The organism is Bacillus sp. PS217 (assembly GCF_037963535.1).
GTDB lineage: Bacteria > Bacillota > Bacilli > Bacillales > Bacillaceae > Bacillus > Bacillus subtilis.
Genome location: NZ_CP150157.1, coordinates 460,687 through 922,059, shown reverse-complemented (window position 1 = coordinate 922,059; position 461,373 = coordinate 460,687). Strand labels below are relative to the sequence as shown.

Sequence of the window (461,373 nt, the reverse complement as noted above, 5' to 3'; positions counted from 1 at the left end):
AGCCGATCAACACAAGCATGAATAAGTCCGTTCGTTCCAGTCCGTTGATGACCATGAGCGTACGTTTGAATGACAGATTTGTCAGTTCTTTTTTCGATTGATAAATAACAAATAGCAAAACAGCAATAGGAAAAACGATTTTTAATATTGATAAAGCATTCTTTTTAATCAGCAATGGTCTCTCCAATCATATTCTAGTTCGATCCTCTCCCCCAATAATCTCCAACTCATTATACACTACCGTTATTTTTCGGACAAAGTCCCGCATGCGGTTTCTGCTCACTTTCTTTCAGGAGTGAAAATCGAGTAATATGGTAAGAGGAGTGAATGATGAGGAAGTGATGAAATGGAATATAATTTACACGATACAACAGTATTAAACGAAAACATTCTTTCATCGGAGGAACGGGAAATATGGGTGCTCTATATGAAAGTCTTAACTTCCGCCGGACTCGGTGATGTGTCCGAGTGGATGAAGCTGGATATGAGCATGCCGCAAATGAAAGTGCTGATGCTATTAAACAACCATGGAACATTGAAAGTGAGCGACATTGCTGAAAAAATGGGGGCTTCCCTATCCAATACAACTGGGCTGCTTGACCGGCTTGAAAAATCAGGATTTGTCAAACGCTCACATTCTGAAGAGGACCGCCGCTCTGTAGTTGTTCAGTTGACAGAAAATGCGAAAAAGATTTTCCGGGGTTTGTATGAAAAAGGCCACCTGAAATTGAAGCGTTCATTAGAGCTGCTGTCCCCTGAAGAAAAGCAGGCTGTTTCCGAAGGGCTGTCTATCCTTTCAAGAGCATTAGAGAATGCGAAAAAAGAATAAATCTGTAAGTCTGTCATCCGCAAACTGCGGGAGCAGGCTTTTTTTATTTGACATTTAGTTCATTTAAAATGAATAATATATTTCAAGTGAACTAAAAGGAGTTGACGAAAATGTCTGAAGCATTAACAGAGCAGAAAAGCCAAAAGTGGGCAATCAGCCTGTTTACGATTGGCGTGTTTATGGCTGCTTTAGATAACGGAATTATTTCGGCTGCTTTAACAACGATAAACGAGTCGTTTGCCGTTTCTCCTTCCTGGGGATCATGGGGCATCACCCTTTATACGCTCGGTCTTAGCGTCAGTGTGCCAATCGTCGGAAAGCTTTCCGACCGCTACGGCAGAAAAAAACTCTTTCTCATTGAGGTTTGCCTGTTCGGACTTGGTTCTTTGCTTGTTGCTTTGAGCCAAAGCTTCCCGCTCTTTCTGATATCGCGGCTGATTCAGGCGCTTGGAGGCGGCGGGATTTTCATCATCGGCAGCTCTCACATTCTCGCGACCCTCCCAAAGGAAAAACAAGGGAAGGCGCTTGGGCTGCTTGGCGCAATGAACGGGATGGCCGCTGTGCTCGGGCCAAATATCGGAAGCTTTCTGCTTGATTGGACCGGGTCTTGGCATTGGCTGTTTTTGATTAATTTGCCGATTGCCGTGCTATTGGTTGTTTTCGGCGCATGTTTTATCGCGGAAACAAAAGCACCTGAGGCTAAGCGCCTCGATGCGGCCGGAATCTTCCTTTTGTCCCTGTCGATTTTAGCTGTGATGTACGGCATGACCAATCTTGACGGGGCAAATCTCTTACACAGCTTGGGGAATCCGGAGGTTTATGGATGTATTATTTTTGGCATACTCTGTTTTGCAGCGCTTATCTCGTATGAAAAGAGAGTTGAAATGCGAGGAGGCGATCCCATTTTGGCGTATTCTCTGCTGCGAAACCATATGTTTCAGCGCACGCTTATCATCGGTTTGTTATCCGGGGGGCTCTTGGCGGCAGTCATTTTTATCCCGTCATATGTCGAACAGTATTTGGGTGTCCCTGCCGCAAAAGCAGGCTATTGGATGACACCGCTTGCGTTGGCTTCCGGAATCGGCGCTTGGCTTGGCGGAGCGCTTACCGACAAAAAAGGTCCTGTAAAAACCGTTATTCTTTCGGGAATCATCTCATGTGCGGGGTTTGCTTTATTTCCGCTCTGGGTGACGGAAAAATGGGAGTTTGTGATCGCAAGTGTGACAGCTGGGATCGGTTTTGGCTTTCTGTTAGGCGCTCCGCTGAACGTCCTTGTATCAGAAGCGGCAAAAACAAATAAGGGTACAGCTCTTGGCACGCTTTCATTAGTAAGGCAAATTGGACTGACCTTGGCGCCTACTCTTTATGCAGGTTTTATCACAGCCGGGTTTGACCAAATAGGTGATGAGATCAACAGCCGCTTATCGGACAGCGGATATTCAGAAAAGGCGATGCAGATGATTCCGGAGATCGACAGTTCTGATGTTTCTTCTTTACAAGAACAAATCGAACGCATTCCCGTTCCTGAAGTCAAAACCGCGATAAGCGACGCCATTCATGCGAGTGTCGCCAGCGGCTATGATCAGTTATATGCAGCGGCTGCTGTGATCTCACTTCTGGTGATTGCTGCTATCAGTATTCCGGCTTTCCGCCGGCAAAAGCGTTAAGACCACCCCATCCGTCTGGAAAGCTCCGTAATATGAGCGATATGATGATGTGAGTGCCAGACATACAGGCCGAGCGCGTTCTCCAGGGTAATGATCTCCTTTGTATCAGGGTGATAAAATCCGCGCTTAAATTGCTGATCCGTCAGAGTGCGGAGCAGAGCCGTCCATCTTCCGTGAAGCTCCTGCAAAAGCGCGAGTGAGCCGCTCGGATCTGCCGTTTTCGAGTCTTTTAGCTCCGACCATGCTTTTTCATCATACGGACGAATAGCCGGTGTCTCTTCCGTCAAGCTCAATTTAAAACGAATATAGCTGTTCATATGACTGTCAGCCAGATGATGAATAACTTGCCGAACGGTCCATCCACCGTCCCGGTACGGTGTGTCAAGCTGGCTGTCCGTCATGACCTCTACAGCTTGCTTCAATTTTGCCGGCACTTCTTCAAGTACTTGAATCCATTTATCTTTTTGCTCCTTCGATATGGATTCCCTCGGCTTGTATTCTCCTATTGGGTAGCTTAGATTGACTGATGTCATGAATGTTCTCCCTTCTATTCAATCTTCTCCTTTATTTTACAATAAAAAGATTGTGTATTGTGTCTTTTTCCCATACAATAAAAACGACACTAGTGTCATTTTAATAATCAGGAGGATGAATCATGGAAAAACCGTTGTTTCGCAATCAAAAAGGACTGATGACACTGTTAGCCTCGCAAACCATTTCTTCACTTGGAGACTGGCTTCACATTTTGGCCGTGCTAACATTAGCCGCTTTTCAGCTTCATGCTTCTCCATTAGATATGTCGCTTTTAATGATGTCGTTTGCTTTGCCTGTCATTGTACTCGGACCTGTATCGGGTCTGCTTGCCGACCGTTTTGACAGAAAAACGATCATGTTTCTGTCTGAAATCGGACGTGCCCTCACCGTTATCAGCTGCGTTTATGTCAGTGAGCTTTGGCAGCTTTACGTATTGCTATGCCTTCAGAGCTGTTTTTCTTCACTTTTTTCACCTGCTAAAAACGGAAAGCTTAAGGAATTGGCTCCGGAAGCACACATTCAGCAGGCTGTTTCCGCCAGCAGCATCATTGATAACAGTGCAAAAATCTTCGGCCCTGCCCTTGGCGGCATGCTGATCGCTGCTGTCTCTATACATTCTGTTTTCTATATTAACGCCGGCGCCTTTCTTCTTTCCGCTGTCATTTTGTTTTTCCTCCCCAAAGATGCTTTTTTACAAAAAGCCAATACACCTCAAGAAAAAACATCAGCACTTGCTTCTATTAAAGAAGGCCTTCAGTATTTGAAACGGATGCCGCTTCTTTTAATAGGCTTACTCACAGCTTGCGTCGTTCTCTTTGTTTTGCAGATTGGTGATTCCCAGGCTATCATTCTTATCCGTTCTTTTTCAGGCGCTCCGCCTGAGCTTGCAGGCTGGTGCATGGCCGTCAGCGGAGCCGGCATGCTCCTTACGGCGGCAATTGCCGGCAGACGGCGAATCACCTCTTATTTTCTTTATTTCTCAGCTGGGACCTTTCTGCTTGGACTAGCAACTGGAGGCGTGCCATTTCTGAGCGGAATGGGAATTGCCGGCATTGCTCTTTTTATTTTCGCTTTTTTCATCATGGGAGCGGCTTTTGGTCTGGTCCATATTCCATTTCAAATTCTCGTGCAAACAACAGTGCCGGTTGATTACAGCGGCAGGGTGTTTGGCGCCATTCAGAGCGCGACAACCCTCGCCTCCATCCTCGGCATGGCGGGCGGAGGCATGCTGGCGGAATGGATCGGTGTTTCACTTGCTTTTCTTGTCTGTGGCTGCTTGCTGATCTTGATTGGGTTGATTACACTTGTAGGTAAGAAAGTTTCAGAAAGCAGGCGATATCTTGTCACCAAAAGTAACAAAGGAGCACAAGGATAAACGACAGGCAAAGATTTTAGAGGCTGCCAAAACGGTTTTTAAACGTAAAGGATTCGAATTAACGACGATGAAGGACGTTGTAGAAGAGTCAGGTTTCAGCCGGGGCGGTGTCTATCTTTATTTTTCAAGCACTGAGGAGATGTTTCGCCGCATTATTGAAACAGGGCTGGATGAAGGACTCCGAAAGCTTGATAAATCAGCTGAACACCAAAGTGTTTGGTCCGCCATTTCAATCTATTTGGATGAACTGTCTGAGGGCCTGCGTGATGTAGCAGATACGCTGGCGCCGGTGCAATTTGAATATTTAGTGACAGCTTGGCGGAATGAGGAACGTAGGCAGTATTTGGAGAAAAGGTATGATCTTTTTGTGGAAAGATTTTCAAAGCTATTGCAAAAAGGGATCGATCAGGGAGAGTTTCAGCCGCTTCAGCCTCTTGCGACTATCGCCAAGTTTTTCCTCAATATGAATGACGGCATCATTCAAAACGCCCTGTATTTCGATGAAGAAAAAGCTGATGTATCTGGACTTGCTGAGTCTGCAAAACTATATTTAAAAACAGTTCTGCAAGCGGATGAGAAGTAAAGAAACGCGGCAGGAGCCCCCCTGCCGCTTGTTTTTCACCCTGCGTGATCACGCACTTCGACTGTTACCTTCTTCTGTTTTGGCTGATAAATTTTCCCCACAAATAAATACCCATATTTGAACTTATTCAGTGCCCACGAGGTCAGAATCGGGCCGGCTGTACACACGGCAAACAGCAGGAGAACAGCCGGTACGGCAGGAATTTCGGGCATATTCAAAAGCAACACGTAGCCTATAATCATAAAATAGGCATGAAGCAGATAAATCGAAAAGGAATAGTTGCTGATAAACATCATGATTTTCGGCACATGCTTCATTTTGGAAAACAAGTGAAAACACAGGAAAATCATGCTTGTTGAATACAGCATGATATCAGGCCGCTTCGAGCTGATCATGCCGATTTCACCGACATAAGAAACAGTGACAACCAGCGCCCCAGAAGCAATTGCGGCGCCGTACACCACCCAGCGGTATTGGTTCAGCAGCGCTAAAAAACGCTTGTATTCTTTTCCGCAATAGTAGGCTAGACAAAAGTAGAAAAGCCAGCCTGCGAACGGAACCCAGAAGAACGGAAATGCCCCGCCCTCTTCAGAAGCAGGAGCCGGGCTGGCTGCGGAGAAATAGCCTAAATAAGCGGCTGTCACCACAAATGAGATAGACAGCACCCATTTCGGCGATGCTTTTTTCAAGTACTCATGAAACATCATATGCAGCATGTAAAATTGAAAGATGACGAGAATGAAGTATCCGATAAAGTTTCCTAAGAAAACGTTCGCCAGATAATTTTGCACAAACGCGAGAAAGGTTACCTCTCCCCCCATCGCACTGGTCATCAGCAGCGCATCGATGGCCGCGATAAATAAAAAAGGAACAAAAATCACTTTTCCCCGCTTCTTTAAAAAACCGTCAGGCACCCCATCAGGATAAGAACGGGCCAGTAAAAATTCAGAGATGAAAATAAAAGCGGGCGTGCTGAACATCAGGAGTGTGCGGAAAGAATCAACAGTGTGAGAAATATCTGCAAGAGCTTCTGCCTGAAGCATCAGGACCATTGAAATGATATGGAGCAAGACGACACTTAAGCACGAAATGCAGCGGATCATAAAAATTTCTTTAATTTGCATAACAGCGCTCCTTTTATTTCAAATTGATAGAAATCGATGGTTGTACCTTAACATGTCCGCTCTATTTGAAAAAGTGCCTGATGTCATAAATTGACGTATGCATGATAGACTAAGGTCATAAGACCCTATGGCTTTCTCAGACGAAAAAACCCACTGTAACGGAGGCAGCAGGTTGTTTTTTGAAGATATTAATTTGTATTGAGGCCTCCGCCATTCAGCCCTTCTTTGATATAGCCGTTCACTTGGCTATTAGAAAGCAAGCCAATATGACCGATGCCATAAAGCTGGATGTTTCGCGCTCCTTGTAACCGAGACAAGCTATTGATGACAATTTGATCATTGAGACTGTAAATAGATGTATAGAGGATCTTTTGATTAGGGTCTGTGCCCGGTAGCGCCGTTGATGATACTAAACCATTAGCCCCTCCAAGCGTTACGACATTTTGAATCTTATTGCCTCCGCCTAAATATTTAATATAGTACAGCGTATTGGCGCCTCCCATACTATGAGCCACAATATCTACTTTTTTGCCCCCGTCTCTTTTAAAACACGGTCAACATATGAAGCAAGCTGCGGGCCGTTATTTAGGTTGTTTCCTGTTTTATCATAAAAATCAATTGCGTATAGTTTGTTGCTTTGCCAGCCTTGAGAAATTAAGTAGTTTTTAATAGCGAAAAAGTTGTATGATGCACCACTTATTCCATGAACAAGAACGACAGGATTATGTACTGATTCAGCTTTTGCGCCAGACGACGGAGCGGCTAAAACAGATAGAATCAGCGATAAACAAATAATGAATGCCATAAGTACTTTTTTCACGTTTATTCCCCCTTAAAATGTTTATACCACCAATTTCCTATTATACATAAAAAATCAATATGGTTAATATTTTTTCTGAAAATTAAATTTAAATCTCTTTTATATGACGGAGATAAATCGGATACCTTCTGACAAACCTTTTATCTTCATTTCCAAAGAGCCCGGTTGTGTTCCCTTCCTCCCTTTTCTATAATAAGGGGAATAGGCAGTTAGAATCACAGTTGAGCACCGGCTCATCTGTTTTGCGAAACAGCCAGACACGGAGGATAGCATGAGAGTATTAAAATACGCCATATTAGGGCTTTTGCGAAAAGGCGAATTGAGTGGATACGATATTACGAGTTATTTTAAAGAGGAGCTCGGCCAGTTTTGGAGCGCCAAGCACAGCCAGATTTACCCTGAGCTCAAAAAGCTGACGGATGAAGGATTTATCACGTTTCGGACAACGATTCAGGGCACAAAGCTGGAGAAAAAGATGTACACCCTGACAGACAGCGGAAAGCAGGAACTGCATGACTGGCTGATCCGCCACCAGCCGATACCCGAGACGGTGAAGGATGAATTTATGCTGAAGGCTTATTTCATTTCTTGTCTATCGCGCCAGGAGGCTTCTGATTTGTTCAAAGACCAGCTGCAAAAACGACAAGCCAAGCTTTCTGACTTACAGGGAAGCTATGAAAAGCTTATGGCTTCAGCAGAGCCGATGTCATTTTCTTCACCGGACTTCGGCCACTATCTTGTGCTAACGAAAGCGCTGGAGCGGGAGAAAAATTACGTTTCTTGGCTGGAATCAATTTTAGCTATGATAGATAAGGATTAACCGCAGTTCAGGCTACACCCATACGAATGTACCCACATGCAAAAAAACATCTGCCTAAACGGCAGATGTTTTTTAGGCTCGGAGCGCCTTAAGCCCCGCTGCGAAAGTGATTGCTGCAAAAGCAAGCAAGATGCCGCAGATTCCGAGAATATCTGTGACGCGGGCACCGTTAGCGATAATCTCCGTCAGCCCGCTCATCGCCCACTTTTGCGGAAGAAATTCAGCGATGGATTGCATAAATTTCGGTTCAATGTCGATCGGCCAATACATCCCGCTCACCATACATGTTGCGATGACGAACAAGTTGCCGAACGCAAGCTGCTGTTCTGGCGTTCTGACATTGGCCGCAATCATCAATCCAATGCCGACAACGGTCAATAGAAAAAGCGACACCAACACCATAACCGCAGCCGGATTCCCCCAGTTGATGCCAAACAGCCAATGGGTTGCGAGAAGCAATATGCCAAATTGAATCCAGCCAATGACAAAGAAGGACAGCACATACCCAGCACCGATTTCGGCTCGGCTGACAGAGGCTGTAAGCAATCTGGACCATACGCCGTTTTTTCTTGCTTCTAAAATGGTTCCAGCCGCTCCCATCATGGTCAGCATGACAAACAGGATGGAAAAACCTGCTGCTCTGGAGGCTGTGTCACTTGCTTCCGCACCCTCTTTTTTATCACTGAGCGTCTGTCGTTTTACAGCCGGAACTGTATCTTCATGTTTTTTGGCGAAAACGGTTTTATACGCAGCCTTCCAGTTCTCTCCCGCTGTCTGCGATGCCGTTTTTGCCGCGGTCACCTGAATATTGAGCGTTGCCAATGTGCTTTCTGCATATTGTTTGACCATCGGCGCTTCCGCCAGCTCAGGGCCGTGACGGAAAATCAGCTCAGGATGTTTGCCTTTTTCCAGCTGTGTCTGGAACGAGCGGGAAATGACGATGATCCCGGCAATTTTCTTTTGTTTCAGCTTTTCTGACGCTTTGTTTTCAGGCACGTTTTCGAATGTATACATATCATCGTGTGCCTTCAGCTGCCGAATATAATGCTGTGAGAGAATCGTATCGTCCTGATCAACGATTGCAAGCCGCACCTTATCATCATTGCCGCCGAGCATACTCCCAAATACAAAGGTAAGCAAAAGCGGGGCAGCAAACATGATCAAATAGTTCTGTGGCTTCTTAAAAATGAGAGAAAGCTCAATGCCGCAAATGGCTATGATTTTTTTCACCTTTTGTACCTCCTTATCTTGTATGAAGCCGTCTGATACCAATTACAAGTGAACAAAGACCGATCGCCGCAAAAAGAAGCACAGGCTTTTGAAGGTCAGCCCAGCCTCCCCCTTCCATTAAAGAAAGAAAGCCGTCAAGCGCCCAGCGATTTGGCACCGCTTTGGATACAGACTGCAAGACGTCCGGAAATTGGTACAGCGGCAGCATGGACCCGCCGAGAACCGCAAGCAATTGAATGCCGAAGCCGCCTATCGAGTCTGCAGATTTCATATCGCTGATGCACGACGCAAGCAGCATTGAAATACCAGATACAGCTGCGGCGTAAGAAAGCCCGAGTACACTCACAAACAGCAGATTACCGCCCCAGTCCACACCAAATACATTGATTGTGACGATCAGAAATATGAAAAATTGTATGATGGCAAACAGATACGTCCCAAGCCATTTTCCGAAGAGAATGACGGATTTTTGCGCAGGCGTCATCAGCATTCTGGCAAGCGTCTCCGTATCCTTTTCCTGTAAAAACGATTTCGCCCCGACTGTGATATGAAACAGCATAAACATGCAAAGCATTGCCGCCGAATAGTATTGAAAACTGGTAACGGCTTTGCTGCCGACAGATTTTTCCGCAATAGTCAGCTTGTCACCTGTTTCTTTTTCTAACGTCTTTGCCAGCTTTTCTGCAAACTGTGCAGGGTCAAGTTTTCCTTGCTGTACAGCTTCCGTTTTGCTGATGTAGTCCATTGAGGCTGACGCGGCTTCCTTTACCGCTTTATATTGCTCTATAAAAGAGCTGGCAGCTGTTTCGATGATGGAACTTTTCAATGTTTGATCAGGTGCGGCATAAACAACAGCTGAGGTTTTGCCGGCTTCCCAATGGTTCGGGATGACGATGCCTACATCGATTTTCTTTTCATCAATCAGCTTCTTCATCTTGTCTTCGCTGCCGGCTTTTGTGGCCTTTATCGACTTCATTTTTTTGAGAACATCTTTTGTAAACATGTTCGCTGCATCTGACTGGTCTGATTGACTGTAGCCGACTTTGATGTCATCAATCCGGCTGCCTCCGTCAACAACTGATCCGAGCGCCGCCCCTAAAATACATGTTAGGATGAGCGGCATTAGGATAAGCAGCATAAACCCTTTTCTGTCCGTGATTCTGATTTTGACATCTTTCCAGGCGATCCATATTCTTTTTTTCATAGCCGTCCCTCCTAATCCCGCAACGTGCGGCCGGTCAGATTCAGAAACAGGCGCTCCAGATTCGGTTCCTGCACCTGAAGGGACAGCAGGTTTATATGATGAGCAGCAGCTTCAGCAAGCAGGCTGGTGACGACTTTCTCATGATGAGCCGCAGAAATGTCAATTTTGAGCTCTAATTCATGTACTGTTACATCATTCACATGGGCCAAAGCTCGGATCGCCACAAGAAACGCTTCATTGATCCCGCTGACCGTGAGCTGAATGATGGTATCGCCCCCAAGGCGGCTGCACAAATCAGTTTTTGTGCCAATCGCAATCATTTCCCCCTGATCAATTATCCCGATCCGGTCGCATAAAAACTCAACTTCTTCCATGTAATGACTCGTATAGATCACCGTCATGCCCGTTTCGTTGAGCTGTTTGACTGTTTCTAAAATGTGATTTCTCGATTGAGGGTCAATACCGACAGTCGGTTCATCCATAATCAGCAGCTCGGGCTTATGCATTAAAGCCGCACCGATGTTGATTCTTCGTTTCATCCCCCCGGAAAATGTTTCAATCTTATCTTTAGCCCGCTCAGTCAGACCGACATATTCAAGGACCTCTGCCGCTCTTTTTTTGGCCTCACCGTGCGTAAGTCCGTACATTTTCCCCCAAAACATAAGATTCTCATGAGCCGTCAGCGTCGGATATAATGCAATTTCCTGCGGAACAATGCCGATTTTTTGTTTCGCTTTGGCCGTTTCTTTTCCGATGACATAGCCGCCCACCGTGATGTTCCCGCTGTCATGCGGCACAAGGCCGGAAACCATCGAGATGGTTGTGGATTTCCCCGCACCGTTAGGCCCGAGCAGACCGAACGACTCCCCCTTTTTGAGGGAAAAAGAAATGCCTTTCACGATTGTTTTTTTTCCGTATGCCTTTTTGATGTTTTCTGCTTGCAGCACGTCGTCTCACTCCTTTTTTTGATCCATTGCCATTGTAGAAGAAAGAAAGGCGTGCGGCATGTAGCGGCAGATAGAACATAGGGCATGAAAAAAAGGCCTGTAAAAGGCCTTTTCAGAGAAGCGTATATGCAAAACGTCATATGTCAAAAGACAGATACACCATATCTGACCGAGTAAATGGCGGCTTGGGTTCTGTCCCTGACAGCCAGCTTGCTGATAATATTTGAAACGTGGTTTTTGACTGTGCCTTCTGTAATGTAAAGCTTTTCGGCAATTTCTTTGTTATTCAGCCCGTACCCCAGCTCAGCCAGAACTTCGATTTCGCGCTCGGTCAGGTCGAGCAGCTCGTTAGGTTTTTCTATCTCATTTATTCCTTTCAGCTGTTTTTCACGCTTCCATTCATTCAGCATTTGGGCAGTCAATTCCGGCGGAAGCACCATTCCGCCAGAATGAACAGTCATCACTGCTTTTACAATCGTATCTGCAGACATATCCTTCAGCAGATACCCGCTTGCTCCTTCTTCAAGCGCTTCAGCAATCAGCGCTGAATCCTTAAAGGTTGTCAGCATCAAAACCTTTACGCCGGGCAGCGAGCTTGTGATTAATTTTGTTCCCTCCACCCCGTTGGAAACCGGCATGCGGATGTCCATTAACACGATATCCGGCTCCAGCTCTTTCGCCTTTTCGAAGGCTTCCTGTCCGTTTCGCGCTGTTGCGATCACATCGAGCTCTTCTCTGAGCTGGAGCAGGGATGCCAGCCCTTCTCTGACGATATCCTGATCGTCGGTAATGATGATCTTAATCATGATAAACTCTCCTTTTGCTGCACGGGCCTGAAGCTCCATTTTTTATTGGCAAGTGAAAATTCTGCATTCACAGTAAATCCTTGATCCTGTTCGCTTTCAAAGCGGATCATTCCGCCATGTTCCGCTGCCCGCTTTTTCATATTCAAGAGACCAAAACCAAGTGCTGCCTCGGGATTGCCTTTGCCGTCATCCTTAATGACAAGGCTTATGCTGTCCGTTGTGCAGGCAAGCTGTATCGAACAGGCTGCGGCGCCGCCGTGCCGTTTGGCATTGGTCAGTGCTTCCTGCACCGTTCTGATCAGGGTCGGATGGAGAGACAGCGGGATGATTGCAGGATCACCGCTGACCGCAAATTCTGTTGTGACTCCTGCATTTTTGCAAAAGTCCTCTGTCAGCTGTTTCAGCGATTCGATTAGCGAAGGATCGTTTTCAGTTTGCAGAGTGCGTACTGATAAGCGGACATCATCAAGCGCTTCACGGGCAAGTGTTTCACAGACACCTACTGTCTCATCCGCTTTTTGGCTGTCTCTTTTTTGCCATTCACGCAAAAGCTGCAGCTGGACGAGAAGGGCCGTCATTTTATGCCCCACTGTATCATGGATTTCCCGCGCCATTCTGTTCCGCTCGTAAATGGCAGTCAGCTCTTCAACCTGCTTCGCATATAAATGGAGCTCCTGATGTGCAGCAGACAGCGCCAGATGGGACTCCGTCAGTTCCTGAATCTGCTGTTTTGCCGTATCCTGCGCATCCAACAGCTTGCGGATTAATTTGCCCACGACACCGCAGAAGACAACGAATGTCATGCTAGTCAAATGATCAATGACAAATTCATTGCCGAACATCGCATATGTACGGATGAGGACGGTCAAAAATAAAATAGAGGAAAGACATAAGACAGACCATGCTGTTCTTTTAGGAAACCCCCGCAGAAAAAAGGCGACCGCAACCGGACAAAGCATAATAATGAACAAACCTGTGCCGGGAAAGATAAATCCGAACGAAAAGCCGATTGCAATATCAATCAGGCAGAACCAGATGGCATTTGTCTCTTTTGTCAGCAAAACATGATTGGCTGCATACATGGCAGCACCTGCTGCTATAAATACATATCCAAACCAGTTATCCTCTTTCACAATGGACAGATACATTAAACAGCTCACCATCAAGGTGAACATTCTCGTAAAAAAAAGAGCTTTCACGCTCATCACTCCCGATACCAATTCCCTTCTTATCATACCTGCCTCAGGGCATTTTTGACAGGAGTTTCTGGAAAATAAAAAATCCCCCTGCCGTTTTTTCGGCAAGGGGATTGCAGTTAAATCACAAATGTAATATAGGCGCCGGAAACAGGGTCTTTCACACGAAAGCTGTTTTCCGTCTCTTCAATCGAATACCCGGCATGTTTGACTCGGTTTGCCAATAAATCCAGCTCCTCTTGGTGAGGCAGGACAACAGTGTAATAGTCTAGTCCGCTGGCATTTGTCGGTTTAGGCGGCGCATTTCTTCCCGCCCAAATGTTTAAGCCGATATGATGGTGGTACCCCCCGGCTGAAACGAAGAGGGCGGACATGCCCGCATAGTTTCCGACACTGTCAAAGCCCAGTACATCTGTATAAAACGCCTTTGCTTCTTTCAAATCACTGACATGCAGATGAATGTGTCCGATGATTGTATCGTTCGGAAGCGATGTTTTCCGCTCATTTCCTGCCTCTTCCAGAAGGCCCTCAATGTCAACAGCGGTTGTCGTCATGACATAGTTTCCTTCCCGATCACGCTGCCACGTGCTGCGGGGGCGGTCAGCGTACATTTCAATGCCGTTTCCGTCAGGATCAGACAGGTAGAGCGCTTCGCTGACAGCATGGTCTCCATGTCCGATAGCAATGCCGTGTTCAATCAGGCGGGCGAGCGCGATCCCAAGTTCTTTCCTGTCCGGAAGAAGAATCGCAAAGTGATAAAGGCCTGTCACAGACCGTTCAGGCAAGACGACAGCGCTCGGATTTTCTTCAAGAATAAGCAGTACGCGTTTCCCGTCAGCCGTTAATTCCGCTTGTCGATCCGTCTTTTTTAAGACTTGAAAACCGATGACGTTACAGTAGAACTGAAGCGAACGCTCCAGACTGCGAATTGTGAGTTTGGCATAGCCAATGTGTGTATCCTCATGAATGCTGGTCATGCTGCATGCCTCTTTTCTTATGCTGAAACGTTTTCGTTCTTTTTTCCTTTAAACACAAATGGGTCCAGCGCCAGGAATCGACTTCCAGTAAGCGCCAGGTGAATGGATGTCAAAAGCAGAAGGTAATCAAATTCTGCATTGCCCATGAATGGCGCTTTCAGCTTAACAGTGATGATGGCGCCGATCAGTGTAAGAGCGAACAGTACACCGACAATACGTGTAGCCAATCCGAAGAAGACAAGCACTCCGCCAATGAGTTCAATCGCTGCGATGACATACGCCATAAAGCTTGGAAGGCCTATGCTGCCGAAAAATTGGATGGTGCCCTCCATTCCCTGAAACTTTGATAAACCGTGAACAAAAAAGATAATACCTGTAATAACTCTTAAAAGTAATGTGCCAATTTCAAATGATTTATTCATTTTATCCTCCTTGATAAATGTTATCACTTACTTAATGTAAGCTAGTATATATACATAACTTGTTTACGTCAAGTAATTTTGTTACATTTTACGAAAATGAAATAAAAGTACTATAAAACTGTAACAAAAAAGACCTCTGTGCAGGACAAAGGTCTATTTCTCAAATTGGCTTTCATATAAGTCACTGTAAAATCCTTTTTGCCGAATCAGCTCGTCATGGCTGCCTTTTTCAATCATTTCACCGTCTTTTAGCACCACAATCTGGTCCGCTCTTTGAATGGTATTCAGCCTGTGGGCAATGATGACGCTTGTTCTTCCTTCCATTAAACGGGCGAGCGCTTCTTGAATGTTGACTTCTGTAACGGTATCAATGTTGCTTGTCGCTTCATCCAAAATGAGAAGAACCGGATCGGCAAGCACCGCCCTCGCTATAGAAATCAACTGCTTCTGTCCTTGACTGATGCCCGAACCGTTTTGCGTCAGCACGGTGTCATACCCTTTTGGCAGCCTTTCAATAAAACTATGGGCATTCGCTGTTTTTGCAGCGGCTTCGACTTCCTGATCAGAAGCATCAAGCCTGCCGTAGCGAATGTTTTCTCTGATCGTTCCCTGAAATAAGAAAGAATCCTGAAGAACAAACCCCATGTTTTTTCTCAGGCTTGCTCTGGTAAGAGTTTTAATATCTGTACCATCGATTAAAATTTTTCCTTTGTCAGGCTCGTAAAAACGGGCGAGAAGGTTAGTGACGGTTGTCTTTCCCGCCCCCGTCGGCCCGACAAACGCGATGGACTGCCCTGCAGGCACGGTAAACTGTAAATGCTTCAGTGTCTGCTGCCCTTTATCGTAACCGAAGGACACATCCCGGAATTCAATGCTGCCTGTTTGGATGGGCTGATGCACGGCGTTCTTTTCATCCTCGCGCTCTTCTTTTTCATCAAGCACGTCAAACACCCGTTCAGCGCCGGCGATTGCGGACAGCATCGTATTAAACTGGTTGGCCAGATCGTTTAAAGGGCGTGTAAATTGTCTTGAATACTCGGCAAAGACGACGATGGAGCCGATCGAGATCCAGCCTTTCAGCGCAAACAAACCGCCGATTGCCGCAATCATTGTAAAGCTTAAGTTATTCAAAGAGTTCATGACCTTCGGAATAAACCCGGAAATCGTCTGCGCCCAAAAGCCCGACGTCTTGAGTGCAGCGTTTTTTTCGAGGAATTCAGCAGTAATCTGCTTCTCACGTGAATATGCTTTGATGACCTTTGCGCCTGAAACAGATTCCTCAATATACCCATTCAGATCACCAAGGTTTTTCTGCTGTTCTTTAAACAGCTTTCCCGTTCGGTTGGTGATCCATTTCAGGCTCGCTGCCATCACCGGAATAATGGTCAGCGTAATCAATGTAAGGAGCGGGCTCATGTACAGCATCACTGCAATGGTCCCGGCAAAGGTGATCACGCTTGACAAAATTTGAATGACTGACGTATTTAAGGTAGAACTGACATTTTCGATGTCATTCGTCACCCGGCTCATCAGCTCGCCGTGCCGCTGTTTATCAAAAAACGGAATTGGCAGCTCATGCAGATGGGTGAACAATTCGCTTCTCATTCTGAAAACCGTGCCCTGCGAGATCGTAATCATCCAATAGTTTTGAAACCAAAGCGACAGGGACTGAATGATATAGATAGCAAGCAGAAGAAGCAAAACGGGAATCAAGCCGCTGACCGTTTTCCCGACGATAAAATGGTCAATGGCCTTTCCGATCACAAAGGGACCAAGGAGTCCGAATATGGCGCTGATGACAACCATTAGCATGACAAGTATGAGCAGTCCTTTTCTTTCAGCCAAGTAAGACCAGATTCGTCTCAGTGTGCCCTTTGTATCCTTTGCTTTCGCCCGCTTTTTCGCGCCTTCTTTTTTGTCAATTGGCAGTTTGGGATATTGGAAAGGCTTGCGGATGTCTTTTAGCATGACTCGCTCCCCTCCCTTCCGAATTGTGACTCGTAAATGCGCTTGTATAACTGAGATTCAGAAAGCAGCTCACTGTGAGTGCCTTTTTCAATCAGTTGGCCGTCCTCAAGCAGCAAAATCTGATCAGCTTTCATCGCCGTGGTTATTTTTTGTGTAATGATCAAAGTTGTGCAATGGTATGTGCTGATTGCTTCAAGCAGCTTCGCCTCCGTTTGCAGATCAAGTGCGCTTGTGCTGTCATCTAATAGAAGGATAGCCGGTTTTCGAATCAGCGCCCGCGCAATGGAAATCCGCTGCTTTTGGCCGCCGGACAGGTTGACGCCTCTTTGCCCCAAAACAGTGTCATATCCATTTGGGAGCTTCAAAATCGTTTCATGAATTTGCGCATGTTTGGCCGCATCCATTATTTCATCTAGTGAAGCATTTTCTTTGCCCCAAGCGATGTTTTCTTTGATTGTGCCGGAAAACAAGAGGACTTCCTGCGGTACATATCCAATTTGCCTGCGCAGCCCTTCAGCCGGAATATGTTGAATCGGCTTTTCATCTATGTAAATGCGGCCTGAATCCGGCTGATAAAGCCGCGGAATGAGCTGAAAAAGCGTGGACTTGCCCGAGCCCGTCGCACCGAGAATCGCGATCGTTTCTCTCGGCTTTGCGGAAAATGAGACATTCCTGAGCGCTTCTCTGTCCATTTCAGGATAGCGAAAGGATACATGCTGAAACTCAATCCGTCCTGACAAACGATCAGATATGGTGCCTTCCTCCCGCTCGTCGCCTTCTGTTTCAAGCACCTCACCGATTCTATCCCCTGAAGCCTTCGCCCGGGTGAAAATCATAATCAAAAACGGAAACATCGAAAGCGCGCCTGTAATTCGTGTTGCGTAGTTAATTATCGCAACAACATCGCCAACCTGAGTGCTTCCGCTCGTAATACTGTAGGACCCCGCCCACAAAATCAAAAGGATGCAGAGATTCATCAAAAGCATCAGTACAGGCATCGTGAATTCCACAAGCTGAAAGGCCGAAACCGTTTTTTCCATCAGCCTTGTGTTGGCTTTGATAAATCGTTTGACTTCGTGGCTGCCGCGAAGCAGCGCTTTGATCAGCTTGATTGCGATTAAATTTTCCTGCATGATGGTGTTCACTTGATCCAGCCTTTTCTGCACTGAGCGGAACAGTGCCCCGCCTTTCCTTAATACCCATAGCAAAAACAAGATCAGGATCGGAATGGTCACAAGCAGAAAAAAGCCGAGTTTCACATTAACGGCAAGCGACAGCACAATGCCGCCTGCAATCATTAAGGGAGCCCGCAGCATAAACCGCAAACTCATAAAAATCATATTTTGAACCTGTGTGACGTCGTTTGTCAGCCTTGTAATATAAGAAGAGGACGAAAACTGTCCAAATGTGGAATAGGAGAAGGACTGGATTTTTTGAAAAAGCCCTTTTCTCGTATCATAGGAAAAGCTTTGGCTGACATGGGCGGCATAAAAGGAATTCAGCATCCCCGCCGCAAAGGATAACACGGTCAGCCCGATCATGACCGCGCCCCATATCCATACATGCCGCAGATCTTGCTTCAATATCCCATCGTCGATGATTTTTGCGATCAATAAAGGCTGCATCAGTTCAACTGCAAGCTCCGTCAGCATAAGAATCAGAGCAATTCCCGCCAGCAATGAATATGGTTTTAAAAACGACAAAGCCTTTTGCATGTAAAAGCCTCCAAACCCCTTTTAGCAATATGTACTTTTTATTTTAATTGTTTATAGGGTTTGATGAAAGAAATTTACTGTCATGAAGTGTTATGAAAGCATAGAAAAGCACTGAATTTATCGATAACCAAAATCACTTTATCTTTTATTCGAGAGCTATTCACTGCTGATCTGCGTTCATTAAAAAATATCAAAGATTTTACTCTACTTAAGTTGAGGTGCTGGATAGACTTAGATAAATTAGGAAGATTGCTGGAACTGTAGGAATAATGAAAAAGATAAATTTTAAAATGAAGACCTTTTTGCGAGGAATATAATCTCATAAAAATGCGGTGAAAAATTTCTAAAATCTAATTAAAACTCTAAATAGAGTGCATTGTTAAGCACTCTATTTAGAATCTGTACATTTTAATGTTACCGAATAAAAACTAAAACCACTCCATATCCCTTACTTTTGTCGAACTCTTTGATGACTCTCATGACCTGCCACCTTTGTTTAGGAGATACCGTTTTTGTAGCAATTCCGTTGTTATGCGCTTGAATAAAGTCTCCGGCTTCTACTGTGCTGTCGCATCTTACATAAACCTGTCCTACAAGGCCCACAACATTCCATTCATCCCTCTCTTCCCTAGAGGCATAGTTCTTATCTGGCTTATAATCAGGGTTTTCCATAGGCGCCATGACGATTTGGCCATTGGCATCTTTCTGTTTTTCATAAATATACCCGCCAAAATCATTCTTCAGGTATCTTCCAGACCAATGGAAGCTTGACTCACCAAGTATCACACCAGCTGTTTCAGAAATAACTCCAAGCATAAAGTCACCTTTTTTTGCAGATCTAATTTTATCACCCTCCAAAGTAACTAGGGTTCCTGCCGGAATTTTTTCACCGCTTAGGCTCTCAAAATATTCAGCGTAATCCGAGAACGTTTGGGAACTTTTTATGCTTCCTGAAGCCTTAATCGTTCCATCTTTTGCATGAAATTCTATCTTTCTGTTTGATGAGGATGGTGTGCTCCCACTTGCCCATCCTAGAGCAACAGAGTCTGAGTTCGGATTGATCGTATTATATGAGGCTATCACAGAAGATTGAGCAGCCCCAGTTGCTCTGCTTCGAACAGATCCAGCTACAAAATTATTATTTCCAGTAGCGTGGGAATCACGAGAGCCAATAATCCCGCTTCCTTTATGTTTAAACAAAAAGTACGGCGTCACGACGCCGCCAATCTTAAAATCTGTTTCGTAGCCTGAAAAGTCACAATTAGAAACATTAAGATCAGGGTCAACAGAAAAAATTCCCACTGTACCACTGTTATTTTTAGGCGATCTTTGCCCCCATACATTACTAACTACAGACTCGTACATACCGCTCCCAAAAACAACACCCTTTTCGGCTGAATCGATCAATGTTACACCATCAATCATTACCTTGCCGACAGAATTGTCGCCACCTACAATATAAAGATCGTTATCAGCAGTTTTAAATCCTCGAATCGTTATATTCTTTAAATTGATTAGACGCCCTTTATAATACACGCTTACGACTGAATTTCCCTTATAGTTAATGGAGGAATCATCGCATATAGCATGAAAATTAACCACATTGACGCCATCGTAACCTGAAATTTGCAATGCATTCGGCCCTGCCCCTTTGTACAGATCACTCGGCTTAGGGTTATATGCGATACAGTTAGCCAGCTGAACGTCATGAGCTGATGCTGATTGAGGATCACTTGCTGTGTGGTGTCCTATATGCCGAATGCAAAAACTAATTGCATTTTCATAGGCACGGCAGTTCACAAGTTGAACTCTTTTTGCAGCCGGAGCATAATCATGAGCTTTAATTTCAAATCCTCGAACTCCTCCAATTGCGATGCAGCTATCAACCATTACATCCTGAGAGCCATCATCGATTTCAAAACAGTTTGTATTTGAAGACCCATCATTTAACCCCATCGGATGGTAAGAAAGACAATGACTGAAAGTCGTATGCTTTCCAAAGTGACATGTGAAATTATCATCGCCAGAGCCTGTTGCTTCGCAATATGAGAAGGTTACAAAGTTGCAGCCACCAGGCTGATAAAAGGTAGGATCATCATTTTCTCCGTGTCTGTTATAATTAGGGCTTGTAGCATCAAACCCGTGAAGGCCGGCATTTTTTGCAAAAACATGCTCTACAAAAGAGTAATCCACATTTGCAAAAAGCAAGCAGCTTGAAGTGGGCCCCTTAGGGATCTTCCATCCAGCAGGACGCGTATCTTTATTCCAGTCCAGTGTCAAATGTCCAATGTAGATATTTTCATTACCATTTGTATGATCACTATTGGTGAGTACAGAGTGACCAACTGGCGTATCGTCTAATAACTTAATGATGGTCCTTTTTTTACCCGCTCCAACCAGCATTGTATTCGAAGGAACGAGCAAGCCAGATACCCTAAATACGCCTGCAGGGACTTTTATGAGATAACCGCCTTCGGCCATCGCATCATGAAATGCTTGCGTATCATCTGTGACTCCGTCTCCTTTAGCTCCATAATCCATTACGTTTCGTTCATCAAGGTACTCAAATCTGTTCTCATACATTTTGAGTCTTTCATTTAAGTTTTCAAAAGTTGTTATTCCATTACTTAATGCAATCCCAATTTTACTATCAATCGTTTCGAAATTCTCGGCAAGCTTGGAATCAATTTCAATACTTTCAGTGCTTTCAGGTTTGTAAAGACCTAAAAACGTTGTATAATTTTCCATTTTTACTCCCCCTATTGGTTTCAGTTTTTAAGAAACATAACATCCCTTGCACTTATAAGTGGCAAACGTATGACAAACAAAAAAAGCGCTGTCTTTAAACAGCGCAAGATAAAATAATTTTGACTATTCATTTAGTATTTTTTCCACACGCTCCCGCATCTGCGGTACGCTTAATCCGATAATTACCTGAAACGCCTTCCCGTTCCTGACAACGCCGTGTGCGCCAAGCGCGCGGAATACGCTGTCGGGTTCAACCTTTGTTTCATCCTTGACACTGACTCTGAGGCGGGTGGCGCAGTTTGTGACTTCAGTGATGTTGTCTTTTCCGCCCAGCGCTTCAATATACAGAAAAGCGGTGTCATCAGCCGTTTCAGCAGCGGAGGCCGTTTCATCCTTGTTTTTTCGTTCTCTGTATTCCTTTTTCGAATATAGCTTTGTTTCCTGCTGTTCATCCTTTTCCCGTCCTGGTGTAGCGATATTGAATTTGAGGATTAAAAATCTGAAGACGAAAAAATAAATTGCTGTAAACGAGAGTCCGATCAAAATTTGATATACATATGTCATACCGTGGCTTCCAAAGAGCGGAATCCAGTTCAAGGTCACCGCTTCGATCAGTCCGCCCCCCATATTTCCGACGACGCCGGCCATATACATAACTGTCGACATTGTGGCGGCAAGCACGGCGTGAACCGCAAATAAGAAAGGTGAAATGAATAAGAACGTAAACTCAATCGGCTCTGTAATACCGGCGACAATCGCTGTCAGTGTGACAGGAATCAGCAGCCCTGCGACGAGTTTTTTCTTTTCCTTTTTGGCTGTCACATAAAAAGCCAGGGCGATACCCGGAATACCGAAGATTTTCGAGTTGCCGTGAAGCGCGAATCCGCCTTGCGGAAAGAGCTCCTTCAGCGGTTTGGCGCTTTGCGAATATTCGCCAAGATGCTGTGCCCAATACGTGACGATCCCGCCTTCCGCTACAGCCGGGCCATAAATAAACGGCGTGTAAATAAAGTGATGAAGGCCGGTCGGAATTAAAATCCGTTCCAAAAACGTGTATATCCAAACGCCCACCGCCCCAGAAGCAACCAGGAAGCTTTGAAGCGAGCCGATTCCCGATTGAACCATCGGCCAAATATAAGACACAGCCAAGGCAATTGGGATCATAATAAAGAAGGAAATCATCACGATATATGTTGAGCCTTGAAAGATGCCGAGAAAATCGGGCAGTTTTTTATCAAAATAGCGATTATGCAAAAAGACGACAATCGAAGAAATAAAGATGGCTCCGATAATGTTGGTATCGAGCGTTTTTATGCCCGCAATCATCGTTAATCCGCTCGTTCCGCCGACCTCTTGATTCATGTCGACGCCAAATGCTCCTCCCCATACCGTCAATATTGCGCTGACAAAATAGTTGAATGTCAGGTAAACAGTAAGCGCTTCCAAACAAGCGCGTGCCTGAGCTTTCTTCGCCAAAGCAACCGGGATGCCGATGGCGAATAAGAGCGGCATTTGGTTAAAAACAGTCCAGCCGCCCTGCTCAATAATATACCAGCACTGATACCAAAAACCGTCGGGATCGGCGAGCGGGCCCATGAGGGTTTTATTTTTAAAGAGCGTGCTGATACCGACGATAATGCCGGCGAACGCGAATAATAAAACAGGCACAAACATCGCGCTTCCAAAGCGCTGAATTTTTTGCATCATACCAGAACCCCCTGCTACTCATTGTCATTTTTTTCTGCCTCTTTGTAATCAACATATGCGCGGAACAATGCTTCGCCAACGAGAAAAAACGGTGCAAAAGCGACAATTTCCGTTTTATCGCTTAATGTCACAGGTTTGCTTGTCGCATAAAGATTATGCGGAGTCAGCTGGGCGAGGACATTGTTTTTTAAATTCGTAATGGAAATAAAGGGAATACCCTTTGCAGAAAGCATTCTTGCCTGAGGAATCAGCTCCGGTGTTTCTCCGGAAAGAGAAATGATGATAAACAGATCGTTCACTTTAAAATCCCCGCGCATCAGATTAAATTCATTTGTGTCTTCAATTAAAATAAGATAGCGATGGCGCGGAATAAACATTCTTTGCAGGTCGCGGGCGCATATCTTTTGCGCATTTCCAGAACCGTAGACGAAAATGCGGTCAGCTTCATCAATCAGCTGGCACATGTCCGTCATGTCCTTTGTCCTTAAGAACTTCAAATTTGCTTCAATATCATCAAGCAGCTTTTCAAAACTCATACTCTCGCCTTCTTCCGGCTGATCTTCCCACTTTAAAAAGACGCGAAATTCACTGTAGCCACTGAAACCGAGCTTTTGGGCAAGCCGTAAAATTGAGGAACGCGATACACTGCAAGCTTTGGCCAGCGCGTCGATTCCAAGGTGATAGCATGTGTGCTTATGATTCAATATATATTTTAAAATATGAAAATCGTTGTCATTCAATTTGCTGTAGTGCTGATTGATCAGTTCTTCGAGCTGCATATCAGATCCCCCCATTTTCTTTCTATTATATACAATTAAAGATTCGAAAATGGGGGAATTTCAGTTATGATATACGGGTCGGGCTTTGATCAAGCTCAGGCCAGAAGTCTTTGTTGGCCTCCATTAAATCCTCGAGAATGAGTCTTGCCACACGCGCGTTCGGCACTGTTTTTGACAAAATTAGCGCCTGCCACAGCTTTTGGAACGATTTCTCCGCCCACGCTTCAACAGTCAGCTTCTCAACGGATACCTGCTGCTCCATAAGCCCTTTTTGGAATTGCGGAATGGTGCCGACGGTAATCGGTTCAGGCCCATTTGAGCCGACAATGCATGGGACCTCGACCATCGCAGTCGGGTCAAAGTTCGCAATTGCGCCGTTATTTTCAACGATCAACAGCATTCTTTCACCTGTGTTGTAGGCAATCGCCCGGGCAAGATCAACGATATATGATGCGTGGTCATCGATTTTGATTTCGCTGTTTTCTGTGGACTGCTCACGTGTAATCATGTCACATTGGCTGAAAATAAAAGCTTCGCGCCCTTCCATCACTTCATTTGCCCGCGTATGATTCGGATTTGATTTTTTCACCATATCATCCGGGAACAAATAATATTGCAAATACGTATTCGGCAGTGTATCAGGATCTGCGGCCTGTACGTCACGCGCTTTGGCGAATGTGTCATTCCAGCTCGCTTCCACCGCTTCAGCCTCTGTTTTCGGAATATAGCCGTATTGAGATACATGCTCCTTCAGCTTCGGCATTAAATCGTTGCCCTCTTGATCCTGAATTGATGTCCACCAGCCGAAGTGATTTAATCCGTAATAGCGGACCTTCATTTCTTTTCTTGAGGATAAGCCAAGAATTTGCGCCATCCGGTCTTCGATCCCAACCGGCATATCACAGATATTGAGAATTTTAGAATTCGGTCTAAGGCGTCTCGTAGCTTCAGCCACAATTGCCGCCGGATTGGAATAATTGAGCATCCAAGCATCAGGCGAGTATTTTTCCATGTAATCTAATATTTCAAGCACACCGCCGATCGAACGCATACCGTATGCGATCCCGCCCGGCCCGCACGTCTCCTGGCCGACAACTCCGTACTTTAACGGAATTTGCTCATCAAGCGCACGCATCGCGTATTTCCCTACTCTGATGTGCGCCATAACAAAATCGACATCTGTAAAAGCTTCTTCCGGGTCAGTCGTCGCTGCAAATTCAATATCCGGCGCTTTTTCTCTGATAAAAACGTCACAGGCGCCTGCAATTCGATCCTGTCTCTCCTTATCATTATCATACAGCTTCAGCTTTCTGATCGGAAACTCCTCCAAATGGTCCAAGAGCATGAGTACGATCCCTGGAGTGAAAGTGCTCCCTCCGCCCGCTATTACGATTGAGAATGATTTTTTCTTCATATGACGACCTCCTTGATAACGTTTACAATTCCATTTATACCATGAGATAGCCCGTCCCGTAACACGTTTGGCGCACTTAGGTCATTTGATCAACTTTAGTGTTTTTTCCCATAGAGCGGGAAATTTCTCATTTGCCTTATGTCTGAGGGATTTGTTTTTTTTACCTTTTTTGTAATCTTAAAGTCTCACCAACTGTGAATTTTAAGTGAATATACGCCCTTCCAATTCTTATGAAAAGGTTCTTTTGTACGATTCGGATACATGCCGAATTATTTATAATCATTTATATAAAACATCCAATTGTGCGTGAATTTAGAAAAGGCAGGGGACAAAAGTTGGACTCATATAAAGTCATTGAGCTGGCAAACAAGTACAGTGCGGCCGCAGAAGAGGTCAGAAGCTCCAAAATGCTGCTTGAATCCCGGTTATCTGCAATGGGAGATGCTTGGCAGGGCAAAGCAAGAGATTCGTTTGACCAGGATTTCGAGGAAACGAAAGCCGCCTACGATCAATTCGAACAGGAGCTGCTTGAAACAAGCCAAGAGCTGAAGGCTGCCGCTGTCAAAATAGAAGAACGAAAAGCTGAAATTGCCAGAATGGAAGAACTGGAGCGTAAAGCAAGAGAGGAAAGACATAAACTCGGGAGGTGAACGGTGTGTCAGGAAACATTGCAGTTGATCCGGATAAGCTCGAACAGCTTGCAAATGATGTTGTCACTGAATTAACTGATATGGAAAACAAATATAAGGACCTGCATGTGGAGCTGGGGCAGATGATTTTGCAATGCGATCCCCGCTACAGCAGCTGTTTTTCTGGAGTGGGCGATGCGTGGAGCTCAGGAAAGGCGCTCGTCACCAAGCTGAGTGACAATGAGATTTTCATCAGAAAAACGGGCGATAAATTTGTGGAACAAGATGATATTTTGCGAAAGCTCTACAATGCCTACGACAAATACGGTACGATGACAAGCTTAACCGCCCTTATGCTGACGCAGGGAAAATATTACGGATTAGGGCTTACGAAATTTGTGAAACAGCCAAGCGGCTTGCATACAGCCCAGCACTCAAAACTGCTCTTGGATATTTCTAGGGCCGTTGACAGCTCACGTTATCAAAAAGCGGCAAGAGTGCTTTTGAATCCTAAATATTTGTTAAAAAAGACCAACCGTCCATTTTCAGATTTGGTACATAAAAAGTTTACAAAATACTTTCCTCAGGACACGGTGGATTTTTCAAACAGCGTCAGAAGCTACACAAAAGGATTTCTTAATGAAGCCGGCGTACGCTCCACTTTGAAGGATGTGGGAAAAACGGGCTTGAGATTCGCGAAAGGAAATGCCATTACCGCCACACTGATTACCGGAGCGACCGAAACATTCGGAGCAGGCGTGAAAATTGCTGAAAATTATGCAAAATACCAGGACAAACCCGAAGTTCTCAAGCGTGAAAACGCCAAGGCCGTCGGGAATGCTGTGAATAATACGATTTTTGTTGCCGGCGGTGCCACAGCTGGTGCTGTTGTGGGCGGTGCAATTGGAAGCTTTGCAGGACCTGTGGGTACTGTCCTTCTTGGGGCAGCAGGTTCATACATTGGCGGAGTCGTCGGAGAACAAATCGCCAAATATACAGCCGGTTTTGCCGAAAAAGCAGCCTTAAAGCTGAAAGAACCGATCCATGCTGTCGTTGATACAGCCAAAAAAGGGCTGGAATCAGCCGGCAAAGTCGTCAAATCAGTGAATGACGGCATAGATGCGGCGAATAAATCGATACATAAAGGGATAGACAGCGCGAAAAAAGGAATGGAAAAAGCAAAGAAAACAGCGGATTCGCTCATACACGGCGCAACCCATTTCCTTAAAGGGAAATTTTCATTTGGATAGGAGAATAAACAATGAAGCAGTTTACAATTAGCATAGAAGAACTCTTATTTTGCTTTTACAGCGAAGGGTTTTTTGAACAGGGGATGGCCTTGAAGCAGGCCTATTTTCCGGAAATAGAAGATGAACAGCTCGGCGCTTTGTTCGAAGCAGCTTGCCGCTCACTCTTAGCTAAGGATGCAGCGGAATATCGGAACCATCAATATCGGTTAAAGGACGAGTACTGTCCGTTTATCCATGTATTAAACGACGCTGACTATACAGTGAAGCTTTCTAAATTTAACGGGCAAGGCGCCGAACAGAATGTGTCCTGCCATGTATCAAAATTCGGCACCTACTCTCACGAACTCCTTTTTGATGAACAAGTCCATCGCATTACAAAAATGGAATCAAGTGAAGGGTTACTTGCTAAGACAGATGAGTTTTTACATATAATAGATACAGAGGATAAAAGAGAATCGATTGTGACATTGACATCAAATGAATTTGAAAAACTCTTGGAGGGCGCTTCAGACAACCCTTCATATCTAAAAGAGTTCCTTGAAAAACATGACCACCAAGAGGACGTTACCCGATTTACAAATGATTTGGCTTTGCGGAAAGGGAAAATGGATACACTTATGCGTCTGGCATATGGCAAAGATAACACTCCTGAAGTGGCTGACATGGCATTTGTCCTGCCGGGGGCCCACCATACTTGGCTTGTCACAGGCATCACCCAGAATGAATTTTCTATCCTCCCTGCTCATAAGGATGTTGTAAATCAAATCATTTCACAATGATAAGAATTGAATTAACAAAAGGAGAAAAGCATTGAAAAACCAAGAAATCATTGAAGTCAAAAGCAAAATGTTCCTGAGAATATGGGCTTTTGTCGGATCTGCCGGTATGGGATTAGCATGTTTGTGGCTCTTTTATATGGGTATTACGTTTCAAACGAAATATTACCTATTAGCCATTCCTGCTGGCTTTCTGTTCACTTTGTTTTGTTTATATTTATTTATCATCTTCTTTCCGGCTTTCACCCCGCGGGGAAATACCATTTTCCGCATCAAGACAGGAAAAAATGGAGAAGTGTTCACTGACAAAGTGTCTGTTACGTTTACTGATATCAAGAAAATTGAGATGAGCCGCCATAAATTTAGTCTAAAAGGAATCTTCCAAGAAGATATATTGATCCAAACCGTTGATCAGAAGACCATTCGCATTCCCACTTGGAACATCATTCCGAATCCGTTGTTTTTCGAAGCGGTTGAACGCTATATCCTTCCCCATTTGAGTGAAGAGGCGAAAAGCAATTGGATCGGACAGTTTACAGACATCCAACGCAGTGCGTATTTGAAGGAATTTGAGAATCATCCGAAGCTGTAGGGGCAGCACATGATTGAAGTAAAAAGCATGATGCTTCTAAGGGCTTGGCTGTTCCTCGCTACAGGGGGCGCCTTTATTGTGGGAGTCTGGCTGGTGTCTGAAGCCCTCACGTTTGAATCTAAATATGCCCTGCTTTATTTGGGCGGCGGATTACTGGCGATGATTTATGGATTGATCACATTCTTTATGGCTTTTCCTGCGTTCACAAGCCGTGGAAATGTCATTTTCACCATAAAGACCGGACCTAGTGGCGAAATCTTCTCGAGAAAGCGCAGCGTGCTGTTTTCCGAGGTGAAGCGGCTTTATATGGGACGCCATCAATACAGTTTGAAAGGGATCTTTTTTGAGGATATTATCATCGAGAAAACAGACGGCAAAATCGTTCGAATCCCGACCTGGAACATCATCGCGAATCCGTTGTTTTTCGAAGCGGTTGAACGCTATATCCTTCCCTATCTGAATGAAGAGGCGAAAAGCAATTGGATCGGACAATTTACAGAGGTTCAGCGAAAAGCATATTTGAAGGAATTTGAGAATCATCCGAAGCTTTAAAAGCTCTCCTCCTCTATAATGAAAGATAAATGCAAATTGAGGAGTGCTCATGATGCTGATTACCATTCTTTTATTTCTCGCGGCAGGGCTTGCTGAAATTGGCGGCGGATATCTGGTTTGGCTATGGCTGAGAGAGGCAAAGCCAGCCGGCTACGGAATCGCCGGGGCGCTGATCCTCATTGTATACGGCATTCTTCCGACGTTTCAGTCCTTCCCATCTTTCGGCCGTGTATACGCCGCTTATGGCGGAGTATTCATCGTGCTTGCGGTCCTGTGGGGATGGCTTGTTGACCGGAAAACACCTGATCTGTATGACTGGATCGGCGCATTCATTTGTCTCATCGGTGTCTGTGTTATTTTATTTGCGCCGCGCGGATAACAAAATGGCCTGCTTATGAAGCGGGCCATTTTTGTTTAATCCTCTTTTAAGCTGTTCAGCTGCACTTCATGCTCCTCTTGCGGTTCGTCAAGCGGATAAATTCTTGCTGTTCCAGTTTCTTCATTTACGTGCTGAATGTAAATAGGAACGCCGTTATATGTTACTTTCTTCATGTCGGGAGATTCTACAATTTCTTTCGCCCTTTGAATATTCATCGTAACACCCTCCTTCAATACATAACGTTTCCATTTCCTGAAGGAAGTATGCTTTATGATTCAGCGGACAAGTTGAATTTTTTCAGGCGTTTGTAGAAAGTGCTTCGGGGGATCCCGCTGATTTTTGCGGCTTGAGAGACGTTTCCTTTTGCAGATTCAAGCGCTTTGATCATCATATCCTTTTGGATTTGCTCACGAAAAGTAAGCACGCCGGCAGCAGCCGGCTTTTTTTCTGCAGAGCTGGCCGGCAATCCAGCGGCTTCCAGTAAAGCGGGTAGCGATTCATCCCTCAGCCGGCCGTCCGGAAATCTGATAGAAAGACGTTCAAACACATTAAACAGCTCACGGATATTCCCCGGCCACTTCCATTGCTTCAGCACATTACAAAAATCAGAAGGAAGTTCGCCTGGCCAATGATTCTTCTGTTTGTAGTACTCAAAGAGGTCTGGGATATCCTCGGTGCGATCGCGTAATGGAGGGAGTTCAATTGGATAGACATGAAGACGGTAAAACAAGTCCTCTCTGATTTTTCCGTTTTCGGCAAGCTCGCGTAAATCACAATGTGTGGCGGCAATAACTCTGATATCAACCGGAATTTCTTTCGTCCCGCCGATTGGCGTTATCTTGCGTTCCTGAAGCACCCGTAAAAGTGCAACCTGCATCGAATGGGAAATTTCTCCGATTTCATCTAAAAATAATGTGCCTTGATTCGCTTTTTGAAAGGCGCCTTTATAGCCATTTCGTTTCGCTCCCGTAAAAGCTCCCTCTGCATATCCGAACAGTTCGCTCTCAATCAAATCAGACGGAATCGCTCCGCAATTGACAGCAACAAACGGACCTTGACGTCTCTCACTGTTCTCATGAAGAGCGCGAGCCGCGACTTCCTTTCCCGTACCAGTTTCGCCCGACAAACAGACCGTTGCATCTGCCGCAGCTGCACGTTCAAGGTTCATCAGCATCGCTTGCGATCGGCCGCTTTTCCCGATCACTCCATTGAATCGGAACACCTTCTTTTTCTTTTGTTCCGAAAGATAAAAACAAGTGCCGCCATCTCCTATGGTGACAGCTTTTTCGATTGAGTAGCCCCGTTCCTTCAACTCATACAGGTGCCGGCCCTGCCAATCAGGCATTGAGGTTCGAATCGGTATGCTCGCACTGATGATGTGCTGCTTGTTATTGCATAGCACCATCGGCACACTGGATGCAGCCCTCTCTCCAAAACGGCTGATCAGCTCGAGCTCTTTCTCACGGCTTTTAGCTGCGAGTTCCCGTTCAGCTGCATAGGCGATCGCAGTGGCAATACCGAGCATATGAGGATGATCGCCTGCCGCCGGACACGATATGTCAATCACACCCGCAAGGCTGCCATCCTCATGGTGAATCGGAGCGGCTGAACAGTTCCAAAGATGGGAAGCAATGGAGTAATGCTCTGATCCTTGTATCGCAACCGGCTCGCTGATGTGGAGCGCCGTGCCAATCGCATTTGTTCCGACAGCCGTTTCCGTCCAGCATGCCCCTTCGACAAAGTTGATGCGTTTGGCTTCATAGAGCGCGCGGGGATGGCCGTCCAATGCCAGAACAACACCGTCTGAATCAATTAGCAGCGCCATCATTTCCATTTCTTTTATGGCAGGCAGCAGTTTTTCGAGGTAAGGCTTTGCGGTCGTCAAGAAGAATGAATGTTTTTTTGACTGCTGATCCAGCTCCGTTTGCTGTAAAACCTTCGGGCCTTTTTCTAAATAAGGATTGACCTCAGCTTTTTTGCAGCGATGCCATGACTCTGCAATCCGTTTTCTTAATCGGGCTTCGTCAAGCACACCGTCTTTCACAAAACGTTTCCAGGTTTGCAAATCGTTTGGGACCGAATTCATTTCCTTGATCGCTCCTCCCTTACACGCCGTTTTCATCTATTGTAGGGGAAAAATAAAGCGCTTTCAACAATAAAAAAGCAGGCGCCTTATATCCATGCGCCTGCTTTTTCCTTTATTATGCATGTACCGCAAGGCCGATCGTGCTTAACAGCGCCTCATGCAATGTTTCCGATAAAGTCGGATGGGCGGCGATAAAATGCTCCGCCATATCTGCCGTCATCTCACCATTCATGATCGCTGCCGCTTGGCCGATGAGCTCGGTTACATCCGGGCCAATCATCGAGACACCCACGATTTCGCCGAATTCCGGTTCAGCCATGATTTTGACCTTTCCTTCCGCTTGCTGTTTAATGAGCGCCTTGCCGTTTGCGGAAAAAGGAAATTCGCCAATTTTCACATCGCCGTATATGCTTCTTGCCTGTCGTTCTGTCATTCCGATACACGCGATTTCTGGGGACGTATAGATGCAGCGCGGCACATGTTTCTCATTGATTTTGACATCCCTTCCGGAAGCATGAGAAGCAGCGATGATGCCCTCATGGAAAGCGGCATGCGCGAGCTGAATGCCCCCTATAGCATCTCCGCACGCGTAAATATGTGGCACGTTCGTCTGCATGTTCCCATTCACCGGAATGCCCTTTGGAGAAAAATCAACTCCGGCCTGTTCCAGCTGTAACCCGTCAAGACGGGGTTTTCTGCCGATCGCCACCAGCACATAATCGGCCTTCGTTTTAAACTCTCGCTGACCGCTTTTCCATATTGCCGTTTTGGCCGTCCGATCCACCCGCTCTAATCTGGATGAGGTATGCACTTCGACACCGTCTTCCTCAAGTTTCTCCTGAAAAAGACGGGCAATATCTTCGTCTTCAGCCGGGATCAGCTGGTCCGCTGTTTCAATGATGGTCACCTTCGATCCCAATCTGGCGAACAGCCCTGCATACTCACACCCGATGACACCCCCGCCGACAATGACAAGTGATGACGGAATTTCAGAAAGAGAAAGCGCGTCTTTGCTGTCGATGATCCATTCGCCGTCAAACGGAGCAAAAGGCAGCTCGATTGGCTCTGACCCGGAGGCAATCAATACTTGGTCCGCCTCTCTGATTTCTTTTCCGTTTTCTCCTTCGATCAAGAGCTTTCTTTCAGAAAGAAAGGAGGCTGTTCCCTTTACAACCTGTATTTGATTTTTCTTCATTAGGTACTGAACGCCTTGGACAAGCTGACTGACAACCTGTTGTTTTCGGCTTTGCATTTTACTCCAATCGACTGATATCGCACCTGCCGGAAGTTCAATTCCAAAGCTGTCGGCATGCTTGATTTTATCAAGAACGTTTGCGCTTTCTAACAAAGACTTTGTCGGGATGCAGCCTTCATTCAGGCAGGTTCCCCCAAGCTTGCCTTTGTCAATGAGCAGCACGTTTCTGCCCTGCTGTGCCGCGGAGACCGCAGCCGCATAGCCTGCAGGTCCGCCGCCGATAATGGCTAATGTCATGTCGTTTTCACCTGCTTTTCCTATAAAATTAATGCTGCGGGTTCTTCCAAATATGTTTTAATCGCCTTCAGGAATGCAGCGGCTGGGGCGCCGTCACACGCTCTGTGATCAAATGTCAGGCTGAGTGGCAGGATCGTGCTTCTGACGATCTCCTCCCCTTGATACACCGGCGTGTCATAGCTTGCTCCGATGCCGAGAATGCCTGTTTCCGGCGGATTTAGTATCGGTGTGAAATGCTCAACTCCAAACGCGCCAAGGTTTGTAATGGAGAAGGTAGAGCCTTGCAGTTCTTCGCTTCCCGCACGTCCCTCGCGTGCTTTTTTGGCATTTTCTGAGATGGATTGAGCCAGTTCAATCAGCGATAGCTTTTCAGCATGGCGGATGACAGGCACCACTAAGCCGTTTTCCAAGGCTACAGCCATACCAAGGTGTACATGGGGATGTGTGATGATGCGCTCATTTTGATAAAAGCTGTTCAGCACAGGGTGAGCTTGCAGAGCGAGAACGGCGGCTCTTGAGACAAAATGAGTGATCGTCAGTTTTGTGCCGTATCTCTCTTCCGCAGTTGATGAAAGCTGTTTTTGAAGAGTGGCAAGCTTAGTGATATCAGCCTTCATCGTGATCGTCAGCTGCGCGCTGTTTGCCAGGCTTTCCTGCATTCGGGCAGCGATGACCTTTCTCATGCCTGTCACCGGGATTTCCTGCGCTTTCTGTTCCGAACCAGGCTTTGCCTGATCTTTTTTCTGTTCAGCAAGAGCCTTTGTTACGTCATCCTTCACGATTCGTCCGCCTGGTCCAGTTCCTTTCAGTTGTTTTAGGTCTAATCCTGCTTTTTCTGCTATTTTTCTGGCGACTGGAGATATTTTCATTCGATCTTTTTTGGAGGCTGCGGGTTTGTTTTCTTGTTTGACGGGCTGAACGGCTTGCGGCATATTGTCTTCAGCAACAGGCGCGCTCGCCTCTTCCTGCACCGACTCATTGGCGTCCCCGATATAGCAGATTGCTGTGCCGGGCGGAACCTCTTCTCCCTCTTTCACTTTGATATCGATCAGCGTTCCTTTTTCAGGCGCTTCTATCTCCATTTCAATTTTCTCCGATTGAATGCTGGCAATGCTTTCTCCCTTTTCAACCGGGTCGCCTACTTTTTTATTCCATATCGATACTTCCCCTTGTTTCATGGCCATTCCCAATTTTGGCATCACTACTTTTACCGCCATTTGTGTTCCCCCTTTAATTCATTGCCGGCTCGCCAAGCAATTCAAGCGTGACGCTGACAATTTTATCTGGTGTCGGCAAATATTGATCTTCAAGCACTGGTGAAAACGGAACCGGTGTATGCGGCGCTGTAATCCGTTTAATCGGCGCATCAAGCAAATCAAAGCCCTTGTCAGCGACAAGCGCAGCAATATCCGTGGCAATGCTGCATCGCGGATTGGCTTCATCAATGATGATCAGCCGATTTGTTTTTTCTAACGATGTGAAAATCGCATCCTCATCCAGAGGGGACAGACTGCGCGGATCAAGGACCTCGGCTTCGATGCCCCTCTCTGAAAGCTGTGCAGCCGCTTCAAGCGCAGTATTGACCTGCTTGCCGACTGCAAAGAGCGTAACATCATTGCCCTCGCGTTTGATATCCGCTTTTCCGAGGGGAATTGTATAATAATCTTCCGGCACCTCGCCCTTCATGTTGTAGGACGTTTTGTCTTCAAAGAAGAACACCGGATCATTATCTTCTATTGCTGCAAGCAGAAGACCTTTGGCATCATACGGATTGGATGGAACAACCGTCTTCAGTCCAGGGATGCTCGTGAAAAGGCCATACAGCGATTGTGAATGCTGGGCAGCGGCCCGGAACCCTGCTCCGTATGTGGTGCGGACGGTAATCGGCACTTGCGCTTTTCCGCCGAACATATAACGGAATTTCGCCCCTTGGTTGATCACCTGATCAAAGCACGTGCCGATAAAATCGTTAAACATCAGCTCGGCAATCGGTCTCAAACCGGTTGATGCCGCAGCCATAGCCGCTCCCATATAGCCTGCCTCAGAAATCGGAGTGTCCAGCACTCTTGTACGCCCGAATTCCTGTACGAGTCCCTTTGTGACCCCTAATACACCGCCCCATGCTTCATCATCCTGCAAATGATCGACCGCCGCTCCCCCGGCGACATCCTCACCGATCAAAAGCACATTTTCGTCTTTTCTCATCGCAAGCTTCATTGCTTCATTGATCGCGTCTGACATGCTTATGACTCTCGCCATCTCTTACATTCCTCCTTTTTCATATGACACATACACATCTGTCAGCAGCTCCGAATCTTTTGGATATGGGCTGTCTTCGCTGAACGAGACGGCTTTTTCAATCGATTCGCTGACACGCTGTTCAATGTCTGACAGCTTATTAGCATCTGTTTCTTTTAAAAGGTAGTTTTTAAAACCTTGAATGGCATCTTTTTCTTCAAGGTGCTCAACTCTTTCATCCTTCGTTTTATAGGTTTGGGCATCTCCTTCGAAATGGCCGTAGTTTCTGTAGGTCATACATTCAATCAAAGACGGGCCGCCGCCGTTTCTTGCTCTTTCTATCGCTTCCTCGGCTGCCTGGTAAACTGCTAAAATATCTTTGCCGTCAACTGTAACCCCCGGCATGTTATAAGCAGCCGCCCGATCGGCGATTGAATCACAGGCTGATGCGTACTCAAATGGGGTGGCTTCGCCATAGCCGTTGTTTTCAGCAACAAATACGACAGGAAGGTTCCATACAGCCGCTAAATTCAGCCCTTCGTGGAAGGTGCCTTGGTTATTTGCCCCGTCCCCAAAAAAGCAAACGCTTACATTTTTAGTCTGTTTATATTTAGCCGTGAGCGCTGATCCGCATGCGAGCGTAAAGCCGCCCCCGACGATTCCATTTGCGCCTAACATGCCTTTATCAAGATCCGCAATGTGCATAGAACCGCCCTTGCCTTTGCACAATCCGGTCGCTTTCCCGAAAATTTCCGCCATCATGCCGTCCAGGTCACAGCCTTTGGCGATACAATGTCCATGTCCCCTGTGGGTGCTTGTAATGCTGTCGCCATCATGTAAATGAGCGCACACCCCTACAGCCACGGCTTCCTCACCGGCATATAAATGAACGAATCCGGGAAGCACTCCCTGGGCGAACAGGTCATGCACTTTGTCTTCAAAGCCCCTGATCTCCAGCATCTTTTGGTACATCCACAGCGCTTTTTCCTCAGTTAATGACAAGCCCTCTCGTTTTAACAATTCCATTTTGTGCGCCTCCTTCTATTTAGGGTTCACCATTATAAATGCAAGAAGTGTGCCAGTCTTTTGAGCCCGTAAAATCAGTCTTCTCATCTTCACTTTGGAGACAGTTTGAGACGTGTGTCTCGTTTTGTCTCAAACTGATTCATTTGTCTCGTTTTACAGCATGCAAAAAAAAGACCGGATATCACCCGGCCTTTGACAATGATCGACGTATTTATTTCCTTGGAAATCTTTTTAACTCCCTAGTTCCTCTGCATCGTTTGCCTGAATAGCTGCTTTTGAAAGAAAATCAATTGAATATTTGACATATGCGATACCGCCAGCTTTTCGGCATCTGTTTTTGATAACCCGCTGGCACACATGTTCACACTCTTTTCTACATATGTGCGTGCTACAGTTCATGCTTTTCTTCAACAGCCCGGTTCAGCGCTTGGAGCATGTAGCCTATGCCTTTGTAAGATGATAGCGGCCAGCTGATATGCTGGTGTTCTCCGATGACGGCGTTTAGAATGCTTCGATATTTTTTTCCGCCAAGCATGACTAGCTCTTCGATATCAGAAAAGCCTTTTTCGTGAAATTGACGGCCTAGCTCGTCCGCTGTCATGATTTCCGGATGACCGGTGCCAAAAGTGACATCGTAATTTCCCGAAACGAGATCATTAGGGCGAAGAAAGCCATGCTTCGCCGACAAAATCACCCACTCATCGAAAAATGCTTTCGCATACCGCTCGCACGCCTGATGAAACGGGCTGAGATAAGCGTCCTCTGCTCTTACCGGCCCGGCATCAGGCTGGACGTCCCAGATTTTTTTCTTGCCGCAGGGGATGATGCATAGCCGTTTCATTTTTCTCTCCCCCTTTATAAGATATCTCCACTAAATATACCATTATTTTCTTACAATAAATTAGAGAAAAGACAGGCTGAGTAAAGCTGCGTACAAAAAAGACCCGGATTTACCGAAAATCCAGGTATTTTAGTCAAGAATTGTGTTAGCCTTTTTTGAATCAAGCACTGCAGTTACTCTATCCCATCAAGATACTTTCTCTCAAAGTCGTCGAGCAATGCACGCACTTCATCTGTTGACTTTGTGTTCATGCATTGATTTCTTAATTCACTTGCCCCTCGGAACCCGCGGAGATAAATTTTGAAAAAGCGAGGAAGAGGCTTGTACGGACGGGCTTCTAATGCTGAATATTTATCATGAAGATCCAGATGCAGCCTTAAGAGATCAAGCAATTCCTTGCTGCTATGCTCTTTCGGCTCCTTTTCAAAGGCAAATGGATTTGTAAAAATCCCGCGCCCTATCATAATGCCATCAACACCGTATTGTTCAGCAAGTTTCAAGCCGGTTTGGCGGTCAGGGATATCTCCGTTGATTGTCAAAAGTGTATCTGGTGCCACCTCGTCACGAAGTTTCTTAATCTCTGGGATGAGATCCCAATGCGCATCTACTTTGCTCATTTCTGCCCTTGTACGCAGATGAATAGAAAGATTCGCAATATCCTGTTTCAAAATGTGTGTCAGCCACTCGCGCCATTCATCCACATCCGTGTATCCAAGTCTTGTCTTCACGCTTACAGGCAATCCCCCTGCTTTTGCAGCTTGTATTAATTCTGCCGCAACTGCAGGACGGCAAATAAGGCCGCTTCCCTTTCCATTCCCCGCCACATTAGGCACAGGGCAGCCCATATTGATATCTAAGCCTTTAAATCCTAACTCTGCCATGCCAATACTCATTTTACGGAAGTTTTCAGGCTTATCCCCCCATATGTGGGCTACCATTGGCTGTTCATCCTCTGTAAACGTCAAACGGCCGCGCACGCTATCCTTCCCATCCGGGTGGCAATAGCTCTCTGAGTTTGTGAACTCTGTAAAAAATACATCCGGTCTGCCTGCTTCACTTACTACATGCCGGAAAACAACATCTGTCACATCTTCCATTGGTGCCAGTACAAAAAATGGCCGTGGCAATTCACGCCAGAAATTTTCTGTCATAACAAAAATCAAATCCTTTCATTAGAGGATACAGCTAGACCTGTATCTCAATATTAAAAAACTGACCATGCTTCTTTTACACTTATCGCATGCGAAAGCATTTCTTATCAACCTATAGTAAATTTTGAACATTTCACGTGGGATGATTATCTACCCTATTTTTTATATTGTGGTTAACACTGGCGCTGACCTTCGTCTTTCTTAGTGGCCTTGCTTTTGAACTTTTTGGATAAAAAGGATTCCAACCTAAATAGAATATCATATGAGTTCTCCATATTACCAACGCAAAATAATTGCCCTGTTATTGAAGATAAGATATTTAACACTACACCATATCCGTATCTCAATATCATATTTGCGGAAAAACTAATTTCAAGAGATAAACTTTGATTAAGCAAATTGAGTTGGGGGTGGTATAGCTGAGTACTCAAGAGAATGAAAAAACCTACTTAAGCTGCTACCACTTGTGAATCACATGGAGTAAAGAGGATGAGAAGAGAAAATAAACCCTTATTTAAAAGAATTCAAGAACTTCAATCTGAATCATTTGGGATTTGCTCATGATTTAGAAAATAACCAACGCAGCAAGTGGCAACCTACTATATATTTGTATAGGGTTATAATTCGGTAATCCTGATCCAGAACCATAAAATAGACTGCTGACTAAGTGTCGCAGTCTTCACTCATAAGATAATTAAGAAAGTGTACATTTTCTTTCATCATTAAATAAGGCATCAGAAGTTATTGCTTTAATTTCGAATATCCTTTGTTACCCCTGTAATTATTTGTATAATAGTGAAAACTCCCAAGAAAACAGTAATAATATTAAACCATGGATTATCATAGAATGAAAGATATGTTTGAAAGAAATCTAGTTCAACTATGTTTGCTGGGAATCCATTCATTTCTCTATACTTAGGACCCCATCCCGTTAATTCTACAAAATTAAAATAAAGCTGAGATACTAAAAATGCCAAAAATGTTTGAAACCAACTTCTTTTATATAACGGTCGTTTTTTATATACTTTATCCATTTAGTTATCCATTTCCTTCTCTGCAATACTTTTTAGCCAAGTGTCAATCTAAATTATTATGAAGCATGATTGTCGCAAGGATATAACCATTGTAGGTATTACTGTAATAGTTGTTATCGTCGGCACTATTATTTAATTGTTGTAGTGCTCATACGTTATTCATTTTAAAATGGAGTTGGCCATCATTTTCACCTCTTTCGTTTATTACAATGTTTCAACTTTTTACATCGAATGACTCTTGAAATGATATATGCCATACCTTTCCTTATATTCCTATAATCAATATTTCACACGTAATAACTGCAAGTCAATATATAATTTTACAAATTATGAAAATATATCTATGATTTTACATCATTTTACTCATGTATTTTAATCATACTGGGAGGATATTTTTCCGGTTAAATAACGCTTTTTTTCACCCGCTTTTCAACACGTTTTTTCAACTCTTTTCGCCAGTTAAAATAAAGATCTCCGAGAATGAGAAGGAAGATAAAATTGAGAACAGACAGTTAGGACAAGGGCTATGCACGAAAAAGACCCGGAAATCGGCAATGTTCATTCTGCCGAAATCCAGATCTGATTAGGAATTAATGAGACGATTTCAATACAAGTCTCGCCACAGCTTCCACATGCGCCGTCTGCGGAAACATATCGACAGGCTGGATATAGTCCACGCGATAGTCCTTCGACAGCGTCTGCAAATCCTTCGCAAGCGTGGATGGATTGCAGGAAACGTAGACGAAGCGTTTCGGTTTGACTTTTTTGATCGTGTCCAGGAACGTGCTGTCACAGCCCGTTCTTGGCGGGTCTACAATGACGACGTCCGGGCGGAAGCCTTCTTTCGTCCATTTCGGGAGCCAGTGCTCGGCTGTTCCTGTTACGTATGTGGCATTTGCCATGCCGTGTTTTTTGGCGTTTTTCTTGGCATCGTCAATTGATTCCTTGATGACGTCCATGCCGCGGACTTCCTTTGCTCCGTCCGCAACCCACATGCCGATAGTGCCGACGCCGCAATACGCATCAACGACTTTTTCTTTTCCGGTCAGCTGCGCCGCTTTTTTCACTTCATCATACAGCTTGACGGTCTGTTCCGGATTGAGCTGGAAGAAAGCGCGGGCGCTCAATTCAAAAGATACGTCGCCGAGCACTTCTTGAATCACTGTTTTTCCGGCGAGCGGTTTTGTTTTCTCACCAAAAATCACTGAGGTTTTCGCACCATTTACATTCTGAATAATGGATTTGACCTCTGGCAATCGCTTTTGAATCGCTTTGACGATTTCTTCCTTGTGCGGAAGCGTTTCTTTTGCGGTTACAAGCACGACCTGCACTTCGCCTGTTTCAAAGCCGACTCTCGTCACGATCGTGCGAACGTCGCCTTTTCGTTTTCTTTCATTATAAACAGACACATTGAAGTCCTCTAAAATGCGGCGGACGATGCCTGTTGTTTTGTTCGTTGCCGGATGCTGAACGATACAGTCTTTAATCGGAACGATGTCATGAGAATCAAGGCCGTATAAGCCGGCGATGATGCTGCCGCTTTGCGAGCGCCCGATCTGGAATTGGCTTTTATTGCGGTAATTCCACGGGTTGTCCATGCCAATCGTTTCTTTGATTTCCATGTTTTCAACTTTAAACTTCGTATGGCGTTCAAGAGACTGAATGACGATATCACGTTTTTCCCGAAGCTGCTGGCTGTATGCAAGGTGCTGAAGCTGACAGCCGCCGCATTGTTCATAAACAGGGCAAGGCGGTGCCACCCGGTGCTCAGATGCCTTGCGGATTTTCTTAATGCGGCCCTCCGAAAACTTCGGCTGGACCTTTGTGGTCTGCACAACAACTTCTTCGCCAGGAAGCGCGCCAGGCACGAAGACGACTTTTTTCTTAAAATAGCCGACACCTTCTCCGTTAATGCCGAGACGCTTAATCGTCAGCGGAAAGGTTTGTCCGACCTTCAGTTCGACAGGCGCCTGTTTCTTTTGTTGGTTCACGTTGTTCTCTCCGTTTCTATATAAAGCTTTCTGCAGATGGCAGAAAGTGAAATGGTTTTTTCACATCTTTCTAGTATAACACGTTTGCAGGTTTTCCTTCATTGTCAGATGAATTATTCTATACTTCTCCACAAATACAAAGACGCATAGCTTAAATAAGGCTCCCACTCCTTGCTCATCGCCAGCATGACATCCTTTGCCGGCTTATCGTCCAGCTGAAAGTGGCGTTTGATGGCATTCTGGAGGCCAATATCGGCAAGCGGGAATAAATTGGGACGGCCAAGTCCGAACATGAGGATATTTTGCACGGTCCACGGGCCGATACCCCTGATTTTGATCAGTTTCTTCATAATGTCTTCATCCGCCATATGCGGCAGCTCTGACAAGCTGAGTGTGCCTTCTGCGATCATCCTTGATGTATCAATGGTGTATTCCGCTTTTCTCATGCTGAATTGCAGATCACGCAGATCCTGATAATCGAGTTCCGCAATCGTTTCCGGCTTTGGATAGCACCACACGCCATCCTTCTGCTCGCCAAACGCATGAACAAACCGTTCTGTTAGCGTGTAAGCGAAGGAAAGATTGAGCTGCTGGTGGATAATGCATTTCATCATGCAGTTGTACACGCTGTAGTCCAGAACAAGCGGCGTCCCGGCATGCTCTTCAAAAATGGCGGACAGGCTCGTTTTTGAAAAATGATCCAGAACGTGCTGCAAATTATTTTCCCATTGAAAAATCCGCTTGATTTCCTTCATCATTTCTCCCTGATCCGTTTCCCCGCTGACGAGGAACTCAGGCTCGCCCGCATGGCCTAACGCCTGTACCTTTACAATACATACGGTCCCCGCTTGATTTCTGATTGGCACACGGACTTCCCTCGCCTCTCGATCAACAGCATTGAGGGGGTCTAAAGACAGCCTGTCCAGCACGCGGTCAAAATGATACGGAGGCGTGACAGATACTTTTTCCTTCCACATGAGATCCACCCTTTTTTCCGTTTTTGTTCAGTATAACATGCCACTGGAATTAGGCAGAGAGTACCGTATACTTTTCTCATAAAGACCGCATGATATAATGGCAGGTGGAGGGTTGTTTATGATCAACATTACCGCAATCACAACAGAGCATCAGCTGCTGAAAAATATACCGATCGAACGAGTGGAACAGCCTGATATTGCATGGTACTGGGTTGATTTTTACGGCCCGGAGGATACGGAAACGGCGTTATTGAGAGATTTTTTTCATTTTCACCCGCTTGCCATTGAGGATTGCTTCCAGCATATGCAGCGGCCGAAGCTTGACCATTATGACGGCTATCGTTTTTACGTGATTCATGCGCTGAATAAGGAAACACTTGAAATGGAGGAAGTCGATATCTTTCAAGGCGAAAAATTTGTCGTCACCTTTCATTTACACGAAACGCCAGGTATCGCTAAAGTCCGGGAGCGTTTGTATGCTTCACCGGACATATTGAAAAAAGGGCCCGGGCATATTTCTTATATGATCATGGATCAGCTTGTTGATGAATATTTTCCTCTCGTGTATAAAATTGAAGACCGGCTGAATGAAATTGAAGAAAGCCGTCCCCACAAAACGTATGGAACGCTGATGAACGAGGTGTTTGATCTCAGAACAGACCTATTGCATTTGAGACGGACGATTATCCCGATGCGTGATTTGCTCTACCGGATTTTAAGCCTTGACCATGTGAAAGAGCAGCGGGAAACGAAAGCCTATTTCAGCGACATATATGATCATTTGTTAAAGTTGTCTGAAATTGTGGAATCCAACCGTGACATGACGTCTGACTTGCGTGACAGCTACGTGACGCTAAACTCAAACCGGATGAATGCGATTATGATGACACTGACGATCGTATCAACCATTTTTATCCCGCTCACCTTTATTGCCGGTGTATACGGTATGAACTTCGACTTTATGCCGGAACTGCATTGGAAATACGGATATTTCGCTGTACTTGGCCTGATGGCCGCGCTTGTGATTGGAATGCTGATTTGGTTTGTACATAAAGGATGGTTCAATATTTTTAAATGAGGACAGCGAGCAGCTGTTCTTTTTTGTTGTAAGCCGATCGCTATGCATATTCTGTTCATATTGTTTATAATGGAAAAAATATTCAGGGAGTGATCAGATTGAAAATTGCTGTCATCGGACTCGGCAATATGGGACAGCCCATTGCCCGAAATGTTCTTCAAGCAGGCTACGAATTGACTGTCTATAACCGGACGAAACAAAAGACAGAAGACCTTGTCACAGAAGGCGCACAGGCAGCTGATACGCCGCGGCTGGCGGCAAAATCCGCTGATATTGTCATCACAATGCTTGCAGATGATGATTCTGTCAGCACCGTGACATTCGGAGAAGACGGGCTGCTTGAAGGATTAGCAGAGAACGGCATTCACATCTCGATGAGCACAATCAGTGTTGAGTTCTCAGAAAAGCTCGCAGCGGCTCATGCAGAGAAAGGACAATTTTTTCTCGCCGCTCCTGTCCTTGGCAGACCGGATGCCGCAGCCAAAGCCGCGCTTCGCATCATAACAGCAGGACCGGCAGAAGCGAAGCAAACCGCCAAGCCTCTGCTCGACAGCCTCAGCCAGCAGGTATTTGACGTCGGCGAAGAAAGCAAGACGGCAAATGCAGCCAAAATCAGCATCAATTTCTTGCTTGTGTCCATGCTGGAGGCGTTATCTGAATCCTTTTTAATGATGGAGAAATACGGCTTAGAACAAAAACAATTTTTAGAAATCGCCAGCGCGCTCTTTGGTTCTCCAGTCTATCAAAATTACGGAACCATTATGGCCGAGCAAAAATTTGAGCCGGCCGGCTTCAAAATGTCTTTAGGGCTGAAGGATACCAACCTGGCACTCGCCGCCGCAAAACAGGTTTCTGCAAATCTTCCTCTTGCCGAGCTGGCCAAGAGCCATTTTGAAAGCGGGATTGAGAAAGGCTTCGGGGATCTGGACTGGGCCGCACTGATTAAATGTTTAAAATAAAGAAAAGCCTCTCCGTTTAAGGAGAGGTCTTTCTCTTTTACAAAGACGGCAGCCTCATTTCTTTCTCAAACATCAGATCATCAATGCTTTTAAATGTGTAGCCCTGTTTTTTCAGATCTGTAATCGCGTCATCCAGCGCTTCTGCATTGTCCCTCGATACGGTGTGAAGCAGGTAAATGGCTCCCGGGTGCGCCTGCTTAATCATATGATCGTAGGCATATTTCTTTCCCTTTTGGTTGTTGATTTTCCAATCAACAAAAGCGACCGACCAGAAAACGGTTTGATAGCCGAGGCGTTTCGTTTCTTTCAGTACGTACTCACTGAACACGCCGCGCGGCGGACGCAAGTACAGATTGTCCTGCTTTCCCGTAATTTTATAAACCTCTTCATTGACTGAATCAAGTTCATCCTGAATCTGATCAGCTGTTTTTGTCGTTAAATCCGGATGGTGAAAGGAATGATTGCCGATAATATGGCCCTCATCTGACATTCGTTTGATCAGCTGAGGCTGGTCCTTTACGAAATGCCCGGTAACAAAAAACGTTCCTGTTACGCGATGTTTTTTTAAGACATCAAGCACTTTTGGCGTATAGCCATTTTCATATCCGTTATCAAACGTTAAGTAAATCGTTTTTTCCTTTGTATTCCCTAAATAAAACGCGTCATATTTTTCAATTAAACTGTTCAGCTGCTTCCCGGCATCTGGCGGCTGATGATTGACACTTCGTTTAAAGCCCCAATTAATCGGCTCATTCGGCACCGCTTCCGCCTGTGCTGCACCTCCGGCAAGCAATACGGCGGCGCAGCATATTGAACACATCCACTTCATGGCCAGCGCTCCTTCTGCATTTTTTCTTATTTTACAGATAGGGGCTTTGTTTTATACTGTTGCTTTATGCCAATAAAAAAACCGCGGCGGGCGCGCGGTTTTATTCCCAATCTTTTTTAAAACGTTCGTATTTGGCTTCCAGGTCATCAAGCATGCTGATAAGCCTGTCTATATCTTCAACGTCGGTTGCTTCAGGGTCTAATGAATCGATGACGTTCATAAACATGTCAAGTCTGTTCTTTAAATAATCAATCTGCTGATCTTTATTGTTTACGGCGTTCCCCATTCTGTTCCTCCATTCATTTTTTATTATGGTAGCTCATTTTTTGCCGTTTTTCAATCGCCGCGCTACTTGCGATCTTGGCAAATCAGGTCTAAAATTAACTGTTGGCAGCGTTAGTATGCCCATTTATAAAGGAGTTAGATAGTCATGACACAAAACACGAAGCTGCGTCCGATTACGCCCGAGTTTGACCCTTGGGAAGCCTATATGGATGTTGACCAATACGGAGACATGCAGCTGACAAACGTTGAATTCACAACGACGACACTGTGCAATATGAGATGCGAGCATTGTGCTGTAGGCTATACATTGCAGCCTAAAGACCCGAATGCTCTGCCAATAGATCTTCTGTTAAAACGGCTGGAGGAAATCCCGCGCCTCAGATCCATCAGCATCACAGGCGGAGAGCCGATGCTTTCGCTGAAATCAGTAAAAGAATATGTTGTTCCTTTATTGAAATATGCCCATGAACGGGGTGTGCGGACACAAATTAATTCAAATCTGACCCTCGACATCGAGCGGTACGAATGGATCATTCCGTATCTCGATGTGCTACATATTTCACATAACTGGGGAACAGTTGAAGATTTTGCTGAAATCGGCTTTGCCATGATGGACAGAAAACCGACCTTCGAACAGCGCGCGCGCTATTTTGAAAAAATGATCGAAAACAGCCGCACGCTCGTGGATGCCGGAGTAATGGTATCTGCGGAAACGATGCTGAACAAACGAACACTTCCGCATATTGAGCATATTCACCGCCAAATCACAGAAGATATGAAATGTCAGCGTCACGAGGTCCACCCAATGTATCCAAGCGATTTCGCAAGCGCTCTTGAATCCCTCAGCCTGAAAGAGATGAGACAGGCCATTCACCGCTTGCTGGATATTCGTGATGAAAATACGTGGATGCTGTTCGGAACGCTGCCGTTTTATGCCTGCAGTCCGGACGAAGACGACCAAAAGCTGCTTCGCCGGCTTCGCGCGGCGAAAAACGTCACAGTGCGAAATGACCCTGACGGCCGATCCCGCCTGAATGTGAACATTTTCGACGGAAACATTATCGTGACCGATTTCGGTGATACCCCGCCGCTTGGCAACATTCAGACGGACAGCCTCCCTTCCGCCTATGAAAAGTGGAGTGAGACCAAGCTTGCGAAGGAACTAAGTTGCCACTGCCCGAATGTCCGGTGCCTCGGACCGAATGTTCTTGTCAAAAACAGTTATTATCAGGATACAGACTTCACAAAACGTCAAGCCAGGAGTTAGATGCGGATGAAAGAAACACTTACGGAGATTTTTCAAAATAAAATCGTCGATATTCTCCTCGTTGCCGTTATCCTTTGGATCGGTGTCTTTATCATCAACCGGCTGGTACAGCTATTTTTTAAACGGACGGACTTTATTGAAGAAAAAAAGGAAAAAACGATTGAAAGCCTTGTCCGTTCTGTCACCCAATATACGGCGACAATTGGTTTTATCTTTTACGTTATTTCTTTATTTGTGCATGATTTCGGCAAGATATTGGCTGGGGCGGGCGTAGCAGGTATCGTGATCGGTTTTGGCGCCCAATCGCTGATCAAAGATGTGCTGGCTGGTGTGTTCTTAATATATGAACGCCAGCTGCACAAAGGCGATTATGTCACCGTCAACAACTTGTTCAACGGGACAGTGGAGGAAATCGGCCTCCGCTCGTTGCAAATCCGGGAATGGAGCGGGAAGCTGCTCACCATCAGCAACGGCGAGGTCAGACAAATAGAGAACTATAATATTGATTTTATGCGGATTACCGAATCCTTTCTTATCAGCTTTAAAGAAGATCCAGACCGCGTGTACAGCGTGTTGGAAGAGGCATGTGACATGCTGAATGAAGAGCTTCGTGATTCATTGAAGCGGGATGAATTCGGCAATCCGACAGAACCGTTTCAAATCCACGGCATCACCGCATTGAATAAAATCAATCGCGGCGTCGAATTTACGGTTAAAGGCATGGTGAAAGATGATGATTATTTCAGTGCCAGCCTTGCAGTCAGACGGGTTCTCGTTCGCCAGCTCTACCAAAACAATGTGCAAATGCTTGAGGAAGCGGTCCGAATCGAGAGAACCCAATAAACAAAAAAAACTGATTCCGAGTTGGAATCAGTTTTTTATTTATCTTGGCAGTGAGGAAAGCTGAAAGCCAAATGTGACATGATCTTGAACCGGAATCCACGCGCCGATGCCCTGTGACGTGACATTTTTCACGACGAGTTTTCGTTTATTTCCTTTCAGCACTAAGTACACTTCTCCGTAAGTCACTTTTCCTTTTTCATTCACAGCCGGTGCATATGCATGTAAATAACCGATTTTTTTAGGAGCGACTTTATAAATCTGATCCCGTTTTGTGCCAGCCCCGATGACCGTCTCAAATGCAAGCGGGAGGTCCGTTTTCTTCATTGCTTTTTGCATCATCATGCTTTTGACATCTTCAGCATTTGGAACTTTAGCTGTGAGGCCGCCCTTCACTCTGTACTGCTGTTCCTGGGCATAATGCATTTCAGCCGTTTCTTTCCCGCCGCGGTTATCCGCACGGTTTGTATTGATTTTTTTATATTCCCAGTTTGCGACTGTTTCATTTGATTCATAGCCGAGCGCCCATTTCCCGAGAAATATTGTCGCCCGGTACCCTACTGCAAGCGGTGTGCCGGATATGTTGGATTCATTCAGCATTTTGATGAGATGCGGATTTTCAATCTTCACCTCAGAATGATCGAGCAATTCCTTTGCCAGCTTGCTCGGCTGAAGCATTGGCTGATCCTGTGAAGCATTCGGATACGTGTTTTCCTTTGAAATGCTTGCGACAGAATTAGGAACCTTAAACTGCTTTTTCGCGTGGATGGGCTGAACGCCGAAAAAACTAAAGAATAACAACACGATAAGTGTGGAATGAAATAGCTTTTTCATCATATCACTCTTTCTATGGCATTTTCCCTTAGTCTTTTCATCCCGCTTTGTTGTTATCCATCATTTTTTCAGGTTAAAGAAGGAAAAAGCCGATCGCCATAATGACATATGCAGCAAGCAGTGTCGCCCCTTCAAACCAGTTGGAATCCCCGTCATTCGAAATCGCGATCATCAAGAGAACCGCTGATACCATCGCGACGAGTTCCGGCAATGTAAATACAAGCGGCATGCTTGTCGGAAAAAAGATAGAACAGATGACGAGAACCGGTGCGACAAACATAGCGATCTGCAGCGTAGAGCCGACTGCAATTTCAACCGCAATGTCCATTTTATTTTTGAAGGCCATAATAATCGCTGACGCGTGCTCCGCCGCATTTCCTACAATCGCCACGATGATGACCCCGATAAACAGCTCGCTCCACCCGAACTGTTCAGCAACCGAGTGAAAGGTATGGACCAGGTTTTCGGATATGTATGCAACCACAATCGTTGCCGCAAACAAGACAATCGTCGCAACCTTCCCTGACCATTCCGGCTCTTCCTCTTCTTCAGACTGAGCGGCATTATTCGGCTGATAAACGCCCCGATGCGTGACAAGTTTAAAGTACAGCGCCGCCACATACAACAGAATCATAATGATGCTGATGCCGATGCTTAAATTGAGCTTGCTGGCGTTTCCCATACCAACAGAGAATACCTCCGGAATCACAAAGGCGACAATGATGGCAAAAATCAGAAGCCCGGAGTTATGGCGGGCATCATGGATATTAAATTCCTGCCGCTTATATTTTAAACCGCCGACAAAAAACGATAGGCCCGCTACCAGCAACAGGTTCCCCAGCACTGAACCGGTTAAAGAGGCAAGCACGATTCCTGTCAGGCCTTCTTTTAATGCAAAAAGGGAAATAATCAGCTCCACCGCATTCCCGAAGGTTGCATTCAACAAACCGCCGATACGCGGTCCTGCAATGATGGACAGTGATTCTGTCGCCCTCCCCATATAGCTTGCAAGCGCGATAATCGTCACGCAATAAACGGCAAATAGAACCGCGGAAGGCCAATGCATCAAACTGCCAATCACAGAAAGCGGAACACCGGCCACCACTAAAATAAAAAAGATACGATTCATGGTGAAATAGCTCCTTTTTTATGACTTGTTTTATTTTTATTCTTCACAAAAACCTTCATGATTACACGAGGGCAAATGTATAGCGTGATATAGGCTTTTTTCAGGTTGCCTGCTTTTGGAAAACATTGTACGATCAACATAGATTCCATATAAGGAGAACTGACACGATGTCACGATTTCATTTCTTTATCCTTGTCTTGCTCGTATCCATTTCCGGGTTTTCACAAGGCATGCTGCTGCCTGTCATTTCAATCATTTTTGAAACAAATGGAGAATCCGCTGCTATCAACGGCCTGCACGCGACCGGGCTGTATATCGGTGTGCTTTTGGCTTCGCCGTTTATGGAAGCGCCGCTCAGAAAGCTCGGGTTCAAGCCGCTGATCGTCATGGGCGGAAGCATTGTCATTTTAAGCTTATTCGGATTTATTTGGCTTCAGTCAGTTTGGGTCTGGTTCCTGCTTCGCCTGTTCATTGGAATCGGCGACCACATGCTTCACTTCTCTACGCAAACGTGGGTGACCTCCATGTCATCAAAACAAAATCGCGGAAGAAACCTGTCTATTTATGGGCTTTCCTTTGGCCTTGGCTTTGCCGCAGGCCCGTTCATGGTGCCGCTTGTCAAGCTGAGTCCGTCGCTTCCTTTTATCGTGTCCGGCTGCATCAGTCTGTTTGCGTGGCTTTTTGTTTTCTTTCTACAAAATGCATACCCGGAAACCAGTCCTCATGAAACCAAATCTGACAATAGTTTCAGGCGATTTTATCAGGCCATGCTGTTTGGGTGGGTTGCCTTTATGCCTACATTTGGCTACGGCTTTCTGGAAACGGCGCTGAACGGAAGCTTTCCGGTGTACGCGCTCCGTTTGGGGATATCAGTAGACGCAGTAGCGATCATCCTTCCCGCATTTGCGATTGGAAGCATTATCTTTCAGTTTCCGCTCGGCATCCTCAGCGATAAATACGGCAGGCGGAATGTGCTGCTGGTGATTTTACTGACTGGGGCTCTTTGCTTTTTCATCGCCGGTGTATTTCCTTCGCCTTACGTGATCGGCGGCTGCTTTTTTATTGCAGGAATGGCAGTCGGATCAACCTTTACACTTGGCATCAGCTATATGACAGACCTTCTTCCGCCTCACCTCCTGCCGGCGGGGAACCTGCTTTGCGGCATTACATTCAGTCTCGGCAGCATCCTCGGCCCGGTTGCCGGCGGCTGGTATATGCAGACATTTGAAAGCGCAAACTTGTTCTACTTCATTACTCTCACGCTTAGCGCTGTGTGGCTGGCCCTTGTGCTGGGCAAACCGAAAAGCTGGTCACCGGCTGAAACCTATTCTTCATCTTCTTAATCAAAAAGCCTCCCGACATCATGTCAGGAGGCTTTTATGCTAATGGTAGCCGTTTTGTCCGTTGGCGCTTCCGCTTGTTTTATGGCTCGATTTGCTTTTCGAATTTTGTTTGTTATGGCTTCCGCCTTTTTTCGTATGCTTGGTCATCACGATATCCCCCCGACTTCTTTTTGAACCGAAGTTCGTTTATAGGGTGCGCTAATGGTAGGGATTTTCATCAGGAAGCTTTTTACGTTTATGTAAAAGAGCGTTGATTTCTCCGCCTAGGATAATTAAAATGCCGCTCAAGTAAAACCAAATCATCAAGACGATGATTCCCCCGATGCTCCCGTAAGTGGCGCTATAGTTCGCAAACGTGCTGACGTAAAATGAAAACAATGTGCTGACAACGATCCAGCCGATGGTCGCAAAGACCGCACCCGGCATGACAAACCGGAGAGACAGCTTTTTGTTCGGCGCAATCACATACAGCGCGGAAAAAACAATCAAAAGCACAAGCGGGCTGACACCCCAGCGAATGGCGGCCCAGACGGATAAAAACAGATCCGACGCGCCGACAAAGTCAGAAGCGAGCCTTCCAATCTCCCGGCCAAATACCGGCAGAAGCAAAGCCACTAAAATCGTAAATACCATGGCAACCGTCAAAAAAATCGAGGTTAGACGAACAATGATAAAAGAGCGGTTTTCTTCCACATCATACGCGTGGTTCAGCGACCGGACGATCGCGTTCATTCCATTAGACGCAGACCATAATGCGGCGATAATCCCGAATGACAGCAAACCGCCATTTCGATTATTTAAGGTTTGATGGGTAATGGATTCAACGAGTGACATCGCACTGGCGGGAGCATATTGTTCTATGACTCCTAAAACATCATCGGTAGAAAGCGGAAGATACGCGGTGAGCGTCAGCATAAAAATCAAAAACGGAAACAGTGACAATAGAAAAAAATACGCCAGCTCCGCTGATTTACTTTGTCCTTCATGAAGGGTGTATCTGCTGAAAAGCTCTTTCAAAAAGCTCATGTCGTCTCACCTCGCATGTTTGATCATTTTTTTGAAAAATGCTCTTTCGTTTCTTGCACGAGTTCCATCACTTGCGGCGTTGTTTTCTTCAGCTCTTTCACCTGCTGGTTCACAAAGTCGACTTCCTTTGAAAGCGTTCGGGCGAGCTTTTTGGCCTCATCCACTTTTGTGATGACAGTGTTTTTTAACAGCTCTGGGTTGCTTTTGTACAGTGAAAGTTTATGCTTGCATGTCAGCCATCTCATCCCGCACGCCTGTCTTGTCGGCTTATGGAGCAGTGATAACGCCGCACCTGCCGCAGCTCCGAGAAATATCCCTTTCAGCATTAAACGTTCGTTGTTCATGCAAATTCTCCTTTCACTCACAATTGTTTTTCTTTTTGAATGGATGCAAGCAACTGCTCACAGCCCGTTTTGATTAATTGGCAGACCTCTTCAAAGTTCCCTGTGTAGTAAGGATCGGGTACGTCAGCCAGATCTGAATCTTCAACATAGTCCAAGAGCCTTTTGATATGCGAGGTGTTTTTAAATCCCGCCATGCTTCTGAGACTTCCGATATTTTCTGCATCCATTGCAATGATGTAATCAAAATCGGCCAGATCCTGTTCGCTGACTTGACGCGCCAGCATGCCATCAAAGCTGATTCCTTCTCTGCGCAATATCTCCTGCGTTCCCTCATGCGGGGGGTTGCCGATGTGCCAGCCGCCAATACCGGCTGAGTCCGCCTTGATTTTCCCCTCTAATCCTTTTTTGGCTGCCAGGTCCCGAAAAATCGCTTCCGCCATCGGAGACCGGCAAATGTTACCTAAACAAACAAATAACACGCTTATCATGATGTGCAACCTCCCTATTCTTTGCCCCTATTTCTCTAAAAAGAAACCTTCATGAATATCTTAGTAGGATGTTCATTTCCTTTTCAACTGATGTCTTCACTTTTTTGGAATGAAAAGCCTGCTTTTAGAATAGGGTTTTTTTCTGATGGAATTCTGTTAGAATAAAACATACCTATATTGCGCATAGAAAGGATGGAACCATTTGTCCAGCCCAAATACAGAAACATTAACTCAAATGATTGAAGAGATTTCCCAAAAGCTGAACATGCTGAACGTCGGCGTAATCAAAGCGGAGGATTTCAGTGATGAGAAGATTGAAGACCTCACGTACCTTCACAGCATGGTGATGAAAAAAGAATCATTCAGCCCAAGTGAAATGCAGGCGATTGCTCAAGAATTAGCCTCGCTTCGTAAATAATGGAGACTGGCCGGAAACTCGGCGAGTCTTTTTTATCATTTCCCCAAACCAATTTTCCTTAGAACAGTAAACAGCAAAGTGTTCGAATAAGATTTGAAGGAGTACAAGCATGCAAACGACATCTATCAAAACAGCATCCGGAATGTATATCAACTACTTCTTTCTGGGGATGGTCAACATCATTCTCGCATCCAATATGTCTTCATTAACAAAACAGTGGAATACCGATCCGACCGGCATCAGTTATGTCATTGCCGCTATCGGGTTTGGCAAACTGCTGACATACGGCATTTCCGGAGTTCTATCAGATAAAATCGGCAGAAAGCCGCTTGTTGTCGCTTCTGCGGGAATTATGGCCGTCTTTTTAGTCGGTATTCCTTTATCACCGAGCTATGAGCTGGCGTTTGTGTTCGCCTTATTAGCCGGAGTCGCAAATTCAGCGATGGATGCCGGAACATATCCGGCCCTAACCGAGCTCTTTCCGTCTGCTTCCGGTTCGGCGAATGTCTTGGTCAAGGCCTTTATGTCTGTCGGGGCCGCACTTTTGCCGCTTTTGATCACATTTTTAGCAGACCACAGCATGTTTTACGGATTTGCTTTTTATCTGCCGGCAGCGGTCTATCTCCTGAATATTATTTATTTATCAACGCTTTCGTTTCCTAAAAAACATAAGAAACCAACTAATAGCGGCCAACAGGAATCTCCCGTTTTCTTGTCTGAACCCGTTTTTCAGAAAGAAGGCACCGCACTGATTATCATCGGGTTTACATCCACGGCTTTATTTACGGTTTCTCAAATCTGGCTCCCGAGCTACGCGCAAAAGGCAGCCGGTTTAGCTGAATCAGCATCCGTACAATTGCTGAGCTATTATAGTATAGGATCTCTGGCATCTGTTTTATTATTAGCCGTTTTGCTGAACAGATGGGTCAAACCTGTCTTCATAACGCTCTTATATCCTATTATTACTTTATGTACACTCGCAGTTATGCTGACCGTTCATATCCCAGTTGTGCTGGACATCACTGCCTTTTTCTTAGGTTTTTCAACTGCGGGTGTGTTTCAAATTACCATTACGTTAATGACAGAGCTTTTCTGGAAGCGAAAAGGAACCGTTACCGGAATTGTAGCGACCGCTTCAAGCCTTGCATCGATTCTGCTGCCGATTGCAACAGGGCTTATCGCAAAAGCGGGGGGCATCGCTCATATTTTCATATTCGACTTCGGCATTGCGGTCATCGGAACGGCTGCAGCTGCTTTCTTGTATTACAGGTACAAGAAACTGACAGGTGCTCAAGCCTAAGCAACAAAAAAACGGACGCCCGTGGGCGTCCGTTTTTTCTTATTTCTCAAGCAATGCCAATGACTCGCGGTTAAATGCCGGTATATCGTCCGGTGTGCGGCTAGTGACCAATTGATCCTGGCAAACAACCACTTCCTTGTCCACAACGTCGGCACCGGCGTTTTCCATGTCAACACGAATGGACGTATAGCCCGTCGCTTTTCGGCCGTCGAGCGCTTTCGCATTGATTAAAAGCTGCGGGCCGTGGCAAATGGCGAATACCGGCTTTTTGTCAGTCATAAACGCTTTTGTAAATTGGACGAAACGATCGTCAGCGCGAAGCTGGTCTGGTGAAAATCCTCCGGGAATCAAAAGCGCATCAAAGTCTGAAGGGTTTACGTCGTCAATGGACGCGTCAACCGTCACTTCCGCTTTTCCCTGCTTGCCTTTTACTGTTTTTCCTTTTTCATTTTCGATGACAGTCAGTTCATGTCCCGCTTCTTTAAAAGCTTTCGCAGGCTCAGTGTACTCGCTGTCCTCAAAATAATCTGTTAAAACAACTGCAATTTTTTTCCCCATGATTCATAACCTCCCGCTTTATATGTCTACATAAAACACTCTACCCCAGCCACACTAAAATAAACATTCCGCGATTGTGACAAACGATAAGCATAAATACCCAGTATTTGTCGTTTGATACTGATACATAATACTCATTTTTCTCCCTTTTACAATAATCATAAAGAAACACCTACAAATAGTTACAAAATATTCTTACAATAGGAGCTGTAACACAAATTTCGTTGAAAGGTGGAGAACTGGTGAGAATACAGAAAAGACGAACACACGTCAGAAACATTCTCCGTATTCTTTTGCCCCCAATTATGATACTTAGCCTAATCCTCCCAACACCACCCATTCATGCAGAAGAAAGCGCGGCTCCTCAGGTGCATCTGAGTATTTTGGCTACGACTGATATTCATGCCAACATGATGGATTACGATTACTACAGCGACAAAGAAACGGCGGATTTCGGTCTGGCGAGAACAGCGCAATTGATCCAAAAGCACCGCGAGCAAAACCCTAACACCCTGCTTGTGGATAACGGCGACTTGATTCAAGGGAATCCGCTGGGTGAATACGCGGTGAAATATCAAAAAGACGACATTATCTCCGGCACGAAAACCCATCCGATTATCAGCGTCATGAATGCGCTGAAATACGACGCCGGAACGCTTGGCAATCATGAATTCAACTACGGGCTCGACTTTCTCGACGGCACAATCAAAGGAGCCGATTTCCCAATTGTAAATGCCAACGTCAAAACAACTAGCGGTGAAAACCGTTATACGCCGTATGTGATTAATGAAAAAACCCTCATTGATGAAAACGGTAATGAGCAGAAAGTAAAAGTCGGCTACATAGGCTTTGTCCCGCCGCAAATCATGACATGGGACAAAAAGAATCTCGAGGGGCAAGTTCAGGTGCAGGATATCGTAGAATCCGCCAATGAAACGATCCCGAAAATGAAGGCGGAAGGCGCAGATGTCATTATTGCCCTCGCCCACACCGGCATTGAAAAGCAGGCGCAATCATCAGGCGCAGAAAACGCCGTGTTTGACCTTGCCACTAAAACGAAAGGCATTGACGCGATTATCTCGGGCCATCAGCACGGACTCTTTCCTTCCGCCGAGTATGCGGGTGTTGCTCAGTTCGATGTGGAAAAGGGAACAATAAACGGCATTCCTGTCGTCATGCCAAGCAGCTGGGGCAAATATTTAGGCGTGATTGACCTCAAGCTTGAAAAGGCGGACGGCTCATGGAAGGTAGCAGATTCCAAAGGAAGTATTGAATCTATTGCTGGCAACGTCACATCAAGAAACGAAACCGTTACAAACACCATTCAGCAAACACATCAAAACACACTGGAGTATGTCCGAAAGGCAGTGGGCAAAACCGAAGCAGATATTAACAGCTTCTTTGCACAGGTCAAAGATGATCCTTCCATTCAGATCGTGACTGACGCGCAAAAATGGTATGCCGAAAAAGAAATGAAGGATACCGAGTACAAGGACCTGCCGATTTTATCCGCTGGAGCGCCGTTTAAAGCAGGCGGCAGAAACGGAGCCAATTACTATACAAACATTCCAGCCGGAGATCTTGCGATTAAAAATGTCGGTGACTTGTATCTTTACGATAATACTGTTCAAATCGTCAAGCTGACAGGCAGCGAAGTCAAGGACTGGCTGGAGATGTCAGCAGGCCAATTCAATCAAATTGATCCAGCCAAAGGCGGCGATCAGGCCTTGCTGAACGAGAATTTCCGCTCCTATAATTTTGACGTGATTGACGGTGTCACATATCAGGTCGATGTGACAAAACCGGCTAAATACAATGAGAACGGAAAAGTGATCAATGCGGATTCATCCCGGATCATCAACCTTTCCTATGAAGGCAAGCCGATCAGCCCAAGCCAGGAATTTCTCGTAGTCACCAATAACTATCGTGCGTCCGGAGGCGGCGGGTTCCCTCATCTGACGAGCGATAAAATTGTCCACGGCTCTGCAGTTGAAAATAGGCAGGTGCTGATGGATTACATTATTGAACAAAAAACAGTCAATCCAAAAGCAGACAACAACTGGTCAATCGCGCCTGTTTCCGGCACGAATCTGACGTTTGAATCCTCGCTTTTGGCCAAGCCATTTGCCGATAAAGCAGACGATGTCGCTTATGTAGGCAAGTCTGCCAATGAAGGCTATGGTGTGTATAAGCTGCAATTCGATGATGATTCAAATCCAGATCCTCCTAAAGACGGACTGTGGGATCTGACCGTCATGCACACCAATGATACGCACGCCCATCTCGATGATGCAGCGAGACGAATGACGAAAATCAACGAAGTGCGCAGCGAAACAAATCACAACATTCTCCTTGATGCGGGAGATGTATTTTCCGGCGATCTGTATTTTACTAAATGGAACGGTTTGGCCGATCTGAAAATAATGAACATGATGGGCTATGACGCCATGACCTTCGGGAACCATGAATTTGACAAAGGCCCGACGGTGCTTTCTGATTTTCTAAGCGGAAACAGCGCGACCGTTGATCCGGCGAACCGCTATCACTTCGAAGCGCCGGAATTTCCGATTGTCAGCGCAAACGTAGATGTGTCAAATGAGCCCAAGCTGAAATCACTTGTCAAAAAGCCGCAAACCTTTACCGCAGGTGAAAAGAAAGAGGCCGGCATCCACCCTTACATTCTGTTAGACGTTGACGGGGAGAAAGTCGCCGTATTCGGCCTGACAACGGAAGATACGGCCACCACATCAAGCCCGGGCAAAAGCATCGTATTCAATGATGCCTTTGAAACAGCACAAAACACCGTCAAAGCGATTCAGGAAGAAGAAAAAGTAAATAAAATTATTGCATTAACCCACATCGGGCATAACCGGGATCTTGAGCTAGCCAAAAAAGTAAAAGGCATTGACTTGATCATCGGCGGACACACTCACACCCTCGTAGACAAAATGGAGGTCGTGAACAACGAAGAACCGACGATCGTGGCGCAGGCAAAAGAATACGGCCAATTCTTGGGGCGCGTTGATGTCGCGTTTGATGAAAAAGGCGTTGTGCAAACAGATAAATCAAATCTGAGCGTGCTGCCAATTGATGAACATACAGAAGAAAACCCAGAAGCAAAACAAGAGCTCGATCAGTTCAAAAATGAATTAGAGGACGTAAAAAATGAAAAAGTCGGCTACACGGATGTGGCGCTTGACGGCCAGCGTGAGCATGTGCGCACGAAAGAAACGAATCTCGGAAACTTCATCGCGGACGGTATGCTGGCAAAAGCGAAAGAAGCAGCCGGCGCCAGAATAGCGATAACAAATGGCGGCGGCATCAGAGCAGGCATTGACAAAGGTGATATCACACTCGGCGAGGTGCTCAACGTGATGCCGTTCGGCAATACGCTTTACGTGGCCGATTTAACCGGAAAACAAATTAAAGAAGCCCTTGAACAAGGCCTAAGCAATGTGGAAAATGGCGGCGGCGCTTTCCCTCAGGTGGCCGGAATCGAATATACCTTTACATTAAACAACGAACCTGGGCACCGTGTGTTAGAAGTGAAAATTGAATCGCCTAACGGAGACAAAGTTGCTATAAATACGGATGATACCTACCGCGTGGCAACAAATAATTTTGTCGGTGCCGGAGGAGACGGATATTCTGTCTTTACAGAAGCCTCCCATGGTGAAGACCTTGGCTACGTTGATTATGAGATTTTCACCGAACAGCTGAAAAAACTAGGAAACAAGGTCTCTCCTAAAGTTGAAGGACGGATCAAAGAAGTATTCCTGCCGACAAAGCAGAAGGACGGCAGCTGGACACTTGATGAAGACAAATTTGAGATTTACGCTAAAAATGCCAACACGCCGCTTGTCTATTACGGAACACATGAAGGATCACAAGAGAAGCCTATCAATCTCAAAGTAAAAAAAGATCAGGTCAAACTTTTGAAAGAAAGAGAGTCAGATCCTTCATTGACGGTGTTCAACTACTGGTACAGCATGAAGATGCCAATGGCGAACCTTAAAACTGCAGACACTGCAATCGGAATCAAGTCGACGGGAGAATTGAATGTGTCATTGGCAGATGTATATGACTTTACAGTAAAGCAAAAAGGAAAAGAAATAAAATCATTCAAGGAGCCCGTACAGCTTTCGCTTCGCATGTTTGATATTGAAGAAGCTCATAACCCTGCCATTTATCACGTCGACAGGAAAAAGAGAGCTTTCACAAAGACAGATAACGGATCAGTTGACGATGATATGGTGACAGGATATACAAACCACTTCAGCGAATACACGATCTTAAATTCCGGTTCGAACAACAAACCGCCGGCATTCCCGTCCGACCAACCGACAGGCGGTGATGACGGCAGTCATGGCGGAGGCTCCGACAAACCAGGCGGAAAACAGCCGACTGACGGAAACGGAGGAAATGATACGCCTCCCGGCACTCAACCGACTAACGGCTCTGGAGGAAACGGTTCGGGCGGATCAGGAACAGACGGTCCGGCTGGCGGCCTGCTTCCGGACACAGCCACATCCATGTACTCGATCCTGTTGGCCGGATTTCTGATCAGCGCACTCGGAACGGCAATGTACTTACATCAGAGGAGAAAACAGAATAGAACGAATCAGGCATAAAAAAAGAGCTGCTCGCTAAGCGAGCAGCTTTCTTTATTTAAACCCACTTCACAACATCTTCAACAGCAGATCTTGTTTTCGGACGAGGGTCTCTCACTCGGTAGCCAAATGCCACCATCACAGAAATATCGAAGCTTCCGTTTTCCAGAAGGCCTTCTTCTTCAAGAATACGGTGAATGTGATCGTACTGGAAGCCTTCTATCGGGCAGGAATCAACACCGATTTGCGCAGCGGCAGTCATCATGTTGCCAAGCGCGATATAGGTTTGTTTTGATGCCCAGTCAAACAATGTTCTGTCACTTTCAAGCAAATGCAAATCGTTTTTCTGGAATTCTTCTGTTTTGCTTAAATAGCCTTCGTACACGTCTTGAGGCATTTGTTTTACTTCTTTTAAATGACGTTTGATGTAGTCCGCATTATATTTGATATCCTTCGCTGTACGCGCAAGAATCAGGACGAAATGGCTTGCGGTCGGCAGCTGCTTTTGCGCGCCCCATGTGTATTCACGAAGCTTCTCGCGGAAATCCGGATTTTGGACGACGACAAATTTCCAAGGCTCAAGGCCGAGTGAGCTCGGAGACAGTCTTCCTGTTTCTAAAATAAATTCAAAATCGCTGTCTGACACTTTTTTATTCGGGTCAAATTCCTTAGTCGCATGCCTGAAATTGTATGCATCCAGAATTTGTTTCTTTAGATCTGCCATGTAAAACACCTCTCCTTTAGGTTACTCTCATCTCTATTGTAGCCATTATGATAAAAAGTAAAAGTACGCACATTTTTGTTGGATAGTATCAATTTTGATACCAAACAAAAAAGCGCGCTGCCGCAGGCAGGCGCCTCTCTCATTTCCCCCGCCGCGCAAAATCAACAAATCGGAATTTGTCGAGACGGTGTCTGCTTTCCGTATATTGAAACAAACTGGTATCCTCCAAAAAGACGTAGTTTCTCACCACGACCATATGGTCATAGCCGCGTAAATCGAGCAGCTCTCTGTCCTCGTCCGTACACGGCTCGGCGACAATTTCTTTTTGGGCGTAACTGATCGAAAGACCTAGCTCTCCTTCTATATATTCATATATGGAGTTTTCACAAATTTCTTTCGTCAGGTGAGGGACATGCTTTCTGAAAAAGTAATCCTTGTCCAAAATCACATGTTCCCCGTCAATCTTTCTAGACCTGATGACTTCCCAGATGTCGTCATCCAGATTGGCCCGGAGCTGTTTTTGGATCAGCTCTGACGGAGGCTCCAGCCCGAATTTGTGTACAGTTGTTTTCGTTTCTTTGCCAAGCGTTTGCGCGAGCTCCTTGAAGCTGACAAGGCCCGAAACGGGAAACTGCATTTTTTCACGATTGAGCACGACGGAGCCTTTTCCCCTGATTTTCTGGATATAACCGTTTTGCGCGAGCATATGAAGCGCCTTTCGGACCGTTTCTCTTGATGTACCGTACTGTGCGGTCAACTCATGTTCAGACGGAAGAATCTCCTCCGCTTTCCATCGGCCGCCTTCAATTTGCTGTGCGATGTCTTTATAAATTGTGATGAATTTATTCACCTTCATTATGGACCACCCAGCTTAGTTTAACACGGTTTCGTTAAACGATAAACAATGGACTCATACGGGCGAAGCGTCATGTTCTGAAGCCCTTCCCTTGCTTCATCGTTCGTCAACAGCACCTCTGCCTTCCATTCGCCAGGCGCTAAAGAGTCCGGCAGTGTAAAGGCCGCCTCTGTCCCGTAAAAATTATTGATCACGAGCAGCTTTTCATTGCTGTCGTGTCTGAGATACGCAAAAATGTTCGGGTCATCCTTTGCGATTAACTCATACGTTCCCTCTGTCACAATGTCATACATTTTGCGAATCTGAATCAATTTTTGATAATGGTAAAACACCGAATTTTGATCCCTCAGCGCCGCTTCAGCATTGATTTCCCGATAATTTCCTGCAACCGGTATCCATGGGGTGCCCGTTGTAAAACCGCCATTCTCCGTAGCATCCCACTGAACGGGGGTTCTGGAATTGTCACGGGATTTCGCCTGCAAAATGGCTGTGATCTCTTGATCAGCCATTCCTTTTTCCTTAAAGGCGTGATACATGTTCAGCGATTCGACATCCCGATAGGAACTGATGTCAGTAAACTTCGGATTCGTCATTCCCAGCTCCTCGCCCTGATAAATATAAGGCGTGCCCTGCATCATATGAATGGCCGTAGCAAGCATTTTCGCCGATTTCACCCTATATGCGCCATCATCTCCATATCTTGATACAACGCGCGGCTGATCATGATTGCACCAGAACAGAGCGTTCCATCCCCCTCCTGCGTGCATCCCCGTTTGCCAGTCGGATAGGATCTCCTTCAGCTTCAAAAAGTCAAACGGCGCCAAGGCCCATTTTTCGCCGTTGGGATAGTCAACCTTGAGATGATGGAAGCTGAAAGTCATATCAAGTTCTTTATTGTCAGGATTCGTATACCGGATGCAGTGGTCTACGGTTGTTGAAGACATCTCACCGACCGTCATGCTGTCGTAATGTGAAAACACCTTTTCGTTCATTTCATGCAGAAATTCGTGCACTCGCGGCCCGTCAGTGTAAAAAGAGCGGCCGTCGCCGCCGTCCTCCGCATTCGGAAAGCGCTGATCTTTAGAAATCAGGTTGATGACATCAAGCCTGAAGCCGTCTATTCCCTTTTCAAACCAAAAATGCATCATGTCATAGACATGCTTTCTGACCTCTTCATTTTCCCAATTCAAATCAGCCTGTGTCACGTCAAACAGATGCAAATAGTATTGGCCCGACGCTTCATCAAGTTCCCATGCCGATCCCCCGAATTTCGATTCCCAGTTCGTCGGAAGAGAACCGTTTTCCTGCGGGTCTTTCCATATATAAAAATCACGGTACGGGCTGTCTATGGAAGAAATCGCCTCGCGAAACCATTTGTGCTCTGTTGACGTATGATTGACAACAAGATCCATGACGACTTTCAAGTCTCTTTTATGTGCTTCGGACACTAGCCGCTCAAAATCCTCCATCGTTCCGTATTCAGGATAAATCGAGTAATAATCACGAATATCGTACCCATTATCATGCTGAGGAGAATCATAAATCGGCGTCAGCCATAGCACATCCACTTGAAGTGTTTTTAAGTAATCCAGCTTTTCAATAATGCCGTTCAAATCGCCGACACCGTTTCCCGTCGTATCGTTAAAGCTTTTCGGATAAATTTGATAAACCACAGCTTTTTTCCACCATGGCGTTTGTTCTGTTTTCATCTGTCTCCACCACCATATTTAAATTGAAAACGGGAAAAGGGAACGTTCAACACGTCCCGCTCCCCACTTGTTATTTATGTTTGAATCTCGCATACGCGTATGTTCCGGCAAACGGCACGATCAATACAATAGCCATCCCGATTGCAAACGCGCCCCAGTACTGGCTCATGATTGAGAAAATCCCCGGCACGCCGCCGACACCGACGGAGCTTGCCAGCACACCTTGAGAAGAAATATACATTCCGGCCAGGCCAGAGCTGACCATTGCAATGATAAACGGGAATCTGTATCGCAGATTCACCCCAAAGATGGCAGGCTCTGTAATGCCAAGATAAGCAGAAATCCCTGATGTGAGGGAGAGGCCTTTTTGTTTCTCATCCTTCACGATAAACATCATGGCCAGAGCCGCCGAACCTTGTGCGATATTAGAAAGCGCCAGCATCGGCCATAAAAAGGTGCCGCCGAGCTTTGAACCGATGAGCTGCAGGTCGACTGCAAGAAACGTGTGATGCATACCGGTAATCACGAGCGCTGAGTAGAAACCGCCATATAACAGACCGCCCAGTGCGGCAAAAGAACCAAACACCGAGATAAGCCCTGAAGTCAGTACATTACCGATCGCAAATGTAATCGGGCCGATAATGATAAAAGAGGCAAATCCTGTTAAGAGAAGCGTAATTGGTGCGACAACGAGCAGCTGTATGCCCTCAGGTGTGCGTTTTGTTAAAAATACCTCAATCTTCGCCAGCATATAAGAAGCAAGCAAAATTGGGAGCACCTGGCCCTGATAGCCGACTTTCTGCACCTCTAGGCCGAATAGATTCCATACCGGGATCTCTCCGCTTTGTTCTGCGGCGCCATATCCCCACGCATTCAGCAAATCAGGATGCACGAGCATAACCCCGAGCACAATGCCGAGAAGCGGATTGCCGCCGAACCGCTTGACGGCAGACCATCCGATTAACGCAGGCAAAAACGTAAAGGCCGTGCCTGCAATCAGGTTAATCATATTAGCAAGATCCGCCCACTGCGGATAAACCTGCACAATCGATTTTGTGCTGAAGAAAATGCCTTCCGCCGTTAAAATGTTATTGATCCCCATTAAAAGACCCGCCGTGACAATCGCAGGCAATATTGGAATAAAAATATCTGCAAGCGTTTTCACAGCACGCTGCAAAGGATTCATATTTTTTTCTGAGGCCTTCTTCACTTCATCCTTTGTTGACTCGCCAATCCCCGTTTCCTTAACCAGTTCAGCATATACTTTATTGACAGTTCCCTGGCCGATTACGACCTGAAACTGTCCGTTTGTCGAGAATGATCCCTTTACCACATCAATTTGATCAAGCATCTCTTGGTCAACCTTGCTTTCATCTATTAAAGCAAAACGCAAACGTGTAACACAATGAGTTGCCGCTGCAATATTTTCAGCACCGCCGACTGCTTCGACAATCTGACGTGCCGATTTGTTCAGTTCCCCCATGCCAACCCCTCCGTATCCGTTTTTATAACTTGTATATACAACTTATAATCATATTGTATTCCTGTATATACAGGTAGTCAACACTTTTTTATAGCGCTTTCATCCTAGTCTGGAATATATGAAACAGACAAGGTTACCCTAAAAGTCACAAGCACTTATTGTGACATTAAAAAGCAGGGTGAGCCTCTATGAATATACGCGACAAAGCGCTTCAGCTCATCAAAGAGCTTGAAGACAATCAGGACAGACCGATCTCTCCCAATTTGAAGGAAAACCTCGATAATCTGACCTTATTAACAGAAGGCTGCTCAGACATCGTATTTAGACAATTTGACTTTGGAAACGGGCTGTGCGGATTTATTGTTTATATCGAAGGAATTGTAAAATCTGAACATATTCAGGATCACGCCCTCCGCCCTTTCTTAATGCATTTGACGGATCAAGTAGATGAACATGAAGAGGCGCTGCAAAATACTCTATCAATTTCAAGTGTTGCAACAGAAACGAGTATGAGCAAAGTAGCTGCATCCATCATTGAGGGGAACGCGGTTTTATTTGCCGACGGGCACTCAAAAGGGCTGATCTTAAATATAAAAGGCGGACAAAGAAGAAGCATTGAAGAGCCGATAACAGAATCGACCATCAGAGGGTCAAGAGAGGGCTTCACTGAAAGCCTCAGGGTCAATACCGCGCTTGTGCGCTTTCGCGTCAAAACGTTTCAGCTTAAAATGATCTCGTTTAAAATCGGCACGAAAACCAAAACCGATGTTGTCTTGGCCTATATTGACGGGCTTGCCGATCCAAAGGTCATTGACAAAGTAAAAAAAAGAATCAAAAAGATAAAGATTGATGCTGTCTTAGAAAGCGGATATATTGAAGAGTTTATCGAAGACGACACGTACTCGCCATTCCCCCAGCTGCAATACACAGAAAGGCCGGACACCGTCGCCGCCCAGCTTCTCGAAGGCCGATTTGCCATTTTCACAGATAATACGCCCTTTGTCTTAACAGGCCCGATTACGTTTTGGCAGCTTATGCAGGCCAGTGAAGATTACTATGAGCGTTATTTGATGTCTAACTTAATCCGCTGGCTTCGCTATATGTTTTTATTCGTTGCTTTATATTTGCCGGCTATTTATGTTGCCGTTATTACATACCATCAGGACTTAATGCCGACAAACTTAATGTTCAGTGTGGCCTCCGCTCGTGAACCGATTCCTTTCCCCGCCATCATAGAAGCATTGATTATGGAAATTTCTTTTGAGGCTCTCCGTGAGGCGGGAGTGCGCCTGCCGAAAACCATCGGCCAGACCGTCAGTATTCTCGGGGCCCTAGTCATTGGGACAGCCGCTGTTGAAGCGGGAATTGTGTCTGCCCCCATGGTGATCATCGTATCGTTAACAGGGATCGCGTCATTTACAATTCCGCGGTTTAACTTAGCTATCTCCATCAGGATGCTTCGTTTCCCGCTTATGTTTTTGGCGAGTATTTTCGGGATTTTCGGCATTATGCTTGGCACGATTATCTTAGTGCTCCATTTATGCAAGCTGCAATCTTTCGGTATTCCTTATTTATCCGGGATTTCTCCGTTTAAACGAGATGAAGTAAAAGATATTTTTGTCAGGGCGCCTTGGTGGACGATGACCAGAAGGCCGGGCACGTATTCGCGCGGCAACGGACAGAAGGGAGCGAAAAGAGAGGACCCAAAAGATGAAGAAAACAATATATAAGTGTGTTTTGCCGCTTCTCATTTGTATCCTTCTAACGGGGTGCTGGGACCGGACAGAAATCAATGACATTGCATTTGTTGTCAGCTCAGCCATTGATAAGAAAAAAGATCAGTATCGAGTGGCCATGCAGATTCCCTTGGTCGGTCAATTAGGCGGACAAACAGGGGGCGGCGGCGGAACTGCCGGTTCAAAAACATGGTATGTTGATTCAGCTTCCGGCACTACGATCAGAGAAGCGAACAACAAGCTGCAAACCTCCTTGTCACGGACAATCAATACGTCCCACAGACGTACAGTCATTATTGGAGAGGATATGGCGAGAGACGGCGTTGCCCCAGTCTTTGATATTTTAACGCGAAATCCGCAGAACAGATTAACGGCGCTCATTTTAGTCAGCCGGGGAGAAGCGCGGGACATTTTAAACACCGATGTTCAGCTTGAACAGTTTCCGGCGGAAATGATTCGGGAGCTGGCCATTATCGCAACGAGCCGGCCCGTTTTCTTAAGCAGATTCATGTCTGATCTAGTAGAAATAGGCAGTGATCCGTATGCACCGGTCATCTCTGCATCTAAAACAAAACCTGGAGGGAAAGGCAAATCTAATTTGAAAATTGACGGGCTTGCGATCTTTAAAAAGGACAGATTGATGGATATTTTCAAAGATGTACACATGACAGCAGCCCTGATGTTGCTGAATCAAGCCCGCCAGCCAGAATTCATAGTAGACCTGCCGAATCAAATGGGACAAGCATCCATTCAGCTTCAAAAGTCCAATGTATCCTTTCATGCCGCTGAAAAAAACGGAAAGCTGTCAATGACAATCGAGATCAGAGCCAAAGGAATTATTATGGAAAACCAATCAACCTATGAGACGAGAGAAAATGACCAGTATTACATCATTCAAAAAGCATTAAACAGAACCATAAAGAAGGACGTGATCAGCACCGTTCATCGTTTGCAAAAGCTAAAGGCGGACCCGGCCGGCTTTCAAGACAGGACCATCAGAAGCACGGCAACCACGAAGAATCTGCTGAAAAAGGAATGGGAAGAGGTATATAAGGATATGGAGGTTCACGTCGTCCCAATTGTGACGATTGAGCAGGGCGGTGTCCTATACAAAACGATCAGCCATTAATGGAGGTGCGTCAGCATGATCAGCTATATCGTACAGACATTGATTGTGTGCATTGCCATATACGCATATGAATGGAAGAATTTTCGTTCCGCTAACAATCTAACAAAATGGGCCTTCAGCCTGCTGATTGCAGGAAGTGCTTTTCTATGGATTTATATGAGAGTGAATCCCCTGCTTCCGCGGCTGGGGCACCTGTTTAAATATATTCCGTTTTGAACATGACAGAAAGGATGTGCTTTATGGACAAGACCTCTGCATACCAAGGATTATTTTTCGGAGCTCTGTATACGTTAGCAGTCGGATTAAAGCATGCTCCGATTCTCATGATCGAATCAGCAAAACAAAATGCCTGGCACAGCTATATCCTCGGCGTTGTCATCGTGATTCCGGCACTCTGGCTCATGCATAGGCTGATGAAAAAGCATCAGGATAAAAATATCTATGAGCTGCTGAGCGATTCCTCACCAATCGCAGGCCGGATTATCATTTTACTGTTTTCTTTGTATTTCCTGTTAATCAATGCTCATGATATACGTTTTTTCATCAATTTGATTAACATTTTATTTCTCCCGAGAACACCAATGGCTGTTCTTGGCGGTGTTATTATCTTTGTGGCGATCTGTATTGCCAGAGAGGGAAAAGAAACATTGACCAGAATGGCGCAGATATTCCTATTTCCATTCGGCTTCCTGGTCTTGTTCCTTCCATTTACGCTGGCCACACAAATTGAGCTTCAAAACTTGACGCCTGTTTTTGAAGGTCTAATCCCATATCTTCAATCAGGCTATTACGCGTTTGGGACAATGGGGGAATTGATTATCCTTCCGCTTCTCTTCTCAAACCGGAGCGTCCCGCTAAAATACACCATTTTCGCGATACTGCTGGGCGCTTTATTGCTGGCCGTGATGTTATTTTCTTCAATTTCTGTCTTTGGTCCCAACCTGACATCTACTTTCTTTGATCCTGCTTATATGGTCATCAGGCAGATCCGCATTACGGATTTTCTGGATCGCTCAGACCTGATCATCGCGGCTTTTTGGATTCCAGTCATTATGGTGAAGATAGCAGGTTCCCTATATATCGTGGTATACGGCCTTTCGTTTTTACACTCAAAAATCGACCCGAAAGCCATGTATACACCAATCGGCATGCTCTCAGTCGTATGCAGCTTTTGGTTTTTTTTAAATACAAATCAGCTAATCGACTTTAACAGAATTAAACCAATTATTAATGTAGTGATTTCTCTTTTGCTGCCTTTACTCATTTATTTGATCATAAAAAGCAAAGCGGTGTTCGGCGCCAAAGCAAAGCACTAGGAGTTTTTAGCTTCTTTTGTTTGATAAACAGGATTCTGTTTTGTTTTTCTTATATCTTTCAGGTAGTACTGTTCAGATGTAAAGAATTCGGTGTACAGCGCTTTTACCTTTCTGCTCAATAACAACAGCGCAATCACATTTGGAACGAGAATAAAAGCCAATGCTAAGTCCAAAAAACCCCAAATGGCTTTTGCTCCGCCTGCGGCACCTATGATAATAGCCGCTAAATAAACGAATTTGATCACGTGTCCTGCCAGCCGCCCGAACAGAAATTCAGCTTGCTTTACGCCGTAAAAAATGACAACCATAATGGTTGATACGACAAAGAAGACTAGGGAAACCGAAACGAAGTACCCTCCGCCAGAACCGAAATAATGCTGAAATGCAGCCGTCGTCAGTGCTGCCGGGTCAATTGAGGCGTTCTTCCCTGTCCAGACACCAGATGCAAGAACGACAAAAGCGGTGGTCGTGCAGATGATCAAGGTGTCAATGACAATGCCGATCACAGACCAAAACCCTTGCCGCACAGGATGATCAGTCATTGCTGCCGCATGTGCAATCGGGGCTGTTCCCATCCCGGCTTCATTAGAATACAGCCCGCGGGCAAATCCCCAGCGAACGGTTTCCGCCAACGCAGCACCTGCGAACCCTCCAACTGCTGAAGAAGAGGTAAACGCATTTGAAAAAACGAGAGAGAAAAACGCCGGCACTGATGATAGATTCATGAGAACAATCAGGAGACCGGCACCTGCGTATGCCCCTGCCATAAGAGGCACGACAAACTCTGTTACTTTTCCGATCCGCTTTACCCCTCCTATCACCACTAACCCAATCAAAAATGCAATTCCGATTCCTGCGTATATTTTATTGAAAGAAAACGTCTCGGCAAGCGAGACTGAAACCGAATTTCCCTGAACCATAATGCTGGGAATCAGCTCCACAATCAGCGCAACAGAGAAGAATACGCCGAGCCATTTCATGCGCAGCCCTTTTGTTATGTAATACATCGGTCCCCCGACGTATTCACCCTGCTCATTTTTTTCTCTATAATGAACAGCAAGAACACTTTCAGAAAACTTAATCGCCATGGCAAATAAGGCAATAAGCCACATCCAAAAAACCGCTCCTGGCCCTCCAAACATAATAGCGGCGGGCACACCGACAATGTTCGCTGCACCGATCGTTGAACTGAGGGCTGAGGTCAATGCCTGAAGCGGTGTGACTGTGCCTTCTCCCTTCGGCTTTTTTCCTACGCTGCCGATTGTCTGTTTGAAAATGTATAAAGGATAGCGAAATTGAAAACCTTTCAGCAAAATAGTGAAATACAAGCCCGTCCCCGTCAGCAGGATGATTAGCGGCGGACCCCACAGCCAATCAGATATATGCTCTATCCATACTAATAGTCGTTCCATCCCATCACCCTTTTTTCGTTTATGAATCATTTCCCATAGATGGAAAAACATAAACCTTTTGACATAGAACTTGGAACATAAAAAGGATGGCTATTATCAATCGCCATCCTGCAGACAAGACAAATCAGCTGGAAGAAGGTCTGTTTCGTCCAAGCCGATCATATACTTTATTCTTATAAAAAGCGGATGCTGGCTTTGAAAACATGCCTTTTTTGTCGACAAGCTTATCAAGCAGCAATTGCTTTTCAGATTTTTTTCTGATTAATTGCTCGCGTTCTTTTTCGTCATAGCACTTTTCGATTAAATGGTCGATGGTCATAAGCTCTTTTTTGAGCGCGCCCTCGTCCTCTGCCATTCCCGCGTTTTTCAAAATACGATAGCCCATGCGCAGCGATTCCGGCAAGTGTGCCGCGTCATCCTTCGGCAGCGGCTTCCCCATTCCCGGGAGGTTTTGAAAGTCCCCGTCTTTGATGGCGCGCTTAATTTTATCTTCAGACACAATATGGGAAAAATCCATCATTTCACCTCTTTTTATCTATACCTTATATTTTATCATACAATTCTCGATGTACCATTTTATTCCTTTATTTCTAGAAAGATACCTTGTTTTACATTTGGTAATATCAAAGCGAAACGTTGATTCGACGGCGTTTTTCGCCACTTTCTCCATCATACGATTTTCACTTTTCTAATCTGCTGATTCGTGTTATATTGGATACGTTCGTTTTTTCTATCGTTTCGCTCGAACTGGATCGGAAAAAAGGAGTGTAACAATGAAAACATTTATAAAAGAAAGAGGACTGGCCTTCTTCTTAATTGCGGTCGTCCTGTTATGGATCAAAACGTATGTCGGTTATGTCCTGAACTTCAACTTAGGAATAGACAACACGATACAAAAAATATTGCTTTTTGTGAATCCTCTTAGCTCAAGCTTGTTCTTTCTTGGCTTTGGACTCTTGTTCAAGAAAAAATTACAGCAGACAGCCATTATAGTGATTCATTTTTTAATGTCTTTTTTACTGTACGCCAACATTGTGTACTACAGATTTTTCAATGATTTTATTACAATTCCGGTCATTATGCAGGCTAAAACAAACGGCGGCCAACTCGGTGACAGCGCATTTTCGCTGATGAGACCGACTGACGCCTTTTACTTTATCGATACGATCATCCTGATCATCTTGGCGATCAAAGTAAACAAGCCTGCCGAAACGTCAAGCAAAAAATCGTTCCGAATTATTTTTGCCTCTTCAATTCTTGTGTTCTTGATCAATCTGGCAGTTGCGGAATCAGACCGTCCTGAATTGCTGACAAGATCATTCGACCGGAACTATCTTGTGAAATACTTGGGAACATACAATTTCACGATTTATGACGCTGTACAGAATATCAAGTCCAACAGCCAGCGCGCGCTTGCCGATTCCAGCGACGTGACGGAAGTGGAAAACTACATGAAAGCCAATTACGATGTGCCGAATAACGTGTATTTCGGCAAAGCGGAAGGAAAAAACGTCATTTACGTTTCACTTGAATCTTTGCAGTCATTTATCATCGACTATAAAATTGACGGCAAAGAAGTGACACCGTTCTTAAATAAACTGGCACATGATAACGAAACGTTCTACTTTGATAACTTTTTCCACCAAACGGGACAAGGTAAAACATCTGATGCTGAATTTATGATGGAAAACTCTCTGTACCCGCTGGCTCAAGGTTCAGTTTTCGTAAACAAAGCACAAAACACGCTGCAATCCGTTCCGGCGATTCTGAAGTCTAAGAATTACACATCTGCTACTTTCCACGGGAACACGCAGACGTTCTGGAACCGTAACGAAATGTACAAAGCGGAAGGCATTGATAAATTCTTTGATTCTGCTTACTATGACATGAACGAAGAAAACACGAAAAACTACGGCATGAAAGACAAACCGTTCTTCAAAGAATCAATGCCGCTGCTGGAAAGCCTGCCGCAGCCGTTCTATACGAAGTTCATTACCCTGTCTAACCACTTCCCATTCGGAATGGATGAGGGAGATACAGACTTCCCGGCTGGAGACTTTGGTGACTCTGTCGTCGATAACTACTTCCAGTCAGCCCATTACCTTGATCAGTCCATTGAACAATTCTTCAATGATCTGAAAAAAGACGGGTTATATGATAAATCGATTATTGTGATGTACGGAGACCACTACGGCATCTCTGAAAACCACAATAAAGCGATGGCGAAAGTGCTTGGCAAGGATGAAATCACTGATTACGACAACGCCCAGCTTCAACGGGTGCCGCTCTTTATCCACGCTGCCGGCGTGAAGGGCGAGAAAGTTCATAAATATGCCGGAGACGTTGATGTGGCTCCTACCATTCTGCATCTGCTCGGAGTGGATACGAAGGACTATCTGATGTCCGGTTCTGATATTTTATCGAAAGAACACCGTGAAGTGATTCCATTCCGAAACGGAGACTTTATTTCACCGAAGTACACGAAAATATCCGGTAAGTATTACGACACGAAAACCGGAAAAGAACTCGATGAATCCGAAGTCGACAAGTCAGAAGACTCGCTCGTCAAGAAGGAACTTGAAATGTCCGATAAAATCATAAACGGAGACCTGCTGCGGTTCTACGAGCCGAAAGGTTTTAAGAAGGTGAATCCTTCTGATTATGATTACACAAAACATGACGAAGATTCTTCCGAAACGTCAAAGGATAACGAAGATAAATAAGAAAAAGCGGAGAGGGCAACCTCTCCGCTTTTTTATTTGACAGCAGCCCTCAATTCTTCCGCCGCAAATTCCACATTCGGGCCAATAATGACTTGAACCGATTGCCCCCCTGATTTGACAACCCCTTTTGCGCCTGCTTTCTTTAGCAGCGCTTCATCCACCAAAGCGGTATCCTTCACAGTCAGTCGCAGCCTTGTGGCGCAATGATCAATGGTTTGAAGGTTTTCTTTTCCGCCGAGCCCTTTCAGCATGATGTTTTCATTTACATCCTGAACAGTATTTTCATCCAGCACTTCATCTACATCATCGTCTTCCCGTCCAGGCGTTTTTAAATTCAAAGCCTTAATCAGTACATAAAACACGATAAAGTATACTGCCGCATAGCATATACCTACCAAAAGCAGAAGCAGCGGTTTTTCCGCGATTCCATAGCTGAGCACATAATCGATAGCTCCGGCTGAAAAAGAGAAGCCTGAGCGGATGCCGAGCCAGTTGACGATAAATAAAGATAACCCGGTTAAGACCGCGTGAACAGCGTATAAAAGCGGAGATAAAAACATAAATGCAAACTCAATCGGCTCCGTAATCCCTGTGATAAACGCCGTTAAAGCAAATCCAATCATCATTCCAGCCGTCGCTTTCCGTTTAGACGGCTTCGCAGTCACAACCATAGCCAGACACGCCGCCGGAAGACCGAACATCATGATTGGGAAAAATCCGGTCATATATGTGCCCGCTGTCGGATCTTTCGCGAAAAAGCGCGCCAAATCCCCTGTCACTCCGTTATATTCTCCGAATTGGAACCAGAAAATATTGTTCAGCACATGGTGAAGGCCAAGCGGAATTAACAGCCTGTTGAATAGGCCGAATATGCCTGCCCCGATGCCACCGAGCCCGAGCATCCACTCTCCAAACGAGTTGATACACGATTGAATCGGCGGCCAGACGACTCCGAATATGCCCGCTAAAATGATCGTAATAATGGCTGTTAAAATCGGCACAAGCCGTCTGCCACTGAAGAACCCGAGATATTCAGGCAGCTTGGTATCCTTGAAGCGGTTATAGGTGTAACCGGCAATTAAACCGGCAATAATTCCCCCAAACACCGCCATGTTATTTGTTTTATCAATTGTCTTTGTTGCCGCGTCAAGCATCAGATACGATATCGCCCCTGATAAACCCGCTGCCCCATTGCTGTCTTTTGAAATGCCGATGGCAATACCGATCGCAAAAATAAGCGGCAGATGATCAAAAACCGCCGTCCCCGCCTGATAGACAAACGGGATATTAAATACATCCTCTCTGCCAAGCGCAAGGATAATTCCAACCGCAGGCAGAACCGCAATCGGGAGCATAAATGACTTCCCGAGTTTTTGTAAAAATGAAAGCATACCCATCCCCCTCATACCCTTTTTTTTCAAATATACCATATAAGATATCTAGTGATCTATACCAATTTTCCCGGGGGGTATTTCTTTTTTCCCAGGTCCGTGTGTTTCCTATTTTTAAGACAGTTGTGGTAAGCTTAATCTAGATTATTTAAAAAGAAAGCGGGAATGACAGATGATTGTAACAAACGATCAAGAATTAGAAGGCCTGAAAAAAATCGGAAGAATCGTCGCGCTTGCGCGTGAAGAAATGAAGCGGAAGGCAGAGCCCGGCATGAGCACAAAAGACCTTGACCTTATCGGAAAAGCTGTGCTTGATGAGCACGGCGCCGTTTCAGCTCCTGAGAAGGAATACGATTTTCCAGGTGTGACATGTATCAGCGTAAATGATGAAGTGGCTCACGGCATACCAAGCACATCCAAAATTTTAAAAGCAGGGGACCTTGTCAACATCGACATCTCCGCTGAATTTGGCGGCTTCTATTCCGACACAGGCATCTCATTTGTGCTCGGTGAAGGAGAAGAACGCCTTCATAAGCTTTGCCAATGCGCGGAAAACGCTTTTCAAAAGGGGCTTCAGCAGGCAAAAGCGGGCAAGCGCCAAAACCAGATCGGAAGAGCCGTTTATCATGAAGCACGCTCTCAAGGCTTTACCGTCATCAAAACCCTGACCGGCCACGGAATCGGCCGAAGCCTGCATGAAGCGCCGAACCACATCATGAACTATTATGATCCGTTTGATAATGCGCTGTTCAAAAATGGCACAGTCATCGCGCTTGAACCGTTTATTTCAACGAAAGCAGAAACGATTGTTGAAGCTGGAGACGGCTGGACGTTCAAGACGCCGGATAAAAGCATGGTTGCCCAAGTTGAACACACGATCGTCATCACAAAAGATGAACCGATTATCCTGACGAAACTGTAAAACACATTCCGGGCTTCCGGCAGGTTTAACCTCCTCCAATAGCAGGTAAAACATCATTATTCTGCACGAGGAGGTCTTGCAATGAACAGAGATCAAGAAAAAATCCAAATTGAAAACGAAATGAACGCGATGCATGGCACAATAAAAGAAGACATTTTATAAGACTTTGATGAATTTAAAGGCTACCTGAAAAAACAAGTCAACCGAGGCAAAAAGCTGGGATTGGATGACGGCAAGCTTGTAAAAAGCGCTGCGATCCTGGGAGACTACCTCGCAAAGCATGAAGAGCCGCAAAACGGTGAAGAAATGCTGCTGCAAGAGCTTTGGAGCGTTGCAGACGAAGATGAGAAAGAACATTTGGCACAGCTTCTGGTCAAATTGGTTGATAAACAATAAAACATGAGCCGGGCGATATGCGCCCGGCTTTCTTGATATTGTCACAGCCCGGCTCTTTCAGATATGCTACACTACTATTATGTCTGTGAAAGGAGCCTTTATCTGCATGTGGTTTATTATTTTCGGCATCATTTTTTTCATTGAAGGCATCATTATGACCGTTTACGGCGTTAAGAAAAAAAACGGGATGCTCACATATATCGGCATTGTTTTCGCCATTATGACATTTGGCGTTGTCATGATCAAACTAACCGGCCATTAAATCATATTCGGCTTTTGCTCCGCATATACATACAGAAGAACATTCGTATATCTAGTGCGAAAGGCTCAGTTTTCCCCGTATCTCTTTTCAGCATCTTTTTATAGATGTTACAATGCCAATCGTTTCGAAATCAGATAGGGAAAGGAGTTTTCTGACATGCATTACGGCAGTAAAGGCTGGTATGTGGCAGAACTAAAAAAGCAGGGGATCACGCACCATGAAGGAAGAAAGCTTCAAAGCTATAAAACCTATTTTCTTGCCAACCTGCTTGAATCAAAGAAAAAACAATCTTAAATATGGCAAAGCCGCGCACGTTGATATGCGCGGCTTTTTTCTATTCAACCGGCAGCAGCCTGTCCTTTTTTTTCATAAAGGACGCTCTCCAGCTTTCCGATAGTGCAGCCTCACTTAAAATCCGTTCAATGGCGGTGAGATTTTTTGCATCATGGTAGTTGATGCGGTTGGCGAACTGGACGGATATGCCCTTCTCTCCTCTGGACAGCAATTCAAGGTTCGCGCCGGGAGACACCCTGCCCTCCTCCAGCACGCGAAAATAAAACCCTGTATAGCCGGTTTGCTGGACCTTCAGCACGATTTCTTTTACACCAAACTTTTTCGCCAGCTTTACACACGGCTGGCGCGGCTGGCTGACCTGAACAACAGCTTCATCAAGCCTGAACACATCCCCGATGCAAACATTCTCCTCAGTCAGGCCCGCGACCGTCAGATTTTCTCCAAATGCGGCATTTGACAGCGGTCTTGAAAGGAACTCTTCCCAAAACGGATAATGCTCCGCCGGGTAGACACAGACAGCCTTATCAGGTCCGCCATGGTTGACAAGGTCCGCCTGTCCGTCTCCTTCAAAATTCTCCCGATACAGCATGACGGCTGATTCAGCCGGCTGCTTCATGATGCCGGTTTCGATTTTCTTTCCGTCATATTCAAGCGTCTGCGGTTTTCCCAGATTAAGAGAAAGAACTGAATAGCGCTCTGGTTTCATACAAACACATCCCCTTTACAGGTTGTAAAATGATTGATTATCATAAAAAGAAAAGGTGGTTTTTACATGCTTCAATACCGAATCATTGTAGACGGCCGGGTTCAAGGTGTGGGCTTTCGCTATTTTGTTCAAATGGAAGCTGATAAGCGAAAACTGGCCGGCTGGGTCAAAAACCGTGATGACGGGCGTGTCGAGATTTTGGCAGAGGGTCCGGAAAACGCCCTGCAATCGTTTGTTGAGGCTGTAAAGAACGGAAGCCCTTTCTCAAAGGTTACCGACATCTCTGTGACTGAATCCCGCAGCCTTGAAGGCCATCATCGATTTTCTATTGTTTACTCATAAGGCTTATCTTGATAAAAATAGTTCGGCTTAACGATTGAGTTATCATAGGAGCGGTGGAAGATATGAGTGGCAGCGGGTGAAATTGGCGGAATCAGCCACATCCAGTCCCCCGTCAGCTTTCTGCCCGCTTCTTCCTCCTGTTCTTCAAACCGTTTAAACTGGCTTGCCGCTGTATGATGGTCAACGATGCTGACACCCTGCTTTTTATACGAGTGCAGCACAGCTTTATTCAATTCAACTAGCGCTTGATCCTTCCATAAATCCGTATTGTAATCAGCGGCGATGCCGATCACGGACGCTACTTTTTTGAGCTTGTCGTACCGCTTTTCATCTGCGAGGTTTCTCGCTCCGATCTCCGTGCCCATATACCAGCCGTTAAATGGCGCGGCATTATAATGAATGCCCCCGACCTCAAGCTTCATATCAGAAATAATAGGCACGCCGTACCACTTCAGCTCCAAATCAGAAAACGCCTCGATGTCCGGATGTGTGATTGGAACCTCAATCACAAGTGAACGCGGCAGCTCATACCAGACAGGCTGTTCGTCGCCTTTCATGCGAAAAATGAGCGGCAGCAGGTCAAAATCCGTTCGTTCTCCGCGCCAGCCGAGCTCTTCGCAGGCTGCTGTCAGGGAACAGGAAGCCGGGTCGCCGATTCTTTCTCCGTCTGACTCATATCCAGCGTACCGGATCAGCTGATGATTCCAGATCTCGACTTGCTTTTCACCCTTCTCTTCCGGAGGGAAAATCGTAATGGTCGGTCTGATTTTCCCGTTATTGGTGGCGGTTTCAATATGGTGAAAGAGGGCGTCACGCACTTCCTCCTTCGTCCGGACGTCTCGTCTGTCAATAACATTCAGCGAATTCCAGAACAATCTGCCGATGCAGCGGTTGCTGTTTCTCCAAGCCATTTTCGCTCCGTGCTCCAGCTCTTCCTTCGTATGTACATAGCTTCCGGTCAGGTTAATTTCGCTTTTAATGTCCTCGAGACGGCCTTTCACCTCCTCCTCCTTTCCCAATTCCTGATAGCATGCGGCAATAAACGCTTTCGCTTCGTTCCAGAGTATTTCTTTTTCTTCCAACAAACTCTCCCCTTCACATCACTTCATGCTTTTCATTGTATCGTTTTTAAGCGGCAAGACAAATGATTTTTCTGCAACTTCCTGGAAAACAATAAAAAACACCCGCGTAATGCGGGTGTCAAATAGACGATAACCGATTTGCCAATTCAGTTAAGTCACTTCGAAAGTTTTTGCCGGTCATCGGTATGCCGTGCCCGGTCAATAACGCTTCCGGTTCAAGACCGGCCAGCTTTAGAATGGACTCCGCGGCCGTCTCTGTGTCAGGCGTGAAATAAGCCGGCGGACCGTGAAGCTCCTGTTTTTGTATCAAGACGTCAGCCATTTTCTCCTGTTCCACTGTAATAACAGCATCACCTGCTACAAGCACGCGTCCGTCATCGCGGAATAACGAAATATGGCCCGGCGTGTGTCCTGGTGTCGCGATCCATATCCACTCGTCAAGAAAAGGAACTGAACCGTCTTCCGGCAGTGCCTGGACATGTGAGGAAATATCGATGGAATGCCGCGGAAACAGCGGCGACAGCTTGGCGACCAGCCCGCTCTTGCTGTCAGGACGAGCCGGAGGATAATCCTCTTTACCTGTTACATAGGGCATTTCCCGAGAATGGACATAAACAGGTACATCCCAATGCTCAAGGATCTCTTCGATTGCCCCAATATGGTCAAAGTGCCCGTGTGTGAGGATAATCGCCTTCAGCTGAAACCCTTCACCGAATCTTTGTTTGGCTTCATTGACAATCATGCCGGCTGATTGAGGCATGCCGGCATCAATTAAAACAAATGAGTGAGGTTCAGAAGGCAGCTGAATAAAATAGACATTCGCAATTTGCACAGTCAGGCCGTGCACCCCTTTTGCCGCTTCGAACCCCGTTCCGCTTCTGACTGAAGTCAGCGGCATATAAGGATCACTCATAATGACACCTCCGGAATGTTATATGCCGTTAGTGTGTGTCATTACGCCTGAATTATCATACGGAAATAGAGATCGCACCGATCAATAGAGCGATAGCCGTCATGACGATCACTGCGAGAACCGCCCATTTCAATGCGAATTTTTGATGGTCATCAATAGAAACTCCGACGAGTCCGACAAGCAAATGAGTGGATGGCACAAGCGGACTCAGCATATGAATCGGCTGGCCGATAATAGAGGCTCTGGCAATTTCCACTTTATCCACACCGTATGCGACAGCTGTTTCTGATAAAATCGGCAGCACCCCGTAGAAATACGCGTCATTCGGCATCAAAAATGTGAAAATGCCGCTTGTTAAGGCAACAATCGCCGGGATCAATCCGCCCATTTGTTCCGGTATCATGGACACGAGCGAGATCGCCATTTCATCAACCATTTTCGTGCCTGTCAAAATCCCCGTGAACACCCCCGCGGCAAAAATCATTGAACCGATAGCCAGCACGTTGCTGGAATGCGCCGCGATGCGCTGTCTCTGATGCTCGAGATTGGGATAATTCACAATCAGCGCAATACAAAACGCAATGACAAACAGTACGGTTAAACTGACTTTACCCGATACTAAACATCCTATTAAAGAAAGCGTTAACAATAAATTGAACCACCAAAGCTTCGGCCGCTTCCACTCATCTTCAACCGCAGCAGCCGGTTCATTGGCATTGGCTGGCTGTTTCAGTTCAATCACACCAAGGCGCTTTCGTTCCGCTTTTCCAAGCACATACGCAACTGCCACCATACAAAGCATCCCGCTTGCAATGACAGGAATCATCGGCCCTGTAAGCTCAGCTGGATCAACCCCCAGCGCACTCGCCGCCCTCGGCGTCGCACCACCCCATGGAATTGTGTTCATGATTCCCATGCCGACTCCCGCGATTCCTGCCAAGATAATTGGCCGGATGCCTAGCAGCAAATAGAGCGGAAGCATGGCGCTTGTCGTAATCATGTACGTTGTCGAGCCATCTCCGTCCAAGGCGACGAGCATTGTAAGAACCGCTGTCCCAACAACAATTTTTAAAGGGTCTCCTTTGACCATGCTTAAAATTTTGCCAACCATCGGATCAAACAGGCCTGTATCAATCATAATTCCAAAATATAAGATCGCAAACATAATCATGACAGCAGTCGGCGCGACTTGCTGAATCCCCGAAATCATCATGTCCCCAACTTCAGTAAATCCAAATCCGGCGATAAGTGCAAACACAATCGGCGTCAAAACCAATGCTGTTAAAACAGAAAGCCGTTTTGTCATGATCAATGCCATAAACACAAGCATCATGAGAAAGCCTAAGATTGCTAACACATCCATTCCCCCTTAAATGAATCCGCTTACATTTTTTTCTCCCTTACTCCCCTTTTTGTCTTGCCTTTTTGCCATCGTATGGGAAAACCAACCGCAAGTAAATAATTTGGTTTTTTTGTATTTTTAATTTTTTAAAACCGTTTTGTTCTTTTTGATCAATTTTCGGCATGAAAAAAATCCCGGGATGCCGGGATCTTAATTTCCTGTCATGATGCTTTGATAAAAAGCATATTGCTCTTCTAAAAACCGTTTCGTTTCCCTGCTGTTTAAATAAAAGCTTTCCCAGTCCTGTTCGTTTATTTTCCGCTTCCATTCAGGTGAAGAGGTGACCTTCTTTAGCGCTTGATCCCAGTAAGAAATCTCTTCCTCAGACATATTTTTCGGGCCCAAAATCCCTCTCCAATGAGAAAAAACAAACGGGATTCCCTGCTCCTTCCACGTCGGTACATTTGGAAAACCGGGAAGTCTTTTATCAGACGTTACAGCGGCTAACGTGATATCGCCGTTTCGTTCATATGGTTTCGCTTCAGAAAGGGTCATGGAAGCTGCTTCTATCTCATGTCTGATCAGCGCCTGAATGAGCTGTTCACTGCTGTCATACTGTGAGAATTGAATGTCAAACGGGTCAATGCCGTACATATCTGCCGCTCTGACGAACGAGAGCTGATCATCATTGCCAAACCCCGGGGCAAAGCCGATTCTCACCTTGCCGGGATGCATGTTGATCTCATTCAGCACATCTTTGCCATTTGTTAACGCTGATCCTTTTGGCAATGCAACCGTCTGCCATTCCTTGGAGAGAATGGCGAGCGGCGTAAAATCGGCCATTTTTAATTTGCTTTGCCCGAGAAGATCATTGCTCAATATTAAGCTGGACGTCATGCTGATGGTTTGTTTGCTGCTTTTGTTGACATATTTCCAGCCTTTCTCTCCCCCGCCGCCGGATTTATAGACGATATGAACATCATCCTTCACGATCTGCTTCTGCCTCAAAACTGATTGGATCGCCTGCGCTGTGACATCCCAGCCGCCAGAAGGTTCGGCAGGGACGACAATTTCTATCGGCCCGTCCGGCAGGCGCGGCGCAGCCGCCTGCCTGATATCACCCTGAGTAAAGATCAATAGAATAATCAATAGGATTATAGATTTTTTCATATCTAATCCGCCGCCAAATAATATTTTCTCTCCGGCCTGCCGATAATCCCGTATTCAAGCTCGGCTCTTGCTTCTTCCTTTGACACAAGGTACTCGGCATAACGGCGGGCAGTTGTTCGTGACGCCCCCATTTTTTCCCCAAGTTCCTCCGCTGTCAATCCTTCTGACGCAGTCTGAAGCGCTTCCTTAATTTTTCGCAGTGTAATCGAATTAATGCCAGTCGGCAAATTCTCTGCCGGCAAAGCTGTCTTCACACTGTTCCCAAAAATATGGTCGATCATGGATTGGCTGACCTCCGGCTGAGACATGAGCAGCTTCCTTTTTTCTTTATACTGAAGCAGCACCTGCCTGAACTTGTCAGCTGTTACGGGTTTGATCAAATAGTGGGCAATTCCCGCCCTTAGCGCTTCCTGCAAATGACGGGTTTCTGTTGCCGCTGTGATAATCATAATGTCCACTTCAGGAAATCGGCTTCGTATATCAGGAATCAATGCGGTCCCAAGCTCGTCCGGCATATAAATATCCAGCAGAAGCAAATCAGCCTTGTGTTCCTTCAAAAGCGCCAATGTCTCTTTTGCGTTAGCCGCCTTGCCGATAATCTTGAATCCATCAAGCTGTTTAATCAATCTCTCATGGATTTGCGCAACTCGAAAATCATCCTCCGCAATCGCGATGTGAATCAAATGGATTCCCCCTTTGTTTCTCCTTCGGTATAAACACAGTGAATACCGCCCCGCCAGTTTTTTGATTCGCCAGTTCGATCCAGCCGCCCAGTTCACGCACTGAGTCTTTCACATTGGCCAGACCGTAGCCTCTCCTCATCCCCTTTGAAGAATAGCCTCTCTCAAACACAGCTTCTATTTTCTCTGGCGGCACACCGGGCCCTGTGTCTGATACTTCAATGACAATGTCATGGCCCATATCCGTGATAAAAAACAAAACTTCCTTCACGCTTTGCTCCGCTACAGCTTCGAAAGCGTTATCAATTAAATTGCCAATAATCGTAATAAGATGGGACAAGCCGATATGCGCAGGAAGAGGCGCGAGTGAGCTGTTCTCATCAATCACCAGCTTGACCTTCTTTTCCGATGCCTTGCTTATTTTCCCTAACAAAATGGCCTGCACCTGCTGCGAATGGATGTTATGGAATAAAAGATCATGCTGTTCATTTTGTATCGCATATTCCTCTTTTATCAGATCAATGGCTTCATCATACTCCCCAAGTTCAAGCAGCCCTAAAATCGCATAAAGCTTATTTGAAAATTCATGAGTCTGCGCCCTGAGATCCTCAGAATATTTGCGAACCTCTGTCAATGTGTCGATCAGCTTCTTCAGCTCTGTTTTCTCCCTGAAGCTGACGACAAACCCATACGCCTGCCCGCCTTGATTCATCACTTTCGTATTGATAATAAACACTTGATCGTTGACGCTTACCTCCTGGTTCGGCAGCATTTCTCCTTTTTCAAGCACAGACATCAGCCCTGCTCCCGGCATGACGTCATCTATAGGAAGATGGATCACAGGCTCGGGCAGCTTCAGCATCTCGGCCGCCGATACGTTCATCATGGTGACGACGCCTTCACGATTGGTGGCAATAATCCCTTCTCGAATCGCGAAAAGCATTGCGTTCCTCTCACGATATAGAGCCGCGATCTCATGCGGTTCAAGCCCAAGCGTATCCTTTCTGATGCTTTTCGCCAGCACGGCGGCGCCAATAAATCCGAGCAGCAGTACAAGCACAGCAATCACACTCAAATTTTTCAAATGCTTTTTGATGCTTTGCTCTGTCTCCGTTTGCAGAAAATCAACAGATACGCTGCCGATCACTTGGCTGTATCCCTTCTGTTCTTTTATAATCGGCGCGCTCCCTCTGATCACTCTTCGTCCATCCGCTTTTGTTTCAGAAACATGCGAACCGCCAAACAAAATTTCTCTGCTGCGCTCCAGTTTCTTTAATCCGCTTTTTCTAGAGGCGCTGCGAATGTCTCCTTTTTCGTCCAAAACATAAATGGCAAACGCGCCAGTCTGTTCTTTCATTTGTTCAATGACCTCTTGCGTCTGAGCCGCATGTCCGTCTTTTTTCTCAATGAGCTCTTTAACCGGCGGCATATAGGAAATGGTTCTCGCCGTTTGAACCGCCAGCTGCTCTGCCTGTCTCCGTTCTCCCTGTGTATGCTGAACGGCTAACGTAATGGTCAGCATACCAATGACAAAGACCAGCAGAGCCGCAATCAGCCCCATTATTTTTGTTTGCAGGGAAAAATGGAACCGCTTTTTCACCACAGCACCAGCCGTCCTTTCTACCTAGATCATACCATTTTTCACAGGGAATTTTCTCATTTTTCAAAATCCGTTTTCTTGCGAAGGAGTGAAAATAAAAAAAAGGCAGACCGCGTCTGCCTTTTTCTTTCTACCATATTCCTAGTACTTTCCACCATAATCCGCCGATCACAAGCCATACGATGATATGAACAATCGACAGGATAAATCCGATGGACCACCATTTGCCTTGCGGGATGTAGCCTGCTCCGAAGAAGACCGGAGCCGCTCCAGAACCGTAGTGAGTCGTTGACCCGAACAGGTTACTGATGAACGCGAGGCTCAGCGCTGCTAAAAGCGGCGGTGCGCCCGCTGCCACGACGACAGCCAAAAATGCTGAATACATCGCACTGATGTGGGCTGTCGCACTTGCAAAGAAATAGTGAGAGTAATAATACACAACAATTAAAATGATGAATGCCACAATCCAAGAGAACCCTGATACGGATGATTTCATGGCATTACTGAACCAAGACACCATGCCTAATTCATTCAAGAAGTTGGCGAGCATGACAAGCGCCGCAAACCAAGTGAGCGTATCCCAAGCGCCCTGTTCTTTCTTGATATCATCCCAAGTCAGAACTTGTGATAATAAGAGAACGGCCAAACCGATCAATGCGGTTGTGGTAGCGTCGATGTTGAAGCTGCCGCCAAAAATCCACAGCACAAGCACCAAAAGAAACACGATAACCATGGAAAGCTCCGATTTTTTGAACGGTCCCATTTCTTTCAGTTTTTCTGTTGCGATTTTCGCCGCATCCGGTGTTTCTTTGATTTCCGGCGGATACAGTTTGTAAATCACAAGCGGCGTGATGATTAAGCTTACAAGTCCCGGTACAATCGCGGCAATTGCCCAGCTTGTCCATGTTAAGTCCACCCCTGCGACATCATGGGCCAGCTTGGCAATCAGCGGGTTCGCCGCCATCGCTGTCAGGAACATAGCAGATGTGATCAGATTCCCCTGAAAACCGGTTTTTAATAAGAATGCACCGATTTTTCTCTCTGTTCCATTTGCCGGGCTTGATCCGAATGTTTCGGATAATGATCTGATAATAGGAAATATAATGCCTCCTGCACGCGCCGTATTACTTGGAATAGCAGGTGAAAGTATTAAATCACTGAATAGCAGTGAATAAGAAAGTCCAAGGGTTTTTTTCCCGAATTTCTGAACGAATACATACGAAATTCTCGCACCGAGACCGGTTTTGATAAATCCCCGGGAAATAAAGAATGCGATAACGATAAGCCAAATGGTCTTATTCCCGAATCCGCTTAATGTATCCTCAATTGATAGTGTTCCAGTTAGTGCAGTAACCGCCAATGCAAAAATTGCAATTGCACCCATTGGCAAGGGCTTGGAGATAAAGCCGATAATTGTTGCGACAAAAATCGCAAACAAATGCCAAGCTTTAGGTTCAAGTCCGGACGGAGCGGGAATAAACCAGATGATTAGTCCCACAGCGACAGTAATAAGCAATGGAACAAGCTTTACTGCTGACTGTTTTCCTGCGTCTTTTTCTGAAGCCATAAATAGGTCTCCTCCTATATACTTGTTTTCCGATCCCCTTTTCCATTCTACTCCTTAACTAAGTTAATAAACATTTTAATTAATTAAAAAACACAAAGGTTAGCACCCTTTGTGTTTTTCACTTTCTTAATTTAATTTACCCGCACCCGCTTGATTTATAACATTTGATTTCACATTAGCAGAAGCATCAATCGATCCATGCAGAGACGGCGTCCAGCCGACAGAAGAGCTCAGCCCGTTTGCAGCCGATGCGTTGATCTGTGTGCCGTTCAGCAACGTGCCGGAGTCATATAAAGCCGTTCCCCCGCTGAATACGCTGATCGTTTTAGCAGCTGACAGTCCCGGTACGTCAATGACATTGTTTTGGGCATAGATTTTAGATGACTTTCCGATTCCCCATGCATAGCTAAAAGGATAACTTGAAGAGCTTGTGCTTCCTTCATAATAGTTGTTGTATACGTGCACTTGCCCGAAGCGGACTCTCGGCGCGCGCTGGACAATATTTTGATAGCGGTTATGATGCAGCGTAATTTTTAATTTGCCGTCATCGGAGGTTTTGCTGTCACTTGATCCGAAAATGGAGCTTTTATCATGATCGTGATAATAGTTATAGGACATCGTGATATAGTTAGCACCGTTGGAAGCATCCGTTTGGCCGTCATGGTGCTGATATTTTCTTCCATAATATTTCGGTGATGTGCTGTCCGGACGCGAACCGTCATTAAATGTACAGTGATCAATCCAGATGTGTGTGCCGCCGTTTATCGTGATGTTGTCGTATTGTGAGTTCCAGTTCCCTGAGCTTCCGTCAGTCGGATCCCATTGCGGAAAATAGTCATAGGCATCCTGGAATTCAATGTTGCGAATAATGACGTTATCACTCTTGATTTGGAAGTTTCCTCCCACGACTTTAGCGTTAGTCCCTGAACCGACGATCGTCGTGTTTGCAGGAATATCGACCATGACCCGTGCTTTTTGGTTTTTCTGCGAGCGTGCTCTCGCTTCTTCTTGTGTGCCCGACGGCTCTTTTTTGCCCCATGTGCTAGGATCATAGGCTTTCAAATATTTGTCCAAATCATACTCCGGATCTTTATAGTCATTTAGGCCAAGCGGCTTCAGATTGTCATCCACGTTCATGTCAATCGTTCCCTTGATATAAATGATTTTTGGCGTTGTGTTCGTTTCCTTCCCTAATGCCGAGACAAGCTGGTTTCTGTTGCTGACGGTATACACATTTGAGGAGGATGCTTTTGATCCGCCTGTCGTGCCGGTCGAGTACGCGCCCCAGCCATCATTGGATCCCAACGTCTGGTGGCCTAAATCAGCTGCGTTCGCGCCAGCTGGAGTCAATCCTAAAAACAGAGCCGTAGCTAACATCACTTTTTTCATCCACTATGTACCCCCATTTTCTATTTTGTGAGATTTTATTCCAATTTATCACAAAAATATAATAGCAAATTGAGGGACATGCAGAACCGAAAATGTTCCGCTATCCTATTGCGGCATTCTGCAAAATACCACCGCAAAGACCGCAAAAAAACCAAAAGGCCAACACTGGCCTTTTGGTTTTTTCCCTGCTTTATGCCCAAGCTTTCACTTTTTCGTTATCTGTCACAAAGAGAAGCACTTTTCCTTCATCTAAGCGTTTTTCAAATTGAGCGGCTTCATCTTCAGAAAAACCGATTTCGTGAATTTTATTGCGGAGCTCGTCTCCTTTTTTATTGAAGATATTTCCCACCGCGTGCTTGAAACCTGTTTCTTTGGCTCCGATCGTATTGGCATTCGTGTTGTCTGCCAGGCGTTCCGTTCTGTCATCGTCGTGAGCTAAGACGTATACATCCTCTTTCGCAACACCCATTTTCTGCAATTCCTCTACATCCTTCATGAGCTGTTCGTCATTTGTATACTCTTTTACAACTGGTTTCATGTCGATATTCCTCCTTCATGTTTTCTATATTTCTTTCATACCCGATCGTCTGTACCTGAAACAGATTCCAGAACATTAAAGAGAAAAACAGGAGGAATGGTAGTAGCTATTTGTTTTCCGTCCATGGTAAAGTGATAGGAACGGGACTTATTTTCAGAAAAATCAAAATTAAAGAGAAGCCGCTGCACGGAGCACACGACCATGAAACGCTACCTTTATCCGTACGAGCAGGAGGTATGTCTAATGCAATACTTTTCACCAGAACAGCAATACAATGCTTGGATTGTGAGTGATTTAGTCAAACAGATTTTCCATAAGCGTGCCGGATGTTCACCAGGAATTCACGAGCTTGCGGTTTTTGCCGAGGAACATTTTCATATCGATATCGACTTTGTTTTCTCGATTATCATGAATATCGGCGACATTGAATTTGCACTAACAGATGAAATAGAAAAGAAATTGTCCGGTTATCTCAGCACTCTCCTTCCTTATGTCACTGCTGATATGTTCGAAACCTCTAAAGCCAACGCCCATGCGTTTTTGTCTCGAAGACACGGTAACGCTTCAAACCACTTATTTGTGTCTGATGATGCTTTCATGAGAAAGCAGTAAAAAACGCAGCTTTCTTTACTAAAAAAATATTGACATGATAAGCCATGCTATTATAGTGTTACATGTGATAATGATTCTCATTACTAAATCTGAAAAAAGGAAGAATGACATGCGCACCTATTCTAACAAGTTGATTGCCATCATGAGTGTTTTATTGCTCGCCTGCCTCATTGTATCCGGCTGTTCATCAAGCCAGAATAACAACGGAAGCGGCAAAAGCGAGTCTAAGGATTCCAGAGTGATCCATGACGAAGAAGGAAAAACGACAGTAAGCGGCACACCTAAGCGGGTGGTTGTGCTTGAGCTTTCATTCTTGGATGCCGTTCACAATCTCGGCATTACGCCGGTGGGCATCGCCGATGACAACAAAAAAGATATGATTAAAAAGCTTGTCGGCAGCTCCATTGATTACACATCTGTAGGCACACGCAGCGAACCCAATCTTGAGGTCATCAGTTCCTTGAAGCCTGATTTAATCATCGCTGACGCTGAGCGCCATAAAAACATTTATAAACAGCTGAAAAAAATCGCCCCGACGATTGAATTAAAAAGCCGTGAAGCGACATATGACGAAACGATCGACAGCTTTACGACCATTGCTAAAGCATTAAATAAAGAAGATGAAGGAAAAGAAAAGCTTGCCGAGCACAAAAAAGTCATCAACGATCTAAAAGCCGAACTTCCGAAAGATGAAAACCGCAACATCGTTCTCGGCGTTGCAAGAGCGGATTCCTTCCAGCTTCATACATCATCATCCTATGACGGAGAAATCTTTAAAATGCTCGGCTTTACACACGCTGTGAAGTCAGATAACGCCTATCAAGAGGTCAGCCTTGAGCAATTGAGCAAAATCGATCCTGATATTTTGTTCATCTCAGCCAACGAAGGCAAAACCATTGTAGATGAGTGGAAAACGAACCCGCTCTGGAAAAATCTCAAAGCGGTGAAAAATGGACAAGTCTATGATGCGGACCGTGACACTTGGACAAGATTCAGAGGCATCAAGTCTAGTGAAACAAGCGCCAAAGATGTGCTTAAAAAAGTGTATAATAAATAGGACAAATGAGAAGCGAGGGGAATCCTTGCTTCTTCGTTTTTGCAACCAGACGCAGTAAGGAAGTGAGACTGTTGTATCAATCAGCCAAACGGCGCTCATCATCAAGACTGATGATGTTCATCATTGCACTGATTATTTTTATATTTGGGCTTGGGCTGAATCTTTCAGTAGGAGCCTCAGACATCGGCATCATAGATTCATTGAAATATCTTTTTGTATGGGACGGTTCAAAGGAACAGCTCATCATCTCTACTCTTCGCCTTCCCCGCACATTAATCGGCGTTTTTGTCGGCGCCAGCCTAGCTGTAGCAGGGGCGCTGATGCAGGCTATGACCAGAAATCCTCTGGCTTCACCCCAAATTTTCGGTGTGAATGCGGGTGCATCGCTTTTTGTTGTTGCTTCTCTCGTCATTCTGCCGGCATCGCCCTATTCATCTGTTATATTCGCTTTTGCGGGTGCGGCAGCAGGCGGCGCGATTGTATATATGATTGCCTCATCCGGCGGAATGACACCTGTCAAGCTGGCGCTGTCAGGAATGGCCGTGCACTTGTTCCTCTCCTCTATGACACAGGCCATCATTATTTTAAATGAGTCAGGTGAGGATGTTCTGTACTGGATGACAGGCGCAATCGACGGCAGCAACTGGCAGGATGTCATAACCATCGCTCCGTTTTCTGTCATTGGCATCGGGCTTGCCCTCGTATTTTCCGGTTCTGTTTCTGTTCTCGGTCTCGGAGACGAAACAGCAAAAGGGCTTGGACAAAATATGAACGGCATCCGGATTCTGATCAGTTTGATTATTTTAATCCTTTCCGGCGCTTCCGTAGCCGTCGCCGGGCCGATTGGCTTTGTCGGGCTGCTCGTCCCGCATATTGTCCGCAAGCTGATCGGAGAACATTATCAATACGTGCTTCCGTTTTCGGCACTGTTCGGTGCCATTTTGCTGGTGTACGCAGATGTTCTGGCCAGATGGATTGCATTTCCTTATGAATCACCGGTCGGCATTGTCACCGCAATTATCGGAACGCCGTTTTTCTTATATTTGGCAAGGAAAGGGCGGCATCTGAAATGAAGAAAACAACCAGAAAACAAAAACGCCCCTTGCTGGCGATACTCATATTGGCCGTGATTTTAATCGTTCTGTCCGTCATCAGCATTGGAATCGGTGCATTATACATTTCACCTGATGCGGTAGTGACGAATCTGCTGGGACTGGATCATTCCTTTGAATTTATCATCCAGCAATATCGTCTGCCCCGCATTATATTAGCGATTTTGGCCGGTGCTGGGCTTGCCGCTGCCGGAGCGATTTTACAGGGTGTGATCCGAAATCCGCTCGCTTCCCCGGACGTTGTCGGCATTTCAAAAGGCTCCGGACTTGCAGCGATGGCTGTGATTCTCATCTTTCCTGAGTCGCCGGTATACGTGCTTCCGTTCTCCGCATTTGCCGGAGCCGCCATTATTGCTGTACTATTATTAATGATAGCCCGAAAAAAGAGCATTCAGCCCTCTTCACTGGCTTTATCAGGCATTGCTTTAGGCGCGGTCTGCCACGCCGGAATGCAATATATGATGGTCAAGTTTCCAGGCGACGTGAATGCTGCACTCATTTGGCTGACAGGAAGCCTCTGGGGAAGAAACTGGGAAGAAGTCAAGCTGCTTGCGCCATGGCTTTTGATTCTTTTTCCGATCGTCTGCATACTCATACCGAAGCTGGATCTTATGTCACTCGGGGATGAGCTTGCACAGGGTCTCGGAGAAAACGCAAACCGGCTGAGATTCATCCTGATTTTCACCGCGGTGGCGCTGGCGGGAAGCTGTGTAGCCGTCGTCGGCTCAATCGGTTTTATCGGCTTGCTTGCTCCGCATATCGCCAGACGGCTTACCGGAGAAAAAGCTAAATATTTACTGCCTGCATCGGCATTGATTGGTGCTATTATATTATTAATTGCAGATACGTTAGGGCGCGGCATCATGCCTCCGGTTGAAATACCTGCCGGAATACTGACAGCCGTGATCGGCGCGCCTTATTTCTTATATTTATTGAAATTCGAAGCGAGGAAACAGTAGGGAGAGGATACCATGGGAAAACTGGCTGCAGACCAGCTCACTCTTTCATATGACAGTACAGTGATTATTGACGGAGTCGACTTAAAGATAGAAGAAGGAAAAATCACTGCGCTCATCGGCGCTAATGGCTGCGGTAAATCAACAATCCTCAAATCGCTCGCCAGGCTGATGGCCCCGAAAAGCGGTACAGTGCTACTAGAAGGAAAAGACATCCACCGCCAGCCATCAAAAGAAGTCGCAAAAAAACTGGCCATTCTTCCACAATCTCCTCAAGCTCCTGAAGGATTGACGGTAGAGGAATTATGCTATTTTGGCAGACATCCTCACAAAAAGCTGTTATCCAAGCATACCCAAGAGGATCATGACATGGTAGAGTGGGCGCTGGAAGCAACGGGCATGATTGAACTGAAGGATCGGACGCTGGATGCCCTTTCAGGCGGCCAAAGACAAAGAGCCTGGATTTCCATGGCACTTGCGCAAGGCACTGATTTGCTTTTGCTTGATGAGCCGACCACGTATTTAGACATCTCACATCAGATTGAAGTGCTTGAACTGCTGAAAAAGCTGAACCGCGACCATGGCCGCACCGTTGTCATGGTGCTCCATGATTTAAACCAAGCCGCTCAATATGCTGACTATCTGATCAGTGTGCTGGACGGAAAAATATACAACGCCGGAACACCGGAAGATGTGTTCACCCAGCCATTTTTCCGTGAAGTCTTCGGCTTGGAATGCTGCATCATGAGAAGCCCGATCGACCAGAAGCCAATGTGCCTGCCGACAGGACTGTGCCCGAAACTACGGGCGAAATGAAAAGGAGAGGAGCCCCTCTCCTTTTTTGTATGCCAGCTTACCTTTTGTATTTCCTCTCCTGTCCATGTTACAGTGGTGTCAACCAAGTGATAGGAGGATGAAAATGACAGCATCTCAGCAGCAAATTCAATTAGCAAGACGTCCACAAGGTATTCCTGTTCATGAAGACTTTCGCTTTGAAACCATTCCGGTTCCTGAACCCAAGCAAGGGGAAGTGCTTGTCAAAACGCTTTATGTATCGGTTGACCCTTATATGCGCGGCCGTATGCAGGATACGAAGTCATATGTTGAGCCGTTCGCCTTGGATAAAGCGCTTTCTGGCGGGGTTATCGCTGAAGTTGTGTCAGACGGGAATCATCTGAAAAAAGGCGATATCGTCATCGGAAATCTCAGCTGGCAGGAATTTTCCGCTGTGAGCGAGTCTGCCTTGCGAAAAATTGATACAAGCCTTGCTCCCGCTTCGGCCTATCTCGGCATTTTGGGAATGACCGGCTTAACAGCATACTTCGGATTGCTGGACATCGGACGCCCGAAGGAAGGCGAAACCGTGGTTGTCTCCGGAGCTGCTGGAGCCGTCGGTTCAACAGTCGGGCAAATTGCCAAAATCAAAGGCGCGCGAGTCGTCGGCATCGCGGGCTCTGATGAAAAAATCGACTATTTAAAACAGGAGCTTCAGTTTGACGAAGCCATCAATTACAAAACAGCGGATGATATCCAAAAAGCGCTTCAAAACGCTTGTCCTGACGGTGTCGATGTGTATTTTGACAATGTCGGCGGACCGATTTCAGACGCGGTGATGAATCTGCTCAATGAATTTGCCCGCATTCCGGTGTGCGGCGCCATTTCTTCCTATAACGCAAAAAGCGAAGCAGATGACATGGGCCCTCGTGTCCAATCAAAACTCATTAAAACGAAGTCGCTGATGCAAGGCTTTATCGTAAGCGACTACTCCGATCGTTTTTCTGAGGGAGCAAAACAGCTGGCCGAATGGCTGAATGCTGGTAAACTCCATTACGAGGAAACCATCACAGAAGGCTTCGAAAACATTCCTGACGCGTTTCTCGGTTTATTTAAGGGAGAAAATAAAGGGAAACAGCTGATCAAGGTCAGTGATCCGAGCTGAATGAAGATGAAAACGGGAGGGCTTTTTGCCCTCCTTTTGTGTTTCGATGAGATCAGTTGCGAAGAATCAGCGTAAGAAAACCATCTTCATCAGGTTCCGTGTCTTCTAAAGTGAATCCTGCTGCTTGAAAGCAAGCTAAACTGATTCGATTGTCTTCTTCAATGCATGCCACCCATTCTCGCACGCTAGTAAAATCAGGTTCGGTCATCAGCTTTTGCAGTATCCGTTTTCCGTACCCTTGAAGCCGGTACAAAGGATTGACGATCAATCCAATATACGTCCGCTCCTCTCCGAACTCAATAACGACCATCCCTGCCGGCAGCTGTCCATCATACGCCATGATGACAGTATCGTGTTTATCTTTATTTACTCGTGCGTACCACTCATCTAATGGCAGCATCCCATCCATTCTCCGTCTGGTATCCTCATTCTCAAACCAGTGTTCAAGTATTTTCAGCTCTGGCTCCTGCATTACTTGAAACCTGTCTATTGAAGCCATTTTCCCACCTCTGCGCAAAATCTTTTCTATTATTTTACAACAAAAAAAGGGCTTTCCGCCCTCCTTTTTATTTCGTCTTCAGTTTTCCGCCTGCATACACAGCTTCACTCAGCTCAACACCAAGCTTCTTCGCCATTTTTTTCAGCTTTGATTCCTCCAATTTTGTCACAAGGCTCAGCACGTTGCCTTCTTTTCCGGCCCGGCCTGTTCGTCCTGATCTGTGGACATAGCCATCTTCATCTGGAATATCAGCATGAATCACGTATGGCAGGTTTTCAATGTCTAAACCGCGTGCGGCAATGTCAGTCGCCAATAAAAGAGGAAACTCTCCGTTTTCGAATGCGGCAATGATTTTCGCCCGCTCCATTTTTTTCGCTTCGCTGTGCAAAACGCCGAGTTCAACGTGGTGATATGCCAGCTTTTCCGCATATACACTCAGGTTGCCAATGTCTCTCACAAATACGAGTGCCTGCATGCCTTCAAGCCTTGACAGCTTTTGCAGCAGCTTTACTTTGTCACGCTGGTCACAAATGAGATATTGATGCTTCACTTTCCCTGCCTCTGCCTTGCTTCGCTGCACCTTCAACACCTCAGGCTCTTGCGCCAATTCGCGGAGCACATCCTCTGTTTCCTTTTTAAGCGTGGCAGAGAAACATAGAAGCTGGCGGTCTCTTAATGTCGTTTTAATAATTTGTTTGATCGTCTCGCGATGCTCCGGCAGGATAAGCTGATCCGCTTCATCAAGTACAATCGTTTTCACTTCATGCATTTTGAGTTTCTTTGCTTTAATCAGTTCAAATACCCTGCCTGGCGTGCCGACAATGATATGCGGATGTTTCTTTAGCTTATCGACCTGCTTCTTCACATTCGCCCCGCCGATTAAGGAAGCCGCGCGCAGCTCTGAGCCCGCTTTCCAATCCTGAATCACCTGAAAAATCTGCATCACCAGCTCACGGGAAGGCGCTAAAATCACCGCCTGCGGATGCTTTTGCTCTGGTTTGATCCGCTCCAAGACCGGCAGCGCATACGCCAGCGTCTTCCCTGTGCCTGTCGGCGATTCTGCAATGACATCCTTTCCGTCCATGATCAGCTGGGCTGCCTGCTCTTGAACAGGGGTTGGCGTTTGAAAGCCGGAAGCATTCCAATTCTCTTGTATAAATGATTGTGCATTATGTAAAAATGGCCAAGTTTGCGTCATTTTGTTCTCCTCAATTCCTGAAATCTATTCCATAGTATCTCAAAACCTCGCCCGGAACGCAATTTTTCTTTTTCTTTCCTATACCTTTCAACATTCCGAATCCTCCTTTATAATCAAAAGGGTGAATATTACACGCCGATTGTGCGTGTTTGATAACGATAGAGGTGTAAACATGAGTATTTTATCTGTAAAGGATTTAAGCCACGGCTTCGGGGACCGGGCCATTTTTAATAACGTTTCCTTCCGCCTGTTAAAAGGCGAGCACGTCGGCTTGATCGGCGCAAACGGTGAAGGAAAGTCAACCTTCATGAATATTATTACCGGAAAGCTTGAACCTGATGAGGGAAAAGTCGAGTGGTCAAAAAACGTCCGTGTCGGATACCTTGATCAGCATACCGTGCTGGAAAAAGGAAAATCTATTCGCGACGTCCTGAAAGATGCATTCCATTATTTATTTGCGATGGAAGAGGAAATGAACGAGATATACAACAAAATGGGCGAGGCTGATCCCGATGAGCTCGAGAAGCTGCTTGAAGAAGTCGGCGTCATTCAAGACGCGCTGACAAACAATGATTTTTATGTCATTGATTCCAAGGTGGAGGAAATTGCCCGCGGTCTCGGTTTGAGCGATATCGGTTTAGAGCGAGATGTCACCGATTTGAGCGGCGGACAGCGCACAAAGGTCCTTCTCGCTAAGCTGCTCCTTGAAAAGCCGGAAATTCTGCTTCTCGATGAGCCGACCAACTATCTTGATGAACAGCATATTGAATGGCTGAAACGCTACCTGCAGGAATACGAGAACGCGTTCATCCTGATTTCCCACGATATTCCGTTCTTGAATAGTGTCATCAACCTGATTTATCACGTTGAAAATCAAGAGCTGACACGCTATGTCGGCGACTACCATCAGTTTATGGAAGTCTACGAGGTGAAGAAACAACAGCTTGAAGCGGCCTATAAAAAGCAGCAGCAGGAAGTCGCAGAGCTGAAGGATTTCGTCGCCCGCAACAAAGCGCGCGTCAGCACGAGAAACATGGCGATGTCCCGCCAAAAGAAACTCGATAAGATGGATATGATCGAGCTTGCGGCAGAAAAGCCAAAGCCGGAATTCCACTTTAAGCCGGCGAGAACGTCAGGCAAGCTGATTTTTGAAACGAAGGACCTCGTGATCGGTTACGATTCCCCGCTGTCCCGTCCGCTCAACCTCCGCATGGAGCGCGGCCAAAAAATCGCCCTTTACGGCGCAAACGGGATCGGAAAAACGACGTTGTTGAAAAGTTTGCTTGGTGAAATCCAGCCGCTCGAAGGCTCTGTAGAACGCGGTGAGCACATCTATACCGGCTATTTCGAGCAAGAGGTCAAGGAAACAAACAACAATACGTGCATCGAAGAAGTATGGAGCGAATTCCCTTCTTATACGCAGTATGAAATCCGTGCCGCTCTGGCAAAATGCGGACTGACGACAAAGCATATCGAAAGCCGCGTCTCCGTATTAAGCGGAGGCGAAAAAGCGAAAGTCAGATTGTGCAAGCTAATCAACTCAGAAACAAACCTGCTGGTGCTCGATGAGCCGACAAACCACTTGGATGTCGATGCCAAGGAAGAGCTCAAGCGCGCCCTGAAAGAATATAAAGGCTCCATTCTGCTCATTTCCCACGAGCCAGACTTTTATATGGATATTGCGACAGAAACGTGGAACTGCGAGTCTTGGACGACGAAAGTGCTTTAATTTATAAAAAAACCCGCCTGCTAAAGGGCGGGTTTTTACTGCCATTTATTCTGAACGATTCTCAAAAGCTCTCTGTCTTTTAAAATGAGCTGCAATGGAGATGTGAATTCATCAAGTGTCAAGCCCTCTTTTGGCAGACAGCTCAAAATCCTCCTCATCTTCCCAAGCGGTAAACCACTCGACCGAGAAAAGCTGTTTTTCATGACGCTGTGTATGTATTAATAGAGCGTTTCTAAACATTTATGATCATATTCGTCAGGTTTTGCCTTCATGGCAAACGTCCCCTCTACAGCATGAACCATCACTTGAAATGGCAATCGTAAATGAACGGACACATTCTCAGCTTCTCCAAGATAAATCCCAGCCGCATCAATGCCTGACCGAAGCGGATGCCAACGAAATTAAAAAAATCTCACTGAATGTCCTGGAAACAAACGAAAGGATTTGAAGCAGAAGGAATCTTAAAAAAGGAGAAATTGCTTTCTGACGGAAATTACTATAATACGGTAGTAATGGGGAAATTCCACGATTAAAAAAAGACACTGCATCTGTGCAGTGTCTTTCGTTATTAATGCCCCGCCTTAATTCCAGCAAGATGTTTACGTCCCATGAGAAGGACAAGCATGCCGACAAAAACGACGATTCCGCCTACTGTATATGGTGTGCTTGCAGTAAAGTGTTCTGACAGCATTCCTGCAATCCACGGGGCGAGCGCGCCGCCGATGAAGCGGACTGAGCTGTAGGCTGAAGACGCGATTGAACGTTCAACCGGCGCAGAACCCATCACAGCGGTTGTCATAATCGTATTCACCATACCGAGGACTGCACCGGCGACAACGATACATGTAATAATCAAAGTCTGATGGTCTGTCCAGATCCCCATAATAACGAGAATGGCCGCAAAGGCGATAAAGAGAACGACGAGCGAACGCACTGTGCCCAGCGCTTTGTGCACGAGCGGCGCCGTAAAGACTGACGTAATCGCCAGCAGAAGGCCCCAGCCGAAGAAGACATATCCAAGACCGTGTTCATCTAAATCCAGAACGAACGGAGAATAAGCAAGCAAAATAAAAAATCCAAAGTTGTATAAGAATGCCGATACCGCCATTGTTAAAAGGCCTTTATATTTTAGCGCCTTCATCGCATCAAACACACCGACGCGTTTCGCCGGTTTCGGCAATTTCGGAAGCATGAAAGAAATCGCGATTAACGCAATAAACATCAGGACAGATACTCCGAAAAACGGTGCGCGCCATGAAATGCTTCCAAGCTCTCCGCCTGCAAGCGGCCCGACGGAAATTCCGAGACCGAGCGCAGCCTCATACAAAATAATCGCTTGGGCGCTTCCTCCGACTGATACACCAACGATGACCGCAAGCGCTGTTGAAATAAACAAAGCATTCCCTAATCCCCAGCCGCCGCGATAGCCGACTAACTGAGCGATTGAGCTTGAGCTGCCGCCAAGCCCCGCAAACACAATAATAAAAATAAGTCCGAGAATTAATGTCCATTTCGCGCCGATGCGGCTGGAAATGGCTCCTGAGAAAAACATCATAAATCCGGTTACAAGCAAATAACTTGTAAACAAGAGTGATACTTCACTAGGTGAAGCATGTAGTTGTGCGGCAATGGCCGGAAGAATTGGATCGACCAGCCCGATTCCCATAAAGGAAATCACACAGGCAAACGCGACAGCCCATACCGCTTTTGGCTGGCTGAGCAAACCCGTTTTCTGATTCACTTGTGTTGTCTTATCCATTTGACCTAACCTCCATCTTTATTCCATTAAAAGAAACGCTACAAAAATAGCGTTTAACAAACTTTTCATTCGATTGATTGAATGGCGCGTTCCGCTTTGCCTTTCATGCCTTGCAGGCGTTCTTTAAAGCTTTGGAATGTGCGGATTTTCTCATCAATCAAACTCAGCTGGTGATTCAGGGTTTCCTGAATTTCCTCCAGTTTTTCTTTCCGTTCCTTTGGATCCAGTGACAACAAATACCCCTCTTTGTTTAACTCTAGCTGGCGGCTGGTTTCCATGAAATGCTGAAGCTCCTGAAGGGAAAAACCGAGCACCTCTTTTGTGCTGATGACTTTCTCAAGCTCCTCCATATCATCCTCTGAATAAAGCCTTACACCGCCGTCTGTCCGTTTCGGCGCCGGAATCAAGCCGATTTCTTCATAAAACCGGATGGTCCGCTTTGTCAGTCCGCTTCTTTTGGCCACTTGATCAATCTTCATCCATTCCAAGGTAAATCCCCCTTCGCCGTTTCTGTTACCATTATACACCTTTTGAACCTTAACGTAAACGTTAAGTTTTAAAAAACAATAAAAAAGACGAGCAGCATAAAGCACCCGTCTTTCACTTTCCTGTTTAAGCTAAACTTCCCGCCACTGACAGAGACTCTTTTTGAAGGCTTTCAGAAAGCACTCGATACGCGATCACTTTCTTCTTGTACTGTTTCACGACGTCGATATGGTCGTCGTAGCGGTACACGAACAGCTTCACGTCTTTTTTTCCTTTTTTTATATCTATCACCAGCGGCGTGCCGCCATTTTCCGGATGTAAATAACGCTCTTCATCACCTGGATAGATATAATATTTTTCCAGGAAGATAGCTTCGTTAAATTGATCAATCACTTTCTGCTTCTCTGCACCCTCGAGGCGTTTTCCATCTAGAGAGAGACTCGCATTTTCGTCACTCAGCTTGGCGTGCACTTCAAATTTGCCGAGCAGCCATTCTATGACGCCTGTAGGAAGACAGGTTAATACGATTTTCACCAGACTCATGAGAATTAACATCACGATCGCCCATGTCATACTTCATCATCTCCGTTAGTTTTCCATGTGCCGCTGACACACAATTTTATCCTAACATAAGCAGGCCGATTCGTTTTTGTCCATTATGTGAAAAAAAGCGCGGCCTGCTGCGGCCACGCTTTTTAGCTTTCCAGTTCTTCGATCATGAGGGACAATTCTGTCCAGCGGTCCATCGCAGCCTCAAGCTCTTCCGCAGTTTTCGCCTGCTCGGCCATCAGCTCTTGGATTTTGCCAAAATCACTGCCTGCTGCGGCGATGTCAGCTTCAAGCTGTTCATGCTTTTCTTCCAGCTGGGCAATTTTATCTTCGATGCCGTCCCATTCCAGCTGGTCTTTGTAAGAAAGCTTTTTCCGTTTTTTCTTCGGCTCGGCTTCAGCCGTTTTTTCCTCAGCTGCTGGTTTTGGGGCCGCTTTTTTCGCTTTTGACTCCTCCATATAGTCGCTGTAGGAGCCTTGAAAGCGGGAAATGACGCCATTTCCTTCAAATACAATCAAACGGTCGACGACGCGGTCAAGGAAATAGCGGTCATGGGATACGGTGATGACGACGCCAGGGAACTGGTCAATATAATCCTCAAGAACGCTTAATGTTTCAGTATCCAAATCGTTCGTCGGCTCATCGAGAAACAGGACATTCGGCTCCTGCATGAGAACCTGAAGCAAGTATAAACGGCGTTTTTCCCCGCCGGACAGCTTGCGGATATACGTCTGCTGCATCGAACGCGGGAAGAGGAAACGCTCGAGCATTTGTTCAGCTGTAATCATATCGCCATCTGCCGTTTTTACGACCTCCGCCGTTTCTTTTATATAGTCAATGACCTTTAACTCACCGTTCATTTCACTATGATCCTGAGTATAGTAGCCGATTCTGACCGTCTGTCCGATCGTAATATCGCCTCCGTCCGGCGTATGACGGCCGGCAAGGGCATTTAACAGCGTTGTTTTCCCGATGCCGTTCGGCCCGATGATCCCGATCCGTTCACCTGGTATGACAAGTTCATTAAAACGGTCGACGAGCATGCGGCCGTCATAAGCGATCATGACGTTCTCCGCTTCAATAACCTGTTTTCCGAGACGGTGCGAGCCAATGGCAAAATCGAGTGAACCTGATGACTGAGGGCCTTTCTGCTCTTTAAGCGTCTCTACCCGGTCAATTCTCGCCTTTTGTTTTGTGGAGCGGGCTTTCGCTCCTCGTCTGAGCCAGGCCAGCTCGCGGCGCAGCAGGTTTTGCCGCTTCGTTTCCTTTTGCTCAGCCTGCGCTTCCCGTTCCGCGCGTTTTTCTAAAAACACTTCATAGTTGCCTTTGTACGTGTAGAGGCTGCCTCTTTCAAGCTCATAAATGCGGTTGGTGACACGGTTTAAGAAATATCTATCGTGCGTCACCAGCATGACGGCGCCGGGATATTGGCTTAAATACCCTTCAAGCCACTCAATCGTTTCATTATCCAAATGGTTTGTCGGCTCGTCCAAAATGAGCAGATCAGCGGGCTGAATTAAGTTTTTGGCAATGGCTACCCGTTTTTTCTGGCCGCCTGAGAGCTCATTGACCGGTTTTGTTACGTCTTTGACGCCCAGCTTAGACAATACGGTTTTTGCCAAGGTGTTTGCATCCCATGCATTGTTTGCGTCCATTTTCGCTTGTGCTGCCAGCAGGTGTTTCTGGCGCTGTTCATTTTCGGGATCTTTCCCCAGTTCATACAGCGCTTTTTCATATTCACGCAAGGTTTTCATCACAGCCGATTCACCGGAATAGATATGCTCCAGCACTGTTTGCCCCGCAGGCAGCTCCGGGTCTTGATGAAGAAATTCGACCTGCACGCTTCCGGATTTCGTGATTTCTCCTTCTTCGGTAGATTCCAAGCCGGCAATCACTTTCAGCAGCGTTGATTTTCCTGTTCCGTTCGGCCCGATTAATCCGATTCTCTCATTCTCTTCAATATGAAAGGAGATATGGTCAAATAATGTTTTATCTCCGTATGTTTTATAAAGATTTTCCGCTTTTAATATGCTCATGGTTCCTATCAATCCTCACGTAAGTTCATGTGTACATTTTAAATCAGCCGCTGGAATAAAACTAGTAAAACGTCAGACGAATTTCATGGAAATGCAGGATAGAAAAAGACCGGGGACATTTGTCCCCGGTCTCTTACTCTTCCTCAAGCGCTTTTTCAGCCATTTTTGCAAGATGCTGCGCGCTTCCTGAAATCTCCTGCATTGTGGCGGAAATTTGTTCAACGGCAGCGGCTTGTCCGTCTGTATGCTGATTAATCGACTCAATGGATTCCTCCAGCCCTTTCAGCAGGCTGTGGATTTTTTTCGTAATCTGGTCAATTTGGCCGACATTTTCTTTTGAATGCGTTGCTAGCTTTCTGATCTCATCTGCGACGACAGAGAAGCCTTTTCCGGACTCCCCTGCTCTTGCCGCTTCGATCGCGGCGTTCAAGCCGAGTAGATTGCTTTGGTCAGAGATGCCTTTAACAGTTACTGAAATATCGGCGATTTCACCGGCACTTTCGCTTACTTTTTTCGCCTGAGAGGAAATGCCCGACATTTGAGTTGAAAACCCGTTAATTGATTCAGAAATGTCGGAAATAGCCGCGGCTGTTTGTTCAACGACAGCTGATAAGCTTTCCGCCACATCATGCAGCTTTGACGACTCCTCAAGGCTCGTTCCGAGGCCGACGCCTCCAATGACTCTTCCATTCTCGTCGTGCAGCGGGATGGCACGCGCGATCAATGGAAAGCCGAACAATTCTTTCGGAACCATACTCGTCTTCTTCTGATTGCTTCGGATGGCATCTGTGATAATATCCCCTTCCTGCAGTGGATCGCCGGCTTTTACGTTCAGCGAAAAGGTTTTGGCCGGTATATTCACGAGCAGTTTTTCCGTATCATAAATGCCGATTGTAATATCATCCTGAACCAGGCTGTTTAAATAAGGGGCTACTTTGATAAATGCGTCCAGAATATCTGCGGTTTCTTTTTCCGTATTTATGGTCAATTCCATTCACTCCTTTTCATTAATAAGGGAAGCTGCGTTTTTCGTGCTGGACCGAGATCCATTTCAGCGTTGTAAATTCTTCGAGGCTCCACTCACCGTTTAAACGGCCGAGGCCTGATTGCTTTTCACCGCCGAAGGCTACATTCGGTTCATCATTGATGGTCGTGTCATTGACGTGAATCATGCCCGTTTCAATGCGTTTCGCAAAAGCCACGCCGCGCTCAAGATTTGACGTATGTACGGCACCGCTCAAGCCAAACGGGGTTTCGTTTGCGATATCCACCGCCTCGTCTTCTGAATCAAACTTCATAAAGGAGACGACTGGTCCGAACAGCTCTTCCTTGGCAATGCTCATGAACGGTTTGACGTCTTTTAAGATCGTCGGTTCCACGATCGTCCCGTTAAATCCGCCAAGCTTCACTGGTACAGCGCCTTCTTCAATTGCTTGCTCTACAGTCTTCATCAGCCCGTCCGTCTGTCTGCTGTTGATTAATGGCCCGATAATCGTATCAGGATCCATTGGGTCGCCGACTTTCAGCGATTCCACTTTTGCCTGGTACAGCTCAAGGAACTTGTCATAAATAGAAGAATGAACAAGCACGCGGTTGGCTGACATGCAAATCTGTCCTTGATGTGTAAATCGGCTGAACACCGCCGCATTGACCGCATATTCTATATCTGCATCCTCAAGTACGATGAAGGCACTGTTCCCGCCAAGCTCAAGAAGCGGCTTTTTAAAATGCTTCATCGCAAGCTGTCCGATGTAGCTGCCGACTTTCGTAGAACCGGTAAATGAGATGATCCGCGGCACTGGATGCTCAACGAAGCTGTCGCCGATTTCAGCAATGTCTGTGACAACAACATTCAGCAGCCCCGCTGGAATTCCCGCGTTCTCAAAAATTTTCGCAATCAGCGTTCCGCCGCAAATCGGCGTTTCCTCATGCGGCTTTAGCACAACGCCATTGCCGGCTCCGAGTGCAGGCGCCACTGATTTCATAGATAAAAAGAATGGGAAGTTAAACGGACTGATGACACCGACAACGCCTGCCGGCACGCGATATAATCTGTTTTCCTTGCCATCTATTGTGGACGGAAGAATTTTCCCCTCCATGCGGATTGGGAACGTTGCCGCTTCTTTTATGATGTTTTTGACAAGACCGATTTCAAAAGCTGCTTTGAGCCTTGTACCGCCTAGCTCCTCCATAATCAAATAAATAATGGCTTCTTCATTTTCTTCAATATACGTGACGGCTTTTTCTAAAATGGTTCTTTTCTCGAACGGGTTGACCGCATCCCATTTTTTCTTTGCCAGCGCCGCTGCCCGATACGCTTCATCTACATCGTCAGCAGTCGCTTTACGGAATGTTGTGAATGTTTTTTGAGTATAAGGATTTTTGTTTTCCAATACATTTGGGCTGCTGCCCTCCTGCCATTTCCCGCCGATAAACTGTTTATTCAACTCTTCATATTGAAACATGGTCAGCATCTCCTTTATAACCGCAAATCAAAATATGGGCGAATCTATTTTTTCTATCGGTTCATCTTGCATAAAATTGAATATACGATTAGTAAAAGTTACTATCCTATGATACGACAACGCTGTTTCGCTTCTATCATTTAAAGCAGAAAAATATTTTATTGACTGCGTCAAATTTCGACAATATAATACAACAAGAAATGCATATAATGATTAGAATATTTTGAATATTTCTAGGAGGAACTTTTGATGAGTTCATTATTTAGAAAAAAACCGCTTGAAACATTGAGTGCGCAGAGCAAGTCAAAAAGCCTTGCCCGTACGTTAAGCGCATTTGATTTAACCTTGCTCGGTATCGGTTGTGTCATCGGTACAGGGATTTTTGTCATTACAGGAACAGTGGCAGCGACCGGTGCAGGTCCCGCCCTCATCATATCGTTTATTTTAGCGGGGCTCGCCTGTGCGCTGGCTGCTTTCTGTTATGCTGAGTTTTCGTCTTCCATTCCGATTTCGGGAAGCGTGTACTCATACTCATACGTGACACTTGGAGAGCTGCTCGCCTTTTTGATCGGATGGGATCTCATGCTTGAATATGTCATTGCACTGTCGGCGGTTGCCACCGGCTGGTCTTCATACTTTCAATCACTGCTTGCCGGCTTCAATCTTCATATTCCGGCTGCACTGACAGGAGCGCCGGGAAGCACGGCGGGCGCCGTATTTAACCTTCCGGCTGCGGTGATCATTCTCCTCATCACTGCGATTGTCAGCAGAGGCGTCAAGGAAAGCACACGCTTTAACAACGTTATTGTACTGATGAAAATCGCGATCATTTTATTGTTCATTATTGTCGGCATCGGCTATGTGAAACCGGACAACTGGTCTCCTTTTATGCCATTCGGGATGAAAGGCGTCATACTTAGCGCTGCCACTGTATTCTTCGCGTACCTTGGGTTTGACGCGGTTTCAAACGCATCAGAGGAAGTGAAAAATCCGCAAAAAAACATGCCCGTCGGCATTATTTCAGCTCTAGCCGTCTGCACGGTTCTGTACATCGCGGTATCGCTTGTGCTGACAGGCATGATGCCTTATGCCAAATTGAATGTCGGAGATCCTGTATCTTTTGCGCTGAAATTCGTCGGACAGGACGCTGTTGCCGGAATTATTTCTGTCGGTGCGATTATCGGGATTACGACGGTGATGCTCGCTTTGCTGTACGCTCAGGTTCGTTTGACATTTGCCATGAGCAGAGACGGCCTTCTGCCTGGATTGTTCGCAAAGGTTCATCCGTCATTTAAAACCCCGTTCCGCAACACATGGCTGACAGGGATCGTTGCAGCGGGAATCGCCGGCTTTATTAACCTCGGAACGCTGGCCCATCTGGTGAACATGGGAACACTTGCCGCGTTTACGGTCATTTCCGTTGCTGTCATTGTGCTAAGAAAAAAACATCCTGAAATCAAGGCGTCCTTCAGAGTGCCGTTCGTTCCGGTTGTGCCGATTATCAGCGCAGGCATCTGCCTTTGGTTCATGTACAGCCTTCCCGGCGTCACATGGCTTTCATTTGTCATCTGGATCGCTGTCGGAACGCTGGTTTACTTCCTATATTCGAGAAAACACAGCTTATTAAACAAATAATCTCTTTTCAGCCGGCGGTGCCTCACCCGCCGGCTTTTTCCTTTTTTTATGTGCTATACTTTGAATACATATGAGGAAAGGGAGACACACAGATGAAACGATACCGCACTTTATTATTTGATGTAGATGATACCATCCTTGATTTTCAAGCGGCAGAAGCTTTAGCCCTGCGTTTGCTGTTTGAAGATCAGAACATTCCTTTAACAAATGACATGAAGGCGCAGTATAAAACCATCAATCAAGGTCTCTGGAGAGCCTTTGAAGAAGGTAAGATGACACGGGATGAAGTCGTAAACACACGTTTTTCCGCTTTGCTCAAGGAGTACGTTTACGAAGCGGACGGCGCTTTGCTTGAGCAAAAATACCGCCGCTTTCTTGAAGAAGGACATCAGCTTATTGACGGTGCATTTGATCTCATCTCAAATCTGCAGCAACAGTTTGATTTGTACATCGTGACAAACGGCGTGTCTCACACACAATATAAGCGTCTCCGTGATTCAGGATTATTTTCATTCTTCAAGGACATTTTCGTTTCTGAAGACACAGGCTTCCAAAAGCCGATGAAGGAATATTTCGATTACGTATTTGAACGGATTCCTCAATTTTCAGCAGAGCACACATTAATCATTGGGGATTCACTGACTGCTGATATCAAAGGCGGACAGCTCGCCGGGCTTGATACTTGCTGGATGAACCCTGACATGAAGCCGAATGTGCCAGAGATCATACCAACCTATGAGATTCGTAAGCTTGAAGAGCTATATCACATTTTGAATATCGAAAATACTGTCAGCTGCTAATCAGGCTGACGGCGTTTCTTTCATAAGAGTCTTTTTTCCTCTTGATAAATTCTTCACCTTATGAATAATATGGTGGTATGCTTTGGTTATATATGTAAGGAGGAGACTCAATTGGCTATCGCCGCCCCGTTAAAAGAAAAAACAGTTCAAAAACCAGGCACCACGGTGTATCCGATTTTGATTATTATCGGAATTTGCCATATGCTCAACGATTCGCTTCAGGCTGTGATTCCGGCCATGTTCCCTATTTTGGAACGCTCCATGAGCCTGACGTTTACACAGCTCGGCATCATTGCTTTCACATTAAACATGGTGTCATCCGTCATGCAGCCTGTTGTCGGCTGGTATACCGATAAACGGCCGCGGCCGTATGCGCTGCCAGTCGGTTTGACCGCCAGCATGCTTGGCATTTTGGGCCTTGCATTTGCCCCGTCATTCATAACGATCTTATGCTGTGTGTTTTTCATTGGATTAGGCTCGGCCATTTTCCATCCGGAGGGCTCCCGTGTGGCGTATATGGCCGCCGGCACAAAACGCGGGCTCGCCCAGTCGATTTATCAGGTGGGCGGAAACTCAGGCCAGGCGATGGCGCCGCTGATCACCGCGCTGATCCTTGTGCCGCTCGGGCAATTCGGCGCTGTTTGGTTCACGCTTGTCGCCGCGCTTGCTGTTATGTTTCTCATGTATATTGCGAAATGGTACGCCTCACGTCTCGGCAGCCTTGCCCAGAAATCAGGCAAGCAAAAGAAAACGGCTGAAAACACGGCCATCACCAAATCTGTTGTATCTGCTCTTATTATTATTATATTTCTCATTTTTGCTCGTTCTTGGTATACGAGTGCGATCGGTAACTTTTACACGTTTTACGCGATGGATACATATCACGTAAGCATTCAGCAGGCACAAAGCTATATTTTTGTCTTCTTGCTGTTCGGCGCGATCGGCACGTTTCTCGGCGGCCCGCTTGCAGACCGTTTTGGAAAACGCTTCGTTATTCTCGGTTCGCTGTTATGCTCGGCGCCGCTGGCGATTGTGCTGCCATTTGCCGGCCCGGTTCTCGCCTATGGCGTGCTCGCATTGATTGGCTTGGTTCTGATGTCGAGCTTTTCTGTAACGGTCGTCTACGCACAGGAGCTAGTTCCTGGAAAAATCGGCACAATGTCCGGTTTAACCGTCGGGCTTGCCTTCGGGATGGGCGCAATCGGCGCTGTGGCGCTGGGCGCTCTGATTGACGCCGCGGGCCTGACACCGACGATGATCGCCATTGCCTTTCTCCCTGTTCTCGGCATCCTTGCCTTCCTATTGCCAAGTGACCAGAAGCTGAGAGAATGGCATAGCTGAAAAAACCCCTGCCAGGCGGCAGGGGGTTTTTTAATCCAGCTGGATAAAATGAGTGTCAGGCACTGCGTGCTTCGGGATAAAGCCATCCGCAAAGTCCGGAAACGCCGACTGTATTTCATCAATCCATCTTTTCAGATTTAATATATACGGCATATAAATCATCTCAATTGTCGCTTCGTCTTCAATCCGGTAGTACCAGCAAAGATTAAACTCTTTTTCTGTCACCAGTGTAAACCCAGAGAAATGATAGAAAATCAGCGGCGTTTCATCTATATACACGCGGCCGTCCTTTTGCCCGACCTTATAGTTTTCGATATTCCAAAGCGCTGTATTGGCTCCTATTGATTTGACAACATGAACACCTTTAAACTGCTCCGGCCATTTCTCCACATATCTTTGATCACCATATGTCTTTCGTTCCGTATCCATTTCGACCGTGCAAAATTCAATACAGTCCTGTCTCCACTGCCACACCGCTTCATATGCTTCCTTTGTATTACCGGCGCCGACAAAGCCTGTATTAAAGCGTCCGGTTCGGTCGTAGTAGGACATGAAGCGCGGCGAATTACGATGATCAGTCAAATACAGAGACGCCGTTGGGTTTTCTGCAAAAATACGTGCCGGATCAGAAAAGAAAAATAGATCCGTATCCATATGGGCAAAGTATTCAGCGTCATCCCACTTGCTCATCACATGAAACAAAAAGGCGGGCTTTAACGTCCAGCAATATTCATGAAACGTTCTGTTGCTTTTCGCTTTCAGCAGCTCCGGGTCTTCCATTTCATGCAGCTGCACAAAGGTTACATGCTCCCATGGAACGTGCTGAAGCAATTCATACGCTTTCTGGTCGACACACAGCACATATAAATGAAAATCATCGCAATGCTCATGGAGAGAATGAATCATAGGCATGAGCTTAAAGATATGTGTCCTTGACACTATCGTTGAAAAATGAAATGTACTCACTTATACCACATCCAATGATCTAAGATCCACGTGCAGCAAATCGTTGACAAGCGCATACAGTGCGTTGGCAAAATCGTTCACGCCTAGCTTTTTCTTCGCCTTAGGCAGAAGCTTGCGGACAGTTTGTAAATCAAAGCTTTTCGCCGTCACCCTTGGGGATTTCTTTCGCCAATCCGGATCAATGTTGCGCTCTTTAACAACATGCAGAAGCTCAAGAAACAGATTCAGCAGCATATCATATTTCTGTGATTCCAGCAGCTTTTGAATATCAGCCATGATTCTGTTCGTCATGTCAGGCGGGAACGGCCCATTAAAAGCGAGATGAACGTCTAAGGAGCGGATGTTATTGTATTTATCGCACATATAGGCAATGTTTGCCCGAATATCGTCTACAGACTTACAATTGCTTGGATGTTCCTGATGAACACTGACAATATCACGGCGAAGCCTGAAGGTCAATCCGGCCTGATGAAGCCTGATCCCGAGGTCATAATCCTCAAACCCGTACCGCACAATGCCTTCGTCAAATAAACCGAGGTCAACCACATGCTTGCGTTTCACAGAGGAATTATTCGTGATAAAAAAGCGCCATGGCATATGATAGCCTTTCAAGTCATCGCCGTACTCATCTAAAATCTTCTTGAGCACGTCTATAAAGTCGGTATCGAGGTCAAAGCTTTTATCAAGAAAGCTTCCGTTTTTGATGTCCGCTTCCTCCAGCAGCTTTTGTTTGTCTTTCTTCGGCATTTCACCTGTGAGCTTTGCGAGCTGTTCCTTATGTTCTTCTTCAAATCGTTCATAGTAAAAACTGTAGATCCGTTTCCAAAACAACCCGCACACGACGAGATTCTCTTCGTTCTCATGGGCTTTAATATGTTTTGCCACAAGGTCCTTTGCCGCAAGCATATCGCTGTCATGGAAAATCAGGATGTCTCCTCTGGCATTGCGAAGCGCCTGATTTCGTCCGTACGCAATGCCCCTGTTTTCTTTAATCCGTGTAAAGATCAGCGGAAAATCAGCTTGAAATGACTCAAGCATCGAGAGCGTCCCGTCCTCAGAGCCATTGTCCGCTACAATGACTTCGAATTCTTCATCGCACTCCTGCTGGTTTAATGACAGAAGGCTGTTGTAAAGACGCTCCTTCGAATTATATGCAGGAATAATAACGCTTGCTTTCACTTCATTTTCACTTCCTGTATTTACTCATTTATTTGTTGTCATCTTTTGAAGCAAAACCGTTAAATTCAGGGTCTAACGTTTGCATGTGCTGAATGATATGCGGCAGTGTCTCTTGATACAGTTCATGCACAAACGGCAGATCTGTGCGGGTTGTTTCATGAATCTGTTTGATTTCATTGATGCTGACGATTCGGTATCCGCTGAAATGATAAAAGATCAGCGGACTGCCATCCTCCAGCACGATCCGGCCATCATTCCAGGAAAACGTATGCTGCCCATAATTCCAATGCCCGATGTTCACGCCGGGTGTTGTAATGTCACACACATTCGGAAACAGCTCAGACATATAATCCAAATAGCCCTGATCACCGAATTTTCCTTCACCCGGTGCATTTTTGCATTCCTCAAGACAGCGTTCCTTCCACCACCCCAAGCAATCCGTGCCTGCATCATCATGCTTGAAGCTGATAAACCCGGAATTATATCTGCCTAAAAGACGCTGCAGCATGTCAATCTGCTCTTTCTCAAAAGAAGGGATTACAATATCCCCCCGTGAAAGCAGCACCGAGCAGTCCGGCTGGTTTTCAAAAATCGGCGATGGATCTGCATAGAAAAAGAGATCCCCGTCAATATACGTCACACGCTCCAGCTCAGGATTGCTGTTCAGCACAGCTTGCAGAAAGATCGGCTTCATCGTCCAGCAATACTCACTTTGATCTCTAGTTTCCTTCAGCTTCAATAGCAATTCATTTTCAAGAGCGGCCACCGGCACAAGGTTCAGCTGCTTCATCTTCAGCTTCTGTAACACGCGGTGCGTATCTTCATCCATGCAAAGTATAAAAATGGGACTGTCTTGATCAACTTGCTCTAACGACTTAAACAAAGCGACTGCCTGATATAATCTTCCTTTTGATAAAACGGTGCAATACGCGCTGGTCACAGTCTTGTTCACCTCGTTTCACATTACTTTTTGAAGAATTCCGTATACCACTCAATCGTTTTTTCAAGTCCCTCATCAATAGTGTAGGCCGGTGTCCAATTCAGCAGCTTTCTTGCTTTTTCCGCGGATAAATATTGATGTTTGATTTCATTGCTTCCCTGATTCAGCACCTTAGGTTTCAGATTACTGTTCATTTTCTTTAATATTTTCTCTACCAGTTCAAGTACGGTCAGCTGGATCTCATTGCTGAAGTTAAAGGCCTCTCCGGCAAGATTGTTTTCTTCCATTTTTTCTGCAAGAAGCAGATAAGCCTGAACGGCGTCTTCAATATAGAAGTAGTCCCGTACAAAGGTGCCGTCGCTTCGGATTTCCGGCGCTTCCCCGTTCAGCACAAGCTGAATCGTCTGAGGAATGATGCGGTTGAAGTTCAAATCTCCGCCGCCGTATAAGTTTCCGCAGCGCGTAATGCAGACCGGAAGCCCGTACGTGTGAAAATAGGTGTGGCTGATCAGATCTGCGCAGCTTTTTGAGACGTCGTACGGGTGCTTGCCTTGCAGCGGCATGTTTTCATCGTATGGAAGGTTTTCTTGATCGCCGTAAGCTTTATCACTTGAAGCGACAATGACCCGCTTAATTAACGGATGCTTGCGGCAGGCTTCGAGAATATTCCAGGTGCCGAGGATATTCGCTTCAAAGGTAGAAATCGGGTTGCGGTTTGCCACGCCGACAATCGCTTGTGCAGCAAGATGAAAGACTGTGTCGATCTCATACTCGCCAAGCGCGCGTTCAATCACAGCCAAGTCCTCAAGAGAGCCCCGCACGATGTTCATTTTCTTGATATGTTCTCCCTGATAAAGATTGGATTGAGGCACATGATCCCTGACAAGCCCCGTAACGTTTGCGCCCTGTTCAATCAGCTCTTTCACCAAATAGCTTCCTAAAAGACCTGTGCATCCCGTGACAAATACGTTTTTATTTTTCCAGAAACTCAAATCGATTCACCATACCTTCCATACTTGTTGTCCTTGATTCCACATTTTGTTGACTTCTAAGAGATTTTTATACGTATCGATGGCCGTCCAAAATCCGTAATGGCGGTACACAGCAAGCTCCCCGTCTTTGGCAAGGTTCTTCAGCGGTTCATCTTCGAACATCGTGTTTCCGTCCTTCGGCAAATAATCGAAAACCTTTGGACTGAGAACGAAGAATCCGCCGTTGATGATTCCGTCACTTGATGTCTTCTCAGAAAATGTTTTCGCCATGCCGTCCTCAACCGTCAAGGTGCCAAACTGCGAGACTTTGTCAATGCCGGTGACAGTCGCGGCAGCACCTTTTGTCTGATGATAGCTGATGAGATGGAAAAGATTGATATTGGCCAGCCCGTCCCCATAGGTAAGCAGAAATGTTTCATCACCGATATAGTCTTTCGCCTGCAAGATTCTTCCGGCTGTCAGCGTATCTTCCCCAGTCTCCAAAAACGTAATTTTCCACGTTTCAGGCTGCCCCAGCATCTGTACCTCTCCCGTAGAGCTGTCGAGTGTCAGACTGTTGTGCTTCCATTCATAGTCAAGAAAGTATTCCTTGATTTTTTCTCCTTTATAGCCCAACAGCAGAATAAACTCGTTTACTCCGTAGTACTGATAAATTTTCATAATATGCCATAGAATCGGTTTGCCGCCTATCATGGCGAGCGGTTTAGGAATGTCATTCGTGACTTCACTCATTCTCGTTCCTTTTCCGCCGCAGAGAATGACTGCTTTCATCTCTACCCCTCATCTCTATGAATATTGAGTTCGAAACCTGGTACATCTTCACAATCTATCAAGGCATTTCCCCGATAATTTGTCCGATTTCAATCCGGTTTCAAAATCTACTGTAATGATATGAGAGAAAGCCAGCCTTGGTGACCAAATGGAATCTATTTTTTCAAGTTGGTTGTATAACCAAAAAAAGAGCCTTGAGCGAAGGCAATACGCCCGCTCAAGGCTCTTTTTCATCTTATTTGATTTCTTTTTCCTTGCCGTAATGATAGTCTGACGGATCAACGGCTTTGAAATCATTTAGTTTATGGAACCTCAGCAAGTCTTTGTACAGGACACTGTCTGAAAGGCTCAGCTGCTGGTTCACTCTTGTTTTCAGATTCTTCGTTTCTTCATTCGCTTTCAGTTTTTCACCTGTCTTCGTATCGTAAATGATATTGTCGACTGATGTGTACTTCGGCGTTACGAAGTCTCCGTTTCTGAATGCCACCGTATCGTCGTGGTCTTTAGAGAATAAATCAGTACCAAAGTTGATATATTTCTGAGAATCAATTCCTTCTAAGTGCAGAAGTGTCGGCATGACGTCAATTTCGCCGCCATACGTATGGTTCACTCCGCCTTTTTTGCCAGGAACGCGGATCATCAGCGGCACACGCTGGTTCTGTGCGTTTTGATAATCTGTGATCTCTTTTCCAAGAATCTCTTTCATCGCTCGGTTATGGTTTTCAGAAATACCGTTATGGTCACCGTAAATCATGATGACTGAGTTGTCATACAGGCCGGCTTCCTTCAGCTCCTTGAAGAATTGCTCAAGCGCTTCGTCAAGGTAACGCGCTGTCTGGAAGTAGCTGTCAACTGTGTTATCGCCTGTTGTCGCTTTTTTAAGAGACGCGTCTTTTTCATCAAGGTTAAACGGATAATGGTTTGTCAATGTAATCAAATGCGCATAAAATGGCTGTTTAAGAGATTCAAGCTTTGGAATCGATTCTGTAAAGAACGGCTTATCCTTAAGCCCCATATTAATCACATTTTCATCTGACATATCATACGTGCTTGCGTCGAAGAACTTGTCATATCCGATATGTTTGTAAATCTGGTCACGGTTCCAGAACGATTTGTAATCACCATGCAGGACGGCGCTTGTATAGCCTTCCTTCTGGTCTAAAATCGCAGGAAGCGACTGGTAAGTGTTTTCGCCTTTCGTCACAAACGCGGAGCCTTCAGGAAGACCGAAGATCGAGTTATCCATTGTCAGCTCGGCATCAGATGTTTTTCCCTGGCCTGTCTGATGGAAGAAGTTATCAAAATACGTCACATCTTCCCCGCCGTGCGCAAGTTTATTTACGAAAGGCGTCACCTCTTCACCGTTTAGCTTGTAGTCAATCAGGAATGACTGGAAGCTTTCGAGGTGGATTTTAATGATATTTTTGCCTTTGGCAGAGCCGAAGTACTCGGCGTTCGGTTTCGCATAATGAGACGTCGTGTAATTCTCGACACTTGTTAAATCATCGCTGCTTGCATAGGCCCGTTGCGTTTCTGTTTGAGCCGTCTGCACACCGTCATAAATGGTGTAGTTGTAAAGACCTAAATACTTCACGATATAATTGCGGTCAAACGTTCTTGTTAGCAGCTGCGGACGGTCTTTTTCCGCATAGTGCAGGTTGATGAAAAACAGTGCGATCCCAGAAAGGATCACTAAAGACGCAAAGCGTTTTTTCATTTTGTATTCTTTTAATTCAGGTCTCCAGATCAATACCGCAATCAAAATGATAATATCTAAGAAATAGAAAATATCATGACCGGCCATGATACTGAAAATCCCGTCTCCCATGTTTCCAACGTTTCCGGACTGTTTAATGTTCGGGAACGTCAAGAAATCGTCAAAGAAACGATAGAATAAAATATTTGCATATAACACAAATGTCATCAAGAAATCGATAATCAGCATAATAATGGCTGATTTACGCCCTTTCGCCAGCAAAGCCAGTCCTAAAAAGAAGACGGCGCTTGAGAATGGGTTAAATATCAGGAGGATCTCCTGAGTTGTGCCTTTTACCCCAAGATTAAACTCAGTCTTGTAGGATAAATACGTTTTTGCCCAAAACAGTATAACAGCCAGCACAAAAAAGCTAAGTTTGTAAGAAAAAAGTTTCTTCATGGCAACCTCTACTTTCTTAAACACTTTAAGTTCTTCATTCATATTTACCTGCTCTTTATATCCTGCCTTCCAATTCCTTCTTTCCAAACAAAATCAAGGCATCACACAACAATAAATACACCGCGGCAAGCCGGAATATTTATGTTTCGCACCATATCATTTTTATTACAACCATTTGGAAACCAATCACTGGACGAAAGAAACCTTCATTTCGTTTCACATTTTTTTCTCGGAAATAAAAAAGGATTTCTTTTGTCATGTGTGCCTTTGAAAAAAGAAATAGATACCGAGTATAAGAATAACATAAACTAGCAAAAACGAAAAATAGGTTTTGCAGACAGCCCGCCCTTCCGTCGGACTGAAGTTATTGTATGCATCAATGTTTAGCGCGATCACCATTTTTTCGAAAGGACTAAAAAGACTGGATGTCTCCAGTCTTCCAGATTGTTGACAAAATCCTAAAATGGTTTTCATTTTAGGATTTTGTCATCTTTTCAGCATGATTGAAAACCCTTGAAGTCTAGGAAGGACGAGCATAGGAGCGGGCATTCACAGGATGTGATGACGACGGCGTTTAGGCAGGGCGCCTGAGAATTTAGCCGTTGATCCACTTCGCATTGAGCACCGAAGCGCAGTCCTGACAACGAATGCGAGGGTTTGCCGACACGCTGAAAGACTGGATGCTCCAGTCTTCTTTATCTATATCCCTGCCCAGACATCCTTAGCGTACATACCGGTATCCTGCAGATGTCTCAGCCAGTTTTGCGCTTCTTGCTCCCCGGTGCCATGGACAGACTGATACGCCTTTTGCAGTGCCGCCTCCACATCCGGGGCCATTTTGCTGCCGTCACCGCATACATAAAGCCTGCCTCCGCGGTCAAGGATCGATATTAACGTTTCTGCATGGTCAGCCATGACATGCTGGACATACGTTTTCGGCATGCCTTCTTTACGGGAAAAGGCTGTGTGGACAGTGACGATTCCGTCTTTTTCAAACTGCTCAAGCTCATCGCGGTATATAAAATCACGATCGTTCCTGCATCCAAAATAGAGATGAGCTTCACCGAGCGTTTTCCCCTCCCGTTTTAAAACTTCGCGGGCTTGAAGGAAGCCGCGGAATGGCGCGACTCCTGTGCCTGGTCCGACCATAATGATTGGCGTTTCAGGGTCTTCCGGAAGCTGAAACCGGGATTCCGGTGTGCGGACAAACATCACGACATCATCACCGGCTTTACGCTCAGCTAAATCATTTGAAGCCACGCCCCTGTATTCGCCACGGCCGCTCCACGAAGGGCCGCGCACGACGCCGACTGTGATCGATGCTAGCCGCGGATTCACTCTTGGAGAGCTTGAAATTGAATAATATCTCGGTTTTAGCGGACGTAAAAGCTCTAAAAATCGTTCAAACGGCATGTCGCATGCTTCGTACTTTTCAAGCAGATCCAGCATGGAAATTCGTTTTTTCAATATTTGTTCCTGATAAACACCCTCTGCTGTCAGTTCTTCTAATTCGCGCTTATGCGGCGGACACACTGTAAAAGCGGCCAGTTCACGTATTTGCGCTCTTGTGGCTGCTTCCTGGACCTCAACGCTGTAGCTGAGAAGATCATGCAGGCTGACAGGACGGCCCAATGGCAGATGCCCTGCACTCCGGCCGCTTGCCGACAATGTCACTTGATCGGTTCCCTTCAGACCGAATCTGTGGAGAATCCGGTTGACATTGGTTTGGCTGTTTTTTGGCAATACGCCAAGATGGTCGCCCTCTTGATATTCAACATCCGGCGGCAATGCAATTTCGATATGGCGAGTGCTTCGATCGCTGTCTGCGGACTGGAGTTCACGATTTTCGGCAATGGATGCGTGAGAGGCTTCGTACGATCTAGCGAGCGGAGACTCGCCCAGCCCTCTGACAAACTGAAGGCTTAGCGTGCTTCGTTCCTTATCGGCGTTTTCATTCAGCTCCAGTCCGAATGCCTTAATGGCGTCCGCCCACATGCTTTTTTTCCACTCGTCAAGCTGCCCTTCAAAATCACCGCTGACATCACCTTCCCCGCGCGCAGAAAACCGAGTCGCGCCTTTCTCCGCAAGCTGCTCATCAATGAATCTCGGCACGTATTGATACGTGCTCGCCCAGTTGTGGTCGCCGCAGCCAAATACCGCGTAATGGACGCCCTCAAGCTCACCCGGTTTGATTTCTTGAAGCCACTGCACGAATTGTCCGGCATTGCTTGGCGGCTTTCCATTATAAGACGAGGTCACAATGACAACCGCTCCCTCTTTCGGCAGCTTTCCAATCCGGTCGTTCAGAGGTGCTGTCTTTGTCCTTACGCCGTGAAGACTGGCAGTATCAGCAAGCTCCCGGGCGACGCCTTCTGCGGTGCCGGTATCTGAGCCGTACAGCACGAGAAGCGGGCGGTTGTTAAGACCGATGACCGATGCACCCTTTGCTTCCGTTTTCTCCTTTTGCTCATCAGGCGCGGCTTTTTCAGCTGCCTGGACGTCTGCATGAATGGCTTCCTGATGACGGCTTTGAACCCTGATGTGAAAATCGCCCGGCTTAAGTGTTAAGGTTTGTTTGATATCAAGCTCATAATTCTCATGATCAATCAATGTGAAATATTTTAGAATCATGCCTAACACAAGTGTGGCTTCATGAAGGGCAAACTGCATGCCGATACAGGCCCGTTGTCCATTTCCGAATGGTTTGTACGCATGATGAGGCACTTGGTCCCGATGCTCAAACCGTTCCGGCCGGAATTCTTCTGCGTCCTTTCCCCAAGCGTCTCGATCACGATGAAGCTGCGGAATCAGCACAGAAATTCTGTCATTCGTCGTGATCGGAAATTTTCCGCCAATGACTGTGTCTTCTTTTGGATAAAGGCTGAAAGCCGGAGCTGTCGGCCATAAGCGCAGTGATTCATTTAAAATCATCCGTATGTATGTAAGCTCCAGCACTTGTTTATAGGTCGGCGCTGCATCCGTCAGCACCCGATCGACCTCTTCATACGCCTTTTTCAGTTTGTCAGGATGCTTCAATAAAAAGTAAGTCGCAAAGGAAAGCAGGCCGCTCGTTGTTTCATGGCCGGCAATCAAAAACGTGATGATCTGAAAGCGGATATTTTCGTCGTCGAGCTTTTCACCAGTTTCCGGATCTTCCACATTCAGCATGCGGGCGAGCAAATCTTTTTCATCCTGGTCTCCATTCGCCCTGCGCTCTGCAATAATGCTGTCGACTAACGAAAACATCGTTTGAATATCATGGCGGAATTGCCGCTTTGTTCTGACCATAAGCTTATCTTGAACATCAAGCCGCTGCATTTGATGCATCGCTTCATCAAGCGCCCGCACCATGCTGTTGATAAACGGGTGGGGCGTTTCTCTGTAGTAACTGTTAAAGCGGTAGTTAAACCCGCATAGCCCAATGGTGTCGAGCGTCAGCCGGGTCATATCTCCCGGGACATCGACTGCTTCATTCGGATTGAGCCTTGCCCATTTTTGAATGAGCTGAACAGCGATATCGACCATTTTCTCATGATAGTCCTTCATGGCCCGCTGGCTGAACGTCGGCATCAGAATGTTGTGCGCTTTTCTCCAGTTAGGCTCATGCGTCCAGCTCGTAAACAATCCGTCACCGGAAAACGCGCGGACCTTTTCCAAGGCGCCTTCAATGCTTTTATCAAACCGTTCTTCATCACAAACCTCTTTCACCAATTCGTGGCCGGACACTACAATGGTCGTGCCCGCGGGTGTATGGATTTGAAAAATCGGGCCCTGTTCTTCCGCCAGTTTGATCAGCGAAAGCGTCGGCTTGTCTTTATCGATTAAAGGCAAATTGCCGAGCGGCCCAAACGTCTTCGGTTGAGGAATCAGGCTTGTTTCCTTCATCGAACCATTCCTTTCCGTATGAGATGCCTTCTATTTGACTACATTTCCCTTTCATGGTCATGATTATTCCGTTCTCCCAATTGACGCATGATCGCTGTTTTTTCTATACTTGAGAAGCTGTACAATACGCGAATAAGGTGAGTTTATATATGGATTTTGAAATTCGGTTTTTATCCTTTTATGTCATACAGGTGGAAGGCAAAGATGAGCAGGCGAACAAGCAGTTCAAGCACTTCCAGACCCTTGATACGGGCGAATTTGAAGAAAGCGAGCTAAAGGACTTTCTCGACGGGGAACTGAAAAAAATCGTCAAACGGAAAGCCGACCGCCATCCGCAGTCCGAGCAGGTGCCGACGAAAATCGGCCATTTTATCGTCGAGCCCGGCCACGAGCTCGATTCCAACCCAAACTACAACATGTTCAACCGCGCGCGTCTGGCGGAAACAAAAGAAGACTTCAATGAGCTGAGCGAGCAGTTCGTCCGCACGTACCTTGACACAAGCGCGGTTCGCGGCGGCGTGTTTCTCGTCGCTTCGGCCGTACCGAGAAAATACTTTGACGAGTCATTTGTCTTTATTATGAAATGTGATTTTGAGCCGAAGGTCGCCCGCATCTCTGACACGTCTTCTCTCATTAAAAAAGTCGAAATGGCGATCACGACAAAAAACATGAAAAGCATCCAATACCCGTACATGCCAGAGGAAGGAATGGTCGAAGAAGGTGAGCTAAAAATCCATCAGGCCTCGCACGCCCGCTATTTTGAGGACTTTCTGAAATTCGTCGAGTACGGCGAATCGATGCCGGAAATCATGAAAAATCAGGTCATGAACATGGTACAGGAGCACGTCTACGAGACATTTGAAGACAACAGCGAAGAGCTCAAGCAGTTCGAGCACGACATTGAGATTTGGGAAGCAAGCGAAAAGCGGGAAATCCAAGAGCGTCTCGACACCCATCAAGTCATCGAAGCCTCCGCCCAAATCATCGAGCACACGCCAGAGGCCCAGCTGAAAATGAAAGTCGGAGAAACAGAGATTAAGGGATTGCTAGCGGATTTTGGCGATTCTATTCATCTCGCAAAAGTAAACGGGCGCTATGTCGCGCTGATTGAAGCCGAGACAATTTCGTTTGAGAAAGGCAGTTCACCGGTGGAGTTTTATAAGCCTGAGGGGCTGCATGAGGTGATTGAGCGGATAAAAGGGAAAAATATAAATGACGATTAACGTTTGTTGAAAATAATAAAAGAGAGAATATTTCAGTATTCTCTCTTTCTTTAGATAACCATATATGAATTAGCGATCACAAGCAATTCCATCACCATCACGGTCAAGATGTTTTGCATATCCCGGTTCACCAGAATGGATAGGTGCAACACCAGCTTGCCGTGCTACGGTACAATTTTTGTAATAGACATTCGTCTGTTGTTCTTGTGCCTCTGCTTGTTGTATCTCTTTCTCTTGCTTACGCTTTTCTTGTGCTAGTCGCGCTTCTTCCTCTTGCTTGCGCTTTTCTTGTGCTAGTCGTGCTTCTTCCTCTTGCTTGCGTTTTTCTTCTGCTAATCGCGCTTCTTCCTCTTGCTTGCGTTTTTCTTCTGCTAATCGCGCTTCTTCCTCTTGCTTACGTTTCTCTTCTGCTTGCTTTTTTGCTTTTTCTTCTTTCTTACTCTTATTATCTTGTTGTTCATTACCTTCCTGTTTGCTTTGATTTTCTGTCTGTTCTTCCTTTTGTTCGGTCTTTGAAACAGCTGTTTTATCACTTGATTTTACAGAGCTAGCTTCTTTATTGTTTTCACCAAAAAATGCGTTAAAGGTTAACAGTAATATCAGCAGGTAAACCAATGAAGCAATAGCTCTCTTCCACCACTTACCACTTCGGAACCCTAGGATTTTTTGGTACCATTTCCTCTTCTTCTGATGTAGGGGAATATTTGCATTATTTAAAATAGAAACAAATTCCTTGCCAGATAGATTTATAATTAAACTTTTTCCTGTCTCCGTAACATTGATAACTGTTTTTATTGCAAATCGATCAATAACCGCATGAGAAAAATATTTAAAATCCCACTTATTTAATAGTTTGGCTTTTCTTTCTTTATTATTAAATTCATATAAGTACACCACTTGATTGTCGAGTACAATAAAATTACCCTTACTTTGTCTATCCTCTTGAAAAAAGCCTTCCGCTATCAAGGAAGCACCTTTATGCTTTTCACGCAATAATCGTTCACCATTTTTCGACAGATTTAGATTGTCCCTCTTCATTAGAAATGAAGTAATTTTAACATTTCGATTTTGTAAATCATTTAATTTTTCAGCATGTAAAAAATAATCAAAATCATGTGTAACTGTCGTTAGAATTTCTTTTGATTGATTAGCTATTATGTATTCTAAAATCTCTATAAATTCTTGGCTATCATCGTTTTTCTTAATATCATCGAATGTACGTTTTGAACGGCCTATTTTAAGGCTTAAAATCCAACTATTTTTATTTTTTCCATTAGTCCTTACTTCAATATCATTAATTTGTGAATATTCATAAGTCATTTGTTCGTGCTTAGAAACAAAGAAAATGGATTGTGTAGTAAGTGCTAATACCCCTTTTAATTCTCTACCACTTTTTTTATCACATTCAGCTTCGATAATCTTTAGAACGCTTTCCTGCGACGATAAGGTTGCGATTTCTACTTCTTGTAATAATCTTTCATACTTTGTTACTAAGGTTTTTTGACCTACTGTAGGGCGTTTACCTATCCACTTTTGCATAATGTCCCCCTATTTTACATAATGATATTCTAACAGAAACTTATATTTTTTGACTTAATTTTACCAAATACCGGATGATTTTACATCATTTATCGTTATCAATTTCTAGATAATTTAGTCAAACATTTGTTTCTTTCTAAACAAAAAAGTCCAGAAATCACTTTCTGGACTTTTCCTATTTAATACCCTTCCCTCAACACCGCATAGCACTCCCCAATCAGTTCTTCCGCTCCCGGCTCTCCTTTCAGCCCGCGGCGGACGATTTCCGAGGATAAGTTCTGGACTTTGAGCGCTTGTGGGGCTCTTCTTTTGTAGTACGCCTGTAATGCTGTTTCGTGGTCGGCGTGGTTTTGGAGTTCTTCGGCGAGGACGATGGCATCCTCGATCGCCATTGCCGCTCCTTGCGCCAGGGTCGGCGCGCCGGCGTGGGCAGCGTCTCCTCCGATGACAACGCGGCCTTTATGCCATGGCTCCTGCACGGCGACCTGCTCCAGTGTATTTAAAATGATAGGATACTCATAAACACTCCATCTGCCCTTTTTATGTATGGAAAAAAAACGCCTATCCAATGACAGGCGCTTTTTCATTAATCATCACTGCTCAAAATGCCGAAGAAGCGGAGCAGGTTGATGAACAAGTTGATAAAGTCTAGGTACAGCGATAACGCCATAACCGGAATCAAGTCTTCCGTAATGTGGCGGTGCTTGATTTGGTTCAAATCATACAAAATGTAAAGGGAAAAGACGATGGTTCCGATCACGGAATACGCCATCATCGCCGCTGAGTTTAACGGGCTGAAAATGTTGAAAATCCCTACCACTGCGAGGGCGAGCACCGCAACCAGCAGAAATGACCACAGGAAGGATAAATCCTTCTTCATTTTTGCGCCGATTGTGCCTAAGACGGCAAAAATGACAAATGTAGAACCAAAGGCTTCAAGCACGACATAGGCGCCGGCGATGGAAGCGTAATGGCTGACGATCGGAAATAAGGTAATGCCGGAAACGAACGCGAATGTATATACAAACGCATACCCGACCGCTTTTCTTCTGCGCATCCAGAAGGCCAGAATAATCATCACCACTTCAAGAATAGAAAGCGGCAGCATCAAAGCGACAGGAACAAATTGGCCGATAAAAAGGCCGACAGTCGCGATCAGCAAAGTAAAGACAAAGACTGTCAAAATGCGTTGCATGATCGATTGCTTACTCTCGTGAACCGTAGCTTGCATGTCAAAAATCCTCCTAAAAAATGATCTTAAAGGTCTATTATATAAAAATTGGATGAAATATGTATATGTTTTAAGGAGAATTTAATGAAAACAAACGCCCTTTACATTATCATTTTGATTCTTTCCTTTTCAGCGAAAAACGGTGCTTTTCTATTTTCTCAATTTGGGTAATCTGAGAATCATGAACCGTAATTTGAACGGTGCCGAAATCGAGTGTTTCCAGCGAGCTGATTATTTTTTCAATCACTTCCGGATCAATCGTTGATTTTGAAACCAAAAGACCTTCCCCCCTGTCGAATAGGTTTAATTCACAGTATTCTTATAAGAATTATAATATTATGTTTTTTTTGATAAATCAATGGTGATTTCTGTTCAAATCAAAAAGGCATATGATCACCCGGTGACGGACAATCATATGCCTGGAAACTTCCTATTTGTTTTCTTCCAATTCCTCAACAATACAGCGGACACCCATATTTTCTAATGCCTGCTTCAGCGTGCCGTACGTTTCATATTCACTAAAATCAAGCCCCAATTGAATCGATGTTTGGGCCACATCCGGGCGAATCCCTGAAAATACGGCTTTGACGCCTAATAAGAAAAGCGTTTTAGACAGGTTGTACAATTGCTGAGCCACCATGGTATCCACAATCGGAACACCCGAAAGATCAACGACGAGGCTTGTGATTTTTCTCTCGACACAGCGGACCGGCACTGTTTCTAAAATGACCTGTGCCCGTTTTGTATCAATGGAGCCGATAAGCGGCAATATCCCGATTCCATCGGCAATGGAAATGACCGGGCAGCCAAGCTCTGAGATCAGTTCCTGCTGAGATGTGAGCCTCATCAGCATGAATTTTTGGTACTGCTCAGAGAATTCAATAATCAGCTTATCGAACGACTGATTCACAATGCGGTTCCATCGGTCTGCATCCTCATTTGTCACGATCTCCTGATTCTCTTTTATAAATGTGGCGACTGCGTCCCAGAATGAGATTCTAGAGTTGGATATGGCTTCTACGACCTCATGAACTTGAACATCCTGCTCTACCCTGTTTTTCGCAACGTTTTCCGCCCATTTTGTCATGTTGTCTTGAAAATCGGTTTGATCCTCCAGAAATGCGCTTGCGATTGTTATATTGGTAAATGTATGCTGCTCGGTTAAAAGTGTTTTCGTTTCTTCACTTAAATGGCTGGCGGAATATAGCTCGCCTTTTAGCTGGCAACGCAAACTGAACCATTTCTCAGTAATATCCGCAGTGTTGTCTATGATATATTGATATAATAATTGATCGATATTCACGGTCTGTCTCCTTTTTCGTAATAGAAGCACTTTCATTATAAAATGATAAATCGGAATTGTGAATAAGACTAGAGAAAAATCAAATGATTCTGCTCTTTGAGAGCATTCCAGCTTCATATCCTTAGGCGAATGCACCAATAAGAGTCCGCCCGCATAAACTGCAGTGTACAGTTTACAATGAGAAAGGACGTTATCACATGTATTATGTTGATCCTTATATGTTTGCGGGGCATTTTTATGAGCCTTGGCCTGCTTTTGAATATGAATACCGATATCCATGGCCTGGCATTGGCAGCGGTGCTGTTCCGGGCTCTGGCGGCGGCTCCGGCCCTGGTATTGGCGGTGGCGCTGTTCCAGGTTTTGGCGGCGGCTCCGGCCCTGGTATTGGCAGCGGTGCCAGCCCAGGCTTCGGCGGTGCGCCCCAGGGACCTCCTCCTTCCCAAATACCAGCGAAACCCCCAAAACCGCAGGGTTCTCAAGGAGCCGTTTTGTTAGTTGAACCAATCACCATTCGGCCTTGCCTTTTCCGATTTACCTATGTTTGGTTAACCAATGGCCGCTCATTTTGGTTCTACCCAATTATCCTTGGCAGAAGATCCGTCGGCGGCTTTTATTGGGATTCCTCACGGCGCCGCTGGGTTTATTTCGCCTTAGACACAAATCACATCGATGTTGTAAGCTGCTCATTTTAATAATCAGCCGGTTTCCCGGCTGATTTTTTTATGTTACTTCGGCCGTAAACAGGTTATAGTATTATTATCTTTTGAACTTGGAGGTTTCCCTATGATCAAACAAATTAGCACTGTTGCTGTATATGTCGAGGACCAGCAGAAAGCGAAGCAATTTTGGACAGAGAAGGTAGGCTTTGATATTGCAGCGGACCACCCAATGGGACCTGAAGCAAGCTGGCTGGAGGTTGCGCCAAAAGGGGCCGAGACTCGTTTAGTCATTTACCCGAAAGCCATGATGAAAGGCTCAGAGCAAATGAAGGCTTCTATTGTGTTTGAATGCGAAGACATCTTTGGTACATACGAGAAAATGAAGACAAACGGTGTAGAATTTCTCGGTGAGCCCAATCAAATGGAGTGGGGCACCTTCGTTCAATTTAAGGACGAAGACGGAAATGTGTTTTTATTAAAAGAATAAACTGTTGCGCACGGCGGTTCGATTCCGCCCTGCGCTTTCTTTGACATTGAGAATGAATTTCATTTACAATTATTCATATGTGAGAATGATTGGAGTGAGACAAATGTTTGTACAGTTAAGAAAAATGACGGTTAAAGAAGGCTATGCAGATAAAGTCATAGAACGTTTCAGCGCTGAAGGAATCATTGAAAAACAAGAAGGTTTAATTGATGTGACAGTGCTTGAGAAAAATGTACGCCGCGGTGATGAAGAAGTTGTTGTCATGATTCGCTGGGAATCAGAGGATCGCTGGAAGCAATGGGAAAAAAGCGATGCGCATATCGCTGGCCATAAAGCAAACAAAGGCAAACCAAAGCCTGACTATCTGATCAGCACTGAAGTGAGCATGTACCATGTACGTGCTGTCAAACAAGGGACATACAATCAATAAAAAGCTTGCGCCTTGCTGCAAGCTTTTTTCTAAGAGTCATGTTGATCTGCTTTGTTCGTATGTTACGGTATACAGCGGCTTATTTTTATGCCATTCTGCAAATAACACGTCCTCCGTCTTATCAATGTTCTTCTTTTTCAATTCTTGCTTCAGCCACTGTTCATCCACACCTGCTTCCTTCAGATTATCCCGGACAATCTCTCCATCTATGATTAAAGTGATCGGCAGGGAAACAGACTTCGAAGGAATCTGCAAATCCTTATTGGTCGGTTTGTCAAAGTCTGATTTTGGAAGCACGCTGACCATCCCGTTTGTTTCCAAAATCGCATATTCTACTTCTTGAATCGAAAAGCTCCCAGCTTGCCTCAATAGGCTTTGCAGCTGGTTAATGTCCATCTTATTTTTCTTCAATACTTTATATTGAAGCTCCCCTTTGCGGATGACGATATTCGGCTCACCCTCCAAGAACTTCCGCGATGATTTCATTTTTTGCGTGATAAATTCAATAATATAAATCAGCACGCCCCACAGCAGCGAAGCAAAAATAATTTCTTTGATCTTGATTTCATGATCGTAAACGGCATTTCCGACCAATTCTCCTAAAATTAAAGCAGAGATAAAGTCAAACGGCGTAATTTGAGAAAATTGGGTTTTCCCGAGAAGCTTTAAGATGATAAATAAAATGCCTAAACCGCAGACCAGTTCTACCGCAACACTTAAATAATTTCCCATATTGATAGCACCTACTTCTTGATAATACTATCAGTATGGTCAATGGTTTCTTTTCTAAACCGGAAAAGCTCCGCTCAACGTTGCATGGTGCATTGGAGCATGTCATTGAAAAGCTGCTCTGCATCACTGCGGTCAATCTTGACAAGCGGGTCATTGAGGAAGGCTTGAAACGCGAGGCCAGTGTCCTTTGTTAAACCTGCTTCCGCCACTGCCTCCTGATTGGATATATGCCTAGCCGCCAGCATTTCCACACCTTTCGGAAGCGCTCCGGACAAAATCGGCTGGACACGGTTCCTTGTGATGAATGCGTTTGTTTCGACAATGGCTTGTATAGGAAGGTTTGAGACCTGGCCTTGATTCGGCATATTTACATTTGTGACGAGTTCACCCAATCCGAGAAGAGCCGCTATGATATTCACGCCTTCTTCTCCCGAAGCTTTCTCAGCAACGCCTCGTTGTTGCACGATCAACCGTTCTGTTTCTTGTCGTTTCTCAGCTCTGTCTTGTTTTCTGAATGATATAGGTGTGAGATGAAATTTCCATACTTCAGGCTGTTTGAGGTATGGGCCGGGAAGAAACTCTGCCAGATGCCTGTCTCCCGCAGCAGGGATGGCGCCATACGTTTCAAATAAATCAAACGCAACACGGTGTGCCGAACAAAAGACGCTGTCCCTCCAGCTTTCCCCCTCCAGCTCATATCCTCCTGATTCCCCATAGTGCGCGCTGAATTCACGGAATATAGGCAGCAGGTCAATATGGCGGTAAGAGGCTTTTGTGATCCATGTAAAATGGTTAATGCCGAGCACATTAACGCGGATATCTTCACGCCGCGGCACCTCAATCCCCAGCCTTTCCGTGACCATTTCCGCCAATAACTTTTGCGTCCCGAATACCTCGTGGCAGCAGCCAATCGCTTTGATGCCGGGAAACACTTTATACAGCACTCTTGTACAGACAGACATCGGGTTTGTATAATTAATGACCCATGATTCAGGTGCGTAGTCTCTTATTGCCCGGGCAATTTCCGCAAATATCGGCACAGCACGCAAGCCCCTGATGATCCCTCCAGGCCCGACAGTATCACCTACAGACTGATAAATACCGCAGCGCTCAGGCAAGTGGACATCGACTTCCATATCATCCAGTGATCCCGGCAAAATGGAAATAATGACGATATCCGCGGCTGATAACGCCTTTTTCAAAGTAGAAACAGCCTCATATCTCCATCTGCCGTTCCCGCTGTGATTGCCGATCACTTCATTTTTCTGAGCGGCTTCAAAATCAAGATCATAGAGCGCCACCGTGCCTGACATCCGTTCATCAATCGACAAATCACTCATCAGGCTTCTGGCCCAGCCTTGGGACCCCCCGCCGATATAGGCAATCTTAATCTGATCTAATGTACTGATATGAAACACTCCCTTTCTCAGCCTTTCACCGAACCGATCAGCATTCCTTTTGCAAAGTGTTTTTGTAAAAATGGATAGACCGCCAAAATCGGCAGCGTTGCAATGACAATGACAGCGAGTTTAATTCCCTGCTCCGGCGGAACGGCATTTTGCATCGTATCGCCATTGGTCGCCGTTAAATCCGATAAAATCGTGACTTGGCGAAGCACCATTTGCAGCGGCCATTTTGCACTGTCATTGATATATAAGAGAGCGTGGAAGAAATCATTCCAAATCCCGACCGCATAAAACAGCGCAAAGGTCGCAATAACCGGCTTTGACAGGGGCAGGGCGATCCGCCAGAAGACGCCGATTTCGGAACAGCCGTCAATTTTCGCTGATTCCTCCAGCTCGCGCGGCAGCTGCTGAAAGAAGTTTTTGATAATAATAAGGTTGAACGGATTAATCGCCATCGGCAGAATCAATGCCCAATACGTATCCAAAAGGCCAAGTGATTTTACGACAAGGTACGTCGGAATCATGCCGCCTGAAAACAGCATGGAGAAAATCACCAGATTCAACAGCAGATTCCGTCCCTTCACATGCCGCTTCGCCAGCGGATACGCCATCGTGAAGGTAAAAAACAGCTGTACAGCCGTCCCAACCACCGTGATGAAGATGGACACGCCCATGCTTCGAAGGAACGTCGGTGTCGAAAACACATACTTGTAAGCATCAAGTGTAAAGGTTTTCGGGAAAATAAAGAAGCTCCGCTGGGCGAGTTCCGCTTCTGTCGCAAAGGAACCGGCGATAATATATAAAAACGGCAAAATGGTAATCGCGCCGATACCGCCGAGAAACAGAATGTTGCAGACGTCAAACACCCGTCCGGCTTTGGTGTTGTGCATCGTGTGAATTTCAGCCATACCTCTCCCTCCTCTAAAACAATCCTTCCTGATCAAACTTTTTCGCAATGTAATTGGCGCCAAAAATCAAGATAATCCCGACAACTGATTTAAACAAACCGACTGCCGTGCTGTAGCTATACGCCCCTTGGGTAATCCCCATCATATACACATACGTGTCGAAGATGTCAGCCACACTGCGGTTGAGTGAGTTCGTCATCAAATACACCTGTTCAAAGCCAAGATTCAAAAAGCTGCCGATTCTTAAAATCAACAAAACGATAATGGTGCTTCTAATCGCCGGCAGCGTAATATGCCACATTCTCCTGAACCGCCCCGCTCCGTCCATGATGGCCGCTTCATACTGCTCTTGATCAACCGTAGCAAGCGCTGCCAAAAATAGAATCGTTCCCCAGCCTGTCTCCTTCCAAATGCTTTGCATCACAATCATTGGCCGGAACCAGTCTGCATCCGACAAGAAAGAAATCTGCTCACCTGTCAGGCTCATAATCAATTTGTTGATCACACCTGTATCGACAGTAAAGAAAACGAAGGTGATGCTGACCACAATTGTCCATGATACAAAATGGGGTACGTAAATAAAGGTTTGGATACATCTTTTATACACGGCCTTTCTTACCTCATTCAAAAGCAGGGCCAAAATGAGAGGCGCGGGAAAGGCAAACAAAAGATCCAGACTCGCCAGCATGAGGGTGTTGCGCAGCAGCCGGAAAAAATCCGGATTCATAAAAAAGTCTTTGAAATAATCAAAGCCGACCCATTCGCTTTTCCAGAAGCCGAGATATGGCGAATAGTCTTTAAAAGCGATCAGCACACCCCACATCGGCAAGTATTTGAAAATCAAGAAATAAAGCAGACCGGGAATAAGAAGAAGATAAAGCCATTTGTCCCGTTTGAGCGCAGCCATCCAGCTGATGCCTTTTCCAGCGGTGAGAACAGGTGCATCTCCCTTCTTCGGCACTGTTTCCATATCTGTTCTCCTTTCGTGATACCGGGGCGCCCGCCGAAAGGCAGGCGCATCGGTTTATTTTGACGATTGGTACAATTTGTTCAAGTCCTTCATCAGGTCATTGCCGCCGCTTTTTTTCCAAAGCTCCACCGCATCATCGAACCCTTTTTCATCAATTTCTCCAATGATAAATTGTGTTCTCGCGTCGAGGATGATGTTGTCAAGCTGGGCTCCTTTTTGGGTATAGACATCAGATACAAGCGACTCAGCCGGGTTAAAGACGGCTATTTTTTCTCCTTCGGTTATGATGTCCTTGCGATGCTGGAAGAGCTTGGTTTTCTGGTCTTCGATGTAATACTCGCTTTTCGGAATCGACATGCTGAACTGTGCCAAGCCTTCATGCTCATACAGGAGAGATTTATTGTTTTTTTCAAGTGAGGTGAATACGCCGTCCTTGAGCTCGTAATTGCGGCCCTTCACTCCGTTGTTCGTGAGAATCTGCGCTTCCTTATCATTCATCTTATCGAGGAAGGACAGCACCTCTTTCAGCTCTTTTTCGGTTTTGACGCTTGATTTTGGTATCGTGATCATGCCTGAATAACCAGATGTCGGGAAGGTGCGCTTGCCATTCGGTCCCTCAAGCGAGCCGACGATATCAATGATATCCTTGTTCGACTCATCCGCCTCCTCCATCGCGCTTTGGATTTGAGACGCTCTTGAGCCTGTATCAACGATGACACCCGCTTTTCCTTTTACAACCGGATCATTCCACTTCGCAGAATCCATGACAGCAAAGTCCTTATTGATCAATCCCTCATCATAGAGCTTTTTAAAAAACGTGAGCGCATCCATGTATTCCTTCGTTGTAAAATCCGGAATCAGCTTTCCGTTTTCAACACCGTAGCGGTTCGGAGCGCCGAACCAGATTTGCAGAACATCCCATGGGCTTCCGTTGCCGAGTCCCATCCATTTCGGCACGACCATGCCGTACGTATCATCCTTGCCGTTTCCGTCAGGATCTTTTTCCTTAAAGGCTTTCAGCACTTCATAGAAATCATCAAGCGTTTCCGGCATATCCAGACCGACATTTTTCAGCCAGTCGGTTCTGATGATCATACACGCCCTGATCAGATCCCTCGTTCTATAGATTCCGTACACCTCGCCGTTCACCGAGCTGTTCTTCAAAATCTTTTCATCTGCCTGGCTTAAATTCTTGTAGTCTTTTAAATAAGGAGACAGCTCCCAAAACGCCCCTGCTTTGACAGACTTGATAAAGCCGGCTGACTTATCTTTAATGACAATCGCGTGAGGCATCTCTCCTGAAGCCATGACGATGTTGAATTTGTCGTTGTAGGATGAATCAGGCACCCATGTGACCTTAATCTCTTTGCCTGTGTATTTTTCGAGTGCTTTTAATGAAGGGCTCTTATCACTCGGGCTTTCCGGCGATAAAAGCGGCGCCATAATTTTGATCGTATCTTTCGAACCGCTTGCTGAATTGGATGTTTCCGAATGGCTGCATCCGGCGATCATCATGGCAGCAAGCGGCAAGGCCATCCATTTTTTTCGCATTCTTATTTTCATGATGCGTAAGTCCCCCTTTTTTCAATTTGCATTTCCCCTTTGCCCCTCTCAATATAAAGCGCTTACATAAATTCTTGCAATCTTCATTTTTTGCACCATTTCTCCTATGAAATTCCGGCTGTTATCCTTTTTTGCCCGATGTTTCTTTTTTTGCCGGAAGGGAATCTCCGATCAGTTCCAGTGCCGCTATGACATTTAAACACCATTGAGAGACAGTGTTCGTTGTCACCCATGGAAGCTCCTCTAGCTGCGTCCATGTCTCGATGCGCTCCGGTTTGATCGGAAGCGGCGTATGGCTGAGCTTATCATCGAGCAAAAGATTCCACGCTTTGGCGGCGAGATGAGGATCTTGTTTTTTTCTCGCGGCGTAGGCTGTCATACCGGCGGCGAACATCGGCCAGTGAAAATGCCCGTCATGAAGAGCGCCTCCGCTTTTTTTTCGTTTTTCCTCATCACTTAGTGTGTAAAATTCGCCGAATTCACTCAGCATATCCTCCCATTCCCGGTCATCAAGAAGCTCAGCCAGCTCCATCCACACTTGCGGCGCGCCGAAGGCAATGATCATATGATATCCGCCCGCAATGCCGTCTCCCATGTGATGAAGCATCGAGGTCGCCGGGTCATATTCAAATGTCGGGCCGGATAATAAGCGGAGCGGCAGCCGCTTCAGACAGTTGATTCCCGTTTTGATTTTTTTGAGATATTCCGGATTTTCGGTCCGCTCCCATTCCGTCAGCCAGTTCGAGCAAAACGCCGCCCAGTCCGGTCCCGTTCTGGCGTGAGTCGGGTGCTTGCCTTTCTCGTAAAAAGCGCGCATCGGATCGGTTTTGACGAGGGCATAATCGGCATCCTTCACTTCTGTCAAAAGATCTCCCGTCCGCTCATCACCCGTCAGATAATAATAGAATTTATAAAGCCCGGCCATGCTGATTCTCGCTTCCTTGCAGCCGCACCCCCAGTGCACAACGTTATGCCGTGAACCAAGTCCTGCGTATTCACCGAGGTGAAAGCTGTCCGTTTCGCTCGTATGGCGGGTCATGGCTTCTGCCATGCGAAAGATATCCTCTTTGCCTGAGCGGAAAAACGCCTGCCACAGCCATAAGGTCGGAACGAGCTCATTGTTTTGCCATGCGTATCCGCCGAGATCGTACCGCCACATATGCCGGATCGGGTCATACGTATGCATGACATCGCCATAATGCCAAAAACCGTACCATCTGCGTTGCTCTACTTCCTTTTTATAAAACAGAAAGGCCGCATCGAGCTGTTCTTCCAGCTCTTTTTTGAGCGGATGGGATGTGTCAATGATGCTCCAAACCCCGAGTGCTTGTGATTCGTAATAGACGTCCGGCTCGCATACAATGAGCGGCGGCGCCTGCCATTTGTCAGCGAGTGCATTGAGGACTTCGTCAGACGGCATGTGCGAAAAGCACGCCAAGCTGATTTCATTTGTGTTCGCAATGCCTGTCGGATCAGAGCGCATTTCATCAAAGCCTTCATACGCGCTGGCCACGTGGGTGTTTCCTGTATAATGCCGCAAATCCATCGCTTCGCCGTCCGGAGGCCAAAGCCAGATAGTCATTTTGGGGCGGCTGCCGGCAAGACCTGTGATTTCCAGTGCTGACGGATATTTCTCAAAGAAATACCGCAGGCCGAGAGCCACACCGCCATTTTTTCCGCCCGCATAGCAAAGCCCCTTCGCCCGGCTGCCATGCAGCATTCCAACCCACGCATAATCTTTTCCGGTCCGTTTTGACTGGCTGTAATGATCGCTGGAATCTTGCACGAGCTTGACATCGTCCCAAACCGCATTCTGTGTGCCATGTGCAAACCATTCCTTATGCTCTTCATCTGGAGACAGCATTTCGCCATTGATTTGTTTTTCATAAAGCGGATATCGTTCATTGAATTTACGTGTGCCAAACAGCTGGGAAGGTTCTTTATACATCCCTTTCTCTCCCGCAAAGCGGAAATGGCGGTTGTACGGCTCTCCCTCCAAAAAAAGGGCAAATTCGATGCCGAGCCCCTTAATGAATTCTTGTTTACCGCTCCTGTCAATCAGCTGCGTGTGCACAAGGCCGATCTCAGACAGCCCGGCATAAAACGTCAATCGGATGACAAACGGCAGCCATTCTTCATTCGTTTTATGGAGCACATGCACTCCCTCGATTTTGACTACTGCTTTGACAGGACCACTCTGCTCAATCGCAGCCCGTTTGATAAAGCTGACAGACCTTTCATGCAAAAGAACCGTTTCCGCCGCCGACTCCTTTCTCGTTTCTCTTATCGCGACGAGCCTCCCGCCTGCGGCGATCGGCTTTCCATTGATCTGCAATGATTGAATGAAATCAGATCCTGTTTTATGAATGGTACAAACGAGTGCTCCTGTATCCACTTGGATATCATGCTCTGTCTCATGAATGCTGAGCGATTCAGTTGGCTGCGGCACTTCTCTTTTGTGCACTGTAAAGCTTTGGTTTTCCTGACCGCCAAACACCGCCGCGTGCTTCGTCCACTTGATGCTCCCGTCCGGCCAATAGGCCGACGGTTCGCTTTGCACATATCGCGTTTCCGCGTTTTCATTCATAAGCGCCAGACGGTCACCCTTTTTTAATTCTCCTTTTTTCCATGGCACGCCCCACGTCACACCGCTTATCACCTTTGGCTGTCCTGATAACCATTTGATCTTTTTCATCGGTCTCTCCCTCCATAGAAAAAAGCTGATTCGATGCAAAGAATCAGCTGGGATTGTCAAATTGAATCACACGGTATTCATGCGGTCCGATCGCCAGCCTCCCCGCCTTTTCCAAGCGGTGCGTCAACAGATCTGTTCCCGCTTCCGGCAGTGTCACACTTCCTCCTTTTCCATCCATATTCACGATGATCCACACAAGGCCGTTATCGCCTTTGCGCGGGGCAACGATTGTGCCGGGCGTAACATGCGACCGGCTGGAAATAACAGCTTCCTCCGCGTAATGCCTAACGAGCGCTTCCAGCATCGCATCCCCTTCTTTCCCGGATGGAAGCGAGCCCAGCATGACAATTTTCCCCTCGCCGTAATTCCGTTCCGTCAGAAATGCATGGCCCGCCCCCGGTCCTGATTCAACCGTGCCAAGGGTGTTTCCGCTCTCTGTGTCAAACACCGCGCTCCATAGTCCGAGCGGCGCCGTGATGCCAAACGCTTTTCCTGTATTCACGTTCTCATTCATCGGAAAGGTAAACAGTGTTTTGATCCCTGACGTTTTCTCAAGTTCGCCAAGTCCGCAATCGGTATGAATCGTATGCTCGCATGTGCGCCCTCCTGTCAGCGGCCCGGCGATCCAGATGCCGCCCGCTTCAGCGAATGCCGAAGCTTTTTTGATAAATTCAGCAGACAAATACGGCACAAATGGCGTAAACAGCAAGCGGTAGCCGTCCAGCGGAGCGCCTTCCGGAATAAGGTCACGGTGAATCCCCGTGTTGAGAATACGTTCATAAAAATGCGTCACAAGCGAACGATGCCGGAGTCCCCGGTGAGGCTCAGTTTTAATAAATGCTTTTGCTCTGTCACAGTAAGTCATCGCCGCCTCGGCTTGAACGGGTTCAGTCGATAGAATAATAGGCTCGATTTCCTTTCTTGCCCGCTCAACCGCCAGCACATTTTGATAGCCGATGGCGGGTTCGCCCCAGGCACTGAGAACCGAACCGTGGGAAATCTCGCTGCCTGAACGCTGCTGCCGCCATAGCCAGTAGCAAAACCCCTGGCCCCCTAAGGCATAGGACGATACGGCTTCGGCCTGCAAATACCCGTCTGCGTGCGGGTAAGCGGAGCTTTCAAGCGAGGCGGCATACGACGGACTCGTTTCCAAAATCCAAAACGGGCGCCCTTGTTTCAGATTTCTCCATAAATCACAGTTCAATAAAAAGGCAGAGGCGTTTTCCTGCGAAGCGTACGTGTCATAGGAGGCAAAATCGAGATTCTGAAACATTCGCTCATTGTCCACGCTGAACATGACTGATCCGTTATGCGTGATCGGCGCATCTGAATAGCAGCGGATGATTTTGGCCTGTTCATCCGCAAACGAAGCGATCATCTCCATCGAAAACAGCTGATACATAGTGCTTAAAGAGGCATGATGCAGAAACGGGGCCGGTCCCGGCTGCGGGACTTGCTCAAACGTCTGATAGGTTTCGCTCCACACATCGGTTCCCCAAGCTTCATTCAACCGCTCAATCACCCCGTAGCGATTTTTGAGCCAGTCATGCCATAAGCGCAAGCATGTCTCACACATGCATTCTGCAACATGGCATTTAAACTCATTATCTAGCTGCCAGCCGATCAGCCCCGGGAGCCGGCCAAGCTCCTTGGCGATGGCTGTGGTGATAATGGCGGCTTTTTTTCGAAAATACGGGTTGTTCGTGCAGGCGTGCTGACGGGAGCCATGCCCCATGATCTCTCTTTTTTCATTGACATGCATGCGTTCGGGCCGGCCGTGTGACAGCCAAATCGGCGGGGTAGGCGTCGGCGTGCACATGATCGTTTCGATCCCGCTGTCATACAGCCGGGTGATGATTTCTTTGAAAAAACCGATGTCTATTTTTCCTTCTTCAGGTTCCATGACAGACCAGGCAAATTCACCGATCCGCACAACATTTACGCCAACTTCACGCATGATGTCAATGTCCTGCTGAATCGTCTCTTCATCCCATAATTCCGGATAATAGCAAGCGCCATGATACAGTTTTCTCATCATATTTTCACCTTTCTTTGATGATCGATTCTGTCAATGGCAGGCCGAGCTCCTTTATGCCTTTTGCTACAAGTTTCGCCATTTCATTTGCGCCTTTTTTTGTAAAATGCGTGTAATCGTTAATCCCTTCTGAAATCATAAAATAGGTGTATACTTTTTCCTCGCCCTTCTCAGTAAAGAAAGCAAGGCTTTTCTCCATCAGATCAATGAGCTGGACATTCTCCTCTTCAGCCGTCTGCTTCATGGCAATGCAGTAATCTGGAAAATCGTTCAAAAACACGCCATTTTCGTAATGAAAGCGGGCTACGGGGGTAATGAGAAGCGGATGGGCGCCTTTTTCCCGCGCGCCTGCGATATACTGCTTTAAATATTGTTTATAAGTAGTGTAGGGCTCGGTGTAGCGCTCCGGCTTATTTTTCGACGCGTCATTATGGCCCATCTGCACGAACAGCCAATCATCCGGCTCGATCACATTGAGGATTGCCTGAAGCCTGCCCTCCTCCACAAATGTTTTCGAGCTTCTTCCCCCGATCGCTCTGTTGATCACTTGAATATGCTCAGGCAGATGCGAGCCGAGAAACTGCCCCCAGCCCCCTTGATTTGTGCTGTCTCCATACGTTTGAACAGTCGAATCGCCGGCAAGATAAATATGATTTGCCATTTTTCATTCCCCCCTCGTTTTTTATACGGCTGCTTCTTATCCTTAGCCCTCCTACAGCGGCGACTCCGCTTTGCTGCCCGCTATGTACAGGGCGGGATTCGGCGGTTTTTTCATCCCTGTACCGAGGTAAAAGCTCGTATGCGGCGGCTGGTTGTAGGCGGTATTCTGCCAGGCGATGCCGAGCCTGTAAACCGGATCGTGCATCAGCGTGTAAAAGCGGTGGCGAGTGAGATGTGTCGTTGTATAGATACGGAGCGCGCTGCTGTCTTCCGTTCTCCATATCACTTCTTCCCGCCAATCTCCGAACAGGTTGGCCTGAAGAACCGGGTTTCCTTTCGTGCCGTTGTTGGACAGCACGCCGGCCGGCTGAAATATCGTCTTCAGACAGCCGTTTTCAGCATCCCATTTTTCAATCTTTGGCCTGCCAATCGTTCCGTCCCAGTCATGATCAAGCAGTTCTCTGACCAAATCACCGTCCCACCAGATGGCGAAATTGGCTGAAGGGGGCGCTTTGTCGCTGATTTTTTCGCCTTTGCTCGTGAAAAGCCCGTACGACATGCCATCATTGCCCGGCGGATCAATTCCCCAGACGAGCGACCCTTTGTAGCTTGGGTCAATATGAGCCGCCATGCCCCGGCCAACGTCAGTTCCAGCATGGACGCCCCATAATATCTCACCGGTTCCGGCATCTCGCAGTGACAGTCCGTACGGCTTCGTGGCGTCCTCATGCACCTGGAACACTTCAAGCCCTTTTCGTGACGGGTCCAGATCCCCTACATGCATCGCGTCTCCGTGCCCGAGCCCCGTTGAGTACAGGCCGGTTCCGTCATGATCGACCGCCATTGCGCCGTATATGATTTCATCCTTTCCGTCTCCATCGACATCCGCCACGCTCAAGCTGTGGTTCCCCTGTCCTGCGTATGCTTCATGTCCCGGCTGGTTGGAGTCAAATACCCATCGTTTTTTGAGCCTTCCGTTTCTGAAATCGTATGCCACGAGCACGGTTCTCGTATAGTAGCCGCGCGCCATAACAAGGCTCGGCCGCTCCCCATCCAAATAAGCGATCCCGGCGAGAAAACGGTCCATCCGGTTTCCATAGCCGTCTCCCCAATCCTCCAGCTTGCCGCGGGGCGGTTCATATTCCACGGTCGTGAGCGCCTCACCGGTTTCTCCTTTAAACACCGTCAAATATTCCGGACCGGACAAAATTCTGCCCTGTTCGTTTCTAAAATCGGCATGCTCATCACCGATGATATGTCCTTTCCCATCTGTTGTGCCGTCAGCTGTTTTCATGGCGATTTCTGCTTTTCCGTCACCATCCAGGTCATACACCATAAATTGTGTGTAATGAGCGCCCGCTCTGATGTTTCTGCCGAGGTTGATGCGCCACAAAAAGGTGCCGTCCAGTTTATAGGCATCTATGAGCACCTCCCCGGTATACCCGTCATGGGCGTTGTCTTTTGAATTGGACGGGTCCCACTTCAGGATGATTTCATATTCTCCATCCCCGTCCACATCCCCGACGCTGGCATCATTGGCGCTGTAGGTGTACGGCTTTCCATCCGGCGTCACACCGCCTTCCGGTTTGACAAGCGGAACCTCCAGAACATTTTCCTGCCAAACACGAGCTTCCTTGGAAAGCTTTTCTTCCCGTCCTTTATTGACAGCCGCCACTTGATAAACAGAGTCAGCCGTTCCGTTTTGATCGAGAAAATTAGTGCTTTCAGCGATTGGATCGCGGGTGATCCGCTTTCCATCCCGATAAAGGTGAAAAGCCGTCGTCTTATGATCCGTGCCGAGAAAACGCCAGCTGATAAACACCCCCTGTTCTGTCTGTACCGCAATCAAACCTCTGGTCAAGTATTCCATTTGCCTCTTTTTTGGTTTCATTTGATGGGAACGGGCTGCGCGCAGCCCGTTCCTTCCCCCTTTCAGTTAAGGCGTATACATATTTGGTTTTGGCTGTTCCGCCATGCCGTCTCCTAAAAAGAAGCTTGTGTGCGGCGGCTGGTTATAGGCGACATTTTGCCAGGCGATGCCAAGCCGGTACACCGGATCGTGCATCAACGTATACAGCCTGTGCTCAGTCGGAATGGTCGTCGTGTAAATGCGCAGTGCACTGCTGTCCTCCGTTCTCCACACGACTTCCTCGCGCCAGTCACCGAGCAGATCAGCTTGAAGCGCCGGTGTTGCTTTTGTGCCGTTGTTAGCCGCTGCGCCTGATGCAGTCAGCACATTTTTCGATACGCCGTTTTGATAATCCCACTTATCAATTCGGTTGCTGTCCAGCTGTTCCCGGAGCAGATCGCCGTCCCACCAGATGCCGAAGTTGGTCGAGGACGGAACCCCGCTTCCGATTTTGACCCCTTTCGCTGAGTAGAGAGAACCGTTTGCCCACACTTCCTGTCCCGGATAACGCGGGTCAATATCAGCAGCCATTCCCCGGCCTACATCCTTGCCGGCATAAACGCCCCAAAGGATTTTTCCGGTTGCAGCATCCCGAAAAGATAAGCCGTATTTTGCATTTTTGTCCTCATGAACTTGAAACACCTCAAGCCCCGGCCGGCCCGGATCAAGATCTCCTGTATGAAGGGCATCCCCATGGCCTAAGCCGGTCGAGTACATGCCTTTCCCGTCATGATCAACAGCCATTGAGCCGAAAATAATCTCATCTTTTCCATCCCCGTCAACGTCCGCGATGCTCAGGTTGTGATTCCCCTGTCCGGCAAACGCTTCATTTCCTGACTTTGAGGAGTCCAGCGTCCAAAGCTTTGACAGCTTTCCATCCCTGAAGTTATAGGCAACTAGCATGGTTTTAGCGTAATACCCTCTGGTCATGATCAGGCTCGGCCGCTGTCCATCAAGGTAGGCAATGCCGGCGAGAAAACGGTCAACACGGTTGCCGTAGCTGTCTCCCCAATCCGACACATTGCCGCGCGCCGGTTCAAAATTTGCGGTGACAAGCTCTTTCCCGGTTGAACCTTGAAACACAGTGAGATATTCAGGGCCTGAAAGAACACGCCCCTGTTCATTTCTGTAATCTGCATTGGCATCTCCAATTACTTTGCCCGTGCCGTCTTTTGTCCCGTCTGCCGTTCTCATTGCCACTTCCGCTTTTCCGTCACCATCAAGGTCATACACCATAAACTGGGTGTAGTGCGCGCCCGCTCTGATGTTTTTGCCGAGATTGATCCGCCATAACTTTGTGCCGTCCAGTTTATACGCGTCAATCAGCACGTCACCCGTATAGCCATCCTGTGAATTGTCTTTTGAGTTGGACGGGTCCCATTTCAGGATCAGCTCGTATTGCCCGTCACCATCCACATCGCCAACACTTGCGTCATTAGCGCTGTACGGGTAAGCTTCACCCTTTGGCGTCGTGCCGCCAGCCGGTTTATCCAGCGGGACGGAATGATACGGCTGCGCCCATACGGAGGCTTTTTCAGAAGCCGGCTGTTCGGTACCGTTTACAACAGCCCGAACCGTATACGTTGAGCCCGCCGATCCGTTTTTATCCACATAGTTCGTGGTTTTGACAGGCGCAGCATTCAGTTTTTGCCCGTCTCTGTACACATTGAACAAAACAGATGCGTTTTCGGTTCCAAGAAACCGCCAGCTGACAAAAATGCCCCCGTCCGTCTTGACCGCTACAAGCCCCCGGTTCAGCGCTTCCATCTGCCGCGCTGCCCCTTCAGCTTTCACAGGACATACAGAGGCTCCCATCACCAACAAGACCAGCAACATAACAGCGGTAAACATGCGTTTCCTTTGTGTAATCATCAGACAGCTCCTTCTCATTCATCTGTAAGCGCTTACTTAAATTGGATTTTATGCGCTGTGTGAGCTGTCTTCAATTTCACTTTTTTGCATCTGCCTATTTCGGACACTGCACTTTTTTGCGTATTTGTCATTTTTTTGTTACCCGGCTTGATGGTGCTGGGCCTCCGTCTTTTGAAATCCCCTAAGAGCAAAAAACATCAACACAAGCCCAAATAAACACGGGCCGTAAAATGGGATCAGGCCAGGAAGCGTATAAAGCAAATAAAGGACAAATCCGCACCCGATCAGCATACAGCCGGTCGTCAGCGGCCTCATGGCGCCAAACAGCAGCGCCTGCGGAATATATTTGCGAAGCGGGAGCTGGTAATGCACATAAAGGGGAAACACATACATCAGCGCGATGATATACAAAAGCCCTGCAAGCAGCGTGCAGCTTGTTACGGCAAAGGACAGCCAATTCGTACTGGCAGAAAAATAATGATAGTTGGCAGACAATATGAGCAAAAGAGCCGAAAACGCCAATCCGATCGCATTAACCTTGAGAAACTCTTTTTTATAGGTATCGAGAAATAACGGAAATATCGGGACATCCTTTTGCCCCATCAGCCATTTCCTTATAACGGCACACATCGCGGCTGTGCTCGGCGCCCATCCGAAAAGAAGGCCGCCCAAAAGTGTAAACAACAGCCACAGCCCGTTGAGCCATGCTATTTTCACCACCGCTTCGCAGCCTGCATAAAGCGCGTCCGTTACAGTCGTCTTCATCTTCTCACCGCTTGATGCACGGCAAAATCCCTGTAAACGGCTTTCATGGGGGCCATCTGCCGGAACCCGATTTTTCCTTTTGTTAACACAGGCCCATAAGTGCTGCCGTCGTCCATCCACTCAAGAATGGGCAGACCATTGATTGAAAAGTGCACATAGCTTTTGTCTTTGATCAGCTTCATACGATACGGAGAATCAGCGTCGTCTGGAGAAGGCAGCGGATCGGCCCCCAATGCGGCGAGGTGGAAACCGCGGCTTTTTCTTAAATTGCAGGTGCGGAACGCTCTTTCCTCCGCGTATTTTCTGCGGAAATACGACAGGTGGAGCGCATTGATGTCCCCCGAATGATACTCGGGGTATTTTCCCGTTCTTTTCTGGAGACTTAGATCAAACAAATCCTCGCCTCCCATTCCCGCAGCAGAAAAAAACAGCATACACAATCCCGGCTGCTCGATCGGAGAGAAATCCCATGTCACAATGATGCCGTCTGGAAAGGTTTCCGGACACCAAAAGACAAAATGCGCTTCGTCCTGGACATGTGACAGGTGCAAGCTGTGATCGTCAAATGAGATCTGTCCGCCTCCCTCCATCCGCCAGTCCTTCACATCGCTTTTAGACCGGAGCGGATTGCGGTACAAGCAAGCGCCTTCCTTATACATGTTCTTTTCCCTCCCGGCTCACAAGGTGGTTCTTAAGCGGAAGTCCGAGCTCTTCAATGCCTTCTGCCACAAGCTTCGCAACCTCCATTGCACCTTCTTCCGAAAAATGCGTATTGTCCTCAATGCCGTCCGGGTAATTCGGATGTTCATTCGGCTGAAACCAAACGAACAATCGCTTCGACTCCTCCGGCCCGTATGCTTCATACAGCACCTTTGTTTTCGCAAGCAGATCAATCACAGGTACATCGAGCTCCTTCGCCAGTGCTTTCATCGCATCGGGATAATCACCGAGGGAATGCTCGATTCGTCCGTTTTCATCAAAGCGGCGGCGCTGCACCGATGTGACGAACACAGGATGCGCGCCCTTTTCGCGTGCCGTATCTGCAAACAAGGTGAGAAACTGCTGAAATGTGGAGTACGGCTTCGTCCCCCGCGGTTTTTGGTCATTGTGGCCGAATTGAATCAACAAATAATCGCCTTGTGTGATGCGCTCGGCAATTGCTTGAAGCCTTCCTTCCTCCACAAAAGAATTGGTGCTCGCTCCTCCTTTGGCATGATTGTGCACCACTACCTCTTCAGAAAACAATTGCCCGAATACCTGCCCCCACCCCGCCATCGGCGCTTCATGAGGCGGGCAGTCACTCACAGTGGAATCTCCCGCTAAAAATACTTGAATCGGTTTCTTCATCACATGTTCTCTCCTTTCACGGCGTTTCCTGATACATTTGCCTGAAGACACCCGGCGGCATGCCGACCTGTTTTTTAAAAATCCGGTTAAAGTAATTGTGGCGGTAGCCGACTTCTTCTGACACGTCATGAATTTTTTTATTCGTATTGACCAGCAGTTCTTTCGCCTTTTCGATTCTGATCTGGGTCACATAATCGATAAAATTAATGCCGGTCACTTGCTTAAATGCCTTGCTTAACGTATATGAATTCATGCCAAGCGCATCGGCACAGCTTTCCAATGAAATATCCGCCATATACTGTTCGTGAATCATCGCAATCACACGTTCTGCCAGCTGCTTTTGCTGTCTGTTTTTTCTGCCCTCAAGCTTGGAAAGGTAAGGCGTCACCACTACATCCATCAGCCAGGCCGCCGCTTCATTAGGCTCGCGCAATTCTGAAATATCAAGAAACGGGTTCCGATGCTGAAACAGTTCGCTAGGATTGAGCCCGGAATGCAAAATATCCTCCTGAATGCGGGAAAACAGCTGAATCAGGGCGGAATGCACATGCCTGTCTATGGCCGCTTTTTCCGACAGTTCCCTCATACATCCATCTATCAGTTCCTTGGCTTCCTGTTTTCTTTCCAGCCGGATGGCCTGAACAATTTGTTTTTCCAGCTCAAAAGGGTAATAAGGAGCGAACTGCTCATCCTGAGGGAAGTCGGCCTGCAAATCAATGACCTGATCCCGGTTAGCAAACTTCCTTCGGGATTTGCCGCTTTTCACATTCTGAAATAAAGAAGGGATTTCCGTGATACGCTCCGTTTTGCTGCTCAATGTCGAGGTCAGGCATAGTCCGGTTACATCCCCAAATTGGCGTGCCAGCTCCGTTATATACGCCTTCAGATCAGAGCTGTTTGTTTTCATCACAAGAATGGTGACAGAAAGCCGGCCGATATCAAGTATGGAGAGCTGAAAAACGCGTTTGGCCGCCAATTCCTCAGCCAGATTGGTCAGGGTAAACACGGCAAGCTGTTCATCACCTTCACGGAAGATGCTTTTTTCACAACGGAGCCCTGTCACCTGCAGATCAAGCACATGAAACACGTTTCCGCCGATGTTCCAGCCAGCCTCCTCCATCCGCAATCTGAGGCTTTCCTCGTTGTCATAGTAAAAATCCCCCTGCAAGAGGTGCTGCAAAAAACTCTTTTTCATATGGGGCGTCTGCCGCAGGAGCTGCTCTTGGAGCTTCCGGCTTTCAAGGGATAGATCCTGCCATCTCTTTTCAATCCACTTGAATTCATCCTGCCCGGACGCCTGCCATACTTTCTTCTCTCCACCGGTAAACAAGCCAAGCAAATGCTGAATGGGACGATAGATTTTTTTTGATGCATACCATGTCATGCATACCGCCAAACCGATGCAAATGACCAGCATCACGATGATCACTTTTGATAAAAACACCATCGGCGCTGTAATAGCTGAAAGAGGCGCCGCTGACACAAAGGTCCATTGCTGATGCATCCGGTTCATTTCTCCAAAGGAGACAGAATACACCTTGCCTTCCCATTCCATCTGAAAATGGCCGTTCTCAGCAGGCTGTTTTTTTATCTCTTGAAGTAAAGTCTTTTTAAAATCTTTTTCTCCCTCATGAAACAGCACCTCTCGATTTTGATCCAAAAGCAGCGCACTGCCATCAGGATAGGGGGACAAGCTTTGCAGGATTGATTCCATTTCTTTCGGATCAACCGCCAGCATGATCGCGCCGAACGGTTTCTCCGCCGCGCCCGGAATGAGCTGGATCAGCATCGCTTGGTTTCCCGACCGTTTCCAATAAATGCTGTGGTCTGAGGCAAGCAGCGAGCGATACTTGCGAAGCGCCTCCTGTTCTGTCAAAGCGCTGTATTCAGGGCTCAGCACAAGTGGCCGGGGGCTGTTCAGAAAGATGGAAGCCTGCTCGATCAGCGGCTGCTGGTCCCGCAAAAGAAACAGCTTTTTCGTTAATTGATAGGAGAACGTAAAGTCTTTCTCCAAATCCCTCTCGGCCAATCCGTTCATCAGTGAAGAATCGTAGGCCATCTGGGTGAGAGCCAGTTCAAGCACTCCCAGCTTCTCATCCATTCGGCTGACCTCACGCGCCACCTGTGTTTCATGCGATCTCTGCAGCTCTTTCTCCACCTTGTCGATCGAAAGAAAGTAGATTGCGCCGCCAGTCAGCAATCCGGGAATACAGGCAATCAGCAAAATGAAGACAAAGTTTCTTTTGAAATACGTTCCCTTCCAGCGAGAAACCCGTTCCTTCTGTTGAGGCTGTTTTTTCATCCCTTTCCCCCCGCCGCTGTCTTTACTGATACACGCGTTTTTTCGTTTTCAAAACATCAGCAAGAAACGTCAGCGCAAGTCCCTGCCCCCATCCTTGTATTCGTTTGTAAGGCACCTGTTTGTATCCTTCGGCATTTTTCATGACGGCTGTCCCGGCCGATACCTTGCTGACCCGTCCGTCCTCTTCCACCGCATCCAAAATGGCGGCAAGCGATTTCTGCACATATTTTGTATACAGCTTTCCGCTCGATATCAGAGCAGAAGCAATACCCGCTGATGCCGAAACCTCCAGATAAGAATCCGGATCATCCAAAATCGTATGCCACAGCCCTGATTCATCCTGAAGCCGGACAAGCGCGCTCAGCTGGTCTCTGAGCGATCCGTCGATGATCATAAAGGAAGGATGTGTCACCTCAATAAGCGGGAGCGCCTTTGCCATCGTGAGTGCCGCCCAGCTGTTCGCCCTGCCCCAATAAATCCCCGACAGATGATTTTGCGCTTTGTTGTCCCAGGCGTGGTAGTACAAATTCGTGACAGGGTCCTGAAGCACATCCTCATGTCCGTGAAACTGGCGCAGGCCGTCTTCAAAATAATCCTCACGCTCCATGATCCGCCCAATTCTCAGCATAAACAGCCCAGCCATCATCAGCGTATCCGCCCATGCCTGCTCAGGAAACACATATTCTGCCGCATTCACCGTATGCTGAAGGATACCCTCGCCAAAGCGCGGCGCCTTATGCAGCACATATTCCGCCATCTCGGCCGCTGTTTCCAAGTACACGTCATCACCCGTCACCTTGTGGAGGAACAAAAGCGTATGCCCGATGGAAACTCCGTTGATTGAAAGCGGCGGCAGCCCATCCTCCAGCTGTTCATCCACCCACGTTTTTAACAGATTGATATATTCCTCGTTTTCCGTCGCTTCATAGGCCTCCGCCACGCCGTAAAACGCGACGCCGCCCGGCCAATCCCACGCAAAATCCATCTGAAATGTCCGTTTCACGATCCGGTCAATAACCGACGTCACCTTTTCTTCATCAAAGATAAGCTGTGCCATCTGCAACACTCCTTTTTATTTTAATCCGGTCGTACTGATGCCCTGAACGATATATTTCTGAAACAAAAAGAAAACAAGAATCACAGGCAATAACGAGACGGCCGACATGGCAAACATCGCGCCCCAGTTCGAAGCCGACTCTGTATCGAGAAAAAGCTTCAGCGCAAGTGAAACAGGATAAAGCTCCGGCTTATTCAAATACAAAAGCGGCTGAATCAGCTCCTCCCACTTCCAATAGAAGGAGAAAATCGCAGACGTCGCAAGCGCGGGGGCAATCAGCGGGAGAATGATTCGCCAAAAGCAGGCAAAGCGCCCGCATCCGTCGATTCGCGCGGCTTCATCCAGCTCCTCGGGAATCGTCCGGATAAACTGGATCATCAGAAAGATAAAAAACGCATGCCCGAAAAATTGCGGAACGACAATTGGTTTAAAGGAATTCAGCCAGTCTAATTTCGCAAACATAATATACTGCGGAATCATCAACACTTCATGAGGCAGCATTAACGTCCCCATCATGCACGCAAACCAAAATTTTTTTCCCTTAAACGGAATACGCGCAAATCCGTACGCAATGACAGCCGATGACAGGACGGCACCGATTGTTGACAGTCCGACAATGATCGCCGAGTTTTTAATAAACGTCAGAAACGGCTGTCCCGCGATACCCTCCCACCCTTCAGCATAGTTACTGAGAATAAAAGGGGCGGGAATGAGAGAATGTGAGGTTGTAAAAATACTGGCGCTTTCTTTAAACGAGCTGACAAACAGCCAAATAACCGGGTACAGCAGCAACACCGCCAGCGTTGCCGTAAAAACATGGAACAGTATGCGTTTGGGCCTGACGCGCCCGGCTTTTTTTCTCTCAAAAACCGGGACTTCTCTGACAGGCTGGTTGACCGGCTCCATCCGTCATTCCTCCTTTGACTCGTAATGAACCCAATATGACGATGTTTTAAACAATATGAGCGTAATCAGCCCGACAATGACAAGCATGACCCACGCCATCGCCGATGCGTAGCCCATTTGAAAATAGTTAAACGCCCGCTGGAACAAATAGAGCGAATAGAGAAGTGTCCCGTCAAGCGGCCCGCCCTCGCCCTTCGAAATGATATAGGCAGGTGTAAATGTCATAAAAGCAGAAATCGTCTGCATCACAAGATTAAAGAAAATAATCGGTGTAAGGATCGGAAGCGTGATCTTGAAGAAACGCTGCACCCGATTTGCCCCATCCACACTTGCCGCTTCCAAATACGAAGACGGAATGTTTTTCAGCCCGGCCAAAAAAATCAGCATTGACGACCCGAACTGCCAGACGGACAGCAGAATCAATGTCCACAGCGCACTTGTCGGATTCTGGTACCAAAGAATTTTTTGATCAATCCCGACAAAAAACAGCAGCGCATTGATGACCCCGTCATTGCCAAAAATATTGCGCCACATAATCGCCACGGCGACGCTCCCGCCGATGATCGAAGGCAGATAAAAGAGCGTTCTGTAAATGGCCGTTCCTTTTGCTGCATTGTTTAAAATGACAGCGATAAAAAGCGCGAAGCCGAGGCGGAGCGGAACCCCGGCAAGCACATACGTAAACGTCACCTTCAGAGACTGCCAATACTTTTCGTCACCCATAAACATTTCCTTAAAGTTGTCGAGTCCGATCCATTTCGGCGCCGTAAACAAGTCATAGCTCGTGAAGGACAGAAACAGGGACGCCCCCATCGGGATCACCGTAAAGCATAGGAACCCGATGATAAACGGAGAAATAAAAGCATATCCCGCCAGATTGTCTTTTCTTATACTCCGGCTTTTTTTCATTGCGTCAGCCCCATTTCCCGTCAATTATTCCTCTCAAATATCTCATTGGCCTTTTTCCGGAACGTTTTGGCGGCTTTTTCCGGCGATACCTTCTGATACAGAATCTGATCTGACGTATCCTTCAGCAGCTTAATGACCTCCGCGCTTCCCACAGGCTCTGGCGGATCGGCTTTGCTGATGTTTTTGGACGCGGTTTCTACATACTCCACGATGTTGGCTTCTTCCTCATTCAGCTTCGGTTTAATCGCATCCGCCACCTTGTCGGAGACTGGAACGCCTCGCTCGCCTTTAATCAGCTGGTTCGCTTCCTCATTATTCACGAAGAAATTAATAAATTTCGCTGCCTCTTTTTTATGCTCAGAGCTTTTCGGAATGGAAAACAGCATACTCGGCTTCAGTGTCAGCGCCTTTTCCTGCATTTGCTCCGGCGGCAGATAGAGAGACAGCGGCGAGTCTGTCAGCCGGGCAAAGCCCAAATATTGATTGGAGTAGTTCCATGTAATCGCTGATTTGCCTTTGACGATAAAATCGTCTTCCATTCCTTTAATCTGTGCGCTTTCATCAGGTGTTGGGGACGTTTTCGCTTTCACCAGCCTCAGCTGCCGTTCAAAGTAATCGACAAACAGCTGATCATCTTGATACGCGAGGCCAGTGCCGTCTTCTTTATAAAAACGCTCACCCTTTGTGCGCAAATAATAAGGGAAGAAAATATCAGGCGGATGCATTCCATTAGAACCGTAGACACTGGCTTTTTCCTGAAGATCATACGCCAGCTTCTCGTAATCCTCCCACGTCCAGTTTTCCTGATTGATAGACACACCGGCTTTTTTCAGCAAATCTTCATTGGCAATCACAGACAGCACGTTGACACCTAGCGTAAATCCATAAAGCTTATTGTCGATTTTTCCGCCCGACAGCATATTCTCGTCGATTGAACTGACGTCAATCGTTCCATCCTTTGTATACGGCGTTAAATCCTCCAGCTGGTTCTTCTTTCCGTATTGGGCTAAGTAAGCGGTATCCATTTGAATGACATCAGGAAGCTGGCCGGCGGCAGACATGGGCGCAAGCTTTTTCCAGTAGTCATCCCAGTTCGCAAATTCCGCTTCAATATGGACGTGAGGATTCTTTTTCTCGTAAAGTTCAATTACCTTTGTTGTATAATCATGCCTTGGCTGCCCGCCCCACCACGCGATTCTGAGCGTAATGTCTTCTTTTTTCCCCGATGCCTCTTCGCCCACAGAACATCCGCTGAAAATAAAGACACAGACAAGCGATAACAGAACGTAACAAATCTTCTTCAAACCAATCCCCCCTTTAATGTAAGTGCTTACATTTTATTTTAAAGCGTTCGGATAGGGCGAAACACTCAAAAAACAGTGGCGAAAGTCAAAAAAACAGAGATGGCTATCCTGCGGAAGCGCCTCCCTGTTTTCTTCTGAATTCTGACGGTGTCAGACCGGTATATTTTTTAAAAACAAGACTGAAATACTTCGGATTATCGCCAAACCCGATTTCTTCAGCAATTTCTGATACACTCGCATCCCGCCTCATTTTCATCTGTTTTATCGCATGTTCAAGACGCACTCGTGTAACATATTGTGAAAATTTCTCGCCTGTTTCCTGCTTAAATAACTTCCCGAGATAATCAGGATTCATAAACAGCATATCCTTCGCCGCCCATTTTAAGGATAGATTCGGATTTCCGAGCTCGTCGGCAATAAGCCTGATCATTTTTGAAATCACTGCGCTCCCATGCAGGTCACCAGACGCTTCAGCTGTGTCACGAAACAGCTGCCCCGCGTGCCGGAGTTCTCCCGCCTGACTGATGGCCAGCTTGCGGGTTGCAAAAACCTCCGCCACCTTTTCAGCGGCGTTCTCCTCTACGGCGAGCACTGTCCATTCTCCGCTGCTGCAAACCGCTGTCAGTGCCGATCCGAGTGCCTCTCTGGTTGTGGCATCAATAGATTGTTCCCCTTTTAAGATCAAGAGGCGGATCTTTTTTCCGGCAAGTGAAGGCGGCGGAGACAACTGGGCTACACCTGCGATCAAGCCTTCCAAGTATTGATCGGCTGCAAAGGAACGGATATGGTCCAGCTCGTGTTTCAGATGGGCTGTTTTCTTTTTGTGCACATCTTGCCGCTTCAGCTCAGCAATGATTTCCTCCAGCGAGCTGATAATCTGCTGTTCATTGCAGGGTTTCAGCAAATAATGCTTCACCCCATATTTCATGGCTTCCTTTGCGTACTCAAACTCTCCAAACCCGGACAGGACGATAAATTGCACCGACGGACTGATGGCTGACACCTTTTTGATCAACTCAAGCCCGTCCATGCCGGGCATTTTGACGTCTGTGATGACGATATGCGGCTGCTTATGTACAATCTTTTCATATGCTTCATGTCCGTTCTGCGCTTTACCGATCAATGAGGCGCCAAGCGACTCCCACTCAATGATTCCTGCCATTCCATCAAGGATAATCCTCTCATCATCAGCCAGCAGTATTTTATACATCACACCACCTCATTTCGGCACGGTATTGTGATCACAATCCTCGTCCCCTTTTCATGCTCACTATGAATCCGCAAGCCGTATGGCTCTCCGAATGTCAGGCTGATGCGCTCGCGAATATTCCAAAGTCCGATTCCTCTTCCGCCCGTTGATTCAAGAATCCGTCCATCCATGCCAGGGCCGTTATCTTCGACCGTAATACAGACACATTCCTTTGCCTTTTTCACCTGAATCCGGATGGCGCATGGCCTTGTAAAGGGTTCAAGCGCGTATTGAATCGCATTTTCCGCAAGCGGCTGGAGCGTCAGTTTCGGAATGAGGCAATGCTTCACCTCATCGTCAATATCCAACGTGAAATTCAGGCGCTCTTCAAATCGAAATCGCTGAATGGTCATATAGTGACGTAAAATGTCCGCCTCCTCCTGTATGGTCACGATATCCTTTTTCATATGTATGCTGTTTCTCAGAAGAAAACCGAGCGATTCCACCATTTTTGAGATTTGCTTTTGCTGATTCGCCTTGGCCAGCCAATTGATGGACTCGAGCGTGTTATATAAAAAATGCGGATTGATCTGGGCTTGCAGTGCTTTCAATTCGGTTTCTTTAATAATGAGCTGTTTTTCCACATTTTCTTCTATCAGCTCATTAATCCGTTTCATCATGACAGTGAAATGGCGGTTCAGCATGCCGGCCTCATCCTGTGTATGTTCCGGCAGAGAAAGCGACACACCTGCTTCAATACCGCCGTGCTGTACCGATTTCATCGCGGTCACAAGCTGTTCAATCGGCTCCGTGATGCTGTTGGCGATTTTCCTTCCGAAAAGCAAAACCACACAGAAAAAGAGGAGAAAGCATGTGCCGATCACTGTTTTCATAAAGGAAATTTTCGCGAACATCTGATCAAAGGGGATAACGTTATAGTAGCTCCAATTTTGGTAGGATGATTGAAGATAAGAAATAAAGTAACGTTTGCCATTCTTTTTTATCAAGTCATAACCGGGGTGCTTCAGCGTCTCTTTTGCTGCCTCAGGAACATGCGCTGATGCATGTGCCGTATACACCAAATTCCCGCCTTGGTCAGCAATCATAATGTCTCCGACTGAATCGCCCCAATCCTTCGGCACATCACGAATCATTTGTTTTACATTGACTTGGATCAGCACCATGCCCAAGCCGTTCAGACTCAGCTGGTGATAGGACCTGATCTGCCGTGCTGAAATCAGGACAGGATCTGACCCGCCGAGCGTCATCCAAAGATTTCTTCCACTTTTCGCTTTCGCTCGCTTAAATACCTCTTCCTGCTCCTGCTGCAAAAGATCTGAAGAACTGCTTCCGGCTGAATACTCTGAGCCGCGGGCATCAATCACATGAATGGAATCGATGTACTTTTCATCGCTGGCATATCCCGCAAGCTGATCCCACAGCTCCTGCTTCATTTGATATTGATCATACGTATCATCCCGATTTTGCATGCTCAGGATGCGCTGAATCTGTTCGTCTGTAATGATTTCATATGACACATCCTCTATCTTCTTCAGCTCGTCTTCGATCCTTTCAGAAGACATCCGAAGCACCTCCGAGGACTTGCGGTAAATCTGCTCATCATACACATGAAAGGCATACTGGACCCCGCTGTATACAAACAGAAAGGATACGGCCATAATCAACGATAGAAACACAAACAGCTTATCCTTAATCTTCATCCGCCTGTACCAGCCAGCAACTCTTTTCTTCATGCCGCCTTTTCTTTCTCCTGCCGCTGATCCATTGACCGAAACGCTTTAAAGGACAGCTTCGTTAAGATCAGGCTGAGTAAACTCCCGCTGAAAAACAATAGAAACGTGACATGAAACAGAACGAGACAAAGCACACCGACAGCGCCCGCCGCCATCAAAAGCGTCACCGCCGGACGGCTGAAGGCAATGAAAAAGCTGATGCTCAGCACCTCTCTGATTTTTACGTCAAAATGAGAAAATACCGGGAACACATACAGCACAACAAACGCGAAAATCAAACTAATGCTCAGGAATACATTGACGAGCACAGGCTGGTCCATCTGAGCCGCTATCCGCATATCCGCAAACAGAAACAGGGCAGCCGTCACAACGATAAGCCCGAGGATCTGTGATGCCCGCCATTCCTTTTTAAACGTCCGAAAAAAGACAGAAAACACCGGGGCATCTGTATTCCCCTTCGCCCATTCTCTCGCCACTGTAAACATTGCGGCAGTAGCGGGCATCAGCCCAAATACAACCAGGCCTGCAAGAGAAAACAAAATCCAAAGCACATTCAAATAGGCCAGTCTCATCACCCACGTACAAAAACGATTCAGCCCATTTGTCACACTGTGTATCATCAACATCACCTTCCCGCTTTGGAAAACGCTTTCATTTTAAAGTAATATGTATTTCTCCTTTCGAAAGAAAATTCCTGCCGTTCTGTGAAAATTTCGACATGATGAGAGACGGCAGCAGCCTTATCTTTTCCTGTAACGCCGAATGGCCTTATCGATCAAATATCCGGCAATGGCTCCAAAAATGACATTGAATCCAAGCATTCCGAGCGCAGCCCCTTCCCAGCCGCGTACATACACGAGGCTGTACCAGATTGCAAACACACCAAGGACGATCAGCCCGGCCAACATCCATTCCGGCCGACTTTTGTCAGGAAATCTCATCCGCATCAAAACGGATACGCCAGCAAACAGACAAGCCGTCACAATCCCTGTCACAAATAAAATTGGCCACAACATCGCCTGCCCTCCCTTTTAGAAAAGACAAAAAAGCCCCCTGCAAAGGACGCTTATTCTGCCGTAATCTCTTTCTCAAACAAATGATATCCGGACGCATCAGCACCCATGAATTCATATCCCATACGCCGATAAAAGGAATGCAGGGCGTCGTTATCAGCGACACAGTCAAGCCGGATCCGTGTTTTTCCCGGAAAGTGTATGCCCGTCTCCGCCCACTGAAGGACGCGGGCTCCAAGCCCCTGTCCCGCAAACCGGCGGCTTACTGCGAGGCGATGCAAATAAATGGACTCCTCATGCCCATCGTCTCCCCAAAGCTTCCGGTCCCACTCGCTCGGTGCAGGCAGCAGCATCACGACAGCCGCAAGCTCTTCATCTTTTTTAAACACAAACACATGTCCCTTTTCAATTGACCCCGTGATATCATGTATATCTTGCCCTTTGAGAAGTCCGCTCCATTGGTTAGAACCCCGATCCCGGAGCCATTCAGCTGTTCGGACGAGCAACCCGGTAATCGATTCTGCATCCTCATAGACGGCCGGACACGCGTAAAATCCATCTGCAATCGTTTCGTTCTCAATCTTAAAAGCTGACATAAAGGCCTCCCAATCAAAAAGTAAGCTTACACACCCTTGATTATAATGCAGACCAAACTGCAAAAACAGACCATTTTCTCTGTATGTAAAAGGGTGTATGAAAGAGAGGCCAATCTGCCTATTAGAAAATCTTCTTTTTATCCCGTTCTTCTTTTAAAATTTCAACCGCTTCTCTGAAGCGCATAGAGTGTACGATTTCACGCTCACGCAAAAAACGCAGGGAATCGTTTAAATCAGGATCATCCGAAATATCAATCAGCCATTGATACGTCGCCCGCGCCTTTTCTTCTGCGGCAATATCTTCGTATAAATCGGCAATCGGATCGCCCTTCGCTTGGATATAGCTCGCGGTAAACGGCACGCCCGCCGCATTATGATAAAAAAGCGCGCTGTCGTGATTGACGTAATGATCGCCAAGCCCGGCTTCACGCAGCTGCTCCGGTGTGGCGTCTTTTGTTAACTTATAGACCATGGTCGCAATCATTTCCAAATGGGCAAACTCCTCCGTACCGATATCTGTTAAAAGGCCGATGACCTTATCAGGAATCGTATAACGCTGGTTCAAATACCGGAGAGCCGCGGCCAGCTCGCCGTCCGCTCCGCCATACTGTTCAATCAAATACTTCGCCAGCGTCGGGTTGCACGTACTGACCTTGACAGGGTATTGCAGCTTCTTTTCATACACCCACATTCAGGCATTCCTCCTTATACTTGCCACGGCCATGGCCCTTTTCCCCAATCCCAATCCTTGCCCGCGGGGCTGTTGCCGAACTGCAGAAGCGGTCCGTAAGAGGATTCGAACTGTCTTTTTAAGTGCCTTGAATAGCCGGAATATTGATTGAATTGCTTCAGCGCATCTTCATCATGAGGATGTGTATTTAAATAAAGACTCAGCTCAACAAGCACAAAATCAGCAGCCTGTATTTGCTCAAGCTGACGATAATATTCGGCGTCAACCTTTTTTGCCATGTGCGTCTCCCCCTCGATAAGGGTTTTCATAAAAATCATAGAGACCCTTCCAAAGGGTGCCTTTCCTCAAAGCCTCCATCGGCGAAAACTGCTCCATATGCTCAGGCTGAAAGGTCATATAAAGGTTAGGGGGCGTTCTGTAATATTTCTTCCCTATGGGCGGACAGGGATCAAAACGGCTGTGAAAGGGCGTATATGATTTGACAGGCGTAAACGGCTGCATATCCTTCATTCCGGCTCCTCCTTTCTCAAAAACAATGACCTTAATAGGTATGAGGCAGGAGGCATGATTATGACTAAAACACGACTTAGCTTTTTCAATAAGAAGACCTTCGGAAGCGCCGAAGGTCTTTCTAGCATCTTCTTTATTTATAACCGTCTTTTCCCCAGTGGCCCATATGGTGGTGATGGTGGCCATAATGACCATCATGATGGTGGTGGTGATTATCCTTTCCAACATGGTGATGATGGTGATGAAGGTTATCTTTTCCATCATGGTGATAATAGTGATGATGTCCATCATTTTCATGGTGCATGTTCGGATAATTTACAGTTCCCGGAGAGCCTCCATAGCCGCCGCTTGGGTAACCACCGTACCCACCACCATATCCCGGATAGCCGCCGACTCCGCCATGTATGCCATGATCTGGGTAGCCTCCATACATGCCATAGCCCGGGTGGCCTGTGCTTTGCATGCCATAGCCCGGATAGCCAATACCAAAGCCCTGATAATGACCAAAACCAGGTCCGCCATACATATGTCTTGTATCAGTCATATTCACTCTCTCCTTCACATAGGTTACAGTCCAGAGTATGAGAATATCTTATAGATCGTATAGGCGGCCGCCTACATACAGCTAAAACAATTTCCAGGACAAAAAAAGCAGGCCATAACAGCCTGCTCACTCCTTACTCACCTAAATCAACGTTATGATATACCTGCTGAACATCTTCCAAATCTTCTAATGCATCAATCAATTTTTCAAACTGTTCCTTTGCATCATCCGGAAGCGTTACTTCACTTTGCGCAAGCATTGTCAGCTCCGCTACTGTAAATTCCTCGACACCCGCGTTTTTAAACGCCTCTTGCACCGCATGGAATTGATCAGGCTCAGCATATACGATCACGCTGTCATCCTCTTCTAAAATGTCACGTACATCAACATCCGCTTCCATCAGGATTTCAAGCGCTTCGTCAGCAGTTTTGCCTTCCACACCGATTACAGCCGTCGCATCAAACATGTAAGCAACAGATCCGCTCACACCCATGTTTCCGCCGTTTTTCCCGAACGCCGCACGCACTTCCGGCGCCGTACGGTTTACATTATTCGTCAGCGCATCAACGATAATCATTGATCCGTTCGGCCCGAAGCCCTCATAACGAAGCTCATCGTAATTCTCTTCCGCTCCGCCCTTCGCCTTCTCGATCGCACGTTCAATGATGTTTTTCGGCACGCTGTAAGTCTTCGCACGCTCAAGCACAACCTTCAGCGCCTGGTTGGATTCCGGATCAGGCTCGCCCTGTTTCGCCGCCACATAAATCTCACGGCCAAACTTCGCATAAATCCGACTCGTATTTGCGTCCTTAGACGCCTTCTTCTCTTTAATATTGTTCCACTTACGGCCCATGATGTTCCACTCTCTTTCATATATATCAATCTAAATACTGTTATTCACTTTATCCATTATACCTCAAATGGTTTGGTTGTTTCGAGTGTCTTGCGTTAGAAATAGAAGGAATGCCGCGATGTGGAAAATGGAACGTCTTCCGTAAAGCAAGAAAAAGCCCTAGCTAAGGGCTTTCTTCTGATCACTAAGTTTGTAAGGGGAATGATCGATAAACGTCGTATTTCGATCTGTTGATTCCTTAAATCCGCCGGAGTTTGTCAGGGTTGGAAACGACATGCTTCCGAAAACTAGAGTAACAGCCAGACACATCATCACTTTTTTCTTAATAGGCATATAAACACTCTCCTTTTAGAATATCTTCTTGGGCTTTTAGCACTTTCCGATAAAACGCAGCAGCTTGTTCAAAGTGACAGCTGCTTTCAAAAACAGCGGCAGCACTCCGGGCACATGCTTCAATGTACGCGTGCAGGTTCTTTTTTTCGAAATAGCTTAAAAGATCATGAATTTTTCGTTCATCAACAGTCTCCTTGTACACGGCCTGCAAGAACAGAAACAATTCTTTATAAAATTTGTGAGAACGTGCTGTGATATGGTCTAATCCTTCCTCTATGAACTGAAACGCCTTCTGTGTTTGGCCCGCTTTACATAATGTCCAGCTTAACCCAAACAAGACTTTCGGAAGCAGTTCAGGGACTTTCTCTCTGCTTACTTTCGCCGCTTTTTGGAAATGTTCTACAGCCATCTGATCGTCTCCTGATCTGTCATAGCTGTTTGCAATGTTCAATAGAGAAATGGCGATAAACCTGTCATTTTGAATGTCCATTGCCAAATCTAGCGCCGCCTCTAAATGCGGGAGCGCTTTATCATAATGTTTGAAATCATCATAGTTGCCGGCTATCACAAACAAGCTTTGTATCGTTCTAATGCTGTATAGAGGATGGTTTTGATAAATGTCCAAGGCTTGAAGAATATGATGCATCGACACATGGGTTTGCTTCATGTGATAATACGCTTCTGCCACTTTAAAATGGAATTCGGCTTTCTCAATATCATCTGACACAACCGGCAGTTCTTTCTCCGCCTCGCGATAATATCCGATCGCTTCCACATATTCTTTTTGATCAAATTCATACATGCCGCGGAAAAACAAAGAGTAATATTTCAAAAGGCCTGTGAGTTTTTTCTGAGGGGTCTCAATCGTTTCAAGAAGCTCTGTCACTGTAGGGCGATTCCCGTATGTTTGTCCCGGCTCCAAATAATCAAGCATCAGCTGGTGACGAAAACACATCAGAGAATAATAGATCAGCAAATCCTGGTCTTCTTCCATCTGCTGAATGTCCTGCTCCACCTCTGCTTTCAGAATCTCAGCATCCGGAACACTGAACTGGCGAATCATTTTATACCATTCATTAATCTTAACACCTACACGCGAAGACGGTATGGCTTGACTCAACGGCTTCCCTCCTTCTCTATGAGATATGTCATATTCTATCAATCCCAAATTTTGAAAACAACAAAGAAGGAAGAAATTGTTTTTTCATCCTGTCAATTTGTTTTTCTTCGTAAAAAAGAACCCTTTATCCAAGGGTCTTTGTCATTCTATTTCATATACGTATTCACGAGCTCGTAACAGCGCTGATTCTTCGTTTTACTTGTTCTAAAAAAGCAAATACGTCCTTAGCAGGCATCAGGTTTTCCAGCAATTGAATGACATTCTTTTTCCCCACAATTAACTCCTGATCTTTTAACATTACAGGCGTTTCCTTAAACACATGCCAAGGATAAAATAACCTGAGAAAAGGATCTGAAAAATAAATCCCTTTGTCTGTTAATGTGATGCCATCTGTTTGCTTCACGGGAAAAGTACTCCAGAAGGAGATCATCTCCTGATCTTTAGGAATATGCAGCCGTTTTCTCAATCGTACCTCTCTCTTTTCAGATATCTCGTTACCGACCAGTAGCCCATTGGTCAAACCGAACATCTTGTCATGGCTGTTCTGAAACAAAATACTGATTTCCCTCAATTCACTGGCAGAAACAGATACATGATCTATCCGGGGTTCCGTAAGCAAATCCAAGCCATTTTCACTAAGAAATTGCTGAATTATCCTCAACAGCTCTGCCAACAGATCCGCGGGATATGAACTGAAGCCGACATCAAAAACCTCTACTCCATCAAACCAAATCTCATAATCATCCGTCGATTTAATCGATTGGATATCAGTGAATGCTTCCCAAGTCACACATCCCTCTTGTTCTCCAAATCTCTTCCAGTACAATCCCTTACTCGTAAACATAACAAAGCTTTTCGCTTTACTTCCCATGGAACAATTCAGTAAGGCCGTCACCGTTTCTTTCTTCGATAACGGGAATAACTCACACGCATATGTCAAAAGCTCCTCAGGGACAAATCCGGTAAAGAACTTATCTTTTTGATACATTGAACACAAATCACTCAAATATGAACCACCCATTGCTTCATCGTCCTCCTTTTGGTTCATATACGCGTACTTTGAATGAAAGTTTCATAGAATTTCGACACTGTTATCAGCAAAGATCAACTCTTGAACAAAAAAGAAAAAGACGCTAAGAGCTTTCACTTTAATCAACCACAACAAAATCCTGAACCTTCACCTGTTCCTCAGGCAAATCAAACTGATAAAGCATCTCCTTAGAATGGATATCAAACACACCCACGTATCCGCCGATGCCCTTTTTATGCTCTTCCTGGGCAACTATATACAATAGATTCCCCTTAAACTTCGCTTCCATATAAGGGAAATTCAAACTATATGTATGAAAAGAAAATTCCTTCCCATACTCCAGCAAGTTCGCCTCACCCTCTTTGTCTTCGTACGTAACGTAAAAACTTCCGCTTTCTTTGTCATAGTATACGGTATCAGCGTATTCAAGATCATCAGGATACGGAATATATGTCGTTTTCCATGTCCCTTTTTCAATCACAGTCAATTCATGCTCCGAGCTCGCAACAATAAATTCCTTCGAGTCTGCGAATTGATCAGCGTATGAGGCTAAGCTCAGGGTCTCAATCATTTCCTCTGTTTTTCTGTCAATCACGTAAATAGACATGCTTTGAATGATATAAATATAGTTCTCATCACTGGCCCCCATCGTGACAAGCGAAGGCAAGGTAAGGGTATATTCCTTTTTCGTTTTTCTGTCGTTTATGTGGATCTCATTTCCCGTCGTATCAACATTATAGGCCTTAACAGTAACAGAGACATCCTTCCCCTCATACCAAAACGCAAATGTATCTGACAGCGGATGCTCTTTGATCACATCCTTCTCCAGCGTGTAGTAAAAAGGCTCGTGTTCCGCCAATAATACAAGTTCTGTTGATGCATAAGATTTCGTTTGAATATAAGGCACATCCGCCACCTTAAACGTACGCCTGTTAAACCGTTCGCCTGTAGAGGTTGAAACCAGCACGCTTTCTTTTATGAAAGGATTGGAGTAGATAAAAAAGATGCGGTCTTCTTCGGGGTGGATGGCGGAAGATTGGACAGGAATACTGTCTTTATTGCGTAACTGAACATACAGAACAAACAGGATGACACATACCATTAAAACTAATAAACCAAATGTAATCCGTTTTTTCGTCATCAACATGCTCCTTAAAAAACAATATAGAATACAAACTTCCAAAAAATGTGTAGCAATCAATATCATTTCGACCATGTTTCCGCCAATCCCTCCACGAATAAAGACACATGCCAAATGACTCATTTTTCCACCAAAACACGTTCTCACCCCCACCTTATCCCGACCCGTGGTAAAATTTTGATATTGAGCGAACAAAAGAAGGGAAATGGTCATGAAAGTATTTGAAGCGAAAACACTGCTTTCGGAAGCGACAGACCGTGCAAAAGAGTACAAAGAACTAAGAACGCAAATGGTGAACTTGAGAAAAGCGTTAAAAAGCGTCGCTGATCTCAGTGACAGCGAATTCTCAGGAAAAGGCGCCAGCAACATCAAAGCCTTCTACCACGACCACGTCGGCGTCACCGACCAATGGATCGACTACATCGACATGAAAATCGCATTTTTCAACAGCATCGCCGGAGCCGCCGAGGACAAAGGCCTCTCTGACGCATACATCGAAGAATCCTTCCTGGAGCATGAACTGGAAAATGCGCACAAAAAATCGAAATCCATCATGTCTGAACAGAAAAAAGCGATGAAAGATATCTTAAACGATATCGACAACATCCTCCCGCTCAACTTGTTTTCAACAGAAACCTTCAAAGATGAGCTGGCTGATGCCAACGACAAACGCAAAAAAACACTGGAAAAATTGGACGCCTTGGACGAAGACCTGAAGACAGAATACGCCATGTCAGAACCAAACGAACAATTCATTAAGTCCGACTTCCAAAAACTCCAAGAAGCAACGGGCAAAGGCAAAAACGCCACACCCATCCACTACAACGCCAAGGCGTACCGTGAGAGTGACATACACAAGAAAAAAGGCGACATTGAAAAGCGGACTGAGGCTTACTTGAAGATTAAGAAAGAGGAAGCGAAGGAACGCGAGATTGAAAAATTAAAAGAAAGACTGAAAAACTACGATTATGCGGATGCCGATGAATTCTACGAAATGGCAAAAACTATTGGATATGAGAACCTTACAGAGGATCAGCAAAGGTATTTCACACAGATTGAAAACACGCATGAACTCACGGAGGGTTTCAAAGGAGTCGGTGTCGGTCTTTATGATGTTGGAAAAGATACTGTAATTGGTTTAAAAGATTTAGCTGTCGGTACCTGGGAATTCTCCCAACTCTCTGATAAGCAAAAAGTTGCCACAACAATTAGTACTGTGTTGAATACACCTTCATATGCTAAAATCATATGGCAAAACATAGCTGATTCATGGAATGATAAATTTATTAACGGTGATACCTATTCAAAGGCACACTACGTTACATATGTGGTTGGAAACCTTGTTGGGCTAAAAGGTATAGGATCTGCTGTGAAAGTATCTAGTAAGATCGCCAAAACTGGTGTAACCAAGGTAGATAAAGTTTTGGAAGCTGGAGAAAAATCAGCTACTAAACATGTAAAGGCAAGAATTGAAAAAGGAAAAGTTTTTATCAATTCCTTACCTAAAAATAAGTATGAACCTGCACTTGTTGGAATAGCACAAGACTTTGAAAATACTTACAACACAAAAAACATTCCACTTTTAAAAAGTATTATTGAAGATCAAAAGTCCAGTGTGTTATTTAAATCATCAAATAATATTAGTAATACTGTCAAGAAAAGCAATGAAATAGCGCTTCCGAAAGTTCAGACTTATGAACAAGCTAGAAACCAAGCTCTTAAAATTATTGGTGATCTTGGCCCAGATTCGCAACCAGTTATCGGAGATTAGGAACTAGTGCTGGTGTAGGTAAAGTTATTGGCAGAAGATCTAGTGACAGAAAAGTAAGATGGCGTTTAGATTTTGATCATGAAAAAGGCCCACATATAAATGTCGAAGATTTTAGAGAAGGAAAAAAAGGAAATTCCAAAAAATATTATATTCCTTTTGAAGGTGATGAAAACACCTTCATATCATTACTTAAACATCTTAACAAATAACGAGGTGGAAATTTTGGACTTATTTGAAGAATGCATCGAAGCCCTTAAAGATCCTAAAGAAATTTTATCAGATGAGCTAACCGAACAATACTTTGAGACACTAAACAATAAATTCCCGATAACCAGTTGGGCTAGAATTGATTGGGACAAAGTACCTCAAAAAGAAAGTATAGAAACCTATGATGATCTATATAATTGGTTAAAGTCTCAAGGGATTGTAGATACAACCATTAATCTTCTATGGAATCCATCGGATGTTCCTGTTGTGAGGACTACATTAGAGAATGCATTAGAAGTGCTAGATGACGTACTTGCTGTAGGTTCAGATACTTTTATGTACAGCGACCACGGTTTTGTTATTGAATTTTTCCATGATGGTGAGATCACAATCGGGAGAACTGAATAGTAGTAAGCTACTTCAGCTAAAATTTAAAAATGGCACACTCCAGCTCTGCTTAATAAATCTAAGCCCTCTTAATTGAGGGCTTTAGATTTATCTCATCTCACTTTATAAAAGGAGCAACATTTTGACAGTAAGAAGAGAATTAATAAAACAAATTAATTTAACAATCACACCAATAAAAACAAACAATCAAAAGAATCCAACTCCAATGGTGAAAAACATATTAAAAAGATACGAAGAGGCAAAAGAATTTATCCTTCAATCATTGGATGGAAAATTCGAAGAAGACCTCTCTAAAGTTAGAAATAAACTAGACACTTTGACAAGAGCATACCTAGAATCAGCTAGCGACTACATGAATCCAATGCTCAGAGAAATGCATAAAACTGAAAAGCTCTTAAAAAAGTATGATGAAACTGATAAGTCATAATCACCGCAATCTAAAATTCAAAAATTGAGATTGCACTAACCCACACAAAACCAAATATAACACCCAAACTCCCTTTTTCGGACTGCACCGAAAACTTTTTTTACGGTCTCTCAACCCCTTCCTATTAAATTTCTGTATTGATAAAATTTACATAAATAGTGAGAAGAGGAAGGGTGAGGAGTTTAGGCACGATTTCGTCTCCGCACGTTGGAATGGAAATTAATGAGTGGAACCGGCATATTCAAAAGTTTAATGTGACTGACGCTGAAATGCTTAAAACTGAGATCGAACGGGACATTGACATCATGGAAGAAGACCAAGACCTCCTGCTTTACTATCAGCTCATTTCATTTCGCCATCAGCTTATGATCGACTATGTGATTCCATCTGAAGGAAACTAAATGGAGTTATCAGATTATTCAAGAGAATTGAAGGCAGCAACAGAAAAATGGAGAAACTCGTTGAATACTACTATTACTTTTTCCAAGGGATGTATGAATTCAAAGAGGGCAATTTCTTAAGTGCCATTACATTCTATCAAAAAGCGGAAAACACAATTCCCTATATTCAGATGAAATTGAGCGAGCGGAATTTTATTTTAAAATGGCTGAAGTGTTTTATCATATGAAACAAACCCACGTATCCATGCACTATTCTTCCCAGGCGTATAACATTTATAAAACGCACGACCTTTACTCAGTCCGCCGCATACAATGCCATTTTGTAATCGCAGGAAACTACGACGATTTAGAAAGTCATGAAAAGGCGTACGCTTCGCATGTAAATTCAACGATGACCTATTTAAAATCATGTTTGAAGGATTAAAGGAGCTGTTTATCAAAAAAGGAGAAGCGTCCATTTTATTAAATGTTTTTAACAAATTAGAGACATCCAAATAATATCCTTATATGGAAGAGTTAGAACTATTAGCCGCAAAGTTTTATACTAAAATTGGTCAGATGGATGATTCTGTTATCTGTTTCAAAAAGATGGTTCATGCCCGCAAACAAATTCAGAGAGGGGATTGTTTGTATGAAATTTAAACTGACTTTGTGCGCTGTAATTGCTTTGATCGGTGTAAGCTTTATCGGTTCTTCCTTAGGAAATGAAGTAAATGTGGCATCCAGAAACATGACAAGCAAAGCTGCAAACGATTCAACGAACTCCCTAGCAGACAAAGCCATCTTTGACATGGAAATGACGATTGCAGAAAACGAAACGCTCGGTTAAGGACAAGACGCAGCTTAGGCTGTGTCTCTTTTTCTGAAGAAATAGGTGACAAGGTGATAGAATGTTGATGTTCAAGATGCTGATCAACTTCCGCTTGAAATCCACAAAACGATGACCTCACTTGAGTGGCATATATCTAAAATTAGTGATCTAACTATAAAATTATTCAAGAAAAACCATGAAGTTTAGCCTTTCCAGTTATAACAATCAAAAAAGGCACCCAACCCCCAAGGGTTAGTTGCCTTCTCTAAGTTTAAGCACAGCCACACACTCCACATGATTCGTATGCGGAAACATATCCACAGGCTGCACTTCGCGCGTCGCATACCCGCCATCCTCCAGCACCCGCAAATCTCTTGCAAGCGTGCCAGGATTACAGGACACATACACCACCCGCTTCGGTTTCATCTCCACAATTGTCCGCAGGAGGGCTTCGTCGCAGCCTTTTCTTGGCGGGTCGACGACTAGCGTATCTGCCGTGATACCTTCTTTATACCACTTTGGAATTACGGTTTCCGCTTCACCGACCGCGAACTCAGCGTTTGTGATACCGTTTAATTCTGCATTTCGTTTGGCATCTTCAATCGCTTCCGGCACAATTTCTACACCGTACACTTTTTTCGCCTGCTTTGCCAGAAATAGAGAAATTGTTCCGATGCCGCAGTAGGCGTCAATGACGGTTTCTTCCCCTTGAAGCTCAGCGTACTCAAGCGCTTTGTCGTAGAGCACTTTTGTCTGCTCTGGGTTGACCTGATAGAACGATCTGGCGGAGATGGCGAATTTGACGTCTCCGATGAGGTCGTAGATGTATTCTTCGCCCCAGATGACGTTTGTTTCGTTTCCGAAGATGACGTTTGTTTTGTTCGGGTTGATGTTTTGCACGATGGATTTGACGTGCGGGAATTGCGCTGTGATGTCTTCGATGATCTTCGCTTTGTGCGGGAAGTCGTTTGTTCTTGTGATGAAGACGATCATCATTTCGCCCGTAACAACGCCGTATCTGACCATGATGTGGCGGAGCCAGCCTTTGTGGCGTTCTTCATTGTAGGCTTTGACACCGTATTTGGCGCAAATGTCTTTGACGGCTTGGACGGCTTCGTCGTTTTTGGATTGCTGGATCAGGCAGGCGCTCATGTCGATGATGTCATGGCTTCTTTGCTGATAAAATCCGGCGACGAGTCCGCCTTCCCGTTCTCCTACCGGCACCTGTGCTTTGTTTCTATAGTTCCATGGGTCTTCCATGCCGAGTGTCGGGTGCACGGTGACGTTTGAAAGGTCCAGCTTGCCGATGCGTTCTAAGACGTCTTTGACTTGTTTCTGTTTAAACAAGAGTTGGCCTTCATAGGTCATGTGCTGAAGCTGGCAGCCTCCGCATTGTTTGTAAATCGGACACGGGGCTTCGGTTCTGTGCGGGCTTTCTTCCTTCAGCTCAATCAGGCGGCCGAAGGCGAAGCCTTTTTTGACACGTGTGACTTTGATTTGGGCTTTTTCCTCCGGCAGGGCGTTCGGCACGAAGATCGGGAAGCCTTGGACCTTTGCGACGCCCGCTCCTTCATGTGTCAAATCCTCAAATGTCACATCGTAGTATTCGTTTTTTTCAACTGGGGGTTTCATTTTCATGTATGTTCACCTCTTGTTTTAAGCGAAAGAAAAACTTGGCCTATTCAAGCCAAGTTTCAGCGTGTAGGCAAACCTTCGCATTCTTTGTCAATCCTGTGCTTCGGTGCTCACGTAAAAAGACCAGCGGCTAAAAACTAGAGCATCCTGCTCAAACGCCGCTGTCACCGCATCCTGCGGAAGTACGCTCCAATGCTCGTCCTTCCTAGACTTCAAAGGTTTTCAATCACGCTGAAAAGATGACAAAATCCTAAAACGAAAACTGTTTTAGGATTTTGTCAACATTCTGAGCTTGGCTTACAAAGCCAAGTTTTAGTCATCCAGCTGTTCCGCTTTCTCCTTCGGCATGACGACGTGAATGTGTCGATACAGATTCACGAATTCGCCCGGCAGCATGCCGCCGTACTCGCCGTCCAGGTTCAGCTGCATCTTTTCTGATACATTGACTTTCACGCGGTTCGCTTTTGTATAAATAATGTGCTGGTCGTTGATGTGTTCGCCGCGGAGCGCCATCGTGGCGACCCTGATAAATTCAGCAAGGTTTGCTTTCTTTAATATCATCAAATCAAACATGCCGTCATTCAGGCTGGAATCCGGCGCGAGCTTTTCGAACCCGCCGACGGAATTTGTCAGCGTGACCAAAAACAGCATGATTTCACCTTGAAACAGCTTGCCGTCATATTCAATCTCGACTTCTGTCGGACGAAGTGAAGGCAGCATTTCCATTCCTTTTAAATAATAAGCAAGCTGGCCTAGCATTGTTTTGAGTTTGCTTGGCACGTCGTACGTCAGCTCCGTCAGACGGCCTCCTCCGGCAATATTGATAAAATACTGGCCGTTGACCTGTCCGATGTCAATCGGGCGGGCGACGCCGTTAATGACCGTATCTGCCGCTTTTAAAATATCCTCGCGCGGAATGCCGAGCGCTCTGGCAAAGTCGTTCGTTGTGCCGACAGGAATCACACCGAGTGTCGGCCGGTTGTCTAAAGGCGCAAGCCCGTTGACGACCTCGTTGATCGTTCCGTCTCCGCCTGCCGCAATGATCAGGTCAAACTCACGCAATGCCGCTTCCTTGGCAGCGTGTGTAGCGTCTCCTGCGCATGTCGTCGCATGGGTGGAGGTTTCATAGCCGGCTTGTTCAAATTTTTGCAGGACCTGGGCAAGATGCTTTTTAAAGATCTCCCGTCCTGAAGTCGGATTGTATATTATGCGTGCACGTTTCATTATCTCATCATCCTACTTAAGAGTATCCGATCCATTTTTACACTAACAACCTTTAATTATACTATGAGTTAAAAAAATCGCAACAAAATGTACATAATCTTACAGGTGAAAACGCACAAAAGCTCAAAACTGATTCTTGTTTTGAGCTTTTGTCATCCTTAACATTCTTTCAGCTTGATTGAAAACCCTTGTAGTCTAGGAAGGGGGAGCATTGGAGCGGAGCGAATGTAAAATTCGTGAGCACCGACGCGCAGACCTGACAACGAATGCGAGGGTTTTTCAACAAGCTGAAAGCCCCAGCAGAGCTGAGGCTTTTAGTTTTTTTACTCTTCTTCCGTTCCCGGTTTTTTCTTGCGGAACTTCGCCAATACTTCATATACGATTGGCACGATCAAGAGCGTCAGAAGCGTTGAACTGATCAAACCGCCGATAACCGTGACGCCGAGTCCTTTTGAAATGACCTGGCTTCCGCCTTCGAAGCCGAGGGCTAATGGAATCAAGGCACCGATTGTCGCAATGGCTGTCATCAGGATCGGACGGAGTCGTGTAGAGCCGGCTTCCAAGAGCGCTTCTCTCGTAGACAGGCCTTCCGCTTCCTTATGAATCACGCGGTCAATTAAGACAATCGCATTCGTGACAACGATACCGATCAGCATGAGCATACCGATCATGGCGTTCAGACTGATCGTTTCACCTGATACGTAAAGTCCGACCAGGGCACCGATGACTGTGAACGGCAATGAGAACAGAATCGCAAATGGCGCTAGTGCTCCGCCGAAGGTAATCACGAGCACAAGGTAAACGATCGCTATTGCTGCCAGCATCGCTAAACCGAGCTTCGTGAAGGAATCAGCGATATCCGCTGATACGCCGCCTGTGTCAATCGATACGTTATCAGGATGGTCTAGCTTATCGATTTTCTTCTGGATAGCAGTTGATACGGCTGTGACGTTGTCAGATGTAACCTCACCTGTGACATCCGCATAGACTTTTCCGTCACGTTTTGACACGGTATCTGATGTTGATCCTTCCTTCACTTTTGCCACATCGCCGATTTTGACTTCCTGGCCAGTCGCGGAAGTGATCTTTTTATTCTCTAAATCTTTCACACTCTTATACTCGTCTTTTTCTGTCTTAATGTTCACATCAAGCTCTTTGCCGTCTTTTTTCACAGTTGTGAGCGGTTCTTGTGATGTTTGTGACATTAAGGCCTGAGAAATTTGAGACGCAGTTAAACCGAGTTTGCTTAGTTTTTCTTGGTCAGCGACAAATGTGTACTCATCATATGTGCTGGAAAGGCCTGAATTTACGTTTTTCAGATCCTTTTCATCTTTCATGATTTTTTCAATGTCTTTAACCGTGTCTTTAATATCGTTTTCAGAATCGCCATACACATAGTATGTTAATTGGTTGTTATTGCCTGAAGAGCTGAAGTCCTGTGACTTCCATTCTCCGCGGTCAGATTGCTTTTGGATTTCCTTCAGAACGTTATCTTTTTCTTTATCAAAGTCAGGTGTGTCGCTTTCATATTTGATATAGAATAACGCACCGTTAGAATCTCCTCCGGCAAGCGGGCTGCCAGAGCCTAATGAATACTGAACCGTATCGACATGCTTGCGGTCAAGCAGGATTTTTTCTGCTTTTTCAGCTTCATTTTCGGCTTCTTTTTTCGTTTCACCCGGTTCTGGGCTGTATGTGAGCTGCATCGTTTTTTCTTCCTCGGACGGCAGGTAGCTGGCACCGATTAGCGGTACAAGGAACAAGCTTCCAAGGAGCATCAGAACAGCGATGATAGACGTGATCCATTTGTGGCTCAGCGCCCAGTTCAATACTTTTTTATAGATGTTTGCAAGTCTGCCAGGTTTGTGTTCTTTCGCTTTAATCGGCGCGCCCGTTAATGATTTTTTGAACAGGCTGTGTGCGAGCATCGGCACAAGCGTGATTGAAATCACCAGGGATGCGGCAAGCGCAAAAACAATCGTTAAGGCAAATGGAATAAACAATTCACCGATTTGTCCGCCAACAAGTGCGAGCGGCAGGAATACCGCGATTGTCACGATCGTCGATGACATGATCGGTTTAAACATTTCCTTCGTCGCTTCACGAACCAATGCTTTTCCGCGGAGCGGCTCATCTTTGAGTCTCATGCGGCGGTAAATGTTCTCGATGACAACGATGGAGTCATCGACTACACGTCCGATGGCAACGGTCATTGCGCCGAGCGTCATAATATTCAATGTGATATCAAGCTGCTGCAGCACAAGGAGTGCGATCAGCAATGATAATGGAATTGAAACAACAGAAATTAATGTTGATTTGATATCTCTTAAGAATAAGAGAATAATCACAATCGCAAAAATAGCACCGAAGATGGCTTTGCTTAACATCGTGTCAACTGACTGTGTGATCGGCTCCGCCATGTCGAGAGTTGCGCTGTAATTGAAGCCTTTATGGTCTTCTTTGAACTTCTTCAGCTCAGCTTTGACATTGTCGGCAACCTCTACCGTATTCGCATCGTTTGCTTTGACGATGTTGATGCCGATGCTGTCTTTGCCATTTGTGCGTGAAACGGATTCAGCTTTTTTCACATCTTTAATTGTGGCAATGTCAGAAAGCTTGACCGTCGGCACTGCTGTGCTTGCGCTTTGCTGCGCCTGTGCTGCCGCTTGTGCGCTTTGGGCTGCCTGTGCACTCTGCGCCGCCGCTTGAGATGCTGCGCTGCTGCCTGCACTTGAAGCTGATGCCGTCGGGATTCTCATATTCTTCAAATCTTTAATTGTTTCAATATCGCCGCTGACGACGACAGATTTTTCTTCATTTCCGAATGTGTACAATCCAAGCGGAGTTGTCACATCTGAACCTTGAATCACTTTCTTCACAGTATCTTCATCAAGGCCGTATTCCTTCAGTTTGTCTTCTTTGAAAGAGAATTCAACCTCTTCCACCTGCTGGCCCGATACTTGGACGGACGCAACGCCTTCTATGCCTTCAAGTTTAGAAACGAGGCTGTCCTCCACTTGTTTCGTCAGCTCTTGCAGGTTATCTTTATCACTGGACACGCTCAGCGTCAGAATCGGGAATGAGTTCAAGCTGTAGCGTGAAATCTCCGGATCTTTCGCGTCATCAGGCAGGTTGACGTTTTCTAACGCTTCAGCTGCTTCTGTTTTCGCTTTGTCCATATCTTTCTCATAATCATATTCAATCATGACCGACGATGCGTTTTCATAGGACGTCGAAGTCACAACACTGACACCGTCCAAGTTCTGCACGGCTTGTTCAACCGGTTTGGTCACTTCATCAGCCACTTGGCTTGGTGTCGCACCCGGATATGTCGTGCTGATCGTCAAGTAAGGCATGTTCACGTCAGGAATAGACTCTTGCTTCATATTCATACCCGCATACAAGCCGGCTGCCGTTACAATAATCGTCATCAGCCATACGGCGAATTTGTTTTTCAGAACGAAATTAATAACGTGATTCATCATATCCTCCATTACATTTTTTATTGACTGACTGGTCATTCTATATAATACTAAACGTTATAACGCAACAACGTCAACTCATATACCAGAAAATTTTACTAAATTTTTCAAGGATTAAGGGGAAGCACGTCATGAATGAAAAAAAAGAGAGAATCATAAAAACCAGCATTCGTTTATTTGCGAAAAAAGGATTCGCAGCTACGACGATCCAAGAAATCGCCAGTGAATGCGGCATTTCGAAGGGCGCTTTTTATTTGCACTTCAAATCGAAAGAAGCGCTGCTGTTATCTGCCTGTGAATATTATATCGGTATGTCTATGAACAAAATGAAAAATATAGAAGAAGATCTCGCCGGAAAGCCCCCTAAGGAAGTGTTAAAAAAGCAAATTGGCGCTCAATTTGAGGATTTTCGCGATCATAAAGATTTTATCGTTCTTTTGCTTACCGAAAATATCATTCCGGAAAATCAAGAAATCAAGCAATACTTTTACAAAGTAACCATGGAGACGGATAAGCTGTACCGGAACGCCTTGCTGGTATCCTATGGCGAAGGAATCGAGCGGTATGTCGCAGATCTGTCCATCATGGCAAGAGGCATTGTGCATTCCTATATGAACGTGATGGTATTTAACGGTGAGCTTAATATCGATGCAGAAGAAATCTCAGCCTTTATTATTGAGAGACTGAATGATCTTGTACAGGGGCTGAGCCGTTCTGCACTCAATCCGATTGTATCAAAAGACATTTTCAACCCGATGCCTGCGGGAAAAGACCAGCTGCTTGAGGACATTCAGAAAGTGAAAGAAAACAGCACGCTGCCCGAGGATATCACCGTGTCACTTGATGTTATCGAGGAAGAATTGACTCAGGATAAACCGCGCAAGCCGATTATTAAAGGCATGCTGTCCAATTTGACCGGAACCAACGACAAAGAAGTTGAAAGGCTTCGGGCCCTCATCTCTGTCTTTATCTCAATTTGACCATAAAAAAAGCAGCCTCTAAGGGCTGCTTTTTTATTAGCGTTTTTTAATTTCTTCAAGCAGAATTTTGTTGACCATCGGCGGGTTGGCTTGTCCTTTGGACGCTTTCATAATCTGTCCGACTAGGAAGCCGATCGCGCGGTCTTTTCCGTTTTTAAAGTCTTCGATTGATTGAGGATTGTTGTCAAGCGCCTCAGTGACAAGCTTCAGAAGCACGCCTTCGTCAGAAATCTGAACAAGGCCTTTCTCTTTCACAATCTTCTCAGCGTCGCCGCCTTTTTCAATCAATTCTTTAAACACTTTCTTCGCGATCTTAGAAGAAATGGTTCCTTTTTCAATCAATTTGATCATGCCGGCAAGGCCTTCAGGTGTCAGGGCAACATCGGCAAGCTCTTTTTGCTCAGCGTTTAGGTAAGCTGACACTTCACCCATCAGCCAGTTAGACGCTTGTTTGGCTTCAGCGCCTTTTTGAACGGTTTCTTCGAAGAAATCAGCCATTTCTTTTGTCAGCGTCAGAACCATCGCGTCATATGCAGGCAAGCCAAGCTCTTCGATATAACGCTTGCGGCGCTCATCCGGAAGCTCAGGAATGCTTGCTTTTACGCGTTCCTTCCATTCATCATCAATGTAGAGCTCGACTAGATCCGGCTCTGGGAAGTAACGGTAGTCGTCAGATCCCTCTTTGACACGCATAAGAATGGTTTTCTTCGTTGCTTCATCATAACGGCGAGTTTCTTGCTGGATGACGCCGCCGGAAAGAAGAACCTGCTCCTGGCGTTTTTCTTCATGCTCAAGGCCTTTTTGAACAAACGCAAAGGAGTTCAAGTTTTTTAATTCTGTTTTTGTGCCGAATTCCTCTTGGCCGATCGGACGAAGAGAGATATTGGCGTCACAGCGAAGTGAGCCTTCTTCCATTTTACAGTCAGAAACGCCTGTATACTGGATGATGGATTTCAGCTTTTCAAGATACGCGTACGCTTCTTCCGGCGTGCGGATATCCGGCTCTGATACGATCTCAACAAGCGGCGTTCCTTGGCGGTTGAAGTCAACAAGAGAATAGCCGTCGCCTGTGTGTGTCAGTTTTCCGGCATCTTCTTCAAGGTGAAGGCGCGTGATGCCGATGCGTTTTGTTTTTCCGCCGACTTCAATTTCGATCCAGCCGTTTTCGCCGATTGGCTTATCAAATTGAGAAATCTGATACGCTTTCGGGTTGTCAGGATAGAAATAGTTTTTGCGGTCAAACTTCGTATCCGTTGCGATCTCACAGTTGAGCGCCATAGCGGCTTTCATTGCGAATTCAACGGCTTCTTTGTTCAGAACAGGCAGGACGCCCGGATATCCGAGGTCAATAACGCTTGTCTGCGTATTCGCCTCCGCGCCGAATGGCGTTGGAGAGCTTGAGAAAATTTTTGATTTTGTTTTTAACTCAACGTGGACTTCAAGTCCGATTACCGTTTCAAAGTTCAATTCTTTTCACCCCTTACAGTTCAGGTTTTGCTTTATGATGGTCTGTCGCTTGTTCAAATGCATGAGCAACGCGGTATACAGTGCTTTCATCAAAGTGTTTTCCGATGATTTGCAGGCCGAGCGGAAGTCCGTCTGCTAATCCGCATGGCACGCTGATTCCCGGTACGCCGGCAAGGTTGACCGGAATCGTTAAGATATCGTTTGCGTACATTGTGAGCGGATCCTTCGTGTTTTCACCGATTTTAAACGCAGGTGTCGGTGTAGTCGGTCCAACAATAACATCATATTTTTCAAATACGTCCTCGAAATCCTTCTTAATCAACGTACGCACTTTTTGCGCTTTTTTGTAGTACGCATCGTAGTAGCCTGAGCTTAAAGCAAACGTTCCGAGCATGATGCGGCGTTTGACTTCATTTCCGAAACCTTCAGCGCGCGTTTGCTTGTAAAGGTCGATCAGGTTATCCGCGTTGTCTGTGCGGTAGCCGTAACGGATGCCGTCAAAGCGTGCAAGGTTCGCTGACGCTTCAGAAGATGACAGCAGGTAATATGTCGCAAGCGCGTATTTACTGTGCGGAAGAGACACTTCTTCCCATGTAGCGCCGAGACCTTCAAGGACTTTCAGCGCTGCCAGGACAGATTCTCTCGCTTCTTTGCCGACACCTTCACCAAGGTATTCTTTCGGAACGGCGATTTTCAGTCCTTTGATGTCGCCAGTTAATGAAGAAAGAAAATCAGGCACGTCCACATTTGCACTCGTGGAGTCCATTTTGTCTACGCCGGAAATCGCTTGAAGTAAAAACGCGTTATCCTCAACCGTACGTGTAATCGGCCCGATTTGGTCTAATGAAGACGCAAATGCGACCAGACCGTAACGAGATACACGTCCGTATGTAGGTTTTAATCCGACAACGCCGCAGAAAGATGCCGGCTGACGGATGGAGCCGCCTGTGTCAGATCCAAGAGAAAACGGAACTTCTCCCGCAGCAACCGCAGCCGCAGATCCGCCGCTTGAACCGCCGGGAACTGTTTCTAAGTTCCAAGGGTTTTTCGTCAGCTTGTAAGCTGAGTTTTCGGTAGATGATCCCATGGCGAATTCGTCCATGTTCAGTTTTCCGATTGTGACCGCTTCAGCGTCTTGAAGGCGCTGAACGACAGTAGCGTCATAGATCGGATCAAAGTTTTCGAGAATTTTGCTGGAGCATGTTGTGCGCAGCCCTTTTGTTACGATATTATCTTTTACGCCGATCGGCATACCGAAAAGAAGACCGTGCTCAGAACGCCCGTCAACCGCCTCATCAAGCTCCTTCGCGTATGCGCGCGCTCTTTCTTCATCTAATGCCAAAAAGGCTTGTACCTTATCATCAACCGCTTGGATGCGTTTATAAGATTCGTCAACCAGATCAGAAATCTTAATCTCTTTTTTATGTATGAGCTGTTTTAATTCTGTGATTTTATGATCAAATAATGACATTCTTGTGTCCCTCCTTTAGTCCAGAATTGATGGCACACGAATATAGCCGTCTTTATGGTCAGGCGCATTTTTCATGACATCCTCAACCGGAAGACCTTTACCCGCTTCATCTTCTCTCATGACATTTTTCATTTTCAGCACGTGAGTTGTAGGCTCCACATTGTCTGTGTTAACCTCATTAAGCTCCTCGGCAAATGAAATGATACTGTCGAGCTGTTCAGTGAACATTTTTGCTTCTTCTTCAGTAATTGCAAGTCTTGCAAGGTGCGCAACGTGCTTTACTTCTTCTATTGAAATTCGTGACATATGATCCACCTCCACATATTTCTCCGTTAAGTCATATAATACTGATCATATCAAAAACAAGCCCTTTAAAGCAACAAAACGCCTTGAGACAGGCCTGTGTTTTCGAAACAATACCCTATATATTTTATACTAAAATGAGGAGAAGGAGAAACGAAATATTTTTCTGAATATTTTTACTTTAATTATTTCTTGAAAGCGTTTTATTCTTTATTCCCTTCTAGGTTTGCAACGGTTTTCCCCGCTCATGATCAAGGTTTCATCGCTTGAATGGCCGGGAATACTTTGTTAGGTTAAGTTACCAAGTGCACCCGCAAAGGAATTTCTTTTGTTTTGCACTTACGCCAGGCTGCTTAACTGGCACCATCAATTTGAGAGGTGATGCAACATTATTAGAAATGAAGAGAGGGTAAAACGTGAGTATTGAAATTATTATATCTTTAGGAATTTACTTTATTGCCATGCTGTTAATCGGCTGGTATGCATTCAAGAAAACCACTGACATCAATGATTACATGCTTGGAGGAAGAGGCCTCGGACCATTCGTTACTGCTTTGTCTGCCGGTGCGGCCGATATGAGCGGATGGATGCTGATGGGTGTTCCCGGCGCGATGTTTGCGACAGGGCTGTCCACCTTATGGCTTGCTTTAGGTCTTACAATCGGGGCGTACTCAAATTACTTGCTGCTGGCTCCAAGGCTGCGTGCTTATACGGAAGCGGCGGATGATGCGATTACGATTCCTGATTTCTTTGATAAACGATTCCAGCATTCTTCATCACTGCTGAAAATCGTATCTGCATTGATCATCATGATCTTTTTCACATTGTATACCTCTTCCGGTATGGTATCTGGCGGACGGCTGTTTGAATCTGCTTTTGGTGCGGATTACAAATTAGGCCTGTTTCTGACCACCGCAGTTGTCGTGTTATACACACTGTTTGGCGGTTTCCTTGCTGTCAGTCTGACTGACTTCGTGCAGGGTGCGATCATGTTTGCAGCACTAGTGCTTGTGCCGATCGTTGCTTTTACCCATGTGGGCGGCGTTGCTCCGACTCTCCATGAAATCGGCGCTGTTAACCCACACTTATTGGATATTTTTAAAGGCGCGAGCGTCATTAGCATTATTTCCTATTTAGCCTGGGGCTTGGGCTACTACGGCCAGCCTCATATCATCGTCCGATTTATGGCGATTAAAAACATTAAAGATTTGAAGCCTGCACGCCGAATCGGTATGAGCTGGATGATCATTACAGTTCTAGGTTCCGTGCTGACGGGTTTAATCGGTGTTGCATACGCCCATAAATTCGGAGTTGCTGTAAAAGATCCGGAGATGATTTTCATTATCTTCTCTAAAATTTTGTTCCACCCATTAATTACAGGGTTCTTATTGTCAGCTATTTTGGCTGCCATCATGAGTTCGATTTCCTCACAGCTCTTAGTCACAGCAAGTGCTGTAACAGAGGATTTATACCGGTCATTTTTCAGACGAAAAGCTTCTGATAAAGAATTGGTCATGATCGGGCGATTGTCCGTCTTAGTCATTGCCGTTATCGCGGTACTCTTGTCATTGAACCCGAACAGCACCATTCTTGATTTGGTCGGATACGCTTGGGCCGGCTTCGGTTCAGCTTTCGGGCCTGCGATTCTGCTCAGTCTGTATTGGAAGCGAATGAACGAATGGGGCGCGCTTGCTGCCATGATTGTCGGGGCTGCGACCGTGTTAATCTGGATTACAACCGGCCTGGCAAAATCAACCGGTGTGTACGAAATCATCCCTGGGTTTATTCTCAGTATGATTGCCGGCATCATTGTCAGCATGATCACAAAACGTCCTGCAAAAGCCTCTTACCGATTATTCGGTGTCATGGAAAAGCTGTTAAAACGCAAAAAGTAAGCAATAAGCCATCAAGCGCAGCTTGGTGGCTTTTGTGCTCTTGTTTTGCTATAAATACTGTGAGAAAATCATATTTATTTAAAAACACCATAGAGAAGGGGGAAGTTGCTGTTGAGCTGGTATATTGATCCTGATATTTTATTGAAATTGGGCATTGCCACATTGATTGGCATGGTCATCGGGCTTGAACGCGAATTAAAAAATAAGCCGCTCGGATTAAAAACCTGTATTGTCATCGCAGTCAGCTCATGCATGCTGACGATCGTCAGTATTAATGCGGCATATCATTTCCCTAAATACTACCGCATCATGATGGATCCGCTTCGTCTGCCGGCACAAATCATCTCCGGCGTCGGGTTTATCGGAGCCGGTGTCATCCTGCGAAAAAGCAATGATGTCATTTCCGGCCTGACAACATCGGCCATGATCTGGGGGGCAGCGGGGCTCGGGCTTGCTACGGGAGCAGGTTTTTATAAAGAAGCGTTTGCCAGTCTTCTGTTCATCCTGATCAGCGTGGAATTTCTCCCATGGGTGGTCAGAAAAATCGGCCCCGACCGCCTGCAGGAAAAAGACATCCGCATCAGAATGTCACTTTCTGATAAAGACAAAATGACAGAGATTTTAAAAGAAATGAAAAGAAGAGATATCAAAGCACACTCCGTTCGGATCGACGACCTAGGCGAAAAGGATTTTCCAATTATGGAAGTGAAGGTCCGCGTCCATAAAAACAGATACACGACCGATGTCTACTATGACATTAAAGCCATTGAAGGCGTAGTCGGCGTGAAGTGTGATACATTATAAAAGCCAATGGGACTGGATTCCCATTGGCTTTTTCTATCTACACCAGTGCTGAAAAATCAAATGCTGTAATCGGCGTGCCATTCTCTATATCTCTTCTGAAACCGGCCAGCATTTCTTTTTCCTCTTCTCCTATTGTGTTAAGGTCAAACATCTGATGCAGCAATCCGTAAATCAGCATATGGCGAAGGCGGAGGAAATCAGGTATTATCATCAGCCATGCAGGGTCAAGCTCATTTTCCTCCCAGTACCCTTTCATAAAATGCGTCATAAATTCTTCTGTAAACGCAGCTTTATCATCATATGGCACAACAGGATACCACAGGACATTGTAGAGAAGAATGCTAATATCGTTAACAAACCAGTTGTAGCCGATATCATCAAAATCAAATGCCGTGATTTTGCCATGATCCCAGTTAAAATTGCCATGGTGCAGATCCGCATGCACCAAGCCGTAGCTGTCCTGGCTTTTCGGAAGCCTCCGCAGTTCATTCATCAAAGAATCGGCTTGCTGAAACACCTTTATCTGATCTTCAGGCACATATTTTCTCAGCTTTAATTGCTCCTCTTCATCCCATTCCTGTCTTTTGAAAGCGGGATTGCTCAATTTGTAGCTTTTTGTCAGGCTGTGCATGCTGCCTGTGTATCTGCCAAGCTCATAAAATAGCGTTTCATTCCAGTCCGATTCATCCACTTTTTGCCCCGGCGCTTTCTCATACACTCTCAATAAAAATGACCCGCCGTTTCCGTCCGGCACTGCTTCTACGTCTTTTCCGTTCAGCGACGGGAGCGGTTTGGCTACTGAAATTCCCCCTATTGCAAGGTGACGGAGCCATTCCATCTCTCCCATTATATAATCAGAAGATCTCCGAATCGTATGGGTAATCTTTAAAATATAAGGTTGATTGTCTTTCATACATTCATATACATAGTTTTCCGCATCAGCCAGAAAACGCACCTGATCTTTTGAGAAACCGTATCTCGCTGCAGCTTCTGCCAAAACCTGCTCTTCATGAAATATTTTTTTGATATCTTTATGCACGTCTAACATCCTTTCATTGCTATAGTTTTGATAATGATTGTTTTCACACGATTTCCAGCATCAACATACCTCCCCTTGATTTGTGTTTCGGCAGAAGTGAAAATAATTTCCCTTTTCCTGTTAATTGTAACATAAAAACCCTTGTGCCAATATGGCACAAGGGTTTTCTATCAGTCATAAATGTGAACAGTCGGCTCTTTATCTCCGGCATTGCGGATAATGACCGCTTCCTGTCCGTCTGAGGACGTGATATTGACTTCGACATCAACTGAGCTCTTAGAGTAGTAGTCCATCACTTCACCCGTTAAGAACTGGGTAAACGCGACAACTTCGCTCTTTCCATAGAATTGCATTGGTATGTCAATCTTCATTTTCTTCATTTCATCATTTTCATACAGCGCTGTACCGACAACGCCTGTATAGTTCGGGAAATATTCTTCAATTGAGTTTTTGAACCGCTTAAAGACCTCGGTGTCATCCGGGTATTTTTCTGCTGTGGTTGTATCCGCCGGATAGAATACATATTTTTCATTGATGTCATCCCAATTTGAGATATCGGTAGAGCCTGCTTTGACCTCTGTTTTGGCGATGAAGTTCCCCGGCACAATCGATGTTTTTGACGCCTGCTTATAAAGCGCGACGGTAATCGGCACATTCTTCAAATTATCTTTTTTGCGGAGGCGGTTAATAACCTCCTGTGCAATTTTTTCTCCCTGCTGGCGAAGCGTGCTGTCTTTAATTTCCACTTCTTTTTGCGGGTCGCCAGTTTTTTCACGATAGTAATACACTGAGTTTAACGCCAGTCCGATCATGACGCCGCCAAGCTGGATAGAATTCTTGTCTTTTCTGACTAAATAATCGTGCTCAAGCATGGATGCTAAATAAATTGGGCTGCTTTCGTTCTTTTCTTCTGTTGAACCAGAGCTTGGGAGCGCCGGGTTCAAGCCTTCATTTTTGAAGTTTTTATCTTCTTTTTCGGCTTTTTTCAAATCAGAGCCCGTTTTTTTCCGTGCCAGCCAGCTTAATACTGTATCCTCATCTAAATATTGTCCTTCTTGGAACAGATAATCGTCAGTCGAGAAAGAATCTTGGGCAAGACGCATCAGCCCTGTTTCAAACTCGTCAATGTCCAGCCTAGTATTCAGCTGTTCCGTTGTTAAGCCACGCGCTTTGCCTGCCTTAAACGGCAGCACCATTTTGTAATAGGAGTCAGAGATATTATATTTCGGGACAATCGCTTTTTCTGACGATTTCGCCGTCTTTTGCGTAATCTCTTCCTCCTTCTCCCCCCCAAAACCTGACGAGCAGGCAGACAGCATTAATACTGCCGCCGTTGCCGCCAATGCCAACGTCTTTTTCAATAGAAAACACTCCTCTTATTTCTTTAGCTCTCCCATTAACTGTTCTTCATTCCACACTTCAATGTTCAGCTCTTGTGCTTTTGTCAGCTTGCTTCCCGCCGCTTCTCCGGCGATGACTAAGTCTGTGTTTTTGCTGACGCTTCCAGTCAGCTTTCCGCCCAGCGCTTCGATTTGCGCTTTGGCTTCGTTTCTTGACAGCTCTTCCAGCTTTCCTGTCAGAACAATTGTTTTACCGGCAAAGTAAGAGTCGCTGTCCTCTGCTTTTACTTTTTTCGGGCCTTTGTAGAGCGTGTTTACGCCCAGCTCCTGAAGTTCATTCAAGAGTTCAAGCATTTCTTCTTTATGAAAATAGGTGATGACCGCGTCAGCCATTTTTTCACCGATTTCATCTACCGCGAGAAGTTCCTCTTTTGAGGCTTTTTTCAGGTTCTCCAAGCTTTCAAAATGCATGGCAAGCGTCTTTGCAGCCTTTGATCCGATAAAACGGATGCCAAGCCCAAACAGCAAACGCTCCAACGAATTTTCTTTTGATTTTTGGATGGAGCTGATCAGGTTTTCAGTGGACTTTTCACCCATGCGCTCAAGCTGGATGACTCGTTCCTTCGTCAGCTTATATAAATCTGCCACATTGCGGACAAGGTTTTCCTCAAACAGCTGTGTGATCACTCGTTCGCCGAGACCGTCAATGTTCATGGCATTGCGGGAAACGAAATGGATCAGCCCTTCCCGGATTTGCGCCGGACATTCAGGGTTAATGCAGCGAAGCGCCACTTCTCCTTCGATCCGGACGAGCTCACTGCCGCATTCAGGACATTCCGTCGGCATGCTGAATTCCTTTTCTTCTCCTGTACGCTGTTCAACGAGGACATTCACGACTTCCGGGATGATATCGCCCGCTTTTTTGACAACAACCTTATCCAAAATCCGAATGTCCTTCTCTTTAATTAAATCTTCGTTATGAAGGGATGCTCTTGAGACCGTTGTGCCGGCAACTTTTACCGGCTCAAGAATCGCGGTCGGCGTGATCACACCCGTTCTGCCGACATTTAATTCGATATCGAGAAGCTTCGTCACGACCTCTTCAGCAGGAAACTTATACGCGATGGCCCAGCGCGGGCTTTTCGCCGTAAAACCGAGCTCCTCCTGTTGATCGAGAGAATCGACTTTAATGACAATGCCGTCTATTTCATACGGCAGGTCAGCGCGCTTCGCCTGAAACTCATCGACCAGCACTATGACTTCTTCTATGTCGCCGCATTTTTTTCGCTCCTGATTCGTTTTAAATCCGAGTTCGTCGAGAAAATCAAGCCCCTGGCTTTGCGTCTCCACACCCATCTCGTCAAGCTCCGCTATACTGTAGACGAAGATATCGAGGTTTCGTTTCGCTGCAATTTTCGGATCGAGCTGCCTGAGTGATCCCGCCGCGGCATTTCGCGGATTGGCGAACGGTTCTTCCTCATTTTTAATCCGTTCCTCATTGAGAGCTTCAAACGAACGCTTCGGCATATACGCCTCGCCGCGCACTTCGATTGACAGCTCACGGTTCATTTTGAGGGGGATATTGCGGATCGTCTTCAGATTCTCCGTAATATCCTCTCCCGTCGTTCCGTCACCTCTTGTGGCTCCTCTGACAAAATAGCCGTCTTCATAACGGAGAGAAACAGCAAGACCGTCTATTTTCAGCTCCACATTATACGCCACATCGTCGCCGACGGCTTGGCGCACACGGCGGTCGAAATCACGAAGATCATCAGCATTAAAGGCGTTGCCCAAACTGAGCATCGGTGTGCCGTGGGTGACTTTCTGAAACGCTTCAAGCACGGCTCCGCCGACGCGCTGCGTAGGAGAGTCAGGCGTTCTGAGGTCTGGGTGCTCATCCTCGATCGCAATCAGCTCCTGCATCAATCTGTCGTATTCGGCATCTGGGACGCTCGGTTCATCTAAGGTGTAATATTCATAGCTATACTTGTTGATGGTGCGGCGCAGTTCTTCTGCCCGCTGCTTCGCTGTTTCTTTGTCCATCTGCTTCTTCCTTTCCTCTTCAATTACTGCTTTTCAATAGGAGCAAATGCTGCTAACAGGCGTTTCACGCCGACAGGGCTCGGGAAGGCAATATCGAGCTCCGTCCCTTCTCCTTCGCCTTTTACGCTGACGACAGTTCCTGTTCCCCATTTTTTATGGCCCGCCTTATCTCCGACTGCCCAGTTCAAGGTGTCGCCGCCTGTTTTGCTGGCGTAGGATACCGGGCGTGAAACAGGGCCGCGTCTCGGCTGCATTTTTCTCGCAGACGTCGCTCTCGTTTCTTTTTTCTCATTTAGGTTTTCCAATAAATCATCCGGTATTTCAGCAATGAAGCGAGATTCCGGGTTCATATTCGTCCGGCCAAACAAGGTGCGCATTTTAGCGTTGGTCAGATAAAGCTCCTGTTCAGCCCTTGTAATCCCAACGTACGCAAGGCGGCGTTCTTCTTCCATTTCCGCTTCCTCCATGAGTGAACGGCTATGCGGGAAGACGCCTTCTTCAAGCCCCATCAAGAAAACAACCGGGAACTCCAGTCCTTTCGCGGCGTGCAGTGTCATCAGGGTGATCGCATCCTTGCCGCCTGACTCTTCCTCCTTCTGATCGAGCTGATCAATATCTGCGATCAATGCCAAGTCTGTCAGGAACGCAACGAGTGTCTTGTCTTCACTTTTCTGTTCAAAGTTTTTCGTAACAGACAGGAACTCGTCGATATTTTCTAAACGGCTTTGGGCTTCGATCGATTTCTCAGCCTTCAGCATTTCTCTGTATTCCGTCTTATCAAGAATTTCTTCTGTCAGCTCTGTAATAGATAAGTAATCCTGCATATTGGTCAGGTTTTCAATCATCTGTCTAAAGCTGTCAAGCGCGTTTGCCGCTTTGGCACTGACGCCGATAAAATCAACCTGCTGAATCGCTTGGAAAAATGACAAGCCGTTTATGGCCGCATACGAAGCGATTTTTTCAAGTGATGTCGCACCGACTCCGCGCTTCGGCACATTGACAATGCGCGTGAAACTGATATCGTCATCAGGATTGGATACGAGGCGCAGGTACGCAAGAATGTCTTTAATTTCTTTTCTGTCATAGAACTTTGTGCCGCCGACAATGTTATAGTTCAAGCCCGCTTTGAGAAGCGTTTCCTCAATCACACGGGACTGCGCGTTTGTCCGGTATAATATGGCGATATCAGACAGCTTCCGCTTGCCTGAGCTGTGAAGCTGATGAATTTTACCGGCCACAAACTGTCCTTCTCCGAATTCATTATCACCGCGATAATAGGAAATTTTGATGCCTTCATCGTTTTCCGTCCACAAATTTTTCGGTTTGCGGTTAGAGTTGTTTTTGATGACCTCGTTAGCCGCACGCAAAATCCGTTTCGTTGAACGATAGTTTTGTTCTAGCAAAATCACGCTTGCATTCGGATAATCTTTTTCAAATGAAAGGATGTTGGTGATATCCGCGCCGCGCCATCTGTAGATTGACTGATCAGAATCCCCCACAACGCAAAGGTTCTGGAAACGCTCGGCAAGCTGCTTAACAAGCATGTATTGCGCCCTGTTCGTATCCTGATACTCATCAACATGGATGTATTGGAATTTGCGCTGATAAAATTCAAGTACTTCCGGCACTCGGTCAAACAGTTTAATCGTCGTCATAATCAAATCGTCGAAATCGAGCGACTGGTTTTTCAATAGCTTCTTCTGATAATCAGCATATACATCGCTGACCACCTGATCGTAGTAGCCGCCAGCAACTTTAGAGAATTCCTCCGGTTCGGTCAATTCGTTTTTCGCACTGCTGATCGTACCGAGGATGCTTCTCGGGTCAAACTTCTTCGGATCAAGATTGCGCTCCTTCAAAATCCCCTTGATCACTGAAAGCTGGTCAGCCGTATCAAGGATGGAGAAATTTCGGTTGATCCCAATCCGGTCGATATCTCTGCGCAAGATCCGCACGCACATGCTGTGGAATGTGGAAATCCAGATATCGTCCGCGCCGGGTCCGAGGATGCTTTCCACACGTTCTTTCATTTCGCGTGCCGCTTTATTTGTAAATGTGATCGCCAGAATGTTCCACGGCGCCACATGCTTTTCTGCCATTAAATAAGCAATTCTATGGGTCAGGACACGCGTCTTTCCGCTTCCCGCTCCCGCCATCAGCAAAAGAGGCCCGTCCGTTGTTTTGACTGCTTCCTGCTGAACGGGGTTTAAACCGCTTAGTAATTGATTGCTAATATAATTCAAAATTTGTTCACCCGCCTATACAAAACATATGTTCTATCATAAACCAAATCCGTACAATTTACTACTCGCCTTTCACAGCCGCTACTGTTTTCAAAGCCCTGTCAAAATCTTCATACACAGCATTGCCTACAACGATCACATCCGCATGCTCTGCATACTGTTTGGCCGTTTCCGCATCCTTGATGCCGCCCCCATAAAACAAGGTTGACGTTTCCAATACAGCCTTCGTTTTCTTGACAGCTTCTATGTCTCCAAGCATGCCGCTGTATTCTAAATAAAAAATCGGCAGTTGCAGCAGCTCCGACACACGCGCATAGGCGACAATATCATCCATATTCAGATCGGCGTCCGCTTTAGTCAGTGCCGCGGCTTTGCAATCTGGATTTGCGATGCAGTAGCCCTCCGCCACGATTTCTTCCATAGACATCAGTTCTCCGTATTCCTTCATGGCTTTCTGGTGCATTCCGACAATCCAATCCGCGTTTTTGCTGTTTAATACACTCGGAATAAAATATAAGTCAAAGCCGGGAACGATCGCTTCAATCGCTGATACCTCTAGGACACACGGCACCAAAAACCGTCTTACCTTAGACATCATCCGCAGGACATTATCCTCTGTCACACCATCGCTTCCTCCGATAATGACCGCATCCGTTCCTGATTCGCAAAGAATCTCCAGCTGTTCGTCAGGCAAATCTTTATTTGGATCGAGTTTAAAGACATGCTTCCACTCCGTTACATCGTACACGTCATACGTTCCTCCATTCGTTTGTTACCATTTAAACATTATAACAAATTCACATAGCGCGGAAAAACGGAAAAAGCCGTTAATCTCGTTATTCACTGAAAAAGGTGTTTTGATTCTATTTTCATAAAAAAAGAGCATATGGCAGTACCTGCTCTCTGAGTCCTGTATCGGCAGAAGCACACATTTTTCACCAGATTCCTTCTGCTATTGTTTGGAAAGTGTTCAACTGTGGAAATGGTTACATAAAAAGGGAGGCTGAGAGATGGAAACCATCATAATAGCACTCATCGCATTTATCATAGGGATCATCGCTATCCCGATCGTCTTGTTTGCCTGGATCTACATAAAGGATGAAAAACAGCAGGAGCACTCAATTCTTCGCAACTATCCCGTCATCGGAAGGTTTCGGTATACCCTTGAAAAAATCGGGCCGGAGCTCAGACAGTATTTATACAGCAATGACAATGAGGAGCAGCCTTTTTCACGAAAGGAATATGAGCAAACCGTCATCTCCGGCAAATACAAAAGCAGAATGATGGGCTTTGGATCTGTAAGAGATTTTGATAAACCTGGCTATTATATCCGTAACGCTATGTTTCCAAAACAAAGGGAAGAAATGCACGTAAATCAAACGCCAAAAATTGAAACCCAAATCTATAAAATGGATGCTGACAATCTGTTCAAACGCAAGGAGCATGCCGAACATATCAAGGCAGACCCGTATTTTCTCCATCCTGATGATGTACAGGTGATTGGCGAGCATACATGCGAGAAGCCATTTTATGTGAAGGGCTTAGTCGGCCAGTCTGCCATGAGCTACGGTTCTCTTGGAGAACGGGCTGTTACGGCGCTCTCAAAAGGGCTCCATCAGGCAGGCGGCACCTGGATGAATACAGGTGAAGGGGGATTGTCTGAATATCACTTAAAGGGCGGCGCCGATATCATTTGCCAAATCGGACCGGGCCTATTCGGCGTGCGCAAAAGAAACGGGGAATTTTCGTGGGAGGAATTTAAAAGAAAAAGCAGGATTGACCAGATTAAAGCGTTTGAGCTAAAGCTGGCACAAGGAGCGAAAACCCGGGGCGGCCATGTGGACGGCGCCAAAGTATCAGAGGAAGTGGCAGACATTCGGAATGTCGAACCTGGAAAGTCGATTGACAGCCCGAACCGCTTTTATGAATTCTCAAACCCTCCTGAAATGCTCGACTTTATTGAAAAACTTAGAGATGTCGGACAAAAGCCAGTCGGCATCAAACTGGTCGCTGGGCATCCTGAAGAATTACATGAGCTTTTCTCTTATATGCAGAAAAGCGGAAAGCATCCGGATTTTATCACGATCGATGGAAGTGAAGGCGGTACCGGAGCTTCCTTTTACGAGCTCGCGGATACAGTCGGCCTTCCGATTATGACAGCGCTGCCTATTGTTGACACGCTTCTTAAACAGTACGGCTTGCGCAGCCAGCTGAAAATCTTTGCTTCCGGAAAGCTCCTGACTCCTGATAAAATCGCGGTCGCCTTAGCCCTCGGCGCTGACTTTGTCAACATCGCACGCGGCATGATGTTTTCCGTTGGCTGCATCCGCGCTCTCGTCTGCCACACCAACACCTGTCCGGCAGGTGTGGCGACGACAGATCCGAAATTGCAAAAAGCACTGAGCGTTGAGGAAAAACAGCATCGCGTCTGCAACTACGTCATTTCCCTGCGGGAGGGGCTGTTTAACCTTGCAGCCGCAGCAGGGATCAATTCGCCGATTCACTTTTCCAAGGAGCATGTTGTCTATCGCAAAGAGGATGGCAGTCTCATCGATATCGACAACCTGATCCATCAATTTGTTTCATAAAGAAACCGCCCTTGCCGAACGGCAGGGCGGTTCTATGTTATTTTGAAGAAGACTCAGTTTCCGTTTCCTTCACACGGTCAAGCGCCATTTCATAAGCGTCATTTCCGTAATTTAAGCAGCGTTTCACACGGGAAATCGTAGCCGTGGAAGCGCCTGTTTCTGTTTCAATCTTATGATACGTGTTTCCTTCGCGAAGCATGCGCGCCACTTCAAGGCGCTGAGCCAGCGATTGAATTTCGTTAATTGTGCATAGATCATCGAAGAATCGGTAACATTCCTCCAGGTCTTTCAGCGATAAGATCGAGTTAAATAACTGGTCCAGCTCTTTGCCGCGTAATTTATCGATTTGCATCGTTACACACCTTCTCCTTTACTAATGGAAGCCGCATCAAGATCAGGTACGATATTGATCCAAGTCTTTCCTGGCACAAACGGAAGCCACTTGCCGTCTTTTACCGGCACAATTCTGCCATTCACTTGTTTCCAGTCTGTTTCAATGACGTTTCCGTGCTGAAACAACAGACCTTTTCCTCCTGATTCCAAGTCGATGTCCCGCCTTCCATCTTGATCAATAATATGATGGCTGGCTTCAACAATGAAAATATTTTGCATTGCAACCGGCTTTCCGGTTTCCCGGTCTGTCGTTATGACACCATCAGAGCTTCTTGTATAAAATTCAGCTTTTTTATCATAGTTGTATTCGACAAGATTTGTAACGTTTTTTGTTCCATAATCTACCCGAACATTGTAAGATTCATTTGCAGGTTTTGCATCTGATGTTTGAAACAGCAGCGGATTTGTTTCCTGCTTCAGCTTATAACCCTTTTGTTCCGCCGCCTTTTTTATGTAATCATAAGACGTATAGGAATTGTGGGGCGGTTTGCTGAAATCAGCTCTCCAAAATAAGCTTCCGTCAAAATCCAATCCGTTCATATAATCGGCAGCTCCGGATTCCAACTGCTCTTTGGCGCCGGGACTCCAGCCGTGATGGACAAATATGCTGTCAAAGCCATTGCTGAGAGTGACGAAATATTCCCGCGCGCTCCGCACAGGTCCGACAGTTTCAGGCATCTGGCTTTGGAAAATGGCCAGAAATCTTGTGATTTGCCCTTCGGCTAGCGCTTCTATGACAATGTCGGCTTTAGACAGACCCGACTGCGGCCTCGCCTTCGGGTGATTGTTCACCACAACAGCAACAGGCCGGCGTTCAGTCACCTTCTGTTCAGTCTTTAGCCCCGTTAAAGGAGCTTTCAGCTTCTTTGCAGTATCCGGGACAGCATCCTTCTGCTGGCAGGATACCAGCAGAAAAAACACGAAACACAGCGCGCAAACTGTCATCCAATTTTTCATATGTCGGCTCCCTGCTCTTTTATATTTTAACGCATTATCGATGGAAAGAGTACAGTTTTTTTCATGACGTCGAAGATTCCTCTTGGCGTAATGCGTATATACGGAAGGTGCGTACTTTGTAAAAAGAGCAGCGTATAGATAGGATCGCAAAACTCATAGCCTCTTTCAGTCAAAAGATCTCTCAGCTTTTGTTCCTTCTCAAGCACGTCTTCATACGCTTCCGAAGAGGCGCAGCCGCACAGCGTAAGCGGGATTTCATGCAGAATGTTTCCGTTCTCCGCTAAAACAATTCCTCCTCCGATTTCTTTCATGCGGGCAAAAGCGAGCAGCATATCCGCTTTATTTTTTCCAATCGCGACAATGTCGCCCGTCGTCGTAAAGGAGCTTACAAATCCCTGCACGCTTGAGGCAAACCCTTTTATCATCGTATTGACGCGCCATTTCCCGTGTCTGTCGAGCATCGTCAAATAACTTTCATCATGGTCAAACGAGAGCTGTTCCATCGAATTGTCGATCTCAATCATATACGGCTCCATAATGACCGCATTCCGCATTTTCACGCCCATCGGCATAGAAAACTGCAAGTCATCCATCGTCATATCATATGAAAGCTCAAGCGGGACAAGACCGCCTTTGTGCCAGTCCGTCTTTGTAAACGCCTTCAAATCACAGCCGTCTTCACGCAGAATGGTCCCTTTTGACAGAACAGTCACGGGATTCGGATTTAACGGATCTTCCAATATGTTCAGCGATGCCAGTCTGCCCGGTCCGACAACTCCTAAATAATCATCCATTTGGTAATACTTTGCGATATTAAATGATGCCATATTGTAGGCATCGATTGCAGGTACGCCTTCTTCTAACGCGATGCGAATCAGCTCGTTTGTCATGCCGCCTTTATAGAAATTCGGGGTTGCGCCATCTGTCGTGAAAAAGAAGTGGTCATAATAGCGGAAGCCCTTCTCATGCAGCTCCTGCAAGATTTTTCTTACATCGGGGCGAATGGAAGAGTTCCGAAGGGAAACATAATAGCCCAGTTCCAGCCTTCTCATCACTTCATCACCTGTCATCGCTTCATGATCACAATCCGCTCCGAACAGCTTCATTTTTGTAAGCGTTTTATCAGAAGCGCCGGGAAAATGCCCTTCAATGCGTTTTCTCTGTTTCTTTGTAGCTTGCATACAGTGGAGCATTAAATCATCACCATCTACCAGGCGAGGCCATCCGGTCATTTCTCCGCCTTGAATCACATCCGGATGTTCAATCCACTGTTTTCTGACGTCAAATGGAAGGACGTGGTCCTCGTTCAGAACCTCGGTCTGGAGGTCATAGCGTGACCACCAAAAATACTGGACAGGCTGCTTTTTGAGTTCATTCAAAATCGTAAGCGCTTTCTTTTTTCCGCTTTGCAAAAGCAAAAATAAGTTATCATTCACGAATGTCGTTGTTCCGTATTGAGACACATATTCCGCCAGTGTTTGGGGATTATATATTTGAAAAGGATGTGCGTGCGGTTCAATATAACCTGGCACAATGTATTTTCCTTCACAATCAATCGTATGAATTTCTTCGGCTCTATTCGGAAGTTCATGACCCACATAAACAATGCGGTCCTGATAAATCCAAATGTTTTTTTTCAGCCATTGTTTTACATATGGATTTAAGACGAGAGCATTCCGTAAAAGGAGCGTTGGAAGCAGCTTTGAGTCTACAACATCAACCTGTGCCCTGATGTCTTTGTTTTTCCAGTTAAAGGTGCGTTCGGACATTCACATACTCTCCTTTACATGTATTAGACTCATGGTATCACATCCTTCCTCATCACGCACGATAAAAACGTTACAAATTTTTGAAGGTTCGGTTAAAAAACTTTTTTAAGTAAAAGGAGCGGATTTCCTTGAAGCCAAATATCAGTCTCATCAATGCCGTGTTCAGAATCGCCTGCGGATTGACGATTATGTCAGCCGCCAGTGCAAAGTTTACGAAAAAACCTTGGTGCAGAATGCATCTCTTTTACATCTTTATGGGGGCCATGAAAGCGGGTTCGGGAATCTTGCGCTTCTGTCCTGTGACCTACATGTTTCAACACAGCGATTCTGGAAATAACGAGCATCAAAACGGATAAATGGAAAAGCTTGATCATAAAACGTGATCAAGCTTTTTTTTATGCCCACCCTTTGTTTTCATATAGAGATATCCTGCAGCTGCCAGCACTGCCGGATAAAGCAGTGCCCAGCCGCTGAATGAATAAATCACCGCGCACGCCACAAATGCCCCGAGTGCCATCCACCAGCCTATATCTCTCCTGCCCAGCAGTTTCAGTGCTGCCGCCATTGTACATATGTAAGATGCGATAAAAGCCGCGCTCGGCCCTTTCAACAGAGTCGTCAAATCGATTTGAAACAGACCATGCGCCGCAAGCACTAAGCCAAACACTGCGGCCATCGCTGTCAAAACACGGATGGGCGTACGTTTTGTCGCACTGAGTTTTCCATAAAATACGGGTATGTGCCCCTCTCTCGCCAATGCGTACACCATTCTTGAAAAACCGGCAATATTGGCATGGATGGTGGCGAATGTAATAAACAGCGCTAAGCATACCGTGACGTATACACCGCTTTCCCCTGCTCTTTTTGAGATGAGCATGGCAAGCGATGCAATTTCTCCATTCTCTCCATATGAATGAGTCCCCACCGTCACAAATGACAGCATGATATACAGCCCTGCCACACAAGACGCTGCCAAAAACAAGCTGAGCGGGACATCTTTTTCAGGGCGATGAAATTCCTCAGCCAACGGGGTAATCATTTCCCAGCCTACAAAAGAGAAAAAAATCATGACAGAAACAGATCCCGCGGCAGACCAGCCATGCGGAAGAAACGGTTTGAATTCTGCTATCGTGACGTGTGGCAATGACACAGCAATAGAAGTGACAAGCAGAAATACGATGACACAAATAACGAGTGTACTGATGTTTGCGGATAGTTGAATGCCTCTCATATGAAGCAAAATAGATATAGCCAGCATGCAACCAGCAATCGATGTAACCTGCCAATCCGCCGCCTCTGTGACGTAACTGACGTAATGCGCGCCAGTCAAAGCGATGATGGGAACGCCGATCGGAACGGACCCTAACATGATCCAGCCCAAAATAGCCCCGGCTTTTTTCTGAAAGGCCAGCTGCACATAAGCAGTGATTCCTCCCGCACTAGGCGCAATTTTCACAAGCCGTGCCAGCGTGCCGACGAGAAGAAAAGATAAAAAAGACATGAATACCCAGACAAATAAAGAAGCCGGACCGGCCGTATCCGCGGTAACAGACGGCAGGATTAATATCCCGCATCCTAAAACCGCCCCAATCGTTAACGCCGTCCCTTGTATCCAAGTAATAGAGCGCTGTAATTCTGGCAACATGATGCCCCCTCTCTGATTGATGGCTTTATTATAGAAAAAATAAGACGGCATCCATATGCTACAATGAAGTTAAATCAACAGCATTACCTTACGATCAAAGGAATTTTCATTCATTCGCCTAAATATGTAAAGGAGCCAGACAAATGGACGATACAGACCTTCAGATTCTCTCGCATTTGCAGCGAAACGGCAGATTAACGATGGTTGAGCTGGGAAAGCTTGTCGGACTCAGCTCGCCAAGCGCGGCGGAGCGTGTCAGGAAGCTGGAAGACAAAGGAGTGATTACCGGCTACAGCGCGAATATCTGTTACGAAAAACTAAACAAGCATGTCACCGCTTTTATTCTCATGGAGCCGAAAAGCTGCAAGCACTACGCCGCCTTTGCAACATCGCATCCTGATGTAGCAGAAAACCACCGCATCACGGGGATGTACAGCTATGTGACAAAGGTCGTGACTGAATCGGTACATACGCTTGAGGATTTTATTGACGCCTCGATGGCCCATGGAAAACCAACCACGCTCGTTGTGCTTTCTTCTTCTAGCTGCCATCCCACTTTTACATAATAAAAAAACCCGCAGCTTCATCTGCGGGTTTTCCTCACTTATTTTTGAGCAGCCTTTAAAGCGCGTGCCCCAATGTCTTTTCTGAAAAAGAGTCCCGGTTTAAATATTTCATCAACCGCTTTGTACACTCGGTCTCTAGCCGCTTCAAACGTTTCATCAAAAGCCGTCACATTGGCGACGCGCCCCCCGTTTGTAACGAACTCTCCGCCTTCTGCTTTCGTTCCGGCATGGAAGACCACGACCTGCTCAGTTTCTGCTGCAAGGCTGCCGATCGGCGTGCCTTTTGCATAGCTTTCCGGATACCCTTCTGATGCAAGCACAACACTCACTGCCGCGGTATCCTTCCATCTTAAGTCAACTTCCTTATCATCTAAAAGATCAAGAAGCACCTGTACCAGATCAGATTCCATGCGCGGAAGCACGACCTGTGTTTCGGGATCGCCGAAGCGGGCATTAAATTCGATGACCTTCGAGCCGTTTTCAGTAAGCATCAATCCAGCGTACAAAACGCCAGTGAAGGAACGGCCTTCTTGTACCATTGCTTTTGCGGCCGGCTTAACGATCGTTTCTACAGCATGGCGGACCGTTTCTTCCGAAATTTGCGGAACTGGAGAGTAAGCGCCCATTCCGCCCGTATTCGGGCCTTTGTCTCCGTCAAACGCACGCTTGTGATCCTGGGCAATCACCATTGGATACACCTTTTCCCCTTTGACAAAGGCCATCAGAGAAAATTCTTCACCAGAAAGATATTCTTCAATGACAACGGACGCGCTCGCATCACCGAACTTTTCATCTTCAAGAAAGTCATGCAGACATGCAATTGCTTCTTCCTCTGTCATAGCCACAGTAACGCCTTTTCCAGCTGCAAGTCCATCTGCTTTTATCACAATCGGAGCACCTTTTTCCTGCACATATGCCTTCGCCTCATCAAAGGATGTAAACGTCTCGTATTCTGCGGTCGGAATGTCGTATTTCTTCATTAAATCCTTAGCGAACTGTTTGCTTCCTTCGATGATCGCCGCGGCTTTTGACGGGCCGAACACGCGCAGACCCGTTTTTTCGAATTCATCCACCAGACCTTCAATTAAAGGAACCTCAGGGCCGACAATGGTCAGGCCGACCTGATTTTGTTTTGCAAATGAGACAAGCCCTGCGTGGTCGCTTTCCTCAATGTTTACAAGCTGTGCGGAAGCTGCCATGCCGTCATTTCCGGGAGCGGCAAATACATTCTCGACGAGGCTGCTTTGCGCTGCCTTCCACGCCAGCGTATGTTCTCTTCCGCCTTTACCGATAATTAATACATTCACGTCGTTTTCATCCCCTTAATGTTTGAAGTGTCTGATGCCGGTGAATACCATGGCAATGCCGTATTCATCCGCTTTTTTGATGGAATCCTCATCTCGGATCGATCCGCCTGGCTGAATGATGGCTGTAACGCCCGCTTTTGCCGCTTCTTCGACAGTATCCGGCATTGGGAAATATGCATCCGAACCGAGCGCGCTGCCCTTCGCTTTTTCCCCTGCTTGCTCGATTGCGATTTTTGCCGATCCGACGCGGTTCATTTGGCCTGCTCCCACACCGACTGTCATGTTGTCCTTCGCGAGAACAATCGCATTTGATTTCACATGCTTCACGACTTTCCAAGCAAGCTTCAAGTCTTCCCACTCTTGCTCGTTCGGCTCTCTTTTTGTCGGAATGCTAATCTCAGCATCATCGAAGCCGTGCATATCTAAATCTTGAATCAGCAGCCCGCCTTGAACAGATGTCAACTGTTTTTCCTTTTGAACAGCGACGGATACGTCAAGCGTCAGCAGACGGAGATATTTCTTCGCAGTCAGGACGTTGAGCGCTTCTTGGCTGAATGAAGGCGCAATGATAATTTCTAAGAAAATGTTGTGAAGCGCTTCGGCAGTTGCCTTGTCCACTTCACGGTTCAGCGCGATAATGCCGCCGAAGATAGATGTTTTATCCGCTTCAAACGCTCTGTCAAACGCTTCGGCGATCGTTTTTCCTGTTCCTACACCGCACGGGTTCATATGCTTCACAGCAACAGCAGCCGGTTCAGTGAATTCACGAACGATTTGAACTGCGGCATCAGCGTCTTTAATGTTGTTGTAAGAAAGCTCTTTTCCGTGAAGCTGTTCTGCTTGCGCAATGGATCCTTTGACAGGAAGAGCTGTTTGATAGAAAGTTGCTTCCTGATGCGGGTTTTCTCCATAGCGAAGCGATTGTTTTTTCTCAAATGTCACAGTGAATTGCTCTGGTTCTTTTTCACCGACAACATTTGTCAGATAGTCAGCGATCAGTGCATCATATGCCGCAGTATGACGGAATACTTTTGCCGCAAGCTCGCGTTTTTTCTGAAGAGATACACTGCCTTCTTCTTTGATTTGATTCAGCACTGGGCTGTAATCGGCCGGATCGACGATAACCGTGACATCCTGATGGTTCTTTGATGCCGCACGCAGCATGCCAGGTCCGCCGATGTCGATATTTTCGATCGCTTCTTCATACGTGACGTCTTCTTTAGAAATCGTTTCTTTAAATGGATAGAGGTTGACGACAACGAGGTCAATCGGCTGAATCCCGTGTTCATTGATCTGCGCCATATGCTCTTCATTGCCGCGAACCGCCAGAAGGCCGCCGTGAATATTCGGGTGAAGGGTTTTTAACCGGCCGTCCATAATTTCAGGGAAGCCTGTCACTTCCGAAATTCCGATCACATCCACACCGTTTTCTTGAAGAAGCTTTTTCGTTCCGCCTGTGGAGATGACTTCAACGCCAAGCTCTGTCAGTTCTTTTACGAAAGGAACGAGATTTGTTTTATCTGAAACACTGATTAACGCACGTTTAATGGTCATGCCTTTTCACCTCTGTTATTTAATCCTAATAGCTGTTTAATCACACTCGGATACCATTTATGCTCAAGCTTGTGAATCCGCTGTTCGATTGTTTCCAATGTATCATGTTCATCAATTTCGATTGCCTTTTGAGCAATGATCGGACCTGTATCCATTCCTTCATCGACATAATGCACAGTGATTCCGGCCACCTTCACACCCGCCCGGTATGCCTGTCCGACTGCGTCGATTCCAGGAAACGCCGGAAGAAGCGACGGGTGAATGTTAATGATTTTTCCTCCATATGCTTGAAGGAGCGTATCACCAATTAGCCTCATATAGCCGGCAAGAACAATCAATTCAACCTCGTGAAGACGAAGCTGTTCAATAATGGCTTTTTCAAATGCAGCCTTGTTTTCATAAGACTTCGGCTCAAATGCAAAGGATGGAATGTGGAATGCTTCCGCCCGTTCGATGACTTTCGCCTGCGGTTTGTCGCAAACGAGGAGCGCTGCTGACGCATCCCAGTTCTCCTCCTTCAAGCGCGTAACGATGGCTTCGAAGTTTGAACCGTTTCCTGATGCAAATACCGCAAACTTTTTCATGAAAGTGCTGCACCGCCGAATGTGACGCCTTCACCTTTTTTCACACGCCCGATTAAATAGGCTTTTTCGCCATGGCTTTCAAGCGTTCCGATCACATCTGTCAGATGCTCTTCTTTGACTGCCAAAACAAAACCGATACCCATATTAAAGACGTTGAACATGTCTTCTTCCTTCAGCTTGCCGTACTCTTGCAGGAAAGAGAAAATCGGCGGGATCGGCCATGAGCCATGATCAATTTCCGCACTTAAGCCTTCCGGAAGCATACGCGGAATATTTTCAATAAATCCTCCGCCTGTCACGTGCGCCATGCCGTCGATTTTTCCGCTTTTGACCGCGGCAAGCACAGGCTTCACGTAAATCCTTGTCGGTTCAAGCAATTCCTCGCCAAGCGGGCGTTCAAACGGCTCATATGTTGTATCGAGGTCCAGCTCCGCATCATCCAGAAGCACTTTTCTGACAAGGGAAAAGCCGTTGCTGTGAAGGCCGCTGGAGCTGAGGCCGATCAACAGATGGCCCTCTTCAATGTTTTCTCCAGTCACGATTTCGTCCTTTTCTGCCACTCCGACTGAGAAACCGGCAATATCGTATTCATCAGCTGTATAGAGCCCCGGCATTTCAGCCGTTTCACCGCCGACTAAGGCTGAACCTGATTGCTCACAGCCTTCCGCAACACCTTGTACAATCTGTTCAATTTTCACTGGGTCCGCTTTGCCAACCGCTAAATAATCGAGGAAAAACAGCGGCTCTGCACCTTGTGCCAGCACGTCATTGACACACATTGCAACAGCATCCACGCCAATCGTGTCATGTTTATCCATGGAAAAAGCGAGCTTTAATTTTGTGCCGACACCGTCCGTTCCCGAAATGAGAACTGGTTTTTGATAAGAAAGCTCAGACAGGTCAAACATGCCGCCAAAACCGCCAAGGCTGCCCATAACGCCAAGCCGTTTCGTGCGCTCCACGTGTTTTTTCATTCGTTTGACAGCTTCATATCCGGCTTCGATGTCAACTCCTGCGTTTTTATATGCTTCAGACATCCTATTCACTCCTTTAAGGCGCTTTTCAAAATATCTCCCCGAACGAGGGCAGAAAGAGAAAGGCAGCCGAACTGCGCTGCCTTTATGTCATTTTTCAAGTTTTATTTGGTTAATACTGCTTCTTTTACGTGAGGAAGCACTGTATCCTGGTAAATTTCAGTCGGATATTTTCCTGTAAAGCAAGCGAGACACTGTCCGCAATTCGAGTCATCGTATTTTCTGCCGATGCCTTTCAGGAGCCCTTCCACACTCAAAAATGAGAGGGTATCGGCTCCGATTTCCTGACGGATTTCTTCAACAGAATGCGAAGACGCGATCAGTTCTTCATGTGTGGAAGTATCAATGCCATAAAAGCACGGATGAGCGATCGGCGGTGAACTGATTTTCACATGCACCTCTGTCGCACCCGCTTCTCTTAGCATCGTGACAATCCGGCGGCTAGTTGTTCCGCGCACGATAGAGTCATCCACCATCACGACGCGTTTGCCTTCTACAACCCCGCGCACCGCAGACAGCTTCATTCTGACGCCTTGCTCACGCAGAGCCTGGGACGGCTGAATAAACGTTCTGCCGACATAGCGGTTTTTGATTAAACCGAGCTCATACGGAATGCCTGTTGCCTCTGCATAGCCGATCGCCGCTGAAATACTGGAATCCGGAACCCCGGTTACGACGTCAGCTTCAACTGCGGATTCCTGAGCCAGCATTTTCCCAAGGTTTTTACGGGCACTGTGCACATTAATACCGTCAATATTGCTGTCTGGTCTGGAGAAATAAATGTACTCCATGCTGCAAATGGAACGATTGATATTCATGGAAAAACGCTCTGATTTCATGCCTTCATCATTAATGATCAGCATTTCCCCCGGCTCTACCTCGCGAAGGTACGTTGCGCCGACGACGTCAAATGCGCATGTTTCTGATGCGACCACATAAGCGTCGCCCATCATGCCGATGGATAGCGGTCTCAGCCCGTTTGGATCAAGTGCGACAATCATTTCTGTTTCGGTCATGATCAGGAACGCGTAGGCGCCTTTCAGCATAGAAAGCGAGTTTTTAATTTGATCCTTCAGCGTGAAGTGTCCGCTTCTTTTGATCAGGTGAGCCAAAACCTCTGTATCCGAAGAGGTTTGAAAGATGCTCCCTTGATTTTCGAGCTGCTGCTTTAGCTGAGTGGCGTTGACAAGATTTCCGTTATGAGCAAGCGCCAGGCTGCCGTTGTTTTGGGAACGGAAGAGGAGCGGCTGAACATTTTCGTATCCGCCGCCTCCAGCCGTTGCGTACCGAACGTGCCCGATAGCGCCTTTTCCCTTTACTTTGCTGAGTTCGCCGTTTTGAAATACTTCAGTGATCAGCCCTTGGCCTTTGTGAGCCGTCAGCTTTTCACCGTCAGTCGCTACGATGCCAGCGCCCTCCTGTCCTCGGTGCTGAAGGCTGTGGAGACCGTAATACGTGATCTGCGGGGCTTCTTCATGTCCCCAAATCCCAAAAACGCCGCATTCTTCATTTAAGCCTTTGATTTCAGCAAGCATGGGATAGCTCCTTTCCATACGCGTTCAAGCTCTTTCGTTTGCGCATGAATCATTTGTTGTCCGTCTTGGTTTTGAATCGCCAGAATTCCGTCAGCTGTTACCTCACCAATATGAACCGCATCTTTGACAGTTGCTTCAAACGCAGCTTGATGTTCTTTTTTCACTGAAACGACGAAGCGGGATTGAGATTCAGAGAATAATAACGCCGCTTCCCCTTCTACAGTCACATTAGCGCCAAGGTTTTCCGTCGTCATGACACTTTCCGCAATCGCTACGCCTAAGCCGCCTTCAGACACATCATGCGCAGATTGAACGAAGCCTTTTTTAATCGCGTCAAGCAGTGCTTTTTGACGAGACAGCTCTACATCAAGATCGATTTGCGGCGCTTTGCCGTAAATACGGCCTTCTGTCATTTTTTGCAGCTCGCTTCCGGCAAACTCTGGTTTTGTTTCACCGATCACATATACGAGATCTCCCGCTTGTTTGAAATGCTGTGTTGTAATGTGTGCTGTATCTTCAATTAAGCCAACCATGCCGATAACTGGTGTCGGATAGATCGCCGTGCCGTTTGATTCGTTATAAAGCGATACGTTACCGCCGATAACCGGAGTTCTGAGAACATTGCACGCTTCGCTTATGCCGTCTGCCGCTTTTTCGATCTGCCAGAAGATTTCCGGCTTCTCCGGGTTTCCGAAGTTAAGGTTATCTGTGACCGCAAGCGGTTCTGCGCCTGAGCAAATGATGTTGCGCGCTGCTTCAGCGACAGCAATTTTCCCTCCGACTTCAGGATCAAGATAGAGATAACGCGCGTTACAGTCTGTCGTCATCGCCAGCGCCTTTTTCGTTCCGCGGATTCTGAGAACACCAGCATCAGACCCAGGAGCGACAACTGTATTCGTGCGCACCATGTAGTCATACTGATCATAAACCCACTCTTTACTCGCAATCGTCGGCTGCTGAAGAAGCGCCTTCAGCGTTTCATTCGCATCTTCAATTTGCGGGGCGGGAACGTCCGTTTCCAAAAACTCGCGATAGTAAGCAGGCTCTTGAGAAGGCTTATGGTAAACCGGTGCTTCTTCTGCCAAGGCATCAACAGGCAGCTCGCACACAACCTCTCCTTTGTGTGTCAGGCGAAGCATTTTATCATCTGTCACACGTCCGACAGAAACCGCTTCAAGATCGTACTTGTCAAAAATATCGATGATTTCCTGCTCACGTCCGCGCTCGATGACCAAAAGCATCCGTTCCTGTGATTCAGAAAGCATCATTTCATACGCGCTCATGCCTGTTTCGCGCTGAGGAATCAGGTCAAGGTTCATTTCAATACCAGAGCCGGCTTTACTTGCCATTTCTGCACTTGAGCTTGTTAAACCGGCAGCTCCCATATCCTGAATGCCGACTAAGGCGTCGCATTGGATGACTTCCAGACATGCTTCAAGCAAAAGCTTCTCCATAAACGGATCGCCGACTTGGACAGCAGAACGCTTTTCTTCAGACGAGTCTGACATTTCTTCAGAAGCAAACGTAGCGCCGTGGATGCCGTCACGCCCTGTTTTCGCTCCTACGTACATTACTGTGTTGCCGACACCCTTTGCCTGGCCTTTTTTGATGTCTTCATGGTTGATTAAACCGACGCACATTGCGTTGACGAGCGGATTTCCTTCATAGCTGCTGTCAAACTGCACTTCTCCGCCGACTGTCGGGATGCCGATACAGTTGCCGTATCCGGCGATACCCGCTACTACTTCTTCAAACAAGTACTTCACTCGCGGTGAAGTCAGTTCACCAAATCGAAGAGAGTTCAATACAGCGATTGGGCGTGCACCCATTGAGAATACATCACGGATAATTCCGCCTACGCCAGTCGCAGCGCCTTGGTAAGGCTCGAGAGCTGATGGGTGGTTATGTGATTCAATTTTGAACACAACCGCTTGGTTATCACCGATATCAACGATTCCGGCGCCTTCCCCCGGCCCCTGCAGCACACGCTCGCCGCTTGTCGGGAATTTACGCAGAATCGGCTTTGAGTTTTTATAGCTGCAATGCTCAGACCACATGACAGAAAAAATTCCGATTTCTGTGTAGTTCGGCAATCTTCCAAGAATGGATTCTATCAATGCAAACTCATCATCACTGACACCCATTTGCTGATACAGTTTCTCTTCTTTTATTTGTTCTTTACTTGGTTCAAGCAGTAGTGACATGAGTTTCCCTCCAATTTTTCACGATAGACTGGAACAATTTAAGACCGTCGGCGCTTCCAAGCAGTTCATCGACCGCGCGCTCAGGGTGAGGCATCATGCCTAATACATTGCCTTTCTCATTCACGACACCGGCAATGTCGCTGACACTTCCATTAATATTAGAGCCGTATGTGAAAGCAATTTGATTGTTTTCCTTTAATGTAGCAAGCGTCTCGTCATCACAGTAGAAATTCCCTTCACCATGGGCAACCGGGATTGTAATCGATTCTCCCTTTTCGTAGGAAGCTGTGAATAAGGTTTCGTCGTTCTGAACAATCAATTCAACCGGACGGCAAATGAACTTCAGATCTTTGTTGCGTCTCATTGCGCCTGGCAGCAGCCCAAGCTCCTGTAAAATCTGGAATCCGTTACAGACGCCAAGAACAGGTTTTCCTTCAGCCGCTGCTTGTTTGACAGCTGGCATAATATTCGCAAATCGGGCGATGGCGCCGCATCTTAAGTAATCGCCGTAAGAAAATCCTCCCGGAATTAACACGCCGTCGAAGCCGTCAAGGCTTGTTTCCTCATGCCAGACGTATTCCACTTCATGGCCGAGCTCATCCTTTACAGCATGATACATATCGATATCACAGTTGGAGCCGGGTAACACAATCACCGCAAATTTCACTGTGCGACTACCTCCTCAACCTCATATCTATAATCTTCAATCACTGTGTTCGCAAGAAGTTTTTCGCACATTTCTTTCACTAGCACGTCAAGATCACGGTCAGATTTTTCAATGGTAAGCTCCATGTATTTCCCGATGCGCACATCTTGAACTTCGTTGTAAGTCATACTGTGCAAGGCATGCTGGACAGCGCTCCCTTGTGGATCTAGTACACTTTCTTTTAAGCTGACATAAACTTTTACTTTATACATGATGAATGCCTCCCAGTCTATTGAAAATCTCTTCGTATGCGTCGGTTAAGCTTCCCAGATTGCGTCTGAATAAATCTTTGTCCAGCTTTTCGTTCGTTTCTTTATCCCACAAGCGGCATGTGTCAGGAGATATTTCATCCGCCAAAAGCACTTGCCCTTCTGCATCTAAACCGAATTCAAGCTTGAAATCTATTAATCTGACATGACAATCGTCGAAAATGCTTTGAAGCTCTTCATTTACTGTTTTTGTAATGGACTTAATGGTTTCTACCTGCTCAGGAGTCGCCGCCTTCAAAAGCCAAATATGATCTTCTGTGATGAGCGGATCACCCAGCGCGTCATCCTTGTAGTAAAACTCGATAATCGGCTGTTCAAGCTCCGTGCCTTCTGGAATGCCGAGACGTTTGGACATGCTTCCTGCCACAACATTTCTGACGACGACTTCAAGCGGCACGATCGTTACCTTTTGAATGAGCTGCTCCGTTTCCGAAATGCGCTCGATAAAATGATTGTTAATGCCCTTAGCATGAAGGTGTTTGAAAATGAGGCTTGAAATTTCATTATTTAAGCGCCCTTTTCCGCTGATTTCTGCTTTTTTCTCGCCGTTAAAGGCAGTGGCGGAGTCTTTATACACGACATACAGCGTGTTTTCGTCATCGGTTTTGTAGATCTTTTTTGCTTTTCCTTCGTATAAAAGTTCATTCTTCACAATATTCACGGAAGGCCTCCTAACCCGAATGTTGGGAATTTTCAAACTGCGGCGGCTTAGAAGAAGCCGCTAAAAGCTTCTTCTATGCTAAACCTAAACGTTCAAAGATCAGATCAACATTTTTCAGATGGTAATTGTAATCAAAGCAGTCAGCAATTTTTTCCGGAGAAAGGCGTGACGTGATTTTCTCTTCCGCTTCCACAAGCTCGCGGAACGGCACTTGTTTTTCCCACGCTTCCATTGCTTTCGGCTGAACTGTATCATAGGCTTCTTCACGTGTAAGGCCTGTGTCAATCAAAGCAAGCAGCACACGCTGAGAATAGATAAGGCCGAGAGTGCGGTCCATGTTGCGCTTCATGTTTTCCGGGAAGACCGTTAAGTTCTTCACGATGTTGGAGAAGCGGTTCAGCATGTAGTTCAGCGCAATTGTCGCATCCGGAAGAATAATCCGTTCTGCTGAAGAATGAGAAATATCGCGCTCATGCCATAATGGAACATTTTCGTAAGCTGTCATCATGTAGCCCCGGATCACGCGCGCCATGCCTGTCATGTTTTCAGAGCCAATCGGATTTCGTTTATGCGGCATTGCAGATGAACCCTTTTGCCCTTTCGCGAAAAATTCCTCTACTTCACGTGTTTCACTCTTTTGCAGTCCGCGGATTTCCACAGCGAATTTCTCGATGCTTGTCGCGATCAAAGCAAGTGTTGCCATATAGTCAGCATGGCGGTCACGCTGAAGGGTTTGAGTGGAAATCGGTGCTGCTTTCAATCCGAGCTTCTCACAGACATATTGTTCAACAAATGGATCAATGTTCGCATATGTGCCGACAGCACCGGAAATCTTTCCAACCTCGATGCCTGCTTTCGCTTGTTTGAAGCGCTCAAGATTACGTTTCATTTCTTCATGCCAAAGCGCAAGTTTTAAGCCGAATGTTGTAGGCTCAGCGTGTACGCCGTGTGTGCGCCCCATCATGACTGTGTATTTATGTTCTTTCGCTTTTTCTTTTATAATGTCAACAAATCTCTCAAGATCCTTGAGCAAAATATCGTTTGCCTGTTTTAATAAGTAGGAAAGAGCCGTATCAACAACGTCAGTTGACGTTAAGCCGTAATGCACCCATTTTCTTTCTTCGCCCAGTGATTCGGATACAGCGCGCGTAAAAGCGACAACGTCATGGCGCGTGTCCTTTTCGATTTCTAAAATGCGGTTGATGTCAAATGACGCATTTTCGCGCATCAGCTTTACGTCTTCTTTCGGAATAACGCCAAGCTCCGCCCACGCTTCACAGGCAAGAATTTCAACCTCTAACCATGCTTGAAATCTGTTTTCATCCGTCCAAATCGCGGACATTTCAGGTCTTGAATAACGTTCGATCATTCTGCTTGTCCTCCGTCTCTATTCATCCATTTATTTGTGATCTCCTGAATCCATTCGTCTTCAGGCTGCTTCATAAATGTAATATGCCCCATTTTGCGGCCTTTTTTGATTTCATGTTTTCCGTATATATATAGCTTTGCCTCTTTTAAAAGCTCCGGGTCTTCCTCAACAAGCTTCACTTCATCGCCGAGAAGATTCACCATCATGCCCGGCTTCAGCAAATCTGTCTTCCCAAGCGGAAGCCCGCATACCGCTCTGATATGCTGCTCAAACTGGCTCGTCTCGCAAAGGTCCAGCGTATAATGCCCTGAATTGTGCGGTCTTGGCGCCAGTTCATTGACCAAAAGCTCTCCGTCCTCTGTCAGGAACATCTCAACAGCAAGCGGTCCGACAAGGTTAAGCTCATCTGCAAGCTTAACTGCGAGATCAGCAGCCTTCTGCTGAATCCCTTTCTCTACCCGTGCGGGCACGATGCTTTGGAAAAGAATATTGTTGTGGTGAATGTTTTCAGCTGTCGGAAATGTTGAAATTTCACCGTTTACCGATCTAACGACGATCACCGACAGTTCCATTTTAAAAGAAACCCAGCTTTCAAGAATGCAAGTTCCGTGTTCTAACAGAGCGGCTGCCTGCTCCATTTGCGCCTCTTCTTTTATCACAAATTGGCCTTTGCCGTCGTACCCGCCGCGGCATGTTTTCAGCACTGCCGGAAGCCTGAGCTCCTGTACTGCCTGTTTCAATTCATTCTTTGTTTTGACGATGCTGTACGGTGCGACTTCACAGCCCGCGGATTGAATTGCTTTTTTCTCTGTTTCACGGTTTTGGGTAATAAGCAGCAGCTCACTTCCTTGCGGGAGATACGCATGATCTTTTAGCCAATGCAGCGCATCATAGTCGATGTTTTCAAACTCATATGTGATGATATCGCTGATTTCAGCCAATTTTCGAATCGCTTCACGGTCATTATAATGAGCGGTAATTTCGACATCCGCAACCTGCCCGCACGGCGAATCTTTCACCGGATCAACGACCGCGACTTTATACCCCATTTGTTTGGCGGACACAGCCATCATTTTCCCAAGCTGGCCGCCGCCGATAATGCCGATTACAGCTCCCGGATAGATGATTTGTTTAGACAAGCTGATCACTGCTTTCTAACACTGTCTGTTTTGTATTTTCTCTTCTCTCATCCAGCTTACGGGCAAGGTCTTCGTCAAATGCTGACAAAATATGCGCCGCTAACAGGCCTGCGTTCACAGCACCCGCTTTGCCGATGGATGTTGTCGCAACAGGCACGCCTCCAGGCATTTGGACGATGGAAAGAAGTGAATCCATTCCGTTCAGCGCCTTGGACTGAACCGGAACTCCAATGACTGGCAGTGTTGTTTTCGCAGCCGTCATCCCTGGCAGATGCGCCGCTCCTCCGGCACCGGCAATAATCACCTTGATGCCTCTTTCTCTAGCAGTTTCAGCATATTCAAACATGAAATCAGGCGTCCGGTGAGCGGAAACGACCTTTTTTTCGTACGGAACATTGAGTTCGTCAAGTATGTCGCATGCGTGTTTCATTGTCTCCCAATCGGAAGTGCTTCCCATGATGATTCCTACTAGCGGCTGCATTCTGTTCCCCACCTTCTAATGCTTTTGTTTTCAGAAAATAAAAAATACCCGCTCTGCATTGCACTTATGAGGAAGCAATACAAACCGGGCATGGTACATGTATCGTCAGTCGTTCGCTTCTGCGATATATCCATGTCAGTTTTATCGATCACTTTCCTGCATAGTCCGGCAATTTACGGTTGCCGGGTAGAAACTTATGGGCCATATTCCCAAGATTATATGAGGTCGTGTTTTGATTTCATGTTTATCTTAACAACGGACATGGATAATGTCAACGATATTATCGAACGATACAAAAATTCATTCTACTAATGTTCGTGTTTTAGATCAATTTCCCTTCAAATACGATTTTTTTCCCGCACGGAACGATCTGAATTGACCCATTTTCCTTTTTTTCCATAAAAATAGGCTCTTCCATTCGCCTTACAGGCAGATATCCTTCTTCTTTCATTTGCTGAAGCACCGCATCAATCGTTTGCTGCTCTGTCACTTCAAACTTTTTCTTCTTCGGCTTTGCCATTATTCTTTAATTCTCCTCTTCTTCACTGCTTTGACCCAGAAGCCGCCGTGGATTGTTTTTGGTTCGTACGCAATAATAAAGGCTTTTGAATCAAGTGTTTTAATCGTATCATATAGCTGGAGTTCATATTTTCTCGGCGTCAGGATCTGAAGGGCTGTGCGGTCGCCTTCAAGCCCGCCTGCCACCCAATTTGTCACGCCGTAGCCTTTTTCGCGGAGCTGCTTCGGAAGATCAAGATCGAGCTCCTTCGTAATCACATTGACCATAATATAGCCAAGCGCCAATTTTTCTTCTATTTTCATGCCGACAATTACGCCAAGACCGTAACCGAGCGCGTACGCGATCACATTTTGAATCTGGTCTAAGTTATCGAGCACCAGACTCAGCCCTGTCACATAAACCAGTATTTCAATCGTACTGATGCCGGCCGCTAAATAACGCTGTCCTTTCAGCGTTAAAATCATTCTTATCGTAAAAAATGACACATAGACAATATTAATAATGAGAATTATGAGAACCATGGCTATCCCATTTGATAAGATGGTTTGCATCATTTTATTCATCCCCCTACTCTTCAGCTTGCACAAAGCATTCATATTCTACTAGAGAAATGAGCCGTTTACAATCAGCTTCGCCCGTAAGCTTAAGCAAAATATTTCGACATGCTTTTATGCGTTGAACAGTAGTAGTTTACCCTCTTTCTCGCCTTTTCAAAATCAAAACAAAAAAGCCCGCTTTTCAGCAGACTCACCTCTTTATATCTATTGTCAGATCTCTTTTTTCATTTTCTGAAGGGACTTGTATTCTTTCTCAAGCTCACTCAGCGTGTAGTCAGCAAGCTGTTCCCCTCTTCCTTGATAAAATTCCGAGAGCAGTAATTTGGTTTTTAAAAATTGCTTCTTTTGGTTAATTGCTCGGCGAAGCACATCAGCCATGTCCATCATCCTCCTTAAACATAAAGGTTTTTGCGCTGGACGTTTTCAGCATTTTCCCCATCATACACGGGTTAATCCTACAAATCAACTATGTTTTTTAGATATATTTGTAAAAAGTGTGACATAAAAAAACCGGCTAGGATTAGCCGGTTTTTTCATTAAAGCGGAATCAGCGACGCCGTAAAATATTCAGAAATAAACGGCCAAGTCACTGCCGTAAACAGCAGCGCTATCGCAACCACTGCAAATACACAATAGATATAATCAATTGGTGCATCTTGTGCCGCCTGGTACACACGCTGTACATACAGCGCGATGATAAAAAAGATGGAAAACAAGATCAGCACCGTAAACAGTACTGTCAGCATTGGGATATTTACGATCGCAAAGATCAGCCAAAGGATTGAAACAGCAATTACCGGTACAAGCAATGAACCCAATACGGCAGCCGCTTCTCTGAACGTCACCTTCTGCTTCATCATATAGCGGGAGACAGCCCATATAGCAAAGACCATTACCGCGAAAAAGATCAGCAAATACACAAGAACAACTAAAAACCCGTCATAGAAAGCATGATGGCGTTCTCCGAAACCGAGCGGCCGATTCCAGCTTGCCTTTAACTGAAACCAATTCCCAATTGAAAAAATGATACTGAATATAAGCATTGAAATCAGACCGTACTTATAATGAGAAAAACCATCCGTTACGACAGTTTTCGCCGGAGATTTTAAAATCGAGAACGCAAAACCGCAATATCTGTTGATGGCTGCCCAAACAGACGCAAGCTTGTCTTTAACAGTTGATTCACCGCGTTCCTGGCGCGGTTTCTGCTTTTGTTTTTGCTTCTGCTTGCTTTGCCGGCTCGCCTTTCTGGACATTCTCGATAGCGGTTCTTCATCTGCATCTATTCTTTCACTCTGGTTAATTTCTTCTTCAAACATTTCTTTTCTTTCTTCCGTCATGTCAGCAACTCCTATCAAAAAAATACGGCGGAATACCATTCAGCAAGAAAATAAAACACTTATATAAGGTACCGAAGCCTTCCTGAACAGTCAAGTCATTTCCATTTAAGTAAAGCATGGCGGCACATCTACATGACGGTATATCGTATGAAATGGTTTTATCTTTTGCAACAAAAAAACCAGCTGCACCGGCAGCTGGTTTTTCATTCCTTATTTTAAGAAGAGAAAGTACAGGACAAATACAACAAACAGCCCGTACATGATTGGATGAACCTCTTTGGCTTTTCCTTTGCACACCATCGTAATCGGATAGAAAATAAATCCGATGGCAATACCAGTTGCAATGCTGTACGTTAACGGCATCATGATCATGGTAAGGAAAGCAGGAACGGCCACCTCGAACTTATCCCAAGCGATTTTGCCAAGCGGCGCCACCATCAATGCACCAACAATAATAAGCGCCGGCGCTGTTACATTTGACGTAACGACTGATAGGAGCGGCGAGAAAAACGTAGCCAGTAAAAAGAGAATCCCTGTTACAATTGCGGCAAATCCTGACCGGGCACCCGCAGCGACACCTGAGCTTGATTCCACGTAAGAAGTTGTTGTAGACGTACCAAGCACGGCACCGATCACAATCGAAGATGAATCAGCTAAAAGCGCACGGCCCGCTCGCGGCAATTTGTTTTCCTTCATTAAACCAGCTTGTGTTGCCACAGCAACAAGTGTACCAGCTGTATCAAAAAATCCGACAAACAAGAATGTTAAAATAACGATCAGCATTTGTACAGAGAAAATATCCGGGAGGTGAATCCACGCTTGTCCGAAAGTCGGCGCAAGGCTCGGCACACTGCCGACAATTTGAGTCGGAACCGGAACCAAACCGAAAATCATGCCGGCAACCGCTGTTAACAGCATCCCGATAAACACGCCTGCGTTCACGCGAAGCACCATTAAAATAACCGTGACAATCACACCGAAAATCGTTAACAGCACAGGGCCGCTGTGAATGTTTCCGATCGTGACGAGCGTAGAAGGATTTGCAGTAATGATTCCTGAGCCTTGCAAACCAACGAATGTAATAAACAGGCCGATCCCCGCACCGACTGCCAATTTCAGCTCAGGCGGAATGGCGTTAATGATTTTTTCACGAAAACCTGTTAAAGAAAGAGCAACGAAAATAAGACCTGAAATAAAAACACCGGACAAAGCTGCCTGCCATGAAATACCCATACCAAGGACAACAGAAAACGCAAAAAACGCGTTCAGCCCCATACCCGGCGCAATGGCAATCGGATATCTCGCTATTAATCCCATTAAGATACAGCCTGCTGCAGACGCCAGCGCTGTCGCCGTAAAGACCGCACCCTGGTCAATTCTCAGCGCCTCCGGAAAATCTTTCACGCTGTCCAAAGCAAGCGTAATCGGATTAACGAACAAAATATATGCCATAGATAAAAAAGTCGTTAATCCGCCAATGATTTCATTGCGATAGCTGGTGCCCAGCTCATCAAACTGAAAATACTTTTTCAAGCTATTTGACTCCCTTCACTCTTTGCTATTTATTCTGTCCTGAAATCGCCAAATAAAAAACGCCCCAATAATTTTGGGACGCTTGACTACAGACGGATTTCAGTTTGAATAAATAAACGTGTTTTATTTATATCAAACGAAAGAAATGTTTACGTAGTCAAGCCATTTACGGTAGCTTGGTAGAGACTTGCGAGCCATATTCCCGCGATTATACGAATTCATCTTATTTGATTTCTGTGTCTATTGTACCAAGTTCATTTTGAATTGACAATATAAACAACGAACATTACTTATTAAAAAAATTGGTTTATTCGTCTATTGACTAAATTGGTAACAATGATAAAAACCGTATGTATGGCAACATACGGCTTTTCAACTTATGATTATTTTTTTTCGGTAGGCTGACTCACCTGATGCACTGGTACAGTAAACGAGAATGGCTTTAGTTGAATCAGGTCATTTAAAACGCCTTTATCAATATACAGACCGTATTCATTAAACTCAAAATGCTTTAAAGACAGCTTATCAAGATAAGCGTCATCCAGTTCAAAAGTTGATACCATTTCGGCTGTGTCCATATTTTTCACTTTAGTTATACTTCCTTTCAAATAATAACCTTCTTCATAATCACCTACTGGATCAGGCCAAGATTGCATTTTTTTTATATCACCAAGGCCAATCGTTTCACCGATATTCACTAATTTATTTTCGTCCACGCTTGAGGTATCAATTCCAGTGAAATGGTAATGAACCAATACTTTCTTTCCTTTTTGGTTAATGTTATTGATTTCAATCCCTATGTTTTGATGGTTTGTTTCTGAAACATGAAACGGCATCTCTGCATTTAGCGGGACAATTTCACTGCCCTCTGCCTCAGATTTAATATTTGCTATTAATGTTAGCTTTTTTGCCTTTGGATTAATTGGTGATTCTAACTGTGTTTGTCCTTTTGCTCTTACCGTTCTCTCGTTTACTTTTTTGCGGTCTCCAAGTTGGATGTTTGACGCTGTCATCTCATATGTGTTTCCTAAATCATCTTTGACTTCGTTAATTTCAACCGTATCATGCTTTGCTACGCCTTGATAATCGATTGTAAATTGAAGGACAGATCCGAGCTTTCCGTTCTCCACTTGAATATTGGAAAATTGATAATGATTGTTAAGCACTGATACCACTTTTGAGCTTTCTAAATAACTAGCATTCTTTTTGGTAATAGGCAGTTTGAATCTCCAATTTCCCTGTATTTCATTGATATGAGTCATCACAAAAGGCACGGTATCCCCATTTTTTATTTCTGTCCCTTTTGTATAAAGCCTTAATTGACCAGCATATTGTTTGTTATTTAATTTTTTGAGCATTAAGGAATCGTAGTTGATTGAAAAATTATTGTTAAAACTCGCTTTACTCACATTATAACTGAGCTCTTTTTCATCAGACTGGAGGTTATCAACAGTAAAGTTATACACCAGCTGCCCGGCATCGTAATACGAGCTGTTTACCGAAACAGTGATTCCCCTTGACTCAGCTTTTTCATTCAAAGCTGTGACCAGATTGCTTTTAAACAATGATAGACCAACTTTATCTTGAAACTCCTTATAAATTTGGCCGACAATGGGTATGCTCCCCATCGCCTTGTTTACAGAAGGCAGAAAAAGACCGGACGTTAAATACAGTATACCTACCACAGCAGCAATAGCCATTCCATTTGTAATAGTTCGTGCCCATTTAAAACGGCGCCTCGTGTTACTTTCATTTTCAGCACGAACAACAGCTTGATGTATTGCTTTTTTTAGCGCTGTCTTAGGCACTTCAATGTCATCAAATATCTGCTTCATTTGGTGTTTGTCCATTTGTTTTGATCCTCCTTTTCCAGCTCCTGTTTCAATGCTTTTCTCGCTCTATGTAAATGTGTTTTAATTGTGCCTTCTGCCATTCCTGTTTGTTCAGCTATCATTGAAATCGAATAATCTTGAAAATAATAGAGCTGAATTGTTAACTGAACATGTTCATCAAGTGTATCCAGCGCATTGCGCAAGTCTATATATTCTTCAATATTCCTTTGGTCCGTGCCAGTGTCATGATGGCTTTCAAACGGAACTAATTCCCCCTTCTTTTTCTTCATTGCAAAAATTGAATTAATAAGAATTCGGGTGAGCCACGTTAAAAAGTACTTTGGCTCTTTTAGTTTTTCTATACTGATAAAAGCTTTATAAGCTGTTTCCTGTACAGCATCAAGTGCATCTTCTTTATTTCTTAAATAGAGATAAGCGGTTTTATATAAAGTCTCCTGATGTGCCAGCATAAGCTTTTCAAAGGCCCGAGCATTTCCTTTTCTCGCCTTTGTAATCAATCTTTCTTCCTTCACCTTATCCACCTCCTATGTTGTTAGATACGAAAACTGTCGAAACGGTTTCAAAAAGTTAACAAAAAAAACGCCCCTTTTGAAAAAGGGACGTTTTTTTCGTTGTTATTTATTTATTCCCACTCAATCGTCGCAGGCGGCTTACTTGTAATATCGTACACCACGCGGTTAATGTGCTTCACTTCGTTTACGATACGTGTCGAAATGACTTCAAGCACATCCCACGGGATACGCGCCCAGTCTGATGTCATGCCGTCTATTGATGTAACGGCACGGATTCCGATTGTGTAATCATATGTTCTTGCGTCACCCATAACACCAACGCTGCGGATGTCAGGAAGAACAGTGAAGTATTGCCAGATATCACGCTCTAAGCCGTGATTTGCAATTTCTTCACGCAAGATTGCATCTGATTCACGAACGATTTCAAGTTTTTCTTCTGTTACTTCGCCAAGAACGCGGATTCCGAGTCCCGGTCCTGGGAACGGCTGACGCCATACGATTTCATCCGGAATGCCGAGCTCTGTGCCAAGCGCGCGCACTTCGTCTTTGAAGAGCGTATTTAACGGCTCGATCAGCTCAAACTGCATGTCTTCAGGAAGTCCGCCGACATTGTGGTGAGATTTGATCGTTTGCGCCGTTGCTGTACCGCTCTCGATGATATCTGTGTAAAGCGTACCTTGTGCAAGGTAGTCGATGCCTTTGAGCTTGTCCGCTTCATCATCAAACACGTAAATGAATTCATTACCGATGATTTTGCGTTTTTGCTCAGGATCAGAAACGCCTTTTAGTTTGTTTAAGAATCGATCTTTTGCGTCTACTTTAATCACATTCATGTTAAAGCCTTCGCTGAATGTTTTCATAACACCCTCAGCTTCGCCTTTACGGAGAAGACCATGGTCTACAAAGATACAAGTCAGCTGGTCGCCGATCGCTTTATGAATCAAAACAGCAACAACAGAGGAATCAACGCCGCCGCTTAGCGCGCAAAGAACCTGTTTGTCTCCGACCGTTTCACGGATTTTTTGCATTTCGATTTCGATAAAGTTCTCCATTGACCATTCGCCTTCGCATTCGCAAACACCGAATACAAAGTTTTTCAGAAGATCATTGCCGTATTCAGAGTGGCGCACTTCCGGGTGGAACTGAACGCCATACCATTTTTTGTCCGCTTTGCTCATCGCTGAGTTCGGGCAATGATGGCTTGTCGCGTCAACAGTGAAGCCTTCAGGAACTTCTACAACCAAATCGCCGTGGCTCATCCAAACCACTTGTTCGTTTGGAAGATCTTTGAACAAATCAGGTGTGCCTTCGATGCGGATGTTTGCTTTTCCGTATTCACGCTGGCTTGCCGCTTCAACTTTACCGCCAAGGTAATGAGTCATCAGCTGCATGCCGTAGCAAATTCCCAAAACAGGAATATCAAGCTCGAAGATTTTCTCGTCACAGCGGAAAGAGTTTTCATCATACACACTGTTTGGACCGCCGGATAAAATAATTCCTTTTGGATTCATTTTTTTAATTTCTTCAGCCGTCAATGTATGTGGATGCAGCTCGCTGTAAACACCGAATTCACGGATACGGCGTGTAATCAGCTGGTTATACTGACTGCCGAAATCAAGGACAAGAATCATTTCATTCACTAACTTTGTCATGGTTGTCACCTAATCTCCTCTAAGTTTTTTGACACAGAAAAAAACGAGGACAGATATGAAGCTCGCTCCGCCCTCTTTGGCAAGGCCGTTTGCCGGAGTCAGGCCAACTCGCTCCCAGACTCCGATAATATTCACTAATTCTAACAACACGTTGATAAGCGGTCAAGACCATCTTCTTTTAATTAAATTTTCCCATAACTCTCTCGAATCATTCCATAGCGCCGAAGAATCTTCATTTCTGTAAAGCGCCCTTTCATAGCTTAATGTCAGCTTTGACATGTCTTCTATGTCGTATTTTTCATCAATTCGTTTTGCATAATCACGCAGCGTTTCACTGCCTCGTTTCGGCAGCCCTTTTCTCTTCAGTTGTTTCAGAAGCGCGTCATATGCCTCAAAAAACGCGTGCTGATCGCTGCGCCGCTTCAATTTCCTCACGGTGAAAACAGGAATCCATAACGAGCGGAAAACATACAGCAATACAGCTGCCACCAAGAGGACTGCAAGAACCGCAAGCGCTGCATACAAGCCCGCACCGGCATTAGTATGCGAAGCGGACGGCTTTTTAGAAACAGCTGGCTCCCGCTTTTCCTTTTGTTTTTCCTCTTTTTGCGGCTGTTTTTTCTCTTCTTTCTGTTTCTCTTTTGCTTTCTTCGGCGAGCTGCTGTTATCGCTGCCAGAGTCCCTTGTTTCAGAAGATGTAAATTTAGCCGGATTTGTAAACCCTTTAGTCGGCTCAAATGTAACCCAGCCCTGTTCCGGGAAATACACCTCTACCCAGGAATGGGCATTGTTATTTGTCACTTCGTAAATGCTGCCATTTTTGTTCCCTGCTTCTTTGTATTCGCCGGACGTATAACCCTTTACCCAGCGGGCCGGAATGCCGGCCGAGCGCAAGAGCACCACCATGGCGGAAGAAAAGTTATCACAATAACCCATTTTCGTTTCAAAGAGAAATTGATCGACATAATCCTCATCATTCTTCGGAATGGTCACGTTTTCTGTTTCATAGGTGAACGCATTTGACCCTAAATAGTCCTCAACCGCTTTCACCTTATCAAACATATTGTCGTGATCCTGAGTCAGTTTGATCGCAAGGGTTCTCACCCGCTCTGGCAGTGAATCTGGAAGCTGCATGTAGCGATCGCTGAATGTGTACTCCTCACTATTTTTTCTCACTTTTACCTTTCTCAGTTCATCCAGCTTATAAACCGGGGAATTGTACGTTACAGTATAATTCCCCATATTTCTGATTTCACCGGCTTGTTCACTGATCGGAGAAATTTGCTCCGTGTTGCCGTTCATTTCAAGTGAGACAGCCTGCTTTGGCTGAATGGTTTCCGCACCAATCGGATACATCAGATGGTTATACCCGTAGTGCTTATCGACTTTTACACGGACGGTGCGGCGCTCTGTCGCAACCTTATGGTCAAACCACAGATTTTCAACTTTTCCATTGCTAAGCTGATACGACATGCCTGTGTCTGTTTCAATCCAGCCTTTTCCGGTATACGTGTCCTTCGTTTCCACACGGAAATACGTACGCTCTTTTCCCTGCCATGTAAAAACAGGTGTAGCATCCTGCTGGAACGGGCCGCCGAGTGATTCATCATGATTCCCGTATCCGATTTTGCTTTCCCCTGCAGACACGCGGTCTTGATGAGTGATTTTTTTAAGAAAAGGCACCGGATCAGGCCAGGCCGGCTCTGATTTTGGAGCGGCGAGTCCGAATCCCGTTGCAGCCAAAACCAATACAGATAAAGGAAGAAACCATTTCAGGACAGATGTTTTTGGCAGTGTGATTCTTTCCATCAGCTTAATGCGTTCCAAGTATAAAAGGCCCAGCATAAAGAAGCCGATCAGTACGATACGGATGACGGCAAAAGTGGCATCATATGGCGTAAAGGTATCAAGAATCGTAATATACGCTACTGTCATCATAAAGAAAAACAAAATTCTTCTCTGGTAAATCACCCAATAATGCAGGAGATAGACCAGCAGCCACAGCAGCACAAAAAACAGCAGGGTCCGAAATGAAGGAATCATGTCATTCCATTGCCCAGATTGAATCAGCGTGATATTCAGATAGACATCCTGCAAAAAAGAGCTGACCCAGCTCAAGTCGAATATAGATCCTTGATAAAACAGGATGTGTATCGAGATCAATGTAAATATGACACAAAAAGGAACGGTGACAAACCACCTCATCCTGAAAAAAGTCAGCAGAAACGTCAAACCGATAAAGACACTAAAAAAGCCTGTATGTTTCGTTTCAGTAAAACTGTCAAGCGGCCTGAGCCACTCCCACAGCAATAAAAAAGCCAGAAAATAAAATAACAGCAAGCTCAAACGGCTTCCCTTGTGATCATCGTGCGGCATGTGAACCAGTCACCTCTCTTTCTAAACAACACGCGAAACTCGCCCGCCCCTCATGACCCGAACTCTGATTTGGCGTTTCATCATGCGTTCAATCATGACATTTTCAGCTTGAGAGAGCTCAGCATCTTTCTCTTTTGCCAGTATCACCGTAACCCGGCCGCCTCCTATTTCTGCGAGGTGCAGCATATCTTCCGTTAACTGTCCCGTGACAACAACTTGATCAGCTTGGCGAACAGATGGCTTTCCCAGCTCTTCCCGTGCATATCGGCTTATCGGGTCTGCCGCATCACAATGAGCGATGGCTAAATGCCGAAGCATGTGCTTAAAATGCTGATCCCCTTCCTGAATAGGGAAAATGTTTTTTTCCTTCCCGATGGAAGCCAGACCAGCACCCGCGCCGTTTTTTAAAACAGAATGAAGAATCGAAGCTGTCACTGAAACGACCTCTTCGAATGCGTCTGAGGAAAAACGGTCCATCAGCAGAAACAGATTTTTGCTGCGAGAAGGCTCAAATTCCTTCGTCATCAGCTGGCTCCGCCGTGCAGAGGTCTTCCAATCTAACGCAGCAAACCGGTCTCCCGGCTGATAATTCCGCACACTTGCTGCGACTGAGGAATGGTGCTGATGAATAGGAGAAGAACCGCTTACACCGTCTTCCTGATGCCTCTCATTCACCTGATAGGAAAAACGCTGAAAGAATGGATAAACAAACAGGGTGTCATCCAGCTCAAAAAATGCTGTTTTTTCAATCAAGCCAAGAACATCCCCGGTTCGCACCCTGACAGAATGAAAGTGATGCTCTCCGCGCGGTACCCGAGCTAATTCATACGACATCGTCATGCTCCGTTTAAACCAAGGAAAAACGAGCCGTTTGGCCGCGGCTCCGTCTCGATTTAATGACTCGATACCTTCTGGCAGGCAATCTTCAATCACCATATACATCAGGGGGAATGGCAGCTTTCTTCTCAACGTAACCGTTACGCCCAGCCTGTCCCCCGCATGCAATTGTGTTTTATCCATTTGCCTTGAAGCCTGAAAAGAACGGAGCGGATACAAGGCCAACAGCCCGGCATACAAGACAAAAGGGAGAAACGCGTAAAACAAAAACCAGCTGACAAAGCCGCCCTGAAACATCGCATAAGAAAAAACAGCAGCCGTCAATAAAGTTAATATAATCAGCTTCCAACCATATATGAGCCATTGCCATTTCTTATTCATCAGCGGACCGACGACCTTTGAACCGGCACCTTCACAGCTGACATGATCTCCCTTACGATCGCTTCTGCCTGAATCCCTTCAAATTTTGCCTCAGGATGAAGCATCATCCGGTGCGGCAGCGTGAAAGGAGCTAAATATTGAATATCATCCGGTATGACGTAGTCGCGATGATGCAGCAGCGCGTATGCCTGTGCCGCTTTCATGAGGGCGATTGAGCCGCGCGGACTGACGCCTAATTGAACAGAAGGATGCTGTCTCGTTTTCTGCACAATTTCAACGATATATTCCTTAATGCTGTCATCAGCACGGACATTCTGCACTTCCCGCTGTAAACGGATGAAGTCTTCTTTTGCAATAACCGACTCAAGCGTCTCAATCGGATGGCTTTTTTCCTGAAGAGATAAGACGTCAAGCTCTTCATTAAAGGACGGATAACCCATCCGAAGTTTGAATAAAAAACGGTCAAGCTGAGCTTCCGGCAAAGGATAGGTCCCTTCATATTCGACCGGGTTTTGCGTTGCCATCACAAAAAAAGGAGCGGCAAGCTGCATCGTATGGCCATCTACCGTGACGCTTCCCTCTTCCATCGCTTCGAGCAAAGCCGACTGTGTCTTCGGAGAGGTACGGTTGATTTCATCGGCCAGCACGATATTTCCCATAATTGGGCCGGGACGATATTCAAATTCCATCGTTTTCGCATTATAGATAGATACCCCTGTTACATCAGATGGCAGCAAATCCGGAGTGAATTGGATTCTTTTGAAATCAGCGCCGATTGACTTTGCCAGCACGCGGACCATCATCGTTTTTCCGACTCCGGGTACATCCTCAAGCAGCACATGCCCTTTGGCAAGAAGGGCTGCTAAGCTGAGTATGGCGATGTCTCGTTTTCCAACCATTACTCTATTAATATGTTCAACTGCTTTCCCCAGCAAAGGATGCAGGTCTTCTTGATATGCCATTCTTTTCCTCCTAGTCATCTACAAAATTCATCATAATGTAACCTAACTTTACCACAAAAAGCAATCTGTATAAAAAAACGATTCAAGCAAATTGTTTCCAATAAAGCAGGGCAAATCACGCAAAAAAGCTTCCTGTGACAGGAAGCTCCAGATTGTTGACAAAATCCTAAAATGGCTTTCATTTTAGGGTTTTGTCATCTTTTCAGCGTGATTGAAAACCCTTGAAGTCTAGGAAGGACGAGCATAGGAGCGGAGCGAATGTTCTAATTCGTGAGCACCGAAGCGCAGACCTGACAACGAATGCGAGGGTTTGTCGACACGCTGAAGCTTCCTGTGACAGGAAGCTCCATTATTTTTGTTCTAAAGGCTCCATATGAACATGCGAATAATCAATCGCATGCTCCTCCTTCATTCTCCGCTCAATTTCATTGGCTATATCGTGGCTTTCCGTAATATTTAAATCTGCCGATACCTCAACCACCACATCAACATGAACCGTACTGCCCAAGTATCTTGCTTTTATGTCTTTTAAACGGCTCACACCGGAGATTTTTTCGATTGTCTGTTTATAAGCGGAAATGTCCTTTGTGTCGAATCCATCTGTCAAAGAGTGAGATGATTCTTTAAAAATATCCCATGCGGTCTTGCAAATAAGCAGGCCGATCACAAACGCAGTGACCGTATCAATCCAAGCAAGATGGAATTGAGCAGCCACAATGCCGATAAATGTGCCGATACTGACGAATGCGTCTGATTTATTATCAGCAGCCGCAGCAAGGAGCGCCTGGCTCTTCACCTTTTTGGCCAGCCTTTTATTGTACCGATAAACGATCAGCATCAGGACTGCCCCGCCCGCTGCCGTCCAAGCCGCAATCATATCCGGCGTCTCTTGTTTAGCAGAAAAAATAGATTCTCCGGCGCTGAACAGCACTTGCAGGCCGACAACCATCATAATAAACGATGCGATAAGCGATGCAATCGTTTCCGCTCGAAAGTGGCCGTATGGATGATCTTCGTCAGGAGGCTTTTGAGAGATGCGCAGGCCAATCAGCACAGCAACAGAAGCAATAATGTCAGTTGTATTATTTAACCCGTCTGCCGTAAGTGCTTCCGAGTGAAAAAGATAACCGATGATCAGCTTAATTGCGGAAAGAACTAGATACGCGGCAATGCTGACCAGCGCTCCGGATTCTCCCTTTTTCAGTTCATCATATCTCTCCATACAAAACCTCCTCCCCGCTCACATTTTCCTATTATTATCTTACAAAGCTGATCCGCAGTGGGTCTACAGAAACATGATTCACCCGCCACAGAAAAATAGTGACGAAGGAACACTTTTTCTCTCATCCAATTTATTTGCTCCGCCAAGAATCCCATCAGATCCAATGACACCAGCGCTTCTCGCATTCTATCGAATTGTAAATAGTACACAAAATTACACAGCGAATAAAAAACGAAACATTTTTTCCACACATTCGCTGAAAGCGCAAACAAAACACTACAAATTTGAAATAAGCTGGTATATTTTCTTACACGAATTTTCGACAAACTGTATATTTATGATAGAGTTTCAATTATCATAATATTCAGTAATGATTGCATTTTAAAAGGAGGTAACTTATGAACCAGTCTCAATCAGGATTAAAAAAGGAATTAAAGACCCGCCATATGACAATGATTTCGATTGCCGGTGTAATCGGAGCCGGCCTATTTGTAGGCAGCGGTTCAGTGATTCACTCGACCGGTCCGGGTGCCGTTGTTTCTTACGCGTTAGCCGGATTATTGGTGATTTTTATTATGAGAATGCTCGGTGAGATGTCTGCCGTAAACCCGACGAGCGGATCGTTTTCTCAATACGCTCACGACGCCATCGGACCGTGGGCAGGATTTACAATCGGCTGGCTGTACTGGTTTTTCTGGGTGATCGTCATCGCGATCGAAGCCATTGCCGGTGCCGGCATTATTCAATACTGGTTCCATGATATTCCGCTGTGGCTGACAAGTTTGATCTTGACCATTGTGCTCACCCTGACAAACGTCTACTCTGTTAAGTCTTTCGGTGAGTTTGAATATTGGTTCTCCCTCATTAAAGTTGTGACTATCATTGCTTTTCTAATCGTTGGTTTTGCCTTTATTTTTGGCTTTGCACCGGGCAGTGAGCCAGTCGGTTTTTCGAATCTTACAGGCAAAGGCGGATTTTTCCCGGAGGGCATCAGCTCCGTATTGCTCGGCATTGTCGTTGTCATCTTCTCTTTTATGGGAACTGAAATCGTTGCCATTGCAGCAGGGGAAACATCCAACCCGATCGAATCTGTGACAAAAGCCACCAGATCCGTTGTATGGCGCATCATCGTCTTTTACGTAGGCTCAATCGCCATTGTCGTGGCGCTTTTGCCATGGAATTCAGCAAATATTTTAGAAAGCCCTTTCGTCGCTGTACTTGAGCATATAGGAGTGCCGGCAGCCGCACAGATTATGAACTTTATCGTCCTCACAGCTGTACTCTCTTGCCTGAATTCAGGTTTGTACACCACATCCAGAATGCTGTATTCTCTTGCAGAAAGAAACGAAGCGCCGCGCCGTTTTATGAAATTGAGCAAAAAAGGCGTTCCCGTACAAGCCATTGTGGCCGGGACATTTTTCTCTTATATCGCGGTCGTAATGAACTATTTTTCACCGGATACCGTCTTTTTATTCTTAGTCAACTCATCAGGCGCAATCGCTTTACTCGTCTATCTTGTCATCGCCGTTTCCCAGCTGAAAATGCGGAAAAAACTCGAAAAAACAAACCCGGAAGCATTGAAGATCAAAATGTGGCTCTTCCCTTTCCTAACCTACTTGACCATCATCGCCATTTGCGGAATTTTAGTGTCCATGGCGTTTATTGATTCCATGAGAGACGAGCTGCTGCTGACAGGCGTCATTACGGGAATCGTTTTGATTTCTTACCTTGTGTTCAGAAAACGCAAGGTGAGCGAGAAAGCGGCTGCCAACCCAGTCACACAGCAGCAACCCGATATCCTGCCTTAATGCTGATCAAATCCTAAACGGACTGCCGTTTAGGATTTTGTTATTTTCTTTCTCGGGCAGTCTGCAACACGAAGATTTTTTGTAACCATCACGTCCTTATTGTCATTAACTATAGTACCAATTTGGAAAATTTAGATAAGGACAGATGAAAATGACACTTGAAAAATTTGTGGATGCTCTCCCAATCCCAGATACACTAAAGCCAGTACAGCAATCAAAAGAAAAAACATACTACGAAGTCACCATGGAGGAATGCACTCATCAGCTCCATCGCGATCTCCCTCCAACCCGCCTGTGGGGCTACAACGGCTTATTTCCGGGACCGACCATTGAGGTTAAAAGAAATGAAAACGTATATGTAAAATGGATGAATAACCTTCCTTCCACGCATTTCCTTCCGATTGATCATACCATTCATCACAGTGACAGCCAGCATGAAGAGCCCGAGGTAAAGACTGTTGTTCATTTACACGGCGGCGTCACGCCAGATGATAGTGACGGGTATCCGGAGGCTTGGTTTTCCAAAGACTTTGAACAAACAGGACCTTATTTCAAAAGAGAGGTTTATCATTATCCGAACCAGCAGCGCGGGGCTATATTGTGGTATCACGATCACGCCATGGCGCTCACCAGGCTAAATGTCTATGCCGGACTTGTCGGTGCTTATATCATTCATGACCCAAAGGAAAAACGCTTAAAACTGCCTTCAGACGAATACGATGTGCCGCTTCTTATCACAGACCGCACGATCAATGAGGATGGTTCTTTGTTTTATCCGAGCGCACCGGAAAACCCTTCTCCGTCACTGCCTAATCCTTCAATCGTTCCGGCTTTTTGCGGAGAAACCATACTCGTCAACGGGAAGGTATGGCCATACTTGGAAGTCGAGCCAAGGAAATACCGATTCCGTGTCATCAACGCCTCCAATACAAGAACCTATAACCTGTCACTCGATAATGGCGGAGAGTTTATTCAGATTGGTTCAGATGGAGGGCTCCTGCCGCGATCTGTTAAACTGAATTCTTTCAGCCTTGCGCCTGCTGAACGTTATGATATCATCATTGACTTCACAGCATATGAAGGAGAATCAATCATTTTGGCAAACAGCGCGGGCTGCGGCGGTGACGTCAATCCTGAAACAGATGCGAATATCATGCAATTCAGAGTCACAAAACCATTGGCACAAAAAGACGAAAGCAGAAAGCCGAAGTACCTCGCCTCATACCCTTCGGTACAGCATGAAAGAATACAAAACATCAGAACGTTAAAACTGGCAGGCACCCAGGACGAATACGGCAGACCCGTCCTTCTGCTTAATAACAAACGCTGGCACGATCCCGTCACAGAAGCACCAAAAGTGGGCACAACTGAAATATGGTCCATTATCAACCCGACACGCGGAACACATCCGATTCACCTGCATCTAGTCTCCTTCCGTGTATTAGACCGTCGGCCGTTTGATATCGCCCGTTATCAAGAAAGCGGGGAATTGTCCTATACCGGTCCGGCTGTCCCGCCGCCGCCAAGTGAAAAGGGCTGGAAAGACACCATTCAAGCGCATGCAGGTGAAGTCCTGAGAATCGCGGCGACATTCGGTCCGTACAGCGGACGATACGTATGGCATTGCCATATTCTAGAGCATGAAGACTATGACATGATGAGACCGATGGATATAACTGATCCCCATAAATAACCCGACAAACTTGCCTCTAGCAGGCAAGTTTTTTCTTTGTGAAACCTTTGGCCCTATTTATCGTATTACGTAAAAACAGCAAAAAGGAGCTGCTTTTTATGCTGACACACGACCTACATGAAAAAATAAAGCAATACATTTCCATTTATGCTGAATTAAAATCAAAATTAAAATGGAAAGTTTCACACGATCAGATATTAATGCTCATTTCTTCTGCATATATTGTGAATAAAAGAGAGTTTGATTTTCAGCGCTTTTATGATTTGAGCAGCTATATCAAATCAAACATCGGCAGCTTCTCAACACTCAATTCACACCACCGCTTTACTGTTGCATCTATTCTGGACATTCATTTTCAGCATAAGGCAAAACAAACATTTCATACTTTTATCGATGTATACAATGAAATGGTGAAGCTAGGATATAAGCGGGATATGTTCACATACCTTTCCGCTCTGATCTTGCTCACCGGCAAATCTGAAACGACAAACCAAAAAGAACAGATGAACATGGGGCTAGCAGTTTATCAGCAGATGAAGAAAAATCATTATTTCCTCACTTCAACTCAGAATGTTCCGCTTGCCATACTGCTTGGAGAAAACGAAAAAGGTTTGCAGGCGCTACAGAAGGCGGAAACATGCTATCAGCTGCTGGCAGCCAACGGCTTTAAAAAAGGACAGTACTTACATCAGGTCAGCCATATTCTGGCCTTGCAAAGTGAAAAAGAGCCCGAAATGCTTGTTTCCGCTTGCAAACAGATATATCAATCGATCACTGAATCTGTCAAAAAACCAAAGGATTATCATTATCCAGACCTTGCTCTCCTCACATTTCTGGAAGAGCCAGATATCAAAACGGTTTTGTGCATCACTGACGAATTAAACCAGGAAAAAGCTTTTAAATGGCAAAAGGAAATGAACTTTAAAATTGCTGTCAGCCTCTATCTCAGTGAGCATATGGAGAAAAATCTGCTGATGGAATCAGGACTATACACCGCTATCGAAACAGCCATTCAAGCGCAGCAGGCAGCCGCGACAGCTGTCATCATCAGCTCAACAGCAGCCAGCCATACTCATGATGGAAACTAAAGGAGGAGAAACATGCCATACATCACATTAGAAGATCAGACACGCCTTTACTATGAAACACACGGGAACGGGACGCCGATCCTGTTTATACATGGGGTGCTGATGAGCGGACAATTTTTCCACAAACAATTTTCGGCGCTTTCTGCCAATTATCAATGTATTCGTCTTGATCTTAGAGGACACGGCGAATCTGACAAAGTGCTTCACGGCCACACCATTTCCCAATATGCCCGTGACATAAGGGAATTTCTAAATGCAATGGAGCTTGACCATGTCGTTCTTGCCGGCTGGTCAATGGGCGCTTTTGTCGTATGGGATTATCTCAATCAATTTGGGAATGATAATATTCAAGCCGCTGTGATCATCGATCAATCCGCTTCCGACTATCAATGGGAGGGCTGGGAACACGGTCCATTTGATTTTGACGGCTTAAAAACAGCGATGCACGCCATTCAAACTGACCCGCTGCCTTTCTACGAAAGCTTCATCCAAAATATGTTCGCAGAACCGCCTGCCGAGACCGAAACAGAATGGATGCTGGCAGAAATCCTCAAACAGCCGGCTGCCATTTCTAGCACGATTTTATTTAACCAAACCGCCGCTGATTACCGGGGCACCCTCCAAAACATCAATGTGCCGACATTGTTGTGCTTCGGGGAAGACAAGAAATTTTTCTCTACAGCAGCTGGGGAACACTTGCGCAGCAATATTCCGAACGCAACACTCGTTACCTTTTCTAAAAGCAGCCATTGCCCGTTTTTAGAAGAGCCAGATGCTTTTAACAGCACACTCCTCTCCTTTTTAGATGGGGTTATTGGAAAGTCATAAAGAAAAAGGAATTAGGAGATTAGGGAAAAGTATGAGACAATAGGAAATGTGCAGTAAAATACATGAGGGAAGAAGTGACTTTATGTCTTACTATAACAAACGAAATCAAGAACCGCTGCCAAAAGAAGATGTGAGTACTTGGGAATGCACAAAAGAAGACTGTAATGGCTGGACCCGAAAAAACTTCGCCAGCAGTGATACGCCATTGTGCCCTTTGTGCGGAAGTAAAATGGTCGACGGCATCCGTTCATTAGTGAATCTCCAAAACAACAGCCAAACGAAAACAAGCTAGTTCTTCCCTATAACAAATGCAGACTCCTGCAAGCAATAAGCAAACAAACCCCGAACGGAGACAAAATTCTATATTTCAGAATAAAAACCTCTCATTGCAAGAGGCCAAATACGAAGAAAGAAGCCCAAAACTGTAAACGTTTAGGGCTTTTTCGTCTGTTTTAATGGTGTAATATGGATATAAGAGGAGCGATAACGTGATCCCAAACCAGCAGCAAAAAGACTTGAAAAAAAGAGCTGCGTTCAAAAAGCTGGATGTTGCAATGAACTTCTATGTTGAACTTCTGTTTTTGTCGGTCCCTCTGATTCATATCTTTAAATGGCTCGGATCATTAGCCCTGCACCTCATCCATTAAAAAAGCCACTCAGCTCATGCCGAGTGGTTTTTATTAGTTAATCACAGAAAAGCTGTTGATGATGCCGTTTGGATTTTCCCATACTTTTTTGAAGGTCTTATTTTCAAGGCTATAGGAATAAATCGTCCGCACCTTAGCTTCACGCCCTGTTTCGTCCTTCAGCTTTTTAGCCCCCTTAGCTTCGGCAAGAAAATAAATGTTCTTTCCATCCTTAGAGAACTGAGGCTGTGCGTCAATTAACAGCTTAAATGATTTTTGATTTGAGATGATGCTTTCATACTTTTTCGTATCCGCATTGAGCATCTGAATAGAAGCGGTTTGCTCCGTTCCTTTCTGCGTATATGATGTGAATAAAATACGTTTATCATCATCAGAAACAGCAATATCGCTGATAAATTGGTTCAGGCTTTTCAGCTCATTAAATTTATGTTGACGGCCTTCCGCAAAATGAATCGTTGTCGGTTCAGGGTCGATGCCCTTTTCGTTTGCTTCATCTGTTTTCTTGTAGTCTTCTTCTACAGAATAATGAAGCAATGCAAATGAATCGTTTTTTTGGTTATAAAAGAAGCTGCTGACGGTGTTATCCTGATCATTAGCGGCAGGATAAAGATTTTTGTACTTTTTCGTTTTCAGATCAAAAGCGGCGATCCGAAAATTGCTTTCGTCCGCTTTTCCTAAGCGGAAATAGATGGTTGAACGGTCCTTTGATAAAAACAAACTGTCCGCACTCTCCGCGCCTTTATAAAGCACCGTCTTTTTATTAGACTTTAGATCCAGTTTAAAAAGCCTCATTTCATTCTGTTCATTATTGCCCGTATAATAGAGCACCTGCTGTTTTTGATCCAAGGCAAATGCCGGATAGCTGGTCAGCTTCTCCTCATGGATCACCTTGTCATTTTCATAATACTTTGTCAGCAGATCCGTATCTGTAATTGAAACCAGCAGCTCATCACCGCTATCGGTATTGACTGAAACATCAGCAGCCTTCTCATGGCCTTTATCCTTTGCAACATAAAACGCAACCCCCGCGGCAGCTGCCGCTATTATCACTGCTAACAATAATATGATTCTTTTTTTCATCTTTTATCTCCACCAATAGAAAAAGCAAGAATGTGACTTCTTGCTTTCCAGATTATATATGTACATTAATAGCTGTAATGCCCCGCTACTTTACCTTTGCTTAATGGGTATCCAAGCGCTTTAAACGCTTTAGGGCTAACATCCAGCACTGCATTAGGCATTCTGCCAACATCATTTTTATAAACCGTAATCACCTTTTTAGGCTTTGCTTTTGCATAAGCTCTGATTTTTGTCCCGTTTCTAGGAACATCAAATCCGATTTTGGTCGCACAATCCCAATGTCCAAGTTTCTTACCTGAAGAGCCTTTTTTCCCGACTCCATTATACCAAGTAATATTTCCGTTCACATGTTTCGCACTGGCATCTGATGAAAAACTAAAAGCTCCCAAAGTACTTCCTACTAAGATAAAAGCGGCTAAAATGACTTTCTTCAACATTTCGTCCCCCTGTTTGTTAACATCTAGGAAGATTATACACGATCAACCAGCTATTTTTTATTTCAATATCCTTACAGTAATGTTACAAAGTCAAAAAGTTGCCTCTGCTAAATTAAACCATGGAAGATTATCCTATTATAATAGCGGTATTAGCGTTATAATTATTGATAGAGTAGTTGTCGCATTCAATATGAACGAACCATTACCGTATTGTTCAAACCAAATTCATAGCTATGTAAACAATTGATACTCTCATATAAAGAAAAAAGAGTGTGCGAGACCCTTTTTTCTTTAAAGTTTCTTTTTTCAAAAAAACGTAGATTATATTATATAAAAATTTCATTTCTTTTTTGGTTTTAAAAATGGCGATTTTGTGAACAGTTCATATTGACCGGTGCGGAATTACTCACATCAAAAGTTATAGGAGTGGTAATCCATGAAGGCAGCAAGATGGCATAACCAAAAGGATATCCGTATTGAACATATCGAAGAGCCAAAAACGGAGCCGGGAAAAGTAAAGATCAAAGTCAAATGGTGCGGCATCTGCGGAAGTGATTTACACGAATATCTGGGCGGCCCGATCTTTATTCCGGTTGACAAACCGCACCCATTAACAAATGAAACGGCACCTGTCACAATGGGGCATGAATTCTCCGGTGAAGTTGTCGAAGTCGGAGAAGGCGTTGAAAATTATAAAGTTGGAGACCGCGTTGTAGTCGAGCCGATTTTTGCTACACACGGCCACCAAGGCGCCTACAACCTTGATGAACAAATGGGATTCCTCGGCTTAGCCGGCGGAGGCGGCGGTTTCTCTGAATACGTCTCTGTGGATGAAGAGCTTTTGTTCAAACTTCCTGATGAATTATCATATGAACAAGGCGCGCTCGTTGAACCTTCTGCAGTTGCTCTATACGCTGTCCGCTCAAGCAAACTCAAAGCAGGCGACAAAGCGGCTGTATTCGGCTGCGGCCCGATCGGACTTCTTGTCATTGAAGCGCTGAAGGCTGCCGGTGCAACTGATATTTACGCTGTTGAGCTTTCTCCTGAACGCCAGCAAAAAGCTGAGGAGCTTGGCGCGATCATCGTTGATCCGTCTAAAACAGACGATGTAGTCGCTGAGATTGCAGAACGTACAGGAGGCGGTGTTGACGTAGCATTCGAAGTCACTGGTGTCCCAGTGGTGTTACGACAAGCCATCCAGTCCACTACAATTGCCGGTGAAACCGTCATCGTCAGCATTTGGGAAAAAGGTGCTGAAATCCATCCGAACGATATCGTAATCAAAGAACGTACAGTAAAAGGAATTATCGGATACCGCGACATCTTCCCGGCTGTATTGTCATTAATGAAAGAAGGCTATTTCTCAGCCGACAAACTCGTAACGAAAAAAATCGTACTAGATGATTTGATCGAGGAAGGCTTCGGGGCTCTTATTAAAGAGAAAAGCCAAGTCAAAATCCTTGTCAGACCTAACTAATTTGAAACCAAAAAGAATCCGCACTCGGGTGCGGATTCTTTTTTTAATTATCCAATCACTTCAGCCCCAGAATCCTTCTTTGCCCCGCCGTGATCATAAGCGCGGAAGTTTTCCTCCAGCTGCTCAAGCGAAAGACCTTTCGTTTCCGGTAAAAACTTCTTCACAAACAGGACAGAGCAAATTCCTAATCCAACGAAGATAAAGAACGTTGTGGACAGCCCGATAGCTGCCAGCAATATCGGAAACGTGAAACTGACTGCAAAATTCACCATCCACAGACAGAATACCGTAACACCCATTCCCAGTCCGCGAAGGCGAAGCGGGAAAATTTCAGATAGCATCAGCCAAGTCACTGGTGAAATGGCGCCCTGCTGAAAAGCAAGAAATGTGACCGTTAATGACAGGACTACATACGGAAGTGCCGGTGATCCTTCAAGTACAAGTGAGAATATCCCGATTAGCAATAATGCTGTTGTCGTACCGATCAAGCCTGTCATCAGCATCGGCCGGCGCCCCACTCTTCCCAGCAGCCAGATTCCAACGAATGTTGCCAATACCGAAATCACGCCATTCGCAATATTTCCGATTAAAGCGGCTTCCGTTTGGAAACCGGAATTTCTTAGAATTTCAGTCCCATAATACATAATCGAATTCACACCTGTAATTTGCTGTACAATCGCAATCCCTAATCCAATAAACACAATACGGCGAACCCATGGGACTGAAAGATCTTTAAACGTCGCTTTTTCAAGCTGATCTTCTTTTTTGAAAGCAAATTCAATTTCTTGCAGCTCAGCTGCTGCCCGTTTTTCGTCCCTGATTTTTTTCAATACACGCAAAGCATCTTCTTTTCTTCCTTTAGAAACAAGCCAACGGGGACTCTCGGGCATTCTGATCATGCCGAAAAACAGGAACACGGCTGGAAGTGACGCAATGACCAGCATAAACCTCCACACATGGGAGTTGTCTCCCATTGTTGTTCCAAGGATCGCATTAAAAACAAAGGCCAAAAGCTGTCCTGATACAATCATCAATTCGTTCTGCGTCACCATCCGTCCCCTGCTTTCCACAGGAGACATCTCTGCTAAATAGGCAGGCACCGTTACGGATGCACCCCCGACCGCAATACCAAGCACAAAACGGGAAATAATCATGACCGTAACATTTGGAGCAAACGTACACCCGATCGTTGAAATAAAAAATATAACAGCGAGGAACAAAATATTTTTGCGGCGGCCGTTAAAATCAGACATCCTGCCGCCAAACACAGCACCCAGTGCCGCTCCAAAAAGAAGTGAACTGGTGACAAGGCCTTCTGTGAAGGCATTGAGATTAAGCTGATCCGGCTCTCCCATATACGGCAAAGCTCCATTGAGCACACCGGTATCATAGCCAAAAAGAAGCCCGCCGAAAGTGGAGACTAAAATAATTGTACGTAAAAATGACATTTGATTGCCTTGTTTATTCATACTGTTTCCCCCAGTCTTTTTCAAAATGCGTATGTCAAAAACTTATTCCAGGGCTGCTGCCTTCCTCACATTTCGTAAGCAGGCTTCAGAAAATAGTTGTTCATGTTTTTATCCAATAACCTCATAACCTTCCCTTCTTCTTAGCATGTCAATCCTGATGGAAGCGATTTCATTTCTCATTAAAAGAACAATGGTCATTTCTTTGTGCATAACCTCGTTCATTGGTATTTATTAGTCACTTAATAGTTCAATTATAGTGATGTTATAGTGACATTTTTGTTATATCTGATATTATCATAATTATAAAAACGCTTTCAGTCAATATAAATTTCTGAAAATTTTTTACTCTATAAAAGGAAAATCACCAATTCAAGGGGAAAATGAACGTTTTTCTTCATAAAAATGTGTGAATCAAGTCAAAAATCCTGTGATTTTCTGTTCATATCGATAAATGAGTAAGTTTTGGGTAACTTCATCTAAAATCAAACATTCGTTCAATTGTTTCAGACTTAGGATAAAAGGAAATAGAGAAGAAAATAAAAGAAGGCTGACTTAAGGGAGGCAACCAAAATGAATGAGGGTTATATCATTGCAGGCCTTTTATTATTGACAGCAGGGATGATTGATTTTTTATGGACCACGTTATGGTTAGAGAGCGGTGCAGGCCCGATCACAAGATGCCTGTCTGCCTGGCTGTGGAAGGGCTGCCGCAAAATCAGCGGTGACCACGCAAAGGTTCTAAGTATAGCTGGTCCTCTGCTGTTATGCCTGACGTTAGTGATATGGATTAGTCTATTTTGGGGCGGGTGGTTTTTGATTTACTCAAGTGACCCTCAATCACTTATGGAAACTCAATCAAAAGAACCGGCTTCCTGGCCAGACCGAATTTATTTTGCCGGCTATGTCATGTTTACATTAGGAAATGGCGACCTCGCTCCGAACGGAGGCCTATGGAAGCTTGTCACGATTATTGAAACAGCTCAAGGACTGCTTACCATCACGTTTTCTGTCACGTATTTGATTTCCGTCTTGAGTGCGGTTAATCAAAAACGCTCCTTTGCCCAAAGTGTATTAAGTCTAGGACATGACGGAACAGAAATCGTCCATAATGCATGGAATGGCAAAGATTTTCACGACATTGATTTTCTTCTTGTCGCTGCCTCATCAGAACTGGGAAAGCTGACCGCTCAGCATAACGCCTTCCCCATCCTTCATTTTTACCACAGCACGCAGCATCAGGAATCATCCATTATAGCTGTTGCTGTATTGGATGAGGCTCTAACCATTTTCAAATACGGAATTCCTGAACAATATCAGCCGAATCAGCTTCACATCAAAGAAGCGCGCTCAAGTATCAAAAACTACCTGGATACCGTTCATACTGCCTATATCCATCCTGCAGAACAAGCGCCGCCGGAACCAGACATCTCAAAGCTTCAACAATCAGGCATACCGGCTTTATCAAAGCAAACATTTCAAATTGCCGTCAATTCAATAAAGGAACGTCGTCAATTGCTGCTGGGAATTATCCAAGCGGGTGCTCGAAAATGGCCTGTTCAGGAGCAAGCAATAGGTAACGCTTATTCTCCTAAATAAAAAAGTCCCGAGTGTCTGATCACTCCGGACTTTTCACTGTATGATTCTTATACAAGCTTCTGGCCGCAATTCGGACAAAAATTGGCTTCGCCCGTTTTTGTTCCGCAATTTGGACAGAAATTCGGTTTGCTTCCGCTGCCAGTTGACTGTGGGCCTGATGACTGTGCCTGCTGATTCTGATTCATTTGGCTCATCATCTGATTGGCCATATTCATTCCCATCATCATTCCAGCCATATCCGAAGCCGCTCCGCCTCCGCTCATCTTTCCGGATGCCATTCCATCCGTCATTGATATTTGCTGGTATCTGTTCACATCCCCAACCATACCGTAGGAAGCGTTCTTTGTAATCATATCTTGAACCTCTTGAGGATAATTAAAGCTCATGATTTGAAAACCAGTGACCGTCATCCCGTCGCTTATTAATTGCATATCTAAGTCCTCTTGAATTCCCTTGGCAATATCAAAAGCGTTTGCTTGAAGATTAAACATATCTTTCCCTTCTCTTGTGATCCACTTCATGAGAAGCTGATCCAGAATAGAAATGATACGGGTTTTAATATCCTCTACAAAATATTGATCTTTCACGCCAGCGATTTTATCAATCAGGCTGATATAGTCCTGCACCTTGAAATTAAATGTGCCGTTTGCGCGAATGGGCATCCCGCCTGGCATTCCCGCTGCCGGAATATTTATCGCCTGTTTTGTTCCCCATCTTACGGTAAATTCCTTCGTATTGACAAACAGCACCTCAGCTCGCATGCCGCTGTTAAAGCCAAACTTAAAGCCCTTTAACGTTGAAAGGAATGGAATAATTTCTGATTCAATATCATAATCACCATCATCTTGAAAGACTCCTTCAACCCGCCCATTGTTCAAAAAGACAGCATCCTGTCCGGGACGAATGATTAAACGGCTCCCTTTTTTGATTTCACGATTGTTCCATTTATAAAAAATCATATCATCTCTAAATTCTTCCCACTCTACTACATTCGCTAATTGATTTCTGAAAAACGACATTACGCCTCTCCCTTTCTCTATTTCTTACATTTAAAAACTGCCCCGGCTCCCACTGTATGACGTGCCGCCTTTCGTAACACCGCCATCGCTGCCGCTGTCTTTATCTGATGGTTTTCTTTCTCTTGTTACAGTCGTTCTAATATAAGTGTCGTATTGATCAATCACATCAGACGTACGCTGATCCATATATGTATTTCCATTAACCGTTACTTTGCCGCCTGCATGATAAAGCATGATTGAAACCGCAATTCCCCCGACTGCGATGGCAGCAATCAGCTGAAACCACCATGTAAAGAATATGTTGTCGGGGTTTACTCCCGGTTTTATGCCCATATCTTTATAGGAAAGCTGAATATATGTCTCAAAAGCTTTAAAATAATTTTCATTGGATAAATCAGATGAAATCGTATTTCTGATGCTATTGAGCCTGCTGTTGTCCAAATACTGTTCGGCTTTTTTGAAGCCTGCGATAAACACTTCTCTGTTTGTCATATCAATGGTCAGAATGGCTGTACTGCCTTTTCCGTAACGATCATAAAAATCGCCGGTATAGTCAGCAATATCTTCACCGTTTGTGCTTTTGGTCGTAATAATGATGAAATCAGTGTCCCTCTTTGCACCCAGCTCTGCCGAGAGAGATTCAAGTTTTCCGATCTCCGCTTTTGACAATAGATGAGCGCGATCGTACACATGCTGCTGCGATTCAGAAGCTCTTGCCGCTTCGATCCCCAGTAAAGGCATCATGACGAAGACAGCCAGCACACCAAAGATCGCTTTCCCTAAAAATCCCCGCATCAAAATCCGCCTCCCATCATCAATGAGACGAGCTTCAACGCAAGAAATGTCCCGCCTGCTATTCCGCTAAACCATGCTGCCACTTTTCCTCGACTGATCGGCGGCTTTCCAACAACCTTTCCTGTTTGCCCGTTCATCGCAAAGATATGCTCTGCTCTTTCATAATCGTAACTGACCATCCAAACGGGAAGCAAAACGTAAAAGCTGTTCACGTTTTTCGTGTGAATATGTTTGTCCCTCACATTGACTGACGTATATCCGGAAAAAGTAGAATGGATGTATGAATCTATATAACTGCTTATTTTCTCTTTTGCCCTTGGAAAAAGCTCCTCATCGGTATAATTGTACTTTTCCGCAATATAACCGGCCAAATATGCCGTTTGAAAGTCCTTCAGCTCTTCGTATGAATAAGGCTCCAATTTGTCCATTAATTCGTCTTTCATTTTTTCAGAGGCATCGACAGGGATTTTCAAATAATCGAGATTGATATCACGAAACGCTTCAAAGTGCTCTGTTTCCGTGCAAATATAATCCCCTTCTTCATATTGATGGACTCTGGTACAGTTTGCTCTCACCTGTACTTCACTATTTAAATCAAACATCCAAAACGGAATATACATGCCGGTGATGCTTTTAATGCGATCGGCAGACATGAAACCTCTTGGTGTCAGAAGGCCTTTTTTGCACCACTTTCGAAATGCCTGCTCGGCTTCTTGCTTGCTGATTGTAAATGGGATGACTTTCGCCGGTGCCAAATGTCCCGATAAACGATCTGCAAGTATTGCAGCACCCCCGCAGAAGCTGCACGTCGTTGCTGTCGTTTCAGCTTCCGTGATCAAAACGGCACCGCAGTTTTCACATTGATATTCTTTTGCTTCATCATCAGAAAACCGTGCCGCAATGTTTTCTTTCGGAAGGCTTTCAATATTGTCCTGTCTTCCGCAGCTGCCGCAGGATAACGAGCCGGTTTCACTGTCAAATGCCATATCACTGCCGCAGTTCGGACACTTATAAGATATTATCATTACCGTTCCCTCTCACATCTTATGATAAAATGACGCCGCAGCCGAAAGCTGCGGCCTCCTATGTATTACTTATCGAGCATCATTTTCGCTTTTAACGCCGCAAGTTCATCATCAACCTGGCTTGAACCGCCAGTGTCATACTTTGCAGTCAGATCAGCCATATCATCCTGCGGAGCGCTGTTCAGTTCAGCCATTGCATTGGCCTGATCAAGTGCCTTATTTACTTTGTCCTCCATTCGGCCGAATGCAGACATTGATTGGCTTGTACTTGAAGCAGAAGCGTCCAGTTTGTTCATTCTTTCTTGCGTTTTCGCTACTGTCCACTTCGCCTTGATCATATTTTTACGTGCTTCCAGCTCTCCAATGTCAGATACCAATTTGTCATGCATCTTTCTCATCTGTGCGGCATTGGTTGCAGCAATTTGATTCGCCGCCTGCAGCTCAGAAAGCTTTGACTCCAAAGATGTTTTTCTTTCAATAAATTTTCTCGCATCGCTCTCATTCCCGGCTTGCAGCGCCTTCATTGCATAGCTTTCCATCTTTTCCATATCCGCCTGGCATTCGTGATATTCTCTTTTTGCTCTCTGCTCCTCAGCCATAACAGCTGCTGTTTCTGCCTTAACCTTAGCCAAATCGCTATTCATATTTCTTAAATATTGATCTACCATTTTCTCCGGATTTTCAGCCTTGTCCAATAAAGCATTGATATTCGCAGACATAATATCTTTAAATCTTCCAATTATACTCATTATATCGTTCCTCCTAAAGCTAATTCGGTAACCCTTGTTACATATACTATTTATTATCGTTAAAAGTTTCACTTTTTTAATAAAAAATGACATTTCAAACAAAAAATATACAACTTTTTACCTGAACAAAAATGTAAGCAATAAAAAAAGATGCCCCCAAAAGTCCAAAGACTTTCAAGAAACATCTTCAATGATTTACAAAGAAACTTCGATCTCATCCAAGCTCGGCAGTGCATCAATCGCTCCAATTTTAGTGCACACAAGAGCTCCGACCTTATTGGCAAACGCCACAATCTCACGCAGTTTCACAAAATCTGCTTCTACAGATTGAATCTGATCCGTGTTTGCCAATTGATATAAAGCCGCACCGACAAAAGCATCTCCCGCCCCTGTTGAATCGATTGATGTCACCGGAATGCTTGGAATGATTTCACGGTCTTTTCCATTGGAAAGAAGCGTTCCGCTTTTCCCAAGTGTCACAGCGACAATGTTGGCTCCGATCTCATGAAGGATCGCAACTCCCTTTTCATGATCCTTCACACCGCTTATAATCTCAAGCTCCTCGTCACTGACTTTCACAAAATCACTTACAGCGATCGCTTTTTTCGCAACACTTACAAACTCTGAGAGTCTTCCCCTCCATAAATCTTCACGGTAGTTAGGGTCAAACGAAATAAACTGTCCATTGTCTTTCGCAATCGACATCAACCGTAAATAGGCTGAGCAAAACGGATCCGATAACAGTGCCGTCGCAGAGCCGAAATGAAGGATTTTCGCTCCGTTTAGTTTTTCCTGATCAATATCCTCCAGCGTAAACAAAGCGTCCGCGCCTCTATTAAAAACAAAGTCACGCTCTCCATTTTGTTTTAATGAAACAAAAGCAAGCGTTGTAGGCGCTTTTTCATCCATCACCAGCATAGAGGTATCGACATGTACAGCGTCCAATGTTTGCTTCAGAAAATACCCAAACGGATCCTTTCCTACTTTTCCGCTGAAAGCGGCGTCTCCGCCCAGCTTGGCAATTGCTGCCGACACATTCGCCGGTGCCCCGCCGGCACTTTTCAGGAATTGGCGCCCTTCCATTAAATCAACGTCAACATCGGTACAAAAGAAATCAATCAACAATTCCCCAATACAAACTACAGAATGACTACGCATATTATCACACTCATTTATAAAGTCTAGATTACAGTCTCAGTATATTACTTTCTGCCATAAATACAACATTGAATATTAAAAATTTTACATCTATTTATCTCGCAGACCTTTGCTCCAGCTCAGAGATGATGTGTTTATATCTTTTTTCCGTTAAAGGATAGAAGGCGATAAGAATAATAGAAAGCAAAATGAAAAATCCCGGAATCAAAGCATTCATATTTTTGATCGCATTCAACGACGCAACTGTCTGGTCTGTATTCGCCACATACCCGGCGATTCCTAAATAAATGGCCGAAAATGACCCGGCTAACGCAACACCCAGCTTATTAATAAAGCTCATGCTCGAAATCACCACACCATCCGCGCGAATTCCGGTTTTCCATTCCGCATAATCGACACAATCCGCAACCATTCCCCAAGCAAGCGTATTTAAAGGCGTTGTGAAAAATCCCGAAGCGAAAAGCCAAATGAAAATGAGTGGAATTGAAGAATACGGCGTAAAATGCAAGCCGGCATAAGAAATAAGCGATAGAGCTGCTGTGATGATCATGACTTGTTTTCTGCCCCACTTCTCAGAAAAGAAAGGAATAAACAAATTGCTGATCAGCGCTGCCCCGAAAAATAAAACGGTGCCCATAAACACGAACTCTTTATGGTTGACGTTATACGTAAAATAATACACCATCGTACTGAGCTTAATATTAAACCCGATCGCAAAAGCCAAAAATGATGAAATTAACATAAGCAAGGGTTTGTTTCGGAATAAAACTGATAATGTCTTTTTGATCCCTTGTTTTTTTCTCTTTTTAGGCTGAATTCGCTCCCGTACAGTAAAGAAACTAAATAGATTCAAAACGATGCTGACTGCCGCATAGATGAGTGCCGTCATTTGAAATCCAAACGCCTGATCCTCTCCTCCGATAGCAGTTGCAAGCGGTGTCGCACAGGAAATGGATAAAAGAATGCCGATATACACCAAAATCATCCGGGTTGTGGTCAGAACCGTCCGTTCCTCCACCGAATTCGTCATCCGCCCCGTTAAGCTGTTCACCGGGATCGTTTGCATACTAAAGGACATCCCAAGCAGAATATAAGTGACATACGCATATACCATATTTCCGGTCTCACCGAAATGAGGCGTCGTGAAACATAAGAATGTGAATAGCGCAAAAGGAAATGCCACCCACAGCAAATATGGCCTTGCTTTTCCCCACCTTGTATTCGTTTTATCTAAAATCAATCCCATGATCGGGTCAAAAATAGCATCCAGCACACGCACAACAAGAAACAAAGTTGCGATCACCGCAGGCTGAATGCCGCCGACGTCTGTATAATAAAATAATAAGTATGCGTTTACAAACTGAAAGATAATATTATACGACATATCGCCGAATCCATAACCGATTCGTTCAAACCAGGACAGTCCGGTACTGGATTTTGACTGATGCTTCACTTTCATTGCTGTTACTTTTTCTGTTTCAATCATCATTTCCCACCCCAAGAATCCGTTTTCATTTCCAGTAAACAAGAGGGAGAATACGAAGATCCTCCCTGTTCACTCAGCGATTTGGATACACCATCACTTTTAAACATTCATTTTTAAATTGAAGCGCCCGTTCCATCGCCTCTTGTGTCTGCTCCAGCGAATATTGGTCCGTTACTAGATGCTTCGTGTCCACAATGCCGGAAGCGAGAAATTCGATTCCCTTCGGATACGTATTGGCATAACGGAAGATCCCGTAAATATCAATCTCGTTATCCGCAATAAACGGCACATTGAGCGGAATCTCGTTCTGTGAAGGCAAACCGACAATCGCCAATTTTCCGCCCCGGCGCACAGAAGCCAGTGCGGATTGCAATGCCGCTGGATTCCCTGCTGTTTCCCAAGCAACATCAACGCCTCTATCATTCGTGATCGTTTTAATCTCTTCAAGTGCATCCTGTTCACGTATATTAATAATGTGAGTCGCTCCCATTTTTTTCGCAGCTTCTAACCGCAGCGGCTCTAAGTCGGTGACAATGATTGTGCCTGCCCCAAATGCTTTAGCTGCGGCAACAGCCATTAACCCAACAGGGCCCATCCCCATAATCGCAATCGTTGATCCGGGCTGTAGCTTCGTTCTGGCCGCCGCATGGATACCGACAGAAAACGGCTCGATCAAAGCAGCATCTTCATAAGAAAGTGAGTCTGGGATTAAAAAAACAAAGTCCTGACGCATTTTAATATATTGGACAAACGCGCCGTCTACCGGCGGTGTAGCCAAAAACTGTACATCCGGGCAAAGATTATAGCGCCCTTCTTTGCACGCTTCACAGCGTCCGCACGTAACACCCGGCTCTACAGCGACGCGGTCTCCCACCTTGAATTGATCGACAGATGATCCGACAGCGGCAATTTCACCCGCACATTCATGCCCAAGGATAAATGGTTTTTCCACAACATAGTTGCCTATTCGGCCATTTGTATAGTAATGCAGATCAGATCCGCAAATTCCGACAGCCATCACCTTAATCAACACTTCATCATGATTGATGTCAGGCACAGGCACTGTTTCGATTTTGATTTCTCTTGTGTTGTGCATAACAGCCGCTTTCATGTTCTGAGGTACTGTGTGAGTCATTTGGCAAGTTCCTTTCTTTAGAAAATAAAATGTAAGTGCATACATTTTTGTTTTCTCTGTTACTGCCCCCATTTTATCTGCTTTTCAACACGTTCAACAGCCTTTTCTGCTGTATAAAAGGACAGCAGCACTGTACTTTTATTTTTTCATATACAAAAAACGCTGGATTGATAAAATAGTACTAATAGGAGGTGCAGGCTTATGGCTGAACTTGAAAACCGAAAACAATTTGCACAACTGCTGGCACCTGGCGTCAAAACGCTAAAACTTCATCCTGATTATAAAGTCAGAAGGAAAAAGAATGAAAAATCAGGACAGTCTTACATAGATAAAATCGCACTCCAGCTGGGAGTCTCCCCAAACACGATCAAAAGCTGGATCGGACAGATGGGGGCAAACTACATTCCCGGAAGAATTGACGACGGAAAACTGTTCGGAATGATCTGGATCATTCTCGAAAAGACCGACTTCGATATCGAGTGGTTGACCAACCTGCTGGAAACCACCACCATCCCAGTCATCAAACCCGCATTGCCTGTATGGGCAGCGTCTTGTTTGAAAAAAGCGAAAATACTGCGAAAAGACGGATTATTCGGGGCTCCGAGTGAAGACGAAATTGAAAATGTAGTAAAACGGCTGTTTCATGACAGACCCGGCCATGAAACGAATGCGCTTACAGAACAGCCTATCACGCATAATTTACCCTCACGCTGGTCCGGACGCTTTATCGGACGCAGCTTTGATATGGAAGCGATACGGCAATGGATGCTTTCTCCTTCACCAGTCTGTTTAATCACCGGCTGGGCTGGTATGGGTAAAACCACAGTCGCTCTTGAAGCCGCTTATTCCTGTGTCGACGATACTTCAGATTGGCCGGCGTTCAACAGTATCATTTGGGTCAGCGCTGATTGGAAAGGATTGAGCTTTAGCGATTTTTTAAATACGATCGCCTATCAGCTCGGACGCACAGAACAAATCGATAAATCAATCAATGAAAAACGGTTTGTCGTCCGCAATGCGTTAGCCAATTACACTAGAGAAAAACCGATCCTGCTGATCGTTGACAGCATTGATACTGCAGAACGTGACATTCATGAATTTATCACCAGCCTTCCGCAAGGCGTAAAAGTTCTCCTCACAGCGCGGGAAAACGTAAAGCAAACTTATCGGGAAAGCTTCGGAGAAATGACAGCTATTCAGCTGAGCGGCCTTAACCAAACAGATGCCTTGAAATTTTTCCAGCAAGAAGTGCACCGCTGCTTACAAACATGCAACCTCCCACATAAGCGGGAAAAGCTGGAGCAGCTGTTACATCTATCATCTGATCTGAAAAACGAATTCATTTCAGCGACTGCTGGAAACCCGAAAGCCATGGCACTCAGCATCGCCTATATGTCAGACGATGACATCCCCGCGCAGCAGTTGATTCATGAGCTTGGAAAAGCAGGCTACTCACTGCTGGAATTGTTTGAATTCCTCTTTGGCCGCACCTGGGACAGATGCAATGAAGATACACGAAAGCTCTGGCAGACGCTTTGCTTTTTCAGCAAGCCGCCTGATGAAAAAAGCCTGGCGGCAGCAGCCGGATTAGACGCCCGCCGTTTTCATTACGCTATGGAACAAATGCGGTCATATGCGCTGATTCAGCCGGAACGAAGCGAAGGAAGGACACAATACTTAGCGCACCAAACCGTTGTCGCTTACGGAGAACGGCATTTGTCCGAACAGCACGAATATGAAAAAGAAGCCCGCAATCGCTGGGCGCACTATTATGTTGATTATGCCGAAACCCATTTAAAGCGGGAACAGCCCAACTCTATCTATTGGAGCTACCTGCTGGGACGGAACTTAGATCAAATGAAACAAGAATGGCCAAACATCTTAAAGGTCATCCAATGGGCAAGTGAAACTGAACAAAAAGAAATCCTAATCGAACTCATCACCCGCATTAGCCATTTTCTAAGCAGAATCAACCTGCCCCTGCGAATCGAATACGGACGCAAAGCGGCCGACGCCGCCCATCACTTAGGCCAACACACACGAGAAGCGTACTTCCGAATCGACACAGCAGGCTGGGCTCTGATGGAAGTCAATGATTTAGACAGGGCCTTACAGCAAATTGAAGCCGGGCTGAGGATTCTGGAACAATCAGACGCTCACGATGCCTATGATCTAAAGGTTTGGGGACACGCACTCAAAGCAAGGCTTTTTTTAAAAGACGGGCAACATGAAAAAGCAGAGACCATTTTAAACGAAATCGAAAATCAACCGATTTCCCCTACCATTCAGCACAGAGTTCTATTGGTTCGCGGTGACTTAAGCTTTGCGAGAGGTCATCATGAAGAAGCCATTCAATTATACGAAGCGGCAAATGAAATCAGCTCCACGTACGGCGGCGAAAAAACGATAGAAGCCTATTTCAATCTGGGTGTCGCTTACGTGAAATGTGGTCAATTTGAGAAAGCGGAAGAAGCCTTTGTACAAATGCTCTATGATAAACATAACGCCAATCAAGTTGAACTGATCTACTATCACTACGGAATGGCGCAGCTGTTGTATCGTAAAGGAAACTATTCCAAAGCGCTTCAGTCTACCCGAAAGACATTGAGACTGATTGAATCGTGGGAACCTGTGATTAGTATTAAAAAAGAAGTTAACAGTTTGGAAAAGCTATTGAAAGATTTGTCTTAGGTGTGAGATCGATAGAAAATAATTTCTTTAATGCCTTTTGTAGTCAATGAAAAAGATACTACACTTAATTACTCCATTCATACCAATTAATTTAATAAATAAAAATCAACTGTAAATCCGAAAAAAAATTTAAGTACTTAAAAAACAGAAAATGTTATGAAATAGTTTATTAAGTATTCATTATCCATCTCATTAAATTTGTTGAAAGCAATAAAGTAACCTTATGCCCTATTACTTTAAAATCCAAGAGAGTTTCTCAAGTATTATTAAATATACTATTAATTTTCATTATGAAGAAGTACATATAGAATAGTATTAGATACATGTTGGCATTGTGAAGCATCATCACTTAAAGAAATACCAAAGTTAAACCCTTAGGTAAAATAAATCAGTTTTACATTATCCTCAATTTCATGTATATACCTTTATATGCTTAATCATCAAAAAACAAACAAGCACTTAAAGTAAAGAATTAGATGAAAAGAAAGAGTGCTAGAATCCTTATTAATGCCCTAAAACGAAAAAGAAAGCAAAGCGTTGATAAAACTAAGGAACATCTTTTTCAGGATATTGGTGAGGGTGAAGGTAGAACGTCAGAGTCCAGTTTTATAACAATGATTTGGGTTGTAAAAAATATATATCCTATTTGCAAACGAGCACCCTCAAGGATGAATTAGAAAGAGGACAATTAAACCCTATTGTTATTGTTCACTGATATGGGGAATTGCCGTGTTATGGTGACTTTTGACGATGTTTTTCAAAACAAAATAAACTTAAAAATACTTTTTTTGCTAGTAATATGTTAAGATTATTAATTCAGTAGATTAATAGAACTACGTATAGTGTATAATTTCATGTTACTATCACTCGTAAATTAGGAGGATGACTGCAAATTGTTTTGGCGGTATTTGAAGCTTATTTTGAGTAGTTGGATTTTAAAAGTAATTGCACTTCTTGATTTGGTGGGATTTACAACAACCTATTTTGAACAACTAAAAATTCCATATTGGATATATCTTTGCTTTCTTATCGTTGGACTTATTTGGTCTGGTTACAACATATATAAAAATTCAGCACCCAGAATCTCTATTGAGAAACCTAAACAAGACAATGTTTCTTTTAGTTTTCCAACTACTGATAACAGCTATTTTACAATTAACATGGAATCATATCTTACTAATTTTGGGCTACAATCCGGATCTCTTGAATACATAAAACTCAAATTTGTAAATGTCAATGATCTTAAAGATCAGTTTGTGATAGAAGAGATTGGAATATCCGGTGAAGAAGGTGAATTATCTAAAGATAAAGTTTTTCCAATATTCCCATCAGGACAGGATGAAAAAAGATTCAACTTCCCAATGATTGTAAAACCTAATGAAATATTACCTTTTTATCTTCGAATTGATGTATCTCTATCTGAATATGATGAACAAGCGATTAAAAGAAAAGTGTCATGGCTTAAGTACGTTAAACTCGAATTAGAATACAAAATAAAAGATAGTTTTGGAACGGAAACAGTCACTATTCCTTTTCAAATTGATTTACAAAACCTTTCAAATGTTTTAGATAGGTCAATAAACTCTAATCAAGCAATTAACGAAATATTTCTTGATTAAATATACATAATTAGTTAATCCCCTACGTATAGAACGTGGGGGATTGTAGATGAAATATCAGAAGAACAACTTCGTCAAGCAGAAACATTAAATAATCGAATAAAGAGATTAGGGCGTTTCAACTCTCTTTTGTTATAAAAGAAAACGCACTTTTGACATCAAAAAAGTCAAAAGTGCTTTTTAATCAATCAACATAACTCCAAATATCATCGCAAAGCAAATGGTCGAACGTTTGTATATGTTCACTCAATAGAACATCAGTTTGCATTTGTGGGCGTGGGTCGAAATAATACACTCCATCAAGGGGATTTAATTTAACCGTGTAACCTTTAAAATGTCCTGCTAAAAAGGTGCCATTTATCCCGAATTTTTGCGGATCTTTATTCCTCTTTCTTTGAACATCATGTAAGAAAATTGCAATGTGGGGTACTGTTGTTTCCGTTAATTTCGAATATAGAAACTTATCGACAAAAATCTTTCCAATTCTATCCTTTGAAGTTGTTTTAACAGAACCAATCAATTTTACCTCGCCTTTTTTGTCTTTAAGTATAAGATCGTGTTGATAACTCATATTGAATAGTTGTTTGTCTTCCATATTTACAGGGACTTTTACAACCCCGTTATTCGCGGGAGCACCGATTTCTCGCAGCAGTAATAAAATTAACTGCTCGAAATAGTCTCCATTCAGTTTTCGAGCTACATTTGTCCTATTTGCGTCAAGACCGTCCAATGCAAAACCTATTGTTTGTTGTACCGTATAAATTGTTCTATTAATAATACTTCTATCCAAAATTTTTGCATGATTACGGTCGCTTTTCAAATCCTTCAATATTTTATTGAATTCCCCTAGGTTATCCAAAAAATCTTGGTGAGAATATAAAATTTTTGAATTGAAAGGGCGAGTTACTTGATAATTCGCTTCACTATTATATTGATAAAAGTTATATACATGTTCATTTTGTGAAACAATTGTAGCTTGTTTATTCTTCTGAATATACTCTAAAAAATATAAAGCAAAATCCGTATAATTTTGTAATGTAACAAAATTGTTTTTATTTGTAACTTTCTCTAACACCGTTTCAATCATAATTTTCCCCTTTTTTCTCTCTTATCTAATTTTCTTACGTCGTTCTTCATTCTTTCTATCGTACCAAAACCATTCTTCATCCGTTTTATGTTCTGCCTTTTGAATACGTTCTATAGCCCATTCATTGTATTGACGGTTAGTATCGCATGCAAGCCATTTCCGACCTAATTGTTCAGCAACGACAGCAGTCGTGCCTGATCCCGAAAATGGGTCGAGAATAACATCACCACGATTAGATGAAGCAAGAATAAACTTTCGAACAAGCTCTTCGGGCTTCTGCGTTGGATGTGGGGTTTTTTCATTCATTCCGTTACAAGTAGTGGGAACCTCAATAACGTCTTTAGGTTTGGCTCCTAATGGATGTGGCATCCAATTATCACGTTTTTTCCCGCTTCCATACTGACTTGATTCTGCTTGTGGATGTGACGGATATTTCAATGTATGCCCACCATATGGAATTCGAACTAAATCTTGATTCATTGTATACTTCTTTGTCTTTCTAAAATGCAAAAGACTTTCATGTGAACGACCGAAATCTTTTCCTAGGTTTGCTTTATTTTTATAGTGCCATACAAGCCATTTACAACCCTTGAAATATTTCGAAGCTGGGTGTTTCAAATCGGCAAGTATTTCAGAAAAGCCACATATATATAAACTGCCATTTTTTTTAAGCACTCGTGATGCTTCGACAATCCATTCTAATGACCACTGGATATACGATTCTTGATTTTCAAAAGTATCCCATTCAGCTTTTTTTATATTGTAAGGTGGGTCAGCAAAAATTAAATCTACACTTTCTGTTTCGAGTGTTTTCAACCATTGTATTGAATCACCTAAAAATAACTTTCCGTTATTATGTTTATAATGAAGAAGCGGTTCGCCTTTGTTTTCTTCAGGAACTTCATGAATTGATTCTTTAAATGAATCTAACTCGATTTCAAATTCAATCTGCTCTAATTCATTCATTTTTATCACTCCTAACCTAACATTTCGAATTTTAACATAGAAAAGGGCTATTTACGACAAGATATGATGACAAACACTTAAATCAGACATACTATGCTTGCTTAAATTATATTATAAAGAGGCGTGCTCAACTATAAACAAAAGTGCAGCTAAAATTTAAAAATAATTATTTGTACATTCAATCGCTGCACATACGCGAAAAGTAACCGAAAGACAAAAGTTGGCCCTGAATCAATTGGTTGAAAAACGCCGCTTAACCGTGTTATCTAATACAATATATTCAGGATTTTAATGAAGTCTTATACAAGACGAAGATTAATCTCGGAAATGATTAAAAGAAGTGATAAAAAGAATCTGAAGTTGAAAACTATTATTCAAAAAATTAATGGCTTACCGTGTACAAAGCATCAGCTCGCAATTAGTTAGCGACTGCTCAATTTTGAAGACTGCTGTTGCAACAAATTAGATTTAAAACTCACTTTATAATAAATCTTGACATACATCCACTTTAACATTAAAATCAAGTACCTCCTTTAGCAGTATACCCATTATTTGCAACTTGCACTGTAAAGTATTGATTTCAAATTACTTAAAAAGAAGAAGATCTCCTCAGTATTCATCTCAAAATCTTCCTGTTCAATGTACTAGAGAACGGTTAAATCATCCATATACATGAAGTCCTAATATTTTCGGTCACCGCTCTAATTTTTCTCCTACATGACCTTCATAATCTCCCTTATGAAATATACTACAGGCATGTGAACTATGCACTTTAAAAGGAGCTATGTCGACTTTGAAGCTTACAACACTACTAACATCACAAAGGAGTATAATTTACTTACACCTAAAATACCCGCGCGGTATGTATAGTTTAAATGGACGATAATGTGATAAAGATAAATAACCATAAGTCAATTCAAAACAAATATTGATAACAATAAAAGTATTTATTTACAGGTAACAAAAGAGTTAAAAAAGAGGCTTCCCAAAAGTTCAAAAAACTCATGGAAAACCTCTAATTTAGATCCTTATTCAAGAAAATGTTACCTTTTTGTTACTCTTTGGTTATGTTCAGAGTATATAAGAGTCTAGAAATCCCATTTTTATTGGGTTTCAGGGGCAATGATTACATCATGCCGCCCATACCGCCCATGCCGCCCATGTCAGGCATTCCGCCGCCAGCGTTTTCTTCTGGCTTGTCAGCGACAACGGCTTCAGTTGTTAAGAACATTGCAGCTACAGACGCAGCGTTTTGAAGAGCTGAGCGTGTAACTTTCGTTGGGTCAACGATACCTTTTTCGATCATGTTTACCCATTCGCCAGTTGCAGCGTTGAAGCCTACGCCGATTTCTTCGTTTTTGAGGCGTTCAACGATGACAGATCCTTCAAGACCAGCATTGTGTGCGATTTGACGGATTGGCTCTTCAAGCGCGCGAAGCACGATGTTGATACCTGTTTGAGCATCGCCTTCAGCTTCAACTGCAGCGACTTTGTTATATACGTTTACAAGCGCTGTACCACCACCGGATACGATGCCTTCTTCAACAGCTGCGCGAGTTGAGTTCAAGGCGTCTTCGATGCGAAGTTTACGCTCTTTCAGCTCAGTTTCAGTCGCAGCGCCGACTTTGATGACAGCTACGCCGCCAGCAAGTTTAGCAAGACGCTCTTGTAATTTTTCTCTGTCGAATTCAGAAGTTGTTTCTTCCACTTGAGCGCGGATTTGAGTCACGCGGGCAGAAATTTTGTCTGTTTCGCCAGCGCCTTCAACGATTGTTGTGTTTTCTTTAGTAACGACAACTTTAGAAGCGCGTCCCAATTGAGCGATTTGAGTAGATTTCAGGTCAAGGCCAAGATCTTCTGTGATGACTTCTCCGCCAGTAAGGACAGCGATGTCTTCAAGCATTGCTTTACGGCGATCACCGAAGCCAGGAGCTTTAACAGCCACTGCGTTGAATGTGCCGCGAAGTTTGTTCACAACAAGTGTAGCAAGTGCTTCGCCTTCAACATCCTCAGCGATCAGAAGCAATGGTTTGCCTTGCTGAACAACCTGCTCAAGCACAGGAAGGATTTCTTGAATGTTTGTGATTTTTTTGTCTGTGATTAAGATGTAAGGATTGTCAAGAACCGCTTCCATCTTATCAGAGTCAGTTACCATGTAAGGAGACGCATATCCGCGGTCGAATTGCATACCTTCAACAACTTCAAGCTCAGTTGTGAAGCCTTTAGACTCTTCGATTGTGATAACGCCGTCGTTTCCTACGCGCTCCATTGCTTCAGCGATAAGGCTTCCGACTTCCTCATCAGCAGCAGAGATCGCAGCAACCTGAGCGATAGACTCTTTGCCTTCGATTGGCTTAGAAATTTCTTTTAAGTTTTCGATCGCAACCGCTACAGCTTGTTCCATCCCTTTACGCACGCCTACAGGGTTAGCGCCTGCTGTTACGTTTTTAAGGCCTTCACGGATCATTGCTTGCGCAAGAACTGTTGCAGTTGTTGTACCGTCACCGGCAACGTCGTTTGTTTTGCTGGCTACTTCAGCAACAAGCTTAGCACCCATGTTTTCAAACGCGTCTTCTAGCTCGATTTCTTTAGCGATTGTTACACCGTCATTTGTGATTAACGGAGAACCGAATTTTTTCTCTAGAACCACGTTGCGTCCTTTTGGTCCTAAAGTTACTTTAACAGCATCAGCAAGTGCATCGACACCGCGAAGCATTGCGCGGCGAGCTTCTTCACTAAACTTAATTTCTTTTGCCATGTTTACAAGACCTCCTCAAATGTTTTAAATATTGTTTATTTAAGAATTAGCCAATAACAGCTAAAATGTCGCTTTCACGTAAGATTAAGTATTCAGTACCTTCGTATTTCACTTCAGTACCTGCGTATTTTGAGAAGATAATGCGGTCGCCCTCTTTTACTTCTAAAGCAACGCGCTCTCCGCTTTCTAACACGCGACCTGAACCAGCTGCCACGATTTTGCCTTCTTGCGGTTTTTCTTTTGCAGAATCCGGCAACACAATTCCGCTGGCAGTTTTTTCTTCAGATTCTACGAGTTCAATGACAACGCGATCACCTAATGGCTTTAACAATGTAATAACCTCCTCAATAGTATGAATATGTAATTTTAGCACTCAGCACTAAAGAGTGCTAACACAATTCTTATAATAAAGAATCTCCCTTCCAATTTCAAGTGATAAGATAAAAAATTTTTCACGCTTACATCATTCTTTTCCGCTCCCTTTTCCGTTAGCTTTTTCACCCCCGTACCGATTATGTTACAATAGCTGTAGATGAACGAAACCCACTTAACAAAGGAGTACATACCATTTGAGAAAACAGTATTGGTTTATTATTTTGACATATATCATCATGCAGTTTTCCGCATTAATCGCGATTCCCTTGTTATTTAAATTCGGTTATGCCGGAGGACAGCCTACAGATGAAAATATGCTGCATGCACAAGGATTATGGTCCGTTATCAGCTTTATCGCCTGTCTCGTTATTGTTCTGCTCATTCTGAGAACCGTTCCGAAAGAAACGCTGCGAAACGGACAGAAGGACTCAATCGGACTTTCTATCCTTTGGGCGATAGCCGGTTTTTTCATTGCCCTTTTCTCTCAAGGAATAGCAGGCTCTATTGAATATTATGTTTTTGGCATCGGAAGAGAATCAGAAAATACACAAGCGATTCTGGATGTCATTCAGGCAGTCCCGCTCATGATTATCGTTTCTTCCATCGTCGGGCCTATATTAGAAGAAATCATCTTCAGAAAAATCATTTTCGGCGCGCTGTACGAAAAAACGAATTTCTTTTTCGCAGGACTGATCAGCTCGGTTATCTTCGGTATTGTTCACGCTGATTTGAAGCATCTTCTTCTATATACAGCAATGGGCTTTACCTTTGCCTTTTTATATGCGAGAACAAAACGGATATGGGTGCCGATTTTCGCCCATTTAATGATGAATACATTCGTCGTCATCATGCAGCTTGAGCCTGTTCGGAATTACCTTGAACAGCAGAGCACACAAATGCAATTGATTATTGGAGGATTATTTTTATGAGAAACCCGGTAGTTTGGGGAATGATCTACTTTGCCGTTGGGTGCATCTTTACTTATCTTGCCGCAAGCTCGCCAGGCAGCATGTGGTCATTTTACTCCATCCTGCTGATGGTGTTCGCCGCTTACAACATCAGCATTTCTTTTAAGATGTTCGCCTTTTCATTTAAAATCAAAAAGAACCAAAAATAAAGAAAATCCATTTCTGAATGAGAAATGGATTCAAATTAAATCCTAAAACGGCTTTCGTTTTAGGATTTTGTCATTTTCAGCGTGATTGAAAACCCTTGAAGTCTAGGAAAGGCGAGCATTGGATCGGAGCGAATGTTTTCATTCGTGAGCACCAACGCACAGACTTGACAACGAATGCGGGGGTTTGTCAACACGCTGAATCCATTTCTCGCATGAGAAATGGATTTTTTATTATTGCCCAGAAGACACGTCCCGATCGGCTGCACTGCTTTTCTGTGCTTTCCGATAAGCGGCCTTCGATATAAGGATACTGATTTCATATAAAATCAAAAGCGGGACTGTGACCATCATATGGGACAGAAGCTCAGGCGGTGTAATCAGGGCTGCGATCACCAGCAGCGTAAAATACGCATACTTTCTGATTTTCGCCAAGAACATCGGTGTCACAATTCCGAGCCTGGTCAAAAACATGAGGATGACCGGCATTTGGAACAGCAGTCCAAACGGAATCGTCAGCTGCAGAAGAAAATGAAAATATTCATTAATTCCGATCACCTGATTGACATTCAAGTCCTGAGAAATTCGCTTCATAAAATCAACAACAAAAGGAAATAAAATATAATATGAAAAAGATAAGCCCGCTAAAAACAGCAAAATAGAGATCGGAATGTAGCTGAGCGTTACTTTGCGCTCTTTCTCATAGAGGCCCGGGCTCACAAAAGCCCAAAGCTGATAAAGAATAACTGGCGAGGTCAAGACTATGCCGATGATAAATGCAAATTGCATAAACACATAAAGCGGGTCTGTCAGGTTAAACGCGTTAAGCGTAAGCTGCTTCGCTTCATCTGTTTCTTGGAGGTACACAATAATCGGCTTTGCTAAAAAAAATCCAGCAATAAAGAAAACGACAAACGCCAGCGCTACAATCAGCAACCGTTTTCGAAGCTCAGCAATATGCTCCAGCAGCGACATTTGATTCACTTTCATTCGTGTCATCCTAACTTACTGGTCTTCTTTCTTTTTTTCCTCTTCATCACTCGTTAATCCTTTAGTAGCGTTTTTGAATTCACGAAGTGTGTCTCCCGCTGCTTTCCCCAATTCAGGCAGCTTTTTGGGACCGAAGATAATCAGAGCAACGATTGCGATAACAGCAAGGCTTCCAGGACCGATCGGCATATTTGGGCTCCTCCTTTCCCTCTATTCGATTTCCTCTAAAACTGAATAATGCTTCAAAAAATAAACCAGTGACTGAAGCTCAACTGCTAAATCTATATGATGAATTCGAATGTGTTCCGGCACATTCAAACGGGCCGGCGTAAAATTAAGGATTCCTTTGATTCCTAATGCGACCAATCTGTCTGTAATGGATTGAGCGGCAACTGCTGGCACTGTAAGAATGGCAACTGATTCATCTTTTACGTGTTGTTCAAGGTCATCAAGGTTATAGACGGGCACGCCGCCTACCTCAGTTCCTATTTTACTCTCATTTATATCAAAAGCCATAGAAATTTTTGTGTTATTATTTTTTGTGAAATTATAGTGAAGAAATGCCGTTCCCAAGTTCCCGACACCAATCAAGATGACGTCTGTCATCTCATCCTGATCAAGCGTTTTTCGGAAAAAAGACAGCAAATAATCCACATTATATCCGTATCCTTTTTTGCCAAGAGCTCCAAAATAGGAAAAATCCCTCCGAATCGTGGCAGAATCAACCTTTACGGCATCACTGAGTTCAGCGGATGATACACGCTGTTTTCCTGACGCATGCAGATTCTTTAAAAAGCGATAGTAAAGCGGCAGCCGTTTCGCCGTCGCCTGCGGAATTTTTGATTGATCCTTATTCATTTTTGGTCCTCCAAATTATACTCGGATAGTTCTCTTTTAAAGTCACCGTTTTTCCCGCCTGTCTTCTCCAGCAAGAAAGTAGGGCCGATGACCATCCCCTTATCAAGAGCCTTGCACATATCGTAAACGGTAAGAGCGCACACCGATGCAGAAGTGAGCGCTTCCATTTCCACACCTGTACTCCCTTTCGTTTTGACCTGTGCTTTTATATGAAGTATAACTTCTGCTTCTTTTATTTTCCAGTCAAACGATATATCTACCCCGCTCAGTGAAAGCGGGTGGCACATCGGAATGATATTCGACGTTTGCTTTGCGGCCATAATGCCTGCCACCTGCGCGACAGCCAGTACATCTCCTTTGCCGATATCGTGACTTTGTATTTTCTCGTACACCTCATTCTTCATGTGTACGCTTGAAACAGCCGCCGCAGTACGGACAGTCGAAGATTTTTCGCTGATATCCACCATCTGGGCTCTGCCCTGTTCATTAAAATGAGAAAATCCATTCATATTAAAACGCTCCTTAAACAGATCATACACTATTTTCTTCTCTATGTCTTATATGGCCAATGTATTGTTTGCTGACTTCTGGTTCATAAGCTACACTTAACTTATTATAGCAGAGGTGAAATAATATGATGATCTTACAAGTTAATCAGCTGTCCAAATCGTTTGGTGCTGATACTATTTTAAACAATATAAAGCTGGAAGTCAGAAATCGTGATCGCATCGCCATTGTAGGAAGAAATGGCGCCGGAAAATCCACGCTCCTTAAAATTATCGCAGGCCAGCTTTCGTATGAAAAGGGCGAAATTATTAAACCGAAAGATATTACAATGGGATATCTCGCCCAGCATACTGGCTTGGATTCTAAGCTTACCATAAAAGAAGAGCTGCTGACTGTTTTTGACCACTTAAAAGCAATGGAAAAGGAAATGCGGGCTATGGAAGAAAAAATGGCGGCAGCTGACCCGGGTGAATTAGAAAGCATCATGAAAACCTACGACCGCCTTCAGCAGGAATTCAAAGATAAAGGCGGCTATCAATATGAAGCGGATGTAAGATCTGTGCTGCATGGTCTCGGCTTCAGCCATTTTGACGATTCTACACAGGTTCAAAGCCTCAGCGGAGGCCAGAAAACAAGACTGGCTTTAGGTAAGCTTCTGTTAACACAGCCTGATTTGCTCATTCTCGATGAGCCGACAAACCATCTGGATATTGATACGCTTACCTGGCTTGAACATTATTTACAAGGCTATTCAGGCGCCATTCTCATCGTTTCGCATGACCGCTACTTTTTGGACAAAGTGGTAAACCAGGTATACGAGGTATCAAGAGCCGAAAGCAAAAAGTATCACGGCAACTACAGCGCTTATCTCGACCAAAAAGCCGCGCAGTATGAAAAGGATCTTAAACTGTATGAAAAGCAGCAGGACGAAATCGCAAAGCTGCAAGACTTCGTAGACCGAAATTTGGCGAGAGCCTCTACCACCAAAAGGGCGCAAAGCCGCAGAAAGCAACTGGAGCGAATGGAAGTCATGTCAAAACCGCTTGGCGATGAAAAATCCGCAAACTTTCATTTTGATATTACAAAACAGAGCGGAAATGAAGTCCTCCGTGTTCAGGATCTCACAATCAGCTATGAAAACCAGCCGCCGCTTTTAACAGAAGTGTCATTCATGCTGACAAGAGGAGAAAGCGCCGCGCTTGTCGGCCCTAACGGAATTGGTAAATCAACATTGCTGAAAACATTGATAGACACCCTAAAACCAGATCAAGGAACGATCTCATACGGCTCAAATGTCAGTGTCGGCTATTATGATCAGGAACAGGCTGAGCTGACTTCCTCTAAACGTGTCCTTGATGAGCTGTGGGACGAGTACCCCGGGCTCCCAGAAAAAGAAATCAGAACGTGTCTCGGAAATTTCTTATTCTCCGGAGATGATGTGCTGAAACCAGTTCATTCACTGAGCGGAGGCGAAAAAGCAAGATTGGCTCTAGCTAAGCTGATGCTTCAAAAAGCCAACTTTCTCATCCTTGATGAACCGACGAACCATCTGGATTTAGACAGCAAAGAAGTTCTCGAAAACGCGCTGATTGATTATCCAGGCACACTGTTATTTGTCTCACATGACAGATATTTTATTAACAGAATCGCCACAAGAGTATTGGAGCTTTCTTCAAGCCATATAGAGGAGTATCTGGGAGATTACGATTATTATACTGAGAAAAAAACAGAGCAGTTTGAATTGGAGAAAATGAATCAGCAAGAAGAAACTGAAAAAACGCCAGCTACTGTGAAGTCTGACTCCAAACGTTCCTACGAGGAAGAAAAAGAATGGAAAAAGAAAGAGCGCCAACGACTCCGTCGGATTGAAGAAATTGAAACCACTGTTCAAACCATTGAAGAGAACATCAGCCGCAATGATGAATTGCTATGTGCCCCTGAAGTCTATCAGGATCATGAAAAAGTACAAGCTATCCATGCAGACAATGAGAAGCTTAATCAGGAGCTGGAATCTCTTTTGTCCGAATGGGAAGAACTATCCACAGAAGAAGATTAAAAAAGTCAAGCACCTCTTTTTAGAGGTGCTTTTTATCCACAGAACATCCCCTAAAAATAAACAAAGTAAGCGCTTTATACACATTATCCACAAAATATTCTGAATTTATTCACTTTATTAACAGTGACCTCAGCCCTTTATCCATCAATATCTCTATAATTACTCACAGATATGTGGATAAATTGTGAATTGTCTGTTAATAACAAACATATAAAAAGTCTCACGCTATTATCTCGTGAGACTTTGATAAGAAGTCAATTCAAGGCCGGGCTGGCCATTCATATCATATGCACCGCGAATTCCTTTCTCAAAAGCAATTGTACCAGCAGCAGCAATCATCGCAGCATTATCCGTGCATAAAGCTAATGGAGGAATGACAAGCGTAATCCCTTCATGCTGGGCAAATTCCTTTTCTAATGCAGCTCTGAGGCCTCTGTTTGCAGCTACTCCTCCGGCTAAAAGGACCTGTTTGACATCATATTCCTTTGCCGCGCGCGCCGTTTTGGTTACCAAGACATCGATCACACTATTTTGGAAGCTGGCAGACAAATCTTCCGGAGCAATCTCTTGCCCTTTTTGGGATGCATTATGAAGCGTATTGATCACCGCAGACTTCAACCCGCTAAAGCTGAAGTTGTAAGAGCCTTCTTCAAGCCATGCGCGAGGAAGCGGAATATTGTCATTCCCTTTTTCAGCTAGCTTGTCAATTTGCGGTCCACCCGGATATGGCAATCCCATCGTCCGCGCCACTTTGTCGTAGGCTTCTCCTGCCGCATCATCAAGGGTTTCCCCAATGACTTCAAATGATCCATGTTCCTTCATATAAACCAGTTCTGTATGGCCTCCTGAAACGACCAATGCCAGTGCCGGGAACACGATGTCTTCTACAAGACGGTTCGCGTATATATGACCGGCTATATGATGAACGCCTACTAACGGAATGTTATGTGCAAAGCTCAATGCTTTAGCGGCATTCACTCCGATAAGAAGCGCTCCCACCAGTCCCGGACCTTCTGTTACTGCAATCGCATCAATATCACTATACGTCATGCCAGCTTTGCGAAACGCCTCTTCTATAACCAAAGTGATTTGTTCAACATGATGTCTTGAAGCAATTTCCGGAACAACGCCTCCGAAGCGCTTATGGCTTTCAATTTGAGAGGCTACTACGTTTGAAATGATCTCTTTCCCGTTTTTCACAATAGCTGCAGCAGTCTCATCACAGCTTGTTTCAATTCCTAATACGTACATGTCTTTTTGCTCACTCATTTATCGTCACCCACATAATTAACGCATCTTCCCCGTTATCAGTATAATAGTTCTTTCTTATTCCGCCGGGCTGCATCCCGAATTTCTTATATAAGCCTTGAGCAGGATGATTCGAAACCCTCACTTCAAGCGAAAGCCGCCTTGCGTCTTTTTCTTTGCACAGTTCAACAGCTGAGCGAAAAAGCGTTTCTCCTAAAGACTGGCCGCGATACTCTGGTTTTATCGCTATATTTGTAATTTGGGCATCGTCCATCACAATCCAAATCCCGCAATACCCAGCAAGATGGCCGTCCTTTTCAATCACGAGATAATGAGCATACGGATTTTCCAGCAGCTCATGATAAAACGAATCCTTCGTCCAAGGAGACGTAAAGGAGGATGCTTCGATTTCGTATACGTGATCTATATCTTCAAGCCGCATATTTCTGACCGCTGCTTTTGTTTTCATCCTATCACCCTACTTTTGACTTTCAATCCATTTCGCTTCAGCTTCTGCCAGCCGCAAGTAATCCGGGACAAGCCCATGAACATCAGCTGCTTCCTTTTCCTTCCCGAGAAAAGCCAATTCTGAAGGACGCGGGTTATGCTGGGCGGCAGTTCCAATGAATCCTTTTGTTCCAAGAATATCCTCGATCATCTGCTTGTGAATAGAAGTGTCGTGACCTAAAAACAAAACAGGACGGTCCTTTTCTTTTAGCATCTCCAGCCAATCTGCCAGCATCACATTTTGATCTGGAACAACTTGCTCTAAAAGTCCATTTTTATATTGATACAGACCTGTGTACACCTGTCCCCGTCTAGCATCAAAGATTGGGCTGATCAGACCGTCAAAATGCCGGCCATTTGCCGCAAGCGTCTCAAGACTTGATACAGCACTTATTGGAATGTCTAAAGACCAGGCAAGTGTTTTGGCCAACGTCACACCTATTCTTACTCCTGTGTATGAACCTGGGCCTTTTGCAACGACAATTTTAGAAAGGTCCTGCGGTGCCATATCACAATCATTCAGCAATGAATGAACAGCAGGCATCGCTCTTACAGAGTGGTTCTTTTTCAAATATGTAATGTATTCTGCTATAACAGTGTCTTCTCGAAGCAGCGCAATGCCCAATGTATAATTTGATGTATCAATTGCTAATATTGTCATGTCTACTTAACTCCTCACAAAGCATTTCATACCGATTCCCGACAGCAGTAAAGGTAATTTCCCGCTCATCATCACCAGCTCTTTTGATGACAATTTGCAGTCGCTCCTGTGGCAGCTGTTCTTCAATTAAATGAGCCCATTCAACGAGACAGACACCTTGTCCGTGAAAATATTCATCAAGTCCCAAATCTTCACTTTCATCTTCCATTCTATACACATCCATATGATAAAGAGGAAGTAAGCCATCGTTATATTCTTTTATAATTGTAAAAGTCGGACTGTTTACAACACGTGTAATTCCCAGCCCTTCTGCAAAACCTTTCGTAAAAGTCGTTTTTCCTGCACCTAAATCGCCCTCTAATGTCAGGACGTCTCCCGGTTTAGCAAACGATGCCGTCAGCTTGGCAATTGCTTTTGTTTCTTCTGGATTTACAGTTCTCCATTTTAATTGCTTCACACAAGTCACCCGTCTTATTTAAAATGATTATATCCCTTTTTCTCTAAGATCATTGATGTTTGATCTGTTTTTAGGATCACTTTAGATTTTGTTTTTTCCCTGACATGGCCAATCTTTGTAATGGGAAGTTGACGTGCTGCGCACTGCTGCTTCAACACTTCCCACTCCTCTTTTGAAACCGTCCCTGTCAGCTCAAAATCCTCACCGCCAAACAAAGCCCATTCTTTCCAGTTAGGATGAAGCTTAGGTAAATCAGAATGAATTGGAAGCATGCTTTCATCAATTTCAATTGAAACACAGCTGGCTTCTGCAATCTCGTTCAGTTCACTAGCCAATCCGTCACTAACATCATTTAAAGCTGCCCGTTTAAAACTCGAGCATAATCTGCCGACGCTTACTCTTGGCTCAGGCCGTTTATGCCTATGGATAAAGTAATCCGTTTCCACAGATGAGTTTTGAGGATTAGTCTCTTCCAGCAATAAAGAAAGCCCTGCTGCAGAAGAACCGATTTCACCGGTTACAAACACAATATCATCCGGTTTTGCCAAGCTGCGCAAACAGGCCTGTCCCTTTTCAATTTCACCGATTACAGTGACTGTAACGACTAATTTGTCAGCGGTAGAAACTGTATCGCCGCCAATCAGATCCATCTGATATAGTTTCGCCAGTTCATTCATTCCTTCATACATCGACTTGATTTCGGATGCCGTCCATTTTGAAGGTACCGCAAGTGATACCAAATAAAATTTCGGAATGCCTCCCATCGCGGCAATATCACTTATATTAACGGCTAACGCCTTATACCCGATATCTTCAGGTGAGGAATAGTGTAATTTGAAGTGCACGTCTTCTACCATAGTATCAACACAAACAATTTCCTGAACGCCGTGTTTCGCAGTGTAGAGCGCTGCATCATCACCTATTCCTACATCAACGGAAGAATGGTGAATGGTCCGCGGAGTAATGCTATGTATCAAATCAAATTCATCCATGAACCAAAATCTCCTTTCAACCCTGCTTATGCCTATATGTGCTCTTCCTAGTTTATCGAATTTTGCTGGAATATCCAAGATGTTCCCGATATAAAGAAAGCTTGGCTATGACACCAAGCAGAAGATACAGTAAAAGAAAACACAAAAAAAACGAAAACATGATCGTTTCGTTTACATTAATGGCGGTCCGGACGGGACTCGAACCCGCGACCTCCTGCGTGACAGGCAGGCATTCTAACCAACTGAACTACCGGACCATATTTGTATAAGATTATTTTGGTTGTACCCTTAGGGCACTCCTTATTTAATCATATATTTGGTTGCGGGGGCAGGATTTGAACCTGCGACCTTCGGGTTATGAGCCCGACGAGCTACCGAACTGCTCCACCCCGCGATGATAAAAGTAATGCTTGGCGGCGTCCTACTCTCACAGGGGGAAACCCCCGACTACCATCGGCGCTGAAGAGCTTAACTTCCGTGTTCGGTATGGGAACGGGTGTGACCTCTTCGCTATCGCCACCAAACAAATTGAGAGTGTTCTCTCAAAACTAGATAACAGGTGTGACATCATTCAAAATGTGGTTAAGTCCTCGATCGATTAGTATCTGTCAGCTCCATGTGTCGCCACACTTCCACCTCAGACCTATCAACCTGATCATCTTTCAGGGATCTTACTTCCTTGCGGAATGGGAAATCTCATCTTGAGGGGGGCTTCATGCTTAGATGCTTTCAGCACTTATCCCGTCCGCACATAGCTACCCAGCGATGCCCTTGGCAGAACAACTGGTACACCAGCGGTGCGTCCATCCCGGTCCTCTCGTACTAAGGACAGCTCCTCTCAAATTTCCTGCGCCCGCGACGGATAGGGACCGAACTGTCTCACGACGTTCTGAACCCAGCTCGCGTACCGCTTTAATGGGCGAACAGCCCAACCCTTGGGACCGACTACAGCCCCAGGATGCGATGAGCCGACATCGAGGTGCCAAACCTCCCCGTCGATGTGGACTCTTGGGGGAGATAAGCCTGTTATCCCCGGGGTAGCTTTTATCCGTTGAGCGATGGCCCTTCCATGCGGAACCACCGGATCACTAAGCCCGACTTTCGTCCCTGCTCGACTTGTAGGTCTCGCAGTCAAGCTCCCTTGTGCCTTTACACTCTGCGAATGATTTCCAACCATTCTGAGGGAACCTTTGGGCGCCTCCGTTACCTTTTAGGAGGCGACCGCCCCAGTCAAACTGCCCACCTGACACTGTCTCCCCGCCCGATAAGGGCGGCGGGTTAGAAGGTCAATACAGCCAGGGTAGTATCCCACCGATGCCTCCACCGAAGCTGGCGCTCCGGTTTCCAAGGCTCCTACCTATCCTGTACAAGCTGTACCAACATTCAATATCAGGCTGCAGTAAAGCTCCACGGGGTCTTTCCGTCCTGTCGCGGGTAACCTGCATCTTCACAGGTACTATAATTTCACCGAGTCTCTCGTTGAGACAGTGCCCAGATCGTTGCGCCTTTCGTGCGGGTCGGAACTTACCCGACAAGGAATTTCGCTACCTTAGGACCGTTATAGTTACGGCCGCCGTTTACTGGGGCTTCAATTCGCACCTTCGCTTACGCTAAGCGCTCCTCTTAACCTTCCAGCACCGGGCAGGCGTCAGCCCCTATACTTCGCCTTACGGCTTCGCAGAGACCTGTGTTTTTGCTAAACAGTCGCCTGGGCCTATTCACTGCGGCTCTCTCGGGCTTGCACCCTAACAGAGCACCCCTTCTCCCGAAGTTACGGGGTCATTTTGCCGAGTTCCTTAACGAGAGTTCTCTCGATCACCTTAGGATTCTCTCCTCGCCTACCTGTGTCGGTTTGCGGTACGGGCACCTCTCACCTCGCTAGAGGCTTTTCTTGGCAGTGTGGAATCAGGAACTTCGCTACTATATTTCGCTCGCCATCACAGCTCAGCCTTATGGGAAACGGATTTGCCTATTTCCCAGCCTAACTGCTTGGACGCGGATATCCAATACCGCGCTTACCCTATCCTCCTGCGTCCCCCCATTGCTCAAATGGTGAGGAGGTGGTACAGGAATATCAACCTGTTGTCCATCGCCTACGCCTTTCGGCCTCGGCTTAGGTCCCGACTAACCCTGAGCGGACGAGCCTTCCTCAGGAAACCTTAGGCATTCGGTGGAGGGGATTCTCACCCCTCTTTCGCTACTCATACCGGCATTCTCACTTCTAAGCGCTCCACCAGTCCTTCCGGTCTGGCTTCACAGCCCTTAGAACGCTCTCCTACCACTGTTCGAAGAACAGTCCGCAGCTTCGGTGATACGTTTAGCCCCGGTACATTTTCGGCGCAGAGTCACTCGACCAGTGAGCTATTACGCACTCTTTAAATGGTGGCTGCTTCTAAGCCAACATCCTGGTTGTCTAAGCAACTCCACATCCTTTTCCACTTAACGTATACTTTGGGACCTTAGCTGGCGGTCTGGGCTGTTTCCCTTTCGACTACGGATCTTATCACTCGCAGTCTGACTCCCAAGGATAAGTCATTGGCATTCGGAGTTTGACTGAATTCGGTAACCCGGTAGGGGCCCCTAGTCCAATCAGTGCTCTACCTCCAAGACTCTTACCTTGAGGCTAGCCCTAAAGCTATTTCGGAGAGAACCAGCTATCTCCAGGTTCGATTGGCATTTCACCCCTACCCACACCTCATCCCCGCACTTTTCAACGTGCGTGGGTTCGGGCCTCCATTCAGTGTTACCTGAACTTCACCCTGGACATGGGTAGATCACCTGGTTTCGGGTCTACGACCACGTACTCATGCGCCCTATTCAGACTCGCTTTCGCTGCGGCTCCGCATCTTCTGCTTAACCTTGCACGGGATCGTAACTCGCCGGTTCATTCTACAAAAGGCACGCCATCACCCGTTAACGGGCTCTGACTACTTGTAGGCACACGGTTTCAGGATCTCTTTCACTCCCCTTCCGGGGTGCTTTTCACCTTTCCCTCACGGTACTGGTTCACTATCGGTCACTAGGGAGTATTTAGCCTTGGGAGATGGTCCTCCCGGATTCCGACGGAATTTCACGTGTTCCGCCGTACTCAGGATCCACTCAGGAGAGAACGAAGTTTTGACTACAGGGCTGTTACCTCCTATGGCGGGCCTTTCCAGACCTCTTCATCTACCTCGTTCTTTTGTAACTCCGTACAGAGTGTCCTACAACCCCAAGAGGCAAGCCTCTTGGTTTGGGCTGATCCCGTTTCGCTCGCCGCTACTCAGGGAATCGCATTTGCTTTCTCTTCCTCCGGGTACTTAGATGTTTCAGTTCCCCGGGTCTGCCTTCTCATATCCTATGAATTCAGATATGGATACCACTCCATTACGAGTGGTGGGTTTCCCCATTCGGAAATCTCCGGATCAAAGCTTGCTTACAGCTCCCCGAAGCATATCGGTGTTCGTCCCGTCCTTCATCGGCTCCTAGTGCCAAGGCATCCACCGTGCGCCCTTTCTAACTTAACCGTTAAAAAGAATCACTATGTGATATCTTGTGTTACTAATTGAATGTGATGTCTACTGTTATCTAGTTTTCAAAGAACACGTTTCGAAGGAATGATCCTTCAAAACTAAACAAGACAGGGAACGTTCTGTTTATAAGACCCAAGGTCTTATATTCCGTATAATATCCTTAGAAAGGAGGTGATCCAGCCGCACCTTCCGATACGGCTACCTTGTTACGACTTCACCCCAATCATCTGTCCCACCTTCGGCGGCTGGCTCCTAAAAGGTTACCTCACCGACTTCGGGTGTTACAAACTCTCGTGGTGTGACGGGCGGTGTGTACAAGGCCCGGGAACGTATTCACCGCGGCATGCTGATCCGCGATTACTAGCGATTCCAGCTTCACGCAGTCGAGTTGCAGACTGCGATCCGAACTGAGAACAGATTTGTGGGATTGGCTTAACCTCGCGGTTTCGCTGCCCTTTGTTCTGTCCATTGTAGCACGTGTGTAGCCCAGGTCATAAGGGGCATGATGATTTGACGTCATCCCCACCTTCCTCCGGTTTGTCACCGGCAGTCACCTTAGAGTGCCCAACTGAATGCTGGCAACTAAGATCAAGGGTTGCGCTCGTTGCGGGACTTAACCCAACATCTCACGACACGAGCTGACGACAACCATGCACCACCTGTCACTCTGCCCCCGAAGGGGACGTCCTATCTCTAGGATTGTCAGAGGATGTCAAGACCTGGTAAGGTTCTTCGCGTTGCTTCGAATTAAACCACATGCTCCACCGCTTGTGCGGGCCCCCGTCAATTCCTTTGAGTTTCAGTCTTGCGACCGTACTCCCCAGGCGGAGTGCTTAATGCGTTAGCTGCAGCACTAAGGGGCGGAAACCCCCTAACACTTAGCACTCATCGTTTACGGCGTGGACTACCAGGGTATCTAATCCTGTTCGCTCCCCACGCTTTCGCTCCTCAGCGTCAGTTACAGACCAGAGAGTCGCCTTCGCCACTGGTGTTCCTCCACATCTCTACGCATTTCACCGCTACACGTGGAATTCCACTCTCCTCTTCTGCACTCAAGTTCCCCAGTTTCCAATGACCCTCCCCGGTTGAGCCGGGGGCTTTCACATCAGACTTAAGAAACCGCCTGCGAGCCCTTTACGCCCAATAATTCCGGACAACGCTTGCCACCTACGTATTACCGCGGCTGCTGGCACGTAGTTAGCCGTGGCTTTCTGGTTAGGTACCGTCAAGGTACCGCCCTATTCGAACGGTACTTGTTCTTCCCTAACAACAGAGCTTTACGATCCGAAAACCTTCATCACTCACGCGGCGTTGCTCCGTCAGACTTTCGTCCATTGCGGAAGATTCCCTACTGCTGCCTCCCGTAGGAGTCTGGGCCGTGTCTCAGTCCCAGTGTGGCCGATCACCCTCTCAGGTCGGCTACGCATCGTTGCCTTGGTGAGCCGTTACCTCACCAACTAGCTAATGCGCCGCGGGTCCATCTGTAAGTGGTAGCCGAAGCCACCTTTTATGTTTGAACCATGCGGTTCAAACAACCATCCGGTATTAGCCCCGGTTTCCCGGAGTTATCCCAGTCTTACAGGCAGGTTACCCACGTGTTACTCACCCGTCCGCCGCTAACATCAGGGAGCAAGCTCCCATCTGTCCGCTCGACTTGCATGTATTAGGCACGCCGCCAGCGTTCGTCCTGAGCCAGGATCAAACTCTCCGATAAATGGATCACAGGTTAAGTTCACCGCATCCTGCGGCGACACCTGTGTGACCTGCGTCGTGCAGACCCTAGTTTGACTGACTACGCACATCGCTGTGCGATTTATAAAAATGAATTAACAGGTACGTTTTGTCTTGTTTAGTTTTCAAAGATCATTCAATAATGGAGCGGGTGATGAGAATCGAACTCACGACATCAGCTTGGAAGGCTGAGGTTTTACCACTAAACTACACCCGCGTAGTATCTTATATTGGCGCGCCCGAGAGGAGTCGAACCCCTAACCTTTTGATCCGTAGTCAAACGCTCTATCCAATTGAGCTACGGGCGCTTATCAAGCGACTTAACTATCATACTATCATTTGATGGTGAAGTCAAGAAGTTTTTTTAAAATGTTTTTTCGAATCTTTTTCAATTCGACTTTTCTTATTATACACATTTTTAAAATCTTGTAAACACCTTAGAAAAACTTTTTTGTTTTTCGTTTTGTTTCACGCTGTTCATCAGCGACGTTTAATAATATACCATGCCTATTTTATTTGGTCAACACTTTTCCTGTATTTTTTATTCTCTTCTTTCACCCCTTCTCATGTATATATTTTATCTCATCTTACAAATAATATAAGAAAATCTCTTAAGAAGAAATGAGGCGTGTTATGTATTACTACAAAGAGGAACTGATTAATATCATTAAACCGGACAAGCCAGACCCGGCAGCTGCTAAGGTCCTGCAGGAGATACTAGGCGGTCATTACGGAGAAATGCGTACAATGATGCAGTTTTTTTTCCAAAGCTCTAATTTCAGAGGAAAGCAGAAACAGTACCGCGATCTGCTTCGCGGCATTTTTTTAGAGGAGATTGCCCACGTTGAACTGGTTCAAAACACAATCAATGCTTTATTAGATGAATCAGGCGGTGAAGGTGTCGGCAGTCAAGGTGCAGATCAAGCACCACTTAATGAAGCCGTTAAACATGCTAATCCTCATCATTATATTATTGGTGCGCAAAGTTCCCTTCCCGTTGATGCAGGGGGCAATCCGTGGAACGGGTCGTGGGTGTATAACCACGGAAACTTAATTACTGACCTGCTGGATAACCTGCTTCTTGAGTCGACAGGTGTGCTGCAAAAAACAAGAATTTATGAAATGAGCTCTAATCAGACGTTCCGCGAAACACTTGCTTTTCTGATTGTACGCGACAATGCTCACCAGAATGCATTCGCGAAAGCGCTCGAGACATTGGGCGTTGAGTGGGCGAAGCTCCTCCCTGTACCGAATTATGACATTAATAAATATCCTGAGTGCAGAAAGTATGTCGAATTAGGCTACCATAATGCACAGTTTAACTTTAGGTTGGATGAAACGAGAATCGGTGAAATCTATCAAGGGAAATCTCCAAGCCGAAATGGCGGAGAGTTACAAGTAATAGATCCTCCGGCAGGGTTTCCCGTACCAGTGCTTCCTGAAATACCGAATGAACACAGTCCTGGGTTAGGCGATATGAATGCTTAATCCAGTGGGAAGGTGCTCAAGAAACTTCTTGAGCACCTTCTTATTGTACATTACTGATTCATTCAACGATTGGCGTTAAAGAATCGCCGTTCCATATTTCTCCCTTGTTGAGTGTCCAGCTGTCATGATATAAAGCCGAAGCACCCTTGTTTACAGCTGGGCTCCATTCATCATTCCATGCCAGAAAGTAAATGGTTTTAGGATATTTTTGTTTTATAGCATTGATAAATAGGCTGTAATCAAAGCTGCCGTTTGCTGGTTGCGGGCCGACTTCTGTAAAAGCAAATGGTTTATTAAGCGCTGTTAGCTGATCGTATCCATTGATCGAGTAGGCATCTTGAAAATACGCATCTAATCCGACAATATCCACGTAAGACGCTCCCGGGTAAAAATCAGTTTTAAAATCTCGGTTGGCGTCGGGTGAGTAAACCCAAATCAAATGATCAAGTCCTCTTGTGTCGGTCATATAATGATAGATTTTCTTGTAGAGCTGTTTATATAGAGAGATTCTTTCATTATCCTTTTGGTTATATGATGTAAGTCCCCACCAAAACCATTCGCCGTTCATTTCATGCAGTGGCCTGAACAGAACAGGCACACCTTGGTTCTCCAGCTCTTGAAGTCCGTCAGCAATTTTGCTGAGCATGGCATTTAGCCGCTTTCCTTCTGCTGTTGAAGAATCTAGTATTTTTTTATACTGATCGTTTGTAATCGGTGTTTTAAAATGCCCTGACTGAAAAGCAGGGTTCGCCAGGTGCAAACTGATTTGCGGAATTCCGCCATTTTTCCAATACGAAATTAAATCACCGTTGCAGCTTACATCTATTGAATCTTCAATTTTAGCTGTTTCAAGCCACCCTCTGGCATAATCGCAGCCGTAAATAGCAGGCGATTGCCCGGTGGCGCTTCGGATTCTATCAGCCTCAGCCACAGAAAATGTGTCATGACTGTAACCTCCGAACGCTCCGGAAAGGACTCTGTTTTCCGTTCGGTTCGGCAGGTGTGCAAGCCAGTTCATCACTGCTTTTGTTGTCTGCTGGGCATTAGGATTCACAGGCGACACAGTATGCGCTTCAATTGGTTTTGCTAAAACAGCAGACGCAAGTAAAAATATAATGAGCAAAGAGATCGTATGTTTCTTAAACAAATGCAACTCCCCCATTCATTAAGGATGAGATATCATGAATTCACATGTGCCTTCTATTGAAAACTCGCCAAAATGCGCAGGCAAGACAAAGTGTGAGCCTGCATTGCATTCATACTGAATACCATTATTTATGATTCGTCCTGATCCGCTCAGAACACTCCCCAGCAAATAGGTTTGATGTGAAGGAAAAGCAGCTCGGCCGCTAATCTTCCATTTGTACACTGAGAAATAATCTGATTGCACATAAACAATGATCTCAGCGTTACCAACTTCTTTTACTTCCGGTGTATGCACTTTATCGATATGCGGTATCGTTATGACTTCCATGGCTTTTTCTATATGAAGAGTTCTTTTTTGGCCCTGGTCATTACAGCGGTCATAATCGTATACGCGATACGTTGTATCAGAGTTTTGCTGGATTTCAAGGACAAGGGTTCCCTCACATAATGCATGGAGTGTACCGCTTGGCACATAAAAGAAATCTCCGGGCTTGATTTTGATTCGCCTCAGCAGCCCGTTCCAATCACCGCTTTCTATTCGTTGTTTGAATTCCTCCTTTGTGCTTGCGTGATGTCCCAAAATCAGTTCGGCGTCATCTTTGCAATCAATGATATACCAGCACTCCGTTTTACCAAGGTCGCCATTTTCGTGCAGTTTTGCATAATCATCATCAGGATGGACTTGCACGGAGAGATCCATATTGGCGTCCAGCAATTTTACCAGCAGCGGAAATACCTTCCTATCCGGAAAACCGAAAATCTCTGGATGATCTTTCCATACTTGATCAAGTGTCTTTCCTGCCAGCGGGCCATTTTTTACAGCCGACGGGCCATTGGCATGTGCAGAAACGGCCCAGCACTCACCTGTTTTTTGTGAGGGTATTGCGTAGCCAAAAGCGTCACGAAGCTTCGTCCCTCCCCATAGTCTTTCTTTAAAGACAGGCTCTAAAAATAAAGGATGCGTCATGATCGCACCTCCCCGGATGCTGCCTCTGCTTGTAAGGCCTGATGCGCCAAAACTAGCGTGCCGATGATTCCGGCGTTATTGCCTAAACGTGGAGGTACAATATAATCACTTATATCATCTGATAATTCAGAAAAATCTAAGTAGCTGTTCATGATTTTTGGTACATATTGATAGATATAAGAAAACACTTGTTTCTGTTGCATGACGCCGCCGCCAAGAATGATTTTTTTAGGTGCAAGGATCAAAATATACTGAGCCAGTGCTTGGGCAATATAGTACCCTTCCAGTTCCCAGACTTGGGCTATATCTGATAAATCCGCGGCTTTTTTTCCCCAGCGGGCTTCGATAGCGGGGCCTGAAGCTAAGCCTTCAAAGCAATCTCCATGATAAGGGCACTTCCCTTGGTATGCGTCATCCGGGTGCCTCCGGATATAAATATGGCCCATCTCTGGGTGTGACAGCCCCTGAAGGAGCCTCCCCTCTACAATAGCCCCCGCTCCGATGCCAGTGCCAATCGTTATATACAGGCAACTGTCAAGACCCTTCGCTTCACCGAAAAGGAATTCACCCAGCGCCGCAGCGTTGACATCTGTACTAAATCCGACTGGGATTTTCATTTCGTTCTTAACGGTTTGCAAAAAGGGGTAGTGTCTCCAGCCCGCTTTCGGCGTGGCCGTAATGGTACCGTATGTTTGACTGGTTTTATCGTTATCAACAGGACCAAAGGAGCCGATGCCAATTGCCTGTAATGAAAATTGGCGAAAATATTGAATCACTTTCTCTATCGTTTCATCCGGCATCTTTGTGGGGAATTCTATCCTGTCAATGATCGTTCCATCTTCTCTACCGACAGCACAAACAAACTTTGTGCCGCCTGCTTCAATACCGCCAAGCATGCAGATGGCCTCCTTGTTGTCTCCGCAATCAGCGCCGTATGTTTACAGAAGTCACAACAAACTTGTCATGCCGATGACGTGAAAAGGAATATTCAAATGGAATCCCGGTATCTAAGAAGCCCACATGTTCCACTTCAAGAATTGGATCATCCTGTTTACAGCCCAGATGCTGCTGGTCAATATGATCAGATTTGCATGCTCTGATTTTCCGATGCGTTCCGGCGATTTTGAGCTGCAGCACATTTGTAATATGATTGTAGATCGAATCATGAAGGACATCGTCATTAATGCCCGGTATTAAATGAGTCGGCATATATGTTTTTTCTAATACATAGGGTTCACCTTCTACAATTCGCAGCCGAACGACATAATAAACCGGTGTTTTCTGATCAATAGACAAATGGGCGGCCACTTCCTCAGTGGGAAATTGCACTTCAAACTGAATGACCTTGCTTTGGATTTTTTTATCTTTCAGCAAGTTGGTCAATCCGAGAATCTCATTGCTGACTACATGGACATGGTCATCCTGTATTGCAGATTGAATAATAAACGTGCCATGGCCTCGTTTTCTAAACAGCAGACCCTCGGCAACTAAATTATCCAAGGCTCTCTTCATCGTCATGCGGCTTGAGTTAAATTCTTTTGCAAGAGATACTTCATCAGGAATGGGCTGATCGATCGGATATACGTTATTTTTAATTCTTTTTCTCATTTCATTTGCAATGATTTCGTATTTATTCATTGGTATCCTCCGGCAGCTGTTAGAGTCTGATATCACATAAGCTTTTACGGATATCATAAGTTCTTTTCCTTATTTCATCAATGTTGCGGATTTTCGTCATCTCTATTCGTTATGATGATTGCCGGAAGATCTTGACCTTTAGGAAAATCTAGAAACCGCTATGCTCAGCAACCTCTTTGAACCATTTTCCGCTCTTTTTGACGGTTCTTTCTCCGTCTTTCTCAAGATTGACTGATACAAACCCGTATCGGTTTTTATAGGCATTTGTCCAAGACCAGTTGTCCATGAACGTCCATAAGTGATAGCCTTTTACGTTCGAGCCTTCCTGTATGGCGCGGCGAATCCATTTGAGGTGCTCTTTTATAAATTCAATCCGGTAATCATCTTGAATGATGCCTTGTTCATCCCTGAAGCGCTCTTCACCTTCAACCCCCATGCCGTTTTCAGAGATAAAACACTCGATGTTTCCGTAGTTTTCTTTTAAATTGATCAAAATATCATAAACGCCTTTTTCATAGATCTCCCAGCCGCGATGCGGATTCATTTTGCGGCCCGGCATGACGTAGGGATCAAAATACCTGTCAGGCAAAAAAGGAGCGTCGGGATTCGGAAGATGTTCTTTCGCTTTCACACGTCTCGGCTGGTAATAATTCACTCCCAACAGGTCAACCGTGTTCTTTTTGATGATGTCAAGATCTTCAGGAATGTAATCAGGCATAAAGCCTTCATGCTTCAAAATGTCAACCAGCTCTTTGGGAAATTCGCCTTTGACAGATGGATCTAAAAAAGATCTGTTAAAAAACGCGTCTGCGATTTCCCCGGCTTTCACATCCGCCGGATGGCTGCTTCTCGGGTATGAAGGGGTCAAATTTAAGATGATACCGATTTTTCCGTCCTGCTTCATCTCCCTGTAAGCCTGAATGGCACGGGCACTTGATAGCATCGTATGAAATCCAACCTGGACGGCCTCTTTAAAATCGACCTTGTTTGGATAATGAAAATCATATAGGTATCCGCCTTCTACAGGAACGATTGGTTCATTATGCGTGAACCATTTTTTCACTCTGCCGCCAAACAAACGGAAGCAAGTTCTTGCATAGTTTTCATACGCGTCAACCGTCTCTCTGTTGACCCAGCCGCCGATTTTTTGAAGCGCCATCGGCATATCGAAATGAAACAAATTGACAAAAGGTTCAATTCCGTTAGCGATCAACTCATCAATGACATTGTTATAGAAATTTGCGGCTTTATCGTTGATCTCGCCCGTTCCGTTTGGTATTAAACGCGACCAGGAAATCGACATCCGGAACGAGTTGTGGCCAAGTTCCTTCATCAGCCTGATATCTTCTTTATAGTTGTCGTAAAATTGGGATGTGTCTGCGGGGCCGACATGATCAAAAAAACGATGCGGTTCTTTTTCAAACCAATAATCCCATATATTCTGGCCTTTTCCGTCTCTGTCGGCGGCACCCTCCGTTTGTGTTGCTGAAGCCGATGATCCCCACCAAAAATCCTTTGGAAAACGATATTGTTCTGTTTGTGCCAAGTCTCTCTCCCCTTATGTCACATTTTTATGCTGTTATCATTTTGCTGAGCAGCTGTTTCCTGCACAGCCTGTTCTTTTTCTTTTGCCAGATTTAATTTATCCATTGCTTTTAGGAATGGAAACCAGATCACGAAGACAATCAGCAGATTGATAAGCTGCATCACGCCCCCCATGATTGAGTTCGTCGCCATGATGCCATTAATGAATAATGGAACCGTCCACGGCACCGTCACACCAGTCGGAGGCGGAACGAGCCCGGCTGACATAGCCAGATAGGTGACGAGCGTAACAACCATCGGTGCCAGCACCCAAGGCACAATAATGATCGGATTCATGACAATCGGAAGCCCGAAGATAATCGGTTCGTTTACGTTAAAAATACCGGGAGCGAGGCCAAGTTTTGATACTTGCTTCATCTGCCTGCTTTTCATGAATATGAGAATGGTAAACACAATCGCAAGCGTCATCCCTGTTCCGCCCATCCCTACTGTATAAATCTCCATAAACGGTTTTGAAATAATATGAGGGATTTCTTTTCCCGCCGTGTAAGCAGAAAGGTTTTCTACCTGCAGTGTATTCCAAATCGGGTCCATTACGGAGTTGATAATGATCTGTCCATGCAGTCCGAAAAACCAAAGAATTTGAATAAAAAACACGGCAATAAGCGTTGGAATGATACCGCTTCCAAGTCCGACAAGCGGAGCCTGAATTGCGTGATAAATGACGTCGTGCATATTTGTTTTAAAAAACAGAGTCACCATTACGTTAATCAGCAAAAATACGGTCAATGTGATAAAAGCCGGAATAAGTGCGGCGAATGATTTTGCTACAGCAGGCGGAACGCCGGCTGGCATTTTGATTGTCAGGTTTTTTTGAACGATTCTTCTGTAAATTTCACCAGAAAGAAATGCCGTAATCATCCCAAGAAACATCCCTTTTGCACCGAGACGATCGACCGGGATAACCCCTGTAATGGCATCACCTGTTTCCGGCTGAACGATAAATGGCGTTAAGAGCAAAAAGGAGACCAAAGCGATCGCTCCGCCAAATACAGCTTCGACCTGATAGCTTTTCGATAGGTAATAGCCTATCCCGAACACAACAAAGACAGACATAATGCCCATTGTCGCCGTGGAGGCAATGCCGAAATGAGACTGAAACGACGTAAGCATTGAGGCGTTCATGATTTTGTTTAGAAACGGCAAATTCGTTAACACGACAAAAATGGACCCGAATATCGTCAGCGGGAAAGCCAGCATAAATGCATCACGCAGCACTTGCAAATAGCGGTTATTGTTTAACCTCCCTGCAATTGGAACAAGGAATTGGCTGATTTTCTCGAACACCCTATCCACCCCGATTATTTATAGATTCTTGGTTTTAAAGAGATCAAGCATCTCTTTCACTAATTCTTTCATGGATAATGTTGACATCAGATGATCCTCTGCATGCATAAGCAGCAATGAAAAAGCTGTTGCTTCTCCGCCGGATTCCTTCTGTATCATTTGAAAGTGAATGTCATGGGCCGCGGATAAATCATGCTCAGCCTTGGCAATGAGGGCATCAGCCTCGTCCTTGTTCCCTTCTTTGTAGGCGCGCAGTGATTGTATGATGCAGCTTCGGGCATTTCCGCTGTGCAGGATTAGCTGAAAACTGATTTGCTCGTCTGTTAAATTCGTGATTTTCATCTGTTCCATTATTGATTCACCATTAAGGACAATGCCTGCTCATACGCTTTTTTCCCATCTGCCATTCCGTAGGCCATCATGTCAATGACTTCAACCCGAATGTTGTATTGATCCGCTTCTTTTTGGAGTTCGCTTTTCAGAAAGCTCATTTGCGGACCGATCAAAACGGCATCCGCTTTTCTCATGTCTTCTTTTGCTTTATCCTGGCCAACAGCCCAAATCTCCGCTTCCTCACCGATAGACTGTGCGTATTCCTTCATTTTTGTCACCAATAAACTGGTAGACATTCCTGAACTGCACGCGAGTAATATTTTTTTCAACTGCTATCCCCCCTTGTTATTAAAACGCTTACATAGATTATTATAGTCATTTATTTTTAAATGTCTATACTTTTATAAAATAAATATAATCATATACTTGTCCGGTTCATTACTTTGTAAATTTTTCTATGGAAGATTCATTCATAATGTGGTACACTCATCAACGGAAACGAATCAATTAAATAGCTATTATCACTTGTATAACCTCAATAATATGGTTTGAGGGTGTCTACCAGGAACCGTAAAATCCTGATTACAAAATTTGTTTATGACATTTTTTGTAATCAGGATTTTTTTTATTTATCAAAACATTTAAGTAAAGGAGTTTGTTATGAATTTCAAAGTTTTCCTGCTTGCAGCTTCTACGATTGCAGTCGGATTGGTTGAGTTAATTGTGGGAGGAATTCTTCCTCAGATCGCAAATGATTTAGACATTTCCATTGTTTCAGCCGGACAGCTGATCAGTGTGTTTGCGCTGGGATATGCAGTATCTGGGCCGCTGCTTTTGGCATTGACTGCGAAGATTGAGCGGAAGCGCTTATATCTAATTGCTTTATTTGTTTTCTTCCTTAGCAATCTTGTCGCCTATTTCAGCCCTAATTTCGCAACACTGATGGTATCTAGGGTATTGGCAGCAATGAGTACAGGGCTGATTGTTGTGCTTTCTTTAACAATTGCCCCGAAAATTGTAGCGCCTGAATACAGAGCCCGCGCAATCGGAATTATTTTTATGGGTTTCAGCTCTGCTATCGCATTAGGCGTGCCGCTCGGAATCTTAATCAGCGATTCCTTCGGGTGGCGGATTTTGTTCCTTGGCATCGGCCTGTTGGCGCTGATCTCCATGCTGATTATTTCAATCTTCTTTGAAAGAATACCGGCGGAGAAAATGATTCCTTTCCGGGAACAGCTCAAGACGATCGGTAATCTGAAAATCGCGAGTTCACACCTCGTCACGATGTTTACATTAGCTGGCCACTACACGCTATACGCTTACTTTGCGCCGTTTTTAGAAGAGACTCTTCACCTGAGCTCTTTCTGGGTCAGCATTTGTTATTTCCTGTTCGGGATATCTGCTGTATGCGGAGGCCCTTTCGGAGGAGCGCTATCTGACCGGCTTGGTTCCTTTAAGAGCATTTTGCTGGTGACCGGTTCCTTTGCCATCATTATGTTCTTACTGCCGCTGTCTACATCGTCTATGATTTTCTTTTTGCCTGTCATGGTGATTTGGGGTCTTCTGAGCTGGAGCCTCGCCCCGGCTCAGCAAAGCTATTTAATTGAAATTGCACCTGATTCGTCTGACATTCAGCAAAGCTTTAACACATCGGCCCTCCAAGTCGGAATTGCCCTTGGCTCAGCCATTGGCGGTGTTGTTTTGGATCAGACGGGTACTGTGGTGTCAACAGCATGGTGCGGCGGATCAATTGTGATCATCGCTGTCCTGTTTGCTTTCATTTCTTTAACAAGACCTGTTCAGACAGCAAAAAAATCCTCCTTGTAAAAGGAGGATTTTTTATGATTTAGCTGAAAGCTCATCTTCGGTGACCCATTTGTGGTTTTTCACTTTTTCGCCGCTTGTTGTCGATGTATAGTCAACCATGTATACAGTTGTTTTTTCCGCGGAATCGATCTCGCCTGTTGCTCCTTTCATGCCTTTCATATGAGAAGCCTCTAAAATCACCTGATCTCCGGGTTGTAACGTTTTATCTCCAGCATCTTTGATTTCTTCTTGGATCACCCATTTGTGATGATCCACACGCTGTCCCCCATTAGTCGGAGTATAAGAAACCACATACGCCGTTGTATCATAGGCGCCTGTTACCGTAGCTTCGGCACCTTTCATGCCTTTCATATGAGAAGTATTGATGATTACTTCGCTGCCTACTTTGTATTTCGGATTTTTAGATTCCTGTAATCCCTCTGGAACGTCAGCTGATCCGGAATGGTCCATCTCTTCATGTGATGAGGAGTCTGAATGATTGTCATGTGTGCTTTCTTTCGTACTGTTGTTATTGCCGCATGCTGATAAAACTAAAACAAGAGATAACATCAGAATTCCCAGTGCATTTTTAGAGATTTTCATGTTCATTCTCCTTTGCTTCATTTTTTTCCTGTAACTTTTGCCCGCAGACAATGAAAACATGCCCTCTCGATAATACTATACCCCCGAACGGTATGTAAATACGCTGATATTCTCATAAAGCGTTCCCGCAGTTTGTCCTATTCCCCTTTGTTTGCAAAGCCAAACATAAAAAAAGCCGCTGTCAGGCGGCAATTACTGATTTAAGATTTTAATATACACACCTTTTTTTGCTTTTTGATAAGCGGCCTCACCCATTTTCCTCACCTTTTCAGAAACATCTGAGGATTTGATCCATTTGTCATCAAGAAAAATGGATGGATCGATTAGGCGCATTTTCTTCTTTTGATGGAAATCGTACTGGATGTCATCCTCTATTACTTGTATGCCGGGATGAATGGATGTAAGCAAGCTCAGGACTTCTTCATTTTTTGATGCACGCAGGATGTTCTGTACCTCTTGGTCCGTTTTCAGCAGATCCTCTGCGGATATGACATCATGCCGCAGCGCTGCCTTCAATGCTCGCGCTAAATATTCATATCCATATACATTCACGGGATTCAAAAAGAAATCAATCACTTCCTTGTAGTACACACTGACAAACCATTCGGCGGCTTCAATACTATCAGGAAACATCCTTCCGTTTCTCACAATAAGATGATCCAAAAAGGTTTGCGCTTCGTGCAGGCTAATGTGTCCATATCGGTACATATCACGCAGCGTATAGTCTGTCCGATCAGCACACAGCTCCGGTGCGGGCTGTTCGAGCAATGTCCACCTTGAATCGTCAGATAAAAGTTCTTCAGTATGATAGCCGTGTTTTTGTAGAATGTCCGGGATTTCAGAGTGAACAATGACTTGTTGAAAGATGTTTTCATGATAGTCTTCTGCTTGATTTTCAAAGACAACGTCAACCACATGAGAAAAAGCTGTGTGTGATACGTCGTGGAGCAGACCTGCAATCTGTTCTTCTATCGTTCCTCCGAGCTTTTTGATGAGGAGCATCACGCCGATGGAGTGCTCATACCTGGTCACATTCCACCTTCGATTGACTAAAAAGCTTGCTCCGCCTTGATAGATCCCTTTTAATCTTTGCACAGGCGCGCTTTTGATAAGCTCTTCCAGCACTCCGTCTATATGGTGGTGCCCGTAAATGACATCGCTGATTTCCATGCCGTCACCTCAACATCTATTTTTTTTTGTTATATATTGTTTATATTGATAGTACACATGCAATCTTTCAATAGAGGAGTGTTACGATGAACATCATCCCAAACAATGAGATATCGAAACAGATGTTGACCGATTTTTTTGCCAAGCATTGGGGTACACCCGAGATGGCGATCTCCAGCGGCATTTTTCGGTGTGATGAATTAGATGGATTTGCCGCAGTAAATGAAAGCGGCAAAATCATTGGCTGTATTACATACACAATAGATGGGAAAGATTGTGAAATTATTTCATTAGATAGTATGATTGAAAATAAAGGAATCGGCACAGCTTTACTTCAGCAGGTTGAAGAGACGGCTAAACATGCACATTGTCAACGAATAAAGCTTATCACAACGAATGATAATGTACATGCGATTGCGTTTTATCAAAAGAGAGGCTATCAATTCGCCGAAGTGTTTCCGAACGCAGTTGAAAAAGCGCGCCGACTCAAGCCGGAGATTCCCGAGGTGGCTGAAAACGGCATTTTGATTCGGGATGAAATTCTATTTTCGAAGGTAATTGATTAAACGAATAGGAGTCTTTTATGTCCAGTCATTATAAATACCCTCTCATTTTCACGGCATTCCTATTAATCGCTTTCTGCTTGATCTTTTTTTCCTATCACCTGATTCATCATGTTCGTTTGGAGTATCCGAATTGGCAGGGAGAAAGCAAAGATCAGAATTGGGAAGCTGTTTTCACAAAAAATGAAGATGCACCGAATGAATACAGCGGCAAACTTTATTGGATCGGTGATACAATTGAAATAGACAACACTTATTTGGAATCACTGATTGTAAAAAAAGATGATGAAGTTCTGCTGAGTTCTAACACAGAAATTCCAATGCGTGACTATTCCGGAGGCACTTTTCGTGATGGAAGCGCAAAGGAAAAGTCTGTTTCTTTTTTAGAGCGGTTAGATGAAGATGAGCTTGAAGGCCATGATATAACCATTGAAGTGAAATGGAAACAAGGTAATCATTATTCTGCGAGTCAGCTTACGCTCAATGAAAAGACCTTGTTTGATGAAAAGCAGCAATAGATGATCAAAACGAAAAATAGACAAATGAAAAGGAATAGCATATTTTATACAGCTCATATGTTATGCCTTTTCTACTTTTTTCATTTCCGCCAAAAAGTGGAGCATTCCGCCTTGTCCAGAATATTAAACGCAATCATTTTCTCAAGTAGCGTGTAATCAACTGGACCGTTCCAAGGGATACGTATCAGCTGCTCGGTGTAATCATATCCGGCCTTCACAATATCATCCTCTACGTGCGCTATCGTTACTTTTTCAGGAGCGACAGCTAAATGCTTTTTAGAAACACTAAAGCCAATAATAAATGTACCGTGATCCGTAAACATCGGTTGGTTCCATTTTATTTCTGTATGTAAATTTGGATATTTATTTTTTATCCAAGTTAACACCTCTTCCGTTCTTTCTCGGTGGAACGGGTCATCAATCCCCGCTAAATACTCAGAAAAAACGTCCATGTTGTTCCCTCCTAAAATAAAATGATGCCACTCCATATGAACTGCTCAGACATGTGCTTACACAATACCTCTTTCCAACATAATACTTAAAATTGTTCAAGATGTAAGCGGGTTGTTTGTATGCGACTATAGCAGATTTCAGTCCGCCTATCCACGGCCAGTATCTATTCCTCCAATTTATTTCTATAGTACTATCACTCTTTCCTTTCTCTTGATAGCAGTTCATTATTCTTGTAAATCCAATCTTTAAAATCCATTAATACTAGCTTAACAGTTTAAAAATATAATTGGGTTGTCATTGAGATTCATCTATATTTAGGAGGTTATCCAGTTGAAAAAATTCCCGAAGAAATTACTGCCTATCGCGGTTTTAACATCAATTGCGTTCAGCAGCTTAGCCAGCGGCAGTGTGCCTGAAGCCAGCGCCCAGGAAAAGAAAAAGGGGAACCACGACGAAATTAAAAATGTTATTGTTCTGATTGGTGATGGTATGGGTGTGTCTTATACGTCTGCTTATCGATACTTAAAGGATAATAAAAAGACAAAAGTTGTGGAGCCTACGGCTTTTGATCAGTACCTTGTCGGCCAGCAAACAACTTACCCCGATGATCCTGAACAAAATGTAACAGATTCTGCAGCGGCGGCAACGGCTATGTCTGCGGGAATTAAAACATACAATAATGCCATAGCCGTTGATAACGACGGGTCAGAAGCCAAAACGGTGCTTGAAGCTGCGAAAGAAAAAGGAAAAGCAACAGGACTTGTGGCCACTTCAGAAATTACACACGCCACTCCGGCCTCTTTTGGTTCACACGACCACAGCCGAAAAAATATGAACTCAATTGCGGATGATTATTTTGATGAGATGGTCAACGGCAAGCACAAAATTGATGTCCTTCTAGGCGGAGGAAAGAGCAATTTTGACCGTAAGGACCGTAATTTGATTAAGGAATTCAAAAAGGCGGGGTACAGCTACGTGGATGATCGCAAGGACATGCTGAAAAACAAAGACAGCCAAGTTCTCGGCCTATTCGCTGACGGCGGCCTGCCTAAAAAGATTGACCGTACGAAGGATATTCCATCACTTAAAGATATGACAAACACAGCCATTAAAAAATTAAACAAGGATAAAGACGGATTCTTCCTCATGGTGGAAGGCAGCCAGATTGACTGGGCGGGCCATGACAATGATATCGTCGGCGCCATGAGCGAGATGGAAGACTTCGAACAAGCTTATAAGGCGGCTATTGATTTCGCTAAAAAAGACAAGCACACATTGGTTGTCGCAACGGCTGACCACTCAACCGGCGGATATTCCATCGGTGCGGACGGCATCTACAACTGGTTCAGTGAACCCATTAAAGCCGCAAAGCGCACACCTGACTTTATGGCAGAAAAGATCTCTGACGGCGCGGATGTTGAAAAAACTTTGAAAACATATATCGATCAAAAGAAATTGGCTTTAACAAAAGCCGAAATTCAATCTGTTGAAGAAGCGGCAAAATCGAAGGAAGTACTGGATATCGATAACGCAATTGAGAACATCTTTAATAAACGCTCTCACACTGGATGGACAACAGGCGGACATACCGGTGAAGATGTTCCCGTCTATGCATACGGTCCGTCTAGTGAGACATTTGCCGGCCAAATCGACAATACAGAAATCGCCAAAAATGTCTTCAAGGCTTTACAATACAACATTAAGATTAACGATAAGTAAAAGATTACAAGGTGTCCCGTTGCTTGTATGAAGTAACGGGATCTCTTTTTAATGGAGGAATCATCATGAGAAGAATTCTTTCAATTTTCGTTTTTGCTATCATGCTTGCGGGCTGCTCATCAAACGCCAGTACTGAAAAACAGCATGCAGGCGGGGAGAAAACAGTAAAAGCTGAGCCGCAAAGCACTTCATCCCAGAAGGACAGCACAGATAATTATCAGCCTAATTCCCAGGTAACTGATGACCGGTCATTGCTTAAGGTCGGCCAAACGTTTTCAGATGATAAAGGAAAAGCTGTCTTAAAAGATATCAAACAAGTGAACAAAACCTATAAGATTGGCGACGTGGAGTTAACAGTAAAAGAAATGAAGCTGATCCACTTGCGCCCGGACTACAGCATGATTGATTACTTTCATGAGTTAACACACGATGAAGAGTTTGATTTTGTTAAGGTTTTCGTTGATATCAAGAACACCTCTTCAAAAAAAGTAAATGTTGCGCCGATTGCATTGATGAAAACAAATACGGGCGAAACCTTTGATTGGAACAAAGATATTTATCTTGAAGAGTTAAACGGCGAATTGGAAGGCGGGGCCGAAAAGTCCGGAAATCTCGGCTTTATTGTGAACGCATCAAGCGGCCATGCTCATGATAAGGCCGCGGATGCGGAGAAGAAAACAAAAGAGATCAAGTGGATCGAAATCACGACAAGTGACGTCTTTGACCATAACCATAAGAAAATCAGTGATGCTCAAAAAATCAAAATCAAGTTTTAAATGAAGAACTCCCGTACAAGGTACGGGAGTTCTTTTTCTTATTTGTTTTTTTGGCGAATCAACTCATCAATCCGCTCAATCACTTCTTCCATGTCCATACATTCTTTGAAGCTTTGATTGATTTTTTTAATGCCTGCCGTATACTGATCGTTGCGCAAAACCTCATCTACGGCCTGTTTTAATATTTGGGCATTGACTTCATCTTTAGAGATGACATAGCCTGCATGGAGTTCAGAGAGACGCTGCGCCACCATCGGCTGATCCTTGTCATGAGGCATGACAACCAGTGGCACGCTGAAATGAATGCCTTCGTTTACGCTGTTCATTCCGCCGTGTGTAATGAAAACATCCGATTGCTCCAGCACTTCCAGCTGAGGGACATACGGAGCAATGATAAAGTTTTCCGGCGCCTGCTTTAATTTGGTCAGGTCCGCTTTTTCTCCGGCAGCGATGACGACTTTTCCGTTAAAGCCTGAAAATGCATCAATACAAAGGTTGAAGAAATCCTCTGTATGATCCAGTACAGTCCCCATTGAAATATAAATGACCTTCTCATCTTTTAGCTGTTCAATCGGGAAATCTGTTTTTTCCGCTCTCTTTGGAAAGCTCGGCCCGATAAATAGACATTCATCCCCGAAACGATCACTTTCTGGCTGAAAATAACGGCTTGTATACACTACGTTCAATTCCCCTTTATTGTTCATGAATTGAACCAGGTTTTTCGGGGCAACACCGTACGTTTCTTTCATTTTTGCCAAAAGGTCTTCGCACTCTTGATCCAATTCAAGCGGCGCTCCAGACTCCGGATGCAGCGGCAGGATTTTCAGATGCTCCTCGCCAAACAGGAAAGACGCCGATGAAGAGACCCCTGGAATATCTAAGTAATCCCTCACCAATTCCCCCGCGCCGAATTTATCATAATAAACAAAATCAAATTGAATGCTCTTAGATAAGTCTTTGACAATCTGTAAAATGTCCAATGACGTTTTGATATGGATTTTCACGAAATCAAGAATGCCATTGGGCGAACCGACATGAATAGGTGTCGTTCGCAGCAGATCCCGGTGAAGATGGACCGTTGCTCCCGCTGCTTCTAATCGTTTTTTATATTTTTCAGTGGATATATAATGGACATCATATCCCTTATCGGAAAACGCTTTTGTAATGCCTAAGGTAGGATTCACATGGCCTTCCGCAGGAAAATTCAAAATCAATACTGTCTTCATGTAGACAACTCCTTCTCAAATCGTATTCTGACTCTTTGTTTGATCAGACTACTACTAATCGTAAAATGGGAACACAACCCATGCAAGGTACAAATGAATGAACTATTCTGCTGCTCTGGACTTAATCAAAAAAAAGACACCCAAGCTCTGGTGTCTTTTTTTACACTTTTCTGATCGTAAAAAATTTTCGCAGAAGCCATGGGCCCGGTGTAAAGCCCAGCGTTAACTGCCAAGCGCCAATAGCCTGCAATCTGTATTCGCGGACGATCTGCATCTTCCGGCTCATGCTCCTGACATCCTCAAACCATACCTCATGCGTCCGCCCCTGCTGATCACTGTACCGGAAAAACGGTGATTGATATTCGGCTGAATATTGTATCGGGGCTTGGTACCTCATCGCTCTTTCGATTGCGTTTTGATTTGAAATCGCTGAAGCAACTGTGCCCGGCTGGTACGGGATGATCCAGTCGTACCCGTAGAGCGGGACTCCGATAATGATTTTTCTGCTCGGCACCTGCGCAATCGTAAACTCAATGGTTCTCCTTATTTCAGTAATCGGCGCTACAGGACCCGGCTCACTTCCGGCATGATGCCAATCATAAGCCATGATAAACATATAATTGACAACCGCTCCTATCCCCCCGTAATCGTAGCCTCTCAGCCATGGAATATTATCACTTGTTTTTGCAGGAACAGCTATCGTCAGCACATACCCTCCCGCCTGAAGTCGATCTCTCAGCTGGCGTAAAAACCCAGTGAAAAGATCGCGATCCGCGGCGCTCACCTGCTCAAAATCGATTGTGACACCCCCATATCCCCTTGTGGAAACTAAGTTATAAATGTTGTTGACCAGATTGGTTCTCGCTGTTGGATTGTTCAGTACTTGGTGAACAATCTCCGTACTGAAGCCTCCTGATGTAAGGTTCGTTATTGTTGCCAGCGGCGTGACTCGCCTTTGCCAAGTTGTCTCAATAGCGGCCGCATCATTCAATTGGTTTGCAATGTCGCCGTTCGGTGCAATATGGTATTCGAAAATCGAAATCGAAGACGAGTATGGCGCATAATCATTGATTAATTCCCGATCGAGGTCTGGGTTACGAAGCACATAAAAACTTAACGTTCCCGCAATGTAATTTGAGATCGAAGGAATCGTTATTTTTGCTCCCGCTTGTAAAGCATTTGGGCTGATGCCCGGGTTTGCGGCCCGCAGCCGCTCTAAGGGAACAAATGCTTTTGCCGCAATGGCGGTCAGCGTGTCTCCCGGCTGAACCGTATATACATAAAGAGGGATAAGCAGAGCCTGCCCCGGCACGATATTCGTTTCATCTAAACCATTCACACCCCGTATTTGATCAACAGAAGCACCGTATCTTCTGCCTATCGAAAACAAAGAATCACCAGGCCCGACGATATGGATAAACATGTTTAACCCCCATTATTCGTTAGTCAAACCATCATAAAATCTTATTAACGGGGCCTCTTAGATATGTGGTGAATACATAAAAAAATACCAAGGGTTCTGCTCCCCCTTGGTACCGGATCATAGAAATCAATTCTCTTTACCTTCTTCAAGCACATGCTTCAAATGCTCACAGTCATGATTGAAATGAGCCAGCACATGCTGTTTGGCTGCTTCTTTGTTTTTCTTTTTCACTTCTTCAAATATCCTGCGGTGCTCACGCAGTATCGTTTCTGCACGGTGGTCGCCGGTATAATTAAGGATTCTGCAAAAATGAATCAGATCATTTACATGCTCAAGCAAATTTTTCAAATGTCTGTTATGGCTGAAATCAACCAGCAGCTCATGAAATTTTTGGTTTAAACGAATGATTTCCGTATCTTCCGTGCCGTTGTGAATGGCTTTCTCTGTTTCTTCAAGCTGTTTTTCGAGTATGGTCAGCTCTTCTTCGTCCGCTTCGTCTATGACTAATTCGACTGCCAGCTGCTCCAGCGGAATTCTGATTTTATAAATCTCATCTACATCTTTTGCCGTTAATGACGTGATCGAAAATCCATTTCGGTCATCCGCTTTTAACAAACCATCTTTCTCAAGCAATCGCATGGCTTCCCTTATCGGAGAGCGGCTGACGCCAAAGCTTTTCGCCAGCTGTGTTTCGTTTATCCGTTCCCCAGGCTTAAAAGTCCCGTTGAAGATCATTTTTTTTAGCTGGTTATAAAATTGCAGGTAGTAGGGAGTCGGCTTATCTAATTTAAAATCGTCCATATATAATACCTCTTTTGAATATATTCAAGGGCTTTTCTTCATCAAAATCATATAACAGATGGTAATGGGAAGCAACAAACTGCCTTGTCAGAACCCTGAATTTGAGGTACGATATGTTTGCTGAACGACGGTCGACGGACTACTGGCAACTGAAAAAACGGCGTGTTTTTCTTCGTCAATAGGACACCATACCTCCGCCAGAATAGCGTACGATTACATTTTTACATCTTTTCAATGGAGGAATAAATATGCTCATTATTCTTGTTATGTTTCTTCTAGGAATTATTTTAGGCTTTATTGGCGCCGGTGGAGCCGGCTTTGTCATTGCCCTTTTAACGCTTCTTTTCCATATCCCGATTCATACGGCTTTAGGCACTTCACTTGCCGGCATGGCTTTTACAAGCTTATCAGGGGCATACAGCCACTATCGCGAGGGAAACATTCAAATGAAAATCGGCTTAATAGTCGGAGGCTTTGCTGCGGTTGGCTCATTTTTCGGCGCCAAGCTGACATCTTTTATTCCGGCTGATTTGCTTCATTATTTGACGGCTGGAATGTTATTTTTATCAGCAATTCTCATTTTAATCAGATTATTTATTTTAAAAGAGAAGGCTCAAGTGAATCAAAGCACTCTTTCAACTTATACGAGAGCGGTCATCTTAGGAATTGCAGCCGGCGTTCTTTCCGGCACATTCGGCATCGGGTCGGCACCTTTTATTCAAATCGGATTAATGATTATGCTGAATCTGTCCATTCGCCATTCTGTCGGAACGACGATGCTTGTGATCATCCCTCTGGCTGTAGGTGGAGGCATCGGATATATCACAGAAGGTTTTGTTGATTACGTTTTGCTTGTCAAAGTTCTGGTCGGGACAATGTGCGGTGCCTATGTAGGAGCGAAATTCACCAACCTCATGCCAAAGGTGGTTTTGAAATCAGCCATCTTTTTGACTCCGGCGATTGCAGGCCTGCTGTTGTTATTCTAAATAAAACAAAAAACCTGACGTCATGTCAGGTTTTTTTATGAATTCTGCCCTACTCGTTCTTTCGTTAATCCAAAAAACGCCAGTGAGCCGATGACTGCTGTTACAAACATGATCGCTCCCATCGGAACGGCTGTTGTCTCATTAATGCCTACAAGTGGCGACACGATTGAACCGAGGAGCAGCGGGAGCATCCCAAGCAGCGCACTTGCACTTCCGGCGCGGTGCCCCTGCTTTTCCATGGCCAAGGTAAACGTGCTGGTCAGAACCATGCCGATCGTAATCATGTAAACGAAAATGGATATGACTAATGTAGCAAGAGGACCGTGAATCATGGTCATGGTTAATAGCACAGCCGTCGCAATCACAGCCGTAATGACCGCTATACGAAGCAGGCTTTTTTCATGAATGATTCCGCCAAAGCGTCCGATGATAAAGCTGCCCGATATAATCGCCAGCCCGTTAATGCCAAAAAGAATACTAAATACCTGCGGAGACACCCCGTAGATATCCTGGTATACAAAAGGCGTACCAGACACATATGCAAAGCTTCCCCCGTGAATAAATCCGACAGTTAACGCGTACCCCATAAAGGATCGATCCTTCAGCAGGCTGCCCATCGTTTTGACGGATGTTCCGATTGAGCTTGGAATCCGTTTTTCCGGCGGAAGCGTTTCTTTTAACCTCAATGCAATCAGAAGAACTAGTAAAAATCCGATGATCATGAGGACGTGAAAAATTGTATGCCACGTTGCGAACGGCAAAAGCAAAATGGCACCGCCTGTCATAGGCGCAACCATTGGCGCCACCGCGGTAATGACCATTAACAGCGAGAAAAATTTAGAAAGCTCTCTTCCGGTAAACACATCGCGGACGATTGCGCGAGACAGCACAAGCCCTGCAGAAGCAGTGAAGCCCTGTAAAAAACGCGCAGCCACTAAAGTTGTTATATTGGGCGACAGTGCACAAAACAGAGAAGATAACGCAAATAAAAAAATACAGATTAATAGCGGTTTTCGTCTTCCCTGCGCATCGCTGACCGGCCCGACAATCAGCTGGCCGATCGTAAGTCCGACCAGACAGGCTGTTAAACTTAACTGAACAAGTGAAGCACTTGCTGATAAATCTTTCGCGATTTCAGGAAAACTTGGCAAATACATATCTATATTAAGCGGGCCCAATATAGCAAGCATGCCGAGCAGAAACGCTAGTGCCAAGCGTTCTTTTCCAGTTGGATTGTGCAGCATGTTATCAAACCTTCCCTTCAACCTAGTCCCTTATATAATGGATGTCAGCTCCAACAATGGATTGAAGCTGTGAAACATTTGTATATTGTATCATAACTTTCAGCCTGTGAAAGCCGCTTGAGCATGGGCTCGGCAAAGTGATATTCCGAACACCTATAAATGGGAATGATGCAGGGAAGCATCGTGACCAGCATCATCTGAAGAATCGGCCAGCTTTTTTTTGCTAAGTTCTAGCCTAGCGAATTTTATACGCTGGGAGGTTTTTCTAGAGTGCAAATGGCTTGCAAGATGAAATCAATCGTTGTATATTAATTGACGTGTCAATCATTGATATATCAATTAATAGTTTTGACAGGAAAGAAGGGATGGGTTTTGGCGTCATTTTGTTCAGAGGAAGCCGAGATTTTATATCAGCTGCAAGGCGTGAACAAGGTGATTGGCGTGAAGTTCGAGGCATGCACGGGCATCAGCCAATCTCGTTTGGAATTGCTGACATTGCTTTATCATGCAGATGAGATCAGTCAAAGCGACCTTCAAAAGAAAGTAAATATCGATAGCGCAGCCGTTACCAGACACCTGAAACAGCTGGAAGCCAAAGGCATGGTATCAAGGCGGCGCAAGCCTGAGGACAACCGCATCACCCTTGTTCGGTTAACAGACCAAGGAAGAGAGCGAATTGAGTCTTCTAAGAAGGAAAAGGAGCGTTTCATGAAGGAAATGCTCGCAAATGTAAGCGCAGAAGAACGCCGCCTGCTCATTGATGTGCTGGCGCGCATGCGAAACAATATAAATAATATCAAAGCTTAAGAGGAGTGTATCAACATGATCAAAACAAACGATTTTATGGAAATTATGAAAGGCCGCCGTTCTATCCGCAACTATGATCCGGCAGTAAAAATCAGCAAAGAAGAAATGACAGAGATCTTAGAGGAAGCAACAACTGCGCCATCTTCTGTTAACGCGCAGCCATGGCGTTTTCTTGTCATTGACAGCCCGGAAGGAAAAGAAAAGCTCGCACCGCTTGCAAGCTTTAACCAAACACAGGTCACAACATCATCTGCTGTCATCGCTGTATTTGCAGACATGAACAATGCAGACTACTTAGAAGAAATCTATTCAAAAGCCGTGGAACTCGGTTACATGCCGCAGGAGGTCAAAGACAGACAAATCGCCGCGCTGACCGCACATTTTGAAAAGCTTCCGGCACAGGTCAACCGTGAAACGATCCTGATTGACGGAGGTCTTGTTTCCATGCAGCTGATGCTGACTGCACGCGCGCATGGCTACGATACAAACCCGATCGGCGGATACGATAAAGAAAACATCGCGGAAACCTTCGAATTAGATAAAGAACGTTATGTACCGGTTATGCTACTTTCTATCGGAAAAGCAGCAGACGAAGGCTATGCTTCCTACCGTCTGCCGATTGATACAATTGCAGAATGGAAATAAAACAAAGAGCCCGGGAATGTTTTCCGGGCTCTTTGTTTTTAAGTACAGCCGCCGTTTGATCGTCTGACCTTTTTTGGGTAACACGTCTGAAGTTAGTCGTTTAGTCATGAAAAAAGAGTGATGACCATTCATCACTCTTCTCTCGATTACTCTTTTCCTTTCTTCCTGCCGAACGGCCACCAGTTTCCTTCTCCAAAGGTCGCAATGATTGCCGGGATGAAGAGCGGAAGAATGACAAGGCCGTAAAGCAAGAGCCCGATGATGATAACACTTGCCACCTGCATCAGGGTATTGACACCTGAAGGCATCATCGCCGCGAACGTACCGGCCAATATAATGGCAGCTGTAATAATGACAGATCCCATTTTGCTCATTGACCTGACGACACCTTGCTCAATGCCAAGGTGCACCTCTTCCTTAAATCGATCCAGCAAGAAGATTGAATAATCTACCCCTAACGCGATCAAGATGACAAAGCTGAAGAATGGCACTGCCCAGCTGACACCCGCGTTTCCTAAGCCGTTTACAAAAATTAATTCTGTTATGGATATCGACGTATAGTACGTCAGCAGCAATGACGCGATCATATAAATCGGCATGATCATTGAGCGGAACAAAATGGTTAACACGATAAACAGGCCTATAATCATAATCACCATTGTTCTGGAGAAGTCCGTTGTGGACAGCTCTTTTAAGTCCGCGTTCATACTCGTGACCCCGCCGTATACGATCTGTGCATCCTCCAAAGGAGTGCCGTCAACTTCGTTTGCGACAGCTTTTTTGATTTGGTTTATTGTCGCAATAGCATGTTCTGAGTACGGATTTGAATCCAGAACGACACTTAATTGAACACCTTTGCCGTCTGCAAAGGAATACTGGTCAATTGACTTCTTAAAGTCTTTGTCCTTCATTACTTGACCAGGAATGAATATGCCTGTATCTCTTACAGTTGAACTTTTGCTCATGTCCTCTAACATATCACTGGAAGCTGTAATACCGTCAGAGACTTTCGTCAGGCCCTCATTTGCGCTTTTCACGCCTTCGGACAGCTTTTTCAGGCTTTCTGTCAGCGTTCCGGCTTGTGCCTGCTGGCCTGAGAGCTGTTGGTTCGCTTGTTCAAGGCCGGTTTGAATCTGGCCAAGCTGTCCGCTGATTGCCGTAAGCTGCTGCACGGTCTGTGCGGTATTGCCAGTTTGGGAAATCTGTTTGCTCACGAGCTGCAGCTGCTGATTGATTTTGCCCAAGCCATCTGCCGCATCGCCCAGTGAACCGCCAGACCCTCCATTTGAGGCCGAGCCGGTTTGCCCTGCCATTTGATTCAGTCCGTTTTCTATATCCGTTAATCCGCTTTGGATATCGGCAATCCCTTTTACTGTCTTATCCAGCCCGTCTGAAACCGATCCTAGCTGGTTATCAATATATAAATCTTTGATTTTTTTACCAGTCGGCTGCGTAATGGTCATAACAGAGTCAACATGATCAACTTTCTCGATCGCTTTGCTGATATTTCCTAGATAGGGGATTGTATCAGCTGTTGTAAGATCTTTGTCTCCTTTTACGACAACATTGATCGGGAACGCTTTTCCTTCCCCGAATCCATCCTTAATGGCCTCGAGAGCTTTTATAGATTTATAATCGCTGCTGATTTCCGCAGTTGAGTCGAATGAAATCTGGTCATCATAGGTCAAGATGAACGGAAGCGTAATCACCACCGTGATGACAATGAACAGAAACGGACGCGCAACGGAGTGTCTGCCGAGAAACGCCCATAGTTTGTTATCACTGTGTGACAGCACTTTCTTAGAAGGCCAGAATAATTTTTCACCCAGCGTCACCATAAATAATGGCAGCAGTGTGTAGAGGATGATCATTAAAATTCCCACACCGACTGCTACCCCTACTGCGGATTGGAAAATCGCAAACTTCGCAAATCCTAAGGCGGAAAATCCGATCAATACCGCAAATCCGCTGATAAATAAGGTTTTTCCCCCTGTGCGGTAAGCGATAAGCGCCGCTTCTTTTTTATCATGCCCGTTTGCCAATTCTTCACGGAACCGTGTAAGAAGCAGTATGCAGTAATCTGTTCCAATGCCGAACAGGATCGCAACTAAGAAGGTTTGCGTAAACGTCGAGATAGGAAAATCAACATTGTATACAAGGATGCCCAGTATAGATTGACTGATCAGATAAGAAAAACCGACAACCACAATCGGGATAAAAGGCGTCACAACAGATCGGAACACGATCAACAGTAAACCGATGATCAGGCAGACTGTTATCACTTCCGTTTTCTTAAGCCCTTCCTCTGAGCTGTGAGCGAAATCCTGGTTGATAAGGGAAGCTCCCGTAATATAAGCCGTCAAATCATCAGGAACGATTTGATAAATCTCGTCCGCGATTTTTTCCGCCTTTTTATCAGAACCTGTAATCGTGATAGGCATGAGAACGGTTTTCTTGTCTTTCGACATCAACTGGTCTTTGACTTCTTTTTCCGCTGACAGAGGAGATGTTACCTCTTCTACACCGTCGATCTTTTTGATTTTATCAATCATTATCCGGAGCTGATTCTCTGTTTCTTTCTTTATAGCGTTGTCTAATGTAAAGACAACACTGATCGAATTATTGTCTTCTCCCGCTTGTTTTAAAATGGCGTTTGCCCTTTCTGAAACAGCATCAGCGGGAAGCTGGGCCTGCCCCTTTTGATTGGCCAGCTCCGTTAAGTTCGGAGAAAACAAACTCAAAACGACGGTAAGTGCTAATACTATGGCTGCAATTGCCCACTTGAATTTGATGATTGCTCTCATTCGGCAGAATCTCCTCCTTTAAATTTGCTTTTTAAAATGGTGAATATCTCGATGATGGAATGTAAGTGTTCCTCATCTATATCATCAATCAGCGGTTTGAGCGCGTTAAAGATGGCTGAATCTAATTCTTCTAGTATGTGTTCACCACTGGGTGTAATGTTAATAAGCTTAGAGCGCCTATCACTTTTTTCCGGACAGTCGTCCCATTGAACCAATCCCTTTTCGAGCAGCTTTTTCAGTCTGTTAGAGATCGCGCTCTTATGTACATTTTGGTACATGGCCAGGCTGCCGGGAGAGGTTGGGCCCTTGACTTTTAAAATTTTCAACAGGTCTGCCTGTTCCCTTGAGATATGCTTGAAGACATCCTGATTGATTTCACGATGCACAAATTCTGTCCCTTCAAGCAGGACTTCAACAAACAGGTTTATCGCCTGACATAGCTTTTGTTCATTCAATATCTTCCCCTCCTCACTATAGTTTACCCCGCTAAACTTTATGTTCAATGTCAATTAGTTTATTCCTCTAAACTATATATGTCAACAAATTTTATTTTCGAGCACTCTACATAAGAACTCATGTTCGTGTATAATGGAAGCTATACACACGAAAGGGGGAATTTTAACATGTCAGATTTGGCATTCAAGTTGTATGAATATAACGTCTGGGCCAATCAACAAATATTCAACCGATTAAAAGAGCTTCCAAAAGAGGTATACCATCAAGAAATTCAAAGCGTGTTTCCGTCAATATCCCATGTATTGTCTCATGTTTATCTTTCTGATCTCGGCTGGATTGAAGTGTTTTCCGGCAAAACCTTGAGCGATGCGTTGGCTTTAGCTGAACAGCTTAAAGAACAGACAGAGGCTAAAGAAATAGAGGAAATGGAAGACCTTTTTCTGAGGTTATCCGAGCGCTATATACTATTTTTACAGCAAAAAGAACAGCTCAATAAGCCACTCCAGATTCAGAATCCCTCAAGCGGAATCATGAAAACAACTGTTTCCGAACTGCTTCCCCACGTTGTCAACCACGGGACATACCACCGCGGCAATATCACAGCAATGCTGCGGCAGGCAGGCTACGCATCCGCACCGACAGATTACGGGCTCTACCTGTTTATGAAAAAAACTGAAAAAGCATAAGAAAGCGGCTCCCTAAATGGAGCCGCTTTTTTCGGGAAATAGTCCAAATCACATTAAAATTCTTTTCATCAATCCTTTTTTAGTAAAAAAGATAGAAATTTTAGTGTTATAATAATCATTAAAAATAGATTGCTGACTCAATAAACAATTTTCAATGGAGGAACACATAAAGTGACAGACGACATGACGAAAGACAATATAAATCAGCAAACGTTGCAGAGAGGCTTGAAAAACAGGCATATCCAGCTCATCGCCATCGGCGGAGCCATTGGGACAGGCTTATTTCTCGGCTCGGGCAAATCGATTCATTTTGCCGGACCTTCGATTTTATTTGCTTATATGATCACAGGGATCATTTGCTTTTTAATTATGAGATCGCTGGGTGAACTGCTGTTATCAAACTTGAACTATCACTCTTTTGTGGATTTTGTACAAGACTACCTAGGCGATATGGCAGCATTTATCACCGGCTGGACATATTGGTTCTGCTGGATTTCCATTGCGATGGCTGATCTGACAGCAGTCGGGCTCTACACTCAATATTGGCTCCCGGGTGTGCCGCAATGGGTGCCCGGCTTGATCGCTCTTATTATTTTACTGATTATGAACCTGGCGACAGTCAAGCTTTTTGGAGAATTAGAATTTTGGTTTGCTTTGATTAAAGTCATTGCCATTTTGGCGTTAATCGTCATTGGCCTTGTGATGATTTTCAAAGGCTTTTCCACAAGCTCAGGAGTGTCCAGCTTCACAAACCTCTGGAGCCACGGAGGCCTGTTCCCGAATGGCATGCACGGGTTTATCCTCTCGTTCCAGATGGTTGTGTTTGCTTTTGTTGGCATTGAGCTTGTCGGGCTTACGGCCGGTGAAACAGAAAACCCTGAAAAAGTAATCCCTAAGGCGATCAACAATATTCCTGTCCGTGTGCTGCTTTTTTATATCGGGGCTCTTCTCGTGATTATGAGCATCTATCCTTGGGATGTCATCAATCCCAGCGAAAGCCCATTCGTACAAGTATTTGTCGCTGTTGGCATCGTCGGGGCTGCAAGTATTATCAACTTTGTTGTGTTGACATCCGCTGCTTCAGCGTGCAACAGCGCTGTATTCAGTACAAGCCGTATGGTCTATTCCCTGGCGAAAGATCACAATGCGCCTGAGTCAATGGCGAAACTGACTCAGCGTAAAGTGCCTAGAAATGCTTTATTCTTTTCAGCTATCGTGATTTTAATCGGTGTTACGTTAAACTACATCATGCCAGAAGGCGTATTCACCCTGATCACAAGCATTTCAACCGTATGCTTTATCTATATTTGGGGGATTACGGTCATCTGCCATATGAAATACCGCAAAACAAGGCCTGAATTAGCGAAAACAAACAAGTTTAAGCTTCCGCTTTATCCGTTTACAAATTACCTGATTCTTGCGTTCCTGGCGTTTGTTCTGGTTGTGCTGGCACTGGCACAGGATACTCGTGTTTCCTTATTTGTCACACCGGTTTGGTTTATTTTGCTGATTGTGATTTATAAAGTGAGAAAAGCGAAGCATCAATAACACCCGAAACTCCTGCCTCAAAAATGAGAGCAGGAGTTTTTTTGATGAAAATGACCTTTGCTTTTGAATTTGAAGGTATGCTATAGTGTTTGTAATCAAAACAAGAAGGGATGATGGGTGGACAATGATTAACTAATCTTATTTTTACCGTTTGAAATCAATATTTCAAATCAAAAAATAGGATTAGTCTGCCCATTTTCTATATATACGACACTGCTATTTATAAAAAATAGCTTATTTGATCATGCACAGGCACGGCTAATCCTTCCAACACATTTGGGAGGATTTTTTTATTCTCCCTTTAAAGCGAGGGATATGGATGAAAGAGATCGTAACATTAACAAACGTCAGCTATGAAGTGAAGGATCTGACTGTTTTTAAAAACGTAAATGCAAGTGTTCAGCAAGGAGATATCATTGGGATTATCGGCAAAAACGGTGCTGGGAAATCTACGCTGCTGCACCTCATTCACAATGACTTAGCCCCTGCACAGGGACAAATCCTTCGGAAGGATATAAAACTGGCTTTGGTTGAACAGGAAACCGCGGCGTATTCCTTTGCGGATCAGACACCTGCCGAAAAGAAGTTACTGGAGAAATGGCATGTGCCTCTTCGTGATTTTCATCAGTTAAGCGGCGGTGAAAAGTTGAAAGCGCGGCTGGCGAAAGGACTGTCGGAGGATGCAGATCTGCTGCTGTTAGATGAACCGACAAACCACCTTGATGAAAAAAGCTTGCAATTTCTCATCCAACAGCTGAAACATTATAGCGGCACGGTGATTCTCGTTTCTCACGATCGATATTTTTTAGACGAAGCCGCAACAAAAATATGGTCGCTTGAGGATCAGACGCTGATTGAATTCAAAGGGAATTACTCCGGGTATATGAAGTTCCGGGAGAAGAAAAGACTCACCCAGCAGCGTGAATATGAAAAGCAGCAAAAAATGGTTGAACGGATTGAAGCACAAATGAATGAGCTCGCTTCTTGGTCGGAAAAAGCCCATGCTCAATCGACGAAAAAGGAAGGGTTTAAAGAATATCACCGGGTAAAAGCGAAGCGTACGGATGCCCAGATAAAATCCAAGCAGAAGCGGCTTGAAAAAGAGCTGGAAAAAGCAAAGGCGGAACCCGTTACCCCAGAATATACAGTCCGCTTTTCAATCGATACAACCCACAAAACAGGAAAACGTTTTTTAGAAGTTCAGAATGTAACAAAAGCGTTTGGAGAAAGGACTCTCTTTAAAAACGCAAACTTTACAATTCAGCACGGCGAAAAGGTTGCGATCATAGGCCCCAATGGCAGCGGAAAAACGACATTACTGAACATCATTCTTGGACAGGAAACAGCAGAAGGAAGCGTATGGGTGTCGCCGTCCGCAAACATCGGCTATTTAACGCAGGAGGTGTTTGATTTGCCTTTAGAACAAACACCGGAAGAGTTATTTAAGAATGAAACATTCAAAGCAAGGGGGCACGTTCAAAATCTGATGAGGCACTTAGGTTTTACAGCCGCCCAATGGACTGAACCGATCAAGCATATGAGTATGGGTGAGCGTGTAAAGATCAAGCTGATGGCCTATATTCTGGAGGAAAAAGACGTGCTGATTTTAGATGAGCCGACAAACCATCTCGACCTGCCGTCACGCGAACAGCTGGAAGAAACACTATCACAATACAGCGGCACATTGCTGGCGGTTTCACATGACCGATACTTTCTTGAAAAAATAACAAACAGTAAACTCGTCATCTCAAACAACGGCATCGAAAAGCAGTTAAATGACGCCGCTCCTTCAGAAAGAAATGAGCGGGAGGAGCTTCGCTTAAAGCTTGAGACAGAAAGACAAGAAGTGCTGGGAAAGCTCAGTTTTATGACGCCAAATGATAAAGGGTATAAGGAGCTTGATCAGGCTTTCAATGAGCTTACGAAACGAATAAAAGAGCTGGATCATCAAGACAAAAAAGACTGAGGGAGAAAGTTCAAGCGGCATTGAAAAGGACAACAGCTGTTGTCCTTTTTTCTTTATATGTTCAAGCCTTCCCATGACCTTAATGTTTCTAATGATGACTTATAGTACCCTGCCACTGCTTCCAGATAGGCATCTTGTGTTTGGGTAACGTAAGCGACTTTTCAGCATAGCTGTTTCCGCATACGTATATTGGTCAAGGCATAGCCCATCTTCTGATAAAGATAGACGGCTGTCTCGTTGTGTGCAAATACATGTAGAGCCAGCCTTTCCGCACCAAGCTCTCTTGCTCTTTCATCAAGTGTTTGAAGCGCCAATTGAGCAAGTCCTTTTCCGCGAAAGGCTTCATACAATCCAAAGGAATAGATAAACGCTTCCTTTTGCGGATGAAACGGATCAGCATACAGCCAGAGCCAGCCCATTCTTTCCCCTTGGTCATTTGTGATGTTCCAAAAATAATGATTGCTGCTGTCTCGCCCATTCGGAACCATGTTCTCATATGCCTGCTCCGATTTCTCAAACGCCTCTTTTTCCGTCCAAGTTCCTGACGTTATGTTTTGTTTCGCATAATTTTGCACGGACATCCCGCGAAAGGCTTCGAACTCTTCCTCAGTCATGTCTTCCAAAGTGAATGCCATCCTGTATTCCTCCTTTATAAAAAAAGCCCAGCTGACACCGGACGAATAACGCAGAAATGGAGCTCTATTTTACTGATTCAGTTAATTCCTGGACTTTCTATTATTCGATAAGAAAAGGAGATTTCCTGCAAATGGACTTGTTCTTAAACAATAGTGAAAAAGCTTACGTGTAACTCCCCATGATGATCATGATAGAAACAATCAAACAGATTATCGCTGGTATCGTCATGATGACCGATTGTCTTGCTCGAAACGTATGCGCATGAATGGCTCCCGCCATGAGAACGACAAACAGAACACCTGCTCCAATCGCTGCATACCGATTCCAAATTCCCGCTGTCATAGCAAGTGCCCCGGCTATTTCGAGAATGCCGGTAACAGTCAGAAACCATAATGGATATTGATAATGCCGCCAATGCTCAACTTGAAAGGGAACACGGCTTACCTTTATGATGCCTCCCGCAAGCATAAAAACTGCCAAACTGACTTTCAGAATAATAGATATCATCTTACGTCATTCCCTTTCGGAAGCATCCCGTATATCAAAAGATTCACAACCTCTGTTGCGAGGCTTGCCGGATCTTTGATTCCGGTTAACAAAAATGAATCGGTTAAATGTTCAATCATGCCGACCAAACACTCAGCGACAGTTTCCATATCCAGTTCAGAGTGAAAATAGCCAAGCCGCTGTTCTGCTTCTAAGTTCTCTTTCAAAACCATCGCCAAGTCTTTTTTCATTTGTTTTGCTTCCGGGTTAAGAAAAAAGCCGATCTTGGTTAAATCCTTGTCCTCAGCCAGACATTGAAAAACAGATTCCAAAGCAGACAGCACCCGTTTTGTCACATCCTCCGTGTTTAATCCGTTTTCCAGAAGAAGTGACTCTGTCAGCTTTTTGACCCGAGAGTGAAAATCGGTGATTAACTCGGCAAAGATGGCTTCTTTGCTTTGAAAGTACAGGTAAAATGAAGGCTGTGTGAACCCAGCTTTTTTTACAATCTCACTTATCTTCGTGTCATGGAATCCCCGAATCGAAAATTCATTAGCGGCAGCTTTGAGTAACCGTTTCCGGCTTTCTTCTCCTTTACGTCCTTTTTTATTTTTCAACGAGGACCCCCCCCCAAAAATAATACTCGCTAGTAATGTTACTAACGAGTATTATTTCATGGCATTAGCTTCATTGTCAATGATTTCAAACTGATCCTGTTTGCCAGCTTTCTTTATTAAAGGGTCTCATGCATTTCGAATAACTGAATCAATTCATTGCTTCCTATATCAATGGCTTTTCATTCACTGATAAGTATTTGCCAAATAGATTGACATTCAGGCTGTGACAAACTTTATTCTTTTTTTCTAACGAGCATCACTCCAGGGCCAGATAGAGTTTTGCCCGTAAATGCAAGGAACAATTGGGTGCAGCGGCGCATAATGTACTGTACAGAAAGATGGAAGGGTGTGATGGGATGCCGTCTACAGTAATCAACCTATATTATTTGAAGATCAACAGTATTTCGGGCAATGGTTCAATTACAATAGGCGAAGCTGCTTATAACAGCCCTACCAACAATCAAAAATCTCAAGGGACCAACTCTTCTTTCGGTGATACATCACCTACAGAATCCGTAATGGAAAACTTCTTAAACGATCCTGATGTAAATGACCAGACATCTATCGGCAACTCTGATACATCCAACGTTAATGCTCCTCCGATTGCACCACCGCCAATTTTAGATTAAAGGGGTTTCGTCTATGCCATATCAAATTAATATCGCAAATATTAAGATCAACGGCGTCACGCAAAACGGAAATATAGATGTCGGTCCGACTGTGCACAACAGCCATACTGCGAACAGCAAATATTTTGGAGCAAACTTTTCCTTAGGGGATCTTTCGCCTACGTCTTCACTTTTAAACACTGGAAATATTGATTCAGACGTTAGTGACCAAGACCAAATCGGAAACCCTTCTGCGCCGATTTCAAATCAAATTTAAGGAGAATCTCATATGGATTTCGAAAAAATTCGAAAGTGGCTTGAGATTACGAATGAATATAAACAAAGTGACTTTTGGACAAATGTGCTCAAATATAAAGCCCCGGAACATTTTTTTGATTCCGAAGCTTCTACGTTTGTTTACGACTTTTATCAAGATGAGGAATATAATTTTATCATTGTGGAAATGCCCGGTGTGTATGAGGAAGAATTAACGATCCGTTTACTGTCTAAAACCCAGCTGCTGATCAAAGGAACGATCACGCCTGTTTTTCCAGCCGAAATGGAAGTGCTGCGTGAACGGTATTACGGAGAAATTGAGCGAATCATTCAGCTTCCCGAAGCCGCTGAAACTCATTTGTTACAGATTCAGCTGTTAAACGGGCTTCTGCATATTTCGTACCCAAGACAAGTTGAAACCGTTGCGTTCAATAAGGGGCTTTAAGATTGATTGTTCCTTCATTCCTTATCCATAGGGACTGATATATGGTCTTTATATTGATCCACATAAATATCCCCATTACCCAGCAGCACTGCGTACACGGTCTCTTTCACCTTTATGTCTCTTTTTCGCAATTCTTCCAAAAGCCAGGATTCCGTCAAACGATTCTGCTTTAAATTATTCTCAATGATTTCTCCGTCCATAATAAGTTCTATCGGAAGCCTTTGTTCTTGGTTTACCGCAATCATTAAATCCTGTTTGGTCACATGCCGGAATTGCGGTTTTCTTAACACAGTCAGCTGACCATTCGTTTCAAGAATGGCAAAAAGAACTTCTTCGATATTAAATATTTCTTTTTCCCGTAATTGCTGATTTAAATAATCAAGTGTGTAACGCATTTTCCTCATATTTGATTCAAGTATCTTCCCGTTTTGAATCAGCACTGTTGGATCTCCGGCAAAAAATTTCCTCAGCTTCCTGTTCTTTATCGACAGAAACGAAATTAGAAAAATCGTTAGCACAAAAATACTAAACGAAATGGCCATATTGTGCGGTTTTATTGAAGTATTGTAAGCTAATCCGGCAGCAATCGCCCCTAGTGTGATCGCCGCAATAAAATCAAAAATCGTCATTTGAGAGATTGTCTGTTTGCCTAAAATTCGTTCTGCGATTAACAGCAAGCCAAAGCTGGCAACCGTTCTAATGACAACTTCAAGTTCAATCATGTTATGGTGCTCCCCGCTTCCCAGATTGTTTTGGCCAAAACTCCTGCTGCTATCATTGTTTGGCTTAATATATCCATCTATACCAAAAATATTGTTCGGTTCAGGACAGAATGAACCGACTGCCTTTCGGATATATTAAATTGCGATTGGCCGGAAGAAAAGCCAATCCCATGACAAATCTAATTCATCATTGGTCAGGTGGTAGCATGAATTTCACTTGGGAATCTCTTGTTCTCATTGTAGCCGGGGTCATTTTGCTGAGAATTTCAGGAAGGAAATCAATCGCACAAATGACGTCAACTCAAACGGTTGTCATGATTTCGATCGGAACTATTATCGTTCAGCCAATCATTGAGTACAGCCTCTTCAAAACATTAATTGCAGCGGCAATTTTCACAAGCACACTCATCGTTATGGAATGGATCCAAATGAAATCGAACACCATTGAAAAGATGTTAACCGGAAAAGCAAAAATCGTAATTGAAAACGGACAGCTTCATATCGAAAACTTAAAGAAGATGAGACTTACAGCTGACCAGCTTGAAATGCAGCTAAGGCTTCACGGCGTTACGGCTATACAAGATGTTAAAATAGCGACATTAGAGGCCAACGGACAATTAGGAATTGAATTGACTGATGACGCCAAGCCTTTAACAGTCAGGGATCTGAAAAAACTCATTCACCCCGATTTCATAAATAAGGACGGACAAGCCCAGTCTGGCAATCAGAATATTTTTGATGAAGTTGGCAAAAAAAATAAAAAAAACGTCCCTAAAAAGCTGCATTAACAAAAGGCGCTTGTGGCATTTTGCAGGTTTTTGTCTCTTACTGAAAGTTTTTGCCGTTTTGTTTAAGCAACTGCTGCTCACACACCATATTGTATAAACAGTCATAACGGAGAGGAGAGATGAATGATGAAATTCCCAGTTTATATTCATTCGATATCCGGGAACAGCGTTTTTAATAACGGATTTGCAGTTTCCATCAGCCCGTTCTCTGTGTCTAAAACAACAGAGGGTTCCGGTGGGAGTAATACAGGTTTGGTTTTTGAATCCAATACTTTAAGCCAAACAAGCTCCGCCAATCAAGCCCAAAATGTAACATATGCGATCCAAGAGCTGCTTTCCAAGCTTTTAGCGTAAAAATTAAGAAATAAACACTTCATGAGGTGCCGTATGGCTTTTCCAATTATTCACACGAACTTTTGGGATGCTGTGATAGCTGTTCCAATCATCATATTGATAACCCAAATCCTCAAAATATTATTGAAAATCCCCAAAACTTTTGTACCGTCAGTTGCCTTAATAACAGGCCTTGTCATTTCTGTTTTCATAAGCCATCGACACAGCCTCTTTTCTGGCGTATTTATGGGCTGGTTTTATGGCTACGCTGCTATAGGCTCCTACTCATCATTAAAAACGACCATCTTATCCTTCAGGCAAACGAAAAACGATACATCAAATTCATAGATGACATATAACGATCTGCCGCCTCTTTATCAGGCGGCTTTATTTCTGCTGATAGGTTGATCATCTTCAAAAGATGATCATTCACTCGCTATTATTTTTACCATTATGTTGATGCAATGATATAAAAACGCAATATCATAGAAGTAAATAGACTGCCAGCGTCCTCTATGACGGCTACTTCTGAGTGAAAGGAGTTTTTGAAGCATGCGATCTCAAATCAACATCTCAAATCTCACGATAAATGGAATGACACAAAACGCCAATACAGATATCGGACAAAACTTGCAAAACAGCCATACTGCGAACAGCAAAAATTACGGAGTGAATTTCACATTAGGAGATTACTCTCCTTCTCATTCAATTATTATTTCAGCAAGTTGTGATAATGATACAAGTGATCAAGGGCAGGTTGATAACCCTTCTTCGCCTAGTGAAGAATAAAAAAAGAACTCATTTGAGTTCTTTTTTTGCCTTATTCCTTTATTCGCCTTCATATAATCGATAAACCCTTTTCAGCTTTTGTTCAAGCTGTTCAAAATGAACAAAACGGGCTTCTCTTAGAAACTCAGTCCCATCAATGAACAAAAGAAGCACAGGAACGGTGAAAACTGAAAATCTGCCGGCGACCTCTGCTGAATCGTCAGCATTGATATGCCCCAATTTGATGTTTGGAAACTGATCCAATACTATTCTGAGCTGGGGCAGAACTGCGTGACATACTGTACAGGCAGGCCTTGATATATAAATAAAACTGAATTTGTGCTGTTTGATAAAGTTTTCTATAGAAACTAATGAATGTAATTCTGTCATCTCTTTCATCCATTTACTCCTTCAAATAGGTCTGTTTTTCATGACCAAGCTCATCAATACGTATCATTCACTATACAGATTTTTATTTATGATATCCGCTTTTTTGCTTTGCAGAGTACCTGCAAGCTTGCCGAAAATGTCAAAATAAAAGAACAGTTACTGACAAGCAGCAACTGTTCTTACATACTTTCGTATTAAAAATGCAAAGCGTAAGCTCCTGAACCGATGAGTGCAACCCCTATGGAAACTGCAATGAGCACCAGGTTATATTCAAAACCTCCGGCGCCATTCGCAAAACCTTTCGCTCCATGGACTTTTACGATAGCACCTAACATGATGATCGTTATGATAGCAGCTCCAAGCGGGAGGAATACGCCTAAAATAAATAGAATTCCGCTTACTAACTCCCCAAGACCTGATAGAGCGGCCGCAACGTTTCCTGGTTTCACCCCAATTGATTCGAACCATTGTCCGGTTCCTTTAATCCCGTATCCGCCAAACCAGCCGAATAATTTTTGTGTGCCATAAAACAAAAACACCACACCAATCATTATACGAATAAGCAACAGTCCTGCATCTTCCATTTGTATCTCTCCTCATCTTTGATTTTATCTGATTCTTTGCTGACAGTACCATCCAGCAATCATCAATTGAATATATGTTTCTTTATTTTTTATGTGTCAAATCAATCTAACTCTCTTACTTCAAACGGCAGCAGCCCTTGTTCAATTTGTGTGCGATGCGGTTCATATTGCACAGGCAGCATCAGTTTTTCGCCCATTGTTTCCTGTGTTTCATCATGTGCAAAGCCCGGGGGATCAGTTGCGATTTCAAACAGGATTTCCCCGTGTTCCCTGAAGTAAATGGCATTAAAGTAGTTTCTATCCCGAACAGGAGTTACACCATATCCGTGGGAAGCAATATATCTTTGCCAATCTAACTGATCTTCATCATCGTTAGCCCGCCAAGCGATGTGATGCACCGTTCCGGCCCCCATTTGCCCGCGGCCAATAGGCGTTAACTTAAGGTCAATCACATTTCCGATATCACCGGCGGAACGATAACGAACGAAGTCTCCTTCTTTGCCGACTCGCTCCAGCCCCATGATGTTTTCTAAAAGGTCAGCGGTTTTGTCAGGCTGCGCTGATAATAGGGTTGCACCCCCAAAACCTTTAATGGCAACATCGGGCGTTACATCTCCGAAAGTCCACGTATTAGCCTCTCCTTCTTCTCTTTCCACGATTTCTAAGTGCAGTCCATGAGGATCATCAAATTCTACATATTGTTCCCCAAAGCGCTCGATTTTGGTGTAGGGAACGTTGAACTTTTCTAGTCTCTTTTCCCAAAATGCCATAGCCCCTTTCGGCACGACATACGAAGTCACGCCAACTTGACCGTCTCCAATGACGCCTTGGCGGGCTCCGGCCCACGGAAAGAAGGTAATGATTGTTCCCGGCTTCCCGCCTTCATTCCCAAAATAAAGATGATACGTACCTGGGTCATCAAAATTGACAGTTTGCTTGACCAAACGAAGCCCAAGCACTCCTGCGTAGAAATCTGTGTTCTCTTGAGGGTGACCGACAATCGCTGTAATATGATGAATTCCCATCGTTTTTTTCGCCATTTTTATCCGCTCCTTTTACATATACTCAACAAACTCATTCACAGGCTTCCGGTAGCCGCGCGGTCTTCTGCTCTCTGTTTTTTCTTTTCCAATCGTAATCATCATGACAACCTCAAATTGGTCGTCTATGTTCAAAATCCGTTTTACGGCTTCCGCATCAAAGCCGATCATCGGGCAGGTATCCCAGCCTTTTTCCTTAGCACTCAGCATAAACATCATCGCCGAAAGTGAAGCATTCCTTATCGCCTCATCTCTCTTAAATTGTTCTCCCCTGTTTTCATAAAACGAAACGGTGTCTTGCACCATGTGGTCATACTCTTGCTTATTTAATATCCCCAATACCTTTAAACCTTCATAGATATCGGCCGCTTGTTGATATGCCTGCTTATCCCCTAATACCAAGAGAACCGCAGAAGAGCTAACCACTTTATATTGTCCGTTTGCAGCCTGCTTCAGCTTTTCTTTTACGTCCGGGTCGAGAACCGTCACATATTTTGTATGCTGCAAATTAAAAGCCGATGGTGCCAATGCAACCAATTCAAACATTTCATTGAGGTCTTCTTTTGTGATTGGATGACCTGAAAGAAAATTGCTTGCAGATCGTCTTTCATTGACTAAATGTGTAAATTCAGCCATTACGATACACTCCCTTTTATCTCGAATTCGAGATATTTTATTATAAAAAATCCATATTGAATATTGTGTAAAAGAAATGACAACGGATTGAACACTTAGAGATGCGCTTGATCGCTGATCTTTCCGACCAAATATCTCAAATTAAAATATCTTGAATATGAGATAATAGTAAAATACAGATCTTCTCATGTCAATAGGTTTTTGAAAATTAGGTGGAAATTTTTCACTGACGGCAGCATTTTAATAGCGAATCATCACTGTTGTTACATAAGAACTCATTTGTTTGCTGTATGACCTTTTTAGCATAGCTCCAACTTTTTTTCTGTCACCTTATTTATTAGTAAACAGGAAACAACGTTGCTATAGACCCACTCGAAATTGAATTGGTATGATAAACAAAGTGATTACACAGGAAAGGATACGGAGAGCGTATATAGAGCACTCCTATTTTTTTGTGCAGTTTTATAGGAGGAAAAAATGGCAAGTGAAAGAGAACAAATAAGCAGAAAAGTTGCTTTGATTGCATTGATCGCCAATCTGATCTTAATGGCAGGAAAGGTCTTTTTTGGGCTGGTAGGCGATAGTGAAGCCGTGTTTGCAGACGGAATACATTCCGCGGCAGATGTCGTTGCTTCGATTGCAGTCTTGGCAGTGATCGGAATTTCCAATAAACCGCCCGATCAAGACCATCCTTTTGGTCACGGAAAAGCTGAAGTCATTAGTGAGGCGATTGTAGGAATTATCTTAGTGATCGTATCCGTTTATATCCTCATAGAAGCGATTCTGTCCTTTGTTAAAGGGCCAAGCGTTCCCCAATACAGCGCATTGTTTGCGGCTCTGATTTCGTACGTGGCTAAGGAAATCTTATATCGTTATTCTATAAAGCAAGGGGAAAAATGGAACAGCAAAGCGATTATAGCGATTGCGTACGATCATAAAGGCGATATCGTTGCCTCTCTTGCCGCTTTTATCGGCGTCCTGTTGGCTATCATCGGAAACACCCGCGGATGGTCCTATCTGTTGTACGCCGATGCCATTGCCAGTGCAATCGTTGCTTACCTCATTTTTAAGATTTCAATGGAATTAATCAGGCCGTCTGTTGATGTGCTCATGGAAAAGAGTGTTGATCCCGAGCTGATAGAGGAATATAAAGCTGTTATTTTTCAATGTGATCAAGTAAAACGAATTGATAGAATCCGCGCGCGAGAACATGGCCACTATAAATTGCTTGATGTCCGTTTATCTTTGGATCATGATTTGACAATTAAGCAGGGACACGACATTGCCCGCGAAATTCGGAATGAAATCAAAAGACAGTTTTCAGATGTAGAAGAAGTGCTCATCCATGTAAATCCTTATTTCGAAGAATGAAAAGCTCCTTTTTAGAAGGAGTTTTTTCTTTTTGCTGCAAACTTTACCTTTAGAACTCGCCCGTACTATATAATGTGGATGTATATAATCATAGGGACAGAAAGGTTGTTAGAATGAAGGAATTTTTTTCGATTGGAGAAGTGTCAAGGTTATTCAATGTGAAAATCTCTGCTCTTCGGTATTATGATGAAATCGGCCTTTTGAAACCGGAATATAAAGATGGGCAAACGAACTATAGATATTATTCTACCCAACAGTTTGAGCGGCTGGATAACATCAAGTATTTGAGGGCCCTAGGCCTGCCAATCAATAAGCTTCTTGATTTTTATAACTCTCAAAATACAAACACTCTTCTTCATTTACTAAAAAGCCAGCAGGCTGAAATTGATCGCAAAAAGAAAGAATTGGAACGCATTGAACGAAAGATCTCCCGACGCATCACACATATAGAAGATGCCGTTAACATGCCGTTACATCAAATTACAAAAATCAAACTTCCCGCAATGCGTGTGGCTTACTTGCAGCATGAATATGTTCTCGGCCATGATATCGAACATTCGTTAGCTGAATTGAGAACCCACCTGAATGTGAACGAAGATATATTCATAGGCAAGATCGGTTTATCCATATCAGCAGCAAATGTGAAAGCAAAACAGTTTGACAAATATTCCAGTATATTTATGATTCTTGAAGATGAAAATGAAAAAACTTCTTCAGAAATCATCTTTCCTTCAAGAGAATATCTGCAAATTAGGTTTAAAGGGTCACATCCAGAAGCCGAACCATACTACAAAAAATTACTGGCATATATGAAAGAACATCATTATGAAGTAGCAGGGGACTCAATCGAAATCACACTCATTGATTATGGCATTACGAATAACCTAGATAATTACGTGACTGAAATCCTGCTGCCCATCAAATAATCTCATGAATATGTTTTGATCTCCCTTGACTCTCTACTAACTAGAGGGTTTATTTTTTATGCAGGAATGATTTTTGGAGGAGAAAGCTTATGTTTGGAACGATTTTTAACACAGTGATGATCATTGCAGGAAGCATAATCGGGGGGATATTCAAAAAAGGCATTAAAGATGAATACCAGGATATTTTGATGCAGGCAATGGGATTCGCTGCGGTCGCACTGGGGATCAACGCCATTACACAGCATTTGCCTGATAGTAAATACCCCATTCTATTCATCGTGAGTTTAGCCATTGGAGGTTTGCTAGGCCAGATCATCAATTTAGAATTACGATTCAACAAGCTGGTGAACAAATTTTCTAAAAGCAATTTAGCAGAGGGCTTATCAACTGCGGTCTTATTATTTTGTATAGGCTCGCTGTCAATATTAGGCCCTGTTGAAGCCGCTTTGCATGGAGATTATACATACCTCCTGACAAACGGGATGTTAGATGGGATCACCTCCATTGTGCTCGCTTCAACTTTTGGTTTTGGAATAGCGGCTGCTGCCATTGTATTATTTGCCTGGCAAGGCTCCATCTATTTATTTGCTAAAGTAATGGAGAGCGCAATCAATACAGACCTTATTAATGAAATCACAATTGTGGGAGGCATACTCATCCTCAGTTCAGGTCTAAGCATTCTTGGAATCAAGAAGTTCAAAACATTGAATTTGCTGCCTTCCCTCTTGATCCCTCCTGTTGTGATTTTTGTGATTCATTCATTTGGATTGCGGCTTTAATGAAGCGGCTCCACAAAGGAGGTTAATATTCTGTTATATTGATTTTCAATAATCTGTTCCAATCGTTTTATTTCCTTTTCATCTTGGATTTGACGTCGAATAACAACTGTATTATATTGTAAATAAAGTCTGTTATATCAATATCAGATTCCCCATCACGAAACGGCACATTCATTTAAACAAAATTGGGAGGGGCATTTGTATGTCAAACCATTCATCTAGTATTCCCGAATTAAGTGACAACGGTATCCGCTATTATCAAACTTATAATGAAAGCCTTAGTCTTTGGCCGGTCCGTTGGGAATCATTCTATATATCTACTCGTTTTGGTCAAACACATGTGATTGCAAGCGGCCCAGAGGATGCCCCGCCGCTTGTATTACTCCACGGAGCATTATTCAGCTCGACGATGTGGTATCCCAACATCGCCGATTGGAGCAGTAAATACAGAACTTATGCAGTTGATATCATAGGTGATAAAAACAAGAGTATTCCTGAGAATGTAAGCGGTACAAGAACGGATTACGCCAATTGGCTTCTTGATGTGTTTGACAATCTGGGGATCGAAAAGTCCCACATGATCGGACTTTCGCTTGGCGGTCTCCATACGATGAATTTCCTTTTACGTATGCCTGAGAGAGTAAAAAGCGCAGCTATACTGAGTCCGGCAGAAACGTTTTTGCCATTTCATCACGATTTCTACAAATACGCTCTTGGCCTTACAGCGTCAAATGGAGTTGAAATATTCTTAAATTGGATGATGAATGATCAGAATGTGCTGCACCCGATTTTTGTGAAGCAGTTTCAGGCAGGGGTAATGTGGCAGGATGGATCAAGAAATCCAAATCCTAATGCCGACGGATTTCCGTATGTTTTTACCGATGAGGAATTACGTTCAGCAAGAGTTCCTATCCTATTATTACTTGGTGAACATGAAGTCATCTATGATCCCCACTCAGCCCTGCACCGAGCCTCTTCATTCGTTCCTGATATTGAGGCGGAAGTCATTAAAAATGCCGGACATGTTTTATCGATGGAACAACCCGCTTACGTAAATGAACGTGTAATGCGTTTTTTCAATGTAGAAACAGGCATTTCACGGTAAGGGCTTATAAGATAGTGATTTGCATTCATAAAGTCCTGCAATATGCTTCTAGCCGGGCATTTCAAAAAATAGAGTCTCTCTCATGGACTCTATTTTTCTTGGACAAAACCCGCAGCTGGTTTTGTGTGCTTGTTTCTTTAGGTTTCTTATATGATCAGTTGGTTTATTCTTAGAATTATCAAGAACCTAGGCATCACGGAGAGAAGGCAGCGTCAAAAAAATCATTTGATGTGCTTTATCACTTCTCCTGGGATGCCTGCTAGTATGACGCAGCTTCTGCCAATATGAAACAAAGTTCCATCCATATCGAAAATGAGTGATTGCGCCATAAGTGTCTCCTTTTAACTGCCGACTTCATCTTCTAAATACTACCATAAGCAAAAAAGCAGATCATAAAAGATCTGCTTTTTCTATTACACACTGATTTGTTTCTTTTGTTCATGATCTATTTCTGGCTGTATTTCCTTTGTCAGTTGATGCCCTTCTATATCCACATTCGGAATAATCTTGTCTAACCATTTCGGCAAATACCAAGCTGCATTCCCCATCAGCTTCATGACACTTGGAATCAGTGTCATTCTTACAATAAAGGCATCAAAGAGTACACCAAAGGAAAGAGCCAGCCCATTGGCTTTAATAGAAGCTTCGCCTGCAAAGATAAATCCTGCAAAAACGAAGATCATGATCAAGCCGGCTGCTGTAACAACAGGACCACTGTGTTTTAATCCAGCCTGAATGGCTTGTACTGGATTCTTTGTTTTTACATATTCTTCACGCATTCTGCTGACAAGGAATACTTGATAATCCATGGCTAACCCGAACAGAATCCCAATAGATAAAATCGGCAGGAACGCGAGTATCGGCCCTCTTTCAGGTATTTTGAAAAAGTCGATGAGATTCCCGTCTTGCAAGAGAAATACACAAATCCCAAGAGTGGCTGTCATCGTCAACATGAAACCTGCAACAGCAACAAGCGGCACAAGCAGCGAACGGAAAACGATGGTCAGCAATACAAACGCAAATCCAACAATAAGTACAGCAAACACCGGTATCGCATCATTCAGGCGATCTGAAATGTCAATATTCACTGCAGTCGATCCAGTAACAAGCAAATCTATTCCGTTTTTATCTGACAAACTGCGTACATCGTGTACCAAATCTTTCGTTGTGACATCATTTGGACCTGTTTCCGGAACGACCGTAATGATGGCAAAGTTCCCTTCTTTATTAGGCATTGCAGGGGTGACACTTGCTACATGGTCTAAGCCCTTTATTTCTTTCACTGCATCTGCGAAAGCCTCCGCCTTATTTTCTGTAGCATTTGTGGCATCCGCTACGATTGTTAATTGGCCATTAAATCCTTCTCCAAAGCCTTCGGCAAGCAAGTCATATGCCCGGCGATCCGGATTATCCTTAGCTTTCATCCCAGCATCAGGCAAGCCAAGTTCCAAATGCATAGATGGGATACTAATGACGATCAAAATCAGAATGCTGCATACACTTAGCATGATAGGATTTTTGGTGACAAAGCGTCCCCAGACATTTGTTTCAGTGCTTTGTTTTTCTATTTTCTTGTTTGATTTCGGAATCATCCGCTTCCCTGCAATCGATAAGACCGCAGGCACAAGTGTGATGGAAGCCAAGACAGCCATCAGTACACTAAGCCCTGCTGTCAGCCCCATCGCAGACATAAAGGGAATGTTAACGACAGTCAATCCGCAAAGTGCAACGATAACAGTAAGTCCGGCAAAAACGACTGCGCTTCCCGCTGTTCCCACTGCTCTCGCAATTGATTCATTCTTTTGTATGCCTTCGCCTAAAAACTGGCGGTGTTTCGTAAAAATAAATAAAGCATAATCAATACCAACAGCAAGGCCAATCATTCCGGCCAATGAAAGACTGACGGAAGCAATATCAAATACTTGTGTCCCAATCAAAACCAGTCCAATACTTACACCTAAACCAATCAGTGCAGTTAAAATCGGCAAACCTGCTATTAATAAAGAACCGAATGTAATGGCTAAAACGACAAAAGCCAAGATAATGCCGACAATTTCAGAGACACCGCCTATCTCCATCTCCGCTCCCGGTACATCTCCGCTTAGCTCAGTTTGCAATCCTTCATCATCAGCCATTTTCAAACTGTCTTTTAAGTGTTTGATAGAGTAATCCTTTATATCATCTGCTGATGATTTGTACTTGATATCAGCATAGGCAACTGTGCCATCTTTCGCGATTGTCCCTGTCACAAAAGGACTTGCAATCGAGTCAACAGAATCATCTTTACTGATTTCTTTGAGCGTATCTTCTATTGCTTTTTTTTCTGGCTTCCCAGTAAGTTTCTCCCCATCACCAGCACCGAAAATAACCCGTATGCTCCCTTTATCAGGACCATGAGGAAATTCTTTTTGAATCACATCCATCGCTTTTTCCGAAGGTGTGTCAGGTATGGACATATCCTCAGAAAAACTTGGTTTCAAGGTCACTGCAAGGCCTATCGCAGCAACTAACACAACGATCCACGCACATATTGCTTTTATGCGATTGCGAGCAACCCATCCTCCTAATGTATATAACATTTTTGACATGATAATCTCCTTTCAACACATTGCTTGATCACATTCTTTCTCATTGTAGTTGACAATGAAATGAAAAAAACGTACATTCGGGCATGTACGTTTGGGCAATTTTCAAATATGCAGTTTAGTTGTCTATTGTCAGAATACCTTTTTGCATGGCAATCGTTACTGCCTCAGTTCTTGAATTCGCGCCTAATTTATTGTAAATGGACGTTAATCTTGACTTTACTGTTCGCTCAGAGACGCCCAAATCAAAGGCAATCGCTTTGCTTTTAAGACCTTTAGCAATTGCTTTTAGAACAATGACTTCCTTTTCTGTCAGCTGCGTCTCATTGCGCTGCTTTTTCATCCGCTCAAATTGGATTTCTTGCAGACGTTTGAGGATATCAGGCTGCAATAGCACATTTCCTCTGATCGCTGCATCCATTGTGTGAAAAAGGGTTTCTGAACTCGTATCTTTTAACAGATATCCTTTCGCTCCTAATTCAATCCCTTCGATCATTAAGTGATCTTCATTATATGTAGTCAAAATAATGATGGGGGTATCGTGTTTTTCTTTTATTTGTTTAATGGCCTCTAACCCGCTCATCTCCGGCATATACAAATCCATCAGAATGATATCCGGTTCTAATTCATCTGCAAGACGGACTGCGACTTTTCCATTTTCCGCCTCTCCTATAATGGTGTATTGATCATTCGTTTCAATTAAAAGCTTCAGACCTTCCCTCACGACAAGATGGTCATCAACGATTAAAACCTTATTCATCTTGCATCTCTCCCTGAATTGGTACAGTGATCTCAATTTGTGTTCCTTTCAATTTTGTACTCTTGATATTGAATTGGCCATTTATTGCCCTGACGCGTTCTTGTATGCCAAGAAGCCCATAATGTCCTCTCTTTTTCTTTCCTTTTTCAACATCAAATCCCTTGCCGTTATCCTTAACTGTTAAATGGAGCCTTCCCTTTTCATCATCCCAAATGGATATCCAGATTGTTTTCGCCTCAGCATGCTTTGCCGCATTCGTCATGCATTCTCCAATGATGTAATAACAGTTTTCAGCTGAACGCACATCCAGCACCTGATGCAATCTGTAATCTAATAAACAAGCCATGCCTGTCGACTCTATAAAATGATCCATTAGCGAGGTAATTCTTTCTTTTAAAACACCGATTTCTTCTGATTTTCTGCGGAGATCGTCAATAGCTGAACGTGCATCAGCTAATGTGCTTTTCACTCTTTTCATCGATTGTTGTATGATTTCCTTCGCTCTCTCTGTGTTGCCTTTGGCGAGATGAACATGAATCGCATCCAGCTGCATATTTAAACTGACAAGACCTTGAGCAAGCGTATCGTGTAAGTCTCGAGCCATCCGCTGTCTTTCGTTCTGCAGCGTCAGCTGTTCTACCTGCTGATGAGCCAGCTCCAGCCTTTCAAGAGTCAATTGAGCTTTTATTTTTTCATCGACTTGGGCAAAAAATGTTGCAGCATAAGTGATGATGACAATCATGATTGGCCCAGCAATAACAATAAAATGCAAAACTTCACCTTTATGAAGGTGAAACGCCGAATTTATGACCAGCAGCAATAGATAAAGAATGAGAAAAGTCCTTCTTCTGTCTGCCATTCCTATGATTTGTCCAATTAAAAATGCATAAAGGCCGATAATGACAAGTATAAAGAAGCCAGTCATGAGATTAGCAAGTGCAAAGGTGATCAAACCTTGTACCGCGAAATACAGAATCACTCTTTTCTTAACCCAGCGATATGAGTGCCAATGAAGCAAAGCAAAAATGGCGATTAATATGGTAAACGCATAAAGCAATAAAATGGACCAGCCCCCAGAAACAAATTGCAGCACGATAGAGGCTATATAGATCATGAGAATAAAAGCCAGGCCCGGCACTCTGAGTGCAAGCATGTTTAATGCCCGCCTATCATGTGAGTAATATTTATCTTTAAAAGGATTCCTTATAAGCAAACCTTATCCACTTCCTTTACCTGTTTCACCGAATAGAGATTCATGAAAATCGAACCCATATTTCAACGTGCAAACATACATGTATCCAATCATTTTATAGGAAGAGAAGGAACACAACAATATCAGGTGCAGGGAAACATTAGAGTTTCCAATAAGTGATCATTGCCCAAACGTACATGAACGTTCTGCCTCTATGTACGTTTTATCTTTTCAAATTTACCTTTAAAATCATAAGGAACTTACTATTCATTGAAGGAATGATCATCATTGAAATCGATTGATCTCACAATTTTATCATTAAAGAGAAAAGGAATCCGGACCGAAAAGGTATTAAAAAATCAGAACCCTGATCGATTAAGCCATATGACAGACAAAAATGCGCAACCAAAAAGCAAGGAAAAAGAGGATTGAACATGTATTGGTTTCTAGGTGCTTTATTATATTTTCTGATCGGTACTTATATATTCATTAGAGTCACTAGAGACAGCCAATCAGGCTCATGGATACTGCTTGCATTAGCAGCTCCACTCATCATTGCTGGCTACCCTTATTTTTATTCAAAGAAGCTTCTTTCCAAAAGACGCTGAAACAGCTGTCATTCAAACCGCACATTGGTAAAATGATCAATACCGGGATACAATCTAGGTATTCTATGGAAAGGAGTCTTGCCTTATGAGTCAAAGAGTGTCCTACTATGAGATTGCACCTGAAGGTATGAAAATCATGATGGATATGGAGAAATACACGAAACAATCCTCAATTAACCGAATGACGAGAGAACTAATCAAAATCAGAGTCTCTCAAATGAACGGCTGTGCCTACTGCATAGATATGCATACGTCCGATGCCCGCAAAATGGGGGAAACTGAACAGCGAATTTACTGTTTACATGCTTGGAATGAATGTGATTTTTACTCACCTGAAGAGAAAGCGGCTCTCGAACTATCTGAACACATCACGCTCATTCCATCTAAAAGGGTTCCTGATGAGCTATATCATCGGGTGCGGGAACATTATGATGAAAAACAATATGTTGACCTTGTTCTCATCATTAATCAAATAAACAGTTGGAACCGCATCTCTATTGCAATGGGGAATCGAGCTGCTTCAAAATAAGAAGAAGGAGTAAGATTAGAACAAATCTTACTCCTCCTAGATATCGTGCCTCATCATCTGGTGTTTCCGCTTCAAAGTCCTAAATCTTCACGTTTAGGTGCTTTTCAAACGCGATTTTCCCGCTTTGTGTAATCCTAATCGCTCTCGTTTTAGGCATACGAACGATCCATTCTTCTTCTAACATGCGCACCAATAGGGCGTTTCCTAATGCTCCTGCAATATGATGCTGCCGTTCACTCCAATCCAAACAGCAGCGGGCAAAAGCTCTCCTCTTATTCCGTTGTTGCTCTTCATTGATGCCTAACTTCGAAAAGAATAAAGCCCCCTCTGAGGTCACTTTAAAGTTTAAATCAACTTTTTTTAACATCCCCTTCTCAACTAGTGAATGTGCCATTTGCACGCCCACATAACCTGCCAAATGATCATAACAGGTACGGGCGAAATGCAAGTCCTTTTTCTCTTTTGACTCTTTTAAAGATTTGATTTTTGCTTTAGGCGCAATATGAAGCAATTGTTCGATCACATTTGCAGCATCTGAGTCAGCCAATCTGTAATACCGATGTCTCCCATGCTTCTCTACGCTAATCAGCTTTGCTTCAAGCAATTTATTCAGGTGAAAACTGGCGGTTTGAGGTTTAATGTTAGCGAGATATGCAAGCTCTCCCGCAGGGTGTATCCTTCCATCCATCAGGCTGAGAAGAATGGAAGAACGCGAGGGATCTGATAGCAGCGAAGAGATTTTTGCAATATTAGGATTCATGATTTTCCTCCTTACATTCATATTTCGATGATAGTTGAAATGTTAATCCTTTACAATATAAATGTAAGCGTGAAAGGAGGAAAAAACGTTGGACATCAAAAAACAAGACACTCGTCGATTTAAGGAAATCAAACCCAAGATCATGTATTATGGTACCTCGACATTTCTTCTAACCACATTGAATGAGGATGGAACCACTAATATTAGTCCTATGTCTTCTTCTTGGGCTCTTGGACATTATATAATCCTTGGAGTAGGACTGGGAGGAAAAGCCATCGACAATTTGGAAAGACACAAAGAATGTGTCATAAACTTGCCTGGCCCGGAATTATGGGAAAACGTTGAAAGAATTTCATCTTATAGCGGAAAAAAGAGTATACCGCCTTTGAAGAAACAGCTCGGATTTACATATAAAAAAGAAAAATACGAGGCAGCAGGGTTAACGCCTTTACAATCAAAAACAGTATCACCAACACGAATCAAAGAATGTCCTATTCAAATAGAAGCCGAAGTGAAACACATTCGGTTTCCAGAATATGAATCGTCATTCGCAATTGTAGAGACGCAGGCACTACATTTTCATGCCGAGGAAAGTATTATACTAGACGAAAACCATATCAACCCTTCCAAATGGAGCCCGCTTATCTATAATTTCAGACATTACTTTGGTTTAGGAAGAGAAGTCGGAAAGACTTTTCGCTCAGAGACATGATCATTTTAAGACCGAACCATGATTTGATCTATTCTAGTAACCCTTGTTATTATCAGATCAAGCGATCATTAGGCTTGATCTCTTTTTTAGTGAAACATCCATTTAAGGATATAAAAGTTACCTGCTTGCCAATTCTTTTATCATTAAACCCAACTCATAAATCCCCTTTTGAAGGTCTTCAAGAGATGCATAAGCATATGATAAGCGAATATAATTCCCTTTTTCCTGAGCATAGATACTGCCGAGATTGAGCAGAATCCCTTTTGATAAGGCTTTAGTATAAAGTAATTTCATTGATATGGAAGGCAATATTTTTATCCAGACAAAAAATCCTCCTTTTGGGATATTCCATGTCGCCACATCTTTCAAATGAGTTTCTAAAGCACTCAAGGCCAATTCTCTTCTCACCTTTAATTGCTGCCTAACCTTTTCTACATGCTGCTGGTAGTGGCCGGAAGTAAACCACTCTGCCGCTACTCTCTGGGATAGCGAACTGGATCCATAATCTGTTTGCATTTTAATGTCAGATAAACGTTCAATCACCGGTTCCGGTCCGACGATCCATCCAATCCTCAAACCTGGGCTTAATGTTTTCGATAAACTTCCTATGTACAGTACGTGTCCATTTTTATCAATTGTTTTAATAGGATATGGCGGAATTTCATCGATCCATAACTCACGATAAATGTCATCTTCAATAATAGGAAGCTGTGTATTCTCACTTACTGTCAGGATCTCTTCACGCCGCTTTTTAGACATAAGAATACCAGTCGGATTGTGAAAACATGGATTTGTATATAAGATAGCCCTTCCCCGCTCTCCTCTTGTTAAATGAACATTTTCAGGCAAAAGTCCTTCATTATCCATAGGAAGTCCAGTCAGCTTCATACCAGCTGATTGAAATACGTGTAATGAATAAAGGTAAGAGGGCTGATCAAGATAAACGGTTGATCCTCTTTGTAACAGCCCCATTGATATCAGCTGCAAGGCTTGCAACGCTCCTGAGACAATCAGAATGGAAGAAGATGAGACGTTGATTCCAATGGTTTTTAAATAGTTGCTTAATGCCTCCCTCAAAGGTAAGTAACCTTTTGGTTCTTCATAACCGAATGCCTCCATGTGATGAGATACCTTCCCCATCATCTCTTTCATAACAGCCAAAGGAAAAATCTCAGCTGAAAGTTCACCTTTACTGAGCTGTATAAGGTCTGTATTTGATTCTAATTGATTTATCTCTTGAACGATTTTTCGGCTTGGCATCTGAATGCCAGAGGTGACATATTGATCCCAATCGGGAGCAGAATTCTTAGCCATCAGTGTCCATGTGTTGTTGATAACAACTGTGCCTTTCCCCATTGTGCCTTCTATTAGCCCATCGGCCATCAATTCCTCTAAGGCTGTAATCACTGTGCTCCGATTTACCTGAAAATCTTTTGCAAGCGTGCGCTGGCTTGGAATCTTGCTTCCAATCGGCCACTCGCCATTTCCTATTTTCTCTTTAATAAAATGAACGATTTGTCTGTACTTAGGGAGCTTTTTCATCTTTTTTTCTTCTGGAAAGCTCATAGAATCGGTCTCCTTAAAATAAATTGGTTGGGTCAAAATCCGTTTAACTGGTTGAAGCCATATCACCAAATCTTTATTAATATAAAAACACATTAAATAACTGGTTGGTTTTTGTAAAGAGGAGTGAGAGGAATGCGAAAGAAAACAGTTCAAATAATGATATCTCATAGTCTCATGATTGGTTTATGGGCATCTGCTTTTCCGGGAATTCGCGCAGGACTAGAAGGGTACACACCAGAACACCTTGCTTTATTTCGTTTGTTAATCGGCTCTATGGCATTATTGCTTTTTGCTGTTTTGACTCAGATGCGCCTACCCGACTTGAAAGACATTCCTGCCATTTTTCTTTTAGGGTTTTTAGGTTTTGCACTCTATCACATTTTGCTGAACATCGGTGAAAAAACAGTTAGTGCCGGAGTTGCAAGCTTACTCGTTACTACGGCACCGATCTTCTCAGCCATGCTATCCCGCCTGTTTTACAAAGAGCATTTTGGATTTACGAAATGGCTTGGCTCTATGATCAGTTTATTGGGTGTATTATTGATTGCATTTGGGGCGGGAGACTTTACATATTCAATGAGCGGTATCTTGGTCATCCTGCTGGCAGCATTTTCGGAAAGTATTTATTTCGTTTTTCAAGCCCGCTATATAAAAAAATATGGTTTTATTCCATTCGTTACATTCACCATTTGGGGCGGAACAATACCTATGCTTGTGTTTCTGCCAAGCTTAGGCGAAGAGATGATGAACGCTTCAATAAGCGCAACTTTGTCTATCGTTTACTTAGGATTATTGCCGACGGTTATTCCTTACTTCGCACTAGCATATGTCACTTCACTCGTCGGTGCTTCAGAAGCAACCCTTTCACTTTATGTTACACCGGCTTTAGCCTTGATCATATCTTGGATCTGGATCGGCGAAATACCCACACTGATCTCTCTGCTAGGCGGAGTGGTTACAGTTGGCGGGGTATGTTTTACCTACCTAAAAGTAAATAAAATGAATAAGTTTTTCATCACCCATTTTTCTGTTAAAAGGATTAAAAAACTCTAAAACAAAAAAGATACCAACATCGGTTGGTATCTCCTTTTAAGGTTCTTTCATTAAGGTTAGCCAGAGTAGTAAATAGTGTATTCCGTTACCGTCTTAAACCCTAGTTTAGCTGCTAATGCAATGGACGAATTGTTGAAGATATCACAATCCCAGCTAGGAACAATCCCATATTCCATACAAAACGCTATAAACCTATTTGCTACGCAATAAGCTAACCCCAGTCCTCTATATTCCTCAAGTGTATAGATATCCATTTCCGCTCGATTATGCCCTAAAAATATAGAAGTACACTCACTTACTACATGATTGCCATGTAATACGGCAAATCCAAAACCTTTTGAAGCAAACTGTGAGACAGAATTCCAATACTCCTCATAATAAGCGCTGTTAAACGCTGTGCTGTGTGAAATGATGTCTTCGTCTATTCTTTTCAATACAAGCCCCTTTGGCAGTTGCAAAGTCTTTTTGGAATATTTTGGTTGATAAGAAAATGCAGCTCTTCTCATTTGGTTCAAGTCATCTTTCAGTATGGGTTTCAGTACGCTATCCCATGTATCACTGGAAGAAAACAAGGTAAATCGTTTTGATGATTTCACTTGTTCTTCATAATATCCTGCAATGAAATCATGAAAATCCCGATTCCCTTGGTCTCCCGCTATAAAATAAATGCCTGATTCAGTTCCTATAAAAAACGATTTAGGAAAGGTTTGATCATCTGCATAAACAGCTCCCGGAATGGTTTGGTCTAATATTGAATAGACAAATGTGGGACAATATTTGTCATCAAACATCGTTTTTAAGCTACTGTATTTTTCTTTTGTTAATTCCTGCAAAACAGACAACTCCTTTAAAACACCGTCTCCTTCATGATTCTGTTCACAAATCAATTTTCCTCTGTCACCAGCTAAATAACTTCCCTGTTACGAATCTCAGACTAATAAAAACAGGTGTCTGCACTCAGCTCGCAGACACCTGTTGAACAACACATTGCATTATATAACCCAAGGAAACGCTAGTATATCGATTCTTTATTCCCCAGTTACAGCAAACTGTTTTAAACGGTCACCAATTTCATCACGGACCCTTTGGAAACACTTCTTCTGTTCCGTGTGCTTTTGCCGGATCATCAAATTTCTCCGATGTTTGATTTGAAATATCAATCCCTGCTTCTTTCATTGCTTTGACAGCACTCGATGTCATCCTTGAGCTTCGATTCCTGCGCTGTACACATTCCACTTAGCCCCAAGGTATTTTCTCCCCCACCCTTCAGCCATTTGGCTGCGGCAAGAGTTACCAGTGCATTGTTTTCCTTGATATAGTGACCTTGTCCTTTTAGAAACAAGAATGGATTATCAGCAGCCAAATATACAGGCCGACAAGTGTGATCAATAAAGTGGGTATCGTGAGGATAATTCCTGTTTTAAAATACGTGCCCCAGGAAATCTTCATACCTTTGTGCGAAAGAACATGAAGCCATAATAATGTCGCTAAGGAACCAATCGGTGTTATTTTAGGCCCTAAATCTGAACCGATCACATTTGCATAAATAAGCGCTTCTCTCATCATCCCATGTGTATCTGTACCGGCAATGGCCAATGCGTCAATCATAACAGTCGGCAAGTTATTCATAATGGAAGAAAGAATCGCCGCAATAAAGCCCATTCCAATTGTCCCAGCAAACAATCCTTGATCAGCTGCGGCTTGAATCACATCTGAAAGGACATCCGTTAATCCGGCATTTCGGACACCATACACAACAACGTACATGCCAATTGAAAAGAATACGATAGCCCATGGCGCCTCTTTCACCACTTTCTTTGTATGGACGGCCGGACTCTTTTGCGCAGCGATTAAGAAAATGATTGCAATGCTGCCCGCTACCACTGATACAGGGATAGAAAAAAATTCACTTGCAAAATATCCAATTAACAGCAGCCCTAAGATATACCATGACAGTCTGAACATGTTTTGATCTTTAATTGCTTCAACAGGTTTTTTAACCTCAGTCAGATCATAGCGTTTTGGTATGCTTTTTCTAAAGAAAAGGTAAAGTACAATGATGCTCGCCAGCAGCGAAAACAGGTACGGGACAACCATTCTGGATGCATAATCAATAAACGTAATATGAAAATAGTCCGCTGAAACAATGTTGACCAAATTGCTTACTACAAAAGGAAGCGAAGTGGTATCCGCAATAAATCCGCTGGCAATGATAAAAGGAAAAACTAATTTTTCATTAAAATGTAATGCTCTGACCATCGCTAATACGATTGGTGTCAATATAAGAGCTGCACCGTCATTTGCAAATAACGCGGCGACGATAGCTCCTAATAGAGATACATAAACGAACATCCGCACACCGTATCCTTTTGCAGCCTTAGCCATATGAAGCGCTGCCCATTCAAAGAAACCGATATTATCAAGAATTAACGATATCAGTATGATGGCCACAAAAGCCAAGGTCGCATTCCAAACAATCCCTGTCACAGTTAACACATCATGAAAATTGACAACACCTGCTATTAGAGCTAAAACTGCGCCTCCACAGGCTGACCACCCTATAGATAAATTTTTCGGCTGCCATATGACTAATACTAGAGTTAATAAAAAGATGAATACAGCTAAAACCATTGATGTCAATCTAATGCCTCCTTACTGGCAACACGCTTGAGTTTTCTTTTGTTTGATATGGTTTAACAATTCATCCTCCTGATCAATTTGATGTAAGATCAATTGCAATGTATCAAACTCAGGACAGGAACCATTTATTGAATAATAACGCCATTGGCCTCTTCTGTCCTCATTCACAAAACCTGCGTTTTTTAATTTCCGCAAATGCTGGCTTATGGCGGGCTGGCTCATTTCGAACATATCAACCAATTGACAGACACAATATTCTTTTTCAAGAAATAATCTCATCATTATAAGCCTAGTTTGATCACTAAGTGTTTTCAAGCAACGAGTCATCGCCGCAACATCAATCGTCATATGAGCTCCTCCTCCCCAAATCAATATATAAGCAAATCGTTATATACACGCCAAATGATTATACATTCCCCTTTACGTTTCCATATGTAGCGCTCCGTATATCTTAAGGATCAAAACTTCGAAAACGAAAACCTGAGTCGCTCCCCGCGTTTCCTTAGCGCCCCCGTCATTATATAAACTTTTATTTATATAAACAATCCCTTATATTTATTCCGGTATAAATATTAGACTATTTCAGTTATGGGAGTAGTCATAGAGCCCGAGATGAAAATAGACAGATCCTCTGGATATTAAAAAACAGGTCTCTTTAGAGGCCTGTTTACATTGCAAGTATTTTTTCCATTGCCATGACACCTACATAATGGCCATCGATTTTCCCCTGTTCTTTAAATACTCCAACTTTGCGATATTCCATTGAAGTATAGAACCCTTGTTCCAATCGATGAAAAGGAAATGTAATAATATGATGTTATGTATTCACGATTGAATGACTTCTTTTTCGACATCCGATAATTGCGCTCAGCAACAAAAATCTAATCTCTCACTTTGCGATTAGAGAGAACCAATTTGTCATATAATCCGTAGCTTTTGCAGTTCTTATCAGCTACATACTCTCTGTAGCAGAGGTAGCTTGAACTCCCTTAAACGCATTCATCACCAAATCACGCACATAGGAATCATTCACCTCATCCCCTGTTATAAGCAGACGATAGAAAATTGGTCCGTAAATGAGATCTATGCTTACTTCAATATCAAGATTCTCTCTCAATTCACCTTTCTGAATTCCCTTTTCTAGAAGGCCTTTCGCTTGGAGGCGGCGAGGCTGGAAAAATCGCGTGCGATATTCTTCTGCCAATTTTTCATCCAACTGCCCTGCACCTATTAATTCCTTAATAACGGTTCCTTCCCGGCTTGTCAAAAACCTAGCTAAATTCGTGGCGTGGGTTACTATATCTTGTACTGACGCCCCTGTATCAGGCACAGGCAGCCTGTCCGTCGCGGTCGAAAGAAAGCTGTCCATGATAACGGCAGCCTTGTTAGACCACCATTTATAAATCGTTGCTTTACTCACTTTCGCACGCTCGGCAATTTTATTGACTGTCACCGCATCGAAGCCTTTTTCCAGCAATAGGTCATAGGCTGCAGAGAGAATCGCCTTATGCGTTCCTTCATCACGCGGCCGCCCTCGTTTACTCTGCACATAAATCATTCCTTCCCGCAATATAAACTATACGTTCAGTATACTTAAATTGAATAAAAAAAGAAAACAGAAATCCATTTACAAAACTGAACGTTTAGTATATTATTTTTATTAATCGACGAAACTGAACGTTCAGTTTATAAAATCACTTGTGAGAAGTCATGATTACACTCAAAAAACCACTTAAAAAGGAGTTCATTCATATGGCTAATGGAAACAAACAAGCAGGTCAGAGGATTTCACCCAGTTTAACCCTTCTTCTCGCAACTGCATGCGGTATCATTGTTGCTAATCTTTACTATGCACAACCCTTGGTCGGATTAATTAGTAAGGCAATTGGACTTTCTCCAAGCAGTGCTGGATTGATTGTCACACTCACCCAAATCGGATACGTTGCCGGCTTACTATTCCTTGTCCCTTTAGGAGATATTATCGAAAACAAAAAACTTATTGTTGTATCGCTCCTTCTAAGCGCAGCGGCTTTGACACTAACAGCATTTGTGAAGCATGGAACACTGTTTTTAGCAGCTGCGTTTTTCGTCGGATTGGGATCAATCGCAGCCCAAGTGCTTGTTCCATTTGCATCATACCTTGCATCAGACGCTGCACGCGGCCGGGTTGTTGGCAATGTCATGAGCGGCTTATTACTCGGTATTATGCTTTCCCGTCCGATATCTAGTCTAGTCGCTGATATCTGGGGGTGGAATGCAATATTCGCTTTGTCCGCCGTGGTAAGTGTTATCCTGGCCATCGTATTATCAAAAGTGCTTCCTGCCAGAAAACCAACAGCAAATACAAACTATACTGCCTTACTCGGTTCAATGTGGAAGCTGCTGCGCACGACTCCAATCTTACGCCGCCGTGCCATCTATCATGCGTTTGTATTTGGAGCTTTCAGCTTGTTCTGGACTACCGTTCCTTTATTATTGTCGGGTCCTGATTTTCATTTTTCTCAGAAGGCAATAGCACTCTACGCATTGGTGGGCATTGCGGGTGCAGTCGCTGCACCAATAGGCGGCCGGCTGGCTGATCGAGGCTTGACCCGGCTTGCCACTGGAATCGCTCTCGGTGTTGTCGTTGTCTCTTTATTACTGCCGCTCATGATTCAGAGCAGCTCCCCCGTCGGTATAACAGTTCTAGTGGCCGCAGCTATTCTGTTAGATATGGGTGTATCTGCAAACCTCGTGCTCAGTCAACGTGCTATTTTTTCGTTGGCGCCTGAAATTCGCAGTCGATTAAACGGATTATTCATGGCGATCTTCTTTCTAGGCGGTGCGATAGGGTCATCAATTGGAGGATGGGCATATGCCTCAGGGGGATGGAGTACAGCATTATGGATTGGAATCGCTTTTCCGGTCATCGCTTTGCTTTATTTCATCACAGAGAAATAATCTTTCACCAAAATGGCTTATTTTTGGCAGAAAAAATACCAAGGGTTTTGACGCCCTTGGTATTTCTGTGATTCAGACCTTCACTGGTGACACCCACAAGCCCTCAAAAAGTGTTTTTAATTACATTTACCCGCGGCATGTCAGTTACGGTTAAAAAGGTCATTCTATTTTTTAGTGATGATTAAGATTTCTAAAATTGCTGCCCTTCACTTCAGCTACGTCATATACGGTGACAAAGGCGGATTTATCAATATCATTAATAATTTCCTTTAGTTTGGTTTCTTCTAAACGGTTGATGACACATGTGATTTCTTTAAATTTCTCGTGGGAAAAACCCCCGTAAGCTTCTTTATATGTGGCGCTTCGGCCTAATTGATCACGTATTGTCTCTACCATTAATTCAGGTTGGGTTGTAATAATTTGAAAGGTTTTAGAGCCGCTTAAGCCTTCCTCCACAACATGAATCACTTTGGATGCAATGTAGTAAGCAATGACTGAAAGCAATGCCCCTTGTAAGCCAAATACTGTGGAAACAAAAATAAACACAAATAGGTTTAAGAATAGAATGAGATCGCTCGTTCCGAATGGCAGTTTTCGGGATAGCAGCACAGCAAGCATGTCAATTCCATCTAATGCGCCGCCATTACGCAGCGCCAGCCCCATTCCGAATCCAAGGATAATCCCGCCGACAACGGTAATTAACAGGGTATCTCCTTCTATGATGGCGGGTGTGTGGTGGAAAAAGCTTGTCCCCGCGGCAAGCGATACGATTCCGATAATTGATAATAATGCAAAGCTTTTCCCAATTTGCTTATATCCTAACCAGACAAATGGAATGTTGATCACAGCAATCAAAATCCCCAGCGGCAAGTTGAATAGCTGTGAACCAACGATGCTAAGACCCGTCACCCCTCCATCAGATACACTGTTTGGAATGAGCACTGTTTCTAGTCCATATGCCGCTATGATTCCTCCAATGATAACCATGATGATTTGGAGAATCATTTTCGCTTTAAATTTCTTATGTTTTTTGGGTGTATTCATACCATTCCTCATTTCTCAAATATTTCGTTATATTTAAATATACCATAATAGATATTTTCAGCTAAAAACATGCGTTTTTTTAAATAAAGTAACTAACAGTAAGGTAACCCTCTTTGACTTAGAACATTCATGTACCGTGCCGCCTGTTGAGCAAGCGGCCCCTTTCACTTCAGATCGTGAATCGCCCTCAAACTTCAACACCGAAAACCCTGAATTATTCTGTTATGATACTAAAAAAAGGAGGTTTGATTACAGTGAATAGCTTGTGCCGCAGTAAACAAGCCCCATTTGAATACACCTTATCTCTTATAGGGGGCAAATGGAAAATGAGAATTCTCTATGAGTTAGGGTGTGAAAAAACGATGAGATACGGCGAGCTGAAAAGGGCTATGCCCTTCATCACCCATAAAATGTTAAGCGCACAGCTTAAGGAATTGCAAACTGACGGCCTTATTCATCGGTCTGAGGTTTCTCAAACCCCACTGAAAGTAGAGTATTCGTTATCTGACAGAGGGCGATCTTTGTATCCCCTCATAGATGAGATGTGTAAGTGGGGAATGGCACAAGGAGTGCCTCATATGTAAAGCTACTTACAAAAAAGTGCGTACTTGTTTCCCAATGAGAGGAATTTTATACTGAATGAAAATATTTCTTAGGAGGAAATAATGACAAAACAAGTCTATATCATTCATGGCTACAGAGCCTCCTCAACAAATCATTGGTTCCCTTGGCTGAAAAAACGTCTGCTCGCAGATGGGGTCCAAGCAGACATTTTAAACATGCCTAATCCGCTCCAGCCAAGACTTGAGGATTGGCTGGATACACTCTCTTTATATCAGCACACTTTACATGAAAATACGTATTTGGTTGCGCACAGCTTAGGTTGCCCCGCCATTTTGAGATTTTTGGAACATCTTCAATTACGAAAACAGCTTGGCGGAATCATACTTGTTTCCGGCTTTGCCAAATCATTGCCCACTTTAAAGATGTTAGATGAATTTACACAGGGATCGTTTGATCATCAAACAATCATTGAGTCCGCGAAGCACCGTGCTGTCATTGCTTCTAAGGACGACCAAATTGTGCCTTTTTCATTCAGCAAGGATCTGGCACAACAAATTGATGCTGCGTTATATGAAGTTCAGCACGGAGGTCATTTTCTAGAAGATGAGGGATTTACTTCTTTGCCTATTGTTTATGATGTTTTAACCTCTTATTTTTCAAAGGAAACTCGCTAACATCTTTCCCCCATCTGCTTCAATCGAGCCCGCGAAAAGCGGGCTTTCTGAGTTATCGTTTGATCAATACAGATAACTCACCTTCAAACACTTTTACTTCTTTTTGATTATAAGTAGATAGCAATACTGTGAGTATTCCCAATTCATTTCTCTTTGGCTGCTTATCAAGAACCTCAACAATTGTAAACAATTCATCATCCGGATATACAGGTTTTATGAATGTCATATGATTCATCTCTGTTCCGGCTATAATATCGTCTCCATAGAAACCTTCTTCAATCCAAAGTTTAAAAGATATGGCCAGTGTTTGTATGCCGGAAGCGATAATTCCATTAAATCTGCCTTTACTCGCTTTTTCTTCATCTACATGCATATACTGAGGGTCAAATTCACCCGCAAACCGCATAATATCATCTTTTGATACTTTTAATGATTTCGTTTTGAAGACCTGGCCAATTGTAAACTCATCTAACTTCATTCTTACACCTCTATTTTTTCAATTGTCTATTTTGTTTATTTTAGCACTGTGAGGAGCAAATAAAAAATTCTGTTTTTCGCTAAACAGACATATCGTGGACTGGACTGCTGGCACTCATCATATACTTAAAAAATATTGAACAGCTCTCAACACTTAGTCGTCACTTGGCCGTTTTGCTAAACTGAAAGCTCCCTCATATCTTCCAGGCAGCCTTCAGTTTTTTTATACCTTCTCTTATGTCGGATTCAGAAACCCCTGCAAACCCGAGCGAGACCGTTTTTGCAGGAGGATGATTTTGATAAGAAAGAGAAACAGGATAAATTTTTACTCCATGTTTTTTCGCCTTCTCAATTAACTCTTTTTCACCAAATGGCAAATAAACGTCAAGTAAGATACGAAGCCCAGAGTTTTCTCCGCGGATTCTGACATGCTCTCCTAATTCCCTTTGCACTGCCTCTAATACAATGGCTCTTTTTTTGCGGTAAAGTTTTCTCATTCTGTTGATGTGTTTTTGCCACTCTCCATTTTTTATAAATTCAGCTAGGGTTAGCTGACTGTGGCAGGACACTGTTTGCTTATATAAGGACGTGATTTCATGCCCCTTTTTTAAAAGAGGTGAAGGAAGAATCATATAGCTGATACGCAGCGAGGGCAAAAGAGACTTAGAAAAAGTGCCCATATAAATGACACGGTTATGCTGATCAAGCCCTTGAAGAGAAGGAACCGGCTGTCCTGTGTACCTAAATTCCCCGTCATAATCATCCTCTATGATAAAGGATTGATTTTCGGCCGCCCATTTGAGCAGCTGAATTCTTCTGTTTATTGTCATTATGGTTCCCAGCGTAAATTGATGGGAAGGTGTGACATATACAAGGTTTGGCTGCTGTTCTTTGATCTTCTGTATACAGATTCCTTCCTCATCGACTGGTATCGGAACAATATTCATGCGGTTGGCTTCAAAAATTTTGCGTGCTCTTGGATAACCAGGATCCTCATACCCTATAGAAATATTCGGCTCAAAAACTTGGCACAAGATTTGCAGCAGAATAGGGTTCCCGGCACCTATAATCACTTGTTCAGGGCCGCAATGAACACCCCGAGATTGATACAGGTACTCTGCAATGAGTGTTCTCAGCTCAAACTCTCCTAAAACATGTCCCGGCCGATAAAGCTCGTGTCCATATTGGTCTAAGCTATTGACCATGCTTTTTCGCCATGCGGAAAAAGGGAAGTAAGAAGAATCTACATTCCCATAATGAAAATCAATCCATTGTTTATTTTCTTCTGCTTCTTGTTGAATGGGTGTTGTGCTTGGCATTCTATCATAAGCAAAATCAGAATCATGATAATCAGCAAACCACCCGCTTCTTGGCTTGCTCACAATATAGCCCTCAGCAGCGAGCTGTTCATAGGCACGTTCTACAGTCGTTTGGCTGATGGAAAGCTGATTCGCCAAGAGTCTTTTTGAAGGAAGCTTCATTCCTTTTTGAATACGGCCCCGATGCATATTTTCTTTAAAATACCGATAAAGCTGCTGATAAAGCGGAATATCCAGAGTTCTATTCAAAAAAGGCGTGATATCCATTTGCACGTTGTTCTCCTAACTGGTATGCATTTTTTTATGAAAACTGGCCGTTTAAAAAAGGCCAATTCCAGTTTATAGTCATTGTAATCCTTAGCTGCTGGTTTTGTTAAGAAAATACAGACAATGAACAAGAAAGATATGTGGAGTGATTATAATGAACAAAACAACAAATGGCTGGATAAATGGTTTTATAGGCGTACTCATTTTCAGCGGCTCGCTGCCTGCGACCCGTTTGGCTGTGTCAGACTTCGATCCGTTATTTCTCACAGTTTGCCGTGCTGCGATAGCTGGTGTACTGGCGGGAGGTCTCCTTCTCATCTTCCGGCAGCAGCATCCTGCCAAAAGAGATCTCATTTCATTATTAGTGGTAGCGTTTGGCGTAGTGATTGGTTTCCCGTTGCTGACAGCTTTAGCGCTTCAGCATGTCACATCCGCACACGCCATTGTCTTCATTGGACTTCTTCCACTCGCAACGGCGGTCTTCGGCGTACTGCGCGGGGGTGAACGCCCTCGGCCCGTCTTCTGGATTTTCTCAGCTGCCGGCAGCTTGTTAGTAGCAGGTTTCGCCCTCATTCAGGGGGGAGGTTCATCCCCGCTTGGCGACGCGTACATGCTGGCTTCTATTGTCGTATGCGGTCTTGGTTATGCAGAAGGGGCAAGGCTTTCACGTCGTCTGGGGAATTGGCAGGTGATCTCATGGGCACTCGTTCTGTCGCTTCCTCTTATGTTGCCATTGTCGTTCTTTTTTACGCCGGACTCATGGTCGGACATCGGCGTTCCCGCACTGCTCAGTCTTGCATATGTATCCTTATTCAGCATGCTGATTGGCTTCGTGTTCTGGTATCGAGGTCTTGCCCAAGGAGGAATTGCGGCGGTTGGGCAGCTCCAGCTTCTCCAGCCTTTTTTTGGGCTGCTGCTTGCCTCAGTGATTCTGCACGAGAAAGTGGGCTGGGCACTCGTAGCAGTGAATATCGCCGTTATCATGTGCGTTGCAGCAGCTCGGCGATTTGCAAAGTAAGGCAGACCTTTAAGCATAAACTTCAAAAATGCATGAAGGTATAAAAATACCAAGGGCCAGCAACCCTTGGTATTTTGTATGCGATCGAGGAGACTTGAATCTCCCGCTTAGACAAATAAGTCACCTTCTTGTTCCTAACGATTCGCAACACCCATTTACCTGACGCCATTATAAAATCCGCTCTAACAAATCCCCCACTTTTTCTGCCATGACACGAGGCGGGTAAGGCATTTCGTTTTTCAACCACCATTCCACTACCCCTACGTAAGCATTTGCTATAAATTCAACAATGACATCTTCACTTTGGCCGTAATTCTTGCCTTTCGTTACATCTACATCTTTCCTGAACTCTTCGATATTAAACTTAAGGAACTGACTGCGAAAATATCGAGCGCCTTCACTGGCTAACATCGTCGAAAAGAATAAATAATTACTCTCAAGGTATTCCATGCAGTGTACAGTCGATTCAATCCAGTCCATTTCAGCTGCCGACTCACAAAAATCCCCCATATTGTTTATATGCTCTTCCATAATTTTTTCTAATAGATCAAATTTATCTAAGTAATGAAGATAGATTGTTCCCCGGTTTACATTTGCCCTTTCAGAAATTTCCTTAATCGTAATATGATCAAAACTTTTTTCAGTCATCAGCTCAATCAGAGCTATTTTAATAGCCTCTTGGCTTTTGGTTATTCTTCTATCCACTTTGGACATAGCTTTTCACCAAACTTTCTTAAGATAATCAACAATTTAGAGTGGAATGTTGAATAATCAACAAATCGCCTGAATGTAACCATTGTACACACCAAGTTTTTATTTACAATAATAAACAAATGTTGATTAGTGAATCATGCTTTTTTCTCGAATGAAGTCATTGTTCATTTTAGTTAGTTGAGAATTATTTTGTAAACACAAAGAAAGAGTGTTATTTCAAAATGCAGAGAAAATGATGAAATTAGACCGCTTATCCTAAAGGTACTCTAAATTCAAATTTGATCTGCAGCCCAACTATAAATCCGTCAAGAGGCAGACTTTAATGAGGTGAAGAATGATTAAAAGACAATTTACGATCATTAAGGAAACAGGGTTTGCGCGACCGGCTACCCTGTTAGTCAGACTAGCTCATCGGTTTACATCAGATATTTTTCTTGAATACCAAGGGAAAACTGTTAACCTCAAACAAGCGCCAAAAGCCATCATGGACATTATGGCTTTAGGAATTAAACCTGGAACCAAAATATATATACACGCAAATGGATCTGACGAAGCGAAGGCTATACAAAAAATGAAAGAGCATTTACTAAAAAACGATTATATACAGTAATCAAAATCTATCGTAGTAGCGAGATTGTTATCGTTGGTTGATTTATTTATTTTGCGACAAAACAGCTTTTCAGATCATGCGTTCATTTTTCTTCTGGTGATCATTCAACCTAAAATACAAAAATTAAAAAGGATCTACAAACGAAAATGGAGGGTTTATATATGTGCAGCAGAACATAATACCAAGGGCAGTTATACCCTTGGTATTATTGGATACCGAAAGAACTTAAATCTCTACAGGTGCTTATAAGCTATAAATGGTTAGTCTCGTGGCATTTCTATGTGCTCCGTTTATGCTTAAGGGTGTTCCACATTTTAATGGATACAATAGAAACCAAAACAAATGATGCGACAACCAATACAGTTCCCATTAATGACTCACTAAAATTGATCACAATGAAACTCGAAAATATCAATAAAGGGATATTCGTAACGATAACCGTTAAAATGTAAGTGGTATACTTGATTCCTACAGCTGCCGATAAAAAACAAACGACATCTGTTGGAGCTATTGGACAAATCATCCCCAGCGCCAAAAACTTATAATTGTAAGTCTCCAATAATTTTTTCAACTCTGGATATTTACGTTCTAAATCCTTCATCATGTTCCCGCTTGAAACAGAAAAAGGGGCAAAACTTCTTAAGAATTCTTAAGTTTTCGCGATGCTATTCAAGATCGTTTCCTCTTCTTAAACAGTTTTCAACATCATCCTATCTATTCCATGGTAATATTTAGATACATAAACTTATATATGAAGCTGACCTGAGTTAATGGAGAGGAATGAAAAAATGAAGAAACACAGAAAGATATATTATTGCAATACTGCCCTGCTGCTCATGACTTTGCTTGCTGGATGTACGGGCAGTAAGGATGAAGAAGCACAACAACCTTCAAATCAAGCGTCTGCTGTGCAAACTGATGAAAAACACGCTGAGCCTGAAGACAGCACCAAAATACGCAAGGATGAAGCGGAGCCAATAACTGAATCAGAAGAATCCGCAACAAAAGCTGCAAATGAGACCTCTTCAGCAGAAGAGAAAAGCAAAGAAGACAATGTATTGGCAGCATACTCTTCGGAAAAAATTGAATATGCCAGAGTTTGGCTTCAACTTGGATCTAATCAAGAGATAGATGAATTAAATGTTCGACATATTTCGGCTGGCGAGCCAATTAATCCTAATGATGATACAAGTGCCAGCTATCCAGAAGATGTGACCCAGTTAGCAGGTTCTCGTTTAGTAGATGGATCAGTCACTTATCATGGCAATGGGGATGGCACGATTCATGTATATAATGTGCCTTTACGCTGGGATTCCGCTGATGATGTAGAAAAAGGCGTTATGCGGGAAGTGACTGAGAATATCATAAAAAACAGAAAAACAGTGTATGTTGATACAGGTGACAATGAAAAAATCAAGCGGATCATCGATATCATGATGATTCATTAATCAGTATTCGTTTGTCTGCACCTGACTAAAAACAATGGTTAATAAGGAAATAAGATATATTAATATAAAAACAAAGTTTGAAGTGCAGTAACTTGCTGAAAAATCTTCCGGTTCTATTAGTTCTCCTAGGCATTCTAAATGTGATGAGCCGTACCATTGAGCTATTTCTAGGTGTTGCATTAATATTTTATAAGGCTGTCTAGTGGCATACAATGTTAATCAAAAGAAGCATTTCAGCAGTAAGTGAATGTTGTCCTAAGAAAAAACAAGCATCTTACTATGCTTGTTTTTCTTCTATAGAAAGGATCTTATTACGCTATGATGCTATTCCTTTAGCCTGAACCTTGGCGTGCCTAATCCTTTAATCCCTTTCCATCGAGAATTTTTTGCACATATTTTTCGACTCTCGATTCTCGGGTTTTGGATTGTTTGGCTTGAGAAAAATAAAGAGTGTACGCTCTTTGCCGTCCCGGGGTCAAAGCTTCAAAAGCAGTTTTCAATGCAGGGATTTCATCGAATTTTTTTTGAAGTTCTTCAGGAATGTTCAATTCAATATTTTTGTTAACTTCCACTTTCAAACCGGCTTTTTCAACTTCAATGGCTTCGTGAATATAGGCTTTCAAAATGTTTTCTAGCTCATTTATTTCCTGAACATTTGTAAACCGAATCTGGCGCGCCGCCTGTACATTCTCCGTTTGTTGAATGAGAATTCCATCGGTATCCTGTAATAGGGCACCTTTGTGAAACAGAAGCGCACAATATTCTTTAAACCCATGTATTAAAACGACATTTTTATTATTGTATGTGTAACAAGGATGCATCCACTTAAAATCTTCAGTCAGCTCACAGTCAAGAATGATGGTTCTCAACTTCTCAAATTCTTCCTTCCACTTTTTCGCTTTACTTAAAAATTCATCAACCTTCGGATTCGTTCTGCTATTTGTCATGAAGGAATTCCCCTCTTTCCAAGCTTTTTACATTTACGTGAATTGATAATAATGAAGTCCAGTTTTATTTTTGACATCTCGTTATTTATTTTATTCTTCTATAGGTTCCTTCTCTTATTATTCAATAGATTAAGCTTAAAGTGGGGATGATGCAACAACAAAAAAAAAAGAAGGCCCACAAAGCCTTCTCATCTTGTTTTATTATTTCACTGACAATCTGAAAAAATAACAATTCAATTATTATATATCTTTTTTATTCTTGCCAATGCATAAGGTTACGGCAACACTAGCTATACTGACTAAAGTTCCTGCAATAGAAACTAGAATTGTCAAAAAGCCATTGGGAATAAGAAATCCAATTGGAATGAGCCCCAGAAAAGTGAAAACGATAAAACATTGGTATACACCAGATATTATTCTTACAACCAAATTGCCAAAAAAGGACATGACTAATGGAGGGATAAATAAAAATACAACGATCCCAATTGAGATCATCAAGATAAGAGGTTCATCAAATGAGATGACATAATCTCCAGGCGACTCTTTAGCAGCCGCTAAAACAACAACGATAGACATCATTAGTGTAACAAAAACAAGAGAAAACCTTTTTAACAACGTGATGACTCCTTTACCTAAAGCGAGTAATCCTGCCTTTTTCAAATCCGATAACCATTTTATGTGATTCAATTAAAGAATATGCAGTGAGTGACACAGCTATAAGGAATCCTAGTCAAATCTTTATAATAGATTTAATTGAGCAACTATAGTTAGTTAGAATATTAGACGACGAAATAGACTTTATCTAACAATATAACAAATTAATGTAAATTAAACAATCCTATCCTTTAGCGGCCCCTAAACCATACCACCACTGGAATGAGTAATAAGGACAACATCCCTCCAGTAAATGATAATGCGAGGTAACTTGACCCTGCCACAATCATTCCAGATAATGCTCCGCCAGCAGCTCCTGACAACGCAATCAGAACATCCACTGTCCCCTGCGTTTTAGCTCGTGTGGCACTATCAGTTGAATCTACAATAAGGGCAGTCCCGCTTATCAAACCAAAATTCCACCCTAATCCCAGTAAAGAAAGAGCAATGACGAGAAGAACCATAGAATCTCCCGGAGCAAATGCTGCTATTACACCTGCCAAAAGCAACGTTGTTCCAGAGGAAATAGCCATTGCGGTACGTCCCAACCTATCTACAAGAACACCTGTAACCAGTGAAGGGAGATACATAGCACCTATATGAAAACCAATAACAAGACCGACTGCACCCAAGTCATGGCCATGATGTCTCATATGAACCGGTGTCATTGTCATAATAGCTACCATTACTATTTGGGTAAGAACCATAACCGTTGCCCCAACAATGATGCCTTTTTTGTTTTCTGTATGCTCAGCTGCCGCCAAATATCCTTTATCATCAGGCTCTTCATTTGCCGCTTCTATTGTTCTTGCTATAACTAATGGATCTGGACGAAGCATAATGAAAAGGACCACACCTGCTAAAATATATGCTGCTGCGGCTAAAATGAAAGGGCCAGCAAGTGATGGAACACCAATAGAAAGAGCGAAATCCCCCATCACATTCACTAAGCTTGGACCTGCCACTGCACCAAATGTAGTAAAAACCATGGTTATACTAACAGCAGTCGCTCGCTGCTTATGATTTGCTAAGTCTGTACCAGCATAACGCGCCTGTAAATTTGTGGCTGTTCCTGCACCGTAAATAAGCAACGAAATAAATAACAAGAAAATACTATTTATGATTGCTGCCATAATAACGCCTATTGCTCCAAGTCCGCCAATCATAAAGCCAGCTGAAAGACCTGTTCGACGGCCATAACGTTGAGAAAGTCTTCCAACAATTAATGCAGATCCTGCTGACCCTAAAGTAAATAAAGCAGAAGGCAAACCAGCAAACGCATCAGTGCCAAGCATTTGCTGTGCAATAAGCGCACCGACAGTCACTCCTGCCGCCAGCCCCGCACCGCCAAAAATTTGTGAGATACTCACAACGAATAGTGTACGCTTGTATAACGATTTTTGTTTTTCTGGTGAACTGATGTAGCTTTGTAATGAAGCAGTTTGAACATCTATTGCTTTTACGCTGTCCTTGTCTAACATCATCTGACCTTCCTTTCTAAAAGCCAATTTTGTATAAACCTCCCTCTAGATGTGGATCATCATAACACGCACAAAAAAGCCATACAATGTCATAATTGTATGGCAAACAATATTAGGTAAGATCGTCTAGCAAACGTCTCAGGATCATTAATCCTTGTTCAAGCTCTTCAAGTGTTTTTGGTGCACAGACAGAAACCCTTACAGCCCTTTCAGGACAACTATTTCCCACTACAAAGCGTTCAGCCGCATACACTTGCACGCCATGTCGAGCAGCCAATTCTTCAAATTCGGCACCAGACATTTTACCCGGTAACAACAACCAACGAAAAATGCCTGTTTCAACACCTAAACATGTATATCCCGCAACATATCGGTTTACGAGTTGATTTCTGCGAATGGTTTGTTCACGATGACTCTCAATTAAGACTTCAAATTGATTTGATACAATCGTGCGAGCAGTAAGTTCAGCTAATAGCGGGGAAACGGTTATATTTAAATTATAAAGCGCCTTCGATATTGGCTCCTTATATTGTCTCGGCACTGCTACATAAGCCAAACGCAGGCCTGGCGCTAACGATTTTGATAAACTTGCAATATGAATAACCTGTTGCGGTGCGAATGAGGCGAGTGCCGGAAGCGGATTTTTGTTGAGAAGATGGTACGATGCATCCTCAATAACAAATAGATTATATTTCTTTGCAATGTCTGCAACCATTCTTCGATTCTCAACAGACATAAAGGAAGTCGTCGGATTATGATAATCCGGGATTAAATACAAACCTTTAATATTTTCATTTTTACACGCATATTCAAGTGACTCCGGACTCATTTCATCGTTCTCTGATTTTATCGGTACGATTTGCACACTAAGCAATGATGCAACAGTTTTTAAACCAGGGTACGTATGATGGTCAACTCCGATGCGGTCTCCAGGCTTACAAAGACTCGCCAATGTCGCTGCAATCGCATTTTGCCCTCCATTTGCAAATAAAATGTGATCAACGGATGTTTCAAATCCGCCTCTTTGGATGAGCTTTACAGCTGCATCTTTTTGCCAAAGGCTTTCGCCTGCCCGGCCGTAGCTAAACCATTTTTCATAATCCTCCTCCTGAATCATGTTTTTCAGTTGGTGTAACAAGGGCTCATATGAAGCGTGATCTGGAAGTATTGCTCCCATTTCAATTAAATGTGTCGGCTTTGTATCCTCAAGTAAATACGCATTCGACAACGCATCATACGATACAAATGTGCCGCTCCCTACAGTCGCACTCAGCAGCCCCTTTAACTCACACACTTTAAATGCTTTGGAAATCGTACTCACATTTAAATCTAAATAATCGGCCAATTCTCGCTGTGGAGGAAGTTTTGTTCCAGGTAATAAAACTCCGTTTAAAATATCCTGTTCCAATTGCCCTGCAAGTGCTTTATAAATAGGCTTTTCAGCTTTATCAATCGATGGCTTCCAGCTCATCGGATAATTTTCAAAAGAATTGATAGGCATGATACGCATCCTTTTTCACTCAATTATATGAATGTGCTGCTTATAAGACAATTATAACTTTCTTTATTGATGCCTTTTTATGAACAGCATGCTTCAATAAAACCTGTACAAATACAAGTGAATCACTTACTTTATTTCATATAAGTCATCCTGCAAAACTGTGCACAGAATGTCGGATAAATACATTTCACTCCTATTATTCTTTGGTTAAAGGAGGCCAAATAAATGGATTTGCTTAAAAGTATGAATAGGGCGTTAAAGTATATTGAAGAAAACCTCACTAATGATATTGATTTTCAAGAGGCAGCAAAGCTTGCTTTCTGCTCTGAATATCATTTTAAAAGGATGTTTTCCTTCCTTGCAGGTATTTCATTATCGGAATATATTCGTCGCAGACGTCTTACTCTTGCAGCTTTTGAACTGAAAGACAGCAATGTAAAAGTGATTGATATTGCAATAAAGTACGGTTATAACTCACCTGATTCTTTTGCACGGGCATTCCAAAATTTACATGGCATATACCCATCAAAAGCCAGACTTAATGGCCATTCCCTTAAAGCTTATCCACGAATGACCTTCCAGCTAACAATTAAAGGAGGAAATGAAATGAACTACCGTATTGAAGAAAAAGAGGCATTTCGCATCGTTGGCATTAAAAAAAGAGTTCCTATTATTTTCAAAGGGATTAATCCGGAGATTGCATCTATGTGGGAAAGTTTAGATGAAAAAGCAATAAATAAACTAAAAGAGCTTTCTAATGTAGCACCATCAGGCCTCATTAGTGCATCCACCAATTTTTCTGAAGGTCGGACAGAGGAAAAAGGAGAGCTCGATCACTATATTGGCGCAGCCACAACGAAACAGTGTCCAGATAATTTCTCACGGCTTGAAGTTCCTGCCTCAACGTGGGCTGTATTCGAATCAATCGGACCATTTCCGGATACACTGCAAGAAGTATGGGGACGTATTTATTCCGAATGGTTTCCATCGTCAAATTACGAACAAATAGAAGGTCCAGAAATATTGTGGAATGAGCATAAGGATGTAACATCACCATCTTTTAAAAGTGAAATTTGGATACCTATTACAAAAAAGTAATACGTTTTTTGATCAGAGAAGAAAATTGAAGGTTCTTGAAGAAAAAATACCAAGGGCGTCAAAACCCTTGGTATTTTTGATATTGCCGAGAGGGCTCAAACTCCACCAGTGTTTTTCATTGCCGGACCGGTCATATAAGCAAAAAAGCCCCTATATATCCCGATTTGCATGATTCCTAATCTTTAATATCGACTTTTCACTCTGCATAGAAGGCTCTTTATGTAAAGCCAATATTAAAGTTATCCCTATAATACAAATAGCACCAATCCATTGAAAAGAACCAAATGGCGCTTTTAACCAAACGACAGTTGTTACAACAGCGGATAGAGGTTCTAAGCTGCCTAATAGGCTTGTTTCTTTGGGAGAAAGGCTTTCCAAGCTTTTTATGAAGAACCAGAACGCAATCATTGTTCCAAATAATATCACAAATAAAATATATGCATACGCCTCAGCAGTTAATCGTTGAAAATCCAGTTGCCATGGTGGATGGATAAAACCCAATGCAAAACCGCCAATAATCATAGCCCAACCTACAACGACAAGAGAATCAAATTTATGTAATAAACCAACGGCATATAAAGTATAAAAAGCTGCCGCGAATCCTGATAAAACTCCCCATACTACTGCAGCTGCCGGCACTGAAAGTTGAGATATTGAACCATTTGTTAACAAAAAAAAGCAACCCACTAAAGCAAGTACAACAGTAATGATATCTTGTTTGGTAAGAACCGTTTGTTTTCGTAAAAGCGTGTAGATAATGACGATTACTGGGGATAAATATTGCAATAATGTAGCAACGGCAGCATTCCCATGTTGAATGGATGCCATATATGTGTACTGCACAGCTAGCATTCCCAATAGGCCAAAAATAAGAAGCTGGCCAGCCGACGCTTTGTTTTTCCAAACCTCAATAACCTGAGACCGATCCTTTCTGAACAGTTGCAGCATTAAAAGTAACATTCCAGCCGTAAGCAAGCGTGTCGTTACAAGCCAATTGACATCAATTTGATATTCTTGAAAAAGTTTTTTGGCTACTGTGCCTCCAATCCCCCAACATGTCGCCCCTGTGATAACATAGAACAATCCCATTCTTCTATTGGAAGTATTCATACATGACTCCTCACTAATAAATATAATAATAGTGTTATAATAAATGCAAAACATGATAAAAAATACTCAAATTGAATGAAAAAATATAAATATATTGAGGTGTGAAGTCAGAATGAAGAATTTTGTGATCGATCAAAATTTAAAAGAATTAACAGAGCACCGAACGGTAGAATTGCCAGTTGCCTGCTACAAGACAACGATCAATCAAAATATAAATGGCTATATTCCGCTTCATTGGCATGATGAAATCCAATTTGTTTTGATACTAAAAGGGATAGCTCTCTTTCAAATAAATGAAGAAAAAATAGAGGTTCACGAAGGGGATGGATTATTTATCAATAGCGGCTGCCTGCACATGGCCGAAGAAAAGGAAGGCTCGGATTGTACGTATATTTGCTTGAATGTGTCACCCCATTTCGTTTTATCTCAGGAACTGTATTCAAGCTATGTTCAGCCCTATATGTTTTCAACCAATTTGCCCTATTTATTTTTGGCTGGAAATCAACAGTGGGCAAAAAATATTCTAGATGCTGTTAAAAAAATAAATCAATTGATTCAACAAAAGACATCGCTCTATGAGATTGACATTACGATGCAATTAACGTTAATGTGGAAAAACCTGGTCGTTAATGGTTTTCAATTAGAGTACGATCAATCTGAAATGATAAAAAGTCATCGAATGAAACAAATGTTAAACTGGATCCATCTCCATTATGCTGAAAAAATCACATTAGAGGACATTGCAAAAGCTGGCCAACTGAGCCGTTCTGAATGCTGCCGTTATTTTAAACGAATGCTGAATAAGACGCCATTACGTTATGTAATGGATTATAGAATTCAAAAAAGCTTATTATTACTGCAACACCCTGAATCCAATGTGACAGAAGTGTCTTATCAAGTTGGATTTAACAGTACCAGTTATTTCATAAGTAAATTTCAACAAGCGATGAATATGACGCCATTATCATACAAAAAAATTCATATGAGACATTAATTCATAAGGTTTATTCTATTAATAAATGGAGTCCCCTTAAGGTGTTTACGGCTTTATAACCAACATTGTATAATGATAGTCATTCTTAAAAATCGAGGTGATCATAACATGTTTTTAGCTCCACTATTTGAAAATGATGTTCCAGTAGCACTTCTCCGCCCTTAATGGAGTAAAGTGACTACTTCTCTCCGTTAGGGCATTTATTGACCTAATTTTAAATACGGAGGGAACATAAAAATGAAAAATACCCTGTTAGGTTCTATATATTTAGCTTTAGCCGCTAGTATCTGGGGTGGCATGTATGTTGTGGTTAAGGTTGTTGTCGCAGTGATTCCGCCTTTTGAATTGGTTTGGATCAGGTATGTCATCGCCATCCTTGCGCTTCTTATTGTTGGTTTAATAAGGAAACAATCTTGGAAAATTCATAAGCGCGATCTTTTATTAATTGTGGCCATTGGAATTGTTGGCAACACCATTTCAATTGTTACACAAGAATATGGAACGATGTTGTCTTCAGCACAAATGGGAGCAATTATTACGTCCTCCACACCAGCGTTCATGGTTATTTTTGCTCGTCTATTACTTAAAGAACCATTGAATATAAAAAAAGGAACTTCAATAATTTTAGCGACCACAGGCGTATTATTTATTGTTGGAAACGGACATATTGATACCTCTAATCAGCTTGGCGGTATTTCTCTGCTTGTTGCAGCACTTACATGGGCACTGATGTCAGTGCTTATCAAACGCGTGCCAAACAGCTATTCGCCTATACTTGTTACAACGTATTCAACTTTTGTGGCCATTGTGGCACTAACTCCTTTTGTAAAACCTAGCACGATTTTTACGCCACTACTGCTTGAACCTAAAATTCTAGGTGGCCTTTTGTATTTGGGAATTGTTTCAACCGCTTGTGCATTTTTATTGTGGAACCGTGGCTTACAATTATTAAATGCTTCAAGCGGAGGCCTCTTTTTCTTTTTTCAGCCTCTGGTTGGAACCTTACTCGGATGGATTCTGCTGGGAGAACAAATAGGCGGGACATTTTGGATAGGTTCGTTTTTAATTCTTAGCGGTGTTTTATTAGTCATTAAAGAGAAAGAAAAAGAAGTGAATTCATAACAAAAAGAAAAGCAAACTATTTTATATAGTTTGCTTTTCAATTAACCTTGTTCTTTCCCCTTTACTTCTTTATGTTCTGGTCTTCATTTATAATCTCTCCTTTCTTTATTTTTCTTCTCACCTCAATACCCATTTGAAGGTTGTCAATTTCCATATTAATAATGCCAATCTCGGTGGCAAAATGTTCAATATCCACAAACCTTTTTCTGTTCGCAAGATAAGTGAAAATGCATCATTAAGTAAGTGGGCGTTATCCATATCAAATCGGTAAAGAAATTAGAACTTAATCATGTGCTTTTAATATTTTCAGCTGACATTTCACAAATATCGTTCCTTCTTATTTCTACTCAAATCATTTCTGTGATGTCATTGAGCCAATGAAAAACTGATCACACGGATCAATTGACCTTTTCCTGATTGGAAATCCGACACGTTCCCTATTGTTTTTGCTTGATCTGTTTTTTCAAAAAAGTTATTGACATCAAAAATTCGATCATGTTATTATTAAAATTTTGATATTACACCTCCATATATGGTAATCTTAAGAAGGTTACCATATATGGAGGTGGATGATATGTTTCAAATTGGCGATAACATTGTTTATCCAATGCACGGAGCAGGTATAATTGAAGCCATAGAAGAAAAAGAATTCTTAGAGGAAAAACAACAGTATTATGTCATAAGAATGTCAATCAGTAATATGACAGTTATGATTCCAACGCGTAAAATATTGAGTTCGAATATACGACCAGTTACCGATATACTTGCATTAAAACACATTATGCACATTTTTCAGCATGGAGAATCAGATAGGTTACTGCCATGGAAGCAAAGGTATAAAATAAACACGGACAAAATAAAAACAGGTGAAATACAAGAAGGCGCTGAAGTTGTACGTGATTTAATGCGTATGAAGAAAGAAAAAGCACTTAATGCAAGCGAAAAAAAAATGCTGGATAATGCATATGAATTTTTGATTAGTGAACTGGAAGTAATTAAAGGAATCACTGAAAAACAAATAAAAAGTTTTGGTTAGATACATCCCAAAAAATATTTCGGAATATTATGATGAAAAGCAAATCTTCTCCAACTTATGTTTAGAACATTAACGACCTCTTTTGTTATTCCTACATTCTAATCCATTTTTATTATTTACATTTCTTCTGCGAAGATTGAAGTTTTACCAAAAAACTCAATAAAATAGTCACTTGTTATTAGTATCCTGATTCACACTGGCACGGACAAGGAGCCGTAAGGATGGAAGAGAGGTAGGGCTTTCATTGTTTTAGGTATCTCTAAGTGATTATTTCCAGGAGAAAAAAACAATCGATCTCCTCATTATTTTTAAGAATTTCTTATATCCACTGCCACATTGAATAATAATTGTTTATCTTCTTCTCATAAAAGAGATATGCGAGTTGATAACATTTAGATGAAACCATTTTTATAATTCATCTAATCTTACTTAAATGAACGAACAGGTTAGTGAAAAAAAGAGTCAGTTATCTATATTTGAACAAAAAATTAAATATTTTATATACATTCCGCATATTGTCAATCCAGTATGTTATACTGTAAACAAACCTTTGAAGTTTTAAATCTTTTTCTATTACCTTGTAGCATCTCCCTACTCGAACGTTGAGTAGGGTTTTTTATTGAGTATGATATAGACATAAAAAAACAGGCCCTATATAAAGAGCCTGTTTGTATAAACGATTGAAGATTAAGCTTTTTGAACGTTAGCAGCTTGAGCTCCACGAGCACCTTGCTCAACGTCAAACGATACTTTTTGACCTTCGTCTAAAGATTTGAATCCGTCACTTTGGATTGCAGAAAAGTGTACGAATACATCGTCTCCATTTTCGCGTTCGATAAAGCCAAAACCTTTTTCTGCATTAAACCATTTAACTGTACCTTGTTCCATTTTTGTTGCCTCCTAGTGTGTAACCACACAGTATATACTATCCTTGCCCAAAGTATCATCAAGACGAAAAGTCAATCTTCATACTATCCTTTACACCGAACAAAAATAATTCTTCTTTATTATATCAGGAATCGGAAATAACTGCAAATTATATTTACGATTTATTCATGGCATTATTTGTTAAACATGTGTATACCAGCGCAGAATAAGAGGCCTATTAAAAACTATGGTTTGAAAACACCGTGAAAAATGAATCACGAGTTGTCTTCAAACCTTTTTCTTTGCTTAATAGTACTTAGCTCAGCTGTTTCTTGTTCAAGAGCAAGATAATCTTTTAAAAACAAGGCTGTTCACTTGTAAAACTTTGTTTCTGCAGATGTTTCCAAACAGTCACTCATGGATATACCCATTACTTCATTCCTTTTTTCCTCAAACAATCAATGTTCACGGTCAAATAAATCGATCCCCATGGGGGAGCATTGAGAGAGTTTGACCCGATAATGTGCTGGGTATAATCTTCATACGCCTTTTGTATCCCGGCTGACTCTGCTAATAATAAACTGGAAATCAGTTTATTATTTCCAATAATTTTACAGATGAATAGGAAGAATACTTATCATATATGAGGTGTATAACGTTGGGCCTTCTAAGGCTATAAAACGTTTTCTACACTTAGAAGATCACCAGGGAAGGGGAAACTTTTTAATATGAAAGAACAAAACCTAAGGACTTTGAGAAAACTGGTTACACCTTATGAAAAGTCCGATTTACACAAAAGCATTTGTCAAATCATTAACACATTGGTGCCATTTTTCCTATTATGGTGTTTGGCATATAAGAGCTTGTCGATTTCTTATTTCCTTACATTAGCGATTTCTGTTGTTGCGGCAGGTTTTTTAGTGAGAACCTTCATCATCTTTCATGATTGCTGCCACTATTCCTTTTTTAAGAACAGAAAGGCGAATCGAATCCTTGGTACATTAACAGGAATTCTAACTCTGCATCCTTTTGATCATTGGGCACACGACCATTCTGTCCATCATGCGACAAGCAGCAACCTGGATAAACGCGGTACAGGCGATATTTGGGTACTGACAGTTGAGGAATATAAGAAAGCCTCAACTAAGACAAAAATAATGTACCGATTGTACAGAAATCCGTTTGTTATGTTTATTATTGGGCCGATTTACGTTTTTGGGATTGCCAATCGTTTTAATCGAAAAGGGGCAAAACGCAAAGAACGGATGAATACGTATGTAACGAACCTGGGGATCGTCACTTTGGCAGCACTTTTATGTTGGGCTGTTGGCTGGCAAAACTTCCTGCTAGTTCAGGTGTCGATTTTTATGATATCGGGCTCTCTCGGAATTTGGATGTTTTATATTCAGCATACGTTTGAGGATTCTTATTTTGAAGAAGATGAGCATTGGGAATATGTAAAAGCAGCAGTTGAAGGAAGCTCTTTTTATAAACTTCCAAAAGTCATGCAGTGGCTAACAGGCAATATCGGTTTTCATCATGTTCATCATTTAAGCCCGAGAGTCCCAAACTATAAGCTTGAAAAAGTGCATAACAACACTGAACCATTGCAAAACGTTCCGACCATTACACTGGTAACAAGCCTTAAGTCGTTAAAGTTCCGCCTATGGGATGAAGAAGGCAAAAAATTTGTTAGTTTTAGCCACTTAAAAAAAGCTTCTAAAAGCCAAGTATCGGCGCGGCTAACAACGGATTAAAATAAACTCCCCATAATCGCAGAATAAAAGTGCAGACTCGCGCAACGATGTTGTGCAGAGGTCAGCACTTTTTTAGTGGACTCCACAATGCGGTACAGCCGTATTTTCCGCAAAAAAATAACACCAAAGATGGTTAAACCCTTGGTATTATTGGGGTGCGGCCGAGAGAACTTGAACCTTTACGGGTTATTCATCCCACTGAGCCCTCAACATGGTAAATTCATATCACTGATTATGAAAGCTTATTTTCATTACATTTTACATCATCTCTAACGGTTTGTATGAATTGTGGTTAATAATTGGCGGCAAAAAACCCCCATACTTTCCCACATCTCCAAATCTCATTATAAAATGATTTCATATTCGTTCCCTCTCCTAAAACAATTAAAACTACAGAGACACTATCTTTCTCGGTAATTGAATTCACAAAAAATCTTTTTTATATCGAACTGCTAGATAGATTGCTGAAGCGAAGAATGCAATAGAATACTTAAATAAGAAGAAAACTTGCCACATATATTCTTTTGGGAAAAGCAAGTCGCAAAAAATTAGTGCACATAACGTACAGAGACTACCTTTTAAAGCGATTTGGTTTGTTCTTTCGTCAGTCTTACCCATTTTTTTAGTAAATACGAATGTCAGAATCAATCCGACTACAAGCAATACAAACCCACTGCCAATAAGAATATTCCAATTTCCCGGAGAATGTTCAGCCCAGGACTTTAAAGGAGAAAAAATTGCGTTGGTGATTGTATCTGTGATCGAATTCATTTTCATTTTTGATCATTTCCTTTCTCATAAGTAAAAATCTCGTTTACATCCACATTAAAAAATTCGGCAATTCGAAAAGCTAACAGCAGAGTCGGAACATAATTTCCTTTCTCCATTACAAAGATGGTTTGTTTGGAAACCCCGACTTTCTTTGCTAATTCTTGCTGAGACAATCTGGCAAGTACACGATATTCATAAACCTTATTTGAGATCGAATCACCAAAATCTTTCTTCATGACCATCACCTCTTGAACCAAATTATAAACTCACCTTATATAAAAGTAAAGTAAACTTATACAAAAATATAAAATACTTTTATGTTTATTAAGATTACTTTGATTTAATCATGGATCAGAATGCAGAAAGAACCTGACGAAATTCATGATTCCGTCAGGTTCGATCTAGTGTAATTTATATTTTTAAAAGAACACGGTTTTGATGGCGCATACAGAACAATGATTCTTGGTTATGACTCTGAGGCGCTGAAGTTGTAGAGCAAACAAAAGAATACAGAATCACTGATTATGTAAGAATATTTTCATTACACTTTCTAACTTCTCTTTACGTTAATAATTGGTGAGCAAAAAAACACCCTTACTTCATATTTCTCCAACTCTCATTATGTTCAAATGATCTAAGATTCGTTCCCTACCCCTTAAACTTCATATCTATTCCATGGTAATATTTAGATATAAACTTACTGAAAGGATTGGACAATGAAGGTATTTGAAGCTAAGTCTTTGTTATCTGAAGCTGAAAACCGAGCAAAAGATTATAAAGAATTGAAAAATCAAATGATTAAGCTAAGAAAAACATTTAAGGCTGTTGCCGATCTTGATGACAGTGAGTTCTCTGGCAAGGGAGCAAACAATATTAAAGCTTTTTATCACGATCATGTGGGTGTCACTGATCAATGGATTGATTTAATTGAAATGAAGATCGCTTTCCTTACTAGTATCTCCGGTGTTTTAGAAGATGCCAGCTTATCTGACGGATATATCGAGGAATCCTTCTTAGAACATGAACTAACAAACGCATATAAAAAATCAAAATCAATTATGTCTGAGCGGATGAAAGCAATGAAAGATATTCTGAATGATATCGATGACATTCTTACACTTGATTTATTTTCAACAGAGACTTTTAAAGATGAACTCTCTTCTGCCGAAAACAAACGGAAAAAGACTGTTGATAAAATAGGCGATGTGGATGAAAACTTAAAAACTGAATATGCGATAACTGAACCTAACGAACAATTCATTAAAGCAGACTTTCAAAAGTTACAGGAATCAACAGGTAAGGGCAAGAATGCTACACCCCTTCACTATAATGCCAAGGCATATCGTGAGAGCGATATACATAAGAAAAAAGGCGATATCGAAAAGCAATCTGAAGCATATTTAAAGATCAAAAAAGAGGAAGCTAACAAACGTGAGATAAAAGATTTGAAAAAGCAGCTTGTAAAGGTAACAGATCCAGACGAGTATTTAAAAATTGCGAAGAAAATAGGATACGAGAATTTGGAACCTGAGCAGCAAGTTTATTTCCGCCAACTCGAAGAACTCCAACAAAAAGCTGAAATTGGAAAAGGTATTGCAGTGGGAATGTATGAAGCAGGTAAAGATACAGTGATGGGTCTCTATCAACTTGCAAGACACCCGATTGAATCGCTTTCTGGAACTGTGAACGCAGCCTTACATCCAATCGATACTTATAAGATCATAGCAAAAGACATAGAAGACACATTTCAACGTGAAATGATTAATGGAGATAGCCACAGCAGAGCAAAATGGGTTTCCTATGTCGGCAGTACTGTTGTTCTTGCAATAGTTGGTCCGAAAGGCATTGATAAAGTGTCTAAAGTTGCAAAAGCCGGTTCAAAAGTTGCTGCACTTAAGACACTTGAAGTTTCAAAAACAGGAATAAAAAAAGGTATTGAATACGTTAAAATACCAAGTGTTTTTGAACAACAGTACGCAATGGCTGGTGGTTCAGGGACTTTTCCTTTTAACGTGCTTGATGGAGAGAATTATAAAAACTCTGCACTTGAAATATTTAAGAACTCGTCTACTGTACAAGGATTAAAGAAAGCTAAACCGCATGAAGTTGTAAACGAATTAAAAACTTTCCAAAGCAGAAAATACACTTTTGGAGGACAATCATTCCTCATTGATAAGCGAGGAATGAAGCATATTTTAGAGCGCCATCATCCTAATTTATGGGATGGTTCAATTAAGTCTCAACAATCTTTTCTCAATAAAGAGATGACTGTTAACGATGTTGCAGATGCGATAGAATCAATTATGAAACAAAACCGTGAAGAGTTAACAAAAAAAGGAACTAAATTTAGTTATCAAATTCGAGGAACATATGAGGGTCAAAAATTTGTTGTTGGCTTTCAAAAAGGAAGAGTAGGACAATTCTATCCAGAAAAATAGGAGAGGTAAAATGTTTTATATTGAATCATTAATTCTTAGGCCAAATAAGAAGATAAACGATCTTTCAATCTTAAAAAATAATATTGACGATTACTTTGTTCCACTTAGCAATATAGAGGGACTAAAGAACATAAAACCACAGTTAGACTCTTACTATTTATCTGGGGCGATTATTTTAAAATATGGTGAACAAGATTTGATTGATGTCACTATGTGGGACTTGGTTGATCAATTGTGGGCTTATTTTTTAAATCTAATTGAAGAAGCTATTGAAACAGGAAAAAGCGAAACTTATTTTCCAGATCAACCCCTTCTATTGAAAATGAAATCAATATCGAATGATATGTTGTTATTTGAAATTGACCAAAAACAAAAAGTATTACTACCGAAACTTGATTTTTTTGAATCACTCTTAAAGAATGCGAGAAGTTTCTTTGAAACTATGAATTTTGTTTTAGAAGGTAACTGTGATTATGAGTATGAACTTAATAAGATCGATGAATTGCAAACCAAAATTAAATGTATGTGAGGCTAAATGTGAATTACTCTAGAGTAAAAAAATTCTTTGATGAGAATAAAAAATATTCAATTCTTACTGGAGGTGTCATAGATAAACAAATAGATACCAAGAAGTTGTAACTCGTCCTCAAAAATTATTTCTTAGAGATAAGAGTTTTCATTACTTATTTTCAATTTTTAACATTGAACTTCCGAGAGGAGAAATCAAATGAATCCTTTATTGTTAGATGTGCCTTTACAATTGGAAACAGAAAGACTAATCCTTCGGGCACCACACCAAACAGGAGACGGGAAAATTGTAAACCAAGCAATTAGGGATTCCTTTAATGAATTAAAAGCGTGGTTGCCATTTGCTCAAAAACTTCCCACTGTTGAAGAAACAGAGATAAATTTAAGACTTGCCCATATAAATTTTCTAAAAAGAAAAAGTTTTCGTTTTCTTATTTTTAATAAAGATACCAAGGGCTATATTGGAATAACTAGCCTTCAGGGGATTGACTGGGACATACCTAAATGTGAAATTGGATACTGGGGAAATACCACATTTAGCGGGAATGGGTATATGGTAGAAGCAGTAAAGAAATTAGCTGACTTTGGGTTAAACAATATCAAATTTAGAAGAATTGAAATAAGGTGTGAATCGACAAACCTTAAAAGTCGTGCTATTCCAGAAAAACTTGGTTTTGTATTCGAAGGCACTTTAAGAAATGATGATTTATCCGCAGATGGAAGCAAGCTGACCGACACTTGTTTTTATTCCATAATAAAGTAACATTGTACCCTTAAAATAACGGAGGCGTTATTAAAACAAAAAAGGGCATAACATATTTTGTATGCTAATATACAATGCCCTTTTTATCTTATTAAACTATATACTTTTGCGGACAAATCAGACCACCTACTTAAAGTAAGTGGTCAGTTTTAGTCACAAAATACGTTCTGTTCAAAAGACACAAAAAATACCAAGGTACTCTAACCCTTGGTATCATTGATGCGGCCGAGAGGACTTGAACCTCCACGGGTTATTCACCCACTAGGCCCTCAACCTAGCGCGTCTGCCATTCCGCCACGACCGCGTGATCATTAAATTATGTTGTGCTGGTTTAGTAGGCTTTTAACCTAGTAAAACAGATTTGCATGCACTTTGTAAATAAAGTGCGGGTGAAGGGACTCGAACCCCCACGTCGTAAGACACTAGATCCTAAGTCTAGCGCGTCTGCCAATTCCGCCACACCCGCAAAAAGACAAATGGTGAGCCATGAAGGACTCGAACCTTCGACCCTCTGATTAAAAGTCAGATGCTCTACCAACTGAGCTAATGGCTCTTATTATTAGATTTCAAAAAAATAAAAATGGCTGGGCTAGCTGGATTCGAACCAACGCATGACGGAGTCAAAGTCCGTTGCCTTACCGCTTGGCTATAGCCCAACGAAATGGAATGACCCGTACGGGATTCGAACCCGTGTTACCGCCGTGAAAGGGCGGTGTCTTAACCGCTTGACCAACGGGCCGATGGTTGAGAACTTATATCGAAATCTTATGGCGGAGAAGGAGGGATTTGAACCCTCGCGCCGCTTACGCGACCTACACCCTTAGCAGGGGCGCCTCTTCAGCCACTTGAGTACTTCTCCAATATGGCTCCACAGGCAGGATTCGAACCTGCGACCGATCGGTTAACAGCCGATAGCTCTACCACTGAGCTACTGTGGAATAATGAGACAAGACTTATTATATCAGCCTTGATTTACAGTGTCAAGAGGTAAATGTTTTTATTTATCTCTCGTAACGACTTTTATAATGTAACATAGGCTTGCCACATTCGTCAACCTTTTTCACGAAAAAATTCTTTTTATTTTCCCGCGGCATTTTCCGCACCTGTATCTGTCAGGGTTCATGGCGCGCTTCTTTATATACTGTTGGCCGCAGGTCGTACAGATATACATATAAGTTTTTTTGTTTTCCGCTTTTTTCTTAAGGGGTGTACAGAACCTCGGCGCGTTGACTTGCTGCAAAAGCATTCTAAAATCTCTGTCTCTGTGCTTGTACCCTTTTCCTTCAAGGTGAAGATGATAATGGCAGAGCTCATGCTTGATGATGCCGATCAGCTCCTCCCTGCCGTGTTCAATCAGATATTTTCTGTTCAATTCAATGTTATGGGAGGTTAACAGGTACCTTCCGCCAGTGGTTTTAAGCCTGTCATTAAAAAGCGCCTGATGGCGGAACGGCTTTTTAAAATATGTTTCAGAAATGTCCTCTGTCAGCTTTTGAAGCTCTTTGTTATCCATGGTGCACCTCACTTAAAAAACATTGAACGGGACAATTCACCGTTCGCATACAATATGGTAATCACCGTCCCTCTTATGATAAAAGCTGAGGAGGAATGAGCCTATGCCAAATTGGCTTAAAAAGCAGATGCAAAAAGCGTTCCTTGAAAAAGATAATTACCAAATTAAACTGCTGAATCAATGCTGGTATTTCTATAGGAAAAAACACTGCTCGTAAGCAGTGCTTTTATTTTACCATAGACAGCGATACTCTGCCTTTTTGTACATCTACACCGTCAACCCAAACTGTCACGATATCGCCGACAGATACGACATCAAGAGGATGCTTGACGAATTGATTGCTCAGTTTTGAGATATGCACAAGCCCGTCTTGTTTGACTCCAATATCAACAAACGCTCCGAAGTCCACTACATTGCGCACGGTGCCCTGCAGTTCCATTCCCTCTTTCAAATCTTCCAGCTGAAGGACGTCTGTTTTCAGCAAAGGCTTAGGCACCTCATCGCGCGGATCGCGTTCCGGCCTTGTCAGCTGTTCACAAATGTCTTTCAGAGTGATTTCGCCGATTCCCAGCTCTTTTGCCGTTTCAGAAAGCGCCAGCTGATTGATTTTGTCCTTCAATTCCGCCGTGCTGATATGTTCTGTTGAAAGTCCGAGTTTTTTCAAAAGCGCTTTTGTTTCTTTATAGCTTTCCGGGTGAATGCCTGTTCTATCCAAAGGCTCTGTCCCTTCCTGCACTCTTAAGAAACCGATACATTGCTCATAGGTTTTCGCACCGAGCCTTGGGATGTCCTTCAGTTCTTTTCGATTTGAAAACTTTCCGATTTCCTCACGTTTTTTGACAACGTTGCCTGCTACAGACTTCGATAATCCTGCTACATATTGAAGCAGCGCGGCGGAGGCTGTGTTGACGTTTACTCCAACCTGGTTTACGACCGTTTCGACGACAAACCGCAGAGATTCATTTAAGCGTTTTTGGCTGACGTCATGCTGATACTGTCCGACACCAACAGACTTCGGATCGATCTTAACGAGCTCCGCGAGCGGGTCTTGAAGTCTTCGTGCAATAGATACGGCACTGCGCTCTTCAACCTTAAGGTCAGGGAATTCTTCTCTGGCAAGCTCAGAAGCCGAATAGACGCTTGCTCCCGCTTCATTGACGATCACATAATAAATTTTGCGCGGCATGTCTTTGAGTACATTGACGATGAATTGTTCTGTTTCTCTGGATGCTGTGCCGTTTCCGATCGCCACCATCTCAACTTGATACTGCTCAAGAATCTTTTTCACTTTTTCATGGGCTTCTTTTGTTTTGTTGACTGGCGCATGCGGATAGATCACATCAATTTTCAAGACTTTTCCAGTCTCATCTGACACAGCGAGCTTACAGCCGGTTCGAAAGGCTGGGTCAACACCGAGAACGGTTTTGCCTTTCATCGGCGGCTGCAAAAGAAGTTTTCTCAAGTTCTCTGAGAAAATATGAATCGCCTGTTCATCAGCTTTTTCTGAGAGCTCTTTCCTGATTTCACGCTCGATTGCCGGCTGGATCAGCCTTTTATAGCTGTCATCAATTGTCTCCTGCAAAATCTCTCTTACGGATGTTGAGCGATTTTTGATGACTTGTTTTTCTAAATACGCCTTAATGTGATCCGCAGGCGGTTCGATCGCTACCTTTAAAATGTCTTCTTTTTCGCCGCGGTTCATTGCCAGCACCCTATGCGGAACAACTTTTGCAATTGGCTCTTCATACTCGTAATACATTTCATACACATTTTTCTCATCGGTGTCTGCCGACTTTCCGGCTGCGGACTTAATAGTTCCTCTTTTGAAAGTTTCCTGGCGAATCCACTTTCTGAAGGTCGGCTCGTCTGAGATTTGTTCCGCAATAATGTGCTTGGCGCCTTCAATCGCTTCTTCTCGTGTGAACACTTCTTTTTCTTCGCTGATGTATTGGTCTGCAGTTGCTGCCAGACGATCATCTTGGGGAAGTGTCAGGATATAGTCGGCAAGCGGCTCAAGGCCTTTGCTTTTGGCGACTGTCGCCTTTGTTTTACGCTTTTGCTTATAAGGGCGGTAAAGGTCTTCCACTTCCTGAAGCTTCACCGATTGCTCGATTTTACGTTTTAGATCATCTGTCAGTTTATCCTGCTCTGCAATCAGCCTGATGACTTCTTCTTTTCGCTGATTCAGGTTTTGTATGTATTGCCAGCGTTCAGAAATCGTCTGAATCTGAACCTCATCCATTGAACCCGTCTGCTCTTTTCGATACCGGGCAATAAACGGGACTGTATTGCCGTCCTCAAGCAGGCGGATGACACTTTCAACGTGTTTTTGTGATAAACCTATTTCTTTCGCAATTTGCTGTTTTAAAAGGGCTGACATTTCCATGTAACCAAAGCCTCCAATTTTGTCGTTCTTTCTCTAGTGTATCAAAAACCGAAAAAAACACATAAAAAAAAGAAGCCGGTATTTCAGCTTCTTCTTGTTCTTATTCTCTTAGGACAGCTGTCCGAGAATATAGGTCAAGTCATCTTTTCTCGATGTCGTATACATTTTCAGCGAATTCGATATTTCTTCTACCGATTGGCCTTTTTTCAAATGGGAGCGGATATCAGGTACGTTGAGTCCATCTGTATGTATAATGAACTTTGAACCCTTTTCATAGGTGGCGGTGTGCGTTTTGTATTTTTGCGGCTTGCCTGATAAATAGCCCGAAATCGGCAGAGGATAAAAGCTTTCACCAGACGGGGAATGCAGAATAAACCGTACATTTCCGACAGAGCAGTACGTAAACTGCCTTTGCTCAAAATTGATTTTCAGGATAGATGCTGTAGCGCCTCTTTTGTTTTTCATCGCCTGATTACAGCGTTCGATAATGCTTTCTACGTCTTCACTCGCATAGTTTTCCACTAAGTCTTTGATGGCTGCAGAGGATTCGTTAGCAAGTGATCCACTTCCCAGTCCGTCAGCAACCGCGCAAATTAACTCCTTATCATCAGCTTTCATAAAAAAGCTGTCACCGCAAATCGATTTCCCTTCTTTATTCAGTTGATATACTAGAGTTTGAATATGCTCGTTTTCTTCAACCTGGATCATTACATTAACTCCATCGAGGGATCTTCAATCAAGGCCTCTCTGAGCTTCTTCACAGCTTTGCGTTGCAAGCGCGAGACGTGCATTTGAGATATACCGAGAATGTCCCCAGTTTCTTTTTGGCTTTTGTTTTGAATATACGTAAGGTCTATGATTTGTTTTTCACGATCTGAAAGGACATGAAGCACGCTTTGCAGCATCAATTGCTGGTTGACCCGCTCATATCCGTCCTCCTGTGATCCGACGATATCAAGAATCGTGACGGTGCTTCCGTCCGAATCCGCTTCAATGCTGTGGTCAACGGATAAGGCTTGATAGCTTTTGCCCATTTCCATCGTTTCAAGAACCTCTTCTTCAGAAACATCGAGGAATTCGGCAATCTCTTCGACTTTCGGCGATCTTTGTGTTTCAGTGGTCAGCTGATCAACCGCCATTTTGATTCTTGGACCCAGTTCTTTAATTCGTCTCGGCACATGAACGCTCCATGTTTTATCTCTGAGGAAACGTTTAATTTCACCGATGATTGTCGGAATTGCAAAAGCTTCAAACGATTTGCCGACAACAGGATCGTATCGCTTAATCGCGCCTAGCAGCCCGATCATGCCGACCTGGCGGAGATCCTCGTGGAAGCTTTTGCCTTTTGAATATTTTTTCGCAAGCATGTCAACCAGATTTGTATACACCCGCACAAGCGTTTCCTGCGCCTGTTCATCTTGCTTTGTTTGGTAATCGCTTATGAGCCGATCGACTTCATCTTTAGTTAGTTTCGTAGTTTTTGATGGTTGTGTCATGATCAACTCGCTCCCCATTTAAATACTTTGTCATCGCTACGGTGACGCCGGAGTGGTTTTGCACTCTGACTTCATCCATGAGCGTTTCCATTAAATATAGACCGAGCCCTCCTTCTGATAATTGATCAACTGTGTGCGAAGGTGTGTACGGCCCTAAATCCTGCTGCTTTTGATCAAAGTCAAAGCTGTCTCCTTCATCCGCCACAATAACCTCTAAACGGTCTTCAAACACACCGAATCGTATTGACACTTCCCCATTTTTATCTTCTTTGTAAGCGTGCTGAACCGCATTTGTGCACGCCTCACTGACTGCGATTTTCAAGTCTTCAATTTCATCGTACGTATAGCCCATTCTGCTTGCGACCCCTGACAGCGTCAGTCTTATAATTCCCACATATTCAGGTTGGGCCGGCACTTTCATTTCGATGTAATCAGCATTATTCTTCATTGCACTCCACCTTCTGACTTTGCAGAAATATCAATGATGTCCTTCAAGCCTGTAATGTCAAACAGTCGGATCAGCCGTTCAGAAAGATTTTCAAGTTTCAGCGAACCGCCTTGTTTTTTCACCATTTTAAAGGTCCCTACAAAAACGCCCAATCCGGTACTGTCCATGTAGCTGACATCTTTCAGGCAAATTCTTAAGTCAGCTCCTTGTTCTGCCAGAGGAACGAGCTTCTCTCTAAGCACCGGTGCTGAGTATACATCAATTTCTCCTGCAATGTTTACATGTATATCATTCTCGTTTTGCTTCACATCAACATTTATATTCATTCGTATCACCTCAAATTTTCCTTCAAATCACTAGTTGCTTTATACCCTCGTCTGACAGACGTTAAACCTTTCTCCGCAAAACAATTAACGTAAAATCATCGTGAAGCTGAAAATCCTGCAATTTGAGGAGGCTGTCATAAATGTTTTTGACCATTTCCTGCGCGGAGGAACACATATGTTCCTCAATGAGCTTCTGCAGATCAGGACGCTCCAAGAAACCGTTTTCCGTTCTGCATTCTGTGACGCCGTCAGAAAATAAAACAATCATATCGCCCTTTTCCAGATGCTGATCGAATTGTTTGTAGTCATAGTCCTGCGAGATGCCGAGAACGAGTCCTTTGGCCTCTAAATCGTAAAACGTGTTGTCTTTTTGAGAATAATAGAATCCCGGTTCATGTCCCGCTGAAGCATATGTAAATTGATGCTTGTCCATATTGTAATTCGCATAAAACATCGTAATAAACATACTGGCATCAACGTTTTGTTCAACAACACGATTCAAATTTTTCAGCACTTGAGAAGGGTGTATGCCCGTTTCCGGCAAAGAGTCCATCGCGTATTTAATCATGGACATGCATAAAGCCGCTGGAATGCCTTTTCCGATCACGTCCGCGATTGCGATATTGATGGATTCCTTGTCTTTGACAAAGTGGTAGTAATCACCGCTCATCTGTTTAGCGGGAACACTGATGGCGCCGATATCCAGCGCTTCCTCCTGAGGAACTTTAGTTCCGAGAAGCGTCTGTTGGACATTTGCCGCGATTTCAATTTCTGATTTGATTTCCTGCTGTATCCCTCTAAGGGTTTGATGCTCCTGATAAGCCATTCCATAGCCAATCATGACTTCAATTAAAAAATCCAGCGAATGAAACACATCTTCCGGGAGACTTGGATACAGCTCCTTCAGCACTTTTCTGTGAATGCTGATGATTTCTTCCGGAGGAATTTGGTGTTCGATTGTTTTTCGGCTGAATTTTTGGGCTTGATATAAAGATGTTTCTGTTAATTCGGCTATATATCGACTAAGCAGCTGATGATACCGCTGCTCAATAACCTCCCTAAAATCCACGTTCTTACCTCCTACCGAAGCCATTTGATGGCTTGTATCTCTGTTCCTTCCCCCGATACGGAATTTAAGCTGAATTCATCCATCAGCCTTTTGACCCCGGGAAGTCCCGCACCAAGTCCTCCAGACGTTGAAAACCCGTCTTCCATGACTTTTCGGATATCAGGAATTCCCGGCCCTTGGTCTTCCGCTATAATTTTCAGGCCTTTTTTTCCTCTGTCTGCGACCTGTTCAATTCCAATCTGCCCTTTGCCGGCATATAAATAAATATTCCTGGCTAATTCTGAAATAGCTGTTGTAATTCTAGCCTGGTCTACCGTGCCGAAACCCAGTTCTTTCGCAACGTTTCGTCCCAGCTGTCTGGCGGCCACAATATCCCATTCTGTCATGATTCTTACACAGGATTGGTCGTTCATTCGCTATTCCCCCAATTCCCGCTTCAATGTCTCAAGCCCCTGCTCTAAGTCGAGCGCAGTTTCGATTTCCTCAAGTGCGATTCCAAGTTCAATCAGCGTCACTGCCACAGCGGGCTGAATGCCGGTCAAGACGACTTTAGCCCCCATTAACTTAGACATTGTAATGACGTCGCCCAGCACTTTCGCGATAAATGAATCAATCATATCCACAGATGTCAGGTCAATGACGACTCCGTTAGCACCTGTTTCGTATATTTTATTTAATAAGTCTTCTTGAAAAGTTAAAGCTGTCTGGTCATCAAGTTCCCATTGAATGGATACTAATAAGCAATTATACAGTTTCAAGATCGGGATTTTCGGATGTCTCAAAATGTTATTCCCCCAATGAAACGATTTTTCGATCCGTCATTTCCAATGCTGTTTGAATTCCTTTTTGCAGGGTATTCTTAGTTATAACTTGGGATAAATCAATCCCCAGGTTGACGATTGTTTGAGCAATTTCCGGACGGATTCCGGCCAGCAGGCATTTTGCTCCGACAAGCCTTACAGCTTCTGATGCCTGAATAATATGATGGGCAACCATCGTATCGACGACAGGGACACCTGTAATGTCAATCAGCACGACTTGGGAACGGTGTTTGACGACGCCATTAAGAAGGTTTTCCATAATTCGTTTCGCGCGTTCGGTATCAATTGTTCCGACAAGAGGCATCACAGTGATATTTTCAAACACCGGGATAAGCGGCGCAGACAGCTCTTGCAGCGCGATTTTTTGCAGGGATACTGTTTTTTCCCATGAGATTGAGTATTGATTAAAAATTTCTGTGTTAATCGGGCTGAAAAAGCGGTCAATCTGCCAGATTAATTCCGTGCTCTCTTGATCTGGCAATCTCTTATCATTCATTTTCGTGTAGAGACGCTTCCAGAATTCAGCAAGCGCAGTAGCCAAAAACTTCATAGACAGTCCGATTTGGACCGCTCGAAGCGCCAGTTCGCTGATTTGGCTTTCAGCAGCGTTTTCGTCCTTAACAGACAGCAGCAGAATGTCGATATATTCTTTAGATATATTTTCATACACTTGGTCAGTCAGCTGATAGGATTCTTGCTCGCTTAATTCTTTTAGTGTGTCAGTCCACAGTTGGAGCAGTTCATTTTGATTTTCGGCAATGAACTGGTATACAGTCTGATTCGACATCAAATTCGCTTACCTCCCAATAAAAAACAACATATTTTTTTCGTTATTTCACTATTATATCGTTTATGTTTTTTGAAAACAAAAAAAGTTGCTCTATTTGAGCAACCTGCAAATATGTCTAAAAATCAATGAGTGCCAAACTGATTTGTAAGGCTTCATCAACCTTATCCATCATTTCATCATCCAGATGAGTAATCTTATCCGTTAACCTTTGCTTGTCAATCGTCCGAATTTGCTCCAGCAAAATAACGGAATCTCTTTCAAAACCGTAGCGTTTTGCATCGATTTCGACGTGGGTTGGTAATTTCGCTTTCTGTATTTGTGCTGTTATGGCTGCAACAATAGCAGTTGGGCTGAAGCGATTTCCGATGTCATTTTGGATCACTAAAACCGGGCGCACCCCGCCTTGCTCTGAGCCAACAACAGGAGATAAATCAGCAAAATAAACATCGCCGCGTTTCACAATCAAATGATTATCCTCCGCTGACTAAGCGCTCAACTGTCGTTTCAGCCTCGCACTCCGCAAAGTGAGCCTCAGAAGAAATATTCAGGTTGATTTTCGCCATTTCCATATAGCCGCGTCTCATCAAATCACGGTTGTGACGAGTTGTTCGTTCGCTGACATACGCTCTCACTGCTTGTGATATCAGTTCGTTTCTGCTTCGTTTCTCCCGCATCGCTACACCATCCAATTCAGCTACTAGGTTTTCGGGCAAGCTGATTTTCATTTCGGTTCTTGCGCTGGATTCAGACAAAAAACATACACCTCCACCAAACTTACGGATACGACTCTTTTATCCATCCAGTGATAATGATACCATTATTCACTCTTCAAGCAAAGCTGTTTTATGAATTCTCCATTTAGGTAAGTTAATTGCTTGTATTTACCTGCAATAAAGGATTTCTTACTTCCATTATACTCCCATTTTCCAAAAACATACGGGGAACACGGGAACTTATTGTACAGGCCACCTCATAGTTAATGGTTTCGAGCCTTCCTGCAATCTCATCCATGGAAATATATTCATCCCCCTGCCGGCCTATTAATGTGACTTTTGTGCCCGGCGGATATTCCTGATCCAGCTCCACCATAAATTGGTCCATGCAAATTCGGCCGGCAATTTTCAAGCGTTTTCCCTTCACAAGGATGTCAGTCCCTTTCAATTTTCGGAGCCAGCCGTCCGCATAGCCTACAGGCACCGTCCCGATCCATGTGTCTTTTTCCGCTGTGTACTCGGCTCCGTAGCTGACGCTCTCGCCTTTTCTGATCAGTTTGACATGCGACAGCGTCGAATGCAGGGTAAATGCCGGACGCAGCTGAAACGGTATCTCGTCCGAAATGTCAGCAGACGGGCGAAGGCCATACATGCCGATGCCGAATCTGACTGCATTAAAAAAGCCTTTTTTCAGCCGGAGTCCGGCGGCGCTGTTCGCGCAGTGGACCATCAGATTCTTTAACGGCAGCGGAGCAATCAGCTCTTTAAAACGCTCAAACTGCATTAAGAAATAGCCTCTTTCTTTTTCATCCGCTGTCGCAAAATGGGTAAATACCCCTTTGCACTTTAAACGAGGGTTGCGGTCAAGAATGGCCATCACGTTCTGAACTTCTTCCTCTGTTTTTACACCAAGCCTGTTCATCCCCGTATCGACCTTCAGATGAAAATGAAGAGAACCTTTTTTTGTGTGGCGGGCTGCCTCCTGAAGCCATTCAACAGAATAACCTGTTAAGGTCACGTCATACTCAGCAGCGATTGCCACATACTCTGGGGGAACCGCGCCAAGCACCAATATAGGCGCCTTCAATCCCTTTTTGCGCAGTGAAATCGCTTCATCCAAAATGGCCACGGCCAAGCATGAAGCACCTGCGTCAAGAGCAGCCTTTGCTGTTTCTGCATCACCATGCCCGTAGGCGTTTGCTTTCACAACTGCCATCAGGTGGACATGTTCACCGATATGTTTTTTCATATTGCTGACATTTTCCTTTATCGCGGACAAGTCAATTTCCGCCCACGTATCTCTGTAAAAAGGTTTTGTGCTCATTACGACACTTCCTAGCTTTTATTCAATATCATTTACATATCATACTAAAATTAAAGGCTAAAGGGAAACGATGTCTAACGAAAAAAAGGCCAAATCATGTTTGGCCTTTGTTGTTATTTCGATGATTGTCCCTGCATGCTTTTCGCTACTGTCACCATTTCCTCTTTAGAAAGATCTTTAGAAGAGAGAAGGTAATCTACACCTTCATATGTCCATGACAATGATGCATCCGACAAGGCGCCGATGGTGTAGCCGAGATTTACCGGTTCGCCGTTCAGCGTAACGGAGGAGGAAGCCTTGGCAATCTGGGCTTTTTCCTGAATTAACGTAAATGACTTTTCTCCTCCGTACGTCATGATGATGCGCTTCCCGTCTTCAGTAGATATATCTTTTTCTTCAAGCAGCTTGACGCCAAGCGGCAGTTCCAGCGGCGTTTTGACCGCGAATGTATCGGAAGGCTTTGCGCTTGTGGCAACATCCATTTGAGAAAGGGTCATATTTTTCTTTTCGTCAAATGATTCTTTATCAAATTGTTTATTAAATTCAAAGCTGCTGAATTCTACTTTGACCATCACTTTCCGGTCAGTATCCATCACTTTGACAGATGACGGGCTCATATCTTTTTTGTTAAATGTGATTTCTTGCGTGGGCAGCATTTTGTTATGCTGATAGTTTGTTTTTGTTTCAAATACGTATTTCTTTTCTTTCGCTGTGAAAACTGCATCCGAATCGTTTTGAACATCCTTTACGAGCGATTCAAACAGATAAACCTGGCTGCTGTTGTTCGGCCAATCGCTTTGAAATCTGAAGCTCTTATTTAAAGACGGCGTGAGAACGAATACTCCGTTTTCATTTCGTAAAATGACTTGGTTTTGGTCCTTTTTCGGATTTTCTAAATAAACCCTGTACAGAGACGGCTTTTTGTGCCAGATTTCCACATTGTATACTTGAGGCTCACTCCCTGTCTCGATGGTCATTTTCGCTTTTGCTTTGTACGAGGTGTATTCTTTCGCCTTTTCATCTAACCCGGCCACAATATCTTGCTGTGTTTTTTGCCCGCAGGCAGAAAGAATAAGAACAGCAAGCAGTCCCGTTAAAAGCAAAACAAAGCTTTTTCTCACCTTTTTCAACCCCTTTTTCTCAATTGATGTAAAAGGAAGAAATCGCTTGTTTGACTTTAACGGTACGCTCGGTACACGTTTAGGCAGAACAGATGCGTACCATAAAAGCCTCAAACAACTTGTCTCCCTTAATGCACTATCAAATATATGAGTGGGGTTTCCCTAATATGCAGACTAGCTTGACAACCTTTCAATCACAACCTGCGCGGCAGCGTATTCTTTTGTATGAGTGATCGATACGTGAACGGCAGCCTGGCTCAGTTTCGTGCAAATGATATAGGGCTTGCCATTTTGGTCTTTCCTAATTTCAATGTCCTGAAAGCTGAGCTGCCTCCCAATGCCGGTGCCAAATGCTTTCGAGAACGCTTCTTTTGCCGCGAATCTGCCCGCGAGAAATTCAATTTTTCTTTTCTCTGAAAGCTCATAGTATTGGTCAAGCTCGCTTCGCGTCAAAATCCGCTCGGCAAACCTTTTCTGGCGCCCAGCCATAGAGGCGATGCGTTTAAGCTCGGTAATGTCCAGCCCAATGCCGTAAATCATGTATGATAACCTCCTTTGCGTACGTACTATTTAAATGGTTTGTCTCATAAACGTGTTACTATAGATATACCAAAATGAAGAAAAGGGGCTCGGAATGTTTATACGAACTGAAAATTTTCAAACATTTATCAGGCTTTACCCCGTTGTCACCTTTATATTGGCTTTGCAAGCTGTTCTCTGGCTGTTTTTTTCACTTCCTGCCCATTCAGTCGTGTTATGGAGGGATACCGTCACAGGCTATAATCTAGGTGTCGCAAACGGTGAATGGTGGCGGCTGATCACACCGATTTTGCTGCACGCCGGTTTCACACATCTGCTGTTTAATTCCATGTCCATCTTTTTATTTGCCCCGGCTTTGGAACGCATGCTGGGAAAAGCGCGTTTCCTTCTTGTATACGCCGGCTCCGGCATCATCGGCAATATCGGCACTTATGTTACAGAGCCGCTTGATTACGTGCATGTCGGTGCTTCAGGCGCAATTTTCGGGCTATTCGGCGTGTACCTGTTTATGGTTCTTTTTCGCAATGAGCTAATAGGGCAGGAGCATTCCAAAATGATCATCACACTGCTCGCATTTGCCGTTCTCATGTCGTTTATCAACTCCAATATTAACATGATGGCCCATTTGTTTGGACTATGCGGCGGGTTTCTTCTTTCGTTTTTATGCGTGCAAAAAAAAGAGCGGCGGTATTAACCGCCGCTTCAGATTGATGACAAAATCCTAAAAATGGTTTTCATTTTAGGATTTTGTCATCTTTTCAGCGTGATTGAAAACCCTTGAAGTCTAGGAAGGACGAGCATAGGAGCGGAGCGAATGTTCTAATTCGTGAGCACCGAAGCGCAGTCCTGACAACGAATGCGAGGGTTTGCCGACACGCTGGAGCGGCGGTATTAACCGTCCGCTTTTTCATATGAGTACCACTTTAAAATGAAGGCTGCATCCTCTTCACCTACATCCCTCACCGTTAATTCTTCCATATGGCTCGATGATTTCACCGAAGTAGAAATGGTATACAAGCGGCCTTTCTTTTGGAAATAGGATTGGCTGAACTTGCAGACCTGCATTCGTTTTTTCAGTACAATGGCGGTTGTTCTGCCTATAAATCTAGACGTCAGCTGAAGACGGTCCCCGTTGATCGTCCATGCAGCCTCTTTATACGCGAGATAGCCGAAGAACAATTCTATCGGCAGCAGGATGGCTGACAGATAGCCCCATGGCTGAAAGAAGATACATAACGGGATGATCAAAAAGAGTGAAAAAATGACAGAACGGAACAAATAGCGTTTCAACGCGCGCCGCGGCAGGCGGCGGCAGTTTTCTTCCAGCGTGTATTCCGGCGTAAATGTTCGGAGCATGTGCGGAAGCTTTTTTTTATGAATCATTGGAAAGAGAATGGTCAAAGCGCCTTCTTCTTTTTCCCGGTCGCCGCCTCCTGCGCTGACGATGGACACCGTTACAAAGCCGAAAAGCTGGCGAATGATATTTTCTTTGATTTTAATGGCTTGTATTTTTCGCAATGGAATCGTGACTTGATGTTTTTCAATAATTCCCCTTGAAATCACCAGTTCCTGCTCTTTTTTTATGATTTGAAAGTTCGCGTATCTAAACATCATGCCCGCGATGCTGAAAATCCAGGCGATAAATAAACCGATAAAAATCAGTACCGCGTAAATACCGATGCTGGCGTGCTGAAGGAAGGAAAACTTATCGAATAACCAATCCATTGGCAGCACTTCATCAAGCTGGGAAATAAGTGCAAATACAGCGGAGATAATGACTCCGATTCCGCCGGAGGTAGAAGCGGCCATGAGCAATTCTTTCGCGTTCATGCGATAGTGCTCTTGCACCTCAACGGCCGGAACCAACTCCTCTTCAGCTTCAAGCCGTTCTTCATCAAGTTCATTTTCTCGTCTTTGCGCTTTTTTCTTAAAGACAGCTTCTTTGATGCGTTCCGCTTCTTCAACAGAAATAGCAGAAAGAACGGCTTCTGCCTCCTTGCCTCCGCCTGCTGTTTCAATTTGCAGCTTCACAAGCTTAAAGATTTGCTGGACAAGGCCTGCGCTCGTATTCATCGTTTGAATCCGATCAATCGATATGTATCGCTTTTTCGTAACAAATAAGCCTTCTTCGATTCTAAATTCATCATCTTCAATTCGATAGGTAAACCTTCTCCATTTGATAATGCTTGCCGCTACAAGCCAGATGAATAGCACACCGAGCGCAATGGCTCCGTAAAAACGGACAGTATGGTTTGAATTGACAATATACACAAAAAAGAATGGCAGAATGATATTTTTTATCGTTTGAATAATGGTATGGCATAAATTCAAAATGACTGCTGCCGGGTGCAGGCGTTTCGGTTCAGACATCATCGTCAGTCACCCTCGCCAGACGGGAAATGGAGTCTCTCAGCCGATCCGCTTCCTCCATCTCTAAAGCGGGGATCGAATGAACGGTCGCGGCCGTGGAAATTTTCACCGTTGCCAGGTTGTATTTTTTTAATAATGGCCCTTGTGACGTATCGACGTGCTGAACTCTGACCATCGGAACAATCACACGTGTTACCACAAAAATACCTGACTGAATATCTATTTCATGTTCATGGACTTCATATCGCCACACCTTATGACGGACCTTCGGAATGATAAAGACCGTCACAATCGATCCCAGCAGCCAAACTGCGCCGAGCACGCCGCTGATCCAGTACGGCCAATGAAAATAATAGCTTAACACTGCAACTGCAATGACAATAAGTAAGCAAACAGCGGATATGATGATCTCTTGAAGTCGCCAAACCTTTAATCCGTCTGGACTGATTTGGTTTTTTGGCTGCTCTCTCAAAAATACCTACCTCCCTTTTTTTCGTCGTTATTTATACGTCTCTTTTACAGAAAGGTTTCATTCTTAAGCATACAGAGAAAAATGACTTCCGTCAGCTGAAAGTTTGCTGAATAACAAATCGCGAACATAAAAAAGCCCAAAACATCATGTTTTGGGCTCTGAATCGATCAAATTAGTAAGATTTTTTCTGGCGTCTGTCACCTGAAGAACGGCGATCGTTTGAACGCTTTTTGTCATAGGAAGAACGGTTGTTGCTTTTCCCTTTTCCGCCGCGGTAGCCGCCGCCTTGTCCGTCTCTGCGTTTAGAAGAGCGCTGGTTCTTGTAGCGTTTGCTGACCATCGGCGCTTCGTCTGTTAAGCGAACCGGTGTGTCGTCTGGCTCTTTTGTAGCCATTTTGATAGCCGCCGCAACCACTGTTACTGCATCATGATCTTCAAGCAGCTCAGCTGCCGCTGTCATGTAGAAGTTCAGGTTGTTTTCACTGATTGTTGTGCGAAGACGTTCAACAGTAACCTGCTGCTGGCCTTCTAACGCTTCATCAAGTGTAGGCTCCTTCATGCGGTCCATTTTGCGTTTTGTTGTTTGTTCAATTGCGCGAAGCATGCTTTTCTCACGCGGTGTAATGAACGTCATCGCCATACCTGTTTTTCCTGCACGGCCCGTTCTTCCGATACGGTGAACGTAGCTTTCAGGATCTTGAGGCACGTCGAAGTTGTATACGTGTGTAACACCTGAGATATCAAGTCCGCGAGCGGCAACATCAGTTGCGACTAGAACTTCGATTGCGCCTTCTTTAAATTTACGAAGCGCAACCATACGTTTCGCCTGCGTTAAGTCACCGTGAATTCCTTCAGCTGCATATCCGCGAAGGTTCAGGGCTTCAGCCAGCTCATCGACACGGCGTTTTGTACGTCCGAATACGATCGCAAGCTCAGGAGACTGAATGTCAAGAAGACGAGTCAGTGTATCGAATTTTTTGCGTTCTTGCACTTCCAAATAGAACTGCTGAATGTTAGAAACCGTCATTTCTTTCGCTTTTACTTTTACGTGTTCCGGCTCAGTCATGAAGCGCTCTGCAATGCGTTTGATCGGCGCAGGCATTGTGGCAGAGAACAGAAGTGTCTGATGCTCGCTTGGCACGTTTGAAAGGATAGATTCAATATCGTCAATGAATCCCATGTTCAGCATTTCATCCGCTTCATCCATTACAACGGTATTTACGTTGTTTAAACGAATGGTGCGGCGGTTGATGTGGTCAAGAAGACGGCCAGGTGTTCCGACAATAATATTCGGATTCTTCTTTAACGCCCGGATTTGCCGTCCAATATCCTGTCCGCCGTAAATAGGAAGAACCTTCGCACGTTTATCTTGTCCGATTTTATACAATTCTTCAGATACTTGAATGGCTAATTCACGGGTTGGCGCGATTACGATTGCTTGAATATTAGGAGACTCGGGGTTAATTTTTTCAACAAGGGGTATACCAAACGCAGCTGTTTTACCTGTACCTGTTTGCGCTTGTCCAATGACGTCTTTATTTGAAAGTCCGAGCGGTATCGTTTGTGCCTGAATCGGTGTTGCTTCTTCAAATCCCATACGATTAATTGCTTTCATGAGATCAGAACTTAAATTAAAATCTTGAAACGTTATAGTCAAATTATTCAAACTCCTTCTAATTGCTGTTTCAGTAATGTCGTGATTTACCACTTATAAAACTGCCCTTTAGACAAGAAGGACAGGATCCATCCGTATACAAAGCCCGAATTACTTTAAGTTTTATCTTACCATTACACTATTTGTTTTTCAATAAGATGAGAAGCAGATCGGCATCTCGAATATGCCGGCTGCTGCTCCATCCGCTCCCAAGAATCCAGCGGAGAACTTCGGGTCACGATGAAAAGTCCGGACGAATATGTTCGTATCGCGAAATAACCTATATATATTGTATCATAGCCGCAGCCGGCCAGATATACATAATTTTCGGCCGGCATACATTAGTGTTTGCACATCATGTTATTTTATGATGCAATATGCGTTTTTTCGCAAAATATTTTCTTACGAAAGCGGGCTCTCTATTAAATCTTTAACGATTTCTTCAAGCTTCATACCTCTGGACGCTTTGAATAAAATCAAATCGCCTTTTAATGCGTTTTCCTTCACAGCTTGGAGGAGATCTTTTTTCTCAGTGTAATGGCTGACGCGGTCTTTCTCAAAGTGTTTCAGGGCGCCTTCCGCGATAAAAGCTCCCAGTTTTCCGTACGTAAAGACGCGGTCAATTTTATCAGGGCTGATCACAGCGCCGCACTCTTTATGGAACGTTTCTTCAAGATCGCCGAGTTCAAGCATATCACCGAGCACGAGCATTTTTTTGCCGTAGCCTTCGAGGCTTTCTGTCAATTGAATTGCAGCTTTCATGGAAGTCGGGCTCGCATTATAAGCGTCATTGATTATCGAAAGGCCGCTTTCTGTTTTGATGAGTTCAAGTCTCATCCCGGTTACCTTTAGACCGCTCAGTCCTTTTGCCGCATCCTCAGGCGCGATGCCAAAATAAGTCCCTGCAGCAATCGCTGCCATGGCGTTCATCACATTGTGCTTGCCGAGTATCGGAATAAAAAACGTTTTTTCTATCCCTTTGATTGTAAAATGGGTTCCTTCCTCACTCTGGCTGACATCCTGAAGCTGATAATCATTATGCGCTCCCGTCCCGTACGTTTTCGTCTGGCAGCTGTATGCATTTTGAAGTAGCGGTTCGTCCCCGATATAAATCAGCACTCCGTCTTCTTTAAGCCCGTTAATGATTTCAAGCTTCGCCTCTGCGATGCCCTCTCTAGAGCCGAGGTCTTGCATATGCGATTCGCCGATATTCGTAATCACTGCCGCATCCGGGTTTGCCAGGCGGCTCAAGAGGTCAATTTCTCCTTTGGCGCTCATTCCCATCTCCAATACGGCGATCTCCGTATTTTCAGGCATCGCTAAAACTGTCAGCGGCAAACCGATATGATTATTGAAGTTTCCTCCTGTTTTGTGGACACGGTACTTGGTTCCCAGTACAGCGTGAATCATATCTTTTGTTGTCGTTTTGCCATTGCTTCCGGTTACTCCGATGACACGCGTGCCAAGCTCCTGCAAATAGGCTTTTGCAAGCTGCTGAAGTGCAGTAAGGGTATCGTCCACTAAAATGACGGCGTGATTCTCGGGCGGATTTGGTACTGACCGATCCCAAAGAACAGCCGCTACACCAGCTTCAAAAGCCTGCTCCACAAAAGAGTGGCCGTCAAAACGTTCCCCTTTCAGCGGAATAAAGAGCTGATGTTGTTCCAGTTTTCTTGTATCGGTTGCCACTCCATGAATGACTGTTTGTTCATATTGCGGATTTGTTAGTGTGCCTTTAACCATTTCGGCAATGTTTTTTACTGTTCGCTTAATCAAGTAAGGTCCCTCTCTTTCTTTTGTATATACGGGAAAAAACACTGCCCTTTTACCGGCAGTGTCCTTCTTCATTAGAATGTATGCTTAATCAATTGTTTTTCAGCGTGGCGTTCTTTTGCAAGCTCCACAAGCTGTTCAATCAGGTCAGCATATTCCACTCCGGCTTCTTTCCAGAGCAGCGGGAACATGCTGAAAGGTGTAAAGCCAGGCATTGTGTTGACTTCATTGATCAGAACTTCGCCGTCAGCTGTCAGGAAAAAGTCCGCTCTGACGAGTCCTGAACCGTCGATCGCTTTAAACGCTTTGATCGCCATATCACTGATTGTTGCGTATTCCTCATCAGTCACAATCGCCGGAATCATCAGATCAGTATCTCCATCCTCATATTTCGCTTTGTAATCGTAGAAATCTGTCTTCGGTGCGATTTCTCCCACAACAGAGCATTTAGGATCATCATTTCCAAGAACGCCGATCTCAATCTCGCGGCCGTTAATTCCTTCTTCAACGACGACTTTACGATCATATTGGAAAGCAAGCTCAAACGCTTTTTGCAGTTCTTCACGGTTTCGGCATTTGCTGATTCCGACACTTGAGCCGAGGTTCGCCGGTTTTACGAAGCAAGGGTAGCCTAATTCCTGTTCAACCTGCTCACAGCTTTCTTTCGGAGAACGAGTCCAGTCTTTCTTAAGGAAAGCTGCGTATTTAGCCTGAGCAAGGCCAGCCTGAGCAAATAAATGTTTCATGACAACTTTATCCATGCCGGCTGAGGAAGCAAGCACTCCGTTGCCGACATAAGGAATGTTCAACAGCTCGAGCATTCCCTGGATCGTACCGTCTTCTCCATTCGGTCCGTGGAGGAGCGGGAATACGACGTCGATGGCTTCATTTTGCTGTGACGCTTCCTGCGGAAACATCTCCTGGTTCAAGGCAGCTGGAGAAAAAGCACTGCCTCCTTGCTCAAATTGAAGCATTTTCACATTTGAAACAGGCTCAGTTAAACGGGCGCCTCTTACCCATTCGCCTTTTTCTGTTATATAAATCGGATGTATATCAAACTTCTCAGTATTTAGCGCTTTGATTACAGCCAGAGCCGTCTGCAGGGAAACATTATGTTCTGCCGACTTTCCTCCGTACACTAATCCTAGACTTGTTTTCAATGGATACTCCCCCCACTACAATTCATCTTTACTATCTTATCATTTTCACCGGAAAATGATCTAATTATTTTTGGGCATGCTGATGTTGAATGCATTTGTATGTAATTCCTTTTTATTTTATATTAAAATGGCATTGAAAAGGAGATGTGACATATGAAAAAAATCACGACAAACGAACAATTTAATGAACTGATTCAATCTGATAAAGAAATCATTGTAAAGTTTTATGCTGATTGGTGCCCAGACTGCACACGCATGAATATGTTCATCGGCGATATTTTGGAAGAGTACAACCAAAACGATTGGTATGAGCTGAATAAGGACGAGCTTCCTGACCTGGCTGAAAAATACCAAGTAATGGGCATTCCCAGCCTACTTATTTTCAAAAATGGTGAAAAAACAGCTCACCTTCACAGCGCCAATGCCAAAACGCCTGAAGAAGTGACTGAATTTTTATCTGAACATATAAGCTAATTCGTTAAACAGCCTTATTTTATGTCGTCAGGCTCTACATGAACATGAACATGAGTGACATCGTGTTCATGTTTTATTTTGTCTTCTACTTCATCCGCCACTCCATGGCCTTCTTCTACTGTAAGCTTCGGATCAACCGTAATGACCATCTCGATATGAACTGTACTGCCTAAATACCTCGCTTTCACATCCTTTAGGCGATGCACATTTTCGATCCTGCCGACGGTCTGTTTGTAAGGCTCAAGATCTTTTAAATGGAAGCCGTCTGTTAAGGAATGTGAAGCGTCTTTAAAGATATCCCACGCTGTTTTGCAAATGATGATGCCGATGATAAAAGCCGTTACCGGATCAATCCACGGCAGCTTCAGCTGGGACGAAAAAACACCGATAAACGCGCCGGCGCTTACAAAAGCGTCTGACCTGCTGTCCTTTGCCGCTGCCATCAGGGCAGAGCTTTTAATGGACGCTGCCAGCCTTTTGTTATATAAATAGATGCCATACATAAACACAGCACTGCCTAACGCCGTCCATGCCGCGATAAGATTTGGTGTTTCCGTTGTGCCGCCCGCAATCGCTTTTCCTCCGCCGATTAACACTTCAATGCCGACTGCCATCATAATAAAAGACGCAACAAGAGACGAAATTGTTTCAGCCCGATAATGGCCGTATGGATGATCGCTGTCAGCCGGTCTTTGAGAAATCCGCAATCCTATCAGCACTGCTACTGACGCAACAATATCTGTTCCATTATTTAACCCGTCTGCTCTCAGCGCTTCAGAATGATATAGAATCCCGATGACTAGCTTTACAACAGCAAGAATGACATATGCAAAAATATTGAGGAGCGCCCCTTTTTCTCCCTTTTTCAGATTTTCTGTCCGCTCCATTGAATACCAGCCTCCATTCTATTACATAGTATGGTTCAAAACATGAAAAATAGCAGGGTGCGTTCAATGAAGCGGAATATTTCGACAGCAAATTATTGCCCGGGAAACTTTTTGTCGATTTGTTGAATGTTTGTAAATTAGCCAAGAATAGGACTCTTTTCATCTTTACAGGCTATTGCGGACATTGTATACTGAAGTTAATTGATAATGATTATCAATATCGTTTGATTGGAGGTTGGTGACACAATGACACCTCAGTCTGCAGAAATCAGAAAAAAACAGCTCATTCATCTGTTAATACAGAATGGTATATACAAAAAGTCAAAGCGTCATCTGTATGAATTGTCGCTGACGGAGTTAGAAAGTGAATACAAACATGTCAGGAGGGCGCCGGAGCATGCCGAAGCGTAAAGTGAAAACTTACCAACAGCTGATCCAGGAAAACAAAGAGGCGATTATGGGCAATCCAAAGCTGATGAACGTTATTTATGACAGAATTGACCGCAAGCATCAAAAAAATCTGCAAGAGCAAAACAATACATAAAAAGAGCCGGCTAGGCTCTTTTTTTATGACTCAAACGCTTCAGCTGCCAGCTTGTGTATCACGGCGTCATCCATCGGCGGGTTGTGAAGACCGGCGCGCACATCACGGTAATAGCGCTGAAGCGGGTTGGTTCGTTCCAGGCTTTTGGCCCCGACAATTCTCATCGCTTTATCAACAACAGACAGCGCAGCGTTTGTGACGATATGCTTAGCCGCACCGAGCTCGCTTGTCAAGTGTGGACGCCGCTCCGGATCGTCATACAATTGAGCGATATGGAAAAGAAAGTGTCTGGCATTGAGCAGTTCAAGCTCCATTTCGCCTGTTCTTTGCTGTACGGCCGGGACATTCTTGATCGGTCCATTCAAGCTATTTGGAGAATACTCAGATGCAAATTGCACTGCATAGTCACGAGCAGCTTGAGCAACACCAAGATAGATCGCTGGAATGTGAAGCAGCCAGCCATTCGGCTTAGCTCCGCGAGGCCCTTGAAGCAGTTCCACCAGCTTATTCTCATCAAGCATGACTTCGTTCAGTACAAGGTCATGGCTCCCAGTCGCCCGCATCGCCATCATATCCCACGTTTCTTCAATCGACAAGCCGTGATCATCTTTATGAATGAGAAACACGCCTGTTGTTTGTTTGTCTTCAATCCATGCGGTTACTAAAAAATAATCCAGTGCTTGAGACATCGTCGTAAAGGTTTTTCTCCCGTTCACTGCCCATTTGCCATCCTTTTTGACGGCGTGTGTACCGGGACGCCCTCCTCTTGTCGGGCTTCCGGTTTTCGCTTCAGTCGCCGCCCTGTTAATGACAGCTCCGTTTTGGACTTCCTTGGCAACAAATGCAAATACGTCTTCATCCCAGCTGTTGCCTTCTCCAAGCTCCCCGATCACGCTCAAATGCCAGCCGATACTAAGAGCCGTCGGAGCATCTCCCCGTGCAAGCCGTTCTTGAAACAAGAGCATATCGTAAACAGAAATGCCCCCTCCGCCATGAGATGCCGGCAATGTTAATGCTGTATACCCAGCATCACGCAGTTTTTGTATTTTCTCTGCAGGAAAACGTCCCTGTTCGTCATCTTCAGCAGCTGTTTGCTGAAATTCATCCGCAATCCGTCCGATTTTCTCCATCCATTGCCGTTGTTGATCGTTTTGTATAAATAATGACATCCGGCAGCCCCCCAAGTTTTAATTCCGATAAATTTAATATGTATTATAGATTTCCTGCTCTTTTTCCGCAACTGTTAATCTTTTTGTCCAGTATAGAAAAACACGCCGTTCCCCAAGGGAACAGCGCGATTACACAGGATTTGCATCCCGGTCTTGTTTCATGCCGAGATAAATCAGCATATATGTCAGGTAACCCATCGTCATCACCAGGCCGCCAAAGAAAAAGCTCGAGAAAATCGGCTCTTCAAAAGCGGTCACTGCGGCCAACACAATCCAGCTGGCATACAGATAGATGATAAAATAGCGGATGCCCGTCTTCATTTTATATATCATGTACAGTCCCACGAGAGAAAACAACCCAAGCGCGAGCCTGAAATAAACAAGATGTTCAAACTGAAACATGAATGACACAAATGAGAATCCAAGCAGCAATACAATCGGTAAAGCGGTAATAAAGTTCCTCAATCGAGACACCTCCGTCAGTACCTTTAGTATAAACCAAAATATCACTTGATATTGATTTACGTGAGCTTTTTCACAAAAATGTCATTCCTTGCCTTTAGACCCGAACATCCCGTTTACAGAAGCACCACCAGCCAACAACGATGAAGAATATGGCATGTATGATGAGAATGCCAATTGAAAACAATGGCGTCATGCCTGAAAACAACGCTGTCTCTCCGCTTCTGTATTGCGTAAAGTCAGTGTTCGCAAAAAGCAAAAAGCTGCCCCACTTGTTTTCAAACAACTTCATGAGCTGAACAAGTGTACTCGCTCCGTATAAAACGACAAAAGAAACAACAACTGCTACCGCGCTATTGCGGAACAGCGAAGAACAAAGCAGCCCGAATAATCCCATCATTACAGCTTCAAGCCAGTTTGACCCGATCAGCGCCAAGGTGTTGACCAGCAATGTCTTTGATTCCGCAGTCACCGATGTGCCAAAAAACACGAGACCGAATAATAATGCGAGAATGTAGTATGCCAGATACAAATAGAAGCTGACCATCACGACTGTGATTAATTTTGACCAAAAGACCTTTTGGCGTTTAACCGGACGAATGAGCAAAAATTTGATCGTCTTTTTATCAAATTCCATCGAAACAATTGTTGCTGCAATTACGATCGTTAAAGCCTGCAGCAAAATGTTCAGGCTCGGTGTATACGATAAATAGCCGATGAAGTTTTCATCTGTTCCGGCACTGATGACAATCCGTTTAATGATCAATGCCATGAAGAATTGAAAGACAGCCATCAGGATAAGGGAAACCAAAGTGACCTTCCGATTAAAAAGTTTCATATGTTCATTCCAAATCAATTTAGACAAGCTCTTCTCCCTCCTCTTGATGAGCTGTTGTCGCTTTTATAAATTCGTCTTCCAGTGACTGTGTGTAAGGTGAATGGAAAATACATTCAGACCTTGTCCGACAAGTGATCGGTTCAGCTCCGGTATGTTTTCTTTTGCCACCTCAACTACAATCGTCCCGTCTTGGCTCTCAGCTTGATATTGATTGCCTGTCAGCCAATTGAGCGCTTTTTCTTGCGGCTGCACTTCTATAATCGCTTTTTCTGTGGTTTGATCAGTTCCTTGTAAGCTGACTTCCGCTTTGATCTCACCTTTTTGAATGATGATGACACGGTCGCACAAGTCTTCAACCTCCCGCAATAAATGAGTGGCGAACAGGACAGCTGTTCCTTCCATTTCTGCGAGTTCCTTAATATGATCGCGAAAATCCTTCATCCCCGCAGGATCGAGGCCGTTTGTCGGTTCATCTAGAATGAGAAGCTTCGGCTGGTGAAGAATTGCCTGGGCGATTCCCAGACGCTGGCGCATCCCAAGGGAATAGGTTTTCACCTTATCATGAATCGCTGACGTCAGCCCGACACGTTCCACCACTTCATCAAGCCGTTCATCCGCTATTTTTTTGTGCATATTCGCAAAGTGCTTGAGGTTTTCCCAGCCTGTCAGGTACGGATAGAACTCAGGGTTCTCAACAATCGCTCCAACCGCTTCCATCGCTTTTTCAAACTCTGTATCATGCTGGAATCCGCTGATTGTCACGCTTCCGCTGTTTTGTTTCAGCAGCCCGACGATGATACGGATGAGTGTTGTTTTTCCGGAACCATTCGGACCGAGAAGGCCGATGATTTCACCCTCCATGACGTCCATGCTGATCTGTTTTAAAATCTGTTTAGACCCAATCTTTTTATCGAGGCCTTCAATATGTAAAATCGGCTCAGCCATAAAGCCTTCCTCCTTTTTCGACAAAAAATAAACAGTGCCTAACATTAGGCACTGTTTGTATTATAGCATTTGTTGCTTCCAAATGTTTGGTTAAACCGATGATGAGCGTTTGCTCCGACTGTTTGTTCTTTTCAGTTTCTGTAATGATGACAGGCATTGTCACCTGTTGTGTTCACCACTGTGCGAAGCAATGCCAAGCTCCGATTCCGAGTCTTAATTCCATGCACCGAACAGGCAGGCCGGCAGATTGAGGCACACTCATTATTCGATTTTAAACTACTTTTTATCGCTATTCTCTCGGGGTCCTTTAGACCTATCTTCCTTGTTGGTGACATCCAGAATATCAAGGAGAAACACAAAGATCGGAATCCCGATAATTAAACCCCAAATGCCGAAGAAGTGTTCAGAGAAAATGAGTACTGTGAAGGTAAAAAAGATTGGCAGCTCTGTTTTCGCCGACATCAGCTTCGGGTTTAAGAAATATGTTTCGATCGCATGAATGGCGAATATGACAAGAACAATGTAGAGCACATACATTCCGCCGCCAGTGCTGTAGGCGATAATGCTGAGCGGAATCAGGGAAATGACGACGCCTGCTACAGGGATCAACCCAAGGAAGAACACCATAATCGAAAGCCCAAACAGCTGCGGAAAATGCATAATCCAAAGCGCGATAAACGTCAGAATACAGTTGACGAGCGCAATGATAAATTGAGCCTCGAGCACCTTGCCGAACGTTCTTGCAAATTTGCTTCCGAAAAAAGCAATTTCCTCATAAAAGACCCTCAGTTTGCTCGTTTTAAATTTCGCCATGAATTCAGAAAGCCGTTTTTTCTCAAATAAGAAAAACATGCTGAGAATGAGCGCCATCACGACCTGCAAGCCGAATGTGCTGATATCGGCCAAATACGTATACACTACATTGAAGCCCTCTTTGACATATGAACTGATGTTAATATCTCCGAAGACACTGGTGATCTCATCAAAGAAAGGGATGCTGTCAGGGTGATACGCAATATGTTTAATCTGCTTTACCAGCTGCTGGATCTGCGCCGCGACGACCGGATAAAACACAAAGCCCCCGACTGTAAGCAGCACAGCCAGCAACATGTAAAGAAACGTAATGACAACCCGCTGGCTCACGCGGAAGAACTGGCTTACAAACTGCCGCACGACAAGCTCCAAACGATCCATTAGAAATGTGAAAATGAAGGTAAGCAATATTAAGTTGATCATGCTCTTAAATAGATATAACACACCAGTTAACACGACAAAGATGGAGAAACGCCTTACTCCCGGGTGCTGAAAAAATTTAACTAAAGCGGCCATTTATACACTCCTGTTAGGACAAACGTCCTTCATTCAATATAGTATCCATTTGTAAATTATATAACAAAAAAATGCTGAGGTCTCTGTCCTTACCTTAATAATTCTTAAACAATTAAAAAAACGGCCCCATGGATGGGCCGTTCTTTTTTCAGACTGCTGTTTTCATTTTTTTCATGCCTTCAACAGCCTCTACGCTTTTTGCTTCATCAAATTCATTTTCGCTTTTGGCAACAATGATCGTGGCGATTCCGTTTCCGATCAGGTTCACAATGGCTCTTCCTTCACTCATGAAACGGTCGACCCCGAGCAGGAGTGCAAGACCCTCCAGCGGAATGACCTGCAGCGCTGACAGCGTTGAGGCAAGGACGATAAATCCGCTTCCCGTCACACCTGCCGCTCCCTTCGATGTCAGCATCAGAACGAGGATAATCGTAATTTGCTGGCCGATGCTGAGGTCTACTCCAAACACCTGTGCCAGAAAGACAGTCGCCATTGATAAATAAATGGATGTGCCGTCGAGGTTAAACGAATAGCCCGTCGGAATAACAAGCCCGACAACTGATTTGGAACAGCCGTAGCGCTCCATTTTATCCATCATACGCGGAAGCACCGATTCGGAAGAGCTTGTGCCAAGCACGATCAGAAGCTCATCTTTAATGAAGCGAAGGTAATTCCACAGGCTGAATCCGTAAAGCTTGCAGATGATATTTAAAGCAACAAATACGAACAGGAACATCGTAATATAAACAGACATCATTAAGCTTGCCAGCGGTTTGATGGAATCGAGCCCGAAGTGTCCGATTGTATACGCCATCGCCCCGAATGCCCCGATTGGCGCGGCACGCATAATGTAGCCGATAATTTTGAAAAAAACGTGAGAAACCTTGTCGAAGAAATCAATGACGCTTTTCCCTTTTTCACCTAATGCCGCAAGACCCACTCCGAAAAGAATAGAAAAGAATAAGACCTGCAAAATGTCCCCTTTTGCGAAGGCATCAACCATGTTGGATGGAACAATGTGTGTAACAAATTCAATCCAGTCGATTCCCTGACCGCCATTTTGCGTGTATTGTGATACATCACCCTTTTCAAGCTTGCTGTAATCAAGACCCGCACCCGGCTTCATAATATTGACGACAAATAAACCGATAATGAGTGCGAGGGTGGTGACAACCTCGAAATAGATAAACGCTTTTCCCCCTACTTTTCCAACCTTCTTCATATCGCCCATTTTTGCAATCCCGAGAACGATTGTGAAGAAAATAATTGGTGCAATCACCATTTTAACAGCGTTGATAAATGTATCGCCAAGCGGTTTCATTTCTTTGCCGACATCCGGCCAGACCAGCCCGACAATGACCCCGATGATGACCGCGGTTATGACCTGAACTGTTAAATTTTTAAACAGTTTCATATCCTTCATCCCCCTGTCCTATTCGCCTTTTGTGTCTTTCTTACTATAATGATAGCGTTTTCATAATGTCTGGGGAAGTTTATGATCATAACGGACATTTTGGTCTTTTTGGTCTCAGGTTTATCCTTTTAACACGTAGCGGTTGACCGGCCGGCCGACTCCGCCGTATTGAACGTCCAATTTGATGATCCCGGTTTTTTCTAAGTAATCAAGATATCGTCTGGCTGTCACTCTGGCGATGCCGAGCGCCTTGGCGACCTCTTCAGCAGAAAGGGATGCGGTTTGCTGTTTCAAAAAAGCAGTGACTTCATTCATCGTGAAGTGATTCAACCCTTTCGGCAGATCCTGTACGGCCTGCTGCGGAATATTCAGGATCGCATCGAGCTGTTCCTGGGACAGCGTATCATTCGCTTCGATTTTTTGTTTATATTGCTTGTACTTTTCGAGCGCCTGTCTCATTCGCTCAAGCTTAAACGGCTTTAAGATATAGTCAATCGCTCCGTTTTGCAGCATGAGTGAGATCGTTTCCTTGTCTTTTGCAGCGGAGACGACAATGACATCCACTTCAAGCTTTTGCTTTCTGATCTCCTGCAAGGTCTTGATGCCGTCTTTTTTCGGCATGTACACATCGAGAATGACGAGATCGGGCTGTTCTTCTTTAATCAGCTTCATGCCTTCCTCTCCGTTTCCTGCCGTTGCACAGACAGTAACGCCTTTAACAGTTGTAATGAAATCCTTATTGACCTCTTGAACCATCGGATCGTCTTCAATGAGCAGAACCTTCCATTCTTTACGAGCCATGCTGTGCTTCCTCCCCCTTCATTGGAAAAACGATAGAAAAAGATGTCCCCTGCCCCGCATGTGAATCAACTTCTATCGTGCCCGATCCTTTGTCTATGATTTGTTTCACTAGATACAGGCCATAGCCTGTACCGCCAGTTTTATTGACCGTAAAACCTTTGTCGTAAAGGCGAGGCATATGTGCCGGATCAATTCCGCAGCCGTTATCTTCTATTAAAATAGCAAGGATATCATCTGTTTGTTCGATACTAATGTCAATTCGTTTGTCTTCAGATTGAACGGTTTCAAATGAGCCGAAGGCATTTTCAATCAGATTCCCCAAAAGCACGACAATATCATGCTGATCAACATGCTCGGGAAATTGCTGAAGACTGCTGTTTTCATCTATATGAACAGCAATGCCGAGCTCTCTTCCCCTTCTGATTTTACTTAATAGAAGGCCTGCCGCAGCGTCATTTTGAATCGAGCGGTGCAGAAATTCAGTCACATTTTCCTGCTCAGTTGACGCCTGGAATGCAAGCTGCAAGGCTTTTTCAGATTTCCCCAGCTGGATGAGGCCGGCGATCGTGTGCAGCTTATTCATATGCTCATGGTTTTGGACACGGAGCGCCTCCACAAAGTTTCTGACACCAGTCAATTCCTCTGCCATCTTGGCCGCTTCCGTTCTGTCCTGAAAAATCGCAACGGCGCCGATCACTTTTTTCTTCATGACGATCGGAATTCTGCTGCTCATGATGACTTTTCCGCTAACACGAATTTCTTCATTATAAACCGCTTTGTTCCGCTCCACGATTTCGGGCAGGCGCGAATCCTTGAGAACCTCCCAAATCACCTTGCCGATCAGATCCCCCTGCACTTCAAAGATCTGTTTCGCTTTTTCATTGAAGATCGTAATGATGAGACGATTGTCAATGGCGATCACCCCTTCATTCATCGAGTGAAACGTCGCTGTCCGTTCTTCATACATTCGGACAATCTCATGGGGTTCAAGCTGAAACATTTGTTTTTTGATATGGCGGGCAAGTAAAAAGGAACCAGCAAGGCCAAAGCCGAGTGTCAGCACAACGATAAAGGCGATATCACGCTTTAAATGAAGCAGGATGTCAGCGATACCCGGCAGCGTTTTTCCGACAAGCACCACGCCTATTTGGTTCAGGTCTTGATCCTTAACCGGATAAAAAGCGCGAACCGCCGTGCCGATCTCGCCCTTTGCTTCAGAGAAATAAATGTGCTCCGCAAAAGCTGCCTCCTCGTCTGCACCTTCTGATTTCTTGCCAATGCTTGTGCTGACAGGATGCGTATATCGGATGTGATTCATATCCATGACGACAATATAGTCTGCTTCATTAATCATCCTGATTTCTTCAACCGCATGGCGAACAGCTTCTGTTTGTTTTTTTCGCGCCAAGGCTTCTTTCACTTCTGTCATCTCTGACACCGTCCGTGCCGTATTCATCAGCCGCTTTTTCAGCTCCCGCTCCTCTGTATGCTGAATGTTGCCGATGAGCACAATGCCGCCGATCAAAAAGGAGAAAATGACGAGTATATAGGATAAGATCGTGATTTTCCAACGGATTGAGAGCTTCTTTTTGTTCATCAGCTTCTCCTTTCAGGTCTTTACGAATGTCATTGCCCCCATTATCCTTAACATAGGGGAGGGCTTTTCATGAAGAGTTTGCTTGCATGTCTCGCACTGATGATCGCTGGAATTGCAACCGCTTTATTTATTGGATTCCATGATCATACCGGCAATAAAAAGATTGTTTATGATGACGACCAGGAAGGCCTGCAGGATCAAATCGTGTTTAAATTCAGCCACGTGGTTGCTGAAAATACGCCAAAAGGGCTGGCCGCCAATAAATTCGCTGATCTGGTGAACGAAAAATCAGGCGGGAAAATAAAAATAGAAGTATTTCCGAATGGAAGCCTGTACTCGGACATTGAAGAAATTGAAGCATTGCAAAACGGCGATGTTCAATTTATCGCCCCCTCCACATCGAAGCTCGGCATGCTCTCGCCTGAATGGGGAGTGCTTGATCTGCCGTATGCATTTACAGATTACAACGCCGTCAAAAAAGGGCTGAACGGAAGCATTGGCACACAGCTGTTTGATTCTCTAAAGAAAAACCAATTAAAAGGACTGGCCTATTGGACGAACGGCTTTAAGCAAATCACAACAAATCAAGGGCCGGTCAAAACACCGGATGATTTAAAAGGGCAGGATCTGCGCATTATGCAAAGCGATGTGATTGAGGATCAGTTCAAGCTGCTTGGCGCAACACCTCATCAGGAATCCTTCAATTCTACCTTTCAGCTGTTAGAAAACAATGTAGTCGATGGCGAAGAAAATACAATTTCAAACATCTATTCTAAAAAATTTTATAATGTTCAGGACTATTTGACAATAAGCAGCCACGGTTATCTCGGCTACGCTGTCATGACTGATGAACACTTCTGGAAGGCGCAAACACCAGAAACAAGACGCATTTTGACTGAAGCGATGAAGGAGACGACGGAGTGGAATGAAACGTATGCCGAACAAATGAACAAGGAGCAGCTGGAAGAAATCAAAAAGAATTCTGCTATACATATTTATGAGCTGTCAGATAAAGAGAAACAAGAATGGATGAAGCGTCTTGACCCTGTTTACCGGCAGTATGAGCCCATCTTTGGCCGGGAGCTGATCCGGGAACTGTTGGAGCTGCGAAAAGATTCATAGTTCCCATCTCGATACGCTGTTTTTCGTTTATCTTTCTATCGATCGGAAATATAAAAAGAGATAAACGAAAAAGGAGATGGGTACATGTTTAAGCACACAAAAATGCTGCAGCATCCTGCTAAACCAGATCGTCCAGATCCATTATTCGCTAAAAAAATGCAAGAAATTTTAGGCGGGCAATTCGGAGAAATTTCAGTTGCCATGCAGTACTTATTTCAAGGCTGGAACACAAGAGGAAATGAAAAATACAAGGACTTGCTGATGGATACGGCAACTGAGGAGCTCGGGCATGTTGAAATGATCGCAACGATGATTGCCAGACTTCTTGAGGATGCCCCTCTTGATCAGCAGGAAAAAGCTGCTGAAGATCCGGTCATCGGCTCCATCCTAGGCGGCATGAACCCTCACCATGCGATTGTATCAGGACTTGGCGCCATGCCGGAAAGCAGTACAGGCGTACCTTGGAGCGGCGGTTATATCGTAGCAAGCGGAAACCTGCTGGCAGACTTCCGCGCCAACCTGAATGCGGAATCTCAGGGCCGTCTGCAGGTCGCACGCCTGTTTGAAATGACGGATGACAAAGGCGTCAAAGATATGCTCAGCTTCCTGCTGGCGCGTGACACGATGCACCAGAACCAATGGCTTGCCGCCATTAAAGAATTAGAAGCACAGGAAGGTCCGGTTGTGCCGGGTACATTCCCGAAAGCGCTCGAAAAACAAGAGTTCTCACATCAGCTTATCAATTTCTCTGAAGGCGAAGAAAGCGCCGAGCAAAACTGGCTGAATGAAAAAGCGCCGGACGGAGAAGCCTTTGAATATGTGAAAGAAGCAAAAACGTTTGGAGAAAAACCGGAGTTAAAACCAGCACCGCCTTTTGTTCATAATACACTTCCGGGACGCGAGTAAAGAGACAAGCCCAAAACATGATGTTTTGGGCTTTGATTATGCCTTCAGAACCGTCCAGTTTGGTTCGTACCGGATATCGGGGTTATGTAACAGATCGTGAACGAACGGTTTATCCTCTTCGTACACCGTCACCTCTATCGAAAGAATTACAGCCTTCTGATCGTTTTCCTCGTATATGCTGTCATGTTCGTTCTCCATAAAATGATCATAGGCTTCTCTGTTTTCCCATACACTGATGATTTCTGCGGTGAGCGGCTCGTCTATCGTTTTTCGCCAGCCGCCGGCCTGTTTGATAAAGCCGCTTATATGCGATAATGCTTCCCACTGTGACTGCGCTTTTGCAAATGCTTCAGCGTTTGCAGCGTCTACTTCACATATCATCTTTTTGATTAGCATGGCTGCTCCTCTATGATGACGGTTTCGGCTTGTTTATGCTCCACACAGAGATTTACCGTTCTGACGTAAGAGCGTGTGCGGTGAACCGTGCCTTTCGGGATCAGCAGGCTGTCATTTGCTTTGAGCACCGCGGTTTCTTTGTCCTTAAAATCGATCAGCAGCTCCCCTTCAAGAACAATAAACAATTCGTCTGAGTCAGGGTGATGGTGCCAGTCATATTCTCCCGTAAACACCGCAAGGCGCACGCAGTGGTCGTTGACCTCTGAGATTGAAAAATTGGCGTGCTTTTCTTTGACTTCATTTGCGATGGCGAGCAAGTTTTGCATCTTGGACATTAGCGAAAACCCCTTTTTCACTTATTGTATCGCAATAGTGGCATAAATTGAGAAGATTCCAAAAAAAAGCGATCCAGCTGATGTGCCGGATCGCTTTTTTATTTACAGGTTGTCTGCCTTTATGCTTTTGATTAGTCGTTGTTGCGGGCGTTTCCGCCTTTTGAGCCAATTTCTTGGTAGAATTCTTTATCATGATTTTTGCTTGTTGCCTCTCCGCCTTTTCGGCCGATTTCTTGATAGAATTCTTTGTCATGATTTTCGCTAGTGGCTTCTCCGCCTTTTTCACCGATTTCTTGATAGAACTCTTTGTCATGGTTCTTGCTAGTGGCTTCTCCGCCTTTTTCGCCGATTTCCTGATAGAATTCTTTGTCATGGTTTTTGCTAGTGGCTTCTCCGCCTTTTTGACCAATCTCTTGATAGAATTCTTTGTCATGGTTCTTGCTTGTTGTTTCTCCGCCTTTTCTACCTGCTTCTTCTCTGCTCATTTTGTTATTGTCTGCCATTTTGAATTCCTCCTTTAATTGGTGTTGGTTGTTGTATTCCCGCTCACAATTCTTTTAAACAAACAAAACACATTGGGTGTGTTTCCACTAAAAAAAGCAGGCGGATCGCGGTGTCCGTCTGCTTTCTGCTATTCCATCTCTCGTTCTGTTTCTTTCAGTCGTTCAAGAATGCGTCTCTTTTTGTACAGCATAATGCCTGTCTCGGTAATGTCGTTTAATGTTGAGCGATTGGCAGCCGCGCCAAAGACCATTCCGGCGACCGGCACCATCTGGAAAAGTTTTTTCCAGCCAAACGTGTCTCGATAGCCCAAAACGACTTCTCGCCAGCCTTGGATTTGAGAAGCGACATTCTTATATGTACGGTCTTGATCGTAGTGTTTTAATTCCTGCAAAATCGATCTTTTGCCGACAACATCAGCTGACGTCAGCTGCAGGCATTTCACAATGAAGACGCGTTCTTTTTTCTCCTTTGGGTCATAGCCGTATGCGACTGCGATATCCTGTAATGTTTTTAGTGATAAGCCAAGCACTGCCGGAATGTCTGCCGCCAGCGTAAACACGCCGCCCACACCGGTTGTCGCGCCTTGAACGGTTGCTGCGTTGGTTCTGTTTTTGCCCATTCCTTCCGCAATTTCATCCATGACAGGAAGAGGCGCTTTCCGGATGTCCTCCAGCGATTCAAAGATCTCCTCCGGCAGTTTCTTTTGAAACATCCTGATAATCTGTTTTTCAGATGTCAGGTACTGTCCGCCTGTTTGAACAAAGCTGCCGACCTCATCCAAGAGCTTGCCGATCTTTTTCTGGATGAATTCCGGTGTCAGCTTGTCCAGAAGTTGAAACGGGAGACGGCTGAGCTTTTCCCAAAACCAGACTTTTTGCTGATCTTTTTCCCATTTCTCTATCTCTTTTAATTGCTGATGTAAGTCTTCTTTTCGTTCTGTTGGCACCCAACCCGCACTTCCCTTCCGTTTTTTCTACTATATAGTATACCTCCATTTTTTCGGATGCGTTTTTATTTTTCACCTGCGGGTACCATTTTTATAAAAGGAGTGATAGACATGCCTTGGTCGATGAAGGATTATCCTGCTTCATTAAAAAATCTTGAGAAGCCGGTGAGAAAAAAGGCGATAGACATTGCGAATGCGATGATTGATGAAGGCTATGAGGAAGGGCGCGCGATTCCAATTGCGACAAGCAAAGCGAAGGAATGGGCGGAAAACGCCTCTACAGATGAAATTGATGATTTCCTGACGCATGATGATGAGACAGAACGCGATGCTGATCCAAGCAGCGGCAGCGGTCCCGAGCTCATGAACAAAGCAGAACATGTTATTAAGCATAAAAAAGGCTGGGCAGTCAAAGCCGAGGGCGCCAAACGCGTGTCTGAAATCAAGGATACAAAGAAAGAAGCGATTGAACGGGCAAAGGAAATCGCGGCGCATAAAGGCACTGAGGTCATTGTTCATTTAGCTGACGGCAGTGTGCAGAGAAAGATTAAAACAGGATCATAAAGGAATATGCTTTTAAGTGTTTCGAAATGATCAGGAGCGGTTATTGATTGGTAAATCATTTATGAGAGGTGATCATGATGCTTAGCTTTTTGGTTTCATTAGTTGTTGCTATTGTTATCGGATTAATTGGGAGCGCCATTGTAGGAAACCGGCTGCCGGGAGGAATTTTCGGCTCTATGATTGCCGGGCTGATCGGCGCTTGGATTGGGCACGGACTTCTTGGCACATGGGGACCGAGCCTCGCCGGCTTTGCTATTTTCCCGGCCATCATCGGGGCAGCCATCTTCGTGTTCTTGCTGGGCCTTATATTCCGCGGGCTGCGGAAGGAAGCCTAGACTCATTAGATACAGGAGGCATCGTTTCGAAATGAAACGATGTCTTTTTATATGGGACCTTATCACGAATCCCTACATATCATGTTACATAACAGGGAAAAATTCAGAAGTGTATTTTGAACATTTTCGGTTGACAAGAAACCGGGATGGTCATATGATGTAGATAAAATAATTTGCCTTAAGGAAACTCTTTGTTGTACGGCAAAAACAAACAGAATTCAGGTGAGACATGATGAACAAGGACATCACAGCACAATCTCCCCGTTCCAAAGCCGTCCAAGATGCGCTTGACGGGAAAATCAGAGGATTCAGAGGGCTGCTCCCTTTTCTCGGCCCTGCATTTATAGCAGCCATTGCCTATATTGATCCCGGCAACTTCGCAACGAATATTTCGGCGGGTTCTAAATACGGATATATGCTCTTATGGGTGATCTTATTTTCCAATATCATGGCCCTTTTAATTCAATCCCTATCCGCCAAACTCGGTATTGCGACAGGCAAAAATCTGCCTGAGGTTGCCCGTGAAGAATTCCCGAAGCCTGTCTCGATCGGATTATGGATTCAGGGCGAGCTTGTCATTATCGCAACTGATCTGGCGGAATTTATCGGAGCGGCTCTGGGACTGTATTTGCTGTTCGGCATTCCGATGCTTGAAGCGTCTATTATTGCGGCGATCGGTTCTTTCGCGATATTGGAGCTTCAGCGCCGTGGTTATCGCTCACTTGAAGCAGGTATTGCCGGTATGCTGTTTGTGGTCGTGATCGCCTTTGCGTTGCAGACCTTTTTCGCAAAGCCTGATGCCGTGTCAGTGATGAAGGGCCTTTTTGTCCCGGCGTTTCATGGCACCGACAGTGTGCTTCTTGCAGCGGGTATTCTTGGCGCAACTGTTATGCCGCACGCCATTTATTTACACTCTGCCCTTACACAGCGGCGGGTGGTTGGCAAAACTGATGCAGAACGGAAAAAAATCTTTAGGTTTGAATTTATTGATATTTTAATAGCGATGCTGATTGCAGGGGCTATTAATGCAAGTATGCTGATTGTGGCTGCCGCATTATTCTTCAAAAACGGCCTGTTTGTTGAGGATCTCGACGTCGCATTTCAGCAATTCGGACATCTTGTCAGCCCTATGTCTGCGGCTTTGTTCGGGATCGGGCTGCTCGTTGCCGGTCTATCCAGTTCGTCTGTCGGCACACTTTCAGGCGACGTGATTATGCAAGGATTTATCAACTACCGCATTCCGCTGTATGTACGGCGTTTTATCACGATCATTCCGCCGATCTTGATCATCGCGTCAGGTGTTAATCCGACGACCGCTCTCGTACTGAGCCAGGTCGTGCTGTCCTTCGGGATCGCCTTTGCCCTCATTCCGCTTATTATGTTTACAAGCAATAAACGGATCATGGGATCTCTGATCAACGCCAAATGGGTCACAGTGGTGTCTTGGCTGATTGCTGTATTGATCGTTGCTTTGAATGTGTTTTTAATTGTAGATACGTTTCAATAAAAAAACCGGCTTCTAAAGCCGGTTTTTATTTTTCCGCAAAAGCTCATTGATACCCTTTTTGACAGAAATTTGTTATGATAGAAGAAAAATCGGAGTTTTGATGATGTCAGTATTTATTCTGTTTTATTTGTGGATTGTTCCTATTGTTATCGGCATTTTATGTTCTGTTACTGCCCATAGATCCAAGGGAAAAATGAGAGTCGCGCCCGGCATTGCCATGATCGTGCTCAGTATTATTTCCCTAATCACGGCGTTTACGGCCGGACACACAAATTTCCACGTGTTTATCGGCGGCATGTTTTTATTCGGCACCTTCTTGGTCGGTTCTGCTTTTCCTTTCTTCTTCGGGCTGAAGAAAAAAGAAAAATAACCCTATTATGAGAAGAAGTCTGTAAGATTTGATAAGAATAAACATACAAGGACAAATGCATCTCATTGCTTTGAAACAAGATGCATTTGTCCTTTTGTCTGTTTCGAGAATGGCGAAATCAGTTCCTAATACATACACCGATCATTTTATGAATTCAAACATGTTATAGCTGAAAATACGTTTTTTTAGAATAACCGTTTCAAACTTTTCTTCAGTGACGGCATTTCAAATTTTTGGTTTTCGAAGAAGTTTTTCAGCATGTACTTGCTAAAGCCTTTCGCCTGCCCGTAGGTGATTTTGCCAGGCAGCGGCGGTTCGTTTCCAATCATGACATCCACTACGACCGGTTGGTCAGATTGCAGCGCCTTATGGAAAGCCGGCGCAAGCTCTTCCGCTTTGGTCACTTTGATGCCCTTTGCTCCGCAGCTTTCTGCAAATGCGGCATAGTCGACATTTTGAAGTTTTGTGACATAGTCGATATTGCCTTTGACCTGCTGCTCGTACTCAATCATGCCGAGATTTTCGTTGTTTAAAATGACGACTGTGATCGGGAGCTTATATTTGACGGCGGTCGGAAGGTCCTGCATGACCATGGAAAATCCCCCGTCACCGCAGACGGCGATCGCCTGGCGTTCCGGTTCGGACAAGCTTGCTGCAATCGCTCCCGGCAGGCCGCAGCCCATTGTCGCAAGCCAGCTGGAAACGATGAAATCCTGGTTCGCGTTCATTTTGAAATGACGCGCCATCCAGACTGTCACAGTGCCGACATCTACAGAGAGCACCGCATCATCGGCTGCCGCTTCCTGAAGACGGGCCACGACCTGCTGAGGTTTAAGCGGTGTTGTGGCCTCTGTCTCATCTTTTTCAATTTCGTTCCACCAATGCTGCATATGTTCTGTGCAGGCATTCAGGAATCTTCTGTCTTCCTTGCGTTCAATATACTCTGTCAATTCGCGCAGGCCGAGAGCCGAATCGCAGACAAGGCCCGCTGTCACCGGATACCGTTTTCCGATTTTCGCCGGGTCTGAATCGAGCTGTATCGCCGGCGTGTCATCAGGCAAATAATCACGGTATGGGAATGACGTTCCGAGCATGATTAATAAATCACATTCCTCCATTGCCTCGTAAGCCGGCTTTGTTCCGATTTGCCCGAGGTTGCCGAGAAAATGCGGGTGCTTATCGGGAACAACACCCTTTGCCGGGAGTGTAACAACGATCGGAGCGGCGGCTTTGTCCGCAAATTCTAAGAGCTCCCGTTTCGCCTTTTTCATTCCCTGCCCTGCCAGGATAATCGGCTTCTTAGCGTTATTAATATATTGGGCGCAGGTGACGAGCTGTTCTTTTTTCGGTTCAAGGTTCCCTTCAATATACACTGGTGAAGTATACACGGGCTCCCGTTTGATTTTCTCCGCAAACAAATCATCTGACACGCTCAATACCGCAACGCCTTTTTTGCTGTAGGCGGTCCTGATCGCCTGATTTAAGAGATCCGGAAGTGATTCTGCGCTATGTACCTCTCTGTTGAACACAGCCACGTCCTCAAACATTTGCTCCAGCTTGATCTCCTGGAAATAGTCCCGTCCGACTTCGCCAGAAGAAACCTGTCCTGCAATCGCCAGCACAGGGGCGCCGTCGGCTTTAGCATCATATAAACCATTTAATAAGTGCACCGCTCCCGGCCCTGCGATTGACAGACAGACTCCGATCTTGCCGGTGAGTTTTGCTTCAGCCGCGGCTGCCAGTGCCGCTACCTCTTCGTGGCGAGTTTGAATGAACTTCAGTTGATTTCTTTCGTGTCTTAATTCTTCAATAAACTCATTTATACTGTCTCCGGGGATGCCGTATACATGATCAACTCCCCATTGCTCAAGCAGCTCTGTCATTACTTGTCCTGCAGTTTTATGTGCCATAACGTATCCTCCTTTTTCCTTTTTTCAATACCACAGGAGAAAGGCTTTAAAACCCGGAGACCTGAATCGCTTGCCCAGTCTTCTTTTCAACAGGTCGATCGCCGCGAGCAACCCGCTATCCTTGACGGTGACATTTACATCTTGAGCGCCGTTCTTGAAATCATTGATCTGCCTTTTTCGATTCGGCACCATAAAAAGCGGCAAACGCCCCGGGGAAACCCACTTTAATCCCGCTGTCTCTGTGCCGTCAGCCACTGCTTGTCCGCCTGTTATGCTTCCGAAAAACAGATGCTGTTCATCTTGAAACTTTGGCCTTTGGTAAACACCTATTTTCGCAGAAAGCGCTGCATTGTATCCCGTTTCTTCCAATACCTCCCGCACTGCCGCTTCCTCAGCCGATTCCCCGGGATCAACCCTGCCGCCCGGCAAATCCCATAAAGGGACATCTTTTCGTTTCACCAGCAGAATTTGCTGACTTTCGTTCAATACGATCACAAAAGCACCTTGTGTATACACTCCATACCTCCTTTTCCCGCAAAAAAGGACCAAGGTAATTCCCTTGGTCCTAGAGCTTTACTTTTTAAAATGATACGGCAGTGTGGCAACCATTATGTCCTTTTTCCAGAACAGCCGGACTCTGAGGAGGAAGGCCGATTGGTTGTGAAGGATGGTGTGCCAGCGTTTTTTCGTTATAAATTGCGGAAACAGCACCATAACGGAAAACTGCTCCTTCTTCGCTTTTGCCTCAACTGTTTCCAAAAACTTATCAAACGGATGGACAAGGCTTCTGTACGAGGAGTGAAGCGTAACGAGACGCACGCCGTTATTAAGCTCTTCCCAGCGTTTTTCGAATTTCTTTTCCTGTTCTCTGTCAAATGACACGTGAACGGCGATCACTTGATCGGACAGTGATTTCGCATAGTGAATCGATTTTTGTACGACGGTGGTGACACCGGCCACAGGCACAATCACAACGGTGCCTTTGATTTCTTCCGGCTCTTTGTCTACGATGCGAAGCTGTTCACCAACCGCAGTATAGTGATTTTTAATCGCAAAAAACAGCAAAACGACGATAGGCATAAAGATTAACACAGGCCATACGACATTAAACTTCGTCACAAACAGAATGGATAGAACCATAAATGATATCAGAGCACCGCAGGAGTTGATCAGCATTTTTCCGATCCAGCCTTTTGGTTTTTGCTTGATCCATTTCATGCACATGCCGGTTTGTGAAAGCGTAAATGGAATAAATACGCCCACAGCATATAACGGGATTAAGTGCTCCGTCTGTCCTCCGAATAAGATAATGAGAACAATGGAGGCAAAGCCTAAAAAGATAATCCCATTTGAGAAGCCTAAGCGGTCGCCCCTGACTGTAAACATTCGCGGCATATACTGGTCTCTCGCCAGGTTGAAGGCAAGCTGCGGGAAGGCTGAAAATCCCGTATTTGCCGCAAGAACCAAAATAAGCGATGTGACACCTTGGATGACATAGTAGAACACATTCCGCCCGAAGGTTTCGGACGCAATTTGTGAAACCACTGTTTCATCAGGCTTCGGCGCCGTACCATACCCGTACGCGAGCACCGTGATGCCGGAAAACAGAATCGCCAGCAAAATCCCCATCATCGCAAGCGTTCTTGCCGCGTTTCGCGCAGGCGGGTTTTTGAATGCAGGAATCGCATTAGAAATGGCCTCAACCCCGGTCAACGCTGAGCATCCGGAGGAAAAAGCCTTAAGCAGCAAAAACAGCGTAATGCCGGCTACAGGTGTGCCGAGCGGTGTATGATGGGCTGGCTGGTCTATTTGTCCTGTCATAAGTTTAAACAACCCGACTGCAATGAGAACCAAAAGCGCCACCACAAACAGATAAACCGGGTAGGCAAGAATGGATGCCGATTCCGAAAGACCGCGCAGGTTCAAAATCATAATCACTAACACGAGAAAAATAGCGATCGGCACATGATAATCATGCAATGCAGGAAAGGCTGACGTGATGGCGTCCGTGCCTGCGGAAATACTTACCGCTACTGTTAAAATATAATCAACAAGCAATGAACCGCCCGCAATCAATCCCGGTTTTTCACCGAGATTTTCTTTAGAAACGATATACGCCCCGCCGCCCTGCGGATAAGCGTAAATAATTTGCCTGTATGAAAGAATCAGTGCGAGCAGCAAGATGAGAACGCCCACCGCAATCGGAATGGAGTACCAAAATGCGGCAGCACTGATTGTTGCCAAAATGATTAGAATTTGTTCTGTCCCATATGCGACAGATGACAGCGCATCTGAGGAAAGCATAGCCAAGGCTTTTAATTTCGTCAGTTTTTGCTCTCCAGCTGCTTGGGATTTTAGTGGTTTCCCAATCAAAAAACGTTTGATTGAATGATACATCGATGTCTTCCCCTTTTAATTTCTCATTTTTCAATTAAAACAATAAAACATCAGTGTCTTGCTCTCACATGTTGATGATAGTCCTTTCTGCTATGATGTCTCTGTATGCGATTTGCATTCAAAAATGAACAACAAAAAACACAGAGGCAAACGGATGCCCCTGTGCCATAACATCGAACACAGGTTTCATTCATCTCCTCTCACGAACGCTTACGAGGTTAGCTGACGGATTCGGGCATATGAGAGTTAGCCCTACCTAAAAAGGATTCACCCCAACGGCAAAAAGCCGTTCTATTGGGTCCCCCGCTCTGATTTCAGATTAAGCGATTTGTTTTCTAAAAGTGATCATACTCCCGTTCCCGCACGTTGTAAAGAGGCTTATTGGCTGAGAGAAAAAAATAAAATGACAGGTTCCACGAATGGAATTTACTTACCAAAAATAAAAAACAGAGGCTAATATCGCCTCTGTTTTATTCTGTATCTGTCTTTCTTTTTCTGCGTCTTACGGCAATCCAAATGAACACTGCCGCAATCACCATAATGAGTGCCAGCACACCAATATACATCCATTTCTGGCTATGATCCTGTGTTGGTTGTTCTGCATCGGAACTGTTTGTTTCCGATTTGAGCTGCTGGTGGTTTGTAAACACCTGCTGGCTGTTTGTTTCATTAAGGACGGTTGCCGACTCATCGTTGCTGTTCAGATAACTGATGATCTCTTTTGTGACAGCCGTGCCATCTCCTTTTGACGGTGCAAAGACAGCCATTGTATAGCGTGAATCCCAAACCGATGCTTGGGTAAATACCACTTGTTTTGTTGTCTCATTCAGCATCTCGAAACCAGATACATCAAATGAGCCGTTCTTTTCCTGCGGTACAAGCAGATCTGATGATTTCTCCTTCAGAAGAGAAAATTGATTGATCCCCCCTATGAAAATGAGGTTTCGTCCTTTCGCATCATTTGCTGTAACGTCAGATGATTTCTTTACCGTATATGAATGCTGTGCTTCGCTGCCAAAGGATTCCGTCACGAGAGAAAGCTCCTCAAGCTTCGATTGGCTTACGGTGTCAGGAAGCACGATTAACGTTGTTTGATCCTGGTTTCCGGCGTAAGGAAGCGGCCACTCTTGAAAATCCGCTGACGGAGACATGCCTTTGATGGCGTATGATAATGTACTGTTTTTATCGATAAAAACCCACTTTTCTTCATCAGTCGTATTACAAGGGTTGTTTTCCTTTAAACCGGTCGTGACAAACTGAATATCAATGTAGCGGTTTTTTTGCAGCAGCTTAGGGTCCACTTTCACTGTGACATGATAGAATCCGTTTTTATCTTCTTTTCCTAATTCATCAAGCCGGACCGAGTGCGGCTGGCCATTGATCATCACTTTCAGTTCTGCAGCCTGAGAGGCAGACTCGTTTTCAGTCGCTGAGGCTTGAATCGTTTCAGACTTTTTCAGTTTAAGCGACAGCTTCGCCGATTGGTTTTCATCTAAAACAGCCGAAGCCGGATAAAAATAATGTGCTGAAGATGTTTTGTCGGCTCCAATTGTGATATCACCCGCTCCAAAATTCTCAAGGGTCAGCTTATCGCTTTCTTTTTTTTCAGTCTGCTGAAGCTTGCTGATTGAAAGTGTATCGCCGCTGAGCTGGCCTGTATATGTCTGATCTGTCATCACGCTGATTTTTTTAGTGAGCGCGTCCTCGGACGCCGCTTGCGCAAACAGAACCGGCTGCTGTTTGCCCTCTGCTTTCAGCACCCGCTCCGCAAGCAGAAGGTTTTCTCCTTTTGCCTGTAGCCCAGCTTGTTTCAACAGTTTTTTCACTTTGCCGTTCCAATGCTTGTCCACGCCGATAACAATCGTCGGCTTATCGATTTTTTTCAGTTCAGATTCCGTGACATACGCAATACTGACACTGCTGTCCACCGTTTTCAAATAGCCTTCTGTTTTAACAGCAGCTTCTATTTCTGCTGAACTTGGGTTATCCGGAATGACGATAGCTGTTTCTTCCGCTGTATTTCCAGATTGGGCGAAAGGATACGGATAATGGTCCAGCGACGTTCCCTTCGCTTCACTGCTGTCAGCAAGTGTCAGCCGGCTGTCCGGATAAATTTTGATCCAGTTGCCTGATGTATCCTGTCTGACGCACACGCCCTCTTTCATTACGCCGTAGAATTTCAGCGATACGTTGTGATAGCCTTGCGCAGACTGGCTTTTATTCAGATTCAGCTTCACTGTTTTCCGTTTGGAATCACCATCAAGCTTTAACGTCTTGACCGGTTCATCATCAATGACAGCCGTTAACGATGATGGAGAAATTAAAAGATTTGATGCCTCGTATTCGATTACCAATTGCTGATTGCCCGAAGAGGCGCCTGCCGGGATCTGGTACGTCAGCTCTGCGCTGTCTTTTGATCCATACAGTGTAATCAACTCGCTTGTCAGCACCTGCTGTTTGGCTTGTTCTTGGCTGCTTTTCCCGAGGAGCGAACCGCTGACCTGTACGTCTTTGGCAAGAGCCGTTTGTCCAGTCATCGCCAGCAGCATGAAGCTTGTGAGAAAAATCATTATTTGTTTCAAAAAGGTCACCCGCTTTTATGTTGATTGTATCGTTCTGTCTTGTACCATTTGACCTCTTGCTTGAATAAACGGTGCTTGATTTCTACGAATAAAGAGTAGATAACAAGCACAATCCATGCCTGCGAGTATGTGAAGTACATGAGAAATACGATAAAAAAGTTTTGCTTGTTCATTTCTGTTTTTTCAATGCTCAACGTAATCATGACCTCTGTCATAAATAAGAAAAACGCCAAAATCCAGAGAATCATTGCCAAAAATCCAACAGACAAATGCAAATCATAAAACAAATTCACTACAAAAATCGCATTTGACATGATCACGCCAAAGAAAAACAGGAAGTACGTAAAGAAAAAATAAAACAAATCAAAGATAATTCGTTTTCGTTTCAGCTTAAAAAACTGCGCCAAAAATTTGAGCACGACATATTGATTGCCGCGCGCCCATCGGGTGCGCTGGCGCCACCATACCTTCCATGTTTCCGGTTCCTGCTCCCACGTGATGGCGGCAGGGAAAAAGCGGATGTGATAGCCGAGATTATATACCCGGATGGTCAGCTCAGTATCCTCAGCGAGCGCTTTGTCATCCCAGCCTCCGAGCTTTTCGATAATGCTTCTGCGGATCGCGAAGTTGGTGCCTGGGATCGTGGCGATTTTGAACCACTTCCATCTGCCTCCCTGGGCCATCCACTGAAAACAGATCGTTTCGATATTAATAAACCTCGTCAGCAGCGTCTTTGCCGCATTGATGACACGGAATTTCCCTACCACGGCGCCTGCCTTTTCGTCATTCATCAGGCCGAGCACAAGGTAATACACAGCCATTTTCTCAGGCGTGTTGTCGGCGTCATACACACAGATCACATCGCCGTTCGATTCGGCAAAACCCGAGTTAAGTGCAGAGGATTTTCCTTTTCCTGCATTTGGCGGCTTCGTAATCACCATTTTGATGAAATCGTATTTCTCGGAAAATTCATTGACGATATCACCCGTCCGGTCTGATGAATTATCATTAACGACGATAATCTCCAGCCGGTCCTTCGGATAATAAAGGTTGACCATGGCCTTCAGCGTCTGCCGAATCACAACCTCTTCGTTATGCGCCGGGATGAGGACGCTGACCTTCGGCAGTTCCTTCATATTTTCTCTCCACTTCGGGATATTCCGTTCGAAGGTCATATAGTGGCGAAACCCGCCCTGCATGAGGAACATGTGGTAGAGAAGCATAACCCATATTAAACTTAGCGAGATAAAGAACAGCGTATTACCCAAGGCTTCTTCTCTCCTTAAAAATTCGTTTTTTCAATGTGGCTCTCAAGTAAAACGTATAACTGACAAACATGATGACAAATAAGAGCACAACAGCGGAGAGAATCCATAACGCCTTTTCCAGAGGGGTTTGCCGGTGATGATCGAAAAACTCGTCAATCGCGCTTACGCCGTTTTTCACCTGAATCGTTCCGTCACCGCTTGTATGAATTTCCACTTTGTCTGTTTTGACGGTTTGTTTCGTTTTCTTTAAATCAAGCCATTCACTGTCTGGAATGCGTTCCATCTGATCAACCAGCTCCGGCAGATATTTCATCCCGAGGTACGGGTGATAAAATCCTCCGGCTACTCCGCCTTCAAAATCAATCATCTGGGAGATGTGCTCCTCCATCTCACCGAGCGGGTTTTGCTTCGATGTGTCGACAAAGCCGATCGTTTCCGGATAAAGCGTCATTCCGTGCAACATCGAAGGAGCAGTCACAAACGGAGGTGCACCGGATGTTTTCCATGTTGTGCTGCTGAGCTGGACCTGGCCGAAAATGCTTGTAAAATACTGCGAGGCGATTTGATAGCCATATTCGGACATCGTGTAATGCGGCGCTTCAAACGCCAGCGGGTAAAGACCCGATGATGTCAAATCCTCAATGGCACGCGTCAGTTTTTGTTTTGTATACGTTTCTTCCTTTTCCCGAAATGGTTCGAGATAGCTGTGATAGGCTTGTTCGTTCGGGAAGTCCTGTTCTTTCTCCAAAATGGACGGGGGGTCTTCGGCATTTCCGGATGTAATCGGCTGATCCGCCTTTGCATCCCAAAATTCAAAGCCCTCTCCTGTTTCACTGTAGCGATAAGCGTGAGTATAGCCGTGAACAATGATACTGCCGCCCATGCTTTGCAGCTTTTTCAGTACCTTGACCATCTTCGGTTGATCAGACAAATACACTTTGTCGCCTGTTTCCGGATTCAAATAAACCGGAATGACCGCCAGGATAAAAGGAATATGCCGCTTATGCAGGTATGTACCGGCTTGAAGCAGCAGTTTTTCATCAGACATCGGGCTGATATCCTCGAGACGCAAATACAATAACGTTGTCCCCGCCTTCTCTCCGAAAGCTTCTCTGAGCTGTTTCGCCACGATCAAATTGTCATTTAACAAATTTGTTAATCCAATGTACACATTCCCTTTTTTTGTTTTCCATATAAAAGAATGCGTTGTGCCTTCATCGGCTTTGAAGGTGTAAAGCGCCGTTCCTTTCAGGCCTGATACACTCAGCACGTTAAGCCCGCTTTCCAGAGACACATCGGCCTTTTCCGACCTGCTGTGAACCTGAAACACATTTTCTTTGCGGGCTAATGAAAGACCGGAAAATTGGCTGATTTGGCCTGCGTTATAGCCAATGGCGACAACCGGTTTTTTTACGCCGCTGATAAGAGACAGCAATTTGTTACTGAGCTTTCTTTTCGTTTGGCCGTAATAAATCACATGGTCTTTCCCTTTGAAATCCGACGCTTCAACGTCTGAATCTTTTTTGACTGTCACATGGGATGTAAAGTGGCCCGCAAGCAAATCGAGCATTTTGACTTGTGACGACTCTTTGCCGTCCAAGGTTGAGTAGATGATGAGAATGCCGGCATCCTGATCTTTCGCTTGCGCAGAAACGGGAAAAGACGCAATAGCTGAAAATAGAAGCATCATGACGCATAGCAATGTGATTCCTTTATAGTTCATTCATCATCATCTCGTTTTCCAGTTCTTCTAAAAATTGATCAGCTGTTTTGATATCGTTGCGGTAGGGCAAATAGCAAACGTGGAACGTAAGCGACACATACTTTCCATTTTCCAGCTGATATGTATCCAATTGTTTCTTCAGCTTGGTCAGAACGGCCGGCATATGTTCAGCAGGCGTGTGCGTCAGCACGATCCCGATACGCTCATCAGAGGGACGGAATTTCTTATCCGTTTCCCGAACGCTTGTCCTGATTTGCTGACCGACATATTGGAAGAGGCGGTCCGTTTCTTTTTCACCGTACAAAGACTTAAACTCTTTGAAATAATGCATATGGAGCAGCAAAAACACAAAAGAATTGCCATAGCGCTCCGCCCGCTTGATTTCTTCTGAAAGTTCCAGCTTCATCCTTTGCTTGTTATCAAAACCGGTCACTCTGTCAACAGCAACATAGCTTTTAATTTCGGATTGAAGCCGTGTAATCGAGCGCCTAAGCTCTGCCGTAATATCGTGGATTCGTCCAGAAATAAAAGAAAACAGCAAAAGCGCGATTCCCCACACGATAAGCATTCGCAGTCCTTCCTCAGCCGGAAATAACGCAGCCTGTCCAGTCTGGAAAAACATCATTAAGGTGCCGAGAACAAAGAGTACGATTAAGGTCACTGCCAGCGCGTAAATCGGGCCGAACCAGATGCCTGCGGCGATGACGCCAAATGTGATGCAAAGGATCAGAGCACCTTCTGATTGCTGGGCTGACACATAATAAATAAACAAAGACAGGGCCGCGATGAGCCCTGAAAAATAAGCAAATAATTTTTGTGATTCACTGAATGATATTTTCATTAAAAAGCTTCCTTTCGGCTAACAGCGGCAGCAGATTGTCAAATGAATGCGTCTGAGTGCCGCTCATATAGCCTCCATAATACGATTTCACCGGATCATGAATTTCAAAGTCATTCATTCTGTCATATATGGCTTTGATGACAGAACTGTTTTCATGCTGTTTTGTCAAAAACAATACGGCTAAGGCATATACGGATGGAGACTCATATTGGACGGCAGGCTCCTTCGTATCTGCCGAATACCGCCCGTACAGCTTTCCGTTTTTCTGAAATTCCTGCTTGATCCAGTCCGCTAAAACAGATGCTTTTTCATCCCCTTCCGGCAAATGCCAAGCAGCGTAAAGCTGATCAATCAGGTTGATTTCACTATCATATGTGTATCCCTTCGTCTCCGAGCTGTATGTCTTCGGCAGAAAGCCATTTTTTAAAGGAGCTGAATAGAGAACATTGGCATTCCGCTGTTCTGTTTCTTCGTCTATGATTCCATTCTTCTTTAAGACAGCTAAGGCATCAGGCATGACGTATGAAAGCGTCACATCCTTTGAAGCGGCCTGTGAGTCGTAATAGTCTGTAAATAACCCGTTGTTCATATTGTATGTCTTCAAAGACGTGCCGATATCCCTAGCCATTTGCGCGTAGTCGCTGCGGCCCCATTTTGCGGCGGCTTGGTCAAGAGACAGCATAATTCTCATATCATCTATCAGCGCATTCGTCCCGCTCGCTTGGCCATTTTGAATCTTCCACGTCACCAAGTGATTGCTCATCAGAAATGAATCAGTCAGATGCTGATATTGATCCTGGAAATGCGGTGCGTCATTTTTGCTGAGCAGAAACTCCATCCACAGGCCGAGAGATTCCGACAAGTAAGAAGGCTGGTCTGAAAAATCGGTTTTGATCAGCCCTTGGTCATTCATTAAATTGTGATAGATGAAATATTCCGCCGGCTGGAGCGGGCTGGCATTCACTTCTGTCGCCGACTGATTTTGGGTCTTGTTTCCAGCTTCAGCACACCCTGCGGAAAGTCCGATAGATAAGAAGAATAAGATGACAGCAATTAGTACATGCCTCACAGGCAAATCCCCCTTTGTCGCCTGAAGCAAATCAGACGCTCACAAATAGTTATAGACGAAAATATGACTGCCATGTTACAAAGTACATTTACTATAAAAGAAAAAAATGCAGATTGCTAGCTTTTTTTCCCCTTTTTGAACATTAAGAAAACAGGACCTAAGTCCACTAAAAAAACCTGTGCGATAGGCACAGGTTTTTTTATTATTTATCCAAACCGAGTTTTTTCAGCTGTTCTGCCAGCGCGTTGTTAATCGGCTCATCTTTATTTTGTTTTTTCATATAAGAGGATACGTCCCGTTTGGTAGCACGCGCTTTGTCTTTGTTTTTTCGTTTTTCAAATACAGAGAGCTTTTCACGGTGACCGCACACACACGCAAAGGTTTGGCCCTCGCCTTGGCCGCGAAGCTCCATTCTTTTATGGCAATTTGGGCAGCGTGCGTTTGTTTTTCGGGCAATCGTTTTTCTGCTTCCGCATTCACGATCTTGGCACACGAGCATCGTCCCGCGTTTGCCGTTTACTTTCAGCATCATTTTGCCGCATTCCGGACATGCCGTTCCCGTGATGTTGTCATGTCGGAAGGTTTGGCTGCTGTTTTTGATTTCTTTTACCGTTTGGTGAGCGTAAGCCTTCATATCTTTAATAAAAACAGCCGATTTCAATTTGCCGGCCGCAATCGCAGACAGCTTTTGCTCCCATTCTGCTGTTAAGGCCGGTGATTTCAGATCCTCCGGAACAAGCTGCAGGAGCTGTTTTCCTTTAGATGTGATAAAAATATCTTGGCCTTTTTTCTCGATTAAAAAGCTGTTGAACAGTTTTTCAATAATGTCGGCACGCGTTGCCACCGTGCCGAGGCCGCCTGTTTCTCCAAGCGTTTTGACGAGGCCTTTTTCTTCTCCCTGCATAAACGCGCTTGGGTTTTCCATCGCTGACAGCAAGGTCCCTTCATTAAATCGGGCAGGCGGCTTCGTTTGGCCGCTTGTTTCCGTTAACGTGCGGACGGCAAGTGTGTCGCCTTTTTGAAGCGCAGGAAGTGTCTGATCTCTGTCATCCTCCTGCTCATCATCCTCATCCGCCATATCATAAACGGCTTTCCACCCTTGCGACTGCACGGTTTTGCCTTTCGCCGTAAAGGTTTCTCCGCCGATTTCTGCGATGACCTTTGTTTCCTCATATTCGAATGCAGGCATTAATACAGCCAGGAAACGTTTCGCAATCAGGTCATACAGCTTTCGTTCTTTATCACTCAGACTGCTGAGAACGAGCGGCTCTTCGGTCGGGATAATCGCGTGGTGGTCTGACACCTTCGCGTCATTGACATATCCTTTATGAGATTTAATGCCGCGTTTTTTAATTTGGCTGACATATTGGGCATACGGTTTTACTTCCATGCCTTCCAGACGGTCTTTTAACGTTGGGACGATGTCACTGGATAAAAATCTAGAGTCAGTCCGCGGATATGTGACGAGCTTATGCTGCTCATATAGCTTCTGCAGGACAGAAAGCGTTTCTTTAGCAGAAAAACCGAAGCGCTTGTGGGCGTCACGCTGCAGCTCCGTTAAATCATAAAGCGCAGGCGCAAAGCTTTTTTTCGCTGTTTTTTTCAGCTCAGCTACGACCGCTTGCTTTCCTTGGAGATTTTTTAGCAAACGGCTTGTTACATCTTGATTGAACGTTCTCGTCTGCTTTGATTTCTTATCCTGCCACGTCAGCGTCATGCCGTCGACTGCAGCACGTATGCCGTAATACGGAACGGGCGTAAACGCCTGAATGTCTGCCTCGCGCTTTGCAATCATGGCAAGCGTCGGAGTCTGCACACGCCCGCATGAGAGCTGGGCATTGAATTTTGTGGTAAGTGCACGGGTGGCGTTGATCCCCACAATCCAATCCGCTTCCGCTCTGGCGACGGCAGAATGGTACAGGTTTTCATATTCTTTGCCGCTGCGCAGCTTTTGAAAACCTTCCTTGATCGCTTTATCCGTCACAGATGAAATCCACAGCCGCTTGATTGGTTTTCGGACATTCGCTTTCTCAATGATCCAGCGCGCAACAAGCTCACCTTCCCGGCCTGCGTCAGTCGCGATGACAATCTGATTGACGTCTTTACGGGTAAGCTGGGATTTGACTGCATTGAACTGCTTTCCGGTTTTTTTTATCACCACAAGCTTCAAGGGTTCTGGGATAATCGGCAGATCCTCTAGGCGCCATGATTGAAATTCTTTTCCGTAGCCTTCCGGATCAGCAAGCGTCACCAAATGGCCTAAAGCCCAGGTCACAATATATTGATCACCTTCGAGATAACCGTTTCCTTTTTTATGGCACTGCAGCACCCGGGCTAAATCCCGGCCGACTGAAGGTTTTTCAGCTAATACAACTGTTTTTGACATGCTTGATCACTTCTCTTTCTTTCGCGCTCATCCTGTTATTATAACAGACTTCACGCGGCACTCTCTAACCGCGCCCGTTTTTCGTGTCAATTTCTGAGAAAATGACGTGAGTGACGGTTTGCGCGTATGGCGATGTTTTGTTAATGAAATCTTCTACCGCTTCGAGGCTTTCGGCATTGATTTTCAGCATATAGCAGGCTGCACCCGCAATCCGATAGCAAAATTCAATATTCGGCAATGTTTGAATATAGCTTTTGAACCGCTCGTAATCCGCGTTTTTAACGGTTGCTTCCACAATACAGGAAACGGGAAGCCCCAGTTTTTTCTGGTCGACCTCCAGCGTGTATTGCTTGATGATGCCAAACGATTCAAGCTGTCTTACCCGTTCTGTTACAGATGGAGGCGACAGCTTAATTTTTCTGCCTAATTCCCTCATCGACAAACGGCTGTCCTTCTTCAGCTCCTCAATGATATTCAGATCAATCTGGTCAAGTTTCATTTCAACATCCTTCTTTTTTGATTTTGTACACATTATCTCGGGTATTTTTGTAAATGACAAGTACAGTTCCCTAGAAAAGGCATGTAAAAATGAATGTTTTCCGAACATTTTTTGAAAGCTGTCATATGCCCCTCCGGATTGTTTATAGTATAAAATGAAAACGTGTCCACAAGGAGGGCGATTTATGCTGCACACGCCGATTGGAAGACTTCGCACGATGGGTTTTATTGAAGGAATGTCACTCTTAATCCTGCTGTTCATCGCTATGCCGCTTAAATATTGGGCAGGCCTTCCGCTTGCGGTGACAATTGTCGGTTCGGTTCACGGCGGGTTGTTCATTTTGTATTTGCTTGTCTTGGCTTATGCAACCTTCTCTGTCAAATGGCCGCTGAAATGGTCAGCTGCCGGCTTCATCGCCGCTTTCGTCCCATTCGGAAATTTTTTGTACGACCGCGGATTAAGGAAATATAAATAAGGGAACGCAAAAAAGGCTGGATTTTTATGATCCAGCCTTTTTTATTAAAACCACTTTGTCAGCCACGCGATATAGTAGGCCCCCGGAATAAACATGAGCTGGGCGAGGAGTGTGCCCGCCACCCTTGATGTGACCATTGTGACAGAGGTCCATTTTAAATAGAGATAGCTTCGTTTTCCTTTTGCCACATCATCAGCTAGAACGGATACTTTAGGATCAACAAAAATGGCCAGCAGCATCGTCGCAATTCCGTTGATCAAACCTGAAGCCATGACGGCTGTCGTGCTGCGCTCCGGCGCCAAAAGGCCTGCGTATAAAGCCGAAAGCACACCAATCGTATAAATCGATGTGATCAGCATGTTGATGACAAACAAACGCTTCGGAATCAAGCGCATATGAAATCCTTTTACATATGAAATGGACGGCAGACGTAAATAGGAAAGGGCATTTTTGAATCCTTGTTTCGAGAATCCCTTTCGGAATACTTGAAAAACGGAGCCGCCGCCGCCCGCCAAGTGAATAATCGCCCGTGAAAAAAGAGCGACAAAAGACGGGAGCAGGATAATGCCCAAAATGGTGCCGACTGTCGATCCGAAAATTAAAAAGCGGAACTGCTCCCCTACAATCGCCAGTGCGTTTTTTCCAGCATCATCAATTAAATGCCCAGTAAAGGGCTGCTGCACCATGTTCGACATTCTGGATACGATGACCATGACATTAAACAGAGAAAGCGCGGACGCAATAAATCCAACGCGGGCCCCGGAAAGCCTTGTAGCATAGGCTAAGGTTTCTATCGAGTGAATCAGCAATAAAAAACAAAAAATAAAAAGTACTTGTGTTGTAATGACATGCACGTTATTCTTCCTCCAATTTCATCCTAGAGATAAGACTGGAAAGAAGACAAGGAGGTTTCAGTACGATGTGTTTTTTGCAATAAAAAAACCGTCCGGCGTACGCCGGGCGGTTTGTCTTATTCTTTTCTATACGCAAATAAAGATTATATCATCCGCCAAGTCAGGCGGGTTAGATTCATAAAGCATTGTTCCGAAGAATCATTCTGGAAAGTAAACACCATGGAAATTTCTTGAACACAAGACAACGAAAGCCCTACCTCTCAATCGTCACTGCGGCTCCGAAGCCGCGCCGGTGTGAATTGTAAAACAAAAAAGTCTTTTTTCCATCTCATCGTTAGGGGCGATTTGTTATGAAGGAAAAGAATAAGGGCAGCTGGTTATGCTGCTTGGGAAGCGGTAAGCTTCTCTCTCAAAACAGAAAAAAGAAGTTTACTTTCTTTTTTATTTGCTTATTTTTCTTACTAGCTATTCATAATAACATATCGCCCCTGAAAACACAAATTTTTTATAGTTCGAGTGAGACCGGTGTTTTCTCCCCGGCATTCATTAATCTGATATCCTCCGGTTCAATTTCAAGAATCACCAGATTCGGATCATCCTTGCCGTCAAACCAGCGCTCTAATTTGGAACTCCATATTTTGTCCTTGAGTTCTGCCGAATTGTTGATTTTGGCTTTTCCGGCAACTTCGACATATGCGTCGCCAAAACCTTCACAATCATAGCCTAATAAAATGTGGACATTGGGGTTGTTCTCAATTTCTTCTGCTTTATGAGTTTCCTTGCTTGTCGGTGTGTAAATCGTCAGCCCGTCATGGAAAAAAGTCATGTAGCGGGAATGCGGTTTGCCCTTTTGAACTGTTGCGAGCGAACCTACTTTATGGTGATCTAGAACATCAAGCACTTTTTGTTTAATGTCTTGCTGATTCATCTCGAATCACTCCTTTTTAACGTCTCCGCTGTTACTTTTCCACATCCGGGGAAGATTTAAACAAGAAAGTGTGCTCTTTATTTTTCGCCTTCCCATTCACGCTTTAACAGACTGTAGTAGACGAGGTCGTGATGCCTGCCGTTTACGTATAAGCCATCCCGTGCCCTTCCTTCCTCTAGAAACCCGATCCGCTCCGGAACCGCTCTGCTTTTTTCGTTTCCGACAGCCGCACAGATCGCCACACGATTCAGCTCAAGCTCTTCAAAAGCATACGTAATGAGTTTTCGGCAGGCAGCTGTAATAATGCCTTTCCCTTCAAATTCTTCGGCAATCCAATATCCGATTTCCGCCTTACGATTCACTTGATCAAGGTTATGCAGGCTGATCATGCCGCATAGGCTGCCGTCATAAAGGAGCCCCGCCTCAATGCCGTTCAGGTCGGCATACTGGCGCCGCCAATCTGGAATGATTGTTTCTCGGTACGTGTCAGCGCTACTTGGATTTTCCGCAAAAAACAGCCACTTGCCAAGCCGCTGCTGATTTTGGATAATGAGTTCGGCCAGCCGCTCCGCATCATTCGGCTCCAATAATCGGATGGTGATGTGCTCATTTACCTTGCAGGTGAACATTGCCTCGCCCTCTTTCCTTTTTTACCCATTATAGCGATGATTCCGTTTTTTTCAATACAAAAAAGGATGGGCTGCTAAGCCTCATCCTTATATTCTTGGATCGGTAAAGATATCATGTTTATCCGTGCTCGTCGATGACATTTCCGTCACGACAGCACCTTCTTCCCCGGCCTGGAACCAATGCTTTGTATTCGGGGGAATTGTATATTGCCCGCCCGGTTCTAGCTCAATTTCGTGCCAGACCGTATAGTGTTCTCTGTCTTCCTGAGGAGGGAGAACTTTTGGAAGCGGCGTTTTTTCTCCTTCTACGTAAAGATACACTTTTCCGTAGCGGCAGCGGAAGGTCTCCTGCTTGCCTTCCTGGCCGTCGACCGGCGGATGGCGGTGTTCCGGGCAAGTCTGTCCCGGAAACAGCACCAATTCCTTTGAACAATAACGGTCTGTATTGACGTAGACGAAGAGCTGGAGCCCGACTTTTCTTTCTTTTCCTAAGCCGTAATCCATCAGCTGGATTTGGTCTACTTCCTCGTCCGTTAATACAATCCCTGCTTTTTGATAGTAGCTGTTCACTTCTTCTTTCGTGATGCCCATATGTCTCACTCCCTCTTATGTCGTCACAAAGTTTCCGCCGTTGACATGCAGGGTCTGTCCTGTCATGTAAGAGGACTCATCTGATGCCAGAAGCACATAACAGCCGACGTGCTCAACAGGCTGTCCAGGACGGCCCATCGGCGTATCTTGCCCAAATTGAGCAACTGTTTCTTCAGGGAACGTAGCTGGGATTAGTGGCGTCCAGATTGGACCCGGCGCGACTGCATTTACACGGATGCCGTCTTTAACAAGCGCCTGCGCCATTGTTCTTGTAAAGGCGTTGATCGCCCCTTTTGTCGCTGTATAATCAATCAGTGTCGGGTTCCCTACGTACGGGTTGATGGATGTCGTATTGATGATGGCGCTGCCCGGTTTCAGGTAATCAATTGCTTTTTTAGTCAAATAAAATTGAGAATAAAAGTTTGTTTTGAATGTGCGGTGAAGCTGTTCGCTCGTAATCTCTTTGATGCTTTCCTTCGGATGCTGTTCACCTGCATTGTTGACAAGGATGTCAAGGCCGCCTAGTTCCTTGACCGTTTTTTCAACCGCTTCATTGCAGAATTCCTCTTCACCTACGTCACCAGTAATCAGCAGGCATTTTACGCCTTCTTGTTCAACACGTTTCTTCGTCTCCTCAGCGTCTTCATGCTCATCCTTATACACAATGGCGATGTCTGCGCCTTCCTTTGCATAAGCGACGGAAACCGCGCGTCCGATCCCGCTGTCGCCGCCTGTAATAAGAGCTACTTTTCCTTTTAATTTGTCTGCTCCTTTATAATCCTCGTACTCATACACCGGACTTGGATTCATTTCGCTTTCAATTCCCGGCTGGCGACTTTGAGTTTGTGCCGGCAGTTCTTTTGGATAATTTGCCATGATGATTCTCCTCCTTTGTTTTCATGTCTATTTGTTGTGTACCTCACACACTCTTTGGATAAACATGGCTTGGCACCTTCGCATTGCTTTATCAGAAAAATGTTTCACATGGAACGCTTGGAGGAAATAACTCAAAAAGGGGGTTGGTTGCTGAATGATTAACATGCTTTCTAGAAGATTCAGCAGGCCAAAGGGCGTCATCGGCATGATTGCCGGGTACATCATGGCTGCTGAAAATCAAACACTGAATCAGTGGACAATCAATCAGCTGGGTATCACGCGCGGGGACAGCATTTTAGAAGTCGGGTTTGGCCCGGGATACTGCATGCAGCAGATGCTGAAACGCGAGAAGGATGTTCAGCTTCATGGGATTGATGTGTCAGAGGCCATGCTGAAGCTGGCCGCCCGCAGAGTGAAATCCAAGGGTGTGCGCCTGATACAAGGAAGCATCGAGACATTTCCTCTCCCCGCCTCGTTTTATGATAAAGTGATTTCCGTTAACAACTACACCATTTGGAATGACCAAACAAAAGGCATGAAACAGATTTATCGGGCATTAAAGCCAGGCGGCAAAGCAGCCATTACGATGCAGCCGCGGGAAGCGGATGCCAGTCCTGAGAAAACCAAATCATTTGGAAGACAGATGATTGCTGACTTTAAAGCAGCCGGCTTCGAAGACATTGATATAGAATTTAAGAACATTAAGCCTGAGCTTTCCGTCTGTGCAACTGCAAAGAAGCCCGCCACATAAAGTGGACGGGCTTCTTCTTTTATGAATGTACAGCCTGATTGCGCAGGACGTCTTTTTTCACCTTGCCAAGGTTGTTTTTCGGCAGTTCGTTAACAAATTCAACTTCAGGTATTTTGTAAGCGGACAGGCGTTCTTTACAAAATGCAATGACATCCTCTTCCGTGATGCGCTGGCCGCCATTTTTCACGATAAAAGCTTTCGGTTTTTCACCGTAAAGCGGATCAGGAATACCGACCACAGCCGTTTCAAGGATTCCCGGGATCTGCTGGATAACTTCTTCAACCTGATCAGGATAGACGTTATCGCCTCCGTAAATAATGACATCCTTGTAGCGTCCCGTGATGAAAATAAAGCCATCTTCATCTACATATCCTGAATCTCCGGTTTTAAACCATCCATTTTGCAGCACTTTCGCTGTTGCTTCAGGATTGTCTTCATAGCCTTTAAATAAGAATGGAGTATGAACAACGATTTCGCCGATTTCTCCTTGAGGAAGTTCTTCTCCGGTCAGAGGATCTTCCACTTTGACTTTAACACCTGCCACAGGTTTTCCTGCAGATGCCGCTTTATCCATTCCCATATCAGGCGTCCATGTGCTGATGCCCCAAGCCTCAGTACTTCCATAGCCATGCGCAAGCGGAATGCCAATATCAAGATAGCGGCGGATTAGGCTGCTCGGCACTTTTGTTCCGCCTGTCATTAAAATCACAAGCGAAGATAAGTCAGTTTGGTGCGTTTCCCACGCCTCAAGCAAATACGTGTAAAACACAGGAAGAGCCATCACGGTCTGAATTTTCTCTTCTTCAATGACCTTCAGCATGTGAACAGGATCTTGATCCTCTGTAAACACAAAGGTTGTTTCTGCAAATGTTCCAAGCATGATGCAAATGAGCGCACTCGTATGATAAATCGGATGGCACGCGAGAAAACGAAGGCCCTTCATGCGTGCTATTGAGCTGTTGGATTTTTTAACGTATCTGTATATGCCGCCATGTGTAATCATGCATCTTTTCGGGTTTCCCGTTGTTCCAGATGTAAACATCAGAAGTGCTGTATCATCAGGGGAAACCATTTCCGTCTCTGGCAAATGATCAGGACCTGCAAACAGCGCTTCAAATTCAGCAGATGTTTCGTAAGCTGTTCCTGTTTCCATTGTTACACACAGTGAGGATAATTCAGGAAGAACTTCATCCAGTATCTCTTTAAACTCCGCTCCGTAAAACATCGCTTTCGGTTCACTTGCTTTTAAAATGCCTGTCATTTCATATGGTTTCAGCTGCCAGCTGACAGGTACGACAACAGCACCTATTTCAAGTGCGGCGAACATAACAGTTGATGCGGGATGGCCGTTTTTACAAAGCAATGCAACACGGTCGCCCTTTTGAATTCCTTTTTGAAGCATGGCATTCGCCAGCTGATTAATCCGTTTACGGTAACCTTTATATGTCAGTGTATGGTCTCCGCTTTTTACAGCCTCTATTTCTTCGCTATTCGGCATGTCATGCAGAATCAGATGCTGTAATGTTTCCATATCGTCATCTCCTATATTCTCTTGAATCTTCAATAATTTGTTAGATTTTCTTCCTTACCTCACCCATTTTAACCCAAAAAAGATAACTTGTAAAACTATTTCATTTTGGAATTATTCCAATACTGAATGATAAAATAGTCCCACATTTTCTTATTTTGTTCCCCATCCACAGAAAAACACACGCCAAATTTTTGACGTGTGCCATGCAGGTTTACAGTATGTTTTTTTCTTTCATCCATGTGAAAAATATGCGGTTTAACCGCTGATACAATTCTTGTTCTCCTTCTTCCTGAAACCCCGCCATGCTTTCTCCGCTCTCGATAATTGCCGAGCTGATCGCGCTTAAAATCTCCGAGCCTTCAGCAGATAATGAGCTAGGCGCCATCATGACGAGAATGCGTGTCATCCTGAGGGTATTTCCGTCCATGCCATCCACTTCATAGGAGGTGCTGAGATCAAACATTTTGAAAAAAGGCAGGACGATTTCATCATTTTTGAGATGATAAAGCGCCATGTTTGTTCCGGGGATTCCCAATCCCCCTTGTTTCTCCCGCTCAGCCAGGCAAACCGCGGCTTTTTCCGGATCACGGATCAGGCCATCCTTCTTCAGCTGTTGAAAAAGCTCTAGCAGAAGCATGCTATGGTCCGGGTTTGTTTTGAGTTGAGCTAGCGTAAAATGGCGCAGAACATCTTGGATAACTTCCATATACCGCCCTATGCTTTCCGCCGCCTCTAGCATGTCAGGTACATCAACTTGCTGCGCCTCTTCCTTCGGGCTTCTTTTTTTGTTAAGAATAAGGGGAATCTTCCGCTTGATATACTGCTTGACCTGGTTTGCGTCTTCCTCATTTAATAGCGGGCTGACCATGATGTAATCAATGTTTTCATAAGGAATCGGTACAGTGGACACAATCATATCATAGGCTTGAACATCCTTCCCCTTTAGCTCGATCAGGGATGACATATCAAACGATTCAATTTCCGGCAGCTCTTTTTTCAGTCTGGAGGCAAGCATTTTCGAGGAGCCGATCCCGCTTGAGCAGACGACAAGCGCTTTCACTTTTGCTTCTTCTTTTTTGATTTCAAGAGCCGAGCCAAAGTGAAGAACGATAAAAGCGATTTCATCATCAGAAAAGGACATGCCCGGAAAATACTTTTCGACGCCTTCTTCGATCGCCATATAAAGCAGAAAATAATCGCGCTTGATCTGTTCCTTCATCGGATTGTATATCTCAATATTTTCTTTTATGCGGCTGACGGCCGGCTCCAAATGGGCAATCAAGCCTTCATATAAAGAGTAGTTTTTCGTCAGATCCATTCTGATTTTGTCTGAAATAAAAGCAATGAGCCGCTTTGTTTGCAGGGCTGTTTCCAGCTCAATTTCCTGCGCTTTGTATTCTGTTTTGTATTTTCGATTGGCGCTTCGAAGATGGATTGTAATATAGCCGACCTCCGCCTCTGGAATCGTCACGCCGAAGGCACGTTCAAGCTCGCCCGCGATTTCAAGAGCCGAGCTGTATTCCTTCGCATTCTTCAGTTCCTCAAGCTCATTTTGCTCCATGGTGATGGTTTCCCCAAGCTTAATTCGTTCAATCGCATACGTCAGATGGACGACGAGCGCTATATAGGAGCTGTCGGACAATGAAAAAGCGATTTTTTCTTTGAGCTGAAATAAGATGCGCTCCATTTTTAACAGCTCGCCTTTGCTGACAACCCCGAACATTTTCTCTGAAGAATCGGCTTTTCCTTTGATGTTTAATTCAACCGCTTCCAAAAACATTTGGATGTCAAGACGGTTCACAATCAAGTTGCCGACAATTTTCCGTTTCGCATTCTCCGGCCCTATAAGCTGGATGCCAAAACCTCTTTTGCGGATCAGTGTCAGTCCGAAGGGAGAAATCCACTTCTCGAGCTCATCTAAGTCATAGCTGACCGTGGCATTCGTCACCTGGAGATCATGAGCAAGCGTGTACAGTTTGACGGGCTCCTGAGACTCTAATAACGAACAAAGAATGAGCAGTTTCCGTTCGTCGGCGCTGTATTCATGCTGTTCATATGATAAATCAGTAAGCAGCTTTTGTTTATCCTCGGGACTTCCCACTGCTTTCAACCCTTTACCGGGCTGTTTATCTAACGTAAGCCCCACGGTTTCCATCAGCGGTTTAATTGATTTGAGTTCCCTGTGAATGGTTCTCGTGCTGACTTGCATCAGCTCAGCAAGCTCAGTTACGGTTATATATCTGTTTTGTAATAATAAGTGCTTTAACAGCTTTTGTTCTCTGGCAGTCATATACATAAAAAAGACCTCCTAGCCAATCTTGATGTGCGGATGAAGTCGCAAGGAGATGCAGTAGAGGATATAGAGAGGTTTCCTTTTAATATAAAACGCTTTCAAGAAAGAATCAATCACTTATAAATGGTAATTTGGCACTAAGCGGTGTGACAATATTGAAAAAGCATCAGCTGGTAAGCTGATGCTTTTTATGGAATATCGTAACCCTGTACGGCTGTAAAAATGCGGAACCATTGATCCTGGTCAAGCTTGTATGACAACGCATTTATCGCGGCGGAAATCCGCTCGCGCTTTCCGCTTCCGACAATCGGCATGATGTCGGCCGGATGCGTATACAGCCATGCGTACATCACCTCGTCCAATGAAGCGGCGCCAATCTCTGCTTGAACGGATTCAAGCGCCGTGCGGACACGCCGGTCTTTTTCCGTGTCACCAGTGAAAACTTTGCCGCCTGCCAGAGGCGACCAAGCCATCGGCGGAATCCGTTTTTCCTGGCACAGGTTCAAAGTGCCGTCGAGCATATTTTCTAATTCGTATGCGGAAAGCTCAATCTGGTTGGTTACGAGCTTCTCAGGCAAATATGATTCCAGCATCCGATACTGGTGATCTTTAAAATTTGAAACGCCAAAGTACCTGACCTTGCCAGAGCATTTCAAGGCCTGAAACGCCTCTGCTACCCCCTCCGGATCCATGAGCGGGTCCGGTCTGTGAATCAAAAGCATATCGATATAATCCGTCCTAAGGTTCATAAGCGATTGCTCAACGGATGCCAAAATATGCGATTTGCTTGTGTTATAATGATGCGATCTGTGAGCGGGCCGTTCAGGCGATTCAAGAACGATACCGCATTTTGTGACCAACTCTATGTTTTCTCTTAATCCAGGTGAAAGGGCAAGGGCGTTTCCAAACAACTTTTCGCACGTATAGCCTCCATAAATATCCGCATGATCAAAGGTCGTGATGCCGTGATCGATACACCATTCAATGAGGCTCAGAAGTTCAGCATCTGAATAGTTCCATTCATTCAGCCGCCAAAGCCCGTGTATGACTCTTGAAAATTGAAGATCCTCCGCCAATTGAATACGCTGCATGCAAAATCCCTCTTTTCTTTGTATAAACCGGGTTTTGCCCCTTACTAGTTCATTCGGCCTCAGATCCCCTTTTTCCTTTCGCTCCTTTTAAAAAGACATTTTAATTCGATTGAAATTGCTTTTTCGCTTTCTCAACGACATAGTGGCTGCCGCCGCGGTCCTGCACATTTTGGATCATCATGGCGACAAGCAGGTCTTTGTTTTTGTAATCGTAGCCGACAAACCAGCCATTTTCCGTGCCGTCTTTATCATCTTTTGATGTTTTCAGCTCGGCTGTTCCTGTTTTCCCGGCCACTGTGATTCCTTTCACGACAGGCTGATACGCTGATCCGCGCTCATCTTCCACAACGCCTTTCAGACCTTTTGTAATGTCTGCTGCTCCTTCCTTGGTGACCACTTGCTTGTGCCAAACATCAGCTGTTTGTGAATCTTTTTTGATCAGCGTCGGTTTGACAAGGTCTCCATTGTCAACAAATGGCGTGTAAGCAGTTGCCAAGTGAAGCGGAGACATTTGCATTTGCCCTTGTCCGTAGCCTGTATCCGCAAGCAAAATGTCTGAATCAAGCTTGTCATTTGCAATAGACGATTTCTGGATCGGGAATTCGTACGGAACGTCCTCTGAAAAACCGAATGTCTTCAAGCCTTTTGTGAAGGTGTCCGCTCCCATATCAAGCGCATTCTGGGCAAAATAAATATTGTCTGACGTAATAAGGGCGTTTTCCAAATCGACTTGTTGAAGTCTCTCAGACACACGTGTCACTGAATAGCCGCCCCAGCTCGAATCTTTTTGCCACTCCTTGCCTTTGATTGTTTTCTTCTCATCGGCTTTAAGGGTGCCGTTTTTGATTCCAATAGCAGCCGCAATCGGTTTAATGGTAGAACCTGGCGCGTATGTCTTATTGAATTTCGCTGAAAACGGGTTGTTTTTATCTTTGTTTAGCTTTTTCCATTCCTTATCGCTCCAGCCGAAAATAAATCCGTTTGGATCGTAGGAAGGCGCGCTGACAAGGGCGAGTGTTTCGCCTGTCTTCGGCTGCAGCGCGACTGCCGCCCCGCTGTCATCCTTCAGTTCATCATACAGCTTCGTTTGCGTTTTGATATCAATTGTGAGGTGAAGATCCTCGCCGTCCTTTGCTTTCTTTTCAGCGATGACTTCCCCGGTTTGCGGCACGTAGATTTTCCAGCCAGTTGTGCCTCTTAGCTTGCCTTCATACACATTTTCAAGTCCGGCGATACCGATGTTAGACGTATCGCTGTACGTTCCTTCTTTCTTTTTCTTCAGTTCTTCCGCTGTAATGGCGCGGACATAGCCTGTCAAATGGGCTGTCTTTTCGCCATACGGATAGTAGCGGGAGCTGACATTCGTTCTTGTTACGCCTTGTAATGACGTCGCTTCAGAAACTAATTTCTCCTGGTCAGGCTTGACCTTTTTGAGCGGCACAAACGAATCGTCTTTTACCCAGCCTTGATCCAGCTTTTTCTTGATGTCGTCTTCAGTCAAATCAAGTTTTTTGGCGAGTTCTTTTATAACTTTCTCTTTTTTATCGCCAAGCTCTCCGGGAACAATTCCAATTTCCGGAACATCTGTATTGACAGCTAAACCTTTTCCATTTTTATCGTAAATTTGGCCTCGTTTCGGTTCAATGCTCATAATTTGCACGGTTTTGTCGTCAGCCAGCTGCTTGAAAATAAACGATGGGTCCCAATCTATATTCCATGACTCCTCGTCATCTGTTTTTTCTAATTTCAGCACAGCAGTATTCTTGAAGCTGACTTTGCCGGCATTTGTGTTCATGCTGACTTTATACGGGATATGTTTCATTGTCTTGTTGTCTTGATCGTCCTTATCTACTTCTCCCGCAGTGACTTTCAAATTTTTTACGCCGGCCTGCTCATAGATGGCTTTATACCTGTTGACGAAATCTTTTTTGGAGATTTCTTTTTTGACATCTTTAGTCAGGCTTTGATACATGTCATCGAATTGCTGATCGTTCCACTGTTTCACGAATGCTTCCATGCGATCCTCTGGTGAATCTGTTTTGGAGCATCCGATTAACCCAATCAATCCGACGCATAGAAATACTAGTAGAATACACTTTTTTAACATGACTTTCCCCTGCCTTCCACTTGTTATTTTCTCTTAATTGAATTGGTGCGTGCAAGATTTTTTTGAAAATGAAGGAAAAGTTCACCGATTTTGCAGAAATCTCCTATCGTTTGCTGTAGACTATTTGAAAAGACAGAAAGAAGGGATAGCATGGTCAGAGAGGCAGCAATGCTTCACATTAAAGAAGGCCTTGAACAAGAGTTTGAGGATGCATTCCGGCAAGCGGCGCCGATTATTTCCGGCATGAAGGGCTATATCACGCACTCGTTATCAAAATGCATGGAGGAAACGCATAAATATCTGCTTCTTGTGGAGTGGGAAACACTTGAGGACCATACGGAAGGCTTTCGCGGTTCTTCAGAGTATCAAGAGTGGAAAGCCTTGCTTCATCGGTTCTATACCCCGTTCCCGACGGTCGAGCATTTTCAGGATGTGTAATAGATTTATATAATATGAAGTGTAAAACCGATAAGGGAGACAGACCATACAAAAACGGCGGTATAAATATTAAAAGCGCCTGAGCCGTCATTTTCTTTTTTGCGTTCTTCAAGCCCCTGCATAAACATGACCGCACCAAGAAAGACGAGCATGACCGATTGGATAACAGAGGTGTGTTCCGTATAGTTAAAAGCAATAAGCGCCAGTATAATAATGATAACCGCAAAAGACATTTTAAAAATCCGAAACAAAAGGACCATCCTTCCTTATATACGAAATATTGAACGTTATGGCTATATTTGCCTACGCCCTCCATTATTCTAGCGCACTTTGTTTGTCTGTAGAACAGAAGACAGAGAATTTTAAGTTTCTTTTAATATTTCGATCACACATAAAAAACGCGCCTGTCATGAGGCGCGTTTTCTATGAAACTGATAATTCTTTATAGCCTAGCTTGTGAACGGCTTCAGCCATCGCTTGATAGCCTTTGCTGTTCGGATGGACACCGTCAAAGGACAGATATTCCTGTTCTTTGCCTTTGAAGATGCTATAGGCATCCGCGATTTTGACATGGGGTGCTGATGCAAGTGTTTCTAAATGTGAATTAAACGAAGTGATCCATTTGCCGGCGATATCAATTTCGGGAAACGGATTGTATAAGTTGAACACACGAATGGCGTACGGGGAAGGATTTTCTCCTTTAATCTCGGCGATTTTGGCAATCATCTTTTCAAAATTCTCATGGCAATGGGCGGATACACGGCTGAAAATCGTTTCATCCTTAGAGGTTTGGTAGGCTAAGACCGAATCGATGAGATCGTTTCCGCACCCTGTGATCGTTATCATATCAGCATCTCGAATGCATTTTTGCACATAGGGATATGACAGGAGTCCCAAAATCTCTTCTGTATTCAGGCCTGATCTGGCAAATATGTTTATTGCCGTTCTTGTTTTCAAGTCAGCTTCCATCATGTCCCCAAAACGCTGGACGAAGCCGGGTGAAAACAGCCCGGAGCCTCTCCCTGTCGTCAAGGAATCGCCCAGAGCTGTATATCGAAGCACCATGTTCTTTCCTCCACTCTTGAACGTCGATACGTTAATGTACGCAGCAGAGAAAAGATTGGCTACTTATGTATATCCTATTTTTCTTGAAATCTGTAAAGCGGCGTCCTTCACCTTTTCTGTTAAATAGGGCAGCCTGTCTTCTGTAAATCTCGCTTCAAAGCCTGCAATGCTAATGCCGGCTGCCACCTGGCGCTTATGGTTAAAGATCGGGGCGCCGATCGCAGCCGTATAGTTTTCGAGCTCTGAATAGCTGACAGTATAGCCATTTTGCACAGAGGCATCAATCTCCTGAAGCAGTTTTTCGGGATCGGTAATCGTTCCGGAGCCAATCGAAATGAGCTCGGTTTGTTTGATGTATGCTTCGATTTCTTCACGGGGAAGAAAGGACAGAATGCTTCTGGCGCACGCTCCTGCGTATAGCGGGGAACGCCTGCCGATCGCCGTATACAGCCGCACAGTCTGTGTCCCTTCTATTTTCTCAACGTATATCGCTTCATTGCCGTCTCTCATGATCAACTGCACGGCCTCATCCACTTCCCGGCACAGCTCTTCCATCACCGGTTTCGCTATTTTTCTGATATCCAGCCTGTCAGCGACAAGCTGTCCGAATTCCAAAAACACCAATCCCAGCGAATAAGCGCCGGACGCATCCCGACTGAGGAACCCCATTTCCTCCAAGGAGCTGACCATCCGGTGAACAGAGGTCTTCGGCATTCCCGTCAGCGACACCAGTTCACTTAAGGTTAGGCTTGGTTTATGCAAAAACAAATTAAGCAGCGCCATAGATTTGACTACGGTTTTATTTTTATTCTGCATCATTCATCCCCTTTGCTATGTCAGCCATTCCATCTTCATTCTCGTTTTCAGTTCTTTTATATGCTGTTCCCGTTCTACCGCAAGCGCTTCTGCCTCCTGAAGGGACACAGGTTCAAACTGGACGTGCTCGCCCGGCATGATTTGGGAAACAATCGGCAGATCAGCGGATATGATGTGCGCGATCCTCGGATAGCCGCCAGTCGTCTGCCGGTCTGCAAGCAGGATAATCGGGTTGCCGTCAGGCGGCACCTGAACTGTTCCGAATGAAACCGCTTCCGACACCATCTCAAGCGGGGCCTTCAGTTCGAGCGGTTCTCCTTTGAGCCTGTAGCCCATACGGTCAGACTGCGGCGTGACACGAAATGCTTCTTGATAAAAACGCGTTTTTGATTCTTCTGTGAAAAAGGCAAATTGCTTTCCTTCCAGCACCCGAATGACGGGATTCTTCTTCAATGGCAGAAATCTGCCGCGGCTGACTGACCACTTCGGTGCTGCAAATCCCTGTTTTCCAAGCTGCGAACTTAAGCGGGAAAGGATGGTTTGCGAAAGAGCTGACATCTCTCCAATGTTCAGTTCATCTTCTTTTTGAAGCGCTCTGCCATGAAGTCCGCCGATGCTTCCTCTGACGTATGTGCTTTTACTTTCCATGACGGCAGGCACCTCGATGCCGCCGGCTGCCGCCAAATAAGCACGGCTGCCGAGTTTGCAGGGGCCAAAGCTGACTGTGCTGTTTTCCTTAATGAGCACAGGCTTCCATAAAGGCGCTTCCTCGTCATTAATACGCAGCGTGAAGTCCGCCCCTGTCACAGCAATCAGTGTCTGTTTTGAAAAATGAAACGACGGACCGGGCCCCATCATCGTTATTTCGAGACCTGCTTCATTTTCGCCGTTTCCTATCAACAAATTGGCAATGCGCAGTGAAACCGTGTCCATAGCGCCGCTGGCCAGAACGCCGTATTTTTGGTAACCCGTTCTGCCTATATCCTGAACCGTTGTGAGCAGTCCGGGCTTTAATACTTTCATGCTCAATTGGACTCCTCCTTATAGGCGTGATAGTCTTTTTCTGAGATGCGAACGAATTTCACAGTATCTCCCGCCCGCAGCAATGTCGGTGGGTTTTCCTGCGGCCGGAAAAGAGCCAGCGGCGTTTTGCCGATCAGCTGCCAGCCGCCCGGCGTTGAAATCGGGTAAACGCCTGTCTGCAATCCCGCAATACCGACCGAACCTGCGGGAATCGACGGTCTTGGTGATGATTTTCTCGGAGCTGCAATGCGTTTTGACATCCCGCCTAGAAAAGGAAAACCGGGCGCGAAGCCAAGCATATACACCACATATTCACCGTTTGTATGAATGTCGATTACTTCCTCCGGTGACAGCTGATTGATCTTCGCCACCTCTTCTAAATCCGGACCGAATTCACCGCCATAGCAGACGGGAATTTCTACAATACGGCGGTTGACCTCATAGTCTTCGGCTATTTCTGCTAGCCGCTCTTCGACATCGCGCTTGACACTCTCAAAAGGTGAGCTTATGCCTTGAGGCAAATGCTTGTACACTTCATACATATCATAAAATACGGTTAGACTTGTAAAAGCCGGGATACATTCAATGAATCCCGGAAATGGCTGTTCTTCTATATAAGCGGCCGCGGCATGGACAATGCCGTTGACCTGTTCATTGATTTCTTCTCCGAATCGGATCATCATTGCAGAATCACCGAGCTGTTCGATTTGATATCGTACAGTCATCTTTCTCACCTCTTTTATTTCTCGTTCATCAGGATGACGAGAGGCTACAGCACCGCAAGCGACTCGTCTCGAATATCTGTGATGAGCATATGCCCCGGCGCATGTGTGATGACCATTTCAGGCTTTACATTCATAGCCACGGCTTGCGGGGTCACCCCGCATGCCCAAAAAACAGGAACCTCGCCGTCACGAATGGAAACGGCATCTCCGAAATCGGGTTTCCCGAGATCGCGAATCCCGATTGCTCCCGGATTGCCGATATGGATCGGCCCTCCGTGCACAGCCGGAAAACGCGAGGTCACTTGTGCAGCACGTACAGCCAGCCGTTCAGGAACCGGCCTCATGCTGACAACCATCTGTCCGTGAAACGCCCCCGCCGGAACACAATCGATATTCGTTTTATACATCGAGACGTTTGTCCCCTCATCAATATGCCGGACAGCTATCCCATTATTGATTAGTGCCTGTTCAAAGGAGAAACTGCATCCGATCAGAAAGCCGACAAAATCGTCCTCCCAGTATGGCGTAATATCAGATACTTCTTCCGTTAGGATACCGTGCCTGTAAATACGGTATTTCGGAAAGTCCGTTCTGATATCAGCATCCGGCGCAGCCAGAGACGGCACAGGCGAACCTGCTTCAATCACATCCAGCACGGGGCAGGGCTTTTGATTTCGCTGGCAAAACAGCAGAAAATCAAACGCAAGGTCCTTTTTCAAAACCACAAGATTCGCTTGGGCGTAGCCGCCGGACATGCCTGCGGTCGGCCCGTTTATTTTCCCCTCTCGTATCAGGGCGCGTACATCCTTTGGCGCCATTTTGTTTAATTGCTCCACTTATATCAGCTCCACAATTGAGGAAGTTGTGTACATAACGTGTAGATTCCCATAACTGCCATTACAATCACTACAAGCGCGCCTGTGCTTGTCAGCCAAAGCGGATGCTTATAATCACCGACAATGTTTTTCTTGTAGGCGGCAACAAGCAGCGTTCCGAGCGCAATCGGCAGAATTAAGCCGTTCAGTGAACCGACAAGGACGAGGATCTTCGCAGGCTGGCCGATTGTGACAAAAGCTAACGTAGAAACCACAATAAATCCGATAATAATACCGCGTGAATTCTTTTCAATTTTTGGAGAAAAGGTCTTGAAAAATGAAACAGATGTATAGGCTGCTCCAATAACAGACGTAATCGCCGCAGACCACATGATCAATCCGAAAATTTTATAACCGACATTTCCAGCAGCCAGCTTGAAGACAGAAGCCGCCGGGTTGCTTTCATCGATGTGCAGGCCTTTCGATACAACGCCTAGAACCGCAAGAAAAAGAGCGATACGCATGACAGATGTAATTAAAATGCCGACAACCGAGCTTTTTGTCACCTGCGGAATGGATTCCTTCCCTTTAATTCCGGCATCAAGCAAACGGTGTCCCCCGGCAAATGTAATATAACCGCCGACGGTTCCGCCCACTAGGGTGACAATGGCAAATATGCTGATGTGTTCCGGGACGAATGTATTTGCGACTGCCTGTCCGACCGGAGGAGCTGTCGTCGCCGCAACGTAGACCGTTAAAATAATCATCACGAACCCCGCGATTTGCGTAAAACGGTCCATCGCTTTTCCTGCTTCCTTGATGACAAAAATCAAAATGGCGATAACGGCACTGATTAAAGCGCCTGTTTCAGGTGTAATGCCGAACAGCACCTGAAGTCCCAGCCCGGCCCCTCCGATATTCCCAATATTAAAAGCTAGTCCGCCAAGCACGACGAGAATGGCGATGAAATACCCCAGTCCGGGAAGCACCATATTCGCAATTTCCTGACCTCGTTTTCCAGAAACTGCGATGATGCGCCACACATTGGTTTGGGCGAAAATATCTAAAATAATAGAAATTAAGATGACAAAACCGAAGCTTGCTGCGAGTGTGTTTGTGAATGTTGCGGTTTGGGTGAGGAAACCCGGTCCGATTGCTGATGTCGCCATTAAAAAGGCGGCGCCCATCAGCAATGACCAGCTTCCCGCCTTTTTTCCTGCTGTCTTTTTCTGCTGCTCCATCTATTGTTCCTCCTTTATGTTGACCTCTGTTCTGAAATAGCTGTCACTTCAATTCCAGCCGCTTTGAGCTGTTTTCTGATTTTTTGCGCAAATGTCAGCGCATGGGCTCCATCTCCATGAATGCAGACTGTATCTGCTTTTAATGACACATCATGTCCTTGCTGAGATTTGACCGCCCCTTCTTTCACCATTTTGATGACCTGGGTGACGGCGGCATCATCACTTTCAATGAGTGCGTCCGGCTGGGAGCGCGGTGTCAGCGTGCCGTCCGATTGGTATGTTCTGTCGGCGAACACTTCATTTGCGGTCTGTAGTCCGATCCGTTCTCCCGCTTTTACGAGCTCGCTCTCAGCAAGACCGAAAAGAATCAGGCCGGGATCAACCTTATAGACAGCTTTCGCGATGGCATCCGACAGTTTTTGATCGACTGCCGCCATATTGTATAAAGCGCCATGCGGCTTGACGTGCTGCATGTGAAGTCCCTCTGCTTTTAGAAAGCCAGAGAGCGCGCCAATTTGATAAACGACAAGATCATACGCTTCCTCAGGAGAAATCGCCATATTGCGGCGCCCAAAACCGAGTAAATCCGGCAAGCCCGGATGCGCACCCATTTTCACGCCTTTTTCTGCTGCAAGCGCGACGGTTTTTCGCATAACACTAGGATCTCCTGCATGAAATCCGCATGCGATATTCGCTGATGTCACATACTCTAAAATATCTTGGTCAAGGCCTATCTTGTAGGCTCCGAAGCTTTCTCCTAAATCACAGTTTAAATCAATCTGAAACACAGAATCCCTCCTGCCAAAGCAAACGATATGCTTTATGTCATTTATTGTCCCGAAATTCGGAACGACTATTCCGAATTTTTGAACTTTATTTCATTATAAGTGAATCATATCAGTTTGTGAAATACTTTTGTCAGAAAACCTACCATGGTCCCAGAAGAAAACCTGCCAAACTAAAAAAGAGAGTCCATCTTAGGACTCTCTTTTTTTATAGTACCCAATGGCGAATCGCTTTAGCGACACCATCCTCAATATTTGTATCCGTGATATAATCAGCCGTTTCTTTTACGATGTCTTGCGCATTGCCCATTGCGACGCCAAGACCCGCTTCTTTGATCATCGCAATGTCATTAAGGCTGTCGCCCATCGCCATCACATTCTCCATTGTAAAGCCGAGTTTTTCCGTAACCTTGGCAAGGGCTGCAGCTTTGTTGATGCCAAGCGCGTTGACTTCAATGTTTGTCGGACTTGAATTTGTGATTTCGAGCTCTTTGTTTTTTCTCAGCTCCTCAAGCACTTCGTTTCGGATATCGTCATCCTCAATGTCAAAGCCGAATTTGAGCCATTCATGATCCGTAATGTTTTCCGGAAACTCGCCTCTCCATACTTTATTCACCGTAGAAGCCCAGAAATTAGTGTTGTGCTTATTCCGCAAATCCCACATCATTTGAATATGGTCCGTATGAAGCAGCTTCCGTTCCACCAAATTAAAATTCGAATCCCAAATTTCACTGCCGTTTGCCGTGATTAGAAAGGATGACAGCTTTAGCGATTCCGCCAGCTCCCGGCACGTCATCAGCGTCCGGCCCGTGCTGATCACCACATACACACCTTTATCCTCCGCTTCACGAATGGCTTTGCGGTTTTCATCCGAGATCAGCTGCTCGTCGTTCAGCAGTGTACCATCCATATCAATTGCGATCAGCTTGATATCTACATCTTCTCTTTGAACAGACATATATGTACCTCTCTTTATCTTTTTGTTGTGCTTCTCTCTATTCTAATACATTATACCCAGCGGGACAAAAAAGCGATTTCCTATGTTTGAGGAGAACGGATAAGAGGAAAACAAACGGTGAGGTGATCAAACATGACAGAAAGAAAACAGCAAAACAAACCAAATGAAAACCCCGAGCACAACGACTTAACCGATCCGATTCCTAATGAAGAGCTGAAGGAAAATATGAATGATGAAAAACACAAACGCCAGCAAAGAGATAACTCTCAAAGCGAACGGGATTACGACACAAAATAGAACCCCTCACAAAATGTTGTGAAGGGTTTTTTTCATTTTTCAATATAGATGCCGATTTCAGCTTCAGCAACAGGCTGCTCTCCAACTGATGCCTTGGCATGTCCGAACACAAACCCGCGCCGATTGCGCGTGACTTCAAACGTAAGATCAAGCCGGTCACCAGGCACAGCTTCTCCCAGCTTTTCCGCTTTCTTCACCGAAGACAATAATCCCAAGCTGTTCTCATCTGTAATTCCTGTAAAAGCCGCGGTTTGCGCAAGCGCTTCAATCACAAGTGAAAACGGCATTTCTGTTTGCGTATCAGTGATAAACCAGTCGTTCTCACTAATCAGCTTATAAGCTGCCGCATGTTTGCCGGGCTCGCTGTCCGTCACGCCATCAATAAACAAAAATGGATAGCGGTGAGGCAAAGATAATGAGTTCATTTTATATCTCCTTTTTTTGACCATTATATCTCAGCCTAAAGTGAAACGATAGGATATAATGGAAAAAACACAAAAGGAGGCCGTTATGTCCCCAAAACCGCTTGTCATTCTCGTACACGAAATATACGGTGTAAACAGCCATATGAAAAAGATGGGCCGGCTGATCAAAATGGCTGGATATGATGTGTTGACGCCCAACCTGCTCGGCGAGGATGAAGTCTACACACTGCAAGAAGAAAAAACGGCATACGAACAATTTACAAAACACGAACGGCTGAAAACGGGAGAAACCATCATCCAGAATGTGATCAGGCAAAACGCCGGACGGCACATCTTTGTGATTGGATTCAGCGTGGGGGCTACTATCGCATGGAAATGCAGCAGTATGCCTGAGGTGAGCGGATCGGTTTGTTATTACGGTTCCCGGATACGCGACTCTCTTCATCACGTGCCAGCCTGCCCGGTCCTATTGTTTTTCCCTAATTATGAGCCGTCGTTTGACGTAGCGCTTCTTATCAAAAAACTGCGGGAAAAACAGCATACCCATCTTGAGATTTACCAATTCGATGCGCTTCACGGCTTCGCCAATCCTGATTCTGTTTATTTCAACAGGGCCCTTTTCTTCAAAACGTTCTCTATCATAAAAAACGGGGCGGAAAAACGGCTCCGCCCTGTTTCATCAGAAATTTTTTAAACGCGCACGGTGCTTTATAATCGCGTGTTTTGGTTCCGTACGTTCCATGTTCTTTGTTGCATTGCGTTTTATTTTGCCTGTCTCATCTCACCGAATGGATAAAAGACGAGAGATTCAGTACCGATGATATCGTCCTCAGAAGGCATGCCCATTCCGTTTCTGCTATCCAGTGAATTGAGACGGTTATCTCCCATCACAAAATATTTACCGGAAGGAACCTCAACTTCGAAGTCACCTGTTAAGGTTACACCCGACTCTTTGACCTCCTGTTTATATTCCTTTAAGTATGGTTCTTCCACCTTTTTATCATTTATGTATAGCTGATCATTTTTCATTTTAATGCTGTCACCAGGCAAACCGATTAAACGTTTGACAAATGAGCGGCCGCTCTTTTTGTCATGAATGACTATGATGTCGCCTCTGTGAAACCCGCCAGTCCATTTGACTGCTTTATCAACCAGAATTCTTTCTGAGTCTTTAAGCGTTGGGGCCATTGATGATCCTTCAATAAGAAAAGGCTTGTAAAACACCAATCTGATCGTAAAAATGAGAGCTGTGATCATAATAATACTGAGTACAACGATCGTTTTGATTTTTCTTTTTTTCTTTAACGTGATTGTTTTTGCATTCAACTTCCTTCACCCGATGCTTTCCTAAGAATTCCAAATTATTATACAGCATTTGGATCTGCTTGGTTAGACTTTCGTGGAAATTTTCGTAAGGAAATGGACAGGCCGGGGCAGCCATCTGCCCCGGCCTGATTCATCAGAGCTTTCTTAAGCGCGAACAGATTTCATCAGTGACCTCAGCCGTTGTGCTTTGTCCCCCAATGTCGCGTGTTTTGATGCCGTCGGCAGTCACTTGCTCCATTACATCCAGAATTTTCGCCCCCAATTCTTCCTCTCCGAAGTGGTCGAGCATCAGCTTCGCTGTCCAAATCTGGCCGATCGGATTGGCAAGGCCCTGTCCGGCAATGTCAGGAGCTGAGCCGTGAACCGGTTCAAACATGGACGGATATTTGCCGGATGGATTGATGTTCGCAGAAGGCGCAATGCCGATGCTTCCCATCAGGCTTGAGCTGATGTCGGTTAAAATATCACCGAACAAGTTGCTCGCCACAATGACATCAAACGTTTCCGGACGCGTCACAAAAAAAGCGGCCAGCGCATCAATATGCTGAGATGATGTTTCGATTCCGCTATAATCAGCGGCTGTCTGCTGAAAGACTTCATCCCAAAACGGCATCGCGTGATAAATGCCGTTAGACTTTGTGGCGCTTGTCACATGGCTGCGCCGTTTTTTCGCCAATTCGAAGGCAAAGCGCATGACACGTTCTGTCGCTTTTCTCGTAAACACCGCATTCTGGATGGCGATTTCATCATCGCCTCTATGAATGCGTCCGCCGACTTCACTGTATTCACCTTCACTGTTCTCGCGAATCACCACGAAGTCAAAATCATTTGGATGCAGAAGCGGCGACGTAATGCCCGCCATTTGTTTGGCGGGTCTCATATTAATGGAAAGCTCAAGCTCCCTCCGGATTTTCAGCAGCAGTCCCCATAACGATATATGATCGGGAACCAGCTTCGGATTTCCGACGGCTCCCAAAAAAACCGCTTCAAATTGAGTAAGCGTATGTATTCCATCTTCGGGCATCATTTTGCCGTGTTCCAAGTAATAATCACAGCTCCATGGAAAAGCCGTGAATGAGAATGACAAACCTCCGTGTACCTCAGCCGCTGTATGAAGCACTTTCTCAGCAGCCGCTACAACCTCTTTTCCTACTCCGTCTCCCGGTATTGCCGCAATCTCGAATTGTTTCATCGTCATTCTCCTCCCCTGTTATCGTAAGCGTTTTCTATTATACTAGAAAAAAATCCCGTGACGTGGTGTCACGGGGTGATTATTGGTTGAGTTTCTTTAAAATGATGGCATGCAGCGGTTCATGAGACTGAATGCCGCACACCTCTTGAAGCACACCGCTGTATCCTTTTTCTTCGATCAGCGCTTGCAGTTCAACCGCTTCAGGGTCACCGGTGAAATCGAAGCGCAGGGCTGCGGCAATTCCTTCCGCCAGTGCATTCGGTTCTTTTATTTTCTTTGCCGGGCCTACAAGTCTATCATTTTCTCCCAGTTTTCTGAGAGGTGACCTCGCTACGCGGGTCACATCGTCCGAAATGAAAGGATTTTCAAAGCGACCGATGATTTTTTTGATATATTGTTCGTGTTCAGTTTGCTTAAAGCCATACGATTTGACGAGATAGTCACCAGTTTCAAGCAGCGCCGAATGAACAACACGGCGGATTTCCGGATGATCAATTGCTTCTTTGACCGTTTTGAGTCCGCGCTGATAGCCGACATACGCTGTGACCGCGTGTCCGGTATTGACCGTAAACAGCTTCCGTTCGATGTACGGCGTTAAATCATCAACAAACAGTGCGCCGTTTATGACTGGTGTTTTCCCTTTAAAGCCTGATTCATCAATGACCCATTCGAAAAATGGTTCAACCGATACTTTCAGCGGGTCTTCATGATGCTGAATCGGGACGATCCGGTCAACGGCAGAATTCGGAAAACCTACCGTTTCACTGACGGATTTCTGCTCTGCTTCCGTTAAATGGCTGTATATCTCTTTCTTTAAGAAGCTGCTACCGCCAATCATATTTTCGCAGGCAATGATATTCAGTGTGTTTGCAGCGTTTCTCCGCCTTAAACCTTCTGCGATAGACGGAGCAATCAGCTTCAGCACGTTCGGACCGACAGCTGTTGTGATGAGCGCCGCCTCATTTATCAGCCGGTACAGCTCCTCGGGCTGACTGCCGCTGTTAATCGCGCTGACCGGGCCAATGACCTCTGATGAACGTCCCTCTTCTGCCAGTTCTACTGTGTATTCTTTTTTTTCGTTGAGGAGGCTGACCATCGTGTCGTTTACATCCGCAAACACCACATCATAGCCGGAGTGGTGAAGCAGCGCGCCGATAAACCCTCTCCCAATATTCCCCGCACCGAAATGTAAGGCGATCATGTCAGTTCACCTCGTTGAAAATGGCGATCAAATCTTCTTCGCTTTTAGCGGAGATCAGGCGTTCAATATTTTCTTCTTCTGAGCAGATAATGGCGATATTAGACAAAATGTCTAAATGCTCATTATTTTTACCCGCAATGCCGAATACCACTTTTGCCGTGTTGCCTTCTCCGTACTCAACGCCCTCTGGAATTTGTATGATTGAAATTCCAGAGTGAAGCACCTCGCTTTTCGCTTCTTCTGTGCCGTGTGGAATGGCAATGAAATTTCCCATAAACGTAGAAGACGTTTCTTCACGTTCAAACATTTTGCTAATGTAATCCTCTGTCACGTAGCCGTTGTCAATCAGCGTCTGGCCTGCCAATTTGATGGCCTCTTCTTTTGATGATACCGTTTGATTGAGTTTAATATTTTCCTTTACGAGTACTTGCATGAGTATCACTCTCTTTCTATAAGATTACTTTTTCAGCTTTTCAATCAGCTCGTCGTATTTCGGGCTGTTTAAGAAGTTATCCACTGATATGTGCGTCGCGTTCGGCAGCTTTGCTTTCGCGCGGTCTGTTAAATCTTTGTGGGTGATGACAATATCCGCATCGCTTGGCAGATTGTTAATGGCCGTGTTGGTCACACTGATGTCAAGCTCCGCTTTTTTCACTTTGTTTCTTAAGATGGATGCCCCCATGGCACTTGATCCCATTCCCGCATCACACGCAAAGATAATTTTGTTCACGCTTTCAGGAGACAGCTCAGACGCTTCTTCTGCTTTGGCTTGTTCCGCCTCTAAAGCAGCTGCTGCTTGGCTTTTCTTCCCCTTCATGGACTGCATTTTTTCTGTTGCGGCAGCCAGGTCTTCTTCACTAGCTTTTGAGGATTTCAGGATCACTGCTGAAACGATGAACGATACAGCTGCAGCGACCAATACGCCCGCCAATACCCCGAAATAGCCTCCTCTTGGCGTCATTGCCATCAATGCGATAATGCTTCCCGGTGACGCTGCCGCGACAAGTCCGGCATTAAAGATCGTAAACGTTAAGAGTCCGCTTGCTCCGCCGGCAATGGCTGCGAGAATCAGGGCCGGTTTCATCAGAATGTACGGGAAGTAAATCTCGTGAATCCCGCCGAAGAAATGGATGATCGCCGCACCGGGAGCCGTTGATTTTGAAGATCCTTTGCCAAAGAACATGTACGCCAGCAAAATGCCGAGCCCCGGTCCAGGGTTTGCTTCTACTAAAAACAGAATTGATTTTCCTGTTTGAGATGCTTGCTCGATTCCGATCGGGCTTAAGATTCCGTGGTTAATGGCGTTGTTGAGGAACAACACTTTCGCCGGTTCTACAAAAACACTGGCTACCGGCAGTAAATTAGCGTGTACAATGACTTCCACACCAGCCGCCAGCAATTTATTTAGCGTCAGGACAACCGGGCCGATGGCGTAAAACGCGAGAATCGTTAAAGCCGCGCCGACAATCCCTGCCGTAAAGTTGTTGATCAGCATTTCAAAGCCTTGTTTGACTTTATCCTTGAATAATTTATCAGTCTGTTTAATGAGGTATCCGCCAAGCGGACCCATAATCATTGCGCCTAAAAACATTGGAATATCCGATCCGACAATCACCCCAATTGCCGCTGTCGCTCCGACAACTCCGCCGCGGTGGTCGTAGATCATTTTTCCGCCTGTATACGCTATCAAAAGCGGCAATAAATACGTAATCATCGGGCTGACCAGCGTGTTCAGCTGTTCATTCGGAAACCATCCTGCCGGAATAAACAACGCGGTAATGATACCCCACGCGATAAACGCGCCGATATTCGGCATGATCATTCCGCTCAAATAACTCCCAAAGCGCTGCACTTTCACTTTCATGCCGCCTTGCTGCTGTTCTTGCTGCTGCATATATAAACCCTCCCTGTTTTGTTTGTCGCTGTAAGATAAAAAATATGTTCAGAGAATGATGCTTCCCTTTGACTCTATGTTAAAACGCTTACAGTCCCTATACAATTGAAAGTAAAGAGGACTTTGGCACATGACTGTGACAATTTTTTAAAAATAAAAAGGCTCCTGATTTCAGGAGCCTTTTCTCTTTCCTCTATAAATGATGTTGCCATTTTGAATCACGTACTTTGCAATCATCCGCTCACTCACAATAAAAACGGGATACGCGCACACAAGCGCAAATACAGCCATCGGCACGTGCTGTACAGCTGGCAGCACTGAGCCTGCCGCATTGCGGAGGAGCATCAAAAGATAAATAAGCAGCACGATGGCCGCTAATGATACCAGCATAATCGGAGCTGAAACTTTATATTCATAAAGCCGTTCCCGGCAGTGGCCGCAGCGAAATTGACAAGGCACATTTGATGATCTGACCATATCGCCTGTCAAAGGTTTGCCGCAGTTCGGGCATGGTGTTTCTTTCATAAGGTATTCCTCACTTTCTATTCCATCTGTCTATTATACCAGAGTCCCTTCTGTTTCGTTTTGTTGCTGTTCAACACATTTTCACATTTTTTATCATCCACTTACTTGTCTCCGTCTCTAAAATCCTCTACGCTTAAATAGATCTTAATGAAGAGGGTGTATGAATGCTTCCGATTAATAGACAGCAACACATACTGAAGTGGCTGAAAGAAGAAGGCTCGCTTAGAATTTCTGACATCAGCGCAAGGTTCGGCGTTTCGGAAATGACGGTATATAGAGATGTCAATCAGCTGGTTCAGTCAAATCAGGTCATTAAAACGGCCGGCGGCATCACGCTCCCCGTCCGAACACCTCAAACAGATCATATGTGCAGCTATTGCTTGAAGCCCGTCAATCAAGCTCATTCGGTTCAGCTGATTACGGTAAACCAAGACATTGAACAGCTATGCTGCGCACATTGCGCGTTTTTGCGTTACGCGGATAAAACGGAAGAGGTTTCACACTTGATTTGCAGAGATTTTCTGTTACAGACAACCGTCAGTGCCGGTTCGGCTTATTTCGTCGTAAATGCTGAATTAAACCTGCACTGCTGCCAGCCGCAGGCCATTCCGTTTGCGACACTTGACCATGCCGAGCGATTTCAAAAAGGATTCGGCGGAGCCGTCCGCACTTTCGACCAAGCGCTGGAAGACATGCTTCAAGACCGAAAGAAACGCTGCACCTGCACCAAGAAATAACACAACACATACAGCGGAAGGTGGTGTCTGAGTGATGAAGCGAAACAGATGGTGGATCATCCTTCTACTTTTTCTTGTTTTCCTGCCGAAAACAAGCTTTGCTCACGCCTATATTGTCAAATCTTCACCTGGGGAAAACAGCGAATTAAAAAGTGCTCCTGCGCAGGTGGAAATCGAATTTAATGAACCGGTTGAAGAAGGGTTTCATTACATTAAAGTCTATAATTCAAACGGCGACCGTGTGGATACGGACAAGACTGAAATCAAAAAAGATAATCATCACATCATGACAGTGAAGCTGAAGAAGAATCTGCCTAAAGATGTGTACAGAGCGGAATGGAATGCCGTATCCGCGGACGGGCATCCTGTTTCCGGCGTCATTCCATTCAGTATCGGGAAAGCGGATGGCGGATTCAGCAGCCAAAAAGCAGCCGACTCAGCGCTGAATCCGGGAACAGCAGCAGATCGCGCGATTCTGTATACAGCCTTATCTCTGTTTATCGGAACGGTTTTCTTCCATCTTTTCTGGTATAAAGGGAAATCAGAACAGCTCGTCAAACGGACGAGACGTATCCTGACCGGCTCGATCGCAGCACTGGGGCTGGCGCTTTTGCTTCAGCTTCCGATTCAGACAAAAGCGAACGCAGGCGGCGGCTGGGGCAGCGCCTTCCAGCCGGGCTACATCAGAGAAACACTGCTTGAGACAGCAGGCGGCTCCATTTGGATCATACAGGCTGCGCTGTTCGTGCTGCTCGCACTGTCTGTCATCCCTGCGATACGGAAAAACCGCTTTTCATCCTTTGGCTATTGGACAGCGCCGCTCATTTTCTTTTTCGGTCTCCTGCTCGCCAAGGCGTTTACCGGGCATGCTGCTGTCGTTGAAGAAAAAACGGTCGGCATTTTGATGGATTTCCTTCATTTAACTTCCGCTTCCATCTGGGTTGGCGGAATAGCGGCACTCGTTTTGCTGCTCTCAAAAGAATGGAGGCAGCCTGACAAAACGCTCGCGTGGGAGACGGTCAGACGGTTCTCCCCATGGGCGCTCACTGCAGTCGGCGTCATTTTGTTTTCAGGCTTGCTCAATGGATTTTTCATCATTCGTTCAATGGATTCACTGTTCCATACAGCGTACGGCCAAGCTCTTTTAGTGAAAAGCGGGCTGTTTGTTTTCATGCTGGTCTTAGGTGCGATTCATTTTCTGCTTACCAGAAAGCAGCGCCGCACAGGAATCAGCCGAACGTTGAAAGCGGAGTGGGCAATCGGCATCGCTGTATTGATCACAGCGGCCGTGTTTACAAGCCTGCCAAGCCCGCCTGAGCCGGCGCCGGAACCGTTCTACCAAACCAAAGCGATTGAGAACGGACAAAGCGTTTCTCTCAGCATCAGCCCAAACCAGCCCGGAAAAAATGTTTTTGAGCTGCGGGTCACCGACCATAACGGAGATCCCGTGAAAAACATCCAGCAAATCACGTTAACCGTTTATAAAACAGGCCTGTCAGGCAGCGAAAACAAAAGCACCTTTACATTAAAAGAAAAAACAAAAGGCGTCTTCCAAGATCAAAACCTGTCGATTAATGAAAAAGGAAACTGGAAGATCAAAGTCCACGGCCTGACCGGCGACTTTAACGAAATCAATATCATGTTTACAAAGACCAATTAAGGAGTGTTTACGTTGTTGAAAAAAATCGCATTGACACTATGTCCGGCTATTGTCGGCTCCCTCTTATTATTTACGGCCCCTGCCAGCGCGCATGTTTCTGTAAAACCGGCTGAGTCTGCTGCAGGCTCTTGGGAAACGTATACAATGAAGGTTCCTTCTGAGAAAAATCTGCCGACAACGAAGGTTGTCCTCAAAATGCCGAAGGATGTTGAATTCCAGCAATATGAGCCAATTCCGGGCTGGAAGGTATCCACTCAAAAACATGATGACAAATCAGTCTCCGTGACGTGGGAAGCAACTGACGGCGGCATTCAGGAAGGACAATTCCAGCAGTTTACCTTTGTTGCCAAAAACCCTGATAAAGCGGAGGAAGCCGCTTGGGACGCCTACCAATATTACAAAGACGGCAGCATTGTCGAGTGGACAGGTGACGAGGATGCGGATACACCTCATTCCATTACAAACATCACGTCTGCAAAGCAAGTGACAGATGAGCACGGCGCGACGAAAACAGAAGACGATTCCGAAGACTCAGGTTCTTCAGCTCTGGACATCACAGCGATTGTGCTGTCTGCGGCTGCCATTATCTTATCTATAGCGGCACTGGTAAAGAAAAAGCGTGCCTAATCAAAAAAGCGATCCAGATGTCATGTCTGGGTCGCTTTTTTTGTTTAACCGCGTCCTGCCTGGAATGAAGGATATTGTGTCATGCCGCCGTCTGCGAATAACGTGATGCCTGTGACGTAGCTGGCTTCCTTCGAAGCAAGCCAGGCTGCTACTGCGGCGATCTCCTCCGGTTCGCCGATATATCCCATTGGAATCATGCTTTCTACATCAGCTTTCTGTTTAGGGTCAGCGAATTTTTCAGCATTGATTGGCGTGTTGATCGCGCCTGGCCCAATATTATTGACGCGAATGCCCTTCGGCGCGTATTCCAACGCCAATGTTTCTGTCATCAGCTTTATCCCGCCTTTACTTGCCGCATAGTGGACAAATAACGGCCAAGGAATCACTTCGTGCACACTGGACATGTTGATGACATTTCCCTTGATATCATTTTCTACGAAATATTTAATCGCTTCACGGCTTCCTAAAAAGGCACCCGTTAAGTTCGTGCCGATGACTTTATCCCAATCCTTGAGCGGCATTTCGTGAGATGGTACAGGATTTTCAAGACCGGCATTATTAATCATAATATCGAGTGTACCGAACTCCTTGATTGCCGTTTGCACGATATTTTTTACATCTTCCTCTTTCGTGACATCTCCTTGGACGACAACAGCTTCACCGCCCGCCTTGATGACCTCTTCTTTTACCTCGTTTGGATCTTGTTTATTACTATAATAGTTGATAACCACTTTTGCCTGCTCCTTGCCGAAGCGAATGGCCATCGCCTTTCCGAGCCCTGAAGCAGCTCCTGTAATAGCGACGACTTTTCCTTTTAAATCCGGATACATATACATCCTCCTCCATTTGTTATGAATTTGTTTTGGCGATTCCTAAGAATACGGCGGCGGCAATAATCAGGATAATCCCGATCGCAATTGCTATTAGCTGGCGTTTCGTTTTCTTTTCACGCAGGATGAAAATACCGCCGAGCGTAGAAATGACAATTCCCATTTGTGAAAGGGAAAAGCTCGTTGCAACGCCGACTCGCGGCTGAGAAATAAACAAAAACATATTTCCGCCTGCCCAGATTAACCCTGGGAGAATATTTCTGATCGCATACTTGTTAAAGGGTTTGTGTCTATAGGTTAAAACTAACCCCCCGACCACCATGCCAATTGCCTGTGGCAGCAGCGCGGACCAGCCGGACACATTGAATAATCTAGCCACGACTACATAAACCAAATAACCAAGAGTCGAAACAAGGAGAATCAAAATGCCCTTTTTCAAATTGCTTGGCTCGCCCTCTTTTTTATCATTCTTATCTTCCAAGGACGTGAGAATGATTCCCACAATGATAAAGATCAAAGCGAGAACGCCAAGCGTAATCGCAATCGGTGTTGACCATTCGCGGAACACGATCACACCGAAAAGCGAGGTGGAAACGAGCTGCATTCCTGTGGAAATCGGCATTGTTTTCGACACGCCCATCAATTGAATGCTTTTCAGCTGGTTGGCCTGTCCAAGTGACCAAAATAGGCCGGATACGATTCCAACAATAAAAATGCGAAGTGACAGAACGGGCTGAACAAAAAAGTAAATAACGATAGAAACAATGAGTGCCCCGATCGTCGTTCCCAGTGTCTGGCTGTACGGCCCGCCGCCTAATTTCACATTGAAGAGAACAATGCTCCCCCAAAACAAAGCCGGGAGAAGAGCCAATAATAAATCCATTGTTGGGGAACCTTCTTTCAAAATGTATTTGCTGTTATTTTGGCTGGAATTGTTGTGATTATTCTCTAAGAAAACAAATTTTTTAATCATCTTTAACAATTCATGTAAAAGCTAAGCAACTGGAATTTTTTCAAAAATAACGTTTCAATAATAAATATAGGTACACCTGGAAAAAGCTAATAGTTAGTAACAAATCCCCGAAATAATTTTGAAAAGAGACTAGCAAATCATCATTTAATGATATTTACATGAAAAATAATGAAATATATTGTAAGTATATCCGTCTAATGGTATTATATCTTTTGGAGGAAATAGTTACCTTATTTAATATGTTCAATTTATATATAAGTCAAATTTTTTTGAAAAGAGGCTTGTTAGAGGATGATAAGTATCTCCTTAATTTTTCGTATACTCTTAGCAAATATATTTATTAGTACGAGTTTTTCAAAGATAATAAAGTTCACAGATTTTAAAAAAACAGTATTTTCCTTTACTAAGGTTAATAATCCGCGAGTCATTTTAATTCTCTCTATATTTGTCATTACAGCAGAGTTAATTTTATCATTATTATTATTTTTTCAATCAACGAGATGGATTGGGGCACTTGGAATATCAATTCTCCTGTTAGTATTTACAATATTAATTTCATTTAATTTAAAGAAAAAAAATATTATAAAATGTAGTTGTGGAGGAGTTCTGGGGAGCAGTTTTATTGGAAAAAAAACCATTCTCAGAAATTTAAGCTTAATGCTCTTATCTTTCGCTATACTTATTATTCCCACCGGAACAAATACAGTAAATGTATACAATTTCATCTTACTAGAACTAGGAATCATTTTTTTATTTACAGGTCTTATTATTGCTCGTAACATTCATAATTTATTAAATGAAAAGTGGGATTTAAATGCAGATTGAATTAATTTTTAACCTTATAATAATGCTTTTATTAGTTATAATTTTGTATTTCATGTGGAAGATTACTAATCTATTACAAAAAAGTGAAACTGGGTTATCACTTAAGAAAAAAATAGAACTTCAAGAGGTAGCAGATCAAGGAATCAAAAAAGGAGATATTCTTCCCGAATTCACAATTATTAATCCTGTAAATCACAAAAAAACTGTAATTGCTTCAAACACCTTACAAGATAGCTTTCTGCTATTAACTGCAGTCGGCTGTAGTGAATGTCAAGAGTTGCTAGAAGATCTTTCTATTTATGACTTAAGAAACATAAATAAAAATATAGTTGTATTATCATTTATGCCTCCAGAAGCTAATGTTATTCCTGATAAAGATAGAAAAAGACATTTTAGTACAATCGAAGAATTATCAGAAATAACTCACTATATTAGCTCTGTTGATACTCTTGAACAATTGAAATTCAATCAATTTCCATTAATTATGGCTATCGATTATGAAGGTCGATCGTTAGGTACGTATCATGGGAATATTGATGTCTTACGTGATTTAGCAACTTGGACATTTTCAACTGAAAGGGGGTGAATACAATGGCATGTAAAACAAAAAATAGATGTGTTTATAACTTCTCAAAATGTAACCATCTAGTAGGTGCTTCATATTACCGTTATACTGAAGTTTGGGGTTGCAAAAAAGGGGAATCAGTAATTGTAGCTTCTCCTAAATGTTCAGCCAAACCTTGCGTCAAAGCATAAATAAAAAAGAAAGACTTTTATAGTCTTTCTTTTTTATTTATAATTTCACTTATTAATTCCACATTAACAAATTTAAATTAAGAGTTTATTTTAAAGAGGTTAAAAATGTTTAGAAACGTTTTTAAAGTTATTAAAATTTATTTTCATATATCAAAAATCAATTTGATTATTCTTCTTTTGTTTTCTGTTATGCTTTCTATACTCCCTATCTATTCACTTACAGTGACTGAGGAGATAGGCAATAATATTTCAAAGTCAACTGATTTTTCAAAAATTATATGGTTATTGATTTTTCAAGCAATCTTATATATTAGCATTCAGATACTTTCTTTAATCAATAGCATCATCGAAAATAATTTGGATTACAAATTTACGTACCATTTTGAATTAAAATTAATTAATAAAGTAGGTAAGATTAAGACTTCCACTTTAGATAATTCCACAATATATAATGATATCCTACAAGTTTCCCAAATAATCCCTTTGATGGGGACTCGTTTATTAATTGATATTATAGAGCTATTTAAAGGTATTTTATCCATAGCTGGATTAATTGTAATTCTTAAGAATTTGCACTGGTCGATCGTTACTTTATTAGTAATTATCAGCGTCATTAATTTTCTTATGTCAAGGTTGTATAATAAAGAAGAACTAGCCATTTTGAATAAAACTAGTGAAATAAAAAGAAAAAAAGATACAATTTGGGATCTGTTAAAAAACAGAGAATCAGTTGTTCAAATAAAAATGTTTCAAGTTGGTGATTATTTAATAAACAAGTGGAGTAAATATTACTGGAAAGCAGTAAATCCTGAACGGAGGCTTAACAATAAACGGGAATTTCTAGTTCAAATTTTAATGATTGGTACTCAAATTTTGCAATTGGTTATTCTTATTATTTTCATTATTTCAAATTGGCCTAATATACCCATTGGAACATTTATGTTGCTAATTCAAGCAATATCACAATTCCAAGGCTTTTCCCATCAGATAGTCGGTTCTTTAACAAACTTGCATCAAACTATAATTTACCTTCCTCTATATTTCAATATATTAAATAAAGAAGAGGAAGAATCGACTGGCACTAAGAAAATTAATTTCGATAAATTAGAACATAGTATTCGTGTAAAAGATTTAAGTTTTAGATACTCTAACTCAGAATCCTACTCTTTAAAAAATGTCAATTTAGAAATATTAAAAGGAGAAAAAGTTGCAGTTGTTGGATTTAATGGGTCTGGCAAAACCACTTTAATTAAATGTTTAATAGGGCTATATGATAATTATGATGGGAGTATATATTATGACAGTAGAGAAATACAAGAATATAATCAAGACACAATACGAAAGCAAATAGGCTGGTTAGCTCAGGACTTTATAGAATATCCATACTCTCTTGAGGAAAATATATATTTAGGGGATATGGGGAAAAGAGATCCTGATTTAACTTATTCTTTAGAAAGAAGCTTAGTTAATGAATTCGCAAAAAAATTACCGTTAAAACTAAAAACGGTGCTTGATCCTTCTTTTGAAGAGGGAATTGATTTATCTGGTGGACAATGGCAAAAAGTTGCTTTAGCTAGATTATATTATCGGGATTCTAATTTAATGGTTATGGATGAACCCACCTCCGCAATAGATCCCATATCAGAAAATAAAATTTATAAGAATTTGTTTAAAGAAGACAAAGATAAAACCATTATTATACTTACTCATCGTCTAAATGTATGTACTTTAGTTGACAAAGTAATAGTCATGAAAGATGGTAAAATAACTGACATTGGATCACATAAAGAGCTAATCAAATCAAGCTCATATTACAATAAATTGTATACGTCTCAAACTCAAGATGGGTACCTTAAGTTATGACAATCAATTTCTGTTGTCTTAGAAGCATTGTTTAAATAAAGATAATTTCCTTGTGTCTTTATTTAAACCTTTGTTATTCCATATTAAACATGAAAACAAATTAAACAAAAACCTTTGATTTTTAGGGACTGCCCCCATAAGATGAGACAAATAAAAACACCTTCAAGTTTGAATACGGATAATTGTTATCCGAAATTAGACTTGGAGGTGTTTTTTCTATTGGGACAAGAGTGAGTTATCCGGTTGAAGTGAAACAGAAGGCTGTAGAAATGAGATTGGCAGGCGTATCTATGAAAGAGATCATGCAAGAGTTGAATATTAAGATTAAGACATAGGTTCAGACATGGGTTAGATGGCATAAGACTGGGGATACACATCGATTCGAACAGCCTGTTGGAAAGCAATACACTTACGGAAAAGGTCCAGAGTATTCTTTCGAATTAGAGAAACTGCAGGCAGAGATTCGTTACCTGAGACAACAGAATGAAGTTTTAAAAAAGTACAACGAATTGGAAAGGAAGTTGATAGCGAAACGTCAGTCGAAATTGTAGAAATATTGCACAGCACAATGACCGTGCAGGATATCTGTATTCATTTAGGTATCTCTCTAGCGCCTTATTATCGTTGGAAGAAGAATCTGATGAAGGATCATCCCAAGCGCCATTTGGAAAAACAAATCGGCACGTTGTGCCGAGAGCACAAGTATCGATATGGATATCGAAAAATCACAGCCATACTAAAAAAGAGAATGTGTATTAACCATAAAACGGTTCAACGTATTATGCAGAACAATCAATGGCAGTGCCAGGTTAAGGTGAAAAAGCGCAAGAAGGATGGGCAGCCATATGCCATGGTCGATAATATATTGGATCGGAACTTTCACTCTGATCGCCCTCTTGAAAAACTAGTAACGGACATCACATATTTGCCTTATGGACAGAAACAATTGTACCTTTCCAGTATATTAGATTTATACAATGAAGAAGTGATTGCTTTTACGAATGGGGAAAAGCAGGACACAGCCTTTGTCTTAGACACACTTGATCAGCTACCAACACTGCCTGAGAACTGCGTGTTACATAGTGATCAAGGCTCTGTCTATACATCTTACGAGTATCAAAAAGCTGTTAAAACAAAAGGCATTACCATGACCCGCAAAGGGACGCCCGCTGATAATACCTCCATCGAATCGTTTCATTCCTCACTAAAGTCTGAAACGTTCTATCTTAACAGCATTGATCAAACTACGACCGCCATCGTAGAACGCACTGTCATAGAATACATTCATTATTATAACAATATTCGTATCCAAACTAAACAACCAATCACCGATAAACTATCGACAATTGGCTGTTTAAAAATTGTTTTGATCCCTGTCTCAAAAACGGGGATCAGTCCCTTTACGACAAAGGCTTTTGTTTTCTTTTTCCATTCACGCTTTTATAACATATATTTATAAACCGATGGACAAATATTTTGTTTCAAGGTACGGCTCGATACCTTCTGAACCGCCTTCACGGCCAATGCCGCTTTCTTTCATTCCGCCGAATGGCGCTTGAACCGCTGACGGTCCGCCGTCATTCCAGCCGATAATGCCATACTCTAGATTCTCGGAAATATAGGTGCCGCGGCGGTAGTTTTCTGTGAAGAAGTAAGCAGCCAAGCCATACGGTGTATCGTTGGCAAGCTGAATCGCTTCATCAATATCAGAAAACGTGACGATCGGGGCGACCGGGCCGAATGTTTCCTCATGCATGATGTTCATGGACGTATCGACATCGGTGAGCACTGTCGGATTCACAAAGTAGCACCCTTTGTCATCGTTTCGGTCATATGTGCCCCCAGCAATAACCTTCGCGCCTTTTTCAACCGCATCATCTATTTGGCTGACGATTTTTTCAAAGCCTCGTTTATTGATGATCGGTCCGACATTGATGCCTTCCTCAAGTCCATTTCCGACTTTCAGCTTAGACACTTGCTCGCTCAGTTTCGCAGCAAATTCATCCTTGATGGATTCATGAACGATCAGGCGGTTGGCACATACGCAGGTTTGGCCGGCGTTTCGGTATTTGGACGCCATCGCCTGTTCAACGGCAAGGTCAATGTCTGCATCTTCATCTACGATCAGCGGGGCGTGTCCGCCGAGTTCCATTGAGACGTGCTTCACGGTGTCCGCGCTGTTTTTCATAAGGATTTTCCCTACAGGTGTTGAGCCTGTGAACGTGATTTTGCGGATTTTCGGACTGCTTGTGAACACATTTCCGATTTCTTCTCCATCGCCGATTACAACCTGAAGAACATCCTTCGGAATGCCCGCTTCATATGCGAGGCGTGCTAGTTCATAAGCAGACAGCGGTGTGTCCGGCGCCGGCTTGATGATAAATGTACAGCCAGCGGCAAGAGCAGGCGCCGCTTTGCGTGTAATCATCGCATTCGGGAAATTCCAGGGCGTGATAGCTGCAACGGGGCCGACCGGCTGGCGTGTGACAACAATTCGTTTACCAGTTGTCGGGGCCGGGACCGTTCTTCCGTACACACGCTTCGCTTCTTCTGCGTACCATTCAATATAGCCTGCACCGTAAAGTACCTCGCCGACTGCTTCCTGGTAAGGTTTTCCGTTTTCCTTTGTAATTAAATCTGCAAGTTCTTCTTTATGTTCAACAATCAGCTCATACCATTTTTTCAAAAGAGACGCTCTTTCGTTCGCTGATGTTTTAGACCACGTTTTAAACGCTTGATGTGAACGTTCAATGGCTTCTTCTACCTCTGTGGCTGATTGCTGAGGAATCGTTTTGATCTCCTCGCCCGTAGCCGGGTTATAGACCGTTAATTGATCTGGCATATTGAACATTCCTTTCTTTTCATGATTACTTAAAATGATAGCAGACCCAGCCGTTTTCTTTCCAATGATTAAGCTCGCAGGCCCGCCTCCAAGATGCTGAGCCCTTCATTTAAAAGGCTGTCTGAGATGACGAGCGGTGTCAAAAAGCGGATGATATTACCGTTAATTCCCGCTGTCAGCAAAAGTAATCCGTTTTGATTCGCATAGGCCGCGATCGCTGCTGCTTTTGCTTTATCAGGCTCACGCGTGTCTGGATCCTTGACGATTTCGATTGCGGCCATCGCCCCGAGTCTGCGGATGTCACCGATGAACGGGAATTCTTTTTTCCACTCATACGCCCTATCTTCAATGATTTTGCCAATTTCTTCAGATCGCTCATTCAGTCCTTCTTCTTCGATAATATCCAAGACTGCCAAAGCCGCCGCGCAGCCGAGCGGGCTGCCGGCATACGTGCCGCCCAGCTCCCCTGGCGCTGCCGCATCAAGCATTTCCGAACGCCCGATCACGCCGCTTAATGGCAGGCCTGCCGCAAGCGATTTAGAAACCGTGATCAGATCGGGCACTACATCAAAGTGCTCAATTGCGAAATAAGTGCCAGTTCTGGCAAAGCCGGTTTGGATTTCATCAGCAACAAAAACAATGCCGTGTTCTTTGCAGAATGAAGCGACGTGCTGTACGAACCGTTTCGAAGGAATAATAAACCCGCCTTCTCCCTGCACTGGCTCCATCACGACACACGCCACCGTTTCAGGCGCCACTGAAGCGATAAAGAAATCATTGAATGCTTGAATGACCATATCGTCATAGCTTTCATCACTCATGCCGGCCGGCTTCTGATAATAATAAGGGAACGGCGCTTGATAAACCTCTGGCGCAAAAGGCCCGAAACCGAATTTATAAGGTTTTACCTTGCTTGTCATGCTCATCGTCATATTTGTGCGCCCGTGAAACCCGCGTGTAAACGAGACAACGCCTTGGCGCTTTGTATACTTTCTGGCGATTTTCACAGCGTTTTCGACCGCTTCTGCCCCTGAGTTAAGAAAAATCGCTTTTTTCTCATGGCTGCCCGGTGCAATGCCACACAGTTTTTCGGCTAACTCGATATAAGTCGGGTACATCATGACATTAAAGCCAGGATGAATCAGCTCCTCCGCCTGCCGCTTCACAGCCTCAACCACCTTCGGATGCGAGTGTCCGACATTTAACGTGCCGATGGCGCCTGCAAAATCAATAAATCTCCGGCCGTCCAGATCGTACAGCTCGGCCCCTTCTCCTTTGACCGCCAGACTGCGGTTGCCGTTGCTCACACCTTTTGACACAAATTGATCCCGTTTTTGCTGCCATTGTGCAGTTGTGATGCTTGCTGTTGTTTGACTCATGTGAATATCCCCCTGTCGGTATTTTCTTATCATTCTGACTTCTCTTTGGTATGATGAAAAGTACCAATTATAACTTTTTGATGGTATCAGAAGGAGAAAATACAAATGGATATCACGATTACACTCGATCGTTCAGAACAAGCCGATTATATCTATCAGCAAATTTATCAAAAGCTGAAAAAAGAAATCCTCAGCCGCAATCTGCTGCCGCACTCGAAGGTTCCCTCCAAGCGGGAGCTGGCTGAAAATCTCAAGGTCAGCCTAAATTCAGTGAATTCAGCCTATCAGCAGCTGCTGGCTGAGGGGTATTTGTACGCCATTGAACGAAAGGGTTTCTTCGTGGAGGAACTAGACATGTTTTCCGCCGAGGAGCACCCTCCATTTACACTGCCGGATGACCTAAAAGAGATTCACATCGACCAGAGCGATTGGATATCGTTTTCACACATGAGTTCCGATACAGACCATTTTCCGATCAAAAGCTGGTTCCGCTGCGAGCAAAAAGCGGCCTCCCGCTCATACCGCACGCTCGGCGATATGTCACATCCGCAAGGGATATATGAAGTGAGAGCGGCCATTACGAGGCTCATTTCCCTGACGAGGGGTGTAAAATGCAGGCCGGAACAAATGATCATAGGGGCAGGCACACAGGTGCTCATGCAGCTGTTGACTGAGCTTTTACCCAAGGAAGCCGTGTATGCGATGGAGGAGCCTGGCTACAGGCGCATGTATCAGCTTTTGAAGAATGCCGGAAAACAAGTAAAGACGATCATGCTGGATGAAAAAGGCATGTCGATTGCTGAAATCACCAGACAGCAGCCAGATGTGCTGGTGACCACCCCGTCGCATCAGTTTCCGTCCGGAACGATTATGCCTGTATCCAGAAGAATTCAGCTGCTGAACTGGGCAGCCGAGGAGCCGCGCCGATATATTATTGAGGACGATTATGATAGTGAATTCACATATGATGTAGACAGTATTCCGGCGCTGCAAAGCCTCGACCGTTTTCAAAATGTCATCTATATGGGAACCTTTTCAAAGTCCCTTCTCCCCGGCTTGCGGATCAGCTATATGGTGTTGCCGCCTGAGCTGTTGAGGGCATACAAACAGCGGGGCTATGATCTGCAGACTTGCTCATCACTCACACAGCTCACCCTGCAGGAATTTATCGAGTCTGGTGAATATCAGAAGCATATAAAAAAAATGAAGCAGCATTATAAAGAAAAGAGAGAACGCCTGATCACCGCTTTAGAAGCAGAGTTCAGCGGAGAGGTAACCGTAAAAGGAGCAAATGCGGGGCTGCATTTTGTTACCGAATTTGATACCAGGCGCACCGAACAAGACATCCTGTCACATGCTGCCGGGCTGCAGCTTGAAATATTCGGAATGAGCCGATTTAACTTGAAGGAAAACAAGCGGCAAACGGGCAGGCCAGCTCTCATTATTGGTTTTGCACGGCTGAAGGAAGAAGATATTCAGGAGGGTGTGCAGCGGCTTTTCAAAGCGGTTTACGGACATAAAAAAATCCCCGTTACAGGGGATTGATTCACCAGCGGTCCTGGTCTACATTCAGCACGGCTTCAAGCAGGCCCGGAAATGCCTTTTCAAGGTCTTCAGCGCGAAGCGAATAATACCGGCGCTTTCCTTCTATCCGAACTTGAGCGATGCCCGATTCTCTCAAAACTTTAAAATGATGCGACAAAGTCGATTTGGCAACCTGCACATCTGCACAGGTGCTGCACGTTTTTTCTTTTGCTTCAGCTAATTGCTTGACGAGCTCTAAACGAAGCGGATCACTAAGTGCATGAAGAACCTTTGTCAGCTGCAATGTTTCTGTTTCTGGATGGTTTGGAATGTTCATGACACAAATGTATCACACAACAATTAGAATGACAATTTTACTATATAAGGGTTTTTCCTTTACCTCATTTAGAATACATGTTACATTTAGTTCGATGAAATTCGAACAATAAATTCGCATAACAACGGAGGAGATTTAAATGATCGTATTACAAGCTTACATCAAAGTAAAACCAGAAAAACGCGAGGAATTTTTGAGCGAGGCTCAATCACTTGTTCAGCATTCAAGAGCTGAGGAAGGCAACGCGCAATACGACCTATTCGAAAAAGTAGGCGAAGAAAATACATTTGTCATGCTTGAAAAATGGAAAGATGAAGCGGCAATGAAATTCCATAACGAAACTGCGCATTTCCAAGGGTTTGTCGCAAAAGGAAAAGAACTGCTGAGCGCCCCTCTTGATGTTGTCCGCACAGAGCTTAGCGAGTAAAGAAAGGGTGTCCCATATGAATGAAGTGATTAAATCTTTAAAAGACCACCGCTCGATTCGCAGCTACACAGATGAGCCTGTAGCTCAGGAGCAATTGGACCAAATCATTGAAGCGGTGCAATCAGCCCCTTCTTCTATCAACGGACAGCAAGTGACTGTGATCACAGTCCAGGATAAAGAGCGCAAAAAGAAAATCTCCGAGCTGGCAGGCGGCCAGCCATGGATCGATCAAGCTCCTGTTTTCCTGCTGTTCTGCGCAGATTTCAATCGGGCCAAAATTGCGCTTGAAGATCTGCATGATTTCAAAATGGAAATCACAAATGGATTGGAATCTGTTCTTGTCGGCGCAGTAGACGCTGGTATTGCCCTCGGCACAGCAACAGCAGCGGCTGAGTCACTCGGACTTGGCACAGTTCCGATCGGTGCGGTTCGCGGAAACCCTCAAGAGCTGATCGAACTGCTTGAGCTTCCAAAATACGTGTTCCCTTTATCCGGCCTTGTCATTGGGCATCCTGCCGACCGTTCAGCGAAAAAACCGCGCTTGCCGCAGGAAGCTGTCAATCATCAGGAAACTTATTTGAATCAGGATGAGCTGACGTCTCACATTCAGGCATACGACGAACAGATGTCTGAATACATGAATAAACGGACAAACGGAAAAGAAACAAGAAATTGGTCACAGAGCATCGCTTCCTACTATGAGCGCCTGTACTATCCGCACATCCGTGAAATGCTTGAAAAACAAGGATTTAAAGTTGAAAAATAAGCTCTTATTCGGCCTGTCGGATTTTCCGGCAGGCCTTTCATTTACCCGGTTAAAATCCATTGACTTCTATTTTGTTTATTTGGTAAAATTTTTTCATAGTTACTCATTGGTTTTCTGTGAACCAATGGGTTTTCTAATGTTCAAGAAAGAAGGAAGCCATGAGATGCTTGATAAAAAAACAGATATCTTGTTAGCCGCGCGAAAGCTTTTTTCGGAAAAGGATTTTACGTCGGTTTCCATGCAGGCGATCGCAGAAGAATGTAAGATGTCAAAAGCTTCGATATATAAGCTGTTCCAATCTAAAGAAGATCTGCTTTTGGAGCTGCTGTCATTTAACCAGAAGCAAATGGTGGCCGCAGCCTCAAGACTTCAGGAAAATACCGCACTTACACCGGAGGAGCGTTTGACGCAAAAGGTCAAAATGGAACTGGAGGGCTTCAGGCGGAATCAGCAGTTTTTCAATATGCTGACCTACGGAAACCCCAAGCTGCATAATGACCGGGTCAAACAGCATATCCATCAGACCAGATCGACGATTATCTGCTGGCACCGCGATTCGCTGATCCAGGCGTATGGAGAAACCATTCTCCCGTTTGTGTGGGATTTGGTTATCATTCTTCACGGCATGATGCGTGAGTTTTTAATGCTGATCAAAATCGAGGAAAAACCGCTTGAGCTTGACCCGATCGCAGAGTTTATCATCAGCACCCTCAATCAGATTATCAAAAACAGGGAAACCCGCCAGTCTCTTCTTCCGCCCGAAGCCATCGAGCTTTATATTCATTCAGCATCCTCCTACAAGCCAAAGGATAAATCAGTCCTATTATCGGAAAGCCTGAAGGAATTACATAAAGGCATCTCTTCCCTGTCCGCCGCGGACTATGACGTAGATGAACTGACATCCGCAGCCGCCATGCTGGAGGAAGAAGCGAAGAAGGAAGAACCCCGCGCTTTTTTACTCAAATCACTGATTGGCTATCTGGAACAAACCAGTGTTTTAACACAGCCCGTTTCCATGTTAAAAACACTGTTAATTACTTAGAGAAAAGAAGGGATATGTATTGAACACAAGTATTGAACAAAAACCTTTTAACCGTTCTGTCATTGTCGGCATTTTGTTAGCCGGAGCGTTTGTGGCGATTTTGAACCAGACATTGTTGATTACCGCACTTCCCCATATCATGAGGGATTTCAATGTCGATGCCAACCAAGCACAATGGCTGACCACATCATTTATGTTAACCAACGGGATTTTAATTCCGATTACCGCGTTTTTAATTGAGAAATTCACAAGCCGGGCGCTGCTCATCACAGCAATGAGCATTTTCACTGCCGGAACAGTCGTCGGAGCGTTCGCGCCGAACTTCCCGGTTCTGCTGACAGCGCGTATCATTCAAGCGGCCGGAGCCGGCATTATGATGCCGCTCATGCAGACTGTATTCCTGACAATCTTTCCGATTGAAAAACGCGGCCAGGCTATGGGTATGGTCGGATTGGTCATCTCATTCGCGCCTGCGATCGGACCGACTCTTTCCGGATGGGCTGTCGAAGCTTTCTCTTGGAGATCATTGTTTTATATTATTCTTCCGTTTGCTGTGATTGATTTGATTCTTGCCAGCATCCTGATGAAAAACGTGACGACTTTAAGAAAAACACAGATTGATATTTTATCAGTCATCCTTTCAACATTTGGGTTCGGCGGCCTTCTGTACGGCTTCTCAAGCGTCGGCTCTTACGGCTGGTCCAGTTCAACCGTCTTGATTTCACTGCTGGTGGGTGTCATCGCGCTGCTCTTGTTTATCACAAGACAAATGAAGCTTGAAAAACCGATGCTGGAATTCCGCGTCTTCACGTTTGGCATTTTCAGTTTAACAACACTGCTGGGAACCCTCGTCTTTGCATTATTGATCGGTACGGAAACCATCCTGCCGCTTTATACACAAAATGTCAGAGACGTCACAGCTTTTGATACAGGGCTTATGCTCCTTCCGGGAGCCGTTGTGATGGGCTTTATGTCGCCGATTATCGGCAGAATTTTTGACCGTGTCGGCGGAAGAGGGCTGGCGATTGCCGGTTTCTGCATCATCTTCCTGACATCTCTGCCGTTTATGCAGCTGACTGACCATACGTCACTCGCTTGGATTGTCGTTTTATACACCGTTCGTCTCTTAGGCACCGCCATGATCATGATGCCGGTGACAACAGCCGGAATCAATGCGCTGCCGCGCCACTTGATTCCGCACGGAACTGCGATGAACAACACGATTCGCCAAGTCGGCGGCTCGATCGGAACCGCACTATTGGTTTCCGTGATGAGCAACCAGGCGGCACATGCAGGCACGACAAATGTGAAGCACGCCGCCCTGCACGGCATGAACGCCGCTTTTATAGTGGCTGCCGTCATTGCACTTGTCGGCTTCCTTCTCTCATTCACATTAAAGAAACCTCAGCGCCCTGCCGAACAGCAGCCGGCACGCTGATTAACAAAAAAAGAGCCCCGCTATTTAGCGGAGGCTCTTTTTGGTTTTACTTTTCTAAACCGTCTTTCACTTCTTTGATCATTTGTGCCATAGACTCAAGACCGCCTCCTGATAAGTACCAAGTAGCAGAATCAAGGTAGACGACATGATCATTTTTCACTGCGTTTACATTCTTCACATAATCATTTTCAACGACTTGTTTAGTAGATGATGTTTCACCGATCGCTGTACCGCGGTCAATGACAAACAGGTAATCCGGGTTTGTTTTTGAAATGTACTCGTAAGAAACGCTTTGTCCGTGAGTAGACGCTTTGATGTTTTTATCAGCCGGTGTCACGCCGAACACGTCATGGATCAGGCCGTATCTTGATTTAGGACCGAATGCGCTGATCTTCCCGTCGTTCGCCATGATGACGAGACCGTTTTTGTTAAGCTTTTCAGCCGTTTTCTTTACATCTGCGATTGAATGATCGATTTTTGCGAGTTCATCCTTCACTTCATCTTCTTTATCGAAGATCTTACCGATTGTTTCTGCGTCAGACTTAAATGATTCCATATACTTCGCTGTGTCTACGCCAAGGTAAATTGTCGGCGCAATTTCAGAGAATTCTTTGTAAGACTCAGATTGTCTTCCTGAGATAATGATCAAGTCAGGGTCTAAATCTGCCACTTTCTCGAAGTCTGGCTCTTTTAAGCTTCCGACGTCAGCATATTTGTCATCCTTGAATTTGGACAGATATTTAGGAAGGGCTTGTTTCGGCAGTCCCGCTACTTTATCATCAAGACCAAGTTTATCTAGTGTATCTAAGCTTCCAAAGTCAAATACGACAACTTTTTTAGGGCTCTTCGGTACTTTTGTTCCGTTTTTGTCCAGCTGGTGTTTCACCGTGATTTGTTCTTCCTTAGAATCAGAACCTTTGCTGCTTGTACTTTGGTTTCCGCATGCAGAAATGACAACTGCCGTCACCAAAGCGATGAATAGTAATGCGAACTTTTTCATGCTCTTCACCTCTTCTATATATTAAGAAAAATAGACACCTATTCTTTGATTATCAATCGTCTGAATTGGGATGGTCATATCGTAGATTTCCTCAAGCACTGACGTTTCTATCATTTCTTCAGGCGGTCCTTCTTTAACGATTCGGCCGTTTTTCAAAGCGACGATATAGTCAGAATAGACTGAAGCAAAATTGATATCGTGAATGACGATCACGATCGTTTTTCCAAGCTCCTCTACCAGCCGTTTCAGCAGTTTCATAATTTCAACTGAGTGTTTCATATCCAGATTGTTCAGCGGCTCATCCAGAAAGATATAATCTGTGTCCTGGGCAATGACCATGGCGATAAATGCCCTTTGGCACTGTCCGCCGCTCAGCTGATCCAAGTATTTGTCTTGAATGTCTTCCAGCTTCATATAGCTGAGCGCCTGGTTAATATGAACCCAGTCTTCCTCTGTCAGCCGGCCCTGTGAGTACGGAAACCTGCCAAAACTGACGAGGTCTTTGATCGTGAGCCTGATATTGATTTGGTTCGCCTGCTTCAAAATGCTCATTTTCTTGGCAAGCTCTTTGCTGTCACATGCTCCAATCTCTTGTCCGTCTATGTAAATCTCGCCGGAATCCTTTTTGATCAGGCGGCTCATGATAGACAGCAGCGTACTTTTGCCGGCGCCGTTAGGACCGATAAACGAGGTGATTTTGCCCTTTTGAATCGTGACTGACGTCTCTTCAAGAACAACTTTCCCGCCATATTGTTTGCTTACATTTCTGACCTCTACCATGATTTATTCTCCTTTAACAGCAAGTAGATAAAATAAATCCCGCCGGCAAAATTAATAATGACGCTCAGCGTCGTTGAGAAGGTAAACACTTTCTCAACCACAAACTGCCCTCCGACCAGCGCAATGATGCTGATGAAAACGGAGCCTGCGATTAAGTATGAATGCTTATATGTTTTCAGGAATTCTCTCGCCAGGTTGACGACCAGAAGGCCTAAAAACATAATCGGCCCGACTAGCGCTGTTGAAACAGAAACCAAAATCGCAACCACGATCAGCATCTGCTTCACCACTTTGTCGTAGTTAATGCCCAAATTCACGGCGTGCTCGCGTCCGAGCGACAGCACATCGAAAAATTTTGTAAAACGCCAGACATAAACGCCTGTCAGCAGGAAGATGATGAACGCGAGCCATAACAAATCCGTATTGATATTGTTAAAGCTGGCAAACATCTTGTCCTGCACAACTTGGAACTCATTCGGATCAATCAGCATCTGCATAAAGGAAGACAGGCTGCTGAACAGCGTGCCAAACACGATTCCGATAAGCAGAAGGAAAAAGATATTTCTTCCCTCACCCTTGAACATGATCTGATACAAAACAAGAGAAAACAGTATCATTAGCAGAACAGAGATGATAAAGTTGATGTTTTTATTCATGATGACCATATTCGCAGAACCGAACAAAAAGATAATGCCAGTCTGAATCAGCATGTAGAGAGAATCAAGGCCCAAAATGCTCGGCGTCAGGATGCGGTTGTTCGTAATCGTTTGAAAGATCATGGTCGAAAACGCAATCGCTCCCCCAGTTAGCACAATGGCAGCGACTTTTTTGATTCGTCTCGGAAGGGTGTAATCCCAATTGCCTAAGTCATAAAACAAAAACAAGCCAATACATACAATGGCTAAACCAACGAGCAAAGCTATTTTCATCTGGTTACGCATAGGCTTTTCTCCTTAACAGCATAAACAGGAAAATGCCGCTGCCGATGATTCCGACCATCAGGCCAATCGAGATTTCATAAGGGAAGATAATGATTCTGCCCAGTATATCGCAAAACAGCACAAACACCGCTCCCAACAGCGCAGTATGCGGCAGGCTGCTCTTCAGATTGTCTCCTCTGTAAATCGATACAATATTCGGGATGATTAAACCCAGAAACGGCAGCATACCGACAGTCAAAATGACAAGGGACGTGATCAGGGACACGATAATGAGCCCGATGTTCACAACCCGTTTGTACTTGAGGCCGAGGTTGACAGAAAAGCTTTCACCCATACCGGCCAATGTGAATTTATCCGCATACACATAGGCAATGATGACGAGCGGAATACTCAGATAAAGAAGCTCGTATCTTCCTTTCACGACTAAAGAGAAGTCTCCCTGCAGCCATGATGACACATTCTGGATCAAGTCATATTTATATGCGATAAATGTCGCGATTGAACTGACAATATTCCCGAGCATTAGACCGACAAGCGGAATAAAGATGGTGTCGTTAAACTTGATTCTTTCAAGGATTTTCATAAATAGAAAATTTCCTGCAAGGGCAAAGACAAACGCGACCAGCATTTTGATTAAAGGACTGGCGGATGTAAACAGCAGCAAGGAAATTAAAATGCCGAGCCTCGCCCAATCCATCGTGCCCGCCGTCGTCGGTGACACGAATTTATTTCTGCTGATCTGCTGCATAATCAAACCGCAGATGCTCATGCTTAATCCCGCGATGACAATGCTGATCAATCGCGGCAAACGGCTTGCAAACAGCGTTGACGCCTCTTGTTTGCTTAAATCGAAGAGATCAAGCGGCGACAGATCTTCTACACCGATAAATACAGATGTGACTGCTAATATGATAAGTAGAATAAATAAGTAACGTAGCTTCATGCTGCCTCCTTACATCCTTACAGCAAAAAGAACGTATCTCCTACTCCGCAAGGACTCAAAACAATATGGCCATATAGTAATTGATTATCATTATCATTTACATATTACCATTTTTCTAGGGTTAGTCAATATTCTTTAAAAATATTAACCTAGTCATTTATCAATTTTACTAATCATTCTAACCATTTTCCATCCCAAAACGTTAGGCTGTTTACCATATTTATCTTTATAACGCAGGTAAACGGTCAGCAAACCTGACATTATTCCTCGTGAAAAATACAAATGTTCTCTCCAGAAAGAAATTCCCCTTGATTTACAGTACTGAAAGAGAGATAATAAATACTAAATTTGTGTGAAAATTTTAAACATTAGGAGATGTAAACATGAAGGTCGTTAAATTCGGAGGCAGCTCACTTGCTTCAGGCGCCCAGCTTGACAAGGTGTTTCACATCGTTACCTCAGATCCGGCACGGAAAGCTGTAGTCGTTTCAGCTCCGGGAAAACGCTATGCCGAGGATACGAAAGTGACTGATCTCTTAATCGCATGTGCAGAACAATATTTGGCAACAGGCAGCGCACCTGAACTGGCGGAAGCAGTTGTGGAACGGTACGCTCTCATCGCCACTGAGCTTCAGCTGGGGCAAGGCATTATCGAAAAAATCAGAGATGATCTGTTTACGCTTTTAGAAGGAGATAAAAGAAATCCCGAGCAATACCTTGACGCAGTCAAGGCCAGCGGAGAGGATAACAATGCCAAGCTGATCGCCGCTTACTTCCGCTATAAAGGCGTCAAAGCGGAATATGTAAACCCGAAGGATGCCGGCCTCTTTGTGACAAATGAACCCGGCAACGCGCAAGTTCTTCCTGAATCCTATCAAAACCTCTATCGTCTTCGGGAACGTGACGGCCTCATCATTTTTCCCGGTTTTTTCGGATTCAGCAAGGATGGCGAGGTGATCACATTCTCACGGAGCGGTTCTGATATTACCGGTTCGATTCTTGCCAACGGACTACAAGCCGATTTGTACGAAAACTTTACAGACGTAGACGCTGTGTATTCTGTCAATCCGTCCTTCGTTGAGAATCCAAAGGAAATCAGCGAGCTGACATATAGAGAGATGCGGGAGCTGTCCTACGCGGGTTTTTCAGTGTTTCATGATGAAGCGCTCATTCCGGCATTCAGAGCGGGGATTCCTGTTCAGATCAAAAATACGAACAACCCCTCAGCCGAAGGCACCCGCGTCGTCAGCAAGCGGGATAACACAAACGGGCCTGTCGTCGGCATTGCCAGCGACACCGGTTTTTGCAGCATTTATATCAGCAAATATCTCATGAACAGAGAAATCGGTTTTGGCCGCAGAGCCCTTCACATCCTGGAGGAGCATGGTTTGACGTATGAGCATGTTCCATCGGGAATCGATGACATGACGATCATTTTACGGCAGGGGCAAATGGATGCCGCCACTGAACGCAGCGTCATCAAACGGATCGAAGAGGATTTGCATGCCGATGAAGTCATCGTCGAGCATCATCTCGCCCTGATTATGGTTGTAGGGGAAGCGATGCGCCACAATGTCGGAACAACGGCAAGAGCCGCCAAAGCATTATCAGAGGCACAGGTGAATATCGAAATGATCAATCAGGGGTCTTCTGAAGTGAGCATGATGTTTGGCGTAAAAGAAGCCGAAGAAAGAAAAGCCGTTCAAGCGTTATACCAGGAATTTTTCGCGGGCGTATTAATCTCTTAATCGTACATAAATAGCGGGCGGCAGCGCCCGCTATTTTTTATATCACCTTCATATAGCCGAATTGTTCATTTTTTTTCTTGTCCACTATTATCCCTGCCAAATGGATCAGTTCAGCATATCTTATAGTATCCTTCATAGGGAGGTGAAACCTTATGTCAGGATACTCTAACGGCGGCGGTTACGGCGGCATTAGTTCTTTCGCTTTAATCGTTGTATTGTTTATTCTTTTAATTATCGTAGGGGCTGCGTTTGTTGGCGGCTTCTAAGCTGCTGACCGTCTCTGCGGGACCCTGTCCGCCACAGTTTTGCAGCATTTGCTGAAGCAATCTCGCAAGGAGGTGCACAAAATGTCAGGTTACGGAACTTCTTTCGCTTTGATTGTTGTGTTATTTATCCTCTTGATCATTGTGGGAACTGCATTTGTAGGAGGCTACTAAATAAACGTAATCTCCATGAAGGCGGCACCGCAAGACTATGTCTTGCGGTGTTTTTTTGAAAAGAAAAACCCCTTCTCGCAAATGAGAAGGGGCTTGTTCTTACGTCATTCCTCTTTCTGTCACATGAAAGTCGAGTGCTTCCGCATTAGCAGAAACGCCAGCCGCTGTAAAAATCGCGGCTGCGGCCAAACAAATAACAAACAACTTAGATTTCAATTTCATACAAACCTTCACTCCTTTGTATTTGTTTTCTTGCCTCTTCAACTTGTAGAAAGTAGGAAGCAGACAGTTTAAACCATTTCTGTTCATAGTAATATTTTGCTACTTCTAGGGCTAAATCCTCTATATCAGCGTACATATTTTTATTTTTTAAGTACTGGAAACATCGTTCGATTCCTTCTTCATTGGGCTGATCCTGATATAGGGATTGCAAAAACTCGAATTTTACGGCATAGTCTGCATCGTCTGTTTCTTTAGCATATTCATAGCCCCGCTTGTGATATTCCGAAGCTTTATCATGTTTTCCCCGTTTATAATAAATCAGGGTGATTAAAAAATAGGCTTGCGGGAGAGAATTGACGATCCTGCTGCTTTCAAATGTGGAGACCGCTTTTTCAAAGTAATCAATGGCAGGGTCTAGAAGGTCTTGATTGTAATAGCATAACCCGAGATTGTAGTACGCTCTTCCAACCAGCTGGGCTTTTTGTTCTGCTTGGGCCATGTTGAGCGCCAATTTGAAATGGCGTGCGGCTTGTTCGAAATTTCTTTCATCCATCAGGTTGACCCCGAACACGAAATGGCACTGAATGATTCTCACATTATAGGTTTCCTGCTCCACGTAAATTTCATAGGCGTTTTTTATATTAATCAATGAAAAATACGTTTGCTTCATATAATAATAAGCTTCCGCGATTTTAAAATAAAATTCAGCCCGTTCAATATGGTCTGCGACAAAGGAGAGCTTTTTCTCCGCCTGTTTATAGTATGTAATGGCAGAAATAAATTCCCGCTTATCAAATTCATACATCCCGCGAAAAAAATTCACGTAATAGTCGAGCAGCCCTTTGAGATCTGCCTGATTGCTGTCAATGTTTCTTGATAATTCAGACAGGCTTGGCTGGTCTTCGATATTTAATTTCTCTAACGGCTCAAGATAATCCAGCATAAGCTGGTGCCGGAATTCCATTAGTGAATAATAAAGCAGCAAGTTGGAATCATGCTGCATGTGTTTCAGTTCCTGCTGGATTTCAGCTTTTAACACTTCGGCATCCGGCACGCTGAATGTCCGGATATATCTGTACCACTCGTTAATTTTTTGACCGACCGCTGAAGAAGGAATTACCCCGCTCTTCATTCCTTCACCCTCTCCCATCAAAAACTGTTTATGTCATATTTTATCATGTTTATAGACCGTCCCAACCCGAAAAACACGCAATCTTTGTTTTCGGGAGCACGCAATAAACCGAAGCGGTGTGCAAAAAAGGCGGCTGCATCAGTTGATGCGCCGCCCTGTATGCTATTGCTGTTTTGCCGTTAAAGGAAGGCGGATGATGAACTTTGTGCCTTTCCCTTCTTCACTCTTGATTTCTACTGTGCCCTGGTGCATTTCAACGAGCTGCCTGACGATCGAGAGACCGAGTCCGTATTCACCGTATGCTGTGTTCGTTCTTGAAATATCTGCTTTATAGAATCGCTCCCAAATATGCTCAATATCCTCTTTTGGAATGCCGATACCCGTGTCTTCAATTTCAATAATCGTCTCTTTATAACCTTCCATTCCGCGCAGCCAAATGTTACCGTTTTGCGTAAATTGGATGCTGTTTTTCGTAATGTTGACGAGAATTTGAATGAACCGGTCATAATCGGCATGTACGATGACGTGATCCTCTACTTGGATCATCAGCTTGTTTTGTTTTTCTTCCGCCTGCTGCTGCAAGTGCTCTTTCACGATTTCAAACACCTCGATCAGAGGAACGTCTAGCTTGTTCAAGGTAATTTGCTGGGATCTGATTTTTTCATAATCCAGATTTTCTTTTACGAGCCGCAGCATGCGCTTCGTTTCCTCACTGATCAGCGAGAAGCATTTATCCTTCTTATCCTCAGGAATCGTATGGCTGTTCAACCCTTCAACCAAACCGTTGATCGTCGTCAGCGGTGTTTTTAATTCATGTGACACGTCAGCGATAAACTGCCTTCTCCGCTTCTCAAGGCGATCGATTTCATCCCTTGACTGCTTTAGTTTTTTCGCCATGATATTAAAGTCAGACGCCAGTATGCCGATTTCGTCCCCGTAGCTGTTTTCCAAATGGATGTCATAATCGCCGGAAGCCACTTTATCTGTCGCTTCTCTCAGCTTTTGAATCCGCTTGACATGGAATTTGGACAGAAGCCAACTCACGAGAATCGTAATCACAAGCGTGCTGATCACAGCGTAAAACATATAGAGGTTGACCTGATTGACCATCTGTTCAACACCGCTGATCGGAGAAATCAGCAGAACAGCGCCTTTAAATTCGTTCTGAACAAATATAGGCTGCGCCACAAGGGACACTTCATCATCAAAACGGCCATCTGCCCTGATCATGACAGTCTGCCCTTTTTTTAGCTTATTCCATTCTGACTTCTTCAGCTGTTCCCTTGGTGGGTGATGAAAGCCTTCAGGAAGAAAATAGGGCTGCTGCTCTTCATTAAAGATGATAAACTGCGTCTTTCTTGTGCTTAACATGTCCTGATAAGGATAGAGCCTGCGCATGTCCACCTGGCCGGCTTGGAATTCATTTGCAATCTGCACCGCATATGACGTCAATTCCTCTACTTTGTTCTGATAGGCAAATTCCTTCACAAAGTGGGAAAACAGAGAAATGATAATGACAAACGCTAAAATCAAAATGCTGATATGGCTTAGCAGCAGCTGATATAAATATTTAATCTTCATCAAATTTATACCCTACTCCCCACACAGTATACAGGAAAGGCTTGTCCTCGCTGGCAAGCTTTTTCCGCAGCCGTTTGATATGAACGTCAACCGTCCGCTCATCTCCATAAAACTGATAGCCCCATACCTGCTCAAGCAGCTGTTCTCTGGAGAACACCTGCCGCGGATTTTGGACAAGGTAATAAAGCAGATCGAATTCCTTCGGCGTGAGATTTTCTACAGGCTCTCCGTTTAATAATACTTCTCTCGTCTTCTTATTAATGGTAAAGCATTCTGATTCGATCATATCTTCATCAATAACTGCTTTGCCTGTCGCCTTGTATCTTCTGATGACGGCTTTGATGCGGGCAACCAATGTCAGCGGGCTGAACGGCTTTGTGACATAATCGTCCGCCCCCATCTCAAATCCGATGACCTGATCTGATTCAGTGTCTTTGGCAGTCAGCATGATAATCGGCACCGTGCTTGTCTCTCTTATTTTTCTGCAGATGGTCACGCCGTCCATAGATGGAAGCATGATATCCAAAATGATCAGATCCCAATTTTCTTCCGTAAAACGCTGGTACCCTTCTAACCCGTCATGAACGAATTCCGCTTCAAAACCTTCTTTAAAAAAGAACATCTCCGTCATCGTACATACACTAACATTATCTTCTATCATTAATATTTTCATTATATCCTCCGATTGTTTTGATGCTTTTTTATATAATAGCACCATTTTAAACAGAAGGTTTTGCGTTTCACAATTGTTAGTTTTTATTTCATCAACTAGAAATAGATTGTTCATATTTTTTTCATACCTTTGGACTACTATTAATTTATCAACAAGCAAGCCCGCCCCAGAGGCGGCCTTATCAATCAAAGTACCTATACGGAGGAACATAAATGAACTTTATCAAACGGGCCTTTTGGAATATGAAGGCTAAAAAGGGAAAAACGTTATTGCAATTATTTGTGTTTACAGTCATATGTGTCTTTGTTCTATCAGGCCTCACCATCCAGTCGGCAGCACAAAAGTCAAGCGAACTGGCCAGACAGGAACTCGGCGGAAGCGTGACACTTCAGGTTGACCGCCAAAAGCAAATGGAAAAACAGCAGGACAGCGGTGAAAAGCGCAGCTTCGAATCAACACCGATCAAAGTGTCTGATGCGAATAAGCTTGCAGCGCTTGATCATGTGAAGAGCTACAATTACACCACATCAGCTTCAGCCAACGCGGGAAACTTTGATGCGATTGAAAGCTCAAGTTCTAGTTCAAGTGATTCCAGCTCCAGCAGTTCAAGCTCAAACGCTAAAAACAGCCAAGGTGGCGGACAAGGCGGACCGCAAATGGTTCAAGCCGATCTTTCTATTGAAGGTGTCATCAGCACAGCATTAGTTGATGATTTCTCTGACGGGGATTCAAAAATCACAGACGGACGCGCGATTACAAAATCAGATGTCGGCAAAAAAGTAACAGTGATCAACGAAACATTAGCGGAAGAAAATGATTTAAGCGTTGGCGATTCGATCACAATTGAATCAGCAACGGATGAGGATACAACAGTAAAACTGAAGATCGTCGGTATTTATAAAACAACATCTTCAGGTGATGACCAAGCCCAAAATTTCTCTTTCTTAAATCCTTATAACAAGCTTTATACGCCTTACACAGCAACAGCGGCGCTGAAAGGCGACGACTATAAAAATACGATTGACTCAGCTGTTTACTATATGGACGACGCGAAAAATATGGATGCTTTCGTAAAAGCAGCGAAGAAAACATCAATTGACTTTGATACGTACACACTGAATACAAACGATCAGCTTTACCAGCAAATGGTCGGACCGATTGAAAATGTGGCTTCTTTCTCTAAAAACGTCGTGTATCTTGTATCAGTGGCAGGCGCCGTCATTCTTGGCCTGATTGTCATGATGTCAATCAGGGAGCGCAAATACGAAATGGGCGTGTTAATGGCCATCGGTGAAAAACGATGGAAATTGATTGGACAGTTCTTGACTGAGATTCTGATTGTGGCCGTTATCGCTATCGGCCTTGCATCTGTGACGGGAAATCTCGTCGCGAATCAGCTTGGAAATCAGCTTTTATCCCAGCAAATCAGTTCATCAACCGATTCAACGCAAACCGCAAGCGGACAAATACCCGGCGGCGGTGGCGGCATGGGCGGCGGAATGTTCGGCCACAGTTCATCAAACGTGGACGTTATCGATTCACTGAACGTCGCGGTTTCTATGAACGACATGCTTATTCTGGGCGGGATCGGCATCCTAATCGCAATCATTGCAACATTGCTGCCGTCAATTTCAGTACTGCGGCTTCATCCGAAAACGATATTGACAAAACAGGAATAGAAAGAGGCGGAACCTATGAGCTTATTACAATTTCAACAAGTCGGCTACTGGTATAAAGACAAAAGCCAGCCATTGTTTCAGGATATTAACATCAGCTTTCAAAAAGGAAAATTCTACACAATCGTCGGAACATCAGGGACGGGGAAAACCACTTTCCTGTCTCTGGCAGGCGGACTTGACGCACCAAAAGAAGGAAACATCCTTTACGACGGAAAAGCGGTTTCTAAAATCGGCTTAACCAATTTCAGAAATCAATATGTATCAATCGTCTTTCAGGCGTACAACCTGCTCCCGTATATGACGGCTTTGCAGAACGTCACAACCGCTATGGAAATCACAGGTTCTAAAGAAAAAAACAAAGAATCATATGCGCTTGACATGCTGCAGAAGGTTGGCATCAACGAAAAACAAGCCCGGCAAAAAGTGCTCACACTGAGCGGCGGACAACAGCAGCGGGTATCAATTACAAGGGCTTTCTGCTGTGACACGGATCTTATCGTAGCCGATGAACCGACTGGAAACCTTGATGAGGACACATCAAAAGAAATTGTACGCCTCTTTCAAGATCTGGCGCACAAGGAAAATAAATGCGTCATTATGGTGACGCACGATGAACAAATTGCAAAAGTGTCAGACATCAATATCAGACTTTCAAGAGGAAGCTTTACTGTGAAGGAAAACGTCGCAGTCGTATAACAAAACGCGCCTCTGCCAGTGCAGACAGGGGCGCACCCTATATCCCCCTTTTATATAGAAGTGAACATAAAAAGAGCGGCGGCCGCATCCCCCCGCTCTTTTTATCATTTTTTTGCTTCCTCCCCTTTTGACTTCTCTCTTCGTTTCTTTTTCCAAACAGCCACAATAAACAGAAAGAGCGGAAACAATAATTGAAAAGGCAAATGAATATACAGCGGCACCACGTTCAGGCCTTCGTTCAAGTGCTCTGAAAAGTTAGTCGCGATCGTTATAGAAAGGATTAAGATGCCCAATCCCATCGGATAAGCCAATTGGGAGGGATTCTTTTCCTTAAAGAGCGTAGATGTCCCAACCACAGTGGCATATAAGTAGAGGCTGACCTTAAAGAAGCCGCCGATGATCAGCGCCAGCATAAAAAAGACATCGAGCCGGTCTAAAAATTCTTCGACCTTGATTGTCTGGATCGTGCTTAAAAGCGGAAACTGGGATCTGAGTGTAAGATCAACATCAAGCACGCTGATATTAATCGCCACGGTGAGCGCCACAACCAATCCGCTAATAGCCATGGCGATCATCCCCATTTTTTTCACATCTTTTCTATCATTCAGGTTAGGGAAAATCATCACAAATAAAACAACTTCACCAAATGGGACGTACATGGTCTGCGTGAAAACAGAGTGAAGGATAGGAGAGATACCGTTTGCCAAAACCGGCTTTAAATTGTGCGGGTCTATAGTCCCTGAGACAATAATCAGCACAAGGCCGATCGCGCCCAGTAAATACATGGCCCCGAAAAGAAGTTCGGCCGCGCGTGCGAGTACTTCAATTCCTTTTCTTACGGCATATATGCTTACTACCATTAATAAAGCATTTACAATAATGATAGGTGTATCATGATAAGCAAACGTCAGCAGCATTTCTCCAAAGTCACGCAGCACCCTTGCGGCAATATAGGCAAAGTACAAGATATAGAGAAATGAAAACAGCCAGCTCAGCTTGGTTCCCAGCATATCATCCATATATTCTTTCGGAGAAGAATTCGGATAACATTGATAAATGCCTTGATACAAATAGAAAAGAAACAGTCCGATCGCACAGCCTAATAAAACTGCTATCCAAGCATCCCTGCCCGCCATCGAGCCCGGTGTAATCAATAAGGAGCTGCCCAGTTCAAAAATGATAATCATGACAAACAGCTGCCTTATGCTTATTCTGGCTTTTTCCATCTGTCACTTCCCCTTTCTTCAGACCTAATCATCTTTAAACTGGTGTTTGATCGGATTGTTTCGCAATCCCGTCCTTCTGATATACGTCTCGGCCTTCACATCGATGGGCAGTTCCGGCAAATATTCTTTGTCCCAAGTGTCCTTCATTTTCTCCCACTGCTCCGGATACTTTCTATATATCGTGTCACCAAAACCGATAAAATCTATTTTATTCTTCTTAATCTTTTTCACAGTATGGCTGATTTCCTTTTCAAGCTCTTTGTTGAGCGCTTTTTCAATAGCGGCCAGCACCTTGGGATCAGACAATTGGAAAGGGTATTTGACAGCATCTATAATACCTTCAACCGACACTTTCACATGGATGTACGGGCGTCCGTTCCGCATTTTCGGTACCAGCTTTGTATCTTGATGGGTAACCTGCAAGCTGACCGCATCCTTCGTCTTGCCCCAGTCAGCATTAATAAACGTATGCTGGATCTTATTCATAAGCCAGACTGCCCCCACGCTTTCATCATCTTCCAGCCAATACTTTAAATATCCTGCCTTATCAAAAACCGCCAAACCATCTGCCTGAAGAATGGCTTTCGGGTCAGTCGCCTGCGTGTTTTCCATGCTGACTCCTTTTTTATCGTCACCAATCATCATATATCCGGGGATGACCGGTGCCATAGTGTTGGCGGCAAGTGTTTTCAAAACGTCCTGAATATTGATTTTGACCACCCGCCCGTATTGTGCCTCCGTGAAATCGAGTGTTTTATTGACTTTATTTGACGGAATTTTATCAATCGGCGTCAGGATTTTCACAATATTTTCTGCTTTTGTTTTATGGGCAACGACGAATGTTGCTGTTGTCCTGAATTCTGTGTCCCGGTCAAGATTATCTAATACAAAATCCAAACCTTCTTCTTTTGCCAGCTTTTCATTGATCACGACTAGATTGGTATGGGCAAAATAAAGCCGCCGTGATACCTTCATGGAGGCTTTTCTGAGTGCTTCCGTTATATTGTTACCTTCAATCGAATAGACAGATACAGGCGGCCTGTCTCCAGCACCGCCTCCCTGAAGGCCGCCGGCAACATTTCCTGGATTGATAATTTGAAGATGCAGCACGTAGTTGCTGTCGTTTGTCCGATCGATGCCAATCGCCGAGATAATCGCAAGATCCGTCAGCTCCCGCTTATCCCAGCAGCCGGGCAGCACAATGACGCTCAAAAGCATGAGAACGGCTAATAGACATTTACGTACCATTCTGATCCCCTTCTTCCAAATCTTTGTTCACCATTCCTCGTGAAGCGGCCGGCTCTGGGCGTTGATCTTTCCCCTGCCGCACCTTATCTTCCTTGCTGACCGATTCCGGCCTTTTTTCATCGGCCCACCACGGAACCCGGAAAAGCGCGTCCTTTACGCCTTGTGAAGAAAAAGGTGCAAGCGGCGACATATATGGAACGCCGAATGAACGAAGACTGCATAAGTGGACAAACATCATAATGATCCCTAAAATCAGCCCGTAAAAACCCATAACAGCTGAGGCAATAATAAAGATAAACCGAATAAGCCGGGCTGAAATCGCCATTGCAAACGCCGGTGTTGCGAAGCTCGCAATCGCGGTGAGTGCCACGATAATCACCATTGCCGGAGAGACGATACCAGCCTGTACGGCAGCCTGGCCGATTACGAGCGCGCCTACGATTGACACTGCCGAGCCGACAACCCGGGGCAGCCTGACTCCCGCTTCCCTCAGAATCTCAAAAGCAACCTCCATCGTCAGCGCCTCCACAACAGCCGGAAACGGGACAATTTCCCGCTGGGCGGCAATGACCACTAACAGCTGAGTCGGTATCATTTCTTGATGAAACGTCGTGGCTGCCACGTATACAGCCGGTGCCACAAGCGAAATGAAAAAGACTAAAACACGAAGAATTCTTATGCTTGTCGCAATGTCAAAACGCGAATAATAATCCTCAACAGACTGAAAAAACTGGACAAATAAGGCCGGGGCAATAAGCACAAACGGTGTTCCGTCCACAATAATCGCGAATCTTCCTTCTAACAGATTACCCGCTACAACATCAGGGCGTTCTGTATGATACATAGTCGGAAACGTCGTAAAGGTTTCATCTTCAATCAGCTGCTCAATATATCCAGATTCCAAAATACTGTCAATATCTATTTTTTCCAGGCGCTGCTTCACTTCCTTCAGCACCTTTTCATCACATATTCCTTGAATGTACATGAGAGCGATATCCGTATTCGTAACAGAACCTTTTTTCATTTTTTCAACCCATAAATTCGGATTTTTAATGTATCGCCGGATCATGGAAATATTGGTTTGCAGAGACTCTGTAAACCCTTGGCGCGGGCCGCGGAATGACACCTGGGTGCTAGGCTCTTGGATGGAGCGCTGCTCTCCCCCTTGAGTGCTGCAAATCAAAGCTTCATCATGGCCATCAGCAAAAATGAGCGCATTGCCGAGCATTAACTCGGAAAAAAGCTTGTCCCAGCTCTTTTCCGCTTTCACCCCGCCCAGCGGGAGCGTTTTTTCAAGAATTTGCTGGATCGCATGAGTATTCTGGATAGACTCATCCTGTACCAATGGGTCAATTAACGACTCATGGATCGTGTTATTATCGACCAGCCCAGCAATATAGATAACAGCTAGGTGGACATGATCTTGCTCCCCGATTTTAATCTCGCGAATGATGACGTCAGAGCTGCTTCCGACTTCCTTTTTCGTTTCCGCTATATTCTTTGCCAAACTTGGAGAAATGAGAACCGGCCTTTCTTTTTCTTGCTGCTGTTCCTGATTCCTTTCGTCTGTATTCTGCTTGTCTTTTGAATCGGTATTGTTCTTTCGCTTAGAAAATAAAGGCATACACAAATACCTTTCCTTGTCGTTTTCTCATATTCTTCCTTTTAAAATTGAGATTATGCATTAGGGTTAGATGCGGTATAACTTCTCCGCCAACGATAGACACTAAAAGCGGAGGATGATGAAGCATGAAGATATTGGGCGTGACCGGAGTCATATTAATTTGTTTATTAGCTATTTCTGTATTGATGGACATGCTTCAAGGGTTCAGTTTAACAAAAGCCGTTTATAACAATATGTCCAGCTTTAAGATGACAACATTTGCGGAATGGGTCGTGATTTTATTTTTTGTGTTAGTACTTGTGAGAGAAATGTACGTGATCTATAAATCGAAAAAAAAGAACCCCTAGAGGGGGCGCTTTTTTTAGACAATAAAATTGCCGTCTATTGTATCACTGCTGTGTTTGTTGATTGTCCCTTTAAAAATGCGGTTGCCGATGATTTTGGAATTGGTTGAGGTGTTTGTTTGAATAGCTGTCGCAGTGCCCGCGGAGAGGTTATTGATGGTGTTTCCTGAGATGATAGAGCCTGCCGAGCCATTGACATAAATCACAATCGGATTCCCGGCTGTTCTGTTGACTGAAATGGTATTATCAAAAATCTCATGCACACCGGCGCTGATATAGATGGTGACCAAAAGCGGAGATCTCTCTAAGTGGTTGCCGATAATTGAGGTTTTTGCACTTGTGGAGCAATAAATGGGGTAATTTTTGAACTCTTTAAATGTATTGTTTTTGATGATGGCGCCGGCATTGTTTGTGACGGAAACAGAATATGATTCCGGCACTGCTTCAAACGCGTCAGGATTCAGTGTATTCCCTTCAATCACCGCGTTCCCTTGAGCAATCCAAATGCCCCGGCTGAATTTTCTCAGGAGATTATCTTTAATGATCATATTTCCGCCGGAAACGTTCACACCGTCAACGACTTGAATGAGACAGTTATTCAGAAAAGCGATGTCATCTGACAGCACTGCGCGAAGACCGATGCTGCGCCTTGTTTCAGACAGTCCGTTTTGAATTTGGTTTCCGTCTACCTTTACATCGGAAGACTGATAAACCAATATCCCTGTGTTTTCAAAGTTGCTGATTTTGTTGTTCGTCACAAGAACGCTCTTTCCTCTGACATCAATTCCAGTTGAAAATCCGGTAATGAGGTTGCCAGCGATCACTGCATCACTGGTCTCTTTTCCTTGTGATACACCGAGTCCGGTTATCCCGACTCTTGGCGCAGCCGCCGCGTCTTCAGGGCGTCTCAGAATATTGCCCTTGATCACTGTTTGCGTCCCATATCCGTAGCTGATTGTATTGTCAGAGTGATTTCCTTCTATTAAAATGCCATACCCGTTAAAATTGGTCACAGAACTTGAAACGTTTCCAACAAAGTGGTTATTGCGAATTGATACATTAATCGGTTCCTCATAATCAACATCACCTTCGCCATATCCTTCAATGTCAATTCCGAATTTCGGCGCTGTTCCATTCCCCGTTCCGGCATCTTCAATCAAGCATTCCTCCACCGTGACCATGTCACATCCGGTAATGGAAATGTTATTTCTCCTCGACCGCCGAACCTCACAGCGGCGGATGATAATTTGCTCTGACGTTCGATAATCTTGATTGGTCTTTAATCCCCTTGGGCTGACTATGATCCCATCGCCGGTAAAATCGGAAATTTTCACATCATCAATGACAACATTCGAGCATCCTTCAATACATATGCCAAAGCCCCATTCATGGGTTGACCTTATCCCTGCCGAGGCATACGTATGCTCATCCCGTTCGCCGATAATTTGTCCCCCGGAAATGGTTATATTCTCTTGCTTGCCCACATAAAATGCGGAATAACCCCACGAACTATTCGGGATCACTTTCATGATACATTCGGGGTCCATCATAATCTCAAGGTTGCCGGGAACAATGATCCCCGCGTTTCGAAACCTCTGATTAAGATCTCCGCCAAGCGTTGCGTCTATTAAATATGTTCCCTTTGGAAACCAGACAGTATGATAGCCTTTCGATACAGCTGTACTGAGGCACTGATTAATCCGTTCTGTCGAATCCGTTTTACCATCTCCAGGAACACCGAAATCCGCTGCATTTAATATGAATTCAGCCAATTGCGAGCCTCCTTCTCTATGATTACTATCATGTTACTCACAAAGGCCCGATCTGCTTGTACATTTCTCTAAAATTTTATTAAAAAAATATAAAGGAATAGTTGTGTAAGAAAATCTCACGATAAAGAGTATAAAAATTAGGAGGAAATCACTATTTTTAGGTATTTATAATTTTTCCAATATGGAACTATTTGAAATGAGTATAAATTATATTGACACAAGTATTATATAAGAATATGATTTTTATAATACACTTTTTTTAGAAAGGGTTTGGCTGACATGGCTTCGATTGATAACGAAAGTATCATTAAAAGCGTCCCGCAAAAAGGGTTCTTTGGTCACCCGCGAGGACTATTTACACTATTTTTCACCGAATTTTGGGAGCGTTTCTCTTACTATGGAATGAGAGCAATCTTACTTTACTATTTGTATACAGAGACGGTAAACGGAGGGCTCGGCTTTGACAAGGGCACTGCGGTTGCCATTATGTCGATTTACGGATCACTCGTATACATGTCCACCATTATTGGCGGATGGCTCGCTGACCGGGTATTCGGTACCGCAAACACCGTGTTTTACGGCGGCATATTCATTATGTTCGGCCACATTGCACTCGCCTATCCGGGCAGCGCGATCGCATTCTATATCAGCATGGTGCTTATTATTGTCGGAACAGGCTTATTAAAACCAAACGTTTCAAGCGTGGTTGGGGATCTTTACACGAAAGAAGACCCGCGCCGCGACTCAGGTTTCAGTATTTTCTACATGGGGATTAACCTCGGTGGTTTACTTGCGCCGTTAATTGTCGGAACACTCGGACAGAAGTACAACTATCATCTCGGCTTCGGAGCTGCCGCGGTCGGAATGCTTCTCGGACTTATCGTTTTTGCTTTGACAAGAAAGAAAAACCTCGGGCTTGCAGGTTCCAATGTGCCGAATCCGCTGTCTAAAAAATCTGCGATTGGCACCGGCATCGGTGTTATCATCGTGGCGATCGCAGTGATGATCTCTGTACAAACAGGCGTGCTGACGATCAAACGTTTCATTGACCTTGTAAGTATTCTCGGTATTTTGATTCCTGTGATTTATTTCATCATCATGTTTACAAGCAAAAAAGCGGACAAAACAGAAAAATCCCGTCTTGCCGCTTACGTTCCTTTGTTTATCGGTGCTGTCATGTTCTGGGCCATTCAGGAACAGGGAGCGACCATTCTTGCGGTATACGCTGATGAACGCATAAGACTTTCATTGGGCGGATTCGAACTTCAGTCATCATGGTTCCAATCATTAAATCCATTGTTTGTTGTCATTTTTGCGCCAATATTCGCATGGCTCTGGATGAAGCTTGGCAAACGTCAGCCGTCTACACCAGTTAAATTCTCAATCGGAATTATTTTAGCCGGATTGTCATTTATCATTATGGTATTCCCTGCTATGCAAGGAAAAGAAGCACTCGTAAGCCCGCTTTGGCTCGTTCTCAGCTTCCTGCTTGTCGTGCTTGGAGAGCTGTGCCTGTCTCCAGTCGGTTTATCCGTGACAACGAAACTGGCACCAGCTGCCTTCTCTGCACAGACAATGAGTATGTGGTTTCTGACGAACGCAGCAGCCCAAGCGATCAATGCCCAAGTAGCCGGATTGTT

Annotated in this window: 436 protein-coding genes, 11 tRNA genes, 3 rRNA genes, 13 pseudogenes and 4 riboswitches (2 of these 467 cut by a window edge); of the genes and pseudogenes, 146 read left to right on the top strand and 317 right to left on the bottom strand. The window is 44.4% G+C overall.

What is annotated here, in order from left to right; genetic code table 11:
- Positions 1–175 carry the beginning of a bifunctional lysylphosphatidylglycerol flippase/synthetase MprF gene (gene mprF / locus NSQ83_RS04755; RefSeq protein ID WP_003242495.1) on the bottom strand. Its footprint begins 2,396 nt before the window's first position, so only the first 175 of its 2,571 coding nucleotides appear in the window; it begins with the start codon at positions 173–175; its stop codon lies off the left edge, out of view.
- Between the two features lie 171 nt (positions 176–346).
- Between mprF and NSQ83_RS04750 the strand changes: the two genes are divergently transcribed.
- Both NSQ83_RS04750 and NSQ83_RS04745 read left to right on the top strand, forming a co-directional pair.
- Complete coding sequence (locus tag NSQ83_RS04750; RefSeq protein WP_015252522.1) at positions 347–829, top strand: MarR family transcriptional regulator; 483 nt, start codon at positions 347–349, stop codon at positions 827–829.
- A 110-nt stretch (positions 830–939) separates the two neighbouring features.
- Positions 940–2,496 carry an MFS transporter gene (locus NSQ83_RS04745; RefSeq protein WP_198878902.1) on the top strand — a complete coding sequence of 519 codons (1,557 nt, stop codon included), beginning with the start codon at positions 940–942 and terminating at the stop codon, positions 2,494–2,496.
- Here NSQ83_RS04745 and bstA read toward each other — a convergent pair.
- Positions 2,493–3,029, bottom strand: coding sequence for a bacillithiol transferase BstA (bstA, locus tag NSQ83_RS04740; RefSeq protein ID WP_198878903.1), 537 nt, complete (start codon positions 3,027–3,029; stop codon positions 2,493–2,495). The two genes, NSQ83_RS04745 and bstA, sit on opposite strands and share 4 nt — an antisense overlap.
- 122 nt (positions 3,030–3,151) lie before the next feature.
- Between bstA and NSQ83_RS04735 the strand changes: the two genes are divergently transcribed.
- Positions 3,152–4,405, top strand: coding sequence for an MFS transporter (locus tag NSQ83_RS04735; RefSeq protein WP_014479207.1), 1,254 nt, complete (start codon positions 3,152–3,154; stop codon positions 4,403–4,405).
- Positions 4,371–4,988, top strand: coding sequence for a TetR/AcrR family transcriptional regulator (locus NSQ83_RS04730; protein WP_038428640.1), 618 nt, complete (start codon positions 4,371–4,373; stop codon positions 4,986–4,988). Before NSQ83_RS04735 ends, NSQ83_RS04730 begins: the two co-directional genes overlap by 35 nt.
- Positions 4,989–5,023: 35 nt before the next feature.
- Here NSQ83_RS04730 and NSQ83_RS04725 read toward each other — a convergent pair whose 3' ends face one another.
- The gene (locus NSQ83_RS04725) at positions 5,024–6,112 is read right to left on the bottom strand and encodes an acyltransferase family protein (protein ID WP_198878904.1); all 1,089 of its coding nucleotides are present in this window, start codon (positions 6,110–6,112) and stop codon (positions 5,024–5,026) included.
- Positions 6,113–6,300: 188 nt separating this feature from the next.
- Positions 6,301–6,932, bottom strand: a pseudogene (gene estB / locus NSQ83_RS04720) (esterase EstB).
- 271 nt (positions 6,933–7,203) lie between these two features.
- On the opposite strand from estB, the gene padR reads away from it, so the two are divergent.
- Positions 7,204–7,752, top strand: coding sequence for a transcriptional regulator PadR (gene padR / locus NSQ83_RS04715; RefSeq protein ID WP_003233588.1), 549 nt, complete (start codon positions 7,204–7,206; stop codon positions 7,750–7,752).
- A gap of 72 nt (positions 7,753–7,824) precedes the next feature.
- On the opposite strand, the gene lnrN is transcribed toward padR, so the two are convergent.
- The 13 genes from lnrN to glvA all read right to left on the bottom strand — a co-directional run bounded on the left by lnrN (position 7,825) and on the right by glvA (position 24,865).
- Positions 7,825–8,982: a linearmycin resistance permease LnrN gene (gene lnrN / locus NSQ83_RS04710; protein ID WP_174223561.1), complete on the bottom strand. Its 1,158-nt coding sequence runs from the start codon at positions 8,980–8,982 to the stop codon at positions 7,825–7,827.
- A 13-nt stretch (positions 8,983–8,995) separates the two neighbouring features.
- Positions 8,996–10,186 carry a linearmycin resistance permease LnrM gene (gene lnrM / locus NSQ83_RS04705; protein ID WP_198878905.1) on the bottom strand — a complete coding sequence of 397 codons (1,191 nt, stop codon included), beginning with the start codon at positions 10,184–10,186 and terminating at the stop codon, positions 8,996–8,998.
- Positions 10,187–10,197: 11 nt separating this feature from the next.
- Positions 10,198–11,133 carry a linearmycin resistance ATP-binding protein LnrL gene (gene lnrL / locus NSQ83_RS04700; protein WP_003233591.1) on the bottom strand — a complete coding sequence of 312 codons (936 nt, stop codon included), beginning with the start codon at positions 11,131–11,133 and terminating at the stop codon, positions 10,198–10,200.
- 143 nt (positions 11,134–11,276) lie between these two features.
- A complete protein-coding gene (gene lnrK, locus NSQ83_RS04695; protein ID WP_015715522.1) occupies positions 11,277–11,939 on the bottom strand; it encodes a two-component system response regulator LnrK in 663 nt (220 codons plus the stop codon).
- Positions 11,936–13,138 carry a two-component system sensor histidine kinase LnrJ gene (gene lnrJ, locus NSQ83_RS04690; protein WP_198878906.1) on the bottom strand — a complete coding sequence of 401 codons (1,203 nt, stop codon included), beginning with the start codon at positions 13,136–13,138 and terminating at the stop codon, positions 11,936–11,938. Before lnrJ ends, lnrK begins: the two co-directional genes overlap by 4 nt.
- 116 nt (positions 13,139–13,254) lie before the next feature.
- Positions 13,255–14,112, bottom strand: a complete 858-nt coding sequence (catE, locus tag NSQ83_RS04685) for a catechol 2,3-dioxygenase (protein WP_198878907.1) — start codon at positions 14,110–14,112, stop codon at positions 13,255–13,257.
- 17 nt (positions 14,113–14,129) lie between these two features.
- Positions 14,130–14,534, bottom strand: coding sequence for a DoxX family oxidoreductase CatD (gene catD, locus NSQ83_RS04680; RefSeq protein WP_015252533.1), 405 nt, complete (start codon positions 14,532–14,534; stop codon positions 14,130–14,132).
- Between the two features lie 153 nt (positions 14,535–14,687).
- Positions 14,688–16,502: an ABC transporter ATP-binding protein gene (locus NSQ83_RS04675; protein ID WP_038427534.1), complete on the bottom strand. Its 1,815-nt coding sequence runs from the start codon at positions 16,500–16,502 to the stop codon at positions 14,688–14,690.
- Entirely contained in the window at positions 16,496–18,217 is a 1,722-nt protein-coding gene (locus NSQ83_RS04670; RefSeq protein WP_198878908.1) for an ABC transporter ATP-binding protein, read from the bottom strand. Before NSQ83_RS04670 ends, NSQ83_RS04675 begins: the two co-directional genes overlap by 7 nt.
- 414 nt (positions 18,218–18,631) lie before the next feature.
- On the bottom strand, positions 18,632–20,965 hold the full coding sequence (locus NSQ83_RS04665) for a peptidase G2 autoproteolytic cleavage domain-containing protein (protein WP_198878909.1): 2,334 nt from the start codon (positions 20,963–20,965) through the stop codon (positions 18,632–18,634).
- A gap of 123 nt (positions 20,966–21,088) precedes the next feature.
- A complete protein-coding gene (malP, locus tag NSQ83_RS04660; RefSeq protein WP_043940075.1) occupies positions 21,089–22,672 on the bottom strand; it encodes a PTS maltose transporter subunit IIBC in 1,584 nt (527 codons plus the stop codon).
- Between the two features lie 14 nt (positions 22,673–22,686).
- Positions 22,687–23,451 (bottom strand): MurR/RpiR family transcriptional regulator GlvR, encoded by a 765-nt coding sequence (gene glvR / locus NSQ83_RS04655; RefSeq protein WP_014476181.1) that lies wholly within the window; start codon positions 23,449–23,451, stop codon positions 22,687–22,689.
- Positions 23,452–23,515: 64 nt separating this feature from the next.
- Complete coding sequence (gene glvA, locus NSQ83_RS04650; protein WP_014476180.1) at positions 23,516–24,865, bottom strand: maltose-6'-phosphate glucosidase; 1,350 nt, start codon at positions 24,863–24,865, stop codon at positions 23,516–23,518.
- Between the two features lie 335 nt (positions 24,866–25,200).
- On the opposite strand from glvA, the gene NSQ83_RS04645 reads away from it, so the two are divergent.
- The 6 genes from NSQ83_RS04645 to NSQ83_RS04620 are packed head-to-tail and all read left to right on the top strand — an operon-like array spanning position 25,201 to position 29,043.
- Positions 25,201–25,515: a WXG100 family type VII secretion target gene (locus NSQ83_RS04645; protein ID WP_042978114.1), complete on the top strand. Its 315-nt coding sequence runs from the start codon at positions 25,201–25,203 to the stop codon at positions 25,513–25,515.
- Between the two features lie 5 nt (positions 25,516–25,520).
- A complete protein-coding gene (locus NSQ83_RS04640) occupies positions 25,521–26,744 on the top strand; it encodes a hypothetical protein (RefSeq protein WP_153255813.1) in 1,224 nt (407 codons plus the stop codon).
- An 11-nt stretch (positions 26,745–26,755) separates the two neighbouring features.
- On the top strand, positions 26,756–27,523 hold the full coding sequence (locus NSQ83_RS04635; protein ID WP_024571964.1) for a hypothetical protein: 768 nt from the start codon (positions 26,756–26,758) through the stop codon (positions 27,521–27,523).
- 31 nt (positions 27,524–27,554) lie between these two features.
- Complete coding sequence (locus tag NSQ83_RS04630; RefSeq protein ID WP_029726861.1) at positions 27,555–28,112, top strand: YfjD family protein; 558 nt, start codon at positions 27,555–27,557, stop codon at positions 28,110–28,112.
- Between the two features lie 9 nt (positions 28,113–28,121).
- A complete protein-coding gene (locus NSQ83_RS04625; protein ID WP_198878910.1) occupies positions 28,122–28,664 on the top strand; it encodes a YfjD family protein in 543 nt (180 codons plus the stop codon).
- A 49-nt stretch (positions 28,665–28,713) separates the two neighbouring features.
- Complete coding sequence (locus tag NSQ83_RS04620) at positions 28,714–29,043, top strand: YnfA family protein (protein WP_010886445.1); 330 nt, start codon at positions 28,714–28,716, stop codon at positions 29,041–29,043.
- Between the two features lie 35 nt (positions 29,044–29,078).
- Here the strand turns inward: NSQ83_RS04620 and NSQ83_RS04615 are convergent, their stop codons facing one another.
- From NSQ83_RS04615 to NSQ83_RS04560, 12 genes and pseudogenes are all read right to left on the bottom strand, one after another.
- The gene (locus NSQ83_RS04615) at positions 29,079–29,258 is read right to left on the bottom strand and encodes a small acid-soluble spore protein H (protein ID WP_003244276.1); all 180 of its coding nucleotides are present in this window, start codon (positions 29,256–29,258) and stop codon (positions 29,079–29,081) included.
- 53 nt (positions 29,259–29,311) lie between these two features.
- Positions 29,312–31,129 (bottom strand): acetoin dehydrogenase operon transcriptional activator AcoR, encoded by a 1,818-nt coding sequence (gene acoR / locus NSQ83_RS04610; RefSeq protein WP_198878911.1) that lies wholly within the window; start codon positions 31,127–31,129, stop codon positions 29,312–29,314.
- Between the two features lie 115 nt (positions 31,130–31,244).
- Positions 31,245–32,621, bottom strand: coding sequence for an acetoin dehydrogenase complex dihydrolipoyl dehydrogenase (gene acoL / locus NSQ83_RS04605; protein ID WP_198878912.1), 1,377 nt, complete (start codon positions 32,619–32,621; stop codon positions 31,245–31,247).
- Between the two features lie 20 nt (positions 32,622–32,641).
- On the bottom strand, positions 32,642–33,838 hold the full coding sequence (gene acoC, locus NSQ83_RS04600) for an acetoin dehydrogenase complex dihydrolipoyllysine-residue acetyltransferase (RefSeq protein WP_042978104.1): 1,197 nt from the start codon (positions 33,836–33,838) through the stop codon (positions 32,642–32,644).
- 13 nt (positions 33,839–33,851) lie between these two features.
- On the bottom strand, positions 33,852–34,880 hold the full coding sequence (gene acoB, locus NSQ83_RS04595) for an acetoin:2,6-dichlorophenolindophenol oxidoreductase subunit beta (protein WP_181216900.1): 1,029 nt from the start codon (positions 34,878–34,880) through the stop codon (positions 33,852–33,854).
- 3 nt (positions 34,881–34,883) lie between these two features.
- A complete protein-coding gene (gene acoA / locus NSQ83_RS04590) occupies positions 34,884–35,885 on the bottom strand; it encodes an acetoin:2,6-dichlorophenolindophenol oxidoreductase subunit alpha (protein WP_015252546.1) in 1,002 nt (333 codons plus the stop codon).
- Between the two features lie 231 nt (positions 35,886–36,116).
- Positions 36,117–36,203 (bottom strand): annotated as a pseudogene (locus NSQ83_RS04585) (hypothetical protein); the annotation flags it as partial.
- 70 nt (positions 36,204–36,273) lie between these two features.
- Complete coding sequence (locus NSQ83_RS04580) at positions 36,274–36,726, bottom strand: DUF6884 domain-containing protein (RefSeq protein ID WP_198878913.1); 453 nt, start codon at positions 36,724–36,726, stop codon at positions 36,274–36,276.
- Positions 36,727–36,899: 173 nt separating this feature from the next.
- Positions 36,900–37,877: a tRNA-dihydrouridine synthase gene (locus NSQ83_RS04575; protein ID WP_106074029.1), complete on the bottom strand. Its 978-nt coding sequence runs from the start codon at positions 37,875–37,877 to the stop codon at positions 36,900–36,902.
- Between the two features lie 749 nt (positions 37,878–38,626).
- On the bottom strand, positions 38,627–38,911 hold the full coding sequence (locus tag NSQ83_RS04570; RefSeq protein WP_015252550.1) for a YfzA family protein: 285 nt from the start codon (positions 38,909–38,911) through the stop codon (positions 38,627–38,629).
- Between the two features lie 590 nt (positions 38,912–39,501).
- Entirely contained in the window at positions 39,502–40,902 is a 1,401-nt protein-coding gene (rlmD, locus tag NSQ83_RS04565; RefSeq protein WP_198878914.1) for a 23S rRNA (uracil(1939)-C(5))-methyltransferase RlmD, read from the bottom strand.
- A 113-nt stretch (positions 40,903–41,015) separates the two neighbouring features.
- Positions 41,016–41,879 (bottom strand): DNA-3-methyladenine glycosylase, encoded by an 864-nt coding sequence (locus NSQ83_RS04560; RefSeq protein ID WP_198878915.1) that lies wholly within the window; start codon positions 41,877–41,879, stop codon positions 41,016–41,018.
- Between the two features lie 118 nt (positions 41,880–41,997).
- Here NSQ83_RS04560 and corA point away from each other — a divergent pair, with 118 nt between their 5' ends.
- Positions 41,998–42,957 (top strand): magnesium/cobalt transporter CorA, encoded by a 960-nt coding sequence (gene corA / locus NSQ83_RS04555; protein WP_029317480.1) that lies wholly within the window; start codon positions 41,998–42,000, stop codon positions 42,955–42,957.
- 98 nt (positions 42,958–43,055) lie between these two features.
- Positions 43,056–43,916 (top strand): NAD(P)-dependent oxidoreductase, encoded by an 861-nt coding sequence (locus NSQ83_RS04550; RefSeq protein WP_198878916.1) that lies wholly within the window; start codon positions 43,056–43,058, stop codon positions 43,914–43,916.
- Between the two features lie 37 nt (positions 43,917–43,953).
- Here the strand turns inward: NSQ83_RS04550 and pdaA are convergent, their stop codons facing one another.
- Positions 43,954–44,745 (bottom strand): delta-lactam-biosynthetic de-N-acetylase, encoded by a 792-nt coding sequence (gene pdaA, locus NSQ83_RS04545; protein ID WP_003244439.1) that lies wholly within the window; start codon positions 44,743–44,745, stop codon positions 43,954–43,956.
- 100 nt (positions 44,746–44,845) lie between these two features.
- The gene (locus NSQ83_RS04540) at positions 44,846–45,031 is read right to left on the bottom strand and encodes an SE1561 family protein (protein WP_003223132.1); all 186 of its coding nucleotides are present in this window, start codon (positions 45,029–45,031) and stop codon (positions 44,846–44,848) included.
- A gap of 144 nt (positions 45,032–45,175) precedes the next feature.
- Between NSQ83_RS04540 and yfkAB the strand changes: the two genes are divergently transcribed.
- Together yfkAB and mscC are read left to right on the top strand one after the other, a co-directional pair.
- Positions 45,176–46,297 carry a radical SAM/CxCxxxxC motif protein YfkAB gene (gene yfkAB, locus NSQ83_RS04535; RefSeq protein WP_198878917.1) on the top strand — a complete coding sequence of 374 codons (1,122 nt, stop codon included), beginning with the start codon at positions 45,176–45,178 and terminating at the stop codon, positions 46,295–46,297.
- Positions 46,298–47,140, top strand: coding sequence for a mechanosensitive ion channel protein MscC (gene mscC, locus NSQ83_RS04530; RefSeq protein WP_010886444.1), 843 nt, complete (start codon positions 46,298–46,300; stop codon positions 47,138–47,140). It abuts the gene before it with no gap.
- 39 nt (positions 47,141–47,179) lie between these two features.
- Here mscC and NSQ83_RS04525 read toward each other — a convergent pair whose 3' ends face one another.
- Positions 47,180–47,974: a YfkD famly protein gene (locus tag NSQ83_RS04525; protein WP_076458585.1), complete on the bottom strand. Its 795-nt coding sequence runs from the start codon at positions 47,972–47,974 to the stop codon at positions 47,180–47,182.
- Positions 47,975–48,044: 70 nt separating this feature from the next.
- A complete protein-coding gene (gene cax / locus NSQ83_RS04520; RefSeq protein ID WP_198878918.1) occupies positions 48,045–49,100 on the bottom strand; it encodes a calcium/proton exchanger in 1,056 nt (351 codons plus the stop codon).
- A gap of 167 nt (positions 49,101–49,267) precedes the next feature.
- Here cax and NSQ83_RS04515 point away from each other — a divergent pair, with 167 nt between their 5' ends.
- Complete coding sequence (locus tag NSQ83_RS04515) at positions 49,268–50,443, top strand: MFS transporter (RefSeq protein ID WP_003243008.1); 1,176 nt, start codon at positions 49,268–49,270, stop codon at positions 50,441–50,443.
- A 198-nt stretch (positions 50,444–50,641) separates the two neighbouring features.
- On the opposite strand, the gene NSQ83_RS04510 is transcribed toward NSQ83_RS04515, so the two are convergent.
- The 3 genes from NSQ83_RS04510 to yfkJ are packed head-to-tail and all read right to left on the bottom strand — an operon-like array spanning position 50,642 to position 52,301.
- Complete coding sequence (locus tag NSQ83_RS04510; RefSeq protein ID WP_198878919.1) at positions 50,642–51,469, bottom strand: YihY family inner membrane protein; 828 nt, start codon at positions 51,467–51,469, stop codon at positions 50,642–50,644.
- A 23-nt stretch (positions 51,470–51,492) separates the two neighbouring features.
- Positions 51,493–51,813: a hypothetical protein gene (locus tag NSQ83_RS04505; RefSeq protein WP_003242981.1), complete on the bottom strand. Its 321-nt coding sequence runs from the start codon at positions 51,811–51,813 to the stop codon at positions 51,493–51,495.
- Between the two features lie 17 nt (positions 51,814–51,830).
- Positions 51,831–52,301, bottom strand: a complete 471-nt coding sequence (yfkJ, locus tag NSQ83_RS04500) for a protein-tyrosine-phosphatase (protein ID WP_167560167.1) — start codon at positions 52,299–52,301, stop codon at positions 51,831–51,833.
- 202 nt (positions 52,302–52,503) lie between these two features.
- Between yfkJ and NSQ83_RS04495 the strand changes: the two genes are divergently transcribed.
- Both NSQ83_RS04495 and NSQ83_RS04490 read left to right on the top strand, forming a co-directional pair.
- Positions 52,504–52,719, top strand: coding sequence for a DUF1128 domain-containing protein (locus NSQ83_RS04495; RefSeq protein ID WP_010330293.1), 216 nt, complete (start codon positions 52,504–52,506; stop codon positions 52,717–52,719).
- 109 nt (positions 52,720–52,828) lie between these two features.
- The gene (locus tag NSQ83_RS04490; protein WP_003243812.1) at positions 52,829–54,019 is read left to right on the top strand and encodes an MFS transporter; all 1,191 of its coding nucleotides are present in this window, start codon (positions 52,829–52,831) and stop codon (positions 54,017–54,019) included.
- Positions 54,020–54,058: 39 nt separating this feature from the next.
- On the opposite strand, the gene yfkM is transcribed toward NSQ83_RS04490, so the two are convergent.
- The gene (gene yfkM / locus NSQ83_RS04485) at positions 54,059–54,577 is read right to left on the bottom strand and encodes a general stress protein 18 (protein ID WP_003233673.1); all 519 of its coding nucleotides are present in this window, start codon (positions 54,575–54,577) and stop codon (positions 54,059–54,061) included.
- A 242-nt stretch (positions 54,578–54,819) separates the two neighbouring features.
- On the opposite strand from yfkM, the gene NSQ83_RS04480 reads away from it, so the two are divergent.
- Entirely contained in the window at positions 54,820–59,208 is a 4,389-nt protein-coding gene (locus NSQ83_RS04480; protein ID WP_198878920.1) for a multifunctional 2',3'-cyclic-nucleotide 2'-phosphodiesterase/3'-nucleotidase/5'-nucleotidase, read from the top strand.
- Positions 59,209–59,245: 37 nt separating this feature from the next.
- Here the strand turns inward: NSQ83_RS04480 and NSQ83_RS04475 are convergent, their stop codons facing one another.
- From NSQ83_RS04475 to treP, 4 genes are all read right to left on the bottom strand, one after another.
- Positions 59,246–59,911, bottom strand: a complete 666-nt coding sequence (locus NSQ83_RS04475) for an NAD(P)H-dependent oxidoreductase (protein ID WP_029726870.1) — start codon at positions 59,909–59,911, stop codon at positions 59,246–59,248.
- Positions 59,912–60,050: 139 nt separating this feature from the next.
- Positions 60,051–60,767 (bottom strand): trehalose operon repressor, encoded by a 717-nt coding sequence (gene treR, locus NSQ83_RS04470; RefSeq protein ID WP_003233679.1) that lies wholly within the window; start codon positions 60,765–60,767, stop codon positions 60,051–60,053.
- A 20-nt stretch (positions 60,768–60,787) separates the two neighbouring features.
- A complete protein-coding gene (gene treC / locus NSQ83_RS04465) occupies positions 60,788–62,476 on the bottom strand; it encodes an alpha,alpha-phosphotrehalase (protein WP_161476366.1) in 1,689 nt (562 codons plus the stop codon).
- Positions 62,477–62,546: 70 nt separating this feature from the next.
- Entirely contained in the window at positions 62,547–63,959 is a 1,413-nt protein-coding gene (treP, locus tag NSQ83_RS04460) for a PTS system trehalose-specific EIIBC component (RefSeq protein WP_003233682.1), read from the bottom strand.
- A 188-nt stretch (positions 63,960–64,147) separates the two neighbouring features.
- Between treP and NSQ83_RS04455 the strand changes: the two genes are divergently transcribed.
- The 4 genes from NSQ83_RS04455 to NSQ83_RS04440 are packed head-to-tail and all read left to right on the top strand — an operon-like array spanning position 64,148 to position 68,140.
- Positions 64,148–65,689 carry a spore germination protein gene (locus tag NSQ83_RS04455; RefSeq protein ID WP_173613996.1) on the top strand — a complete coding sequence of 514 codons (1,542 nt, stop codon included), beginning with the start codon at positions 64,148–64,150 and terminating at the stop codon, positions 65,687–65,689.
- Positions 65,670–66,824, top strand: a complete 1,155-nt coding sequence (locus NSQ83_RS04450; RefSeq protein ID WP_038427525.1) for a Ger(x)C family spore germination protein — start codon at positions 65,670–65,672, stop codon at positions 66,822–66,824. The genes NSQ83_RS04455 and NSQ83_RS04450 overlap by 20 nt, the downstream gene beginning before the upstream one ends.
- A gap of 15 nt (positions 66,825–66,839) precedes the next feature.
- Positions 66,840–67,040, top strand: a complete 201-nt coding sequence (locus NSQ83_RS04445; protein WP_003233686.1) for a hypothetical protein — start codon at positions 66,840–66,842, stop codon at positions 67,038–67,040.
- A 23-nt stretch (positions 67,041–67,063) separates the two neighbouring features.
- Positions 67,064–68,140, top strand: coding sequence for an endospore germination permease (locus tag NSQ83_RS04440; RefSeq protein WP_088467577.1), 1,077 nt, complete (start codon positions 67,064–67,066; stop codon positions 68,138–68,140).
- Here the strand turns inward: NSQ83_RS04440 and NSQ83_RS04435 are convergent.
- The 3 genes from NSQ83_RS04435 to NSQ83_RS04425 all read right to left on the bottom strand — a co-directional run bounded on the left by NSQ83_RS04435 (position 68,137) and on the right by NSQ83_RS04425 (position 70,225).
- Entirely contained in the window at positions 68,137–69,552 is a 1,416-nt protein-coding gene (locus NSQ83_RS04435; protein WP_015252561.1) for a sodium:alanine symporter family protein, read from the bottom strand. The two genes, NSQ83_RS04440 and NSQ83_RS04435, sit on opposite strands and share 4 nt — an antisense overlap.
- 124 nt (positions 69,553–69,676) lie before the next feature.
- Positions 69,677–70,069, bottom strand: coding sequence for a DUF1992 domain-containing protein (locus NSQ83_RS04430; RefSeq protein WP_003233692.1), 393 nt, complete (start codon positions 70,067–70,069; stop codon positions 69,677–69,679).
- An 18-nt stretch (positions 70,070–70,087) separates the two neighbouring features.
- Complete coding sequence (locus NSQ83_RS04425) at positions 70,088–70,225, bottom strand: hypothetical protein (protein ID WP_072557053.1); 138 nt, start codon at positions 70,223–70,225, stop codon at positions 70,088–70,090.
- A 100-nt stretch (positions 70,226–70,325) separates the two neighbouring features.
- On the opposite strand from NSQ83_RS04425, the gene ltaS reads away from it, so the two are divergent.
- A complete protein-coding gene (gene ltaS / locus NSQ83_RS04420) occupies positions 70,326–72,275 on the top strand; it encodes a lipoteichoic acid synthase (protein ID WP_003233694.1) in 1,950 nt (649 codons plus the stop codon).
- 32 nt (positions 72,276–72,307) lie between these two features.
- Here the strand turns inward: ltaS and nagE are convergent, their stop codons facing one another.
- Positions 72,308–73,666, bottom strand: coding sequence for an N-acetylglucosamine-specific PTS transporter subunit IIBC (gene nagE, locus NSQ83_RS04415; RefSeq protein WP_003243372.1), 1,359 nt, complete (start codon positions 73,664–73,666; stop codon positions 72,308–72,310).
- A gap of 172 nt (positions 73,667–73,838) precedes the next feature.
- Here nagE and map point away from each other — a divergent pair, with 172 nt between their 5' ends.
- The 4 genes and pseudogenes from map (at position 73,839) to NSQ83_RS04395 (ending at position 75,540) form a co-directional block, all read left to right on the top strand.
- Positions 73,839–74,588 carry a type I methionyl aminopeptidase gene (map, locus tag NSQ83_RS04410; protein ID WP_003233698.1) on the top strand — a complete coding sequence of 250 codons (750 nt, stop codon included), beginning with the start codon at positions 73,839–73,841 and terminating at the stop codon, positions 74,586–74,588.
- An 81-nt stretch (positions 74,589–74,669) separates the two neighbouring features.
- Positions 74,670–74,984, top strand: a pseudogene (locus tag NSQ83_RS04405) (DUF3243 domain-containing protein).
- Between the two features lie 106 nt (positions 74,985–75,090).
- Positions 75,091–75,246 carry a hypothetical protein gene (locus NSQ83_RS04400; protein WP_003244572.1) on the top strand — a complete coding sequence of 52 codons (156 nt, stop codon included), beginning with the start codon at positions 75,091–75,093 and terminating at the stop codon, positions 75,244–75,246.
- A gap of 156 nt (positions 75,247–75,402) precedes the next feature.
- Positions 75,403–75,540: a YflJ family protein gene (locus tag NSQ83_RS04395; protein ID WP_003233704.1), complete on the top strand. Its 138-nt coding sequence runs from the start codon at positions 75,403–75,405 to the stop codon at positions 75,538–75,540.
- A 40-nt stretch (positions 75,541–75,580) separates the two neighbouring features.
- Here the strand turns inward: NSQ83_RS04395 and NSQ83_RS04390 are convergent, their stop codons facing one another.
- Positions 75,581–76,246 (bottom strand): MOSC domain-containing protein, encoded by a 666-nt coding sequence (locus NSQ83_RS04390; protein WP_198878921.1) that lies wholly within the window; start codon positions 76,244–76,246, stop codon positions 75,581–75,583.
- Between the two features lie 66 nt (positions 76,247–76,312).
- Between NSQ83_RS04390 and NSQ83_RS04385 the strand changes: the two genes are divergently transcribed.
- Positions 76,313–76,588 carry an acylphosphatase gene (locus NSQ83_RS04385; protein WP_003243829.1) on the top strand — a complete coding sequence of 92 codons (276 nt, stop codon included), beginning with the start codon at positions 76,313–76,315 and terminating at the stop codon, positions 76,586–76,588.
- Here NSQ83_RS04385 and nosA read toward each other — a convergent pair.
- From nosA to NSQ83_RS04335, 10 genes are all read right to left on the bottom strand, one after another.
- Entirely contained in the window at positions 76,579–77,670 is a 1,092-nt protein-coding gene (gene nosA / locus NSQ83_RS04380) for a nitric oxide synthase (protein ID WP_033883253.1), read from the bottom strand. The two genes, NSQ83_RS04385 and nosA, sit on opposite strands and share 10 nt — an antisense overlap.
- A 118-nt stretch (positions 77,671–77,788) precedes the next feature.
- Positions 77,789–78,583, bottom strand: coding sequence for an MBL fold metallo-hydrolase (locus NSQ83_RS04375; protein WP_069322451.1), 795 nt, complete (start codon positions 78,581–78,583; stop codon positions 77,789–77,791).
- Between the two features lie 55 nt (positions 78,584–78,638).
- Positions 78,639–79,940 (bottom strand): citrate transporter CitM, encoded by a 1,302-nt coding sequence (gene citM / locus NSQ83_RS04370; protein WP_003242978.1) that lies wholly within the window; start codon positions 79,938–79,940, stop codon positions 78,639–78,641.
- 43 nt (positions 79,941–79,983) lie between these two features.
- On the bottom strand, positions 79,984–80,109 hold the full coding sequence (locus NSQ83_RS04365) for a hypothetical protein (RefSeq protein WP_003233716.1): 126 nt from the start codon (positions 80,107–80,109) through the stop codon (positions 79,984–79,986).
- 26 nt (positions 80,110–80,135) lie between these two features.
- The gene (locus NSQ83_RS04360; protein WP_198878922.1) at positions 80,136–81,095 is read right to left on the bottom strand and encodes a tripartite tricarboxylate transporter substrate binding protein; all 960 of its coding nucleotides are present in this window, start codon (positions 81,093–81,095) and stop codon (positions 80,136–80,138) included.
- A 2-nt stretch (positions 81,096–81,097) separates the two neighbouring features.
- Positions 81,098–81,778: a two-component response regulator CitT gene (gene citT, locus NSQ83_RS04355; protein ID WP_038428596.1), complete on the bottom strand. Its 681-nt coding sequence runs from the start codon at positions 81,776–81,778 to the stop codon at positions 81,098–81,100.
- A complete protein-coding gene (gene yflR, locus NSQ83_RS04350; RefSeq protein WP_046664323.1) occupies positions 81,750–83,378 on the bottom strand; it encodes a two-component sensor histidine kinase CitS in 1,629 nt (542 codons plus the stop codon). The genes citT and yflR overlap by 29 nt, the downstream gene beginning before the upstream one ends.
- A 127-nt stretch (positions 83,379–83,505) precedes the next feature.
- Positions 83,506–84,942, bottom strand: coding sequence for an anion permease (locus tag NSQ83_RS04345; protein WP_003233725.1), 1,437 nt, complete (start codon positions 84,940–84,942; stop codon positions 83,506–83,508).
- A gap of 126 nt (positions 84,943–85,068) precedes the next feature.
- The gene (locus NSQ83_RS04340) at positions 85,069–86,331 is read right to left on the bottom strand and encodes a pectate lyase (RefSeq protein WP_029726877.1); all 1,263 of its coding nucleotides are present in this window, start codon (positions 86,329–86,331) and stop codon (positions 85,069–85,071) included.
- 190 nt (positions 86,332–86,521) lie between these two features.
- Positions 86,522–86,869 (bottom strand): general stress protein, encoded by a 348-nt coding sequence (locus tag NSQ83_RS04335; RefSeq protein ID WP_003233729.1) that lies wholly within the window; start codon positions 86,867–86,869, stop codon positions 86,522–86,524.
- A 243-nt stretch (positions 86,870–87,112) separates the two neighbouring features.
- On the opposite strand from NSQ83_RS04335, the gene NSQ83_RS04330 reads away from it, so the two are divergent.
- The 6 genes from NSQ83_RS04330 to NSQ83_RS04305 all read left to right on the top strand — a co-directional run bounded on the left by NSQ83_RS04330 (position 87,113) and on the right by NSQ83_RS04305 (position 92,545).
- Positions 87,113–87,481 (top strand): YfmB family protein, encoded by a 369-nt coding sequence (locus NSQ83_RS04330; RefSeq protein WP_029726878.1) that lies wholly within the window; start codon positions 87,113–87,115, stop codon positions 87,479–87,481.
- A gap of 109 nt (positions 87,482–87,590) precedes the next feature.
- Positions 87,591–88,538, top strand: a complete 948-nt coding sequence (yfmC, locus tag NSQ83_RS04325; RefSeq protein ID WP_003243996.1) for a Fe(3+)-citrate ABC transporter substrate-binding protein YfmC — start codon at positions 87,591–87,593, stop codon at positions 88,536–88,538.
- Positions 88,539–88,609: 71 nt separating this feature from the next.
- Positions 88,610–89,611 carry a Fe(3+) dicitrate ABC transporter permease FecD gene (fecD, locus tag NSQ83_RS04320; RefSeq protein WP_033883245.1) on the top strand — a complete coding sequence of 334 codons (1,002 nt, stop codon included), beginning with the start codon at positions 88,610–88,612 and terminating at the stop codon, positions 89,609–89,611.
- Positions 89,608–90,609, top strand: coding sequence for a Fe(3+)-citrate ABC transporter permease YfmE (yfmE, locus tag NSQ83_RS04315; protein WP_003243506.1), 1,002 nt, complete (start codon positions 89,608–89,610; stop codon positions 90,607–90,609). The genes fecD and yfmE overlap by 4 nt, the downstream gene beginning before the upstream one ends.
- A 12-nt stretch (positions 90,610–90,621) precedes the next feature.
- Positions 90,622–91,422, top strand: coding sequence for a Fe(3+)-citrate ABC transporter ATP-binding protein YfmF (gene yfmF / locus NSQ83_RS04310; protein ID WP_003233737.1), 801 nt, complete (start codon positions 90,622–90,624; stop codon positions 91,420–91,422).
- Positions 91,423–91,525: 103 nt separating this feature from the next.
- Positions 91,526–92,545 (top strand): NADP-dependent oxidoreductase, encoded by a 1,020-nt coding sequence (locus tag NSQ83_RS04305; protein WP_116316378.1) that lies wholly within the window; start codon positions 91,526–91,528, stop codon positions 92,543–92,545.
- Between the two features lie 52 nt (positions 92,546–92,597).
- Here the strand turns inward: NSQ83_RS04305 and NSQ83_RS04300 are convergent, their stop codons facing one another.
- Positions 92,598–93,044, bottom strand: coding sequence for a GNAT family N-acetyltransferase (locus NSQ83_RS04300; RefSeq protein ID WP_015252579.1), 447 nt, complete (start codon positions 93,042–93,044; stop codon positions 92,598–92,600).
- A 67-nt stretch (positions 93,045–93,111) separates the two neighbouring features.
- Entirely contained in the window at positions 93,112–94,242 is a 1,131-nt protein-coding gene (locus tag NSQ83_RS04295; RefSeq protein WP_198878923.1) for a DEAD/DEAH box helicase, read from the bottom strand.
- A gap of 172 nt (positions 94,243–94,414) precedes the next feature.
- Here NSQ83_RS04295 and NSQ83_RS04290 point away from each other — a divergent pair, with 172 nt between their 5' ends.
- Positions 94,415–95,971, top strand: coding sequence for an ABC-F family ATP-binding cassette domain-containing protein (locus NSQ83_RS04290; RefSeq protein WP_014476110.1), 1,557 nt, complete (start codon positions 94,415–94,417; stop codon positions 95,969–95,971).
- Positions 95,972–96,096: 125 nt separating this feature from the next.
- On the opposite strand, the pseudogene NSQ83_RS04285 reads toward NSQ83_RS04290, so the two are convergent.
- Positions 96,097–96,243 (bottom strand): annotated as a pseudogene (locus NSQ83_RS04285) (hypothetical protein); the annotation flags it as partial.
- Positions 96,244–96,347: 104 nt separating this feature from the next.
- Here NSQ83_RS04285 and NSQ83_RS04280 point away from each other — a divergent pair.
- Positions 96,348–96,504, top strand: a pseudogene (locus NSQ83_RS04280) (GNAT family N-acetyltransferase); the annotation flags it as partial.
- 35 nt (positions 96,505–96,539) lie between these two features.
- Here NSQ83_RS04280 and NSQ83_RS04275 read toward each other — a convergent pair.
- The 6 genes from NSQ83_RS04275 to yfmT form a co-directional block, all read right to left on the bottom strand.
- Positions 96,540–97,730: an MFS transporter gene (locus NSQ83_RS04275; RefSeq protein WP_003233759.1), complete on the bottom strand. Its 1,191-nt coding sequence runs from the start codon at positions 97,728–97,730 to the stop codon at positions 96,540–96,542.
- Between the two features lie 65 nt (positions 97,731–97,795).
- The gene (locus tag NSQ83_RS04270; RefSeq protein WP_014479143.1) at positions 97,796–98,218 is read right to left on the bottom strand and encodes a MerR family transcriptional regulator; all 423 of its coding nucleotides are present in this window, start codon (positions 98,216–98,218) and stop codon (positions 97,796–97,798) included.
- A gap of 124 nt (positions 98,219–98,342) precedes the next feature.
- The gene (locus NSQ83_RS04265) at positions 98,343–98,789 is read right to left on the bottom strand and encodes a YfmQ family protein (protein WP_029317505.1); all 447 of its coding nucleotides are present in this window, start codon (positions 98,787–98,789) and stop codon (positions 98,343–98,345) included.
- A 122-nt stretch (positions 98,790–98,911) separates the two neighbouring features.
- Positions 98,912–100,801 carry an ABC-F family ATP-binding cassette domain-containing protein gene (locus NSQ83_RS04260; RefSeq protein WP_088467573.1) on the bottom strand — a complete coding sequence of 630 codons (1,890 nt, stop codon included), beginning with the start codon at positions 100,799–100,801 and terminating at the stop codon, positions 98,912–98,914.
- A gap of 133 nt (positions 100,802–100,934) precedes the next feature.
- Positions 100,935–101,795, bottom strand: coding sequence for a methyl-accepting chemotaxis protein (locus tag NSQ83_RS04255; protein WP_003233767.1), 861 nt, complete (start codon positions 101,793–101,795; stop codon positions 100,935–100,937).
- Positions 101,796–101,808: 13 nt separating this feature from the next.
- Positions 101,809–103,266, bottom strand: a complete 1,458-nt coding sequence (yfmT, locus tag NSQ83_RS04250; RefSeq protein WP_003244104.1) for a benzaldehyde dehydrogenase — start codon at positions 103,264–103,266, stop codon at positions 101,809–101,811.
- A 249-nt stretch (positions 103,267–103,515) separates the two neighbouring features.
- Here yfmT and NSQ83_RS04245 point away from each other — a divergent pair, with 249 nt between their 5' ends.
- The 3 genes from NSQ83_RS04245 to NSQ83_RS04235 all read left to right on the top strand — a co-directional run bounded on the left by NSQ83_RS04245 (position 103,516) and on the right by NSQ83_RS04235 (position 107,042).
- On the top strand, positions 103,516–104,901 hold the full coding sequence (locus tag NSQ83_RS04245; protein ID WP_015715491.1) for an amino acid permease: 1,386 nt from the start codon (positions 103,516–103,518) through the stop codon (positions 104,899–104,901).
- A gap of 92 nt (positions 104,902–104,993) precedes the next feature.
- Positions 104,994–105,701 (top strand): YjjG family noncanonical pyrimidine nucleotidase, encoded by a 708-nt coding sequence (locus NSQ83_RS04240; RefSeq protein WP_015252588.1) that lies wholly within the window; start codon positions 104,994–104,996, stop codon positions 105,699–105,701.
- 111 nt (positions 105,702–105,812) lie between these two features.
- Positions 105,813–107,042, top strand: a complete 1,230-nt coding sequence (locus NSQ83_RS04235; protein ID WP_003243467.1) for an MFS transporter — start codon at positions 105,813–105,815, stop codon at positions 107,040–107,042.
- 30 nt (positions 107,043–107,072) lie between these two features.
- Here NSQ83_RS04235 and NSQ83_RS04230 read toward each other — a convergent pair whose 3' ends face one another.
- The 7 genes from NSQ83_RS04230 to cypD all read right to left on the bottom strand — a co-directional run bounded on the left by NSQ83_RS04230 (position 107,073) and on the right by cypD (position 117,930).
- Complete coding sequence (locus NSQ83_RS04230; protein WP_015252589.1) at positions 107,073–108,008, bottom strand: putative nucleotide-diphospho-sugar transferase; 936 nt, start codon at positions 108,006–108,008, stop codon at positions 107,073–107,075.
- Complete coding sequence (locus NSQ83_RS04225; protein ID WP_003233779.1) at positions 108,009–109,187, bottom strand: glycosyltransferase family 2 protein; 1,179 nt, start codon at positions 109,185–109,187, stop codon at positions 108,009–108,011.
- 28 nt (positions 109,188–109,215) lie between these two features.
- Positions 109,216–110,127: a putative nucleotide-diphospho-sugar transferase gene (locus tag NSQ83_RS04220; RefSeq protein ID WP_015715489.1), complete on the bottom strand. Its 912-nt coding sequence runs from the start codon at positions 110,125–110,127 to the stop codon at positions 109,216–109,218.
- Between the two features lie 23 nt (positions 110,128–110,150).
- Positions 110,151–111,119, bottom strand: a complete 969-nt coding sequence (locus tag NSQ83_RS04215; protein ID WP_003244102.1) for a GDP-mannose 4,6-dehydratase — start codon at positions 111,117–111,119, stop codon at positions 110,151–110,153.
- A 6-nt stretch (positions 111,120–111,125) separates the two neighbouring features.
- The gene (locus NSQ83_RS04210) at positions 111,126–111,890 is read right to left on the bottom strand and encodes a glucose-1-phosphate cytidylyltransferase (RefSeq protein WP_014479136.1); all 765 of its coding nucleotides are present in this window, start codon (positions 111,888–111,890) and stop codon (positions 111,126–111,128) included.
- A gap of 235 nt (positions 111,891–112,125) precedes the next feature.
- On the bottom strand, positions 112,126–114,045 hold the full coding sequence (ltaS1, locus tag NSQ83_RS04205; protein WP_198878967.1) for a lipoteichoic acid synthase LtaS1: 1,920 nt from the start codon (positions 114,043–114,045) through the stop codon (positions 112,126–112,128).
- A gap of 699 nt (positions 114,046–114,744) precedes the next feature.
- The gene (gene cypD / locus NSQ83_RS04200; protein WP_198878924.1) at positions 114,745–117,930 is read right to left on the bottom strand and encodes a bifunctional P-450/NADPH--P450 reductase; all 3,186 of its coding nucleotides are present in this window, start codon (positions 117,928–117,930) and stop codon (positions 114,745–114,747) included.
- A 149-nt stretch (positions 117,931–118,079) separates the two neighbouring features.
- Between cypD and NSQ83_RS04195 the strand changes: the two genes are divergently transcribed.
- The gene (locus NSQ83_RS04195; protein WP_198878925.1) at positions 118,080–119,153 is read left to right on the top strand and encodes a DUF3900 domain-containing protein; all 1,074 of its coding nucleotides are present in this window, start codon (positions 118,080–118,082) and stop codon (positions 119,151–119,153) included.
- 69 nt (positions 119,154–119,222) lie between these two features.
- Here the strand turns inward: NSQ83_RS04195 and NSQ83_RS04190 are convergent, their stop codons facing one another.
- From NSQ83_RS04190 to NSQ83_RS04170, 5 genes and pseudogenes are all read right to left on the bottom strand, one after another.
- Positions 119,223–120,692 (bottom strand): excalibur calcium-binding domain-containing protein, encoded by a 1,470-nt coding sequence (locus tag NSQ83_RS04190; protein WP_204551429.1) that lies wholly within the window; start codon positions 120,690–120,692, stop codon positions 119,223–119,225.
- A 179-nt stretch (positions 120,693–120,871) separates the two neighbouring features.
- Positions 120,872–121,210 (bottom strand): annotated as a pseudogene (locus NSQ83_RS04185) (FAD-dependent monooxygenase); the annotation flags it as partial.
- A 68-nt stretch (positions 121,211–121,278) separates the two neighbouring features.
- Entirely contained in the window at positions 121,279–121,923 is a 645-nt protein-coding gene (locus tag NSQ83_RS04180) for a Bax inhibitor-1 family protein (protein ID WP_014479129.1), read from the bottom strand.
- Positions 121,924–122,032: 109 nt separating this feature from the next.
- The gene (locus NSQ83_RS04175; protein WP_003244522.1) at positions 122,033–122,200 is read right to left on the bottom strand and encodes a YezD family protein; all 168 of its coding nucleotides are present in this window, start codon (positions 122,198–122,200) and stop codon (positions 122,033–122,035) included.
- Positions 122,201–122,353: 153 nt separating this feature from the next.
- On the bottom strand, positions 122,354–123,226 hold the full coding sequence (locus NSQ83_RS04170) for an STAS domain-containing protein (protein WP_116316367.1): 873 nt from the start codon (positions 123,224–123,226) through the stop codon (positions 122,354–122,356).
- 197 nt (positions 123,227–123,423) lie between these two features.
- On the opposite strand from NSQ83_RS04170, the gene NSQ83_RS04165 reads away from it, so the two are divergent.
- The 3 genes from NSQ83_RS04165 (at position 123,424) to hmoA (ending at position 124,802) form a co-directional block, all read left to right on the top strand.
- Positions 123,424–123,918: a hypothetical protein gene (locus NSQ83_RS04165; protein ID WP_003244106.1), complete on the top strand. Its 495-nt coding sequence runs from the start codon at positions 123,424–123,426 to the stop codon at positions 123,916–123,918.
- Between the two features lie 91 nt (positions 123,919–124,009).
- Positions 124,010–124,372 carry a VOC family protein gene (locus tag NSQ83_RS04160; protein WP_198878927.1) on the top strand — a complete coding sequence of 121 codons (363 nt, stop codon included), beginning with the start codon at positions 124,010–124,012 and terminating at the stop codon, positions 124,370–124,372.
- 103 nt (positions 124,373–124,475) lie between these two features.
- A complete protein-coding gene (gene hmoA / locus NSQ83_RS04155) occupies positions 124,476–124,802 on the top strand; it encodes a heme-degrading oxygenase HmoA (protein WP_124059987.1) in 327 nt (108 codons plus the stop codon).
- Positions 124,803–124,838: 36 nt separating this feature from the next.
- On the opposite strand, the gene NSQ83_RS04150 is transcribed toward hmoA, so the two are convergent.
- The 32 genes and pseudogenes from NSQ83_RS04150 to NSQ83_RS03995 form a co-directional block, all read right to left on the bottom strand.
- On the bottom strand, positions 124,839–125,534 hold the full coding sequence (locus NSQ83_RS04150; protein WP_014479125.1) for a DUF421 domain-containing protein: 696 nt from the start codon (positions 125,532–125,534) through the stop codon (positions 124,839–124,841).
- Positions 125,535–125,608: 74 nt separating this feature from the next.
- The gene (gene lplD / locus NSQ83_RS04145) at positions 125,609–126,952 is read right to left on the bottom strand and encodes an alpha-galacturonidase LplD (protein ID WP_339239003.1); all 1,344 of its coding nucleotides are present in this window, start codon (positions 126,950–126,952) and stop codon (positions 125,609–125,611) included.
- A gap of 8 nt (positions 126,953–126,960) precedes the next feature.
- A complete protein-coding gene (locus tag NSQ83_RS04140) occupies positions 126,961–127,848 on the bottom strand; it encodes a carbohydrate ABC transporter permease (RefSeq protein WP_042978042.1) in 888 nt (295 codons plus the stop codon).
- A 13-nt stretch (positions 127,849–127,861) separates the two neighbouring features.
- Complete coding sequence (locus tag NSQ83_RS04135; protein WP_014479122.1) at positions 127,862–128,818, bottom strand: sugar ABC transporter permease; 957 nt, start codon at positions 128,816–128,818, stop codon at positions 127,862–127,864.
- Positions 128,819–128,872: 54 nt separating this feature from the next.
- Positions 128,873–130,381, bottom strand: coding sequence for an extracellular solute-binding protein (locus NSQ83_RS04130; RefSeq protein ID WP_129010169.1), 1,509 nt, complete (start codon positions 130,379–130,381; stop codon positions 128,873–128,875).
- Between the two features lie 121 nt (positions 130,382–130,502).
- On the bottom strand, positions 130,503–133,076 hold the full coding sequence (locus tag NSQ83_RS04125; protein WP_160243296.1) for a hypothetical protein: 2,574 nt from the start codon (positions 133,074–133,076) through the stop codon (positions 130,503–130,505).
- Positions 133,077–133,119: 43 nt separating this feature from the next.
- Positions 133,120–135,111, bottom strand: a complete 1,992-nt coding sequence (gene yesZ / locus NSQ83_RS04120) for a beta-galactosidase YesZ (protein ID WP_160243298.1) — start codon at positions 135,109–135,111, stop codon at positions 133,120–133,122.
- 7 nt (positions 135,112–135,118) lie between these two features.
- Positions 135,119–135,772 carry a rhamnogalacturonan acetylesterase gene (locus tag NSQ83_RS04115; RefSeq protein ID WP_198878928.1) on the bottom strand — a complete coding sequence of 218 codons (654 nt, stop codon included), beginning with the start codon at positions 135,770–135,772 and terminating at the stop codon, positions 135,119–135,121.
- Between the two features lie 51 nt (positions 135,773–135,823).
- A complete protein-coding gene (gene rhgX, locus NSQ83_RS04110; RefSeq protein ID WP_198878929.1) occupies positions 135,824–137,662 on the bottom strand; it encodes a rhamnogalacturonan exolyase in 1,839 nt (612 codons plus the stop codon).
- A 45-nt stretch (positions 137,663–137,707) separates the two neighbouring features.
- Positions 137,708–139,570 carry a rhamnogalacturonan lyase gene (gene rhgW, locus NSQ83_RS04105; protein WP_129110471.1) on the bottom strand — a complete coding sequence of 621 codons (1,863 nt, stop codon included), beginning with the start codon at positions 139,568–139,570 and terminating at the stop codon, positions 137,708–137,710.
- A 120-nt stretch (positions 139,571–139,690) separates the two neighbouring features.
- Positions 139,691–140,317 (bottom strand): YesL family protein, encoded by a 627-nt coding sequence (locus NSQ83_RS04100; RefSeq protein ID WP_198878930.1) that lies wholly within the window; start codon positions 140,315–140,317, stop codon positions 139,691–139,693.
- Positions 140,314–140,976 carry a YesU family protein gene (locus NSQ83_RS04095; RefSeq protein ID WP_198878931.1) on the bottom strand — a complete coding sequence of 221 codons (663 nt, stop codon included), beginning with the start codon at positions 140,974–140,976 and terminating at the stop codon, positions 140,314–140,316. Before NSQ83_RS04095 ends, NSQ83_RS04100 begins: the two co-directional genes overlap by 4 nt.
- On the bottom strand, positions 140,969–141,667 hold the full coding sequence (gene rhgT, locus NSQ83_RS04090; RefSeq protein ID WP_198878932.1) for a rhamnogalacturonan acetylesterase: 699 nt from the start codon (positions 141,665–141,667) through the stop codon (positions 140,969–140,971). The genes NSQ83_RS04095 and rhgT overlap by 8 nt, the downstream gene beginning before the upstream one ends.
- 13 nt (positions 141,668–141,680) lie before the next feature.
- On the bottom strand, positions 141,681–143,966 hold the full coding sequence (yesS, locus tag NSQ83_RS04085; protein WP_198878933.1) for a transcriptional regulator YesS: 2,286 nt from the start codon (positions 143,964–143,966) through the stop codon (positions 141,681–141,683).
- Between the two features lie 22 nt (positions 143,967–143,988).
- The gene (yesR, locus tag NSQ83_RS04080; RefSeq protein WP_198878934.1) at positions 143,989–145,023 is read right to left on the bottom strand and encodes a rhamnogalacturonyl hydrolase YesR; all 1,035 of its coding nucleotides are present in this window, start codon (positions 145,021–145,023) and stop codon (positions 143,989–143,991) included.
- 15 nt (positions 145,024–145,038) lie between these two features.
- Positions 145,039–145,929 carry a carbohydrate ABC transporter permease gene (locus NSQ83_RS04075; RefSeq protein ID WP_198878935.1) on the bottom strand — a complete coding sequence of 297 codons (891 nt, stop codon included), beginning with the start codon at positions 145,927–145,929 and terminating at the stop codon, positions 145,039–145,041.
- A gap of 3 nt (positions 145,930–145,932) precedes the next feature.
- Entirely contained in the window at positions 145,933–146,862 is a 930-nt protein-coding gene (locus NSQ83_RS04070; protein WP_021481264.1) for a sugar ABC transporter permease, read from the bottom strand.
- Positions 146,859–148,142 carry an ABC transporter substrate-binding protein gene (locus tag NSQ83_RS04065; RefSeq protein ID WP_198878936.1) on the bottom strand — a complete coding sequence of 428 codons (1,284 nt, stop codon included), beginning with the start codon at positions 148,140–148,142 and terminating at the stop codon, positions 146,859–146,861. Before NSQ83_RS04065 ends, NSQ83_RS04070 begins: the two co-directional genes overlap by 4 nt.
- A gap of 103 nt (positions 148,143–148,245) precedes the next feature.
- A complete protein-coding gene (gene yesN / locus NSQ83_RS04060; RefSeq protein ID WP_339239001.1) occupies positions 148,246–149,352 on the bottom strand; it encodes a two-component system response regulator YesN in 1,107 nt (368 codons plus the stop codon).
- Complete coding sequence (gene yesM / locus NSQ83_RS04055) at positions 149,352–151,085, bottom strand: two-component system sensor histidine kinase YesM (protein ID WP_128441425.1); 1,734 nt, start codon at positions 151,083–151,085, stop codon at positions 149,352–149,354. Before yesM ends, yesN begins: the two co-directional genes overlap by 1 nt.
- The gene (locus NSQ83_RS04050; protein WP_072173406.1) at positions 151,082–151,711 is read right to left on the bottom strand and encodes a YesL family protein; all 630 of its coding nucleotides are present in this window, start codon (positions 151,709–151,711) and stop codon (positions 151,082–151,084) included. The genes yesM and NSQ83_RS04050 overlap by 4 nt, the downstream gene beginning before the upstream one ends.
- Positions 151,712–151,825: 114 nt before the next feature.
- Positions 151,826–152,129: pseudogene (locus NSQ83_RS04045) on the bottom strand (YesK-like family protein).
- A 22-nt stretch (positions 152,130–152,151) separates the two neighbouring features.
- Positions 152,152–152,694 (bottom strand): GNAT family N-acetyltransferase, encoded by a 543-nt coding sequence (locus tag NSQ83_RS04040; protein ID WP_087614410.1) that lies wholly within the window; start codon positions 152,692–152,694, stop codon positions 152,152–152,154.
- A gap of 121 nt (positions 152,695–152,815) precedes the next feature.
- Positions 152,816–153,385: a spore coat protein CotJC gene (gene cotJC, locus NSQ83_RS04035; RefSeq protein WP_003233850.1), complete on the bottom strand. Its 570-nt coding sequence runs from the start codon at positions 153,383–153,385 to the stop codon at positions 152,816–152,818.
- A 14-nt stretch (positions 153,386–153,399) separates the two neighbouring features.
- Positions 153,400–153,663, bottom strand: coding sequence for a spore coat protein CotJB (gene cotJB, locus NSQ83_RS04030; protein WP_003219491.1), 264 nt, complete (start codon positions 153,661–153,663; stop codon positions 153,400–153,402).
- Positions 153,647–153,895: a spore coat-associated protein CotJA gene (gene cotJA / locus NSQ83_RS04025; protein ID WP_088467559.1), complete on the bottom strand. Its 249-nt coding sequence runs from the start codon at positions 153,893–153,895 to the stop codon at positions 153,647–153,649. Before cotJA ends, cotJB begins: the two co-directional genes overlap by 17 nt.
- A gap of 133 nt (positions 153,896–154,028) precedes the next feature.
- The gene (gene yeeK, locus NSQ83_RS04020; protein ID WP_198878939.1) at positions 154,029–154,439 is read right to left on the bottom strand and encodes a spore coat protein YeeK; all 411 of its coding nucleotides are present in this window, start codon (positions 154,437–154,439) and stop codon (positions 154,029–154,031) included.
- A 133-nt stretch (positions 154,440–154,572) separates the two neighbouring features.
- Entirely contained in the window at positions 154,573–155,292 is a 720-nt protein-coding gene (locus NSQ83_RS04015; protein ID WP_003233863.1) for a YebC/PmpR family DNA-binding transcriptional regulator, read from the bottom strand.
- Between the two features lie 159 nt (positions 155,293–155,451).
- On the bottom strand, positions 155,452–155,625 hold the full coding sequence (gene phrH, locus NSQ83_RS04010) for a phosphatase RapH inhibitor PhrH (RefSeq protein ID WP_015715465.1): 174 nt from the start codon (positions 155,623–155,625) through the stop codon (positions 155,452–155,454).
- Positions 155,615–156,745, bottom strand: a complete 1,131-nt coding sequence (rapH, locus tag NSQ83_RS04005) for a response regulator aspartate phosphatase RapH (protein ID WP_339238997.1) — start codon at positions 156,743–156,745, stop codon at positions 155,615–155,617. Before rapH ends, phrH begins: the two co-directional genes overlap by 11 nt.
- 163 nt (positions 156,746–156,908) lie before the next feature.
- Positions 156,909–157,751, bottom strand: a complete 843-nt coding sequence (locus NSQ83_RS04000; RefSeq protein WP_250629424.1) for a hypothetical protein — start codon at positions 157,749–157,751, stop codon at positions 156,909–156,911.
- Positions 157,752–157,893: 142 nt separating this feature from the next.
- Positions 157,894–158,916, bottom strand: a complete 1,023-nt coding sequence (locus NSQ83_RS03995; RefSeq protein WP_198878941.1) for a hypothetical protein — start codon at positions 158,914–158,916, stop codon at positions 157,894–157,896.
- Positions 158,917–159,127: 211 nt separating this feature from the next.
- Here NSQ83_RS03995 and NSQ83_RS03990 point away from each other — a divergent pair.
- From NSQ83_RS03990 to NSQ83_RS03970, 5 genes and pseudogenes are all read left to right on the top strand, one after another.
- A pseudogene (locus NSQ83_RS03990) lies at positions 159,128–160,303 on the top strand (T7SS effector LXG polymorphic toxin); the annotation flags it as partial.
- A 606-nt stretch (positions 160,304–160,909) separates the two neighbouring features.
- A complete protein-coding gene (locus NSQ83_RS03985) occupies positions 160,910–161,302 on the top strand; it encodes a hypothetical protein (protein WP_113713056.1) in 393 nt (130 codons plus the stop codon).
- Between the two features lie 121 nt (positions 161,303–161,423).
- Positions 161,424–161,729: a hypothetical protein gene (locus NSQ83_RS03980; RefSeq protein WP_198878942.1), complete on the top strand. Its 306-nt coding sequence runs from the start codon at positions 161,424–161,426 to the stop codon at positions 161,727–161,729.
- A gap of 173 nt (positions 161,730–161,902) precedes the next feature.
- Positions 161,903–162,772: pseudogene (locus tag NSQ83_RS03975) on the top strand (aspartate phosphatase).
- Complete coding sequence (locus tag NSQ83_RS03970) at positions 162,762–162,959, top strand: hypothetical protein (RefSeq protein WP_088325405.1); 198 nt, start codon at positions 162,762–162,764, stop codon at positions 162,957–162,959. Before NSQ83_RS03975 ends, NSQ83_RS03970 begins: the two are co-directional and overlap by 11 nt.
- A 234-nt stretch (positions 162,960–163,193) precedes the next feature.
- Here the strand turns inward: NSQ83_RS03970 and rlmD (NSQ83_RS03965) are convergent, their stop codons facing one another.
- The 3 genes from rlmD (NSQ83_RS03965) to srfP all read right to left on the bottom strand — a co-directional run bounded on the left by rlmD (NSQ83_RS03965) (position 163,194) and on the right by srfP (position 169,282).
- On the bottom strand, positions 163,194–164,579 hold the full coding sequence (rlmD, locus tag NSQ83_RS03965) for a 23S rRNA (uracil(1939)-C(5))-methyltransferase RlmD (protein ID WP_339238993.1): 1,386 nt from the start codon (positions 164,577–164,579) through the stop codon (positions 163,194–163,196).
- A gap of 309 nt (positions 164,580–164,888) precedes the next feature.
- Entirely contained in the window at positions 164,889–165,800 is a 912-nt protein-coding gene (locus NSQ83_RS03960) for a diacylglycerol kinase (protein ID WP_003233894.1), read from the bottom strand.
- A 323-nt stretch (positions 165,801–166,123) separates the two neighbouring features.
- A complete protein-coding gene (gene srfP / locus NSQ83_RS03955; RefSeq protein WP_119899097.1) occupies positions 166,124–169,282 on the bottom strand; it encodes a surfactin resistance protein SrfP in 3,159 nt (1,052 codons plus the stop codon).
- A gap of 131 nt (positions 169,283–169,413) precedes the next feature.
- Here srfP and NSQ83_RS03950 point away from each other — a divergent pair.
- A pseudogene (locus tag NSQ83_RS03950) lies at positions 169,414–170,284 on the top strand (TetR/AcrR family transcriptional regulator).
- 14 nt (positions 170,285–170,298) lie between these two features.
- Here NSQ83_RS03950 and gatB read toward each other — a convergent pair.
- From gatB to gatC, 3 genes are read right to left on the bottom strand one after another with little or no spacing between them, the layout of a single operon-like run.
- Positions 170,299–171,729, bottom strand: coding sequence for an Asp-tRNA(Asn)/Glu-tRNA(Gln) amidotransferase subunit GatB (gatB, locus tag NSQ83_RS03945; protein WP_003219444.1), 1,431 nt, complete (start codon positions 171,727–171,729; stop codon positions 170,299–170,301).
- 13 nt (positions 171,730–171,742) lie between these two features.
- On the bottom strand, positions 171,743–173,200 hold the full coding sequence (gene gatA, locus NSQ83_RS03940; protein ID WP_003233901.1) for an Asp-tRNA(Asn)/Glu-tRNA(Gln) amidotransferase subunit GatA: 1,458 nt from the start codon (positions 173,198–173,200) through the stop codon (positions 171,743–171,745).
- A 15-nt stretch (positions 173,201–173,215) separates the two neighbouring features.
- A complete protein-coding gene (gene gatC, locus NSQ83_RS03935; RefSeq protein WP_003219442.1) occupies positions 173,216–173,506 on the bottom strand; it encodes an Asp-tRNA(Asn)/Glu-tRNA(Gln) amidotransferase subunit GatC in 291 nt (96 codons plus the stop codon).
- A gap of 413 nt (positions 173,507–173,919) precedes the next feature.
- On the opposite strand from gatC, the gene opuE reads away from it, so the two are divergent.
- Positions 173,920–175,398: a proline transporter OpuE gene (gene opuE, locus NSQ83_RS03930; protein WP_003233905.1), complete on the top strand. Its 1,479-nt coding sequence runs from the start codon at positions 173,920–173,922 to the stop codon at positions 175,396–175,398.
- Positions 175,399–175,503: 105 nt separating this feature from the next.
- Positions 175,504–176,202 carry an MgtC/SapB family protein gene (locus NSQ83_RS03925; protein WP_010886431.1) on the top strand — a complete coding sequence of 233 codons (699 nt, stop codon included), beginning with the start codon at positions 175,504–175,506 and terminating at the stop codon, positions 176,200–176,202.
- 37 nt (positions 176,203–176,239) lie between these two features.
- Here the strand turns inward: NSQ83_RS03925 and NSQ83_RS03920 are convergent, their stop codons facing one another.
- From NSQ83_RS03920 to NSQ83_RS03900, 5 genes are all read right to left on the bottom strand, one after another.
- The gene (locus NSQ83_RS03920) at positions 176,240–177,250 is read right to left on the bottom strand and encodes a phosphotransferase enzyme family protein (RefSeq protein WP_003233909.1); all 1,011 of its coding nucleotides are present in this window, start codon (positions 177,248–177,250) and stop codon (positions 176,240–176,242) included.
- A gap of 161 nt (positions 177,251–177,411) precedes the next feature.
- Positions 177,412–178,602 (bottom strand): CamS family sex pheromone protein, encoded by a 1,191-nt coding sequence (locus NSQ83_RS03915; RefSeq protein ID WP_003242795.1) that lies wholly within the window; start codon positions 178,600–178,602, stop codon positions 177,412–177,414.
- A gap of 15 nt (positions 178,603–178,617) precedes the next feature.
- A complete protein-coding gene (ligA, locus tag NSQ83_RS03910) occupies positions 178,618–180,624 on the bottom strand; it encodes an NAD-dependent DNA ligase LigA (RefSeq protein ID WP_032722978.1) in 2,007 nt (668 codons plus the stop codon).
- Between the two features lie 23 nt (positions 180,625–180,647).
- A complete protein-coding gene (pcrA, locus tag NSQ83_RS03905; RefSeq protein WP_015383008.1) occupies positions 180,648–182,867 on the bottom strand; it encodes a DNA helicase PcrA in 2,220 nt (739 codons plus the stop codon).
- Between the two features lie 61 nt (positions 182,868–182,928).
- Positions 182,929–183,615 carry a heptaprenylglyceryl phosphate synthase gene (locus NSQ83_RS03900; RefSeq protein ID WP_032722977.1) on the bottom strand — a complete coding sequence of 229 codons (687 nt, stop codon included), beginning with the start codon at positions 183,613–183,615 and terminating at the stop codon, positions 182,929–182,931.
- A gap of 262 nt (positions 183,616–183,877) precedes the next feature.
- On the opposite strand from NSQ83_RS03900, the gene NSQ83_RS03895 reads away from it, so the two are divergent.
- Positions 183,878–185,455, top strand: coding sequence for an FMN-binding glutamate synthase family protein (locus NSQ83_RS03895; RefSeq protein WP_032722976.1), 1,578 nt, complete (start codon positions 183,878–183,880; stop codon positions 185,453–185,455).
- Between the two features lie 37 nt (positions 185,456–185,492).
- On the opposite strand, the gene NSQ83_RS03890 is transcribed toward NSQ83_RS03895, so the two are convergent.
- From NSQ83_RS03890 to NSQ83_RS03880, 3 genes are read right to left on the bottom strand one after another with little or no spacing between them, the layout of a single operon-like run.
- The gene (locus NSQ83_RS03890; protein ID WP_003219429.1) at positions 185,493–185,807 is read right to left on the bottom strand and encodes a YerC/YecD family TrpR-related protein; all 315 of its coding nucleotides are present in this window, start codon (positions 185,805–185,807) and stop codon (positions 185,493–185,495) included.
- A gap of 2 nt (positions 185,808–185,809) precedes the next feature.
- The gene (locus tag NSQ83_RS03885) at positions 185,810–186,805 is read right to left on the bottom strand and encodes a DUF3048 domain-containing protein (RefSeq protein WP_198878944.1); all 996 of its coding nucleotides are present in this window, start codon (positions 186,803–186,805) and stop codon (positions 185,810–185,812) included.
- Between the two features lie 26 nt (positions 186,806–186,831).
- Positions 186,832–188,574, bottom strand: coding sequence for an adenine deaminase (locus NSQ83_RS03880; protein ID WP_198878945.1), 1,743 nt, complete (start codon positions 188,572–188,574; stop codon positions 186,832–186,834).
- A gap of 128 nt (positions 188,575–188,702) precedes the next feature.
- On the opposite strand from NSQ83_RS03880, the gene NSQ83_RS03875 reads away from it, so the two are divergent.
- The gene (locus NSQ83_RS03875) at positions 188,703–188,930 is read left to right on the top strand and encodes a DUF2892 domain-containing protein (RefSeq protein WP_003233931.1); all 228 of its coding nucleotides are present in this window, start codon (positions 188,703–188,705) and stop codon (positions 188,928–188,930) included.
- A 14-nt stretch (positions 188,931–188,944) separates the two neighbouring features.
- On the opposite strand, the gene NSQ83_RS03870 is transcribed toward NSQ83_RS03875, so the two are convergent.
- Positions 188,945–190,219, bottom strand: a complete 1,275-nt coding sequence (locus NSQ83_RS03870) for an amino acid permease (protein WP_198878946.1) — start codon at positions 190,217–190,219, stop codon at positions 188,945–188,947.
- Positions 190,220–190,362: 143 nt separating this feature from the next.
- Here NSQ83_RS03870 and NSQ83_RS03865 point away from each other — a divergent pair, with 143 nt between their 5' ends.
- Positions 190,363–190,785 carry an Lrp/AsnC family transcriptional regulator gene (locus tag NSQ83_RS03865; protein WP_048655153.1) on the top strand — a complete coding sequence of 141 codons (423 nt, stop codon included), beginning with the start codon at positions 190,363–190,365 and terminating at the stop codon, positions 190,783–190,785.
- A 38-nt stretch (positions 190,786–190,823) separates the two neighbouring features.
- Here NSQ83_RS03865 and purD read toward each other — a convergent pair whose 3' ends face one another.
- The 24 genes from purD to mneS form a co-directional block, all read right to left on the bottom strand.
- Entirely contained in the window at positions 190,824–192,092 is a 1,269-nt protein-coding gene (gene purD / locus NSQ83_RS03860; RefSeq protein WP_198878947.1) for a phosphoribosylamine--glycine ligase, read from the bottom strand.
- Between the two features lie 15 nt (positions 192,093–192,107).
- Complete coding sequence (gene purH / locus NSQ83_RS03855; RefSeq protein ID WP_198878948.1) at positions 192,108–193,646, bottom strand: bifunctional phosphoribosylaminoimidazolecarboxamide formyltransferase/IMP cyclohydrolase; 1,539 nt, start codon at positions 193,644–193,646, stop codon at positions 192,108–192,110.
- Entirely contained in the window at positions 193,643–194,230 is a 588-nt protein-coding gene (gene purN / locus NSQ83_RS03850; protein WP_021481301.1) for a phosphoribosylglycinamide formyltransferase, read from the bottom strand. Before purN ends, purH begins: the two co-directional genes overlap by 4 nt.
- Complete coding sequence (purM, locus tag NSQ83_RS03845; protein WP_003233945.1) at positions 194,227–195,267, bottom strand: phosphoribosylformylglycinamidine cyclo-ligase; 1,041 nt, start codon at positions 195,265–195,267, stop codon at positions 194,227–194,229. The genes purN and purM overlap by 4 nt, the downstream gene beginning before the upstream one ends.
- 101 nt (positions 195,268–195,368) lie before the next feature.
- Complete coding sequence (gene purF / locus NSQ83_RS03840) at positions 195,369–196,799, bottom strand: amidophosphoribosyltransferase (protein WP_003233947.1); 1,431 nt, start codon at positions 196,797–196,799, stop codon at positions 195,369–195,371.
- Positions 196,775–199,003, bottom strand: a complete 2,229-nt coding sequence (gene purL, locus NSQ83_RS03835) for a phosphoribosylformylglycinamidine synthase subunit PurL (protein WP_198878949.1) — start codon at positions 199,001–199,003, stop codon at positions 196,775–196,777. The genes purF and purL overlap by 25 nt, the downstream gene beginning before the upstream one ends.
- Positions 198,987–199,670, bottom strand: coding sequence for a phosphoribosylformylglycinamidine synthase subunit PurQ (gene purQ / locus NSQ83_RS03830; RefSeq protein WP_003243954.1), 684 nt, complete (start codon positions 199,668–199,670; stop codon positions 198,987–198,989). Before purQ ends, purL begins: the two co-directional genes overlap by 17 nt.
- On the bottom strand, positions 199,667–199,921 hold the full coding sequence (purS, locus tag NSQ83_RS03825) for a phosphoribosylformylglycinamidine synthase subunit PurS (protein WP_003219409.1): 255 nt from the start codon (positions 199,919–199,921) through the stop codon (positions 199,667–199,669). Before purS ends, purQ begins: the two co-directional genes overlap by 4 nt.
- Positions 199,914–200,639, bottom strand: a complete 726-nt coding sequence (gene purC, locus NSQ83_RS03820) for a phosphoribosylaminoimidazolesuccinocarboxamide synthase (RefSeq protein ID WP_198878950.1) — start codon at positions 200,637–200,639, stop codon at positions 199,914–199,916. Before purC ends, purS begins: the two co-directional genes overlap by 8 nt.
- A gap of 73 nt (positions 200,640–200,712) precedes the next feature.
- Entirely contained in the window at positions 200,713–202,008 is a 1,296-nt protein-coding gene (purB, locus tag NSQ83_RS03815) for an adenylosuccinate lyase (protein ID WP_015715438.1), read from the bottom strand.
- Positions 202,005–203,147 (bottom strand): 5-(carboxyamino)imidazole ribonucleotide synthase, encoded by a 1,143-nt coding sequence (gene purK, locus NSQ83_RS03810; RefSeq protein ID WP_009966735.1) that lies wholly within the window; start codon positions 203,145–203,147, stop codon positions 202,005–202,007. Before purK ends, purB begins: the two co-directional genes overlap by 4 nt.
- Entirely contained in the window at positions 203,140–203,628 is a 489-nt protein-coding gene (purE, locus tag NSQ83_RS03805) for a 5-(carboxyamino)imidazole ribonucleotide mutase (RefSeq protein WP_198878951.1), read from the bottom strand. Before purE ends, purK begins: the two co-directional genes overlap by 8 nt.
- Positions 203,629–203,769: 141 nt before the next feature.
- Positions 203,770–203,871: riboswitch (purine riboswitch) on the bottom strand.
- A gap of 79 nt (positions 203,872–203,950) precedes the next feature.
- On the bottom strand, positions 203,951–204,148 hold the full coding sequence (locus tag NSQ83_RS03800; RefSeq protein WP_003219403.1) for an NETI motif-containing protein: 198 nt from the start codon (positions 204,146–204,148) through the stop codon (positions 203,951–203,953).
- The gene (locus NSQ83_RS03795) at positions 204,148–204,702 is read right to left on the bottom strand and encodes a DUF5698 domain-containing protein (protein WP_015482896.1); all 555 of its coding nucleotides are present in this window, start codon (positions 204,700–204,702) and stop codon (positions 204,148–204,150) included. The genes NSQ83_RS03800 and NSQ83_RS03795 overlap by 1 nt, the downstream gene beginning before the upstream one ends.
- Positions 204,703–204,915: 213 nt before the next feature.
- Positions 204,916–205,083, bottom strand: a complete 168-nt coding sequence (locus tag NSQ83_RS03790; RefSeq protein ID WP_003244066.1) for a Fur-regulated basic protein FbpA — start codon at positions 205,081–205,083, stop codon at positions 204,916–204,918.
- 158 nt (positions 205,084–205,241) lie between these two features.
- On the bottom strand, positions 205,242–206,045 hold the full coding sequence (locus tag NSQ83_RS03785; RefSeq protein WP_046664340.1) for a hypothetical protein: 804 nt from the start codon (positions 206,043–206,045) through the stop codon (positions 205,242–205,244).
- Positions 206,046–206,255: 210 nt separating this feature from the next.
- The gene (gene pbuG, locus NSQ83_RS03780; RefSeq protein WP_198878952.1) at positions 206,256–207,578 is read right to left on the bottom strand and encodes a hypoxanthine/guanine permease PbuG; all 1,323 of its coding nucleotides are present in this window, start codon (positions 207,576–207,578) and stop codon (positions 206,256–206,258) included.
- A gap of 134 nt (positions 207,579–207,712) precedes the next feature.
- Positions 207,713–207,814, bottom strand: a riboswitch (purine riboswitch).
- Positions 207,815–207,961: 147 nt separating this feature from the next.
- Positions 207,962–209,428, bottom strand: a complete 1,467-nt coding sequence (locus NSQ83_RS03775) for a DUF4179 domain-containing protein (RefSeq protein ID WP_198878953.1) — start codon at positions 209,426–209,428, stop codon at positions 207,962–207,964.
- The gene (locus NSQ83_RS03770) at positions 209,410–209,943 is read right to left on the bottom strand and encodes a sigma-70 family RNA polymerase sigma factor (RefSeq protein ID WP_198878954.1); all 534 of its coding nucleotides are present in this window, start codon (positions 209,941–209,943) and stop codon (positions 209,410–209,412) included. Before NSQ83_RS03770 ends, NSQ83_RS03775 begins: the two co-directional genes overlap by 19 nt.
- Before the next feature lie 110 nt (positions 209,944–210,053).
- Positions 210,054–211,595 (bottom strand): glutamine-hydrolyzing GMP synthase, encoded by a 1,542-nt coding sequence (guaA, locus tag NSQ83_RS03765; RefSeq protein ID WP_003233970.1) that lies wholly within the window; start codon positions 211,593–211,595, stop codon positions 210,054–210,056.
- Positions 211,596–211,757: 162 nt separating this feature from the next.
- Positions 211,758–213,971, bottom strand: coding sequence for a DUF4129 domain-containing transglutaminase family protein (locus NSQ83_RS03760; protein ID WP_198878955.1), 2,214 nt, complete (start codon positions 213,969–213,971; stop codon positions 211,758–211,760).
- Positions 213,972–213,992: 21 nt separating this feature from the next.
- On the bottom strand, positions 213,993–215,189 hold the full coding sequence (locus NSQ83_RS03755; RefSeq protein WP_198878956.1) for a DUF58 domain-containing protein: 1,197 nt from the start codon (positions 215,187–215,189) through the stop codon (positions 213,993–213,995).
- The gene (locus tag NSQ83_RS03750; RefSeq protein ID WP_198878957.1) at positions 215,189–216,151 is read right to left on the bottom strand and encodes a MoxR family ATPase; all 963 of its coding nucleotides are present in this window, start codon (positions 216,149–216,151) and stop codon (positions 215,189–215,191) included. Before NSQ83_RS03750 ends, NSQ83_RS03755 begins: the two co-directional genes overlap by 1 nt.
- A 349-nt stretch (positions 216,152–216,500) precedes the next feature.
- Positions 216,501–217,373, bottom strand: a complete 873-nt coding sequence (gene mneS / locus NSQ83_RS03745) for a manganese transporter MneS (protein WP_043858008.1) — start codon at positions 217,371–217,373, stop codon at positions 216,501–216,503.
- 73 nt (positions 217,374–217,446) lie between these two features.
- On the opposite strand from mneS, the gene NSQ83_RS03740 reads away from it, so the two are divergent.
- The 7 genes from NSQ83_RS03740 (at position 217,447) to NSQ83_RS03710 (ending at position 223,437) form a co-directional block, all read left to right on the top strand.
- Positions 217,447–217,734 carry a hypothetical protein gene (locus NSQ83_RS03740; RefSeq protein WP_195727916.1) on the top strand — a complete coding sequence of 96 codons (288 nt, stop codon included), beginning with the start codon at positions 217,447–217,449 and terminating at the stop codon, positions 217,732–217,734.
- Positions 217,735–217,771: 37 nt separating this feature from the next.
- Positions 217,772–219,181, top strand: coding sequence for a GABA permease (gene gabP / locus NSQ83_RS03735; RefSeq protein WP_003233998.1), 1,410 nt, complete (start codon positions 217,772–217,774; stop codon positions 219,179–219,181).
- A 151-nt stretch (positions 219,182–219,332) separates the two neighbouring features.
- Positions 219,333–220,874: an outer spore coat copper-dependent laccase CotA gene (gene cotA, locus NSQ83_RS03730; protein WP_014479048.1), complete on the top strand. Its 1,542-nt coding sequence runs from the start codon at positions 219,333–219,335 to the stop codon at positions 220,872–220,874.
- Between the two features lie 98 nt (positions 220,875–220,972).
- Positions 220,973–221,962, top strand: a complete 990-nt coding sequence (locus NSQ83_RS03725) for a DUF4003 domain-containing protein (RefSeq protein ID WP_026009853.1) — start codon at positions 220,973–220,975, stop codon at positions 221,960–221,962.
- A 12-nt stretch (positions 221,963–221,974) separates the two neighbouring features.
- A complete protein-coding gene (locus NSQ83_RS03720) occupies positions 221,975–222,790 on the top strand; it encodes an alpha/beta hydrolase (RefSeq protein ID WP_003234005.1) in 816 nt (271 codons plus the stop codon).
- Positions 222,791–222,872: 82 nt separating this feature from the next.
- Positions 222,873–223,082, top strand: coding sequence for a cold-shock protein (locus tag NSQ83_RS03715; RefSeq protein WP_003234008.1), 210 nt, complete (start codon positions 222,873–222,875; stop codon positions 223,080–223,082).
- 196 nt (positions 223,083–223,278) lie between these two features.
- On the top strand, positions 223,279–223,437 hold the full coding sequence (locus NSQ83_RS03710; protein ID WP_003234009.1) for a hypothetical protein: 159 nt from the start codon (positions 223,279–223,281) through the stop codon (positions 223,435–223,437).
- A 33-nt stretch (positions 223,438–223,470) separates the two neighbouring features.
- On the opposite strand, the gene NSQ83_RS03705 is transcribed toward NSQ83_RS03710, so the two are convergent.
- Positions 223,471–224,517: a PD40 domain-containing protein gene (locus NSQ83_RS03705; protein ID WP_198878958.1), complete on the bottom strand. Its 1,047-nt coding sequence runs from the start codon at positions 224,515–224,517 to the stop codon at positions 223,471–223,473.
- A 65-nt stretch (positions 224,518–224,582) separates the two neighbouring features.
- Positions 224,583–224,954, bottom strand: a complete 372-nt coding sequence (gene walM / locus NSQ83_RS03700) for a cell wall metabolism protein WalM (protein WP_003234013.1) — start codon at positions 224,952–224,954, stop codon at positions 224,583–224,585.
- 436 nt (positions 224,955–225,390) lie between these two features.
- On the opposite strand from walM, the gene bdhA reads away from it, so the two are divergent.
- Positions 225,391–226,431, top strand: coding sequence for a (R,R)-butanediol dehydrogenase (gene bdhA / locus NSQ83_RS03695; RefSeq protein WP_003234015.1), 1,041 nt, complete (start codon positions 225,391–225,393; stop codon positions 226,429–226,431).
- A gap of 47 nt (positions 226,432–226,478) precedes the next feature.
- On the opposite strand, the gene iolT is transcribed toward bdhA, so the two are convergent.
- Positions 226,479–227,900, bottom strand: a complete 1,422-nt coding sequence (iolT, locus tag NSQ83_RS03690; protein WP_029726584.1) for a myo-inositol transporter IolT — start codon at positions 227,898–227,900, stop codon at positions 226,479–226,481.
- A gap of 570 nt (positions 227,901–228,470) precedes the next feature.
- Between iolT and NSQ83_RS03685 the strand changes: the two genes are divergently transcribed.
- The gene (locus NSQ83_RS03685) at positions 228,471–229,496 is read left to right on the top strand and encodes a potassium channel family protein (RefSeq protein WP_198878959.1); all 1,026 of its coding nucleotides are present in this window, start codon (positions 228,471–228,473) and stop codon (positions 229,494–229,496) included.
- Between the two features lie 47 nt (positions 229,497–229,543).
- Here the strand turns inward: NSQ83_RS03685 and NSQ83_RS03680 are convergent, their stop codons facing one another.
- From NSQ83_RS03680 to gutB, 7 genes are all read right to left on the bottom strand, one after another.
- A complete protein-coding gene (locus tag NSQ83_RS03680) occupies positions 229,544–230,515 on the bottom strand; it encodes an SPFH domain-containing protein (protein WP_038428509.1) in 972 nt (323 codons plus the stop codon).
- A 30-nt stretch (positions 230,516–230,545) separates the two neighbouring features.
- The gene (locus tag NSQ83_RS03675; RefSeq protein ID WP_198878960.1) at positions 230,546–231,310 is read right to left on the bottom strand and encodes a YgcG family protein; all 765 of its coding nucleotides are present in this window, start codon (positions 231,308–231,310) and stop codon (positions 230,546–230,548) included.
- Positions 231,310–232,335 carry a TFIIB-type zinc ribbon-containing protein gene (locus NSQ83_RS03670; protein WP_041336778.1) on the bottom strand — a complete coding sequence of 342 codons (1,026 nt, stop codon included), beginning with the start codon at positions 232,333–232,335 and terminating at the stop codon, positions 231,310–231,312. Before NSQ83_RS03670 ends, NSQ83_RS03675 begins: the two co-directional genes overlap by 1 nt.
- A gap of 65 nt (positions 232,336–232,400) precedes the next feature.
- The gene (locus NSQ83_RS03665; RefSeq protein ID WP_198878961.1) at positions 232,401–233,084 is read right to left on the bottom strand and encodes a PspA/IM30 family protein; all 684 of its coding nucleotides are present in this window, start codon (positions 233,082–233,084) and stop codon (positions 232,401–232,403) included.
- A 195-nt stretch (positions 233,085–233,279) separates the two neighbouring features.
- Complete coding sequence (locus NSQ83_RS03660; RefSeq protein ID WP_174223617.1) at positions 233,280–234,242, bottom strand: carbohydrate kinase; 963 nt, start codon at positions 234,240–234,242, stop codon at positions 233,280–233,282.
- Positions 234,243–234,336: 94 nt separating this feature from the next.
- On the bottom strand, positions 234,337–235,728 hold the full coding sequence (locus tag NSQ83_RS03655) for an MFS transporter (protein ID WP_029726587.1): 1,392 nt from the start codon (positions 235,726–235,728) through the stop codon (positions 234,337–234,339).
- A gap of 73 nt (positions 235,729–235,801) precedes the next feature.
- Positions 235,802–236,863, bottom strand: a complete 1,062-nt coding sequence (gene gutB, locus NSQ83_RS03650) for a sorbitol dehydrogenase (protein WP_198878962.1) — start codon at positions 236,861–236,863, stop codon at positions 235,802–235,804.
- Between the two features lie 201 nt (positions 236,864–237,064).
- On the opposite strand from gutB, the gene gutR reads away from it, so the two are divergent.
- Positions 237,065–239,554, top strand: coding sequence for a glucitol operon transcriptional regulator GutR (gene gutR / locus NSQ83_RS03645; protein WP_198878963.1), 2,490 nt, complete (start codon positions 237,065–237,067; stop codon positions 239,552–239,554).
- 893 nt (positions 239,555–240,447) lie between these two features.
- Positions 240,448–241,173, top strand: a complete 726-nt coding sequence (locus tag NSQ83_RS03640) for a hypothetical protein (RefSeq protein WP_124073343.1) — start codon at positions 240,448–240,450, stop codon at positions 241,171–241,173.
- 184 nt (positions 241,174–241,357) lie between these two features.
- On the opposite strand, the gene NSQ83_RS03635 is transcribed toward NSQ83_RS03640, so the two are convergent.
- The 4 genes from NSQ83_RS03635 to groES form a co-directional block, all read right to left on the bottom strand.
- Positions 241,358–242,260, bottom strand: a complete 903-nt coding sequence (locus tag NSQ83_RS03635; protein WP_124073344.1) for a hypothetical protein — start codon at positions 242,258–242,260, stop codon at positions 241,358–241,360.
- A gap of 21 nt (positions 242,261–242,281) precedes the next feature.
- Positions 242,282–243,226, bottom strand: a complete 945-nt coding sequence (locus tag NSQ83_RS03630) for a site-specific DNA-methyltransferase (protein WP_124073345.1) — start codon at positions 243,224–243,226, stop codon at positions 242,282–242,284.
- Between the two features lie 1,126 nt (positions 243,227–244,352).
- Positions 244,353–245,984, bottom strand: a complete 1,632-nt coding sequence (groL, locus tag NSQ83_RS03625; protein WP_003234067.1) for a chaperonin GroEL — start codon at positions 245,982–245,984, stop codon at positions 244,353–244,355.
- A gap of 46 nt (positions 245,985–246,030) precedes the next feature.
- Positions 246,031–246,315 (bottom strand): co-chaperone GroES, encoded by a 285-nt coding sequence (groES, locus tag NSQ83_RS03620; protein WP_003155970.1) that lies wholly within the window; start codon positions 246,313–246,315, stop codon positions 246,031–246,033.
- Positions 246,316–246,553: 238 nt separating this feature from the next.
- Here groES and NSQ83_RS03615 point away from each other — a divergent pair, with 238 nt between their 5' ends.
- Positions 246,554–247,288 (top strand): type II CAAX endopeptidase family protein, encoded by a 735-nt coding sequence (locus tag NSQ83_RS03615; protein WP_077671589.1) that lies wholly within the window; start codon positions 246,554–246,556, stop codon positions 247,286–247,288.
- Complete coding sequence (locus NSQ83_RS03610) at positions 247,285–247,476, top strand: YdiK family protein (protein WP_003225680.1); 192 nt, start codon at positions 247,285–247,287, stop codon at positions 247,474–247,476. The genes NSQ83_RS03615 and NSQ83_RS03610 overlap by 4 nt, the downstream gene beginning before the upstream one ends.
- A 231-nt stretch (positions 247,477–247,707) precedes the next feature.
- Here NSQ83_RS03610 and tatC read toward each other — a convergent pair whose 3' ends face one another.
- Genes tatC through moaC form a run of 4 tightly spaced genes read right to left on the bottom strand, consistent with a single transcriptional unit; the run spans position 247,708 to position 249,830 of the window.
- Positions 247,708–248,472 (bottom strand): twin-arginine translocase subunit TatC, encoded by a 765-nt coding sequence (gene tatC, locus NSQ83_RS03605; protein ID WP_072174264.1) that lies wholly within the window; start codon positions 248,470–248,472, stop codon positions 247,708–247,710.
- 6 nt (positions 248,473–248,478) lie between these two features.
- A complete protein-coding gene (tatAY, locus tag NSQ83_RS03600; RefSeq protein ID WP_003234072.1) occupies positions 248,479–248,652 on the bottom strand; it encodes a sec-independent protein translocase protein TatAY in 174 nt (57 codons plus the stop codon).
- 21 nt (positions 248,653–248,673) lie between these two features.
- A complete protein-coding gene (locus NSQ83_RS03595) occupies positions 248,674–249,321 on the bottom strand; it encodes a redox-sensing transcriptional repressor Rex (protein ID WP_003234073.1) in 648 nt (215 codons plus the stop codon).
- Complete coding sequence (gene moaC, locus NSQ83_RS03590; protein ID WP_003243499.1) at positions 249,318–249,830, bottom strand: cyclic pyranopterin monophosphate synthase MoaC; 513 nt, start codon at positions 249,828–249,830, stop codon at positions 249,318–249,320. Before moaC ends, NSQ83_RS03595 begins: the two co-directional genes overlap by 4 nt.
- Before the next feature lie 125 nt (positions 249,831–249,955).
- Here moaC and NSQ83_RS03585 point away from each other — a divergent pair, with 125 nt between their 5' ends.
- The gene (locus NSQ83_RS03585; RefSeq protein ID WP_198878964.1) at positions 249,956–251,884 is read left to right on the top strand and encodes an ABC-F family ATP-binding cassette domain-containing protein; all 1,929 of its coding nucleotides are present in this window, start codon (positions 249,956–249,958) and stop codon (positions 251,882–251,884) included.
- Between the two features lie 228 nt (positions 251,885–252,112).
- Here NSQ83_RS03585 and tsaD read toward each other — a convergent pair whose 3' ends face one another.
- The 12 genes from tsaD to NSQ83_RS03525 form a co-directional block, all read right to left on the bottom strand.
- Entirely contained in the window at positions 252,113–253,153 is a 1,041-nt protein-coding gene (gene tsaD, locus NSQ83_RS03580; protein WP_003234076.1) for a tRNA (adenosine(37)-N6)-threonylcarbamoyltransferase complex transferase subunit TsaD, read from the bottom strand.
- Complete coding sequence (gene rimI / locus NSQ83_RS03575; RefSeq protein ID WP_003243019.1) at positions 253,146–253,601, bottom strand: ribosomal protein S18-alanine N-acetyltransferase; 456 nt, start codon at positions 253,599–253,601, stop codon at positions 253,146–253,148. The genes tsaD and rimI overlap by 8 nt, the downstream gene beginning before the upstream one ends.
- 9 nt (positions 253,602–253,610) lie before the next feature.
- Entirely contained in the window at positions 253,611–254,300 is a 690-nt protein-coding gene (gene tsaB, locus NSQ83_RS03570) for a tRNA (adenosine(37)-N6)-threonylcarbamoyltransferase complex dimerization subunit type 1 TsaB (RefSeq protein ID WP_198878965.1), read from the bottom strand.
- Positions 254,281–254,757, bottom strand: coding sequence for a tRNA (adenosine(37)-N6)-threonylcarbamoyltransferase complex ATPase subunit type 1 TsaE (tsaE, locus tag NSQ83_RS03565; RefSeq protein ID WP_021481343.1), 477 nt, complete (start codon positions 254,755–254,757; stop codon positions 254,281–254,283). The genes tsaB and tsaE overlap by 20 nt, the downstream gene beginning before the upstream one ends.
- A gap of 14 nt (positions 254,758–254,771) precedes the next feature.
- On the bottom strand, positions 254,772–255,749 hold the full coding sequence (thiL, locus tag NSQ83_RS03560) for a thiamine-phosphate kinase (RefSeq protein WP_198878966.1): 978 nt from the start codon (positions 255,747–255,749) through the stop codon (positions 254,772–254,774).
- 180 nt (positions 255,750–255,929) lie between these two features.
- Positions 255,930–256,006 (bottom strand) — tRNA-Asp (locus NSQ83_RS03555).
- 60 nt (positions 256,007–256,066) lie between these two features.
- Positions 256,067–256,143: transfer RNA gene (locus NSQ83_RS03550), tRNA-Met, on the bottom strand.
- Positions 256,144–256,157: 14 nt separating this feature from the next.
- Positions 256,158–256,273: ribosomal RNA gene (gene rrf, locus NSQ83_RS03545) — 5S ribosomal RNA — on the bottom strand.
- Positions 256,274–256,327: 54 nt separating this feature from the next.
- Positions 256,328–259,255, bottom strand: a 23S ribosomal RNA gene (locus NSQ83_RS03540).
- Between the two features lie 170 nt (positions 259,256–259,425).
- Positions 259,426–260,975, bottom strand: a 16S ribosomal RNA gene (locus NSQ83_RS03535).
- The 16S, 23S and 5S rRNA genes sit together here with 4 tRNA genes alongside, the layout of an rRNA operon.
- A gap of 160 nt (positions 260,976–261,135) precedes the next feature.
- A tRNA-Gly gene (locus NSQ83_RS03530) sits at positions 261,136–261,209 on the bottom strand.
- Positions 261,210–261,223: 14 nt separating this feature from the next.
- A tRNA-Arg gene (locus NSQ83_RS03525) sits at positions 261,224–261,300 on the bottom strand.
- A 325-nt stretch (positions 261,301–261,625) separates the two neighbouring features.
- Between NSQ83_RS03525 and NSQ83_RS03520 the strand changes: the two genes are divergently transcribed.
- The gene (locus tag NSQ83_RS03520) at positions 261,626–262,480 is read left to right on the top strand and encodes a manganese catalase family protein (RefSeq protein ID WP_021481617.1); all 855 of its coding nucleotides are present in this window, start codon (positions 261,626–261,628) and stop codon (positions 262,478–262,480) included.
- A 58-nt stretch (positions 262,481–262,538) separates the two neighbouring features.
- Here the strand turns inward: NSQ83_RS03520 and gmuG are convergent, their stop codons facing one another.
- From gmuG to NSQ83_RS03480, 8 genes are all read right to left on the bottom strand, one after another.
- Positions 262,539–263,627 carry a mannan endo-1,4-beta-mannosidase gene (gmuG, locus tag NSQ83_RS03515; RefSeq protein WP_160221386.1) on the bottom strand — a complete coding sequence of 363 codons (1,089 nt, stop codon included), beginning with the start codon at positions 263,625–263,627 and terminating at the stop codon, positions 262,539–262,541.
- A gap of 18 nt (positions 263,628–263,645) precedes the next feature.
- Entirely contained in the window at positions 263,646–264,593 is a 948-nt protein-coding gene (gene manA, locus NSQ83_RS03510) for a mannose-6-phosphate isomerase, class I (RefSeq protein ID WP_339238976.1), read from the bottom strand.
- Complete coding sequence (gene gmuE / locus NSQ83_RS03505) at positions 264,590–265,489, bottom strand: ROK family protein (RefSeq protein ID WP_204551427.1); 900 nt, start codon at positions 265,487–265,489, stop codon at positions 264,590–264,592. Before gmuE ends, manA begins: the two co-directional genes overlap by 4 nt.
- 28 nt (positions 265,490–265,517) lie before the next feature.
- Positions 265,518–266,231 carry a transcriptional regulator GmuR gene (gene gmuR, locus NSQ83_RS03500; protein ID WP_024571322.1) on the bottom strand — a complete coding sequence of 238 codons (714 nt, stop codon included), beginning with the start codon at positions 266,229–266,231 and terminating at the stop codon, positions 265,518–265,520.
- A 148-nt stretch (positions 266,232–266,379) separates the two neighbouring features.
- Positions 266,380–267,777 carry a 6-phospho-beta-glucosidase GmuD gene (gene gmuD / locus NSQ83_RS03495; protein ID WP_198879009.1) on the bottom strand — a complete coding sequence of 466 codons (1,398 nt, stop codon included), beginning with the start codon at positions 267,775–267,777 and terminating at the stop codon, positions 266,380–266,382.
- Between the two features lie 17 nt (positions 267,778–267,794).
- Positions 267,795–269,123, bottom strand: a complete 1,329-nt coding sequence (gene celB / locus NSQ83_RS03490; RefSeq protein ID WP_015715334.1) for a PTS cellobiose transporter subunit IIC — start codon at positions 269,121–269,123, stop codon at positions 267,795–267,797.
- An 18-nt stretch (positions 269,124–269,141) separates the two neighbouring features.
- Positions 269,142–269,474: a PTS lactose/cellobiose transporter subunit IIA gene (locus tag NSQ83_RS03485; protein ID WP_003234101.1), complete on the bottom strand. Its 333-nt coding sequence runs from the start codon at positions 269,472–269,474 to the stop codon at positions 269,142–269,144.
- Positions 269,474–269,785: a PTS sugar transporter subunit IIB gene (locus NSQ83_RS03480; RefSeq protein WP_014475989.1), complete on the bottom strand. Its 312-nt coding sequence runs from the start codon at positions 269,783–269,785 to the stop codon at positions 269,474–269,476. The genes NSQ83_RS03485 and NSQ83_RS03480 overlap by 1 nt, the downstream gene beginning before the upstream one ends.
- A gap of 176 nt (positions 269,786–269,961) precedes the next feature.
- Positions 269,962–270,061, top strand: a riboswitch (purine riboswitch).
- Between the two features lie 55 nt (positions 270,062–270,116).
- Here NSQ83_RS03480 and pbuE point away from each other — a divergent pair.
- On the top strand, positions 270,117–271,283 hold the full coding sequence (gene pbuE, locus NSQ83_RS03475; RefSeq protein WP_003234105.1) for a purine transporter PbuE: 1,167 nt from the start codon (positions 270,117–270,119) through the stop codon (positions 271,281–271,283).
- A gap of 12 nt (positions 271,284–271,295) precedes the next feature.
- Here the strand turns inward: pbuE and NSQ83_RS03470 are convergent, their stop codons facing one another.
- Both NSQ83_RS03470 and NSQ83_RS03465 read right to left on the bottom strand, forming a co-directional pair.
- The gene (locus NSQ83_RS03470) at positions 271,296–271,916 is read right to left on the bottom strand and encodes a YdhK family protein (protein WP_198879008.1); all 621 of its coding nucleotides are present in this window, start codon (positions 271,914–271,916) and stop codon (positions 271,296–271,298) included.
- Positions 271,917–272,057: 141 nt separating this feature from the next.
- Complete coding sequence (locus tag NSQ83_RS03465; protein WP_198879007.1) at positions 272,058–273,035, bottom strand: HD domain-containing protein; 978 nt, start codon at positions 273,033–273,035, stop codon at positions 272,058–272,060.
- 86 nt (positions 273,036–273,121) lie between these two features.
- On the opposite strand from NSQ83_RS03465, the gene NSQ83_RS03460 reads away from it, so the two are divergent.
- A complete protein-coding gene (locus NSQ83_RS03460; RefSeq protein ID WP_198879006.1) occupies positions 273,122–273,601 on the top strand; it encodes a GNAT family N-acetyltransferase in 480 nt (159 codons plus the stop codon).
- Positions 273,602–273,618: 17 nt separating this feature from the next.
- Positions 273,619–274,116 carry a YdhH/YoaO family protein gene (locus NSQ83_RS03455; protein WP_198879005.1) on the top strand — a complete coding sequence of 166 codons (498 nt, stop codon included), beginning with the start codon at positions 273,619–273,621 and terminating at the stop codon, positions 274,114–274,116.
- An 80-nt stretch (positions 274,117–274,196) separates the two neighbouring features.
- Here the strand turns inward: NSQ83_RS03455 and fra are convergent, their stop codons facing one another.
- Positions 274,197–274,568 carry an iron chaperone frataxin gene (gene fra, locus NSQ83_RS03450; RefSeq protein WP_015252695.1) on the bottom strand — a complete coding sequence of 124 codons (372 nt, stop codon included), beginning with the start codon at positions 274,566–274,568 and terminating at the stop codon, positions 274,197–274,199.
- Positions 274,569–274,899: 331 nt separating this feature from the next.
- Here fra and phoB point away from each other — a divergent pair, with 331 nt between their 5' ends.
- Complete coding sequence (phoB, locus tag NSQ83_RS03445) at positions 274,900–276,288, top strand: alkaline phosphatase PhoB (RefSeq protein WP_198879004.1); 1,389 nt, start codon at positions 274,900–274,902, stop codon at positions 276,286–276,288.
- Positions 276,289–276,353: 65 nt separating this feature from the next.
- Entirely contained in the window at positions 276,354–277,064 is a 711-nt protein-coding gene (locus NSQ83_RS03440) for a membrane lipoprotein lipid attachment site-containing protein (protein ID WP_038427455.1), read from the top strand.
- A gap of 38 nt (positions 277,065–277,102) precedes the next feature.
- Here NSQ83_RS03440 and NSQ83_RS03435 read toward each other — a convergent pair whose 3' ends face one another.
- The 3 genes from NSQ83_RS03435 to NSQ83_RS03425 all read right to left on the bottom strand — a co-directional run bounded on the left by NSQ83_RS03435 (position 277,103) and on the right by NSQ83_RS03425 (position 280,514).
- Entirely contained in the window at positions 277,103–278,290 is a 1,188-nt protein-coding gene (locus tag NSQ83_RS03435; protein ID WP_038427454.1) for a glycosyltransferase, read from the bottom strand.
- 160 nt (positions 278,291–278,450) lie between these two features.
- Positions 278,451–279,713 (bottom strand): glycoside hydrolase family 18 protein, encoded by a 1,263-nt coding sequence (locus tag NSQ83_RS03430; RefSeq protein WP_024571334.1) that lies wholly within the window; start codon positions 279,711–279,713, stop codon positions 278,451–278,453.
- Between the two features lie 126 nt (positions 279,714–279,839).
- Positions 279,840–280,514, bottom strand: coding sequence for a GntR family transcriptional regulator (locus tag NSQ83_RS03425; protein WP_003234129.1), 675 nt, complete (start codon positions 280,512–280,514; stop codon positions 279,840–279,842).
- 248 nt (positions 280,515–280,762) lie between these two features.
- On the opposite strand from NSQ83_RS03425, the gene NSQ83_RS03420 reads away from it, so the two are divergent.
- Positions 280,763–281,500, top strand: coding sequence for a sulfite exporter TauE/SafE family protein (locus NSQ83_RS03420; RefSeq protein ID WP_003234130.1), 738 nt, complete (start codon positions 280,763–280,765; stop codon positions 281,498–281,500).
- A 35-nt stretch (positions 281,501–281,535) separates the two neighbouring features.
- Here NSQ83_RS03420 and NSQ83_RS03415 read toward each other — a convergent pair whose 3' ends face one another.
- Positions 281,536–282,744, bottom strand: a complete 1,209-nt coding sequence (locus NSQ83_RS03415; protein ID WP_076458497.1) for an MFS transporter — start codon at positions 282,742–282,744, stop codon at positions 281,536–281,538.
- Positions 282,745–283,056: 312 nt separating this feature from the next.
- Between NSQ83_RS03415 and NSQ83_RS03410 the strand changes: the two genes are divergently transcribed.
- Complete coding sequence (locus tag NSQ83_RS03410; protein WP_072692868.1) at positions 283,057–283,551, top strand: MarR family transcriptional regulator; 495 nt, start codon at positions 283,057–283,059, stop codon at positions 283,549–283,551.
- A gap of 15 nt (positions 283,552–283,566) precedes the next feature.
- A complete protein-coding gene (locus NSQ83_RS03405; RefSeq protein ID WP_015715322.1) occupies positions 283,567–284,196 on the top strand; it encodes a nitroreductase family protein in 630 nt (209 codons plus the stop codon).
- A 146-nt stretch (positions 284,197–284,342) separates the two neighbouring features.
- Here the strand turns inward: NSQ83_RS03405 and NSQ83_RS03400 are convergent, their stop codons facing one another.
- The gene (locus tag NSQ83_RS03400; protein ID WP_015715321.1) at positions 284,343–287,000 is read right to left on the bottom strand and encodes an MMPL family transporter; all 2,658 of its coding nucleotides are present in this window, start codon (positions 286,998–287,000) and stop codon (positions 284,343–284,345) included.
- Positions 286,997–287,455 (bottom strand): MarR family transcriptional regulator, encoded by a 459-nt coding sequence (locus NSQ83_RS03395; protein WP_003242874.1) that lies wholly within the window; start codon positions 287,453–287,455, stop codon positions 286,997–286,999. The genes NSQ83_RS03400 and NSQ83_RS03395 overlap by 4 nt, the downstream gene beginning before the upstream one ends.
- Before the next feature lie 168 nt (positions 287,456–287,623).
- On the opposite strand from NSQ83_RS03395, the gene dinB reads away from it, so the two are divergent.
- The 3 genes from dinB to vmlR all read left to right on the top strand — a co-directional run bounded on the left by dinB (position 287,624) and on the right by vmlR (position 291,656).
- Positions 287,624–288,142, top strand: a complete 519-nt coding sequence (gene dinB, locus NSQ83_RS03390) for a damage-inducible protein DinB (protein WP_015715320.1) — start codon at positions 287,624–287,626, stop codon at positions 288,140–288,142.
- Between the two features lie 171 nt (positions 288,143–288,313).
- Positions 288,314–289,690: an amino acid permease gene (locus NSQ83_RS03385; protein ID WP_014475969.1), complete on the top strand. Its 1,377-nt coding sequence runs from the start codon at positions 288,314–288,316 to the stop codon at positions 289,688–289,690.
- A gap of 319 nt (positions 289,691–290,009) precedes the next feature.
- On the top strand, positions 290,010–291,656 hold the full coding sequence (gene vmlR / locus NSQ83_RS03380) for an ABC-F type ribosomal protection protein VmlR (RefSeq protein WP_068947480.1): 1,647 nt from the start codon (positions 290,010–290,012) through the stop codon (positions 291,654–291,656).
- Between the two features lie 161 nt (positions 291,657–291,817).
- Here vmlR and NSQ83_RS03375 read toward each other — a convergent pair whose 3' ends face one another.
- The 3 genes from NSQ83_RS03375 to NSQ83_RS03365 all read right to left on the bottom strand — a co-directional run bounded on the left by NSQ83_RS03375 (position 291,818) and on the right by NSQ83_RS03365 (position 293,395).
- Positions 291,818–292,291: a GNAT family N-acetyltransferase gene (locus NSQ83_RS03375; protein WP_038427447.1), complete on the bottom strand. Its 474-nt coding sequence runs from the start codon at positions 292,289–292,291 to the stop codon at positions 291,818–291,820.
- Positions 292,292–292,454: 163 nt separating this feature from the next.
- Positions 292,455–292,799 carry a DoxX family protein gene (locus NSQ83_RS03370; RefSeq protein WP_038427445.1) on the bottom strand — a complete coding sequence of 115 codons (345 nt, stop codon included), beginning with the start codon at positions 292,797–292,799 and terminating at the stop codon, positions 292,455–292,457.
- Entirely contained in the window at positions 292,796–293,395 is a 600-nt protein-coding gene (locus tag NSQ83_RS03365; protein WP_038427443.1) for a TetR/AcrR family transcriptional regulator, read from the bottom strand. Before NSQ83_RS03365 ends, NSQ83_RS03370 begins: the two co-directional genes overlap by 4 nt.
- 356 nt (positions 293,396–293,751) lie before the next feature.
- On the opposite strand from NSQ83_RS03365, the gene NSQ83_RS03360 reads away from it, so the two are divergent.
- From NSQ83_RS03360 to cotP, 3 genes are read left to right on the top strand one after another with little or no spacing between them, the layout of a single operon-like run.
- The gene (locus tag NSQ83_RS03360) at positions 293,752–294,024 is read left to right on the top strand and encodes a spore germination protein (RefSeq protein ID WP_003243854.1); all 273 of its coding nucleotides are present in this window, start codon (positions 293,752–293,754) and stop codon (positions 294,022–294,024) included.
- Between the two features lie 13 nt (positions 294,025–294,037).
- The gene (locus NSQ83_RS03355; protein WP_003234151.1) at positions 294,038–294,280 is read left to right on the top strand and encodes a spore germination protein; all 243 of its coding nucleotides are present in this window, start codon (positions 294,038–294,040) and stop codon (positions 294,278–294,280) included.
- A gap of 12 nt (positions 294,281–294,292) precedes the next feature.
- On the top strand, positions 294,293–294,724 hold the full coding sequence (gene cotP / locus NSQ83_RS03350) for a spore coat protein CotP (RefSeq protein ID WP_003234154.1): 432 nt from the start codon (positions 294,293–294,295) through the stop codon (positions 294,722–294,724).
- A 14-nt stretch (positions 294,725–294,738) separates the two neighbouring features.
- Here the strand turns inward: cotP and NSQ83_RS03345 are convergent, their stop codons facing one another.
- Positions 294,739–295,446, bottom strand: coding sequence for a DUF421 domain-containing protein (locus NSQ83_RS03345; protein ID WP_003234156.1), 708 nt, complete (start codon positions 295,444–295,446; stop codon positions 294,739–294,741).
- Positions 295,447–295,652: 206 nt separating this feature from the next.
- On the opposite strand from NSQ83_RS03345, the gene NSQ83_RS03340 reads away from it, so the two are divergent.
- The 4 genes from NSQ83_RS03340 to NSQ83_RS03325 all read left to right on the top strand — a co-directional run bounded on the left by NSQ83_RS03340 (position 295,653) and on the right by NSQ83_RS03325 (position 297,356).
- Positions 295,653–296,234, top strand: a complete 582-nt coding sequence (locus tag NSQ83_RS03340; protein WP_003234158.1) for a DUF421 domain-containing protein — start codon at positions 295,653–295,655, stop codon at positions 296,232–296,234.
- Between the two features lie 123 nt (positions 296,235–296,357).
- Complete coding sequence (locus tag NSQ83_RS03335; protein WP_029317348.1) at positions 296,358–296,588, top strand: spore germination protein; 231 nt, start codon at positions 296,358–296,360, stop codon at positions 296,586–296,588.
- 33 nt (positions 296,589–296,621) lie between these two features.
- Positions 296,622–296,915, top strand: a complete 294-nt coding sequence (locus NSQ83_RS03330) for a hypothetical protein (protein WP_009969672.1) — start codon at positions 296,622–296,624, stop codon at positions 296,913–296,915.
- Positions 296,916–297,119: 204 nt separating this feature from the next.
- Positions 297,120–297,356 (top strand): spore germination protein, encoded by a 237-nt coding sequence (locus tag NSQ83_RS03325; protein ID WP_003244342.1) that lies wholly within the window; start codon positions 297,120–297,122, stop codon positions 297,354–297,356.
- A 39-nt stretch (positions 297,357–297,395) separates the two neighbouring features.
- Here NSQ83_RS03325 and NSQ83_RS03320 read toward each other — a convergent pair whose 3' ends face one another.
- The 4 genes from NSQ83_RS03320 to NSQ83_RS03305 form a co-directional block, all read right to left on the bottom strand.
- Positions 297,396–297,734 carry a thioredoxin family protein gene (locus NSQ83_RS03320; protein WP_046664257.1) on the bottom strand — a complete coding sequence of 113 codons (339 nt, stop codon included), beginning with the start codon at positions 297,732–297,734 and terminating at the stop codon, positions 297,396–297,398.
- A 185-nt stretch (positions 297,735–297,919) separates the two neighbouring features.
- The gene (locus NSQ83_RS03315) at positions 297,920–298,309 is read right to left on the bottom strand and encodes a DoxX family protein (RefSeq protein WP_003234169.1); all 390 of its coding nucleotides are present in this window, start codon (positions 298,307–298,309) and stop codon (positions 297,920–297,922) included.
- A 101-nt stretch (positions 298,310–298,410) separates the two neighbouring features.
- Complete coding sequence (locus tag NSQ83_RS03310; protein WP_033883506.1) at positions 298,411–299,349, bottom strand: ring-cleaving dioxygenase; 939 nt, start codon at positions 299,347–299,349, stop codon at positions 298,411–298,413.
- Between the two features lie 15 nt (positions 299,350–299,364).
- The gene (locus tag NSQ83_RS03305; protein WP_038427437.1) at positions 299,365–299,985 is read right to left on the bottom strand and encodes a nitroreductase family protein; all 621 of its coding nucleotides are present in this window, start codon (positions 299,983–299,985) and stop codon (positions 299,365–299,367) included.
- A 477-nt stretch (positions 299,986–300,462) separates the two neighbouring features.
- On the opposite strand from NSQ83_RS03305, the gene mneP reads away from it, so the two are divergent.
- From mneP to NSQ83_RS03285, 4 genes are all read left to right on the top strand, one after another.
- Positions 300,463–301,356, top strand: coding sequence for a manganese transporter MneP (gene mneP, locus NSQ83_RS03300; RefSeq protein WP_015252717.1), 894 nt, complete (start codon positions 300,463–300,465; stop codon positions 301,354–301,356).
- Between the two features lie 113 nt (positions 301,357–301,469).
- Positions 301,470–302,282: a MerR family transcriptional regulator gene (locus NSQ83_RS03295; protein WP_198879003.1), complete on the top strand. Its 813-nt coding sequence runs from the start codon at positions 301,470–301,472 to the stop codon at positions 302,280–302,282.
- A gap of 89 nt (positions 302,283–302,371) precedes the next feature.
- The gene (locus NSQ83_RS03290) at positions 302,372–303,061 is read left to right on the top strand and encodes a DUF554 domain-containing protein (RefSeq protein ID WP_033883509.1); all 690 of its coding nucleotides are present in this window, start codon (positions 302,372–302,374) and stop codon (positions 303,059–303,061) included.
- Positions 303,062–303,263: 202 nt separating this feature from the next.
- Complete coding sequence (locus NSQ83_RS03285) at positions 303,264–304,166, top strand: carboxylesterase (RefSeq protein ID WP_038427431.1); 903 nt, start codon at positions 303,264–303,266, stop codon at positions 304,164–304,166.
- A gap of 413 nt (positions 304,167–304,579) precedes the next feature.
- Here NSQ83_RS03285 and NSQ83_RS03280 read toward each other — a convergent pair whose 3' ends face one another.
- The 3 genes from NSQ83_RS03280 to ydfH all read right to left on the bottom strand — a co-directional run bounded on the left by NSQ83_RS03280 (position 304,580) and on the right by ydfH (position 308,724).
- The gene (locus tag NSQ83_RS03280) at positions 304,580–306,754 is read right to left on the bottom strand and encodes an MMPL family transporter (protein WP_038427429.1); all 2,175 of its coding nucleotides are present in this window, start codon (positions 306,752–306,754) and stop codon (positions 304,580–304,582) included.
- Positions 306,755–306,869: 115 nt separating this feature from the next.
- A complete protein-coding gene (gene ydfI / locus NSQ83_RS03275) occupies positions 306,870–307,511 on the bottom strand; it encodes a two-component system response regulator YdfI (RefSeq protein ID WP_003244318.1) in 642 nt (213 codons plus the stop codon).
- A complete protein-coding gene (gene ydfH, locus NSQ83_RS03270; protein ID WP_198879002.1) occupies positions 307,504–308,724 on the bottom strand; it encodes a two-component system sensor histidine kinase YdfH in 1,221 nt (406 codons plus the stop codon). Before ydfH ends, ydfI begins: the two co-directional genes overlap by 8 nt.
- 267 nt (positions 308,725–308,991) lie before the next feature.
- On the opposite strand from ydfH, the gene NSQ83_RS03265 reads away from it, so the two are divergent.
- The 3 genes from NSQ83_RS03265 (at position 308,992) to NSQ83_RS03255 (ending at position 309,840) form a co-directional block, all read left to right on the top strand.
- Complete coding sequence (locus NSQ83_RS03265; RefSeq protein WP_014478971.1) at positions 308,992–309,135, top strand: hypothetical protein; 144 nt, start codon at positions 308,992–308,994, stop codon at positions 309,133–309,135.
- On the top strand, positions 309,132–309,311 hold the full coding sequence (locus tag NSQ83_RS03260; RefSeq protein WP_010886421.1) for a hypothetical protein: 180 nt from the start codon (positions 309,132–309,134) through the stop codon (positions 309,309–309,311). The genes NSQ83_RS03265 and NSQ83_RS03260 overlap by 4 nt, the downstream gene beginning before the upstream one ends.
- A gap of 85 nt (positions 309,312–309,396) precedes the next feature.
- Entirely contained in the window at positions 309,397–309,840 is a 444-nt protein-coding gene (locus tag NSQ83_RS03255; RefSeq protein ID WP_198879001.1) for a carboxymuconolactone decarboxylase family protein, read from the top strand.
- A 79-nt stretch (positions 309,841–309,919) separates the two neighbouring features.
- Here NSQ83_RS03255 and NSQ83_RS03250 read toward each other — a convergent pair whose 3' ends face one another.
- Positions 309,920–310,600 (bottom strand): winged helix-turn-helix domain-containing protein, encoded by a 681-nt coding sequence (locus tag NSQ83_RS03250; RefSeq protein WP_198879000.1) that lies wholly within the window; start codon positions 310,598–310,600, stop codon positions 309,920–309,922.
- Positions 310,601–310,688: 88 nt separating this feature from the next.
- Between NSQ83_RS03250 and NSQ83_RS03245 the strand changes: the two genes are divergently transcribed.
- A complete protein-coding gene (locus NSQ83_RS03245; RefSeq protein WP_046664261.1) occupies positions 310,689–311,312 on the top strand; it encodes a flavin reductase family protein in 624 nt (207 codons plus the stop codon).
- 117 nt (positions 311,313–311,429) lie between these two features.
- Here NSQ83_RS03245 and NSQ83_RS03240 read toward each other — a convergent pair whose 3' ends face one another.
- Positions 311,430–312,878: a PLP-dependent aminotransferase family protein gene (locus NSQ83_RS03240; protein WP_015715304.1), complete on the bottom strand. Its 1,449-nt coding sequence runs from the start codon at positions 312,876–312,878 to the stop codon at positions 311,430–311,432.
- A gap of 132 nt (positions 312,879–313,010) precedes the next feature.
- Between NSQ83_RS03240 and NSQ83_RS03235 the strand changes: the two genes are divergently transcribed.
- Complete coding sequence (locus tag NSQ83_RS03235) at positions 313,011–313,931, top strand: EamA family transporter (RefSeq protein WP_015715303.1); 921 nt, start codon at positions 313,011–313,013, stop codon at positions 313,929–313,931.
- Between the two features lie 56 nt (positions 313,932–313,987).
- On the opposite strand, the gene NSQ83_RS03230 is transcribed toward NSQ83_RS03235, so the two are convergent.
- The 5 genes and pseudogenes from NSQ83_RS03230 to NSQ83_RS03210 form a co-directional block, all read right to left on the bottom strand.
- Positions 313,988–314,773: a GNAT family N-acetyltransferase gene (locus NSQ83_RS03230; RefSeq protein WP_072692872.1), complete on the bottom strand. Its 786-nt coding sequence runs from the start codon at positions 314,771–314,773 to the stop codon at positions 313,988–313,990.
- Between the two features lie 186 nt (positions 314,774–314,959).
- Positions 314,960–315,205 (bottom strand): annotated as a pseudogene (locus tag NSQ83_RS03225) (hypothetical protein).
- A 58-nt stretch (positions 315,206–315,263) separates the two neighbouring features.
- Positions 315,264–316,571 carry an arsenic transporter gene (locus NSQ83_RS03220; RefSeq protein WP_198878999.1) on the bottom strand — a complete coding sequence of 436 codons (1,308 nt, stop codon included), beginning with the start codon at positions 316,569–316,571 and terminating at the stop codon, positions 315,264–315,266.
- 12 nt (positions 316,572–316,583) lie between these two features.
- Positions 316,584–316,919 carry a metal-responsive transcriptional regulator AseR gene (gene aseR / locus NSQ83_RS03215; RefSeq protein WP_015482851.1) on the bottom strand — a complete coding sequence of 112 codons (336 nt, stop codon included), beginning with the start codon at positions 316,917–316,919 and terminating at the stop codon, positions 316,584–316,586.
- Between the two features lie 604 nt (positions 316,920–317,523).
- The gene (locus tag NSQ83_RS03210; protein ID WP_339238969.1) at positions 317,524–318,120 is read right to left on the bottom strand and encodes a TetR/AcrR family transcriptional regulator; all 597 of its coding nucleotides are present in this window, start codon (positions 318,118–318,120) and stop codon (positions 317,524–317,526) included.
- Positions 318,121–318,323: 203 nt separating this feature from the next.
- Between NSQ83_RS03210 and NSQ83_RS03205 the strand changes: the two genes are divergently transcribed.
- Positions 318,324–319,511 (top strand): MFS transporter, encoded by a 1,188-nt coding sequence (locus NSQ83_RS03205; protein WP_198878998.1) that lies wholly within the window; start codon positions 318,324–318,326, stop codon positions 319,509–319,511.
- A gap of 171 nt (positions 319,512–319,682) precedes the next feature.
- Here the strand turns inward: NSQ83_RS03205 and NSQ83_RS03200 are convergent, their stop codons facing one another.
- Positions 319,683–320,555, bottom strand: a complete 873-nt coding sequence (locus tag NSQ83_RS03200; RefSeq protein WP_029725818.1) for a YitT family protein — start codon at positions 320,553–320,555, stop codon at positions 319,683–319,685.
- A 254-nt stretch (positions 320,556–320,809) separates the two neighbouring features.
- Here NSQ83_RS03200 and NSQ83_RS03195 point away from each other — a divergent pair, with 254 nt between their 5' ends.
- Both NSQ83_RS03195 and NSQ83_RS03190 read left to right on the top strand, forming a co-directional pair.
- Positions 320,810–321,139, top strand: coding sequence for a winged helix-turn-helix transcriptional regulator (locus NSQ83_RS03195; protein WP_017695964.1), 330 nt, complete (start codon positions 320,810–320,812; stop codon positions 321,137–321,139).
- An 81-nt stretch (positions 321,140–321,220) separates the two neighbouring features.
- Complete coding sequence (locus tag NSQ83_RS03190; RefSeq protein ID WP_153912159.1) at positions 321,221–321,793, top strand: alpha/beta hydrolase; 573 nt, start codon at positions 321,221–321,223, stop codon at positions 321,791–321,793.
- Between the two features lie 52 nt (positions 321,794–321,845).
- On the opposite strand, the gene NSQ83_RS03185 is transcribed toward NSQ83_RS03190, so the two are convergent.
- Positions 321,846–322,271: a MaoC family dehydratase gene (locus NSQ83_RS03185; protein ID WP_003234221.1), complete on the bottom strand. Its 426-nt coding sequence runs from the start codon at positions 322,269–322,271 to the stop codon at positions 321,846–321,848.
- A gap of 193 nt (positions 322,272–322,464) precedes the next feature.
- Complete coding sequence (locus tag NSQ83_RS03180; RefSeq protein ID WP_038428400.1) at positions 322,465–323,856, bottom strand: PLP-dependent aminotransferase family protein; 1,392 nt, start codon at positions 323,854–323,856, stop codon at positions 322,465–322,467.
- Between the two features lie 154 nt (positions 323,857–324,010).
- On the opposite strand from NSQ83_RS03180, the gene NSQ83_RS03175 reads away from it, so the two are divergent.
- Positions 324,011–324,874, top strand: a complete 864-nt coding sequence (locus tag NSQ83_RS03175) for a DMT family transporter (RefSeq protein WP_198878997.1) — start codon at positions 324,011–324,013, stop codon at positions 324,872–324,874.
- A 168-nt stretch (positions 324,875–325,042) separates the two neighbouring features.
- Here the strand turns inward: NSQ83_RS03175 and NSQ83_RS03170 are convergent, their stop codons facing one another.
- Entirely contained in the window at positions 325,043–325,588 is a 546-nt protein-coding gene (locus tag NSQ83_RS03170) for a TetR/AcrR family transcriptional regulator (RefSeq protein ID WP_015252737.1), read from the bottom strand.
- Between the two features lie 334 nt (positions 325,589–325,922).
- On the opposite strand from NSQ83_RS03170, the gene NSQ83_RS03165 reads away from it, so the two are divergent.
- Both NSQ83_RS03165 and NSQ83_RS03160 read left to right on the top strand, forming a co-directional pair.
- Positions 325,923–326,198: an HPr family phosphocarrier protein gene (locus tag NSQ83_RS03165; protein ID WP_033883528.1), complete on the top strand. Its 276-nt coding sequence runs from the start codon at positions 325,923–325,925 to the stop codon at positions 326,196–326,198.
- Between the two features lie 788 nt (positions 326,199–326,986).
- Positions 326,987–327,646, top strand: coding sequence for a hypothetical protein (locus NSQ83_RS03160; RefSeq protein ID WP_198878996.1), 660 nt, complete (start codon positions 326,987–326,989; stop codon positions 327,644–327,646).
- 353 nt (positions 327,647–327,999) lie between these two features.
- Here the strand turns inward: NSQ83_RS03160 and NSQ83_RS03155 are convergent, their stop codons facing one another.
- The 4 genes from NSQ83_RS03155 to NSQ83_RS03140 all read right to left on the bottom strand — a co-directional run bounded on the left by NSQ83_RS03155 (position 328,000) and on the right by NSQ83_RS03140 (position 332,229).
- Entirely contained in the window at positions 328,000–328,593 is a 594-nt protein-coding gene (locus tag NSQ83_RS03155; RefSeq protein WP_198878995.1) for a YdeI family protein, read from the bottom strand.
- Positions 328,594–328,833: 240 nt separating this feature from the next.
- Positions 328,834–329,208 (bottom strand): hypothetical protein, encoded by a 375-nt coding sequence (locus NSQ83_RS03150; RefSeq protein WP_032722936.1) that lies wholly within the window; start codon positions 329,206–329,208, stop codon positions 328,834–328,836.
- Positions 329,209–329,438: 230 nt separating this feature from the next.
- On the bottom strand, positions 329,439–330,731 hold the full coding sequence (locus NSQ83_RS03145; protein WP_198879014.1) for an MFS transporter: 1,293 nt from the start codon (positions 330,729–330,731) through the stop codon (positions 329,439–329,441).
- A gap of 109 nt (positions 330,732–330,840) precedes the next feature.
- A complete protein-coding gene (locus NSQ83_RS03140; RefSeq protein ID WP_019712425.1) occupies positions 330,841–332,229 on the bottom strand; it encodes a PLP-dependent aminotransferase family protein in 1,389 nt (462 codons plus the stop codon).
- A gap of 225 nt (positions 332,230–332,454) precedes the next feature.
- Here NSQ83_RS03140 and NSQ83_RS03135 point away from each other — a divergent pair, with 225 nt between their 5' ends.
- Complete coding sequence (locus tag NSQ83_RS03135; protein WP_153529983.1) at positions 332,455–333,327, top strand: AraC family transcriptional regulator; 873 nt, start codon at positions 332,455–332,457, stop codon at positions 333,325–333,327.
- A gap of 150 nt (positions 333,328–333,477) precedes the next feature.
- On the opposite strand, the gene NSQ83_RS03130 is transcribed toward NSQ83_RS03135, so the two are convergent.
- The gene (locus NSQ83_RS03130; RefSeq protein ID WP_131227138.1) at positions 333,478–334,437 is read right to left on the bottom strand and encodes a DMT family transporter; all 960 of its coding nucleotides are present in this window, start codon (positions 334,435–334,437) and stop codon (positions 333,478–333,480) included.
- Positions 334,438–334,549: 112 nt separating this feature from the next.
- Here NSQ83_RS03130 and NSQ83_RS03125 point away from each other — a divergent pair, with 112 nt between their 5' ends.
- From NSQ83_RS03125 to NSQ83_RS03115, 3 genes are all read left to right on the top strand, one after another.
- Positions 334,550–335,431: an AraC family transcriptional regulator gene (locus NSQ83_RS03125; protein ID WP_032722933.1), complete on the top strand. Its 882-nt coding sequence runs from the start codon at positions 334,550–334,552 to the stop codon at positions 335,429–335,431.
- Positions 335,432–335,668: 237 nt separating this feature from the next.
- The gene (locus NSQ83_RS03120) at positions 335,669–336,553 is read left to right on the top strand and encodes a DMT family transporter (RefSeq protein ID WP_015715285.1); all 885 of its coding nucleotides are present in this window, start codon (positions 335,669–335,671) and stop codon (positions 336,551–336,553) included.
- A 574-nt stretch (positions 336,554–337,127) separates the two neighbouring features.
- Positions 337,128–337,589 carry a CarD family transcriptional regulator gene (locus NSQ83_RS03115; RefSeq protein WP_024572643.1) on the top strand — a complete coding sequence of 154 codons (462 nt, stop codon included), beginning with the start codon at positions 337,128–337,130 and terminating at the stop codon, positions 337,587–337,589.
- A gap of 687 nt (positions 337,590–338,276) precedes the next feature.
- Here NSQ83_RS03115 and cspC read toward each other — a convergent pair.
- The gene (cspC, locus tag NSQ83_RS03110; protein ID WP_003234247.1) at positions 338,277–338,477 is read right to left on the bottom strand and encodes a cold shock protein CspC; all 201 of its coding nucleotides are present in this window, start codon (positions 338,475–338,477) and stop codon (positions 338,277–338,279) included.
- A 707-nt stretch (positions 338,478–339,184) separates the two neighbouring features.
- Between cspC and NSQ83_RS03105 the strand changes: the two genes are divergently transcribed.
- Positions 339,185–340,213, top strand: a complete 1,029-nt coding sequence (locus tag NSQ83_RS03105) for a fatty acid desaturase (RefSeq protein WP_032722932.1) — start codon at positions 339,185–339,187, stop codon at positions 340,211–340,213.
- Between the two features lie 423 nt (positions 340,214–340,636).
- Here the strand turns inward: NSQ83_RS03105 and NSQ83_RS03100 are convergent, their stop codons facing one another.
- Positions 340,637–340,990, bottom strand: coding sequence for a hypothetical protein (locus NSQ83_RS03100; protein ID WP_029317379.1), 354 nt, complete (start codon positions 340,988–340,990; stop codon positions 340,637–340,639).
- Positions 340,987–341,220: a helix-turn-helix transcriptional regulator gene (locus tag NSQ83_RS03095; protein WP_003240464.1), complete on the bottom strand. Its 234-nt coding sequence runs from the start codon at positions 341,218–341,220 to the stop codon at positions 340,987–340,989. The genes NSQ83_RS03100 and NSQ83_RS03095 overlap by 4 nt, the downstream gene beginning before the upstream one ends.
- Positions 341,221–341,700: 480 nt before the next feature.
- Here NSQ83_RS03095 and NSQ83_RS03090 point away from each other — a divergent pair, with 480 nt between their 5' ends.
- The 3 genes from NSQ83_RS03090 (at position 341,701) to NSQ83_RS03080 (ending at position 344,713) form a co-directional block, all read left to right on the top strand.
- Positions 341,701–343,422, top strand: a complete 1,722-nt coding sequence (locus tag NSQ83_RS03090) for a T7SS effector LXG polymorphic toxin (RefSeq protein WP_198878994.1) — start codon at positions 341,701–341,703, stop codon at positions 343,420–343,422.
- 10 nt (positions 343,423–343,432) lie between these two features.
- Entirely contained in the window at positions 343,433–343,951 is a 519-nt protein-coding gene (locus NSQ83_RS03085; protein WP_172480938.1) for a hypothetical protein, read from the top strand.
- 198 nt (positions 343,952–344,149) lie between these two features.
- Complete coding sequence (locus NSQ83_RS03080; RefSeq protein ID WP_172480939.1) at positions 344,150–344,713, top strand: GNAT family protein; 564 nt, start codon at positions 344,150–344,152, stop codon at positions 344,711–344,713.
- Positions 344,714–344,933: 220 nt separating this feature from the next.
- Here the strand turns inward: NSQ83_RS03080 and NSQ83_RS03075 are convergent.
- The 8 genes from NSQ83_RS03075 to NSQ83_RS03040 form a co-directional block, all read right to left on the bottom strand.
- Positions 344,934–345,017 (bottom strand) — tRNA-Leu (locus tag NSQ83_RS03075).
- 80 nt (positions 345,018–345,097) lie between these two features.
- Positions 345,098–345,179 (bottom strand) — tRNA-Leu (locus NSQ83_RS03070).
- An 11-nt stretch (positions 345,180–345,190) separates the two neighbouring features.
- Positions 345,191–345,266 (bottom strand) — tRNA-Lys (locus NSQ83_RS03065).
- A gap of 28 nt (positions 345,267–345,294) precedes the next feature.
- Positions 345,295–345,369: transfer RNA gene (locus tag NSQ83_RS03060), tRNA-Gln, on the bottom strand.
- Positions 345,370–345,380: 11 nt separating this feature from the next.
- Positions 345,381–345,452 (bottom strand) — tRNA-Glu (locus NSQ83_RS03055).
- A gap of 29 nt (positions 345,453–345,481) precedes the next feature.
- A tRNA-Ser gene (locus NSQ83_RS03050) sits at positions 345,482–345,572 on the bottom strand.
- A gap of 4 nt (positions 345,573–345,576) precedes the next feature.
- Positions 345,577–345,651 (bottom strand) — tRNA-Asn (locus NSQ83_RS03045).
- A 122-nt stretch (positions 345,652–345,773) separates the two neighbouring features.
- Positions 345,774–346,226 (bottom strand): SprT family protein, encoded by a 453-nt coding sequence (locus NSQ83_RS03040; RefSeq protein WP_003246525.1) that lies wholly within the window; start codon positions 346,224–346,226, stop codon positions 345,774–345,776.
- A gap of 103 nt (positions 346,227–346,329) precedes the next feature.
- On the opposite strand from NSQ83_RS03040, the gene cmpA reads away from it, so the two are divergent.
- On the top strand, positions 346,330–346,443 hold the full coding sequence (gene cmpA, locus NSQ83_RS03035) for a cortex morphogenetic protein CmpA (RefSeq protein ID WP_003225207.1): 114 nt from the start codon (positions 346,330–346,332) through the stop codon (positions 346,441–346,443).
- Positions 346,444–346,452: 9 nt separating this feature from the next.
- Here the strand turns inward: cmpA and NSQ83_RS03030 are convergent, their stop codons facing one another.
- From NSQ83_RS03030 to acpS, 14 genes are all read right to left on the bottom strand, one after another.
- Positions 346,453–348,612, bottom strand: coding sequence for a Tex family protein (locus NSQ83_RS03030; protein WP_339238961.1), 2,160 nt, complete (start codon positions 348,610–348,612; stop codon positions 346,453–346,455).
- 108 nt (positions 348,613–348,720) lie between these two features.
- A complete protein-coding gene (gene rsbX, locus NSQ83_RS03025) occupies positions 348,721–349,320 on the bottom strand; it encodes a phosphoserine phosphatase RsbX (protein WP_003246608.1) in 600 nt (199 codons plus the stop codon).
- Positions 349,320–350,108: an RNA polymerase sigma factor SigB gene (sigB, locus tag NSQ83_RS03020; protein WP_003246715.1), complete on the bottom strand. Its 789-nt coding sequence runs from the start codon at positions 350,106–350,108 to the stop codon at positions 349,320–349,322. Before sigB ends, rsbX begins: the two co-directional genes overlap by 1 nt.
- Complete coding sequence (rsbW, locus tag NSQ83_RS03015; RefSeq protein ID WP_003234299.1) at positions 350,074–350,556, bottom strand: anti-sigma B factor RsbW; 483 nt, start codon at positions 350,554–350,556, stop codon at positions 350,074–350,076. The genes sigB and rsbW overlap by 35 nt, the downstream gene beginning before the upstream one ends.
- The gene (rsbV, locus tag NSQ83_RS03010) at positions 350,553–350,882 is read right to left on the bottom strand and encodes an anti-sigma factor antagonist RsbV (protein ID WP_080528943.1); all 330 of its coding nucleotides are present in this window, start codon (positions 350,880–350,882) and stop codon (positions 350,553–350,555) included. Before rsbV ends, rsbW begins: the two co-directional genes overlap by 4 nt.
- Positions 350,883–350,943: 61 nt before the next feature.
- A complete protein-coding gene (rsbU, locus tag NSQ83_RS03005; protein WP_003234295.1) occupies positions 350,944–351,951 on the bottom strand; it encodes a phosphoserine phosphatase RsbU in 1,008 nt (335 codons plus the stop codon).
- A gap of 11 nt (positions 351,952–351,962) precedes the next feature.
- Complete coding sequence (gene rsbT, locus NSQ83_RS03000) at positions 351,963–352,364, bottom strand: serine/threonine-protein kinase RsbT (RefSeq protein ID WP_017697001.1); 402 nt, start codon at positions 352,362–352,364, stop codon at positions 351,963–351,965.
- A 3-nt stretch (positions 352,365–352,367) separates the two neighbouring features.
- A complete protein-coding gene (rsbS, locus tag NSQ83_RS02995) occupies positions 352,368–352,733 on the bottom strand; it encodes an RsbT antagonist protein RsbS (RefSeq protein WP_003225190.1) in 366 nt (121 codons plus the stop codon).
- A 4-nt stretch (positions 352,734–352,737) separates the two neighbouring features.
- On the bottom strand, positions 352,738–353,562 hold the full coding sequence (gene rsbRA, locus NSQ83_RS02990; RefSeq protein ID WP_009966610.1) for an RsbT co-antagonist protein RsbRA: 825 nt from the start codon (positions 353,560–353,562) through the stop codon (positions 352,738–352,740).
- 115 nt (positions 353,563–353,677) lie between these two features.
- Positions 353,678–354,028, bottom strand: a complete 351-nt coding sequence (gene ndoA, locus NSQ83_RS02985) for a type II toxin-antitoxin system endoribonuclease NdoA (RefSeq protein ID WP_003156187.1) — start codon at positions 354,026–354,028, stop codon at positions 353,678–353,680.
- 4 nt (positions 354,029–354,032) lie between these two features.
- Positions 354,033–354,314 carry a type II toxin-antitoxin system antitoxin EndoAI gene (endB, locus tag NSQ83_RS02980; RefSeq protein ID WP_003225183.1) on the bottom strand — a complete coding sequence of 94 codons (282 nt, stop codon included), beginning with the start codon at positions 354,312–354,314 and terminating at the stop codon, positions 354,033–354,035.
- A 115-nt stretch (positions 354,315–354,429) separates the two neighbouring features.
- The gene (gene alr / locus NSQ83_RS02975) at positions 354,430–355,599 is read right to left on the bottom strand and encodes an alanine racemase (RefSeq protein ID WP_015252766.1); all 1,170 of its coding nucleotides are present in this window, start codon (positions 355,597–355,599) and stop codon (positions 354,430–354,432) included.
- A gap of 113 nt (positions 355,600–355,712) precedes the next feature.
- Positions 355,713–356,729 carry an outer membrane lipoprotein carrier protein LolA gene (locus NSQ83_RS02970; RefSeq protein WP_072557167.1) on the bottom strand — a complete coding sequence of 339 codons (1,017 nt, stop codon included), beginning with the start codon at positions 356,727–356,729 and terminating at the stop codon, positions 355,713–355,715.
- Between the two features lie 165 nt (positions 356,730–356,894).
- A complete protein-coding gene (acpS, locus tag NSQ83_RS02965; RefSeq protein WP_015252768.1) occupies positions 356,895–357,260 on the bottom strand; it encodes a holo-ACP synthase in 366 nt (121 codons plus the stop codon).
- Positions 357,261–357,354: 94 nt separating this feature from the next.
- Here acpS and NSQ83_RS02960 point away from each other — a divergent pair, with 94 nt between their 5' ends.
- Positions 357,355–357,954 carry a rhomboid family intramembrane serine protease gene (locus NSQ83_RS02960; RefSeq protein WP_003246687.1) on the top strand — a complete coding sequence of 200 codons (600 nt, stop codon included), beginning with the start codon at positions 357,355–357,357 and terminating at the stop codon, positions 357,952–357,954.
- 197 nt (positions 357,955–358,151) lie between these two features.
- On the opposite strand, the gene NSQ83_RS02955 is transcribed toward NSQ83_RS02960, so the two are convergent.
- The 5 genes from NSQ83_RS02955 to NSQ83_RS02935 form a co-directional block, all read right to left on the bottom strand.
- Positions 358,152–359,633 (bottom strand): PH domain-containing protein, encoded by a 1,482-nt coding sequence (locus tag NSQ83_RS02955; protein ID WP_033883545.1) that lies wholly within the window; start codon positions 359,631–359,633, stop codon positions 358,152–358,154.
- Entirely contained in the window at positions 359,623–360,102 is a 480-nt protein-coding gene (locus NSQ83_RS02950; protein WP_003234318.1) for a PH domain-containing protein, read from the bottom strand. The genes NSQ83_RS02955 and NSQ83_RS02950 overlap by 11 nt, the downstream gene beginning before the upstream one ends.
- 172 nt (positions 360,103–360,274) lie before the next feature.
- Complete coding sequence (gene cshA / locus NSQ83_RS02945; protein WP_003246685.1) at positions 360,275–361,759, bottom strand: ATP-dependent RNA helicase CshA; 1,485 nt, start codon at positions 361,757–361,759, stop codon at positions 360,275–360,277.
- Between the two features lie 399 nt (positions 361,760–362,158).
- Entirely contained in the window at positions 362,159–363,532 is a 1,374-nt protein-coding gene (murF, locus tag NSQ83_RS02940) for a UDP-N-acetylmuramoyl-tripeptide--D-alanyl-D-alanine ligase (RefSeq protein WP_198878992.1), read from the bottom strand.
- Between the two features lie 71 nt (positions 363,533–363,603).
- A complete protein-coding gene (locus NSQ83_RS02935) occupies positions 363,604–364,689 on the bottom strand; it encodes a D-alanine--D-alanine ligase (protein WP_014475870.1) in 1,086 nt (361 codons plus the stop codon).
- A 153-nt stretch (positions 364,690–364,842) separates the two neighbouring features.
- On the opposite strand from NSQ83_RS02935, the gene NSQ83_RS02930 reads away from it, so the two are divergent.
- The gene (locus NSQ83_RS02930) at positions 364,843–365,163 is read left to right on the top strand and encodes a thioredoxin family protein (RefSeq protein ID WP_003234326.1); all 321 of its coding nucleotides are present in this window, start codon (positions 364,843–364,845) and stop codon (positions 365,161–365,163) included.
- A 14-nt stretch (positions 365,164–365,177) separates the two neighbouring features.
- Here the strand turns inward: NSQ83_RS02930 and NSQ83_RS02925 are convergent, their stop codons facing one another.
- Positions 365,178–366,050, bottom strand: a complete 873-nt coding sequence (locus NSQ83_RS02925; RefSeq protein WP_014475869.1) for a cation diffusion facilitator family transporter — start codon at positions 366,048–366,050, stop codon at positions 365,178–365,180.
- Positions 366,051–366,296: 246 nt separating this feature from the next.
- Between NSQ83_RS02925 and NSQ83_RS02920 the strand changes: the two genes are divergently transcribed.
- Together NSQ83_RS02920 and fbpB are read left to right on the top strand one after the other, a co-directional pair.
- Positions 366,297–366,461 carry a Fur-regulated basic protein FbpA gene (locus NSQ83_RS02920; RefSeq protein WP_003225157.1) on the top strand — a complete coding sequence of 55 codons (165 nt, stop codon included), beginning with the start codon at positions 366,297–366,299 and terminating at the stop codon, positions 366,459–366,461.
- Positions 366,415–366,594 carry a Fur-regulated basic protein FbpB gene (gene fbpB / locus NSQ83_RS02915; protein WP_010886410.1) on the top strand — a complete coding sequence of 60 codons (180 nt, stop codon included), beginning with the start codon at positions 366,415–366,417 and terminating at the stop codon, positions 366,592–366,594. Before NSQ83_RS02920 ends, fbpB begins: the two co-directional genes overlap by 47 nt.
- Before the next feature lie 23 nt (positions 366,595–366,617).
- On the opposite strand, the gene NSQ83_RS02910 is transcribed toward fbpB, so the two are convergent.
- The 8 genes and pseudogenes from NSQ83_RS02910 to dctS form a co-directional block, all read right to left on the bottom strand.
- Positions 366,618–367,763 carry an acyl-CoA dehydrogenase family protein gene (locus NSQ83_RS02910; RefSeq protein WP_134155737.1) on the bottom strand — a complete coding sequence of 382 codons (1,146 nt, stop codon included), beginning with the start codon at positions 367,761–367,763 and terminating at the stop codon, positions 366,618–366,620.
- A gap of 129 nt (positions 367,764–367,892) precedes the next feature.
- The gene (locus tag NSQ83_RS02905; RefSeq protein ID WP_003225151.1) at positions 367,893–368,228 is read right to left on the bottom strand and encodes a hypothetical protein; all 336 of its coding nucleotides are present in this window, start codon (positions 368,226–368,228) and stop codon (positions 367,893–367,895) included.
- Between the two features lie 94 nt (positions 368,229–368,322).
- Entirely contained in the window at positions 368,323–369,090 is a 768-nt protein-coding gene (locus NSQ83_RS02900; protein ID WP_015715273.1) for an ABC transporter permease, read from the bottom strand.
- Positions 369,083–370,008, bottom strand: a pseudogene (locus NSQ83_RS02895) (ABC transporter ATP-binding protein). Before NSQ83_RS02895 ends, NSQ83_RS02900 begins: the two are co-directional and overlap by 8 nt.
- A gap of 276 nt (positions 370,009–370,284) precedes the next feature.
- Positions 370,285–371,337, bottom strand: coding sequence for an AI-2E family transporter (locus NSQ83_RS02890; protein WP_003246523.1), 1,053 nt, complete (start codon positions 371,335–371,337; stop codon positions 370,285–370,287).
- Between the two features lie 148 nt (positions 371,338–371,485).
- Complete coding sequence (gene dctP, locus NSQ83_RS02885; RefSeq protein ID WP_014475862.1) at positions 371,486–372,751, bottom strand: C4-dicarboxylate transporter DctP; 1,266 nt, start codon at positions 372,749–372,751, stop codon at positions 371,486–371,488.
- Between the two features lie 120 nt (positions 372,752–372,871).
- Positions 372,872–373,552, bottom strand: a complete 681-nt coding sequence (gene dctR / locus NSQ83_RS02880) for a two-component system response regulator DctR (RefSeq protein WP_014478888.1) — start codon at positions 373,550–373,552, stop codon at positions 372,872–372,874.
- Positions 373,542–375,149, bottom strand: coding sequence for a two-component system sensor histidine kinase DctS (dctS, locus tag NSQ83_RS02875; protein WP_015382818.1), 1,608 nt, complete (start codon positions 375,147–375,149; stop codon positions 373,542–373,544). The genes dctR and dctS overlap by 11 nt, the downstream gene beginning before the upstream one ends.
- A gap of 69 nt (positions 375,150–375,218) precedes the next feature.
- Between dctS and dctB the strand changes: the two genes are divergently transcribed.
- The gene (gene dctB / locus NSQ83_RS02870; RefSeq protein WP_003234350.1) at positions 375,219–376,271 is read left to right on the top strand and encodes a C4-dicarboxylate TRAP transporter substrate-binding protein DctB; all 1,053 of its coding nucleotides are present in this window, start codon (positions 375,219–375,221) and stop codon (positions 376,269–376,271) included.
- Between the two features lie 84 nt (positions 376,272–376,355).
- Positions 376,356–377,177 carry a manganese catalase family protein gene (locus NSQ83_RS02865; RefSeq protein ID WP_015715268.1) on the top strand — a complete coding sequence of 274 codons (822 nt, stop codon included), beginning with the start codon at positions 376,356–376,358 and terminating at the stop codon, positions 377,175–377,177.
- Between the two features lie 36 nt (positions 377,178–377,213).
- Here NSQ83_RS02865 and NSQ83_RS02860 read toward each other — a convergent pair whose 3' ends face one another.
- The 4 genes from NSQ83_RS02860 to NSQ83_RS02845 form a co-directional block, all read right to left on the bottom strand.
- Positions 377,214–377,573, bottom strand: a complete 360-nt coding sequence (locus tag NSQ83_RS02860; RefSeq protein ID WP_003246730.1) for a YdbC family protein — start codon at positions 377,571–377,573, stop codon at positions 377,214–377,216.
- Entirely contained in the window at positions 377,567–377,908 is a 342-nt protein-coding gene (locus NSQ83_RS02855) for a cupin domain-containing protein (RefSeq protein ID WP_003246564.1), read from the bottom strand. Before NSQ83_RS02855 ends, NSQ83_RS02860 begins: the two co-directional genes overlap by 7 nt.
- 131 nt (positions 377,909–378,039) lie before the next feature.
- Positions 378,040–378,411 (bottom strand): glucose starvation-inducible protein GsiB, encoded by a 372-nt coding sequence (gsiB, locus tag NSQ83_RS02850; RefSeq protein ID WP_003246542.1) that lies wholly within the window; start codon positions 378,409–378,411, stop codon positions 378,040–378,042.
- 128 nt (positions 378,412–378,539) lie between these two features.
- Positions 378,540–379,358 carry an EcsC family protein gene (locus NSQ83_RS02845; protein WP_160221354.1) on the bottom strand — a complete coding sequence of 273 codons (819 nt, stop codon included), beginning with the start codon at positions 379,356–379,358 and terminating at the stop codon, positions 378,540–378,542.
- A gap of 111 nt (positions 379,359–379,469) precedes the next feature.
- On the opposite strand from NSQ83_RS02845, the gene NSQ83_RS02840 reads away from it, so the two are divergent.
- The 5 genes from NSQ83_RS02840 to NSQ83_RS02820 all read left to right on the top strand — a co-directional run bounded on the left by NSQ83_RS02840 (position 379,470) and on the right by NSQ83_RS02820 (position 382,303).
- A complete protein-coding gene (locus NSQ83_RS02840) occupies positions 379,470–379,922 on the top strand; it encodes a DUF2188 domain-containing protein (RefSeq protein WP_003246574.1) in 453 nt (150 codons plus the stop codon).
- Positions 379,923–379,999: 77 nt separating this feature from the next.
- A complete protein-coding gene (locus NSQ83_RS02835; protein ID WP_003246519.1) occupies positions 380,000–380,257 on the top strand; it encodes a GlsB/YeaQ/YmgE family stress response membrane protein in 258 nt (85 codons plus the stop codon).
- Positions 380,258–380,486: 229 nt separating this feature from the next.
- Complete coding sequence (locus NSQ83_RS02830; protein WP_041850718.1) at positions 380,487–381,764, top strand: Nramp family divalent metal transporter; 1,278 nt, start codon at positions 380,487–380,489, stop codon at positions 381,762–381,764.
- Positions 381,765–381,867: 103 nt separating this feature from the next.
- The gene (locus tag NSQ83_RS02825) at positions 381,868–382,134 is read left to right on the top strand and encodes a hypothetical protein (RefSeq protein WP_017697017.1); all 267 of its coding nucleotides are present in this window, start codon (positions 381,868–381,870) and stop codon (positions 382,132–382,134) included.
- Positions 382,135–382,162: 28 nt separating this feature from the next.
- Positions 382,163–382,303 (top strand): hypothetical protein, encoded by a 141-nt coding sequence (locus NSQ83_RS02820; protein WP_128992274.1) that lies wholly within the window; start codon positions 382,163–382,165, stop codon positions 382,301–382,303.
- A 16-nt stretch (positions 382,304–382,319) separates the two neighbouring features.
- On the opposite strand, the gene NSQ83_RS02815 is transcribed toward NSQ83_RS02820, so the two are convergent.
- The 10 genes from NSQ83_RS02815 to lrpC form a co-directional block, all read right to left on the bottom strand.
- Positions 382,320–384,044, bottom strand: a complete 1,725-nt coding sequence (locus NSQ83_RS02815; RefSeq protein ID WP_198878990.1) for a pyruvate oxidase — start codon at positions 384,042–384,044, stop codon at positions 382,320–382,322.
- Positions 384,045–384,068: 24 nt separating this feature from the next.
- The gene (mutT, locus tag NSQ83_RS02810; protein ID WP_198878989.1) at positions 384,069–384,560 is read right to left on the bottom strand and encodes an 8-oxo-dGTP diphosphatase MutT; all 492 of its coding nucleotides are present in this window, start codon (positions 384,558–384,560) and stop codon (positions 384,069–384,071) included.
- A 57-nt stretch (positions 384,561–384,617) separates the two neighbouring features.
- Positions 384,618–386,441 (bottom strand): potassium transporter KimA, encoded by a 1,824-nt coding sequence (gene kimA / locus NSQ83_RS02805; RefSeq protein ID WP_021481720.1) that lies wholly within the window; start codon positions 386,439–386,441, stop codon positions 384,618–384,620.
- A 192-nt stretch (positions 386,442–386,633) separates the two neighbouring features.
- Positions 386,634–386,777: riboswitch (cyclic di-AMP (ydaO/yuaA leader) on the bottom strand.
- A 134-nt stretch (positions 386,778–386,911) separates the two neighbouring features.
- Positions 386,912–389,023 carry a cellulose biosynthesis cyclic di-GMP-binding regulatory protein BcsB gene (locus NSQ83_RS02800; RefSeq protein WP_198878988.1) on the bottom strand — a complete coding sequence of 704 codons (2,112 nt, stop codon included), beginning with the start codon at positions 389,021–389,023 and terminating at the stop codon, positions 386,912–386,914.
- A 5-nt stretch (positions 389,024–389,028) separates the two neighbouring features.
- Entirely contained in the window at positions 389,029–390,291 is a 1,263-nt protein-coding gene (locus NSQ83_RS02795) for a glycosyltransferase family 2 protein (protein ID WP_003246697.1), read from the bottom strand.
- The gene (locus NSQ83_RS02790) at positions 390,284–391,993 is read right to left on the bottom strand and encodes a DUF2334 domain-containing protein (protein WP_198879013.1); all 1,710 of its coding nucleotides are present in this window, start codon (positions 391,991–391,993) and stop codon (positions 390,284–390,286) included. The genes NSQ83_RS02795 and NSQ83_RS02790 overlap by 8 nt, the downstream gene beginning before the upstream one ends.
- 10 nt (positions 391,994–392,003) lie before the next feature.
- Positions 392,004–392,855: a cyclic-di-GMP receptor EpsK gene (gene epsK / locus NSQ83_RS02785; protein WP_046664273.1), complete on the bottom strand. Its 852-nt coding sequence runs from the start codon at positions 392,853–392,855 to the stop codon at positions 392,004–392,006.
- Positions 392,836–393,924 carry a lipoprotein YdaJ gene (locus NSQ83_RS02780; protein ID WP_046664274.1) on the bottom strand — a complete coding sequence of 363 codons (1,089 nt, stop codon included), beginning with the start codon at positions 393,922–393,924 and terminating at the stop codon, positions 392,836–392,838. Before NSQ83_RS02780 ends, epsK begins: the two co-directional genes overlap by 20 nt.
- Positions 393,925–394,126: 202 nt before the next feature.
- Positions 394,127–396,310, bottom strand: a complete 2,184-nt coding sequence (locus NSQ83_RS02775) for a DNA topoisomerase III (RefSeq protein WP_144527494.1) — start codon at positions 396,308–396,310, stop codon at positions 394,127–394,129.
- Between the two features lie 64 nt (positions 396,311–396,374).
- Positions 396,375–396,809, bottom strand: a complete 435-nt coding sequence (gene lrpC / locus NSQ83_RS02770) for a transcriptional regulator LrpC (RefSeq protein ID WP_003246585.1) — start codon at positions 396,807–396,809, stop codon at positions 396,375–396,377.
- A gap of 184 nt (positions 396,810–396,993) precedes the next feature.
- Here lrpC and NSQ83_RS02765 point away from each other — a divergent pair, with 184 nt between their 5' ends.
- Positions 396,994–397,284: a DUF3817 domain-containing protein gene (locus NSQ83_RS02765; protein WP_014475846.1), complete on the top strand. Its 291-nt coding sequence runs from the start codon at positions 396,994–396,996 to the stop codon at positions 397,282–397,284.
- Positions 397,285–397,328: 44 nt separating this feature from the next.
- Here NSQ83_RS02765 and amj read toward each other — a convergent pair whose 3' ends face one another.
- The 5 genes from amj to NSQ83_RS02740 all read right to left on the bottom strand — a co-directional run bounded on the left by amj (position 397,329) and on the right by NSQ83_RS02740 (position 401,162).
- Complete coding sequence (amj, locus tag NSQ83_RS02760) at positions 397,329–398,138, bottom strand: lipid II flippase Amj (RefSeq protein WP_015715258.1); 810 nt, start codon at positions 398,136–398,138, stop codon at positions 397,329–397,331.
- Between the two features lie 505 nt (positions 398,139–398,643).
- Complete coding sequence (locus NSQ83_RS02755) at positions 398,644–399,066, bottom strand: pyridoxamine 5'-phosphate oxidase family protein (protein ID WP_003234396.1); 423 nt, start codon at positions 399,064–399,066, stop codon at positions 398,644–398,646.
- Positions 399,067–399,143: 77 nt separating this feature from the next.
- A complete protein-coding gene (locus NSQ83_RS02750; protein WP_248719459.1) occupies positions 399,144–399,695 on the bottom strand; it encodes a GNAT family protein in 552 nt (183 codons plus the stop codon).
- 87 nt (positions 399,696–399,782) lie between these two features.
- The gene (lyxE, locus tag NSQ83_RS02745; protein ID WP_003234400.1) at positions 399,783–400,286 is read right to left on the bottom strand and encodes a D-lyxose ketol-isomerase; all 504 of its coding nucleotides are present in this window, start codon (positions 400,284–400,286) and stop codon (positions 399,783–399,785) included.
- Positions 400,287–400,301: 15 nt separating this feature from the next.
- Positions 400,302–401,162, bottom strand: a complete 861-nt coding sequence (locus NSQ83_RS02740; protein ID WP_033883707.1) for an SDR family oxidoreductase — start codon at positions 401,160–401,162, stop codon at positions 400,302–400,304.
- A 154-nt stretch (positions 401,163–401,316) separates the two neighbouring features.
- Between NSQ83_RS02740 and NSQ83_RS02735 the strand changes: the two genes are divergently transcribed.
- The gene (locus NSQ83_RS02735; protein WP_198878987.1) at positions 401,317–401,913 is read left to right on the top strand and encodes a class I SAM-dependent methyltransferase; all 597 of its coding nucleotides are present in this window, start codon (positions 401,317–401,319) and stop codon (positions 401,911–401,913) included.
- A gap of 19 nt (positions 401,914–401,932) precedes the next feature.
- On the opposite strand, the gene NSQ83_RS02730 is transcribed toward NSQ83_RS02735, so the two are convergent.
- The 4 genes from NSQ83_RS02730 to pbpC form a co-directional block, all read right to left on the bottom strand.
- Positions 401,933–403,444 (bottom strand): class I adenylate-forming enzyme family protein, encoded by a 1,512-nt coding sequence (locus NSQ83_RS02730; RefSeq protein WP_248719458.1) that lies wholly within the window; start codon positions 403,442–403,444, stop codon positions 401,933–401,935.
- A gap of 211 nt (positions 403,445–403,655) precedes the next feature.
- Positions 403,656–405,740, bottom strand: a complete 2,085-nt coding sequence (gene mtlR / locus NSQ83_RS02725) for a mannitol operon transcriptional activator MtlR (RefSeq protein WP_038427383.1) — start codon at positions 405,738–405,740, stop codon at positions 403,656–403,658.
- Between the two features lie 185 nt (positions 405,741–405,925).
- On the bottom strand, positions 405,926–406,828 hold the full coding sequence (locus NSQ83_RS02720) for an aldo/keto reductase family oxidoreductase (protein WP_003234411.1): 903 nt from the start codon (positions 406,826–406,828) through the stop codon (positions 405,926–405,928).
- Between the two features lie 100 nt (positions 406,829–406,928).
- A complete protein-coding gene (gene pbpC, locus NSQ83_RS02715) occupies positions 406,929–408,935 on the bottom strand; it encodes a penicillin-binding protein 3 (RefSeq protein WP_032677496.1) in 2,007 nt (668 codons plus the stop codon).
- A gap of 150 nt (positions 408,936–409,085) precedes the next feature.
- On the opposite strand from pbpC, the gene NSQ83_RS02710 reads away from it, so the two are divergent.
- On the top strand, positions 409,086–409,373 hold the full coding sequence (locus tag NSQ83_RS02710; protein WP_003234413.1) for an antibiotic biosynthesis monooxygenase: 288 nt from the start codon (positions 409,086–409,088) through the stop codon (positions 409,371–409,373).
- Between the two features lie 5 nt (positions 409,374–409,378).
- Here NSQ83_RS02710 and NSQ83_RS02705 read toward each other — a convergent pair whose 3' ends face one another.
- The 9 genes from NSQ83_RS02705 to NSQ83_RS02665 all read right to left on the bottom strand — a co-directional run bounded on the left by NSQ83_RS02705 (position 409,379) and on the right by NSQ83_RS02665 (position 416,801).
- Entirely contained in the window at positions 409,379–409,624 is a 246-nt protein-coding gene (locus NSQ83_RS02705) for a YczI family protein (RefSeq protein WP_003240256.1), read from the bottom strand.
- Positions 409,625–409,796: 172 nt separating this feature from the next.
- Positions 409,797–410,438 (bottom strand): spore germination lipase LipC, encoded by a 642-nt coding sequence (lipC, locus tag NSQ83_RS02700; protein ID WP_029317305.1) that lies wholly within the window; start codon positions 410,436–410,438, stop codon positions 409,797–409,799.
- A 63-nt stretch (positions 410,439–410,501) separates the two neighbouring features.
- Positions 410,502–411,254: an IclR family transcriptional regulator gene (locus NSQ83_RS02695; protein ID WP_014478857.1), complete on the bottom strand. Its 753-nt coding sequence runs from the start codon at positions 411,252–411,254 to the stop codon at positions 410,502–410,504.
- A 15-nt stretch (positions 411,255–411,269) separates the two neighbouring features.
- Positions 411,270–412,277 carry a 5-oxoprolinase subunit PxpC gene (gene pxpC / locus NSQ83_RS02690; RefSeq protein WP_106074118.1) on the bottom strand — a complete coding sequence of 336 codons (1,008 nt, stop codon included), beginning with the start codon at positions 412,275–412,277 and terminating at the stop codon, positions 411,270–411,272.
- Between the two features lie 2 nt (positions 412,278–412,279).
- Positions 412,280–413,002, bottom strand: a complete 723-nt coding sequence (pxpB, locus tag NSQ83_RS02685) for a 5-oxoprolinase subunit B (protein WP_029726563.1) — start codon at positions 413,000–413,002, stop codon at positions 412,280–412,282.
- Between the two features lie 44 nt (positions 413,003–413,046).
- The gene (locus NSQ83_RS02680) at positions 413,047–413,820 is read right to left on the bottom strand and encodes a putative hydro-lyase (RefSeq protein ID WP_128753679.1); all 774 of its coding nucleotides are present in this window, start codon (positions 413,818–413,820) and stop codon (positions 413,047–413,049) included.
- A 23-nt stretch (positions 413,821–413,843) separates the two neighbouring features.
- Complete coding sequence (locus NSQ83_RS02675) at positions 413,844–415,058, bottom strand: NRAMP family divalent metal transporter (RefSeq protein WP_003234422.1); 1,215 nt, start codon at positions 415,056–415,058, stop codon at positions 413,844–413,846.
- Positions 415,059–415,072: 14 nt separating this feature from the next.
- Positions 415,073–415,846 (bottom strand): 5-oxoprolinase subunit PpxA, encoded by a 774-nt coding sequence (gene pxpA / locus NSQ83_RS02670; RefSeq protein ID WP_198878985.1) that lies wholly within the window; start codon positions 415,844–415,846, stop codon positions 415,073–415,075.
- Positions 415,847–416,051: 205 nt separating this feature from the next.
- Positions 416,052–416,801 (bottom strand): phosphoglycolate phosphatase, encoded by a 750-nt coding sequence (locus NSQ83_RS02665; protein ID WP_003234424.1) that lies wholly within the window; start codon positions 416,799–416,801, stop codon positions 416,052–416,054.
- Positions 416,802–416,933: 132 nt separating this feature from the next.
- Between NSQ83_RS02665 and NSQ83_RS02660 the strand changes: the two genes are divergently transcribed.
- Positions 416,934–417,098 carry a hypothetical protein gene (locus NSQ83_RS02660; RefSeq protein WP_032678934.1) on the top strand — a complete coding sequence of 55 codons (165 nt, stop codon included), beginning with the start codon at positions 416,934–416,936 and terminating at the stop codon, positions 417,096–417,098.
- 32 nt (positions 417,099–417,130) lie between these two features.
- On the opposite strand, the gene NSQ83_RS02655 is transcribed toward NSQ83_RS02660, so the two are convergent.
- Entirely contained in the window at positions 417,131–417,523 is a 393-nt protein-coding gene (locus NSQ83_RS02655) for a 3-hydroxyacyl-ACP dehydratase FabZ family protein (protein WP_003246580.1), read from the bottom strand.
- 85 nt (positions 417,524–417,608) lie between these two features.
- Between NSQ83_RS02655 and NSQ83_RS02650 the strand changes: the two genes are divergently transcribed.
- Entirely contained in the window at positions 417,609–418,217 is a 609-nt protein-coding gene (locus NSQ83_RS02650; protein WP_128441364.1) for a dienelactone hydrolase family protein, read from the top strand.
- Between the two features lie 68 nt (positions 418,218–418,285).
- Here the strand turns inward: NSQ83_RS02650 and lepB are convergent, their stop codons facing one another.
- From lepB to NSQ83_RS02620, 6 genes are all read right to left on the bottom strand, one after another.
- A complete protein-coding gene (gene lepB / locus NSQ83_RS02645) occupies positions 418,286–418,849 on the bottom strand; it encodes a signal peptidase I (RefSeq protein WP_088467527.1) in 564 nt (187 codons plus the stop codon).
- Between the two features lie 133 nt (positions 418,850–418,982).
- Positions 418,983–420,047 (bottom strand): tartrate dehydrogenase, encoded by a 1,065-nt coding sequence (locus NSQ83_RS02640; RefSeq protein ID WP_003234436.1) that lies wholly within the window; start codon positions 420,045–420,047, stop codon positions 418,983–418,985.
- A gap of 73 nt (positions 420,048–420,120) precedes the next feature.
- Positions 420,121–421,242 carry a mannitol-1-phosphate 5-dehydrogenase gene (locus NSQ83_RS02635; protein ID WP_088467526.1) on the bottom strand — a complete coding sequence of 374 codons (1,122 nt, stop codon included), beginning with the start codon at positions 421,240–421,242 and terminating at the stop codon, positions 420,121–420,123.
- Position 421,243: 1 nt separating this feature from the next.
- Positions 421,244–421,675 (bottom strand): PTS sugar transporter subunit IIA, encoded by a 432-nt coding sequence (locus NSQ83_RS02630; protein ID WP_088467525.1) that lies wholly within the window; start codon positions 421,673–421,675, stop codon positions 421,244–421,246.
- 24 nt (positions 421,676–421,699) lie between these two features.
- Complete coding sequence (locus tag NSQ83_RS02625) at positions 421,700–423,136, bottom strand: PTS mannitol transporter subunit IICB (protein WP_010886406.1); 1,437 nt, start codon at positions 423,134–423,136, stop codon at positions 421,700–421,702.
- Between the two features lie 171 nt (positions 423,137–423,307).
- Positions 423,308–423,661, bottom strand: coding sequence for a hypothetical protein (locus NSQ83_RS02620; protein WP_003246726.1), 354 nt, complete (start codon positions 423,659–423,661; stop codon positions 423,308–423,310).
- A 164-nt stretch (positions 423,662–423,825) separates the two neighbouring features.
- On the opposite strand from NSQ83_RS02620, the gene ycnK reads away from it, so the two are divergent.
- Genes ycnK through NSQ83_RS02605 form a run of 3 tightly spaced genes read left to right on the top strand, consistent with a single transcriptional unit; the run spans position 423,826 to position 426,685 of the window.
- Positions 423,826–424,398, top strand: coding sequence for a copper uptake transcriptional regulator YcnK (ycnK, locus tag NSQ83_RS02615; RefSeq protein WP_015252812.1), 573 nt, complete (start codon positions 423,826–423,828; stop codon positions 424,396–424,398).
- A 34-nt stretch (positions 424,399–424,432) separates the two neighbouring features.
- Positions 424,433–426,058: a copper transporter YcnJ gene (gene ycnJ, locus NSQ83_RS02610; protein ID WP_198878984.1), complete on the top strand. Its 1,626-nt coding sequence runs from the start codon at positions 424,433–424,435 to the stop codon at positions 426,056–426,058.
- A gap of 12 nt (positions 426,059–426,070) precedes the next feature.
- Entirely contained in the window at positions 426,071–426,685 is a 615-nt protein-coding gene (locus tag NSQ83_RS02605) for a DUF1775 domain-containing protein (RefSeq protein WP_198878983.1), read from the top strand.
- 44 nt (positions 426,686–426,729) lie between these two features.
- On the opposite strand, the gene gdh is transcribed toward NSQ83_RS02605, so the two are convergent.
- Entirely contained in the window at positions 426,730–427,515 is a 786-nt protein-coding gene (gene gdh / locus NSQ83_RS02600) for a glucose 1-dehydrogenase (RefSeq protein ID WP_003246720.1), read from the bottom strand.
- A 19-nt stretch (positions 427,516–427,534) separates the two neighbouring features.
- Entirely contained in the window at positions 427,535–428,398 is an 864-nt protein-coding gene (gene glcU, locus NSQ83_RS02595) for a glucose uptake protein GlcU (protein ID WP_003234455.1), read from the bottom strand.
- Between the two features lie 904 nt (positions 428,399–429,302).
- Between glcU and NSQ83_RS02590 the strand changes: the two genes are divergently transcribed.
- The 3 genes and pseudogenes from NSQ83_RS02590 to NSQ83_RS02580 all read left to right on the top strand — a co-directional run bounded on the left by NSQ83_RS02590 (position 429,303) and on the right by NSQ83_RS02580 (position 433,290).
- A complete protein-coding gene (locus tag NSQ83_RS02590; RefSeq protein WP_063336064.1) occupies positions 429,303–429,899 on the top strand; it encodes a hypothetical protein in 597 nt (198 codons plus the stop codon).
- Between the two features lie 275 nt (positions 429,900–430,174).
- Positions 430,175–431,932: an ABC transporter ATP-binding protein gene (locus NSQ83_RS02585; RefSeq protein ID WP_198878981.1), complete on the top strand. Its 1,758-nt coding sequence runs from the start codon at positions 430,175–430,177 to the stop codon at positions 431,930–431,932.
- A gap of 218 nt (positions 431,933–432,150) precedes the next feature.
- Positions 432,151–433,290, top strand: a pseudogene (locus tag NSQ83_RS02580) (IS3 family transposase).
- 95 nt (positions 433,291–433,385) lie between these two features.
- Here the strand turns inward: NSQ83_RS02580 and gabD are convergent.
- Both gabD and gabT read right to left on the bottom strand, forming a co-directional pair.
- Positions 433,386–434,774 carry a succinate-semialdehyde dehydrogenase gene (gabD, locus tag NSQ83_RS02575; protein ID WP_198878980.1) on the bottom strand — a complete coding sequence of 463 codons (1,389 nt, stop codon included), beginning with the start codon at positions 434,772–434,774 and terminating at the stop codon, positions 433,386–433,388.
- Between the two features lie 68 nt (positions 434,775–434,842).
- Positions 434,843–436,153, bottom strand: a complete 1,311-nt coding sequence (gabT, locus tag NSQ83_RS02570; protein WP_015252814.1) for a 4-aminobutyrate--2-oxoglutarate transaminase — start codon at positions 436,151–436,153, stop codon at positions 434,843–434,845.
- Between the two features lie 105 nt (positions 436,154–436,258).
- Here gabT and gabR point away from each other — a divergent pair, with 105 nt between their 5' ends.
- A complete protein-coding gene (gene gabR, locus NSQ83_RS02565; RefSeq protein WP_128441354.1) occupies positions 436,259–437,698 on the top strand; it encodes a transcriptional regulator GabR in 1,440 nt (479 codons plus the stop codon).
- Position 437,699: 1 nt separating this feature from the next.
- On the opposite strand, the gene NSQ83_RS02560 is transcribed toward gabR, so the two are convergent.
- Entirely contained in the window at positions 437,700–438,014 is a 315-nt protein-coding gene (locus NSQ83_RS02560) for a metalloregulator ArsR/SmtB family transcription factor (protein ID WP_003234476.1), read from the bottom strand.
- Positions 438,015–438,153: 139 nt separating this feature from the next.
- Between NSQ83_RS02560 and NSQ83_RS02555 the strand changes: the two genes are divergently transcribed.
- The 4 genes from NSQ83_RS02555 to NSQ83_RS02540 all read left to right on the top strand — a co-directional run bounded on the left by NSQ83_RS02555 (position 438,154) and on the right by NSQ83_RS02540 (position 441,687).
- Entirely contained in the window at positions 438,154–438,441 is a 288-nt protein-coding gene (locus NSQ83_RS02555) for a putative quinol monooxygenase (protein WP_003234477.1), read from the top strand.
- Positions 438,442–438,457: 16 nt separating this feature from the next.
- Positions 438,458–439,207 carry an oxygen-insensitive NADPH nitroreductase gene (nfsA, locus tag NSQ83_RS02550; RefSeq protein WP_014475811.1) on the top strand — a complete coding sequence of 250 codons (750 nt, stop codon included), beginning with the start codon at positions 438,458–438,460 and terminating at the stop codon, positions 439,205–439,207.
- Positions 439,208–439,370: 163 nt separating this feature from the next.
- Positions 439,371–440,249 (top strand): TetR/AcrR family transcriptional regulator, encoded by an 879-nt coding sequence (locus NSQ83_RS02545; RefSeq protein WP_014478837.1) that lies wholly within the window; start codon positions 439,371–439,373, stop codon positions 440,247–440,249.
- Positions 440,250–440,268: 19 nt separating this feature from the next.
- Positions 440,269–441,687 (top strand): MDR family MFS transporter, encoded by a 1,419-nt coding sequence (locus NSQ83_RS02540; protein WP_003234482.1) that lies wholly within the window; start codon positions 440,269–440,271, stop codon positions 441,685–441,687.
- Positions 441,688–441,733: 46 nt separating this feature from the next.
- Here NSQ83_RS02540 and yclQ read toward each other — a convergent pair whose 3' ends face one another.
- The 4 genes from yclQ to yclN are packed head-to-tail and all read right to left on the bottom strand — an operon-like array spanning position 441,734 to position 445,351.
- Positions 441,734–442,687: a petrobactin ABC transporter substrate-binding protein YclQ gene (gene yclQ / locus NSQ83_RS02535; protein WP_014478834.1), complete on the bottom strand. Its 954-nt coding sequence runs from the start codon at positions 442,685–442,687 to the stop codon at positions 441,734–441,736.
- Positions 442,688–442,708: 21 nt separating this feature from the next.
- A complete protein-coding gene (yclP, locus tag NSQ83_RS02530; RefSeq protein WP_003234487.1) occupies positions 442,709–443,467 on the bottom strand; it encodes a petrobactin ABC transporter ATP-binding protein YclP in 759 nt (252 codons plus the stop codon).
- On the bottom strand, positions 443,461–444,408 hold the full coding sequence (gene yclO, locus NSQ83_RS02525; protein WP_131227116.1) for a petrobactin ABC transporter permease YclO: 948 nt from the start codon (positions 444,406–444,408) through the stop codon (positions 443,461–443,463). The genes yclP and yclO overlap by 7 nt, the downstream gene beginning before the upstream one ends.
- Positions 444,401–445,351, bottom strand: a complete 951-nt coding sequence (gene yclN, locus NSQ83_RS02520) for a petrobactin ABC transporter permease YclN (RefSeq protein WP_014475804.1) — start codon at positions 445,349–445,351, stop codon at positions 444,401–444,403. The genes yclO and yclN overlap by 8 nt, the downstream gene beginning before the upstream one ends.
- Positions 445,352–445,734: 383 nt before the next feature.
- Here yclN and NSQ83_RS02515 point away from each other — a divergent pair, with 383 nt between their 5' ends.
- The 3 genes from NSQ83_RS02515 (at position 445,735) to NSQ83_RS02505 (ending at position 447,536) form a co-directional block, all read left to right on the top strand.
- Positions 445,735–447,099 carry an aspartate kinase gene (locus NSQ83_RS02515; RefSeq protein WP_015252822.1) on the top strand — a complete coding sequence of 455 codons (1,365 nt, stop codon included), beginning with the start codon at positions 445,735–445,737 and terminating at the stop codon, positions 447,097–447,099.
- 152 nt (positions 447,100–447,251) lie between these two features.
- Positions 447,252–447,365 (top strand): YjcZ family sporulation protein, encoded by a 114-nt coding sequence (locus NSQ83_RS02510; RefSeq protein WP_032728921.1) that lies wholly within the window; start codon positions 447,252–447,254, stop codon positions 447,363–447,365.
- An 81-nt stretch (positions 447,366–447,446) separates the two neighbouring features.
- On the top strand, positions 447,447–447,536 hold the full coding sequence (locus tag NSQ83_RS02505) for a YjcZ family sporulation protein (RefSeq protein WP_015482794.1): 90 nt from the start codon (positions 447,447–447,449) through the stop codon (positions 447,534–447,536).
- A gap of 99 nt (positions 447,537–447,635) precedes the next feature.
- Here the strand turns inward: NSQ83_RS02505 and phrC are convergent, their stop codons facing one another.
- The 4 genes from phrC to yclJ form a co-directional block, all read right to left on the bottom strand.
- Positions 447,636–447,758, bottom strand: a complete 123-nt coding sequence (gene phrC / locus NSQ83_RS02500) for a phosphatase RapC inhibitor PhrC (RefSeq protein WP_003224994.1) — start codon at positions 447,756–447,758, stop codon at positions 447,636–447,638.
- Positions 447,742–448,890 carry a response regulator aspartate phosphatase RapC gene (gene rapC / locus NSQ83_RS02495; RefSeq protein WP_015252823.1) on the bottom strand — a complete coding sequence of 383 codons (1,149 nt, stop codon included), beginning with the start codon at positions 448,888–448,890 and terminating at the stop codon, positions 447,742–447,744. Before rapC ends, phrC begins: the two co-directional genes overlap by 17 nt.
- A 162-nt stretch (positions 448,891–449,052) precedes the next feature.
- Entirely contained in the window at positions 449,053–450,474 is a 1,422-nt protein-coding gene (gene yclK / locus NSQ83_RS02490; RefSeq protein ID WP_134818942.1) for a two-component system sensor histidine kinase YclK, read from the bottom strand.
- Positions 450,461–451,144, bottom strand: coding sequence for a two-component system response regulator YclJ (gene yclJ / locus NSQ83_RS02485; protein WP_015482792.1), 684 nt, complete (start codon positions 451,142–451,144; stop codon positions 450,461–450,463). The genes yclK and yclJ overlap by 14 nt, the downstream gene beginning before the upstream one ends.
- A 212-nt stretch (positions 451,145–451,356) precedes the next feature.
- Between yclJ and NSQ83_RS02480 the strand changes: the two genes are divergently transcribed.
- Both NSQ83_RS02480 and NSQ83_RS02475 read left to right on the top strand, forming a co-directional pair.
- Positions 451,357–452,823, top strand: a complete 1,467-nt coding sequence (locus NSQ83_RS02480; RefSeq protein ID WP_128480738.1) for an ABC transporter permease — start codon at positions 451,357–451,359, stop codon at positions 452,821–452,823.
- 15 nt (positions 452,824–452,838) lie between these two features.
- Positions 452,839–453,519: an ABC transporter ATP-binding protein gene (locus NSQ83_RS02475; protein ID WP_186453404.1), complete on the top strand. Its 681-nt coding sequence runs from the start codon at positions 452,839–452,841 to the stop codon at positions 453,517–453,519.
- A gap of 104 nt (positions 453,520–453,623) precedes the next feature.
- Here the strand turns inward: NSQ83_RS02475 and gerKB are convergent, their stop codons facing one another.
- Genes gerKB through gerKA form a run of 3 tightly spaced genes read right to left on the bottom strand, consistent with a single transcriptional unit; the run spans position 453,624 to position 457,617 of the window.
- On the bottom strand, positions 453,624–454,745 hold the full coding sequence (gerKB, locus tag NSQ83_RS02470) for a spore germination protein GerKB (protein ID WP_015715242.1): 1,122 nt from the start codon (positions 454,743–454,745) through the stop codon (positions 453,624–453,626).
- A 24-nt stretch (positions 454,746–454,769) separates the two neighbouring features.
- Positions 454,770–455,993 carry a spore germination protein GerKC gene (gene gerKC / locus NSQ83_RS02465; protein WP_003246578.1) on the bottom strand — a complete coding sequence of 408 codons (1,224 nt, stop codon included), beginning with the start codon at positions 455,991–455,993 and terminating at the stop codon, positions 454,770–454,772.
- A complete protein-coding gene (gene gerKA, locus NSQ83_RS02460) occupies positions 455,983–457,617 on the bottom strand; it encodes a spore germination protein GerKA (protein WP_003234515.1) in 1,635 nt (544 codons plus the stop codon). The genes gerKC and gerKA overlap by 11 nt, the downstream gene beginning before the upstream one ends.
- A gap of 125 nt (positions 457,618–457,742) precedes the next feature.
- Between gerKA and NSQ83_RS02455 the strand changes: the two genes are divergently transcribed.
- The gene (locus NSQ83_RS02455; protein WP_015252828.1) at positions 457,743–457,964 is read left to right on the top strand and encodes a hypothetical protein; all 222 of its coding nucleotides are present in this window, start codon (positions 457,743–457,745) and stop codon (positions 457,962–457,964) included.
- A gap of 14 nt (positions 457,965–457,978) precedes the next feature.
- Here the strand turns inward: NSQ83_RS02455 and NSQ83_RS02450 are convergent, their stop codons facing one another.
- The gene (locus NSQ83_RS02450) at positions 457,979–459,733 is read right to left on the bottom strand and encodes a right-handed parallel beta-helix repeat-containing protein (protein WP_015252829.1); all 1,755 of its coding nucleotides are present in this window, start codon (positions 459,731–459,733) and stop codon (positions 457,979–457,981) included.
- Between the two features lie 279 nt (positions 459,734–460,012).
- Here NSQ83_RS02450 and NSQ83_RS02445 point away from each other — a divergent pair, with 279 nt between their 5' ends.
- On the top strand, positions 460,013–461,373 hold the 5' portion of the coding sequence (locus NSQ83_RS02445; protein ID WP_015252830.1) for a peptide MFS transporter. It continues 118 nt past the right edge of the window; 1,361 of the gene's 1,479 nt are visible here — the first part of the coding sequence; its start codon is at positions 460,013–460,015; its stop codon lies beyond the right edge, outside the window.

Bases quoted from the DNA above. Each gene is read 5' to 3' on its own strand.
- NSQ83_RS04750 (WP_015252522.1), top strand. From the start codon at position 347: ATGGAATATAATTTACACGATACAACAGTATTAAACGAAAACATTCTT.
- NSQ83_RS04745 (WP_198878902.1), top strand. From the start codon at position 940: ATGTCTGAAGCATTAACAGAGCAGAAAAGCCAAAAGTGGGCAATCAGC.
- bstA (WP_198878903.1), bottom strand. From the start codon at position 3,029: ATGACATCAGTCAATCTAAGCTACCCAATAGGAGAATACAAGCCGAGG.
- NSQ83_RS04735 (WP_014479207.1), top strand. From the start codon at position 3,152: ATGGAAAAACCGTTGTTTCGCAATCAAAAAGGACTGATGACACTGTTA.
- NSQ83_RS04725 (WP_198878904.1), bottom strand. From the start codon at position 6,112: ATGCAAATTAAAGAAATTTTTATGATCCGCTGCATTTCGTGCTTAAGT.
- padR (WP_003233588.1), top strand. From the start codon at position 7,204: ATGAGAGTATTAAAATACGCCATATTAGGGCTTTTGCGAAAAGGCGAA.
- lnrM (WP_198878905.1), bottom strand. From the start codon at position 10,186: ATGAAAAAAAGAATATGGATCGCCTGGAAAGATGTCAAAATCAGAATC.
- lnrK (WP_015715522.1), bottom strand. From the start codon at position 11,939: ATGATTAAGATCATCATTACCGACGATCAGGATATCGTCAGAGAAGGG.
- catE (WP_198878907.1), bottom strand. From the start codon at position 14,112: ATGACCAGCATTCATGAGGATACACACATTGGCTATGCCAAACTCACA.
- catD (WP_015252533.1), bottom strand. From the start codon at position 14,534: ATGAATAAATCATTTGAAATTGGCACATTACTTTTAAGAGTTATTACA.
- NSQ83_RS04675 (WP_038427534.1), bottom strand. From the start codon at position 16,502: ATGCTAAAAGACATCCGCAAGCCTTTCCAATATCCCAAACTGCCAATT.
- NSQ83_RS04670 (WP_198878908.1), bottom strand. From the start codon at position 18,217: ATGCAAAAGGCTTTGTCGTTTTTAAAACCATATTCATTGCTGGCGGGA.
- NSQ83_RS04665 (WP_198878909.1), bottom strand. From the start codon at position 20,965: ATGGAAAATTATACAACGTTTTTAGGTCTTTACAAACCTGAAAGCACT.
- malP (WP_043940075.1), bottom strand. From the start codon at position 22,672: ATGATGCAAAAAATTCAGCGCTTTGGAAGCGCGATGTTTGTGCCTGTT.
- glvR (WP_014476181.1), bottom strand. From the start codon at position 23,451: ATGCAGCTCGAAGAACTGATCAATCAGCACTACAGCAAATTGAATGAC.
- glvA (WP_014476180.1), bottom strand. From the start codon at position 24,865: ATGAAGAAAAAATCATTCTCAATCGTAATAGCGGGCGGAGGGAGCACT.
- NSQ83_RS04635 (WP_024571964.1), top strand. From the start codon at position 26,756: ATGAAGCAGTTTACAATTAGCATAGAAGAACTCTTATTTTGCTTTTAC.
- NSQ83_RS04625 (WP_198878910.1), top strand. From the start codon at position 28,122: ATGATTGAAGTAAAAAGCATGATGCTTCTAAGGGCTTGGCTGTTCCTC.
- NSQ83_RS04620 (WP_010886445.1), top strand. From the start codon at position 28,714: ATGATGCTGATTACCATTCTTTTATTTCTCGCGGCAGGGCTTGCTGAA.
- NSQ83_RS04615 (WP_003244276.1), bottom strand. From the start codon at position 29,258: ATGAATATTCAAAGGGCGAAAGAAATTGTAGAATCTCCCGACATGAAG.
- acoR (WP_198878911.1), bottom strand. From the start codon at position 31,129: ATGAATTCGGTCCCAAACGATTTGCAAACCTGGAAACGTTTTGTGAAA.
- acoL (WP_198878912.1), bottom strand. From the start codon at position 32,621: ATGACATTAGCCATTATCGGCGGCGGACCTGCAGGCTATGCGGCTGCG.
- acoC (WP_042978104.1), bottom strand. From the start codon at position 33,838: ATGGCGGTAAAAGTAGTGATGCCAAAATTGGGAATGGCCATGAAACAA.
- acoB (WP_181216900.1), bottom strand. From the start codon at position 34,880: ATGGCGAGAGTCATAAGCATGTCAGACGCGATCAATGAAGCAATGAAG.
- acoA (WP_015252546.1), bottom strand. From the start codon at position 35,885: ATGGAATTGTTAAAACGAGAGGGCTTGTCATTAACTGAGGAAAAAGCG.
- NSQ83_RS04580 (WP_198878913.1), bottom strand. From the start codon at position 36,726: ATGAAACGGCTATGCATCATCCCCTGCGGCAAGAAAAAAATCTGGGAC.
- NSQ83_RS04575 (WP_106074029.1), bottom strand. From the start codon at position 37,877: ATGACAGAAAATTTCTGGCGTGAATTGCCACGGCCATTTTTTGTACTG.
- NSQ83_RS04570 (WP_015252550.1), bottom strand. From the start codon at position 38,911: ATGGATAAAGTATATAAAAAACGACCGTTATATAAAAGAAGTTGGTTT.
- NSQ83_RS04560 (WP_198878915.1), bottom strand. From the start codon at position 41,879: ATGTGGAAGGAAAAAGTATCTGTCACGCCTCCGTATCATTTTGACCGC.
- corA (WP_029317480.1), top strand. From the start codon at position 41,998: ATGATCAACATTACCGCAATCACAACAGAGCATCAGCTGCTGAAAAAT.
- pdaA (WP_003244439.1), bottom strand. From the start codon at position 44,745: ATGAAGTGGATGTGTTCAATATGCTGCGCCGCCGTATTGCTTGCCGGA.
- NSQ83_RS04540 (WP_003223132.1), bottom strand. From the start codon at position 45,031: ATGGGGAACGCCGTAAACAATAAAGATCAGCAGATTGATTATTTAAAG.
- yfkAB (WP_198878917.1), top strand. From the start codon at position 45,176: ATGACACAAAACACGAAGCTGCGTCCGATTACGCCCGAGTTTGACCCT.
- mscC (WP_010886444.1), top strand. From the start codon at position 46,298: ATGCGGATGAAAGAAACACTTACGGAGATTTTTCAAAATAAAATCGTC.
- NSQ83_RS04525 (WP_076458585.1), bottom strand. From the start codon at position 47,974: ATGATGAAAAAGCTATTTCATTCCACACTTATCGTGTTGTTATTCTTT.
- cax (WP_198878918.1), bottom strand. From the start codon at position 49,100: ATGAATCGTATCTTTTTTATTTTAGTGGTGGCCGGTGTTCCGCTTTCT.
- NSQ83_RS04515 (WP_003243008.1), top strand. From the start codon at position 49,268: ATGTCACGATTTCATTTCTTTATCCTTGTCTTGCTCGTATCCATTTCC.
- NSQ83_RS04510 (WP_198878919.1), bottom strand. From the start codon at position 51,469: ATGAGCTTTTTGAAAGAGCTTTTCAGCAGATACACCCTTCATGAAGGA.
- NSQ83_RS04505 (WP_003242981.1), bottom strand. From the start codon at position 51,813: ATGAACAACGAACGTTTAATGCTGAAAGGGATATTTCTCGGAGCTGCG.
- yfkJ (WP_167560167.1), bottom strand. From the start codon at position 52,301: ATGATAAGCGTGTTATTTGTTTGTTTAGGTAACATTTGCCGGTCTCCG.
- NSQ83_RS04490 (WP_003243812.1), top strand. From the start codon at position 52,829: ATGCAAACGACATCTATCAAAACAGCATCCGGAATGTATATCAACTAC.
- yfkM (WP_003233673.1), bottom strand. From the start codon at position 54,577: ATGGGGAAAAAAATTGCAGTTGTTTTAACAGATTATTTTGAGGACAGC.
- NSQ83_RS04475 (WP_029726870.1), bottom strand. From the start codon at position 59,911: ATGGCAGATCTAAAGAAACAAATTCTGGATGCATACAATTTCAGGCAT.
- treR (WP_003233679.1), bottom strand. From the start codon at position 60,767: ATGAAGGTGAATAAATTCATCACAATTTATAAAGACATCGCACAGCAA.
- treC (WP_161476366.1), bottom strand. From the start codon at position 62,476: ATGAAAACAGAACAAACGCCATGGTGGAAAAAAGCTGTGGTTTATCAA.
- treP (WP_003233682.1), bottom strand. From the start codon at position 63,959: ATGGGGGAACTGAACAAATCGGCACGTCAGATTGTCGAAGCAGTCGGC.
- NSQ83_RS04455 (WP_173613996.1), top strand. From the start codon at position 64,148: ATGAATATACGCGACAAAGCGCTTCAGCTCATCAAAGAGCTTGAAGAC.
- NSQ83_RS04450 (WP_038427525.1), top strand. From the start codon at position 65,670: ATGAAGAAAACAATATATAAGTGTGTTTTGCCGCTTCTCATTTGTATC.
- NSQ83_RS04445 (WP_003233686.1), top strand. From the start codon at position 66,840: ATGATCAGCTATATCGTACAGACATTGATTGTGTGCATTGCCATATAC.
- NSQ83_RS04440 (WP_088467577.1), top strand. From the start codon at position 67,064: ATGGACAAGACCTCTGCATACCAAGGATTATTTTTCGGAGCTCTGTAT.
- NSQ83_RS04435 (WP_015252561.1), bottom strand. From the start codon at position 69,552: ATGGAACGACTATTAGTATGGATAGAGCATATATCTGATTGGCTGTGG.
- NSQ83_RS04430 (WP_003233692.1), bottom strand. From the start codon at position 70,069: ATGGATTTTTCCCATATTGTGTCTGAAGATAAAATTAAGCGCGCCATC.
- NSQ83_RS04425 (WP_072557053.1), bottom strand. From the start codon at position 70,225: ATGATGGAGAAAGTGGCGAAAAACGCCGTCGAATCAACGTTTCGCTTT.
- ltaS (WP_003233694.1), top strand. From the start codon at position 70,326: ATGAAAACATTTATAAAAGAAAGAGGACTGGCCTTCTTCTTAATTGCG.
- nagE (WP_003243372.1), bottom strand. From the start codon at position 73,666: ATGCTTTCATTTTTACAAAAACTCGGGAAGTCATTTATGCTCCCGATT.
- map (WP_003233698.1), top strand. From the start codon at position 73,839: ATGATTGTAACAAACGATCAAGAATTAGAAGGCCTGAAAAAAATCGGA.
- NSQ83_RS04400 (WP_003244572.1), top strand. From the start codon at position 75,091: ATGTGGTTTATTATTTTCGGCATCATTTTTTTCATTGAAGGCATCATT.
- NSQ83_RS04395 (WP_003233704.1), top strand. From the start codon at position 75,403: ATGCATTACGGCAGTAAAGGCTGGTATGTGGCAGAACTAAAAAAGCAG.
- NSQ83_RS04390 (WP_198878921.1), bottom strand. From the start codon at position 76,246: ATGAAACCAGAGCGCTATTCAGTTCTTTCTCTTAATCTGGGAAAACCG.
- NSQ83_RS04385 (WP_003243829.1), top strand. From the start codon at position 76,313: ATGCTTCAATACCGAATCATTGTAGACGGCCGGGTTCAAGGTGTGGGC.
- NSQ83_RS04375 (WP_069322451.1), bottom strand. From the start codon at position 78,583: ATGAGTGATCCTTATATGCCGCTGACTTCAGTCAGAAGCGGAACGGGG.
- NSQ83_RS04365 (WP_003233716.1), bottom strand. From the start codon at position 80,109: ATGCCGAAAATTGATCAAAAAGAACAAAACGGTTTTAAAAAATTAAAA.
- NSQ83_RS04360 (WP_198878922.1), bottom strand. From the start codon at position 81,095: ATGAAAAAATCTATAATCCTATTGATTATTCTATTGATCTTTACTCAG.
- NSQ83_RS04345 (WP_003233725.1), bottom strand. From the start codon at position 84,942: ATGGCTTCAGAAAAAGACGCAGGAAAACAGTCAGCAGTAAAGCTTGTT.
- NSQ83_RS04340 (WP_029726877.1), bottom strand. From the start codon at position 86,331: ATGAAAAAAGTGATGTTAGCTACGGCTCTGTTTTTAGGATTGACTCCA.
- NSQ83_RS04335 (WP_003233729.1), bottom strand. From the start codon at position 86,869: ATGAAACCAGTTGTAAAAGAGTATACAAATGACGAACAGCTCATGAAG.
- NSQ83_RS04330 (WP_029726878.1), top strand. From the start codon at position 87,113: ATGCAATACTTTTCACCAGAACAGCAATACAATGCTTGGATTGTGAGT.
- yfmC (WP_003243996.1), top strand. From the start codon at position 87,591: ATGCGCACCTATTCTAACAAGTTGATTGCCATCATGAGTGTTTTATTG.
- yfmE (WP_003243506.1), top strand. From the start codon at position 89,608: ATGAAGAAAACAACCAGAAAACAAAAACGCCCCTTGCTGGCGATACTC.
- yfmF (WP_003233737.1), top strand. From the start codon at position 90,622: ATGGGAAAACTGGCTGCAGACCAGCTCACTCTTTCATATGACAGTACA.
- NSQ83_RS04305 (WP_116316378.1), top strand. From the start codon at position 91,526: ATGACAGCATCTCAGCAGCAAATTCAATTAGCAAGACGTCCACAAGGT.
- NSQ83_RS04300 (WP_015252579.1), bottom strand. From the start codon at position 93,044: ATGGCTTCAATAGACAGGTTTCAAGTAATGCAGGAGCCAGAGCTGAAA.
- NSQ83_RS04295 (WP_198878923.1), bottom strand. From the start codon at position 94,242: ATGACGCAAACTTGGCCATTTTTACATAATGCACAATCATTTATACAA.
- NSQ83_RS04290 (WP_014476110.1), top strand. From the start codon at position 94,415: ATGAGTATTTTATCTGTAAAGGATTTAAGCCACGGCTTCGGGGACCGG.
- NSQ83_RS04275 (WP_003233759.1), bottom strand. From the start codon at position 97,730: ATGGATAAGACAACACAAGTGAATCAGAAAACGGGTTTGCTCAGCCAG.
- NSQ83_RS04265 (WP_029317505.1), bottom strand. From the start codon at position 98,789: ATGACATGGGCGATCGTGATGTTAATTCTCATGAGTCTGGTGAAAATC.
- NSQ83_RS04260 (WP_088467573.1), bottom strand. From the start codon at position 100,801: ATGAGCATATTAAAAGCGGAAAATCTTTATAAAACATACGGAGATAAA.
- NSQ83_RS04255 (WP_003233767.1), bottom strand. From the start codon at position 101,795: ATGGAATTGACCATAAATACGGAAAAAGAAACCGCAGATATTCTGGAC.
- yfmT (WP_003244104.1), bottom strand. From the start codon at position 103,266: ATGTTTCAATATGAAGAGTTGAATAAACAGTTTATCGGCGGGAAATGG.
- NSQ83_RS04245 (WP_015715491.1), top strand. From the start codon at position 103,516: ATGAGTTCATTATTTAGAAAAAAACCGCTTGAAACATTGAGTGCGCAG.
- NSQ83_RS04240 (WP_015252588.1), top strand. From the start codon at position 104,994: ATGAAACGATACCGCACTTTATTATTTGATGTAGATGATACCATCCTT.
- NSQ83_RS04210 (WP_014479136.1), bottom strand. From the start codon at position 111,890: ATGAAAGCAGTCATTCTCTGCGGCGGAAAAGGAACGAGAATGAGTGAA.
- ltaS1 (WP_198878967.1), bottom strand. From the start codon at position 114,045: ATGAAGAAACTTTTTTCTTACAAACTTAGCTTTTTTGTGCTGGCTGTT.
- cypD (WP_198878924.1), bottom strand. From the start codon at position 117,930: ATGAAGGAAACAAGCCTGATTCCTCAACCGAAGACGTTTGGGCCGCTC.
- NSQ83_RS04195 (WP_198878925.1), top strand. From the start codon at position 118,080: ATGGATTTTGAAATTCGGTTTTTATCCTTTTATGTCATACAGGTGGAA.
- NSQ83_RS04190 (WP_204551429.1), bottom strand. From the start codon at position 120,692: ATGCAAAAGTGGATAGGTAAACGCCCTACAGTAGGTCAAAAAACCTTA.
- NSQ83_RS04180 (WP_014479129.1), bottom strand. From the start codon at position 121,923: ATGCAAGCTACGGTTCACGAGAGTAAGCAATCGATCATGCAACGCATT.
- NSQ83_RS04165 (WP_003244106.1), top strand. From the start codon at position 123,424: ATGTATTATGTTGATCCTTATATGTTTGCGGGGCATTTTTATGAGCCT.
- NSQ83_RS04160 (WP_198878927.1), top strand. From the start codon at position 124,010: ATGATCAAACAAATTAGCACTGTTGCTGTATATGTCGAGGACCAGCAG.
- hmoA (WP_124059987.1), top strand. From the start codon at position 124,476: ATGTTTGTACAGTTAAGAAAAATGACGGTTAAAGAAGGCTATGCAGAT.
- NSQ83_RS04150 (WP_014479125.1), bottom strand. From the start codon at position 125,534: ATGGGAAATTATTTAAGTGTTGCGGTAGAACTGGTCTGCGGTTTAGGC.
- NSQ83_RS04140 (WP_042978042.1), bottom strand. From the start codon at position 127,848: ATGGCTGAAATTCACACGATGCACAACACCAAAGCCGGACGGGTGTTT.
- NSQ83_RS04135 (WP_014479122.1), bottom strand. From the start codon at position 128,818: ATGGAAACAGTGCCGAAGAAGGGAGATGCACCTGTTCTCACCGCTGGA.
- NSQ83_RS04130 (WP_129010169.1), bottom strand. From the start codon at position 130,381: ATGAAAATAAGAATGCGAAAAAAATGGATGGCCTTGCCGCTTGCTGCC.
- NSQ83_RS04125 (WP_160243296.1), bottom strand. From the start codon at position 133,076: ATGAAAAAGATCAAATGGTTATCAGGACAGCCAAAGGTGATAAGCGGT.
- yesZ (WP_160243298.1), bottom strand. From the start codon at position 135,111: ATGAGAAAACTGTATCATGGCGCTTGCTATTATCCGGAATTATGGGAT.
- NSQ83_RS04115 (WP_198878928.1), bottom strand. From the start codon at position 135,772: ATGGCAAATCATATTTATCTTGCCGGCGATTCGACTGTTCAAACGTAT.
- rhgX (WP_198878929.1), bottom strand. From the start codon at position 137,662: ATGAAACCAAAAAAGAGGCAAATGGAATACTTGACCAGAGGTTTGATT.
- rhgW (WP_129110471.1), bottom strand. From the start codon at position 139,570: ATGAGAAGGAGCTGTCTGATGATTACACAAAGGAAACGCATGTTTACC.
- NSQ83_RS04100 (WP_198878930.1), bottom strand. From the start codon at position 140,317: ATGAAGACGACTGTAACGGACGCGCTTTATGCAGGCTGCGAAGCGGTG.
- NSQ83_RS04095 (WP_198878931.1), bottom strand. From the start codon at position 140,976: ATGTATAAGGAAGGCGCTTGCTTGTACCGCAATCCGCTCCGGTCTAAA.
- yesS (WP_198878933.1), bottom strand. From the start codon at position 143,966: ATGAAAAAACAGCCTCAACAGAAGGAACGGGTTTCTCGCTGGAAGGGA.
- yesR (WP_198878934.1), bottom strand. From the start codon at position 145,023: ATGGCACAGCTTATCTTTGATGAAGAAAAGGTGACGTCGGTTATTGAC.
- NSQ83_RS04075 (WP_198878935.1), bottom strand. From the start codon at position 145,929: ATGGAGCCGGTCAACCAGCCTGTCAGAGAAGTCCCGGTTTTTGAGAGA.
- yesN (WP_339239001.1), bottom strand. From the start codon at position 149,352: ATGTATAAAATACTGCTGGCTGATGATGAGAGGATTATCCTTGATGGA.
- yesM (WP_128441425.1), bottom strand. From the start codon at position 151,085: ATGAAGAAAAGAGTTGCTGGCTGGTACAGGCGGATGAAGATTAAGGAT.
- NSQ83_RS04050 (WP_072173406.1), bottom strand. From the start codon at position 151,711: ATGTTGATGATACACAGTGTGACAAATGGGCTGAATCGTTTTTGTACG.
- NSQ83_RS04040 (WP_087614410.1), bottom strand. From the start codon at position 152,694: ATGTCAGCTTTTAAGATTGAGAACGAAACGATTGCAGATGGATTTTAC.
- cotJC (WP_003233850.1), bottom strand. From the start codon at position 153,385: ATGTGGGTGTATGAAAAGAAGCTGCAATACCCTGTCAAGGTCAGTACG.
- cotJB (WP_003219491.1), bottom strand. From the start codon at position 153,663: ATGGCAAAAAAGGTTGACGCCGAATATTATCGTCAGCTTGAGCAAATA.
- cotJA (WP_088467559.1), bottom strand. From the start codon at position 153,895: ATGAAGGATATGCAGCCGTTTACGCCTGTCAAATCATATACGCCCTTT.
- yeeK (WP_198878939.1), bottom strand. From the start codon at position 154,439: ATGACTGATACAAGACATATGTATGGCGGACCTGGTTTTGGTCATTAT.
- NSQ83_RS04015 (WP_003233863.1), bottom strand. From the start codon at position 155,292: ATGGGCCGTAAGTGGAACAATATTAAAGAGAAGAAGGCGTCTAAGGAC.
- phrH (WP_015715465.1), bottom strand. From the start codon at position 155,625: ATGCCTATTAAGAAAAAAGTGATGATGTGTCTGGCTGTTACTCTAGTT.
- NSQ83_RS03995 (WP_198878941.1), bottom strand. From the start codon at position 158,916: ATGACGAAAAAACGGATTACATTTGGTTTATTAGTTTTAATGGTATGT.
- NSQ83_RS03970 (WP_088325405.1), top strand. From the start codon at position 162,762: ATGAAATTTAAACTGACTTTGTGCGCTGTAATTGCTTTGATCGGTGTA.
- rlmD (WP_339238993.1), bottom strand. From the start codon at position 164,579: ATGAAAATGAAACCCCCAGTTGAAAAAAACGAATACTACGATGTGACA.
- NSQ83_RS03960 (WP_003233894.1), bottom strand. From the start codon at position 165,800: ATGAAACGTGCACGCATAATATACAATCCGACTTCAGGACGGGAGATC.
- srfP (WP_119899097.1), bottom strand. From the start codon at position 169,282: ATGAATCACGTTATTAATTTCGTTCTGAAAAACAAATTCGCCGTATGG.
- gatA (WP_003233901.1), bottom strand. From the start codon at position 173,200: ATGTCATTATTTGATCATAAAATCACAGAATTAAAACAGCTCATACAT.
- gatC (WP_003219442.1), bottom strand. From the start codon at position 173,506: ATGTCACGAATTTCAATAGAAGAAGTAAAGCACGTTGCGCACCTTGCA.
- NSQ83_RS03920 (WP_003233909.1), bottom strand. From the start codon at position 177,250: ATGTTAGACGTGCATAAAGATATCAAAAAAATATTTCATGAAGAGCAG.
- ligA (WP_032722978.1), bottom strand. From the start codon at position 180,624: ATGGACAAAGAAACAGCGAAGCAGCGGGCAGAAGAACTGCGCCGCACC.
- NSQ83_RS03895 (WP_032722976.1), top strand. From the start codon at position 183,878: ATGGAAACCATCATAATAGCACTCATCGCATTTATCATAGGGATCATC.
- NSQ83_RS03890 (WP_003219429.1), bottom strand. From the start codon at position 185,807: ATGCAAATCGATAAATTACGCGGCAAAGAGCTGGACCAGTTATTTAAC.
- NSQ83_RS03885 (WP_198878944.1), bottom strand. From the start codon at position 186,805: ATGAAAAATTGGATGACAGTTTGCGCGCTGTGTTTCGTGTTTTTTCTG.
- NSQ83_RS03880 (WP_198878945.1), bottom strand. From the start codon at position 188,574: ATGTCCGAACGCACCTTTAACTGGAAAAACAAAGACATCAGGGCACAG.
- NSQ83_RS03870 (WP_198878946.1), bottom strand. From the start codon at position 190,219: ATGTTGCCAGAATTACAGCGCTCTATTACTTGGATACAAGGGACGGCG.
- NSQ83_RS03865 (WP_048655153.1), top strand. From the start codon at position 190,363: ATGGACGATACAGACCTTCAGATTCTCTCGCATTTGCAGCGAAACGGC.
- purH (WP_198878948.1), bottom strand. From the start codon at position 193,646: ATGACCATTAAACGTGCGTTAATCAGTGTTTCAGATAAAACAAATCTC.
- purN (WP_021481301.1), bottom strand. From the start codon at position 194,230: ATGAAAAAGTTTGCGGTATTTGCATCAGGAAACGGTTCAAACTTCGAA.
- purM (WP_003233945.1), bottom strand. From the start codon at position 195,267: ATGTCTGAAGCATATAAAAACGCAGGAGTTGACATCGAAGCCGGATAT.
- purF (WP_003233947.1), bottom strand. From the start codon at position 196,799: ATGCTTGCTGAAATCAAAGGCTTAAATGAAGAATGCGGCGTTTTTGGG.
- purL (WP_198878949.1), bottom strand. From the start codon at position 199,003: ATGTCACTACTGCTTGAACCAAGTAAAGAACAAATAAAAGAAGAGAAA.
- purS (WP_003219409.1), bottom strand. From the start codon at position 199,921: ATGTATAAAGTAAAAGTTTATGTCAGCTTAAAAGAAAGTGTACTAGAT.
- purB (WP_015715438.1), bottom strand. From the start codon at position 202,008: ATGATCGAACGTTATTCAAGACCTGAAATGTCCGCGATTTGGACGGAT.
- purE (WP_198878951.1), bottom strand. From the start codon at position 203,628: ATGCAGCCGCTAGTAGGAATCATCATGGGAAGCACTTCCGATTGGGAG.
- NSQ83_RS03800 (WP_003219403.1), bottom strand. From the start codon at position 204,148: ATGGCAAAGCCGAAGAAGAAAAAGTTTGAAGTGACAGAGCAGCAAACG.
- NSQ83_RS03795 (WP_015482896.1), bottom strand. From the start codon at position 204,702: ATGATGCAAACCATCTTATCAAATGGGATAGCCATGGTTCTCATAATT.
- NSQ83_RS03790 (WP_003244066.1), bottom strand. From the start codon at position 205,083: ATGGCTGATGTGCTTCGCCGAGCAATTAACCAAAAGAAGCAATTTTTA.
- NSQ83_RS03785 (WP_046664340.1), bottom strand. From the start codon at position 206,045: ATGACGGAAGAAAGAAAAGAAATGTTTGAAGAAGAAATTAACCAGAGT.
- NSQ83_RS03775 (WP_198878953.1), bottom strand. From the start codon at position 209,428: ATGGACAAACACCAAATGAAGCAGATATTTGATGACATTGAAGTGCCT.
- guaA (WP_003233970.1), bottom strand. From the start codon at position 211,595: ATGACAAAGTTAGTGAATGAAATGATTCTTGTCCTTGATTTCGGCAGT.
- NSQ83_RS03760 (WP_198878955.1), bottom strand. From the start codon at position 213,971: ATGCCGCACGATGATCACAAGGGAAGCCGTTTGAGCTTGCTGTTATTT.
- NSQ83_RS03755 (WP_198878956.1), bottom strand. From the start codon at position 215,189: ATGAATAAGAAATGGCAATGGCTCATATATGGTTGGAAGCTGATTATA.
- NSQ83_RS03750 (WP_198878957.1), bottom strand. From the start codon at position 216,151: ATGGCATATCAAGAAGACCTGCATCCTTTGCTGGGGAAAGCAGTTGAA.
- mneS (WP_043858008.1), bottom strand. From the start codon at position 217,373: ATGGAGAGATATGATGAACTGAAAAAGGGAGAATCCGGAGCGCTGGTC.
- NSQ83_RS03740 (WP_195727916.1), top strand. From the start codon at position 217,447: ATGATTCACCCGCCACAGAAAAATAGTGACGAAGGAACACTTTTTCTC.
- gabP (WP_003233998.1), top strand. From the start codon at position 217,772: ATGAACCAGTCTCAATCAGGATTAAAAAAGGAATTAAAGACCCGCCAT.
- cotA (WP_014479048.1), top strand. From the start codon at position 219,333: ATGACACTTGAAAAATTTGTGGATGCTCTCCCAATCCCAGATACACTA.
- NSQ83_RS03725 (WP_026009853.1), top strand. From the start codon at position 220,973: ATGCTGACACACGACCTACATGAAAAAATAAAGCAATACATTTCCATT.
- NSQ83_RS03720 (WP_003234005.1), top strand. From the start codon at position 221,975: ATGCCATACATCACATTAGAAGATCAGACACGCCTTTACTATGAAACA.
- NSQ83_RS03715 (WP_003234008.1), top strand. From the start codon at position 222,873: ATGTCTTACTATAACAAACGAAATCAAGAACCGCTGCCAAAAGAAGAT.
- NSQ83_RS03705 (WP_198878958.1), bottom strand. From the start codon at position 224,517: ATGAAAAAAAGAATCATATTATTGTTAGCAGTGATAATAGCGGCAGCT.
- walM (WP_003234013.1), bottom strand. From the start codon at position 224,954: ATGTTGAAGAAAGTCATTTTAGCCGCTTTTATCTTAGTAGGAAGTACT.
- bdhA (WP_003234015.1), top strand. From the start codon at position 225,391: ATGAAGGCAGCAAGATGGCATAACCAAAAGGATATCCGTATTGAACAT.
- iolT (WP_029726584.1), bottom strand. From the start codon at position 227,900: ATGAATAAACAAGGCAATCAAATGTCATTTTTACGTACAATTATTTTA.
- NSQ83_RS03685 (WP_198878959.1), top strand. From the start codon at position 228,471: ATGAATGAGGGTTATATCATTGCAGGCCTTTTATTATTGACAGCAGGG.
- NSQ83_RS03680 (WP_038428509.1), bottom strand. From the start codon at position 230,515: ATGTCGTTTTTCAGAAATCAATTAGCGAATGTAGTAGAGTGGGAAGAA.
- NSQ83_RS03675 (WP_198878960.1), bottom strand. From the start codon at position 231,310: ATGCGGGGATTTTTAGGGAAAGCGATCTTTGGTGTGCTGGCTGTCTTC.
- NSQ83_RS03670 (WP_041336778.1), bottom strand. From the start codon at position 232,335: ATGATAATATCTTATAAGTGTCCGAACTGCGGCAGTGATATGGCATTT.
- NSQ83_RS03665 (WP_198878961.1), bottom strand. From the start codon at position 233,084: ATGAGTATAATTGGAAGATTTAAAGATATTATGTCTGCGAATATCAAT.
- NSQ83_RS03660 (WP_174223617.1), bottom strand. From the start codon at position 234,242: ATGCGTAGTCATTCTGTAGTTTGTATTGGGGAATTGTTGATTGATTTC.
- NSQ83_RS03655 (WP_029726587.1), bottom strand. From the start codon at position 235,728: ATGATTGAAACAGAAAAAGTAACAGCAATGAAAGTGAAGCATCAGTCA.
- gutB (WP_198878962.1), bottom strand. From the start codon at position 236,863: ATGACTCACACAGTACCTCAGAACATGAAAGCGGCTGTTATGCACAAC.
- gutR (WP_198878963.1), top strand. From the start codon at position 237,065: ATGGCTGAACTTGAAAACCGAAAACAATTTGCACAACTGCTGGCACCT.
- NSQ83_RS03635 (WP_124073344.1), bottom strand. From the start codon at position 242,260: ATGATTGAAACGGTGTTAGAGAAAGTTACAAATAAAAACAATTTTGTT.
- NSQ83_RS03630 (WP_124073345.1), bottom strand. From the start codon at position 243,226: ATGAATGAATTAGAGCAGATTGAATTTGAAATCGAGTTAGATTCATTT.
- groL (WP_003234067.1), bottom strand. From the start codon at position 245,984: ATGGCAAAAGAAATTAAGTTTAGTGAAGAAGCTCGCCGCGCAATGCTT.
- NSQ83_RS03610 (WP_003225680.1), top strand. From the start codon at position 247,285: ATGAGAAACCCGGTAGTTTGGGGAATGATCTACTTTGCCGTTGGGTGC.
- tatC (WP_072174264.1), bottom strand. From the start codon at position 248,472: ATGACACGAATGAAAGTGAATCAAATGTCGCTGCTGGAGCATATTGCT.
- tatAY (WP_003234072.1), bottom strand. From the start codon at position 248,652: ATGCCGATCGGTCCTGGAAGCCTTGCTGTTATCGCAATCGTTGCTCTG.
- NSQ83_RS03595 (WP_003234073.1), bottom strand. From the start codon at position 249,321: ATGAATAAGGATCAATCAAAAATTCCGCAGGCGACGGCGAAACGGCTG.
- moaC (WP_003243499.1), bottom strand. From the start codon at position 249,830: ATGAATGGATTTTCTCATTTTAATGAACAGGGCAGAGCCCAGATGGTG.
- NSQ83_RS03585 (WP_198878964.1), top strand. From the start codon at position 249,956: ATGATGATCTTACAAGTTAATCAGCTGTCCAAATCGTTTGGTGCTGAT.
- tsaD (WP_003234076.1), bottom strand. From the start codon at position 253,153: ATGAGTGAGCAAAAAGACATGTACGTATTAGGAATTGAAACAAGCTGT.
- rimI (WP_003243019.1), bottom strand. From the start codon at position 253,601: ATGAAAACAAAAGCAGCGGTCAGAAATATGCGGCTTGAAGATATAGAT.
- tsaB (WP_198878965.1), bottom strand. From the start codon at position 254,300: ATGACAATATTAGCAATTGATACATCAAATTATACATTGGGCATTGCG.
- thiL (WP_198878966.1), bottom strand. From the start codon at position 255,749: ATGGATGAATTTGATTTGATACATAGCATTACTCCGCGGACCATTCAC.
- NSQ83_RS03520 (WP_021481617.1), top strand. From the start codon at position 261,626: ATGTATTACTACAAAGAGGAACTGATTAATATCATTAAACCGGACAAG.
- manA (WP_339238976.1), bottom strand. From the start codon at position 264,593: ATGACGCATCCTTTATTTTTAGAGCCTGTCTTTAAAGAAAGACTATGG.
- gmuE (WP_204551427.1), bottom strand. From the start codon at position 265,489: ATGCTTGGCGGTATTGAAGCAGGCGGCACAAAGTTTGTTTGTGCTGTC.
- gmuR (WP_024571322.1), bottom strand. From the start codon at position 266,231: ATGAATAAATACGAAATCATTGCAAATGAAATGAGAAAAAGAATTAAA.
- NSQ83_RS03485 (WP_003234101.1), bottom strand. From the start codon at position 269,474: ATGGAACAGATGAAAATCACGAATTTAACAGACGAGCAAATCAGTTTT.
- pbuE (WP_003234105.1), top strand. From the start codon at position 270,117: ATGAATTTCAAAGTTTTCCTGCTTGCAGCTTCTACGATTGCAGTCGGA.
- NSQ83_RS03465 (WP_198879007.1), bottom strand. From the start codon at position 273,035: ATGGAAATCAGCGATGTCATTTACGGGCACCACCATATAGACGGAGTG.
- NSQ83_RS03460 (WP_198879006.1), top strand. From the start codon at position 273,122: ATGAACATCATCCCAAACAATGAGATATCGAAACAGATGTTGACCGAT.
- NSQ83_RS03455 (WP_198879005.1), top strand. From the start codon at position 273,619: ATGTCCAGTCATTATAAATACCCTCTCATTTTCACGGCATTCCTATTA.
- fra (WP_015252695.1), bottom strand. From the start codon at position 274,568: ATGGACGTTTTTTCTGAGTATTTAGCGGGGATTGATGACCCGTTCCAC.
- NSQ83_RS03440 (WP_038427455.1), top strand. From the start codon at position 276,354: ATGAGAAGAATTCTTTCAATTTTCGTTTTTGCTATCATGCTTGCGGGC.
- NSQ83_RS03435 (WP_038427454.1), bottom strand. From the start codon at position 278,290: ATGAAGACAGTATTGATTTTGAATTTTCCTGCGGAAGGCCATGTGAAT.
- NSQ83_RS03430 (WP_024571334.1), bottom strand. From the start codon at position 279,713: ATGTTTATCCATATCGTCGGGCCTGGTGATTCTTTGTTTTCGATAGGC.
- NSQ83_RS03425 (WP_003234129.1), bottom strand. From the start codon at position 280,514: ATGGACGATTTTAAATTAGATAAGCCGACTCCCTACTACCTGCAATTT.
- NSQ83_RS03420 (WP_003234130.1), top strand. From the start codon at position 280,763: ATGCTCATTATTCTTGTTATGTTTCTTCTAGGAATTATTTTAGGCTTT.
- NSQ83_RS03415 (WP_076458497.1), bottom strand. From the start codon at position 282,744: ATGCTGCACAATCCAACTGGAAAAGAACGCTTGGCACTAGCGTTTCTG.
- NSQ83_RS03405 (WP_015715322.1), top strand. From the start codon at position 283,567: ATGATCAAAACAAACGATTTTATGGAAATTATGAAAGGCCGCCGTTCT.
- NSQ83_RS03400 (WP_015715321.1), bottom strand. From the start codon at position 287,000: ATGAGAGCAATCATCAAATTCAAGTGGGCAATTGCAGCCATAGTATTA.
- dinB (WP_015715320.1), top strand. From the start codon at position 287,624: ATGTCAGATTTGGCATTCAAGTTGTATGAATATAACGTCTGGGCCAAT.
- vmlR (WP_068947480.1), top strand. From the start codon at position 290,010: ATGAAAGAGATCGTAACATTAACAAACGTCAGCTATGAAGTGAAGGAT.
- NSQ83_RS03375 (WP_038427447.1), bottom strand. From the start codon at position 292,291: ATGGCATTCACTTTGGAAGACATGACTGAGGAAGAGTTCGAAGCCTTT.
- NSQ83_RS03370 (WP_038427445.1), bottom strand. From the start codon at position 292,799: ATGATATCTATTATTCTGAAAGTCAGTTTGGCAGTTTTTATGCTTGCG.
- NSQ83_RS03360 (WP_003243854.1), top strand. From the start codon at position 293,752: ATGCCGTCTACAGTAATCAACCTATATTATTTGAAGATCAACAGTATT.
- NSQ83_RS03355 (WP_003234151.1), top strand. From the start codon at position 294,038: ATGCCATATCAAATTAATATCGCAAATATTAAGATCAACGGCGTCACG.
- cotP (WP_003234154.1), top strand. From the start codon at position 294,293: ATGGATTTCGAAAAAATTCGAAAGTGGCTTGAGATTACGAATGAATAT.
- NSQ83_RS03345 (WP_003234156.1), bottom strand. From the start codon at position 295,446: ATGATTGAACTTGAAGTTGTCATTAGAACGGTTGCCAGCTTTGGCTTG.
- NSQ83_RS03340 (WP_003234158.1), top strand. From the start codon at position 295,653: ATGAATTTCACTTGGGAATCTCTTGTTCTCATTGTAGCCGGGGTCATT.
- NSQ83_RS03335 (WP_029317348.1), top strand. From the start codon at position 296,358: ATGATGAAATTCCCAGTTTATATTCATTCGATATCCGGGAACAGCGTT.
- NSQ83_RS03330 (WP_009969672.1), top strand. From the start codon at position 296,622: ATGGCTTTTCCAATTATTCACACGAACTTTTGGGATGCTGTGATAGCT.
- NSQ83_RS03325 (WP_003244342.1), top strand. From the start codon at position 297,120: ATGCGATCTCAAATCAACATCTCAAATCTCACGATAAATGGAATGACA.
- NSQ83_RS03320 (WP_046664257.1), bottom strand. From the start codon at position 297,734: ATGAAAGAGATGACAGAATTACATTCATTAGTTTCTATAGAAAACTTT.
- NSQ83_RS03315 (WP_003234169.1), bottom strand. From the start codon at position 298,309: ATGGAAGATGCAGGACTGTTGCTTATTCGTATAATGATTGGTGTGGTG.
- NSQ83_RS03310 (WP_033883506.1), bottom strand. From the start codon at position 299,349: ATGGCGAAAAAAACGATGGGAATTCATCATATTACAGCGATTGTCGGT.
- NSQ83_RS03305 (WP_038427437.1), bottom strand. From the start codon at position 299,985: ATGGCTGAATTTACACATTTAGTCAATGAAAGACGATCTGCAAGCAAT.
- mneP (WP_015252717.1), top strand. From the start codon at position 300,463: ATGGCAAGTGAAAGAGAACAAATAAGCAGAAAAGTTGCTTTGATTGCA.
- NSQ83_RS03295 (WP_198879003.1), top strand. From the start codon at position 301,470: ATGAAGGAATTTTTTTCGATTGGAGAAGTGTCAAGGTTATTCAATGTG.
- NSQ83_RS03290 (WP_033883509.1), top strand. From the start codon at position 302,372: ATGTTTGGAACGATTTTTAACACAGTGATGATCATTGCAGGAAGCATA.
- NSQ83_RS03285 (WP_038427431.1), top strand. From the start codon at position 303,264: ATGTCAAACCATTCATCTAGTATTCCCGAATTAAGTGACAACGGTATC.
- NSQ83_RS03280 (WP_038427429.1), bottom strand. From the start codon at position 306,754: ATGTCAAAAATGTTATATACATTAGGAGGATGGGTTGCTCGCAATCGC.
- ydfI (WP_003244318.1), bottom strand. From the start codon at position 307,511: ATGAATAAGGTTTTAATCGTTGATGACCATCTTGTCGTGAGGGAAGGT.
- NSQ83_RS03255 (WP_198879001.1), top strand. From the start codon at position 309,397: ATGAGTCAAAGAGTGTCCTACTATGAGATTGCACCTGAAGGTATGAAA.
- NSQ83_RS03250 (WP_198879000.1), bottom strand. From the start codon at position 310,600: ATGAATCCTAATATTGCAAAAATCTCTTCGCTGCTATCAGATCCCTCG.
- NSQ83_RS03240 (WP_015715304.1), bottom strand. From the start codon at position 312,878: ATGAGCTTTCCAGAAGAAAAAAAGATGAAAAAGCTCCCTAAGTACAGA.
- NSQ83_RS03235 (WP_015715303.1), top strand. From the start codon at position 313,011: ATGCGAAAGAAAACAGTTCAAATAATGATATCTCATAGTCTCATGATT.
- aseR (WP_015482851.1), bottom strand. From the start codon at position 316,919: ATGACGATTGATGTTGCGGCGATGACTCGTTGCTTGAAAACACTTAGT.
- NSQ83_RS03205 (WP_198878998.1), top strand. From the start codon at position 318,324: ATGGCTAATGGAAACAAACAAGCAGGTCAGAGGATTTCACCCAGTTTA.
- NSQ83_RS03200 (WP_029725818.1), bottom strand. From the start codon at position 320,555: ATGAATACACCCAAAAAACATAAGAAATTTAAAGCGAAAATGATTCTC.
- NSQ83_RS03190 (WP_153912159.1), top strand. From the start codon at position 321,221: ATGACAAAACAAGTCTATATCATTCATGGCTACAGAGCCTCCTCAACA.
- NSQ83_RS03185 (WP_003234221.1), bottom strand. From the start codon at position 322,271: ATGAAGTTAGATGAGTTTACAATTGGCCAGGTCTTCAAAACGAAATCA.
- NSQ83_RS03180 (WP_038428400.1), bottom strand. From the start codon at position 323,856: ATGGATATCACGCCTTTTTTGAATAGAACTCTGGATATTCCGCTTTAT.
- NSQ83_RS03175 (WP_198878997.1), top strand. From the start codon at position 324,011: ATGAACAAAACAACAAATGGCTGGATAAATGGTTTTATAGGCGTACTC.
- NSQ83_RS03170 (WP_015252737.1), bottom strand. From the start codon at position 325,588: ATGTCCAAAGTGGATAGAAGAATAACCAAAAGCCAAGAGGCTATTAAA.
- NSQ83_RS03165 (WP_033883528.1), top strand. From the start codon at position 325,923: ATGATTAAAAGACAATTTACGATCATTAAGGAAACAGGGTTTGCGCGA.
- NSQ83_RS03160 (WP_198878996.1), top strand. From the start codon at position 326,987: ATGAAGAAACACAGAAAGATATATTATTGCAATACTGCCCTGCTGCTC.
- NSQ83_RS03155 (WP_198878995.1), bottom strand. From the start codon at position 328,593: ATGACAAATAGCAGAACGAATCCGAAGGTTGATGAATTTTTAAGTAAA.
- NSQ83_RS03145 (WP_198879014.1), bottom strand. From the start codon at position 330,731: ATGATGTTAGACAAGGACAGCGTAAAAGCAATAGATGTTCAAACTGCT.
- NSQ83_RS03140 (WP_019712425.1), bottom strand. From the start codon at position 332,229: ATGCCTATCAATTCTTTTGAAAATTATCCGATGAGCTGGAAGCCATCG.
- NSQ83_RS03135 (WP_153529983.1), top strand. From the start codon at position 332,455: ATGGATTTGCTTAAAAGTATGAATAGGGCGTTAAAGTATATTGAAGAA.
- NSQ83_RS03130 (WP_131227138.1), bottom strand. From the start codon at position 334,437: ATGAATACTTCCAATAGAAGAATGGGATTGTTCTATGTTATCACAGGG.
- NSQ83_RS03125 (WP_032722933.1), top strand. From the start codon at position 334,550: ATGAAGAATTTTGTGATCGATCAAAATTTAAAAGAATTAACAGAGCAC.
- NSQ83_RS03120 (WP_015715285.1), top strand. From the start codon at position 335,669: ATGAAAAATACCCTGTTAGGTTCTATATATTTAGCTTTAGCCGCTAGT.
- NSQ83_RS03115 (WP_024572643.1), top strand. From the start codon at position 337,128: ATGTTTCAAATTGGCGATAACATTGTTTATCCAATGCACGGAGCAGGT.
- cspC (WP_003234247.1), bottom strand. From the start codon at position 338,477: ATGGAACAAGGTACAGTTAAATGGTTTAATGCAGAAAAAGGTTTTGGC.
- NSQ83_RS03105 (WP_032722932.1), top strand. From the start codon at position 339,185: ATGAAAGAACAAAACCTAAGGACTTTGAGAAAACTGGTTACACCTTAT.
- NSQ83_RS03100 (WP_029317379.1), bottom strand. From the start codon at position 340,990: ATGAAAATGAATTCGATCACAGATACAATCACCAACGCAATTTTTTCT.
- NSQ83_RS03095 (WP_003240464.1), bottom strand. From the start codon at position 341,220: ATGAAGAAAGATTTTGGTGATTCGATCTCAAATAAGGTTTATGAATAT.
- NSQ83_RS03090 (WP_198878994.1), top strand. From the start codon at position 341,701: ATGAAGGTATTTGAAGCTAAGTCTTTGTTATCTGAAGCTGAAAACCGA.
- NSQ83_RS03085 (WP_172480938.1), top strand. From the start codon at position 343,433: ATGTTTTATATTGAATCATTAATTCTTAGGCCAAATAAGAAGATAAAC.
- NSQ83_RS03080 (WP_172480939.1), top strand. From the start codon at position 344,150: ATGAATCCTTTATTGTTAGATGTGCCTTTACAATTGGAAACAGAAAGA.
- NSQ83_RS03040 (WP_003246525.1), bottom strand. From the start codon at position 346,226: ATGGATAACAAAGAGCTTCAAAAGCTGACAGAGGACATTTCTGAAACA.
- cmpA (WP_003225207.1), top strand. From the start codon at position 346,330: ATGCCAAATTGGCTTAAAAAGCAGATGCAAAAAGCGTTCCTTGAAAAA.
- NSQ83_RS03030 (WP_339238961.1), bottom strand. From the start codon at position 348,612: ATGGAAATGTCAGCCCTTTTAAAACAGCAAATTGCGAAAGAAATAGGT.
- rsbX (WP_003246608.1), bottom strand. From the start codon at position 349,320: ATGATCCAGGTTGAAGAAAACGAGCATATTCAAACTCTAGTATATCAA.
- sigB (WP_003246715.1), bottom strand. From the start codon at position 350,108: ATGACACAACCATCAAAAACTACGAAACTAACTAAAGATGAAGTCGAT.
- rsbW (WP_003234299.1), bottom strand. From the start codon at position 350,556: ATGAAGAATAATGCTGATTACATCGAAATGAAAGTGCCGGCCCAACCT.
- rsbV (WP_080528943.1), bottom strand. From the start codon at position 350,882: ATGAATATAAATGTTGATGTGAAGCAAAACGAGAATGATATACATGTA.
- rsbT (WP_017697001.1), bottom strand. From the start codon at position 352,364: ATGAACGACCAATCCTGTGTAAGAATCATGACAGAATGGGATATTGTG.
- alr (WP_015252766.1), bottom strand. From the start codon at position 355,599: ATGAGCACAAAACCTTTTTACAGAGATACGTGGGCGGAAATTGACTTG.
- acpS (WP_015252768.1), bottom strand. From the start codon at position 357,260: ATGATTTACGGCATTGGGCTGGACATTACCGAGCTTAAACGCATCGCC.
- NSQ83_RS02960 (WP_003246687.1), top strand. From the start codon at position 357,355: ATGTTTATACGAACTGAAAATTTTCAAACATTTATCAGGCTTTACCCC.
- NSQ83_RS02955 (WP_033883545.1), bottom strand. From the start codon at position 359,633: ATGATGTCTGAACCGAAACGCCTGCACCCGGCAGCAGTCATTTTGAAT.
- NSQ83_RS02930 (WP_003234326.1), top strand. From the start codon at position 364,843: ATGAAAAAAATCACGACAAACGAACAATTTAATGAACTGATTCAATCT.
- NSQ83_RS02925 (WP_014475869.1), bottom strand. From the start codon at position 366,050: ATGGAGCGGACAGAAAATCTGAAAAAGGGAGAAAAAGGGGCGCTCCTC.
- NSQ83_RS02920 (WP_003225157.1), top strand. From the start codon at position 366,297: ATGACACCTCAGTCTGCAGAAATCAGAAAAAAACAGCTCATTCATCTG.
- NSQ83_RS02910 (WP_134155737.1), bottom strand. From the start codon at position 367,763: ATGTCATTATTTATACAAAACGATCAACAACGGCAATGGATGGAGAAA.
- NSQ83_RS02890 (WP_003246523.1), bottom strand. From the start codon at position 371,337: ATGGCCGCTTTAGTTAAATTTTTTCAGCACCCGGGAGTAAGGCGTTTC.
- dctP (WP_014475862.1), bottom strand. From the start codon at position 372,751: ATGAAACTGTTTAAAAATTTAACAGTTCAGGTCATAACCGCGGTCATC.
- dctR (WP_014478888.1), bottom strand. From the start codon at position 373,552: ATGGCTCGTAAAGAATGGAAGGTTCTGCTCATTGAAGACGATCCGATG.
- dctS (WP_015382818.1), bottom strand. From the start codon at position 375,149: ATGAACAAAAAGAAGCTCTCAATCCGTTGGAAAATCACGATCTTATCC.
- dctB (WP_003234350.1), top strand. From the start codon at position 375,219: ATGAAGAGTTTGCTTGCATGTCTCGCACTGATGATCGCTGGAATTGCA.
- NSQ83_RS02865 (WP_015715268.1), top strand. From the start codon at position 376,356: ATGTTTAAGCACACAAAAATGCTGCAGCATCCTGCTAAACCAGATCGT.
- NSQ83_RS02860 (WP_003246730.1), bottom strand. From the start codon at position 377,573: ATGCTAATCAAAAAGATGATATGTGAAGTAGACGCTGCAAACGCTGAA.
- NSQ83_RS02855 (WP_003246564.1), bottom strand. From the start codon at position 377,908: ATGTCCAAGATGCAAAACTTGCTCGCCATCGCAAATGAAGTCAAAGAA.
- gsiB (WP_003246542.1), bottom strand. From the start codon at position 378,411: ATGGCAGACAATAACAAAATGAGCAGAGAAGAAGCAGGTAGAAAAGGC.
- NSQ83_RS02840 (WP_003246574.1), top strand. From the start codon at position 379,470: ATGCCTTGGTCGATGAAGGATTATCCTGCTTCATTAAAAAATCTTGAG.
- NSQ83_RS02835 (WP_003246519.1), top strand. From the start codon at position 380,000: ATGCTTAGCTTTTTGGTTTCATTAGTTGTTGCTATTGTTATCGGATTA.
- NSQ83_RS02830 (WP_041850718.1), top strand. From the start codon at position 380,487: ATGATGAACAAGGACATCACAGCACAATCTCCCCGTTCCAAAGCCGTC.
- NSQ83_RS02825 (WP_017697017.1), top strand. From the start codon at position 381,868: ATGTCAGTATTTATTCTGTTTTATTTGTGGATTGTTCCTATTGTTATC.
- NSQ83_RS02815 (WP_198878990.1), bottom strand. From the start codon at position 384,044: ATGGCACATAAAACTGCAGGACAAGTAATGACAGAGCTGCTTGAGCAA.
- kimA (WP_021481720.1), bottom strand. From the start codon at position 386,441: ATGTATCATTCAATCAAACGTTTTTTGATTGGGAAACCACTAAAATCC.
- epsK (WP_046664273.1), bottom strand. From the start codon at position 392,855: ATGAAAATATCATTCAGTGAATCACAAAAATTATTTGCTTATTTTTCA.
- NSQ83_RS02775 (WP_144527494.1), bottom strand. From the start codon at position 396,310: ATGTCAAAAACAGTTGTATTAGCTGAAAAACCTTCAGTCGGCCGGGAT.
- lrpC (WP_003246585.1), bottom strand. From the start codon at position 396,809: ATGAAACTTGACCAGATTGATCTGAATATCATTGAGGAGCTGAAGAAG.
- NSQ83_RS02765 (WP_014475846.1), top strand. From the start codon at position 396,994: ATGCTGCACACGCCGATTGGAAGACTTCGCACGATGGGTTTTATTGAA.
- NSQ83_RS02755 (WP_003234396.1), bottom strand. From the start codon at position 399,066: ATGAATCAGCAAGACATTAAACAAAAAGTGCTTGATGTTCTAGATCAC.
- NSQ83_RS02750 (WP_248719459.1), bottom strand. From the start codon at position 399,695: ATGTTCACCTGCAAGGTAAATGAGCACATCACCATCCGATTATTGGAG.
- lyxE (WP_003234400.1), bottom strand. From the start codon at position 400,286: ATGGGCATCACGAAAGAAGAAGTGAACAGCTACTATCAAAAAGCAGGG.
- NSQ83_RS02740 (WP_033883707.1), bottom strand. From the start codon at position 401,162: ATGGCAAATTATCCAAAAGAACTGCCGGCACAAACTCAAAGTCGCCAG.
- NSQ83_RS02735 (WP_198878987.1), top strand. From the start codon at position 401,317: ATGATTAACATGCTTTCTAGAAGATTCAGCAGGCCAAAGGGCGTCATC.
- NSQ83_RS02730 (WP_248719458.1), bottom strand. From the start codon at position 403,444: ATGGAAACATTACAGCATCTGATTCTGCATGACATGCCGAATAGCGAA.
- mtlR (WP_038427383.1), bottom strand. From the start codon at position 405,740: ATGTATATGACTGCCAGAGAACAAAAGCTGTTAAAGCACTTATTATTA.
- NSQ83_RS02720 (WP_003234411.1), bottom strand. From the start codon at position 406,828: ATGCAGCGTATTCAATTGGCGGAGGATCTTCAATTTTCAAGAGTCATA.
- pbpC (WP_032677496.1), bottom strand. From the start codon at position 408,935: ATGTTAAAAAAGTGTATTCTACTAGTATTTCTATGCGTCGGATTGATT.
- NSQ83_RS02710 (WP_003234413.1), top strand. From the start codon at position 409,086: ATGGTCAGAGAGGCAGCAATGCTTCACATTAAAGAAGGCCTTGAACAA.
- lipC (WP_029317305.1), bottom strand. From the start codon at position 410,438: ATGGTGCTTCGATATACAGCTCTGGGCGATTCCTTGACGACAGGGAGA.
- NSQ83_RS02695 (WP_014478857.1), bottom strand. From the start codon at position 411,254: ATGCAGAATAAAAATAAAACCGTAGTCAAATCTATGGCGCTGCTTAAT.
- pxpC (WP_106074118.1), bottom strand. From the start codon at position 412,277: ATGAAAGTATTAAAGCCCGGACTGCTCACAACGGTTCAGGATATAGGC.
- pxpB (WP_029726563.1), bottom strand. From the start codon at position 413,002: ATGACTGTACGATATCAAATCGAACAGCTCGGTGATTCTGCAATGATG.
- NSQ83_RS02680 (WP_128753679.1), bottom strand. From the start codon at position 413,820: ATGGCGCCAAAGGATGTACGCGCCCTGATACGAGAGGGGAAAATAAAC.
- NSQ83_RS02675 (WP_003234422.1), bottom strand. From the start codon at position 415,058: ATGGAGCAGCAGAAAAAGACAGCAGGAAAAAAGGCGGGAAGCTGGTCA.
- NSQ83_RS02665 (WP_003234424.1), bottom strand. From the start codon at position 416,801: ATGTCTGTTCAAAGAGAAGATGTAGATATCAAGCTGATCGCAATTGAT.
- NSQ83_RS02660 (WP_032678934.1), top strand. From the start codon at position 416,934: ATGACAGAAAGAAAACAGCAAAACAAACCAAATGAAAACCCCGAGCAC.
- NSQ83_RS02655 (WP_003246580.1), bottom strand. From the start codon at position 417,523: ATGAACTCATTATCTTTGCCTCACCGCTATCCATTTTTGTTTATTGAT.
- NSQ83_RS02650 (WP_128441364.1), top strand. From the start codon at position 417,609: ATGTCCCCAAAACCGCTTGTCATTCTCGTACACGAAATATACGGTGTA.
- NSQ83_RS02640 (WP_003234436.1), bottom strand. From the start codon at position 420,047: ATGACGATGAAACAATTCGAGATTGCGGCAATACCGGGAGACGGAGTA.
- NSQ83_RS02635 (WP_088467526.1), bottom strand. From the start codon at position 421,242: ATGATCGCCTTACATTTCGGTGCGGGGAATATTGGGAGAGGGTTTATC.
- NSQ83_RS02630 (WP_088467525.1), bottom strand. From the start codon at position 421,675: ATGCAAGTACTCGTAAAGGAAAATATTAAACTCAATCAAACGGTATCA.
- NSQ83_RS02625 (WP_010886406.1), bottom strand. From the start codon at position 423,136: ATGCAGCAGCAAGAACAGCAGCAAGGCGGCATGAAAGTGAAAGTGCAG.
- NSQ83_RS02620 (WP_003246726.1), bottom strand. From the start codon at position 423,661: ATGAAAGAAACACCATGCCCGAACTGCGGCAAACCTTTGACAGGCGAT.
- ycnK (WP_015252812.1), top strand. From the start codon at position 423,826: ATGCTTCCGATTAATAGACAGCAACACATACTGAAGTGGCTGAAAGAA.
- ycnJ (WP_198878984.1), top strand. From the start codon at position 424,433: ATGAAGCGAAACAGATGGTGGATCATCCTTCTACTTTTTCTTGTTTTC.
- gdh (WP_003246720.1), bottom strand. From the start codon at position 427,515: ATGTATCCGGATTTAAAAGGAAAAGTCGTCGCTATTACAGGAGCTGCT.
- glcU (WP_003234455.1), bottom strand. From the start codon at position 428,398: ATGGATTTATTATTGGCTCTTCTCCCGGCTTTGTTTTGGGGGAGCATT.
- NSQ83_RS02590 (WP_063336064.1), top strand. From the start codon at position 429,303: ATGCAGATTGAATTAATTTTTAACCTTATAATAATGCTTTTATTAGTT.
- NSQ83_RS02585 (WP_198878981.1), top strand. From the start codon at position 430,175: ATGTTTAGAAACGTTTTTAAAGTTATTAAAATTTATTTTCATATATCA.
- gabD (WP_198878980.1), bottom strand. From the start codon at position 434,774: ATGCCAGATCAATTAACGGTCTATAACCCGGCTACGGGCGAGGAGATC.
- gabT (WP_015252814.1), bottom strand. From the start codon at position 436,153: ATGAGTCAAACAACAGCAAGCATCACAACTGCACAATGGCAGCAAAAA.
- gabR (WP_128441354.1), top strand. From the start codon at position 436,259: ATGGATATCACGATTACACTCGATCGTTCAGAACAAGCCGATTATATC.
- NSQ83_RS02560 (WP_003234476.1), bottom strand. From the start codon at position 438,014: ATGAACATTCCAAACCATCCAGAAACAGAAACATTGCAGCTGACAAAG.
- NSQ83_RS02555 (WP_003234477.1), top strand. From the start codon at position 438,154: ATGATCGTATTACAAGCTTACATCAAAGTAAAACCAGAAAAACGCGAG.
- nfsA (WP_014475811.1), top strand. From the start codon at position 438,458: ATGAATGAAGTGATTAAATCTTTAAAAGACCACCGCTCGATTCGCAGC.
- NSQ83_RS02545 (WP_014478837.1), top strand. From the start codon at position 439,371: ATGCTTGATAAAAAAACAGATATCTTGTTAGCCGCGCGAAAGCTTTTT.
- yclQ (WP_014478834.1), bottom strand. From the start codon at position 442,687: ATGAAAAAGTTCGCATTACTATTCATCGCTTTGGTGACGGCAGTTGTC.
- yclP (WP_003234487.1), bottom strand. From the start codon at position 443,467: ATGGTAGAGGTCAGAAATGTAAGCAAACAATATGGCGGGAAAGTTGTT.
- yclO (WP_131227116.1), bottom strand. From the start codon at position 444,408: ATGCGTAACCAGATGAAAATAGCTTTGCTCGTTGGTTTAGCCATTGTA.
- yclN (WP_014475804.1), bottom strand. From the start codon at position 445,351: ATGAAGCTACGTTACTTATTTATTCTACTTATCATATTAGCAGTCACA.
- NSQ83_RS02515 (WP_015252822.1), top strand. From the start codon at position 445,735: ATGAAGGTCGTTAAATTCGGAGGCAGCTCACTTGCTTCAGGCGCCCAG.
- NSQ83_RS02510 (WP_032728921.1), top strand. From the start codon at position 447,252: ATGTCAGGATACTCTAACGGCGGCGGTTACGGCGGCATTAGTTCTTTC.
- NSQ83_RS02505 (WP_015482794.1), top strand. From the start codon at position 447,447: ATGTCAGGTTACGGAACTTCTTTCGCTTTGATTGTTGTGTTATTTATC.
- phrC (WP_003224994.1), bottom strand. From the start codon at position 447,758: ATGAAATTGAAATCTAAGTTGTTTGTTATTTGTTTGGCCGCAGCCGCG.
- rapC (WP_015252823.1), bottom strand. From the start codon at position 448,890: ATGAAGAGCGGGGTAATTCCTTCTTCAGCGGTCGGTCAAAAAATTAAC.
- yclJ (WP_015482792.1), bottom strand. From the start codon at position 451,144: ATGAAAATATTAATGATAGAAGATAATGTTAGTGTATGTACGATGACG.
- NSQ83_RS02480 (WP_128480738.1), top strand. From the start codon at position 451,357: ATGAACTTTATCAAACGGGCCTTTTGGAATATGAAGGCTAAAAAGGGA.
- NSQ83_RS02475 (WP_186453404.1), top strand. From the start codon at position 452,839: ATGAGCTTATTACAATTTCAACAAGTCGGCTACTGGTATAAAGACAAA.
- gerKB (WP_015715242.1), bottom strand. From the start codon at position 454,745: ATGGAAAAAGCCAGAATAAGCATAAGGCAGCTGTTTGTCATGATTATC.
- gerKC (WP_003246578.1), bottom strand. From the start codon at position 455,993: ATGGTACGTAAATGTCTATTAGCCGTTCTCATGCTTTTGAGCGTCATT.
- gerKA (WP_003234515.1), bottom strand. From the start codon at position 457,617: ATGCCTTTATTTTCTAAGCGAAAGAACAATACCGATTCAAAAGACAAG.
- NSQ83_RS02455 (WP_015252828.1), top strand. From the start codon at position 457,743: ATGAAGATATTGGGCGTGACCGGAGTCATATTAATTTGTTTATTAGCT.